Consider the following 442,506-nt stretch of genomic DNA (forward strand, 5'->3'; position numbering starts at 1 on the left):
CTGGAAGCTTCCGAAGCGCGCTTGAGGTTGTTTAGCGTCAGTGTGAAAGAGGGGAATCGGTCTGTTTTCTGAAAAATGGACCGGTTCCCTTTTTTTGCCCTTGATTCTGAAAGGTAGCTAAGCAAGTTAGCTATATGTTAGTTTCGCGTCCTCATCACGACCAGCCCGGACCGACCCTGCACATGACGTCACCTTCATCACCGCCAAATCCGACCGAAGATCCCCGCAGCCTGCAGATCGCCAGCGATGTCGTCGGCCAGCAGTTGCAACAGATCGCCATCCTGACGCGCAAGGCTGCCAGCCATCTGGGCGCGGCTCTGGGCATCAATCAGACAGATGTGGCGGCGCTGGAGCACCTGATCACCGACGGACCTCTGCCGCCGACCGAACTGGCGGCGCGCCTTTCAGTGACCACCGCCGGCATCACGCAGGTCATCGATCGACTGGAGCGGGCCGGGCATGTGGTCCGCGAGCGGCAGCTCAATGACAAGCGCCGGGTGTTGGTGTGTCCGGTTCCGGAGTCGGTGGCGCAGGCCTATCGGCATATCGCGCCAATGCTCAATGGCCTGAGCGCCGTGCTCGGAGCACTCGACGGCAAGGATCGCGCAGTGGTTGAAGCATTCCTTGGGAACGTGATCGAGGTCTACCGCACCATGTTGCCGGGCAGCCCTGTGGCCACGTCTGAAAACCAGGACGCGTGATGAAACCAAAAAAAATACTGGTGACCGGCGCAAGCATTGCCGGGCCTGCGTTGGCGTATTGGCTGTCCCGGCAGGGCATGGACGTTACGGTGGTCGAGAGGGCGCCTGCGTTTCGCGATGGGGGGCAAACGATCGACGTGCGGGGCGCCGGGCGTGTGGTGATTCAGCGCATGGGCCTGGAAGATTTGATTCGGGCGAACACCACTCAGGAACAGGGCATCGCCTTCGTTGACCAGGACAACCGGACCCGGGCGTTTCTGGGTGTCGATGCGTTCGACGGGGAGGGGCCGATAGCCGAACTGGAGATCCTGCGGGGCGAGCTCGCCAGGCTATTGATCCAGCACAGCCAGGATCGAGTGACCTATCGATTCGGCGACAGCGTTGCAGCCATGGAAGACGACGGTGAGCAGGTTCATGTGCGTTTCGAGCAGGGTGCCGAGCAGGTTTACGATCTGGTGATCGTGGCTGAAGGGATCGGTTCGACGACGCGTAATCAGGTGTTTGGCAACGAAGTCCAGCGCCGTCCCCTCAATCTGTATACGGCCTATTTCACCGTGCCTCGACAGCCGAGCGATGGCCAGGTCATGCGCTGGCACAACATTCCAGGTGGGCGCTGTGTCTGTTTGCGGCCTGACAATCTGGGCACCACCCGCGCGTTTCTGTCTTTTCAGCAGGCGCCGTGTGGATACGAAAAACTCGCACAGGACGAACAGAAATCCTTGCTCAGGCAAATATTCGCCGACGCCGGTTGGGAGACACCCCGCGTGCTGGCTGCGCTGGAGGATGCCGCCGACCTTTATCTGGACGCGGTGGGGCAGGTCAAAATGCCTCGTTGGTCCAAGGGGCGCATCGCGCTGGTCGGGGACGCGGCTTATTGCGCATCGCCCATCAGCGGCATGGGCACCAGCCTGGGTCTGTGCGGCGCCTACGTGCTGGCCGGTGAACTGGGGCGCCATGCCGACTACACCCTGGCGTTCGCAGCCTATGAAAAACGGATGCGGCCCTTTGTCGCCCAGGCGCAAAGCGTGCCCGGATTCGCCCCCAGACTGGCCTCACCGCATTCGCGCCTTGGCATCGCCCTTGGTCACGCGGTGTTGAGGCTGGCCGCCGCGCCGGGGTTCAAGCGCCTGTTCGGGAAGATCCTTTCGCCGAAGGCGGATGCTATCGAGTTGCCGGTGTATGAGTAGCTGGGGATGTAGGCATGTCTGCGTTTACAGCGCCTGCCTCGCACAGGGCAATCAACTGATCGCGTAATACCTGTCCGGCGGCGCTCAGGTCACTGCATGAGTACAGTGCCAGGCGCACACCCTGGACATTTGGCAGACCACATTCTTCTGTCAACACCAGGTGTCCGGGATCTACCACCCGTAACGGCAGCAGACTGATTCCGAGGCCTGCGGATACTGCGGCACAAACAGCGGCCAGACTCGCGCTTGAGTAGCCTATTCGCCAGTGCCGTCCGCTGATATCCAGGTGATGCATCATTTCGTTGCGGTACAGTCCGCCGGCCGGAAACGCCACCAATGGCTGAGGATCCGCCCCAAACGTCGGGTTATGACGGCTGTCGACCCAGCACAACGGCTCGGGCCAGGATTGCAGGCAGTCGTCGCTATCACCCATCTGCTTGACTAGCAGTACATCAAATTCGCCGCTGCGAAATTGCCGCAGCAGTTCTGGGCCAAGTCCACTGGTCACCTCCAGCCTTGTCCGCGGATATGCCCGGACAAACTCTGACAGCACCGGTAACAAGCGATCAGAGGCAAAATCTTCCGGAACGCCGGCCCGCAGTACGCCATCGTTTTGCTGATCGGCCAGAACATCGATCGCTTCGTCGTGCAGCGCCAGAATGCGCCGGGCATAGGCCAATAGCCGCTCGCCCTCGGGCGTCGCCACTACTTGACGCTTATCGCGATCCAGCAGTTTGCAACCCAGGCTGTTTTCCAGCCGCAGGATTTGCTGGCTGACAGTGGATTGGGTCAGGTGCAGCCGTTCGGCGGCCCGGGTGAAATTGGCGCAGTCGTTGACCGCGACGAAGCTGCGCAACAGCACGTGATCAAACATGTATAACCATTCGATTATCCACTGATTGGCATCCTTATATTTAATTTCAGAATGCACAATAGACTGACCATACTCCAGGTTCAATTGCACCGAGGAGAGGGACTTATGACATGGCGCGGATCATTCATACAGGCGGGTCTGGCAGTGGGGTTGTTGTTGGCAGGCAATGTCATGGCGGGTGATGCGGGTTTGCTCGACGCTGTGAGAGCGGGGCAAGTAGAGAAGGTCAAAAGCGCGTTGGCCAACGGAGCCGACGTCAATGCCCGAGCGCTGGATGGAAGCAGTGCCTTGCTACTGGCCACGCAAGACAATCACGTTGACATTGCCCGTACGCTGATCGAGGCCGGTGCCGATGTGAATCGCAAGAATCTGATCCTGGACAGCCCCTACCTGTTGGCGGGCGCCAGTGGTCATGATGAGATTCTCGCGATGACCCTGGCCCACGGCGCCGATTTGAAGAGCACCAACCGTTATGGCGGCACGGCACTGATTCCTGCCTGTGAGCACGGCTACGTACAAACGGTGAAACTGCTGATCGAGGCCGGTGTAGACGTAAATCATATCAACCGGCTGGGCTGGACGTGCCTGATGGAGGCCATCGTACTGGCCGATGGCGGCCCGAAGCATCAGCAAATAGTCGCTCAGTTGATTGCCGCCGGCGCCGATTTGAACATCCCTGATCATTCGGGCGTCAGCCCCTTGAAACAGGCGGAACGTCGTGGTCAGACAACGATTGCCCGGCAACTGCGCGAAGCGGGGGCCCTATGAGCGATCTTCAAGACCAACAATGGTTGCAACGCGCCGTCGACCTGGCTCACGACAACGTGGCGCGCGGCGGCCGCCCCTTTGGAGCGGTTCTGGTCGCCAAGGGTCATGTGCTGGTGGAGGCCGTCAACGAAATTCACCTCAGTGGCGATCCCACAGCCCACGCGGAAATGCTCGTGATCCGGGCGGCGTCCCGGCTGCCGGATACGCGAATGAGCGAATGCGTGATCTATGCCAGCGGCCAGCCTTGTCCGATGTGCCTGGCGGCGATGTACTTGAGTGGGGTTTCGCGCGTGGTGTTCGCCACCAGCAATGAAACAGCCGAACCGTTTGGACTTTCGACGGCAAGGATTTATCAGCAGATGGCCTTGCCACTGCTCGAACAGACACTGGCGGTTGAGTATTTGCCGCATCCGGCTATGGCAACCTTGTATAACGTTTGGAAAACGGAGAACAGCCCACAGTAAGTAACGAGACTTTCTCTGAAAAAATAAAAGCGTCAACCCATGGGGTTCAGCCATGCGTTGACGCTTTTTTATGCGCGCTCTGGAAGCCTTTTCAAAATTGAGTTGTACGTTCAGTTCAATGGCAACATCTCAAAATAGCGCTATTTATTGTAAAAGTTGGCTGAAGACGTCCATTCAAGAAAATTCTTGGAGGTGAAAGAGTCGCGTCTTGTGGTTTTGAACGGCTTGAGAAAATAACCTGTGTCAGCGCTATCAAGTGGCGTCATGCGTTAAAACAAAGACATCTCAAGGAATCTTTTTTTCAATGAAACCGTTCAAGTTTCTCCTGCTGACTTCAGCGTTATGCTCTCTGGCCAATGGCGCTCTGGCAGCTGACGGCACTATCAACTTCACCGGCGAAATTATCGCTGCGTCTTGCGTAGCATCGTCCGGTGCCGGTACTTCGGTGGGGGGGAGTGCTGGCAATCAGACCGTCGATGTGAATCTCGGCAAAGTGAGCATGGACTCCATCGGCGGCACCGCCGGCAGCGGCATCGCTGCCGGTAAATCGATCAACCTGAACCTGGACTGCGGCAATACTGCGGCAGGGCTGACCACGGTCAGACTCGGTTTCGACCCGATGGCCGGTTCGGGCATTGATGAGAGCAACAACAGTTTGCTGAAGATTTCGGGCACCGCCACCGGCGTGGGCATCGGTATGTACGATAACAATAACCAACTGATCAATCTTTCTGCGAACGAAGCCTACTCCGCGGCGCTGGTATCGACTGGCGAAGGCGACGATACCCGCTACAGCTCGACCTTGAACATGCGTGCAGCCTACGTCGCCAACGGCGCCACCCTGGCCGCTGGCACCGCCAACGGCACCCTGCCGTTCACCCTGACATACGAATAAGTTGTCACTGCGGGGCGCAATGCCCCGCTTTTTTTTGCGAGGTCATGAATGAACTCCCTTTCAATTCTGCGCTTCGGCCTGTTGCTCGCCATGGCGGTCAGCTCCGGTTTCTGCGTGGCCGGTATTCAGGTCGGTGGTACGCGGATCATTTTTCCCGCATCCGACCGCGAAGCCACCATCCAGGTACGCAACGAGGGTGCCGAGGACATCATGATTCAGTCCTGGATCGAGGCCGCACCGAATCAGGCCGATCGCGACGTTCCATTTGCCATCACCCCATCGCTGGCCCGGCTGAGTCATAAAAAACAGCAGGCGCTGCGAATTTTTTACCAAGGTAAGGGACTGCCCGAAGATCGCGAGTCAGTGTTTTGGCTAAGCGTTCAAGAGATACCCCAACTCAGTGAAAGCGATAACAGTCTGCAAGTTGCGTTTCGCCAGCGCCTCAAGTTGTTTTATCGGCCGGCAAAACTTCAAGGCAGTGCGGAAGAGGCCGCCAGGAATCTCAAGTGGAGTCTCGTGAACCGTTCGGGTGAGACGAAGTTACTTGCCGATAACACCTCGGTCTTCAATGTTTCGTTGGGTGAAGCGGTAGTTTTGTTTGACGGAAAGGAATATCCAGTCGAAACGCAAATGGTCGGGCCGATGCAGTCGCTGCAAATGAACGTGAAGGGCCTTTCCCGATTTATTAATGGAAGTGCCGAAGTTCGATGGGATTCCATTAATGATTATGGTGCCCTGGTCAGACACCAGTCGAACCTTCAACAGTAGTTCATTACATCTTCTGATTTTGCTTTTCATTGAATGTATGGGCTAGGCCCAGGCGCTTTCCTGCGCACATAGGTGCTGTTTTGGCTGATATCTTTTTCTATTCTCGGCACACGAATGCATTCAGGTTGGGTGCCGGCTCGGGGCTGTCGTGTCTTGCTGCCATTAGCCTGCTGAGTTCCACGTCTGCAGTCGCCGCGCAGTTCAATCCGATGTTTCTCAAAGACAAGGGTGCGGAGGTGGACCTGCGCTATTTCGATCAATCCAGCGGGGTCGTTCCTGGCACTTACAGCGTCGATCTGTATTTGAACCAGAGGCTGGAACGCCGCCAGGAGGTTACGTTCCAGTCCGATGAAGACACCGAAAGTGCGGATGCGCAACCGGTCTTGACACTCGGTCTGCTGCGCGAGCTCGGCATCGACGTGCAGCGACTGCAGGAGGAAGGGATTGTCTCCGCGGACAGCACTGACAGCGATCCCGTCACGCTGCTGCGTATCGACGGTGCGTCGGTCGAACTCGATGTCGCCAGGCTGTCGTTGTTCATCAGCATTCCACAGGCCTACATCAAACGCCGTGCGCGCGGATACGTTGACCCGTCCCTGTGGGACGACGGGGTTACTGCGCTGTTCAGTAATTATCAGATGAACTTCAGCCGTAATTCCGGTGGTGGTTATCGCAGCGATTACGGGTATCTCGGTCTTCATAACGGCTTGAACATTGGCCAGTGGCGCCTGCGCAACGATTCATCGCTCAGCCAGAGTTCGGGAACAACCCGCAACTTCTCGAGTAACCGCACCTATCTGGAACATGACGTGACCCGCCTCAAGGGGCGTTTAGCCGTGGGCCAGCTGTACAGCAATGGCGATATTTTCGACAGTACCCGGTTTCGCGGTTTTCAGCTTGCTTCGGACATCGGCATGCTGCCGGACGATGAGGCCGGTTTTGCGCCGGTGGTACGCGGCATAGCCGAGACCCACGCGACGGTGGAAGTGCGCCAGAACGGCTACGTCATTTACTCCACCTCGGTGTCGCCAGGTGCCTTCGAAATTCGTGACATCTATCCGGGTGGCTCCAACGGTGACCTGGACATCACCATCATTGAGTCCGACGGTCGCGAGCGCAAGTACAGCCAGGCGTATTCCTACCTGCCGGTGATGACCCGACGGGGCAACCTTCAGTACAGCCTGTCGCTGGGCAAGTACGACAGTGAACGCTCCGTGTCGCCGAGTATGTTGCAAGGGACGGCGGTGTATGGCGCCACCGACAATCTCACGACCTTTGGCGGCGTGCTCGGTACCGAAGACTATACGGCGCTCAACGTGGGCGTTGGCATCAACTCATCATTGGGTGGCATGTCGGTAGACGTGACCAACAGCCGTTCGCGGCCGGGTGAGGGTAAGGCCGTGGTCGGGCAGAGCGCGCGATTTCTGTATTCGAAGACCGTGAGCAAGACCAGCACCACCTTCACCATGGCGGGTTATCGCTATTCCACGGCGGGTTATCGAACGCTGAGCGAACACATCGATGAGCTGGATGATGGCCGTGAGACCTACTACTACGGCCGTCGTGGCCGGCCGAAGAATCGTCTCGACCTGAGCATCAACCAGACACTGGGCGGTTACGGTTCGCTCTTTTTCAGTGGCGGAGAGACCAACTATTGGGACCGCGCCGGCAACACCCGACGCTTGCAGGTGGGTTACAGCGCCAGTGTCGGCGAGGTCAGCTACAGCGTGTCGGCCTCGCACACGCAAAGTGCCGATCGATCGCGTGATTCGGATAATCAGTTGGCGTTCACCGTCAGTGTTCCGTTTGGCGAGCGTAGCCGCTCCCAGCGTTTCTACAGCAACCTGACTACTGCCGGAAAAGGACAGGACAGCGTGCAGGCCGGAGTCGCGGGTTATCTGGACGATGCCAGCACGTTGTCCTATTCGGCTCAGGCCGGGCTGGACGGTAGCGAACGCTCCGGCGGGGTGGGGCTGGGCTGGGATGCGCCGTCGGCCAAGGTCGCGGCGAACTATTCCGAATCAGGTCCTTCGCGGCACCTGGACATGAACGCGTCGGGCTCCGTTATCGCGCACAGCGAGGGCATCACCTTTGGCCAGCCGGTGGGCGAGACTTTCGCTCTGGTCGAAGTGCCCGGGGTGAAAGGCGCATCTCTCGAAGGCTCGACGGCCCGGACCGATAGTGCCGGTTTCACTATTGAAAGTTACGTGCAGCCGTACCGCTACAACTGGGTGAACCTCGATACCCAGAGCCTGGGCAGTGAGGTGGACGTTACCGATACTTCGCAACGGCTGGTTCCCCGTCGTGGCGCTGTGGTCAAGGCGCGATTTGAAGCCTCGACCGGCCGACGTGTGCAGTTCGAGCTGCGACAAGCCAACGGCAAACAGCTGCCGTTCGGTGCTCAGCTATTCGATGAGGACAATAACTTGCTGGCGGTGGTGGACAACCAGTCTCGTGCACTGGTGTTCGGAATCAAGGAGCACGGTCGATTGACGCTGAGCTGGGCCAATGGCAATTGCACGGTGCCCTACAAACTCCCTGAACGGGATGCTTCCTTAATGTATGACCAGGTTAAAGCCGCTTGTGGCGTTCAGTTGGCGGTGGAGTAATCGAATGAAATGGCAGATTTTCGTTTTCATAGTCCTTTGCGGCGCTTTGGCGAGTAACCCGGTACTGGCGGAAAACCCAGATCAGTGTTTTTGGGGCAATGGCGGCGGGGGGGATGCCAAAAGGGCATATAGCGTGATCGCTCCCAGTGCAATCGACTTGCGAAGGGTGCCGATCGGTTCGGTTATGGCCGCCTCTGTAAACATCAACGTTCACTCCGAAAGCACCCAGGCGAGCTGCAGAGCTGGTACTCAGTATCGTATGGAATATTCGCTGGATCAAAAGGCCTTGGTGGAAGGCTACACTGATGTCTACAAGACCGGACTTGCCGGTGTCGGCATCAAATTGGTGAACGTCATCTCCTCGCCAGCTGGCAGTATTCCCTTGGTTTTTGAGTTCCCCAGAAGGGGATATGCAACCATGTCGCGAGGGTTAAGAATCGATTTTGTCCGCACTGCGCGGGATGTCGAACAGGGTGATGTCTTGATGGATCTCAAGATTCAGTACCAACTCAATAGGTGGAACGCGGCGGAGATAAATGTCGGCGGAACCACCAGGCTCACTTCACAAAATTATTTCTCGGGCTGTGCTGGCGTAGACAATCTCAACATTCCCATGGGCCGCGTCCCGATCGTTGATTTGGCTAAAAGCATTCAGAAGCCGTTCAATCTGGATGTCATGTGTTCGGGAATGGCCGCCGGTACAAGAGTGCCGGTCAAAGTGTATTTCGAAGGCAGTTCCGATGGACCGGGTCGATTGAATCTGGATTCCGGTGGTGCTCAGGGTGTAGAGATTTCATTACTCAACGACCGGGGTGTACGCCTGCCGTTCTCCCAAGGCAGTGCCCTGGACATGACGTGGCTTCGCAGTGAGCCGGGAGGCGAAATCTATCGCCTGCCTGTCGTTGCTGCGTATGAACGGAAAGCGTCGCAAAAGGTCGACCCGGGAAGGGCGAACGCCACGTTGAATTACATTCTCGAATACAACTGAAACGGGTACTGAACGCCGGGGGAGCTGTTCTATCAGCTCCCCTTTTTCGTCCGTCAATCGGTAGGTTGCAGCTGGAATTTCTTGTAGGGTTTGACTAACCAGCGATCAAAAGCCTCGATCGACATCGGTCGGGCACACAAAAAACCTTGCCCGGTCCGTACCCCCATTGCCAACAAGCAACTGCGCTGCGTTTCAGTTTCAATGCCTTCCACCACCAATTGCATACCCAGCTCATTGGCCAACGCCAACGTACTGTGGATGATCGCCTGGTAATGAGCGGTTCCGCCCAGCAGTCGGGTGAACTCGCCCGCCAGTTTTATTTCGTTGAGGGGCAGTTCACAGAGGCGCCAGAGCGACGAATGGCCCGTGCCGAAATCGTCTAAGGACAGCCGAATGCCTAGTTGACTCAGGCGTTCGAGTTGCTTCACCCCGTCGGCACAGACAACGGCGGGGCCGTCCTCGGTGACTTCAAAAGTGATGGCCGACAGCGGTAGCGGATGTTGGCGTAACCGTACTTCGAGACGATCGACAAGGGTGTTGCTGGCCAACTGGCTAAGGGAAAGGTTGAAGGCCATTCCCAGAAGCCGGCCCTGCTGATGCAGCTTGAGCTGATACGCCAACCCTTGATCCAGCAGTTCCAGCAGCAGATCGTCGAGCCACTGTTTGCCTATCATCAATGCAATAAAATCTGCGGGGCCGATCACACCACGCAACGGATGTTGCCAGCGTGCCAGAACCTCCACTGCATCGACGCGACCCGTACGCACATCAAATTTTGGTTGCAGGTACGCCCGAAACTCGCGCAATCCCAGGCCCAGCTGCACATCATTGGCACTGGGCTCGAGGCCTTGGTTTTTTGATATTTTCAAACAGTCCAGTTGTTGCAGCGAACGCTGCTGGAGTTGCGAAGGCTCGCTCGACAGAGGTGAGCGCAAAGGGGTATTTGGCATGGCGGAAGGCCTGAATTTGAATACCCGCAAAGCTTATGTGACCCCTCCTTGACGCCACGAAAGATGCATCTGTGGTTCAGCCAAGGCTTTTCTTGAATGGGGTACAGCTTTTTCCTGATCGATAAATGCCAGTCACTCCTGGCGCAGCGACCGATTGATTTTCTCCAAGGCTTGAATCAATGAGGATACAGCCTCTTTCAGGTCAGCAGGATCCGCATTTTGGGCGCACATGTCCTCTATCTCGGTGCAGTGTTCCAGCAACTTCGTGTGGTTAAGCAGATACGCGGTGCCTTTGAGCTTGTGGGCGATACGTTGCATTTCCGCCCGGTCGTCATTCTCCACAGCCTGTTGCAGGGCGCTGTGTTCACCTTCATTGCTGTGAATGACCTGCTCGGCCAAATCAGCCCGGATGTCGCTCATGGGTGACACGGCGCTTCTCGGTTGCAGAACGTCTGCGCCGCGCTTGGGAATCCAGCGATTGAGGTCAGTCAGAGTGATCGGTTTGGCCATCGAATGATCCATACCCGAAGCCAGGCAGCTTTCAAGCACTTCGCGCTGGGCATCGGCTGTCAGACCGATGATGGTGCTCGGCCGTACGCCACGCGCTTGTTCCAGTCGGCGAATGCTCTGACTCATCTCGTGGCCGCTCATTTGCGGCATGTTGCAGTCGGTGAGCACAATGTCGATTTCGCGCTCCTGCCACATCGCCAGCCCCTCCAGTCCGTTGTTGGCCGTCACGGCGCAATGTCCAAGGTAGGTGACTTGCTGGTACAGGAGGTATTGGCTTGGCAGGTGGTCTTCGACGATCAATACGTTCAGAGGCAAATCGTAGCGGGCGCTCGCCGGAAGTTGCGGATTCGAATCAGCCTGTACGCTCTCTTCGCTGATGCGCTCAAGCTCGATACTCAATGTGATCCGGGTGCCGGTGCCGACTGTGCTTTCCACCTCCAGGCGACCCGCCATCAGTTCGCTCAGAGACTTGCAGATCGCGAGCCCAAGACCTGCACCAGCGTTTGGGTTGCTGACGGCCTCCTGCGTAATGAAAAACGGTTTGAACACCTGATCGAGCTGCGCTTCGGGAATGCCAATGCCCGTGTCACTGACACTGATAACGAAGTGCAGGGCAGCTTCGCTCGTCGGTGTCACCTGGCAACGAATGTCGACACCGCCGTGGTCGGTGAACTTGATCGCGTTGCTCAAGAGATTCGAAAGGATCTGTTTGAGTTTCAACTCGTCGGCCCAGACCCGTTCGCTCGCCAACGGATCGATATCCAGGCGAAGAAAGAGTTGCTTCTGGCGAGCCAGACCGGTGAAGACATTGCTCGTCGACTCCAGCAGATCCTTGATGCGCACAGGTGTCGGAGCCAGTGACAGTTTTCCGGCCTCGATGCGGGAAATGTCCAGAATATCGCCAATCAGGGTCAGCAGACTGGTGGCCGAGTCGTAGGCGATGTGCACAGAACGAGTATTGAGCTCGGCGTTGTCCTTGCGGGTCAGGACCAGTTCCAGCATGCCGATAATGGCATTGAGCGGGGTGCGGATTTCGTGGCTCATGGTGGCCAGAAATACCGACTTGCTGCGGCTGGCTTTTTCCGAGGACTCCTTGGCCAGTTGCAGTTCATCAAGCAGCAATTGTCGTTGCTGCAAGTCGTGGCGCTTGCGCTGGATACGCCGGCGCTGAAGCAGGATCAGCAGCCCGGCAAGCACCAGCAGAGCGCCCAGCACCTCAAACGACCTCCAGATGTAGGCTGCGATGCCCTCCCAGTATTTTTCATCGGTGGCAGAGTTGGCGCGCCAGCGTCCGATGATCTGCAAAAAGTCCCGTGGAGGGATTTCTGCCATGGCCTTGTCAATGATCGAGATCAATTGGCCGTGGTCTTCAGGGGCGGCAAACACCACATTAGCGTTCTCGATATCGACGATACCACCGACCTTCAGGCTGCTCTCGTACTTGTAGGACAGGTAGTAGCGCGCCACATTGGCGGGCGCCAGGACAAACCGGGCATTGCCTTCGCGAACCAGATTGAAAGCTTCCCCCATGGTGTCGGTTTCCTCGACATGAACCTTGGGATATTGCCTGGCGAGGAGCGGGGAGAGCATGTAGCCCTTCGCGACAGCAACGGTGGCAGTGCTGTGTTCATCAAGGAGGATCCGATCGTCATTGCGCATGACAAAAAGATAGGGCGCGCTGACCAGGGATCGTGTGCGCAGGAAGTGCAACGGCGCATGGCTGACTTCCGTGAGAATGCCGAGGTCTGCCTCACCCTTGGCCAGCAAGGCATCAGCTTCACCCAACGAGCTGACACGAATGATCTTGAAGCGCAGGTCTGATTTGCGCCGAATGATGTCCAGCAGATCCGAGGCGATTCCGTTCAAGCGCCCATGACTGTTGAAAAAGGCGTAGGGAGCCAGGTCCTCGCTGATCGCCAGTCTGACCATGCCGGTGTTGTCCAGCCAGGTACGCTCGGCGTCGGTGAGGCGGTCGCGAAAGCCGTTGGCATCGCAGCCTTCGATGTCGCCCCAGAGGTATTGCGCATCCCCGATCTGGCACGGCTTGAGGCCACCTAATCCACGCTCCAGAAGCCCTGCCAGCGTTGAATTGTCAGGGGCAATGGCGAAAGCGATCCTGACTTCCGGCTGCCGGGTACTCTGGTTGACTTCAAGCTGGTTGCTGAACAGTTGGCTGGACAGGTAGGAACTGGAAAGTGTGTCGCCGAGATAGACGTCGGTATCCCCGGTCAACACCGCCGCCATCGCCGCCAGAGGGGAGGCGTACTGGATAAAGATGCCTTGGCCGCCGTTGTTTTTGTACAACGTCAATGCGGAGTGATTGGCCACGGCGATACGGATCTGAGGATCATGAGTGCTGTACTCGTGCATATCGCCACCTTCAGCGAACAGCGCCAGTTCTGTCAGTGCGTAAGGCGGCGTCAGTTGCACGCCGAAATCCTTGGCCTCCTGGGACGTGGCGCTGCCGACAAGATCGACCTGCCCCTGGCGCAGGGCCTCAAAGACGTCCTGGTTCGAATCGAACGCGCGTACCTTGATCTCGACACCCAGTTCACGCTGAATGGCTACCAGATAATCTGCCGTCAGCCCTTCGAAACCATGCTGCCCGGTAAAGATACGGTACGGCGGGAGTGGGTCGCGGGTAACGCCGACAATCAGCGATTGCTTGTGAGCAAGCCAGCTCTTTTCCTGCTCGCTGAGCTGAATGTTCACCGCGTTGATCCGCTGTCGCGCAATCGGCAACAGGTCATCGGATTCAGCCCTGACCGGTATGTAGCACCACGCCATGAGGACGAAGAGGGTTGTGAGTGCTGCCAGTGTGGATTTCACCATGGCGCGTCAAACAAGGTTGTGCTGCTTGGCGATACTGGCCAGCTCGACCACGGAGGTCACACCCAGCTTCATAAGGAGATTGACCTTGTGGCCACTGACTGTCTTGCTGCTGAGATTGAGTTTCTGCGCGATGTCACGGTTGGAAAAGCCCTCGGCCAGCAGGGTCAGCACCTGCATTTCACGATCCGTCAGGTTTGCCAGGTCGCCCGGAGTGCCTGAATCGGCAGCACTGGCAAACAGCGGTATGGCGTCCCTGGGAAACAACACGTATCCGTCGGCAATGGTTTCAATTGCCTTGATCAACTGACTGATCGGTTCGCTCTTGTTCACGAATCCGCTGGCGCCGCCCTGAAAGCAGCGCGTTGCAAACGTTTCTTTCATCTGGGAGGTGTAGATCAGAACCCGCGTATCGAGTTTTTCCCGGACGATTCGTTTCAAGACGGCCAGCCCGTCCATTTTTTCAAGGCCGATGTCCAGTATGACCATGTCCGGCTTCAAGGCTTCGATCATTTGCAGGGCTTCGACGCCATCGGACGTCTCGCCGACCGTCTCGAAACCGATTGACTCAAGGGCTTGCCGAATGGCCTGACAGATCAATGGGTGGTCATCGACAATTAATACTTTCTTGCTCATCAGTCGTGGGTCGCCTTGAAGCATCGGGATTGGGAAGTGCGGAGAAACATCAATGGCTGAGTATGGTCGAGATACCCGGCATCAAGCGCATTTGTTGTGTGTTTCATTATTATTGGACAAGACCCGAGATGCACCCGGCGTCATCCCGATCTGCTTCGCGAATGTTCTTGCCGGCGGACAAGAAATTTCTCGGTTTCGGACACGGGCTCGCAATGGCTGAGCGATCCAAGACGAATCCTCTCGACAAACAGACGGATACTGTAGGAACAACGGTGGCGGGTCGCTAATGTCTTTTCCTTTTTACCAAGGAACAGACGATGCGTCGTGGTAGGGGAAAGATTGTCGTATTCAGCAAACATTGCGGTTCCCTTTTCGGTTATGCAAGCACCCTGAACACGCTGGGCTATTACTCACTGAGCTTGTGTCACCGCTTCAATGAAGTGATTGAACTGCTGGAGAAGAGAAAGCGTTTTGAGTATCTGATCTACGATGCCTTTGATCTCGCCCTGGATGCATGGGCGTTACAGGAACTTGCAGGGTATCGTGCGATCGGCTCGATCATTGCGGTCGCTGATGTCAATTCCAGACAGCGTCAAAGCGTGATCTTCTGGGCAAGGGCCCATGAAATTCCGCTGGGAGGGGTTTTACAGACTCCGCTTCGTTCGCCGGAACTACTTGGGCTGATGGAGTGCAAGTGCTGAGCTGAGATACAAATCAGTATTTACCAACGTCTTCGATGATCGGCTATTCGGACATCTCTTGAGGCTCGTTATCGCCCAGCAACAGTCATGGCGGCAATCAGAATCCAATGATCCTTTTCGTGAGAAATGACCGGAGTCAGCATAGAATCGTGGCCCCTGCAGTTCTGCAGGTTTGCCATGGAAAGCAGTCGTCCGCACCTGCGCCAGGCAATCGGTTTCTACAAATTGAACAAGGATAAAGGCTCATGGGAATGAGAACGGCAGCATTGGTTTTGTTGCTTGCAACGTCACTGACCGCCTGTGGAGAAAGCAAGGACAAGGCCAGGGAACTGGTCGATATCAGTGGCGCCTTCAAGGAACATTACGATGAGGTGGTGGAAACCGTAATGCGAGATTACTCGCCTCGTTACATGGCGGTGATGGACGAAGAAATCCGCGAGGTTGTGGAAGACAAAGTTCCCTTCGACGAGATTAGAAACCTGCGGATCGATACCTTGGCGGCTCACTTGCAGCCGGATGAACTCAATGCGGCGATTCGTGCCCACGATAACCCCGCGCAGAGCAAAGACATTTTGAACAACACGCCTGAGGGTCGCAGCTTTCTGGACAAGATTTTCGACGCTGAAGACTCCGTCGAGAATACCTTCCAGGCCCTATTGAAGGAGCGTGAACCCGCCATCCTTAAAGCGCTGGACAAAATCAATAACAAGAGGCTGGATGGCTAGGCGTCCCTGACGCACGCTCAATCCACCTTCACCGCCGCTGGCGGAGTCCACTGCCCGTCGAGCGCCGCCGCCATGAAGCATCCTTGCTTGATGGCCGCCACTCGATGACGGCGAGTCGCTGAAACGATAGCTCATGTTTGATCGAATCAAATGGCGGTGACGGTCATTGCTGCCGATTCAACCGGTCGATGCGCCACACCGGTTCCTGTACCCTGCAGCCTTTCACTCCCACGAGCATGGAAAATGGATTCTCACTCGATTCTGGCTTTTACCCTGGTGGCCGCGATTGCCATTGCCAGCCCGGGCCCCGCGACGCTGATGGCGATCAACAACAGCCTGGCCCATGGTCAGCGCAGCGCGATCTGGTCGTCGCTCGGCAATGCCAGTGGCCTGTTCTGTCTTTCAGCCGCCGCGATGCTCGGGCTCGGGGCGTTGCTCGCCAGTTCCGAAATGCTGTTCAACGCGGTGAAGATCATCGGCGCCGGTTATCTGTTCTATCTCGGGATCAAGCAACTGTTCAAAAAGGACGCGATGCTTCAGGACAGTCCTCAGGACGATTCGAAGAAAGCCCGGCCCACGCGCCTGAAACTCTACAAGTCGGCATTCCTGACGGCCGTGACCAATCCCAAGGCGACGATGTTTTTCACCGCACTGTTTCCGCAGTTCATCGACCAGGGCGCGACGCTGCTGCCGCAGTTCCTGATCCTGACGTCGATTTTCATGGCGCTGTCGGTGACGTCCCTGACGCTCTACGCCGCGCTCGCATCCCGGGCCAAAGGCGTGTTGACCCGACCGGCGTTTTCCCGCTGGGTCAGCCGGGTGGTGGGATCGACGTTCATTGGTTTCGGCGCCGCCATTCTGACCATGCGCCGGCAGGCTGTCTGAGGGTCAGCGTCCATCTGCCGCGTCAGCGGGTCATAAAGCGGCGAATCGCCTGCGTGGTTTCCACCGGTGCTTCTTCCATCAGCCAGTGACCCGCTCCGGCAATCACCACTTCGGTAACGTTGTCGGCGGCGTTGCGCATCACGATCGCTTCGTTGTTGCCGAAGGATTTTTCACCGCCGACGGCCAGGACCGGCATCGTCAGTTTGTTCTTTGACGACGCTTCGTTGTCCACCGCGTCCTGGCGAATGGCGCGGAACTGAGCGAAGGCCGCATGCATCGCACCGGGGCGGGCGTAGAGTTTGGCGTAGTGCTGGCGGGTGGCTTCGTCGACTTTTTTAGGGTCGCCGGCGAACTCGTTCCAGAACCGGTCCAGGTAAATGCGCTCACGGCCGGCGACCAGTCGCTCCATGTCCGGGCCTCCAAAATCGAAGTGCCAGAGCATCGGCGAACGCACGATGTCGTTCCACGGCGCAATGCCCGGAACGGGCGCATCCATCACCACCAGGCGATCGGTCTGTTGCGGATACCGCGAGGCATAGGCGAACGCGACCATGGTGCCGATGTCGTGACCGATGACGACCGAATGCTCGATGCCCAGCGAGGCGAGTACGGCGCGGATGTCTCCCGCCTGGGTCCTCTTGTCGTAGCCACTGTCGGGAATCGACGACAGCCCCATGCCGCGCAGATCAGGGATCACCACGGTGTGATCCTTCGCCAGATCGGTGGCGAGTGGCACCCACATGTCCCCGGTATCACCAAAACCATGCAACAGCACCACGGCCGGGCCTTTGCCGCCGATGCGCGTGTGGATCTTCGCGCCGTCCACGGCAATGTCTTGCGTGCGGAAGGAAGCGGGGTACGGTTTTACGTCAGCATGGGCCGGAACACTCAGGGCCACCAGCAAGGAAGCGGTCAGCAAGGCGCGGATCATCACGGTGACTCCAGAGGTGTAGGTGGGTGGAGCGTAGACCGCTTTTAGAACGCTGCCTTTACCGTTGAGTGTTTTGCGCGGGAGTCTGCCTCTGGCTGACTTGAGGTGGGGTGCAAAGCCTGTCGAGAAAGGTCGAAACCTGCCGTTTGCCACGCAAGTGCACCACCGGGATGTCTGGCCCGATTGACTGGCGCACGTTGTCGATACCCGGGCGGTAACCCCGGTCAAAGGTCCATACAAACTTCAGAAACGTCAGGAATTTCCGGTCGATTTTTTCTCTGCAGCCTGTCGCGAGATCCGGGCGAGGGCGGTTCATGATGCTGCGCCGAATCACGCGGACGAAGCAGGTGAGTCGTGGCGTATCGAGCCAGATAATCAGGTCGGCGCGGGGCAGGCGAAGGTCGAAGGTTCGCCGGGCATAGTTGCCTTCACACACCCATGAATCCGCGTTGATTGCCTCGCGGACCCGTGTGCGGAATTGTTCTGCGTCGGGCTCGACCCAGTCTGGTTCCCAGAACAAGGTATCCAGATGCACCACGGGCAGGTTCAGGCGCTGGCCGAGGGTGCGGGCGAGGGTGGATTTGCCGCTGCCGGCGTTGCCCAGAATCACAATCCGTTGCATGGGGACGTCCTGTCGAAAAAAGCCGGCAATTGTGCAGGTTCCGGAGGTTCAATCAAAGCGGATTCAGTCGTATTTCTTGCCTGACCCGCCGATATCAGGGAAGCTCCCGCGAATCCTGTCTCGGGCAAGTTGGCTGTACGATCGAATCGTTAGGGAAGCGTTGAATGGCGTTCAAGGTGTTGGTGGTCGGTGGGTATGGAAACTTCGGCAGCATCGTCTGCCGGCATCTGGCGTCGATGCCCGATGTTGATCTGGCGATCTCGGGTCGCGATCCGCACAAGTTGCTGCGCAAGGTCGAGGCGTTGCAAGCCGCTTCAGGAAAAACCTGCGCCAGTTGGTGCGGCGATGCGATGGGCACCGGGTTTCAATCTGCGTTGGGCTCAATGGGAATTGAGCTGGTCATCCACACCGGAGGCCCGTTTCAGGGGCAGTCCTATGCGGTTGCCGAAAGCTGCATCGAGGCCGGGGTGAACTATTGCGACCTGTCCGACTGCCGTACCTTCGTCAACGGCATCGCTGTACTCGATGCGCGCGCGAAAGCGGCGGGCGTGGCGATTCTCAGTGGTTGCAGTTCGGTGCCGACCCTGTCTTCGGCCATCATCGATCAGCAGCGCTATCGCTTTCAGCGCATCGACTCGATCGAGCATGGCATTTCCTCTTCCGCCAAGATGCCGGGGTTGTCGACTGTCGAAGGTGTGCTTGCCTACGCGGGCAAGCCAATCAAACAGCTCAAGGATGGTCGGGTTCACGAGGTGCCGGGCTGGCAGGATCTGACGTTGCGCAAGATGCCGCACCTGGGCACTCGCTTGCTGGCTAACGTCGACGTGCCGGACATGGACATTTTCGCCGGTCGCTACGGTGCCCGAACCTTGAGTTTCAAGGCTGGAGCGGGGTTGAAACTCGGCGGTGTCGCCAATGCTCTGTTCGCCCAGGCCCAGAAGATGGGGCTGATTCGTGACCATGCGCCCTGGGCCGCACGACTGCATCGTCTGGGCACCTGGTTCGAGCGACTCGGCGACGGCAAAAGCGCGATGTACATCGACGTGCAAGGTCTCGGGGTTGAAGGACAACCACTGTCCATGACCGCTCAGCTGACAGCACTGAAGGACAAGGGCCCGGAAATCCCGAGCTGCGCCGCTGTTGCCCTGGCCGCCAAAATGGCCCAAGGCTATGTGCCTGAATCCGGCGCCCGGCCTTGCGTGGGCGAAATCACCGTCGACGAATACATGGCCGCGATCAACGACCCTGGAAACCTCAGCCTGTCCGTGCATTTCTCTGACGGGCAGCGCTGACCATGCTTTATCTGTGCCTCAAGTACATTCATGTGATCGCCGCGGTTTTCCTGTTCGGATTCGGCATGGGTTCCTACCTTTACCTGATCGCCGCCAGCCGCACCGCCAATCCTCAAGTGATTGCTCATGTGGCTAAAATGGTCGTGCGCTTCGACGCCCGGATCACCACCCCGGCAGGCTTCATTCAGATCGCATCGGGCTATGGGCTGATCAAACTGGCCGGCCTTCCGTTAACCACGGAATGGGTGCTGACGTCGTTGATCATCTTTCTTTGTGTGGGATCGCTCTGGCTGCCGGTGCTGGTGCTGCAGAAGCGCCTGTATGTGATGGCTTCGAGTGCAATCGAGACCGGAGGAGGGCTCGCGGACGAGTACGGGTCGGTGTACCGCCAATGGTTCTGGATGGGGGTGGCCGGTTTTCTGGGGATGTTCGTGATTGTCTTGATGATGGTGACGAAGATGACGCCCGTGCAGTTGCTAGGGCTCTTGCTGTAGGGAAGCCTTCAGAAAGCGTTGTTCATGATCGGGATCAGGCAGAAGACAGGTGTCATATTGTCCAAACAGCCGATAACGATTCAGTGCAATACGATCGTAGGCCCAGTTCCGAAGCCCGCGCGGGAAAATGCGCAAGCATTGCAAAGGACGCCAGCGGGCAGGCAGTTGGGCAATGACTTCGAAAAAGGCGTCGGAGCGCTCCCAGTAGTGTCGGTCGCGGATGACCGCCATGGTGTCGAACTGATCGAGGGGTAAATCTGCCCAGGCGAGCAGCGCCTGCCCTTCGGGAGACTGCACTGCCGCCAGCCGGACTCGCTGATGGCGGTCATGGCGAATCAGGAACTTCGCCCAGCCATTGCACAACTTGCAGACGCCATCGAACAACACCACCGTCTCGCCGGGTTTCAGCAGGGGAGCCGGTGAAGGGCGAATCCGGGAAACGGGCATAGACATCGGTCCATTGAGGCCTGGTTTCCCGGATCATATCCTTAAACGGTCACGACAATCTTTCCGACCTGCTGGTTGGCTTCAAGAAAGCGATGCGCCTCTTGAATGTCCTCGAGGGCGAACGTCTTCGCGATGATCGGCTTCAGCGCGCCCGATGCGAGGCCATCGCTGATGAACGCCTTGGCTCGGCCCAGAGCCGCAGGATCCGCGACGACCTCTGCGTAAAGGTAGCCCTTGAGCGTCAGGCACTTGCCCAGCACGGTGAACAGCGGGAACGGCGTGGGCTCCGGGCTCAATGCGCCGTACTCAAGCAGAATGCCGCCCCTGGCCATGCTCTGGGTGAGCTGTTCGAACCCGGGGCCGCCGATCGGATCGAACACCACGCGTGCGCCCTGGCCATCGGTCAGGGCCATGACGGCGGCGACGATATCCTCTTCATCGCTGACGATGACGTGCGCGGCGCCGGCGTCCAGCAAGGCCTGTTTCTTGGCCCGGGTGCGGGTCACGGCAATCGAAGTCGCGCCTACCATTCGGGCAATCTGGAAGGCCGCCAGGCCGACGCTGCTGGAGGCGGCAGTGATCAGCACAAAATCGTTCTTCGTCAGTTTGGCCTGTTCGACGAGCGCGCCCCACGCGGTGACATATTGCATCCAGGAAGCGGCGGCCTGTTCGAAGGACAGGTTCGACGGGTGTTTGACCGTCAGCTCGGCGGGCACGTTGGCCAGCTCGCCGTAGGTGCCCCATTTGGCGATGTCCAGCGGCGGAATCAGGCTGACGGCATCGCCGACCTTGAACTCGCTGACACCGGCGCCGACGGCAGCCACCACACCGGCCGCTTCATAACCGAGGCGGCTGGGAAATTGCGCTTCCTGCAGGTAGGCGTGATTGCGGAACATGACCTCGGCCCGATTCAACCCGAAGGCCTTGACCTCGATTTGCACCTCGCCGGATGCCGGAGCCGGCACATCGACCGATTCCAGTTTCAAAACGCTTGCGTCGCCGTATTCATGAATCCTGACAATGCGTGCCATGGTTACCTCTTCTGTGATCAATGAGGCCGGTGTAACCGGCCTGAATTCGCGTGAAATCGCACCTGTTGCAGCCGTGCGTGTCGTTGCCATGGCCGTCAATTTAGGCTTTGGCCTGCGCCAGATAAAGACCTACGATAGCGCAACACTAGAAACACAGGGTTTCCAATGGATCGCCTCACCTTGATGTCCGTCTTCGTCAAAGCGGTGGAGCTTGGCTCCTTCAGCGCGGTGGCGGATGAGCTCAATCTGTCCCCGCAACTGGTCGGCAAACAGGTCAAGATGCTCGAGCAGCATCTGGGTGTCTCGCTGCTCAATCGCACGACCCGCAAACAGAGCCTCACCGACTTCGGCCGTACGTTCTATCAACGGGCGAAGCTGATCCTGGCCGATATGGACGCCGCCGAAGAAATGGCCGCGATGACCCGAGGCGTACCCAGCGGCCGGCTCAGAATCAACGCGCCGGTCACCTTTGGCGTCAGCACGCTGTCGCCTCGGCTGCTGGAGTACATGGTCAGGTATCCGCAGGTGTCCGTGGATCTGACGTTATCCAACGAACTCGTTGACCTAGTGGAGGGCGGATATGACGGGGTGTTTCGAATCGGTGAACTGTCCGACAGCGGTCTGAAGGCATTGCCTTTGAAGCCTTATCAAATGGTGCTGTGCGCGGCGCCTGCCTATCTCGCCAGACGTCCACCCATCACGACGCCGCTGGATCTGCAGGAACATGAATGCCTGGCGTTTGCCTATTCGGACGGTCGCTCACACATTCGCCTCGAAGGGCCGGACGGTTGCATCGACGTGCCGATTAAAAGCAGATTGACGATCAATCAGGCCGACCCCTTGCTGTCGGCCGCGGTGGCAGGGCTGGGGGTCGTGCTGTTGCCGTTGGAACTGGTCAAGGATGCGCTGAGAAGCGGAACGCTGGTCGGCCTTCTGCCGGACTACAACGTCCCGGTCTCCCCGATGAATCTTCTGTATGCACCGGACCCTCGGCTGACGCCCAAGCTGCGAAGCTTCGTGGATTTTGCCAGGGCTGCGTTTGGCGCTGATGCGTGAAAGGGCAGCGAGGCCGTGATCAGGTTCCATCGTTCAACTCATTTCGAGTCTGTCAGAAACCCCGGATCGAATGACGTATTGGCGATCCTCGCGACGTCCGATTCAGCTTCCCATTCCACGGTGTCACCTGCAATTTCGCGCACGATCCACTGCTGTGGCGCCGTCCACGAGAGTTCGATGTATGGGCCGTTGAGCGCCTTGTTTGCAATCAGCAGCGCAACCTCATCGGCCGGGCCCGGGCACATGCCACCGACGGCGATGGGCACGCGTTCGCGAATCAGGCTCGCGAGCAGGCGCAGTCGCTCGGCCTGGGAGCTGAAAGGGACTCGATGTTCTGCGCCTGCGTTATCCGTCAGTTGCAGGTAACCCGATTCACTCGAGATCGAATGGATCAGCGCCAGATGCAACGATGCCTTGCCTTGGCCTTTTACATAACGTGATTTGATTATTGCGATTTCCTGAGGTGACGGGATGGAAGGTGTCGGGTCGCTGGTCAATTTGTTTTTTATTTGTCTGCCGCACTGCATCTTGTCATCCAGTCCCAACTCAGAAAACCTTCGGTGAAATCCAGCAGTTCCTGATCGATCTGATCGACTGTTGCATTTATCCCGGCTTGGGCCAGATCGTAGGCATCATCGAAGTAGCCGAACAGGCCAAGTACCTCCGCAAAGCCGCCACTTTCCCTCGCCCAGACTTGATACATGCGTTCAGCCAGCAGAGTGTTTAACAGGCAAATGATGGGTACGATACAGCTCAAAGTCAGGCCAAGGAAACAATATGCCGCTGCTCGTATGGGACCCGTTTGATCTGATTGGCGTACTCGGTGTCCTTCCGTCCCAGGATGAGTTTGAAACGTCGCATCGATACTCGATTCAACAAGGCTCTCTCAGACTGGAGCTGACGGTATGGCAGTACGATTCCGATGTCGAGATTCAGCTATGGGAAGCATCGCTGCCCAACCCCATCATCAAATACACTCTGCTGGGCTGCCCGGGGATCCGGGTTGTAGAGGACAAGCGCGGTAAATTCCTCGAATTTGCCGCGTCGAACACGTTCACCGGGCGATATGACGGATATTCAGTGATTCCCTACGGGCTCAGGCTCTGGGTCGATCCTCAGATTTTCCTGGAGCCATTCAGCTACACGACAGCCTGATGACTCCACTGTCGCAAACGTCGCATTCAGCACTTCAAGTGTGTTGTTGCGATGCAGTCCATTGTGACCTGGTCAGTCCGTAGCACTTGCACCAGGCCGGCGTAGTGGACAGCGTCAGTTCGGCATCATACAAGTGCACCGCACCGATTTTCATGGCGGCTTTTTGCGAGCGGATGTTCGACGGGGCGATGTGGAGGTAGACCGTGTCGTACGCCTTGAAGGCGTGTTCCACCATCAGCTGTTTCAGCTCGCGATTGGTCTCGCCACCCCATTTCGCCCGCACCAGAAAGGTATACCCGATAGCGATACTGTCCGGCAGGTCGGGCGGGGTGTAATAGCTCGACATGCCCACGATCAGCCCCGAGTCGATATCAATGACGGCCAGCGTTTTGCCGGTGGCTAGCCGTGCGGCGAAGTACGCTTCGAATACCGGCCGCTCATAGCGGTCACTGGCGGGATGGCCTGCCCAGATGTGCGGGTCTGAGGCCGCCAGAAACAGGCCTTCAAAATCGCTTTCGGAAAGAGGTTTGAGCCTAAGCGTTTTCCCGCATAAAACGGGTTGGCAGTCGAAGTCGTGCACTAGAATGGTTTCCTTTCCAGGTGAGTCGTGGGGAGGGAACCAGTCTAGAGCCACGGATTTTCAAGAAAAGAGCCAATGCGACTGATATTGATGGAGCCATCGCGCTCAAGCTTGATATCTACGGTTTCGACGCTAGAATCGCCCTGTCAAGCAAAGGCCCCGTGATCAGCCGTGCCTTGTAATCGCTGACGAAATAATTGATTCGATTGGCCAGGTACTGAATGAACAGCCAGCCCAGGCCGTGGTGATCGCGCAACTCCTCGTCGTTGAGCTTGATCAGAGCGTCGTAACTCACAAAAGACGCTTCGCAATTGACGAGCAGATACAGCGATCCGTCCTCAGCACCTAGAAGGTCCCAAAAACTGTCGTTCAGGTGATAGGTCGCAGGGGCGAGTTGAAGCCGCTTCATGTTTGATTCCCGAGAGTTTCCTTCCCCCTGAGTGCCGCCGTCATACAACGCTGTCACGTTGCAGGCTGCTCATATGCCCGATGCCCGCAGCCTTCAAACGGTTCACCAGATCATCGCGCGCTGCGCGCCCACCCGAACGAATGTATTCAAGCTCCGATGCTGTGATCAATACCACGGAAACCATTCTGACCGGGGATAGAGGCATGTCATCCAGTCGGGTAGGGAAGTCCGGTTCAGGGGCGCCCAGCAGGACGCCGGTTGAGTCGTCCTCGGTCACGAAATGTGCGGGCAGTTGATCACTCATGTGACTGGACAGGCTGAAGCCGGGAATTTCGATTGATAGCGCACCGTACTGGTCGAGTCGGTGAGTTATTCCTCCAGCGTCTGCCACCGTTTTGGCAATGTGCTCCACTAGCTCGAATGCCCAGCTGCGCTGGAAAGGGTCGACATTACCCAAGGGGCCACGGGCGTGCTCGGGTATATCGGCGGTTTCCAGGAACAACTCCATCTCGAAACCGTTGCCTGTCCCTTCAGCATCATCATCGAAAGGGTCCGACAGGCCTTCGGTGGCGATGATTATGTTGTCGCCACGGCGAATGACTCGGTAGGCCTGGCGCGTCGAGGGCCAGTAAGGGCCGCCGGAAAAGCTCGGGCTGATCATGTAGGCAAGGACATCCCGCTCCACGGTGCCGATAGATCCCCAGTAGCGATCCAGGCAGGCTTCACCGGCCATTCGGGCTGCCATGTTTGCTGCTTCAGCCTCATTCAGGTTGCCGGCAGTCACCAGTTCTTGCAGATGAAGGGCTTGTGGTGAGGCTTGGGTGTCCTGGTTAAAAGGACGTTTCAATGAGTCGAGAAGCTTCTTGAACAAACTCATGTGCGTTCCTTGCGGGTGTTGACCGGGGTGGCCTCTTTCTTATCGGTAGCTGCAGCTTTTTCCTGATGTTTCCCCACGTGGTTTTTCCACGGAAAGTACTTAACAAAAACCGAGCGATTGATTACTCCAGACTTACCCACCTGAAATCCTGGCATCTGTTGCAGATCAAGCTGTAAGCACTGAGCCGCGAGTGCCTTTTGTAACGCGGGATCCGGATGAAACGACGCTGGACGGAAATAGCTTTTTTCAAGCGTCACATCGCAGCGTGTGATTTGGCCTTTAGCGTTAGCCGTGAAATCAAAATGGGCGCTGCCGAACGCGTTGATTGAGTGCCTGGCCAACACGTTGTCCCAGAAAAATCGGCTTTCCAGCCCGGCCTTCTGGTGTGTCAGGTCGTAATCGGAAATGGACGAAGTATCGCCCTTGGCTATCAACGGCGCGATGATCTCAAGGGAGCCATCGACTGGACTCTGGAGACCTTCCGGGATTTCCGTCCAGATGCTGCTCCAGCAAACATCGGTGACCAGATTGGCGAAGTCGGGTGGAGCGCCCGGGTCAGTTGGCTGCGCTTCGCAGAACAATACGTCACCTTGCTGGCTGAGCTTCATGCGCAACTTCACGCTGCCTTGCATGCTTTCGCCATTTGCCAGGAACACACTCTCGGCCAAGGTACTGCGTAGAACCGCGATATAGCGCCTAGCCTCCATTGCCTTGATTTCTTCTGAAGTCATGTACGTTGGAGCGGACTTGCCTCCACTGTCCATATAGGCATTTATTCGCTGGTCGGTGGTCAGTTGGTGACAGCCAGAAAGCGTTACCAGGCCTGTCAGTAAAAGCAGCGGCGAGATCAGCCGACAATCGATCCATGATTTCAATGTATTGCTGATCACTCATGTGTTCCTTGAAAAAACGAGGCGCCATTTTGCCTTGAAGACAGACCGCCGTACATTTGCAATGCACATCTCGATTGATCGCAAGAATCAAACCGGACTCGGCCGCAACTCGTGCACCAGATCAATCAGCGCACGCAATCGCGCCGGCACGAAGCGATGGCCCGAGTAATAAAGCCTCAACCCGCCAAACGACGGACACCACGGCATCAGCACCGGCACCAGTGCGCCGCTTGCCAGTTCTTCCTGGATGAACCACTCGGAAATGAAACCGATGCCAAGGCCCAGCACCACGGCCTGTTTGATCGCCAGCAACTCATTGAACACAAGGCGCGCCGGCAGATCCATCTGCAATTTCTCGCCGTCGCGTTCCAGCTCCCAATGGTAGAGGCCACCGTGGGCCATGCGCATGCCGATGCTCTGGTGGGTCAGCAGATCCCGCGGGTGTTCGGGCACGCCATGGCGTTCGAGGTACTCGGGCGTTGCCACCATGAGCATACGGATGTCGCCTGACAGCGCCACCGCAATCATGTCTTGCGGCACGGACTCTGCCAGGCGGATCCCGGCATCGAAGCCCCCGGCGACGATGTCGACCATGCTTGCCTCGCTGACGACGTCGATGCGCATGTCGGGATAGCGCTGAGCGTACTGATAGAGCAGCGGCTCCAGCAGCAGATAGGCCGCGCCGTGTGGTGCATTGATACGCAGTGTGCCGCTGGGTTCGTCGAGACCGACGCTGGCCTCTTCGCCGGCACTCTTGATCTGCGCCAGGGCCGGGGCGATGCGCTCCACATAGCGCTGCCCGATGTCGGTGAGGGCAACGCTGCGTGTGGAGCGATTGAACAGGCGCACCTTCAGGCGCGCTTCGAGGCCGGCCACCGCGCTGCTCACGGCAGTTGTGGACATGCCCAGTTCCTGTGCCGCGCCGCGAAAACTGTTGCGCCGGGCAACGGCCAGCACCACTTCCAGTTCGGTCATTCCTGTTCTGTGCATGGATTGTCCTGAAAATAGGGATGCTTCATAAATCAAAGGATAGCTTATCGGAACAATCAACTCTTCTTAGACTTCGCTTCATCGAGACTCGCTTCAAGCGAGTCGTTTTCAGCGAGGAGTTGCCATGCAGCGAATTGAACACATCTACATCAACGGCGAGTACGTCCTCCCACACGGTCAGGAATGGTTCGACCTCCATAACCCGAGCACCGAGCAAGTCATCGGTCAGGTTCGACTGGGCGATGCACTCGACGCCCAGCGCGCCATCGCCGCCGCCAAGGCTGCGTTCCCGGCCTGGTCTCGGACCACGCGTGAGGAACGCATCGCCGCCCTGCAACGCATGCATAAGGCCGTGGCGGCCAGAGAAGAAGAACTGCTGGAAGCCATCCTTGAGGAGTACGGCTCGCCTGCGGTTCGCGGGCGCTGGATGGCGACGTATCCGGCAGATGTGATTGCGCAAGCGATCGAGGCGCTGGAGGCGTTCGACTTCGAAGAGCAGGCCGGCATGGCCAGGGTCATTCTGACGCCCGTGGGCGTGACCGGTCTGATCACACCGTGGAACAGCAATGCCGGCTTCATCTGCAACAAACTGGCTACCGCACTGGCGGCAGGCTGCACCGCCGTCATCAAGCCCAGCGAGATGAGCGCGTTGCAGACGCAGGTCGTGATCCGGGCGTTGCACGAAGCGGGGCTGCCACCGGGTGTCTTCAATATCGTCAACGGACGGGGCGATGTGGTTGGCGAGGAAATCGCCCGTCATCCCGACGTTGCCAAGATCTCGTTCACGGGGTCGTCCGCAGTCGGCCAGCATCTGGTCAGAACCGGCGCCGACACCCTGAAACGCGTGACCCTGGAACTGGGCGGCAAATCGCCCACCGTGGTACTCGATGACGCGGATTTCCAGGCGGTCATGCCGCTGGCACTGCACGCCGGATTTCTCAACAGCGGCCAGGCCTGCATCGCCGGCACTCGCATTCTTGTCCCACGTTCACGGCTCGCAGAGTTCGAGCAGGCTGCGAAAGAGGGCGTCGCACAGTTTCAATCGGGCGATCCGCGCAACGCCGACACCGATATCGGCCCGATGGTCAGTCAGAAACAATGGGAGCGGGTGCAGCGCTACATCCGTATCGGTCAGGAGGAGGGGGCGAGGTTGCTGGCGGGTGGCGAAGGTCGTCCGGAAGGCCTGCACGCCGGATGGTTCGTCAAGCCCACGATCTTCACGGACGCCAACAACCAGATGCGTATCGCGCGTGAGGAAATTTTCGGCCCCGTGCTGACGATCATCCCTTACGAGGACGACGCCGATGCGATCAGCATTGCCAACGATACGGACTATGGGCTGAGCGCTCTGGTGCTGGGCCAGAACCCCGAACGCTGTGTGAATATCGCCCGTCAGATCGATTCGGGACGCGTGCTCATCAACACCCTGGCCCACGAACCGCGCGCCCCTTTTGGTGGCTTCAAACACTCGGGCATGGGGCGCGAAATGGGCAAGTGGGGGATGAGTGCGTATCTGGAACCTAAGACATTGATCACCCATGACGCGGTGAAGTGAACGCTGTGTGTGGCATCGGAAACCGGGCGGAATTCATTCCTGGTTTCCAGCAGCGTTACGAATGATTGCCCAGGTTTGAAGTTGACCGTCCATGCTGCTGTATCGCAGCATGGCGCCTCCCGAACACCAAGCCTGGAAACTCATGTCTGACCCTTTGGATCTTGATGAATTGTTGGTACATGTCAGCGATGAAGCCTCGTTCATTCGCTTCATCCAGGCGCTGGGTGCTGATTTTGCCCACGAGCGATCACTGGAAGAGCTGTCACCTTCAACGCCCCATGGGGCAGGCGCTTCAGAGTGGGAAAACGGATCCGTTGACTCGTTTCTCGATGCAGCGGCTGCGTGGGCTGATTCAAGCAGCCGGTCCATCTCGAACGAAAGTGCGGTATCGAACGTGTGGCAGCGTTGCGCAGCCATTCTGCTGGCCGGAAAGTTTTATGAGTGAGCCGCACGCGACCTTCGCGTCTGGCCGGAAGAGCCCCATGCCCGGAATGCTACCGGACAACGAACTCAAGGCGCTTTCGGTGGAAGCCGAGGTCAATGGATTAACGCTGAGTGATCTTGCCGTCACGTGCGCGAAGTTCGGAATGACACCGCGAGATCTACTGAACGAGCTCTCCGTAGCGATTGCGGAAGGCTATCTGGAGGGATCGCTGAACTATGAATTTTGCGATGGCGTGATGAACGGAATCGTCGAATCGAGCTTGCACCTCTGGCCGTCACCCGCATCCATCGATCACACCGACTCATCCGCCGAACACCAACGATTACGCCCCAGCCGCTTCGCCTGATACAGGCAGGTATCCGCCGACTGCAGCAGCATGGCCGGCGTCACTGTGTCGTCAACCGGATGGCGGGTCGCAATGCCGGCGCTGGCCGTGACGTACCCGAGGGGATGCCCGGAGTGTTCCAGTTCCAGCGAGCGGATGGCTTGCAGGATGTCCTCGGCAACTTGAATGGCGCCGGCGTTCTCGGTGTTGGGCAGCAGCACGGTGAACTCTTCGCCACCGTAGCGGACGGCGAGGTCGCCGGGGCGTTTGACCGCTTGCTGGATCGCGCGTCCGACGGCGTTCAGGCAGTCGTCGCCGGCGGCGTGGCCGTAGCGGTCGTTGTAGCGCTTGAAGTGGTCGACATCGAGCATGATCAACGACAGCGATGAGCCCTGGCGCCGGGCCAGGCGAATCTCGTCTGCCAGCGCGTTGTCCAGGCGCCGACGGTTGCCGAGGCCGGTGAGGCTGTCGGTCAGTGCCATGTCGCGCATGGCCTGATGCGCGGAACGGATCTCCCGTTCCATCGCGATCCGCTGGCGCAACTGACTCAGTACGATCAGTCCAAAACCGGCGAGAACCAGGATCAGAAAAATCAGCACGAAGCCGTTTTTCAGCAGGTCCCGACGCCATGGCGCGGTGATGGAATCTTTCGACAGGCCGGCCTCAACCACCAGCGGATAGGTGGTCAAGGCGCGATAGCCATAAAGCCGTTCAGTGTCATCGACCACCGCTCGGATCTGGGCGATGCCTTCGTTGGAGGCGGGCAGGTAAGTCTTGAAGATCTCGCTGTTCGCCAGGCTTTTGCCCACCACAGAGGCGATGAAAGGACGGCGGACCAGAATCGTGCCGTCGCGCATGGCCAGCACCAGTGCGCCTTTGTCATCGATGCGGAAATCGCCGTAATAGTCGACGAAATAACTGACCTTGACCGTCCCCAGCAGCACGCCTGCGAACGAGCCATCAGGGTTGTTCAAGCGGCGGGAGATGGGAATGATCAGGTCATGGGTGGAGCGGCTCTCGACCACCTGGCCGATGCGCACTTGCCGGTCCTCATGGGTACGGTGGTACTGGAAATAATCGCGGTCGGCGTTGTTGGCCGTTTCTGGGGTGACCTCTTTGTCGGTCACGATCCAGTGGCCATCCGGGCCGTAGATGAACAGGCCGTGCAACTGCGGCATGATTTTCGATTGCTGCACCAGCAGCTTGTGAATGCGCGGGACATCGAGGTTCTGCAGTCCGTCACCTTCGACGCGCTCGGCCAGCCCGGCGGTGACCACATCGACCTGGCGAATGGTGTCTTCGGCGTGCTGGGCGGTGGCGCGGGCCAGGTTGGTCACCGAATCGCGCGCAGACGCAAAGACCGAACGATAGTCACGCCACGTCCGCCAGCTCTCGACCGCCAGAAACGCCACGACCACAACCAGCATGAAGCTGACCGTCAGCCGAAAGGTCGAACCGGCCTTCACGGCTTTGCTGGCGGGGCGCTGCGCCTTGTTTGCAGTTGGCTCTTGCGTGTTGCGTCCGAGCATCAACTTTTCCTTGAATGTCGTTCTGAACGTAATGCTGGCGAACATTATGACAAGGATCGGCAGGAAGTTCGGCGCAGCCTTGTAATTGCTCATTACTTTGGCTGGATTGTCTCTTCTGGGTTGACGGTTAAACGCTTTGCAGGTGATTTATCGCTTTCAGGCGAGTCATTAATCTGTGCCCATCTTGAACGCAAGCGAACTTCCACAACTAAAAAGGGATTCAACATGAGCACTGCAACCTACGACCGCCTGAACAAAGACGACGCCGTGGTTCTGCTGGTCGATCACCAGACCGGTCTGATTTCGCTGGTCCAGGACTTCTCACCGAACGAGTTCAAGAACAACGTGCTGGCACTGGCCGACCTGGCCAAGTTCTTCGAGTTGCCGACCATCCTCACCACCAGTTTCGAACAAGGCCCGAACGGCCCGCTGGTGCCGGAACTCAAGGAAATGTTCCCGGATGCGCCGTACATTGCCCGCCCGGGCCAGATCAACGCCTGGGACAACGAAGACTTCGTCAAGGCAATCAAGGCGACCGGCCGCAAGCAGATCATCATTGCCGGTGTGGTGACCGACGTGTGCGTAGCGTTCCCGACCTTGTCGGCGCTGGCGGAAGGGTTTGACGTGTTCGTGGTGACCGATGCCTCCGGCACCTTCAACACCACCGTGCAACAGGCCGCATGGAACCGCATGACCCAGGCCGGCGCGCAGATGATGAACTGGTTCTCGGTGGCCTGCGAGCTGCACCGCGACTGGCGCAACGACATTGAAGGGCTGGGCAACCTGCTGTCGCAGCGGATTCCGAACTATCGCAATTTGATGAATGGGTATGCGGCGCTGACGGCTCGTCAGGGTTGATCGAATACTGCAAAAAAACGAAAGGCCTGCCCTCAAAAGCAGGCCTTTCGCGTTTTCAGAAACGATCCAGCCTGTAAGGCCCGACACTCGGCAGCTCCTCACCCCGAGTCGCAGCCAGCGGCGAAACCATCCGCAACACAAGCTCCGCCGTCACCGCCGCCTGGGTCAACCCCAGATGCTGATGCCCGAAAGCGAGCAGCACCTTGCCGTCGTCTGTCTGATCGATGATCGGCAGCGAGTCCGGCAGCGAAGGCCTGAACCCCATCCACGGTGTGGCCGCCTCGGCACTCAACGCCTCACGGAACAACCCCTTGCTCAACCGATGCAACTGCCAGGCGCGTGCCATGGTCGGCGGTGCTTCAAGCCCGGCGAATTCGACGGTGCCCGCCAGGCGCAAGCCTTCAGACATCGGCGTCATGATGAACTTGCGTTCCAGTGACGTGACGGGGAAGGGCAGCCGGCTGTGTTCCTGAGGCAGCATCAGGTGATAACCGCGTTCGGTGTCCAGCGGCACTTTCTTGCCCGTCAGCGCGGTCGTCAGCCTGGCCGAGTGAGCACCGCAGGCGATCAGTACTCGACGGGCGTTCAAGTTGCCGGTTCCGGTATTGAGCGAAACGCCCTGTGCATCCAGTTGCCCGCCCTCGACCCGTTGCTTCACAAACTGCACGCCGCTGGCCTTCGCGGCGCTGACCAGTTCACACACCACCCGGTACGGATCGACGAAGTGCCCGGTGCTCGGGAAAAACAGTCCGCCCTGAAGGTGTTCGCTCAGTTGCGGCGCGCTGTCACGCACCGCGGCCGCTTGCCATAAGTCGACCGGGACTTGTTGCTGACGCAAGCGCGCCTGCAACGCTTCAATGGCCGGGCGGGAGTCGGGTCGTTCGAACACCAGCAACGAACCTTCGACCTTCAGCAGATCGGGCCGCTGGATGTCACCGAGCAACCGGTGCCAGGCATCCAGCGAGCTTTCATTGAGCGCGCGCAGACCCGCCACCGTGCGCTGAAACGGCGCCGACCGCAGATTCAGCAAGAGGCGAGTGAACCAGGGCATGGCGTGGGGCAGGTATTTCCAGTCCAGGCGCAGCGGCCCCATCGGGTCCATGAGCATGGCTGGCAAGCGCTTGAGGATCGACAGATCGGCAATCGGAAAAACCTGCTCGGTCGCCAGGTGCCCGGCGTTACCGAACGATGCGCCGTGACCGGGTTCCTGCGGGTCGATCACGACCACCTGCAAGCCCTGCTGCGCCAGGCGCAGTGCGCAGGCAACGCCGATGATGCCGGCGCCGACCACGGCGATGTCATGGGTGATGTTCGGCATGGTTTCAGGCTTCCCTTTGGCCATCGAGCAAGCGTCGCAGCGCCAGTGGATTGGCCTGTTTGAGTGCGGAGGGCAGCAAGGCGTCGGGGAAGTCCTGATAGCAGACCGGGCGCAGGAAACGCAGGATCGCCGCCGTGCCGACCGACGTGGTGCGCGGATCGGACGTGGCCGGGAACGGCCCGCCATGCACCATCGCATCGCACACTTCCACACCGGTCGGCCAGCCGTTGACCAGCAAGCGTCCGGCCTTGCGTTCCAGTGTCGGCAGCAATGAACGGGCCTGATCCATATCCTCGTCATCCAGATGCAGCGTGGCGGTCAGTTGACCTTCCAGCTGTTCGAGCACCTGACGGGCCTCATCGTGGCCGGCGCATTGCACGACCAGAGACGCCGCGCCAAAAGCTTCGGCTTGCAGTGCGTTATCGGCAAGAAAATCCGCAGCATCGGTGACGAAAACATGGGCCTGACCCTGGTTCGGACCTGTTCCTCTCTGACCGACTACTGCAAGGCGAGCACGCGGATTTTCCGCCAGTGCATTCACGCTGGACTCGAAAGCATTGAAGATCCCGGGCGTGAGCATGGTCTGGGCCGGACTGCGCTGGATGAGTTCGGCAGCGGCGCCAATGAAGGTGTCCAGCGCCGGCCCCTTGAGGGCGATGACCAGGCCGGGATTGGTGCAGAACTGTCCGGCGCCCAACGTGAGCGAGGCGACAAATCCTTCGGCCAGCGCTTGCGGGCGATTGTGTAGCGCGGCGGGAAACAGCAGCACCGGGTTGATCGAACTCATTTCTGCGTACACCGGAATCGGTTCGGGGCGAGCCTGAGCCGCTTTGATCAGTGCGAGGCCCCCACTGCGCGAACCGGTGAACCCCACTGCTTTGATGCGTGGATCGCTGACCAGCGCAATGCCGACTTCGCGCCCGGAACCGTACAGCAACGAGAACACGCCCTCAGGCAGACCGCACGCCTTGACGGCTCGAGCCACCGCGCGGCCGACCAGTTCGCTGGTGCCGGGGTGAGCGCCGTGGGCCTTGACGATCACCGGGCAACCGGCGGCCAGTGCCGAAGCGGTATCGCCGCCAGCGACGGAGAACGCCAGTGGAAAATTGCTCGCGCCGAATACCGCCACCGGCCCCAGCGCAATTTGACGCTGACGCAGATCCGAACGCGGCATTGGCTGACGCTGTGGCTGGGCGCTGTCGATGCGCACATCCAGCCATTCGCCGGCTCGTACAGTGCGAGCGAACAGCCGCAATTGCTGGCAGGTACGCCCGCGTTCGCCCAGCAGTCGAGGGCGCGGCAGGCCGGTTTCGGCCATGGCGCGTTCAATCAACTCATCGCCGAGGGCTTCGATTTCGTTGGCAATGGTTTCGATGAATTCGGCCCGTGCGTCGAGCGCGGTTTCGCGGTAGCGGTCGAATGCGGCCCAGGCCAGTGCGCAGGCTTGTTCGACATGCTCGGCGGAACCACCGGCGTAAGCGGGTTCCAGCGGCGAGTCGGTGGCCGGGTTGATTCCCTGAATGACCTCGCGATCACCCGAGATGGTTTGCTGACCGATCAGCAGTTTGCCCGTAAGAGACATGGCAGGTTCCTGGAAAAGAAAGAAGGCCCGCCGCGAATGATTGCGGCGGGCTGAAGCGAAGCAATCGGTCAGGCGAAATTCTGTTCCGCCGACCAGTTTTCGTACCAGTGACGGAACAGCGCGTACTGGGCTTCCGCGTAGCGACGCTGCGAGTCGCTCAGGGCATCGGTCTCGTTGAAATGCAGGGTGTATTCCTTGTCGCCGTTGAGCACCATCAGGTGCTTGTAATACAGCACCAGATCCGTGCCTTCATCGAAGGACGAAAGCACCGCCAGCGCCGATTCCAGCTCCCGCGCCTGACGCCGGGCCTTGGCATCACCCTTGGCCGCTTGTTTGCTCAGCGCCACCAGTTGCAGCACTTCGCGGGGCAGGGCGTTGCCGATGCCGGTGATCGCCCCGGTGGCGTTGCAGTTGACGAAGCCGTGCACCACTTGAGTATCGACACCCACCATCAGCGTCACGTCATCGTCCTTGGAGGTGATGTTTTCGGCGGCGTAACGCAGGTCGGCGGCACCGCCGAATTCCTTGAAGCCGATCAGGTTCGGGTACTCGCGGCGCAGTTCGAAGAACAGGTCGGCGCGGGTCGCGAAGCCGTAGTAAGGGCTGTTGTAGATCACCGACGGCAGGTTTGGAGCAGCCTGCAGAATCGCGGCGAAGTGAGCTTTTTGCGCGGCGAGCGATGCGCCACGGGACAGTACCCGTGGAATCACCATCAAACCCTGAGCACCGACTTTTGCGGCATGGGCGGCATGGGAGACTGCTTCACGGGTGTTGATGGCGCCCGTACCGACAATGGTCGGAATCCCGGCAGCCACGAGACGCGCCACGCCTTCCTGACGCTCGGCCTCGGTCAGCAGCGGCCAGTCACCCATGGAACCGCAATAGACCACGGCGCTCATGCCGGTATCGATCAACTCGCGACCCTTGGCCACCAAGGCGTCGAAATCCGGTTTGCGTGCGGCGGTGCACGGGGTCATCAGGGCGGGCATGCAGCCGGTGAAGATGTTGTCGCTCATTATTGTTCTCCTTGGAACGGTCATTCAGATAGGTTTGGAAAAGCAGCGCAGCGGCTCAGATGCCCCACGCGAACGGATCTTCTTCGTCGATCAGCAGCGTGCTGTCGGCGGTCATATAGGCGCGGCCGGTGATGAACGGGCGCACGCGTTCACCTTCCCATTCGAAGCGACCTTCGAACTGGCTGCCGGTGATGCTCGCTTGTACCCAGCGCTCGCCGGGCGCCAGTTTTTCGTCGGCGGCCAGGCACGCGAGTTTGGCGCTGGTGCCGGTGCCGCACGGTGAGCGGTCGTAGGCTTTGCCGGGGCACATGACGAAGTTGCGGCTGTCGGCGTGGTCGTCATCGGCGAACAGTTCGACATGGTCGATGATTGCGCCGTCCTCGCCATGGATGCCTTGGTCTTCGAGGGCCTTGAGCATTTTCCAGGTGAAGTCGGTCAGGGTTTCGACGTTGTCCATCGTCAGCGTCTGGCCGTGTTCGGAAACCAGGAAAAACCAGTTGCCGCCATAGGCGATATCACCGAGGAAGCGGCCGTATCCCGGCACCTCAACCGCCACTTGTTTGCGCAATCGATAAGCCGGCACGTTGCCCAAGGTCACGGCGCCGTCTTCATGCAACGTCGCGCTGACCGGGCCGACCGGCGTGTCGATCTTGTGCACGCCCGGGGCGATCAGCCCCAGGTGCTGCAAAGAGGCGATGAGGCCGATGGTGCCGTGGCCGCACATGCCCAGATAGCCGGCGTTGTTGAAGAAGATCACGCCGCAAGTGGCATCTGGCGACACCGGTTCGCAATACAGCGCACCGACCAGCACATCGTTGCCGCGCGGCTCCAGCAGACAGGCCCGGCGCCAGCGGTCGTGCTGATTGCGCAAGGCGTCGCGTTTTTCAGCCATGGTGTTGCCGGGCAGATCGGGGAAGCCTTTCATCACCAGACGCGTGGGTTCGCCGCCGGTGTGCGAATCAATGACGTGTACTCGTTTCATGATCGTGTCCCTTCAAGAGATTTCAATAAGCGCCGGCAGCGCGCGGGTTGGCAACGGAGGCCGGGGACGTCGAAGTGACTTCGCTTTCATCCTCTTCGGACTCCAGGCGCAGCAGATGCGCCGGTACGCCAGTGGCGGCGCCCCAGTAATAAATGCCGGTGGCGAAAGCGGCGACGACCAGCGTGTCGAAAGGGTGGGCGAGGATGCCCAGACCGCCGAAAGTGCCGAGTTTCGACAGGACGATAGTCACGGCATAGAAGGCGATCAGCCACGCGGATGAGCGCACTTGATGGGCAAGACTCAGATGTTGGTTCGGTACGAAACGACCACACAGCAGGTACACGACAAACATCAGGATTTGCAGGCCGAGCAGCCAGGACACGGTGTCCCAGCCCGACCAGTAGACGATCAGCGCGGCGATGATGAACGACACCGGCCCCAGCAGACCCATGCACTTGACTCGGAACGGGCGCGGCATGTCGGGTGCATTGCGACGCAGCGCGGCGACGGTGACCGGGGCTACGGCGTAACTCAATACCAGTGCGGCGGACACCACGTTGATCAGCGCTTCCCAGGACGGGAACGGCAGGGTCCAGAACACCGACAGGGCAAAGGTCAGCCACAGTGCCGGGCGCGGGATGCCGGACTTCTCATCGATGCGGGTGAAGACTTTGAAGAAGGTGCCGGTCTGCGCCCAGCCATAGATGACCCGTGGCGTGGCGTTCATGTAGATGTTGCCGCAGCCGCTGGGCGAGATCACCGCGTCGGCCACCACCAGATAGGCCAGCCAGCCCACGCCGAGCGCCAGGGCGATGTCGCGATACGGCAGGGCAAATTCCTTGGAAACCCCGGCCCAGCCATTGGCGAGCAATTCGGTAGGGATGCCGCCGAGGAAGGCCGTTTGCAGCAACACGTAGATTGCAGTCGATAGCAGCACCGACAGGATCAGCGCAATCGGGATGGTGCGCTGGGGATTTTTCACTTCACTGGCCACCGAGATGATCGGGGTCAGGCCGAGGTAGGCGAAGATGACGCCGCCAGCGGAAACGGCCATCTCGATGCCCGAGAGCCCGAAGGGGGCGAAGCCTTGAACCTGGAAGTTCTCGGGTTTGAAGAAGGTGAACAGCACTCCGATCACCAGCAGCGGCACGATGAACTTGAACACGCTGACCAGATTGTTGGCCTTGGCGAAGGTTTTCACGCTGCGGTAGTTGAGCAGGAAGAACACGCAGAGCAGACCGAACTGCACCAGCCACCCCAGTACCGTCGGATCACCGCTGCCGGTTTTGGTCAGGCCGGGAAACCACGCCGCCGCATATTGGCGAGAGGCAACCACTTCGATCGCCACCAGGCTGGAAAACGCGATCAATGTGATAAAGCCCATCAGATAGCCGAGCAGCGGCCCGTGGCTGTAGACCGGATAACGCACCACACCGCCAGCGCGAGGCAACGCCGCGCCCAGTTCGCAGTAGACGATGCCCAGCAGCAACACGGCGAAACCGCCCAGCAGCCAGGAGAAAATCCCCGCCGGCCCTGCAATCGCGGAGACGTGACTGGCCGCGAACAACCAGCCCGAACCGAAGATCGCCCCGAGCCCGATAAAGGTGAGGTCGATCAATGAAAGTTGTTTTTTGAACTTGCCTTGGCCTGACATGGCATCGCCTTCTTGTGAGTTATTGGATAGGCAGGTGTGAAGTCACTGGAACGGCTAAACAGTGAACTCATCAGGCGTCGGGCGATTGATGTTTTGCGCAAGTCTGGAAGACGAAATCAGCACAATTGCGTTGAACGACAGCAGGCCTCGACAGGCTGCGGACGTTGCTGCAATCTGCACGCGAACGCCGTACGGCAGGCCGTTGGCCGATCCATCCGCGAAGGAAGACACTGACGATGCAGAGCGCATTTTCGATCCTGTGCCAGGGCGATGAGCGTCATCGCCCCGAGACCCTCGAAGCGCTGCTGGCCGGCGTGGCGGCGCTGTTGCCGATGCTGGATGTGATTCCGAACGCGGTGATTTTCATCAAGGATGTCGAGGCGCGGTACGTCATGGCCAACCGCACGCTGGTGCAGCGCTGCGGGTTGAAAGACCTGAAACCGTTGCTCGGCAAGACCAGTGCGCAGGTGTTTCCCGCGCAACTTGGGCCGGGCTACACCGAGCAGGATCGGCGGGTATTGGAAGAAGGGTGGGTGCTGGAGGATCAGCTGGAATTGCACCTCTACGGTAGCCGCGAGCCGGGCTGGTGCCTGACCCATAAGCGACCGTTGTACAACCGCGATGGCGCGATCATCGGTCTGGCGGGGATTTCGGTGGATCTGCAATCGGCCAGCGAAACTCACCCGGCCTTCGAGCGTCTGGCCGCTGTCGACGAACACATCCGCGCGCATTTCAATCGCCGGGTGACGCTGGGCGAGCTGACGCGGATCGCCGGTATTTCCGTGGCGCAACTGGAGCGCTACTGCAAGCGGGTATTCCACCTCACGCCCCGGCAGATGATCCAGAAAGTGCGGTTGGAACATGCCCATCGCTTATTGCACACCGACCTGCCGATCACCGAAGTTGCCCTGCAGTGCGGCTACACCGACCACAGCGCCTTCACACGCCAATTCAAGGCCTCGACCGGATTCACACCGCGACAGTACCGGCAGGCGACGGAGCAATGAACGGTTTTCGGGTTATTGCGGATAAACTGAGCCCGTCAGTCCCAAGTTGCGCAGGTAAAACGAGATGAACCGGATACAGATACGCCATTGCGCGTATTTTCTTTGCGCGATCATGCTGACGTTGATGACAGGCTGCTCCAGCAAGGCTCGCTATGCGACCGTGGGTGATCGCTGCTATGCCAAAGCGGTGCCGACGATGGGCGAGGGTGGCATGGCCTGGGGATCGACCCTGGGCCAGGCGCAGAAAAAATCCATGGATAACTGCATGCGCTACGCCGGCCGCTCCGGCGGTACGCCCGGTACCTGTCAGGTGGTGGTGTCCAAATGCAAGAATTGATAAGGCGCGATAGCCGCCCGAGCCATATTGACCGGAAAGGACTTCAGTGAATCTTCATCTTGAAATCGAGCGGATTTTTGCCGACCAGGCCTTCGCAAGGCCGCTGTTTTATTCCTGCCCGGGAGGACTGCGTTTCGAACTCTCCGAAACGGGAGGGATGATCGAACAGTTCCTGTTGGCCTTGCGAAAGTCGACCGAGATCTGCACCGACATTTTCAGTGGCGAGCCCACGCTCGTGACCTGTCTGCGCTTTCACTCCGTCGGCCAGCGATTTGCCCATCGTGCGTTGCTTCAGTCTCTTCGATCGGCAGGTATCGAGATACCTGCAGAACGCTCGATCTGGAGTGAACACACTGATCCGGATGACTGGTTCTGCGAAAGCGAGCCCGAGTACTGGATCAACCTCGCATTCGAAGCGCCCGCAAGGTCGCTTCAAGCATTGCTCTGGTGCGCACTGGCCACGGATTTTGGCGCCATTGCGCCGAACCCGTGCTGCGCGGTCTACCTGTTCAACTTGAAGGCCGCCGTGATGGTTTTCCCTTACGACGACCGAGGAATGGACGTGGTCGGGCCCAACAAGGGTCTGCTTTCAAGGCTGTATCACCGGCATCAAGCGTATCTCCTCGATTACGACCGGCCCGCGATGGATGCTGACTTCGCGGGCGCTGTATGAGATTGGCCCCGAGCCCTTGATGCCGATCAGAGAGGTCCGAGGGCTCAAGGGCATTTAAATCAGATCCCGTTCACTAGGTGCGTTGCAAGGCCCGCGACACGTACATTTTGGTAATCATTGACACCATCTCTTTCGCCCCGAAACAACGGAAGTAAAAGTAGCCGTAGTCGGTTTTCAGACACACAATCTTGGTCATGAACCCCCATTCCAGGCTGACCTTTCGAATCGATGTCATGGGGATTTCAATATCCAGAACCCCGTCCTGAACCATACGGTTCATGGCATTGGCGTTCATGAAAATCGTGGAGTGGGTCACCGTCACCTTCCCGCCAACCCAGAGTCCGCTGGGGGCCAGAAAATTGACCAGTTTCGTCTTCAATACTGCTTCGGCCATCCCTGCATCTCCCTCGTTCAAATCACAATCCAGCATCTCAGCCGCCTGTTTACCTGACAAAAAACAAAATCACCATGTGTTTACTTCGTTCATTCATACGTCGCAGTTTTCACTGCCCGTTTCTGTCTGTCTGGAGTTCTCTCGATGCCCTCGCTCAAAACACTGCCCGCTGCATTGCTGGGGCTGGCCCTTGCTTGTCCGGTGGAAGCCGAGTCTCAGGGCATGGAGTTGGGGCAGGTGCTGATCGGGGCTGAAGACCAGAGCGGCGAAGACCTTTCGCTGGAGGAGGCCAAGGCCCGGTTGGCACAGGTGCCCGGTGGCAGCAACGTGGTCGATATGCGCCGCCCGATGCAGGGGCGGGTGGCGAGCAATCAGGATGTGCTGGCGTATCAGCCGGGGGTGTATGCGCAGTCGGCGGGCAACGAGGGGGTGAAAATCTCGATTCGTGGTTCGGGCATCAATCGGGCTCCGGGTGCTCACGCGTCGGGGCTGTACACGATGCTCGACGGTCTGCCGCTGACCGGGCCCGGCGGTACGCCTTATGAATTGCTGGAACCGCTGTGGCTCGACCATGTGGAAGTGTTGCGCGGTGCCAACGGTTTCGATCGTGGGGCCCTGGCACTGGGCGGGGCGGTCGATTACGTCAGCCACACCGGCTACAACGCGCCTCGGTTGAATGTGCGCTACGTCATGGGCAGCCACGGTTATGCCCAGCGGCAAGTCAGCTCGGGCCAGGTGCTGGGCGACTTCGATTACTACCTGTCGATGACCGATGCGCATTCCGACGGTTATCAGGATCACACCGCCAGCAAGAGCCAGGGTGTGATTGCCAACTTCGGCTATCGCTTCAATCCGAATCTGGAAACCCGCTTCTACATTCGTCACCGTGAGACCGACAACGACCTCGCCGGGCGGGTGACCAAACACTCCATCGAGCACGATCCACGGGCCCCCAACCCGGCCTACGTCACGCGCAACGACAGCCGCGACCAGCCCGGCAGCACCTTCATCGGCAACAAGACCACGTATTACATCGACGACGATTCAAGCATCCAGACCGGTCTCGTTTATCACGATTACCCGATGGACCTGCGCGAAGGCCCGAACCGTCTGAAAGTGGCGTACACCGATGTCAGCGGCACGTTCGACTACAAGCGCCGCGACACTCTCTGGGGTCTCGAAAGTCACAGCACGGTTGGTCTGCGGGTGACCAAGCACTTGCCTAACGACGGTGCCAGCGAGCTGGTGCGGATTCCCAGCGGCAACACCGCCAGTTACGCGCCGGGCACGCACATGCGCAACTTCACTTATCAGGGTTCGGATTCTGTTCTGCATGTGGGCAACGACCTGGAAATCGCCGATGACCTGTGGCTGACCACCGGCCTCGCCGCGATCTACACCCGCCGCGAAAGTGCCGTGACCTATCCCGAAGGTGGTGGCAAGACCAGTCTCGGCGACTGGGATTACGCGCCACGTCTGGGCCTGCGTTATCAGGTGACGCCGGACCTGCAACTGTTCGGCAACCTCAGCCGCTCGGTCGAAGCGCCGCATCCGTGGTCGCTGATCTACAGCTCCAACGTACGGTTCCCGGCCGGCAGCGGCGCCGCCACTGGCACCCAGCGTGATCCGGTCAAACTGCAGAACCAGACCGCGACCACCCTGGAACTCGGCGGCCGTGGCGACAGCTCACTCGGCGAATGGAGCCTGGCCTGGTATTACGCCCAGGTGCGCCACGAATTGCTCTCGGTATTGCCGGACGCCAACGCCACCACGCCTTATGAACTCAATGCCAGCCCGACGGTGCATCAAGGTATTGAAGCCAGCCTCAACAGCAACCTGTGGTCAGCGAACGATGGCGGCAAGTTGAGCTTGCGCCAGGCCTATACCTTCAGCTATTTCCACTACCGCGACGACGATCGCTTCGGCGACAACCGCTTACCCGGCCTGCCGATGCATTACTACCAGGGCGAACTGCGCTACGACTTCCCGCAGGGCTTCTTCGCCGCCGTCAACACGCAACTGGTATCGAAAGTCGCGGTGGATTACGCCAACAGCTACTACGCCGATCCCTACGCCACCTTCGGCGCGACCCTCGGTTACAACGCACCCAAGGGTGACTGGCAGACCTGGCTGGACATGCGCAACCTGACCGACAAGCACTACGCCGCTACCGTTACGCCGGGCTATGACGATAAAGGACTGGACGCCGCACGCTCCACGCCGGGCGAGGGCATGGCGATGTATGTCGGGGTGTCGTGGAGTTTGCTTTGAGGCTGGTGCTTGAGTGTCAAACCCTATCGATCAGTAATCTCTGGTGCATGGAACCAAAAAATGAAATTGCGATTCTCCTGGGAAGAAGCGTTCGACGACTTGTTTCCGCACTGTAGTTCAAGCGTCATGAAGGACGATGGTGCGAGCCCTTTGTCTTGCATCCTGACCGATGATGGGGGCTGCGGGCATATACATTCGCTGGAGTGGATAGACGTGGGTCTGGCGCGGATCAAATCGGTGAAGGAGTCAAAGGTCGAATTCGATAGCTGGGGTCGTGAAGATTGGGGATCAGAGTTTTCAAAGGACTCCGTAAAGATCTATTTCCTGATGGAAGACGATTATTGTGAATTTCTAAGTCTGGAAGCCTTTGAAAAAGCCTTGATGGCATGGCGGGATTTTATTGTGTTGCCACCCGATAAAGAGGCGACACGAGAGCTGGACATTTGAGCCGGGCCAGCGATCGGGAGAGTGTTCAGCCATCCAGCAATGGCGTACCAAGACCGCTTTCGCTTGCCTGAAGTTTTTACCCGTCACCCAACAGCTTCGGCATCCCTGCCTTTGCGGTCTGACGGGGTAACCCTCAAACAATATCGTCGATCAGAATATGGTGCTGCCCGCGACTGCATTGTTCGATCCGTGCCTCGACCTTGTAGACCGTGCGCAGCATCGGCTCGGTGATGACCTCATGGCTCGGCCCGCTGCCATGGGCCGTGCCACCGGCGATGACCAGCACCTGATCGGCAAATCGCAGCGCCTGGTTCAAGTCGTGGATGGCGATGAACACGATCACTTCACGGCGGCGCGCCAGGGCTTTCATGAAGTTCAACACCTGAACCTGCCGGTGCATGTCGAGTGCGCTGGTGGGTTCGTCCATCAGCAGGATTTCCGGCTCGCGCACCAAAGTTTGGGCGATTGACACCAACTGTTGCTGACCGCCGCTCAGTTCACCGAGGTTGCGGAACGACAGTTCGGTGATCCCGAGCGCTTCCAGAATCTCGTCCACCAGTTGCAACTCATCGTCGTGAACCGACCAGTTGGGCGTCAGTTGCTTTCGCGCCAGCAGCACCGATTCATACACCGTCAACCGGGCGCTGGCGTTCAGGCCCTGGGGCATATAGCTGATGCCTTGGGTACCTTTCTTCGAACCTTCGAGAATCACTTCGCCCGGACCGTCGATCAGCCCGGCCATGCGTTTGAACAACGTCGATTTGCCCGCCGCATTGGGCCCGACCACTGCCACGACCTGGCCGCCGGTAAACGTCGCGGTGCTGACACCGGAAATGATCTCGCGCTGCCCGTAGCGGGCGCCGAGGTTGTCGAGCCGGATCTTCACCATGAGTTTTTCTTTCCGTTGAGAATCAGAGAAATGAAGAACGGCACGCCGATCAGTGACGTGACCACGCCGATGGGGAATATCGCCCCCGGGATCAGCGTCTTGCTGACCACCGAACTGGCGGACAGGATCAGCGCACCGGTCAGCAACGAGGCCGGCAGGAAAAACCGCTGATCCTCGCCGATCAGCATCCGCGCAATGTGCGGCCCGACCAGCCCGATAAAACCGATCGTGCCGACGAACGCCACCGGAAACGACGCGAGCAGACTGACCATGATCAGCGTCTGAAAGCGCAGGCTGCGCACGTTGATGCCGAAGCTGGCGGCCTTGTCATCGCCCAGGCGCAGGGCCGTCATTGCCCACGCACGTTTGGCGAAGATCGGCAGGGTGATGAGGATCACCACGCAGACCACCCCGAGTTTCGGCCACGTGGCTTTGGTCAGGCTGCCCATGGTCCAGAACACCACGGCCGCCACGGCTTGTTCGGTGGCAAAGAATTGCACCAGCGCCAGCAGCGCATTGAAGGTGAACACCAGTGCGATGCCGAGCAGCACGATGGTTTCGGCCGTCACGCCACGGCGCATGCTCATGAAGTGGATCAGCAGCGCCGAGAGCATCGCCATGATGAACGCGTTGAGCGGCACCATGTATTGCGCCGCCAGCGGAAACAGCGCCACGCCAAAGGCCAGCCCCAGCGCCGCACCGAAACCGGCCGCCGCAGAAATGCCGAGGGTGAAGGGACTGGCGAGCGGGTTGTTGAGGATGGTCTGCATCTGCGCCCCGGCCAGCGACAGCGCCGCGCCGACAGCGACCGCCATCAGCGCCACCGGCAGACGGATGTCCCACATCACCACCCGGACTTGTACCGACGCAGTATCCGGTGAAACCAGCGCGCCAAGCACTTCGCTGAGGCTGTAACGGGCCGGGCCGAGCGCCAGGTCGAGCAGCACGCTGAAGATCAGCAGCACGGACAGCCCAAGCAGAATCAGCCGTTTACGCAGCACCAACCGGCGGTAAGTGACGCTCTGCACAATCGGTGCTTCGCCCAGCGAACTCATAGTTTGGCCTCGGTTTTTTGCAGGCTGACGAAATAGCCCGGTTCGTAAGGTACTGGCAGAAACCGCTCATGCAACTCGCGAAACGCGGTATCCGGATCAAGATCGGCGAACAGTTCCGGGTGGAACCATTTCGCCAATTGCTGAATGGCCACGAATTGGTAAGGGCTGTTGTAGAACTGGTGCCAGATCGCATGAAACGCCTGAGTGTTCTGCGCCTTGATGCCGGCGTAGGCCGGGCGCTGGGTGTACCAGGCCAGTTTGCGCCGGGCTTCGGCCAAGTCCGCGCCCGGGCCGACGCCGACCCAATGGCCGCCCGGCGCAAAGGCTTCCCAGTCGGCGCTGGTGACCACGACATGGTCGGGATTGGCGACGATCACTTGCTCTGGGTTCAGTTGCCCGAAGGTGCTCGGAATGATCCGGCGGGCGATGTTATTGCCGCCGGCCATGTCGACGAACAGGCCGAAGTTCTCGTTGCCGAAACTCAGGCAGCAATCGTCGGTGTAGCCGCCGATGCGTTCAATGAACACGCTGGGGCGGGCAGGGTGGCGCTTCTCGATCACGTCGGTGACGCGGTGGATCTGCTGGTTACGAAAATCGATGAAGGCCTCGGCGCGTTGTTCCTTGCCGAACAACTTGCCGAACAGGCGCATGGTTGGCTCGGTGTTCTGCATCGGGTTGTTGCGAAAGTCGACGTACACCACCGGGATGCCCAGGGCGTCGAGTTTCTCGATGTAGCGTGCATCCTCGGTCGCGTGCTGCGCTTCGATGTTGAGGATGATCACGTCAGGCTTCTGCGAGATCGCCTGCTCGATGTCGAAGGTTCCGCTCTCGAAACCGCCGAAGGTCGGGATTTTCGCGATGTCGGGGAATTTGCGCAGGTAGGCGTTATAGGTGTCCGGGTCGGACTGGATCAAATCCTTGCGCCAGCCGACGATGCGTTCGATGGGGTTTTGCGTATCCAGCGCGGCCACCAGATACAGCTGGCGACCCTCACCCAGAATGACCCGGCGGACCGGCAAATGTACCTTGACCGTGCGGCCCTGCAAGTCAGTCACGGTGCCCAGCGCCGGATCCGGCTCGGCAGCCTGCGCGCTGCTTGGCATCAATGAAGAAAACGACAAGCCCAGCAGCCCTGCGAACAACAGAGCGGCGAAGGTCTGGCGGCGGCGAAAAACATTAACCATGGTGTATGCCTTTGCAAAAGCCGGATCGGACCACGACGCCAGGCGCCGCACCGGGCCGGACGTTTCAGAAATCGACAGTGGCCGAGAGCAACAAGGTCCGAGGTGCGCCCTGAGAGAACGCGCCGTAGGAGGCGACGCCCGACCAATACTCACGGTCGAACACGTTCTGCACGGTGGCCCGGAAAGTGGTCGGGCGTTCGGCGATGCGCGTGGCGTAGCGGGCGCCGACATCGAAGCGAGTCCAGGCGTCCAGTTGTTGGGTATTGGCCTGATTGACGTACTGGCTGCCGGTGTAGATGGCGCCGCTGGTCAACGTCAGGCCTTCGACTTTCGGGACGTCCCACTCGGCCCAGAGGTTGGCTTGCACCTCGGGAACGCCGACCGGTTTATTGCCGCGATTGGCGGCAACGCCGGTACGGGTCAGTTCGCCGTCGAGCAGCGTCACGCCACCGAGCAGGCGCGTGCCCGATGCAATCTCGCCGGCCATGTTCAGTTCGACGCCCCGGTTGCGCTGTTCGCCATTGACCGCGAACACTCCGGAGGCCAATTCGCCGCTGGGCTTTTCAAGCTGGAACAGGGCGATGGTGGACATGAAACGGCCGTAGTCGAGCTTGACTCCGACTTCCTGCTGCCGGGACACATAAGGGGAAAAGATCTCGCCCGCGTTGGAGGCGGCGGACGGCGCGATGTCACCCTTGCTCAGGCCTTCGACGTAGTTGTAGTAGAACGCGACATGATCCCAGGGTTTGACGACGACCCCGAACAGCGGTGTGGATTTGCTCTTGTCGTAATGTGTGGTGACGAAGCCGGCCGGGTTGTAGTTGTCCGATTTGATGTTTTGCTGACGCACGCCGAGCGTGACTTGAAGGCGTTCGTCGAGCATCGACAGGGTGTCGGCGAGGGCCACGCCCGACAGTTCGCTTTCGGAGACCTTTGGCGTATCCGGTTTGGCGATCGCGGGTTTCGGACGGTCGATCGGGTGGTAGATGTTCGACAGGATCGCCGGCCCGGAAATAATGCCCCGGGACAAGTTATCGCGGTAACGGGTGACCTGCAGTGCGGTGCTGTGACTGATCGGCCCGGTGTCGAACCGCAGCCGCGCGCCGGCATCGACGGTGTAGCGCTGGACTTCGAACTTGTAATAGCCGGGGATCGACGAGGTGTCGCCCGCTTCATTGATGATGGTTGGTGTCTGGTCGGACATGCGCGCGACATCCGATCGGCCACCGCCGGCATGGGCGAACAGCGTCAGGTTGTCGTTGAGGTCGTATTCGCCACCCAATAACGCCGATTTATCGCGGGTTTCCGACCAGCCCCATTCCTGGCTGACGCTGGTGCGCCCGTTGGCCGCCGAAGGAATCTCCACGCCGGGAGCGATCAGAAATGGTCGGGACGCGGCGTCGAAGCTCTCTTTCTGGTTGATCAGATCCAGGGTGGTGCGCAGGCGGTCGCCCTGATAGTCGAGGGAAATCGCGCCGATGCCGACTTCCCTCGATTGCTTGTCGATGGCCGTTTCACCTTGCTGGACGCTGCCATTGATTCGCACCCCGAACCGGCGTTCTTCGCCGAAGCGGCGGCTGACATCGAGGTGCCCGCCGAGCTGGGTATTCAATGCATAACTGGTGGTAAAGCGGGTCAGGTCTTCGTCCAGCGAACGCTTGGGCACCACGTTGATCACGCCGCCGACGCCGCTGTTGGGGGACATGCCGTAGAGCAGGGCGCCGGGGCCTTTGACCAGTTCGATGCGCTCGGCGTATTCGGTGAACACCCGATAATTGGAAGCCACGCCGTACACGCCGTCGAACGCCAGTTCACCGAGGTTGCCTTCACCCACCGGAAAGCCACGGATGAAGAACGAGTCGACAATCCCTCCGGCCTGGCCCGTGGAACGCACCGAAGAGTCACGCTCCAGCAAGTCGCCGACGGTGACAGCCTGTTGATCCTTGATCAACGTCGAGGTGTAGCTGCTGACGCTGAACGGGGTGTCCATCGCGTCGCGGTTGCCTAGCATGCCGAGGCGTCCGCCGCGAGCGACCTGACCGCCCGGGAGCACCGATGGCAGGCTGTCGGTGCGCTTGTCGGTGCCTTCGATCGTGGTGTCCGACAACGTGACCCGGCGCACCACCAGCGTCCAGGTGCCGTCGCTGCGGGCGACCATTTCCAGGCCGCTGCCCTCCAGCAGGCGGGTTACCGCTTCCTGTACCGAGTAGCTGCCGGACAATCCCGGGCTGACGAGGCCTTCGGTGATCGACGGCTGAAACGACAGGGCAATCCCGGCGTCCACGGCGAAGCTCGACAGGGTCACGCCCAGCGGGCCCGGCGCGATGTTGTAGGCTCGCACAGTGACCGCGTCCAGCTGCGTCGGCCCGGCTGCCTCGGCGAGCGCGCTGCTGGCCAGGCCCAGCACAACGCTGAGCAACACACTGCGCATAACGGGCTTTAGCAGACGATCCGAAAATAAGGGTCGTGCAACGAGCATGAAGGGGTGACCCTATGGACGAGGTGGAATGGTTGTTCCTTTCATTGCCAGCCGAGATCAAAAAAAGTATCACCTGCGAGGTGTTTTTTTGCTCAGGCGGGTGAGAGCGTCACCCAGTAACCGCTCAAGTGCCCGGAGACGTGCACGGGATAGGTCTGCGCCAGCATGTTCAGCGAACGTTGGGTATCGCTGATGGGAAAGGCCCCGGAAATGCGCAAGTCGGCAATGGCCGGGTCGCAGCGCACGAAACCCCGGCGATAGCGCGCCAGTTCGACGACGAAATTCGCCAGACGCATTTTGTCTGCCATCAGCATGCCTTGGGTCCAGGCGCCGACGTTGCGGTCGGTCGGGTTCAGTGAGCCAAAAGCCTGCGATGAAAAGTCGGTACGCTGCCCGGCGTTGACGATGATCGGCGCGCTCTGGGGGCTGTCGGCCAGCTCGACCTGCACAGCGCCTTCGAGTACCGCGAGTTGGGTGCGCGGCTGCCATTCACGAACGGTGAATCGCGTGCCCAGCGCCTGCATCCGGCCCTGACGGGTGCTGACCAGAAAGGGCCGAGGTTGCGCGGCGGTGTCCGGCGCGGTCTGCACCAGGATTTCGCCTTCGCGCAGATTGATCAGGCGCTGACGGGTGTCGAACAGGACGTCGATGGCTGTGTCGGTGTTCAGGGTGATTTGCGAGCCGTCGGCCAGGGTCAGTTCGCGGCGCTGGCCCACGGCGGTGTGGTAATCGGCGGACCATTGCTGCGATTGCGCCAGTTTCCAGCTACCCCAGCCGGCCGGCACCGCCGCCAACAGCAAGGCCAGTTTGCCCAGGGCTGCGCGGCGTTCCGGGTTGCTCGGGCGATCCAGTGCCGACATCGCCAGCGACGGCGGCAGGCCGCCGAACTTGCTTTGCAGTAACTGCGCGCGGGCCCACGCCCGGTTGCGCTCGGGACTGCTGACTTTCCAGTATTCCCATTCCGCGCGCTCGGTCTCGCTGAGGTCGTTTTCACTCAGGCGCATCAGCCACTCGGCGGCTTCTTCGAGGATTTTCGGATCGAGCGGCGGTTCACTGCGACGCGTGAGCATTCATTCCACCAGCATCAGGCACTGCACGAAAGCTTGTTTCATGTAGCGCTTGACGGTGATCAGCGAGACGTCCAGTTGCTCGGCGATGTCGGCGTATTTCAAGCCGCCGATCTGCGACAGCAGGAACGCGCGTTTGACCAGCGGCGGCAGGGTGTCGAGCATGGCGTCGATTTCGTGCAGGGTTTCCAGCACCACGAAACGCAGTTCGGGCGAGGGCACTTCCGGCGCAGGCAAATGTGCGAGGGCATCAAGGTAGGCGCGTTCCAGTGCCTTGCGCTGATACCAGTTGATGAGGATGCCCTTCGCCACGCAACTCAGGTACGCCCGGGGCTGCTCGATGGTCGTGACCTGGGAGGCGAGGATCCGGGTGAAGGTATCCTGCGCCAGATCCGCCGCATCCATGGCGTTACCCAGTTTTTTCTTCAGCGTGTTGTACAGCCAGCCGTGATGACCGCTGTACAGCGCTTCGATCACGCGCAGGTGGTTGTCGTTGTTCGCGGGAAGGGTTTCGCTCATGGCTGCAGTGTTTTGCAATTGAGAAGTATTCCCAATGCTAGTTTACAAAGAGCCCGCGACGCAAGCGCGAATCAGCATCCGTTTTCAGGTGCGGGGCATTCTCAACAACGCGTTTACCATGGCGTCGATTTCAGCCTCGGTATTGTAGGCGTGCAGCGATGCACGGCTGACTTCCAGCAGGTCCCGTTGCTGCATGTCGAGCAGGGTCGAACGGAAGGTCGAGGTGGTGACGTTGATGCGTTTTTCCTGCTGCGCCAGCCATGCCTGGACTTGTGCTGCGCCGGCGTCCTTGCAGGTGAAGGTGACGATGCCTGATTTGACCGCGCCCCGATCCTGCGGCGTGACGCCGGGTACGTCGTTCAGGCGATTGCGCAGGTGAGCTGACAATCCTTGAATGCGCTGCCACATCGGCTCGATGCCTTGCATCAGGGCATACCGGACCGCCGCACCCATGCCCAGTTTCGCGGCAACGTTGCATTCCCAGTTTTCGAAACGCCTGGCATTTCCACGAATCCTGAAGGTGTCCGGGGTCAGCAGTGAAGCCGCGTGCAGGTCGAGAAACGCCGGTTCGAGGTTTTCGCACAAGGTCTTTTCGACATAGAGAAACCCCATGCCCCGAGGGCCGCGAAGGTATTTGCGGCTGGTGGCAGCGAGCATATGACAGCCGATTTTCTGCACATCGATCGGCATCTGTCCGACGCCCTGACAGGCATCCAGCAGAAACAGAACCCCGGCCGCGCGGGCGAGGGCACCGATCTGTTCGATGGGCTGTACCGGGCCGCCATTGGTGGCAATCACCGGCAGCGACACCAGGGCAACCCGGTCATCACCGAGCATGTCCCGCAGCGCCGGCAATGACACCTGGCCCTGTTCATCGTTGGGAATGACCCTGATCTCGATCCCGCGCTGCTGCTTGAGTTGCAGATAGGGGATGTAGTTGCCGGCGTATTCGGTGGTCGACGTCAGCACCACATCGCCGGGCCGCAGCGGCAATGAGTAGAAGGCCATGTCCCAGGCGCGGGTCGCGTTTTCAATGACCGCGATTTCCTCGGGACGCGCGTTGATCAGTTGCCCGATGTGCTCGTAGACATTTTCCACTTCAACGGATTGTTGCCCGGCGGCTTCGTAACCGCCGATCCGGGCTTCAAGTTGCAGGTGACGGGTCATCACCTCGATCACCGGGTCTGGCATCAGCGCTGCGCCGGCATTGTTGAAATGAATCAGTTGCTCGACACCCGGTGTGTCGGCGCGCAGTTGTTCAATGTTCAAAGCAAACTCCTTGATCAGTCGCCCGGCGGGATCTGGCTCGGTTGCATGACCATGGGCCGGTAGCGCAACGCAACGATGGGAATCAGCGCGAGGATGTAGGCGAGGCAGACAAACAGGTAGGTGTACTGCAAGCCGTAGACCTGGCTGAGCAGCCCACCGGCCGAGATGCCGGCGATGGACGCAAACTGTGCGGTGCTCTGGGCAATGCCCAGCACGTAGCCCTGGCGCGAGCTGTCGGCGGTCTTGGAGATCAACGCCATCAGCACCGGCGTCGTGGCACCCAGCAATACGCCCCAGATGAAGTAAGCGCCGACGAATACGATCGGATTACGCGTGACGCCGGCGAGTGCCGTCAGCGCAATACAGCCGAGGACGACATAAGTAATGCGTTGCAGAGTGTCCTGCTGGCTACGGTGTTCGAAGTAACGCGACCACGCGGTTGCCGACAGAATGAAACCCAGCGCCAGCAAGCCATAACACAGCCCGACCACCGAGTTGCTGACCTCGAACACCGAGCTGACATACAGCGAGAACGACGTCTGCGGCAGCATCCGCGCCAGCAGCAAAATGCCCATGACACCCAGCAGCGACAGCAGGGGCGTGCCTTGCCAGACGCTGGTGTTGTGGCTGACCGGAGCTTCTTTATCGGCAACCGGTGCTTTCTTCACTGGCGGCACGTCCGGCAATGTCACGGCCGCGACCACGGTGCAGATGGCGCAGAGCACGGCGGCGATCATGTTGATCCAGAAGAACGTCGCGTAATCGAGGATCAACCCGCCGACCACCGCACCGAGCAACGAACCGACGTTGGTGGAAATCTGCAGGATCGCGAACAGCCGCGCCCGCCGCGAAGGCGCTTCGATACTCACGCCATACGCCTGGGCCGGGGCGATGTAGCCGGCGAAGGCGCCTTGCAGGAAGCGCAGGATCAGGATCACCCAGATGTCACTACACAGGGCCAGCCCAAGCTGGGTCAATGACAGGCCGGCGAGGGCGCGGATCATCATCAACTTGTGGCCGTAGCGGTCGCCGATACGGCCCCAGAATGCACTGGTCAGAATAATGCCCAGCATCGGCCCGACGTACACGGCGATGCTGGCGAAACTGAAGAGCGAGTCCGAAGACGTCAGCCCACGCAGGTGGACGGGCCAGAACGGCCCGCTCATTTCCATCGCGCCCATCGAAATGAGCTGGATCGCGAACAGAAGATAAATCAGGACTCTTACGCGCGAACCCGCGATGGAACCTGCATGGGTCATGAGTCAGCCTCGGTTATTGAACGACGTTGAGCGGGTTGGTCAGCGTGTGCTGAATCCGATAGTTGGAGTACTGCATCATGTGCATGCGCAACAACGAGCGGGTCGGCCACGGGTCATTGAGGAAGGCCTTGCGTTCGACTTCCCACAGATCCGGTGCGACATGCTCGCGCACCGCGGCGAAAGCCTGCTCGGTCTCTTCACGCAGAATGTCCCACATCCGGTTGTTGTCCAGCGCGTACTCCTTGGTCAGCCACAAGGCCATTTCATGCAGATGCGTGAGGAACGCCGCGTCGAGCACGAACATGCGCACCGGCTCGATATCGCCCTCGAACACCGTTGGCAGAATGCCCGGCTGCACGTGCGGTTGCAGGGTGTAGCCGCGCCCCTCCAGCAATGGAGCATAGGTCCTGCCATCACCGAAATCGCGGATCAGCAGACTACGTGCTTTGCCATCCGGGGAAAACAGCACCATCGTGTTCTGCTGGTGCGCCTCAAGCCCGATGCCGTACATCAAGTAGATTGCAATCACCGGATGGGTGACCACTTTGGCGTACTGACGGAACCAGTCTTCGACCTGGGCGACATTGGCCCGAACCCCATCGCGCTCGATCAACTCGGTGAACAGCGGGCGGCCGCTGCCCGGCAAGCGAGTGAACAGAGAAGCCACGGTGATCGGCAGACACTCATCGGTGCGCTCGAACGCTTGCTGGCTGGCGCGGAACACCACCGACAGATGTCGGCCGGGGTGGTCGTCCTGAGTGATCGCGTTCTTGTAGCGCACGCCGATTTCTTCCGGGAAGATTTCCAGTCGCTGGTCGAAGCCGTTTTCGACCTCGAGGATTTTCGTGATGACGGAGCTGATGCGCGGCCCCATGTGGATCGACTTGGCCTGCAGGCTGCGCAGCTCGCTGGTCATCCACACGGCAATCGGCAACTTGATCAGCGGCGCGCTCTCCTTGAGCACCGGCATCATCGTGCGGTACGACATGGTCGGCAGGGTCTGGATGTCCGGGCCGTCGGTGATGAGGATGCCTTCTGCGATTTCCGCCGCGAAGTTTTTCAGCACATAAGCCTGCAAATGCCATGAGTGAATCGGCAGTGGCAACCATTGGGATTCGTCTAGGCCCTTGCTGTTGAGCGATGCCTTCCACTGCTCCCATTGAGTCGGGAAGTTGCTGGCAAACCAGCTGTGGTAATCAGTGACGTGGGGCATGCTTTCGCTTTTTGCCATGTCGGCCCGTAGCGCGGCAATGCGCAGCGGCACCTGGGCGTTGAACTCCGGCGACAGTTGCTCGACTTCTTCATCGCTCAGGCCCGGCCGGGCTTTCCACGTCGGATAATACGGGTGGCCTTCCAGCGAGCCCCACTGGTCGAGGAGGATCGCGGCGTCCTTGGTGCTGGCGTGCTGGCGCAGGTAATCGGTCAGGCTGTCGAGGCCCTGTTCCCGGGCTGCGGCGGCCAGGCGTGCGTTCCATTGCTGGCGATGCTGACGAGCATGGGCATCGTTCATCAGGCTGTTTTCCATGTCCGACTTGAGCCCGGCGATGCCTTCATCGGTCGGCTCGAAATCGAAGCTGTCGCGCAGCACATCCAACAGGTCCTGATGGGTGTAGATCACCTGGCGTACGCCTTCATCGGTGATCAGGATCACGTCTCCGTCATTGACCACGGTGTCCGCCGGGCCTTTGGCGATGTTGGAAAAAAACACTTGGGAACGGCCATCTTTCAGCGCGTACGTGGCCTCGTTGCTGGCTGCGGAGAATCGCAGACCCGAGCGATCCAGAATGTTTTCGGCAAACAGGCAACGGATCATCCGTCGCAGGGCGTTCTTGCGGGAGTAGGCGATGAGTGTCTTGAAGTCATCCATATCAGCTATCTGCTCGTCGAGAAATTAATGAAAAGTTGAACCCGCTCACGCCGTGCGCGGCCATTGGCTGGGGAAGTAGTCGAGCGCCGAGTCGCGCAGGCCCTGCATATAGGAAACGCTCCATTGCAGGACTTCTTCGATGTAGGGGACTTTCAGTTCGAAACGCCGGGCCATTTCCACCAGCAGCACCAGGCCGTAGGCGACGTCTTCATTGAAGGCGCGGCTTTCACGTTCGATCACGTAGCCGGCGCGGTTGTCATCGGCTGGAATCATCGGTGCGAGGATGTCGTTGTAGGCCTGGTTGGTGCGCAGGATCGACAGCATGCTGCTCTGATCGCGGATCTGCTCGCCATAGGCCTCGACGATTTCCTGCTTGAGGGATTTGACCGACGACAGGTCGATGCCCATGCGCTGGCTGATCACGCTGCACAGCTCCTGACTTTCCTGATCCATGCGTTCCAGGAAATAGGCGCCGAGCTCCGGGCACTCGGTCCACCAGCACATGCGTTGCGGGAAGATCTTGCGATGCCACTGGCCGTAGGGACCGATCAACCCGTAAATCACCGAACTGTGCATGATCGGATTTCCCGGTGTCAGGGTGATTTCCAGGTAGTGGTCGAGCATCGTCACGCAGGGGCCGTACAGCGTGGTGAGGATTTCTTCCAGGTGTTGCCGCGACTGCGATGATTCCCGGTCATGCATCGCCACATACAACTGGCTCTTGCCGCCGCCCATCTTCACCGACACCCCCGGCTTCAGATCGAACGCGGTGTGTGGCACGTCCTTCATGCCCCAGATCACCACGTTCGAACGTTCGCCCAGTGTGGCTTCCGCCAGCCAGTCGAAGCCGCAGAAGCCCGGAATGGCGCCGACGTACACCGGTTTGCTTGAACTCAAATGCGGCGCGATGGCTTGCAGGGTTTGCGGTCGTGCGTGGGCCGGCACCGTGATGATCACGATGTCGGCGTCGGCAACCACGACGCTGGCATCGGTGCTGACCTGATCCGGTCGTGCGCTCAGCGTCGAGCCGTCCGGCATCAGCGCCTGCATCGGTAGCTTGGCGAGGTGCCGGTCGACCACTTCCTGGTTATTGGTGAGCATCGAGACCTGAACATTGGGCAACTGTTTAAACAGGATGGCATTCAGATGCCCGGTCCGGCCTGCGCCGCAGATGGCGACTTTCAGCGGTTTCATACAGAGACTTTCCTGTGTGGGAGACGCGTCAGGCGACGCTCAATTGCAGGGGAGTGGCGTCGGATTCCAGCCAGCGAGTCTTGCCCAGCCAGCGATCCAGTTGCGGTGCGACGCCCGGGTCCAGCAGGTCCCGTTCTTCCAGCCAGTTGTCATCGAATACGGTGTGCAGGTATTTCTCGCCGCCGTCGGCAATCGGCACCACGACGTTGCCGGTCAACGTGCCTTTGTGGATCAGATCCAGCGCCTTGAAGATCGCACCGCCGGTCGAGCCGCCGACCAGCAGCGCCAGGTTGCGTGCGATGTAGCGGGCGGTTTCGAACGCCTGAGAGTCGGTTACCTGCAAGCCCAGGTCGATGCAGCTGTAGTCGAGCACCAGGCCGACGGTGTCGCCGGCCGGGGTGCCGGTTCCCGACTGGTAATACGGATAGCCGGGATGGCCGAAGACGATGGAGCCGGCCGGCTCGACGGCTACTGTCACGATATCCGGGTTGTGCAGTTTCAGACCGCGGGCGATGCCGGTCATCGAGCCGCCGGTGCCGACGCAACCGACATAGGCACCGATGTGGCCACCGGCCTGGGCGATGGTTTCACGGACGAAATCGCTGTAGCCGCCGGCGTTGGCCGCGTTGTCCGACTGGTTCATGAACACCGCGCCGGGGATCTGCGAGGCGAGTTCGGCGGCCAGTCGTTGACGCTCGACCACGGCCACTTCGTCTTCTCGGTAAGTGCCGGCGACAAAGCGGATTTCCGCCCCCAGTGCCTTCATCACCGCGATCTTGTCCTGCGCTGCGTGATGATCGACCACGGCAATGAAATGCAGGTCGAACTCCACGGCCGCCATCGCCAGGCCGATGCCGGTATTACCGGAGGACGATTCCACAACCACGCCACCGGGTTTTAACTTTCCGGACTTGAGCGCCGCCAATACCATGTTTCGCGCCATACGGTCTTTAATACTGCCGCCGGGGTTGTTCTTCTCTATCTTCAGCAAAAGCCGGGCGTTGGTATCCGGAACATCAATGCCCAACATTGGTGTATTGCCAATAAGATCCGAAACTTTATTCAGTATCATCTGGACGTCTTCCCTTAATAGTCAGGTGTGAATGCGTAGTTACCTTCCGTACAACACGTCGCCATCAGCCGCTGCGGCAACGGGTGGCGATGAAATTCGTTTTCCAGCAAGTCCATCTGATAACCGGCGGTGTTGGCGTAGATCAATAAGTCGCCGGTTTGTGGTGATGTATCGAAGTTGATCAGGCGATGAGTGATCACGTCATCATCGAGACAACTATGCCCGGCGATGTAGGCTTGCATTGGAGCAGGTTTCGACTCTTTCGAAGTGATCAAGATTGGATCGACAAGGTATTCAGATGAGAACCATGTTTCGCACGCGCTGAAACTGCTACCTTCGGCGAAGATCACAACGTTGTTGTCGGTCAGTTGTTTGGTGCGGGTTACGCGAAAGACGGTAATGGCGGCTTGGTCAACCAGACTTCGGCCGGGCTCAAGTGCCAGTTTTATGTTTTTAGCCTTCAAGTAACTCGCAATGCTTTTTCCCGGAGAGTGATCCGACTCCAGGAATAACTCCAGCCACTGGCAAGCCGTCAGACTGCTGCCATAAGGGTAATAAGCGTTGGGCACTCGACGATTCTGATAATGACCAGGATTGTTGTCGTTCTGCAAAAAACTGTTGTAATCCTGCGGGTCTACATACCGCATCGGCAGGCCACCACCGATATCGATCATGACCGGGTCCAGCCCCATTTCCCTTGCTGCATCGATGAAGCCAGTGACTTCGCGGAAAGCCTGTACCCGGGTTTCGTAGCCGTAACCGCCGAGATGGAAATGGAAGCCTTCGAAGTGGAACGACTCACGCTGTTCGGTCAGCAATTGCAGGCACTGAAACAAATCATCCGTGCCCATTCCGAAGCGACTTGAGGGGCAACTTGTCGGCCTGTAACGCAGCAGGATCCGGGCTTTGGCCGGTGGTTGCGAAGTGTCGAGCAGCGCTTTGAGATGGCTGAACTCTTCCAGTGAGTCCACACAAATCAGCGATCCACCTTGTACCAGCGCACGATGAAACTCTGCCGTTTTGGCCGGCCCGGTTGCACACAGATGTTCCGCCGGAGTTCCGGCGCGCAGTGCAGCTTGCAGCTCAAAGAGGCTCGACACGTCGGTGCCGATGCCCGACGCCGATGCCGCAGCCAGCAGGCATTGTGACTTGTTGGCTTTGGCACCGTAGAAAATCGCGTAGTCGACGTCGTGTCGTTTCAACACCGATTGCAGCGCTTGAGCATTGGCTTCAAACGCATGCGGCCACACCAGGTTCAGTGGGGATCCGTGTTGTTTAACAAGTTCGGCAAGTGCTTTCGGAGAATGTTTAAGAAAGTTATCGATAACAGGATCAAGTAACGGTTTCAGCACTTTTGGGTATTGGGTTTCGATTGTTTCTTTAACTGTCGGCGCAATTAATTCAGGCATAGAAAACCTCTGGCGTCGATAATCGCCATGTGCAGGTCGACAACTAATGCTTGTCGAGTCGTGTGTTCTTGCTGCTCGTCAGATACGAGTGTTTAAAGAGGTGGAGGCGGGTGGCAGATCTGCTCCGCAAATAAACTCGGGGTATTTTCTTTCATAAAATTTTCACAAAACTGTTTCATGAGAACCCCACTCCTTAAGGCTCAGGCAGGCAAGGAGAAAGCCAATAACTGATGGCCTTGTCTCTTTTGAAGTGCCATTACCTGACATGTAAATGACATCATTGCGCCGAACTTTCCGTGAACAAAATCTCAGGTCTTGATTTGAGTCTTGACCCTGTCAGCGGCTCGAACAATATTGCGAACAGGAACGATTATCAAGTAAGGTTTTCAAATATTTTTGAATGAACACACACAACAGGGGAGTGCGAAGCCGCTTATTCGCATGCTCAAGTAAGCGCTCGCGTGTTGATTTTAAAAACCGTCAACGCCTTGTTATTCAAGGTGTTGGCGGTTGATTCAAGACACCCGGATTCAACTCGGTTTTTCCCCTGTAACAGGTGTTCGAATTTTTTTGAAAACCCACGACTGAAGCACGCTCAGGAGAGTCCCGATGACTGTTCGTCACAGCACCAACGCCACGCTTCCCATCAGCTACCTGTTCGTTCCCGGCAACCGGCCGGAGCGCTTTTCCAAAGCGGTCGAAGCCGAGCCGGATGCGATCATCCTCGACCTCGAAGATGCCGTTCATCCGAACAGCAAAGCCGTGGCCCGGGCGTCGATCTGGGCCTGGCAGCAGAGCACGCCCGAAACCGCCTGCCAGCGTTACATCCGGTTGAACAGCGTCGGCAGTTCGCTGTTTCGCCAGGACATGACCTGGCTGGGCGACATGCGCTACCCCGAGCGCTGCGCAGGGATTTTCCTGCCCAAGGCCGAATGTCCCGAAAGCCTGACTCGCGTGGTCGAACGCCTGCTGGCGTGGAACCCCGACCTGCAAATCGTCGCCATCATCGAGACTGCCAAAGGCTTGCATCAGGTCGAGGCAATTGCCGCGATTCCGGGTCTGGCACGGCTGGCATTCGGCTCGCTGGATTTTTCCCTGGACATCGATTGCAGCCAGATTCCTGAGGCGTTTCTGTTCGCCCGCAATCGCATCGTGCTGGCGTCACGCGTTGCCGGTTTGCCGGCACCGATCGATGGCGTGACCCCGGCCATCAGCGACATGGCGGTGGTCGAGCGCGACTCACGTTACGCCCGGTCGCTGGGGTTCGGCGCCAAGTTGTGTATCCATCCTTCGCAAATCGCCACGGTGCAGAAAGCCTACCTGCCCAACGCCCGCCAACTGGCTTGGGCGGATCGGGTCCTGAACGCCGTGGCCGGGGGCAGCCACGCAGTGCAAGTCGACGGTGAAATGGTCGATCTGCCGCTGATCGAGCAGGCGCAACGCCTGCGGGACATGGCCAGCCAGTACGCGCTGGTCGCCAACGCGGATGCCTGCTGAAACGGGGGGCGCATCATGGGACATGGTTACCAGATTGCCCTGCGGCCACTGTGCGACGTGCGGCAATCCGAGCAGGTCGATCCGCTCAACGTGCAGCGGCTGCGCGAGGCGATCATCCAGGCCGGGCACTGGCTGGAACCGATCATCGTCGAGCGCTCCCGGGGCATCGTGATGGACGGCAATCACCGGTTCAATGCGGCGCGGGCGCTGGGGTTGAAACGGGTGCCGTGCATCCAGCTCGACTACGCCGATCCGCGTGTCTGTGTACGGCACTGGCAAACCGGGCAGGCGTTCGAAGTGGCGCGGATTTTCACCACCATCGAGCGCGGCGAACTGTTCCCCTACAAGACCACCCGGCACGCGTTCGACCCCGCGCTGCCGGTGATCTCCATTCCGCTGCAATGCCTGTACGACTGACCGGCGCCGGAGGGTGGGTTTCGCAGCCCATCCTCCGGACGTTCTCTCCCGAGCAATCCGCTCGCAAAAAAATTTCAACGACGCTGATACTTTTTCGATTGTCGACTGGCAAATAGGAGTCATTACCATTTTCAGCCATTCGAGAAGGACCCCATCGTCATGTCTGTTGCACGTCGACCTTGCAGTGAACGCGCGTTAACGCTGGCTATTCGCACCGCCATGCTGAGTTCTATTCTGGCCGCAGGAAGCGCCACTGCCTGGGCAGCAGACCCCAAGCAATCCGAGCAACAGGACGTCGCCGCCACGGAAGGGCTGACGCTGGACACCACCAACGTCACCGGCAGCTACAACGGCGCGACCGCTTTGCCGGAAGTACTTGCCGGAGGCCAGGTCGCACGGGGCGCGCGGCTGGGGATGATGGGCAACAAGGACGTCATGGACACGCCATTCAGCGTGACCAGCTACACCGCGAAAACCCTCGCTGACCTGCAAACGGTGACCGTGGCCGATGCGCTGGAACGCGACCCTTCGGTACGTTCCACCGGGCAGACCGGCGGCATCGTCGATTCGTTTTTCATCCGTGGATTTGCGATAGGCGAGGGCAACCTCGGCGAGTTGGCCTACGACGGCGTGTACGGCGTAGCGCCCAATTATCGGGTGTTTACCGAATACGCCGAACGCGTTGAAGTGTTGAAAGGGCCGGGCGCGTTGATGTACGGCATTTCCCCCAACAGCGGCGTCGGCGGCGTGATCAACATCGTGCCTAAACGGCCACTGGACGAAGACCTGACCCGCTTCACCGGCACTTACGCGTCTGACTCGCAAGTCGGTGGCCACTTGGATGTCAGTCGACGTTTCGGCAGCGAGAACCAGTTTGGCATCCGTTTCAACGGCAGCACCCAGGGCGGCGACACCGCGATCAACGATCAGGAACGCGCGCTGAACATCGGCGCCATCGCACTCGATTACAAGGGCGAGCGGTTGCGCCTGAACCTGGATTACATCAGCCAGAAAGAGAGCTTCGACGCAGCCTCGCGACCGTTCACCATTGCACCGGGTGTGAAGGTTCCATCGGCGCCGAACGGCCGCACCAACCTGCCGCAGGACTGGGGCTGGTCGGACACCAAGGAACAGTCGGCCTTGCTCGGCGGCGAGTATGACCTCAACGATAACCTGACTGTGTTCGCCCACGCGGGCGGCGGTCGCTCCGACGTCAAGCGCATGTCCGACCAGGTACCGCGAATCCTCAACGACGCCGGCGACACCAGCAATATTCCCGGTTACTACAAATTCAACGTCGACCGTTCGACGGCCGACGTGGGGATGCGTGCACTGTTCGCCACCGGCCCGGTCACCCACACGACCACGGTCATGGCGACCCGTTATCAGGACGAATTGTCGCGGGGCATCAACAACGGCACGGAAATCCGCTCGAACATCTACCACCCGGTGGACGTGCCCAAGCAGTACATCAGCTCGCCGAAAGTGCTGCGCATTTCCGAATCGGAACTGTCTGGCGTCGCACTGACCGATACCCTCGGCTTTCTCGATGACCGGATTCAGTTGACCCTCGGCGTACGCCGACAGGACATCGAATCGCGTAACTACAACGCCTCGGGCTCGGTCAGTTCTCGTTATGACGACAGCGCGACCACACCGCTGGCGGGCGTGGTGGTCAAACCATGGGAAGACGTTTCGCTGTACTACAACTACGTCGAAGGCCTGAGCAAAGGTGATATCGCTCCAGGCACCGCAGCCAACTCCGGCGAAACGTTCGCACCCTACAAATCCAAGCAGCATGAAATCGGTGTGAAGTACGAACACGGTACGTTCATGACGACTCTGGCACTGTTCCAGATCGAGAAACCGAGCGGCGAAATCGGCGCTGGCAACGTGTTCTCGGTGCAGGCCGAACAACGTAACCGTGGCGTCGAGTTGAGCATGTTCGGTGAAGTCGCGCCGGGCACTCGCCTGATGGGCGGCGTGACCTTGCTGGACGGCGAACTGACGGACTCGGCCACCGCCGCCAACCGTGGCAACAAACCGGTGGGCGTGCCGGATGTCCAGGCCAACCTCTGGGCGGAGTGGGATACACCGTGGGTCGAAGGTTTCACCCTGACCGGCGGCGCGATCTACACCGACAGCCAATACGTCAATCAGGCCAACACCCAGGAGCTGCCTTCCTGGACCCGCATCGACGCCGGCGCTCGCTACGCCACCAAGATCGAAGGTCGGCCGACGACGTTCCGCGCCACGGTGCAGAACGTGTTTGATCGTGAGTACTGGTCGGGTGTGGCGTCCTACGGCGCGTTCTCCCCGGGCTATCCGCGCACGTTGCAGTTGTCGGCGACCGTCGACTTCTGATCGGGGGGCGCACTGCTGAGTGCGCCTTCTTCTATATAGAGCTACGCACAGCGGCTGATCATAAAAAGGAGCATTCGCATGTTAACCAGCCCGGCATCGACGTCCTCTGGCAAGCAATCGCAGTTCCCGTTGGCGAAGGGGCAGCGGGCCTTTGATTTCGAGCGCAGCACCAATGAGCATATCCGTGAGCTGCTGCATTATTACGGGCTGCGCACCAGTCTGATCCGGATCAAGGTGATCGATGCCTTGCTGGTTGCAGCACGCGATGGACGCGCCGTTGGCGGGCGCGGGGTGCATGGGTATCTGCAGGCGTTTGTCAGCGGCATTCAGTTCATCAGCGTCAGGGAAGTGCTCAAGCGTTTGTGCGAGGAGGGCGTCATCGTGTTTCAGCCTGACAAGAGCTACCGGTTTACCGGTGAAGCCTATGCCTTGCTGGAGCAGCATGCCGACCGCTGAATGACTGCGTTTGCTGTCCGGATCAAACCACCTGTTCGCAGGTGGTTTTTTCGTTTGAGGCCGTCAATCCCGATTCGATGAAAGCGTTCGATCACCGGACAGCCAAACCTTCGTCCAATTGCCCACCCCGACACTCCGGCGTACTGTGACCGGTGAACCACCCGTGATCACACAATAAATAGAAGATCGAGTGCCTTGCCCATGGACAACCGCCTGCTGAGCGACCGCAGCAGCGTGTTTCGCCACGCTGACCCGTATGCCGTCTCCGACTATGTGAACCAGCACGTCGGTCAGCATTTCATCGGCCTGTCCCGGACTACCCATCCCCAAGCCAGCCTCAACCACAGAAAACTCGCCGACCTCGATCTGTGTCGTATCAGCTATGGCGGCAGCGTTCGCGTCACTTCAGTGGCGCTGGAAACGGTCTATCACCTGCAAGTCCTGCTGCAAGGCAACTGTCTGTGGCGCGGGCGCAAGCGCGAGCATCATCTGGTGCCGGGCGAATTGTTGTTGATCAACCCGGACGATCCGGTCGACCTGACCTATTCCGACGATTGCGAGAAATTCATCCTCAAGGTGCCGGTCAGCGTGCTGGAGTCGGTGTGCGACGAGCAGCGCTGGTTGCATCCTGCCGGTGGCATCCGGTTTCTGCGCAATCATTACCGGCTCGATGAGCTGGAAGGTTTTACCAACCTGCTCGGCATGATCTGCCAGGAAGCTGAAGCCAGCGATCCGTTGCTGCGGGTGCAGGAGCATTACGCGCAGATCATCGGCAGCAAACTGATTTCGCTGATGAGCACCAACGTCAGCCGTGAATGCCTGAGTTCACCAAGCGTCAGTTTCGAGCGAATCCTCGACTATATAGAGCGCAACTTGAAACAGGATCTGCCTGCCGAACACCTGGCCACACAGGCGAACATGAGCCCGCGTTCCCTGTACGCGCTGTTCGAACGCCAGCTCGGCGTGACCCCGATGCAATACATCCGCCAGCGCAAGCTGGAACGTATTCATACCTGCCTCAGCGACCCGAGCTGCCCGGTGCGCAACCTCACCGAACTGGCGCTGGACTACGGCTTCCTGCACCTCGGGCGTTTCTCCGAAAGCTATCGCCAGCAGTTCGGCGAACTGCCGTCCGTGACCTTCAAACGCCGCCACTGAAATTCCCGCCCCGAAACAACCTGAAGCACCATCCTGCACAAAACGGATAACGCTCTGCAGGATTCGGATATTGCCTCCCGCGTTGTCTCCCTAATCTGACCTGGCCTGAACAATAACAATGGAGGCCCCGGCCATGTCCCTGGGAATCGACTACCTCAATGCCATGCTTGAAGAGGACCCCGAGAAGGGTGCCTACCGCTGCAAGCGGGAGATGTTCACCGATCCGCGGCTGTTCGAACTGGAGATGGCGCACATCTTCGAAGGCAACTGGATCTACCTCGCCCATGAAAGCCAGATCCCCAACGTCAATGACTTTCTGACCACCACCATGGGCCGCCAACCCGTGTTCATCGCCCGCAACAAGGCTGGTGAACTCAATGCCTTTCTCAATGCGTGCAGCCATCGCGGCGCCATGCTGTGCCGGCACAAGTCCGGCAACCGTTCCAGCTATACCTGCCCGTTTCACGGCTGGACGTTCAACAACAGCGGCAAACTGCTCAAGGTCAAGGACCCGAGCGAGGCCGGCTACCCCGAAGGCTTCAACTGCGAAGGCTCCCACGACCTGACCAAAGTCGCGCGTTTCGAATCCTATCGCGGCTTCCTGTTCGGAAGCCTGAACGCCGATGTGAAATCCCTCACCGAGCACCTGGGCGAGTCGGCCAGGATCATCGACATGATCGTCGATCAGTCCCCCGAAGGCCTTGAAGTGCTGCGCGGTTCCAGCTCTTACATCTATGAAGGCAACTGGAAACTCACCGCCGAAAATGGCGCCGACGGCTATCACGTCAGCTCCGTGCACTGGAACTACGCCGCCACTCAGAACCAGCGCCAGCAGCGTGACGCTGGCGAAGAGATCAAGACCATGAGCGCCGGCAGCTGGGCGAAGAAGGGCGGCGGTTTCTACTCGTTCGAGCACGGCCATCTGCTGCTTTGGACTCGCTGGGCCAACCCCGAGGACCGCCCGGCCTACGAGCGTCGCGATGAACTGGTCCGGGACTTCGGCCAGGCCCGCGCCGACTGGATGATCGAAAACTCACGCAACCTGTGCCTGTACCCCAACGTGTACCTGATGGATCAGTTCAGCTCGCAGATCCGCATCGCCCGGCCGATCTCCGTCGACAAGACCGAGATCACCATTTATTGCATCGCACCCAAAGGCGAAAGCACGGAGGCCCGAGCCAAACGCATCCGCCAATACGAAGACTTCTTCAACGTCAGCGGCATGGCCACGCCGGATGACCTGGAAGAGTTCCGCTCGTGCCAGACCGGCTACGGCGCCGGGCGCGGCTGGAATGACATGTCCCGTGGCGCGACCCATTGGGTCGAAGGCGCGGACGCGGCGGCCGAGGAAATCGACCTCAAGCCATTGCTGTCCGGCATGCGTACCGAAGACGAAGGCCTGTTCGTGCTGCAACACAAGTACTGGCAGGAAACCATGCTCAAGGCCGTTGCCAGCGATAAAAACCTGATCCCCGTGGAGGCCGTGCAATGAGCAACCTCTACGACACCGTGCGCGATTTTCTCTACCGCGAAGCACGCTATCTCGACGATGGCCAGTGGGATCAGTGGCTGGAGCTCTACGCTGCCGACGCCAGTTTCTGGATGCCGGCCTGGGACGACCACGACACCCTGACCGAAGACCCGCAAAGCGAAATCTCGCTGATCTGGTACGGCAACCGTGGTGGCCTCGAAGACCGGGTATTCCGGATCAAGACCGAGCGCTCCAGCGCGACCATCCCCGACACCCGCACTTCGCACAACCTCAGCAACATCGAGATCGTCGAGCAGGGCGAGGGGCAATGCCAGGTGCGTTTCAACTGGCACACCCTGAGCTTTCGCTATCAGGTCACCGACAGCTACTTCGGCACCAGTTTCTACACCCTCGACCTGCGCGGCGAACAGCCGCTGATCAAGGCCAAGAAAGTCGTGCTGAAGAACGATTACGTCCGTCAGGTCATCGACATCTACCACATCTGATCGAGACGGCGGCGAGCCGGGCTCGACGCTGTGAGCGAGGTGCACCATGAGTTTCCAGATCGCACTGAATTTCGAAGACGGGGTCACCCGTTTCATCGAGGCCTCCGGCCACGAAACCGTTGCCGACGCGGCGTATCGCCAAGGCATCAACATTCCGCTGGACTGCCGCGACGGCGCCTGCGGCACCTGCAAATGTTTCGCCGAAGCCGGGCGTTACGACATGGGCGACAACTTCATCGAAGACGCCTTGAGTGAAGACGAACTGGCCCAGGGTTATGTGCTGACCTGCCAGATGCGCGCCGAAAGCGACTGCGTGGTGCGGGTGCCGGTCGGCTCGCAGGTGTGCAAGACCGAACAGGCGAGTTATCAGGCGTCGATCAGCGATGTTCGTCAGCTTTCCGAAAGCACCATCGCGTTGTCGCTCAAGGGTGAATCCCTGAGCAAACTGGCGTTCCTGCCGGGGCAATACGTCAACCTGCAAGTGCCGGGCAGCGAGCAATCCCGTGCCTATTCCTTCAGCTCGTTGCAGAAGAACGGCGAAGTCAGTTTCCTGATCCGCAATGTCCCCGGTGGCTTGATGAGCAGCTTCCTCACCGGGCTGGCCAAGGCCGGCGACAGCCTGAATCTGGCCGGGCCGCTCGGCAGTTTTTACCTGCGGGAAATCAAGCGGCCGCTGCTGCTGTTGGCGGGCGGCACCGGGCTCGCCCCGTTCACGGCGATGCTGGAGAAAATCGCCGAGCAGGGCAGCGAGCACCCGGTACACCTGATCTACGGCGTGACCAACGATTTCGATCTGGTTGAACTTGACCGCCTCGAAGCCTTCGCCGCGCGCATTCCGAATTTCAGCTTCGGCGCCTGCGTGGCCAATCCGCAGAGCCAGCACCCGCTCAAGGGTTATGTCACCCAGCACATCGAACCGCGCCACCTCAACGAAGGCGATGTCGACGTGTACCTGTGCGGCCCGCCGCCGATGGTCGAAGCGGTCAGCCAGTACATCCGCGAGCAGGGCATCACGCCGGCGAATTTCTACTACGAGAAATTCGCGGCGGCCTGAGTCTTTTTTCTGAATGTCGAGGTTGTCATGAACAACAGATTCGCCAACAAGGTCGCGCTGGTCACCGGCGCGGCGCAGGGCATCGGTCGCCGGGTGTGCGAGCGATTGCTGGAAGAGGGCGCACACGTCGTCGCCGTCGACCGCTCCGCACTGGTTCACGAACTGCAAGGCGAGGGCGTTTTGTCGCTGACCGCCGACCTTGAGCAATACGCCGATTGCGCTCGGGTGATGAGCGCCGCCATCGATGCTTTCGGGCGCCTGGATGTGCTGGTCAACAATGTCGGCGGCACCATTTGGGCCAAGCCGTTCGAGCACTACGACGTCGAGCAGATCGAGGCCGAAGTGCGCCGCTCGCTGTTCCCGACGTTGTGGTGCTGCCACGCAGCATTGCCGTACATGCTCAAGCAGGGGCGCGGCGCCATCGTCAACGTATCGTCGATTGCGACCCGCAGTCTGAACCGCGTTCCCTACGGCGCAGCCAAGGGCGGGATCAATGCACTGACTGCCTGCCTGGCCTTTGAAAACGCCGAGCGCGGGATCCGGGTCAACGCCACCGCGCCCGGCGGCACCGAAGCACCACCCCGGCGCATTCCGCGAAACACCACCGAACAGTCCGCGCAGGAGCAAGCCTGGTATCAGGAAATCGTCGCGCAAACCCTCGACAGCAGCCTGATGAAACGCTACGGAACCCTCGACGAACAGGTCGGCGCGATCCTGTTTCTGGCCTCGGACGACGCCTCCTACATCACCGGCGTGACGCTGCCGGTTGGTGGCGGCGATCTCGGCTGACACCTATTGAATGGACACCTCAATGAACCGAACCCTGATTGAAAGCCTGTCGACGATCATCGTCGACCTGCCGACCATCCGCCCGCACAAACTGGCGATGCACACGATGCAGAACCAGACGCTGGTGATCCTGCGCCTGCGCTGCAGCGACGGTATCGAAGGCATCGGCGAAGCCACCACCATCGGCGGCCTGGCCTATGGCTACGAAAGTCCGGAAAGCATCAAGGCCAACATCGACGCGCACCTGGCGCCGGCGCTGATTGGCATGGACGCGAGCAACATCAACGCCGCCATGCAGAAGCTCGACAAAATCGCCAAGGGCAACACCTTCGCCAAGTCCGGGATCGAGAGCGCATTGCTCGACGCCCAAGGCAAACGCCTTGGCCTGCCCGTGAGCGAACTGCTCGGCGGACGGGTCCGCGACAGCCTCGAAGTCGCCTGGACACTGGCCAGTGGCGACACCGCCCGCGACATCGCCGAGGCCGAGCAGATGCTTGATCTGCGACGGCATCGGATCTTCAAACTGAAGATCGGCGCCAACCCGCTGGAGCAGGATCTCAAGCATGTGGTGGCGATCAAGAAAGCCTTGGGTGATCGCGCCAGTGTTCGGGTCGACGTCAACCAGTACTGGGACGAATCCCAGGCGATTCGTGGCTGTCAGGTGTTGGGCGATAACGGTATCGACCTGATCGAGCAGCCGATCTCGCGAGTCAATCGTTCCGGGCAGATTCGTCTGAACCAGCGCAGCCCGGCACCGATCATGGCTGACGAATCGATCGAAAGCGTTGAGGACGCGTTCAGCCTCGCCGCCGACGGCGCCGCCAGCGTCTTCGCCTTGAAAATCGCCAAGAACGGCGGTCCGCGAGCCGTGTTACGCACCGCGCAAATTGCCGAAGCCGCCGGCATCGCCCTGTACGGCGGCACCATGCTCGAAGGCTCCATCGGCACACTGGCCTCGGCCCACGCGTTTCTCACGCTCAGGCAACTGACGTGGGACACCGAGCTGTTCGGTCCGTTGCTGCTGACCGAAGACATCGTCACCGAGCGCCCGCAGTACCGCGACTTTCACCTGCATATTCCACGTACCCCAGGCCTCGGCCTGACGCTGGATGAAGAGCGCCTGGCGCGTTTTCGCCGGCACTGATTCCCCAAGGAGAACGCCATGCTGTTCCACGTAAAAATGACCGTGAAATTGCCTGCCGACCTGGACCCGGCCGTTGCCACAAAGCTCAAGGCCGACGAGAAAGAACTCGCCCAGCGCCTGCAACGCGAAGGCCAGTGGCGACACCTCTGGCGCATCGCCGGGCACTACGCCAATTACAGCGTGTTCGACGTGCCCAGCGTCGAGGCGCTGCACGACACCCTGATGCTTTTGCCGCTGTTTCCCTACATGGAGATCGAGATCGACGGCCTCTGCCGCCACCCCTCGTCGATCCACGCCGACGACCGCTGAGCGCGGACTCAACCCCACAACAACAAGATGAGGTGAACATCATGACCGTGAATATTGCCCACACTGCCGAATTGCAGAAGTTTTTCGAAGAAGCCGCCGGTTTTGCCAACGATGGCGGCAGCTCGCGCCTGAAAACCATCATCCTGCGCGTACTGCAGGACACCGCCAGAATCATCGAAGACCTCGACATCAGCGAAGACGAATTCTGGAAAGCCGTCGATTACCTCAACCGTCTGGGTGGCCGCTCCGAAGCCGGGCTGCTGGTCGCCGGCCTCGGCCTCGAACATTTCCTCGACCTGTTGCAGGACGCCAAGGATGCGCAGATCGGCTTGACCGGCGGCACGCCACGCACCATCGAAGGCCCGTTGTACGTGGCCGGCGCGCCGCTGTACGAAGGTGAATGCCGGATGGACGACGGCAGCGAAGAGGGTGTCGCCACGCTGATGTTTATCGAAGGCCAGGTGTTCGATCCGCAGGACCAGCCGCTGGCCGGCGCCACGGTCGACCTGTGGCACGCCAACACCAAGGGTACTTATTCGTTCTTCGATCAGAGCCAGTCTGACTACAACCTGCGCCGCCGGATCATCACCGATGCCGAAGGCCGCTACCGCGCCCGCAGCATCGTGCCTTCCGGTTATGGCTGCGATCCTCAGGGCCCGACCCAGGAATGCCTGAACCTGCTTGGCCGCCACGGTCAGCGCCCGGCTCATATTCACTTCTTCATTTCCGCACCGGGGCATCGACACCTGACGACGCAGATCAATCTGTCGGGGGACAAATACCTGTGGGATGACTTCGCCTATGCGACCCGTGAAGGGTTGGTCGGGGAAGTCGAGTTTCGTGAGGATGCCGCGGGGCGTCGTGCCGAATTGAAGTTCGACTTCCAGTTGCAACAGGCGCCGGATTCGGCAGCCGAACAGCGCAGTCAACGGCCACGGGCGTTGCAGGAATCCTGATTCCGGAGGTCTGATCGGATTGTCTGAACTGCGCAAGAAGTTGCGCAGTTGTCCGTAATAAAACCCCACTCAAAACCGCTGCAGGCCTTACCGATCTTGGCCTCCAGCCAAGTGCGCAAGAAGTTGCACAGTACTGCGCAACTTCTTGCGCACTTTTTCGCTGTTTCCTACAGAAAAAATCGAAAAAATCCCACGCGAGTTTCGTAACCCCTTGATGGGTAATGGCCATGTGATGGCTGGCACGACTTTTGATAACTCTTTCGCCACCTGGACAGGCAATCACGCCGTCCGGTCCTGTCTTTTGAGCAAGGAGCACACCCCATGGCAACACCAGCGTACATGTCGGTTACCGGCGAAAAACAAGGCCTGATCACTGCCGGCGCCTTCACCGCCGACTCCGTTGGCAACACCTACCAGGAAGGCCACGAAGACCAGGTCATGGTTCAGGCTTTCACCCACGACGTGATCATCCCGCGTGACCCGCAATCCGGTCAGCCAACCGGTCAGCGCGTTCACAAGCCAGTTGTGATCACCAAGGTCTACGACAAGGCTTCGCCTCTGCTGCAAGCAGCACTGACCTCCGGCGAGCGCATGAGCGAAATCGTTATCCAGTGGTACCGCACTTCGGCTCAAGGCACCCAAGAGCACTACTACACCACCAAACTGGAAGACGCGATCATCGTCGCCATCAACAACAAAATGCACAACTGCCAGGATCCAGGCAACGCGCACTTTACCCACCTGGAAGAAGTGCAGTTCACCTACCGCAAAATCACCTGGACCCACGAAGTATCCGGTACTTCGGGTTCCGATGACTGGCGTGCTCCAGTCGTTTAATCGCGGCTGATGGTTGTACCGCCTCGGCCGGGTTCGCCGGTCGAGGCATCTTCACTACTCAAAGAATTTTTGCCACCCGATCCTTATCGATCTGGTGCGCATCGCAGCACTGTGCGAGGGACAAGGGAATGTTCTCACCGGCCAACCAGGCTCATTTCAACCTGACCATCGATGGCGCGGACAGCGATTTCCAGGTGCTGTCGTTCACCGGTCGGGAGGCCCTCAACACCCCCTTCCAATTCGAGCTGGAACTGGTCAGCGAAAAGGCCTCGATCAACCTCGAAAGCCTGCTGCACAAACTGGCGTTTCTTCAGCTGTCGCCGAGCGGCACCGGGATTCACGGGCTGATCTACAGCATCGCCCAGGGCGAGGCGGGCAAGCGCCTGACCCGCTACAAGATCTCGCTGCGCCCGCAGCTTTCGTACCTCGCGCACCGTTTCAACCAGCGCATTTTCCAGCAGATGACCGTGCAGCAAATCATCAGCCACGTGCTGGAAGAACACGGCATCCTCGCCAGCGATTACCACTTCCAGCTGAGCGCGATCTATCCCGAGCGCGTCTACTGCACGCAGTACGACGAAAGTGACCTGCATTTCGTCCAGCGCCTGTGCGAAGAGGAGGGGATTCACTACCACTTCCAGCACACGTCCAGCGGCCACAAACTGACCTTCGGCGATGACCAGACGGTGTTCCCGAAACTGGCGCCCGTGGCCTATCAGCAAGACTCCGGGCTGGTGGCGGACAAACCGGTGGTCAAGCGTTTCGGCTTGCGCCTGGCGACCCGCACCAGCCGCACCACGCGGCGCGATTACGACTTCGTCAAACCGAAGATCGAGCTGGAAAGCGACGCCAAGAGCAGCGCCCAGCCGGACCTGGAAGATTACGATTACCCGGGCCGTTTCGTGGATCGCGAGCGTGGCAAGCACCTGGCCACTCGCAACCTCGAGCGCCACCGCAGCGACTATCGCCTGGCTGAGGGCAACAGCGATCAGCCGATCCTGGTCACCGGGCATTTTCTGGCCCTGACCGACCACGCCAACCCGACGTGGAACGACCTGTGGCTGCTCACTGAAATCTTCCACGAAGGCAAACAACCGCAAGTGCTGGAAGAGTCGGTGACCAGCGACACCACCGACAACAAAGACGATTTCCATCAGGGCTATCGCAACCGTTTCAACGCCATCCCCTGGGACGTGCCGTACCGTCCGCCGCTGGACCACCCGAAACCCAAAGTCCTCGGTTCGCAAAGCGCCGTGGTCACCGGCCCGGAAGGCGAAGAAATCTTCTGCGACCAGTACGGCCGGGTGAAGGTGCAGTTCTTCTGGGACCGCGAAGGCCAGCACGACGACAAGACCACCTGCTGGATGCGCGTGGCCTCGAGTTGGGCGGCTGAAACCTTTGGCTCGATCAACATTCCACGGGTCGGCATGGAAGTGCTGATCACCTTCCTCGAAGGCGATCCCGACCAGCCGCTGATCACCGGTTGCCTGTACCACGGCGCCAACCTGCCGCCGTACAAACTGCCGGATTTCAAGACCCTGGCCACGGTCAAGAGCAAGGAGTACAAGGGCAGCCGAGCCAACGAACTGCGCATCGACGACACCACCAGCGAGATCAGCATTGCGTTGCGCAGTGACCACGGCGCCAGTGCGATCAACCTTGGTTACCTGACCCATCCACGTCCTTCAGGTGGGCAGCCACGCGGCGAAGGTTTTGAACTGCGCACCGACCGCCACGGCGCCGTGCGTGCCGGTGCCGGCCTGCTGATCACCACCGAACCGCGCCCGAACGAATCCAAGCACCACAAGGACCTGCCGGAAACCGCCGAACGCCTGGCCACGGCCAGCGATCAACAGGACGGTTTCGCCACACAAGCCAAAGAGCTTCAGGCTCAAGAGGCCGGCGATCAGGACGACGTGGCCAAGGCCTTGCACGCCCAGCACCAAGGCGTGCTCGGCTCGGGTCCGGCAAACCTCACCGCCAACGAATTCCCCGAATTCACCGAGCCGCATCTGGTGCTCGCGAGCCCGGCCGGCATCGCCCTGACTACACCGCGCTCCAGCCACATCGCCACTGGCGAACACCTGGCGCTGAGCAGCACCGGGCACACCAGTTTTTCCGTCGGCAAACGCCTGCTGGCCAGCGCCAGTCGCGGCATGCGCCTGTTCGTGCAGAGCATGGGCTGGCGGCTGGTGGCGGCGTCCGGCGACATCGACGTCAAGGCACTGAAGGACAGCATCAACCTGCTGGCCAAACTCAACATCACCGCCAACGCCGACCGCATCACCATCACCGCCAAGACCGAACTGGTGATCCAGGGCGGCGGCAGCGCCACGACCTACAACGCCGGCGGCATCACCCACGCCACCAGCGGCCCGTACACCGCCCACGCGGCGAACTTCGCCTACACCGGGGCGAAATCCCTGGCCGGCGTGTTCCCGGAACCGCCGAAACCGGGCAAGGGCAATCTGGAATTATTCAACCAGTACGCCGGGCGCCAAGGCATCAAGGAAGGCGATTACGAAGTCATCGATGCGCTGGGTAAAAGCATCAAAGGCAAGCTCGACGGCAAGGGTTTCGCCAGCGTCGCCGGCGCCGCACCGGGGCCGGCGCGCGTGCTGTTCGGCAAGGATCCGGCGGACACCTGGAGCGAGGGCAGCTACATCGGCAAACCGGAGTGGCCGTTGAATCCGCCGGGCGCGGAAGATGTGCCGAGCCAGGTGCAGGCGATGGTTGCGCAAGCGTTGCCGAGCAAGAACTGGGACATGTTGGAGAAGGGCAAGGAATTGGCACAGACAGGGATGGGCGCGGTGCAAACGGCGCAGCAGGTGAAAGGCGCCGTGCAGGGCGGAGCGGCGGGGCTGCCGAAACTGGCGAGTGCGGCGATGCCGAGTGCTTCCGGGCTGCTCGGGGCGGCGAGCAAGGCGGGCAAGTTGCCGAGTCTGCCAGCACCCGCGCTACCGAAATCCTCGCTTAAAACCCCTGGGCTGATTGCAAGTGAGATGCTGTCATGACTACCGCAAGCGCAACACAAAGCCGAGAGTCTCAAGTTGCTGTCGTGCCACTGAATCAGATTCAAGTAGCGGATGTCGGACGCGATGCTGCCAAGTTCGATGCATGGCTGCAGGAAGTCAGTGGCGGTTACGTCACCCTCGAGCGAATCAAATATGTCGCCGGAGCCCTGCCGGTAGTTGGCAACATCATGGCGTTGGTCGATGTCTTGAATGACATTGCCGTTTTATCTCGAAGTGAAACGCGCGATCCGCTGGATTGGGTCAGCCTGGGCATCGACCTTATCGGTGTAATACCTGTCCCTGCGAATATGGCTGCCGCACGCATGAGCCTTCGACCGACGCTTTACCTGGTTCGGCAGGAAATGAAGGTGGCTGGCAAGGCGCTTTTGGGCGACGCGTTGATCAACGTGATTGCCGGTCACTTGAACGCAACGATTGTTGGCGAGATTGATCACTTCGTTAAGACCGCCCAATCTGCCTTGCCTGATCTGCTGGATAAAGCCGGGCAAAAGGGTGAAGAGTTCCTCAAGCAGATTGCCACGGGATTGAACGCTGTTGTCGATGCTGAACTTGATGCCGGTGCTGACCTCAAGCGAGCAGGGAAAAAAATGGACGGTGTGGGGGGGCAACTCCTGCACGATCCCGGCAAGGCCATCAGCAATATTTTTGACGCAGCCTTCGATGTCTATAAGGCCGCGGGAAAGGGCGTAGTCAATAGCGCTGCAAAGCATCTGTTGCCTCGGGAAGCCAAGAAGCTCGTTCACGATCAAACCAAGATACTGGTTGCCATGGGGCCGGAGCTAAAGGCTCAACTGAAAAAGCTCAGTAATCCGAACATGCCGTTTTCCATCGGCGCGCTGCTGATCGTACTGACAAAGGCTGTCGAGGCCTGGAATCTGCGTAACAGGCGTGGTGTCGCCGGTCACGTGAAAGTCGGCGGAACGAGCCAGGCCAAACACAGGGCAGGTGAGGGCAGAACCGAAGTCAGGAAAACGGAAGTCCCGGCGAAGAAGAAACCCAATGCTGAAAAAAACGGTACCTGCCCGGGTACCTGCGACAGCATCAGCTTTGCAGTGGGCTCCGAAAGCATTGCTCACACGGATTTCAATTTGACCGGCCCGTTCCCGATCGAGTGGACGCGTATTTACAGCTCGGATCTGGATACCTATGACCAAGGCGATTTGGGTGCACGATGGATCACTTCGTTCACCACACGATTCGACCTCGTTGACGGTGCCTTGCAGTTCCATGATGCGGATGGCCGCAGCCATGACTATCCGCTGCCCAAAGTTGACCTGTTCCATTACGACGCGATCGAAAACCTCACGGTTGTCCGCGTTAGTGACGACAAGCTGTTGCTCTGCCGTGGTTTCGAACGCAAGGAAACCTATGTCCGTCGTGGCCAGCAGTTTCTGCTGGTCGGTGTGGAGTTGCGCAGCGGCGCCGGCATCATGCTGCATTACGAGCATCGCTACGGTGACCGGACAGTACTGTCCGACCTGATTACGTACGAGGGGGATCCGGGCAAGGTGCATCTGCACCTCGGCACGATGATTGATGGACAAGGGCGCTTGACCGGGCTCTGGGAGATCCGTGACGGTGAGCCTCTGCGTCAGCTTTGTTCCTATGTTTACGATTCGGCGGGCGATCTGGTTCAGGCACAGGATGAAAACGGTGCTGCATGGCGTTATCAGTACCAGCATCACCTGATCACCCGTTACACCGATCGCACCGGGCGCGGCATGAACCTGCAATGGCTGGGTCATGGTACAGACGCCAAGGCAGTTCGTGAGTGGGCGGATGACGGCAGTTTCGATACCCGTCTGGAATGGGATGAAAACATTCGACTGGTGTACGTCACGGATGCGCTCGGTCATGAGACCTGGCATTACTTTGACAGTCTGGGTTACACCTACCGTATTCGGCACGCCGACGATCGCTCTGACTGGTTCTTCCGCGATAGCGCAAAAAACGTGATCCGCCACGTCCGTGCCGATGGGCGCTCGGATCGCTACAGCTATGATGAACGAAGCAATCTTCTCGAACACATTCGCACCGATGACACGGTGGTCCACTTCGCCTACGACGATCTCGACCAACTGATCAAGATCAGCGATGCCGAGGGCGGGCAATGGACAAGGGCCTATGACGACGCTGGCAACCTTGTCGAGAGCGTCGATCCACTGGGCAACAAGACCGAATACGCTTACAACCCGGCCGGGATGCCAACCTCGGTCAAAGATGCCAACGGCAATGAAAAGAAACTGGCCTACAACGCTTCCGGGCAATTGGTGGAGTACGTCGATTGTTCAGGCAAGACCAGTGCCTGGGAGTACAACGAACGCGGCCAGATGATTTGCTTCACGGACGCTGCCGGCCACAGTACCGAATACCGATACAGTGCCGGGCAATTGACGTTGATCATGCACCCGGACAAGACCGAGGAGCGCTTCGAGCGTGATGCCGAGGGCCGATTGCTGGCCCATGTCGATGGTCTGGATCGTTGCACAACTTGGAAGTACAGCGCGGCGGGGCTGATCGCCGAGCGGGTGGATGCGCTGGAGCATGCCGTTCGTTATCGCTGGGACAAGCTCGGTCGACTGATTGCACTGGAGAACGAGAACGAACGTCGTGCTCACTTCAACTACGACCCGGTCGGTCGTTTACTGGAAGAAACAGCTTTTGACGGGCGTTCAACCCGTTATTCGTACGAGCCCGAAACCGGGCGGCTTGCGAAAATCTACAACGGTGAACATTGCGTCGAGATACGTTTTGACTCAATGAATCGTTTGATCGAACGCAGAGCGATTCTGAGTGATCAGCAGCAAAGCGAAACCTTCGATTACGACGGCAACAGCAAACTGATCATGGCTTGCAACGCCGATAGCCGCTTGCAGTGGTTCCATGATCCGGCGGGTAACATCCTGCGTGAGCATCAACACTATCTGGGCCTCGAGAGCCCGATGGTCGCCATATGGCAGCATGAGTACGATGCACTCAATCAACGCGTTGCAACCCTGCGCCCCGATGGTCATCGAGTCAGTTGGCTGACCTACGGTAGCGGCCACCTGCTGGGATTGCGTCTGGATGACCATGAACTGGCCGGATTCGAGCGTGACGATTTGCACCGTGAAGTCGCTCGCCATCAAGGAAATCATCTGTTGCAAACGCAGAAATGGGACCCTGCCGGGCGCCTGCAAGCTCAGGTGCTGGAGCGCAGTGCCGACAAATCGGTGCTGCTCAAGCGTGACTACCAATACGATGCCGCTGGTCAACTGACGGATATCAATGACAGTCGTCGGGGCCCGCTTTCCTATCGTTATGACCCTGTCGGTCGTTTGATCAATGCCGTTACGCGTATAGGGGTCGAAACCTTTGCGTTCGATCCTGCCGGGAATCTCCTGGATGAACGAGCCTTTGAAATCCGCCGGCCTCTGGACCAAGAGCCTGCGCGAAGCAAACTGCTGGATAACGTGTTGCGTGAATACGCGGGCACGAATTATGAGTACGACGAGCGCGGCAATCAGATCAAGCGCTGGAGTAACGGCAGCGTCTGCGAAATGCGATGGGACCTGTTCGATCGCCTGGTGCATTTCGAAGATGATCGTCTGTCGGTGGATTATGCATACGACCCGTTAGGTCGCCGCCTGCACAAGAACTCTCGAGCGCACTACAAGCATCGTCCAGAGGCAGGCTCTCTGTGGAACAGCAATGAACATGCACGTAAACAACGTGAGCATGACTGTGGCTTCACGATGTTCGGTTGGGATGGTGACAATCTGGCGTGGGAGAGCAGTCCCCCGCAGCTGGATGGTGATACCGGACGCACGGTTCATTACATTTACGAACCTGGGACCTACAACCCCGTGGCACAGGCGCTGAGTCAGCAGCCTGTTCGTCTGGTGCCTCAACCCGAATACGGTGACGTTTACGCGGCGGACGAGGATCCACTTTGGAATCACGCTCCGGTTCCGCCCCCGTTTGATGCGATTGCCTGGTATCAGTGTGATCACCTCGGTACACCCCAGGAAATGACCGATCAGCAAGGGAATGTGGCTTGGAGCGCTCATTACAAAGTGTGGGGGCGGGCGATTGAACAGCGCTCATCATCAGCGCTGCAGCAAGGGTTGAAAAACCCATTTCGCTTCCAGGGTCAGTATCACGACCATGAGACCGGCCTGCATTACAACCGTCACCGGTACTACGATCCAGACGTCGGTCGCTTCGTTTCTCGTGATCCGATCGGGTACGCGGGTGGTATCAACTTCTATCAATATGCAATCAGTCCGACCCAGTGGGTCGATCCGAACGGTCTTTGCAGCACTGCACTCAATCGGGCACTGGGCGGAAAAACCCATGACAAGATGCAGGCCCATCACCTGATTCCCGAGGAAGTATGGGGACGGCAGGCCAGCTTCTTCTCGGATATCGGGATGGGTGGAGAACGCGATAAAAAGGAAAACGGATTGTTGATGCCCGACAGTGCCGATCAGGCCAAGAAAACCAAGCGTGTTTTTTACCACTGTGGGTCGCATGGTAAGGTCTACAGCCCGATGGTTAACAACATGGTAACGACCGTCAGAAGCAAATATGAAGCTGGTGTGATTGACGAAGCGCAGGCGCGAACTCAGATATCCGCGATTCAGACAAGACTGAGAGCCAGTCTTTCCGTACCTGGCACAACACAGCGCAGACTTAGATAAGCAGGGAGAAGGGATTATGGAATACTTTGTGCTTTCTCAAAAAGAAGAGTCCGGTTGCCCGGTCGGATTCTTGCAGGCGGATCTATACGATAAGTTCTATTCAGATACCAAGGACGTTGAGCATGGTTTTTTTTCGTGGTACGCGGAGAAAATTCATTACAAAACGCACACGCCTTATCCAGAAGGCATGGTGCTTATTTCCAAAGACAAGCTCTATGACTTTGATATACGTAGCATTGCCCGCTTTTATATAGTCAGTGACGAATTCATGTCTGTTTGCAGCGAGTTGGATGTTGCTGTTACTGATTCGGTGCCAATCAAGGTGGTTTCCAAAGCTGGAGAAAGTATTTCATCCAGAAACTACAATGCTGTTCTTTTTGAGGAACTGGATGCGCGCTCGCAAACTGACCCGGCATCGACTTTTATAGAGGAGGATGGGTTGATTTTCAGATTCAAAAAGCTTGTATTGCCAGCAGGCTTTAATCGGAATCTGTTCAAGTTCAAGGGGCTGATTTCAGGTAGTAATACGCTTATCTGTTCCAGTGAGTTCAAGAAGCTCGCGGAGGGGATCAAAGGGGTGAACTTCACTCCTCTGAAGGATGTGATCTGGTCGGGCGTGAGACCTATTTGACTGCGAGCACAGAGTTTATGAATTTTTATGTGCTTTCACAGAAAGAGGAGCAAGGCTGTCCTGCCGGGATTTTACGTGCTGATCTTTTCGACAGATATTATTCCTGCACAAGAGATGTTGAATTTGGCTTTTTTCCCTGGTACGCGGAAAGGGGGAAGCCCGGGCCGCGTACACCCTTTCCGGAGGGCATGGTTTTAATTTCCAAAGATGAAAACTATGAATTCGATATTCGCAGCGTTTCGAAATTTTTTTATGTGGTGAGTGACGAATTTTTAGCCGCCTGCAATAGCTTCAACGTGAATGTGGTTGATAGCGTCAGGATTGACGTGCTTTCGGAGGGCGGAAAACGCACTTCCTCAAAACATTACAATGCTGTGTTGTTCGATGAGTTGGATGTACGGACAAACTGCGATCCAGCCTCTACGTTTGTAGAGGAAAAGGGCAGGCCAATCAGGTTCAAAAAATTAATTCTCGGTGATGATTGGAAACTCGATCTTTTCAAGTACAGAAGACAGGTATCAGGAAGTGATAGCTTGATCTGCTCTGAGGCGTTCAGGGATGCGGCAATCGATTTCAAGGGTGTTGATTTCACCCCTTTGGAAACGGTTGCCTGGTCAGGGATTAGACGAATATGAAAGATGTAAAACCGGATTTTCGCCTGGTCGATAAAACCAGTCCTGTTCATATTCAGGTATTTGGAGGTAATAGCTCTGATGGCCCGGTGTACGAGGAACTCCCGGCTCGTCATGTAGGCGCGATAGCCTATGAACTGCTGTCCTCACCCGGGCTGGCGCTGAATATGGCTCGCGGAGACGTCATATCGATCAAAAACAAAAACACCCATGCGGTAGTGCTTGAACGAGGTGGTAACTTTTGCATTCACATCTACGCCGATTCCATTCCAGCTGCGGATATCGCTGAGCTGGAAGTCGATGTGCGGCGTGAACTGGGTGGAACGCTGGACGGCGTGTTTGAGGGCAATCTTTCGTTGGCTGTTCCAGCGAGCAACGGGATGAACAAGATCAACGAGGTTTTTGACCGATTTCGCGATAGAACCGGGATTCAATGGTATTACGCCAACATCTATCAGAACCTGGATGACGATGATGACGAGACGCTGTTGAACTGGTGGCTCGAAGGCTGACGACCCTGAACCCACAATCGAATGGAATCGGATCAACAAACAAGGAGTGGCTGTGAGCGAACATGAGCGGGTTTATCCCAGTGCTGCGCAGAACGCGATCTGTGAAAAATACGGGATGTCTGTGCTTCCTCCCGAGGAAATGGTCGCTATCGCCATCGAGTCGCTAGGGAACACACCCATTTATGGCACACGCGTTTGTTTGCCGGATGGGGGGAATGTCAGCTGGTTCATCCACGGCGGCACGCATTCAGCGGCGATTGATTTTTACCAGCCGGTTTGTATTGAACACTTACCCGAAATGCTTCCGCTGGTGATGAAATATCTGTGTTTACCCACGGGCGCCAAATTCATCATCGATACCCAAGGGTACGAAGACGTCTGGATGGCTGAGTAACCTGGTCAAAGGAGTGACAACATGAAAGACGCCATTCGCTTGGGCGACTCCACCACTCACGGTGGGAAGGTCCTCGAAGCCTTCTCCCAAACCGACCTCAACGGCAAGCCGATTGCCGGGGTCGGCCACAAGGTCAGTTGCCCATTGTGCAAGGGGATTTTCCCGATTGCCGAGGGCAGCAGCACCTACACCGTCGATGGCACACCCATTGCGCTGGACGGTATGAAAACAGCCTGTGGGGCGGCGCTGATTGCCAGCGGGCCCAAAGGGGCCGTTGTCAGCTAAACCATATTTGCACATTGATTGCCATCTCCATGACGCGGCCTTTTCGGCGCGTCATTTCAACAAGATTTGCTTCAACCAAAACATGCTTCACCCAAAACAGAGTTCAAAACGCTCCAACATTTAAAGGAATAAATATGAAAACCGCTTCTTTGATTCTCGCTATGGCAGCCGCTTTTGGCACCAGCATGCTCGCCCACGCCGAAGGGCAAGACGCCGCCACCCTGAAAGGGATATACGACAACGGCCGCAACATGTCAGGCCTGATCAAAAGCTGCGTCGACAAGGGGTTCCTGAAAGCAGATAGCACCGAGAACGCCAACAAGATGGTTGCATTCGTCGGCAACATGCCGGGCGATTTCGACAAGCGTGACGGTGACAAGAGCGAACAGTCTGGCCGTAAAGGCGAAGTGTTCACGGATGGGGAATACAAGAGCCTGGAAAGCAACCTGCCGCCGAACCTCACCCTCAAACAATGGTGCGAACAGGCCGATCAAGGCATGCGCGAAGGGTTGAAGCGCGTCGGTCTGTAGCAGTCAGCCGATTCAGGACCGACGGTAACGGCAAGCCGATTGCCGCGGTCGGTCCTGAGGTCAGTTGAACCCCCTCAATAGACAGACCTAAGCTAATGCAAAAAAGATATTTGTTCGGAGTTTTATATATCGTTTAGTTTTGATTCACAGACGAATCAAAGCATCAAACCGACAGACCCCCGATTGCCATGACGGCACACGCTGAATCGATCACAGGCTCTTCAGGTTTGATTCACACGGGAGTGAATCATGCCGCACACCTCAGAAATCACCGCATTGCCCATCCTCGACCTGTCCCTGCTCGACGGTACGCCGCAGCAGCGCCAGACCTTTCTCGATGACTTGCGCCACGCCGCGCGCGACGTCGGGTTTTTCTACCTGACCGGGCATGGCATCGACGCCAACTTGCTCCAGCAAGTACAAGACCACGCTCGCCAATTCTTTGCCTTGCCTGACAGCGAGAAAATTGCCGTCGGCATGGTCAATTCCCCGCACTTTCGTGGCTATAACCGCGCCGCTTCGGAGATCACTCGCGGCCAGCCTGATCAGCGTGAACAGTTCGATCTGGGCGCCGAGCGTGACGTCTTGCCGTTGACGGCCGACAGTCCGCTGTGGGCGCGCCTGCAAGGTCCCAATCAATGGCCCGAGGCATTGCCGCAACTCAAGCCGTTGCTGCTCGATTGGCAGCAAGCAATGACCCAAATGTCTTTGCGCCTGTTGCGTGCGTTTGCCCAGGCGCTCGCGCTTCCGGAAGACGCCTTCGACCAGTTGTACGGTGATAAACCCAACGAACATATCAAGTTGATTCGCTATCCCGGGCAGCCCTCGAAAGCGAGCAATCAGGGCGTCGGCGCGCACAAGGATTCGGGTTTCCTCAGCTTCCTGCTGCAAGACCAGCAGGCCGGTCTGCAAGTGGAAATCGAAGACGGTCGCTGGATCGATGCGCTGCCTCGCGAAAACACCCTGGTGGTCAACATCGGCGAGCTGCTGGAACTGGCCACCAACGGTTATCTGCGCGCCACGGTGCATCGCGTGGTTTCGCCGCCAGCGGGCAGTGAGCGCTTGTCCATCGCGTTTTTCCTTGGCGCGCAACTCGACGCGGTCGTGCCGCTGTACCCGCTGCCGGCAGTGTTGCTGCGCGAGGCGCGGGGCCCGGCGAGCGATCCGCTCAATCCGTTGTTCCGTGACGTCGGCTGGAATTACCTCAAGGGCCGACTGCGCTCCCATCCCGATGTCGCTCAGCGCTTCTATGCCGATGCGTCGAATACCCGGACACCGCTTCGCAAGACCGCCAACGCCTGATCCATCACTCGCAAAAGGACTCTTCCCATGTTGAAAAAAGCAGGCTTGACCCTGGCCGTCCTCGGCGCGCTGGTGACTTCGTTTGGCGCTCAGGCGCTGGAACCGTTGCGCGTTGCCGCCGACCCGGTGCCCCACGCGCAGATTCTGGCGTACATCCAGAAGATCGATCCGCAACTGAACCTCAAGGTGATCGAAATTCCTCAGGGCGTGAACTCCAACGAGCTGCTGGTACACGGCGATGTGGACGCCAACTACTTCCAGCATTTGCCGTATCTGCAATCCCAGGAAAAGGCCCTCGGCGAAAAACTCGCGGTGGCCGCGACGGTGCACATCGAGCCGTTGGGCATTTACTCCCACCGTCACAAAACTTTCGCCCAAGTGCCGGACAAAGGCACCGTCGCCGTACCGAACAACGTCACCAACCTGAGCCGTGCGCTGTACCTGTTGCAGGACAACGGCCTGATCAAGCTCAAGCCCGGTTTCAATGACCCGGCGGCCGATCAGGCGACGCCCAAGGACATCGCCGAAAATCCGAAACACCTGAAAATCCTTGAAATCGAATCGCCGCAGCTGCCTCGCGCATTGGATGACGTGGACCTGGCAGTGATCAACGGCAACTACGCGCTGGAGGCCGGTCTGGTGCCGGCCAAGGATGCGCTGGGCCTGGAGAAGGCCGAGCACAACCCGTACGCCAACATTCTGGTGACCACGCCGAAACTGGAAAACGATCCGCGCATTCAGCAACTGGCCAAGGACCTGACTTCGCCGCAAGTGGCCAAGTACATCGCCGAGAACTTCAAGGGTTCGGTGATCCCGGTGGCGGACGCCAAGCCATGATCCTCGTCGAGCAGTTGAGCAAGACTTACCCGTCAGCGCCGACACCGGCGCTGGATCAGGTATCGCTGAGCATTCCCGATGGCGCGATCTACGGGATTCTCGGGCGCAGCGGCGCGGGCAAGTCGACGTTGCTGCGCTGCCTCAATCTGCTCGAACGCCCGGACTCCGGACGGATTCTGCTGGACGGCGAAGACCTCACGGCGCTGTCCGACGGTGAACTGCGTCGGCAGCGCCAGCGCATCGGCATGATCTTTCAGGGCTTCAACCTGCTGCATTCGCGCAACGTGTTCGACAACATCGCAGTGCCGCTGGAAATCGCCAAGGTCGCGAAACCCCAGCGCCACGAACGGGTTAGGGAGCTACTGGATCTGGTGGGCCTGAGCGACAAGGCCGAAGCATTCCCGTCGCAGCTTTCCGGCGGGCAGAAGCAGCGGGTGGGCATCGCCCGGGCCTTGGCGGCGCGTCCGGCGTATCTGCTGTCGGACGAAGCCACCAGTGCCCTCGATCCGGAAACCACCGCTTCGATTCTGGAGCTGTTGCGCGACATCAATCGGCAACTCGGTTTGACTATCGTGCTGATCACCCACGAGCTGGACGTGGTCAAGTCGATCTGCGATCACGCCGCGTCCATGGCCAATGGAAAACTGGTGGAGTCGGGGCCGGTCGCCAGATTGCTGGCCACTCCGGATTCCGCACTCGGTGCCTCGCTGCGGCCCAGTTGCGGTTTACCGCTGGGGCACGACGCACCGGGGCTGAGTTTTCTCCGGCAATACGGCGTACGGGCGGCCCACTCATGAACCGTACCGTCGACTGGAATGAAATCCTGCAACTGGTGCTCAACGCCACCGGTGAAACCCTGTACATGGTGCTGCTCGCCGGGCTGTTCACGCTGTTGATCGGCCTGCCGCTGGGCGTTTTGCTGTTCATCAGTCGCCGCCAGGGTTTGTACCCGTTACCCCGGATCAATCAGGCACTGGGCGCAGTGATCAACCTCGGTCGGTCGCTGCCGTTCGTGGTGATGCTGATCGCCCTGATCCCGCTGACCCGGCTGGTGGTCGGCACCACGCTGGGCAGCACGGCCGCCGTGGTACCGATCACCATTGGAGCCTTTCCGTTTTTTGCGCGGATCGTCGAGAACGCCCTGGACGAAGTCGAAAAGGGCCGGATCGAAGCAATCCTCGCCATGGGTGGCGACATTCGCCACGTGATTTTCAAAGTGCTGTTGCCCGAAGCGCTGCCGGCCTTGCTGGCGGGCATCACCCTGACGCTGGTGATGTTGATCGGGTTTTCCTCCATGGCCGGGGTCATCGGTGGCGGCGGACTGGGTGATCTGGCAATCCGCTACGGCTATCAGCGATTCAACAACGAAGTGATGGTCGCCACCGTGGTGGTGCTGGTCATCCTCGTCCAGGGCGTGCAGAGCCTGGGCGATCGGCTGGTGCGATCGCTGGCTCATCGACGTTGAATGTCGGTTGCGGGCTTACTTTTTGAGGGGCGTGACGAGCACCGTTTCGTCGGTGTCGAGCACAAATACCGCCAGCAGTCGCGCAGGCTCGGTGTCGCTGGCGTTGGCACTCACCAGGTGCACGGAGCCCGGTTCCTCGACGAAATTTTCGCCGACGTGGTAGATCTTTTCCGGCTCACCTTTGACTTTGATGCGGAACGAGCCTTCCAGAACCGTGGCGTAGATGAAGGCGGTTTTCGGATGGGTATGGGACGGCGAAGCAGCTCCCGGCCCGTATTCGACGACCACACCCCGCATGCTTTTGCCGGGGATGTTGGGAATCGGCCGATCAAAGACCACCGAGACCTTGCCGGCAGGTGGCTCTGCGGCCGACGCGGCGCTGATCGACAACGCTGAGAATACAGCGATCAACAAAAATCGAATAACCATGATTTGTCTCCTGGGCAGACAGCAAAGGGAATGGCGCGAATGACTATCGCGCGGTCGACCGAGCGATCCAGTCTTCAAAACGAATGGCACCCAGGCGCGAGTGCTTGCCGGTGACCAGCGATTGATCGTCGAGCAGCGTCCCGTAGTAGCGTGCGTGCACGTCCGGTACGACCTTGCGGTTGTCCTGGCTCGCCTGCAGAAAACGTCGGACCAGTTCGTCCAGCGGCAGCGCTTCGGGCCCTCCGACATCCACTGAGCCGTTGAGCGGGGCGGCCAGGACGACGTCTGCCAGCGCCGCCACCACGTCGTCAGAAGCAATCGGTTGAATCAGCGCCGGTGGCACGCGAAGTTCATCGGCGACGGCAAAGGATTCAGCGATGCCACCGACAAATTCGAAAAACTGCGTGGCCCGCAGGATCGAGTAAGGCATGCCGGATGCCTTGATCAGGTTTTCCTGGGCCACCTTGGCGCGCATATAGCCGGCCTCGGGCAAGCGTTCACACCCGACAATCGACAGCGCTACGTGATGGCGCACCCCGGCAGCTGCTTCGGCCGCCAGCAGGTTACGGCTCGAGGTTTCGAAGAAGTCGAGGACGGCCTGATCCTCCCACGACGGAGCATTGGCCACGTCGACCACGACATCGGTGCCGTCCATGGCGGCCGCCAGACCTTCGCGGGTGATGCTGTTGACGCCCGTGCTGGGGCTGGCGGCGAGCACGTCATGGCCGCGCTCGCGAAGAAGGTTCACCAGTTTCGAGCCGATGAGGCCGGAGCCTCCGATAACGACGATCTTCATGGGGTCTCTCCTCGATGACGCCAACCATTGGCGTCGTTGGAATGGAGAGTGCCGGTGCAGGGGAGAGAAGTCCTTGTGGCGACCTTGGGTTTGCCTTGTCGAACCCTTGCATTTTTGTCCAGCCAGCGCCCCGGAATGGACGCAGTGGCGTGTTCAAGTCAGGCGTATTATCGTTCTCGACTTCTCACCATCTGCCGCCCGGGACACGGAGTTGAAGGCGCGTCGCCAAGGGACGTTCGCTGTGCCATTCACGTTTGAAGACTATGTACTGGATCAGGAACGTCGCGAGCTGACCTTGCGCGGGCAGGTCGTGCCCGTCGGCCCGCAGGTCTTCGATCTGTTGCTGCTGTTCGTCAACAACCCTGACCGCGTGCTGAGCAAGGACGAATTGCTCGGCGCGGTCTGGAGCGGGCGCATCGTTTCCGAGTCGACGATCACCAGCCACATCAACGCCGTGCGCAAGGCTATCGGTGATACCGGCGAGGAACAGCGTCTGCTGCGCACGGTTGCCCGCAAGGGCTATCGTTTCATTGGCCAGGTCAGTGCCGATATGACTGAGCCGGTGCCTGACACCGACGAGGGCTCAACTGCATCTCCCCGCGTATTGGCGCTGCCGGACAAACCTTCGATCACCGTCCTGCCTTTCTACAATCTGAGCGGCGATCCCGAACAGGACTACTTTGCCGACGGCGTCGTGGAGGACATCATCGCGGCGTTGTCGCGTCTGCGCTGGTTGTTCGTCATCGCGCGCAATTCGAGCTTCACGTTCAAGGGGCGGACAGTGGATGCCCAAGGGGTCGGGCAGGAACTGGGCGTGCGCTATGTGCTGGAAGGCAGTGTGCGCAAATGCGGAAACCGGGTGCGCATCACCGGGCAACTGATCGACGCCACGAGCGGGGCACACATCTGGGCCGAGCGGTTCGAAGGCACCCTCGACGACATCTTCAAGCTGCAGGATCAAATCACCGAAAGTGTCGTCGGGGCCATCGCGCCACAACTGGAGCGCGCGGAGATCGAGCGCGCCAAACGCAAACCGACGGAAAGCCTGGACGCCTACGATTACTACTTGCGCGCCATGGCAAAGCTGCACAGCGGCACTCAAGAGGCCATCGAGCAAGCGCTGCCGATGTTCTACAAGACCCTCGAACTCGATCCGGAATTCGCATCCGCCTATGGCATGGCCGCCTGGTGTCACTTCTGGCGCAAGCTCAATGGCTGGATGACGGATCGGCCGGCCGAGATCGCCGAAGGCATTCGACTGGCGCGTCTGGCGGTCACGCTGGGGCGCGATGATGCCGTGGCGTTGACGCGTGGCGGACATGCGCTTGCGCACCTGGCCGGTGATGTGGACGCCGGCATCGCTTTGCTCGACCGCGCGCGCCTGCTCAATCCCAATCTCGCGCCTGCCTGGTTTCTCGGCGGGATCCTGCGTGCGCTTCGCGGTGAAACCGCGCCTGCCATCAAGGATTTGAACCATGCCGCGCGCTTGAGTCCGTTGGACCCGGAAATGTTCCGAATGCACGTCGGCATGGCTCTGGCGCATTACTTCGCCGGGGACTTCGAGGCCTCGGCAGATTTTGCCGAAAAAGCCTTGGGCAACCTGCCCACGCTGCTGGTAGCTGCGGCGCTGGTAGCGGCCAGTCATGCGCTGGGCGGGCGCCCGGATAAAGCGCGCTGGGCGATGCAGCGCTTGCAGACGCTGAACCCGGCGTTGCGCCTTGGCCACCTCAAGGACTGGCTGCCGATTCAGCGTCCCGAGGATTTTGCCCGGTTCATTGAAGGGCTTCGACTGGCGGGGTTGCCGGAGTGATTGCTTGAGTGCACCTGCTCCGATCTCGCGGACATGCACGGCGGTACCGGGCCTAAGCTAATGCCAAAACGGTATTTGTTTGTTGTTTTTAAGATCGTTTAGCTTTTACTGACTCACCAATCAGACTTTCAAATAATAGAACCCTCGATTGCCATGACGGCACGCGCTGAATCGATCAAAGGCTCTGCAGAATTTTCTTGCTGATGGGCGCCACACACTGGCCCATCGACTTTAAGGATTTGTATGAGTGCGCCTGTCGCCGTGGCCTCCGAGCCGCTGATTCGTGTACGTGAACTGAGCAAGACCTTCGGCTCGAATCGCGCGCTGGACCGGGTCAGCCTGGAGATATTTCCCGCCGAAGTGGTTGCGCTGCTGGGCGCCAACGGCGCGGGCAAGTCGACGCTGGTGAAGATCCTCGCCGGCAGCCAGACCCACGATGGCGGCGAGATCTGGATCGATGGTCAGCCCCGGCATTTCAGTTCGCCGTTGTCGGCGCGCCGCTTCGGCATCGTCGCGGTCCATCAGCAGATCAACGAGGGCATCGCGCCCGGGTTGAGCGTGGCGGAAAACCTGCTGCTCGATGAACTGTGCCGCCCCGATGCGGACTTCTGGCTCAATCGCAAACGCTTGCTGGAGCGCGCCGCGAGTATCGCTGCCGGGCTCGGTCTTGTGCTGCCGCTGGAGCAACCGATCGAACACCTCGGCCAGGCCGAGCGGCAACTGGTGGTGCTGGCCCGCGCCTTCGCCCTGCAACCGCGACTGCTGATTCTCGACGAGCCCACGGCGGCCCTGTCGGATGCCGAAGCGCAGCGCCTGTTCGGGCTGATCGACACCTTGCGCAACCGTGGCGTGGCGATTCTGTACATCTCCCATCGGTTGTCCGATCTGCAACGGGTGGCCGACCGCGCCGTGGTGTTGCGTGACGGGCAACTGGCGGGTGAGTTCAGTGCCCGGCAATTGCCCGAGGCATTGGAAGCTATGCTTGGTCAGGCGCTAGAGGCTCACGTCTACACACCGCGAGCGACGGGGCACGAAGTGCTGAAACTGCTCGACGTGAAGATCCTGCCGCGCACCCAGGCTTTCGATCTGACCCTGCACGAAAACGAAGTGGTGGTGCTGACCGGCTTGCTCGGCGCCGGCAAAAGCGAAATCGCCGAAGTGCTGTTCGGGCTGCGCAAACCGGTGTCCGGCTCTCTGCAACTGGACGGCACCGACTGGCAACCGGACTCGCCCCGTGAGGCGATCCAGAGCGGCGTGTTCTTCGCCGCCGAGGATCGCGCGAGCCAATCGTTGGTGCCGGACTTTTCATTGCGCCGAACCCTGACCCTGCCGTTCCTCGAACGCTTCACCCGTGGCGGTTTCATCCGCAACCGCGCCGAAGCGGCAGCGGTGGAAGCGCAAGTCGCGGCACTGGGGATCAAGACCGCCGGCATCGATGTACCGATGAGTGCGTTGTCCGGCGGCAATCAACAGAAAGTCGTGCTCGGCCGCTGGCTGCTCGGCGAGGGCAGGGTGTTGATCCTCGATGAGCCGTTCCAAGGTGTCGACGTACGCGCCCGACGCGAGATCGGTCAGCTGCTGCGCGATAGCGCCGCTGGCCGCGCCACGCTGGTGATCTGTGCGGATGTCGATGAAGCCCTGGAAATCGCTGACCGGATCCTGCTGGTACGCGATCACGCCGTGGTGGCCGAGTACTCGCGTGTCGGACTGAGCCGCGCCACCCTGGTCGCCGCGCTGGCCGGTACTGATCCGCAGAATTCTTTTGTTCAAGCCGCGCCAAGGAGTAGAGCGAGTGCCTGATTCGAGTTCCCTGTTGTCATCCGCCCCGGCGCCGTCCGAGCGCTTCGTGCAAGCGCTGATCCGCTACGGCCTGCTGTGGGTGCTGGGGTTGATCGTGGTGTTTTTCAGTGTCGCGGAACCGGCGTTTCTGCGGGTCGGTAACCTGTTCAGCATCTTGCAGTCGGTGTCGATTGTTGCGCTGCTGGCGCTCGGCGTGACCCTGACCATGGCCGTCGGCGGACTGGACTTGTCCATTGGTGCGGTGGCCGCCATGAGTCTGATGATCGCCAGTTACGTGATGGTGGTGCTCGGTTGGGGCGCGGTGCCGGCGGTGCTGATCAGTCTGGCCGGTGGCGCGCTGGTCGGGCTGCTCAACGGCTGGCTGATCGTGAAGATGCGCGTGCCGGACATTCTCGCGACGCTCGGCAGCATGTTCCTGGTGATCGGCGTGCAACTGATTCCCACGGGCGGGCGTTCGATTGCGGTGGGCATGACCCTGCCCAATGGCGATGAAGCCGAAGGCGCGTTCAGTGCGCTGTTTCTTGCGCTTGGGCGCGGGCGGCTGTGGGACGTCGTGCCGATTCCGGTGTTGATCACGGCGGTTGTCGCGGTGGCGGTGTGGCTGTTTCTCGAGCGTACACGCATCGGTCGATTGTTCTATGCGATTGGCGGCAACGAGCAGGCGGCGCGTCTGGCCGGTGCGCCGGTGCAGCGCTTCAAGTTGCTCGCTTACGTGCTCTCGGCGCTGCTGGCATCGCTCGGCGGATTGTTGTTGGCGGCGCGGTTGGGGCGCGGCGATGTCAGCTCCGGCAACGGTCTGGTGCTGGATGCACTCGGCGCCGCACTGATCGGTTTTGCTGTGCTCGGCGCGAAGAAGCCCAACGCGTTCGGCACGCTGGTCGGTGCGCTGCTGGTGGCTTCGTTGCTCAACGGCCTGACCATGCTCAACGCGCCGTATTACGCGCAGGATTTCGTCAAGGGACTGGTGCTGGTGCTGGCCCTGATGTTCACCTTCGGCCTCGCGCATCGGGCGCGCTGAGCCGGTTCATTGATGCTTCAAGGAAAGATCCATGCACGGTTCAATCAAGCAGTTCGCACGCCATTGCCTCACTGGCGCCTTGCTCTCGGCGCTGGCGCTCAATGCCCAGGCCAAGGCCTTGCCGGGGGCGCCGGCACCGTTCGACAAAGGTCAGGTACAGATCGCGCTGGTGGGTTATCTGTTCTCCGGAGATTTCCCTGAAGCCTACCTGCGCGGCGTCGAGAAACAGACCGAAGCGTTGGGCGTCAACCTGCGGGTGTTCGACGCGCGGCAACAGGCGGCGAGCCAGGGCGAAATGATCGATCAGGCCGCCGACCTCGGCGTCGACGGGATCATCGTGCAACTGGGTCTGGCCGAAACCCTCAAGGGGCCGATCGACCGGGCGCTTGCCAAAGGCATCAAGGTGGTCGCGTTCGACGTCGATTTGAACACGCCGCAAGTGACTCAGGTCGAGCAGGATCACCACGCGCTGGCGCGTCTGGCACTCGATCAGGCAGTCAAGGACAACGGCACCCGTTTCGACGCCGGGTACGTCTACATCAGCGGTTTCACACCGATGGAACGCCGCGACGAGATCTGGAGCCAGGTCAAGGCGAGCAATCCGGGGATCATCGAGAAGGCTCGATTTGGCACGCTCAATCCGCCGATTGCCAACTCGGTGGCCGATCAGGCCAGCGCCGTGCTGCGGGCCAATCCGGGAATCAGCGTGATCTTCGCGCCGTTCGACGAGTTCGCCAAAGGCGCGAAAATCGCCGTGGACGAGGCGGGTCTGAGCAGCAAGGTGAAGATCTACAGCGCCGATATTTCCACCGCCGACATCCAGATCATGAAAGAGCCGGGCAGTGCCTGGGCCGCGACGGCAGCGGTCAATCCGCAAGTGGCCGGCGCGATCAGCGTGCGCAGTCTGGCGCTGCTGATTGCCGGGGAAAATCCGGGGCACAAGGTGCTGGTTCCTCCGACCCTGATCACCCGCCAGCAACTGCTGGATCTGGACGTGAAAAACGTGCGGGACCTGGGGCAGAAACTGCCGTCCTTCGGTGACACCGCCAATGTGGCGCGGGCGCCGTGGATTCCCGTGGCGAACTGAGGAACCGACATGCACGACAAGGCTGCGCGCCTGCGCAAAAGCCGTTCGCCGCAAGCCGATGTGGCGCCGGGCGAACGGCTGCCACCGGGGCAGGTGCTGACGGAGCGTTTCCCGATCCTGCACGAAGGCGAGGTGCCGGCGTATGACCTGGCGACGTGGTCACTGCGCCTGTTCGGCACCTTGGCTAACCCGGTCGAGCTGACTTACGCCGATCTGCAAGCGCTGCCGCAACGCCAGTTGCAATGCGACATTCATTGCGTAACACGCTGGTCGAAGTTCGACACCCGCTGGAGCGGGGTGCACCTGCAAGATCTGTTGCAGGCCCTGGACATTCATCCGACATCGTCCTTCGTCATGGCTCACGCCGATCACGATTACCAGACCAACCTGCGTCTCGATGATCTGTTGCACCCGGCCAGTCTGCTGGCCACTCATTACGACGGTCAGCCGCTGACTGCGCAACATGGCTGGCCGCTGCGTCTGGTGGTGGCGGGGCGGTACTTCTGGAAGAGCGCGAAATGGCTGCGCGGGCTCGAGTTCACCGATCAGGAACAACCGGGCTTCTGGGAGCGCAACGGCTTTCATTTGCACGCCGATCCGTTCATTGAACAGCGCTTCAGCGGTGATGCGCTGGATATTGCTGAAGATGCCTGGCGGGAAAAAGATTTCGACTGAGGGCATTTAACTTCACGCCGGGAAACACAGATTAATAACGTACTCTGCAACAGATTAGAGTGCATTTCTGTGCGTGATTAGTTGTTCGTTAGTTGGGTGTTCGTGTTGTTGCGTAAACACTGGTGCTGCTCAGGCAACACTCCGTTCGTCGGGCATAACCTAAGCGTTATTGGTTCTTTTGCGGCAGACGACTGCTCGTCTAGGATCGGTAAACAGGGGGTTCTACTAACTTTGGGGTTCTTGCGCTCTAACAGTCGATAGTTGTTCAACACACTTCGCTGCCTTTCTGAACATCAAAACTACAGCAGAAATTACCGTGCACTGATTGCCGACGCTCAATGGTTCGGCAGCGGCCGGTTATTAACTGCGATTCAAGGAGCTGTCGCATGATTCACCGTTCGCGTTCATTACTCGCCATCGCTGTTGTCAGTGCAATCTGGCAACTTCCTGCGCAAGCCGAAGAGACTTCCGCGCGCGCCGACGATGACACACGGCTGGGTACCGTGCTGGTCACCGGCACCCGGGGCACCGCACGTACGGTGCTGGATTCACCAGTACCGGTGGACGTGCTGACTGCCGAAGACCTGAAGACCGCCGGCGCCAGTGATGGCGAACTCGGTCAGGCGTTGCAGACGCTGTTGCCGTCGTTCAGTTTTCCGCGCCAGTCCAACTCCGGCGGCGCCGACCACGTGCGCGCCGCACAGTTGCGCGGCATGAGCCCGGATCAGGTGCTGGTGCTGGTCAACGGCAAGCGTCGGCACACCTCGGCGGTGGTCAATGACTCGTCGAAAATCGGTCGCGGCACGGCGCCGGTGGATTTCAACTCGATCCCGATCAGCGCCATCAAACGCATCGAAGTGCTGCGCGACGGCGCGGGTGCGCAATACGGCTCCGACGCGATTGCCGGGGTGATCAACATCATCCTCGACGACGCCCCCGAGGGCGGTGAAGTGTCCACCAGCTACGGCGCCTATCACACCCATCAGGACGCCATCGGCAAAACCACCACCGACGGCCAGAACAGCGTCACCACTGCCAAGATCGGCACGCGGCTGGGCGAAGAGGGCGGTTTCATTCGCGGCGGCACCGAGTACAAGAATCGCAACCCGACCAACCGCGCCGGCTACGACGGTTTTGCCGACACGCCGAACCAGCGCAACTATGTGATGGGCGACGGCATCGCGCGGGACGTCAACCTCTGGTTCAACAGCGAACTGCCGCTGGCCGGCGGCAAGGCCTATTCGTTCGGCACCTACAACCAGCGGCACACTACGGGCGCCGAGTTTTATCGCTATCCATCCGAGCAGCCGCAGTTCTACCCCAACGGTTATTTGCCGCAGTCGATCGGCGACAACAAGGACATCTCCGCCACCGCTGGTTTCAAAGGGCTGATCGGCGACGACTGGGACTTCGACAGCAGCGTCACCCACGGTCGCAACCGCTTCGACGGGGCTACCCGGCGCACCCTCAACGTCAGCCTCGGCGAGGACTCGCCGACCCGATTCGACACCGGCGACTACGAGTTGCGCCAGACCACCGCCAACCTCGATTTCAGCCGCGAACTGCGCCTGGGCGGACGCTCCTTCGTCCTTGCGCTCGGCAGTGAATACCGCTACGAAAACTACCTGACTTACGCTGGTGACGAGGCCTCTTACATCGGCTCCGGCGCGGACGGCGCCAACGGTTTGCGCCCGAGTGAAGAGTCGGATCTGGATCGCAACGTGTTCGGCACTTACGCCGAATTGTCCGGTGATCTCACCGACCGTTTCTTCGTCGATGCCGCCACGCGTTGGGAGCATTACGACGACGCCGGCAGCAAACTCACCGGCAAGCTCAGTGGTCGCTACAAGTTGACCGAGCAGTGGGCGTTGCGCGGTGCGATATCGAACAACTTCCGTGCGCCATCGCTGGCGCAAAGTGGCTTCCAGAGCACCACCAGCAACTTCGGTGACGGCGGCACGCTCACCGACATTCGCGTGCTCTCGGTCAACGACCCGATCGCCCGTGCCCTCGGTGCGCAGAAGCTCGATCCGGAAACTTCGAAGAACTACAGCCTCGGCCTGACGTTCCAGTTGAACGAACGTTTCGACGCGTCGCTCGACGTGTTCCGCATCGACGTCAAGGACCGCATCACGCTGTCGCAACGCATCGGCAGCGACGCGCTGGAAAGCTACATCAATGACAACTTCGGTGTGGCGGGCGTGCACGATGTCAACTTCTTCACCAACGCCGCCGACACCAGCACCCACGGTGCCGAACTGGTGCTCAACTATCACCAGCCGTTCTACGAAGGGCAACTGGGCCTGACCACCGCGTACACCTACAACCACACCAAAGTCACCAGCACCAAGGGCACGCCGTCGCAGCTGACCGCGTTGGGAATCGGCAACGATGCACTGGTCGGCGTCGAGGAAACCAACACCCTCACCGATGCGGCGCCGAAGGATCGCTTCGTGTTTTCTGCCAACTGGGCCAGCGAACATTGGGGTTTGCTCGGCCGTCTGACTCGTCAGGGCGAGACCACCCGGGTGTTCGATTTCGGTGACTCTCAGCCTGAGCAAACCTACGGCGCGGTGTGGCAACTGGACGCCGAGGTGACCTACAAATTCACCCCGAAATTCAGCATCGCCCTGGGCGGCAACAACCTGACCGACAACTATCCGGAACGCTCCGGCTCGGCCATCAACTACGGCGGCAACCTGCCGTACGACGTGCTCTCGCCGATCGGCACCAACGGTGCTTACTACTACGCCACCGCCACCTACGGCTTCTGAGTCCTGCCGCCAAGGATGGCGGATCATCAGCGGGAACCTTCATGACGCAAACCAATGGCCCCAAGCGGCATCTGCCGGTATTCCAGGCATTGCTGATCACGCTGGGCATGGTCATCACCACCGACATCCTCAAAACCGCGCCGACCGTTGCCTTGAACGTCGGGCCGGAACACTTCTATTGGGTCTGGGTCCTCGGCGGATTGGCGTCGATGGCCGGGGCCTTGTGCTTCGCTGAGATGGCCACCGCGTTTCCGCATCCGGGCGGTGACTATCATTTCCTGCGCACCGCGTATGGCGAGCGCATGGGTTTCCTGTTCGCCTGGTCGCGCTTCTCGGTGATGCACACCGGGTGGATCGCGTTGTCGGCGTTCATGTTTGCCGACTATTTCAACGCGGTTTTTCCGCTGGGACAGTACGGATCGGGACTGTTTGCCGGCGCGATCATTGCCGCACTGGTGCTGCTGAATCTGACGGGCAAGCACATCGGTTTCATCACCCAGACCGTGCTGGTCGGGCTGCTTGCCGTAGGCTTTCTGAGCATTGCCAGCGCCGGCGTGTGGCTGGTGTGGCAGGGCGTCGAACCGCTTGCGCCGAGTGCGCCGGTCACGCCCGAGCACACCGGCGCTGCGGGGTTTTCCGCTGCGATGATCTTCGTGTTTCTGGCTTTCGGTGGCTGGAGTGATGCGGCGACGCTGTCCGCCGAAGTGCGCGATGGCCGGCGCGGAATCTTCATCGCCATGCTCGGCGCACTGACGGTGTTGATGGCGATCTACCTGGCGCTGAACTGGGCGTTCGTCCAAGGCCTGGGGTTCGAAGGCCTGGCGGCGAGCAACGCGCCGGCGGTGGAGTTGTTGAACCGCGCGTTCGGTGCGCCGGGGGTGATGCTGATTCTGTTGATGGTCGGTATCGCGGCCATCGCCACCATCAATTCAACGCTGTTGGTTGGTGCCCGCACGACCTACGCCGCCGCCCGTGACGTGCCGCAATTGCGTCGCTTCGGTGAATGGGACGAACGCGATGGCGTGCCGCGCAAGGCCTTGCTGGCCGAGGGCGCGGTGGCATTGTTGCTGGTGTTGTTTGGCAGTTTTACTCAGAGCGGTTTCAACACCATGGTTGAGTACCTGACTCCGGTGTATTGGTTGTTTCTGAGTCTGAGCAGCCTGGCATTGATCATTCTGCGGCGGCGGTTTCCCGAGGTGACGCGGCCGGTGAGGGTGCCGCTTTATCCGGTTTTGCCGCTGCTGTTTTTCGGGTTGTGCGTGTACATGCTGTATTCCAGCGTGACGGTGGTGGGGCTGGGGGCGTTTCTGGGGATTGGGGTGTTGCTGGTGGGCGCGCTGTTGCTGGCGGTGTTGAGCCGCCTGGTGTCGACACCTCGGCAAGCTCTGCAGCGCACCAGCGATTAGAACGATACCTGCGCCGGTTGTGATAAACGCAGCACCGACAGATCGCCTGTAATCCGCTTATAAGCCAGACGAATCGCCTCAATGTCGCTCTCACGCTTCGGCCCGCTTTCGTGCAGGATCACAATCACCTTGGTCGCCAGCCGCTCCGGCGTTTTCGCATCGTGGTCCTTCCACTGCCCATAAGCATCGAACACGCTGAAACCGTCCGGGAAACGCGTCGTCACTTCCTGGTCGAGAAACTCGCGCCAGCGCGCCGGGCTCACCACGCCTTCCTTGCCTTCAATCGGCCCCACCGAGAAGTACAACTCGGTGCGGACCCACTGCGCCTGTGCCGGGCGCGTGGCATCGCCTTGCAGGGTTGAGCTGGAGGGGTCTTTGGTATGTACGGAAACAGGAGGAGGGCTGGCACAACCGGCGACCGCCAGGAACAGTGCTGCCAGTAGGAAACGTTGCGGCATGGAACTTCCTTATTGTTAAGAACTGTCCCGAATTATAGGAGGAGGTGGTAATAGCAATAAAAGATTAAAAAGTGGATCAGCCGTTAACTAATGGAATAAGCAGATGGCGTGAAAATAATTCGCGCTGGTTAGAACGATTATTTCTTTAAGTTATTTGCTTGGTATTGGATCGCATATCCAAGGCGTTCAAAAACCTGTTCTTGCATTTGATGGATCTGTGATTGCGTCTACTCTGCTGCTGCAACAGTTAAAGGCGCACGGAATGCTGCACTTGAACGGTTTGAACAGCCGTTATTGCTGTTCGATGGGCAGCTTGTTCCGCTTTGACCAATCCTTAGAATCAGCCCCATCAACTTCTCATCCAGTTCTTAAATCCTCAGGGAGCTTCACCATGATGAACGCCATGCAGATGCAAATGCCGATGAACGCCAACATGCCAATGATGCCGATGACCGGCATGCCGATGATGATGGCAACCATGTCCTGCGAAATGATGGACGACGGCATGATGTGCAAGATGATGCCGGCCGCTGGCATGGACATGGCGATGTTCAAGAACAGCTGCGAAATGATGCAGATGATGATGGACTGCGGCATGCCGATGATGATGCATTGCGGCAACATGAGCATGATGTGCATGTCCCCGGCGGCCATGGCCATGCCGATGATGAACATGATGATGCCGATGCCGATGATGGGCATGCCGATGCCATCGATGAAGTGCGTGATGGAATGCACCATGATGGCTGACTGCATGATGTGCAAAATCATGCCGATGCCGGGCATGAACATGGACATGATGAAAAACTGCTGCGCCCTGATGATGAAGATGATGAACGACTGCAGCATGCCGATGATGATGAGCTGCAACGGCATGCCGATGATGTGCTGCACCTGCTGATTTCCGGCAGCGCATGAAAAAGCCCCCGCAACTTGATATTGCGGGGGCTTTTGCGTTTCTGGAATTCGGTGAAGGCGGTATTCAGTCCAGGCGTTCGGGGTAGGTGACAACCAGATAGGCTATCGCCTCACTGTCGGCCGGATTGCGATAACGGTGGGGCTGGTCGGCGTAGAACAGGATCGAGTCGCCGGTCGACAGCAGATACCGCTCGTCGTTGACGCTGATCTCCAGCACGCCCTGGGACACCACCAGATTTTCCTGCACGCCGGGGCCGTGGCCCTCGGAGTGATCCTCGCCCAAGGGGCTCAGACGCAATTCGTAGAATTCAGATTGGCGCGCCACGTCGAATGGAAACAGCGCCCGACTGACAAAGGCACCGCTGGCACTCACCAACCGCTTGCTCTGGCTTGCCGACAACACGGCCACACCTTCGAACGCACGGTGTTCCAGAAACGCCGCCACCGACACTTTCAAACCCTTGGCAATTTTGCACAGCACCTTGATCGACGGCACGCTGCGGCCGGACTCGATCTGCGCCAGCATCGCCCGGCTCACGCCGCACTGGCGGGCGAGGGCATCCAGCGACAGATGCCGCTTGCCACGCAGGCGTTGCAGGTTCTGCGCGACGCGCTCGCAGATCGGGTCTTCTTCCAGTGATTCGAGGTTGTTCAGGTCCAGCACGGGTTCGCCTGCGCTCGCCAGAAAGCGCGAGGGTTCACGTGCGTTCACGCTTGACGCGGCTCGTCGGAACGAGCGGCCTGCACCCACTGAAAAGCCTGGTAGCCGGCGTTGCGCGCATACATTTCCCACATGGCCCGAGCCCGTTGCTGGGCTTGACGGCGTTTGCGGTAGGCGGCGAAGTCGATCAGGTTGTCGGTTGGATTCATGGCGCACTTCACTGTGATCAATGACGGGATGAGCTGAGAGTACGCCGATATTTTTATAACGATAAATACTGATTTTGTATTTATTAATTCTTTTAGGTTATTTATTCAGCGCCCCTCCTGCTGCTTGCGATAAGCCCCAGGTTGCACCCCTACCGACTTGGCAAACGCCCGTGTGAACGCGGCAATCGACTGATAGCCCACTGCAGCGCAAACCTGCTCGACCGTGTGATTGTTCTTCAGCAACTGGCAGGCATGGCGGATACGCAGCGCCAGCAGTACCTGCCCTGGCGACTGCCCTGCGAGTTCGTTGAAGCGCTTGAAGAACGCCGAGCGCGAGAGTCCGATGCAGGCCGCCATGCTTTCCAGCGACCACGGCAGTTGCGGTTGCTCGATCAGTCGGTCCAGCAGCGGCGCGAATTGCGGATTGCGCGCCAGCGCTACCAGTCCGCCGAGTGACGGGTTGCCGGCCATCTGCTGGCGCAGCACATACAGAAACAGCAGGTGACTCAGCCGCTCCAGCAGCGCCGAAGAGGGCGTCGGCTGGCGTTCGCACTCTTCCAGGATCAACTCGAACAAGGCCCGCGCCGCACTAGAGGAAGGATCCCCCGCTCGCAGGACGATCCAGTGCGGCAAGCCTTCGATGATCAGCGACGACAACCCTGACTTGAAGTGGAAGAACCCGCAGACCAGCCCGACGCCATCCTCTGCCTGGCTGTCCAGAGCCGTCATGGTCATGCGCGGCAAGGTCTGCGCGATGCCTGAGTCTTCAGCGCTGGACAGCCGATAGTTGAGGTCGCGCAGCAGGAACACCGCATCGCCGGCATTCAGGCGTAAGGCCTGAGTCTCGCCCTCGATGTGCAGCCAGCAATGGCCCTGAACGACGAGGTGAAAACTGGCCCGCGCCAGGCCATGCGTGCTGGCGTGCCAGCCGCCGCAATAGCGGCCGACATGGAACAGACTGGCGTCCAGTTCGAGACTCTCTAATAACCAATCAACCAGTGGGCTGGACGAAATCATCTAATGGAAACACTCAGGAGCAAGTAATCGCTACTTTAGAATATGGATCGGAATTCTTATAACCAACAGACTGGCCGGACACCCCGACTACAGGAGTCCAGCCCATGTCACGCGTCACACTACACACCTTGCAAAGCGCGCCCGAAGCGGCCCGGCCGTTTCTTGAAAATGCGCAGAAGAATTCCGGTTTCATTCCGAACCTGCTGGCCGTTCTGGCCAACGCGCCGGCCGCGCTGGAAACCTACGTTACGGTATCGGCGCTCAATGGAAAAGCCGAGTTGAGCCTGGCCGAGCGCGAAGTGGTGCAGTTGATCGCAGCGACTAACCATGGATGCGATTTCTGTGTCGCAGGTCATACCGCCGTCGCGCTGAACAAGGCAAAACTGCCGCAGGAAGTGGTCAGCGCATTGCGTGAGCGGGCGACCGTTCCCGAGCAAAAACTGGAAACCCTGGCGGCGTTCACCCGTGAAGTGATCGCCACCCGTGGCAACGTCAGTGAACAGACCTACAACCAGTTCAAGGCCGCCGGTTACACCGAAGGCAACGCGCTGGAAGTGATTCTCGGCGTGAGCCTGGCGACCCTGTGCAACTTCGCCAACGTGTTCGCCGATACGCCGCTCAACCCGGAGCTGGCGCCGTACCGCGCGTGACCGGCGGATCGATTCAGGCAGCGTGGTCTATGGTTGACGCTGCGTACAAGGAGAGAAACGACATGCTCGATCCGGCATTGAGTCAATGGCTGGACAACCACGCCCAGGCCCTGGACCTGGGCGACAGCGATCCGCAGCAAGTGCTGACGCAACTGGCGGCGGCCGATGTCCTGCGGGTCGGTATCAGCCCGTCATTGGGCGGCAGCGGCGGCGACATCAGCGACGCCGTGGAAGTGTTGGCCGAAGTGGCCAGTCATTCGCTGGCAGCGGCTTTCGTGTTCTGGGGTCAGCGGGCGTTTATCGAATACCTGCTGCAGAGCCCGAACGTGGCACTGCGCGAGCGGCTGTTGCCCTCGTTGATCAGCGGCGAGCTCGCCGGCGCGACTGGGCTGTCGAATGCGATGAAATTCCTCTCGGGCATCGAAGCCCTGCAAGTGCGCGCCCGCACCGAGAGCAGCGGCTGGAGCCTCGGTGGCCGGTTGCATTGGGTGACCAATCTGCGCAAAAGCGGCTTCGTCGTCGCCGCTGCGATTGAGCACGAAGAGGGCGGCTCACCGTTTGTGCTGGCGATTCCCGGCGAGGCCACTGGTGTGTCGCGTTCGGCGGATCTGCAACTGATGGGCTTGCAGTCAAGCAACACGGCGGCCATCGATTTTGCCCAGGTGCAGGTCGGTCGCGAATGGCTGTTGCATGACGATGCGCGGGCGTTTTTGCCGGCGGTGCGTCCGGCGTTTCTCGGCTTGCAATGTGGTCTGGCCATTGGTCTGGCGCGGCGCGCATTGAGCGAAGTGCAAAGCCATTTGCAGGACGGTCGCTCGATCCTGCTGGAGCCGCTGCACGAACAGCGCGAACAGTTGCAACAAACGGTGGAGCAACTCAAACAGGGCCTGCTCGATGGGCGCTTCCTGGCAAGGCCCGCTGCGTTGTTCCAACTGCGCATCGCCCTCGCCGAATCGGCGGCCAGCGCGGTGCAACTGGAGTTGCAGGCCAGTGGCGGCAAAGCCTATCTGACCGAACATGGCAGCGGGTTCGCCCGGCGCTGGCGCGAGTCGGCGTTCGTGCCGATCGTCACGCCGAGCCTGGTGCAATTACGCGCCGAACTGCAACGGCAGAAGCGGGAAGCGGCGGTATGACTCAGCCGTTGCTGCATGCCCGCGACATCAGTCTCGGCTATCCGCGCGCCGAAGGCTGGCACACGGTGCTGGAGGCGTTCGACTTGCAATTGCAGCCGGGTGAAGTGGTGTCGATCCTCGGCCCCAGCGGCGTCGGCAAATCCAGTCTGTTGCGCGTGCTGGCGGGGTTGCAACCGGCGCAGCACGGCAGCGTCAGCCTGCTCGGTGAACCGCTGAGCGGTCCACATCCACGGGTGGCCGTGGCGTTTCAGGATCCGAGCCTGTTGCCCTGGCTGACGCTGGAAAAGAACGTGGCGTTCGGCCTCGACTTCGCCCGTCAACCGCACCTGAGTGCCGAGCAACGCAAGGCGCGGGTCGACCACGCCATCGCTGCCGTCGGCCTGGAACATGCCCGGCAGTTTCACCCGGCGCAGTTGTCCGGCGGCATGGCCCAGCGCACCGCACTGGCCCGGTGCCTGGCGCGGCAGCCGCAAGTCCTGTTGCTCGACGAACCGTTCGGTGCGCTGGATGAAATCACCCGCGCCGACATGCAACAGCTGTTGCTGCAACTGATCGCCGAACACAACACTGCAGCGCTGCTGATCACTCACGACATTGACGAAGCCCTGCTGCTTTCCGAGCGGATTCTGCTACTGGGTAACAGCCCGGCGCGGATCCTCGGCGAATGGCGCGTCGACCTGCCTCAGCCCCGCGCCGAGCTGGTGGACGAACTGGGTGCGCTGCGTATCGATATCCTCAAAACCCTTCGGCGGGCGAGCCGCAATCCACTAACCCAACCTTTGCCCGAACCGTCGGAGATTGATCATGTGCCTGGACGATTTCACTCACACACGTCGTGACTTCCTCAAGCTCAGCGCCTTGCTGACCGCAGGTGGCGCGCTGCCGCTGCTCAACAGCCTCAATGCCCGGGCTGCGTCGGAGCCGAATGCGCCGGTGCGCATCGGCTACCTGCCGATCACCGACGCCACGCCATTGCTGGTGGCGCACAACAACGGGCTGTTCGAAGCCGAAGGCATCCAGGCCGAGCGCCCGGTGCTGTTGCGCAGTTGGGCGCAGGTGATCGAGGCGTTCCTGTCGGGGCAGGTCAACGTGATTCACCTGCTGTCGCCAATGACCGTCTGGGCCCGTTACGGCAGTAAGGTGCCGGCCAAGGTCGTGGCCTGGAACCATGTCGGCGGCTCCGGCCTGACTGTGGCCCCGGGCATCACCGAGGTCAAACAGTTGGCCGGGCAAACGGTGGCGATTCCGTTCTGGTATTCGATCCACAACGTGGTGGTGCAGCAGTTGTTTCGCGATCACGGACTGCTGCCGGTGAGCAAACCGGCAAGCGCCGCGCTGGCCGCCAACGAGGTCAACCTGGTGGTATTGCCGCCCTCGGACATGCCGCCGGCACTGGCCGGCAAGCGCATCGCCGGTTACATCGTCGCCGAGCCGTTCAATGCGTTGGCCGAAGAACTCAAGGTCGGGCGGGTGCAGCGTTTTACCGGCGACGTCTGGCGCAATCACGCTTGCTGCGTGGTGTTCATGCACGAGCAGGATCTGAACAACCGCCCCGAGTGGTCGCAGAAAGTGGTCAACGCAATCGTCAAGGCGCAACTCTGGACCCGCGACAACCGCGCCGAAGCCGCGAAGCTGTTATCCAGGGACGGCGACAACCGCTACACGCCCCATGCCCAGACCGTGTTGAACCGCGTACTGGAGCCGGACGCCGCAGATCGCGAGCAATACCTGGTCAGCGGCGCAATCCAGCACAGCCATTGGGACGAACAGCGCATCGACTTCCAGCCGTACCCGTTCCCCAGCTATACCGAAGAACTGGTCAAACGCCTCAAGGACACGCTGATCGAGGGCGACAAAGGCTTCCTCGCCAGCCTCGACCCGCAGCACACAGCCAAGGATCTGGTGGACGACCGCTTCGTGCGCAACGCCATTGCAGCGGTCGGCGGGATGAAGGCGTTCGGCTTGCCCGAAGGCTTTGAGCGCAGCGAGGAGTTCAGTCTCCGATGAGCAAGTCGAGTTCACCCATCGTCCACGGGTTGTTGGGCGCGGCAGGATTGCTGGGGTTGTTACTGCTGTGGTGGCTGGGGGTACATCTGGCCGGTGGAGGCGAGGGTCTGGCGGCACGGTTTTCGCCGCAGGCGACGCTGGTCAGCCTCGTTGAGTTATTAGGGCGGGCCGAGCTCTACGAACATGTGCTGGTCAGCCTGAAACGGATCGTGGTCGGCTTGCTGCTGGCCTTGCTGATTGGCGTGCCGCTGGGGCTGATGATCGGCAGCTACCGGCATCTCGAATCGGCGACCACACCTGCCTTTCAGTTCTTGCGAATGATCTCGCCGCTGTCGTGGATGCCGGTGGTGGTCATGCTGATGGGCGTGGGCGATCAGCCGATCTATTTCCTGCTGACCTTCGCCGCGATCTGGCCGATCCTGCTCAACACTGCCGCCGGGGTACGCCAGCTCGATCCACGCTGGCTGCAATTGAGCCGCAGCCTCAGTGCCACACGCTGGGAAACCTTGCGCAAAGTCATCCTGCCCGGCGTGCTCGGTCACGTGTTGACCGGGGTTCGGCTGTCGATCGGGATTCTGTGGATCGTGCTGGTGCCGTGCGAAATGCTCGGTGTCAGCGCAGGGCTGGGCTACTTCATCCTCGACACGAGGGATCGGCTGGCGTACTCGGAATTGATGGCGATGGTGCTGTTGATCGGTGTACTCGGATTTGCCCTCGATGCGCTGGCTCGAGGACTGCACCGGCGCTGGGCACCGGCCTGAACATCGAATGGCTGCTCAGGCCGGGATCGATCACTCAAAGACTTTGAGGGTCCATTTTTTCTCCCAGCCTTTTCCGGAGAAATGCAGGGGCACAAAGAGTCCGTAAGTCTGCAGATACGCGTAGGTGATCGTGCCGTCACCGATGATGTCGTTTGCGCCAGTGCAACCGATGATTTTGGCAGTACCGGTCCAGGACGGATAAAGCTCGTTGGCAGCCTTTTGTTCCTTGACGTCGCAGTTGAACTGTTTTTCGATCAGCGGCTTGGGCTCCTCGTACCACTTGTGAGGCCTTTGAATCGTGTAACTCAGATGCGCGCCGAGCGGCATGGTCGCCCAGTCGCCGGTGAACCTGAGATCGGTGAGGCCTTCTTCCTCTGTTTCCAGAGGTCTTTTATAAGCAAACGTGGATTTGGCGAGGGGGATCAATCCGCGAAAACTCAATTCGACCGACTGATGCAGATCGAAGCCTGAACGTTCGGTCAGTTGGCTGCCCGCCCTGGCCGGAAGGAATTTATTCATCGGCCCCATGCGTGGCGGCTCGCTTGGCTGGCCTTGGGAAGTAATGACCGTTGACTGTCGCAGACGAGCGACGCTTTTTTCCGGCTCGGGCATCTTCAAGGCTTCGATGGCCTGCTTGACGGTTGGCGCCAGCTCGGGCTCCGGCAACACAAAGGGCTTCAGCTCACGGCCGGTGAAAAGTCTGAGCTGATCCAGCGCCAGCGGCCTGGTGCAGACTTGCTGAAAGATCCGGCGCTGATCATCGTCGAGATTTTTCAGGTCAACCGGTTCGATCGTGGTTTTCAACTCCCCACCCAGCACTTGGCCATATCTGTTGAGCTGGAACATGCTGAGTGGAGTCAGTCGCTGCGAGACGCAGTCGGCTGTCCAGCGTTGCCGGACCTGTGAATACAAGGAAGACGAGCCTGGCGTCCGTATCTCGGCAGGTAGCACCCGGGCTGACCAGAACGTCACGGAATTACCGTCTGCTTTCAGGTTGGCCTGGTCGATCATTTGCCAGACTTGATCTTCGGCTGTCGAAAACACTCGCCATTGCGGTGTTGCGGTCTGGGCGCATGCGTCTTTGAATTGATTGCTGTGCAGGTATTGGCTCTTTTGCTTGTCTGGCAATTGTCTACGATCGCTGGCGCCCCGGCGTTCAGTCGTGAGCACCACGAGCCCGGATTTGGTCGCGTAGCCCATTTGTGCATCCGGTCGATGGCAGTCCGCATCAAATCGCGCGATGTAATTCAGCTTTCCGTTCGCGGGAGATGTCACAAAGTAAGTGACGATGTCGGCCTCGCGCACGATCGAGTTGGGGGTGGGGAGCCCCTTCAGGGCGTCATCAAAGATCTCGAATGCAATCGGAGGCGGCTTGGGGATTGTGTCTATGCCATAGAGCGACTGGCAACCGGACAGTGCTACAACCAGAAAAATCGGGGAAAAACGTTTGAGATGATAAATCGTGGCGTCCATGCGGAATCTGCTGAGGATTAAAATGATGGCATATTAGCATTATCCCTTGCCATCACTGATGCCTGCCAGCGATCACCTGTTCCAGTCAGCAGGTCTGGAACAGGTGAGAGGGCAAGTTTGCTGCCTGTCTCTTACTGGCTGGCGTTCAACACAATCCGATACCGTGCCTTGCCACTGCGCAAATGATCGATGGCTTCGTTGACCCGACTCATCGGAAATTCCTCAACCTGCGGCAGGATCTGATGCCGCGCGCAGAACTCCAGCATGGTCGCCGCCGTGGCAGGCGAGCCTACCGGTGAGGCGGACAACGATTTCTGTTGGGGAATCAGGTTGAACACGTGCACCGGAATCGCGTCGGGCACGATACCGACGAAGTGCAGCCGGCCTTTGCCGCGCAGGGTGGCGAGCATTGCCGTCCAGTCGAGGTTGGCGTTGGCGGTGATCAGCAGGAAATCCAGAGTACCGGCAATCGCTTTCAAGGCATTGCTGTCGGTGGAGGCGACGACCTTGTGGGCGCCGAGGCGCTTGGCTTCGTCCTGTTTGCTCAGTGACGAGGTGAATGCCGTGACGTCGCAACCCCAAGCATTCAGAAAGCGCAGCGCCAGGTGACCGAGACCGCCGATCCCGACGACACCGACCCGATCCGTGGGTTTGATGCCAAATTCCACCAGCGGGTTGAACACCGTGGAGCCTGCGCAGAACAGCGGGCCGGCGAGGGCAGGGTCGATGTTGTCCGGGAGTTTCAGCGCCCAGGCCCAGTGAGTACGCAGTCGATCGGCGAAACCACCGTGGCTGCCGATGATCGTGGGTTTGGCGGTCGCGCAAAGGTGATGGGAACCGCCGATGCAGGACGAGCAATGCATGCAGCTGCTCTTGTACCAGCCGATGCCGACCCGCTGGCCGACTTCGAGGCCGCGGACCTGAGGGCCTGCACGCACGATGCGGCCAACCACTTCGTGACCGGGAATGAACGGGTACTGGCTGATGCCCCAGTCGTTGTCGATCAGCGACTGGTCGGAGTGACAGACGCCGCAATATTCCACGGCGACTTCGACTTCTTCATCCCCGAGCGGACCGGGATTGTAACTGTAGCGCTCCAGTGGTGCGCCGGCCGATGTGGCGGCCCAACCGGTAAACGTCGTCGGTTCGGTGTTATTGCTCATTGGACACCTCCAGGTCTGGCGACAGGGCCATGGCGGCCCGGTGCTGCGGGCGCAGCCTGAAGAGTCTAGCGGGTCATCGGGCGATCGCTAGAGCCAGGTGTCCAGCACGCGTCGGTCCAGTTCTTCCCAGTCCGCCATGCCCAGCACTCGCGTGGTATTGAGCCCGCGCAGATAGCCGCGCAATTGATTGGCGACGGCCCGCACCGACTCCGAATCGTCCGCTGACTGGCCCAGCACGGTTTCGTATTCGACGAGGTATTCGGCCACCCGGTCGCGGAATTCGGGCAGCACGGCATCGCGGATCAAATCAAAGGTTCGCACGGATAATCCTCATTTGTTTTCGTTGTGATCGAGTGTGCAGCAGTCTGCACGCTGCGCAACTATTGGTTCAAGTAATAGTGACCATCAAGAAACGCAAGTTCTGCTTTGCGGCCGACAGGCGGAAAATCGCCTCCATCGAACACGCTGCTGAAGGAATTTGCGCGATGAAGACTTTGACCCGACTGGCTGTAGTCGCCCTGCTGATGGGCGGGGTGGCCGTGACCGCACCGACTTACGCAAGCGACGCCGGTACGTGCCATTTTCTGCCCATCGCCGGTGCCAGCAGCGGGCTGCAGCATTCGCAAACCGTGGGTGTGCTGTACAGCGAAAACACTCTTGAGAACCAGCAATACCTGGAGCGTTATCACGACGTGGCGGTGAATGGTGCCAAGGATGCACTCGATGCGCGGATCCGCGACGCCTTCGTCAACAGCTCCGATCCGGAACTGGCCATCGACTGGTTGATGAGTTCGCTGCAACAGCAATTTCTCTCGGTGACGGTCTACGACAACCTGGATTCATTGGTGCAGGCCCATCCGGATGTGGTGGTGATGCTCGACACCCACAACCGTTTGCTGACGCAACGCAACAGCCAGGTCGAAGCGCGGTTCGCCGCACGCTTCTACGACGCCAACCTGCAATACATCGGCAAGGCCGAAGGTGCGGTGGAGAAGCAACTGCCTTCGGTGTGGGTCCACAACAAGGCAGCGCCCGAGATTGCAGCGCAGATCGAGCAGCAACGGGATCTGCAATTCAGCGCCCTGAAGCAGTTCGATGACTCGCTCAAGGCCCTGGTGAGTGCTGGCTGAACACCCAAATCAAAAATCGCAACGGCAGCGCCCGTGACGTTGAACGTTGCTTGAGAACCGAACCATTTATTTTCAGGATTTTATCCATGCGTGCCTTTTTTATCCCTGCCATGGCGTCTGCCACTTTGTTGCTGACTGCATGCGCCTCCGCACCGAACGACCCGACGCTGACCTTGCAGACCCACAAGACGCCCGCCCAGTACGCCGAATGCGTCGTGCCGAAATTGCAGCACGGTGCAATGAACCCGACGGTCTCGCAGACCCAGCGCAGCTACCGGATCGTGGTGCCGAGCAAGGTGTCGGCGGACAACGTGCTGGAAGCCTACAAGGCACAGGACGGCGGCAAGGTTTTTTTGTACGAGCGCCACTTGCTGGCTTCAAGTTTCACACCGTCGAGTTTTGAACGGGCTGCCCAGGAGTGCCTGTAACGCCTGACGGTTAACGCTTTTGACGATGCTCCTTTGGTTGGCCGCAACCAACCAATTCCTTTGCCCCGCACTTTGCGGGGCTTTTTTTGCCCGTCGTTTGGTGCAGTCGGCGCTACGCTGGATAGCGGATAAGGTTTTTCGGGAGAACAAGAATATGAAGAAGGACAGCAGCGGCGCGGCGACTGAGAGTCCCTCTGTGCTGATCGACGCAAGAATCCAGGAACTGAACGACTGGCGCGGCCAAAAACTGGCCGAGATCCGCGCGATCATTCACGAGGCAGACTCTGAAGTGGTCGAGGAGTGGAAGTGGCGGGGCGTTCCGGTCTGGTCACACAACGGCATCATCTGCACCGGGGAAACCTACAAGGCTGTGGTGAAAATGACGTTTGCCAAAGGCGCGGCGCTGGAGGATCCGTCGGGACTGTTCAATGCCAGTCTGGAGGGCAATACCCGGCGGGCGATTGATGTTCACGAGGACGACAAAATAGATGCAAAGGCACTGAAAGCGCTGGTGCGTTCGGCGATTACGTTGAATACAAAAAAATGATTTGCCGTTGAGGCAGAGGTGAAGCAGAGGAGGGTGAAACGAGGAAAAAAATGGCAGGGGCGGCTGGATTCGAACCAACGCATGGCAGGATCAAAACCTGCTGCCTTACCGCTTGGCGACGCCCCTGTAGCTATTGGTTTCAGTCCCGAGAGGACCTCTGCAACAGTGGGCGGCACTTTACCAGCGCTCTTGCGTTCTGGGAACCCCTGAAGCAAATAAATTTCATGGAAAACAGCTACTTATTTTCAAACCAGCGTGTTTGCGGGCTTTTTCAAGGGGCGCAGGGTTTCAGTCCGGGCCAGGCGAAATCAGTCGCTGCTGCAGCCGAGCAGAATCCAGCGTTGGCCTTGGGCATGAACATCGAGCGCGAATTCCCAGAACACGGGATAGCCAGGGTGGCCCTTTCTTAGCCAGAAAGTGCTCACCCGATCAGCCTGTTCAACGTGTGCGGCTTCCAGCAGTTTCCCGGCAAGGTGCAAGACCTCGGCTCGTTTCAGCTCCAGATCGATAGGGCCGGCGCCCTCATCGCCAGGGTAGGTCAGTGATTCAATGACCAGTTCTTTCGCATCCTCGACGGATAACGGTGTCGTGCGATCCACCTCACAGTTGCTTGAAACCGAAGCCCTGAGCGCATCGACCAATGACTGATGTGCGTCCAGAGGACCGTAAACGTTAACCCACACCTGATAATTCCACCCGTAAAGCAGGTGCTCCAATCGAAGGAAATCCTCGGGTCTGTTATCACTTGCTACCTGCATGAATGCTTCCTTTAACCATGGTGTTTGCCACAAAACCGATTGCGCATTGATCGCAGTAAAGTCCGTTGATGAATTGCTCAAGAGGCGGGGCATTGAGCGACTGCGGCTCGCACTCGTCTATGGCCAGTTGGTCCAGCCGGCGATAGCCTGCTTTTTGTTCCCCGGGAAACAGCTTGCTCGGGCTGGCAGCGCCGATGAGGATACTTTTGGGGCGAACGGAGTGAGCCGAGCCGCAGCGAGGGCAGGCCTCTTCGCAGTCACGTTGCATGGCATGACCTGACACATAGGGAGAGATCGTCAAGGATACAGATGTTCTCGGCGACGGTCGCTCCCGTGTGGCGCTCTGCTCAGCTCAACGTACTCGGTGCCACCCCCAGCAAACCCGTCAACGTGTTCATGATTGCCTGCTGACGGGCGCGGTCCGTCTGGTGCCTGGCCTCGGCGGCGGCGACGTCGGCGTGGCAGTGCGGGCAGATTGATTCATGGGGGTGGATGTATTGCAGGCAGCTGCGGCACAGCGCCAGTTGCACGGGGATGCGGCCTTCCTCAGGGGATTTCTGGCCCTGATTGATCCAGGCGAGTTTGATCACCTGGCCGCTGTCGCTGACGCTGCTGACGTGTTCGCCGGTGTCGATGCGTTCGGTGATCAGGTCAAAGCGTCCGACTGCGAAGGAACGCTGCGCCGCGTCTTCAATCTTGACGATACGCTCGCGCAGTCCGCGTTTTTGCAGTTCCAGGGTGCGGTAATGGCAGTACGGGTTGTTGCCGGGTTTACCCAGCAATGAGTGCGAAGTCCAGGTGCAGCCGCCCCGGCAGACATCGTTGTAATAGCAGCTGCGGCAGTAGCCCCACAGGTCGTCGACCGAGCGCAGGCGACCGAAGTGGATGCCTTCGCTGTAATGCCAGATATCGTGCAGGCTCATGTTGCGCACGTTGCCGCCGGAGAAACCGACAGTCGCCAGTGACGGACAGCCTTTCACCGTGCCGTCGGCTTCGAGCGCCAGTACGGTCTGACCCGCCGCGCAGCCGCTCCAGTGCACGCGTTCATCACCGAAGCCACGCCACAAATGTTCGTAAGGGCCGTAATAGCCGATGTTGTTGCCGACGTTCATCAGCAGGCCGCGATCCACGCCTTCGCGGTACAGGCGCGCGAGCAGCGGCATCACTTCCAGCAGTTGATAGGGTTGCAGCAGCAGTTCCGGGTGATCCACCGCGTTACCCATGGCCACGGTGATCTGGATCTGCCAATGGGTGGCGCCGAGTTCGATGATCGTGTCCATCAGCTCCGGCAAATCAGGCAACGTAGCCGCACCGATCTGGGTGTTGACGCTGACGGCCAGCCCGGACGCCTTGGCCCGGCGCAGGGTGTCGACCGCCTTGTCGAACGAGCCGGGCACGTTGCGCACTTTGTCGTGCAACGGTGCGAGCCCATCCAGAGAAATCCCGACCCCGTTGAGGCCCGCATCGACCGCTGCCTGCATCTTCGCCGGCGTCAGGTTGCGTCCGCCGGTCTGGATCGCGCAGTACATGCCGTGGTCGTGGATGGCCTGGATCAGTTGCGTCCAGTCCTTGCGCAAATAGGCTTCGCCGCCGATCAAAGTGATCTCGCGGGTACCGAGTGCGGCGAGGGAATCGATCACGTCGAGGCATTCGCGGGTATTGAGTTCATCGGGGCGTCGATGCCCTGCGCGCGAGCCGCAATGCAGGCATTTGAGGTCGCAGGCCAGGGTGATTTCCCAGACCACGTGCACCGGCACGTAGCGTTTGAGATCGGTGTCATTGAGGTAGCGGGCAGGGCGGATGTCTGTCATGGGAGATCCTTGCGCACGGTCCTGTGCGCGGCACGATTGGACTGATCTCGATTCGCCGCAAGACCGGGCGAGGCCAGCAGTGACCTCGCCCGGGGCGTGCGGTTTAGCGTGCTTCCAGACGCGCGATTTCTGCGTTCAGATGCTCAAGGGCACTGCGTAACGCGCCTTGGTGGGCCAGTTGCTGCTCACCCTGTTGCACCACGGTTTTCAGCTGCGCCAGATCGCCACTGGTTTGCGCTTGCTGCACGGCCACGGCATACAGCGGCTGGAAGTGACGCTCGTGCGGTTGCGGCTCGATGGTCGGCGCCTGATGCACGGCGACGTGTTTCACCTGATGCCCGTCGTAGCTGTAATCGACAAATCCGCTCTCCCAGGTGCCATCAAGGATGCCTTTGAGATGAAAAGTCTCGGCGATCTGGCTGTACGGGCCGCTCGGGCTGCCGTCGAGGACGAGGACGATGTGATTCTCGACCGCCGAGGTCAGTTTGGCCTCGCTATAGTCGCCCCAGACCCGCGCGCGAAAATTGACTGTTGGCCAGGTACTCTGAAAGACACTGGCAACCCCGCTGACTTTTTTACTGACGGTATTGACCAGCAGATCGAGGGTCAGAACCGGGGCGCCGAGCAAGGAATTGCTGGCGATGAGGCGGGTATGAAAAAGTCCGATCGACATGGTGCTACTCCCTAAAGTGAATGATGGATTCAGTGGACGGCTCAGCGTGCCTGCAACCGGCTGATTTCCTTCTTCGCGGCTTCCAGTGCGCTCTGCAATTGCGGTTGCTGGTCCAGTTGCTGCTTGGCCAGCTTCGCCAGATTTTTCATCTGGGCCAGGTCGCCGCTGGCGATGGCGCTCTGGATAGGAGCGGCATACAGGGGCAGAATCGGCGGGTAATGGTTAATGATGACCGGGCCTGGCTCAAACGGCGGGAAGACCTTCGACTGCACTTCCGCCAGGTGCGCAGGGACGTTGTTGACCTCGACCCAGTGCGTGCCATTGAGGTACTGGTAGTTGGCGACGCCTTCTTTCCAGTCAGTGCCGACCACCAGACGAATCTTGAAGTTGATGATGGAATTGGAACCGTAGCCGCCATGATTGCCTTCGGCGGTAATCAGGATTTTGCTGACGCCGGGTTTCATGACCGTCAGATAGGTGTACTCGCCCCAGACATCCGAGTGGATATCGAGCGGCGGGTTGGTCGCTTGAGTGACGGTGGCGCCGCCGCTGACCTCATGCTGCGGCGTGGACACCAACAGGTTGAGCAACAGACTTTGCGCGCCGGGCAGCCCCGTACCAATGCGGTAACTCAACGGGAACAAGCCGACATTTTGCTGAGTAGCTGACATAGTGATTGCCTCCATTGCAATGTGGGAAATGGCCTTAGTGTTTTTCCAGACGGGAAACTTCTTTGGCCAGTTTTTCGTACGCGGTTTGCAGCTCTTTCGCTTCCGGCTTCGTTGAGTCGCGCTGTTTCAACAAAGTCTTCATCTGTTGCAGATCGCCTCCCGTGATAGCGCTCTGGATGGCGACGCCGTAAGGCGGCATGTTGTGTTTTGAGCCAGTCATATCGAGGGTTTCCTCGTGGTGGTTGCCAAACGTCCCCTTCAGGCGAGGGGAGCCTTCCCTGACAGGCAGGCGACAGCCAACGGCAAGAACGACTGGCGACAGTGGTTCCCGGCTACGTGAACGCCTGATCCGTCTGGATCCGGTGGAGCGGGTCAGTTGATTCGCGCGGGTTCGAGGTCTTTGTCTCGACTCACGCGCAGACGTCGTCAGCCAAAACCTTCAGGCCTCGCGGCGGGCGTCAGTAATGAGGTTTGCCGGAACGGCAAAGGGGGGGAGTTCACCTGTACGTTGGTCATCTTTCTGTCCTTGATAGAAAGCAACGAAACACAGGGATAGGTCGTAATAACCCGCAACCACAAAAACCATCCCTGATTTTTCTTCCAGTGCGGCTGATGGCGCCCATCGAGAGATGTTTGCCAAATGGCCAGCATATCGCCAGCCACGCAACCCTAGCCCCGTTTGTACGGGGCTGCCAGAAAAAGCGCCGAACGGTCATGGCCGCTGCTATCCTTCGCCGATTGCGAGATGAATAGTGGAAAAAATCGGCCTATGAACACGAATCGTGACCAATTTCCCTTGCCCGAAGACCTCAAGGTGTTCCTCACTGTCATCCGCAAGAACAGCTTCGCCAGCGCCGCCGATGAATTGGGCTATTCGCCGGCCTACGTCAGCAAGCGCATCGCGGTGCTCGAAACCACGCTCTCGACAAAGCTGCTGCACCGCACGACCCGGCGCATTGCGCTGACCGACGATGGTGAACGGGTACGGATCTGGGCGGAAAAACTGCTGGGTGATTTCGATGACTTTCTCGGCGAGATTGCCCAGGCCCGACACCAACCAGCGGGCTCGCTGCACATTTGCAGCAGCTTCGGTTTCGGCCGCAATCACGTCGCGCCGGCGATCAGTGAACTGTCCCGAACATGCCCGAAGCTCGACATTCGGCTGGACGTGTTCGACCGCGTGGTCGATCTGGTGGGCGAGGGCTTCGATCTGGAAATCCTCGTCGGCGATGACCTGCCGGGCCAGCATCTGGCGCGCAAACTGGTCAGCAACCGGCGAGTGCTGTGCGCCACACCGGAGTACCTCGAACGCCGGGGCACACCGCAATCACTCGAGGACCTGAAGGATCACGATTGTCTGGTGCTCAAGGAGCGCAACAATTCGTTCGGCATCTGGAACCTGACCCGCAACGGGCAAGAGGAGTCGGTACGGGTCAGCGGGCCGTTGTCCTCCAACAGTGGCGAAATCGTGATGGAGTGGGCCTTGAGCGGCGGCGGGATTCTGTTGCGCTCGATGTGGGACGTCAAACCGATGCTCGAACAGGGGCGGCTGGTGCAGGTGCTGGAGGATTACACCCAGAGCGCCAACGTCTGGGCGGTGTACCCGACACGGCTCAGCGAGTCGGCCAAATTGCGGGTGTGTGTGGAATTTCTCGAAGAGTATTTTCGCGACTTGTCGGTTGAATGAAACCGGGTGGTTCAGTGAACCACCCGGTTTTTTGTTTTCAGCCCAACCAGGGATTTTCCGCGAGATGCAGCGCTTCAAAAGCGCGAATCTGCTCGGTGCGTTGCAGCGTCGTGCCGATGGCGTCCAGCCCCAGCAACAGTGACTGTTTGCGCAGTTCATCAATCTTGAACCCGATCAATGTGCCGTCCGCCAGTTCGATGGTTTGCTCGGGCAGGTTCACGCGGATGTGCGCGGTCGTCGGAACGCTGATGACGTCGGTGACCTGTTTGAACTGCTCTGCATCGAGTTGAATCGCCAACACACCGTTGCGCTGACAGTTGTCATAGAAAATCCCGGCAAACGTGGTGCCGATCAGCGCCCGGATGCCGACCTGCTTCAAGCCCCACACCGCGTGTTCACGGCTGGAACCGCAGCCGAAATTCGGGCCGGTCACCAGAAACGCGGCGTCCTGCCAGGCCGGTTGATTGAGCACGAAGTCAGGGTTTAGTTCGCCGGAGGCGAGAAAGCGCAGATCGAAGAACAACCCTCGATCCAGGCCCTGACGATCAATGCCCTTGAGGAACTGCTTGGGCATGATCACATCAGTGTCGATGTTGGACGCCAGGAACGGCGCGGCACTGCCGCTGATGATGGTGAAAGGTTGCATGGCTCAAACTCCCGGCGCGAAGGCGCGAACGTCAGTCAAATGTCCGGTGATGGCGGCTGCGGCGACCATCGCGGGGCTCATCAGGTGCGTGCGAGCACCGGCGCCCTGACGGCCTTCGAAGTTGCGGTTGGTGCTCGATGCGCAGCGATCACCTGGCGCCAGTACGTCGTCGTTCATCGCCAGGCACATGGAACAGCCCGATTGCCGCCACTCGAAACCGGCATCGAGAAAGATCTGCGCGAGCCCTTCGTCTTCGGCCTGATTGCGAACCAGCGTCGAGCCTGGAACGATCATCGCCCGCACGTTGGGCGCCACATGCTTGCCGCGCACCACGCGGGCAACGTCACGCAAATCTTCGATCCGCGCATTGGTGCAGGAGCCGATGAAGGCGTGGCTGATCACCACTTCGCTCAGCGGCGTGCCGGGTGTCAGGCCCATGTAATCGAGGGCGCGTTGCAGGCCCTGACGCAAAATCGGGTCGGGCTCGCCGGCCGGGTCCGGCACTCGTCCGCCGATCGGGGCGGCCTGATCCGGGCTGGTGCCCCAGGTGACCATCGGTTCCAGCGCGGCGACATCGAGGCTGACTTCACGATCGAACACCGCGCCATGATCGCTGTGCAGGGTTTTCCAGCGCTCGACGGCCTGTTCCCAGATTTCCCCTTTGGGCGTGCGCGGCTTGAGTTGCAGGTAGGCGAAGACCTTGTCGTCCGGCGCCATGAACGCACCACGGGCGCCAGCCTCCACGGCCATGTTGCAGATGGTCATGCGCGCTTCGACGCTCAGGTCGCTGATCGCCGGGCCAGTGAATTCGATCGCATAACCGGTGGCCCCTGAAGCGCCGATCTTTTCGATCAGGGCCATGATGATGTCTTTCGACGTGACGCCCGCACCGAGCTCGCCATTGACTGTTACGCGCAAGGTTTTCAGGCGTTTGTAGACCAGGGTTTGCGTCGCCAGCAGGTGCTCGATTTCCGAGGTGCCGATGCCAAAGCCGAACGCGCCCAGCGCACCGTAAGTGGTGGTGTGGCTGTCACCGGCCGCGACCACCATGCCCGGCAGAATGAAACCCTGTTCCGGCGCCACGACGTGTTCGATGCCCTGGCGCTTGTCCAGCACATCGAACAGTTCGATGCCGAAGTCACGGCAGTTCTCTTCGAAATACGACACCTGCCGCGCACCGCCCGCGTCGGGCATGGTCGCGGTGCGGGTTGGCGCGGTGGGGTTCACATGATCGACCACCGCCAGCGTCGCGGCGGGGCGCCAGACCTGGCGTCCGGCGTCTCGCAAACCGCTGAAGGCTTGCGGGCTGGTGTATTCGTTGGCGACCTGGCGGTCGATGTAAAGCAGCACGTGGCCCTGATCGTCGAGGGTGCAGACCGTGTGACTGTCGATGTGTTTCTGGTACAGGGTTCTCGGGCTGGGCATGGCTTGTGCTCTTTTCTGTCCGGGGCAAAACAACATGAAGACAGAATATTGATCGCAGAAACGCCATCAAGAGCGCTTTGGTGAAGCCGTTGAACACGAAATGTGAGTAATTGCCTCAAGCCTTGGCGCGCATGCCGCGCATTGGGTCGTCGAGCAATTCGAACTGTTCGGCCATGAAGTCGATGAGCATGCGCAGCGACGGCAGCATGCCGTGGCGGGTCGCAAACACGGCGTAGATCATTTCTGTGCGCGGTGCCCAGTCCGGCAGCACCACGGCCAGTTGCCCGCGTTCGATGAAGTCATGGACCAGCGACATCGGCATCTGCGCCACACCGATGCTGTCGATGGCCGCGCACCGGAGCATCGGCAGCCCTTTGGTGATCAGTTGCGGGCGGTGTTGCAGGGTGAACTCGGCGCCATCCGGATGGAACAGCGTCCATTGGTAAGCCTGCTGCGGACTGCCGTGATGAACGCTGGGGAAGCGCGACAGGTCTTCCGGCTCACGGGGCTCGCCGAGCCTATTCAACAGCGCGGGGCTGGCGACCAGGCATTGCGGTCGCTGCGACAGCACCCGGCTGATCAGCTCCGAATCCTGAAGCAGCGGCGGTCGTACCCGCAGTGCCAGATCGACGCCTTCGGCCACCACGTCGACCTGCCGGTCGCTGGCTTCCAGATGCACTTCGACGCGCGGGTGCATGGCCATGAAGCGCGTGATGATCCCGCCGACGCATTCTTCCAGCAGCGTGGTCGGACAGGTCACACGCAACACACCGGCCGGTTCGGCGCGGGTCATGGCAATCGCCGCCTCGGCCGCTTCGGCCTGCTTGAGCATCGAGCGGCAGTGGGCGTAGTAGGTCTGGCCCAGTTCGGTCACCGAGAAGTTGCGCGTGTTGCGGATGATCAACCGCACGCCCAGTCGCTCTTCGAGCAAGGCGATGCGCCGGCTCAGGTTCGACTTGGGAATCCCCAGCGCCCGCGCCGTCGGCGCAAAGCCACCGTGGTCCACCACCATCACGAAATACTGCAGGTCATTGAGATCTAGCACGGGCGGCATTCGCTCGGGAAAAGGATGGCAACTATACAAGTCCGATTGTCCATTGTGTGGGAAGGAGCGGCCCATTTTCGGGGGCTGGTGGGCGGCGCCTCGCTCGATGAGTCTGTGGGCGCGGCCGCACGGTGCGGCATGCCTTCACATCACGTGACAAGAATAGGGAAGTGACATGACGGTCCATGACAAGGTGTTCGACTTTGTGATTCTGGGTGGCGGTTCTGCGGGGGCCGTGCTGGCGGCGCGACTGTCCGAGGAACGGCAGCTCGATGTGCTGCTGGTCGAGGCGGGACGGGCGTTCGACCCGGACGAGTATCCTGAAGAAAGCTACAACGCCAACATCATCGCCGCCAATGGCGATGCCCGTTATGAATGGGGCTACTTCGCCAAACCCGTCGAGCAACCACAAGCGGTCTACGCGCCACGGGGCAAGGTATTGGGCGGCAGCTCTGCGATCAATGGCGCGGTGGCGTGCCGGGCCTTGCCGTTCGACTTTGCCCGGTTCAGCGCCAAAGGCTTGAAAGGCTGGAGCTTCGAAGACGTCCTGCCGTACTACAAAAAAATGGAGAGCGCTCCCCACGGCGACGAGCAATGGCATGGTCGTAACGGGCCGCTGCCGATTCACCAGATGTCGCTCGATTACATCACCCCGGTTCAGCGCGCGATGCTCGAAGCCGCCTGGGCCTGCGGCGCCAACAAGGTCGACGACTTCAACAATCCCGAAGCCAATAACGGCGCCGGGCCAAACCCGATGAACGTGATCAACGGCGTGCGCGTGAATACCGCGATAGCCTATCTCACCCGTGAAGTGCGATCGCGGCCCAACCTGACGATTCTGGAGCAGAGCCTCGTCGATAAAGTGCTGATCGAGCAGGGCAGGGTTCAGTCGGTGCGTCTGGCGAACGGCCGAACATTGCACGGCAAAGAAGTGATCCTCAGCGCCGGATCCTATGGCTCGGCCGCGATCCTGCTGCGCTCGGGCATCGGCCCGAAAGCTGATCTGCAAGCGCTGGACATCCCGGTGGTCAAGGACGCGCCGGTCGGCACCCGGTTGCTTGATCATGCGTTCTTCTGGATGAACTTCAGCGGCCTGGAAACCCTGAAAGGGCAGGAGCATCCGGTGGTGGGCGCGCAACTCTGGACTCATTCGTCCCATGCCGGCTCGGACAAGGAACTGGACATTGGCATTTCGCCCTCGCACCTGCTCGACCCCGCCATCAGCCCCACCGGCGTGGCGTTCTCGCTGGGCCTGGAGTTGATGCATTGCACCTCGACCGGGCGAATCCGCTTGAGCAGCCGCGACCCTGCCGCTGCGCCGGTCATCGAACTCAATCATTTGACCAGCGAGGACGACATGAACCGGATGGTCGAGTGCTTCCGCCTGGCACGCAAACTGGCCAATACCGAACCGTTGAAAAGCCTGATCGTGGAAGAGTTGTATCCCGGCCCGTCGGTGGATGACAGCGACGAGCAGATCCGCGCGGCACTGGCCCAAGGCGTGGGCACCTTGCAGCACCCGTGCTCGACCGCGCCGATGGGGTTGCCGACCGATCCTGTCGCCGTAGTGGATGAACAGGGCAGGGTGTATGGCGTACAAGGACTGCGCGTGATTGATGCGTCGATTTTCCCCGAAATCCCGCTGATCAACCTGAACCCGACCGTCATCATGATGGCGGAAAAGTTGTCGGACACCCTCAAGCAATCCCCTCTCTCAGAATAAAAACAATCACGGGCGCACGGCCGACAGCGGTCGTGTGCCTGGCCTGCACTGGATGTAGAACTTGAACAAGCTTTGCGAGATGCAATCGTTCGTCATGGTGGTCGACACCGGCAGTATCACCGAGGCGGCCCGACAACTGGGTACCGCCAAATCCATGGTCAGCCAGCGGATTGCGCAACTGGAAAAACGCCTGGGCAGCATCGTTCTCGAACGCGGACGACAGGCTCGACTGACCGAGGCGGGTGAAGTCTTTTATCGTTATTGCATCCGCATTCTGGCGGAGGTCGAAGAGGCCGAAGATGCGGTCCTTGCCTTTCAGTCGAGCCTGCGCGGCAGTTTGCGGCTGGCGGCGCCGATGGCGTTCAGCATTCGCTATCTGACGCCGATTCTGTCGGCGTTCGCGGTGCGCTATCCCGAGCTGCGCCTGGACGTCGAGTTCGACGACCGGCACGTCAATCTGCACGAAGAGCGCTACGACGCGGCGATCCGCATCGGCGAATTGCCGGACTCTTCCCTGGTGGCGAAAACCATCACCGCCAACCGCCACATCATCTGCGCGAGCCCGGACTATCTGGCCGCTCACGGTACACCGCAAACCCCGCAGGAGCTGTCGGAACATTTCGCGATGCTCTACGTCAACCGAGAGCCTCACGGCATGTGGACGTTGCCGGTGAACAATGCGCTGGAATCGTTTCGCGTGCGTTGCCGGATGCGTACCAACAACGGCCATCAACTGATGGAGGCGGCGAAGGCCGGCATGGGGCTGGCGATCCTGCCGACGTTTCTGGCCGCGCAAGCGATTGTGGATGGCACGCTTCAGGAGGTGCTGGCGCCTTATGCGCCCCGTGGCGGCAACATTTCCGCCGTGTACCGGCGCTCCCAACGGGCCTCGCCCAAGCTGCAGGCGTTGACCGATTTTCTCTGCGAACAGATCGGCAACCCGCCGGTGTGGGAGCAATTGCTCGCGACCCATTCGGCGCGTTGAGCCGTTCGGGAAAAACGAAACCGCGATTCGTTTTTCCCCGGCTTATGAGCTCTCGAACCCTTCAATAAGCTCTCCCTCAACAGGCGCGTTTTGACGCCTGACAGGGAAGAAACGCATGAACGATACCCTTGATAATCCTGCTCGCCGCGCTGTACTGGCCGGCGGCGTTGTGGCGGCCGCGACGTTGGCGACGGGCAGTGGCCTGACCCAGGCCCTGGAGTCAGGTGACCACCCCGAAAAGAACCTGCATCGTCGTGGCCCGGTCGACGTGATCATTGTCGGCGGTGGTTCGGCCGGCGCGGTGTTGGCCCGTCGCTTGAGCGAAAACGGCCAGCGTCAGGTGCTGTTGCTTGAGGCCGGTCACAGTTATGCGCCAGACAAATACCCCCGGATAGTCGCCGACAGTGACGTGGTCGGCGCCAATGGCAATCGCGAGTTCGAATGGGGTTACACCTCACGGCCGGGCTACGTCGAACACCCGATTGGTGCGTTGCGCGGCAAAGTGTTGGGTGGCAGTTCGGCGATCAACGGCGCGGTGGCGATCCGCGCCCGTGCCACCGATTTCAAGCGTTGGGATCTGCCGGGCTGGAGCTACGAAGAGCTGCTGCCCTGGTTCAAGAAACTCGAAAGCCACAGCGGCGGTGCCAGCGCACTCCATGGTCACGAAGGGCCGCTGCCGGTGCGCCAACTCGGCAGCGCCGATGTCACGCCGATGCAGAAGGCCTTCATTTACGCGACCGTCGCCAACGGCTACCGGATGATCGACGATTTCGACGGCGCAGACGCCAACGGCGTGGGCCCGTATCCGATGAACATCGTCGATGGCGTGCGGGTCAACACCGGCATGGCCTATCTCACGGACGAGGTGCGGGCTCGCGACAATTTGCAGATTCGCGCCGACAGCCTGGTCGACAAAGTATTGTTTGACGGCCGGCGTGCGGTGGGCGTGCAACTGGCCAACGGTGAGCAACTGCAGGCAGCTGAAGTGATCCTGTCGGCCGGCAGCTATGGCAGCGCGGCGATTCTGCTGCGTTCCGGCATCGGCCCCGGTGAAGACTTGCGCACGCTGGAGATCGCGCAGGTCGCCGAGTTGCCGGTCGGGCAGAACCTGGTGGATCACCCGTTCTACTACAACGCCTACGCCGCCAAACCGGACTTGATCGGCCGCCAGTCACCGGCCATCGGCGCCAAACTCTGGACCCACAGCCGTAGTGCCGAGCAGGGTGATCTGGACATTCACATCACCGCGACTCACTTGTTTCCCCACGATCAGAGCCCGACGCAGGTCGGCTTCGTGCTCGCGGTCGCGCTGACCCGGCCGCTGTCCCGAGGCAAGGTCACGCTCGCCAGTCGCGATCCGTTCGTGGCCCCCAACATCGACCTGAATTTCCTCGCCGAGCCCAAGGACCGCCAGCGCCTCCTGGACGGTATTCGCCTCGCGCGCAGGATTGGTGCGACGGCACCGCTCAAGGGCTTGATCCATTCCGAGCTGAACCCGGGGCAGGGCAACGATTCCGACGACGCCTTGCTGGCCAGCGTCAAAGCCACGCTCGACACCTATCACCATCCGACGTCGACGGCCCCGATGGGCCGGCCGGGCGATGCAAAAGCGGTGGTCGACCTCGAAGCCCGAGTGATCGGTGTGCAAGGCCTGCGGGTGGTCGATGCCTCGATCTTCCCCGACGTGCCCTCCGTTGCCACCAACCTCACCGTGATCGCCACCGCCGAAAAAATCGCCGGCCTCTACGCCTGAATCCAAGGAAGATTTCACCATGAACAACACCAAGGTTTTGAACTGGATCGACGGCCTGTGGCTGGATTCCGGTATTCACCACGACTCCATTGACCCGGCGACGTATGAGTTGATCGGCCGCTACGCCGAAGGTGGCGAGGCGGAGGCTCGCCAAGGCATCGAAGCCGCACAACGGGCATTCACCCAGACGCCGTGGAAAGACGATCGCCAGTTGCGTGCCCAGGTTCTGCTGGAACTGGCAGACGCCTTCGAGCTGAATGCCGCCGAGCTGATCGACACCCTGGCGCTGGAGAACGGCAAGATCCGCCCCGAAGCCGCGTTCGAAGTCGGCATGGTGCCGTCCAAGTTGCGCTACTACGCCGCGCTGGCCCGCACCGAATATGGCCGGGCAGCGGAACCCCGGCCCGGCAAGATTTCCCTGGTCATCCGTCAGGCCGTGGGCGTGGCCGGCATCATCGTGCCGTGGAATTCCCCCGTGGTGTTGATGATCCGTTCGCTGGCGCCGGCACTGGCCGCCGGTTGCACCACAGTGATCAAGATGCCCGGGCAAACGGCCCAGACCAACGCGCTGGTCGCACGGATCATGAGTGAGGCGCCGTCGCTGCCACGGGGCGTGATCAACCTGTTCAGCGAGCAGGGCGCGGCCGGTTCGATTCATCTGGTGGAGTCGCCGAAAGTGCCGGTCATCAGCTTCACCGGCAGTACCGGCACCGGGCGGGCGATATCGGCGGCGGGTGCCCAACACCTCAAGCGCTTCGGGCTGGAACTGGGCGGCAAGACGCCGATGCTGGTGTTCAACGACGCCGATCTCGATGCGGTGGTGCCGGCGCTGGTCAAGGCGCTGACAGTGTTTGCCGGGCAGTTCTGCATGACCGGTTCGCGGCTGCTGGTGCAACGTGACATCGCCACGGCGCTGACCGAGCGCCTGGCGGCACGCCTCGAAGCTGTGCGGGTCGGGCCGGCTGCCGATCCGGCCAGTGACATGGGGCCGCTGATCGACAAGCCGAACGTGCAGCGGGTCAATCAAGTGGTGGAGGAGGCGATAGCCGCTGGTGCGCAAGTCATCGTGCGCGGTGGGCCGGTCACTGACGGGCCGTTGGCCAGAGGCGCGTTCTATCGGCCGACGCTGCTGCGGGTCAGCGATCCCGAAATGGCCATCGTCCAGCGCGAGACCTTCGGCCCGGTGCTGACCCTGCAAGTCTTCGACAGCGAAGCCGAGGCCATCGAACTGGCCAACAACAGTGAGTTCGGCCTGGCGGCCAGCGTCTGGACCCGCGACATCGGCTGCTCGCTGCGGGTTGCCCGTGAACTGGAGGCCGGTACGGTCTGGGTCAATGACTGGGCGGTGGTCTACGACGAGTTCGAGGAGGGCGGCTTCAAACAGTCGGGGCAAGGGCGTTTGAACGGCGTGGCGGCGATGGATGATTTTGTCGAGTACAAACACATCGCCCTCAATCCCGGCCTGCGTCAGGAGTGAGCCCGATGCGATTATCCCGACCGTGGATCGTCGCGCTGCTGGCAGGGACGCTGACCGCGTCCTCTGTCTACGCCGCTGGCGAACAACCTCTGACTTCCACAAGGACTGTTTCCGTGTCTCAGGACAAACTCTACGACGCACTGCTGGATGCGCTGTATGCCACGTTCGGCAGGCATCCGGGCTTTCGTGCAACCCATGCCAAAGGCGTGTTGGTGAACGGCACCTTCACCGCTTCACCGTCGGCGGCGACGCTCAGCCGCGCCGCGCATTTGCAGGGGCAGCCAGTGCCAGTGGTGCTGCGCTTCTCCAACTTCAGTGGTGTACCGGCCACGGTGGACGGTGATCCGATGGCCAGCCCGCGTGGCCTCGCGGTGCGTTTCAAACTGCCGAACGGAGAGTCAACGGACATCGTCAGTCACTCGTTCGACGGCTTCCCGGTGGCCACGCCCGAAGGTTTTCTGAGCTTCCTGCAAGGCATCGCGGCGACCGTTGCGACGCCGTCGGATCCGCTGCCGTTGCAGAACTTTCTGGCGGAGCATCCCAGGGCCAAACACTTTCTGGAAGCACCCAAACCGGCACCGGCCAGCTACACCAGCCTCGAGTACTTCGGCGTGAACGCGCTGGTCTTCAGCAACCGGGAAAACCAGGAGCAGGTCGTTCGCTACCGCATCGAACCGTTAACCGGCCAATCGCTGCTCAGCGACCAACAAGCCTCCCGCATGCCAGCCGATTACTTGCAGGACGAACTGACGGCACGACTGGCGAAGGGCCCCGCGCAGATGCGTTTGATCGCGCAACTGGCGGCGCCGGGCGACGTGGTCGAAGACGGCTCGATCCCGTGGCCTAGAAACCGCCGCGAAGTCGAACTGGGCATCTTCACCCTCGATTCAGGGGTGCCTGCCGAGGATCAGCAATCGGCCCAGCAGCGTCTCGACTTCAGCCCCGGCCGGTTGCTTGATGGCATCGCCCTGAGCCGCGACCCGATGACGCTGGCCCGCGACCGCATCTACCAGCGCGCCGTGCTCCGGCGCCAGCAACCATGACCACCGAGGCCGGCGCCCGCTGGAAACAGTGGCTGGTGTCGTGGCTGGTGGTGTGGCCGCTGTCGGTGTCCATGCCGTGGGCGCTGGCAGCGCTGCTCGAATTGGCGGACCTGCGTCTGCCGGGGTGGTTGTTCAAGATGCTGGTCGCCGGGCTGATCTCGTTCAACATGGTGTATTGGCTGATGCCGCAGAGTTCGCGGTTGATGGCGCGGTGGTGGGTGCGCTAAGCAATCCGGGCCTCATTCGGTGGCGTCAAAAGCCTTGTGGTAGCTGACGACACCGACAGGCAATTCCCCGCCAAACGACAACGCCTGAAAGTACTCCGCCGGAATTCCTGGCAGTTCCAGGCCTGCATGGGCCTTGAAGCCGAAGCGGCCGTAGTAGCCCGGGTCGCCAAGCACCACACAACCAACGCCGCCAATGCGCTGCAACTCCGCCAACGAGGCCTTCATCAACGCCGTGCCGATGCCTTGCTGCTGGCGGGTCGGGCACACGGAGATCGGGCCCAGGCCATACCAGCCTTGAGTGCCGGAGGAAATCGTCACCGGTGAAATGGCGACATGGCCGACCACCGTGTCGTTCTCGACGGCCACCAGCGAAACGCTGAGCTGACCGGCGCGGCGCAAGGCGTTGACGATGAATTGTTCGGTGTGGCTGGAGTGTTCTTCGTGCTGGAACGCGGCCTCGGTGATTCGGGCGATGGCGTTGATGTCTTCGGGGTGTTCGTTGCGGAGGGTGATATTTGTATTCATGCGTTCTCGGGTATCCCGGTCGATCAGGGCTCGAAGGGTTTCGAACAGCGGATCGGCGTTGGTGTATTGCTTGCCGTAGGCCAGGTTGAAGCCATAGTCGAAGTCTGGCGGATTCTTCCCTTGAGTGTGTTGTAAAAGTGTTTCCAGCTTGTCCAGCGCCTTCACCGCTTTGGCTTCGGGGGAGCGCGCGTTTTCGTAGTCGTCCCAGAGTGCGAGGATTTCGTTTCTCAGTGCGTCGTCCAGGGAGCGGGTGAGCAGCAGCAAGTCGTTGCGCTCCTGTTCGCCCTTGTCGGGAAAACCGACCTGATCAACCGCCGGGATATCACCGTTGATGGCCTCGCCGAGGTCGTGGATGACGCACATTTTCAGGACTTTCAGCACGTCGAGCCCGGTCAGGTCGTCGGCGAACACGATCGCCATCAGGCACAGGCGCCAGCTGTGTTCGGCGGTGCTTTCGTTGCGACCGGAGGAGGTGTGCGCGCTTCTGAGGACGTCCTTGAGCCGTTCTGCTTCGCGCAGAAAGTCGAGGCGTCCCTTGATTTTTTCGAGGTTCATACGGTGGCCGGGATAAAGAGAGCAGGGCTCAAAGCCTAGGCCCGGCCTCGATCATCGTCCACGCATAAAATATGCGGCACGCGGCCTACAGCGTTTCCACCAGCCGTGCGGCGGTGCCGTCCGAAAGTGCGATCCGCGTCCAGCGGCACAGGCTTTCGCGGATGGGAACGAGGGTTGAATCATTGTGGCCGGTGACGAATTCCAGTGCCGGCGGCGCGGGGAGTTCTCGCCAACCAGTGTCATCCAGCAAGGACTCCTTGTGCTGGATTTCCGCCGTCGCAAAGCGCCACAACGATTGCCCCAGCAGATCGCTCAGTGGACTTGTGAATTGCGCGGCGCGGGCCGGGGAACAGGCCAGCAGGCGATGGGTCAGGTCGCAGACGAGGTGAACCGGGCGTGCGCTGTCTGTAACCAGTCGCGCGAGGGCCTGATCGGCGGCGCTGTCGAGTCGCGCCGCGAGCAGCCGTTCGAGTTGAAGATGCGCCTCCGGGTCCATCGCCTGCATACCGCTTTCCCAGCGGGAAATCGTCGACTGGGTGACCTTGAACAACTCGGCGGCATGGTTCTGCTTGACGCGGTGCAGCACGCGCCAACGGCGCAGGGCGATGCCGGGGAGACTGGGCTTGAGCAAGGTGTCGGGCATGGCGAAGGATCGCAAAAGGAATGCGGGCCGACAGTCTGAAGACTGTCGGCCCGTGCTGCAAATCGACGCGATATCAGGTCATTCCGGGAGCTTGGCGATCACCTTGATCTCGAACTGAAAGCCATACAGCCACGTCACGCCGACCGCCGTGATGGTCGGATGCGGCGCCTCACCCCAGAACTCCGGCACCACTTCCCAGATGGTTTCGAAGGTCGATTGCGGGTCGACCATGAACACGGTCACGTCCACCACGTCATCAAAGCTGCCGCCGGCTGCGCCGAGAATCGCATTCAGGTTGGTGAAAGCCCGTCGCACCTGTTGTTTCAGATCCGGCTCGGGCGAGCCGTCCTCAAGGCTGCCGACTTGCCCGGAGACAAACAGAAAACCGTTGGAACGCACCGCCGGTGAATAGCGATTGCGCTCGTAAAGGGCATGGCGTCCGGGCGGGAAAACCACGTCGCGTTTTGGCTGGGTGTTGGTCATGGAGTGTCTCCTTCAATGGCTTGAAACCTGCGATGGAGAAACTCTAGGGACTTGCCTCGGCGCGATAAACGCGCAATCTTGGCGATCACTGTTTGTAAATCCCAAACAATCGAGCCGCTATTAGAGGTGGGTGATGGACCGTTTTGACGCGATGCAAGCCTTCGCCCGGGTGGTGGAGGCGGGGAGTTTCACCAAAGCCGCCGAAACCCTGCACATGAGCAAGACCACCGTGACCCATCTGGTGCAGCAGCTGGAGGCACGCCTGCGGGTCAAGTTGCTCAACCGCACCACGCGCAAGGTCAACGCCACGGCGGACGGCGCGGCTTACTACGAGCGGGTGATCAAGCTGCTGGCGGACATGGACGATGCCGAAACCAGTCTTCCTGGTGCGGCGGCGCAGCCCAAGGGTCGCTTGCGGGTCGATGTGCCGAGCCCCTTGGCCAATCTGATTCTGGTGCCGGCGCTGCCCGAATTTTGCGCGCGTTATCCGGAGATCCAGATCGACATGGGCGTCAGCGACCGGATTGTCGACATCATTGATGAAAACGTCGATTGCGTGGTGCGCGGGGGCGAGCTGCGGGATCAGTCGTTGATGGCCCGGAAGGTGGCGGATCTTCAACTTGGCGTGTATGCCGCGCCGAGCTATCTGGCCCGTGCCGGCACCCCGGCGCATCCCCGAGAGCTGGAAGACAGCCATCACCGAGTAGTCGGTTTCCTCTGGGCGCGCACCGGCAAACCGGTGCCTTACGCCCTGCACAACGAACACGAAGATCTGCAGATCAAGGGCCGCCATGTGTTGGCGGTCGATGACGGCAATGCCTACCTGTCGGCGGGCCTCGCGGGGCTGGGCGTGTTGTGGTTGCCCAAGTACATGTCCAAAGCACACGAGGCGAGCGGTGATCTGGTGCCGCTGTTCGAAGACTGGCGCCTCGATCCAATGCCGCTCTACGTCGCGTACCCGCCGAATCGCCACATCAGCCGCAAGCTGCGGGTGTTCATCGACTGGATCGCCGAGGTGATGGAGCGCCACGCACCGGTCATGGATCGCTCAGGTTCGCCAGCAACCACTCGGTGAAACTGCGGGCCATCGGATCGCTTTCGCTGTCGCGGTGGGTCAGCAACGCCCAGTTCGGGCCGCGAATGGTGTCGTCCACCAAGGGCTGCAACAGCCCGTCGGCCCGGGCCTTGCGGCTGAGCAACTGGCTGACCAGCGCGATGCCGAGCCCGCCGCACGTCGCATCCAGCAACAGGCCCGGATCGGAGAAGTTCAGCCCCTGATCCTGCTGGCCGACGTCGATCCCGGATTCCACCGCCCAATGGCTCCAGTCCATTTCCCGCTCGCCGTGCAGGGTGGTGCGCTGTGCAGGCGGAACCGCCAGCAGACTTGGATGACACGCCGGATAGAGCCGGTCGGCGTGCAGCACTTTGAAGCTGCATTCGGCCTGGGAACTGATGTCGTCACGCACCGCCAGATCGATGGTCTGGGTCGCCATATCCGGCACTTCGTCGGTGCTGAAAATCCATAGATCGACATTCGGATGCTGGTGGCGGAAATCCCCCAGACGCGGCAGCAACCAATGCCGGGCAAAGGCCGGCGTGGTGTTGAGCACCAGTTGATTGGGTTTCTGGTATTGCCCCAGTCGGCGGATGCCCACCGACAGTTGTTGCAGCATCGCCTGGGTGGTGCTGAGCAGATCGTGGCCGGCGTCGGTCAGCGCCACGCTGCGACCGCTGCGGAAAAACAGCGGCTGCTCCAGATAGGCCTCAAGGCTGCGGATCTGCTGGCTGATGGCCGATTGCGTGAGGCTCAGCTCTTCGGCGGCCTTGTGAAAACTGCCCAGCCTTGCGGCGGCTTCGAAGCCGCGCAACGAGCTGAGGGGTGGCCAGTGTTTCAGCATGATCGATAAGTTCCTCTAATCAGTTTTCCGCTAAATCCATCGTTTGTTTGCCCGTAAGGCCGCCATTAGCATGCACGTCAACGCCGCCAAGGCTGTTTTCATTGAACACAATGGCTTAACTCAAAGGGCTTTTTACCATGCAGCAGAACAAAAACAACAACAGCGGTTGGATGATGCCGGCAGAGTGGGTAACGCACGCCGCGACCTGGATGGTCTGGCCACACAATCAGGCCCTGTGGGAGTCGGGCTGGGGCGTGACCTTGCCGTTGGTGCAGGAAGATTTCGCCCGCGTCGCCAATGCCATCGCCCGGTTCGAACCGGTGAAAATGGTCGTCGATCCGTCGGCCATCGCCAGCGCCAAAGCCTTGTGCGGGCCGAACATCGAACTGATTCCGCTGGCGGTCAACGACAGCTGGTGCCGCGACTCCGGCCCAAGTTTCGTGGTTCACCCGGAACAAGGTCTGGCCGGTGTGAGCTGGCGCTTCAACGCGTGGGGCGGCAAGTCGGCCCACGACCTGGACGAAAGCCTGGCCCGTCGCGTGCTCAATCACCTGGGCGGCGAGTGCTTCGGCACGGCGCTGAGCAACGAGGGCGGCGCGATCCACGTGGACGGCGAGGGCACGTTGATCACCACCGAATCGGTGCTGCTCAACCCCAACCGCAACCCCGGCGTGAGCAAGGCCGAGATGGAAGAGATCTTCAGCCGTCTGCTCGGCGTGAAGAAAACCATCTGGCTGCCGGGCGATCCGGATTACGTCACCGGCGACATGACCGACGGCCACGTCGATGGCGTCTGTGCCTTCGCTCGCCCTGGTATGTTGCTGGTGGACGCCACCCATGATCGCAGCTCGGTGTACGCCGAAGTCGTGCGGGAAAACCGCCGCGCACTGGAACTGGCCACCGACGCCCAGGGCCGCAAATTCGAGTTGATCGAACTGTATGAAGCCACCGATGCGGTGGACACCGAAGCCGAAGTCTTCTGCGCCTCGTACACCAACTTCTACATCGCCAACGGCGCGATCATCATGCCGGCGTACGGCATCGAGGCCGACCATGTCGCGGCAGAAACGCTGGCCAAGGCGTTCCCGGGACGTGAAGTGGTGCCGGTGCAGATCAATCATCTGGCCCACGGTGGCGGCGGTGTGCACTGCATCACCCAGCAACAGCCAGCCTGGCCGGTGGAGGGTTGATCGATGACGTTGCTGAAAGTCGCTACTACCCAGATGCCGTGCACCTGGGATCTGAAAAGCAACCTCGATCGCGCCGAGCAGTTGGTGCGTGAAGCGGCCGCGCAGGGCGCCCAGGTGATCCTGTTGCAGGAGCTGTTCGCCACGCCGTATTTCTGCATCGAGCAGAGCCATCAGCATATGGCACTGGCCGAGGAGTTCCGCGACAGTCAGGTGCTGTCGCGCTTCGCCGCGCTGGCCCGTGAGCTCGGCGTGGTGCTGCCACTGAGCTGGTACGAAAAGGCCGGCAATGCCTACTTCAACTCCCTGAGCGTGGCCGATGCCGACGGGCGTTTGCTGGGTGTGTACCGCAAGACTCACATTCCCAACGCCATCGGCTATCAGGAGAAGGAATATTTCAGCCCCGGCGACACCGGTTTCAAAGTCTGGGACACCGCGTTCGGCCGCCTCGGCGTGGGCATCTGCTGGGATCAGTGGTTCCCGGAGACCGCTCGCTGCCTGGCCTTGATGGGCGCCGAAGTGCTGCTGTTCCCGACCGCTATCGGCTCGGAACCGGGCTGCGCGGATCTGGACTCCCGCGACCACTGGCAGATGACCATGCGTGGCCACGCCGCTGCCAACCTGCTGCCGGTGATCGCGTCCAACCGCGTTGGCCGTGAAGTTGCGGGCACCGATGCGGCGCTGCAAATGAATTTCTACGGATCGTCGTTCATCTGCAACCACAAGGGAAAAATGCTCGCCGAAGCCGACCGCGCCAGCACCGGAGTTTTGGTGCAAAGCCTCGATCTGTCGGCCATGCGCGAAGAGCGCCTGAGCTGGGGCATCTACCGCGACCGTCGCCCGGAAATGTACGGCGCCTTGTTGAGCCAGGATGGCCGTCACCTTCACGCCCGCTGGAATCCTCAAGGAGTCTGATATGCACACCTCACACAAGTGGTTGCTGGGCGCTCTGGGCCTGGCGCTGGCCGGTTTGATGCCGGCCGTGCACGCCGAAGACAAGACCCTGCGGCTGTACAACTGGGCGGATTATTTCGCCGAAGACACGCTGACCAGGTTCACCGCCGAAACCGGGATCAAAGTGATCTACGACGTGATGGACGGCAGCGAAACCCTGGAGGCCAAGATGCTCTCCGGTGGCAGCGGCTACGATCTGATCTTCCCCGGCGACACCGTGGCCGAACGGCTGATGCGCGCCGGCAGCCTGTTGCCGCTGGATCCTTCGAAGGTCACGGCGATGAACGACATCGAGCCGGGCCTGCAAAAACTGCGCAGCCATTACGAGCATTCGAACAAGGCCACGGTGCCCTACACCTGGGGCACCATCGGCCTGACCTACAACGCCGAGCAGATCAAGCAGCGCATGGCCGACGCCCCGGTCAACAGCCTCGACATGCTGTTCAAACCGGAACTGGCCGCCAAGTTTGCCGATTGCGGGATCTCGATGATCGACTCGCCGGACGAAGTGCTGGCCGTGGTGCTCAATTACCTGGGCCGCGACCCGCGCAGCGCCAAGCCTGCGGACCTGGCGGCGGCCAGTGACTTGCTGATGAAGCTGCGGCCGTACATCCGCAAGTTCCAGTCGCAACCGGTGACCGATCTGGTCAACGGCAACCTGTGCCTGTCCCTCGGCTACAGCGGTGACATGACCCAGGCCCAGCGCACCTCGGACAGTGCCGGCAAACAGACCCGCTTCCAGTACCGCGTTCCCCGCGAGGGCACCACGGTGTGGATGGACACCATGGCCATTCCGGTCGATGCCAAACACCCGGAATACGCCTATGCCTTCATCAACTTCGTGATGCGCCCGGAGAACATGGCCGCAATCAGCAATTTCACCGGTTACCCGACCTCCAACGCCAAGGCCCGGCCAAACGTGGATGAGGCCATGCGCAACAACCCGGACATCTACCTCGACGAAGCGACCTATGCTCGTCTGATACCGGGCAAGGATATTCCCCAGGCCGACATGCGCGCCCGCATGCGCACCTGGACCAAGTTCAAGACCGCCACTGCAAAGTGATTTTTCCGGGCCGCCCCGGCGGCCCCTTACACATCAGGAAGTTACACATGCCAACTCGTCGCGAGTTCATCAAACAGGTTTCAGTCGCCGCCGGCGTAGGCGCTGCCGTCATGGGCCTCGGCCTGTCACCGGCGCGGGTGCTGGCGGCCGGCGAAGGTCGCTGGTTCATGCCCGACGAGGGCGACAAACACGAACGCGCCTACATGGCCTTCGGCGCGCAGGACGCGATCTGGGAAGACTTCACCGAAGACGTTCAGGAAGCGCTGGGCCGGATCGCCCGCGCCATCGCCCGCTATGAACCGCTGACCATCTACTGCCGCAGCGGCGAACGCAGCCTGGCCGAAGAGATTTGCGGCACCTCCAACATCACCTACCAGATCGCCAACCTCGACGACATCTGGATGCGTGACATCAGCGCCAACTTCGTCATCGATGACAAAAGCGGCCTCGGCGCGGTGGACTTCAACTTCAGCGGCTGGGGCAATAAGCAACAACATTCGAAAGACGCGAAAATCGCCAAACGGGTGGCGCAAGACGCGCAAGCGACCTACATCCGCAGCGAACTGGTGGGCGAGGGCGGCGGCATCGAAGTCGACGGCCACGGCACCGGAATCATGACCGAAAGCTGCTGGGTCAACGAAAACCGCAACCCCGGCTGGAGCAAGGCTGACGTCGAGGCGGAACTGAAGGCACGCCTGGGCCTGCGCAAAATCATCTGGCTGCCGGGCATCAAGGACAAGGACATCACCGACGCCCACGTCGATTTCTACGCGCGCTTCGTCAAGCCTGGCGTGGTCATCGCCAACCTCGACACCGACCCGAAGTCCTACGACAACAAGGTCACGCTGGCGCACCTGGAAATCCTGAAAAAGGCCACCGACGCCGACGGTCGCCCGTTGCAGATCCACACCGTGTCGCCACCGCTGAAACCACGCAAGACCAAATTCAACAAGAACAACGACGACTTCGCGGCCGGTTACATCAACTACTTCGTCATCAACGGCGCGGTCATCGCCCCGGAGTTCGGCGACAAGGACGCCGACAAAAAGGCCTTCGACCTGCTCAAACAGCTCTACCCGAACCGCGACGTGGTGCAGATCAACATCGACGCCATCGCGGCCGGTGGTGGCGGGATTCACTGCGTGACCAGTCACCAGCCTGCTTAAGGGTCGCGTTCAGCGAAACCGTGGGGGAATCGCCTCGGCAAAGGGATAGAAGTCAAACCACGGTTTGGCTTCTTCGAGCACCTGTTTGAAAGCGGGGCGCTGCACCAGCCGTTCGAAGTAGGCGTTCAAGTGGCCATGGTCGCCGGGGAACGGCACCAGCGTGCTGGCGTAAAACAGGGCCGGGCTCGCGGAGCAATCGGCCATGCTGAAGTCCGGGCTGGCAATCCACTGACGGGTCGCCAACTGACGTTCGAGCATGCCGTACGCGGTGTTCAGCAGGGTGCGCTGGCTGGTCAGGTCGCCGTGTCGGTCGTGAATCCGGTCGGCGACGATCTGCGACATCGGCGTCATCACGTAGTTGTCGAAAAACCGGTCCCAGAGGCGAACTTGCAGGGCGGTGTCCCAATCGTCGGGGATCAGACGGCCAGCGCCGGCATGGTAGTGATCCAGATACTCGATGATCACGCTCGACTCCGGCACTTTGCGCTGGCGGGCACGATCATGCAGCACCGGGAATTTGACCAGCGGCCACAGGGCCCGCAGCTCGGCTCGTTCGGCTTCGCTGGACAGGTCGATGACGCGCTTGTCGAACGCGGTGCCGTGTTCGTAAAGGGCGATCAGCACCTTGTGGCAGTAGGACGACAACGGGTGGTAATAGAGGGTCAAGTCCATGGTTCAACGCCTCGCGTTGGTGGTGAAAAACACTACACAGGTATAGCGCGCCTGCGCACGGCCATGCATTTGATTTCCGCCAGCAGCCCCGAACGCTGAATCGGGTCACTTCGCGCGGAAGTACCGGATCAGGTTGACCGATTTTGTGAACACCGCGTAAGCCACCGCTGCGATCATGAGTCCGGCCACGGCCGGGCCGACCGCATTGAGGCCGGTAATGAGCAGCATGTAGAGCGACAGCATCAGTATCAGCACGACATAACCGGCGAGAGTCTGTCTAAGGAACGCCAACAGCAGCGGGATGAATGCCACTGCCACCGAGTGGATGGCCACCGCCTGCAAAATCTCGATTATCAGATACGAGAAAGCATCTTCGCCGCTTGCTTGCGTGGCGATCAGCCAGGATTCGTTCATCAGCCAATTCAGGCCGCCAACCACCATCAGGCTGATGACGACAATCAGCGCCATGTTTATTGCTCGGCTACTCATTGGTCTTCATTGCGCCCATGAGCGGCCGCCGCCAGTTGTTCGGTATCCACCCGAACAAACACCGAATCACCCACCGCCGTCAGCACCTCCCCGGCGTAGACCTCGCAGATCACCCGGGTCTTGCGGCCGACTTCACCGTCGACCCAAGCCTTGAGCGTCAGTGGTACGCCCATCGGCGTCGGCTTGATGAACTTGATGCCGAGGTTGCCGGTGACGCAGTTGATGCGCGGCAGGCTTTCGGCTTCACGCCCATCGGCGCGGTAGTGGTAAGCCATCGCCGTCCAGTTGGAATGGCAGTCCACCAGCATCGCAATCAGGCCGCCGTAGACCAACTCCGGCCAGCCGCAGTATTTGGCTTCGGGGATGTGCTCGGCCATGACGTGCACGCCGTCCTCGTGCCAGAAACTCTTGATGTGCAAGCCTTGCGGGTTGCTGCTGCCGCAGCCGAAGCAGACGCCGTCGGGGGCGGCGGTGTCTTGCAGGGAGGTGTCGAGGGTGGACATGCCGGGGTCATCCTTAAACTGTTAGCCGAACCGGGCGGATTCTAACCCCGAATAAAGGATGAAGCGTGATTTAGTCCGGCGCCAGATCCCCATACCAGTAAGCCGCCGTGACACCACCATCCATGAGGAAGTCGCTGCCGGTGATGAACGTGCCCTCGGGTCCCATGAGCAATGCGCCCACGGCCGCTACTTCATCCGGTGTGCCGCCACGCCCGGCGGCGCTGCGTTCGATCATGCGCCGGTAGCCTTCACCGCGCGGGCCGCTCAACTCATCCCGGGCCAGTGGCGTGAAGATGATGCCCGGGCTGATCGTATTGACCCGTGCACCCCGTTTACCCCAACGCACGGCCTCTGCCATGACCCGCAGCGAGTTGCCGCGTTTGGAGACTTGATAGGCGTGCAACGGGTCGCTGATGCGCTCGGCCGACAGCATCGGCAACGCCAGCAGTTCCTCGGTCGGTGTCGTGGCCAGCGCCTTGTTCTGTTTTGCGCTCAGTGCCGGCAAGCGGTGACCGGATTGCGAGGCAATCACGATGGCCGAACCGCCGGCAGCGATGACCTGGCCGAATTCCTCCAGTACGACGGCCGTGCCGTACAGGTCGACGCGCAAAATGGTTGCGGCTGACGCTTGCGAGGGCGAGACCCCAGCCGCATGAATCACCCCGCTGATGTCACCGAGGGCGGTAGCGGTCTGGACCAGCGCTTGCACCGAGGCGCGAGAGGCGACGTCCACCACGGTGGTGGTCACGTCGAAACCTGCATCGAGCAAGACCTTTGCTGCTGCGTCGGCGTTTTCCTGCTTGAGATCGGCCAGCACTACATGCTTGCCGGCACTGACGCGCCGGGCAATCGCCTGGCCGATGGCACCCGCACCGATCACCACGATCACTTTCGCTGAATTGTTCATGGGTTCATCTCACGTGAGAGCCGGATTCCCGACGAGGTGAACGACTCTATATTGCTGCTGATTGCTCAACAATATAGGGTTGGCTGCATACCTTAGTGAGGGATTTTCATCAATGTTGCGCGCAGATCTGCCGGGCCTTACCGCCTTCATCGCCATTGCCGAGCAGCGCAGTTTCAGTGGTGCAGCGCGGGTATTGGGAGTGTCTTCGTCGGCGCTCAGCCATTCGATGCGCAACCTGGAGGCGCGCCTGGAAATGCGCTTGTTCAACCGCACGACGCGCTCGGTGTCGCTGACCGAGGCGGGGGAGCAGTTGCTTAACGGAGTGCGGCCATTGATGAATGATCTGACGAACGTGGTCAACGAGGTCACATCCGCCCGGATCAGCCCTTCAGGGTCGATCCGCATCAGCGCGTCGGAGTCGTCGATCCGGCCGCTGATTCGCCACGTGGTTCCTGAGTTCATTGCCCGCTATCCGAACATCCACATCGAGTTCGTTGCCGACGGTGCGCTGCAAGACATTGTCGGCGACGGTTTTGATGCCGGCATCCGGCTGATCGATGACGTGCCACGCGACATGATCGCCATTCGCTTCGGGCCGGACGTGTGTTTCGCTGCCGTGGCTTCGCCGGACTACCTTCAACAGCATCCGGCGCCACAGGTGCCGCAGGATCTCAAGGTCCATCGCTGCATTCGCTTTCGCTTCACCGGTGGTGGGCTGTTTCGCTGGGAATTCAAACAGGGCGAACAAAGCGTCAGCCTGGATGTGGAAGGTCAGTTGACGATGGACAACCTCAACTTGATGGTCGAGGCCGCGCTGGCCGGTGCGGGAATCGCCTGGGTGCCGCAGTCACTGGTGGCGGAGGCTCTGCAGGCCGGACGGTTGGTCCGTTTGCTGGAGCAATGGAGCCCGAATTATTCCGGGCTATGTCTGTATTACCCGGCCAACCGTCATCCGCCCACCGCGCTGCGGTTGTTCGCTCAGGCCGTGCGGGACTGGGCGAGCCAGGGTGTGTCGTAGCTTTGCGTCAGATCAACAACCCCGGCGTATCGCGCGCATCAGCTACGTTGCGCCAGGTTGCGTTGAAACTCTTCGAAGCTGCAGGGCAGGGTTGTGGCTTTGCGCTTTTTCGACTTGTCGCGCTCGTCCGGCAATTGGTCGCTGAGCTCCCAGACCTCGAGCATCTTCGCGTATTCGAAGGCGTGGCGCGGGTCGGTCTGAATCCAGTGCTGGAATTCCAGGCGCTCGTCAGGCGTGCAGGTATCGTCTTGCAAACGCAGGCACCAGTGCGCCGCTTGCGTCAGGATTTCTTCGTCTGCGTCGTTCATTGACGGTTCCCAGGATGGCCGAAGCGAGCAATTTACGTGGCGTCTTGCAAAAAAAACGTCAAAGCACGGTGAGGATTTAGTCCGTGTCGCGGACAGAACGCGCGCCCGCCGGACAGATCGCGCCGCCATTTACGCTTTTCGAAGATTTGCCATATTCAGTCACATTGCGTTGTAGATAGTGGGCAGCCCAACCGGTTTCCAATGAGGCTGCATCGTGTTTCCACGTCTTCTGTGTTCGCTGTCCGTGTTGAGTCTGTCCATCGCCGCCGCCCACGCGGCCGACCTTGATACCCCGCGCCTGAAGGGCATCGACAACTTTCGTGATGTCGCCGGTATCACCACGGCCTACTCAACGACCCATGACGGCACGATGCGCGCCGGTGTGTTCTACCGCTCCAACGCATTGACGCCGAGCGCGTCGGATCTGGCGACCCTCAACGGTCTGGGGATCAAGGCCGTTTATGACTTGCGTACGCCCAGCGAAATCGCTGGCACGCCGGACACGATGATCAGCGGCGCGACCTACCAGAACATCGACATCATCGGCGCCACCACGTCGGGTGCGAACATCACCACGGTCTCGTTCAAGAGCGCGGCCGATGCGATTGCGATGATGCAGGAGACTAACCGCGCGTTTGTCAGCGACGCGGGCATGCGCGGTCAGCTCAATGTGTTGTTCAACGAACTGGCCGGCGTCGACGGTGCCGCGCTGTTCCATTGCACCGCCGGCAAGGACCGCACCGGCTGGACGGCCGCTGTGCTGCAAAGCATCGCCGGGGTCGACAACGCCACGATCATGAGCAACTACCTGGCGACCAACGATTACACCGCCGCCCGCGTGGCGAAAACCCTGGCGATGATGCCGCCGAGCATGGCCGCGATCTACGCGCCGCTGCTGGGCGTGGAGGCGAGTTACCTGCAAGCCGGCCTGGATCAGGTGACCGCGCAATACGGCAGCATGGACAACTACCTCAAACAGGGGTTGGGTCTGTCTCAGGAAACCATTTACGTGCTGCGCGGCAAAATGGTCGAGTACAACAGTCTGCCCGGTCAGGCAGGGCTGATCGGCAACGCCGCGGCTGGCGCGCAACTGTTGCAGGAGTTGCAGAACAGCAAACTGTCGGGCACCTACAGCGCCTACAACTACTACCTGCAATCGGCCATCGACGCCGGCACCCTTGGCGGCGTCGAATCCACCGTGGGCGGTCAGGTGCACGCCGATGCGGCGAGTTATCTGCTGCGTCAGAACGCAATGATCGAGCAAGCCGCCGCGCCATTCGCCAACGGCACTGACCTCAAGGTCGGCCAGTACCGGTTGTGGAGTACCGCGCTCGCCGGCTACCTGGGCACCGACGGTTCGTCCCATGCGCAAAGCAGCAACGAACACAGTCAGGGGCTGATGGTCGGCATTACCCAACGCTTCTCCGAGCAACTCAGCGCGCGCGGCGGCATCGGTTACAGCAAAGGCACAGTCGGCGGGGCGGGCGGCGAAGCCGATACCGATTTCACCTTCTTCGACCTTGGCGCGCGTTATGGCTTCGCCAGCCTTGAACGTGGCCTGTTTGTCGATGCCAACATCAGCGCCGGTTACGTCGACTACGACAGCAAACGCGACCTCGGCGGTGGCCTCGGTTCGGCGAAGGGCGATACCCACGGCAACCTCAGCGGCGCCACGCTGGCGCTGGGTTATCGGATGCCGATGAACAGCGTGATTCTGGAGCCAAGCCTTGGCGTGCGCGTCAGTCGTCTGGACCTGTCGGGCTTCCAGGAGAAGGGCAGCGAACTGGCCCTCGACGTCGACGACATCCAGCAAACCCGCCGCAGTGCGGTGGCCAATCTCGACGTTTCGTTCGCCCCGATGCCGGTGGGCGCGTGGCAACTGGTGCCGGGCGTGCGGGTCGGTTATGAGCGTGTGCTCGGCGATCATCAGGTCGACAGCGAAGGGCACCTGCTGGGGCTGGATATCGAACAACGCGCGGCGTTCGACAACCGCGATCAGTTCAGCGGCGGCGTCAACCTGATGGCCAACCTCGGCGCGCTGAGCCTGGGCGCCGAAGTCGGTGCCAGCGGCGGGGGCGACAGCCACGGCTTCAGCGGCGGGCTCAAGGCCAGTTATCAGTTCTGATCAACCTGAAGGTGAAGAAAAAGGACTGCCTCAGCGCAGTCCTTTTCGCATTTCTGCGGGGCTCACGCCGTAGGCATCCTGAAAATACTGGCAGAACCGTCCGACGTTGCTGAATCCGTATTGCAGGGCCACATCGGTCACCGAAGACGATTGGCCGTGCTTCAGCGCTTCGCAGGCCCGCTCCAGCCTGACCTGGCGCTGATACGCGACAATCGAAGTCCCGACGAACCGCCGGAAGCCTTCCTGCAAGGCCCGCAGGCTGACGTTCACCAGCCCTGCCAGATCCGTCCCGCTGACCAGTTGCTCGGGATGCGCCTGAATGTATTCGATGGCCTGCTTCACATGTCGAGGTGCAATCGATGCCTCGGGGCGGCGCAAGGCTTCGCTGAAGTTGTGCGGCCAGGCTTCCAGCACCGCGTCTACCAGCATTTCCCGCAGGCGCGACGGCATCAAGGAACCGGCGTTCAACAACAGATCGAACTCGGTGCCGGTGGCCAGATCGATCAGCGCGCGAATGCCCTGAAACGCCGGGCTGTTCAGATCCACCCTCGGCTCGAAATGCAGCTTGTGTACGATCGGTCGTCCCAGCAGCGACGACAGCCGTTCGGTGAGCGCTGCGCGGCTGATCGACATGCCGTGCTGGGCGTGATTGTCGACGAAGCGCATCGAATGTAGATCCGCTTTGTCGATGGCCAGCCCGATGTGCGGCAGGCCCAGCGACTCGGTCGAATCGTTGAAGATGATCCGGCCGGCGGTGGGAATCATGAAGGTGATTTCATCGTAGGGTTCGGGGAACGCCACGGTGAAATCGCCCCGGTAATGCATGCGCCGGAAACTGACCCCGTCGTGCCGGCCGTACACGCCGCCGATGATGATGTCCTTGGGCGGTGGCGGTGTGTCGCCATAACGATTGCCGAACATGCGGGAAAACAACGCGCCGAAGTCGTCGCAGGACATATCGGCGGATCTGAGGATGATGGTCTGGCGCGTCGGGCTTGAGTACACCGGGAGGGTCACCTTGGCAGTCGGGGCAAAGAGGCGCGAGGACGTTAGCAACCGTGAATGACAGCGACATGACACAAACGGATTACGGCGTTTGCCAGTGCGCCTTCAGGAAGTCGATAAACACCTTCACCTTGCGTGTATTCCGCCGATGGGCCTGATACAGCACGTAGATCCACGGTCCGAAAGCGCTGGGCTCACGCCAGTATTCGGGCATCAATTCCACCAGTTCGCCTTGGGCGAGATACGGCGCGGCGCTCCACTGCGGGAGAAATTGCAGGCCCTGGCCGTCGAGCAGGCAGGCCAGCAGGAAATCGTAATTGTCGCTGGCGATGCGCGGCGTCGGCTGGGTCATGCGCAGGCGTCGCTCGCCCTGTTTGACCCACCAGAAATGCCGGTTGAGCAACGGATGCCGAAAGATCAGCCAGTCGTGCTGGTGATAGTTGTCCAGTGACACATCGCTGCCCTTGCGCGCCAGATAGGCCGGGCTGGCGCAGAGCTGTACGCGGTTTTCCACCAGTGGCTGGGCGATCACTCCCGGCAGGTCGATCGGCCCGTCACGCAGCGCCAGGTCATAGCTGCCATCGACCGGGTCGTCGTAGTTGTCGCTCAGATCCACTTCCAGATTCACCTGCGGGTGCTCGTTCAGAAAGCGGCAGCACACCTGATTGAGAAAGGCCGGGGCGAAGGAGGGCGGCGCGATGATGCGCAATTCGCCGCGCAATTCATGCTTGAGCTGTTCGACGCCTTCGCTGGCCAGTTGCAGTTGCAACAGCGCCTGACGCGCGCCTTCCAGATAGATCCGCCCGGCCTCGGTCAGCGCCATGCGCCGGGTCGTGCGGTCGAACAGGCGGCTGCCGAGTTCCTCTTCCAGTTGCGCCACAGCCTTGGTCAGGGCCGACGGCGTGTTGCCAAGCACCTCGGCGGCACGGCTGAAATTACCGTGCTCGGCAGTGGCGACGAACATGGTCAGGGCGCTCATTTTGTCCATTGATCTATTCCTGGCGGGCACAGAAGTTGTGCGTGAGACGGCATTCAGTTATCCGGCGGGCTTGGCTAATCTGGCCTCAGCCTAACAAAAATAACGAGAACGCTCATGAAGCAGCTTCTGACCCTGATGGTGTCGTCCGCACTGGCTTGTGCCTCGCTGGAAAGTCTGGCGGCCACCGACCTGATCCTGCACAACGCGAAGATCTACACCGCTGAACCCGGCCAGTCGTTGCAGCAGGCCGTCGCCATCGAGGGCGACAAGGTCGTGGCGGTCGGTTCGGATGCGCAGGTGCTGCGCCTCAAGACCGCCGACACCCGACTGATCGATCTGGGTGGCAAAGTGGTGATGCCCGGCTTCATCGACTCCCATTCCCACACGATCAAGGGCGGCTTGCAGATGCTTCAAGCCAATCTCGATGGGCAGATGGTGCCGCTCGATGAACTGGAATCGCGCTTGCGCCAATGGCGTGAGGACGGCAAGGCTCGGCGCGGCGAGTTCCTCAGCGTAGGTGGATTGCCTTCGACTTACTGGAACCAGACTGACGCGCTGGAGCAGCGTTTCAATCAGGGCGAGTGGGCCGATCAGCCGTTGTTGCTGCTGGGCTGGGACCTGCACACCGGCTGGGCGAATCGGGCGATGCTCAAACGTGCCGGCATCGATGCGGCGCGCATTCAGGCCCTCAAACCCGAAGAGAAAGACACCCTCGGTCATCACCCAAACGGGCAACCAAACGGCTTTATGGTGGATGCCGGGCTCTATCCGGTGCAGGCCCTGTTGCCGCCGCCGACCGATGAAGCGTTGCTGGCGGGCGGTCGCGCCGCGCTGGAGTACTACAAAAGCCTGGGCATCACCGGGTGGATGGATCCGCTGGCCAATGAACTGCCCGGGGCAGACGTGAAAAACGACTCGCTGGGCGTGCTGCCGACCTACCGGAAACTCTCGGAAAACGGCGAACTCACCGCCCATGTCGCCGCGTTGCTGATGGCCGATTCGAAAGCCACCCCCGCTGACCTCGATGAGCTGGACAAGGTGCGCCAGCAGTCCCTCGGCGTGCACAACCTGACGCTGCCAGGCATCAAGGTGTTCGCCGACGGCGTGGCCGAATCGCCCGCGCAAAGTGCAGCGATGCTTGAGCCTTACAAGAACTCGAAAAAATCCGGCGAGCTGCTGATCGACCCGGCGCACTTTGGCGAACTGGTCAGTGCCGCCGACGCCCGTGGCTGGCTGGTGCACATCCACGCCATCGGCGACCGTGCGGTGCGCGAATCACTCAATGGCATCGAGCAGGCGCGCAAGGATCGCCAGAGTGGCATCGCTCATTCGATCACCCATTTGCAGATGGTCAACCCGAAAGAATTCGCCCGGTTCAAGGCGCTGAACGTCATCGCGTCGATGCAGATGTACTGGGCCAGCGCCGATGAATCGAGCATGGATCTGGTCAAGCCCTACGTCAGCGCCATGGCCTTCATGTACACCTATCCGGCGCGCTCGCTGCTCAAGCAGGGCGCCACCATTGCCGGTGCCAGCGACTGGCCGATCACCACGCCCGAACCGTGGAAAGCCATTTACCAGGCCGTCAGCCGCAAGGGCCCGAAAGGCGTACTCAACGCCGCCGAAGACATCGACCGCCAGGTCATGTTCCAGGCCTACACCCTGAATGCGGCCAAGGTTCTGCGCCTTGAAGACAGCATCGGCTCGCTCAAACCCGGCAAGCAGGCCGACCTGATCGTGCTCGACCGCGATGTGTTCACGGTCGCCCCCGAAGCCCTGCGCGACACCCAGGTACTCAACACTTTCTTCGCCGGCCGCGAAATCTATCGCCGCCAGCCGTAAGCCGTACTCCGATTACAACGCTAAAAAAGGAAACCCTTTCGTGAACCTTCATTGCTTCGTCACAGACACCCATAACCCGCAAACCCGTGGGCACCAGATCGGTGACGCCTTCAGCGCGCAGATTCGCCAGACCGTTGCGCTGTATCTCGACTTTTTCAATCAACTCGACATCCCGCCACAGCAAGTACGCGCTATCGGCGACGCCAGCCTGCAAGCCCTGGAAGACTGGAGCCCGGCGCTGGCCGAGGAAATCGTCGCCATGGCCGAAGGCGCCGACTTGCCGCTGTGGCAACTCGCGGCCTTGAACGCCCGCACCGAAATCCTCGCGGTGATGCCGTCCACCGAGGGCGAATGCTCGACCGCAGTGTTCGCCCCCCATGGCCCGCAAACACCGAAAACCATCCAGACCTGGGACTGGCACGACACGCTGGTACCCAACGGCCTGATCCTGCAACTCACCACCGACACCGGGATGACCGTCAAGCTGTTCACCGAATTCGGCATGCTCGGCAAGATCGGCGTGAACAGCGCCGGGCTCGGGCTGCACTTCAACATTCTTCACCATGCCAGCGACAACGGCGCCGCCGGTGTACCGGTGCATGCGATTGCGCGACGGATTCTGGAGCAGGCGCGCAGCGTCGATGAAGCCATCGAACTGGCGCGCTCGGCACGGGTCAGCGCGTCCACGGTGTTGACGGTGTTCTCCCGCGCCGACTCGACCCTTCGTGCCGCCAGCATCGAGCTGTCGCCAGCCGCCACAGCCGTGGTGTTGCCGAACGCCGAAGGCTGGATCACCCACACCAACCATTTCCTCGATCCGAGCCTGAGCGCTGGCGAACGCACGCCGGACGCCTCGACCACCTACGCCCGCATCGACCATGTGAACGCCTTGCTGAGCGGCATGACCGAGGGCGACCTGATACTTCGGGCCGATGCCATGTGCGGCGCGGCCGGCGAGGAAGCACCGATCTGCTTCCACCCCGACTTGAGCATGCCGGCCACCGAGCGCTGGGAAACCTTGCTGACCATCGGCATCGACACTGAACAATGCGTGCTCGAATTCGCCGCCGGCAACCCGAAACAGCTGGCCCGCAACGGTTACCAGCGTTTCTGAAACCCTGAAGCAACGCCCCGAAAAACAACAACAAGAGGAGCACCCCACATGGCCAGTCACCCTGAACGCACGACGGGTTCACCGTCGGCACTGAGAACCTTCTTCGTCTCCGGCATGGGCACCGCCCTGGAGTTCTATGACTTCGTGATCTACGGCACCGCCGCCGCGCTGGTCTTCCCCAAGGTGTTTTTCCCGCAGATGGACCCGCTCACCGCAACCCTCGTTGCCTTTGGCGCGTTCGGCGCGGGGTTCTTCGCCCGACCGTTGGGCGGCATGGTGTTCGGGCATTACGGCGACAAGCTCGGCCGCCAGAAAATGCTGGTCATCACCTTGTCGTTGATGGGGCTCAGCACCTTTCTGATCGGCTGTTTGCCGGGATACGCAACAATCGGCGCGGGTGCGCCGGCGTTACTGGTGCTGTTGCGACTGGTGCAGGGTTTTGCCGCCGGGGGCGAGTGGGGCGGTGCCGCGTTGTTCGGCATCGAGTCGGCACCCGTGGGGCGTCGAGGGCTGTGGGGCAGTTTCACCAGCATGGGCATCGGCATTGGCGGGATTCTCGGCTCGGCGGTGTTCGCCGTGGTCAGCGTGGTGGCGAACGATGACCTTGCCGGTTTTGCCTGGCGCATTCCGTTCTGGCTGGGCGGCGTGCTGGTGCTGGTCGGGCTCTATGCGCGGTTGCAGAAACCGGCGCAGTCGCTCAATGAGCCGAACGTCCACGGGCGCATGCCGTTGATTGAAGCGTTGCGTGCGCGACCTCGGGCCATGTTGCTGTGCACCGGCATCGCGTTTGGCTACGTGACCATCGCCTACATCGGCAGCACGTTCTTCCTGTCCTACGCCACACAACTGGGCTATGGCAGCACCGACGCACTGATTTTCGACATCGCGCTGTCGGTTGCCATCGTCATCACCGCGCCGCTGTTTGCCTTGCTGTCCGACCGAATCGGCCGGCGCAAGGTGATGATCCTGGGGGCATTCATCATGGCGGTCGGGTTCTTCATGTTCTTCCCGTTGGTGGGTTTGAAAAGCCTGTTGATCTCCACGCTCGCCTACATCGTGATCGGTGCCTTCATGGGCGCAACGCAAGGGCCGATCCCGGCGTTTCTGGCCGAGCAGTTCCCACGGGACATGCGTTATTCAGGGATGTCGGCGGCGTACCAGATCGGTGCCGCGCTGGGAGGCGGGACGGCATCGAGTGTGGCCACGGCCATTCTGATCGCCAACAACCACGATGCGTTTGGCGTAGCAGTTTACGGAGCGGTGGCACTGGGGATCGTGGCGGTCTGCTCGTTCTTCCTCAAGGAGACCGCGCACTTGAGCCTGGATGAAATCGATGCGCCATCCAGCGGTGCGCCGACCTCTGCACCGGTGCCGGGGCGTTTGCAGACGCCCTGACACCGGCATTCGGGATCAGGCCGTAAGGTGTTCGTAGAGAATTGTCGCGCCGACGATCATCAGCACCACACCGCCGACGATTTCCGCACGCTTGCCGACCACGGTGCCCAGCACCCGACCCAGCATCACGCCAATAGTGACCATGGTCATGGTCGCCAGGCCAATGGCAGCGGCGGCTACCCAGATGTTCACATCGACAAACGCCAGGCCGACGCCGACCGCCAGTGCGTCGATGCTGGTGGCGAAGGCAGTGACCGCGAGAATGAAGAATGAGTGCTGCCCCGGTTTTTCTTCTTCGGCTTCCTCATGCTTGAGGCCGTTGTAGATCATATGCAGACCGAGCGCGATCAGCAGGGTGAAGGCGATCCAGTGGTCCCAGTCTTCCACCCAGCGGGTGGCGGCCTGGCCGATGAGCCAGCCGATGATCGGGGTGATCGCTTCGATGACACCGAAAATCAGACCGGTACGCAGGGCTTCGGTGAGGCGAGGTTTGTGCAGGCTGGAGCCCTTGCCGATGGCGGCCGCGAAGGCATCCGTGGACATGGCGAGTGCGAGGAAGATCAGGGAAACAGGATTCACGGGCAATACTTCCAGTCGGGCCATGAGTCAACGACACAACCACACGCCCGACTTTCGGCATGGATGTGTCGTCGGTCTCACCAACCAGAAGGTGTTCGCACCACGGCATGTTGCCGAATATGTTGATACGAACGCTTCCGAGGGGCTCGGAAGCAGGTTACTCCCCAACGAAGGCCCGGATCATAGGCAGGCAAACATGAAAATTTCGTTAAACGCCCTGCGCAGGTTTTGCTGATCCGGGAGGGATCCGCAGCTCGGCGCACAGCCCGCCCTGAGGTCGGTTGTACAGCTGCAAAGTGCTGCCGATCTTGCTTACGATCATCTGCACGATGGCCAGTCCCAGCCCCGCGCCATTGGCGTGACCCTCGCTGTAGAAGCGTTCGAACAAACGCGCATATTGCTGCTCATCGATGCCGGGGCCGGCATCTTCGACGCTGATCGACACCGAACCGCAAGCCTGTGGTTGCACCTGAATCCGCACTTCGCTGCCGGGGGGCGCGAAGTTCAGCGCATTGGTTACCAGATTTTGCAGAGCGATGGCCAACGCCACCGGATCGGTGTCGACCGGGCAGTGGTGGTCGCTGTCGAGGATCAGCTCGACGTCTTTTTCCAATGCCAGCGGCGTCAGCTCGGCCAGCTCCTCGCGCACCAGCGCGGTCAGTTCGACGCGGGAGTTTTGCGGGGACGCCAGACGCGGTTCGATGCGCGCCATGGTCAGCAACTGGCTGGCGATGCGCGTGGCGCGGTCCACGGCGCTGACCAGAAATTCCAGCGCTTCTTCGCGCTGTTGCGGGGTGTTGGCCAACTGCGCGTTCTGCGCGTGAATCCGCAGGATCGCCAGCGGCGTGCGCAGCTCGTGGGCCGCGTCAGCGATAAAGCGCCGTTCACGGGCCAGCAGGTTATCGATCTGTTGCAGCAAGCGGTTGAGCGCGGTCTGCATCGGCTCCAAATCCTGGGGCAGGGGACTCAGGTGCAGAGGTTTCAAGGTGTCTGTGTTGCGGCCACGAATCGACCGGGCCATGGCCCGCAGCGGCTGCAAACCCCAGCCGATGGTCAGCCAGATCAAGATGGTCAGCAGCGGCACGCCGATCAGGCTCGGCCACAAGGTATGGCCGACGATGCGGGTGATCAGATCCTGGCGGATGTCGTCGCGTTCGCCGACCCAGATCAACAGGCCTTGTCGCGGATCCTGGAGCAGGAAGGCGCACCAGTCGCGGCCGTTTTCCATCAGGTCATGGGCGCCGAGGGTGGCGGGCGGCGCATCCAGAATCGGGGCCTCGGCTGAACGCATCAGCAACTGGCCGTCGTTGCGCCAGACCTGAAACGTCAGCCGTGTCTCGTAGGGATGCGCCGCTTCGCCATCGCCGACCCGGCTCATCGCCTCGTCGAAGGCCTGATGCAGACGCTCCCAATCGTTGTCGCCGGGTGCACGCTGGGCCAGCACGCCTTGCAGCAGGCGCGCACCTTGCGCCAGCTGGGCGTCGTAGATTTCTTCGATTTCATGGTGGCTGTAGCGCAACACTGCCCAACTGATCAGCACATCGCCGAGCAGCACGATCATCAGCACCGGCAGCAGAATCCGCGCGCGTATCGAGTTCATGGTTTGAGCTCCACGACGTAACCCACGCCGCGCACCGTGCGGATCAGTTCGGCGGAGAGTTTCTTGCGCAGATTGTGGATCAGCACTTCCAGGGTGTTGCTTTCGACCCGTTCCTGCCAGCCGTACAGCGTAAGCGACAGGCGCTCGCGGGTGACGACCTTGCCGGGACGCGCCATCAGTTGATGCAACAACTGATATTCCATCGGCGTGACCACCACCGTGCTGCCGCGCCAGGTGACTTGCTGACTGATCGGGTCGAGGCAGACGCCTGCGTGTTCCAGCACCGGTTGCGCACGGCCCTGACTGCGCCGCAACAAAGCGCGGATGCGCGCCTTGAGCTCGTCGACATCGAATGGCTTGACCAGATAATCGTCAGCGCCGGCATCCAGCCCGGCGATGCGTTCGGCGGTGCCATCGCGGGCGGTGAGGATCAGCACCGGCAAATCGTGCTGGGTGGCACGCAATTGTTGCAGCAGCGCCAGACCGTCGAGCCTTGGCAGTCCGAGGTCAAGCAGCAACAGATCGAAGCTTTCGCTGCGCAATGCATGCAACGCACTGACGCCGTCCTGCAGCCAGTCGAGGGTGTAGCCCTCGTTGCTCAGGGCGACGCGGATGCCCTGGCCGAGGGCGCGGTCATCTTCGACCAGAAGTAGGCGCATGGCATTTTCTCTGTAGGAAATCGGGCGCGTGTTCGGCGGCATCATGCCGCTCGCCTTGCTGCCGTGGCAGCCCCTGAGCCGGCGAAGATGTTACGACTCGTTGCCAACTAAGCTTTCGTTAAGCTTGGTTTTGCACAGTGGGGCCTTTCCCATCCAGCGAGAGTGCTTTCATGCGCAAACTTGTGCTGTTGTCCCTGATTGTCGCCAGCCCCCTGGCCGTCGCCGGCCCGCAATGCACCACGGCCGAACGTTCGCAGTGGCAGGACCAGAAGGCGTTTCAGGAACAGCTGAAAACCCAGGGTTATGAAATCAGCAAGTTCAAGGTCACCGACGGCAACTGCTACGAGATCTACGGCTTCGACAAGGACAAGCGCAAGGTCGAGATCTACCACGACCCGGTCAGCGGCAAAGCGGTGAAAACCGAGATCAAGGGCTGATGCCACGCGAGTCCCTGCGCCTCTGGGATCCGGTGGTGCGGGTGTTTCACCTGTCCATCGCCGGGGTCTTTGCCGCCAACTACTTCTTCAATGAGGCCGGTGACGACTGGCATGTCTGGCTCGGCTATTACGCCATGGGCTGGCTGCTGGTGCGTTTGGTGTGGGGATTCGTCGGGCCGCGCAGTGCGCGCTGGTCGGACTTCTGGCCGACGCCGTCGAGGCTGGCGGCCCATGCCCGGTCGCTGATCGCCGGGCGGCCCGAACATCGCCTCGGGCATTCGCCGATCGGCGCGCTGGTGATGATCTTGATGCTGCTGGCGATGCTGACCGTTGGCCTCAGCGGCTGGGCCATGGAAGAAATCGATGCCCTGTGGGGCGCCGACTGGCCGTTGCAAGTCCACGAAACCGCCGCCGACGCTTTGCTGGCGCTGGTCATCGTGCACATCGCGGCCGCGCTGTTTGAAAGTGTTCAGGTGCGCGACAACCTGCCGTTGTCGATGCTCACCGGGCGCCGGCGTCGTTTGCCGGACGATCCGGGCCCGTGACAGGGATGTTCTTTCGATGGATTGCCATCTCGTAACTGCCATGAGCTGCCTATGCGTGCCTTGTCCTTTTGCTTGAGATTCGTTGTCGCCGCGCTTGCCGTGAGCCTGATTTTTATCGCGGCGTGGCGCAGTCACCCGGAGCATGTGCTGGCGCCGTTTGCGGTTGAAACGCCTGTCGCCCAGGCTTCGGCGAACGCTGCGGAACCGATGTACAGCAGCCGTTTCGTGTCCTCGGAACTGGATGATTTCGTGCACTCGTCTTCGGTCACCGCGCTGCCCGGCGGCGACCTGATGGCCGTGTGGTTCGCCGGCTCCCGTGAAGGCGCCGCCGACGTGCAGATCCGCACCGCACGTTTCAACGCCAGGACAGCGGAGTGGGGCGCCGAACAGGTGCTGGCCACCCGCGAATCCACCGTCGCCGGCACCCAGCGTTACATCCGCAAACTCGGTAATCCGGTGATCGCCCTCGCGCCGGATCAGCGCTTGTGGATGTTCTACGTGTCGGTGTCCGTCGGCGGCTGGGCCACTAGTGCGATCAACGTGATGGTCTCTGATGACCTGGGGCGCAACTGGACGGCGCCGCGACAGTTGATCACCTCGCCGTTCTTCAACATCAGCACTTTGGTGCGCGCGGCGCCGGTGTTCCATGCCGACGGCTCGATCGGCCTGCCGGTGTATCACGAGTTCATGGGCAAGTTTGCCGAATACCTGTACCTGAGTGCGGACGGCGCCGTGATCGACAAATTCCGCATCAGCCGTGGCAAGCATTCGCTGCAACCGACCATCGTGCCGCAGGATGAACGCCGCGCCGTGGCGATGCTGCGTTACGCCGGTGAAACCCATCACAAGGTGCTGGCCAGCCGCACCGAAGACGCCGGGCAGACCTGGAGCGAACCGTATCCGCTGGAACCGGCCAATCCCAATTCGTCGCTGGCGGCGGTGGGCACGGCTGATGACGGTTTGCTGGTGGCGCTGAATGACCTGCGCGACGGTCGTTTCAAGCTCAGCCTGTACGGCACCGATGCCAATCTCAATGACTGGCGCAACGTGATCGAACTCGACCAGTCCCCCGATCCCCTCGGTCAACCGTTCGCCCCGGAAGCCTACAAGGCAATCATCGGCGAAGGCTTTCGCGCTTCAAGCGGCGCTCAGCGCCTGCCGTTGGAGCAGCGTTTTCTGAGCAACCTCGACTACCGCGTGTGCAAGCCCGAAGGCTGTGAGTTCGAGTACGAATACCCGTACTTCAGCCGTAGCGGCGATGGCCTGTATCACCTGGTGTATTCCTGGAACAACACTTTCATCAAACATGTCAGCTTCAACGATGCCTGGCTGGCGGAGCGCCTGTGATGCTGTTTCTCTGGCAAGCCCATTTGAGTTTCATCCTGCTCGGTTTTGTTCTGCTGGGTTCCTTTCAATTCACCCAACGCTGGCGTCCGTGGCTGTTGCCGGCGCTGGCGCTGGTCAGCTTCATTCCGCTGGGCGACCTGCCGCTGGCGGCGTATGTGCGCAGTTTTACCGATGATCTGGCGATCACCACGCTGGTGTTGCTTGGCTGGGCCACGTTGCTGCGCCTCGGTGTGGTTCCTCAACTGAAACCGCTGACACGGGGCCAGATTCTGGGACTGTTCGTGGTGCTGACGGCGCTGTTGTACCCGGCGACGATGGGCCTGACCTATGTCGATCCTTACCGTTGGGGCTTCAATCCTCGGCCGATGATCGTGGTTGTCGGGCTGGCGACACTGGCGCTGCTGTGGCTGCGTAACACGCTGGGCGTGGCGATGCTGGCGCTGGCCACTCTGGCATTCGCGTTGCGCCTCAAGCCTTCGGAAAACTACTGGGATTACCTGATCGACCCTTTGCTGGCGGGTTATTGCCTGATCGCCGGTTTCGCTTTACTCGCCAAAGCAGCGTGGCAACACCTGCAATCCGAACGAACGACACAGAGGTAAACGATGGGGTGGTTGCAATCGCGTCGCCTGCGCTATGGCGTGGGCGCGACAGGTTTGGCGTTTCTGCTGTTTGCCTTGCTGCGGCTGGTGTTCTTGATCGGGTTTTCCGGGGTGGATGCCGCGCAGTTCTTTGCCGACCCGCAATGGCTGCAAACCCTGGGCATCGGCTTTCGTTTCGACCTGAGGCTGGCGCTGTTGCTGGTGTTGCCACTGGCGGTGCTGGCGTGGCTGCCGCGCTGGAATCTGACCACTGTGCCGGCATTGCGCGGCGTGGCCCGGGTTTATCTGTTGCTGGCATTGGGGCTGATCGGTCTGGTGTACATCATCGACTTCGGCCATTACGCCTACCTCGGCGTGCGGATCAACGCTACGGTGCTGCGTTATCTGGAGGATGCCCAGATTTCGCAGCAGATGGTCTGGGAAACCTATCCTGTGCTGTGGATTGCGCTGGGTTGGCTCGCCGTTCTGGCGCTGTGTTTCTACGGTTTTGTGCGGCTGGAACGGTTGACGCTGGCCCGTGAGCCTCGGGTGATTCGTCGCAGGTCCGTCGCCGTGGGCACGGGGCTCGGGGTGGTGGTCGTCCTGCTGGCGCTGTTGGGTCGGGTCGACAAGCTCAACCTGGAAAACCCGGTGCCGTTGCGCTGGAGCGATGCGTTCTTTTCCGGTAACGGACAGATTGCTGCCGTGGGCCTGAATCCGGTGCTGTTCCTCTACGACACGCTCAAGGCCGGGCAGGCGCAGTTCGACGAGGCGCAGGTGCGGGCGCATTACCCGGTTATTTCCAGGTATCTGGGTGTGGATCGGCCGGATGCGCAAAGCCTTGCGTTCGAGCGCCGGCAATCCGTGCAGCCCTACAACGTCGCAGCCGAGCGAGCGCCGAACGTGATGTTCGTCATGCTCGAATCCCTGGGCACCAGCGCGGTGGGCGCGTACGGCAACCCGTTGAACCCGACGCCCAACCTTGATCGCTTGGCGAACGAGAGCTGGTTCTTCAAACACTTCTACGTCCCGGTCACCGGCACCGCGAAAACCGTGTGGGCGAGTATCACCGGCGTCCCCGACGTGACCCGCCAGGAGACCGCCACCCGCCATCCGCTGATCACCAATCAGCACACGCTGATCAACGCCTTCACCGACTACCAGAAGCTCTACATGATTGGCGGCAACGCCGGTTGGGCCAACATCAACGCGCTGATCCAGCAAAGCATCGACGGCGTGCGCCTGTACGAGGAGCGCGACTGGCGTTCGCCACGGGTCGATGTCTGGGGGATTTCCGATCTGGACCTGTTCAAGGAAGGCGACCAAATCCTGCGCGCACTGCCCAAGGACAAACCCTTCTTCGCCTACGTGCAAACCTCGGGCAATCACCGTCCGTTCACTATTCCCAGGGACAACGACGGCTTCGAGGTCAGCAACCTGTCGCTGGAACAGGTGCAAAACGCCGGCTCACGCAGCGTCGAGCAATACAACGCGGTGCGGCTGCTGGACTTCAACATCGGTCGTCTGATGGAACTGGCCAAGGCCGGCGGCTATTACGACAACACGATTTTCGTGTTCTTCGGCGACCACAACACCCGCATCAGCCGCATCCCGCACATGCCGCCGGCGTTCGAACAACTGGGGCTGGAAAGCAACCATGTGCCGATGCTGATTCATGCGCCGGGGCTGCTTAAACCCAAGGTGATTGAAGAGGCGGTGGGGCTTGCCGATTTGTTGCCGACGGTGGCAGGCATGGCCGGCGTAGCTTTCGAGAACCGCGCCATGGGTCGCGACTTGCAGCAACCGGCACCCGAAGGCGAGCGGGTGGTGCCGTTGGTGTTGCGCGAAGGTACATTCCCGCTGATCGGCGGGGCTACCAAGGATCACTTGCTGCAAATGCAGCATGACGGCAGTGCGCCGACGTTGCATGACCTGAAGTCGGCGACACCGCTGGAGAATGTCGCCGACGCGTATCCTGATGAGTTTCAACGACTGGTCGAGCTGACGCGGGGAATGCACGAAAGCGCACGGTTGATGTTGTATCGCAACGTGCGATGACAGCACCGGCGCAAGTACCTGAACGTCTACTAATCTGAGCGCAAGCAGGATTTCAATGGACATGAATCAGGCAGGCGCCTTTTGGAAATTTCTATCACCCGCCGTAACGGCTTTTTCAAGAATGCCTTTGGCTCGCGTCTTCCGCTGTCGGTGTATTTCAACGGCCAGTTGATTACTCGACTGGCGAAGGGCGAAACACAAGAACTGCAACTGCCCGAGGAGGAGGGAGAGTTGCTGGTTGGAATGTCGTCGGCAGATCTGGGAATTTACCGTTCGGTCGATAAGCAAACCCTGCACGTGCAAAGGCCTGTTGTGTCCAGTCAACCCTATCGGCTGTCGCCCGCCGACGCGCCGCGAGTTTATTCGGTGCGAACGCGAGCCTGGGTGGTGTGGGATTTTCTGGATCTGGCGCTGATCCGCCCGCTCTGCTCGCGGGTCTTTGTCATCGAAGAAGTACGCGAGTCATCCATGCCATGAACGCTGAACCGCCCCCATCCTTGCGGGCGGCGCATCCGTCTTATGTGTGATTGATGTCGCGATCCTTGGTCTCCGGCATGAAGAAAATGCCGAGAATCGCCGTCATCACCGCGATGACAATCGGGTACCACAAGCCGTAATAGATATCCCCGGTGGCCGCGACCATCGCAAACGCCACGGTGGGCAGGAAGCCGCCGAACCAGCCGTTGCCGATGTGGTAGGGCAGCGACATCGAGGTGTAGCGGATGCGCGCCGGAAACAGTTCGACCAGCCATGCCGCAATCGGGCCGTAGACCATGGTCACGTAGATCACCAGCACGGTCAGCAGGAGCAGCACCATCGGGTAATTGGTCTTGGCCGGGTCGGCTTTTTCCGGGTAACCGGCTTCTTTCAGCGCGGTAGTGAGGCCGGCGGTGAAGGCGTCGTTGCGGGTCTTGAAGTCGGCGGCCGGCATGGCGGTGCCTTCGAAACTTTCGATGACCTTATCGCCGATACGTACCTGAGCCACGGTGCCCGGTTCCGCCACCACGTTTTCATACGGAATAGCCCGTTTGGCCAGGATGGTCTTCGCCAGATCGCAGGAACTGGTGAATTTGGCCTTGCCCACCGGATCGAACTGGAACGAGCATTGGTCAGGGTTGGCGACCACTTTGACCGGGTTCTTTTCCTGAGCGATGAACACGTCGGGGTTACCGTACTGGGTCAGCGCGTGGAAGATCGGGAAGTAGGTCACCGCCGCCAGAATGCACCCGGCCATGATGATGCCCTTGCGCCCGATGCGGTCCGAGAGGCTGCCGAAAATCACGAAGAACGGCGTACCGATCAGCAGCGAACCGGCAATCAGCAGGTTGGCGGTCTGCGGATCGATCTTCAGTGTTTGCAGCAGGAAAAACAGCGCGTAGAACTGCCCGGTGTACCAGACCACCGCTTGGCCGGCGGTGCCGCCGAGCAGCGCCATGATCACGATTTTCAGGTTGTCCCAACGGGCGAAGGATTCAGTCAGCGGCGCCTTCGAGGACTTGCCTTCGGCCTTCATCTTCATGAACACCGGCGATTCGTTCAGTTGCAGACGGATGTACACCGACACCGCCAGCAGCAGGATCGACAGCAGAAACGGAATCCGCCAGCCCCAGGCCTCGAACGCCTCGGTGCCCAGCGCGGTGCGGCAGGCCAGAATCACCAGCAGCGACAGAAACAACCCGAGCGTCGCGGTAGTCTGAATCCACGAAGTGAAATACCCGCGTTTACCCTTCGGCGCATGCTCGGCCACATACGTCGCCGCGCCACCGTATTCACCGCCCAGCGCCAGACCTTGCAGCAATCGCAGGGTAATCAGAATGATCGGCGCCGCGACCCCGATGGTCGCGTAACCGGGCAGGAACCCCACAATCGCCGTCGACACACCCATGATCACAATCGTGATCAGAAACGTGTGCTTGCGCCCGATCATGTCACCCAGTCGCCCGAACACCACCGCACCAAACGGCCGCACCGCAAAACCGGCGGCGAAGGCGAGCAGGGCGAAAATGAAAGCCGTGGTCTCGTTGACCCCGGCGAAGAAGTGCTTGGCGATGATCGCGGCGAGCGAGCCGTAGAGGTAGAAGTCGTACCACTCGAACACCGTGCCGAGGGAGGAGGCGAAGATGACCTTGCGCTCCTCTCGGCTGACGCTGTGGTGCGGGGCACTGCCGGTGGACATGCTGTCGAGTACTGCCATGGGTGTTCTCCGTCGTGCTTGTTGTTGTAGGCCGGAGCACTTCATCAACGTCGCGTACTCGGGGCCTTCAGTTGGTGCTGGAGCAGGTGCTTCGTGGAGCGTGCACAGACTCTCGACCTCGCGGGAGGGCGGGGTTTCTTTGAGCATAATTGGGATTGGGGGGATATCCAGTGGCGGCGGATGTGGGCAGTGATGGAGAGAGGTTGGCTTGTTCGGGGAGGGAATGAGTTAAATGAGTTTGCGGGCGTAGTCTCTTATGGTTATTCAGAATGTTTGTTGTTCTAAATAAGTATTAAAAACTATCACTTCTGTCAGGTGCAGCTGCGGATGTTTGTGTTGATACTTTGTCTGGTGGATGGGGCGGGAAATAAATCTGTCCCCTTAAATTCAGTCAGTCTTCATGAACGGCCAGTTTTACTTGCAGGTTCATCCAATGCGGACGCCATATCAGGCGACGCCATACTGACCATAAGGAAGCTTAAAATGGCTAGGAAAACTGTCGAAGATCTGTTTATTCATGAGCTGTCCGATGTTTACAGTGCGGAAAAGCAAATTACCAAAGCATTGCCACGCTTAGCGAAAGCTGCGACCAACCCGTTATTGGCGGATGCCTTCACCTCTCACTTGGAAGAAACCCATGGGCAGATCGAACGCATTGATCAGATCGTGGAATTGACTGGGATAAAACTCGTGCGCATGAAGTGCGTCGCCATGGAAGGCCTGGTTGAAGAGTCGAAGGAGCTGCTAGAAGAAATCGACAAAGGTGCTGTGCTCGATGCCGCGTTGATCGGTGCAGCGCAAAAGGTGGAGCACTACGAAATTGCGGCCTATGGCACTTTAATCGCGATGGCGAAGCATCTAAAACTCGACGAAGCAGCATCTCTGTTGGCTGCCACACTCGTTGAGGAGAAAGGAGCCGACGAAAAACTGAGCAAGATTGCGGAGCAGGGTGGTAATCAAGCCGCGACTCTGGAAAAAAAGGTTAAATAATTCAAAGGGGACAGATTTATTTAATCGTCCCCTATTGGTGTTAAGCAGTTTTTTCTGGCCTTCCGCGCTCTCTGAGCTGAATGCGTCTTCCGGTAATGCTCGCGATTTCGTCGACGAATTTCTTGTTTCCTGTAAGTTGTCCCCGCTGAAGCGCACCCCTTATAAGTTGCAATTCATGGGTGGGTGTAGCTATCTCAACAAACGACCTATAGCGCTCACGCCGGAATGCATCGGTGGGCCCTAGCTCTAGAAAGCAAGGATCTTTATCCAGCCATGTGGATTCAGAGAAGTCGTTCAGGCGCAAAGCGAAACTTGACCAGGGGTAGTCTTCTGCACGATCCACCATGTGGGCCCGCACTGGGTTTAGCTCTATGTAGCGACTGCAAGCCAATAGATAGGTGTCGGATTGGACAACGCTGGATTTGTAGCGACTTTCCCACAGCGTGCCAGTCCTCCCCTCAACTTTGTTGCGATACCGCGTCATCCGCCCGGCGAGGGCTTTCATGAGCTGTCCAAGGCTGGACGTTGATTCCCCTGGGGCGAGCAGCAAGTGGACATGGTTGGTCATCAAGCAGTAGGCATAAACTTTTATACCTAATGCTTCTTTGAGTTCGCGCAGGTCAAAGAGGTAGCGCTCGAAGTCCGCTGGCTCTGCGAAAACGACCTGCCTGTTGTGACCGCGCTGCACGATATGGTGCGGGTAGTGCGGTAGCACGATGCGTCCCGTTCTGGGCATGAATTTTCCTACGTCCTTGTTTTGACGGATGAAGCTTAGAAGGTGGCGAAGCTGAAGCAGGTGGGATGTGTCAGAGAATGTATCCGCCTGAGGGGCGAGAGACATTAAATGAATCTGCGTTATTTGTTTCTTATGGTTTTTCAGAATTTTGGTAGTTCTGAATAAGTATTAAAAACTGTCATTTCTGTCAGGTGCGGTTGTGGATGTTTGTGTTGATACTTTTAGCGGGTGGGGTTGGAAAATAAATCTGTCCCCTTTGTTACTAAAAATAGATCTGTCTTAATTCTTTTTTTTGTTATTGGAGGTGGTCAAGATGCCGGCAACTTACAAGCTTACAAATGTACCCGCTGAGGTCAATGAAGAGACCATTGCGAAAGACTTTAGCCGCGTTACTGTTCTTGGTGTGAAAATTAATAGAAGGGAGCGCACGGCGGAAGTGATTTTCGAAAAAACAGTAGGAACGCTACCTGTTTTAGAGAAGAAAAATTACTCCATGGGTGTGAAAGAGCAGATTGTTTTTCCTGAGATAGACTATGACAAAATTGATGCTCTTCGAGGGTTGGATATTACGCTTACGACTACGGCTAGATCAGATGATGAGGGGAGGGCTTTGTTGCGAATGCTTAAAGTGCCGTTTAAAAACTAAAATGGAGAAAATAAATCTGTCCCCTTTGTTTCTTTTGTGTTTAACGTTACCAATTAAAGGGATTTCAAGATGAGCGACCAATCTGTAAGTTCGAACTCGCAAACTGACCCGGAAGTTGCGGGTTGGACAACTGCATATCTTAGATCGTCTACGGAAGGCTTTAGTAGCGAGCTAAGGCTCCGCTTTCAAAAAGTCGGGACTCAGGTGAGTGTCCAGACTGAAACATACAAGATCGACAAGGGGGGCAATCAAGGCGGTAACAAGGCTAACATAAACCTTAATGTCAAAGGCAATGCAGGTGGGGAGAAACAACTCAACTCCGATGACAATCTTTATCAGGATGGCGTATCAAGGCCGTATGAAAAACATTTCGCAATAAACGTCGGGAGCTCCAACTCGTTATCCATGTCGGCGCTGACTATTTTTGATCGAAAAGGTGGTGACCCGCGCTCAACTGCCTTCGTGACGTTCCCTATTTAGTTTTTAAGGACAAGAGAAGAAGCAAAGGGGGACAAATTTTTTTAATCGTCCCCTTTTGTTGTTAAGTGATAGAGAAGAACATCCCTCGGTCGTGTGATCTATTCCGTCGGCACAACGTTATCCAGCACCTGATTCACCGCCAGTTCCGCCAGCATCACGATCTGCGCGATGCCTTGCGCGGTTTTGCGGTGGGGGCCTTCGAGGAGGTCGACGAAGTTGTTGAGCATGACGTTGGCCGACCCCAGGGTTTCGACGGCGTCGGCTAGCAGGGATTCGTTGTTGCTGGCCGGGTTGGCCTGGTAGAGGCGGTTGGGGTAGTAGGGCGCGGCCATCATGTGGGCTGATATTGGGCCTAGGTGGTAGTCGAGAGCGCGGTTGGCGGCTTCGTTGAATCTCTTGGAGTCAGGACATTCGTAGGGGGAGGTTGGGTCGGTGATGCTGGCCGGTTCGGTGACCGGAGGATTCGGCGTGACTTTGAACATGTTCATTCTTTTCCTGTTTTGAAGCCGCCAGACCCGAGCTACTAAACAGGGGTGGAGGCAGCTGTGCGCAGGTTAGTAGACCGGGGAAAAGAAGAAAGCCGGCGTGCCCGGGGGCACCCTACGCACAGCCACCATCAAATACAGGTATGGGAATACCTGACTGACAGACACCTGTGCACTCTTCAAATACCAACGGGCTACTAAACCCGATCACTGGAAATCAGTGACCCGATCCAAGTTACCGGCCGACCCCTAGGCACACAAGCCGGCGGATTCTGGCGTAGCCGTAGGCTCTGGCGCAAGGATTTGTAGGCTTCGGGAAGTTTCTTTGTGTGCCTTTAAACATCCATTGTTTTCTATGTTTACTAAGCGCGACGACGCTCAAGAAACAGGCTTCAGAAATCGGTACCGACTTGACTCTGTGGCGAGGGAGCTTGCTCCCGCTGGGGCGCGAAGCGCCCCCAATCAAAGAGGGCCTGCTGCGCAGGCCAGCGGGAGCAAGCTCCCTCGCCACAAAAGCACCGATCACTCTTCAAGGGTCGGGTTTGGCACAACATGTCGCCGTGTCTGTAAACTGGCCGCCCGAAACGGCGCACGATGGCGCCGTCCTCACTGCCAGCGAAGGACTTTCCCATGGCCAACCAAGACATCACCTACACCCCGGATCCGGATGCAGACTCGATCTCTTCGGACGTCACCGAATTCAACGGCATCCTGATGTCGACCCAGATCCCGACCCGTGCCGACGGCAGCCTGGAACTGGGCGACGTCACCGCGCAAAGTGAATGCACGTTGCAGGCGCTGAAAGTCGCGCTGGAAAAGGCCGGCAGCTCGATGGATCGCGTGCTGCACCTGACCATCTACCTGACCGACATGGCTGATCGCGCTGCGTTCAACGAGGTGTACAAGCGCTACTTCGCCAAGCCATGGCCGGTGCGTGCGGCGGTTGGCGTGGCGGCGCTGGCGGTTGAAGGGATGAAGGTGGAAGTGACTGCGATGGCCGCGAAGGCTTGACCCCGTAATGATCGTTCCCACGTCGAGGCGTCGAACCGTCCGCGTGGGAATGCCTCAAGGGACGCTCCGCGTTCCAGCTCTGGAAGGGACGCGGAGCGTCCCGGGCTGCATTCCCACGCAGAGCGTGGGAACGATCGGTGACGGTTCGCGTGGGAGCGATCTGATCGTGACGGGAAGAAAACAGCCACCCGGCAGCACAGGCGTGCCGGCCACGCGTTTCGCGGCTACAATGCGCGCCTCGACCGTGACAGCCTGACTAAAAAAATATATGTCCTTGCCCAAACATCACCTGGAACTGCTCAGCCCCGCCCGTGACGTGGCCATCGCCCGCGAAGCCATCCTGCATGGCGCCGACGCGGTGTACATTGGCGGCCCGAGCTTCGGGGCGCGCCACAACGCGTGCAACGAGGTGAGTGAAATCGCCGAACTGGTGGAATTTGCCCGTCGCTATCACGCGCGCATTTTCACCACCATCAACACCATCCTGCACGACAACGAACTGGAGCCGGCACGCAAGCTGATCCATCAGTTGTACGACGCCGGCGTCGATGCGCTGATCGTCCAGGACCTGGGCGTGATGGAGCTGGATATTCCACCCATCGAGCTGCACGCCAGCACCCAGACCGACATCCGCACCCTTGAGCGGGCCAAGTTCCTCGATCAGGCCGGTTTCTCGCAACTGGTACTGGCCCGTGAACTGAACCTCAAGGAAATCCGCGCGATCGCCGATGAAACCGATGCCGCCATCGAGTTCTTCATCCACGGCGCGTTGTGCGTGGCGTTCTCCGGTCAGTGCAATATTTCCCACGCGCAGACCGGGCGCAGTGCCAACCGTGGCGACTGCTCCCAGGCCTGCCGTCTGCCGTACACCCTGAAAGACGAAAAGGGTGGCGTGATCGCCTACGAAAAACACCTGCTGTCGATGAAGGACAACAACCAGAGCGCCAACATCCGCGCACTGGTCGAGGCCGGTGTGCGTTCGTTCAAGATCGAAGGTCGCTACAAGGACATGGGCTATGTGAAGAACATCACCGCCTATTACCGCCAGCGTCTCGACGACGTGCTCAACGACCGCCCGGACCTGGCCCGCGCCTCCAGCGGCCGCACCGCGCATTTCTTCATGCCGGACCCGGAAAAGACCTTCCACCGTGGCAGCACCGACTACTTCGTCAGCGAGCGCAAGATCGACATCGGTGCGTTCGATTCGCCGACCTTCACCGGTCTGGCGGTGGGTACGGTCGAGAAAGTCGGCAAGCGTGACATGCAGGTCATCACCCACGAGCCGCTTTCCAACGGTGACGGCCTCAACGTGCTGGTCAAGCGCGAAGTGGTGGGTTTCCGCGCCAACATCGCCGAAGCCAAGGGCGAGTTCGAGGAAGAAGGCGAGAAGCGCTACCGCTACCGCGTCGAGCCGAACGAAATGCCGGAAGGCCTGTACAAGCTGCGCCCGAACCACCCGCTGAACCGCAACCTCGACCACAACTGGCAGCAGGCCTTGCAGAAGACCTCCGCCGAGCGTCGTATCGGTGTGAGCTGGCTGGCGAAGTTGCGTGAAGAGCGTCTGGAACTGACCGTGACCAGCGAAGAGGGCATCAGCGCCAGCGTTGCGCTGGAAGGCCCGTTCGGCGTTGCCAACAAACCGGAACAGGCGCTGGAGACCTTGCACGATCTGCTCGGCCAGCTCGGTACCACCGAGTACCACGCGACCTCGATCAAACTCGATGCGCCGCAAGCGTTCTTCATCCCGAACTCGCAGCTCAAGTCGTTGCGCCGCGAAGTGATCGAAGCGCTGACCGCCGCCCGTGTTGCCGCCCACCCGCGTGGCGGGCGCAAGGCTGAAACCACGCCTCCGCCGGTGTACCCGGAGGCGCACCTGTCGTTCCTGGCCAACGTCTACAACCAGAAGGCCCGTGATTTCTATCACCGCCACGGCGTGAAGCTGATCGACGCCGCGTACGAGGCCCACGAAGAAGCGGGCGAAGTGCCTGTGATGATCACCAAGCACTGCCTCCGGTTCTCCTTCAACCTGTGCCCGAAACAGGCCAAAGGCGTGACCGGCGTGAAGACCAAAGTCGCGCCGATGCAACTGATTCACGGCGATGAAGTGCTGACCCTGAAGTTCGACTGCAAACCGTGCGAAATGCACGTGATCGGCAAGATGAAGGGCCACATCCTGAATCTGCCGCAGCCGGGCAGCGTGGTGGGGCATATCAGCCCTGAAGACCTGATGAAGACCATTCCTCGGGCTCCGCACTGATTCAAAGGCAATAAAAAACCGGTGACGAAAGTCACCGGTTTTTTTATGCCTGCCAGAAACTCAACTGGCTTCGTAGCGCGATCCTGTTGCCGGCGCCGCTTCGCCACTCAACGCATCGACCATCGGCGGATGCTCCTGCGCGGCCTGACGCAGATCCTCGGTCACCCGCAGCTCTGCGCCGGTCGGCGAGAAGGTCGCAGCCGCCGCAAACGGCGCCGGATTGGCCGGCACCGGACGCTTGCCACGGCGCCAGAAGAAGAACGTCACCATGGCCAGGTTGACCAGAGCGAAGGCCCAGAACAGGCCGGTTTCGCCGTGGGCGTTCATCGCCGGCGAAATCAGCAGCGGGCTCATCGCCGAGCCCAGCGAGTTGATCAGCAACATGCCCTGAATCATCGGCACCAAGGTTTCGACCGGTGCACGGTCGGCAGCGTGGCTGACGGCCACCGGGTACAGCGCGAACACACCGCCGCCCAGCAGGAACAGCGTCGCCGCGAGCAAGGCCGAGGACAGTGGCACCAGCACGATCACTAGCGACAGCACGGTGCACGCGGCGCAGAGCACGGTCAGCACTTGCAGGCGATCCTTGCGGTCGGACCAGCGCCCGACCGGGTATTGCAATAGCATCGCGCCGAGGATCGTCCAGGCCATCATGCTGCCGACTTCGCCGACGTTCAGGCCGATGCGTTGCAGGTACAGCGGCAGCAGGGTGTAGATCGCCGCGATGGTGACGCCGGAGCCGAAGCAGCCGACCAGCCCGGTCGGTGATACGCCGAGCAAGGCCCGTGGCTTGAGCGGTTCGACCTGTTCCAGCAGCGGCGAAACGCGCGGCAGGATCACAATCGGCAGCACCGACAAGGTCGCCAGCATGCCGGCAACCATGAACGGCGCGGTGTCGCCCAGCCCGGTGATTTTCCCCAAAAATGCTTGGCCGAGCACGCCGGCGCCGTAGAGGACGATCATGTATAGCGCGAGCAGACGACCGCGAATCTTCGCGTCACCGGCCAGCAGCAGCCAGCTCTCGATCACCAGAAACACGCCGACCGTGGCCCAGCCGTTGATCAGGCGCAGGACAACCCAGCCCCAGGTGTCATAAAACAGCCCTTGCAGCAGGATGGTCGCGGCGATCAGCGAGGCGAAGCTGCTGTAGGCGCGGATATGGCCGATGCGCAGGATCAGCCGGTCGTTGAAAATCGCGCCCAGGGTCAAGCCGATGAAGTAGGCCGAGGACACGATGCCGATCATCGTCGCCGATTCGCCGGCCGCGCCCAGGCGCAATGTAGTCAAAGAAGACAGAAAACCGTTGCCCAAAGCAACAATGAACAGCCCGAGCAGGGGCGCCAGCGCCATGGCCAGCAAACGCGGTGTCATAAAAACCTCAAGTGATCGAACAGCGGAACGTGCGCCTCTGCGCATGCGAGTGCCAAGCCGAAGTGTGTTGAAGACAAACGACCGCCGAACGGGCAGGACGATTGAGCCTGGCGCACTGTGTGAAAGTGGCCGGCTGTTCAAACCTGAGGGTTGTCATGGCTGCGGGCAGGCGCCGGTCGGGCGACTGCAAGAGGAGGCGCGATTTTAAGCCTTGTGTGGCGTTTGCCAAGGTGCCGGGCCTGCGACGCTGGGACGCAGGCCGGCAGGACTGGGTGATGATCGTTCCCACGCTCCGCGTGGGAATGCCTCCATGGACGCTCCGCGTCCGGCGTTGGAAGGGACGCGGAGCGTCCCGGGCTGCATTCCCACGCAGACGGTTCGACGCCTCGACGTGGGAACGATCTCCTCTGTAGTGCTTGCGTCGTTTGCGAGTAATTTGCTGCGGCGGCAGTTAGCATGGCGTCATAACAACGAAATGACGGACCACACCTTGATCGAACGACGCCAATTCAGCGGTGGCATGAAGGGCAAGAACCTTCGCTACTTGAACGAGCCTTCCTCCGGGGCGGGGCGCATGACCCGCACGGGTTTTGTGCTGCTGGAGCATTTTTCCCTGCCAGCGTTTACCCAGGCGCTGGACACTATCATTACTTCGAATCTGCTGCGCCCCGGTCTGTTTTCCACGCGAACCTTCGGCCTGAGCGATGGCGAGGTGATCAGCGATCTGGGTCTGGTCATTCGCCCGGATGCGCGACTGGAGGCGGGCGCGATACAAGAACTGGATCTGCTGGTGATCTGCGGCGGCTACCGCACGGAATTGAAGGCCAGTGACGAGTTTATCGGTCTGCTGAAAATGGCCGCCGAGGCGGGAGTGATACTCGCCGGGTTGTGGAACGGCTCATGGTTTCTGGGGCGGGCAGGGGTGCTGGAAGGCTATCGCTGTGCGATCCACCCGGAACATCGGCCGGCGTTGGCGGAAATCTCCAAAGCCACCCAAGTCAGCAGCGAGCCCTACGTGATCGACCGCGACCGGTTGACGGCGTCCAGTCCGTCCGGCGCCTTTCACATGGCGCTGGACTGGATCAAGAGCCTGCACGACAAAGCGCTGGTCGAAGGGATCGAAGACATTCTGGCGTTCGAGGAATCGCGTTACCGGCGGATCAAACCGACCGAGAACATCTGCGTCAGCGCACCGTTGCGCGAAGTGGTAAAGCTGATGGATGCGAACCTCGAAGAGCCGCTGGAACTGGAGCAACTGGCGGTGTATGCCGGCCGTTCCCGGCGTCAACTGGAGCGACTGTTCAAGGAACAACTGGGCACCACGCCGCAGCGCTATTACATGGAGCTGCGGATCACCGAAGCGCGGCGTCTGCTGCAACACACCGAGCTGTCCCAGGTGGATGTGCTGGTGGCCTGCGGGTTTGTATCGCCAAGCCATTTCAGCAAGTGCTACAGCGCCTATTTCGGTTATCGACCGTCCAAAGAAAAACGGCTCGTCAAGTAACGAGCCGTTTTTTGTGCGCCGCTTCAGAGGTGGTCGGCGTCGATGATCGCCTTGGCAAAGGTCTGCGGACTTTCCTGCGGCAGGTTGTGGCCGATACCGCCGTTGATCAGACGGAACTCGTACTTACCGGTGAAGCGTTTGGCGTAATCCTCGGGCGCCGGGTGCGGGGCGCCGTTGGCATCGCCTTCGAGGGTGATGGTCGGCACGCTGATCGACGGTGCGGTGGCGAGTTTCTGCTCCAGCGCTTCGTACTGGCTTTCGCCCTGCACCAGGCCCAGACGCCAGCGGTAGTTGAACACGGTGATGGCGACGTGATCCGGGTTTTCCAGGGCCTTGGCGCTGCGGTCGAAGGTGGCGTCGTCGAGGGCCCATTTCGGTGAGGCGGTCTGCCAGATCAGCTTGGCGAAATCGTGGGTGTTCTTGGCGTAACCTGCGGCACCACGGTCGGTGGCGAAGTAGAACTGATACCACCATTGCAGCTCGGCCTTGGGCGGCAGCGGGTTCTTGCCGGCGGCCTGATTGCCGATCAGATAACCGCTGACCGACACCAGCGCCTTCACTCGTTCAGGCCACAGTGCCGAGACGATGTCCGCCGAACGTGCGCCCCAGTCGTAGCCGCCGAGTACGGCTGTTTTGATCTTAAGCGCATCCATGAAATCAATGACGTCACTGGCGAGCGCCGCAGGCTGACCGTTGCGCACGGTCTTGTCGGAAAGGAAATGCGTGTCGCCATAACCTCGGGCGTACGGCATCAATACCCGATAACCCTTGGCCGCCAGCAGCGGCGCGACTTCGTCGTAGCTGTGAATGTCGTAGGGCCAGCCGTGCAGCAGAATCACCACCGGGCCATCGGCCGGGCCGGTTTCGGCGTAAGCCACGTCCAGCACACCGGCCTTCACATGCTTCAGCGCGCCGAAGGGCAGATCGGCTTTCACGCTGGCGACTTCAGCCTTGACCGGTTCCGGCGCCGCCGATTGAGCGTTGGCGAACGCGCCGAATTGCATCAGGGCGGTGGCGAGAATCGACAGGCCCAGCAGGCGACGACGGGTTTTGCCGGTAGCGGTGGTGTGCAGTGCAGGCTTCATGGTCAGGCTCCTTTTGCAATCGACGGGGTTGGGGTTCTGTTGAACCCTTCTGAACTGGAGTCCATTGAAGCTTGCCGGTGTATCCGTGCTGTTTCGGTTTTGCTCCCGAGTTAAGGGCGTGTGTATCCGCAGGCGTTCCGTACACAGTGCGATACAAACCCGCCACTCATGAAAAAGCCCCGAATGATCGGGGCTTGGTTTTGTTGCACTGTTCTCAGGTTTCAGGCCTGGGTGACATGTTTGGGCCCGGCGAGGGCCCAGGCGATCACTCCCAGCAACGGTACAAAAACGATCAGTACGATCCAGACGCCCTTGTTGCTCGATTTCCCTTCGCTCTTGCGCACCCGGTTGATTGCCCACAGTTCAACGAGCACAAGAACAACAGCCAGTACGACCCACGTGGTTTCAATTTGCATGAGCTACCTCCTGATGGTCATTCGGTTAGGCGGCCGGTGAAACTGAGGGTTCATTAAATTTGCACTCCGTCTGCGTTGGACATCCTGCACAAATCTTCTAAACGCATTGGCGTGAAGCGCGGTAATTTAGCCGTTGAACCCATTTCTCTGGAGCCTTGCGTGGACAAACGCAACTGGATCGACCTGTCCCAGGATGCCGACACCGGGATCGAGTCGATTCGTGCTCATTTCCAGGGACATGCCTACGATCCGCACTGGCATGACAGCTTTCTGGTGGGCGTTACCGAGCAAGGAGTTCAGCAGTTCGATTGCCGGCGGGTGCGGCATTTCAGTACGCCGGGCAAGATCTTCATGCTGGAACCTGGGGAGATCCACGACGGGCACGCGCCCACCGAGGAAGGCTTTACCTATTCCATGCTCTATCTCGATCCGCATTGGCTGGAGCGCGAGTTGCTTGCACTGTTTGAGCGAGCGCCGGACAACAGTCAGATCGGATTCGCCGACACTCTGAGCCAGGATCCGCGTCTGGCCATTTCCATCAATCAGGCCTTTCAGGCCCTGCATCACGGCGACTTGCGCATCGTGCGGCAGAGCGCCGTCGACAACTTGCTCGGCTCGCTGACGGCCCATCTCGACTGGCGCAAGCGTCAGGCCTTCGATCCGCGCTTGCCGCGTGTGGCACAGGTCGCGCGGGACTACCTGCATGCCCATGCCTTCGAAGATATCGGGCTGGACGATCTGGCCCAGGCCTGTGGGGTTGACCGCTTTCGGCTGACCCGGGCCTTCAAGTCGGCCTTCGGGCTGGCGCCTCATGGCTATTTGATCCAGTTGCGGCTGGCTCGGGCCCGACAAATGCTGGCGCGGGGCGAAACGCCCGCCACCGTCGCCAGCGCACTGGGGTTTGCCGATCAAAGTCATTTGGGGCGCTGGTTTCGCCGCGCCTATCACCTGACCCCGGCAGACTACCGCAAGCGCTGCTCAAACCTTCCAGACTGAACCCCGTGTAACGTCGGAATTCCTGATGGAGACGTGGGCGATATGTGGGATGCTATGAAGGAAGCTCGCTTGCCTGGTGACGGACATCAGGGGAGTTCCATGGATAAAACGCCCCGAACCCATTCAACGTTGTATGAAGTTCATGGGGGGCAGTGAGGTTGTTGCAGTGAGTCAGTTGATCAGTGAAATCAGAACGAAGTGGGAATTCGATGATGGTCTGCTCTTTGAGAGTTTTCGCCGCTGGGACGGGACCTCTACCAGCTTCGAAGATACAAAAAAAAATATGCTATATGCACTAGAACACCCAGTCGTACGTTTTGAGCAATACCTGATTCTTGAGAATGGCGTTGAAGTACGCCTTCCAGTCAGTGAGACACCCTATATTCTTGAAGATAGAACAGGGGTTTTGGTGGTTTTCAATGAAGAGCCTTCAAAATTTAGTACGCCTGACTTTCCCTGGTTTTTTAACTATCCTGATAATGCGGCTATCTACAATGCTGATGGCTCTTTGCGTTTTCAACTGCGCTCTAATGGTATCGGAAGCTATATTGGGGCAGTGCACCACACAACGACGCCAGAGAACCCAAATGCGTTAGGTGTTTTAGTAGGTTCATTGGGGCATGATCCGGAATGGGTATATCTGGTTGACCCTGATAATCCGAAATTGATATCTACGGGGAAGTGGGTTCGATATTAGTTGTGAGGACGTCTGAGAATCATCTGGTCTTCCTTGGTATCTAGCGGAGGTGGCGCAAGACGCAAGGTTCAAGGCTGGAATACTCCGACATCATGTTTGCAAAGGGTGCATTAATGGCTGCTTACGATTTGTACGGTGTCAAAAATTTGAGTGTTTCAGCCGCCAGGTTGAAAGTTGAGGAAAGTCTTGAGCTTTCCCTTGATAGACGCGAAAGCACCTATCACGGCGGTGAGTATTATTTCTTTGGTAATAAAGAGTCAGAGCACCTCACGCTGAAAAACAATATTGACCCTTTCGACGGCGAAGCGGTGGAACAGGAATTTCCCGAATATCCGGTTTTGTTATATGTAGACAGCACCGGGCGTGCGGAGGAGATCGCAGAGAGGTTGGCGCAGGAGTTTTTCCTGCTTAGGCGTGAGTTGCTTGATTAGGTCCTGCTCCGCGCCGCAGTACTCCTGCAAGCACTGCTCAAACCTTCCAGACTGAACGTCTCACAACCGCGACCATGGCTTCCTGTTTTGATTCGGAGTCCATGTCATGGAATCGTTGTTGCCCTTTCTGTTGTTTGCCTTCGTTGCCTCGATCACCCCGGGGCCGACCAATATTCTGGTGATGAGCCACAGTTCGCGACGCGGGATGGTCGCTACGCTGCCGATCATCTTCGGTGCCTGTGTGTCGGCTGCACTGGTGGTGCTGGTTGTCGGGCTCGGCGTGGGTGAAACGCTGCTTCGCTATCCCCGGGTGCAGCAGGCGATGGCCTGGGCCGGAGTGCTGTGGCTGAGCTGGCTGGCGTGGCAGATTTTTCGCAGTTCGCCGCCATCGCTGGACTCCTCAACATCGGGTGACGACAGTTTCAGCGTTTTCGGTGCCGCCGGCCTGCAATTGATCAACCCCAAGGTCTGGATGATGGCCGTGGCGGTGGTGAGTGTGTTTGGCGGTAACGGCGACGAGCGTGCGCGGATGGTGTTGTTGGCCTTTGTGTTTCTGCTGGTGTGCTTGCCGTGCATGACGGCGTGGGCGTTGTTGGGCGTGGGCAGTGCACGGTTCTTTGGCTCGCCACGGGCATTCGGGCGTATGAATGCCGGGCTGGCGTTTTTGTTGTTGCTGTCAGCCTGGTTGACGGTGTTGGTTTGATCCAGGCACCCGGTCATATAAATTTGAAATACACGACGCCGCCCCCCAGAATCGCGACCCGATCCGGCCAATGGTGCCGGACGCTCAAGGTGAAAAGGGGTTGCGGTTGAACGAACACACATTGTCCATGCGCCTGGAGCGTGTAGCCGCGCACGTACCCGTCGGTGCGCGTCTGGCCGATATCGGCTCGGATCACGGCTACCTGCCGGTGGCGTTGATGCGTCGCGGCGCCATCGAGGCGGCGGTGGCGGGGGAGATGGCGTTGACGCCGTTCCGCTCGGCCGAGCGCACCGTGCGTGAAAATGATCTGGGCCAACTGATTACCGTGCGCCTGGCCAATGGCTTGATGGCGATCGAGCCGCAAGACGGGATCACCGCGATCAGCGTCTGCGGCATGGGCGGCGAGACCATCCGCGACATTCTCGAGGCAGGCAAGGCACGTTTGAGCGGCCGCGAACGCCTGATCCTGCAACCCAACGGCGGCGAGCAACCGTTGCGCCAATGGTTGATGGACAACGACTACCGGATCCTTTGCGAGGAACTCTTGCGGGAAAACCGCTTCGACTACGAAATCATCGTTGCCGAACGCGATGGGCCAGTGGCCTACAGCCCTGAGGAACTGTACTTCGGACCGTTGCAGATGCAGGCGCGCAGCCCGGCGTTTGTCAGCAAGTGGCTGCACCGGTTGCGACACAAGCAGCAGACCCTGAGCCACTTCGGGCGTGCGCGGCATGCCGTGTGCGAAGAGAAGGTGCAGGATCTGGCCCGGCAGGTGCGGTGGATCACCGAAGTGCTCGCTTGAACCCGACTCAGGGCTGATATCATTCAACAACTTTCAAGCAGGGCAGAAAACGATGAACCGTCAGAAGAAACTGCAACAGCTCTTCAAGGAAAAATCCAGAAAGGCCAACGCCAAACTTGCGCCGAAAAGCAACAAGCCGAAGTACATCAGCAAGGCGGATCGGTTGAAAATGGAAGCTGATGCGGCTCAGGTCTCGGTCATTTCCACTGAGAGTTGAACGAAAAGGGGACAGATTTATTTTCAGAATGAACGAAAAGGGGACAGATTTATTTTCAGAAAATAGATCTGTCCCCTTTTTGTCCCCCAGCTCAGGCCAGCCTTGTTCAGGGTTGGCTCATAGGGCGCGGGCTATTGACCTTTTTGCCGACGAAGCCCATTTCAATCGGCGTCTTTATGTAAAACACGGAAAAGTCTTCGGCTTCGAGTCGCTTGAACAGTCTGTCGGACTCTTCTTCGGTGATCGCCATTCGGATTTCCGTCGGCTGATCCGCCAGCTCAAAAAAGTGCGAGGAATGCAGTCGCCCGGTATGGCCGAAACCTTCGATGGCAGTGGAGAGGGTCGCACCGCGCAGGCCCAGTTCCTTTGCCAGATCGACAATCCAGTCGCCGAGCATCTTTCCTTGATGACGACGGTTTTGTTGAGTGAAGAAAATCACCAGAAAACCTTTCATTTCGGTCTCCTTAACGCGTGCCTGTCAATTGATAGGACAACAGTCCCGCCGCAGTCATTGCCAGCGAACCGACGACGTGCAATGAAATCGAGCCGAGCGCCCAGAGCAGTCTGCCTTCCTGAATCAGGGCAACGGTTTCGGCTGAAAATGTGGAAAAGGTCGTCAGACCGCCACAAAAGCCGGTGATGATCAGCAGCCGCCACTCAGGACTTAGAGAAGGGGAGGCGGCAAACGACCAAAAGGGGACAGATTTATTTTCCATTTTCCAGAAAATAAATCTGTCCCCATTAAAGTAGAGATCTTTCTGCAAAGTATCGACTGGGCACTTCTCCCAGCAAGTGCTTGAAAGCCGTCGTGAATGCACTAGAGCTGCTATAGCCCAACATCATCGCGACCTGTGTGACCGACTGGCCTTTTCCCAACTGCACAACCGCAGAGAGCAGGCAGGCTTGTTGTCGCCATTCGATGTAACTGATGCCGGTGTGCACGCGAAACTGTCGGGTAAAGGATCGGCGGCTCATGCCTGCACGTTGGGCCATTTCGTCGATACCCACCTCCAGCGAGGGCAGGGCCAGAAATTCGCGGCATACCCGAGCAAGACGCGGTTCTGTCGGCAACGGAGCATTGAGCGACAGCGCAGGCATCCCGGCAATCTCATGCAGCAGCAATCCCATCAGATGACCGTCGCGTCCCTGGGTGGAGTAATGCGAGGGCACATCGATAGCCTTCAACAGCAATTGCCGCAACAATGGCGAAACGTCTAACACCTGACACTGATCCGCTAGCCCAAGTCGCTGCGCCGCGCGTTTGCGGATATAGGTGTTGTGCAGGGTGACAGGGCCACGCATCTGCATGGAGTGGGGCAGTTGCGCCGGGACCCAGATGCCGCGCTGAGGCGGGACGACCCAGTTCCCGTGATCGGTAAAAACGGTGATGACGCCACTGGCGGCATACGCAAACTGCCCACGCGAGTGGTCGTGCAACGGGAATAGCGTTCCGTCCGCATAGTCACGTGCGGTCACGACGGCATCGCGGGGTGTGTTCTGGTAGGTCAGTACGGTTTTTTCGCGCATGGCCCGATATTAATGAAAGTTGGCCTGTGACTGAAAGCGGGCCAGGTCGTTTGCTTGCATATTTCTACCGGCACGAGCATTTCCGCTCGGTGCAGGGGAAAGACTGATCATGCAAAAGAAGCATTTTTTACTCGCCGTCCTGGTAACCGCTGTCTGGGGACTTAACTTTCCCGTCACCAAGCTCGGGCTGGCCGGCATCGACCCACTGCTGTTGACTGCGTTGCGTTTCGCACTGGCAGCATTGCCCTGGGTGTTTTTCGTCAAGCGTCCGCAGATTGCTTTCGGATGGATCGCGGCCTATGGGCTGATCTTTGGTGTCGCGATGTGGGCGTTGATCAATCAGGGGATCGCATGGGGTGTGCCGCCGGGTAGCGCGTCATTGCTGATCCAGTTCAGCGCCTTCTTCACGCTGGGCTGGGGCGTGCTGTTTTTCGGAGAACGCTTGGGACGGCCACAGTTGGTTGGCAGTTTTCTAGCCGCTGCAGGACTGCTGGGGATCGTCTTGTGCAGCCCCGGCAATGTATCGAGGGCAGGTTTTGCCCTGGTGATTGGCAGTGCAGTGGCCTGGAGCATTGGCAACGTGGTCATCAAGATTTCCAGGGTGCGTGAAATCTTTGCCTTCGTGGTCTGGGCCAGTTTGTTTCCACCCATCCCGCTCTTGCTGTTGACATGGCTGCTACACGGTTCCGCTCCCTTCAACGCGCTGCCTTCGCAACTGAATGGCATGACGCTGTTTTCACTCGCGTTCCAGGTGTACGCCGCGACGCACTTCAGTTACTGGGGGTGGAACCTGTTGCTGCGTGAATACCCGGTGTCGCGCGTGGCCTCGTTGTCGCTGTTGATTCCGGTATTTGGCATCGTCAGTTCGATGGTCATTCTCGGCCAACACCCTGGCCCCTTTGATTGGGCGTTTATCTTGCTGGTTCTACTGGCGCTGGCCTTGGGTTCAGTGAAGTTGCCCTTCACTCAACAGCGTTCGGCTCCGCAAGTGTCCACATCCCGCTGAGGATCTGCGCTTTCAGCCGGTTTAACCGCATCAGGCACTCGGCTGCACCGGTTTGGCCAACTCGATCCCCGCCGCCCCCAGCCGCTTGAGAATCTCGAACAACAAATCACTCTTGGTCTTGCCGACAATCCTTGGGCTGTCGACGTAACCGGTCACGGTCAGCGTGATGCCATCGGGCGACAGTTTGCTGAAGCGCACTAACGGCGCCGGTTTGCCAAGGATGGTTTCGTGCTCTTTGTAGGTGTCGAGCAGCAGGTTTTTGACCTGTTCGGGATCGATGTCCAGCGGGAACATCAGCTCCAGTGTCGCCACACCCTGGGCACTGCCGCCGAGGGTGACGTTGCGCAGGTTCTGCGAGATCAGTTGCGAGTTGGGCACGATTACGATGGAGCGGTCGCTGAGCTGGATCTCGGTGGCGCGCACGTTGATCCGGCGGATGTCGCCCTCGACGCCGCTGATGCTGATCAGGTCGCCGACCTTGACCGGGCGTTCGGTGAGCAGGATCAGACCGGAGACGAAGTTCTTCACAATCTCCTGCAAACCGAAACCGATCCCCACCGACAGGGCGCTGACGATCCACGCCAGATTGGTCCACTTTACGCCCAGCGAAGACAGCGTCAGCAACACCACCAGCGCATAGCCGATATTGGAAAACAGCGTGCTGAGCGAGGCGCACATGCCCGGGTCCATGTCGGTCTTGGGCAGGAATTCGTTGTCCAGCCAGCGGCGCAGGGCGCGGATCAGGTAAATGCCGATCAGCAGCGCGAGCATGGCGTTGAGCAAATGCCCGGGAACGATGTTCAGTTTGCGCAGGCCGGCGCCGCCGAGAATCGCGCCGATGTTGGTCGCCAGTTGGCCGAGGGTGGTACCGATGCCGCCGACGAACAGCGTGATCACCGCCAGCAGCAACAACGCGGCGCGGCCCACGCCGGCCAGCAGGGTGGAGGCTTGTTCGAGGCGCCGGTCGCCGACCCCCAGCAGTTGCTTCAGTGCCTTGCCGCTGGAGTGGCGGGGCGAGAAGAAGTATTCGCAGCTGTCCTTGAGCAACTGCATCAGCAGGTAGAAACCGGAGAAAACAATAAACGCCCACACCAGTTCATAGGTGATGAACCGGGCGAGCGATACATATCCCGTCAGCAATGCGCCCAGGGAAATGACCATCGCCAGCGTTGCAATGGTATAGACCACCCCGGCGAAGGTGTTGCCCGTCACCTGAGCATCCCCGGCCGCCGCCAGCGCCTTGCGCACCTTGCCGACGCGCATCAGCAGCACCGTGACGATGCCCAGCACCACCAGCGCAATCACGCCCCGGCCGGTGATCACGATCTGGCTGCTCATGCCGGATGCGTTGCTGACCTGCACCGCCGTCACCAGCACCAGCAGCGTGGCGGACAGGATCCGGGCGAACGGCTTGAGTGTCTGTGCCACCGGCTCGGCAATCACCGGCAGCCGCCACGACGGATGCTCGGTGGACAGCAACGCGCGGCTCAGGCCGGTGATCATTACGCAGGCATACACCACTTTCTGGAACTCATCGGAGAACGTCGCCAGCATCGGTGGCAACGGCACATGCCGCGTGCAGGCGTAATACAGCAACTCCAGAGCAATCGCGGTGGTCGCCAGTGTCGCCAGTGCCGAGGCAAACGCCAGCGAACTGCGGCGCAGCCGTCCTTCCGGCATGCGATGAATGCACACCCACGCCAGCCAGCGGTCAGCGAGCCGGCGACCCAATGTCCAGATGATGAAGGCCAGCACCACCAGCACACTGGTGTAGAACCGCTGCCCCGGTTGCCAGGCCTCGGTGCCGGTTTCCTGGATCTGATCGACGAATGAACGCAGGCGCTGGCGATCGTCAGGGTCGGGATCGACCAACGGTGCCCAGAATCCGGGGCTCAGGATGCTGTCGGTGCCGAGGGTCAGCTCGCTTTCGAGCAACGTACGGCGAATGCTGGCAATTTGTGTGATCAGGTCGGTGGCGTTCTGCTTGAGTGTCGCCAGGTTCTTCAGGGCGGTGTCGACTTTGGTCTTCTGCTCGATCAGCGTCGCCCGTTGTGCGGCGATATCGGCCTGTTCGGCGGCCACCGTTTCCGTCGGCGTCGCCCCCAATACACCCAGCTGCACGGTCAGTTGTGCCTGCTGCGGCAGCAGCGACGCCGACAACCGATCGATGTCCAGAATGAACATCTGCACCCGATCCTGCGGGCCTTCGAGCTGGTTATAGTTGTTGGCGGACGAGATCTGCTGCTTGAGGCCATCGAGGCGTTGTTGCAGTGCTTGTAGATCGTTTTGGCTGACCCCCGGAAGCGGGGCGCCGATGTCGATTGCGCTCGACAAGTCAGCGGCCGACACGGTTGTCAGGCCCGGGCCGAGCAGGGTCAGAGCGACGAATACCAATGACATCAATGCATTGCGCATGGGACTGGCTGATTCCGGTTGATCACACAATCAATGAGGTTAGGTGATCAGGCGCCTGCTGCATCATTTTCTGCTGCTAATCCTGGCTTAATGCGTGTCCGGTGATATCGCCGGGCATCGAATTGAAAGCCCCGTTTTTCACGACTAAACTCCCGGCCATGAAACGCTATCTGCGGTTTTGTCTCATCTTCCTGATCAGCCTGGCGCTTCCCCTCAGCGGGATGGCGGGCGTGCAGGCGCCGACAGAACCCTGCCCGATGCAAGCCATGGGCATGGCGATGATGGACGGGATGAACATGGATTGCTGCAAGGACATGAAAAGTCCTGCCGACCATGGCACTCCCTGCAAGCCAGGCCAGGAGTGCAAGACCGGCGGCGTGCTGCAGGTCTCGAGCCTCAAGCCGCCCGTCACTGTGTTCAGCCCCGTGACGCTTTCATTCTTCAGTGATTCCCTGCCTGTAGCGACCCCGTCCGGGGTCTGGCGACCGCCCCGCGTCTGATTCCTGTCTCCCTTCGAAGCTCATTCCGCCCAGGCGGAGTGGATTGGCTGTGCGTGTGTTTTTCACCGCGCGCAGCGGACGATCACAGGAATCCTAAACATGAAATTCAAGTGCAATTGCACGGGGTGGCCTATGGTGGTCGGCCTCGTGGCAAGCGTGCTGGCGTGGCCGGGATTTGCGGCCGCGCTGACACTTGATGAAGCGCTGCGGCTGGCGGAAACCAACGCGCCGTCGCTGAATGCGCAAGACGCAAAAATCCAGGCCGCCAGCAGCGCCGCCATTCCGGCGGGGGAGTTGCCCGATCCGAAGCTGGTGCTGGGCGTGCAGAACTACCCCGTCGGCGGCCCGGATCGCTACAGCCTCGACCAGGACTTCATGACCATGCAAATGGTCGGCTGGCGCCAGGAAATGCCCAACGGCGACAAGCGCAAGGCGCGCATCGAGGTCGCCGACGCGGCCATCGAGCGTGCGGCGGCGGAGCGTCGCGTCGAGCGCCTGAAGGTTCGTCAGGCCACGGCACTGGCCTGGATCGGCAGTTATTCGGTCGAGCGCAAACAGGGTTTGCTTCAGGACTTCTACAAGGAAAATCGTCTGCTGAGCGACACCGTCCGGGCGCAGATCGCCGGCGGCCGCGCGCAACCCGCCGACGCCGTGACGCCGAAGCAGGAAGCCGCTCTTCTGGCGGAGCAGGAAGACAACCTGACACTGGAGCGCACCCAGGCCCGGGCGGCCCTCAAGCGTTGGATCGGCGCTGCCGCCAACGACAGGCCCGAAGGCAACTTGCCGCAATGGCCGGTCGAGCCCGCCACCTTCAACCATCAACTGCAACACCATCCCGAACTGGCCGCGTTTGCGCCCATGACCCGCGAAGCGCAGGCGAAGGTGCAAGAGGCGGTGTCCGAGAAAAAGTCCGACTGGAGCTGGGAAGTGGATTACCAGCACCGTGGCCGCGAGTTTGGCGACATGGTCAGCGTGCAGTTCTCCTGGGATTTGCCGTTGTTTCCCGAGACGCGGCAGAACCCGAAAATCGCCGCCCGACAAGCCGAACTCAGCCAACTGGAAGCCGAGCGCGAAGCCCTGTCCCGTGAGCACACCGAGCAATTGGAAAACCAGTTGGCCGACTACGCGCGGCTCGACCGGGCGCTACTGCGCAGTCAGCAAAGCCTCGTGCCGCTGGCCAAAGAGAAAGTCGACTTGAGTCTGGCCAGTTATCGCGCCGGCAAGGGCGATCTGAACGCGGTGGTCAGCGCCCGCCGTGAACTCATTGAGGCTCGCTTCAAACAGATCGACGTGGAAGAACAGCGCGCGCTGACCGCTGCGCGTCTGCATTTCGCTTATGGGGAGACCAGCCTGTGAACCGACCAAAACTCAATGGCTTCTGGCTGGCCGGTCTCGCCCTCGCAGTGGGCGTTGCCGCAGGTTACGGCGTGGCTTATCAGCGCATGAACGGCGAACCCGGCGCAGCTCCGGAGCAGGGCGCCACATCGAAAGCCTTGTACTGGTACGACCCGATGTACCCGCAGCAGAAGTTCGACAAACCAGGCAAGTCGCCCTTCATGGACATGCAACTGGTACCGCGATACGCCAGCGAAGGCGCAGGCAATGCGACGGTCAGCATCGATCCGGGCCTGACCCAGAATCTGGGGTTGCGTACGGCAACGGTCACACGGGGGGCTTTTGCCTCCAGCCTCGACGTGACAGGCGTGCTGGCCTTCAACGAGCGGGATGTGGCGGTGATCCAGACGCGTACCAGCGGGTTTGTCGAGCGGGTTTACGCCCGGGCACCAGGAGATGTGTTGGCGACGGGCGCACCGTTGGCAGACATTCTCGTACCGGACTGGGCGGCGGCGCAGACCGAGTTTCTCGCCCTCAAGCGCAGCGGCGACCGGGACCTGATCGCAGCGGCGCGCCAGCGTTTGCAACTGACCGGCATGCCATCGAGCCTGATTGCCCAGGTAGAGCGTAGCGGCAAGGTTCAACCGAACCTGACCGTCACCAGCCCGGTGGGCGGCGTGTTGCAGGAACTCAATGTGCGCACCGGCATGACCGTGGCGAGCGGCGAAACACTGGCGCGGATCAACGGCCTGGGCAGTGTCTGGCTCGCCGTTGCGGTGCCGGAATCGCAGACCGGCTCAATTAGCGAAGGGCAAGGCATCGAAGCGCGGCTGCCGGCGCTTCCCGGCACCGTGTTCAACGGCAAGGTCAGCGCCATTCTGCCGGACACCAACCCCGACAGCCGCACTCTGCGCGTACGGGTCGAACTTGCCAACGCTGATGGACGCTTGCGGCCGGGGATGACCGCACAAGTGCGGTTGAACCGCTCGACCGGGCAAGACAACCTGTGGGTGCCGACCGAAGCGGTCATCCGCACCGGCAAGCGTGCCTTGGTCATGCTCGCCGAAGACGCGGGGCACTACCGCCCGGTAGAGGTACGTCTCGGTCAGGAAAGCGACGGCAAAACGGTGATCCTCAAAGGTCTGGAGGAGGGGCAGGAAGTGGTGACGTCCGGCCAGTTCCTGCTCGATTCCGAGGCCAGTCTCAAGGGCGTCGTCGCCGAGCCGCTTGAGGTGGACGGGAACACCTCGGGGAGCCAGCCATGATCGCCGCGCTGATTCGCTGGTCCGTGGCCAACCGCTTTCTGGTGTTGCTGGCAACGTTGTTCGTCACGGCCTGGGGTGTGTGGTCGGTGCAGAGCACACCGATCGATGCGCTGCCGGATCTGTCCGATGTGCAAGTGATCATCCGCACGCCGTACCCCGGGCAGGCACCGCAGATTGTCGAGAACCAGGTGACCTATCCGCTGACCACCACCATGCTCTCGGTGCCGGGGGCGAAAACCGTGCGCGGTTATTCGTTCTTCGGTGACAGCTTCGTGTACGTGCTGTTCGAGGACGGCACCGATCAATACTGGGCGCGCTCGCGGGTGCTGGAATACTTGAGCCAGATCCAGAGTCGCCTGCCGGCCAGCGCCAAACCCGCATTGGGGCCGGATGCCACCGGGGTCGGCTGGATCTATCAGTACGCGCTGGTGGATCGCAGCGGCGGGCACGACCTGGCACAGCTTCGCGCCTTGCAGGACTGGTTCCTCAAGTTCGAGCTCAAGACCCTGCCCAACGTCGCTGAAGTCGCCACGATCGGCGGCATGGTCAAGCAGTATCAGGTGCAGCCCGACCCGGTGCGGCTGGCCAGTCTCGGCATCACCCTGGCGCAGGTGCGTGAGGCCATCGGCAAGGCCAATCAGGAAACCGGCGGTGCCGTGCTGGAAATGGCCGAGACCGAGTTCATCGTGCGGGCATCCGGCTACCTGAAGAGCCTCGACGATTTCCGTGCGATCCCGCTCAAACTTGGCGCCGGCGGCGTGCCGGTGACCCTGGGCGATGTCGCGACGATCCAGACCGGGCCGGACATGCGCCGCGGCATCACCGAGCTGGACGGCCAGGGTGAGACCGTCGGTGGCGTGGTGATCCTGCGCAGCGGCAAGAACGCCCGCGAGACCATCGCGGCGGTCAAGGCCAAGCTCGACGACATGAAAAACAGCCTGCCGCCCGGCGTGGAGATCGTCACCACTTACGATCGCAGCAAGCTGATCGACCGCGCCGTCGATAACCTCAGCCACAAACTGCTCGAAGAGTTCATCGTCGTCGCGCTGGTTTGCGGGATCTTCCTCTGTCATTTGCGCTCTTCATTGGTGGCGATCATCTCGTTGCCGGTGGGTGTGCTGATCGCTTTTATCGTGATGCGCCATCAGGGGCTGAACGCCAACATCATGTCGCTGGGCGGGATCGCCATCGCCATCGGCGCGATGGTCGATGCGGCCGTGGTGATGATCGAGAATGCCCACAAGAAAATCGAAGCGTGGCACGCGGCCAATCCGGGACAGGAACTCAAGGGTGAGCGCCATTGGCAGGTGATGACCGACGCGGCGGCGGAGGTGGGGCCGGCGCTGTTTTTCTGCCTGTTGATCATCACGCTGTCGTTCATTCCGGTGTTTACCTTGCAGGCTCAGGAAGGGCGGCTGTTCGGTCCATTGGCGTTCACCAAGACCTACGCGATGGCGGCGGCAGCGGGGTTGTCGGTGACGCTGGTGCCGGTGCTGATGGGCTACTGGATCCGTGGACGGATTCCGGATGAGCGACGCAACCCGCTCAACCGCTGGCTGATCCGGATCTACCAGCCGGCGCTGGATGCGGTGTTGCGCCGACCGAAATTCACCTTGCTGGTGGCGCTGCTGGTGTTCATCAGCGCGGCATGGCCGATCTCCAGGCTCGGTGGCGAGTTTCTCCCGCCGCTGGACGAGGGTGATCTGCTGTACATGCCATCGGCCTTACCGGGACTGTCGGCGCAAAAAGCCTCGCAGTTGCTGCAACAGACCGATCGCCTGATCAAGACCGTGCCCGAGGTCAAGCATGTGTTCGGCAAGGCCGGCCGTGCCGAAACCGCCACCGATCCGGCACCGCTGGAGATGTTCGAAACCACCATTCAGTTCAAGCCCCATGAGCAATGGCGCCCGGGCATGACCCCGGAAAAACTGGTGGAAGAACTGGACCGTGTGGTGAAGGTGCCGGGCCTGACCAACATCTGGATTCCGCCGATCCGCAACCGCATCGACATGCTCGCCACCGGAATCAAAAGTCCCATCGGCGTGAAGGTCGCCGGCAACGATCTGGCCCAGATCGACGCGGCCACTCAAGCCGTCGAACGCGTGGCCAAAGGCGTGCCCGGCGTCAGTTCTGCGTTGGCCGAACGCCTGACCGGTGGCCGCTACATCGACGTCGATATCGATCGCAACGCCGCAGGTCGCTACGGGCTGAACATCAGTGATGTGCAGTCGATCGTCGCCGGTGCCATTGGTGGCGAGAACGTCGGGGAAACCATCGAAGGACTGGCACGCTTCCCGATCAACATCCGTTACCCGCGAGAGTGGCGTGACTCGCCCGGTGCGTTGGAACAGCTGCCGATCTACACGCCTTCGGGCAGTCAGGTCACCCTCGGCATGCTGGCGAAGATCAAGGTCACGGACGGCCCGCCGATGCTCAAGAGCGAAAACGCCCGACCGTCCGGCTGGGTGTACATCGACGTGCGGGGCCGGGACATCGCTTCGGTCGTGGCTGATCTGCGCCGCGCGGTCAGCGAACAGGTCAAGTTGCAGCCCGGAATGAGCCTGAGCTATTCGGGGCAGTTCGAGTTTCTCGAACGGGCCAACGCTCGCCTGAAACTCGTGGTGCCGGCCACGCTGCTGATCATCTTTGTGCTGCTCTACCTGACCTTCGCCCGCTTCGATGAGGCGCTGCTGATCATGGCCACGTTGCCATTCGCCCTGAGCGGCGGTGCGTGGTTTCTCTACCTGCTGGGCTACAACCTGTCGGTCGCCACCGGGGTCGGGTTCATTGCGCTGGCCGGGGTCTCCGCCGAGTTTGGCGTGATCATGCTGCTCTACCTGAAAAACGCCTGGGCCGAGCGCGAAGACCTCGGCGATCGCACCGAGCGCGGACTGGTCGCAGCAATTCGCGAAGGCGCCGTGCAGCGCGTACGCCCCAAAGCCATGACAGTGGCCGTGATCATCGCCGGGCTTTTGCCGATTTTACTGGGCAGCGACACCGGCAGCGAAGTCATGAGCCGCATCGCCGCGCCCATGGTCGGTGGCATGGTCACGGCGCCCTTGTTGTCCCTGTTCGTCATCCCGGCGGCGTATCGACTGATGCGCCGTCGTCACTTGTCCGTTGAAACCCTCCAACCTGAAGGAAAAACCTCATGAAACTGATCCCGATCACTGTTGCCGGCACGCTGGTTGCGTTTGCATTGACTGCCCACGCCGAGGACATGCCCGGCATGAAGATGGACGACATGCAGGGCATGCAGATGCAGCCCGCCACTCAACAGGCACCCGCCGCCAACGCTGAAGGCACGATCAAGGCCATCGATGCCACGAAGCACACTGTGACCATCGCTCATGGTGCGATTGCGGCGTTGCAGTGGCCGCCGATGACCATGGGGTTTGCGGCGACTCAAGAGCAGTTGGCCGAGTTGGCGGTGGGGGACCGGGTGACGTTTTCGTTTCGGATGGAGGGCAGCAAAGCGACGCTGGTTTCGATCAGCAAGTAAGGTTGTGACGTAAAAAAAACGGCGCGAATCATCGCGCCGGTTTTTATTCAGGTTTTCAGATCGAGCGCTGATTGACCCGTTGCATCAGTTCCTCCGCCGACTCCTTGCGCTCAGAGTAGCGATCCACCAGGTCCGGGCGATCACGCAGCAACAGCGTGAATTTCACCAGTTCCTCCATCACGTCGACCACCCTGTCGTACAGCGCCGAAGGCTTCATGCGATTGCCTTCGTCAAACTCCAGATACGCCTTGGGCACCGACGACTGATTGGGGATGGTGAACATGCGCATCCAGCGGCCCAGCACGCGCAGTTGATTGACCACGTTGAACGATTGCGAACCGCCGCAGACCTGCATCACCGCCAGGGTCTTGCCCTGGGTCGGACGCACCGCACCGAGCGCCAGAGGCACCCAGTCGATCTGCGCCTTGAACACCGCCGACATGGCGCCGTGGCGCTCAGGCGAGCACCAGACCTGGCCTTCGGACCATTGCATCAGCTCAAGCAACTCCTGAACTTTCGGATGGTCGCCGGGCGCGTCATCCGGCAGCGGCAAGCCCGAGGGGTTGAAGATCCGCGTCTCGGCTCCGAAGTGCTCCAGCAGTCGCGCGGCTTCTTCCACCAGCAATCGGCTGAACGAGCGTGGGCGGGTCGAGCCATACAACAACAGAATGCGCGGCTTGTGGAGGCCGTCGTCGCGGGTGTTTTTTTGAATCAGTGATGGGTCGAGGTTGGGCAGGTCGGTCATGACGGCTCCGGTCACAGCGTGCTGATGCGGTCGAGCTCGCGCTTGAGGGCATCGCGGTCGAGTTGGGCGAAGGGCAGGGCGAGGAAGGCCCGGCAGCGGGTTTCGATCCGGGCGAGGGTCCCGTGGAAGGCTGCGCTGATGGCGGCTTCATCGCCGCGCACCTCCGACGGATCCTCCAGCCCCCAATGGGCCTTCAAGGCCGGGCCGAAGTAGACGGGGCAGGTTTCGCCGGCAGCCTTGTCGCACACGGTGATGACAATGTCCGGCGGGTTGGCTTCGAAGGCGTCGTTGCCCTTGCTGCTCAACCCGGCGATGGCAATGCCGGCCTCCTGCAACGTGCTCAGGCTGCGCGGCAGCACCTGGCCCTTGGGGAAACTGCCGGCGCTGACCGCTTCGAAACCTTGCGGTGCCAGGTGATTGAACATCGCTTCGGACAGAATGCTGCGGCAGCTGTTGGCGGTGCACATGAATAGAACGCGCATGTTCGGTCCTCAGCAGCAGGCGGATGTATTGAGCGGGCGGTCACCCATGGCATCGAGCCGGGCGCTGTTTTCTTCCAGCCACGCGGTGTTGGCGGCCAGGGTGGTTTCAAGCAGTGTGCGGACCCACGCCGGCAGATCCGGATTGAGCCGGTAATAGACCCACTGACCCTGGCGGCGATCCAGCAGCAGGCCGCAGGTGCGCAACTGTGCGAGATGGCGGGAAATCTTTGGCTGACTGTCGTCCAGCGCGCAGACCAGTTCGCAGACACACAGCTCACCTTCACGGGTGATCAGCAGCGTGGCCCGGGCGCGGGTTTCGTCGGCGAGGCATTTGAAAACGGAGGCGGGATTGAGCATGACAATGCCTTCAATACATATGGTTGTCCGAATATACGGATATCCATATGTATAGGGCAAGCCTCCTGTTTGATGAACTCTGCGGAAGCGCTGTCAGAGAGGATCACGCAAGGTAAGGGGCCAGGATGTCGTGCAGTGGACGGGCAAGGGCGAGCGTCCGTTTGACTGTTGTCAGTTCCGAACCTGCCAGACGCTTGCTGCCCAGTCTGCAGAAAACACCGCCTGGATCGATGTGCAGCGAAAACAGTCCGATGACCTCGTTCCCAATGACTTTTACGATCAACTCCATGAAGGCTTCATGCGGTGTGTTGGCGGTCAGGTAGGTGAACTCCTCAACGGTAGCGCTGCCCGCCCAAGACACCTCATCCCAGGCCAGACGATCCAGGTGTATGAAGTTTTGCTGCGTCTGCAAATCCTCCACAAGCGCTCGCAATACATTCACAAACCGCTCACAGGCAAGGATTTCGAGTTCGTATCGATAAAGGCCTGAGGGGGCAGTGCCGACGACTTTGGCGGTCAGGAGGTAGCTCTGCGCAATTTCCGAAGGCTGTCCATCCCAGCCATTCAGGTCGGATACCGGCGGGCACCAAATGACCTGAATTGTTTCGCCGGTGCGGATCGGTTCGCTTTGATCAAAACGGGCCGATGTGGTTTGGCCAACACGTGGCAATAAGTCGTGGAGGTGGAGTACCGGGGCACTGTAATCGATGCCGGAGTCCTGTGACCAGAATGTGGGGAAGTGGATTTTCATGGGGTGATCGTAGTCCATCATGTGGCTCTCGGGTCTTCATCAGCCGGTAAAACGCTTACCAGGTTATCGCCAGCCCAGGCGCTGGCTGAAGGCCAGATGCGCGCCAATCCACAACCCGCGAGGGTGACTTTTTCGGGGTGAGTGATAGCATGTGGCCTTCATTGCGAAACAACGCGTGCTTTGACTTGGTCGACTGCCAGGACATCAAGTTTTCATCTTCAATCAATGCAGATTTATCAATGATCAAGATTGCGATACCGACGTTTATCCTGCTGCTGTGCCTGCAGGGTTGTGCAGAGATGCCTGCGTATTCGAACGTACAGTCCGGTGAGCCGAGCGACGAAACCCGTTACACCGTCGTCGAAACCGATACCTATGCCGGAAGGCCTCAGCGCTCCTGGGGGGACGGCGAGCCAAACCTGAACATCATTAGAATCAACGACAAGAAAGTGGGGAACATTCCATTCTCCACTTACTATTACAAGAATGACTCGCCTCAGCGTGCTGTGCTGATCCCGGGGAAGTACACGATTCAACTGGAATACAATCTGCCGTTGCAGTTCCTGTTTGCCGATCTGGAGTTCGAAGGCAAACCCGGTCAAAAGATCATCGCCCGTTCGCAATATGTGGGTCTCAACCGATTGGAAATATGGTTGGAAGACGCGGCTACCGGTGAAATCGTTGGTAAGCGTGTGCACTGACAAGGTTTACGCGATGGCTGTGAAGTAACGTGCTTTAAGCGATTGAACGAAGAGGGGGATTTTGAATACCTATTCAAAATCCCCCTCTTGTTTTTTGGCCCCGTAAGTTCGGGCGATTCAGCGCTTGCTGAAGGCCAGTCGCGCGGCAAACAGCACGAAAATCATCCCGGTGGTGCGATCCATCCAGCGAATTACTTTCTCCCGTCGCAGAAACCCGGACAGGGGCTGTGTCGCGCCGATCAACACCAGCGACCAGATCAACCCGAGCACCACATGAATGCTCACCAGCCCGAACGTCCACGGCACCAGTGGCTGCCCTTGCGGAATGAACTGCGGCAGAAACGACACGTAGAAAATCCCGATCTTCGGATTGAGCACATTCCCCAGCATGCCCTTCAAAAACCAGTTGGCTCCCGGCTTGCCGTTGGCCTCGGCGGGTGCCAGTGAACGGCGAGGGCGCAGCAGCATGTTCAACCCGAGCCATGCCAGATACGCCGCACCGCAATACTTCAACAGGTTGTAGGCCAGCTCCGACACCGCAATCAACGCCCCGAGGCCGAACGCCACCGCCGCACCCCACAACAGGCAACCGGCGTTGATGCCCAACGCAGCGCGCAAGGCCTGTTGCTTGCCTTCGACGGTGGCGGTGCGCAGGACAAGCGCGGTGTCGAGACCGGGTGTCAGCGTCAGCAGTGTGGCGGCGAAAGTGAAGGCGAGGAGGTTGTCGGCGATGGGCATGGCGCGTGGGTTTCCTGTTCTGGATGGGGGAACGGTAGCGGTTTCAGGCGGGGGGATCCAGCAGGGAGATGAGGCGGGGTTCGATGGCGTCAGGTTGTATCTCAAGGATTGCCAGGGTGACCGGCAGTTTGAAACGACGAGGGCCGGCGCTGCCCGGATTGACGTAGAGACGATCGCCGCGCCATTCGATGCGGGGTTTGTGGGAGTGACCGGTGATGATGAGTTTTACGTTGGGGTCGAGGTCAGTGGGGACGTCGGCGATGTCGTGGACGAGGAGGGTTTGCCAGCCGTTGAGGGTCAAGGTGAGGAGGTCGGGGATGTCCTTGGCCCAGGGGCTGTTGAGATCGTTGTTGCCGCGCACTGCGTGGACGGGGGCGATTTCGGTCAGTTGCGCGAGGATGTCCGCGTTACCGATGTCGCCGGCATGGATGATCTGATCGCAGCCTTGCAACGCGGCCAGGGCTTCGGGGCGCAGGAGGTTGTGGGTGTCGGAGATGAGGCCGATCTTCATACGGAGCTCCGGGTTGAGTAGGGCCGGGATGCTGGCTTCCACCGAATTCAGCCTGTCGGCTCAGCGGGTTTCGCTATCTGTTCGCTTGTCAGATCACCTTGCAGTTCCCTGAGACCCGCCGGGCTTGAGTAGAGTTTTTCCATGGCCAGCACGTCGGTCAGTTGTTCCGGCGAAAGAGTCTTCTCTTCCTTCTCAAGCTCCACACGCATGGGGCCTGCGATATTGTCAGGCAGTGTCTGTTTGAGCGCTACACGCAATAACCCGCAAGCCTTGCGCTTGTTCTTCTCGAAGCCTTTCCCGTTATCGAGATGAACGGCAAGGGTAACGAGCGACACGGCATGTCCTTGAAGGGCCGCCTGCAACAACCAGTGATTCGCCAGTGGGTAGTTAACCGGCATATCGGTGCCACTGCTGTAGAGGTTGCCGAGGATGAACTGTGCCTTGGCGTCACCCTGTTCGGCCGCACGGGTATACCAATGCAATGCGGCAGGCAGATCTTTGGGGATGCCTGCGCCAACGCCGTTGAAATAAGTCGCTCCCAGCATTCCGGATGCCTGGCTATCGCCGGCAGTGGCCGCTTGGGTAAGTAGTTTCACGGCTTGTTGAGGGTCTGCTGAAACGCCGTGACCAAACAAGTAGAGGTTACCCAGTAATGTCAGGGCCTCGTTATCGCCCTGGGCGGCTGCTTTGCTGGCCCAGTTGAAAGCCTGCCGAGGGTCTGCCTCGATACCACTACCTTTGTAATACAGGGTAGCGAGTTGACGTTGAGATTTGGCATGACCTTGTTCTGCAGCCTTGCGAAACCACGTAGCGGCTTGGGCAAAACCCCTCGGTATTTCCAGGCCCGCAATGCTTGAAACCCCCATGAAATACTGGGCATCTGCGTTCCCGTGCTCCGCCGATTCGCTTATCAGCTGCAGGCCCTTGGGCCGATCAACATCGACACCTCGACCGTAATATTCAATGAGGCCGAGCTTGAATTGTGCGACAGGCTCTCCCTTTGCTGCTCCTTTCAAGTACCACTCTGCGGCTTTACCAGGGTTGCGGCCAACGACCAGGCCTTCCTCATAGGCTGAGGCGATCAAGGTAGTGACGCTGTAAGGGCTTCGCCACAGCGTGATAAAGAAGGACACAACAATGAATGCGAGGATGCTGAGGAATAGAGCAATTGAAAACCGGCGCAATTTCGAATCCGTTCATAACGTGGTAAGCGGGGGAGTGTATCGATGCTTTTTCGTACTGCCCAGTCTTACAGGGTTCTAACCTGTTCTCCTCCATAGACAACATTCGGCGTTCACACTTTTCACTCATCCTGAATGTTGTGAACCGGTCTCAAGCCTGAGAGGCTAGCGTGAGGTTGACCATCAGGACATACGGACATGAGCACGCCAAAAATTTTGATCACGGGGGCTTCGGGCCAGATCGGCAGAGCTTTCTGGACCGCGCGGGACGATAAATCCGATTTGCGCCTGGCTGATATAGACGTCGCAACACTTCCGGACTCGGCACAACGTTTCGCTCTCGATATCAGGGATCAGGTCAGTTGTCTCGAAGCCTGCGAAGGCATACACACAGTGATCCATCTCGCTGCTGATCCGAACCCGGACGCCGACTTCACGTCTTCGCTGCTGCCCGTGAATATTATCGGCACCTACAACATGCTGTTCGCCGCAAAAGCTCAAGGCTGCAAGCGTTTCATATTCGCGAGCAGTGCCCAGGCGATTGAGGGTTATCCGAAAGACGTCCAGATACATGAAGGGATGGCACCGAAACCAGGCAACCTTTACGGGGTCAGCAAAGCGTTTGGCGAAGCGCTGGCTTCGATGCATGCAAACGATGGTCAAATGACGACAATCGCGGTCCGTATTGCGAACGTCGCCAGATTTCACGCCGGAGAAACCCACAGCCCCCGGGACGTGGCTGCGTTTATCAGCTACAGGGATGTCGTTGCGTTACTGGAGCGATGTGTCGAGGCCGAGTTGAGCGGATTCCATGTTGTCCATGGTGTCTCGGATAACCGCTACAAACGCCTTGCAATTGATCAGACCAGAAAAGCTGTTGGGTACGCGCCGCTTGATGATTCATTCGAGATTCTGGAAGGGCGCACTGGATCTGATTGAGTGCGGTGTTTTACAGGTCACCAGAGTGAGTCAGGAGCGACTTGACTGATGTGACAGGAATGGAATTAAAGGGGGACTGATTTATTATTGAAAAATATATCAGTCCCCTTTTTATTCTTTTTATTTATCTCATTGATATTTCTGACACCCCTCACGCACATGAATGCTCTCGTAAATAGGGTAAACACACAGTGCAGACCTGAATCGATAAGCTTCTCAGTATCTCGGATGGCACCGCATTGCTGAGCCGGATTGCCTCCGAATCAAGAGCTCCAGGCGATTGCGCATACTCGATTGATCGCGTTCGATTATTAGCAGCCGCTTGCGAAAGCCTCTTTGTATTTCTATTTGATTCGACTCGTCGATAAAGCAGATTGCGATGATTTCTTAAATGCGGTGTTTGAGTTCTTTGAATATTGGTTAGAGGTTCGAAGGGGAAATGTCTCTGTAGTGTATTGTAGAGGCGGAAAAAGGCGATCTGGTACAAAGCTGAGAAAACTGGACGTTTTTATTGGTGTGAGCTAGTAATTAATGAGCCGGTCTAGGAAAGGATGCTAATTATGGTTAGGTATATATCATTAGTATTAGTCGTCGTGGTTCTCTCTGCATCCGCTGATGACTTCGGTCAGTACAGCAATCAGCAGGAATTGAAGATTAAAGCTTTGGATGGACTTCAGTCACGACATTCAGCGGCTCTAGGAGAGAATCAGCTCGTTCTCTATGGCAACGCTCTTCGCGATGGCAGCAATATCACTGACGAATTCGTCACTGAACGGCTTGATCGTGACCCTGACATGGTCTGGAGGATGCGAGGTCCGAATTATGGAGTGATGTCAGAGAGCGGAAACGCAGGAAATCCATTCAAAGGAAAAAGAGGGGTCAATGAACAAACGGTTTCTGGTGTAGACGGGGCAAAGGAAGCCAAAGTATTAGGTGTAGTTATCCCCCCCCAAATTGAGGATGAAAGACTCAAACAATCAAGCGACTGTAAAGGTGAGCTTGATGATGGGTTGCAAATATTCCTCATTGCCAAGTGTTTTACATCACTGTCCAACACGGCGCTTAAGGTAACGCCATATGCCAGCATAGACCGGACATATACCAGAGGACTTTCCAGTCTTTCTTCACTCATAACAACATCAGATACTCATGTCTGTGATGTCTCTGTTATACGAAACGGGCTTTGGGTTACGGCAAGACACTGTTTGGATGATGTAAAGGGTAACTTGGATATTTTGCGAATTGTCGTAGGGAATCGGAGGGTTAAAATCACTAAATCTGTCGTTGCTGTCTGTAAACAGCAACCCTGCGACATAGTGTATCTTTACGCAGAGACACCCGTATCCGCAGAACTTCCAACGATACTGCCCAGGGATGTAGAAATAAAATGGGATAATCCAGTTTTTATCCCGGGTATTCCGTATGGCGCAAAGCTTGCGAGTATATTTGAATCGGAATCGCCTTACTCAAACGAGCCTGTTTCCGCAGATCATGCAAAACTTAGATATAACGATTTGGTAATGTGGAGTCCATATAACCAGGGTTTTTGTATGAGCCTGATGAAAGATAGCGCTGGCTGCATCATTCATACCTGCAGCACGGTAAAGGGGTTTTCGGGAGCTCCAATATACCGATACGATAAAGAAAAAGACAAAATTATTCTTATTGGAATCCACTCTGGTGCTGACAGCGGGCCTAATCAGTGTGTGGTTGTGAGCAAGAAGGTCAACTATGCAAAACTCATAACAGCCGAGGACTTGCCAAAATGAAGAAGAAATGGATATTCGTAGTGAGTACGCTATTGGCTGGATGCGCCGGCGCTCCAACTTCAGATGTTTTTTATACAGGGCCTGTAAACTACAGCAAGATTGACAATGATCCGGTAATGGCGAAAACCAAGGTATTCATAAAGCGCGGCTACTCATGTAACTACAAGGCAAAAACTGCTGAGTCAGGAGCGTTGGTTGCTCTTCTTCTGCCGGCGCTTGTCGAAAAGACTATTGATTACGGTTTTGATAAGCTAAAAGAATATAATGCATATCTCAAGGCTGATGTTACGGTGAAAGGTTCTGCACTTTTAGCCTATAACACCCAGCCTGCTGCATGGCCGCCCAAGGAGGATGGCGATTCAAAAGCCTTGAAAAAACAACAGTACGTTGAAGGCGAAGTCACAAAGCTAATAACGTGGTACCTCAAGCAGGATAAAAAGCATACGCAAAAGGATAGTGAACTTCGGAAGCTTATAGAAAACAATAAAGGTAAATTTGAGGAGAAATTTGACAAAGAGAATGTCGCAATACTTCAGGCTTCAGGTAATGATCTTTGTGTTATTTTAATCTCTGGTAATTATAAGAGTGATGCAGGCACCAAGGCTCTTGACGATTTCGTGAAAGAGGAGGGGGCAAGTAGAGAGGGGCTCCTGTCCTATCAGTCAATAGTTCCAACGATTGAAAGTGATGATGAAGATAAGCCTTTCAAAGACCTTGTTGGTGCTCCAGCCCTTGTGTATGAGATGCACATAGTTGTAACCCCTGACTCTGAAGTGAACACTTTTGCCGCTGTGCCTCAAAATCTTTTTTATCCCAATGCGCTTCACAAGTGGGTGGCCAATAAGGAGGAGAGGAAGCTGACTATTATCTCAACGCTGGGAAGTCATATTCAGCCTATTGAGATTCCGCATATCAAAGCCGGGGGTAGCTACGATATCAAAAAACTTTATGACTACTGGACACTGTTCACAGTGCCTAAGGATGAGGTTTTTCAGAAAATTTCTATCTCTATCTCCGAAGGTCCTGACAAAGCGATTACATCAGATTTGCTGAATGCTATAGAAACTCAAAGGGAGCCGATCGAGAAAAAAGCTAAAGACTATGTAGACAAGAAGGTCGGTAACACAAAGGAAGAGAGCAAGTAACCTTGGGTCTCTTGAAGTGAAGTCCTTACTAAATGGCTCTACTTGTACGTTGTGACGGGTATTTGAAAAAATCTACCGTTAAAGGGGGCTGATTTATTTTTTGAAAAAATAAATCAGCCCCCTTTAACGGTAGATAACCAGAACACGTCAGGACCTGAGGAGTTTTACGCCGGAATCAGACCAAACAGAGCATCAAAGCTCAATCGCCCACGTCTGGCTCACCAGTTCCTTCCCGAAGCTGAATATCGGCTCTTCCTCCACCAACTCAAACCCCGCCCGCTGATACAACTTGCGCGCATCCACCAGATTGCTCGTCGTCCACAGAATCATCTTTTTATACCCGACATCCCGGGCAAACCTCAGACATTCGTCAACCAGTCGATTGCCGATCCCCAACCCCCGAGCACTGGCGTCCACAAACAGCATGCGCAGTTTTGCCGTGGTTGCATCGTGCCGGATGACAAACACCGAGCCCACCACCTTGCCGTCCTTTTCCGCGATCCAGCAGCGTTCGCTGGCAGGGTCGAACTCACGCAGGTACTTGGCGACGATCTCGGCGACCAGCGCTTCGAACTCCCAGTTCCAGCCGTATTCGCGGGTGTAGATCACGGTTTGTTGCTGCACCACCAGCCCCATGTCGCCGGGTTGCGGGTCGCGCAACAGGTAGGTTGGCTGTTGGCGGCCCTCGAGCAAGGTCTGGATCTGCTTCATGGACTCGATCAATTGCAGTTGCTGCGGCTCGGCCAGGCGTTCGAGCAGGGTGATGACTTCCTGCCGCGACGCCTGTTCCAGCGGGGCGAGTATTTCGCGGCCGAGGTCGGTGATGTGCAACTGGCTGGCGCGGGCGTCGGTGGCGGAGGGGACTTTCTGGATCAGGCCTTTTTTGTCGAAGCCGCTGATGATCCGGCTCATGTAACCCGCGTCCAGGCTCAGCATCTGGCGCAGGTCGGCGCTGGTCAGATCACCGCCAGAGGCCAGTTCGTAGAGGATGCGCAGCTCGGTCAACGAGTAGTCGCTTTGCAGCAGGTGTTCCTGCAGAACGCCGATCTGGTGGGTGTAGAAGCGATTGAATTGCCGGACGATGTCGGCGCGTTCGATGAGAGGGTTCGTGGACATGGCAGATGCTCTTATGTTTGCCTTAGGCAACTATATAGTTGCCCGAGGCAATCAAGTCAAATGAATTGCTGACCAACGGCAGCCTCCCTTATCCTGCGTGTTCATGGAGCCACTCTCACAAGGAACGAACGTGAAATTACTTATTGCTGCGTCTGTATTGGCCCTTCTGGCCGGTTGTGCATCCCACGGCAAGAGCGACGACGCCATTTACCGTGAAGCCGCCGACGCCCATGTCATGACCCTTCCTGCCGGGCAGAACAAGGTCAGCCTGCCCGCGACCAAAATCCAGAGTCACGGCCTGATCGCCGACAATCTGGCGATTGCAGCCGGCGGCGGGGCCAACGCCACGCAACTCAAGCAACAACTGCTGATCGCCAAGTCTGCCGGCGAAAGCGGCTTCTTGATCATCGGTGCGGGGACCTCACTCGACGTGGCCATTATCAAAAATGCGTTTGAGTCGCTCGATCTGAATGGCATGCGCATCTATTACGCGGGCGGTGAAAGTCAGAAGGACGCGGCGCGCAGTGCCGTCGAAAAAGCCCAGGCGAAATTCCAGTACATCAGCGCGCAATGAGCGAGGCTGTGTCACGACGTGCGCATTGAGAATGTACACGTCGTGACATGGTCGGCGTTGATCACGCCGGGGACAAACGCATGCCCATATCGACGGTGCGGCTCTCAAACCCGAACTCTGCATACATCCGTGCCGCGCGTTCATTGAACGGCCAGACCGACAATCTCAATTCCTGGGCGTCGTGTTCGGTGGCCCAGTCTTTGACCCGTTCCATCAATTGACGGCCGATGCCTTTGCCCCAGAAGGCCTCGGCGACGCACACCGATCCGATGCGCACGATGTTCATGGGTTGCATCAGCGGACTGGCGCTGGCCGATAGGCTGGCAGCGATGAACCCTGCGGGCTGCTGGTCGACGTGTGCAATGAAGACAACCTGACCCGGTTTTTCGAAGTAATTCATCCAGTGTGGCAGGTCACGGGCGAAGTCTTCGGTGGTGGCGGTGTAGATGTCGGGGCGGGCGGCGTGGTGGACGGCGTTGAGTACCTGGCCCAGTTCGCAGACGGTCAATGCATCTTCAACGGTGGCGATTCTGTACTGCGTGGTTTCGTCCATGGGGCGTCACGTTCCTTCAGTGGCGGGTGGCTGCTTCAGTTCAGGGGATCGAGGACGAAGTCCGCCGGATCGAACCGCTCGGTCGTGTCCATTTGTATGTTTCTGAGGCTCACCGTTTCCAGGTGTGTGGCGTAGAGCGATTCAGAAAAAAAGGTGATCAACAGGGTGCGACGGCGTGCGCCGGTCGGGTTCAAGCTGCCTGCGTGGATCAGGTCGGCATCGAATATCAGGATGTCGCCAGCACTACCGGAAAGCTGCACCGAGCGGGATTCGTCAGTGAAGTTGAACGGGGGCTCGCCGAGTGCAGGGCGATGGCTGCCGGGGACGATGCGGGTTGCGCCGTTCTCCGGGCCGTAATCGTCGAGGTACACCAGCGCGTTGACGGTATCGCCGGGGCGCTGTGCCGACAAGTCGCGGTGCAACTGTTGATGGCCGCCACCGGCAAGCGGCTCGCGGCCCTCCACCTGGGAGAGGAAGAAGCGTTCGCCGATCAACTCGCCAACCACCGCCAGCATTGGCGGCAGACGACATACGGTCTGAACCTTCGGGTCGATGTCCAACAGCGAGTGGCGCCAATCCATGCCACGGGGAACGGGCCATTCGCTTGAGGGTTTTACGCCGTGATCGAACGCGGTGCGTAGGTCGGTTAACCACGCGGCCGGGACCGCTCCAAAGAGCAGTGCATAGCCTTCGCGAAAGAGCAGTTCGCGGTTCGTCATGGTTCATCAGTCTCCCTTTTTACAGTCAGGGCGAGTGTTGCCAATCGTGATCAAGCCGACGCGAACCTCGGTATCGCTGCCGTAACCCCAAGACAGTCGGTCCCCGTAACTCACCAAGTCGTAGATCTCGCTTTCGCCAAGTAACTGACCATCGCGATTATCGTACAAACGGAAAAAAGCGGGAGACTCCCAGGTTACAAACCACCGAGTTTCAAAAGAGTCGTCCGGATGCGCCTGGGGGTGAAGGAAGCCGGGCAGTAACCAGAAAGGTCTGAACGTTTGCACCCGGAAGCAGCCATCAGGGCTGATGTCTGCTGCGTAGGCAGGCTTCGCCAATGCTTTTTCCCACCACTCGGACGCGCCCCAGATCCCGACACACAACAATAGCCCGGCAAGGACGATCTTCAGCCGTCGAGAAAGGGGCGAACGCCGATCATCGGAGCGCGTAAACAAAGGCATCCATTGCCGTCCCGTCATCCAGGGTCACCTTGGTCAAAACCCGCTGATACTCAGCCCCTTCAAACTCATCGAGTGCCGGCCAATGCAGGTGGAAGTTTTCGGACGAAAAAACATAGCCTTCGATGACATCCCCATCCTCGGCAATCACCAGGCCGGGAAAACCCATCTCCGCACCCCAACCGGCGTTCGCCAGGCGCCCCTTAAGCGAGGCCGCCTGCCACGTGCCGCCGATGTTCAGCATCACATGTTCATTCGGCCGGCCGGGGCCCAGGGTTCCATAAACGAAGAGACGTTCCACGATTGCTCCTTTCGGTCAAAAGGGAGGAATCCTGACGTAAGGCCGAGGCCCAGGCAACACCGTGATCAGTTCTGAGTCGACCGGGTCAGGAAACCGTCGATCAATGCCACAACCTGTTGCTGGATCACCTCACGCGAACGGCCGCCACCATCCCCGCAAATGATGCCATCGCCTGGCGAGTCTTCTTCAAGCAACTCCACGGCGCCGGGCTTGCACGATGCCATGAAGCTGAAATGGCTGGCGTCGCTGATCTCGACATACTGCGACGATGCCGAAGGCAGCCGCTTGGCGAGACTTGCCGACTCCAATTGGGCGGGCAGGTCTTCAGACGGCACACCAGCGCCAATCACCAGTGTCGGAACCGGCAACGCGGCGAGGCTTGCGTCGGTCATGCCGCGTGACAGGCCCAGGTCCAGTGAAACGATCGCGCTGACGCGTTTGTCGCTCAAGTCCGCGCCCATCCGGCTCTTTGATTCTGGCGTGTCGGCGACGTTGATCGTCTTGTAGACCGAGCAACTGGCCAGTTTTTGATGGGCTGCGCAGTCCTTCGCAAAGCGCTCGGGATCGAACCGTGAACCGGCGATTTCGAGGGCGGTCCAGCCGCCAAGTGAGTGGCCGGCTACCGCAATTCGACGCATCGAAACGGCACCCGTCTGCTCGGGTCGAGCGGTGACCGCATCGATGACGCGGCTGATGTCGGCAGGTCGTTGCCACAACTGTGCAGCGGCTTGAGGACTGCGATCATGCGTCGTGGTGCCGGGATGGTTGACCGCCGCGACGATGTAACCCTGACGGGCCAGAGCGGTAGCCAGCCACGCCTGGTTGCTCCAGTTCCCTCGGTAACCATGCGAGAGCACCAGTAACGGATGCTCACCGGCAGTCGGCGGTGCATCGCGCACGGCGGATGTCCCGACGAACACAATATCGTCGGCAATCAACTGCGGGGTGGCGGTGGTCTTGGCGGGATACCAGACGACCATCTCCAGCGGACGGTCGCTGTGCGCATCCGGCAGTGTGGCGGTCCGGAAACCAATGGGGTTTTCGTCAGCGTGTGCGTTGGCCGAAAGGCAGATCAGAAGCAGGAGGCCGAAAGCGTTTTTCATTGTTTTTATCTTCCTTGATCAAAGTGAGCAAACGGAACGTTCGCCCAGACGTTCTACTCGACTATGAGATAACCCCGTTCAAACATGAAGGGAATTCCGTTTCATTTGTTTCATTGCCTGGCGACAGAGAGGTCAGTCAGCGAAGTAGGGTTTTACCGTTTCTTCAAGCCGTTCCACCAGCTCAGGATCCATGTAGTGATAGTCATCCGGAATATCCAGCGAGTGAATCCGCTTGTGCTCCAGCAACCGGGCGTATTCGGCCCGCAGACGATTCAGGTGTTTGGTTTCCATCACAAAAATGAAATCGGCCCAGCGAATATCCGCTGGGCCGACGGTTTTGCGTGCATTGGGACTGGTGCCCGCTGAACGGACATTGAAGCCGGGACGACGGCGCCAGACTGCTTCCGCTGTCGGGCTGCGCCATTGGTTACGACTGCAAATGAACAGTAGGTTCGTCACTCTTGATCCAACAATTGGCGGGTGGAGCGAATGGGATAGCTCATGCCGAGTTGGCGAGCCCTGACCAGTTTGGTGGATCGGATGTACATCAACTTCCAGTTCTTTTCCGGCTTGAAAGTTGGCGGACGAACCGCTTTATCACTGCCGTGTTTACGGGCCTGGGTACGTCTCCAGGCGCGGGTTCTGTTCATGGTCTGTCCTCGTGAATACCGGGTTCAGCAGCCGCGGTAATACGAGTTGGCCGTATGGTAAGCGTGAATCGGGAGTACCGAAAGCTGTACGATCCCCTTTTTATACGAATCTAGTTCACATAAGGCTCATTCAGCTTATCCAGCGCCTCGACGATTGCGGTCGTTTGGGCTTTTGCTGCATCGTCCATGACCTGATCAACCACGGCCTGAACTTCCACCACTCTGTCTAACAGTGCGCGACCTTCCTTGGTGCTGGAAAGAATGCTTTCGGTTTCCTCGAGACTCTTGTTGTTGGCACGAATCATCACTTCGAGTTCTTCTTCGTTGAAATGGTCGGCGTAGACATCAATGATCTGGTTTTTGGTCGCTTCCCTATCCAGGTTTTTTGTCACGACTTCGCGAATGGTGTCGGTCGGCAGTGCCCAGTAGTGTGAGTTGAAGAATTCCAACAACACGTTCAGGCGGGACTCGAAGTCGTCGTAGCGAGTGGATTCGACCAGTTCCCGCGCTTTGTCCTTGCTGCCACCGCAAGCAGTCAGAACCACGGCAAGTAACACAGCGAACGATATTGTTCTCAAACCCATGAGCGTCTTTCCTTGATCAATCTGCAGGTATGGATTGGGTGGCATGATTCAGATGCCAGGGGCCAGTGGCCCGGGATTCTATCGGGTCTTCAGAGATTTCTCGCGGTGATGTTCAAGGTAAGGCCCTGAGCCGTTCTGCCAACTCCGACGCCACCCGACCACTGCCCACCGTCGGCAACAGATGCGTGAAGGGAATATCGATCATCCGGTTCTGGCGTACGGCCCGCAAGGTCGACAGCACCGGATCCTGCATCAGCAACTGACGCTTGCGACTGGCCGGCGACCATTGCGCGTCGGCCAGCAGGACCACGTCCGGGTCACTGGTGAGCAGGGTTTCGCGGCTGACGGTCACCCGGTATTGATTGATGTCGGCGAACAGGTTTCGAGCCCCGGCTGCTGCCAGCAGTGTGGTGACGAAACCGCGCCGGCCTTCACTGTCGAGACCGTTGACCTCGCTGTCGAGATAGAACACTGACAGCGGCCTGCCCGGGCGGGTTAAAGCCTTGGCCTTTTCCAGATCGGCATCCATCGCATCGCTCAGTTCCCGAGCGCGCTGTTGTCGGTGCAGCAAGGCGCCGAGGGTCGAGAGGTCGTTGCGGATGTGTTCGAAGTAATCCAGTGAATGTCCGTTGCAGGCCGATTCCAGCAAATACGAAGCCACGCCGTTGCGCCCCAGCCCGCTGCGTGACGTCACGCCGTTGCCAAACGCCGTGGCGAAGCCGCCGACCACGAGATCCGGTTTCTGCGCGTACAGCACTTCGCTCGACGGATAGCGGGGGGAGATCACTGGCACGCCGAAATATTCGGTCTGAGGCGTACCGGTGTCATCCAGATAGGCAACGCCTGCCAGCGTCGGGCCCGCGCCCAACGCCAACACAAGATCGGCCGCATGCTGATTTAGAGCGACAATCCGTGACGGTGGCGTTGCCGGCAGGTGCCAGGTCTCGCCACAATTGCGGTAGTCATCTGCCAGAACCGGAGAAGCGCAGAGCAGGGCGCCCGCCAGAAAACACAGCGTTCTCACGAGCGCTCCTTGATCAACAGATCCTCGACCACTTCGCCGCCCACCAGGTGCACTTCGACCAGCCGCTGCGCATCCGCGTGGCTGCGTACGCCATACCAGCAGGTCTCCGGATACACCGTCATGACCGGCCCCAGGTTGCACGGGAACTGACAGTGCGTGCGGGTCAGCAAAACCCCGCCCGGTGTCTCGATGCGGTCATGCGCCAGCAAGTGTCGACGCAGGGTTTTCCATATCTGCAAGGCGCCGCGCTGGGTGCAGCGCGGGCCGGTGCAGAGGAAGACGTGGCGGGCATGGGCGGGAACATGCGACCAGTCCGGGTGCGTGTCGACGCCGTCGATGGTTTTGATTTCAGCCATCAGAAACGGTACGTGTAGCGCACTTCGGAGGTGAACGGCCGTCCGAGGTTGTCGACGTTGTTCGAACGGCTGGTGACGTAATCGCGGTCGAACAGGTTTTCCACCAGCAGGCTCAGTCGGTGCTGGTGCGCGCCGTCCAGGTAGCGATAAGCATCGGCGTCCACCACGGCGTAATGGCCGTACTCGACCTGTTTCGAGCTGATCACATCGCGAATGTAGCGGATTGCACCCCCGGCGCCCCACATCCGGTCAACCGACTCATAACCGACGCGTGATCGGGCGAAGAAGCTCGGAACGTCGTTGAGCGTGACGCCTGCGCGCGATTCGGTGAGGTTGCGGGTCATGTCCGCCTGCAGGCTCCATTGCTCGTTGAGCGCCAGTTTGGCGTCCGCCTCGAAACCGCGCATCTGGATCTGTCCCTGGCCGTTGACCCACTGGATGTCGTCGAGGGTAATCAGGTCGTCGATCTTGCGTTTGAACAGGGTGACGCTGGCGCTGAACTCGCGATCGAGCAGCAAGCCTTTGTAGTCGAGGCCGAGTTCGGCGTTGCGACTTTTCTCTGGTTTCAGGTTGCGGTTGCCCAACTCGTCGCCCGGTTCGTTGACGAATAGTTGCTCGGCGTTCGGCAGTTTGTAGGCCGTGCCGTACTGGCCGCGCAGTGCCCAGTGTTCATTGAGGTCATACAGCGAAGTGAGCATGCCGACCGTGGCACTGTCGCCGCCGCCCATGGCTTCGTGACGAATACCGATGCTCGGGTGCCAGTCGGGCAGGGCGTCGATCTGCGGGCGCAACTGGGTGTACAGCGCGTGGGCTTCAGCCTTGTCATTGTCGATGATCAGCACATCGTCCTGGCCCTTGAACCATTGGTTGTCTGTACCGAACACCAGCACATGGCCGCCGGGCAATTCAGCCTTGCCTTCGGCCTGCACACCCCAGTCGGTGAAGCCCCAGTAGTCGTTGTGATTGATGGTTCTGGTGCCGCCATTGGCGGTGTTGTTGATGCGCGTGTAGCGGGTGTCCCAGTCGTTGATGTGGCCTTTGACGAAATAGCTCAGGCGCTCGTTGAGGGGCTGTTCGAAGGTCGCCGTGGCGATCTGCTGGACGCGGTCGTTGGTGGTCTTGTGGTTGTCGACCGGCCGGGCGAAGTCGAGGTTGGCGTCGGCGTATTGGTAGAACAATTCCATCCGCGCATCGTCGCCAAAGGACTGAATCGCCTTGCCGCCGAAGGTGGTGACTTCGTAGGCGCGCTTCTTGTTGCTGTCGTTCTTGATGTCGCGATTGCGAAACGGCTGATAGCCATCCGAAACGTTATGACTGACGTAGGCCAGCAAGCCCAGGTCGCCGAAACCGTTGGTGAAGATGTTCTCGACTCGCGCATCCTCGGTGGTGCCGCCGAAGGTATCCACGCCCATGTTCACTTCGCCGGAGGCTTTGCGGCTCTGCGGGCTGCGAGTCACGATGTTGATCACGCCGGACACGGCCTGCGTGCCGAACAGCAGGCTCTGCCCACCTTTGAGCACTTCGATGCGTTCGATGGCGTTGGCCGGCAGGGTGTCCAGATACAGGCCGCCGTACAGGCGATTGTTCAGACGCACGCCGTCGAGCAGGATCAGCGTGTCATCGTTGCGCCCGCCCAGCAGGGAATAGGTGCCGTAGTCGAACGGGCCGTTTTTCGGCGCGACGTACAGGCCGGGAATGAACATCTGCATCACGCGGCTGACATCGGCGCTGGGGCCGGCGCGCTCGATCTGCTCGCGGGTGACGATCTCGACCTTGCTGCCGAACTGTGCCATGTCGGCCACGGTCGTGGACTCCACGGACGGCGCGGACACGATTTGCTGAGTGAGTTCGAGCGGCGCGTCGTCCGCCAGCAACAGGGGGCTGAACAGACAGCCGAGCAACAGGGATGGAGCCGGAGTGTTGAAAGGTCGAATCATTGTCTTCTCGAAAGGATCTTCGCAGAAGAGCATGCAGGAGAAGGCATCGCGCACACGCCGACACCGGCCCATGCCCGCCCACCGCAGGATTTTGCCAAACAGAATTTCAGGCCGGTCTCCGGGCTCGCGCGTATGGACGCCTTCACCTTCCCATGGCCGTCTGGCCACAGTGGTGTGTCGAAAGCATCACGCGCCTACCGTTGCGGGGGCAGCACCGGACTTGTTCGAAAGGAACGTACCGGTTTCCCGTTTCACCCCATGCACGGCGGCATGGGACACCTGAAACAGGGCGGCATCTGAACATTCGGATGACCGCTCGTCAACATGGGCTGCGGATTGCCGTTGCTGATTTCTCGACAACCGCCAGTGTTCTCACGTCTGAAAAAATCGACCGGGACGGCACGCGCTCAACGCGGAGAAGTCCTCTCCTTCGATAATTTCTTCACTGGCCAGACGACCCACAATTGCCGCCAACGTCACGCCGGGATGCATCGTGCAGACGTAGATGTGATTGGCTCCGGGGAGATAGCCGATCACGGGTATGCCGTCCGCAGCAATGGGTCTGAGCCCGACACAGGACGATTCCGGTTCGATGGAAATGATCCCGCTCAATTCGTCCCGGATGGCGGCTGCGGTTCGTAGCGCTATCGCTTCAGGGCGGTTTTCCTGGGCGTCGTCCAGATAATCCTCCGCCGCCAGCAACGTCCCCTCCGAGCCTTGTCTCACTTCCATTTCAGGACTGGAAATCAGCGTGTTCACCCGATCGGGTTGCATCCGGTAGCGGATGAAAATGGCGGGAGAGGCCGCGATTGGAAGGGACAGGTTCAGAACCTGCGTCAGCTGCGTGATACCGGTCCCGGCGGCCAATACAACCACGTCGCTGTCGATGATGCCCTTTGCGGTTTTGATGCCTGTCACCTTGGCATTGCGGGTAGTGAAACCGAGCACCCGGGTTTGCGTAAGCACTTTTGCGCCAAGTGTCCGGGCACCTGCAATCAACGCGTGGGTGACTTGTACGGCGTCCAGCGCACCGGCTTCGGTATCGTAAAAAGCGCTCTGCGGGGGATGCCTGAGATTGGGCTCAAGTTCGAGAATTTGCTGACGAGACAACCGCGTTGTGGAGGGGCGGGGATTGGCGGCTGGCGACTCGGTTTCCGACCCCGCGCCGTATGAAAGGGAACCGGTCCATCGAATCTCCAGTCCGGGCAACTGTGCTTCGAGTCGACGGTATTCCTGAATGGCCGCCCCACGAATTTGCGCGACAGGATCAGGCCCGTTGTGCGAGGTGTTGATCCATGCAAACGAGCGCCCGGTCACGCCGCTTGCGATATCTCCAGCTTCGACCACGGTCACCTCCGCGCCCTTGCAGGCCAGGTGATACGCGACAGAGGCGCCGACGATGCCGGCACCTACGACCACGACACGTTTGACAGTCCTTGTTGCCATTTCAATCTCCATTTTTTATCTGGCTACGCGGTGACCTGTTGCATGAAGCGCTCGATCAACCACCGCGCCGCCGGCCCCGGTGGCACATCGGTGCGATAGATGGCGTCGAAGGTGTATTGCCCGCTGGCGTACTCCGACAAATTCAGTTGTACCAGTCGGCCGCTGTCCAGATCCTCCTGAATCATCGGCTTCGGCATGTTCCCCCAGCCGATGCCCTCGCGCAGCAACATGTGTTTGGCGCCCAGGTCCGCCAGGCGCCAGGTGCGGTTGCTCAGCACGGCGAACTCCTTGTCCTGGGTCAGTCGCGAGCGGTCGGACAGCACCAGTTGCGTGTGCTCGCGCCCGGCACCCGGAACGTTGGTTTCGCCTGAGGCCAGCGGATGATTCGGCGCCGCCACCGGAATCAGCTCGACGCTGCCGATGCCTATTCTTTCGATGCCGTTGATGCCGTCGTTCATCGGCCCGCTGACGCCGACCACCGCGCCGCGATTGATCACCCGTTCGGTCACGGCGCCGAGTGCTTCCATGTGCAGGTGCAAGGCGACGGTGGGGAATTCTTCCCGAAAGGATTTCAGCGCATCCACCACGCGCTCGGCAGGCAGCATCACGTCGAGCACCACATGCACTTCGGCTTCCAGCCCCTGCAACAGGCCTTTGACCTTGGCCCGCAAGCCGTGCACACCGTTGGCGATGGTCCGGGCTTCGGCCAGCACGGTGCGGCCGGCGTCGGTGAGTTGAGGTTTGCGGGTGGTTTCGCGATCGAACAAGGTGACGCCCAATTGCATCTCAAGGTTGGCGATCGAGTAGCTGATCACCGACGTCGCCCGGTGAAGCTTGCGCGCAGCGGCTGCAAAACTGCCGACTTCGACGACAGTCAGGAATACGCGCAGTTGATCGAGTGTCGGTGTGCCTGGATCGGAGATCATGCCTGTGTCCTTGAGTCGCCATGGGCGCGTTACCGTGGAATATGCAGCTTACCTATTTTATCGAACGTAATGATCTAAATTAGTCGGCTATTCAGATGAGCTGCCGAGGCGCAACATTTCTTCATCCGGACGGTTCAAGTCGAACCGGACCCCATTGAAGGAAATACTCCCATGGCTACTTCTGCAAACATCGCTCAAACACAGGCTTCTGAACAGAACGCTTCCGACACCAAACAAGCTTCGGCTGCCTTGATCGGCCGCGTATTGCTCAGCGTGATATTCATCCTCTCCGGTTTTTCCAAACTGGCCGCTCCGGCCATGATGATCGGCTACATCGGCTCGGTGGGCCTGCCGCTTCCACAAGTGGCGCTGGCAGTGGCGATCATCGTTGAAGTCGGTGGTGGCCTGGCGTTGATCGCCGGATACCGCACCCGCACCGTCGCCGCTGTGCTGGCTGCGTTCAGCGTGTTCACCGCACTGGCCTTCCACAGTGCACTGGCTGACCAGAACCAGTTCATCCACTTCTTCAAGAATATCGCCATGGCCGGTGGCCTGTTGCAGGTCGTGGCCTTCGGTGCCGGCCGCTTCAGCCTCGACGCTCGTCGCGGTTGAGACCCGAGCGCGGTGAAGGACAGGTTCCTTCACCGCGCTTCAGCTTTTTTTTGTTGGCAGCATCCCGCGACAGAACCGAGTAATCATCATGACCGTTCAGCAGCAACTTTCTGGCTATACCCGTGAGACCCATACCCTCCGAGCAATCCGTTATCGCACCAGCGGCAGTGGGCATGGCGCGATCGTGCGACTGATGAGCCCTTCGGATCTGGGCCAACTGATCAAGCCGTTTGTGTTCCTCGATCTGTTTGAAGGCGAGGCTTCGTTCATTCACCACATGCCCATGCACCCGCATTCGGGGATCGCCACCGTGACGGTGATTACCGAGGGCAACCTGCGGTTTGAGGACGCCGAGTCGGGCAAGGGCATGATCGATTACGGTGGTGTCGAGTGGATGCGGGCGGGCGGCGGTGTCTGGCACGGCAAGGAAATGTCGGTGGGTACTTCGGAGCGGGTTCAGGGCTTTCAACTGTGGGTGGCGCTGCCTCCAGAGCTGGAAAACGCCAGTGTCGATAGCCAATACCTTGAGTCCGGCGCTATGCCTGAAGTGGGGCCGGCGCGGGTGATTCTCGGCTTGCACCAAGGTGTCCAGAGCCCGGTTCGGGCACCTGCGGGAATGAATTACTTGTTGGTCACGCTGGGCGCCGGGGAATCCTGGACGTACACCCCACCCGAAGGTCACGAGTTGTTATGGCTGAGTGTCAGCCGTGGATTGCTGGCGGCGCCCGATCTGGTCAGCGCGGGTGAAATGGCGGTCTTCGAACCTGGCAACGGAGCCGTGACGCTAAAGGCCATGCGCGAAGGCACGGTGTTCGTGATCGGCTCGGCGCAACCACATTCCTATGACCTGGCGCTGGGAAACTACTCCGTGCACACGAACCCGCAAGCCTTGCGAGAGGGTGAAGCGAAGATTGCGGAAATCGGTGGGCGGTTGCGTGAGTATCTCAAACAGTCGGACGGGTCGGCTGCCGTGCCGGTGTTCAAGTAAGTCGGGTCTGGCCTGTGAGTTCACTCAGGCCATGTATCCCTCGACACCGTCCCACAACAGTTTCAGCGCCGTGACTACCAGCAAGCCATAACAGGCGCGGTACATCTGGCGCTGATCCAGTCTGGCGTGCAGCCGCCAGCCCAGCCAGACCCCGCTGGGTACGGCGAGCAGGCTGACGAACATCAGCGTCAGGACGTTGCCGCTGGGTTTGGCCAGTAGCAGCCAGGGTACGGCTTTAAGCAGATTGCCCACCGTGAAAAACAGGCTGGTGGTTCCGGCATACATCTGTTTGCTCAGGCCCAGCGGCAACAGATAGATCGCCAGTGGCGGCCCGCCGGAATGCGCGACCATGGTCGTGATGCCCGATGTAAGGCCGGCGGCCACCGCTTTGGGCGATGAGCGCGGCTTCACGCGGACTTCTCCGCCCGCCTTGAACCACAAACCGACAAACAACAGGGTGACCGCCGCCATCACAATGGCGATGGCGCGATGGTCAAGTACCCGAAAAAGCAAATAGCCAATACCGATACCGACGACCAGCCCCGGCACCAGCAGGCGCAGGTCCGGTTTCGACCAGGTCGACGGCTTCCAGTAGCGCAGGCTGAACAAGTCCATGGCGACAAACAGCGGAGCCAACAGTCCGCCAGCGGTGATCGGGTCCATTACCAGGGACAGCAGCGGAATCCCGACAATCGCGAAGCCTCCCCCAAATGCGCCTTTCATGAAGCAGATCAGGAACACGCCGGCGAAGGTGACGAGGAGGGTGGTGAGGGTCAGTTCCAAGATTTGCGCTCACTTCATTGAGGGCGGGAAATGGCCATAATTTCGCGCACGAGCTGCGCGGTGAACAGTTACAGTTTTGAGGTTATTCTGTGGGCCAGTACTAAACGCTCGCACCACGTATTCATACAAATTCCAGCAACAGTGTTTGTCCAACCTTCCGATTTTTCAGCACCGTCTCAACCCTTAGCATCGTCTCCAACCCGTGAACAAACACGGTCCTCAACGAGACGGTGAATATCATGAACATGAAGAAAATCGCGCTGGTTTTAATGTTGGGCAGCTTCGGTGCACACGCTTACGCCGATAACGCAGGCACAGTGAACACCCCGGTCGAGACCTATAACTCTGCGACCAAACTGGACATCGCACACGTCATCTCCATCACCGAACCGGCCAATGAATGCGCGCCGACGCCGGTTCAGATGACCTACGAAGATTCGTACGGTGAGCAACACGTTCTGCAGTATCAAGTGATGGGGACTGGCTGCTCGAGTTGAGCCCGGTGCAGATGATGGAGGGTCGACACTCCATGTCTGCGGTGCTTAAACCCTTTTTGCTCCGACGACTTCTTCATCCGATGCGAGCAGCTGCGGAATCGACTGTTTCAAAAACTCCACCCAGGTCTTGATCTTCGCATCGACGAACTTGCGCGACGGATAGATCGCGAACAGGTTCAACTCCTCCAGCCGGTATTCCGGCAACACCCGCACCAGGGTTCCCGCCCTCAAGCCGTCCACGGCCGATGCAATCGGTTGAATGCCTATACCCATGCCTTTCTTGATCGCGATGGTCATTCCATCCGCCGTGTTGATATGGAACGGCGACAAGGGAATGGTGATGGTTTCCATGCCTTGCGGGCCTTCGAATGTCCAGTTCTCCACCGGCATCACCGTGTTGACGATCCGCAGGCACTCGTGTTCGCAGAGTTCGCCGGGCGTCTTGGGCAGACCGCGTTTTGCCACGTATGCGGGCGAGGCGCAGAGGATGCTGTAGGTGATGCCCAGGCGCTGGGCGACGAAGCCGGAATCCGGCAGATCGCGGGCCAGTACGATGGACATGTCGAAGCCTTCTTCGAGCAGATCCGGCACGCGGTTGGTCAGGCTCAGGTCGAACATCACCGTGGGGTGAATCTCGCGGTAGCGGGCAATCGCATCGATCACATAGTGGTTGCCGATGGCCGACATGGTGTGAATCTTCAAGCGGCCGACGGGCAGGGTCTGGGCGGTGCCGGCTTCTTCGTCGGCCTCGCGCACGTCATCGAGGATTTTTTCGCAGCGTTCCAGATAGCGCACACCGGCTTCAGTCAGGGCCAGGCGGCGGGTGGTGCGGTTGATCAGGCGCGTGTGCAGGCGGGCTTCGAGGGCGGAGACGGCTTTGGAGACGTTGGTGGTGTTGGTGTCCAGCAACTCGGCAGCAGCGGTGAAGCTGCCGCTTTGGGCGACAGCGATGAAGAAGCGCATGGTCTGGAAAACGTCCATCGGTGTCTCTCGGCAATCGGGTGGGAAGAGTATAGGGGCGACCTCGCTGGAGGCCGCCCCTTTCCATGCGTCATTTCTTGCGTGGAATGAAACCGGGCACGCCAGTCTCGACCACCGAATTGAACCGAATCCGCGTCGTGATCTCTTCCTTGATCTCGTGCATCGCCCGATGCGGCAGGGTCGTGATGTCGAAGTTTTCCTGAATACGGCTCGGGTTCGCAGAGGTCGTCAGGAATGCCGCGCCGCGCTGCACCGCCCAGGCCAGCGCCACTTGCGCCGGGGTTTTCTGCACGTGCCGGGCAATCCCGGTAAGCACTGAATCCTCGAGCACATTCGGCTCCATGCCATGCCCCAACGGGGCGAACGCGAGCAGGATAATGCCGTATTCCTTACAGAATTCCAGCATCTCCCACTCGGGCAGGTACGGGTGGGATTCGATCTGCACCACCGCCGGTTTGATTCGCGCCGCGGCGACGATTTCCTTCAGCGCATCGAGGGTGATGTCCGAGAGTCCGATGGACTTGCAGCGACCTTCATCCACCAGGCTTTCGAGGGCGCGCCAGGTGTCGATCAGTCGGGTTTCGCCATCGTAGATCACGTGCCCGAAAGCATCCCGAGGGTCTTGATCGTCGCCGGGCTGAAAGGCGAACGGCGTGTGGATCAGGTAGCAATCGATGTAGTCGACTTTCAGTTGCTGGCAACTGGCTTCAAACGCCGGTTTTACCCGCTCGGGACGGTGGTTGGTGTTCCACAGTTTGGTGGTGATGAACACGTCTTCACGTCGGATCTGGCCGGCGGCGAAGGTCTGTTGGAACGCCACGCCGATCTGCGTTTCGTTGCGATAGCGCTCGGCGCAATCGAAGTGGCGGAAACCGGTTTCCAGCGCACATTTGACTGCTTCAGTAGTGGTGCTCAAATCGCGAAACAGCGTGCCGAATCCCACCGCCGGCATCGAGCCCGAGCCGTTGTTAAGTGGCAATCGGGTGTCGCGAAGTTCATCGTGAAAGGCTTCGTAAGTCATGTCGTTCTCCGGCTTGGCGTTAAAGAGATTTTGAGGTTTCGCGCATCGCGACTTTCTGATCGAAGACACCCACCGAGTTGCCGCCCAGCGCCACGAACAGGCGCACCGAGTCGAGATAACGCGCGGTTTTCACCTGGATCTGGCCGAGCAGCGCTTGCTGATAGGCGCGCTCGGCTTCGAGCACTTGCAGCAGGCTGTTTTCGCCTTGGGCATAAGCCTGTTGGTTCAGGCGCAGACTGGTGTCGGCGGCGCGCAAGGCGTCGTCCTGGGCGAGGTTTTGCTCGGCGCCGTGATTGAGCGCCTGCAGGGTGTCCGCGACCTGGCCGAAGGACTGAATCACCGTCTGCTGATAGCGAGCGAGTGACGCGTTGTAGCCCTCGACCGCGCCCTGGCGTTCAGCCTTGAGCGTGCCGCCATTGAAGATCGGCGCGGTCAGTCCGGCGGCGAATCCCCACAGTGCGGCGCCGCCATTGCCCGACGCGGCTTGCGCCAAAGAGGCGGACAACTCGACGCGGGGATAGAGATTGGCAGTCGCCACACCGACCGCCGCGCTGGCGATGTGCAGCTCGGATTCGGCTTGCAGGATGTCCGGACGGGTGCGGGCCATTTCCGATGGCAGGCTGACCGGGATGTTCGACGGCAAGGCGAATTCATCGAGGGTGAAGTCCGGCGCAATCCAGTCCGCCGGGCCTTTGCCGGCCAGAATCGACAACGCGTGACGCGCCGCATCGCGCTGCTGGGCGAGGGGCGGCAACAGCGTGCGATCCTGGGCGAGGCGGGTTTCGGCCAGCGACACGTCGATCCGCGTGGTGGTGCCGCTCGCCTGCGCCTTGCGCACCAGGTCGAGGTTTTTCGTGTCGTTGGCCAGCAGGGTTTGCACCGCCTGAATCTGCGCGTTGGCGGAAGCGAGCAACAAGGCCTGACTGGCGACGTCGCCGGTCAAGGTCAGGTACGCGGCTTCGTAGCGATGCTTTTGCAGATCGGTCAGCGCCTGCTGTTCTTCGACCCGACGCTTGTTGCCGCCGAATGCGTCCAGATCGAAAGCGACCCGTGGGCCGATGGCGTAGAAGTTCGAAACAGTGGCTTCTGGTCCATTGTGGGTGCGTTGACGACCGGCCGAGGCGCCGAAATCCACCTGCGGATACAGCGCACCTTCCGCTTCCGCGACCGAAGACGCTGCCTGGCGAATGGTCGCGTCGGCGGCCACCAGTTCGAGGTTGCCGTCGATAGCGCGACGCACGACCTGATCGAGTTTCGGCGAGCGGAACGCCGACCACCAATCACCGTTGACGCGTTTGCCCATGTCGAAATGTTGTTCGGCGGCTTGGTCGTAATGCTGCGACGGACTTGCGTCAGGCCGTTGGAAATCAGGGCCGACAGTGCAGGCAGACAACATCACCGTCATCGCCAGCGGGGTGAAGCGCATAGAAACTTTCATGGTTCAGACTCCACGTTAATCAGTTGGCCGCAACCGGCTTGCGCAGGAACACCACCAGCGGGCTCACCACGAGCATCGCCAGCATCAGAATCTTGAATTGGCCCATGACCGCGATGAACGCCGCTTGATGGGTCACCAGATGGTTGAGTCCCTCCAGCGCCGGCAGCGAGGTCGGCATCGAAGCGCGATAGGGCGTCAGGTGACTGGCCAGCGCCGAGTGCATCGCCTGGGTGTTGTTGAAGAAAAAGATCTGCACCACGGCCACGCCGAGGGTGCTGCCGTAGACCCGCATCAGGTTGAAGAAACCGGTGGCTTCCGGGCGCAGCTTCGGGTCGAGTGTGCTGAATGCGGTTTTGCTGAGCGCCGGCATCAAGATGCCGAGGCCGACGCCCTGGATGAACCCGGTGACCGCCACGGGCGTCCAGTCCATCAGCGGCGAGTAACCGAGCATCAGCCAGTTGGCGTACACCACCAGCGCGATGCCCGTGGCGACGAGCAGTCGGACGTCGATCCACGCTGGCGCACGGCCCATCAGCAGGAACGCGCCTACCAGTCCGATGCCACGCGGGACGGTCAGAAGCCCCGTGGTGTCCGGCGGGTAACCGAGGATTTCGTCGAGCATCGGCGAGGTCAGCGCCATGGTCGACAGCAGTACAAAACCGAGGGCGAAAAACATCACCGTCGACAGCATGAAGTTGCGGTCGCCGAACAAACCCTTGCTGAGAAAGTGCGTCTGGCGGGTGAGTGCGTGGACGATGAACAGGTACAAACCGAGGGTGCAGGCCAGTGCTTCGATCCAGATTTCCGGTGAGTCGAACCAGTCCAGCCGTTCGCCCCGATCAAGCAGCATTTGCAGGCCGATCATGCCGATGGTGAAAGTGCCGAAACCGAAGAAATCGAATGTCGGACGCGGATCTGCTTTCTTCTCGGCGAGCAACAAAGTAACCACCAGGAAGATGTACGCCGTCAGTGGCAGGCTGAGGTAGAACATCGGGCGCCAGTCGAAATACTCGCAGATCAGACCGCCGATGCTCGGGCCGCTGACGATGCCGAACAGCACCAGTGCCGTCCATTTCGGGCCGAACGCGGGGCGGCGTTCGGCGGGCAACGTCTCCAGCGCGATGGCCATCGACAGCGGCGCAATTACGCCGCTGGCCAGGCCTTGCAGGATGCGGGCGCCGATGAATTCCAGCGGCGTGTCTGCCCGTGTTGAAAGCCACAGTCCGAGGGCGAACGCGACAAGTGCAATCTGGTAAACCCGCTTCAAACCGAAGCGGCCGGCCAGCCATTGCGCGACTGGCAGGGTGATCGCGCTCGCCGCCAGATAGGCCGTGAAGATCCACCCGGCCTGATCGTCACTCATCGACAGGCTGCCCTGAATCAGGCGCAGCGCTGCGTTCGGCAATGGCAGGTTGGCTGACTGCATGTAGGTGGCGAGCAGGGCGACAAACCTCAGCGCCCGCGCGTCTGCTGTTGAGGTGTTCATCACGAGTTACCTGCGGACAACAGCGATTTGAGCGGATGCCACCATGGCGTGCGGTGGCCGGTATCGACCCTGACCGTGGCGCTGGTGCCGGAAAACAGCGGCAGGGCTGGGTCGGCTTCGTCCAGCTCCAGACGAACCGGAACCCGCTGCACCACCTTCACCCAGTTGCCGGTGGCGTTCTCCGGCGGCAGCAGGGCGAAGTCGGCACCGGCGCCGGGGCTCATGCTGATGACGTGCGCCTTGAGTTGATGATCCGGGTAGGTATCGAGCGTGATGGTCGCCGGCTGGCCGGGGCGCATGTGCGTCAGTTGCGTCTCGCGAAAGTTGGCCTCGACCCAGATTTCCCGGTCGGAAATCAACGCGAATGCCGGCGCGCCGTTGTTGACGTAGTTGCCCACCTGCAAATCATCGACCTTGGCGACGATGCCATCGTCGGGTGCGGTGACGGTCGCGTAGGACAGATACAGCTGCGCTTCGTCGAGCTGGGCCTTGGCTTCGCGCACGGTTGGATGGCTGTCGATGGCGATGTCCGGGTTGCCGTTCAACGCGACGACGGTGCTGGCGATCTGTTGCTCGATGGACGCGATGTGCTGGCGCGAGACTTTCAGGTCAGTTTCGGCGCGTTCGTAAACGGCCCGCGATACGAACTCGGTGGCAACCAGGGTTTTCTTGCGGGCGAACTCTTTCTGATCGAAATCCGCCGAAGCCTTGGCCGATTGCAGTTCGGCCTGTTGCTGGCGATAGCTGGCCTTGAGGCCGTCGATGCGCAGACGTGCATTGCCGAGCTGGGCTTCGGCGCGGTCGACGGCGATCTGCAACGGCTTGGGATCGATGCGAAACAGCACCTGGCCTTTTCGCACCGGTTGGTTGTCGTCGACGGCAATCTCCACCACTTGCCCGGAAATCCGCGCGTTGATCGAGGCCTTGGCCACGCGGGCATAGGCGTTGTCGGTGGAAACGAAGGGCTCGTTGGCGACGTATTGGCCGTAGCCAATCGCGGCGAAGAGGGCGGGGATGCCGCCCATCAGCAGCGGTCGCAGCTTCTGTTTGAGCGGTTTTTTCGGCGGTGCATCAACCGGGTGGGCACTGATTTGTGCGGCGGCGAGATCGAATGGCTGAGTCATGATCGGTACTCCAAAGGCTGGGTCCCTGTGCGAATTCGTCAGCGGCCCGGGCGTCGTTAAAGGCTGTGCGTCATCAAGTCCGTGCGCGGTGTGGGAGGGTCGCTCCGCTGCCGCTGTTTCGTCGTCGCCAGCCCCGGTACGAGCGCTGTTACAACAAACCTGCCGATCAAGGAATTTCTGGTTCCTTAATTTTGTGCGATGGTGTAAGAATATGGATGACTAATCTTTCCCGCAAGGAATTTATACGACATGGCACAAAATAAACCGACAGAAGGAAAAGGCCGTGGCCGCCCACGTGCCTACGACCCGCAAACCGCACTGCAACAGGCGCTCGGCGTGTTCTGGAACACCGGTTACTCGGCCGCGTCTCTGGACAGCATCGCCACTGCCGCCGGCATGAATCGCCCGAGCCTGTACGCCGCGTTCGGCGACAAACACGCGCTCTACATCAAGGCACTCGACCAATATTGGGAAACCGCCCACGCCGCGATGCAGGCTGCTTTGAACGACGGCAACCTGACTCTGGAACAGGCGCTGAGCGGTTTTTACGAAGGGCAACTGGCGATCTATTTTTCCGGCGATGGCCAGCCCCGTGGCTGTTTCGCGATCGGCACGGCGACTACCGAAGCGGTCGAAGATCCAGAGATTCGCAAGGTGTTGTCCCTGCGACTCAGCCAGCTCGACGCGGATCTGGAAGCACGCCTGCAGAAGGCGCTTGATACCGGCGAACTGAAACCTGATACCGATCTGGCTGCACTGGCCATGCTTGCGTCATCACTGCTGCACAGCATCTCGATCCGCGCCCGCGCCGGTAAATCCCGCGAAGAACTGACCGCTCAGGCACGCAACGCCGTCAGCGTCATCTGTAGCTGAGAGGTTTTTATGGGATTGGAAGACATCCTGTCCGAAGGCCTGGCCGTGGTGTTCTGCGGGATCAACCCCGGCTTGCTGGCAGCAGAGCAGGGGTATCACTTTGCCGGGCGAAGTAATCGCTTCTGGCGCACGCTGCACCTGGCTGGGTTCACACCCCACGAGGTGAGCCCGGAAAACGATCGCTCGATCCTGCAATTTCACTGCGGGTTGACTGCGGTGGTCGAGCGGGCGACGGCCCGGGCGGATCAATTGTCGGCGGATGAATTCACCGCCGCCGCTGCGAATTTCGAACGCAAGATCGCCCGGTATTCGCCGCGCTTCGTGGCGTTTCTCGGCAAGGCTGCCTATGCCGGGTTGTCCGGGAAAAAGTCGGTTGAATGGGGGCTGCAAGACACCACGTTCGGCGGCGCGGCGGTGTGGATCCTGCCCAACCCCAGCGGCCGCAACCTGGCGTTCAACCAGGAACAACTGGTGACAGCGTACCGACAGCTTTACCTGGCATCGAGCGACACCACGTAAGCACGAAACATGTCCGCCATCGCGTCCGCACGCGCCGTGATTTCCTTGTCAGTACGCGGGCTGAGTGAAAAATCCTTTCCCACCGAACTGAGTGTGGCCAGGATCAGATCGCAGGCCTGTGTGCGAGTGGATTCGCTCGCCTCGGGCAGTAATTCAACCATGAACGCCTCAAAGGTTCGCTTGCCTGCTGCCCGCACTTCATGGGCCTCGGGCGCATCACGATAAAGCGGCGCCGCATCGCTCAACGCACCGCGCATCTGCGCCTCTTCACACTCCGAACGAATGAACGCATGCACCAGCGTGCGCAGGCGATCCAGCGGCAGCGCCTCCCGATTTTGCAGAATTCGCTGCAGCATCTCCGTGGTCTGCAACCACTCATCACTCTGCAACCGAAACAGAATCGCAGCCTTGTTCGGGAAGTACTGATACAGCGAGCCCACGCTCACCCCAGCCTTCTCCGCAACCCGCGCCGTGGTGAATCGGGCCGCGCCTTCCTTGGCCAAAACCTGAATAGCCGCCTGCAGAATCGCGGAAACCAACTCGGCGGAGCGTGCCTGTTGCGGCTGTTTGCGTGAGGAAATACGGGCGGTCTGGCGGTCGGTCATGGTCGGCTCAGGCGTGAAGAGGGAATGCGAATAGCGAATCGGGCCATTCGCTCGCATCATTTAAACGCGACGAATCATTCGCATTTTAGCCCTCAACTGACGGAAAACCACCATGACCACATTGACCACCGAACCCCTGGCAACCCTGATCGAACGCCTCTACACCCAGGCCAGCGCCGCCACCAGTCCGGTTTTGAATTCCGTGTCTGACGAAGAACGTGAACGCCTGATGCACAGCAAAACCGAGTACCGCGAACTCTACGGCATGCTCAAAGACCTGTGGCTGCCTGTCTCCCGCGAAACCGGCAAACTGCTGTACATGCTGGCCCGTAGCACCCAGGCCAAAGCCATCGTTGAGTTCGGCACCTCGTTCGGCCTGTCGACCCTGCACCTGGCAGCGGCGCTGCGAGACAACGGCGGCGGTGTTCTGATCGGCAGCGAATTCGAATCGTCGAAAATCGAACTGGCTCGGCAGCACTTTATTGAAGGAGGCGTCAGTGATCTGATTGAAATCCGCGAAGGTGATGCGCTGGTGACCTTGGCGAGCGATCTGCCGGACACGGTTGATCTGTTGCTGCTTGATGGCGCCAAGGCGTTGTATGGCGACGTGTTGAATCTGGTTGAAAAACACCTGCGCCCGGGCGCACTGGTGGTGGCCGACAACACCGATTACTGCCCGGAATACCTGGCCCATGTGCGCTCGCCGCAGAATGGTTACGTCAGTGTGCCGTTTGCCGATGACATTGAAGTGTCGATGCGGTTGGGCTGAGCGGTGGCATCCGAAATGCCGCGAGGGTGCGTGTTGCTTTAGAAGCGGACCTTCGAGGCATTTTTCCGGTTTGATCTTTCATGCGTGCGACAGGATTCGTCTATCGTCATGAAGATCAACACATGACCAGGATCAGGGAGCTGATCATGAATCGTCAGGACGACCTCAACATCATCTGGAAGCGAATATTCTGGATTTTCATAGCCCTGTTGTTGCTGGCGATTGCCGTCACTTACAGTCTGCCCGACTACAAAGTGCCCTTTATCGTTTGTATCGCCGGGAATATCGGGGGCTACGTAGGGTTTCACAGACGACTGTCGATACTGACCGATCCGGAAATCGAAAACCTCGCCAAGTCATGGTTCGCTTTGATACTGCCTTCATTCATCGGCGGGATACTGGCGGGGCTGTTGTATCTCCTGTTCCTTTCCGGCGTTATCAGGGGCGATCTGTTTCCGGTGATCGTTCCGGACGACGATCCGAAATGTTTGAAGCAAATCTTCAATGATATTTTTTGCCAACATGCGGAAGGGTACGCGGCCTACGCCAAGTTGCTGTTCTGGTCATTCGTGGCGGGCTTCAATCAGGACTACGTCGTTGACCTGATTGAAAACATAAAAGGCACCGACAAAAAAGCTGATGGAGGCTGAAGGGGAATGCTGCGCGGCTTAGTGCTGTTTTTTTGAAATGACATCGTTCATGTACTGATTCAAATCGCGAAAATCGCTGACGCTCCAGGCGTGCGGCGGGATCTTTACACCATTCTCGCGCAAGGTTTTTGGAATCAGGTCTCCGTTCGGGCGAAGGATGATCGAGGACACGATCACGCCCGGGTAATCATTGAGCCGCTTCTTGAAGGCAGGTGTTGTCAGATCAGGTGTCGGAGGATTGCTTTTATGGGCCAATGGCCCGGTTCCCTTGATATCGGGCCCGTGGCACACGGCGCATCTCTGTGAGTAGAGATTCCTTCCGTTGATGTTGTCTGCGAAGGAGGGGCCTGTTTGAGTGAGTAGCAAAAAGGCCAGTAAAGGGAAGACTGATGTTTTCATTTTTATAGGTCGATATTGATGGGTTTTGACGATGAAACGCTTCATGCGCTTCAGAAGTTGACGCGAGTGACGGATAGCTACCCGCCGCTGTAATGAATGAGCAGGGCGATAAACACCACAAAAGGTGTGTACAGCACCAAACCGCCGACGACGAGTGCCCAGCCCCAGGCAAAACCGCTTTCACCCTTGAAACGGCCGCCACTCAGCAGACGCAGGACGAAAACGCCAACCTTGTAAGCCAATACGTTGAACAGGAAGTCCACGATGAAATCCATTTTTGGTCCGGTGCCTCCCTGGGTGCTCATATTTTTATAATCTCTCTCACAGACCAATTCGTCATTGATGTCATAGCAGATAAATCCCGCTTTTGGTCCACGTCGGGCGGTGCCGGCCGGCTGTATTGGGTCGTTTTTTTCTGACTCGCGACGGGCAGAAGATGGCCGGTAGCAGTCCTCACTCACTAGCCCTTTGCAGACATTTAGTCACCCGACTTGCCAGCGCAATGCCACGGAACTTCTTGGAACGCTCCGCTAGTGGCCAGTATTGAGCCGAGCTCATAAATGAGTTGCCTATTGAGAGTGGCATTATCGGAACACTGGTCGGCTTCTCCGAACGTGCTCCAAGAGTCGCTATCAATTCGAACAGTTCCAAACTTGCTTTCTAGATGGGAGTGGGATGCCCATATGCCATGCTCAGTGGTACTGACTGAGAATCCCAATGGCGCCAGTACCAGGCAGAGCGCCTCCTGGAACCCAATATCCGATGGCTGTGGATAGAACTCAATTAGCAGTTTGTTGCTGTCATAGCCTTTTCTAATCGCAAAAGCGTACATGACCTTCCTCTTGAAGTATTTCGAGCTGGGCAAAAAGGGGACTGATTTATTATCTGAAAATAAATCAGTCCCCTTTTTGATCTTGATCGACCCCCATCTTAATCTGCGCAACCGACGCAAAAAACGCGTCAAGCGGCTGCTGGATATCCGCAGAAAATTTCTCTGACGTTATTTCTGCCTGCATCGCAGTGCCAGTGAGGCGAACCTGAATACAGCCCGACCGACCCCTTGGGCATGGCAGGATGGTCATCTTCAGCCCATCGTTTTGACTTAATTCTGCTGGCATTGCTTCTCCCTTGTTGCCGTTCAATCCAGGATTTTATTGAGCATACTTTCCTTGGAACTCGTGAACTCGCTTGCTGAAAAGCAAATAGTGAGCGCCGCGCGCCAGAAACACTGCAGCAGCAATCAAGAAAGCGCTCATATAGATGCTGTTATCGATGATCTCTATGGCAGTGCCGAGAGAGCTCTGAGCAGCAATGGCGCATATGAGCGCCAGAATATTGCAAGCAATCACACTTCCGTAAAAAGCAAAAAGCGAAACAGTCAATGAAAACGCTACATAGCCCAGGTTGTGTGGTGTAGGCCCAAACAGGATTGGCCATACAGAGTATGCGACATACAAAGTGATAATGAGCGTAAGAAAGGCGGGTGGTCTTTTCATGTCTGGATTAGCTTTCGTCCGATTTGAAGGCTGGCAAAAAACGCCGGAATACTAGCCATATTTTCAGCCGCTGTCGTTACGCGTTCCAACCGATCTTGTTCCAGAACGCCTGGGCCGATACCTGTCAATTGAAGGGCGCTCACGCTATCGTGGCGCCGAACAATCAACAAAAAGGCTACAACAGGATGAAGCCCCTGGACCTGACGCGTTTCGACCTCAACCTGTTGGTGGTGCTCGAGGCGCTTTGGGCCGAAAGACACGTCGGTCGTGCCGCCGAACGCTTACACCTGTCCCAGTCCGCCACCAGCCACGCCTTGTCGAGGTTGCGTACCGCTTTCGATGATCAGCTGTTTATCCGTCACCCCCGAGGCATTGCCCCGACGCCGCTGGCCACCGAGCTAATGCCGAGAGTCGCGGCGGTGCTTGAGTCGGTGAGGCTAGTCGCCAGTCCACGGGGCTCGTTCGATCCCAGCCGTTTACAAGCCGAACTCAACGTGGCGGCCACCGATCACGCGGTGTTGACCGTCATCGCCCCGGCACTGGCCCGGATTCAGGCCGCTGCGCCCGACCTGGTGTTGAAACTCAGGCCGGCCGATGGCGAATCCGCTCTGCGCCAACTGGACGCCGGCGAACTGGACATCGTGCTGGGTTCGGGTTCTTTCGCTCAGGTCCCGCAGCGCTTTGATTGTCAGCTCGTTCATCAGGAGCGTTTCGTCGGCATCGCGCGCAAGGGTCACCCGGCGCTGGTCAAGCGCGGCAAGAAATTGCACATGGAACTGGATGACTTCGTGCGCCTGCCGCACATCTTGGTTTCGCCACGCGGCGATGCTCGGGGCGCCGTCGACGAGGCGCTGGAGAGCCTCGGTCGGACTCGCAAGGTGAGCGTCACTTGCCCGAGTTTTCTGGCCGTTCCGTTCATGATCGGCGCGTCTCAATCCATCGCCGTGGTGGCCGAGCGCGTCGCCTTGCATTTGCAAGAAACTGCGCAACTGAGCCTGTTTGAACTCCCCATGGGGCTCCCCACCTGGGAGGTGCTCGTTGTTCGAGCACGTGGACGCGCCAACGAGCCCGCCATCGAGTGGATCACGAACATGATGATCGCCGACTGAGGCGTCATGAATCTGGTGCATCAACAGGCTGTGTAAAAGCCATTGGATCGCCTGCGTCGGTCTTCCTAGAGTTCGGTTGTCGTTCATTCAACCCGCCAGGAATACCCCATGCGCACAGAGCCCACTTTGGTCATGATCCCGTGCTTTGCCGGGGCCCCGTGGCAGCTGAACCAGATGACCCACTTGCAGCATCGCCCCCTGCGCACCCTGCGTTTGCCGGACGACGTGTGCGATCTGGAAGCATTGGCCAACGTCATCACCGACCAGGTGAAAGACCTTGAAAGCTACGTGCTGGTGGGGGACTCCTACGGCGCAGTGTCCTCGATCGCAGTGGCGGCTCGACAGCCGAAAGGCCTCAGAGGGTTGGTGCTCTCCGGCGGTTTTGCCAGGAGCCCGATCACCTCGCCCTGGCTAAAGACTCTGGCAGCCCTTGCACCATTCTTCCCCGGCCCGTTCTACCGACAGATGACCCTTCGGATTCACGCCGCACAGTTGGCGTCGGCGTTCGACAGGGAAGGGGAGATCCCCTGGTCAACGGGCAAAAGCCGCGCCTTCTTCATCAAGGAAACGTCCCACAAGGCCTACATCAACCGCATGCGCTCGATCGAGAACGCGGACTACACGGTGCTGCTGAAAAAGATCGACGTGCCCACACTGATTCTGACGCCCGAGGAAGACAAACTGATCGGCAAAGACGCCGCAAGCGTTCTCCTCAACGGTATCAAGGGTTCGCAGGAAGTCATCCTGCTGCGCACCGGGCACATGTTCAGGTTCTCGCATCCGGGGGCGTATTCGCTGGAGATCAAACGGTTTCTGGAGCGGTCGTCGCTTTAAGTGGGTGTCATGGGGCACTTGCCGACAACGACTGTGCGCCTTTGCCAACTCAAGCAGTCAGCGAGCATCCAGAAAACGATGACGAGATTGGCCAGCAGAGAAGCAAATCAATGCCTTGGTCACGCCGCATCACACCGCGTTTATCCCGCGTCAACTGATCGCACGTTGACACTATAAAGCCATCTCCTATCGTTCTCCGCAGACCGCATCCAGGGACCGGATGAGCCGGACAGCCTTTGCGGGCGCGGTCGTTTATGCCATTCCAACAAGGAGCAGCAAAATGTCCAGTGCGACCAATACTTACGACGTGCTCGTCAATATCGATGCCGATTACCTGATTGCCCATCCCGGCGATGTCGGCGGTGCGATTTCCATGCTGGTGACGCGCGATGCCGTCGATCCGCATGCCAGCGGCAACACCGGCGAAGGCGGCAACGAACTGTGGATCGATGTCAAAACCGGCGACAACATCCGCTGGCGTGCCACCACGCTGTCGCGCAACTTCGACCGCATCGCACAGATCAAAAACGTCCAGCCAGGCGACCCGCACCAGGGCGGCGATTACAAAGGCACCATCTCGACACCGGTCTCTTTCAACGTGCCTGGTGTGGTGATCTATCTGAACAAGGGGGCTCCCGGCGGTATTTCCAAAACCGATGTGACGTACAGCCTGTGGCAAGCCACTGCTCTGAATCCAGGAAAACTCTGGTACACCATCAACTTCGCGCTGTACGACCGTGACCTTAACCAGATTGGCACAGACCACACCTGGGATCCCTACATCACCGTCAATAACCAATAACTGAACTGCAAAAAGCCCGGCTAGATACTCTTCGTCTGTGACGAAGGTGTCTGGCCGGGCTTTTTATTGACTTTCGTTAGTCTCGTTCAGGGAGTGTTGGGGCGCGTCATGCTTGAATAGTCCCCACCGTGGACTAGGCTCAAATCCAACTTTCCAGAGCGCAGGACTTCACTTTCAGCATTAGCGCGCTTTCCGGACTGGAGCCAAAAAGAACAACTTCACTAAAGGGTTACCGATGGATCGATATGATGCCCCGCTTGTTGTAGAGCGCACTTGGCGGGCAGGCATGTTGAAGGGATTGATTACAAGAAATCCATGCCTGAGCATTTTCTTCATGACACTGGCCGTGTTCATGGTGTTGCAGTACAAACCTGCCGTTCTCAACTACACAACACGCTTTGTCGACTTCGCCGATTACATGCTGGCGAACGGCGTCACGCTGTTTCCCATTGCCGACGACTTCAAACCCTATCCCGACTATACGGTTCTCAATACTTTACTGGTCTATCTGGCTTCCTTGCCGTTTGGGCGCGTCTCCATACTTTCAATGGGCCTGCCTTCCTGCATTGCCGCCTCCCTGATGCTGGTGTTCATTTATCGACTCGGGGCGTTGCACAGCAAGAAGTGGGGAGCGTACGGCGTACTTTTCAGCCTGCTGACCTGGGCCTTTCTGGACGGCGTGAACTCACTGGCACTTGATATCTATCCGGCCCTGTTCACGTTGATCTGCTTCTACGTTGCCTATTCGGCCGAGTTGAAAAAAGACCCGCGTCGCCTGGTGTTTCTGTTCGTGGGGTTGGCGCTGGGCTTTGCATTTCGTGGGCCTATCGGCTTGATCGGGCCCGCCTGTGTCATCGGGGCTTATTACTTCCTGAGCCGCCAATGGCGCATGTTGCTGCTGTTTTCATTCCTCTCGGGCCTGATTCTGGCCGTCGGGGTTGTGCTGCTGGCATGGGCCGCGTACCTGCAAGGGGGGCAAGCGTTCCTCGAAGACGTGCTGAACATGCAGGGCATCGGGCGCTTCGGCTACGACCACGCACCGCGCTATTACTTCTACTTCTCCGCAGGCCTGTTTACCTACGGCTTCACGGTGTTTTACGCCATCAACGTGATTCTGAAGAAGTACAAACTGTTCTTCCGCTCGACCCGCGATAAAGACATCGACCTGCTGCTTTATCTAACCGGGTGGCTGTTGGTACTGCTCGTACTGTTCACGATCCCAAGCTCCAAGAAAGCGCGCTACATATTGGCAATCACCCCGGCCATTTCCCTGCTGGCCGCCTACCTCTTTGTCAGCCATGAAGCGGCATTCGTCCGCGCCAAAAACGGCTTGATGCAGTTCTGTCTCAAGTTGCCGGCTTTGGGTTTGGGCCTGCTGTTGTCGGTGCTGGTGTACAACAACTTTGCGGAAGTCCAATTGCAGCCCAACTACCTGGGCGCAGGCCTTGGGCTGTTTGCGCTGTTGAGCTTCTACCATGCCAAACGCGAGTACTTTGCCGAGCATCGCTATCGCGAGTTCATGACGCTGTCGTTTGGGGTGGGGGCCTTTCTGATACTGGATATGTTCTTCTTCAACCCCATCACCTACCACCTGGAGCTCATGATCGAGCCCACGCCGAAGTTTTTGCCGTATTGGTTTTGGTGAAGCGCTGGGCGTGTTCCAGCCAATACCCTGCGATAAAATTGTACATTTCATTACTCTTGTACAAGAATTCAGGCCTCCCTTCTTGAAAAGCGTTGCGTGGATTAAATCCACGAAATCGTCGGGCCCTTACGCTCTGATCAACTGGAACCTGATTGATGAATACGACTCGCCGATTGTGCCTCGTCTTGGGCGACCAATTATCCTTCGACCTCGCCTCTCTGCAGGGGCTGGATCAAGAGCGCGATACGGTGCTCCTGGTCGAGGTGATGGAAGAGGCCAGCCATGTTCCTCATCATCCGCAAAAGATCGTCCTGATTTTCAGCGCCATGCGTCACTTCGCCGAAGCGTTGCGGCAGAGGGGAATCAGGGTGCAATACGTAACGCTCGATGATCCGGAAAATACCGGCTCCGTGCCGAGCGAATTACACCGCTGGCAGGCACGCCTGCAACCGGATGAACTGCACATCACGGAGTGCGGTGACTGGCGATTGGAGCATTCAATCAGGGACTGTGGCTTGGCGATCAAGTGGCATTCCGATCGTCGCTTTCTTTGCACGCGTGCCGACTTCTCTCACTGGGCGCAGGGCAAAAAACAGCTGCGCATGGAGTTCTTTTATCGAGAGATGCGCCGCAAGAGCAGGTTGTTACTCAATGGCGACGGCACCCCGGTCGGAGGCGCCTGGAACTTCGATGCGGAAAACCGCAAAGCCTTGCCCAAGGGTGTCAGGCCGCCTTCGCCCGCACGTTTTACGCCAGACGCAATTACCCGGGACGTGCTTGCGTTAGTTGCCAAAAACTTCTCCGGTCACTATGGCGCCCTCGACACGTTCGACTATCCGGTCACCCACGCAGAAGCTCAGGCTCTGTGGGATTACTTTCTCGATTGGGGCCTGGCAGCCTTCGGCGACTATCAAGACGCCATGGCCAGCGATGAGCCGTTTCTGTTTCATGCGCGTATAAGCGCGGCACTTAACATCGGCTTACTGGATCTTCGCCAGCTTTGCAGCGATGTGGAATCTGCATATTGGTCCGGCAGCATCGCACTCAACGCCGCCGAAGGCTTTATTCGACAACTGATCGGCTGGCGTGAGTATGTCCGAGGTGTCTACTGGCTGAAGATGCCTGACTATGCCCATGGAAATGCCTTTGGTAATACGCGGCTGCTTCCAGAGTTCTACTGGACAGGCAAAACGCAGATGAACTGCATGCGCCAGGCCATCAGCCAGAGCCTGGAACATGCCTACGCTCACCACATCCAACGACTGATGGTGACCGGCAACTTCGCACTGCTCGCCGGTATCGCACCGAGTGAAATATGTGAGTGGTACCTGGCGATCTACATGGACGCCTTCGACTGGGTGGAACTACCCAATACACTGGGCATGGTCATGCACGCCGATGGCGGCTATCTCGGTTCCAAACCCTATTGTGCGAGCGGCCAATACATCAAACGCATGTCCGACTATTGCCGTGGCTGCGCCTACAAAGTGAGCGAAAGCACCACCGACGACGCTTGTCCTTTCAACTCGCTCTACTGGCACTTTCTAATGCGTCACGGCGACCGACTGCGCGGCAATCAACGCATGAGCATCATCTACAAAAACCTCGACCGCATGCCTGAATCCAGACAACAGGCGCTTTGGCAGCGCGGCGAGTGGTTGCTCAAGCAATTGGACGATGGTGAGTCGCTGTGAAAAAAAGCGAGCTGCCCGTCAAAACCTGCGCGACCTGCGGCCTTCCATTCACATGGCGGAAGAAATGGGCTCGCTGCTGGGAAGACGTGCGCTACTGCTCGGAGCGTTGCCGGCGTAGTAAATCAAGACACCCACCTTTATGACAATTTCAGCAAACGGAGCCAAACAACATGGACGTCATCAATCAGTTACAGCCCGAAGAGTGCGCCGGCATGGAGGATATCCGACGCGAAATCGATGCCCTTGATCAGGCTGTTATCAAGCTGTTGGGCAAGCGCTTTCAATACGTACTGGCGGCCTCGAAATACAAGACCTCAGCAACTTCCGTACGTGCTCCGGAACGTTTCAAGGCCATGTTGGCAACACGGCGCGAGTGGGCCGAAGTTGAGGGCTTGAGCCCGGACGCAATCGAACAGATGTACCGTGATCTGGTAAACCACTTCATTGCAGAAGAAATGAAACAGTGGTCGGCCCGTCAATCCGACGCCTGATCCTGGTGTCCGGGCTGTCAGTCATGGTGCGGCAGCAGGATTGAGGCGTTTTAAAGAGCCTCAATCCTTCTCAGGACATTTGAAACCCCAGGAATAAACCTTCATGTCTTTGACCTCCTCCCCGACAGTCGCCACACCCAGGCAGACGCCGTTCCTGACGTAGTTGAAACTGCAGAATTGAAGACCAACCGTGCACGACTCGATTTCAGTGAAGCCTTTTCTCTGGAGGATGTTTTCGACCCCGTATTCACCTGTGTAGGTCGGGTTCGGCTTCCAGCCGTTTTTGATCAAGGCCTTTCGGGCGTTTACGAATGGCATGTGTTCTTTGATCGGGACGTCGGTTGCGTGGGATAGGGGGCTGATGCAGCAGAGAAGGCTGATGAGGAGTGGTTTTAGTTTCATTTGATGGTTCTGACAGAGCCGACGTTGTGCTTAGGTGTCTTCAGTGAAGAGGGACACGTTGATGTAGAAATACTTTATGTCTGACCACGAATCCCGTTTGTCTATTGGCGTCTCTTCGGACCCCATACCCAGCATGTACCCCAGACGTGTTCTTTTATCGCGATAGAAGAACGGTGCTGAATCCCATCCGCAACACATGTGCTGAAGCTTTGGAAGACCGAAGCTCTGATTCATGTATCGCTCAGCTTTGAGTGCATCAAGGCCTTTTACTCGGTAGCGAGCAACGAGAGGCTTTCCTTGTATGTTGTTGTCCTGAGTGCACTCCAGAAGCTCAACGAATTCAGGTTTGTCGCTGAGTTTTGCAAGAAAATCCTCACAGTGCGGTTCGGCCTTTGCGCAACCGGCCAAGACAAATAGCACTCCGAACAAGAGCCCAAGGAACAACCGTTTCATCTGTTTCTCCATGACCCCATTTCTCCTTAGACCCCCGCGCAGCACCAGGGCTATTCAACGAGACTTCACCGAGTGAGCGAAGCGAATGGTATCCGAGCCTGACGCAGTCATGGACGCTCATGATGCAACATTCTGAAAACTGAACGGGCGTTAGACAACCCACACAAATCGCGCTGTAGAAGCAGCCACCGACTGCTCCTACAGCAATCGACCAGTTACGCCACTTCGACGTGATCCAGCGCCTGATTCACCGCCAGTTCGGCAATCATCACCACCTGCGCAATACCCAGTGCCGTCTTGCGGTTCGAGGGATCGAGCAGGGCGGCGAAGTTACTGAGCATCTCGCTCGCAGAACTCAAGGTTTCGCTGGCATTGGCCAGCAAGCATTCGGTGTTGTACTTCGGATTGGCCAGGTACATCCGCTCGGCCTCGTTGCAGGACGACATGACCCCGGCGGCGGGGAAGAGGTAGTGATCCAGCGCACGCTCGGCGGCGTCGTGGAGTTTTTTGGAATTGGGGGATTCGTAGGGGGAGGTTGGGTCGGTTTCGGGTGGGTTTGGTGTTGGTTTGATCATGGTGAAACTCCTACATCGTCAAATGGGAGCCGACACTCTCGCTACCAAACGATGGGTGGCGGCCATGCTCAGGTTGGTAGACCGGGACGTAGGAACCGGCGCGCCCGAAGACGCCCTGTGCATGACCACCATGACGCGGAGCCTTTCAGACACTGCACATCATGATGCTTATGCAACCTACGATAATCCGGGGCTACCAAACCCCGTCACTGATTTTCAGTGACCGGGAAACAATAAGACCCGCGCCGCAGACGCACAAGCCGGCGGATTCTGGCGTAGTCGTAGGGAAAGACGCAAGGCGTTGTAGCCTTGGGGAGGTTACGGCTGGTGACTTTAAACGTGGCTGTGTAAACCGCTGATTATTGACATAAGGAACGTGTGTCAGCTCACCTATCAAGGTGACATTCAAGACCACATTGCTCGTTGCGAGCGTCCGCTATCGGCCAAAAGCGGACATCCAGAACAGTTGTCTCTAGCCTCAAGTGGTCGCCATCGCACCCTCAAAAATTGTGCTAATTTGCCATCGTTTCGCCATACTCAGGATATATTGCCGTCCAGAAGGCCATTAGGATCTGAAAATGGAAATTCACCACTACACGCGCGCATCCACCCTTCCTTTAATACTACAAAATGGCAAGCTTCGGTTTACAAGAGCAGATCACTTGGATGACCTCTTAGAGCTACCTTTTGAAAGCTTTCACCAGTCGCGGCAGACCTACTTTGTAAACTCCTGGGTCAAATCAGCTGTTGAGACATCAGGGCAGTGGTACCGGTACGCGGATCAGCACCGAGGCATCCGCTTGAGCTTCAAAAGCTCCCCATTTTCTTCGACGAAGTTGCGACTTGAGCTTAGCCGTTCATACAAAGACAAGAACGGCGAGCTAAAAAAGGTGGGGCTTAGACTGAATGACGTTCCAGCACCATTTACAAAGGAAACAATGTTCGGCAAAGGCTTTGTACTGTTGCCATGGGGCGACGAGGAATCCTTCGGTGGTGATGTTCTATACGTGGATGATCCTGCTGCCTACGTGAGGCAGTTCGTTCGTTCAACTCCAGGAGTAACTGAGATTACTGGAGGCTCTAGGTTAGCCCGGATAAAGGCTGCACATTGGGGAGACCAATATGAGTTTCGATTCATGCTAATGGCTATTCGAGGGCCAGAGCTAAACTACGATGATAATCCTGAGGAATATGAGTATGAGTTCCTCAACCTAATGGAAAAGTGGTATTCCTTGGGGATAGGAGCACCACCGCCGGAGCTTCCTTTTATCGATCTGCCAATAGATATCCCGATGCTTGATGATATGACAGTAACGTTAGGGGCACGTATTAGCAAAGATGATCGGGAGGCCGTTTTGCAGGCAATCCAGCGTTATGCCCCTAATGCTACGGTGGCAGAAAGCGCGATACAGGCACGGTAAGCTCGAACAAGCGCAAACAAGTGACAAACAGCTCAGGGTCGACTGCAGACCTTCGCTAAGGGCAGCAGTCGGCCAGGAGCTGTCGCCCAACACCGACTGCTTCCAAGCAACTTACTGACCGTGTTTTAGGTAGGCGTCAGCACCCGCTGCAAAGCAGCAAACGGCTAACCACGTGAGTCTCCGTCACCGTGTTGATCCTCGGCGATCTTCAATTCAATCTTGCTGTTGATTTCGCTGGTTTTGAGCTTGAAAGCAATTCCATCCAGAGGACCGGCATATAAAGTTTTCGCTCCCTCGGGCTTGCTCGAGTCGAAAACAAATCTGAACTCTTTTTGATAAGAATAGATGCTCCGCTTTTTAAAAACGGACTCAACCTCTCCGAAACTGCCGTGAAAGGTCTCGGGATCAAAATAATGGACAGGGCCTCGCCAAGACGCATAGCCTTCCGACTTGGCGGCTTTGCTTACTTTATCGATGAAATTCGCGACCTTGATGATGAGAACTGCATGTTCTCCAAGCAAAAGCATTTCCTCGCCTAGCGTTGCGTGTACCTTCAACATTGAATTGACTTTCTCGACCACGCGCAGTCGCTCCTCCTCTGTTTCATACGATTCTTCGAAATCCGGTACGGTGACAGCGTACATACAGAAGGCATTCAAACGATCGTGCGCCGTACGCTGCATCACAAGCGGGCCGGCCAGCCCTTCTATTGGAAAGGACTTCTCTTCCCCGTCTGGCGTCTTAAATGAAAACGTCAGAGATATCCGATCGGGTTGATGCCAATCCGAGGGCGCCTCGTATTGGTCGCCTCGTGCGACATCACCCTCTATCTGTTTGAACTGCCCAATCGTCTTACAGAACATCTCTCCTGTCTGAATGAATGAATCAGCGTATTCCTCCTTATCAAACACCTTAACTAGAAGAATTATTCTTTTGGGGGACATAAGCCAATCTCAATACTGATTCGAACAAGCGTAGCCTACAGATCAAATTCGGCGAGGGGAGACGCAGCTTCCACAGTGCGAGTAGCCGATGACTCAGGACAATGCTCATGGTCGCGCCGGTACTCCATAGAAAAGGGGACAGAAAAGGGGACAGATTCTGAGAAATCCCCGCTTTTTCTTACAACAAATCAAGAAGTTGGGAATTGAAGAGACCTGCATGGGTCGGCAGCTTGTATTGCACCACACAAAAACAAGATCCCGATCCCATGCAGGCCATCCGATTCTTACACAGCGCGCTCACCCAAGCACTTCCCTCCGTCCACTCTCGTCGTCTGAAAACGTTGATGTGTTGTGTCAGCGCATTACTTCGAGGGCGTCGGCTCACTCTGACAGGACTTGGTCGATTCCTGCCAGGCAAGGCCTACCCCAAGCACGCGATAAAGCGAGTGGATCGGTTGTTGGGGAATCGGCATCTGCAAACCGAGCGCTCGCTGTTTTACTGGGTCATGTTGCGAGCCTTGCTGGGGTCACTGAAACATCCATTGATTCTGGTGGATTGGTCGCCGATCGATGCGGCCGGAGAGTTCTTTTTGTTGCGCGCGGCCATACCTTTGGCAGGACGCTCGTTTCCCATTTACGAGAGCGTTCATGAGCGGGAGGGGTGTCCGAAATATCAAAAACGGTTACTGCAGGTATTGGCCGAAATGCTCCCCAAAGACTGCGTTCCGATCCTTGTAGCTGATGCGGGTTTTCGCCGCCCGTGGATCAAAGCTGTCGAGGCACAAGGCTGGTATTACGTGGGGCGAGTGCGTAACCGAGACCTCTATCGTAGCGACGCACACACTTGGCTGCCGGTTAAAAATCTTTACGCCCAGGCATCGGCGTCGCCGAAATCACTGGGGCGGATCGAGATGACCCAAAGTGCGCCGCACTTCATCCGTTTGTACTGCGTCAGGCATTCGGCGAAAGGTCGAAAACACCAGCGTGTCACGGGCTCAATCGCCAAAAACAAACTCAGCAGGCAGTCGGCCAATCGTGAGCGCGAACCTTGGTTATTGGCCAGCAACCTGCCGGAGGATCAATGGAATCCATCGAAAGTCGTGGCCATATACAAGCAGAGAATGCAGATAGAAGAAGGCTTCAGGGATGTTAAAAGCGAGCACTTTGGAGTGGGCGTGACACGCCACCGGAGTCATTGCCCGCGCCGAATAGAAGTGCTTTTGCTGATCTCGGCATTGGCCAACTACATCATTTGTTTGACGGGGTTGCAGGCCCGTGAAGCAGGCCATGAACATCGCTTTCAGAGCAATAGTCTTAAACGCCGACGGGTGTTGTCGTTGTGGAGACTGGGGTTGGAATATTGGCGTAGCGGACGCGGCTCAACCTCTCGAAAAACGTTGGAGAAGTTGGAGCTCGCGTTGCGAAACGAGGTACACCAACAAGCGCAGACCTTGGAGTAGTTTTGTGGGGATCCTTCAGGGACAGATTTATTTTCTGAGAAATAAATCTGTCCCCTTTTTTCTCTTCTTTCAGTTTGTTATCCACATTCAAGATCTGAAGCGTCTCCGTAAAAGCGGCCGTCACAAGAAAGTATAACTTCGTCCATGAACAGCGTTTTTTGAGCGTCATTTTTAACCTGACATCATGCCGAACGGTAGTTGTTAAAAATTAAGCTAATCTGTTTGGGTTGTTTAAGTGCGCTTAATTTTTCTGGTTGAAATCATATTGAAGAACTCCAGATGGAAGGCGTATCGCATCTATCAATTCACTAATTGAATTTAGAATCAAGTGGCAGCTTTCTGTAATCATAGGGTTGTCGCCAGTAGTAAGTAAAGTGCGATCGTCAGTTTTTAGTCCGATGCATATTTTTCCGAGTGCATAACCGTAGCCGAGCTCAAAGGCTACTCCTTCATCGATTGTGCGACCATCTAAAACCGCAATAACGATATCTGAGTTTGCGATAGCATCGATGTCTTTTTTGAAAACGTATTTTTTTGCTGATTTAAGCGACATTCCGTCCGCTACGAGTTTAGTTAGCAGACCTCCATCTCTCTGTGGTAGGAAAACGTCGATAAAAGGAGCTATTAATGATTCAATGTTCACATTGAACCTCCGCTCCATGTCATTGAATAGAGGTGCGGCCAAATAAGCGCGGGGTCTTCGAGATACCTTGAATTCAAACATGTTTTTCCATGATCTCTGTCAGATTGGTAGGGTCGTAATTTTTGAGTAATACCCGTCTAACAACTCTTCTTGCTATTTGTCCTGGTGTTTGGCCTTCGGTGTTGAAAATAAACTTTGGGTTGTAAATGTCTTTCAGATTTTTTGTTTGGTTGTCCAGGTAATCTTCTTTTCCAGACTGCTCGGGGGATCTACCTCGAGAGTAGTTTCTCGATACCAATGTCGCGGCGCTCGCCTCTAAGAAAATTATTTCACCATTTTGCCATTCTCGATGGCGCGTAATGATGCTCTTCATGTCTGCTGTCTTTTTCTTTTTTTCTTCAGCATCTTTGGAGAAGGCGTATAAGTCAAGTGGGCCTCGGTCCATAAAGTGAAACCCTACTTTCGCCGAATGCATTCTGTTATTCTTTTCCTTAAGTTCGCCGTAAACGAAACTATTTACTTTCTCGGCCTCTTCCGCACTTAGTGTATTAAATGATCGATACATCTCAGAAGGGGGGGCTTGCGTCCATTCTTCATGGGTATCAAAGCACCGGAGATGCTCCAGTAAGGAAGACTTCCCCGCGGCTACTGGTCCGACAATGTAGTAGTGCCAACGCGAACGCCTATCTTCGCCCATTTCATCAAGTTTGTCGCAGAATCTACGATTGTCCAAACCTAATAAGGAGAAAAATGATTTCATTTCTGAAGAGGTTAAGAAGATGGTGAATACATTGTATAAGTCAAGGTTTGCGTTAAATATGTCGCCTCTTTGCTCGCAGCTGAGCGATGTTTCATCTTTTATCCAGTGAATCATGTAGTGATGATTCGCTGGGCTCTTGTCCCGGTTAAGGCGTAAATAGTTTTTTAGGGAGGCATCAGCTAGTGAGTGGCCAACAATGAGCATCGTATTTTGAACGAAGCGCATAAAGATATATTCAGCGCTGACTCCAGGCGCTCTTGCCATTGCATCAGCAAAAGAATCTTCCGTAAAAATTAATTTTGGACTTCTTTTTTTTAATGAAACTTGAGGTAGTAGTCCGTTTACATGGTATATAGTGGTGTGCTCTGGGCGGTCGAGTAGGGCAGGTCGCCACTCAACAGAATACGAACGGTTATCTTCACGTGCGGGGTTGTAGCTAATTGCTTGTGCTAGAATGTCATCAAAGTTGAAATTTATTACAAAGGGTATTTTTTTTACTAAATCTTTTAATTCTGTTAGGTAAGGGTGTTTGATGAAAAGGTCCGCTACATTTTTTGGTACGTCTTTATAGATTGCATCATGAATTGACGAGGCCCAGTCGTGATTTATTGTCGCTTCTTCGGAGGCGTTGTAGTTGTCTTCTTCAATATTGCGGCGTCGGTTATAAATAATCTGACCAAGATACTCTGGGGTAAGTCCAGCGGTTCTATGGGCAATGTAGTCGCCTGCTAATGCAGCAGGTGTAGCAGCGAGTCGTTCAAGTAGCCCATACCAATTTGGTACCCCCGCATCGATTGAAATCCCTGCTCCAGTGACGAGATTCAAGCGTTCTTGCTGAAGACGTTGATACAGATGACACAGAAAACGTGGCAGTGCGGGTTGGCGGAGAGTCGCCGCAGTCAGGTCGTCCATTACTTGATATTCTCTTGCATAGATATTAAGTGGGTTACCGAGCCTAGATCATTTGGTTTGTATTTTTTTGCTACGTCACGCAAGTTCCATAATCCGGACTTAACTATCGGTGACATGGGTGAGAAATGGCCAAGCCAATTAGGTTTCGATGCATCAATGGGCTGGAAGTTTTCTGTGCAAAGCGCTATAAGCTGTGTCTCAACATAAGCTCTTAGGCTATCTTTTGAAGGCTCATCGTCAATTGGTACGATAAAAACTTCTAACTGACTTAAGTAAGCGCTGACTTTTTGTTCAAGCTCAATTTCTTCATCGCGAATTTCGATTGCTGCGTGCTGGCCTTCTCCCCACGACGGGTTCTCAAAATTTAGCTCTTTAGATTCCAATAGGGCTCTGCCAACATGAAGCCGAAAAATAGACCCGCGATGATTTCCCCCACCGTCCATCTGGCCATAATGGCTTCTTAGTCTGGTTCTCAAGGTGGATTTAGATTCTGCGCTTACAGCATGTGTGCCTATTCTAACTATTCTTGGTCCATTTTTAATAAAGTTTTTTTCGCGTGGATCTAGAAATATATAAACGCCACGCTTCGCAAGCTTTCTTTCTGGAAGATCTGAAAATTTAAATGTAAGCCCATTTTTTCTAGCTAAGTCTATATATTCATAGAGCTTTTTTAAGTCATTGATGCGTGCGCTGATTTGCTCCGCCTGCTCTAGCCAGAGTGGTATGTGTTCTGGAGATAGTTCGGAGAATGGAGTTATTATTTTTATGTTGTGTTCCGTTGTGTTGTACTTTTCTAGAGGGGTGACGTAGTCTTTTTCAGCTAAAAATGTAACGGTTGCATCATTTTTAAATATAGAAATCGACTTAAGTACAGATTTCGCCCATTGATTTTTCTCTTGTTCATTTAGAGAGGAAATTTCGACGTCGTACGGTTCAACGATTTGGTCCGGTTTTAGAAGGCCATGCTTTGCTGAGAGCACAAAAAAATTAGCTTCGATATTGGTCGCTATTGATATTGAACGCTTAAATCGCTCTGAAGTGTATAAATCTCTAGCAATCGTAGGTGATTTTTTTTTGTGACGGCCGCAGCCAATCACAATAATGGGTGGTTCACCATCATCAGTTAACAGCGCGCTCAGCGGATCGAACGCTGGAAGCGCAAAAAGATCACCTTGAATGCCATCTTCAATTTTCATTTTTTTCACACAATGATGTCAGCTTTTGAGATTTTAGCGGATTGCGATTAGCGATTCTATGGGTAACCTGATCATAGGAAGGATATTTGTCTCAGGGAGGCTTGTGAGCTTTATGCTTTATTTCGTTAGATTTTTACCTTGAAGCTAGGCCGTGAGGACAGGGCGGTAGATCTGTTCGTACAAGCGTTTTTTAGCCTTCCGCCGATCACCAAAATTATGCTGAGCTTAGTCGAAGGCATTTCGTAATTGGCGAGTATGCAAACAGAAAAATAAGAGCCCGAATCAACCTATGCCTTGATCCACCTCTGCCGCCCCCACCCACTCAAAACATCCACACCTAGCACAAGCACCAACATCGCCAAAATCACCGTCCCCGCCTGCGCCTCCTGAAACAAACTCAAGCTCACATACAACATCTGCCCCAACCCCCCAGCCCCGACAAATCCCAGCACACTCGCCATCCGAATATTGTTCTCCCACCGATACAAACAGTACGCGAGCAACTGCGGCGCCAGATTCGGCAACGTCCCATAACAAAAAGCCAAAACCGGATTACCCCCTTGCAACCGAATCGCCTCTGCCGGTTCCGGCGGCGTGTTTTCCAGTGCTTCCGCAAACAACCGCCCCAGTACGCCCGTGGTATGCAGGGCGAGCGCAAGTGTCCCGGCATTCGGCCCAAGCCCGGCAGCAAGCACCATCAACGCCGCCCACACCAGTTCGGGAATGGCCCGCAGTGCATTGAGCAGCAAGCGTGCTGCACTCTGAAAAAACCAGCCAAAGCGGCCAGCGGCGGGGAGTGCCAATAACAGGCCCAGGACGGCAGCGAGGAGGGTGCCGAGGGCGGACATGGCGAGGGTTTCCATCGAGCCGCGCAGGATGGCGCTCAGGTAGCCGGGGCTGAAATCTGGGCTTAGGAAACGGCCGACGTAGGAACCCATCTGTTTCAGACTGGTAGCGCTGCCGAGTTCTTCGAGGTCGAGGCCGAGGTAGGCGAACGAGGCGATGACAGCGGCGACGATGGCGATGATCAGCAAAGGATTGATCAGGCGCTTCATGTCAGCCTCCAGCGCAGCAGGCGGCTGAGTTGGTCGGCGCCGAGGACGAGCAGGAGGAAGGTCAGGAGCATGCTGGCGACTTCGCCGCCGGCGAACATGCGGATGGACAGGTCGATCTGTTGGCCGAGGCCGCCGGCGCCGACGAAGCCCATCACGACCGAGGCGCGGATGGCGCATTCCCAGCGGTAGACGGTGTAGGAGAGCAGTTCCGCCGCGACGTTGGGCAGTACGCCGTAGGCGAAACTGGCGAGGCGTCCGCTGCCGGCCTGGAGCAGGGCGTGGGCCGGGCGTTGGTCGGTGGATTCGAAGATTTCGGCGTAGACCTTGCCGAGCATGCCGCTGTAGGTGATCGCGATGGCCAGCACGCCTGCCGCCGGGCCAAGGCCGACGGCGCGCACGAACAGCAGCGCCCAGACGATTTCCGGCACGCTGCGCAGGAAGATCAGCAGCCCGCGCACCGGCCAGCGCAGCAGTCGGCCCAGCAGGCTCGGGCGGCCGCTGCGTGACGCGGCGGACAGCGACAAGGCGCGGCTGGCGAGCAGGCTGGCCGGCACTGCCAACAACAGGGCCATGGCCATGCCGGCGGTGGCGATGGCCAGGGTTTGCAGGGTGGCTTTGAGCAGTAGTTGAAGAAAGTCCCGATCATGTTCCGGAGGCCAGAATGTCGAGACAAACCGGCCGATTTCGTTCTGATTGTCGGCACGCAACAGCACACCCACATCCAGTTCGCTGAGTTGAATTCCCGGCCACAGCAAGGCAATCGCCAGCACGGTCAGCAGCAACCGTGGCAGCGCGGCGGGGTCGCGGGTGTCGGCGCTCAGCATCGGGGAATCTGCACAACCAGCGGCGGCACGGTCGGCGCCGGGGATTGCAGTTGTTCGTTGGCGTAGAGGGTGTCTAGCATCTCGCGGCTGACCTGCGCGGACGGGCAGTCGAAGAGGATTTTCCCCTCGCGCAAACCGATGATGCGCGGGAAGTGCGCCAGTGCCAGTTCCACCGCGTGCAGGCTCGCGACCAGCGTGACGTTGTGCTCCCGGGCATGGCGCGACAGGATCGACAGCGTGTGCCCGGCCAGCACCGGGTCCATGGCTGAGACCGGTTCGTCGGCCAGCAGCACTTCCGGTGCCTGATACAAAACGCGGGCAATGCCGACGCGCTGCAATTGCCCGCCGGACAGTTGCTGGCATTGGCTGAAGAGTTTGTCCGCCAGATCCAGTCGCGCCAGTGCGGCGCGGGCGCCGGGCACGTCGAGCGGATGCAGCAGGTTGATCAGGCTTTTGCCCAGGCTCCATTGACCGAGCTTGCCGGCCAGCACCGCCGTCACCACCCGTTGTCGGGGCGGCAGGGGCGGCGCCTGATGGATCAGGCCGATGCGTGCGCGCAGCCGTTGTCGCTGGTGGGCGGACAAGTGCCAGGCGCGCTCGCCCAGCACTTCGACTTCGCCGCTGCTGGGCCGAATGGCGGTCGCCAACAGATTCAGCAGACTTGATTTGCCGGCGCCGGATGGGCCGATGATCGCCACTTGTTCGCCGGCCTCGATCTGCAAATCCACGCCGCGCAGGGCTTCGACGCCATGGGTGTGGCGCAGAAAACCCTGCTGGAGGCGCAAGGTCATTTCAGCAATTCGGCGGCACGGGCGGCTTCCTCGATGCCTTTGTAGTTGTCCGGGCTGGTGGCGATGAAGCGGCTGGCCGCTTGCAGGTCGAGGATTTTCTTCTGCTCGGGGTTGGCCGGGTCGAGGTCGAGGAAGGCCTGTTTGATCTTCGCCGCCAGCGCCGGGTCGAGGGTGCCGCGCACGGTCCAGTTGTAATCGAAGTAGGTCGGGGTGGTGGCGAAGACCTTGACCTTGTTGGTGTCGACCTTGCCGGCGTCCACCAGTTTCTGCCAGACGCTGGCGTTCAGCACACCGGCGTCGACCTTGCCGGCCTGCACCCAGGCGACGGTGGCGTCGTGGGCGCCGGAGTAGCCGACGCGGCTGAAATAGCTTTCCGGTTTGATGCCGTCCTTGAGCATGAAATAGCGCGGCATCAGGCTGCCGGACGTCGACGACACCGAACCGAAGGCGAAGGTTTTGCCTTTCAGGTCGGCGAGGCTTTTGACGTTCGGGTCGGCGGTGATGAATTTGCTGGTGAACTGCGCGTCCTGCTCGCGCTGGACCAATGGAATGACCTTGGGATCACTTTTCAACTGCGCCTGGACGAAGGTGAAACCGCCGAGCCACGCCATGTCGAGGCGGTTGGTGGCCAGCGCTTCGACCACCGCCGGGTAGTCGGCCACCGGCACAAACTCGACTTTCATGCCCAGTTTCTGCTCCAGATAAGCCCCCAGCGGCTCGAACTTGCGCAGCAGCTCGGTCGGGGCTTCGTCGGGAATTGCGCTGACCTTCAACACATCTGCGGCGTGCGCCAGCACGGCGGACAGGGACAGGGCCAAACCAGCGGTCAATGCCAGGGTTCGCTTGAGCATGGAATTCTCCGTTTCGTGGGCGTCAAGATCAGTGCGCCGACGATGGGTAATCATCGTCGGGTGCAAAGTCAGGTTAGACGAAACGGTGAAAGTGCGAGGGCGCCGCGTTCACTTCAAGCGGTCAACGAGGGTCTTGCCCACTGCCAGGGCAGAAGCGGGGTTCTGCCCGGTCACCAGTTCGCGATCGACCACCACATGGCTGGCCCACGGCGCCGTGTTACTGCTGAACAAACCGCCGGCCTTTTCCAGTGCAGTCTGCGGATAGAACTTCATCGCGCCGCCGTTCAACAGGCCTTTGGCGAGCTCTTCTTCCTGATTGCTGATGACCGTGAACTGGTAGCCGGCGTAGGTCCAGTTGTTCGCCGTTGTTGCCTTGCCGGTTTCCAGTTGCCGGGTGAAGGCGTTCGGATCCGCCAGCGTCGACAGCAACGCAATCGGGCCATGGCACACCAGCGCCGTGGTTTTGCCTTGCTGGTGGAAGTTGTTCAGCAGTTTGCCCAGCGCCTGGCTGTGCAACAGATCCTGCATCGGCGCGTGGCCACCCGGAATGTAGACGGCATCGAAATGGTCGTAGCCGACTTGCTCGACCCGCGACAGGCTGATGACAGGCGATTCGCCGGGCGAGGTGATCTTCAGCTGTTCCAGCAGTGCCTTGTGCGCCTGTTGGGCCGCGACGTCATTGTTGAAATACATCTTGTCGTCGGAAGAACGATCCAGCGTCGGAGCCTTGCCGGTCGGGGTGGCGAAGGTCACGGTGTGGCCCGCGTCGAGCAACAGCTTGACCGGCTGCATCAGTTCGTTGAGGTAAAAACCGGTGCTGAAGACCTTGCCGTCTTTCAGGTCGAGATGGTCGGAATCCGATAACACCACCAGTACATTGGCGGCGTGGGCGTTCAGCGCGGCGGCGGAAAGGGACAGGGCAAAGGCGAGGCGGGTGATCGGGCGCATGGAGTGTCCAGTGAGTGGAGGAACGGTGTGGGCTCACTGTATTGATGCTCCGTCGGGCGATAAACTCGCGCCAAGACAAAGCATTTGTTCTCTGGAGATCAAGATGAGCCGCCGATTCGATTATCTGGCTGACGTCGAAGTGTTCGTCACTGTGGTGGAGAAGGGCTCGCTGAGCGCCGGAGCGGTGTTTCTCGGAACCACGCCGTCGGTGGTGAGCCGGGCGATTTCGCGTCTGGAAGCGCGTCTTGGCGTGCAATTGCTGCGGCGCACCACGCGGCGCTTGAGCCTGACCGATGCCGGCGTGTTGTATCTGGAACAGTCACGGGCGGCATTCGGCCTGATCGATGATGCGGAACGCACGATTCAGGGACAGGACGGTGAACTCAGCGGCCGCGTGCGCCTCAGTGTGCCGACCACTTACGGTCACTATCGCTTGCCGGCCATGCTCGCCCGTTTCACTCAACAGTATCCGCAAGTGCGCATCGAGTTGAGCATCAGCAATCGCAACGTCGATCTGGTGGCCGAAGGGTTCGATCTGGCGATTCGGCTGGGTGCATTGCCGGATAGCGGTTTGATCGGGCGCAAACTGGAGGACGCACGGTTGTGTGTGGTCGCCGCGCCGGCCTATCTGCAACGGGCCGGGACACCGCAAAGCGTGGACGATCTACAGCGGCATGCGTGCCTGCCGTTCGTGATGCCCAGCACCGGACGCGTCGGGCCGTGGCTGTTCCGCGAGCAGGACGAAGATCGCGAATGGCTGCCCAGCGCCAACATTCAGGTGTCCGACGATGTGTTGGGGATTGTCTCGTTGGCCGAGCAGGGGTTGGGCATCTGCCAGACCTACGACTTCATCGTCCGCGAGCGCATCGAGAGCGGGCGACTGGTGCGATTGCTCGAACAGTCGGGCGGGCGTTCCCGACCGTTCTCGGTGATCTATCCGCCGCACCGGCAGCTGTCGGCTTCGGCGCGGGCGTTGATTGATTGCCTGACCCGGGAGGTCAGTCAAGGCGCTGGAGCAGGCCTCGACTGACGCGATTCAAACGGCGGGCAGACGCGACACCCATTTCCCGCCACCTGCGCCATCCTTCAAGGCGCGCAAGGCCTGGGGCAGTTCGCGGAAGTCGAACATCTGCAGTGCCGGGCCGATCAGGCTGCCGTCGAGCAGGGCTTGCAGCATGTGCTCGCCGTTGCGACGCAAGGTCTGGCGATCGTGCAGGCTGGCGTGGGCGTGAAAGCTGTTCAGCGCCACTTCATGCAACGAAATCGCAGTGGTGAACGCCGGCAGCGGCGCGCTTTCCTGACGATCCTGAATGCACACCAGATGGCCGTTGTAGCCCAGCAGTCCAGCCATTTCCGCCGCGTGAGCGCCGCTGACCGTGTCGAACACGGCATGCAAACGACGTTCGCCGAGGCTGGCCGTGAGTGCGGTTTTCCAGTCCGGTTCGCGGTAATCGAATACGCCGACTGCACCCATGGACTTGAGCTTTTCATGATGCGCGGCTGATGCAGTCGCCCAGACCCGCCATCCGCGTTGTGCTGCCAGTTGCACCAGCAGCAGACCGACCGCGCCGCCCGCGCCGATCACCAGCACATCGACCGCGCCATTCGCGGGGACCTTTTCCACGGCTTGCCACGCGGTCAGACCGGGGCAGGGCAGTGAAGCCGCAGCGGCATCATCGAGCGCGGCGGGCACCGAAAGCACGGTGGCAGCGTCCAGCAGGCAGTACTCGGCGAAGCTGCCATCGCTCGCCAACGATTGGTGATACGCCACGCGACTGCCGAGTTGCAACGTCACACCGGCCCCGGCTGCGACCACCACGCCCATGCCGTCAACACCCGGCACGCGGCCGGTGCTCCAGGCGGGATGGCCCCACTCGATGATCTTCCAGTCCACCGGGTTCAAGGCGATGGCGCGGTTGGCCACCAGCACTTGCCCGGGACCGGGTTGCACGAGGGGTTTGCGGACCAGCGTCAGGCCGTCCAGTCCCTGGCCGGACGTCCAGGCCCAGGCAGCGTAATCGGTTTGCATTGTGTGATTTCCCATAAAAGTCGATGGCCGCCAGTATCGGTGGCAATGTTCATGAGAAGAACCGGCCTTGGGTCAAAGGTGTTTTGCGGGAAAGTCACCAATGCTTCACAGCGCTTCAATCGACCTGAGCAAAACGCTCCACCAGCCAATCGATAAACACCCGCACCCGATTGCTCAAATGCCGGTTCGGCGGATACAGCAGATGAAACGGATACGCCGGCGGCCGCCAGTCCGTGAGGATCGGCACCAGTTCGCCGCGCTCGATGGCGGCCCTGACCGTGTAGCTGAAGGTGTGGATGATCCCCAATCCCGCCAGCCCGGCCGCCAGGTGCGCGTTGCTTTCGTTGACGCTGACCAGGCCTTTGCCTTCGATCTGATGGCGTTCGCCGTTGCGCTGGAAGTTCGACGGCAGGATGCGCCCGGTGGAGGCCGAGCGGTAGGTGATCATTTGATGGTTGGCCAGCTCCAGCGGGTGGGTTGGTGTGCCGTGGCGTTGCAGGTAGTCGGGCGTGGCGCAGGTGGTCCATGAGACTTCGCCGAGGCGGCGCACGGCGAGGGTTTGTTCGGTCAACGGGCCGCCGCGAATCACGCAGTCGACGCGCTCGCTGATCATGTCCACCGGGCGGTCGCTGACGCCCAGATCAATCTGAATATCCGGGTAGCGTTCGAAGAACTTCGGTAGTTCGGGGATCACCAGCATGGTCGCGGTCGAGCCGCCGATGTCCACACGAATCCTGCCGCGCGGCAATCCTTGAGCCTGGCTGAAACCCTGATCGATGTCGTCCAGTTGATGCAGCAGTTGTTGGGTCAATTGGTAGTAAGAGGCGCCGTCGGCCGTGACGGTGAGGCGGCGGGTGGTGCGTTGCAGCAGGCGCACGCCGAGGTGGCTTTCCAGTTGCCCGATCAGTTTGCTGACGGTGGTTTTCGGCAGGTTCAGCGAGTCGGCGGCTTTGGTGAATGAACCGCTTTCCACGACGCGGGCAAAGGTGCGGATCGCCATTAACTGATTCATCGGCTCGGGCTCGGAAGGGAAGACAGGGCTGAGTATTGTGCATGTCTGTGCACAAACAAAACCGATTTGGCGGATTTTTCAATTCAATCCATCGGCCTAAAGTCGCTTTCAACGGCTCACCTACGACCCGTCACCATCCTCGAAACGGTTACTGGAGATTCATCATGAGCAACAGACTTGAAGGCAAAATCGCACTGATCACTGGCGGCACCACCGGCATCGGTCTGGCCTCGGCACAGGAATTCGTCGCCCAGGGCGCCACCGTATTTATCACGGGCCGTCGTCAGGCCGAGCTGGACAAAGCGGTCGCCGCCATCGGCCCACGGGCCATCGGCATTCAGGGCGATGTGGCGAATCTGGACGATCTGGATCGCATCTACCGCGAAATCGCCGAGAAGGCCGGGCACCTCGACATCCTGTTCGCCAATGCCGGTGGCGGGGACATGCTGCCGCTGGGTTCGATCACCGAAGAGCATTTCGACCGGATATTCGGCGCCAATGTGAAGGGCACATTGTTCACGGTGCAGAAGGCGTTGCCGCTGTTGCGCGATGGCGCATCGATCCTGCTGACTTCATCGACCACTTCGGTGCAGGGCACGGAAAACTTCAGCGTCTACAGCGCGAGCAAAGCGGCGGTGCGCAACTTCGCCCGGTCGTGGTTGCTGGATCTGAAACCTCGTCGTATCCGCGTCAACGCGATCAGCCCTGGCCCGGTGCGTACGCCAGGTCTGGCGGGGCTGGTGCCGGCGGAACACACGCAGGGTCTGTTCGATCAACTGGCGTCTATCGTGCCGATCGGGCGTCTGGGTGAGCCGAGCGAAATCGCCAAGGCTGCGTTGTTCCTGGCCTCGGATGACAGCAGTTTCGTGAATGGCATCGAGTTGTTCGTTGACGGTGGTACCGCGCAGATCTGATCTGAGACGTTTAATGCCCCGGCACTTGTTCAGTCGAGTGCCGGGGTTCGTCCGTTTCTTCGGCCGGTGTGTTATCCCAGATCAGACGCGGGTCGAAACTCATCGCCGAGAGCATGGTGAACACGACCACGAGGCCGAAGAACAGAATCCCCGGTCGCGGCTCGATATCCCCCAGGGCCTGGAATTTCACCAGCGCCGCCACCAGCGCAACCACCAGCACATCGAGCATCGACCAGTAGCCGATCAACTCGACGAATCGGTACAGCTTCGAACGCTCCCGACGCGCCCAGTGACTGTCCCGTTGCACAGTCACCAGCAGCAGCGTCAGCGCAACGAATTTCACCCCCGGCACCGCGATGCTGGCGATGAAGATGATCAGGGCAATGTCCCACGCACCGTGCTCCCAGAACTCCAGCACGCCGCTCATGATGGTGCTGTCGGCGCCGTTGCCGAGCAGGGTGGTGTTCATTACCGGCAGCAGATTCGCCGGCACGTAAAACGCCAGGGCGGCGAACATGTAGGCCCAGGTGCGGGCCAGCGAGTTGGTCTTGCGCCGGTGCAGCGGGGCGTCGCAGCGCGGGCATTGGTGGGGCTCGCCGGTCATGTCGCAGGCCAATCCGCAGCTGTGGCACAGGCAGAGGTTGAGTTCGCTGGCAGTCGGTGGTCGCTTCATAGGATGTCCCACAGTTCACGCACGTCGCGCCCGGCGATGCGGATCAGCAACAGGCTGAGCACGGCCAACGCAAACAGACCGATGCCGGGAATCACGTCGAGCATGCCCGCCAGTTTGAACACCGCGACCATGGCGCCGAGCAAGCACACTTCGAGCATGCTCCACGGCCGCAGCGTTTCCAGCCAGCGCATGCACACCTTGAAGGCCGGGCAACGGCGCGAGGCGAGGGCGAAGCTCAACACCCAGATCAACAACACCAGCTGAAAGGCCGGGGCGATGATGATCGAGATCGCCGCGACCATCGCCATGAAGGTGATCGGCCCCTGACTCAGCGCCAGTACCGAATCCCACAGGGTCGCGCTGTTTTTCAGGCCCTGCATGCTGATGCTCATCACCGGGTAGAAATTGGCGAACAACCACAGCATCGCCGCCGTGAAACTCAAGGCCAGTCGTTGTTCCACGGTGAGGCCGCTATAGCGCTGGAGCACGCCGCCGCAGCGCGAACACAGGGTTTTCTGATGTTTGGCGAGCGTGGCGTGTTCGTACACGCAGTCGCAATGCTCGCAGATGATCAGTCGATCGGTGCTGGCCATGGGCGCTCGAGGGGAGGAGGGTTTGAACCTCTTCAATATAGGCGCGATGGGGCATTCGACAACTGTCACATCCGCAAACGCGCCTTTGGTCTGGCCGGCAGACACGTCACCGGAACCGTTCCATACTCCTGTGCGCCATTGGTAAATCGACCTTCATCACCCGCAGGAGAAACGCCATGAGTGAAAAACCGACGATTGTGCTGGTGCACGGATTCTGGGGCGGCGCCGCGCACTGGGGCAAAGTCATTGTTGAATTGACACGCAAGGGTTACAGCGCGATTCAGGCCGTGGAAATGCCACTGACCTCGCTGGCCGACGACGCCGAGCGCACCCGCAAAATGGTCGCTCAGGTGAACGGGCCGGTGTTGTTGGTCGGGCACTCGTATGGCGGTGCCGTGATCACTCAGGCCGGCAATCAACCGAATGTGGTCGGGCTGGTGTACATCGCCGCGTTCGCCCCGGATCAAGGCGAAAGCCCCGGCGGCATCACTCAGGAGCATCTGCCTGCTGCTGCGCCAAATCTTGCGCCGGACAGCGACGGTTTCCTCTGGCTCAAGGCCGACAAGTTCCATGAAAGCTTCTGCCAGGACCTGCCGGCGGATGAAGCGCTGGTCATGGCCGTGACGCAGAAAGCGCCGCTGGCCAGCACGTTCGGCGATGTCATCAGTGATCCGGCGTGGAAGCACAAACCGTCCTGGTATCAGATTTCCAGTCAGGATCACATGATTCACCCGGACAACCAGAAACGCATGTCCGCCCGGCTCAACGCGAAGAAAGTCATCACCCTCGACGCCAGTCATGCCTCGCTGGCCTCTCACGCCGCCGAAGTGGCGGCGTTGATCGACGAGGCCGCCAAGGCCTGACAACGACCACGCAACCGGCCGTTTTCAGACCGGTTGCGTGGCATCTTCTTCCGCGATGGCCGCACGCACGCTGGGCCGTTCGGCGATACGCGTCATGTAGTTCGCCAGCGCTGGCCAGTCTTCAATGGCGATGCTGAATGTCGGCAACCACTTCAATACCGTGAACAGATAGGCATCCGCCACACCGAACGCCTGCATCAGAAAGGGCTGGGTCGCGAGGATGCGGTTCAGGTAATCCAGACGCTTGAACAGTTTGTGTTTGAAGATCGTTTTGGTGGATTCCGGGATTTCGCTGCTGAACAACGGCGCACTGCCCCCATGAATTTCCGAGCTGATGAAGTTCAGGTATTCCTGCAGGCGCGAGCGCTCCCAGGTGCCATTGACCGGGGCCAGCGTATGACCGGGCACAAGGTCGACGAGGTACTGCAAAATGGCCGGACCTTCGGTCAGCACCTCGCCACTGTCCAGCATCAGCGCCGCCACGTAGCCCTTCGGATTGATCTCGCGAAAGTCCCGGCCATCGGCGGTACGCTTGGTCTGGTTGTTGACCCGGATCAGTTCGAACGGCAAGTCCAGTTCTCGCAGCACGATGTGCGGGGACAGCGAACAGGTCATGGGCGCGAAGTACAGTTTCATGGGGTCTCCCTCCTGGTGAGGGCTCAGAATCCACTACCGCTGCGCCGCTTCGCAAAGGACATCTGTGGTGCTAGCGTATGACAAAATCTCATGGACTGAAGAGGTCATATGCTCCCCCGACTGCCATCGCTCAACGGATTGCGAGCCTTCGAATGTGCGGCCCGCCATTTGAGTTTCACCCGCGCCGCCGAAGAACTGAACGTCACGCAAACCGCGATCAGCCATCAGATCCGTCGCCTCGAAGATGAGCTCGGCGTGCGGCTGTTCATGCGCTCGAAGGATGGGTTGACGCTGACGGATGAAGGCAACGCTTATTTTCCCGGTATTCGTTCGGCGTTTCTGGAGCTGCGCCATTCGACCGAGCGTTTGCAGGAGGCGAACAACCAAAGCGTCCTGACGATCAGTACCCTGGTTTCGGTGGCGTCGAAATGGTTGTTGCCGCGTCTGCCGTCGTTTCGCGAGGCGCATCCCGAGATCGATGTGCGGATCAGCGCGTTAACCCGACTGGTCGACTTTCGCAAGGTCGGCATCGACGCGGCGATCCGCTACGGCAAGGGCGAATGGCCTGGACTACGGGCTGACTGGTTGATGTCCGACGAGGTCTTTCCCGTGTGCAGCCCGCGACTGCTGACGGGCGAGAAACCTTTGAAGACGCCGGCGGACCTGGTTCATCACCCTTTGCTGCAAGTCAGCGGCCTGACCGCCAATGACTGGAACGACTGGCTGCACGCGGCAGGCCAGCCACCGCTCACGACCAAAGGCCCGCGTCTGACTTTCGATCTGGCCATGATGGCGGTGCAGACAGCCATTGACGGGCAGGGCGTCTGCATCGGGCGCTCGACCTACGTCGATGACGATTTGCGCGCCGGAAGACTGGTGGCGCCGTTTGATCTGCGGCTGAAGTCCGACTCGGGGTTCTACTTCGTCACGCCCCATGAAAACGCGAATTCGAAAAAGGTCGTCGCCTTCAGGCAATGGCTGTCGCAAGTGGTGTGAGTTGTATGTGCGTGTATCAATCCGGCGCTCGTACACACTTGGGTAACTTATGCCGACATCGGGACACATCTCGTGTACATGCCTCGCTCAGAGTGACGGTCGACACATCACTACTTCCGAGAGGGCAACACCATGCGTCGTACACTTCTGATGACCGCAGCAGCCGCACTCGTTTCACTGACCGGCCTCGCGTACGCGGCTGACACCCAACCCGCCGCCTCTGCAAAGAGCTGGCAACAAGGCCTGAGCCGCACCGATCTGGTCCGTCAGGATCTGGGCGCAGCGGAGCGCGAAGTGATTCAGGCCCGGGTGGATTTCGAGCCGGGCATCACTTCGCCCCGACATGCGCATCCGGGCGTTGAAGTCGCCTATGTGATCAGCGGCACCTTCGAATACCAGCTCGAAGGCCGGGCACCGGTGACGCTCAAGGCGGGAGACTCGCTGTTCATCCCTGAGGGCGTGGCGCATATCGCGAAAAACGTCGGGAATGACAAGGGTTCTGAGCTGGCGACTTACATTGTCAGGAAGGGCGAGCCGTTGTTGATTCTCAAGCAGTAGCTGCCTGGAAACTGAAAAGGCCTGCCACATTGGCAGGCCTTTTTGTTATTGGCGGATTCAAGGCTGGCAGATGACTACGCCGAGACTGCCGCCGCATTCAAATTGAAAGAACTTCAACGTACATCCACCTCTTTCACATTCTCGGTCGATGCTCTTTGCCTGCGCCTCTGCAGCCAGCTGAAAAGCGCATGCACCGGGTGAAGGACGGCCGTCAGTACGCCAAGCAGCAGGATGATGAAGAGGATGATCAGCGGGACGCTTTCGTGCGAGAACATGGTGGGTTACTCCTGTAGTCACTATGTTGGAATCCGCAGACTAGACGCATCCGGCGATGTTTTTGGTGAACGTATGTTCATCCTCGGGTGCTTCGATTGTGCTACGGGGGAGGCGATGGATCTGCTCCAGGATCGCCAGCAATTCATTGGCAACGAACGCCATCCATCGCATGCTGAACGTTTCATCCAACGCCACTGACGAGGCATCCCTTGCAGACCCTTCGCCGTGCTCAATCCGAAGACGCCGCGCCCATCGCCGCCCTGGTCGATGAGGCCTACAGCCCTTACATCGCCCGAATCGGCCGCAAGCCTGCGCCCATGCTCGATGACTACGAACATGTGCTGCGCGAAACCGATACGTTCGTGCTGACCGACAACGATGAAATCTTCGGTGTGATGGTGATGAGCCGGGAGGGCAAGGAGCTGCTGCTGATCAACGTCGCGGTGTCGCCCCGGCACAAGGGCAAGGGGCTGGGCAAAGTGCTGATGTCGTTCTGCGAAGAACATGCGTTGAGTCTCGGTTGCGAAGCGGTGCGGCTGTACACCCATGAGCGGATGACCGAGAACATCGCCATCTATGAAAAGCTCGGCTTTGTGGAAACCCATCGCGCCACCGAGGACGGATTTGCCCGGGTTTTCATGCGCAAGACCCTTGCCGGATCTCGCTGACTGCCACCCCGGCATGTCGAAATCAGGCATCGGCATGCCGCACTCGAGCTATTTGCGTTCAACACCGGCCACGTAAGGTGAAGCGTCCATCAGAGAACAACAAAAACAATGAACAGCCTGAATTCGAAGGAATCGAGCGGTCAGTTGGCGCAGGGTTTCAAGCCGCGGCACGTGACCATGTTGTCAATTGCAGGAATCATTGGCGCGGGGTTGTTCGTTGGCTCCGGACACGCCATTGCGGCGGCAGGGCCGGCCGTGTTGCTGGCGTATCTGTTTTCCGGCCTGTTGGTCGTGCTGGTCATGCGCATGCTGGGTGAAATGGCGGTGGCCCACCCGGACACGGGATCGTTCTCCACCTATGCCGATCAGGCCATCGGTCGTTGGGCGGGCTTCACCATCGGCTGGCTCTACTGGTGGTTCTGGGTGCTGGTCATCCCCATCGAAGCATTGGCGGCCGGGCATGTCTTGAATCAGTGGTTTCCCCAGGTCGATGCGTGGCTGTTTGCCTTGGTGTCGATCGTCCTGTTGGTGGTGACCAACCTGTTCAGCGTTTCCAAGTATGGCGAGTTCGAATTCTGGTTCGCGATGGCCAAGGTCGTGGCGATCATCGGTTTCATCGGTGTCGGTTTTGCCGTGTTGATGGGCTGGATTCCCGAGCGTGAAGCCAGCGGCCTGAGCCGGTTGATGGAAGAACATGGCGGGTTCGCCCCCAATGGTCTGTCGACGGTGGTCGGCGCCTTTATCACGATCATGTTCAGCTTCATCGGTACGGAAGCGGTGACCATTGCCGCCGCTGAGTCGAACAATCCGGCACAGAACATCGCCAAGGCCACGCGTTCGGTGATCTGGCGCATCGGCGTGTTCTATCTGTTGTCGATTTTCGTGGTGATCTCCGTGGTGCCCTGGAACGATCCGCTGTTGGCGTCCGTCGGTTCCTATCAGCGAGCCCTGGAGTTGATGAACATTCCCCACGCGAAATTCATGGTCGATGTGGTGGTGCTGATTGCGGTGGCCAGTTGCATGAATTCGTCGATCTATATCGCTTCGCGCATGCTGTTTTCATTGGGGCGTCGTGGTGATGCACCGCACGCCTTGAAAGTGACGTCCGCTGCGGGCGTGCCGAGGGCGGCGGTGATTGCCAGCAGCGTCATCGGGGCCGGGGTGACGTTGCTCAGCTACTTCATGCCTGCCGGACTTTTTCAGTTCCTGCTCGCCAGTTCCGGCGCCATCGCGTTGCTGGTGTACCTGGTGATCGCGGTCTCGCAGCTGCGCATGCGCCGAATGCTGCGCCGGCAGAATGTCGAGTTGACCTTTCGCATGTGGCTGTTTCCCTGGCTGACGTATCTGGTGATCGCCTTCATCTGCGCTGCACTCGCGGTGATGATGCTGACGCCTGAGCATCGTCTGGAGGTGTCATCGACCATTGGCCTGGCGCTGGTGATTTCCTTCATCGGGCTGGTGACCACGCGTCAGCACGGGCTGGCGAGCGCTTCTGTCCCGGTCAAACAAAACGCCCGAAGCAGTGCTTCGGGCGTTTGAGGATGAAACCGGCGTGAACCTGTTTCAGATCAGGTGCAGGGTCACGTCGATATTGCCGCGCGTCGCCTTGGAGTAAGGGCAGGTCTGGTGCGCGGCTTCCACCAGCGTCTGGGCGACCGAAGTTTCCAGCCCCGGCAGGCTGACATTCAGGCGTGCCTGAAGGAAAAACGCGTCGCCGGTCTTGCCCAGATCGATTTCGGTTTCCACCGCCACATCGGCCGGCAGTTTGATTTTCAACGCGGCAGCGGCCTTGCCCATGGCGCCGATGAAGCAGGCTGACCAACCGGCCGCCAGCAATTGCTCCGGGTTGGTGCCGCTGCCACTGGAACCGGGTGGCGACAGTTTGATGTCCAGATTGCCGTCCGAACTGCGCGAGGCGCCATCGCGCCCGCCGGTGGTGCGGGTCTTGCCGGTGTACAGCACGGTGTCGATTTGATTGATCATGGGAATACCAGCCTGAGTGAGTGGTGGAGTCGGAAACGAAGGTTCCGATGGCCCACACTTTTGCATCGGCATGTACCCGGCATGTGTCGTGCAACGGGGGGTTATGTATCGCTGTGTAGCGGTTGGATCAGCCTGAGCGCTGAGTGAGGCTCAGCAATATCCCGAAGCTCACGAGCAGGCCGCCAAACGCCCGGTCAATCCACAGCCGTGCCGCCATCAGCTTCTCGCGCACCCTCCCGGCCGAGAAGCACAGCGCAACCAGACTGAACCACACCACATGCGCTCCGGCGATGAACAGTCCATAGGCCAGTTGCAGCGGCAGGCCGGTATCCGGTCGGACGACACCCATGAACAGGCTCACGATGAAAATCGATGTTTTGGGGTTCAGCGCGTTCGTGAGAAATCCCGTACGCAGCGCGGCCAGATCCGACAGGGCAGGTGGCGGCGCATCCTGCGGCTGAACATCGGGCCTGGAGCGAAGCATTTTGATGCCCAGATAGACGAGATACCCAGCCCCGGCCAGCTTCAGCGCATTGAACAACCAGGGCGTTTGCTGAAGCACCCATCCGAGCCCGAGCAGCGTATAGCCGATGTGGACCAGCACCCCCAGACCAATGCCCATCGCGGTGATAACACCTGCGCGTCGAGAGAGCAGCAAGCCGTTGCGAGAGACCATGGCGAAATCCGGCCCGGGGCTGATGCATGCCAGCAGTGTGATGGTGATTACGGCTATCCATTCGCTCATGGTGGAACCTTGCGGTGGTTGGTGATAGAAAGCCATGTTTACAGATACCGTGCGCTGGAACTAACGATGATTTCTGAAGAAGTTGGTGACTTTGAATCACTGAATTCCGAGGCGAGAATGCCTTCTCTGCTCGCGCTGCGTTGCTTCGAATCTGCTGGCCGGTATGAAAACTTCGCTCGCGCGGCTGACGAGCTGCATCTGACACCCGGCGCCATCAGCCGGGCCGTGCGCGTGCTTGAAGAGGATCTGGGCGTTGACCTGTTCGAGCGGCGCAAGCGAAGGGTTTTCCTGACGGACGCTGGAAGACGACTGCTGAAAGCAGTGAGTGAGGGGCTTGGGGTGATGAACCATGCCGTCCGCGAGATACGCAGCGAGGCACGCCGTGCGCGGCGGCTGGTTCTGTCCTGCGAGCCAACGCTGTTGATGCGGTGGCTGATCCCGCGCTGGAGTGAGTTCCAGGCACAACATCGTGGTCCGGACATTCATCTGGTGGCCGGCGGTGGTCTCTTTTCCTTTGAGCAGGGGATAGACCTGGCCATTCGGCGAGACGATTTTCCCCGGCCCGCCGGTTACCACGCCGAGAGGCTGTTTGCCGAGAAGGTCGGGCCGGTATGTCGGCCGGATAAAGTCGGTCAGTGGTTCGATGAACGGGGGAAATGCCTGCGCGCCACGGCTCCTCTGCTGCAAACGACCAGCCGACCCAGCGCCTGGCAGGAATGGGCCGCCGCAACAGGGCAGCCGGTTCCGGCGACGCAGATGCAGTCCTTCGAGCACTTTTATTTCAGTATTCAGGCAGCGGTTGCTGGTCTTGGAGTGGCCATGGGACCGTGGCACCTGGTTCGCGACGATATCCAGAGCGGCGTATTGGTCGCGCCATCCGGGTTTGTTGAGGACGGCTCTCATTATTGCTTGCTGTCGCCCACACCTCCCAAACCGGGCAGCCTGGAAACGGATTTGCTCGAGTGGTTGCGGGCGGTGGGTTGAGGCGGTGACGGATTCACCTCTGAGTCCTGCCAGTTCTCAGGTCAGAGGTGATCCGAATGAGCGAGGTTGTGAGTCATGTGACCGTCAGCCGATCAACCCGGCAGCAGGCCCCAGTCCTTTGCCAGTTGTTTTGCAGAATCCGGAGGCAACGCTGTCGAGCCGCTGCGGCGAACATTCGCTGCATGACCCGCAAGCCCTTCGACAAGCACGGCCCATTCCGGCCGAGGATCGTTGACATAGTCCCAGCCAAGTCCAAGCCATGGGCATCGGCCGCCAATACGGGCTTCCACGGCAGGCGTTGCCTGTGTGGCGTAGTCGGGGAGTGACGACGCGTTCTGTCGTGACTCGCGAGCCTTCACCGCTGGCACACTCAGTCGTAGATTGCCCTGTTCGTTTCGTGACACCTGCATCGCTCCGAGCAGTGCGATGTCATAGGGTACGGCCTGGCCTTGGGTGACGTAGAAGTAAGCCATGCGACGGATGTTGTCGTAGTCGGCCACCGCTCGATAGAGATAGGCGCAGATGACGCCCAGCATCGGGTCGGCATGTTTTTCGTGCCGCAGGTCGGCGGCCAGTCGGTCAAGACTGTCGACTTGCAGTCGGCCTGCCACGAAGTCGTCAATGGCCTGCAGGGCGACCTGGTACCGATCGGGAGTGCCTTGAACCCCATAGGCCTGGAAAACGTTTCCTCCGGTGCTGGAGGTGACCACCGTGTACAAACCGTCATAAGGCACCACCGGGGTAAACTGCCCGTCGCTCAGTTTCACCAGAACAGGGGTGCCGTTGGCATCGGCATCAACGTGAAACTCATTGAAGGGTGGGGTGAGCGCTAATTGCCTGACCCGACTGGCAGGCAGGGCGCTTGTCTGATCGCCCCAGACAATCAAATTCGCGCTACCCACCTGTTTGAATGGCTCCAGCCGGCCCCGAACCTCGCTGGCGGCAGCGTCGGATTCAAGTTGCTTAACCAGCGCCTTGGCCATTTGTTGCTTGCCGGGCGTGGGATTGTCCGTCTGCCGCAGCTCAACCAGATCCTTCAGCAGATCCTTGCTGTCTGCGGGAATGGGAATGGCATGACTTTCGGGAGCCGTCAGGTTGAAACGTTTGAGACCGAAACTCTTGCCGAGTATGCGATCCCGGAACAGGCCGTCGGTCTGTACCCGTTCAAGGAGATGATCGGCGGAATCCGGCGCACCCACGACTGCCTCAGCGCCCAGTACCGCCGCATTGCTACCGGCAGGCCAGGGTTGCAGATCGGCAGGGCCTTGCAATGGGATTTTGGTGTCGTAGAGCACGATCGACTCTACATCGACCCGGCATTGCGGGTTGAGCTTGAGGTGGTAGGTGTTTGCACGCTCGGTGGTACGCGCACGAACGCATTTACCCAGCGTTGCGGTCGTGATCACCCCGTTTTCAATGGCGGTCGGTTCAAGGCCCCAGAGCGCATCGGCGATGACACCGGAAAACACGCACTTGCCCGGTGCTGCTGCCGTCGGGTCATAGACCATATAGCCGAGCTTTCCGTCCTGGCAGGACACCAGGCGATCAAATTGAGGGCTGTCCACTTGAGTGCCCTGCACCAGGATCCCGCGTACGGATTCCAGTCGCAGCAACTCCAGACCCTGGGGCGCTTCGCGGCAGGCGTCGCTTATGAGTGTGATGTGCTTGACGCCGTGCAGCAGCAACTCCCCATAGAAACCGTCGGCCATGACCTGGTATTTCTGAAGTAACGAATCGCTGAACAGCCAGTAGATCGAGTCGAAAACCGGACCGGTCAGTCCATGGCCGCAAAAGGCCAGGATCAATTGGTCAACGACCTCTGCGCCCGGGGGAAACAATTCATCGACGGCCTGCTGAACACGTGCCTTCGTGACCGGATTCACGACGCCCTTGGTATCACCGTCGTCGACGACTCTTACATTGTCGGCACCGAAGCCCGAACGCAGGGCCCACTCACCGATTGAACGGGCCGCGAGGATGGCTCCGTCCAGGTAGGAGAAGCTTAACCCCGGGTTCGTGGCCGTCGTGACCGTACTCACTCCAATTGCCAGACATGCACGCCTAACCATGACGACGCTCCTTGTTGGGTTTGGTGAGGAGGGTGTAAAGGTGAACAGGAGAAAAAAACAGCGGCCAGTACCCGCGCCGGGGACCGGGAGGCGTGAGCCGTTCAGCCAGCATGATGGCGCCTGCCAGCAGCATCACCGGAATGTGCCAGGCCCCGCTGACCAGCGGCACCAACATCCACGCCCAGCACGACACAATGCAAAACAGGCCGTGGGTCATGCCGAAGGCGAGGCAGTCCCTGTCGGCGGCCCAGCCGAACAGACCGATTCGCCGGGGTTGATGGCCACGAATGAGCGCCGCGCGATGCCACGGCCCCATGCGCCATAGCATGGCGATGAGTATTGTCACGACCAGCGCGCTTTTCCCCGCAGTGATCTGCAGCAGCAACGCCAGGGCCGACAGAAGCGGGCCGACGGCCATCCATAACGCGCAGTAGCCGAGCAGAAACATGACTGACGCCCGTATTCGCCTGTTGGGCAGGCTGGAGCGCCAGACATGCATGAGCGGCATCGCCAACAGGGGCGGCATCATGGCCAGCAGCATCAGGAACCAACCCGCCAGGATTCGGTGAAGTGGGTTCAATGCCAGCTCCGCTTGCAGCGCAGCGGGCCAACTGGTGATGATCGACAGGCCATTCACCGCCACGCAGAAGGCCGGGCCTTCGGTACTCACATCGTTGTAAAGGGACAGCGCCAGGCCGAGCCCCGCCGTGGCCAACAGCAATGGCCAGGGAGCGTAGGTGAAGCTGCGTAGAACCAGGCCTGGTCGCATGACGTCGACCCTCAGCTCACGACACCACTTCGCTTGAGAACGCTGATGCGTTCGACCGTAACCGGTTCTTCATCCGATATCTGCTCTCCAGGTACAAGCGTTACCCGCAGATGATTCGGATCGAAGTCGCCGGCGTCCGTCAGTCGCTGGGCCAGGTCGGTGATGTCGATCGTATAGCCCAACCCGGTGCCGGCGTGGTGGCCGTCCGTTTGCGAGGCGACGTTGAGCCCGAAAAGCGTCAGGCTGCCGGCCAGTCGGTCAGCATTCAGTGCCGGGTCGGCACCGTCGGGCAGGTTGACGTACACATCCAGAAGCGGTGACGGTGCGGAGCCGCGCACCGACTCCAGGGAAAGATAAAGCCGGGCCACTTCCTTGCCTGGCGTCTTCGCGCCCATGGTGGCCATGCTCTTGGCGGCGGCTGTCGGTTCGAGATCGATGTGGGTGTCGACCGACGCGCCCCCGACCTTGACGGCCGTTGTATTGGCGCCAATGGGCAGAACGGTTTGTTGAGTGGGCGAACCCATATTGACCCGTGCCACAGCAATCGCTCCCGGCGTTACACCCGTACCGCTGACCAAATCATCGTAGGGTCGATAAAATTTGCCACCCTTCAACGTGTCCTTACTGGTGAACGTTACTCCAGGTGCGTTATCACCGGGTACTGGCATGATGAAGCTGCGGTCTGCCGGGCCGTTGGACCACCGCGGATCCTTGACCATCGTCTTGCCTGGCGTGTTCATCCACGCTTCCCATAACCGGTCGATATTGCAATGGTGCAGCCAGAAGATCGGGTCAAGACCCGCGAGCAAGGCATTCCCCATATAGCCTCCGACGAGACCATGGACCGTGTTGTGCGGGTTGACTTCCAGTTCGCCGGCTATCCCGTCGAACTGGACGAAATCGCCCGTGATCCCACCGCCGAAGCCCAGGGTCCCATTGCCCACGGTAAAGTCATTCTCGTCCATCGCTTCAAGGCTGAATCCGCCGTGAGGCTGTAGCTTGGTGATCCCGGGCCGGCGAGGGTATTTGCAAAGGGGATTCGGGCTGCCGTCGGGTAACGTTTTTGCCACAAAGGCATCTGGCAGATACAACGCTTTCGGGTTGTTGCTGTTGAGGTAGTTCCAATAGGGAAGTGCCCAGTCGTCACCCGTGAGTTCCTTCACCTTGGCGGCGACGATGCTCTCGAACGCAAACAGATAGGCACGGTGCCAGGAAACGAAATACCAGCTGCCGTGCTGACACTGATTGCCGAATGTCTTGTTGGTCAAATCCACCGGAATCGGGGCGCCTGGTTTGATCAGGCGCTCGTTGATCCATAATTGCGGATGGAATCCATGCATGGCCCCGAGGAACTTCCAGCTATTGCGGTCCGCTATCGGTTGTTCGTCCAGCGCTCGCATGGCCAGTGCGTAGTTCAGTAATGTCTTGTTCCATCCGGAACCCAGTGTTGCAACATCCTGGCGAGAAGCGGTCATGATCCTTTGCTCCATTTCTGTTAGGTGATGTCTGCCCAACGTCAGCGCCGGCCCTCATCACGTTGGCTCCGGCGCCAGGGTCCAGCAGCGGCGCTAATCCGTTTGCAGCAATAGATGCACATCGATAACCGGGTTACCCATCAACTTCTGCGGGAAGCGGTCGCCGACGAAACTCTTGTTCACCGGTTCCACCCAGACACTCAGTTTGCCGCCCGACACCTCGGCCAGCGGCAGCTCGAAGTCGAAGTGGCTCATGGCGTTGGCCACGCAGTTGGCGCAGGTTTGAACCGCCACCGGCTGAAACAGTGATCGGGTTGCGATGGTCTTGCCGTCTTTCTGCAAGTGCACCGAGAAGCTGCCGGGAATCTTCAGGCGATTGATACCGCTGACCCGCACGTTGACCCGACTGGTCTGGACCGTGAAATACTACGTTGATACGCGTGAAGAGTTTCAGGCAGGCGATGAAGGCCCAATGAGTCGTGGCGTTGTAACCGTCCAGCAAACCGGCGGCGGCCGCGAGCAAGGCGCCCTCGCAGACGGAGGCGGCAAATTGCGCGGCCTGGCCCTGCTGCAACAGCCAAGTCATACGGTGTGAGTCTTTCATCAGGTGCTGCAAGGCGTCGGGGTCACCGCCGGGGATCCACAGCAGGCTGATGTGCTCTGAATGTTGATCGAAAGTCGGCAGATTTCCACCGATGGTCATGCCGTCCCGGGTGGTGATGGAAGGCCCATGAAGGGAAATCAGCCGCACGACGCGGGTGGGGGCGGAAGGGTTCTGCGAAGATTCGATCTGAGCCATCCAGTTGAACAGCTCGTAAGGAACACTGACGTCGAGCAGATCCACGCCATCGTAGACCGCGATTGCGATCAGGTACTGTCCTGGTGCAGGCATGACTCCCTCCTGGGGAACACCGCGGCGACCGCAATGGCGTCGTCAGGTGCATAGCGTCTTGCTAATCAGCGTTGCGAGGCCCGGACAGCAAAACCGGAGGTTCAGCCGCTTAAGGCCAATGGCCAGTAGGACAGCTGTTGGGAGCATAGTCGGCGTTATTCTGCGTGCAAGGCGTTTTTCCAGGGCATCTGCCGAGCGGTATCAGGCGCTGCTGGCGGCATCCGCTGGCGCCCGTTTTTCAAGGCCGGTCGATAACCGGCGTTGCCTTGCCCAGCAAGTCAATCCGACAGCCCGGCGCCGCATCGCTCACCGTCACCCGCATGTCATGCAAACGCGCAACCGCTGACACCATGCTCAATCCCAATCCGTTGCCCGGGGTGTGGCGGCTGGACTCGGCGCGGTACAACCGGCGCAACACCGCCTCACGCTCGGCCGGGGGAATGCCCGGTCCGTTGTCGGTGACGCGAATCCCGACGCTGTCCTGATCGGCAATCACGCTCAGGCACACCTGGCTGTGGTCGGGCGAGAATTTGATGGCGTTGTCGAGCAGATTGCACAAGGCGTCGAACAGCAGTTGTGCATCGCCCGCCATGATCGCGGGGGCCTGACTGTTTTCGATGGTCAGGCTGATGCCGCGTTCTTCGGCCAACGGCTCATACAGCTCGGCGGCGTCGGCGCTGATCAGGTTCAGGTCCAGCGGGGCGAAGTGGCTGCGTCGGGCGCTGTTTTCGATTTCCGAGATGCGTAGCAGGGCCTTGAAGGTCAGCAGCAAAGCCTTGGCTTCCGTCAGCGCCGCGTCGATGCTGGCGGCGTATTGCGCTTCATCCAGGCCCCGGCGCTGGGTGCGTTCAAGGCCAGCGATCAAGCGTGTCAGCGGGGTGCGAAGGTCGTGGGCGATGTCATCGCACACACCTTTGACCTCACTCATCAAACGTTCCAGTTCATCCAGCATGCCGTTGACCACCGAGGCCAATCGGTCGATGTCGTCGTTGTTGCCCTGAACCGGCAAACGCCCGGTCAGGTCGCCCTCGATGATGCCTTTGATCGAGCGGCTGACTTTATCCAGCCGGCGATGCGCCGAATAACCCAGCACGACGGCGCCGAGCAACCCGACCAGCAACAGCAGCAGGCCGCCGGAGATCAGCGCGTTGATCAGCAGTTCGTCGAATTCGCGAATGTCGTGGACGTCCTGGGCGACCAGCAGCGTCTTGCCGTCGGCCAGTTTATGAACGATGAACCGGACCGGTCGATGATGCCCGTTGGACTTGAGCCAGCGAAATTCCTGCGGCTTGTCATAGGCAGAGAAGGGCGGCAGTTGCTTGATCACGCCGGCAATGAATTTGCCGTCAGCGTCGAACAGGCTGTGGGGCAGGCGCGCTTCGACGTCCTGCAGGGCGTGTTTGCGGATCTCCTGCAATTGCAGTTCCGGCGGCTGTGCGCTGCGGTTTTCCACCTGTCGATAGAGGGCCGTGTCCGCTTCGGTTTTCAGGTAGAACGCGGTTTGCCAGTAGACGTAACCGAACAACGCCAGAAACGAGCAGCCGAACAGCCCGAGAAACAGCAGCGCCGTGCGAAAGCTGATGGTGCGCGGGATTTCACTCAGGTGAACGGAGAACATACCCGGCTCCACGAATGGTATGGATCATCGGCGGCTCGCCGTCACCGTCGACCTTGCGGCGCAATCGGCTCATGTGCACTTCGATGACGTTGGTACGCTCGTCATAGCTGTAATTCCACACCGCTTCGAACAGCATGGTTCGGGTGACTACCTGATCGGCATGACGCACCAGATGTTCGAGCAGCGCGTATTCCCGGGGCACCAGATCGATGGTGCGCTCGCCGCGTCGGACGGTTCGGCTCAGCAGATCGACTTCCAGATTGCCGACCTTCAGACGGGTTTCCTGAATTTGGGCAACCGGCTCGGCGCGGCGCCGGTTCAAGGCGTCCAGGCGGGCGGTCAATTCGATGAACTCGAACGGTTTTGTCAGGTAGTCGTCGCCGCCCGCACGCAAGCCGCGAACCCGTTCGTCCAGCGCACTCAAGGCGCTGAGAATCAGCACCGGCGTGTTCACGCTGGCGGCGCGCAACGCGGTGAGTACGCCCAGACCGTCGAGACCACCGGGCAACATGCGGTCCAGAACGATCAGGTCGAACGGCTCGCCGAGGGCTTTGAGCAGGCCATCGCGGCCATTGTCGACGCTGCTCACGGTGAAGCCGTGGTCGGTGAGGGCCGCTTCGATTTCGCGGCAGGTGGGCAAGTCGTCCTCGACGACCAGAACATGGGTCATGGCTTTTGAACCACTCACATCATCAGGCAGAGATGGCATAGTGTGGCAAAGCCTGCGGTCGCGCCACGTTCCCGCCGGATAAATAAAAGTTCAGGTTGGCTTGATGGAGTAGGTGCCTTGCGCATTCTCGTGGTTGAAGACGACGCCCAGACCGCTGCTTACCTGCTGCGCGGGTTGAGCGAAAGCGGGCATGTGGTCGATGTCGCCAGCGATGGCAACAGCGGTCTGGACATGGCGCTGGAAGCGATACACGACGTGCTGATCGTCGACCGGCGCTTGCCCGGCCTCGACGGCATCGGTTTGATCAAGGCCTTGCGCGCCCGGCAGGTAAGGGTGCCGATCCTGATGCTCAGCGCCCAGGCAGCGACCGAGCAGAAAGTCGAAGGCTTGCAGGCCGGTTGTGACGACTACCTCGCCAAGCCCTACGCGTTCGCCGAAGTGCTGGCACGGCTCGAAGCCTTGTTGCGCGGGCGCGATCAGATCGCAGGGCCAGCGCGGCAACTGGTGGTCGGCGAGTTGCAACTGGACTGCGCGACACGCACGGCCGTGCGGCGAGGCAAGGTGATTGCCTTGCAGCACCGCGAAGCCCTGTTGCTGGAAAAACTCATGCGCCACAGCGGCCAGATCGTCACCCGCGACATGTTGCTCGACAGTGCCTGGGATTACGAGTTCGACCCCAACAACAACGTCATCGACAAACACATTCACCGCCTGCGGCGCAAACTCGATGACGGTTTCGACCATTCGCTGATCCGGACCATCCCCGGCGCCGGCTACAGCTTCCAGACGACGTCCGAGCAAGGCTAAACAAAAGTTTATCTGCCGGGGAACGCTCTGGCAGGCACCCCTCGCTATCTTCGCCGCATTCGTGGATCGCTCCACAAAGGCTCAAGCGGGGGAGACAGCTTGCTCATGTCGGTTCCAAAGACGAAGGCGCGCAGACGGCGCGTTACATTTCAATCATCAGCGACGTTGATCCTGATGGGCGTTCTGACGCTCGGCGGCTGTTCGATGGTGCCCGAGTATCGGCAGCCCGAGTTGCCCTTGGCCCAGCAGTGGAACGAGGCTTCCGGCGGTCAATCGGCGGCGGGTGGGCAATGGTGGCGCGAGTTTCATAGTGCCGAACTGGATCAGTTGATCGATCGCGGGCTGGCCTCCAACTTCACCCTCAAAGCAGCGATCAGCCGTATCGACGAGGCGCGGGCGTCTGCGCAGGTCACCGGTGCCGGGCAATACCCGGCGCTGAATCTGGGCGGCAACTTTCAGCGCCAGAACAATTACGGCACCACGCAAAAACGCAGTGTGTTTGCCGAAGCCACGTATGAAGTGGATTTCTGGGGCAAGCAGCGGGCCGCCGCCGATTCGGCCGATGCGCTGGCCAACGCCACCGCGTTCGATGCCCAGACCCTGCGCATGAGTCTGAGCGCGAGCATCGCTGACAGCTACTTTCAGGTGCTGTCGCTGGAAGAACGCCTGCGTCTGGCCCAGTCGATCGCCGACGATGCCCGGCAGGTGCTCGATCTGGTGGAGATCCAGGCCAGTCAGGGCGCGGTTTCCAATCTTGAGGTCGCCCAGCAGCGCAACGCCATGCAGACCTTCGAAGCCGCGATGCCGCCCCTTCGTCAGCAGCGGGATCAGGCGCTGTATCAACTGGCGGTGCTGGTGGGTGCGCCACCGCAAGGGTTCCATTTGCAGGGCGACGGCCTCGGTGCCTTGCGAGTGCCGCAACCGGCGACCGGCCTGCCAATCGGTCTGCTGCGCCAGCGACCGGACATCCAGGCTGCCGAAGCGCGGTTGAAATCCGCCAATTTCGACGTCGGCGTGGCCCGTGCAGCGTTCCTGCCCAACCTGTCGCTGGACCTGCTGGGCGGCATCGACACTCTTGCCGGCGGGCAGATCTGGAGTGTCGTCGGCACCCTTGGCCAGCCGGTGTTTGCCGGTGGCCAACTCAAGGGCCAACTGCATTTCGATCTGGCCCACGTACAGGAGCTGACCGCGAGTTATCGCGAGTCCATCATCGAAGCACTGCAAGACGTCGAAACCCAGATCAGCGCCGCCCGCGAACTCGACAAGAGTTACGCGTTGAACGCCTCGGCGGTGGACTCGGCACGGGAAGCGGCGCGTCTGGCGCAGGTTCGCTATCGCCTCGGCTCCACCGACTTCCAGACGCTGCTGATCGTCGAACGCACGCAATATCAGGCCGAAGACACGCTGTTGCAGGTGCGCCTGCAACACCTGCAAGCGGCTGTCGGTCTGTTCCGCGCTCTGGGCGGAGACTTTTCCGCTGATGCCCTCGCACTCAATTCTTCTGCTCAGGTGACTCACCCATGACTGTCCTGCACCCACGTCGTCGCGCCGTTTTCCTGGGCGTCGCGGCACTTTCGCTGGCGGTGGCCGTCGGCGGTTTTCAATGGATCAAACAGGCTCACGCTGCGCCGGTAAAAAGTGATGTTGGCGCGATTCCGGTGCAGATGAGCAAGGTCAGCCGTCAGGATCTGCCGGTGTGGATCAGTGCCATCGGCAACGTGCAGGCGCTCAACAGCGTCAATGTGCGGGTGAGGGTGGACGGCGAGTTGCAGAAAGTCCTGTTCAATGAAGGGCAGACCGTCACCGCCGGCAGCCTGTTGGCGGTGATCGATCCGCGGGTCTATCAGGCCCAGGTCGCTCAGGCGCAGGCGTTGCTGGCCAAGGATCAGGCGCAACTGGCGAACTTGAAAGTCAATCTCGACCGGGCCAGTAAACTGGCTGCCGCCAAGGCTGGCCCGACTCAGGACGTCGACACTTACCGCGCGCAACTGGCCGCGCAACAGGCGACCGTACAGGCCGATCAAGCGGCGCTGGATGCGGCGCGTCTGCAACTGGAGTTCACCCAGGTCAAGGCGCCGCTGACCGGCCGCACCGGCCAGCGTTTGCTGGATGTCGGCGCGATTGCCCACGGTGCCGAGGCGACGGGGCTGGTGACGATCACCCAGATGAATCCGATCTCCGTCGCATTCGCCGTGTCCCAGGACGAACTGGCGGAAATTCTTGAAGAGAACGCCAAAGGCGCCTTGCAAGTGGTTGCCATGACCCGCGATGGCCAGCAGGAAATCGCCCAGGGGCATCTGAGTTTCATCGACAGCCAGGTGACGGCGGCCAGCGGGCAGATCCAGCTCAAGGCGCAGTTCGACAACGCTGACGCCAAACTGTGGCCGGGTGAATTGGTCAGTGCGCGGTTGCTGGTGCAGACCCATCGCGACGTGGCCGTTGTCCCCGCCGATGCGGTGCAATTGGGGCGTCAGGGCAATTTCGTCTACGTGGTCGATGCCGATCAGCGGGTGCAGCCGCGTCTGGTGGACGCGGCCAATGTGGTGGAGGGCAAGCAGTGGATTCGCCAAGGCCTGAATGCGGGCGAAACCATTGTGGTGCAGGGCCAGTCGCGGGTGGCACCGGGGTTGAAGGTGATGCCGGTAAAGACTGACACCACCGCCGATCTGGCGGAGGCCGCCCAATGAATGCGCTGGCCGGACTGATTCAACGGCGTGTGGGGCTGAGCCTGCTGGCGCTCGGCGTCATGCTGCTGGGGGCTTTCGCGTACTTCCAGTTGCCGGTGGCACCGCTGCCGACGGTGGATTTTCCGACCATTCAGGTCACCGCCAAACTCTCGGGGGCGAGCGCCGAAACCATGGCGTCGTCGGTGGCAACCCCACTGGAGCGGGCCTTCGCTGCCGTGCCGCAAGTCACTTCGATGACCTCGTCGAGTGCGGCCGGCAAGACTCAGGTCGTGCTGCAATTCGATCTGTCGCGGGACATCGACGGCGCTGCGCAGGACGTACAAACGGCAATCAACACCGCCACCCCGAACCTGCCCAAGGCCATGTCCAGCGCGCCCACCTTCAACAAGGTCAACCCGGCCGAAGGCACCGTGTTGTCGCTGGCGGTGACGTCGCCGACCCGCACGCTGCCGGAGCTGGATCGCTACGCCGACAACTACATTGCCCAGCGCCTGTCGCAGATGCCCGGCGTCGGCCTGGTGGATTTCCATGGCGAGCAGAAACCGGCAGTGCGTGTGCAGATCGATCCCGATGCACTGGCTGCACGTGGTTTGACCCTCGAAGATGTGCGCAGCGTGATCGGCGTCAGCACACTCGATCAGCCCAAGGGCACGCTCGATGGCCAGAGCCGTTCGATCACCCTTGGCGCGACTGATCAGTTGCTTGATCCGCAGCACTATCGCGATCAGGTCGTCGCCTATAAAAACGGCATGCCGATCAAACTCGGCGACCTGGGCCGGGTGATCGCCGGGGCTGAGGACACTCAGCAAGCCGCGCAACTGGGGAGCGACCCCACCGTCATTGTTGACATCCACAAACAGCCGGGTTTCAACCTGCTGTCGACCATCGCCACGATCAAGGCCAAGTTGCCTGAGCTGACCGCTTCATTGCCTCGTGACGTGCAGGTGCAAGTGGTGGGCGACCGTACCCAGACTATTGAAGCGTCGGTCAATGACATGCAGTTCACCTTGCTGCTGTCGATTGCGCTGGTGGTCGTGGTGATCTTCGTGTTCCTGCGCAAGGCCACCGCCACGCTGATTCCAAGCCTGACCATCCCGCTGTCGCTGGTGGCCACGTTCGGCGTCATGTATTTGCTCGGCTACAGCCTCGACAACTTGTCGATCATGGGCCTGGCGATTGCCGTCGGGTTCGTGGTGGACGACGCCATTGTGGTGATGGAAAACATCGTCCGGCACCTGGAAATGGGCAAGTCGCGCCTGCAATCGGCGGTCGATGGCTTGCGCGAAGTGGGTTTCACCATCGTTTCGATGACGGTGTCGCTGATCGCGGTGTTCCTGCCGATTCTGTTGATGTCCGGCATCGTCGGGCGCTTGATGCGTGAATTCGCGGTGACCGTCAGTGTCGCGATCATCATGTCCGGCATCGTCTCGCTGACCATCACCCCGATGCTCTGCGCGTGGCTGCTCAAACCCCATGCCGATCAGGAGGAGGGGCGCTTTGCTCAGGCCTGCGAGCGCGTGTTCGACCGACTGCACAACGGCTATCGACGCAGTCTGGACTGGGTGCTGGATCATCAGCGCCTGACCATGGCGGTGGCGATTGCCACGCTGGCAGCCACGGCGGTGTTGTACGTCGGGATTCCCAAGGGGTTCTTCCCGCAGCAGGACAATGGTCTGATTCAGGGCGTCGCGGAAGCGGCGGCGGACATTTCGCCGATCGCCATGCGTGCACAGGTCAACCGCGCGGCCGAGATCATCGGCCAGGACCCGGCAGTGGCTCGGGTGTATTTCTGGATCGGCCCGAACCCGACGGTCAGCCAGGGCAAGGTGATGATCAACCTCAAGCCGTTCAGTGAGCGCACGGCGAGCGCGGCCGAGGTCATCCGGCGCCTGCAACCGGCGCTCGACGGGTTGTCCGGGGTCAAGGTGTTCATGCAGGCCAACCAGGACATCCAGATCGGCGGCCGGGCCAGCAAGACTCAGTATCAATACACCTTGCAAGACCCGGACAGCGTCGAGCTGGATCACTGGAGCGGGGTGCTGCTGGCCAAACTCAAGACCTTGCCGCAACTGCAGCACGTCACCTCTGATCAGCAGCAGGCCATCGCTCAATCGACGCTGGTGATCGACCGTCCGACCGCTGCGCGCCTGGGCGTGACCGTTCAGGCGATTGATGACGTGCTCTATGACGCGTTCGGCCAGCGGCAGATCGCGACGATGTTCACCCAACTGGATCAGAACCATGTGATTCTCGAACTCGACCCGAGTTGGCAGACGTCCACTGCCACCCTTGAGCATCTGTTCGTTCGCGCCAGCTCCGGAGCCTTGGTGCCGCTGAACCTGCTGGCCAGTATCAAGACCGAACAAGTGCCGATCATCATCAACCATCAGGGCGTGTTTCCGGCCATTACCCTGTCGTTCGACCTCGCGCCGGGGCACGCTTTGAGCGAAGCGGTCAGCGCGATCAATCAGGCGTCGCTGGCGGTCGCGATGCCCGACACGGTGGTGGGCAGTTTCCAGGGCACCGCCCAGGCGTTTCAGGATTCGCTGAAGTCGCAGCCGTGGCTGATTCTGGCGGCGATCCTGACGGTCTACATCGTGCTCGGGGTGTTGTATGAAAACGCGATCCACCCGCTGACGATCATCTCGACCTTGCCGTCCGCCGGTTTCGGTGCGCTGCTGGCCTTGATGCTGTGCGGGCAGGATCTGTCGGTGCTGGGGATGATCGGGATCATTCTGCTGATCGGCATCGTCAAGAAGAACGCGATCATGATTGTCGACTTCACCTTGCAGGCGCAGCAGCGCGGGCTGTCGCCTCGGGACGCGGTGAGGGAAGGGTGCCTGTTGCGCTTGCGACCGATCCTGATGACCTCGTTGGCCGCCTTGCTCGGGGCCGTGCCACTGGCGTTCGGGCATGGCGCTGGCTCTGAGTTGCGTCAGCCGCTGGGTATCGCGATTGTCGGTGGTCTGGCGGTTTCGCAGATCCTGACGCTCTACACCACGCCGGTGGTGTACCTGTGGTTCGAGCGTCGGCGGCGCAAGACGCAAGCCGCCGGGATCATCGAGGCATCCTGACGCTTACTGCGACTTGAAGGTCAGGACCGTGAAGGTGTCGGGGTGAAACACCGGGTCGGGCTTGGGCTGTTCCCGGCTCGGTGCCGGCTGGGTGAAGTCGGCGGTGAACAGGTAGGCCTGACTGCGTTTGGTGTCCAGCACCATGTTGTGGGCCCACGGCCGCGTCCCGACTGTACCGCGCACTTGGTATTGGCCCTGGTTGTCGCGCTGGACGATCGCAAGACTGGCGTCGGTGCCGCTGGGCACCAACAATTGGTCTTTCACGGGATCGTAAGCCAGCGCGTTCACGGCGCGGCCGATCGGCAGGGTGTTCAAGGCCTTGCCCGTGGTCAGGTCTGCGATCACCAGAACGGGATCGCCGCCTCGGCACGCCACGAACAGGCGTTGATGCGGTTCGTCGACGGCCAGAGCGCTGGGCTTGCTGCAGCCTTTGAATGTCCAGAGCTGCTGGTGTTCAAGCTTCTTTCCGGAAAGAACGGCGACCTGGTCTTCATCGCGCATGGGCACGATGAAGTTGCCGTTTTCAAGAATGACGGGGCCGTCGAGCTTTTGCGCTGGCACGTCCACCGCGTCCGTCAGGCGATCGGTTTTCGGGTCGATCAGGTACAGCGTCGAATGATCACCGCGCCGGCCACTGGTGACGATCAACCGGTCACGGCTGGCGTCGTAAAGCAGATTGTTGAGGTTGCCGGAATCGAGCTTCAGCCGTTGCAGGACTTGCAGGCGATCCAGCGCCACGATCCCCAACGTCCCGTCCATGTTGGCGACATACGCCCGATTACGCTCAGACACGAAGGTGACGGCGTTGGCGCCGACGGAGTTGTCGAGGGTCTTTACCAACCGTTGCTGTTCGACGTCGAACACCGACAGTCCATTTTCCCGGCGGGCCACGAACAGGTGCGGCCCCTTGGGTTCCAGTGCCGCGAAGCCCCAACTGTGACCGTCGCCTGGCAATACCGTTGAGGCGCTGAGGGTGTATAGCAGCGGCTCTTTCGCTTGAGCATGGGGGCCGATCAGGCCAAGCGCCAGGCCTGCAAGTGCGAGCCACGTTTTTGAAAACAACATCAAAGACCTCAGTATTTTTGTTGGATGGACAGGTGTGGAATCGCGTTTGGCGGCCGATACAGGCCCAGAGTACCTTGCTGATCTGCGCGCTGCGACGACCGTGTTGCTACTTTTCGTACTGAGCCCGGGTGTGTTATTTTTTTGAGCAGGTCATTGAATATGTATACAAAGTGGTGTAGCGGCTGCGTTTAGTGGTGGTCTGTCAGTAAACTGGCAACGGGTTTTTTTTTGAGATTGTTGTTCTTTTGCTTAACTCACAGTTTGATTAATTAATATATGAAGGGTTAGGCAGTTGGATATAGAGTTTGTCAATCACGCCTCATTGCTTCTGGAAGAGAAGGGCAGTTATTTTCTTACTGATCCCTGGTATGTTTCTCCTGCGTTTGGCGGCTGGATTCAAAACCCGTCACCCAGAACAACAATGATTGAGAAGTTGCTTTCTCTTCCGGCCGATAAACTTAATGTCATTATCTCGCATGGCCATGATGATCATCTGGATGAGTTTTTCATTCAGCAGCATTTGGCGGATGCCACGTTCTTTGTTCCGAAATTCAAGACGAATGGGCTTTCCAAGCGGATTGAACGCCTCACCGGCCGCTATCCGGTTGAGCTGACAGAAGAAGCCTATTACGTCGATGGGGTGGAGTTGAGATGCTTCATCAATCCGGATTTCACGGAATATGATTCGATTGTGACTGTCGTGTCTGAAACCGATGCGGTTATTCATGCCAATGATAACTGGCACGAATATCCGGTTGCGCTTACCGATGCGCTCAATGAATGCTTGAGTGCTGTCCCGGTTGAAAGCCGTTACTTTTTTATTCAATTCGGTATCGCTGACAGTTTCCCGGTCAACTACCCGTCCTTTGACAAGCAAAGTGCGGACGAGATGATCGAATCCCGATTCAAGTCCTATCAGGCCGCCACCACGGCGAACCTTAAACACTTGGGACTCGACAAGGGCTTCTATTACGCGAATCAATCGCTGTATCAATACCCGGCCTCTTGGGATAGAGGGTCGCTCTATGATCTTGCACAAGACTTTTTGCGCCGAAATCCAGGGCCGTTCACCCAGTGTGTGTCCGGAATCGACATAAAAACGAGCCAGCTCCACGAGTCAACAGGTGAAGAGCTCTTTGATTTGCTGCTTGGGCAGCTCGAGCGTTTTCTGAACAAGGCCGTGGGCGGTCCTGTTCCCGTCAGATTGCTCACGGCGTCGGATGAATATGAGAGCGGTACCGTCGGCTACGAGGCTTCGCGGCATGTCTGGTCACGGATATTGAACGCCGAGTTGACGCTGGAGGCGATTATCATCGGAGGCATGGGGCTCGTGCACAGGCCGGATCAAAACATATCCAGTATCCACGCCAAGGTTTCCAAACTGGCGTACCTGATTCAAAGCAAACTCATTTCGAACGGTCTTAACTTTTTGATGGAAAGTAAATGAAAACTCAAGACGGTCAGCTGTTTTTTACCCCTCCCAGCCAGGCGGATGCCTACAAGGAACTGCGGGATATTCATGGCGAGATTCATACAATCGCAGGGGAATACTGGAACTGGCCTTCGGTTGCTACGCTGTCACGACCTTCGCTGGCGCGAATCCTGAACCTTAACCTCCTGTACGACGAGATGCTCCCTGTTGCGGGATCGATCTGTGAGTTTGGCGTTCATTACGGCAGCAGTCTGGCAACGTTGCTGAATCTTCGGGCTATCAAGGAGCCCTACAATTACTCGCGGCATATCTTTGGCTTCGACACCTTCAGCGGTTTTGCCGAAGTTGACGAGAAAGATGGCGCGCAAGTCAAAGCGGGCGACTTTCATGTAGACGATGGTTATGAGAATTTGCTGGAGCGGCTGCTCCAGGCTCAAGAGTCGCTAAGCCCCAATAATCACCTGAAGAAGTTCACCCTGATCAAGGGTGATGCCTCAGAGACTTCGAAACAATGGCTTGAAGACAATCCTCACTCGCTCATCTCGATGGCCATTTTCGATATGGACGTTTATAAGCCGACGAAGGATGTACTGGAAGCGATCAAGCCACGACTGTCAAAAGGTTCGATTCTGGTTTTTGACGAGCTGAACTGCCCTCACTTCCCAGGCGAAACACAAGCGCTGCTTGAAGTGTTTGACATGAACACTATTCAGGTTAAGCGCTCGCCGTTCCTGCCTTACGTATCGTACTTCCGCTTGTGATTTGCAGTGATGCGCTGTCTGAGTGGTCATGGTTTTTTCTTTCGGGAATCCGCGCTCAACGTGCGCCGGTCAGCCGCTCAGTCGTAGCGGCCAACAGCGCCTGACTCATTCAGCGTATCTTCCTTGCCTCAAAGGCCGGTCAACCGGTCTTTGAGGAAAGGGTTACCCTTCAGCACGCGGACTCATCAAGACGCTTGTGCGAGTTTGCGCAGGTTGCAGCCATGGTTTTTACACCTAACCTCAACATGGGCATCTGTGTGCGCTCCGCCAGCTTCAAATCTGCATGACTTCAATGCCCATCAGTGGATAGCTACATCCATAGGCAAGGAGTCTGAAAATGAACATCCCTCGCGCGCTCTGCGCAACTATCGTTTTGAGTTTGTCCGCTTGTTCGTCCACCCCTCTTATCTACAATGCCAGCGATAACTCTCCAGGCACTATAAAACCGCTACAGAAACTGCTCCCTGACAACACCCCTGTGAGGCTGTTTTTTGTTCATGGTGTAGGAGATCACTGTCCGGGTTACGCCCTCGGTCCTGACGGCTGGTTGAATGAAAAAAACGCTGCTGCGATGGGATTGAAACCCGTACCCGGCGGAATCAAATCTGATGAATCCATCAATGTGAACGTCTTTATGGGGGGAGAAAAAGACCCGTATTCAGAGGTGAACGTCCGCAAAAGAAATTACTCTCTGAGTCTGCCTGACAGGGACCGCGCAGTGAGCGTAGAGGCGATTGAAATTACCTGGTCACCCCTGACCCGATGGCTGAAAAGCAATCAGCTTGGATATGACTCGCCGTCTGTTTTCGCAAATAAAAACCGCGAGCCATGCATTGAGTTCCCCGACCCGAAAATTCCTCCAACGGTACAGGCGCCACCAAGGCTTTTGCTCGACAAAACAATCAAGGAGCAGGTTTTTGACCGGAACTTGTCCGATGCCATTCTCTATACCGGAACCTATGGGCAGACCATGGTGCGGGGGCTTGCAGAGGGGATTTGCCATGCCATCACGCCTACGGACAAGGATAAAAAATGTGTATGGCCCTCTGCGCAGGAAAGTGAAAAAAAACCGCACAAGAATTTATTCGTGACCCACAGTCTGGGCAGTCGCATGACTTACGACATGTTCCTCGACCTACTGGACCGGAAAAAAGACAGTGAGACCAACCCTTTTTGCTACAGCGAACGCAGCAGCGCTCAGGGATTCATCGAAAACATGATCACGAATACGCCTGCCTTCTACATGATGGCGAATCAGCTTTCGTTGCTGGGTTTGGCCAAAGTTCCGCCACTAGCCCGCTCCAGTGATAGCGTTGCACATCCTTTTTTCTGGCAGTTATTTCCTGTAAGTGACCTTGATGCTCCTTCGTTTCAGTCGCAAGAAAACGCAGGACCGGCTGTTTACGGAAATGTTCTTTCGGAACTCGCAGATTTAAAATCAACCGTAGAAACGAAGACCGGAAAACAAACCGACGGCCTTCAGATAGTCTCTTTCAATGACACAAATGACCTGCTCACCTGGCATATCCCGAGTTGGTACGCCAACGCTGAGGCTACGCCGGGGGGGCGGCCGCGGATCGATGTGACAGACGTATTTGTGCAGAATACCCCCAAGCTCCTGATCATCGAGCTTCCCCTGAACGCGCACGTTGACTACTTTAAAAACCCGGACGTCAGGGATCTCATCCGTTGCGGCGCTGCCAATGGCGAAGTCTTGAAGTGCCCTGGGCGTTGACCTGGTTGTAATATCCAGGAAGCCCGGAAACGACAAAGCCCTGAATAATCAGGGCTTTGTCGATTTGGTGGGGACGAAAAAATAAATCTGTCCCTATTTTCATTTTCCTATTTTCACGCCCGGTCCATCGCCTCATCCAGCCTTTGATCCTCACCCAGAAAACCACCACTCTGGTGCTGCCAGAGTCGCGCGTAGGTGCCGTTTCTTTCCAGCAGTTCTGCGTGGGTGCCTTGTTCGATGATGCGGCCCTCATCCATGACAATCAGACGATCCATGGCCGCAATCGTCGACAACCGATGGGCGATGGCAATGACAGTCTTGCCCGTCATCATTTCATCGAGGCTTTCCTGGATGGCGACTTCGACTTCGGAATCCAGTGCGCTGGTGGCCTCGTCGAGCAGCAGGATCGGGGCGTTTTTCAGCATCACCCGGGCGATGGCGATACGTTGGCGCTGGCCGCCCGATAGCTTGATGCCGCGCTCGCCCACCAGCGTGTCATAGCCCGAGTGGCCTTGGCGATCACTCAGTTGGCTGATGAAACCGTCGGCCTGGGCATTGATCGCGGCGCTGCGCACTTGCGCATCGGTAGCATCCGGGCGGCCATAGGCGATGTTGTCGCGAATCGAGCGATGCAGCAGGGACGTATCTTGCGTCACCATGCCGATTGCACTGCGCAAGCTGTCTTGCGTTACCTGAGCGATGTTCTGCCCGTCGATGCGAATCTCACCCCTGTCGACGTCATAGAACCGCAACAGCAGATTGATCAGCGTGGATTTGCCGGCACCGGAGCGGCCCACCAGACCGATTTTTTCGCCCGCGCGAATCTTCAGACTCAATCCGTCGAGCACCTGACGCTCGCCACTGTAGTTGAAGTGCACGTTGTCAAAGGTCACGGCGCCGCCCGAAGGCACCAGCAGGCCGGCGTCCGGCGCATCCTGCACTTTCGGGCCACGGGTCAGGGTCGCCATGCCGTCCTGCACGGTGCCGATGTTTTCGAACAGCGATGTCATTTGCCACATGATCCAGTGCGACATGCCATTGATCCGCAGCGCCATGGCGGTGATCGCCGCCACAGCACCCGCACCGACCTGGCCCTGATGCCAGAGCCAGAGGGCATAGCCGCCTGCGCCAAGGATCAATCCGACTACCAGCGCCTGATTGACGATCTCGAACTGGCTGACCAGGCGCATCTGGCGAAAACCGGTCTGCTTGAAATCCTCCATGGCCGCGCGTGCGAAATGCGCTTCACGGTTGGAGTGCGAGAACAGTTTGACGGTGGTGATATTGGTGTAGGCGTCGGAAATACGCCCCGTCATCGAGGAGCGTGCATGGGCCTGTTCCTGCCCGACTTGCCCCAAGCGCGGCACGAAGTACAGCATCGCCAACCCGAACAGCGCGACCCAGGCAAGAAAGGGCAGCATGAGTTTCAGGGCAAAACCACCGGCCAGCGCGATGATCGCAATAAAGTAAACGCCAATGCCGGGCGCGATTTCGATGAGGGTGAACAGCACCTCGCGCACTGCCAGCGCGGTCTGCATCACCTTGGTCGTGACCCGGCCGGAGAACTCATCGGAAAAGAACGAAAGGCTTTGCCGCAGCATCAGGCGATGGAAGTCCCAGCGCAGCCGCAGCGGCAGATTGATCGCCAGAATCTGGTGCTGCACCATCGTGCGCAACGCCACCAGGCCGATGCTGGTGAGCAACACGATTGCGATCCCCCACAGCACTCGGCTTTCTTGCCCGCTCACTTCACCACCGGCCTGCCAGGTCGAAAGCAGGTCCACCACTTGCCCGAGAAAGGAAAACAACCAGGCTTCGTAGATCGACACACTGGCGCTCAACAACGCAAGGGCAAGGACATAACCACGGGCACCGCGGGTGCAGGCCCACAGAAATCGCATCAGGCCAACCGGCGGTGGCGGCGCCTCGTCGGGGGGGAAGGGGTCGAGCCTGCGTTCAAACACGCGAAGCATAGGGGTCTCCGAAATGATCAAGTTCAGGGGGAGTATGCCATCTTCGTCATTGGCCCCGGACAGGAGGACAGCCAGCGGACGATTTTCGTGTGGTGCTCACGGATGGTCAGATCATGGAACGGGCCGATTACTGGAAACGACTCATGGATTTACGTCCACGAAAGCGAGCATGAGAGGGCGGTCGCGCAAGTCGCATGATGACTGTCCGCTAGATCGGTCGCGGTGTTCACCACCGCGACTGGATCGCTAGAGTGTGATAGTGGACGAATCAGCTTCCGTCGCGGACCTGCATCAGCGCGAACCCCAGCAGATTCAGGCCTTGCCACAGGTTGGGGTTCCTCGCGCTTTCGTGGTCCTGGGCGAGCCCGATGCCCCAGATGCTATCAACCGGGCTTGCCTCAACGATGATGTGCGAACCGGTGTCCTTGAGGAATGCATTCAACTCCGGGTTCTGAGAGAACTTGGCCTGGTTGGCCCGGACGACAATTGCATATCTGTGTTGCAGCCAATCCTGTTCGTTGAATCCACGCACGTTGCGGCCCAGCGCTTTCGCTGCATTGGGTGTAGGTGCCTGGAGCACTTGAGCACGAACTTCCTGATCGCCGAACAAGGCGGCCTTCTCGGCCATCATGAAATGCTCGGCAGTCGCGTAGCGTTGCCCGTCGACAGCGAATTCGGCCTCGAACCACTGGCTGAAGCACGACGCTGTAACGCCGCTCTTGCTTCGCTGGTGTCCCCAGAAAAACGTAAATTCAAGCGCCTCTCCTGAGTTGAAGCGGGAGCGGAGGTCTTCCAGATACTTTGAATCTTGCAATGAGGTTTCCTCGGCAATTGGCTTTGCGGTGGGAGATTTAGTATGACGGAGCAGGGTAAATTTCGATCGAAGGGATTACTTGTCTTTGCTGGTGCACAGTTTTCTCGGCACCGTTAACACGGTGTTGTGCTCTGTCACGCCTTGCCAAAGCCAAACAATGAGCGCAGCCAGCCTGCCAACTTCCGTTCATAGAAGGGGGCGGTTTGCTTGAGGAAGTAATCGCCAAGGCCTGGATCACCTTCTTGAACGCGGTACAGGTCCACGGGTTCGCCATCCGGAGCGGTGTCCCTGGCAACGTTGCCGGCTTCAAGCATGACCCGTTCAATATCGCCGTTCGCTTCGATACCAATGACCAGGTGAGGCTTTTGATCAGACGATGCGTCATGCATCAACGCCAGAAACGCACGCTTCACGTTGTTATGTTTGGCGAGTAATTGGGTGAGCGAGTTGACCATCTTCGCGGGATATTGCGATGGCTGCCCGAGCAGCACTTGAGTGTCTTTTTCGACCGTGCGCTGCGTCGGTTTTTGGCCGATCTCGTCGGAGAGCAAGTGGCTCACTTCCTCGGGAAAAAACTCTTTGCCGTAAGGAGACTTGGGGTTAAGGAAAAGAGGGGTGCCCAGTGTGATTTCAAACAGCGATCTGGCCGGGATCTCGATGTAGGACTCTTCACTTTCGATGGATTTTTGTAGTGTTTGCAACGAAGAAAAAAACGGTATGACAGCTGAGCCGTCGGGCTTTTGCCAATGCGCGATGCTGATGTTGCTGCCAGCTTCAAGGCTGGACAGACCTTCGCCAGTACCGGTTGTGCCAAGGATGTAGATAGTGGAATTCAACAGTGTCTTGAAAAACTCGGGTCGGTGGGCCGGCTCATCCGCCGCCAGCCTGAGTGACTTTTCCAGGGTGTTTTCTTGCTGGGTATCCATGATGTCCATCGGCAGTTCCATCAAAACAGACAAAAAGTGAGTAGCAAAGCGTGCGCAGTTTTTCACGCTGCTGTGAAAACGGGAAGAACACAAGGCTGATGAATCTGCAGCACAAGGGCCCACACCACGTGATCTGCCTTGCCTTCACTTCATTCGCGCACCATAGAAGTGGTTGAGTAGTATCAGCTCAACCACAGCTACAAATACGCACAGCACGAGAAAGCCAGGACTGAAGACACGCTTGCGGCCGGATGAGCTTATATCCATCCAGTTAGTGCCTGAATCGCCGGAAGTCAGCAGCAGGAACGCTATCCAGGCACAGGCCCAGACTTTGCCCCAGAAGCCAAGATTTCTGAAAGAAGTCATCCGTGTTTTTCCGTATGCCGCTTGATTCGGCAGATGTTTATCTGTTGGTTAGGCTTGAGATAATAAAGGGGCGTCTAGTGTTGCAGGAAATTGGATTGTGTTCAGTCGGCAGAACGCCGTGGTGAGGAACGAAATATTTTCAGAATGCCAGAAACGACAAAGCCCTGAATAATCAGGGCTTTGTCGTATCAAATATGGCGGAGGCGATGGGATTCGAACTCATGGACCTGTTACAGTCGACGGTTTTCAAGACCGATATTCAAAGCCAATTAAACCGGGGCTTATAGGCGATTTTCGTTACGATACTTTTATTTTTCAACACCTCTACAGCCCCCATTCTACAAGGGGCGAAGTTTGAGTTTTGTAACGCTTTTCGGGCTATTTCGAGGGCTTTGCAATGGCGCCAATTCGTCGATAGACGCGCTCGGTGATGTCACCTTTGGTGTGCCCCAAGAGTAGGCTTGCATCACCGACGTCGAGAATTTCCGACGCCGCTTTCGGCCTGATGTCCCTGAACTGGAAGCCTCCTATTTTCTCCGCCAACGGAACATCGCCTTTTTCTTCAGCCTCTTTTTTGGCTTTTTCTCTGGCGTCGTCCCATCGATCGCGGAGCATCTTTGCCGTAATCCGTTTGCCGCGTGCGCTCACGATCAAATAGCTGCAAATGTGCTGAGCATTGCGCTCGGCCATTTTCCCGATCAGGAGGCCCAAACTGTTTGGCTCATCACCGTCAGTGATTTGGATACGCAGCTTTTTGTGTGTCTTGTTCTGCTGCACTGCCAAGTAATTTCCCTCGACGTCGTCCTTCCTCATGACCAGGACATCCGCCGGTCGCTGCCCGGTCAGATAGGCCAAGTCCATCGCGTCTTTCAGCTCTTGAGCTGCCTTCACGTAAACAGCATCCCAAACAACATCATTCGCGTAATAGTCCCTCGGTGTTTCCTTGTTTTTGCGCACGCCTTGGCAGGGATTTTCTTTGGTCGTCAGTCCCCATTCTCGAGCAATGTTGAACACGTGGGAGAGGGTGGCAATCTCGCGATTCGCGCGAACCTTGGCGGTGCGCGCGTCGCGGTAGCCTGCGATAGTTGCAGGGGTGATTGAGTCGATGGGAGCGCTGTCGAACATTGGCCGGAGCTGCTTGATCTCCGAAAGGTTGTCTTTCTGCGTGCGCGGTGCTTTCTTCGATACGATGTCGCGGATGTATCGGTCGAAGATGCCCTTCATGGTGCGCAGATCGAGCGGCTTCTCCTTCGCCTCCAGGTCCGCCCATTTGATCCTAGCCAAGTCCAGATCCTTGCCCAGCGGGATCGCCTTGCCTGTCATGTCCAGGTAGTAATAGGCGACCCACACCTTTCCGCTCTTTCGTATTCGTGTCCACTGATACATCCGGGGAGGCAAATTGCGGGTTTCGTTATTGCGGGGGCGCATATCAGTTCACTCGAGAATAGTCAGGTGTCCATACCGGTGCAGCCGGCGGTGGGTTAGGGTCGGTAATGGTGGGGCTGATCATGCCCAATTGCATGCGGGCATACATCCGACCCACCAGCGGACGTTTGCCGCGGCTTTCGACGTAGACCCATTGACGATCTGTCAGCCAGCGCCTCTGGTATGCCCTAGCCTTGTAGCCTGTTAGTTCCGCCAGTTCTTCATCCGAGAGGATTTCGGCTTCCATTTTGGTGCTCCATACCGCCCATAGCGGAGAAAGGTGGTGATGTGCGTTTCTAGGCCGGAAACATCAGTCCGATTTTCACGATGTCCCTCCTATCCACGATCTACATGAGCTATGCTGGCAATTTGCCAATTACAATATTTGCTTGTCAGAGAAGGACGTATCAGTGTCGGACTTTGTATTGGAATCCAAGTATGTATTTGTTGATACGAATATCTATGAAGGAAAAAACTTTCAGTTTTTAACTTATGAGCTAGAACGCTTGTCACTGTTGGCATCCTCTGGTGAAATTATTTTATTAATGAGTCCTATTGTTGATTTCGAGATTAGAGGGCATATAAAGGCAGGGGCCGCTAAGGCCGCAAAGAGCGTCAAGGATTTTACAAAAGAGGCAATGGTTCTCAGGAATGCAACAGAGTTGCCAGTTTCGGGTGTTTTTGAGCGGGTGTCTGCACTGGATATATCCGACGCGTTGCTCGAAAATTACAGTCGTTTTGTCGAGTTAGCTAAGCCTGAGATAGTGCCGTTTGACGATGTTGATCCTGTTGAGGTCTTTGAAAGGTATTTTTCTGGACGTCCTCCTTTCAGTGAAAGTAAAAAGCACGAATTTCCTGATGGGTTCGCTCTGCTGTCTCTGGTGAACTATTCACGGGTTAAAGATAGCTCTATATATGTTGTAAGCAACGATCGCGATATGGAGAGTTTTTGCTCAGAGTACTCTTCTTTAATTCATTTTAATAATCTTGATCCGATAATTAATGCATTAAATCATGTAGGTCCCTTCGATCTGTCTGTTTTTGCAGGTCAGATGCTTGATAAGCTGCAGAGTGAGATTCTCGATGCTGCAAGACATTACTTGGGGCTTCTGGAGTTCGATACAGGACCATCGATTGATGCAGTCGTTGCTGAGCAGTTCTACTTTAAGAATCTGTGCGTTGTGGATTCGGATCTTTATGAAGTGGAGCTTGGGCACGCAGAGTTCAATGTAGTAATTGGTCTGGAGATTTGGGTTGATCAAGTGATAGATGTGCAAGAAAGTTTGGGGGAGGATAGTGGCTCTGAGCAATGCTCAGAAGGTGAGCGTATTCGGCAGCTTTCTAAATTCAATGCCATAGTGGATATGCCTGTCATGTTAAATTCGAAAGGGTATAATCTCGAGACAGCGTACTTACGCGATGTCGATCCGGTGTTACGAAGCGATCTTAGTTTGCGAGATGCATTTTTTATTGAAACATTTGTGCTTGAGCAAATCCTATGATGCTTACGGAAGGTAGTGATCTATTTAAGTTGATAGGTCGCGAAAGTGTTTCAAAGCGAAATCTTTATGATTTGGTTCAGTACTCTAAAATTCAGTCGTCCCCTTATTGGGGTGGCGCGGAATTTTTAATTGGTAACACGCCTCAGCAGGGGATTAATTGGATTGGTGAGTTTCCAGTCTTAAGTGGTGTGATAGTTAAAGTGCGTCCTGGTAGTTATGAGGGTGATGGCTGGGCGGATAGTAATGAAATGACCTATCACTACTCCTTTAAGGCGAGGAGTAAAATTATCTCATATGCTGAAAAAGCAAATCAGGCGCTAATTAATCAACCGCAGCATCTGTATCCAATATTTTTATTTACAGACGCAGGGAGGGAGTGGAGTTTCGAGGGGAGGTTTTTGGTCTCCGAAATAATGGATACCTACGTGATTCTGCAACGTGACAAGAAAGTTTTTGTAAGTGCAAATACTAGCCCGGTAGAACAGTACTATGAAGAGGGTGGTAAACGGTATGTCACACATCTTATGGCAGAAAGAAGCGCGGCGGTTGTTGCGGCGGTCAAAGCCTCTGCGGATTGGGTTTGTGAAATATGTGCTATTGATTTTGAATCGCTCTATGCATTTCCATATATTGAAGCCCATCACAAGTCGGCCATTTCAACTTATGAGTCAACACAGAAGGTAAAGCCGTCTGATTTGGCATTACTATGTCCAAATTGTCATGCGGCTGTTCACTTGTATATGAAAAAAACGCAGTTTGATTATTTTGGTATCAAGGAAGTATTGATTAAGCGCTTGAAAAAATAACTGGTTAGATTAGCTGTTTCAGGATGCGTTGACCTAACCACTTAATAACTGGCACGGCTTTGCTGTTTCCGATTGCCTTGTATCGAGGCCCATCGGGGCATTCCTCTGGAGGCTTTCCGCGCCAAGGGATCAAGGTATAGTTATCAGATATGCCTTGGCAGCGTTCCCATTCGATTACGCTGGTGCGGCGGACACCATTGGCCTCCAGAACATATGCCTCTCGATCATCGAGAGACCCACCCCCTTGTGCCGTGAGAGTAGGATGAAGTTTCGGCTTCTCTTCCCATCCCGGCGGGCAATCCCTGCGAGCGCCTTCGCGCTCAAAAAGTACTTCGGTGGGATCAAATCCGTCTCGAGCACTTGCGACAACGAACACACGGCGGCGTCGTTGGGCCAGGCCGAAATATTGGGCGTCCAGGATCCGCCACGCGATTGTTCTTTTGGGTCCATACACACAACCAGCGTCCGGCCATTTTTTCCCTGAAGGCTGCAGTTCGCAGTCTTCCCCAGCAAGCGCGCCAAGAAAGTATCCGAAGGCGTTCCCTTTGTCACTGAGGACGCCGGGGACGTTCTCCCAGACGACAACGCAAGCGGGCTTTCGCTGGCCGGCGCGAACATAGTCAACTGCATCTGCAAGCTCCACGTATTTGATTGTGAGGGCGCCGCGCGGGTCGGTGAGTCCTTCGCGCATGCCGGCGACGCTGAACGCCTGGCACGGGGTTCCGCCGATGAGGACGTCCGGTACGGCGATCTTTCCGGCCAGCACTTGGGCGCCGAGTTTGGTCATGTCGCCAAGGTTCGGCGTATTCGGGTAGTGGTGGGCGAGCACTGCGCTGGGGAAGGGGTCTATCTCGGCGAACCACGCGGCGCGCATGCCGAGCGGCTTCCACGCAAGCGTTGCCGCCTCAATGCCGGAGCAGACGCTTCCATAAGTGATGTTCATAGTGAGCTCATCTGAAATGTAGGAGTTTCGGCCGCGCCTGCTATGATGGCTCACAGCCACAACTAGGAGCCCTGAAGTGCAGCGTTTTAGAACAGAATTTATCCATCACTATAAATATCGGCGTCGAGCGGGTTTTAACTTCCTTGTAATGGAGTTCTATCAACTTATAGATCGTATATTTACATTCTTGGCTCCTATCCTAATTGCAAGTGTTTCGATATTTGCAGTGCTGGGAATTGGCCTTGCGGTTTATTTTCATTTTTTGAAAGGAATGGACATTCCTCATGTAGAGATTAAGCATGTTGAGACCGCAGCTTATTGGGGGCAGATCGGAGATTTTGTCGGCGGCTTGCTTAATCCTCTCCTTAGTTTTGCAGCATTGATGGCAGTTCTCTACAGCTTACGGGCTCAGAACAAGGAGCTAGCGTTGGCGCGCTTAGAGTCTAAGGAGAATCAAAGAATTCAAGCTCAACAGAGTGCGATATTCGAAAGGCAGAATTTTGAGTCGGTTTTTTTTCGTTTGCTTGATATTCATTCAAAGTTAGCTAATGAACTGATTATGGTATATGCCACTGTTTCACTCAACAAGGTTGAAGAGAGGCAGGTCGTGGGGGCTGAAGCGTTCAAGTATATAGTAAGCAATTATTTTCCGTTCGGGCGAAATATATCATCTGCGGATTCTTATAGGAAAGGCTTGTTGGACGCAAGTCGCACGCTCTCACTAAGATATCAAAAACAATTAGCGCATTATTTTCGTAACCTGTATCAGATACTAAAACAGATAGATAGCTTAGGGATGGACCCGTTGCGTCTCGCTAGGCCGTCCTCTATGGCTAATGCTCGGGCTTGGGCGGAAAACTATAATACACAAAGAAACTATGCGAACATGCTTCGTGCTCAGTTAAGCTCAATGGAGTTGAATGTTATTTTATTGAACTGTTTGACTCAAAAGGGAGAGGGCATGAAATATTATATTGAAAGATTTTCATTGCTGAAACACATCGATAGGTTATATTTTGGCGATCATTTTACTGCGTGCTCAGATTTAATTGATGATCTCGCATTTGCGGATTCCGAGGAGATCAGCCCAGGAAGACTACAAAAGCATATACGTGAAAGGATTGACCGTCTGAGAGATGCCGAGCGGAATAGATCTAGATAGTAACATCTCAATGTAGGTGATCTTGATGTGGGCATTCCTAACTTTGGTGACCTCAGGGCGGTTATAAGCGGCTCTCGAAGGTATATTTCTGATTGGTAGCGTGGCAACCACATGGTCTCTATGCAATTGCCCGTAGATGGGTACTGCTGGCGAATGTTGTGGTCCTTGCACACAACCGTATGCCTCGCCGGCTGGTTTGATTCTCAGAAGTGGGGTATTTATCTGAAATCTCACACTGGCAGGAGGCCGACATGAGGATGCAGAGCGATGTAGACGCACTGGCGGCGATCGAAGAGGACGCCAAGGCAATGCTGAAACGGATAGGGCTGCCGGACGACGCAGTGAAGCTTGAGGTGGTAGTGTTCCTTCGCGAGGTGATCGACCTGGCCAGCTACATGGAGTCGGCGCATAGGCTGGTTGAAGCGCCAAGACTTGTCTGAGCAGACACATTGCCGGCCGTTTCGGTATTTGTTATCACCCTGGCATGTGGCCGGATCAAGGAACCTGGAATGGACGGAAAACCTTCCAACAAACTCATCGCAGAGCAAAGCGGTCTGACCGAAGCAGAGGTCGGGACGTACTTAACAGCTCTCGAAATGCAGGCAGATGGAAGCTGGATGGTTTATTTCGGTATTGAAGTCGCTCAGTTGCCAGATGCCGACAAGAAAATTGATGCCTCCCGAACATTGTTGATTCCAAGCTGGCTCGCCAAACACTGGGTAGACCGAGATATCGGCTAGGGCGCCGCCCTCTGTGACCGGTGGTGGCAATTTGGTTTGGGTTGCGGTATACGGGTAAGCCGTAAAACTTGATGAGATACATGGATGAGCATTTACATACGCGAGGCGGAACTCGCAACTCTCGATCTGACGTGTTACTTCGAAATTCGGTTAATCAGCTATCCGGAAGATAAAGTAGGCATCCTCACGCTGTCTTGGCCTGCGCCGGGTGACTTGAAACGCTCCCCTCTGAAGGTGTTGGTGGATAAGCCAAATGATGCAGAGACACTTTCCCGAGTGGCGGGACTGATTGTTTCACTCCGGAAGTAACTACCCGATCCTGCCTCATTCGTCTTGACTGATCCACAGCGCTTCCCGGCTGTAGGCTATCTCCAGTTTCCGCGACACGTTTTCGGGTATCACGTATACGTGTCGCGGCGGTGGCTCAAGCAGGGGAAGGGCGCCGCCCGGGCCAAGGCCGTGCAGGTGGTGAATCATAAGCGTGATCGCCTCGCCCGTTTCCTCGATACCGCTCCAGGCCATCAGCTCAGCAAGGGCTTGGCGCGCAGCGGGCAGGATGTGGTGGTACCGGGTGAGCTTAGTGCGGGCGATGAGCCAGGAAGCGATGGCCGGGTGGGTTAGGAGCTTGGAGAGGATTCGCCAGAAGAGATTTATAGATTCATCTGCAATTACGACTGACATGCGGCGCAGAAACTTGAAACCTCTCGCAACTAAGGGCATAAGGGTTCTCCAGCGCTATTTTTTCAGCGTTGATCAGGGAGTGAGTTTTTTTGGAGGGTATATGCCTAGCGTTTTTGGATTTAATACCGATTCAGAAGAGATAGCATTTGCGATCCATTACGGTCATGAAGTTGTTTGCTACATACCTCAATATGGTGGTTGGTATGAAACTCGACATTACGTAAACCAAGAAGTTGAAGAATTAGAGTTTTGTCAAACCTGCATCGCTGAAAACATGGTTAGGGTTGTAGGTGACGGCGCGCATCTTGTTTTGTCGCCTGGCGAGTTTCACCCTAGGATATGGCGAGGTGTTTTTCGCAGGACGTTAACGGGTGGATACGACAAGTTGAATCCTGGCCGGGTTTACGGCCAAACCTACATGCGGTCAATTGTAGCTGCGGAAAGTCTATTCTCAGAAGTGAAAGCATTATTTGGTGTCGTAGAACCACAAACAGAAAATTTCGGTACATTTGGTCATAGATTTAGAGAGCTATTAATTCTTCTCTGTACAGAGATAGAAGCTTGCTGGTCCGGCGTTCTCAAGGCCAACGATATGGAAGTTCAGGCCAATGGTAGATTTACCACAAAAAACTACTTAAAGGTCTGTACGCCACTAAGACTTACTGAATGGACGGTAAGGCTTAATGACTATGACACTGGAGACTTTCATCCATTTCGACGTTGGAATATTTTGCAGCCGAGCGCTTCTCTGCCATGGTATGAGGCATACAACAAGGTGAAGCATGATCGCGAAGGGAATTTTCATATGGGCACGATGCATAATGTTTTGCAGGCAGCCGCGGCGCTTCATATCATGCAGGTTGCTCAGTTCGGCCCTGGAATATTCGATATAATGCGTGGCAATAGGTCATCTATCTTTTATGTTGCCGAAGGCCCTGTATTTGATTTGTCGGAAATTTACATATCTGACCCTATTGAGAAAGGGCAATTCCATACCGAAATAAAAATTGGAGGCATCCAGAACGGGATTAGTCAGCCGGCTTAATCTATGCAGCTGACTGCGATTCCTTGTTTGGTGTCCAGTCTGCAAATCCTACTCTTGGTACACCCGTTTTTGCGTTGATGATCGGCTTGTTCTTAACGTCGACCAGCACCGCCTTCGTCCGAATCTTCAGGTCTCGACAAACGAGGCTCGCCCTGGCCATTTCCATAAACTGCTGGGCGTACTGGGGGCATCGAACATTGGTGAGAGGCGCACGCTCTTTTTGCTTGCCATGATCCTTTCGACCTCAGCCTCAACCGCTTCCTCCCATTCAGCAATCGTCCGTTCGAGACGCTTACCGCCATCCATCTTGTGGGTGCTGGTGGTCATTTTTGCTTCTTCGCGGGCCCAGCTCTCACTCATTCCAAACACGGCAAAAGTAGTCATTGGGTCACTCCAGGCAGTCGAGGGCCTTCTGCAGAAACTGGTTGATGGTCATTGATTGGTCGTCTGGATCCATCGCTCGCTTGATCCACATGCAGGCATCTTCGACTTCGTCCTGCAGGTTGCTAAGCTCGCCGGCGACCTCGTCAGCATCGTCTTCAATTTGGCGTATTTGCTCTTGAAGCTCGTCGTACTGAGCGCGCGGGGCGATGCATTGAGCAGTCAGGCGGCGGGTCAGCTCGGCAACAGCTGCCGGCTCGAGCGATGCCGTAGTGCAGGCACTCTTCGTCGCTCAAGGCATTTGCGGGAATGCTCATGGCAGTTCTCCAGGCATACGCCTGCCTCGCCGGCTGGCGTGATTCGTAGAAGTGGGGTATTTGTGTTCGGCCCGGCATGGAGCCGGAAAGGAGCGATATGTGTTTGAACTGAGTAAGCTTTTTCCAATAACAGTTGTCGTTGCTGTTTTTCTATTTGTTTTTAAAGAAATTGTTGAGTTTTTTAAAAAAAGGTCGGAAAAGACACGCAAAATATCCGCATACAAAATCCTCATTGCGGAGGAAATGTCTAAGAATGCGTGGACGATTTTTATCTTGCGAAACGTTGTTGACCGGCTTAGCGATCCGGCCCTTACGGTGGAAGTGCTGAAAGGATCGGACGGATCCACTCACGTTAAGACTTCTAAGGAAAACGATTACACCACAGGTATGATACTTCCTTTTCACTCATCCATATTCGATAAGCACATTGTTGATTTGGCGGTTGTGGATAAGATGTTTTTTCTGCGCGTAAAGGAAACATATCAAAAAATCGCTGAGACTAAAGCTACCATTAATACAATTTTGGAGATTTGCATAAATCCTGTTTTAAACGCTGCGAGAAATGCGGCGGTAAAAGACTTGGTTGGATTAATAGATTCAGCCGAACTGCATATAAAGGAAACATTCACACTTTGTACTGGGCGCCAACTGGACTCTCATAAACCAATTTCATTCATATGATAGGCAGGTGGCAATCATCTAAAGCCGGTTTGGGCCGCAGGATCTCGTCTCCCTGCTCTGGAGGATCGTCGGAGAGCGACTTCATGCCAGCGGCCTGAATGATGCGCGACACCTTTTCTGTAACAACAAAAGGTGTCGTGACACAGCGAAGCATCTTCGCTTAGGTATCGAAGTCGGCGGCGATCAGGTTCATCAGCAGCCGCTGGTGAACGTCCTGCTGGTTGTTGATGCCGTGGGCGGCCATGACCTGCTTGAGGTCGGGCTTGAACACGCCGGCCACCTCAACCGTAAACTTCTCGACGCCCAATGCAACGTCTTTGGCTGCTGCCTTCTCGCGCTTCCTGCGCTGCTTGATAGCTTCCGCTGTCAGCTCCTGTTCTTCGGCCATGGCCTACCTCTTCAATTCCGCTGGCCGGCAAGTCCAGCCAGGTCTGTCGACGGCGCGTGGCCGCCCGGTTTGTGGTTCGTCTCACGCTGCTTCCTTCACTTGATCCGAATCGAGCTTTCACCGCGCTCAAGGTGCGCCCAGGCCGGTTCCGGTAGCAGTTCATGCTCCAGGTCTTCGCCGGCTTCGATGCGCTTGCGCACAGCTTCGTTGTGATCGCGGATTTCCTTGAGTCGGACAGCGATGATTTTCTTGTCAGGTGTAATCACGCTCTTCAACGAGACAAACTCATCGGGTACAGCCTGTTCGTTGTCGACGATGACCTTCTCGGGCGAAAGGGCGAGAGTGATGCTGAACAGTGGCCGCTTGATCGACTTGATGTCTGCGGCCTCCATGTTTCTGCGAAGGTAATCACTGAGCTGGCCCACGGTGTTTTTCTTGATGCGCTTGAGCTCGTTCAGACGGTCGACCTCCTTATCGATGGCGTCGATGTCACCTTCGATGTTCCGGCGCAGCATGACGACGTTGTCGGCCTTCACTTCAAACTCGCCCTTGATGCCATCCATGGTGTCTTGGATAGCTTGGCGTAGGCCTTCGTCGTCGGTGTCAGCCAGAGCTAAGAGTTCGGCCATCTGCGTATTCAGTTTGTAGAGGTCAGTCATGCTGCACCTTCCATAGCGTCTTCAAGGTCCGCTTTTCGGGCGTCCTTGGCACGTGTGAATTTGAGTTTGTGGGCTGCGCAATCTGGATCGGTTTTGCGCAAGTCCAACTTGCGCATCGCCGATTTGTAGAGCTGTTCCAGCTCATTGAGCGACTGTGCGGTACCAATCAGGTGAAGTGTTCCCGAGAGCCATTCGCGATACTCGGCCGCCAGACGTTCTTTCGCTTCGATCTTGTCCTCGGCGCGCTCGATTTCGGCTTCACCCAGGCGCTCGTTGACGTAGTGAATGTCGTCGTAAAGACCCAAGCGAACATCGGCGGAAAAGCCCAACTGGCTCAGGCACTTGCCGATCGCATCAGTAAGGGATTTTTTCGGGGCATCGAAGTCAGTGCTGATGCTTCCGAATTTGTTCTGAGTGATGAAAGGTGTGTGCCCATAGTGCGTGATCGTTTTGCGCTCGCCGTCGCCACCCAAGTACCAAAGCGCGACTTTGAGGGTGTGCACTTGGGCATGGGCCAGCACCGATCCTTCTTTGTTCAAAAGTGGGCCGCCGATATCGAAGCGCTCCTCGATGACGTCGTAACCCCAGCCGGTACCGCACGGGCCGAACTGCTCGGTGGCGCGTTTAGCGAGGTACTGGGCATTCACTGCGGTACCCGTGAAACCGCCGAGGCCGGTGTATTCCTTTGTGAACTTGGGGTCGGTCTTTTCGACCTCTTCCCATAGGGCGAGGTTGGGTGCAGACATGACTATCTCCCGCCACGCAAGTACGCAGCTCTGAAAGAAGTGGGTTACTGAGTGATCCGGTCGGCGAGGGCGCTGAGCAGCATCAGGAAGGTGAAGACGCCGATGGCGGAGAATGAGCCGCGCCAGATCAGCGTGCGACGGGCCCACTGACGGCCAGTCATTGGAATAGCCGGGATGCTTTCACCGGCGGGAGCTGGCACGCATCAGCGTTGTTTCGTGTTGCGGTGTAATCCGCCATTACGATTAAGAGGCCGGTGGCGAGGATCCAGAACATGATCTTCATGGGCGAGGCCTCACGGTGATGCGACCGGTCTTGATCGCTGCCACCAACTTTGGCGGAAGTTTTGAAACGGGCAGTTCGCGTGGAATGCCGGCGCCAATCACAGCCAAACTTCGCTCAATTTCAGCGAGCTGTTCATCAATCAGCGATTTAACCGGTGCCGTACTCATGCTGTCTCCTTGCGCTGCTGACAGACGTCGCGCAGCCGCTTGCAGTAGTGATTGAACTCGTCGATGGTGATGGCGCCGTCAGTGAAGAGTCGGGTGATCAGCTCCTGTACGAGCAAGCCTGTCTCTTCATGGGCGAAGGGAGCGGTCACACCATCAAGTGCTTTGTCGATCAGAATGTGCGGGCTCAAAAGCCGCACTCCTGCTCGACGCGATCGCTTTCGCGCTTGGCATCTCGGTACTCGTTGGCGTGCACAGCGACCAAGTCACCGGCGAGCGTCCGAACGACCTGTGGATCACCGCCGACGGCTTCGACGGCCCAAGCGTGCAAGATCCCGCCGTCGCCACGGCGGACCAGTTCGATAAGGATTTTCTCGATGCAGCGGTCTGGGTCTGGGTTCGCAGCCATGTGATCCGCCAGCGCTTCCGGCAGGTGATCAGCGTTGACCAGGACCTTGCTTCGACCCACCAGATTCGGCGCTTCGACATGGCGCCGGCACAGCAGATCGTCGACCGACTCTGCCAGCCATTCCTGGCCAGCCTCCGTATCGAGAAAGTCGTCTTCCGGGATGAGCTTGCGTAGAGCTGACATGGTCGTCTCCAAGGTGGCGGGGTGGCTTAATCAACGCGGGAAGTGATGAGAGCTTTAGCGGCGACTTCCTCGTCGAAGGAGCAAAGATGTGGGGCTTCCTGGTACAGGCGAATCAGCAGTTCATCGCTGTCTGTTGACCACGTTTCACTTGCGATCAAACGTTCGCCGCCTGTTGCGTAGGCCTCAAGTGCAGCTTCAAAAATGGCTGTCAAAGAGCGGCGTTGACTGCGGCTCATGATGTCCACCAGATGCTTTAGCCTGGGCTCCATTCGAAGCCCAACCGAAACAGTGGTGGTCTTCGGTTGGGCATATCGCCTTGTACCCATTGATGGACTCCTTGTGATTTTCAACAAAACCCGGATGCACTCATCCGCTCCGCTGGTTGCCGTTGGGCGCGGAGGAGAGTGCATTCGGGTGGTGTCGGGGGGCGGGGATCGTTGAAAACTGATGGTTTGAGAAATGGTGCCGATATCGTGCGTACAGTTTTTTATTACGGACGATCCACCATGCAACCCATTGCAAAAATTGTCTGCTTAGCAGCGCTCATGCCACTCAGCTGCGCTGCTGTCACACCGGCTTCGGAAGAGTCGAGCATTCATGAGCTTGCCGTTGTTGGGGTAGCTGTTGGGCGCGCTTGTGCAGAATTGCATCCATTCAAGGAATACACGCTTCAAAACATGCTGGACGATCCGACATTGGTCAGTAACAAAGAACTCAGAGCGGAAATTTTGAAGGTGGACAAAGGACCTGAATTTCAGCTCGCCATCAGCGATGCTCAAGCGATCTTCAAAGGTGAAGAGCAGTACATGAACACCATGTGCCCTAACTACGCGCCGATGGCCAGAAAGTAATACCCAGACCCGCTACTGGCGCCGGTCCGGGCTTGCAACCTCCTTGCTCGCTCACAATCCACACCGCAGAGCGCTCCCTGACTGTCCCCATCATCTGAGATTTAGGGCAAGGAGAGCTCTGCGCTGTGGATTGATGCCGCCTCAAAAAAGCGGCATCGGTAAATCTGTTTGCCGTGACCCGCTACTGGCGGCAGTCAACGGCTTGAATCTCAAATTGTTCCTCCAGCCGCGGGCCTTTCGGCTTGTTCTCCCGCTGGATAACTGCTTTCGACGTTTTACGCTGCACGCCCGGGTCAGTTGCCAACCCTCTGAACCGTTGAGGCCGGTTCATCGCTGCCTTCGAATCTGGGCCGGTGATGATCCGGCAAGGTAAAGCGGTGGAGCTAAAGAGCGGCGCGGCTTTCGCTGCGGGGCCGGTGTCGTTTGGCTTGACTAAAATATAAGCGGACTTATTTATCGAGTCGATAAGTGTGCTTATATTATTTCGTGTGTACGAAAAAAAGCCCGCTCACTGGCGGGCTCGTTTCAACCTTCGCAATACCCTCGCCACCCGATCCTTACGGCCCCTCCCTCCAGGTGCTCGATGCGCACACCGCTTGTTTCTTCTATCTCCTGAATCACTTGCTGCCAGGCTTCCGGACTTTCGTCGTCATTGCGAGCAACAGTGAGGACCTGGACCTTTTGCACCTTCGGAGCGGTGATGAGGCGCTGGATTCGACGACCGACAATTTCGTAAGACTCTCGGGAGTGGCTTGCGGATGAAGCAGTAGCGGGCATTGATAGCTCCTTGCTTATACTGGATGTACATACAGTATTGTGGCTGTCATAGTTTGGCAAGGAGAGGGGGGACGTAATGAGGTGCGCGCGAGTGATCTCTGGTCCTCAGCAGAGTTGCGGCTGTGAGGTGGTGCGTTCTATGTGAGCTAGATTGAAGAGTTTGAGAGCGAGGTGTAGAGGTCTCAGTACGATGTCGCGATCGCCAGAGCCAACTGCTGATCAGTCATATGGGGCTGCCTATAGGTCGAGCGATAGAACCGAACCGCCTGCTCAAATTGAGCGCCGCGGATCTCGCCATCTGAACCGATGAACGCAAGCGCATCGGCTTTCGCAGGCTTGAAGTTTTTTGTAGCTAACTCAGAAAGTCCGGTAGTTCCTGACAGGAGGGTAGTTGGAGCCATCGTGATCATCATCATCGAGTTTTGGTACGAGCCCTTGTCCTCCGCTAGGATTTGAGTGCTGATAATTGCCAAAATGGCGATAGCCAGGGCTTTCAATGACAGCCTCCTTGCTGCGTGGTTTTGATTGCATAGCGATGTCAGACGAGGGATTTGGCAGAAACAGCCCCGCTCTGGACCGGGGTATTTTATTGCAGAGCAGAAGGATTACCCTTTTTGATCTGCCTTAGTATCTCGTTTTTGTCTTCTGCGTAACTGATGACACGCACATGCTCAAACGACGTCAACTCGTCCCAAATCTCTCACAGTTTCTTTGGCTTCAACCAATCTTTCCGTAGTAGAGATTCAGTGCGATCAGTTCAAAAACCGCCACCATCACGCAGAATAAAACGAATCCTCGGGTGAAGACTCGGCGAGGTTTTTCATAGCCTTGGTAGCTACTGAGCACGCTGCATAGGTTGCCCATGAACTCAAAAAAATCCATCAGATTCCCAATCTCGGTTCAGTAACGCCGTCGTATAGGGGTTGTACTATCGTTCATACCGCTTCCCACCTGTAGAAATTAGATACAGCCGCTCTGAGTAGGGCAGGCGGGCAATGATTGTGGTCTTGCTCACTACTGCCCCCATGGTCACTCCTCGGCAGAGCAGGCTCACACTGCCTTGCAGTCGCTCACACATAGCGTCCGCACTGTCGATAAAGTTGGTTTGGTTCAGGCGCAGCATTATCACTGTGCGACCCTCCGGCACAGCACCGATCGGAGGGACGACGAAAACAGTTAGCTGGGTGTAGATGACTATCGCAAAGAGAGCAATGATCCCGGCAACCATCAGCTTTTTCATGGAATCCTTTCCTATTGGTGTGAGACGCAGCGTGTCTTACCTGGCTAAAACTTCTGGAGCGCTCGGACCACGACACCCACGATTCGGCAATGCTCGTCAAATGGTTCAATCGGGTAACCAGGGTTTAGTGGTTTCAGAAACAAGCGTCCGCCGTCACTGACAAGCTTCTTGAACGTGGCTTCATTGCTATCTGGCAGCTTGGCCACAACCAGCTTGCCCGGGGCAACCTCGGCTTCGGTGTCGACCAGGATGAGAGTGCCTTCAGTGATGCTCTGGCCCGCTGGCGCGGTCATAGAGTCGCCTTTGACTGTCAGCCAGAAAGCCGCACCTTTTGAGTCGTACTCGGAGAACTCGTACCGATCGGAGAAACCGGCAGGGTAGGGCTCAATGGCTTCGGCCCACGCGCCAGCTGCTACCCAGCTGATCACCGGGTAGCGATATGACTCAACATGTTGGCGCGCTTCGCCAACATTCAAGTCTTTGCTGCTCCCCCCAATCATCGGACCGATGTTTTCAGAAAGCCATATGGCATTAACCCCGCATACATGCGCAATTTTGGGTAGATGTGCGCTTTGCAGGTTTTTTCCTGTTTCAAGCTGCGAGATTACCGGCTGCTCAACACCCACTTTTAGTGCGAGGGCTTTCTGCGTCAGCTTTGCGTGGTTCCGCGCGGATTTGATTCGTTCGGCGAGTGTGCTCATTCGCTGGAATTTATAAGTTCCCTTATCAGCTTGCAAATAAGTATCCTTCTACTTACGATATAAGCATGCTTATTAGGAGGGTTCTTGCATGACCCCGATCGAAAAACTCGTCGACTTTTTTGGCGGGCAAACCAAAACAGCTTTGGCCCTCGATGTTTCCCAAGCCGCGGTTTCGTACTGGGTCGCCGGTATTCACACGATGGGTGCTGAAAAAGCATTTAAAGCGGAGGCGCTGACGGGCGGAGAAATCACGGCTCGAGACCTTTGTACGCGCCAGAAGGATCAGCAGTCCGCGGCTTGAAATGCCTACCCATCGACCGATGGATCAAATGTTCGCCCAAGCGTTGGCAGGGTGCCACGGAAACTATTTTGAGGTTTTACGAATGGAAGAATTTTTGGACGCGTGCCAGGCAGCAGTGAAGGGCAATGCACCAAAGACCTTGGCTGCAAAGATGGGCGTTCCGCATGTTGGTTTGCTTCAGCGCGCGAACCCCGACAACGAGGCTCACCACCTGACCGTTGAGCATTTGTTCGGGATTTTGTTGCACACCGGGGACATGCGTCCTCTGCTGGCACTGGCCAATGAGTTCGGCTTTGACTTGGTATCGAAGTCCGCGCCCGAACCTCAGGCGCTGACCAAATCGCTGATCAACGTAGGAAAAGAAGTCGCCGATCTGACAATCGCAGTTCACCAAGCGCTCGACGACAACCACGTCAGCGCTTTCGAGAAGAGCTTGATCCGGCAGGAGATCAACCACGTACGCCAGAGCCTAGATGTGATGGACGCGTCCGTTAAGGCCGCCTGAATAGCGGGCACAAAAAAGCCGACGGAGAAGGTCGGCTAATTCGCAAAACTAGAGAGGCCCGATTATGCAGAGCCAACCCAATTCGAGCAATACCCCGAACAATGTCGCGACACGTTTTCAGAATTCACCAAACGTGTCGCGGACTTGTGTTTTTTTCCTTCGCGTCAGGAAGACCTGACATGCAATTCACCGTCACGATCAATCAAGTGAAGGCGCTGGAGTGGGGGCTGAATTCGCAGCAGGCCCTGCTGTTTGCCTTTGTCTATGGCTGTCCGAGCTGGACCAAGCCGATCAAGACCGACGACGGGATCTTCTTCGCGTTAAGCAAGGCCAAAGTCATCGAAGAGCTGCCGTTGCTCACCGATAAGCCAGACACCGCTTACCGCATGCTGAAGGCCCTGGAAGAGGCCGGTTTGATTGAGCTTTCCAGCACATCGAACATCACCCTGTTTCGCCTCACCGAGAAGGCGATCGAGTGGAACCAGAAGCTGGACGGGTCGGAAAAATATCCGACCCCGCCGAAGAAGGAAGGTCGGAAGAAAATCCGATCTACCTCGGAAAAAAATCCGATCAAGGTCGGAGAAAAATCCGAGGAAGGGTCGGAAAAATCTCCGACAAATCAGGATACCAATCATCAGGATACCAATCAGGAAACCAGTCAGGACTTGCAGAGCGGCTCCGGCAAGCCGGCCCGCAACCTGGTGCTGGTGGTTGACCGCACTGACGCGCCACGGGTCGAGATCCCCGCTGACATGCCTGGTCCCAAAGATCAGTCCTGCAAAACCTTCAAGGTCTGGGCGAACTACGCCATGGCCTACCGCAAGCGCTACAGCACCTGGCCGGTGTGGAACGCCAAGATTGGTGGACAGCTCGGCCAACTGGTTGACCGACTCGGCGCCGATGTCGCTCATCACGTCGCAGCTCACTACCTGAAGACCAGCGACGCCGGCGTCCTGCGCAAGTGCCACAGCCTCAACGAGCTGCTGGCCAACGCCGAGAGCTACCACACCCAGTGGGTTACTGGTCAGCGCATCAACGGGACCACCGCCCGCCAGATGGAGCGTACCGAGGCAAACGTCTCCGCTGCCGAGCAAGCCGCGCAAATGGTCTTGGCCAAGCGCCAAGGGGGAGAGCGCAATGAATACCTCTGAAATGAACGATCACCAGGTTGCCGGGCTCGCTGCAGCGATCTGCGCCACCGCCGAGGCCATGGGTCAGGAAATGAACCCAGGCACTGCGGCGATGATGGCTGAAGACCTCTGCGCTTACTCGGTGCCCACCGTGAAGGCTGCGTTGAAGGCCTGCCGCTTCGAGGTGAAGGGGAAGCTGGCGATGGCCGACATTCTCCAACGAGTGCAGGCCGCCGACGGTCGCCCGGGTAAGGACGAAGCATGGGCGATCGCCATGAACACGAACGACGAGTTCGAAACCGTGGTGCTCACCGACGAAATCCAGCTCGCGCTGGCCGCTGCAAAACCTGTCCTCGATGCCGGCGACAAGGTCGGCGCCCGGATGGCGTTCATAAGCGCCTACGAGCGATTGGTTGGCCAGGCCCGTGAGGACAATAAGCAGGTCAACTGGCACGTGTCCGTTGGATTCGACGCCAACCGCCGCACCCAGGCGATCACCAAGGCCGTACAGATGCAGCGCATTCCCCAAGAGCGCGCCCAGCAGTACCTGGCCGACTTGAGTGTCGCGCCGGTCACTGAAGACGGTAGGGCTGTCGTTGCGCTGCTCACAGGCGAAGTCGCGCGGCCTTCGCCAAAACTCCGGGAGAAGCTCGCCGCGGTGAAGGACTCGATGCTGGCTATGCGCAAAGCCTCAGATGATGAAAAAACAGAACTGCGAATTTTGGCAGCCAATGAGCTGGCCGATCGCCGGGCGCTGCTGATTCAGCAGGCCGAACAATTGGAAGCAAGGAGCGCGGCTCAGTGAACGATTTCAAAAACCTCCACCGCAGCCTCTGCGAGCGCTTCGGATATTTCCACGACGAGATCGACTGGCAGCGTGATCGGGTGTCGCTGGAAGAACACATCGCCGCGCAGTTCAACCATGTCAGCGCTGAGAATGCTGCTCTACGCGGGCAGGTGGAGGCATTGCAGTGCGCTGCTGACCAGCTCCAGGAGCAGGTCGAGACTCTGGGCGTGAAGGTGACGCCATGAATCCCGAATACACGCTCCGCGACCAACTCGACGTCAACCGGCTGGCCGGCGTTCTGCACGCCATCGACCTGAGCAAGCCGAAGGTCGTGGTGATCCGAGACGAGAAACGTCCAGACGTTTGCAACCGGAAGATGTGGGCAATGCTCAAGGACGTCTCTGACCAAGTCATTTGGCATGGCAAGAAGCTCACCAGTGAGGACTGGAAGTGCCTTTTCAGCGCCTCATTGGAGAAGCAGCGCGCCGAGCCCGGCCTGGACGGTGGATTTGTCGTGATGGCCGTTTCCACCCGCAAGCAGTCCCAGAAGTGGTTCAGTGATCTGTTCGAGCTGATGCAGGCCTTCGGTGCCGAGCATGGCGTGCGCTGGACGGAGCAAGACAAGTGGGGAGGGCGGTATTGATGCGGACTGCCCTCAAGGAGGTGAAGCTGAAAAGCTGCAGAGCCTGTGGTGACAAATTCCGGCCGTCACTCTCGACGCAGAAGGCTTGCAGCGTGAAGTGCGCGCTGGATCTGGCCAAGCAGCCGTCGAACCAGCAGGTGGCCCGCAAAGCGATCGATCAACGCGAGCGCCGAGAGATCAAGGTCCGCAAGGAGAAGCTGAAGAGCAGGGCGGATCACATCCGTGAGGCACAAGCCGCGGTGAACGAGTACGTCCGTCTGCGAGACGCGCATCTACCGTGCATCAGCTGCGACTCGATGCCAAACGACAACGACCTCCTGACCGGCAGCCGCTGGGACGCGGGGCACTACCGCTCCGTCGGCGCCTGCCCGGAACTGCGCTTCGAGCCGCTGAACATCCACCGCCAGTGCGTGAAGTGCAACCGCAACCTGTCCGGCAACGCGGTGGAGTATCGGATCCGCCTGGTGCTGCGCATCGGTGCCGACAAGGTGGCTTGGCTTGAAGGGGCTCATCCGGCCTGTAAGTACACCGTCGAAGAAATCAAAACCATCAAGGCCGAATATCGGGCAAAGACCAGAGAACTGAAAAAGGAAGCAGCATGAAACTGATCAACGCAAGGCAGGTATGGACTGAGGCACAGCACGAATCGAACGCGTCGATCAGCGCTGCGGCAATTGAACGAGCCGAATCGGCACCGGTGAAGAAGGGCGCCCGCATGCGCCGGCATGAGGCTGTGTTCGCTGCGCTGGGTGATGACAAGGAAGAGCGCATTCAGGTCGTGCGCGAAAGGATCAGCATCAGTGAAACACGTCGCACGCCAGTTGGTCGCTCTACTGCTCGCGCCGCGCACCTGGCCATGATCGGTAAGGTGTTGCGCGCGATCGACACACTGCCTTTCCAGGTGCAGCAGTTCGGGCACTACCTGTATCACCCTGCGATGAACATGCGGCATTTGCTGAACGCTGTGCTGCTGATCACCGCCAAAGCGGCTCTACCGGATCTGACTTCGGCCAAGCGCGTGAAGGCACAGTATTTGGTCACTCTGGCCCTGCAGTCGTACAAGGGGCAAGTCCAGGGGGCGGCGGAGTGGGGGCCGGCGCGGGTGGCTGCGGAGATGAATGGCTTCTTCGGTGTGGCGATTGAGCCAAAGCATTGGAACAGGGACTGGATTGCCTTGTGGGATTCACTGAAAAAGGTGATCGAGGAAGTGGATATTCAGGCACAGAAGCCAATATGGCAGGTGATCCACTCGGAAAAAGATCGTGAGGCGGCATAAAGTTGTTGACATGGTGGGGTTTTGCGCGTACTTTTTCCATAGTGCACAAGTAACGCGAAACGCACACCAAACCCTGAACCCGGCAAAATGCCGGGTTTTTAGAGCTTGAAATTTATCAAGCCGCCCATATGTAAGGTGACATCACCTAACTATGGATGGTCAAAATGAAACTCAGCTTCGCTATGCAGAGGATCTTTCGCGATCCTCACACTACATTCTTGCCAGATCAAGAAACCGCATTTCTAGTACGCGTTCAGCTTTCGAACGGCAGCCAATACGAGAATTTCCATGAGCGCATGGCCGAACAGGGATTTTCTCAGACCATCAAGGATATGTCTGGGGGTATGAAGCAGCTCCCTGATGCAACATATTTCATTTCTGGCCTTCCAGAAAAAACTAGCCCAGAAGTAGTTTTCGGCCGAGCCAAGAAAGCTATTGATAATCACAAGAAGCTTTCTGATCAGACGAACATCAAAGAGCATATCATTGTGGTGAAGGCCTCGGATGCTTGGTTTGACCTCGAAGACTATGAAAAAAAGGAAGACTGAAACGGATCAGTCGATGATGCCCGGCAAAGCGCGGAGTTTTTTGTTTCCTCTTCAAATCCTGTTAACTTGCCTCGCTTAAACATAGGAGGCTTGATCTTGACCGAATATATTGTTGAGCAATCAAAAGATAGGCCGGATGACTGGAACGTGTTGATAGGCGAGCGCGTTGAAGGCCCTTTCAGGTCATTGGAAGTGGCCAATTCATGGGCAGTTTGGTTTGCATTACGGGATCTTGAATCATTCCTGCTCGACAAGAGACATGAGATCTACAAATCGTTTGCCCAAAAGGTGAGCGCCGAAGCAGAATCACTTGAAGCATGTATAGAAAATCACTTGGTGCAAGACCCGTGCGATTCGGCCTCGATGGCGAAACTGACGGCAGAGTATGTGAAGTTTGAAGATAATTATCATTCGCTCTTTGAAGAGGCTAAAATCTCTATCACGCTTGCGGAGCTACCTGCTCCAGAGCAGAAGTCAGACTCAATGCTTTTGACCAACAAGCCCCAGACGCCCCAGACGCCCGAAAAGCGTGAGAGCCGCTGGAAGTTAGGCGGCGACTAAATAATTCATTCAAGTTTGCAAGAGTTGGGAATGATGGGTCGATGAGATATGGCGTCGACGTTGGAATAAATTATTGAACAGCGCCGTAAAGACGAGCGCATCTAAACAGGGCCCCTGCATATGCAGGGGCTTTTTGTTTTCAGCTCCCCACGCCCATTGCTCCAAGCTGGGAGTGCAGTTGGAGCTGATTCAAATACGCAGGTGATTGCCTGCCAATTGACCACCACTCCCTTACGGGGAGGAATCGAGATGCCAAACATGCCAGACAAACCAGACACATGGGCGATAGCGCTTGCGTGGTTGAGCCAGCATTCGCCGATCCTCTATGCGGCTGCGCTGTCCTGCGCGATGGCTGTACTGCGGATCACTTATGGGGGCGGTACTCGTCGCCAGATGCTGGTGGAAGGCGCCATTTGCGGCGGCTTGACACTGACCATCATCAGCGGCCTGGACTTCTTCGGCCTGCCGCAGAGCATGGCCACTTTTGCCGGCGGCTGGGTTGGATTTCTGGGAGTGGAGAAGATCCGCAACATCGCGGACCGGGTGACTGACTTCAAGTTGCCGAGCCGCAAGCCTGAGTAGTGAGGGCCTTGGCGGGACCTCTACGCTTCGATTTGCTCGGGGCTGGTGAGCTGTTCATTCAGCACTTGGCAATGAGATTCTGCCTGCGCAGCCTGAAGGAAGTTTTGATTGATCGCCTGACCTGTTCGGGCATCGACGATTCGATAGTAGAAGCCGTTCAAAACGCCGTTCGCGGGTCTCTTTTGTACGATGAACACTTCTTCCATGGCCTGGTCCCCTTGAGTCAATTCCTACACCCTAGTCCCTGAGATCTTATTTTCCAGTGAAACAGATGAGTGGGGACTTTTCTTGCCGACTGAGCAATCAAGGACTTGTCTCGACGTGTTCAGCGAATCAGCAAATTGTGCCGCGATGCTGAAGAGTGGTTTCAAGTGTGGGCTGTATCGCAAGCCGGTCTTCTCAGACCCTGATTCGTTTTAGGGTAATTGCGAGCATCATCGAGGAAGTGATTCCAGGCATCAGGAATATGCATGTGGCTTCTGGGATTTCGCGAACGTAGTAAGCGACGATCAAACCCCAGACCATGGTCACCACAGCGCCAAACGCCAGTAGGCGAGCGTTTCGAAGATTAGGTGAGGCTGCCATTGAGAGCGCGTAGATTTTCCAAGCCGAACCGATGCTGAAAATCGAAATGATGCAGACACCGATGGATCCTGCCACCACGAGGGTAGTGGTAGGAGGAATAAACATAGCGGGGACAAAGATGCCAATCATGCCCGCTGTGAAAAGCAAAGTAATGGGGAGTAGGCCGGCAAGTGCTCCGATTGTCAGCCCGATGCGCAGTTTTTTTAGGTTTACCATGTTCCTTGCCTTGAGCCTTGTCGCGCCAATCACGTGGCCACTGGCATCCAGCGACCATTTCAAGCATTGAGCGAGGTAGGGGAAGGGAGGTGTGCCGCCGGTGAGTGCGGCACCGCCAAGTTATTGATCGGCGAAGGTGATTTTTGCACTGACCACCAACTGCCCGTCCACTGTGATTCTGCAGAAACTCTGTGGTGCAGACTTATTAGCATCAGCCTTGAGGGGGTCGCATTGAAGTCGACCAGTTTTATCTCCAAGCGGCACATTTATGCCTTTTGTGGTTTCGCCGAAACCAGCTTTGAAGAGGCGGTGATAAGCGGGGCCAGCCAAGATCAGTGGCTCGCCTTCATTCAGCAATCCGGAGTTCGGGGTCGCGCATAGCATACCGAACACCCGCTCACCGCCGATGATGTTGGCATCTGAATAGCAGACTCTTTGCCCTTGCTTGGTGACAATTTCGGAGGGGCCTTTGTTGGTCCAAGTTTCCTTTGGTGCAGTGGCGCATCCGAAGAGAGTTGTAGCAGCCAGTAGGCCGATAGCAGCAGAGCGAACAAGAGCAAAAGGCATAGGTCGAGCGTCCTTACTAGTGAAAATGCGCCCATCAATACCGGCAACAGGCCACTATTTCAAGTTTAGGGTGATCCATGGACAGGCCGTTCCCTCCATCGTCATTTCTTGAGTTATCTGATCTATCCGACTTCGGTATCCGCCTGACCCCAGCTCCTGAAGTATGGGAATGGCTCCAGGCCGAGATCCTTGCCGATACCGGCAGCATTCAAAACGAAGAGCATGCCCATCTGATTGATGCGGAAATTCGTGTGATGTGGGCGTCTGCCGCCTTCACGAAGAAGGGTAGGACGGTGGTGGGCCAGGCCGAGCAGGTCGCATTCCGTGCTGGAGGTTGGCAGAAGGCCCGAATGGAACAGCAGATGATGGATTGGTTCGGCGACGTGCCGGCCTACATCATCACCCTGGCTGCCGACTACTGCGCCCAGTGTTCCGACGCTGACTTCTGTGCCCTGGTCGAGCACGAGCTGTATCACATAGCCCAAGCGACCGATAAATACGGTCAACCAGCGTTCACCCAGGAAGGTTTGCCCAAACTCGAGATGCGCGGACACGACGTTGAAGAATTCGTCGGAGTTGTCCGCCGCTACGGTGCGAGTCCGGCAGTTCAAGAGCTGGTGGACGCTGCAAACAATCCTGCTGAGGTGGGGAAAATGAACATTGCGAGGGCCTGCGGAACCTGTCTGCTCAAGTCGGCCTGATCCTTGACAGGACCTTGACGGAATAAACCCATATGGCAGCCCTGAAAGATGAGGTGAAGCGCTTCGTTGTGCAGGCGCTTGCCTGCTTTGATACGCCCACTCAGGTAGTGCAGGCGGTCAAGGAAACATTCGGAGTCGAAGTGTCTCGACAGCAGTGCGAGCAGTACGACCCAACGAAACACGCTGGCCGCGACCTTGGCGTGAAGTGGAAAGCAGTGTTTGAAGATACCCGCAAGCGCTTCCGCGAAGAGACTGCTGAAATCCCAATCGCGAACCGGGCGTACCGCCTGCGTGCCATGAACCGCTTTGTGGAAAAGGCCGAGACGATGAAGAACATCGGTCTGGCCATGCAGATCTTGGAGCAGGCCGCGAAGGAAGTCGGAGACGTTTACGTCAACCGACAGAAGAAGAGTGATGACGAAGGCGAACCGGTTGTGCCGACATCGGTGCAGGTTCATGTGATCGATGCGAGGAAGCCGGATGCCGAGCCTGAATGTTCCGCAGGCTGATTTCCTCCAGCTTCCGCACAAATTCCGTGGCTTCGTCGCCGGGTTCGGCTCGGGCAAGACCTGGGTCGGTTGCGCTGCGCTCTGCAAGCACGTGTGGGAATGGCCGGGTATCAACTCCGGCTACTTCGCTCCGACCTACCCGCAGATCCGCGACATCTTCTTCCCAACCATTGAGGAAGTGGCCTACGACTGGGGCCTGAAGGTCAAGACGAAGGAGAGCGACAAAGAAGTCGACTTCTACAGCGGCAAGCAGTACCGAAGCACCACGATCTGCCGGTCGATGGAAAAGCCGCAGACGATCGTCGGTTTCAAGATCGGCCACGCGCTGGTCGACGAGCTCGATGTGTTGCCCTCGCTGAAGGCGCAGCACGCCTGGCGCAAGATCATTGCCCGGATGCGTTACAACGTGTCCGGGCTGAAGAACGGCGTTGACGTGACCACGACCCCTGAAGGGTTCAAGTTCGTCTTTCAGCAGTTCGTGAAGCAAATCCGCGAGAAGCCGGCGCTGGCTGAGATGTACGGGCTGGTCCAGGCCAGCACCTTCGACAACGAGTTGAACCTACCGGACGACTACATTCCTTCGCTGATGGAGTCGTACCCCGAGCAGCTGATCCGCGCGTACCTGAATGGCCAGTTCGTCAACCTGACGTCTGGATCGATCTATCACGCCTACGACCGCAAGCTGAACCAATGCTTCGATACCGTCCAGCCCGGCGAACCACTGTTCATCGGCATGGACTTCAACGTCGGCAAGATGGCGGCGATCACCCACGTCAAACGTGACCAGGGTATGCCGCGTGCAGTGGATGAGTTGATGGATGGCTACGACACGCCGGACATGATCCGACGCATCAAAGAACGGTACTGGGAACACACGGGCACCGACTTCAGGAAAACCTGCGAGATCCGGATCTACCCGGACGCCTCCGGTGATTCGCGTAAGTCAGTCAATGCCAGTCTCACCGATATCGCCATGCTCAAGCAGGCAGGCTTCACGGTCATCGCGCCGGCGGCAAACCCACCGGTGAAAGACCGGATCAACGCCATGAACGCCATGTTCTGCAATGCGCAGAGCGAGCGGCGTTACTTGGTCAATCCGTTCACCTGTCCGACATACGCCGACGGCCTGGAACAGCAGATCTGGGCGCCAAACGGCGAGCCGGATAAGAGTCAGGGCAACGACCACGCCAACGATGGCGGCGGTTACTTCATTCACCGCGAGTACCCGATTATCAAACCGGTCACCGCCATCAAAATGGGATACGCCCGATGAGCAACGACGTCTCCTTCAAACGGGCGGACTACATTGAAGCCCTGGACCGTTGGGCCACGGTGCGCGATGTATGCGCCGGCCAGCACAGAGTTGTAGACCGGCTGCCGTACATCAACGCGCACGACACGTCGCTTGAGAATAAGGACCGCAACAAAGCCTATCGTGAACGGGCTGTGTTCAAGAACGCCACGGGGCACACCCGAAACGGTCTACTCGGCTTGGCCTTTCACAAAGACCCGACGCTGGCTGTTGCGAAGAAGATGGAATACCTGCAAGACAACGCCAACGGCTCCGGTGTGAGCATTTATCAGCACTCGCAAGGCACGTTGGAAAAGGTGCTTGAAGCTGGGCGGCATGGCCTTTACGTCGACTATCACCAAGACGCCGGCGCCGGTGGCCATTCTGTGATCCTGTCGTACTGCGCGGAGGACATCATCAACTGGCGCACAGGGATGGTGAATGGTCACAGTGTTCTGACCCTGGTGGTGCTACGCGAGTCACCGGAGATCGAAGACGGCTTCGGTTTCAAGGTGGTCGAGCAGTACCGGGAGCTGGCGCTTGAGGCTGACGGCTTCGTTTGCCGAGTTTGGCGCAGATCCGGACCGAAAGGTGGCGGGCCGCTGGCAGTGATAGAGGAGTTCAGACCAGCAGGCGCCGCTGGTCGCTTGAAAGAGATTCCGTTTACCTTCGTTGGTGCGCAGAACAACGACCCAAGCATTGACGAGTCACCGCTCTACGACATCGCCATGATCAACTTGGGCCACTACCGTAACAGCGCCGACTACGAAGACAGCGTCTTTTGGTGTGGCCAGGCCCAGCCGTGGATTTCCGGGTTGGATGAACAGTGGGTGAAGCTGCTGGAGGAGAAGGGCATTTATGTCGGCTCTCGGGCCCCCATGTTACTGCCGACAGGAGGCCAGTTCGGTTACGCGCAGCCAGCACCGAACACATTGGTGAAGGAGGCCATGGCCGACAAAAACCAGATGATGATCGAGCTGGGCGCACGGATGGTCGTGGCTTCTCTCTCGTCCAAGACGGCGACCGAAGCCCGTGGCGATCAGTCTGCATCGACTTCGGTGCTTGCCGGCTGCGTGGCCAACGTCAGTGAGGCCTATACCAGAGCGATCATGTGGTGCTGTACCTACATGGGCGTAAGCGACACGAAAGTCGCCTACCAGGTCAATCAGGAGTTCGTCGAACTAACGGCGGATCCGCAGATGATCACTGCGCTGGTTGGACTCTGGCAGAACGGCGGCTTCGCGAAGGCGGATCTTCGGGCGTACCTGCGCAAGTTGGGTCTGATCGCGCCTGAGCGCACAGACCAGCAGATCGATGGTGAACTGGCAGAGCAGGGCGACGGCCTGGGCTTGGACGATGAGGACAAGGTAGATGGCGGCAAACCAAGCAATCCTTGACGCCACGATTCGGCATGCGGTCTTCCTCGAAAAGCTGAAGGCCGGAGAAGTCGGCAAGTTTATCCCCTTCCTGAAGGAGATCGACCGCTCGATTCGCGACCGACTCACCCAGTCAGATCTGACCGAGTACAACGTGAAACGGCTGGAGGTGCTGCTGAAGGAGGTCGACAGTCTGTTGCTTGGAATCTTTGACCGCTACAGCGCGCAACTGAACCTCGATCTGATCGACATCGCCATCTACGAGGCCGAGTTTGAGGCGTCGAGCCTGGCTCGAGCGGCCCCGGTTGGCGTCTCGCTGGATGCGGTCGCGCCGACGGCAGCGGCTATACGCGCTGCTGTTCTGACGAACCCTCTCAGTGTGCGCGGCACCGGTAGCGGCAAGCTGTTGAAGTCGTTCATCAAGGGCTGGACAAGTGCAGAGCGTGAGCGCGTCACCGGCACTATCCGGCAGGGCTACTTCGAAGGGCAAACGAACTTCCAGATCATTCGAAACATCCGCGGCACGAAGGCGGCCGGTTACAAGGACGGCATTCTCGCCACCACCAACCGCAACGCCAACACGGTTGTGCACACCGCGATTCAGCATGTGTCTTCCCAAGCGCGCATGGAGGTGGCCAAGGCCAACACGGACATCGTGTCCGAGGTTGAAATGGTCGCCACGCTGGACAGCAAGACCAGCCAGCAGTGTCGGTCGATGGATAAACGACGATTTCCGGTCGACTCCGGCCCGCGACCGCCGTTTCACCCGAATTGCCGTACTACGTTCGTCCTGCTGACCAAGCTCAGCGAGATGTTCGCCAAGGGCGCTACGCGGGCGGCGGTGGGCGCAAATGGAGCAGGGCAGGTCAGTGCGAGCCTCGACTACTACCACTGGCTTCAGCAGCAGCCGGCGTCGTTTCAGGACGTGGCTATCGGGCCGGTGCGGGCAAAGCTGTTTCGCGAGGGCGGTCTGACAGTCGAGCGCTTTGCAGAGCTACAGCTTGATCGCAATTTCGCGCCGCTGACGTTGGTGCAAATGAAGGCGTTGGAGCCGCTGGCATTTGAGCGTGCGGGTGTGTGAAACGCATGCAAACCACCGCCCATAACGGCATTTTTATGGTGGTAGCCTTTTGTAAACACACAACGAGAGGCTACAACCATGCATTCACAATCAGAGCAGGACTTTGATCACACCATTAATTTTGTTTTGAACACTCTGCGCCTTGCACCAGACCCACGCTGGTTTTTCGGCAGCGTCCCTGTAATCGGTGATGCTGCAAAAGATCCTGAAAAACTGATCAAGCGGGTAAGGGAGGTGGCCGAAGCTAACGGGTTCGGTCATGTGGGGCTAAATATCCTGGGTGGCAACCACATCGCGTTCAACGGCTCCAAAGACTGACACGGTCAGCGCCACACGAACATTCGACTCATACACAGCCTCGGCACACGCCGGGGCATTTTTATGCCTGCTAAGCGGGCAGCTGATACCCAAGGGGTGCATCAACGTGGCAGAAGAAAACGACATCGACCTGGAAAATCCGGCAATCAAGGCTGCTATCGCGACTGCCGTTGAGGCCTCTGTTTCTGGGCTGAAAACCAAAAACTCTGAGCTGCTGGGCAAGCTGAAGGAAACCACCGGCAAGCTGACTCAGTTCGAAACGCAATTCGAAGGTATCGACATCGATGCAGTGAAGGGTCTGCTCAGCCGTGCCGGCCAAGACGAAGAAACCAAGCTGCTGACTGAGGGCAAGGTGGATGAGGTCTTCAATCGTCGCACCGAGCGCTTACGGGGCGACTACGACAAGCAGTTGAAGGCCATCAGCGAGCGTGCCGAAAAGGCTGAATCTTTTGCAGCCAAGTTCCAGGGAAAAGTCCTGGGTGATTCGGTACGCAGCGCAGCACTGAAGGCTGGCGCACTGCCAGGAGCGACCGACGACATCATCCTGCGCGCCAAAGGCGTGTTCACTCTTAACGAAGATGGAGACGCAGTCGCCGTTGATGAGTCTGGCCAGGCCATCTTCGGTAAGGACGGTAAGACTCCTCTTACTCCGCTCGAATGGGCGGAATCGCTGCGCGAAAGCGCACCCCACTTGTGGCCGAGGGCTACAGGAACAAATGCCCTGGAGCAGGTAAATGGCAAGGCCATCTTCAAACGCTCCGAAATGACCTCCGAGCAAAAGCGCGACTTCCAGCGCAAGCACGGCCAAACCGCATATCTGCAATTGCCCAAGTAAGGGGATTCACCAATGGCAACGACTGTTAACAGCGACCTGATCATCTACAACGATGAGGCGCAAACCGCATACCTGGAGCGTGTCCAGGACAATCTCGATGTCTTCAACGAATCGTCCAATGGCGCGATGGTGCTGGACAACGAACTGATCGAAGGCGACTTCCGCAAGCGTGCTCTCTATAAGTTGAATGGTTCGCTGGAGCATCGCGATGTCAATTCTGAGGGCAAAGTAACTGCCAAGAAAATCAGTGCCAGCGAAGCTGTTGGCGTTAAGGCTCCGTGGAAGTACGGCCCGTATCAAACGACTGAAGAGGCGTTCAAGCGCCGCGGTCGCCCAGTCGAAGAGTTCTCCCAGATTGTTGGCGCTGACGTAGCTGACGCGACCCTGGAAGGCTTCATCCAGTACGCAACCGCAGGTCTGCGTGCTGCCATCGGCTCCAACGCCGACATGGTGGTTTCGGCCAACATCGAAACGGACGGCAAGAAGACGCTGACCCGCGGCATGCGCAAGTTTGGCGATAAGTTCGGCCGTATCGCACTGTGGGTCATGCACTCCAGCGCCTATTTCGACATCGTCGACGAGGCCATCACCAACAAGATTTACGAAGAGGCGGGTGTCGTGATCTACGGCGGCCTGCCGGGCACGCTTGGTAAGCCGGTGTTGGTCACCGACACCGCGCCGGCCGATGTGATCTTCGGCTTGCTTCCTAACGCCGTGACGATCACTGAATCTCAGGCACCTGGTTTCCGTTCTTATGAAGTGAACGACGAAGAAAACCTCGGCATCGGCTACCGCGCAGAAGGCACCGTGAACATCGACGTGCTGGGTTACAGCTGGAAGGCCTCCACCGGTGGCTCTAACCCAACACTGGCTGCTGTAGGTTCGGCTGCCAACTGGGTCAAGCACGCTGGCAGCAACAAGGTTACGGCTGGTGTGATGATCAAGCTGACTGCGACGCCTCCTGCTACTGGCGGCTAAACCCGAAATCACTGTGCGGCCAGCAATGGCCGCCATGGAGAGCGTTATGGAATTGACCTATAGCAACCAACTTGGCGAGTTCGATCCGGACAAGCGTTATCGGAATCCCGAGCACTTCGATAAGCCAGAGGCAGGTGTGACTCATGCTGTTGTGATTGGCGACTGGCCGAAGGTAGTCGACGCTTATGAGGCCCTGGGCGTCGAGGTTTCGGTGTTGCAGCCGTTGATCGGCCAGCCGGTTGATTCGGGTAATGCCGACACCATTGCCAGCCTGGAACAGGAGAACGACGGCCTGCGAACTGAGCGCGCTGGCATCCTGCGACTGCTTGAAGCTGCCGAGGGGCAGTCGGAGCTGGAGCACCCGGGCGCCGGCGAACTACCGATCCGCTTGTTCGATGCGCTGAAAGCTATTCACGAAGATTTCGTAACCCTCACAGGCGTGCGTGACATTCTGACAGGCGAGGCTGAATCGCTCCGAGCTGAAATTGCTCGCCTCAAGGCAGCAGTGGAGCCAGTCGACAATGCCGAGAAGATCGCCGGTCTCAAAGCGCAACTCGACGCTGCCAACGTGACGTATCGGGCGAATGCTTCGGTAGAGTCGCTGGAAAAGGCAGTTGCTGATCTGCAGCAGGCGTAATAATCCGGGTGCCCCGCAACTCGGCACCCGATCAAGAACACCACAGCGAGCTGATTCATGACTCTCATCATTGAGGACGGTACCGGTAAACCTGACGCCGAAAGCTATGCATCCGCCGAAGACCTGGCCATGTACGCCGTGAAATTCGGCGTGACCATTCCGGTGGAAGTGCCAGCGCAGGAGGCGCTGCTGCGTCGTGCCGCACTGGCGATGGATGGCATGAAGTGGAAAGGACGGAAGACCAACAGCGAGCAGGCCCTGTCCTGGCCGCGCCGGGGCGTCGAGCTGGATCGCGAGATCAAGCCTGACAACTACCTGCCGGCGCGAATCCAGTACGGCCAGATGGCTTTGGCTGCCGAGATCCACACAGACGATATCGACCCGATCGAAAAGCGAAAAGGCGCGGTAACGCTGGAGCGTGTCGAAGGCGCGGTAACTCGCGAGTACGCGATGATCCCAAACACCAGCGGCCGACTGCTGCCGGCGGCGCCTGATCGGCCGAGTACAACGCAGTTTGCTGACTACTTGCAGCGTCGGGGGTTGTTCGCCATTCGTGCTTGATTTAGCGTCTTGCCTTCACTTCAAGGAGAGCAGGATGAAACTGAATACAACACGACAGCAGCTCGAAGTTTGGGAGAAGGCTTACTTTGCGGCTCTTACTGGATTTTCAGCGAGGGTGGGGATGCCTGCGGATGAGATCGTCAAGCAAGCATCCTATACAGCTGACAAAGCTCTTCATGCGTACATTGAGAAGTATGAGAATTTTACTAAGGCTTCAACTGACTAACCATTAACGGAGCAATCATGGTCACCTTCTACGACGAAATGGCCATGATGGCTCTGGAGATGATCACAGAGTTTGGCCAGCCGGTGACCATTCGCGCAACGACTGTCGGTGAGTACGACCCGGAGGCCGGATCGGCACCACCTGACAGCACCAAAGAGCAGACCGCCCAAGGCATCCTGCTCGACTTCACCGGTCAAGAGTTCCAGAACAACAGCCTCATCAAGCAGGGCGACAAGAAGCTGAAGATCGCCGCGCAGGGGCTGGAGTGGGTGCCGGACCTTTTGAACAAAGTGATCATTCAGGGGCGCACCTGGTCAATCGTGCCGCCTTTGAAAGAAGTGAATCCGGCCGGTACCCCGGTCCTGTATGAATTGCAGGTGCGGTCATGAGTCGCGCGGGCGCCGGCCAGTCCGGCAGCTTTGCACTGAGCCTCGCCGAATTCGCTGCCCAAGCCACGGAAGCCATAGACGCCAGTCTTCGAGAGATCGTCATCGAACTCGGCAACAGCGTCATCCGTATGTCGCCGGTGGGCAACCCCGAAATCTGGGCGGCGAACGTCGCTCACCGCCAAGCGAATAGCAGGGCGGCTGATGATTACGACTTCAAGGTCAGCGTTCGCAACACACTCATCAATCTCGACGAATCGAACTTCACGAAGGCTGGCAAACTCCGGCGCGGCGTGAAGTACGCCAAGCCGCTGACCAAGGCTGAGCGTGACCAGAACTTCAACGTGAACGGCCTTGTTTCTGGCAAGGGCTACGTCGGAGGCCGGTTCCGTGGCAACTGGATGTTCAGCATCGGATCACCGGACAGCACCACGACTGACGAAGTCGACCCGAGCGGTGCCAAATCAACGGCACGGATCGTTGCCGGCGCGATCGAGTTCAAGGCGGGCGATACCTGTTACATCACCAACAGCCTCGGATACGCGATCCCGCTGGAGTTTGGGCATTCGACTCAGGCGCCCGGTGGGATGGTTCGCATCACCGTGGCCCGCTTTCAGCAGATCGTGTTGGAAGCCATCAGGAAAAACCAGGTATGAGCCATAACACCATTGCTTCGATCTACGAGACCCGGCTGATTGCCTGGGCAAAGGCTTTGCCGACACCGCTCAAGGTTGTGGTGGAGAACGAGGTATTCACTCCCATCGACGGCGCCACCTATCTGAGGGCGTTCACTTTGCCAGGTGATACCGCGAGCAACACGCTGGCGGGTGACCACAAGCTGTACACCGGAGTGTTCCAGGTCAGCATCGTGACGCCATCGGGCAAGTTCCGCGGCGCGGCCGGCACGCTGGCTGACCAGATCGCTGCCCTGTTCCCGCTGTACGAACGAAACACGAAGAGCACGCTGACCGTGGTGACCATGACGCCGGTTGATCAGGGACCAGGTATTCCAGACGACACGACCTACACCGTGCCGGTCTCGTTTCAATACCGCGCTGATACGTGACCTTAGCTGTTTTGTTGCTACCCCGGACCACATTCACCAAATCACCATGCAGCTATAATCGCTTCCTTTTTCCATGGATTGGCAGATGAAAAGCCTGGAAGACCTGATAGATAGCCGCGACCCTGCACTATCTCTCGTTGAAAAGATGTTGGCAGAAACAACCTGCAATTGTGAGTTGCTACCTCCGTCCTCTGATAACTCAAGAGTCCTCTCTGCCCTGCAGGTTTCGACCAGATCAACGCTGGGCGCCATCGCTTACGAAACTGGCGGCCTACTGATCGATCACGGTTGGTTGCGAATACTTGGCTCTGGGCATCCGCAATTATCTCGAAATCTCGCTGACTGGAACGACGGCCGCGCAGAAGGTTATTTGCTGGTCGCCGATGATGCCGTTGGAGGGTTCTTTTCCATCAATGGTGGCGGGCTTGGGGATGACGTGGGGGAGATGTATTACTGGGCGCCAGACACGTTGCAGTGGGAACAGCTGGAAATTGGATATACCGACTTTCTCAGTTGGGCTTTGAGTGATCGTCTTGCGACCTTTTACGACGGTTTGCGTTGGGAGGGTTGGCGTAGCGACCTGCAGGCACTGAGGGCAGATCAATGCTTCTCTTTTTTTCCGTTTCTTTGGACGCGGGAAGGCTCAATCGAAGAAAGCCGCCGAACGATGGTCGATGTCATTACGCAGTTCGAAATGAATGTTGAGTTGGCTAGTCAGCTCGACAAAGGTTCTGAACAGTCAGCCTGAGCTGCCTCGCTAAGGGCTTGGTTCTACATTTAACAATTCAACTTACCACCAAGAAAACCCGCCATTGAGCGGGTTTTGTCATTTCTGAAAAGAGGAAAAACCATGGCTGGCATTCAAATGCCCAACGGCGCAACGTTCGAAATTGCTTCCGCCTATGGAGCTGCAATCCTATTCACAGCACTGACCAACGCGAGTCCTGCAGTGGCCACTGCTGCAGCGCACGGGCTGGCCGAAGGCGACATCATCGCCGTCAACTCGGGCTGGACACGTCTCGACGGTCGCGCCGTTCAAGTTGCCGATATCGCCAGTGGCACTTTTGCCCTAGGAGGCGTCAACACCACCAATGTCCAGCAATATCCAGCAGGCTCGGGCGTCGGTTCCGCGCGCGAAGTGACCTCGTTCACCGAGATCTCGCAAATCACCGAACTGAACTCCACCGGTGGCGACCAACAGTTCCTGACCTATGGCTTCCTCGCCGATGACGACGATCGTCAGATGCCGACCACCAAGAACCCGATCACGCTGACGATCACCGTTGCGGACGATCCGTCGAAGCCCTACGTCGATGTCTGCGAAGCCGCGGATGACGACAAGCAACCGCGAGTGCTCCGCCTCAATCTTCCAGGCGGCAGCAGCATCGTCTACAACGGCTACGTGTCGATCACTTCGACCCCGACCATGTCGCGCAACAACCTGATGACTCGCGTTATCAGCGTTGCACTGACTGGCCGTCCTGCCCGTTACTCGGCGGTGGTGTAACCATGGCCAAGTTCAAAATCGCCCAAAACCCGACCTTCAAAGCCGACGTGGACATTCCTCGCGTCGGCGGTACCACGATCAAGGTTCCGTTTGAGTTCAAGTACCGAGATCGTAAAGAGCTCGCGAAGCTGTTTGCAGGCTGGCAAGAAAGCGCGAAGGAAGACCAAGAGCGCTTCAAGGCCAAGGGTGATGATCTTACCTTGATCGAGATCACTGACTCGCACGTCGAGCGGCAGGTCGAGCAGGTGACCCAATTGGTAACTGGCTGGGGCTTCGAGGACAAATTGAACTCCGAGTCAATCCGCGCACTGGTGGAAACATCGGCCGGTGCCGGTGACGCGATCGTTGATGCCTATCAGAAGGCCTTCTCGGCGGTTCGCCTGGGAAACTGACGAAGGTCGCCCGCCTGATGTACGAACCCGGCCCGTCGGAGGCGGATCTGGCGGCGTTCGGCCTATCCACCTCCGACATACCGGAAGAAGAGTGCGAAGTGTTGGCTGAGAACTGGCCTGTCTTCGTGCTCTTCAACGCTTTGTCTACCCAATGGCGAACGGGCGCGTGCGGCGCCACTGGTCTCGACTACACGTCCATTCGAGATGTGGCCGACTTCCTCGGAATGAAGAAAAAGCAAATCGCCGAGACCTTTCCCGACCTTCAAGTAATGGAGGCCGAAGCACTGCTCGTCATGAGCGAATCGAAGTAATGGAGCACTCATGTCGGGCACAATCGCGCAGTTAGGTATCGAGGTTAGTTCTGGCGATGCAGTAAAGGCCGCCACGGATCTGGAGCGCTTGGCGCAGGCCGGCGCTAAGGCTGAAAAGGCGGCTGATGGTGTCGCGGCGGGATTCGACAAAGCGGCAACCGCGTCCACCGGCCTGGCCTCGGCCGAAGGCAAACTGTCCGAGTCCACCGAAGACGCAATGAAGCGGCTGACGGCGATGGCCAAGGCCTCGCTGGAGTCGAGTGACTATTACCAGCGGCTGACCACCAGTGTCAGCACGAACGCGTCAGCAATGGATGCGTCAGGATCCTCGGTCAGCAGTCTGGCGGCACTGAAGCGCCGCTTGCAGGCCGAATCGGATGCACTGGTTGGCTCGACGGATAAAGAGGCTGAGGCGGCGAAGAAAGCAGCCGCCGCCACAGGCGTGCAGGCTGAGGGTCTGCAAGCACTGCTCGGTAAGATCAATCCCGCCATTGCTGCGCTCGACAAGCTTGATCAGCAACAGGCGCAGTTGCAGAAATACAAAGCTGCCGGCCTCATTGATGCCGATACGTTCCGCGAATATTCGGCGCGCATTGACGCATCCCGGCAGAAGTTGGGCGACTTCGACGAGGGGCTGAAAAAGACCGGGACCAGCTCGAAGCAGACCGAAGCAGCGCTTCGCCAATTGCCCGCGCAATTTACGGACATTTTTACCAGCCTGGCCGGAGGGCAAAACCCGTTGTTGGTGCTTATCCAGCAGGGTGGGCAGATCAAGGATTCGTTCGGCGGTGTAGGCGCCACTCTTGATGCATTGCGCGACAAGTTCCGGTCGCTCTTCACTGGCGGCGCGGGTGCGGCGGTGCTGGGTGAGTCGCTCGCTGGTACTGCGACCAATGCCAAAGACGTAGCAGATAACGCGGGTGAGGCAGGCGAAAGCCTGTCGGATTTGGCCGAGCGCTCGAACACTGCGGCTGAAGCAGCCGAGAACGCACAGAAAGCTTATGGCGCCCTTCCTCCAAGCGTGACTGGTGCATCAGCGAGTATGCTGGGCATGGCTGCAGCGGTAGCTATCGCAGCGGCAGCAGTCGCCACCCTGATCTACGGATACAGCCAGGGCAGCAAAGAAGCGGACGAGTACAGCAAGGCGCTAATTCTGACCGGCAACGCTGCGGGAACATCGGCCGACCAACTGGCCAATTTGGCTCAGCAGGTCAGCGCTACGAATGGCACGACAGGAGAGGCAGCAGCAGCGCTGACCACGCTGGCTGCCAGTGGGGTCATTGCCGGTTCCAGCTTCAAGGAAATCGCCGATGCCGCGGCTGCGATGGAGGACGCCACCGGTAAGTCGGTGGACTCAACCATTGCCGAATTCATCAAGATCGCCAAAGACCCTGTAGCCGCCGCGAAGGAGCTAAACGGCCAGTATCAGTTTCTGACAGCGTCGGTGTATTCGCAGATCGTCGCGCTCAAGGAGCAAGGCGATACAGTAGGTGCTGCCGACCTGCTCACCAAAACCTATGCCGACACCATTCAGCAACGTTCCGAGCAGGTCACGCAGAACCTCGGATTGTGGGAAAAGGCCTGGAAGGGCGTGAAGGATTCTGCGAGCGGCGCCCTTGATTCAATCTTGGACGTCGGCAGGGTGCAGTCCATCGACGCCCAGATCGCCAACCTCGAAAAGATCGTCGGTGAACGCAAAGGCAGCTTTCTCACCTCACTTTTCCCCGAAGATTTGGGGGCGTCCAGTAACTCGACGAAGTTTCTTGAGCAACAGCTGGTAGAGCTCAAGAAACGGAAGGTTGCGCTCGCTGAAAACGCAGCGATCGAGGCTGACCGTGCAAAGATTCAGAGGGAAGGAATCGAAGCTGAGCAACACCTCAAGCAGATCAGCGACTCAAACCTGACCAATGCCGAAAAGCGCGACAAGCGGACGAAGGAGTATTTGGTCTACGTTGAGCGATTGAAAAAGGCCAATCCAGCTGACCCAAAAGTTCAGCCTGATTATGTCGCCAAAACGTTGCAGAACATCAAGGACAAGAACAAGGATCAGAAGGGACCGTCGGCCGGCGCCGTCGACCTCACCGGTTACAACGCGGCGCAGAATGCCCTGAAGGAAATTCAGGCCGAATACGCGAACACCCAGAAACAACTGGATGCCGCGCAAAAGGCCGGGCTGATCTCACAGCAGGAGTACCTGCTGAAGCGCGAGGCGTTGATCGGCAACGAGCGGGATGAGGTCACGGCGGCTTACGAGGCCGAGATCGCGGCGCTTGAGTCGGCGAAGAGCAAGTCCAGCGCCGCCACCGAGCAGCGTATTCAACTCGACCAAAAGATCGCCGACGCACGCACCGACATGGTCAAGGCGCAGAAGGCGGCGGATAGCGAACTGGATGTGCTGGCGAAGAATGAACAGGGCAGGCTGAGGAAGCAGAAGCAGGCCGTTCAGACCTACACCAGCGCGTTGAAACAGCAAGTCGACACGTTGCGTCAGCAGGGCCAACGGGCTGCGGCAGGACTTGGCCAGGGTGATCGGGAGCGTGGGCTGACAGATCAGCAGAACGCCATCGACGACCGCTTCAATCAGCAAAAGCTGGATCTGGCCAACCAATACGGCGACGGCTCGCGCGGCATGAGCCTCGACGAGTACACCCAGAAGCTGGCGGCGCTGAAAGCCACTCAGCAGGATCTGCATGACACGGTTCAAGCCAACTACGACGAGATGACTGCGGCCCAGGGTAACTGGAGCGCCGGCGCATCGTCGGCGTGGCAGAACTACCTGGAATCGGCCCGAGATGTCGCCGGACAAACCAAAAGCCTTTTCACCAACGCCTTCAGTTCGATGGAAGACGCGATCGTCAATTTCGCCATGACCGGGAAGTTGTCGTTTGCCGATTTCACCAAATCGGTTCTGGCGGACATGGCGCGGATTGCGACTCGGCAGGCGACGTCTCAAGGGCTCAGTTCTTTGTTCGGCATCGCTGCATCAGCTGCCGGTTCGTACTTCGGCGGTGGTGGCGGGAATGGATTGGCCGTTGGATCTGCCGGTGCCGTCTCGTCAGGTCTTGGAGCGTCGCAGGCTGGCTACACCGGTATCGATTTTTCTGGGTATCGAGCCGCCGGCGGCCCGGTTGCGCCGAACTCACTGTACGAAGTTAACGAGCTGGGGCCGGAGCTCTATAACGAGGGCGGCCGATCGTTCCTGATGACCGGTGCCAACGGCGGTAGCGTTACGCCGCTGACTACCGGCGGCGGGCCAGCGCTGGCCGCAATGTCCGGCGGTGGCGGCAACACGTACAACTTTCCGGTGGCGGTCTCGGTGCAGACATCTGGAAGTGACGGGGCGGGAGTTTCACAAGAGGTATCCAACCAGCTTGGGAAAGGCATCCAGCAGGCTGCAAAAACCGAAGCGGAAACTGCAATTGCCAGAGCGTTGCAGCCGAGCGGATCAATCTGGCGCCTGATAAATGGGAGGGGCTGATGGCCATCGAGAGATTCACCTGGCCAACCGAGCGCGGGGAAACACCCAATATCGCTTATCGGGTGCGCACTTCGAAGTTCGGCGGCGGTTACGCGCAGAACGTCGGAGACGGTCCGAACAACAAAGAAGACTCGTATCCGATTACCTTCACCGGTCAAGAGGCCAAGGTGTTGCAGATCATCGACTTCCTCGATCGGCATGCCGGGGCAAGGGCATTCCTCTGGACCACACCACTCGGCCAGCTCGGTTTGTTCACCTGCAAAAATCCCGCCCCCACACCAATGGGTGGCGGCGTCTTTAAACTTACCGCCACGTTCGAGCGGGCATTCCAACCATAAGGGGCAATCATGCCGCTGATCAGTGACATCCAGGTGCTTGAGCCTGGCAGCGAAGTGCTGCTCTTTGAATTGGACGGCACGGAATACGGCGCGGACGTTTTGCGCTTCCACGGGCACGCGATTCCGCACACGGCGGCCGAGTTGATCGCCGCCGGCGACAATGCCGACCAATTGCCGGCGAAGGCCATCTATTGGCAGGGCAACGAGTACAGCGCCTGGCCGGTGCAGATTGACGGCATCGAGGCGAATGGTGACGGCACTGCGGTGCGTCCAACGTTTTCGGTAGGCAACGTCAACGGGCGCATCACCGCGCTGTGTCTGGCGTTCGAGGATCTGCTCGAGTTCAAGCTGACCATGCGTCACACGTTGGGCACCTACCTGGACGCGGCGAACTTCCCGGCCGGCAATCCTACGGCTGATCCAACCCAAGAGACGATCGAGGTCTGGTACATCGACCAGAAAACGAACGAGGATGGGGAAAGCGTCAGTTGGGAGTTGGCCAGCCCGGGTGACGTCGGTTATGAGTCCATCGGTAGGCAGGCGACGACGCTTTGTCACTGGTGTCTCACTGGCGGCTACCGTGGGCCGAACTGTGGCTACACCGGACCGCACGTGACCAAGGACGGCATCGTCACCGATAACCCGGAACTGGACGAGTGCGATGCCACCCTGGGCAAGGGCTGCATCCCGCGTTTCGGTGAGGGAAATCCGCTGCCGTTCGGTGGCTTCCCGGCCGTTTCGCTGATCGCACGGAGCTGACATGCGCAAACACATTTTGAACGCGATCCAGGCGCATGCTGCGGCCGAGTACCCGAAAGAGTGCTGCGGGCTGCTGCTCACCGTGGGCCGCAAACAGCAATACTTCCCCTGCATCAACATCTCGACCGAGCCGAACGAGGAGTTCCGTATCGATCCGGAGGAGTATGCAGCGGCCGAAGACGTAGGCGAGGTGATCGGCGTGGTGCACTCGCATCCGGACGCCACCAGCAGGCCGTCACCGCGCGACCTGGCCATGTGCGAGGCCACTGTGCTGCCGTGGCACATCCTGAGCTGGCCTGAGGGTGACCTGCGCACCGTCATACCGTCCGGCGAGGTGCCGCTTCTGAAGCGCCCGTTCGTGCACGGCGCCTGGGACTGCTGGCAGGTCTGCGCGGATTGGTATAAGCGCGAATGGGGGCTGGAGTTCGAAGCCTTCAAGCGCGCCGATGGCTGGTGGGAGAGCAAGGACAACACCAGTCTGTACGAGACGAACTACGAGGCCGCCGGCTTCTACCGCGTCGACCAGCCGCAGCGCGGCGACATGATCGTGATGGAAGTGGGGCGGACGGTTTATCCGAACCACGCCGGGATCTTCCTCGGTGTGGATCCGGCGTTACCCGGTGAAGATGCAGCAACCTTCGGCCTCGGGCCGTTCCTGCTGCACCATCTGTATGGCAGGCCATCGGAGGTCATCGTGTTCGGTGGGCCGTGGCTCGACCGCACGCGCATGATCCTCAGGCACAGAAGTGCACAAATAACCACTTGATGCGGCCAGTCCGCGGGAGTAAAGAATGCAACTTCAAATTGTGATTATGAATGACGGAAGGAAGGTTATTGCTGGTTTGGGGCTTGGATTGGCGTCAACAAACGTGCTGACGCCAATCACGCGGTCAGGAGATTCGTTGCTGAAGTAGAGAAATGATATCGGAGTACTGAGCCTGATTGCCGTTTTGCACATGGACGGCTTTCAAGCTTTCCAGTTCAGCTTTCAAAGCCTGCTTGTCCAAGGACTCGAGCTTGGAAATTGAAGTGATGATGGCTAGCAATGCGTTGATGGTTACCGCAGAAATGGTATTAGCCGCTTGTTCAAGCACAACTACGCGTTGATCAATGGTTTGCATCTTTTGACCTCCAGGTCATAAACGCGCCGAAATTGGCGCAATCCCAGTCCTTGGGCTTGCGGGCAAAGGACTGGGGGTGTCCTTTATCTATTAAATTGCGATCATACTTGCCACATCTTGGATTTCTTTGAGTCGTTCAGGCGTTGCCTCTGCTATTGAGCTTGGAAGCTCTAAATCTGGGTTGTTGGCTATCGCATGAAGCCATTCTCTCGTTCTTTGCGAGACTAATGTGCCCGAGGGAATATCACGAGTGTTAGTAGGCATATAAGCATCTGCGATATCCCACTTTTCTATCGGCCAATCGACAAATGCTGCGACTAGACCATCTCTTAGGTCCTGAAATTCTTGGTATGAACTAGAGTACGATTTGTTGAGCGCGATCTTCAGTTTCACAGTGCGATGTGGCATTGCCAGTCCCTTGTCATATGCAAGGAATAACGCTACTACGCAGAAGTCCTACCCCGCTACTGGCTTTCCATCCACACTGGATGCCCGGCCAGCGAGAACAATGAAGTTTTGCTTAAAGCAATCATGATGCTAAATTGCCACTTTTGGCATGGAGCACTACCCAATGTTTGCAGGAGTTAGCATTAGATCGGCATCCGCTGAGGAGATTGGAGTCCTCGAAACGAAGCTGAAGGCCGATCCTGACCAGCGAACGAGCTCAGTAGTTCGCGGGGTCGATATAGCTGGTGAGCACGTTTTTATCATTGAATATCTTGGTCAGGTGGCAGGATTCTGCACATACCGAAGTGAGCCAGATGAGATTTTCCCGCTTTTCATCTTCACTCCGTTTCGTCGCCAGGGAATAGGTGAAGAAGCAATGAGGCAGCTCATAGTCTTGCTCCAGCAAGATGGGAGAACCGAAGTTTTTATTGAAGTCATCAACGATGCGGGTCCATTCTGGAGTAAAGTTTTTGCCGGTTATCAGTACACCGACCACGGGTTTGGTAAGTACACAATTGAGATTTCAAATTGATTCGAAGTCGAGAGCCCGGCCCAGCGCCGGGCTTTTTTATTTCCGGCCACCTGAGTGATATCGTTCACCCTTTCCCACAGGAGTGACCTGCATGAAATTGATCGTAGGAGCGCTGGCAATTGCGCTATTGGCGGGTTGCTCTGATAGCGGACCGATCAAAGTTGGGCCCGACACCTACACGATTTCTACTCGGGTGCCTTTCGGCGGCCCTGCCTCTGCGAAAGGGCAAGCCCTGAAGGAGGCGAACGTGTTTTGCGCCTCGCAGGGGCGCGAAATACTCCTCGATCACATGCAGGCAAGTGAATGTGCACTGCATGGCGGCTGCGGCGAAGCGGAGATCTATTTTTTCTGTTTGGCAGCCGGTGATCCTCAGTTGAAGCGGCAGAGGTACAGTCCTGATCCAGCTCAGAAAATTGAAATCGACCAGCACTGAATTTTGGATTTAGAGAATGTGTAGCCTGTCTCGCTTAAACGAACTCTTTTTCGAGCACAACTGCGTAGCTTCGATGAAGCTCGAGATGGTTGATTCCAAATACAACCTCACGCTGGCTATGTCTTCCTCGGAAGATCCAGAAACCGAGGGTGTGACGGCTTTTTTTCGTGATGTAAGCGCACTGAACCTAAGCGGCTTTGGCGGCGGACTAACCCAATTCATGGACCTCATCGTGACACGCATCGACGACGGCCTGGATAGAATTCGGTACGAGCTGAGGGATATTGAGGACGAAAAGATCTCGTTCTATTTCTTCACCTTCACCTTCACCTTCACCGTGCAAGAGCACAAGGAGTAAATATGCGGATTTTGATAGGAGCGCTTGCGGTAGCGCTGTTGGCGGGGTGTGCAACATCTCCAGTTTCATCAAGCAAAGCGGACCCTGTACCAAGCTCGCGGCTGTTTGCGTATCAGAAGCCTGTTTCCGGTGACTCTGTTTTGATCATCACTCGTGATACCGGGTTTGTCGGAGGCGGCTGCAATACTTCAGTGAGTATCGACGGGCAAAAAGCGGCCGAGATCGGCGCTGGCGAAACGGCAAAATTTTTCGTTCCAGCCGGTGAACACATCGTTGGTGCTTCGTCGTGTGGCAGCGGCTTGAAAGAGCGAGAAACAAATGTGAAGACTGGCAGCACCAAGAAATTCAGGATATCCATAGACTCAGCGATGAGCATGGACTTATCACCCACCATGCAATGACAGAAACCGCCTCCGGGCGGTTTTTTTACGTCCGGAGAAACAGCCTTGGCAGCTACGCTCAGCGACAACCCAGCCATGACCACCATTCTTCTTTCTGGCCCGCTTATCAAGCTCTTTGGTCGTGTTCACTATCGTGAGCTTGGCAGCAGATCCGTGGGCGAGGCCTTCAAGGCTCTCAAGTGCACCCTGGAAGGATTTGAGGCGGCGATCAAGAACCTTGAAGGAAAGGGGATGCGTTTCGCGATTTTCAGAAATCGGAAAAACGTAGCTGAAAAAGATTTCGGCCTCGGCGGAACCCAGGAGATTCGCATCGTCCCCGTCATTTGTGGCAGCAAGCGGGCAGGCCTTCTTCAAACAATTATTGGTGCGGTTCTGGTCGTGGCCGGCTCGTACTTTGGGCAGCCCTGGGCCGTGCAATTAGGTGCTGGTCTGGTAGCTGGTGGCGTCATTCAGATGCTCAGCCCTCAAACGAAGGGTTTGAAGCAGAGCGCATCCCCTGAGAACGCACCGTCCTACGCCTTCGGTAGTGCCAAGAACACCACGGCCAGCGGCAACCCGGTACCGATCTGCATCGGCGAGCGTCGTTGGGGCGGGATGATCATTTCGGCCTCGATTCTGGCCGAGGATAAGGCGTAGCAGCAAAAGCCCTCACCCTTCCTGGGAAGGATTGGCCTTCCGAGTTAAAGGAGGGGCTTGCTGATGAAAAAATGGTTTCCATTGGCTCGTGCGATTACTTGGAATTTGATCCGAGTCGCCATTTTTACGATGAAACTTTACGCGAGTCTTCATGGCTTGTGAGCAAACCGCCCTCGAGGCGGTTTTTTTATGCCTGGAGGAAAGCATGGGCGCAGCGGAACAGATTGAGATCTACGGCGAGAAGGGCGGCAGCAGTAAGCCGAAATCGCCGGTCGAAGCCAGCGACAGCCTGCGCTCGACCAACCTGGCAAAGCTGCTGATCGCCGTAGGCGAGGGCGAGTTCGACGGCATCCCGACTGATTACGACATCTACTTGGACAACACCCCGATCCGCGATGCCAGTGGCAACTACAACTTCCCTAACGTGAAGTGGGACTGGCGGCCGGGTTCCGTGGATCAGACCTACATCCCGGGCATTCCGTCGGTGGAAAACGAGACCTCGCTGAACATCGAACTGCGCAGTGATGCGCCGTGGGTGCGATCGATCACCAACACCCAGCTGTCGGCCGTACGCATGCGTTTGGCCTGGCCCGCGCTCCAACGTTCGGATGATCAGGGCAATGTCGGCGGCTACCGCATTGAGTACGCCATCGACGTGGCCACTGACGGCGGCGCCTACCAGCAGGTGCTGGTGGACGCCGTCGACGGCAAGAGCACGACCCGTTACGAGCGCTCGCGCCGCATCGATCTGCCGGACGCCACCACTGGCTGGCAGATCCGCGTGCGCCGTCTGACGCCGAACCAGAACAGCAACAAGATCGCCGACACCATGCTGGTGGCTGGCTATACCGAGGTGATCGACGCCAAGCTGCGCTACCCGAACACCGCGCTGCTCTACATCGAATTTGATGCCGAGCAGTTCACCAACATCCCGGCCGTGACCGTGAAGTGCAAGGCCCGGCGCTGGATGGTGCCGAGCAACTATGACCCGATCCTGCGCACTTACGCCGGGACGTGGGATGGCTCGATGAAGTCGGCTTGGACCAATAACCCGGCGTGGATCACCTACGGCACCTGCACCGAAGACCGTTTCGGCTTGGGCAAGCGTATCAAGCCGTGGATGGTCGACAAGTGGGAGTTGTACCGGATCGCCCAGTACTCTGACCAGATGGTGCCGAATGGGCTGGGCGGTCAGGAGCCGCGATTCCTCTGCGACATGAACCTGCAGGGCAAGGCCGACGCCTGGTCACTGCTGCGCGACATCTCCGCGATTTGCCGGGGCATGACGTACTGGGCTCAGGGCCAGCTGGTGATGCAAGCCGACATGCCGCGCGCACAGGACTTCGACTACGTGTTCACACGGGCCAACGTCATCGACGGCAAGTTCTCGTACGGCAGTGCCTCGGCGAAAACCCGGTACACCCGGGCCCTGGTCAGCTACGACAACCCGGCGAACAACTACGACACTGACGTCATTCCGTTCGCCGACCTAGATCTTCAACGCCGTTATGGCGATCGGCCGACGGAACTGAGCGCCATTGGCTGCACTCGGGCGTCCGAGGCCCAGCGCCGAGGCAAGTGGGCGATTCTCAGCAACAACCAGGATCGCACCGTGTCGTTCAAGACCGGCATGGAAGGCGTGATCCCGCTGCCGGGTCACATCATTCCGGTGGCGGACTCGTTGCTGGCCGGCCGAGAGGTTGGCGGGCGGATATCGTCGGCATCCGGCCGCGTGGTGACACTCGACCGTGACACCCAGGCCAAGGCCGGTGATCGGCTGATCATCAACCTGCCGGGCGGCCGCGCCGAAGGGCGTACCGTGCAAAGCGTCAACGGTCGCGCTGTGACGGTCACCGTCGCCTATAGCGAGCCGCCGATCGCACAGTTGCAGTGGGCGCTTGATACCAATGACTTGGCGATCCCGCTTTACCGGGTGTTGCGCACCAAGCGCACTGCTGAGGGGGATTTCGAAATCAGCGCGCTTCAATACGACCCGAGCAAGTTCGCGCATATCGACACCGGTGCGCGCCTGGAAGAGCGGCCAATCAGTGTGATTCCAATCACCGTGGTTCCACCGCCGACCAGTGTCACGGTGGCCTCGACGTCTTCGGTGGTGCAGGGGCTGGCCGTAGCCACCATGACCATCAGCTGGCCTGCCGTGGACGGCGCGGTCGGTTATGACGTGGAATGGCGCAAGGACAGCGGCAACTGGATCAAGCTGCAGCGTACCGGGATGACCAACGTGGACGTGGTCGGCATTTACGCTGGTGCGTATGTGGCCCGTGTCCGCGCAGTGAGCGCGTTCGACATCACGTCGATCTGGCGCAACTCTATCCTGACCAACCTTAGCGGAAAGCAGGGCCTACCGCCGGCGCTGGCCTATCTGAGAACGATTAGCAAGGTTTATGGCATTGGTCTGGAATGGGGATTCCCACCTGGTGCGGAAGATACCCAGCGCACGGAAATCTGGAACAACAAGATCAACGATCTGGCGACAGCCGTGAAGTTAGCGGACTTCGCTTATCCGCAATCGAATCACGAAATGCAGAACGTCGTACCGGGCACCAGCTTGTTTTTCTGGGGACGGTTGGTTGACCGGATCGGTAACGTCGGACCGTGGTTTCCAGTAGTGGATGGCATCAATGGTCAGGTAAGCATCGACCAGTCGGAGTATGAGAAATACTTCCTCGGGAAGATCCAGGAGTCCGCTCTCGGCGAGCAGTTGCTCAAAGAAATCGGCAAGATTTCCGGTGATGGGGAGGGCTCCGTCAACGACCGTCTTGAACAGGCCAAGAAGGAGCTTGAGGACCTAATCGGTGAAATCACCGACGCCATGGTTTATGACCCGGCGAAGTCTTACAGCAAAGGAGAGGTGGTGCGGCTTGATGGTCGGCTGTTCTCTGCCATACAGGCTGTTCCAGTTGGAGCAGAGCCACCAGATCCTGTGTTTTGGTACGACTTGGGCACGATTGCCGAAACCACCAACGCAATGGCCCTGCAGATCCAGCAGCACACCACGCAGATCGAAACCATCGACGGCAAAGTCTCAGCGCAGGCCTCGACCGTGCAGGCATTGCAGGCAGCGTGGCGGGAGGACGATGGCGAGGGAGCAATGGTCGATGCGCTTCAGGGGTGGGAAAGCACGGCTAGCATCGTCACCAATGACAAAGTGAGGGCGGAGGAGAACCGCGCGTCAGCAACGAAAATCACCGAGCTCAACGCTTCGGTGGGCAAAACAGCGGCGAGCCTTACCAGCCTTGAGTCTGTCGTCGCCACAGACAAGGAAGCCACCGCTCAGAAAATCGATACGGTGACTGCAACCGCCAACGGTGCGACAGCAAAAGCCGAATTTGCCAGCACGGCTGTGTCGGGGTTGAACGGCAAGGTTTCAGCGCTCACCACCATCAAGACGTCCACTACGGTGGGCGGAAGGACGGTGATGTCTGCGCTGGCAATTGGGGTTGATGGAGAGACGCAGGAGTCGCAGATCCTCGCGTTCGCGCAGCGCTTCGCGATTTTGGATGAGGTCAGCGGCCAGATGATTGCACCGTTCGTGGTTCAAGGCGGCCAGGTGTTCATGAATACGGCGATCATCAGTCAGGCCTTCATCAAGGAACTGGTGCTCGGTATGACACTTCGTTCTGCCGCGCTGAACTCCCAAGGGCTTCCATTGCTGGAAATCAACATTCCAGCGGGCACCTTCACGTTGCGCGGACAATCCAGCACCGGCTACACACTGCTGAACAACAACGGTATCTACGTTTACGACCTGAACTACATCGAGCGTGCCGCACTCGGGAAGATGACGTAATGGACTACTACGGTGCGCGAACGAAAAACGCCGCGGGTGTGGTGACCCTCGAATCTTCGATCATGACAGTGCGATCGATCATTACAAGACAGATCACCGTCCCGCCCATCACCAGCGATTTCACCAGCTACATCAACATGCCGGAAATCACCGCACAGTCGTTTGTGTGCGTGACGCTGCCCGATCCAACCAATGAAAACGCCGTCCTGCCTTCCGTGTTTTGGTCGACAGGGCAGCTCAGGGTTCGGCGTGGGCAGGGGTTGGTGCTCAACGTTTTTATCCTGACCTACCAATAGGAGGAGGCCATGGACTATGGATTCAGGTCTCGTAATGGTCTGAATTTCTTTCAGATCGACAGCGATAACAAGGTACTGAACGTGGCCGCGTCCGGCATTTACACGATCGGAAAGCCGCCGACAGCACCCGTCACAATCACCCAGGCGGTTATCACTTATCCGGCGCCAATCACCACGACTGCTGCACCTCATGTTTTTCTCAACCCCAACGACCAGGGCATGTATCACTCACTGGTGCAGATGGGCGGGCCGGGGAACTGGACAGGTTTCTATTTCAAGCTGCACCTGATGGCGCCGTTCAACAGTTCGGATTGCAGTGGGCGGTGGTTGGTGGCGACATTCCGCTCAACCTCATCACCCAATGAATACGACTTGCGACTGCGCAATGCGGCCGGTGAGCAGATCTTCGTAGGGGCGGACAACCTGCTGGTGATGACCGGCTTGCCCGTTAACGAGGGATGGTCGCTGGATAATCGAGGCGGTTCAGTTTCGGGGGTCTATTGGAGTGGTTTCCAGATGCCCTGGACCGGCTCGTATGACGACTATTTTCTGGCTTCGACCTTGCTCGGCGGGAAGAACTACAACGGCAACACAGCCCGGGAAACACCGAGCGGATTTCATGCCGGAGTGCGTAGCACGCTCAACGGGTACATGGGGGCGTTGCTAGGAACCGAGGTGGGTAACGACAAGAATGGCCGAACCACCTTCGCCGCCAGGCCAATGAGACCACTTTAAACAAAACCGACAACCCGCCAAGTGCGGGTTTTTTATTGATCAATTGAAGGACACGCCATGCCATGGCTCAGAGGTGGGACGGTATCGGTCACTAACGGCTCAAATACTGTTGTTGGTGTAGACGCAGATTTCCCGGCGAACGCGCGAAACGGTGATGCATTCGTGGGTCCCGATGGTTTGAATTACGAGATTGCGAACATCGCAAGCTCGACGGTTATTTCAATCATTCCGGCCTATAAGGGCCCCACAGTCAGCGGATCTGCCTACGCAATCATGCCGGTTCAGGGCTATCCCAAAGCGTTGGCCGATGCGTTCAACAGCTTGAAAAAGCAATTCGGGGGTGTGCTGGCGGTGCTGGGCGAAACGCCGACGCAAGATGGTGTCCGAGCTTCTCTGGGGCTTGCAAGCACCGATGGCTTGCCTGAGGGGGCGACCAATCTCTACCACACTGCGGCAAGAACTATTGGCGCTGCGTTGACGGGGCTCAATCTGGCCGACGCTGCTCCGGTGGTCTCTACCGATTCAGTCCTCATTGCTGCCGGCAAACTGCAGGCCCAGGCCTCGGCAGCGTTGCCGAAAGCAGGCGGAACACTCACCGGGCCGGTGAACGATGCCCCGGCACAGGCTCTGGTTTCGGCAGCAACCGTGAACATTGGTGCGTCGACCTCCAATGTCGTCGCGATCAGCGGAACCGCGACCATTACTGGGTTCGGCACGATCGCGGCTGGCGCCCGGCGCACGGTGAAGTTCACCAGCGCGCTTGTTCTGACGCACAACGCTACATCCTTGATCCTCCCGACTGGCGCCAATATCACGACCGCAGCCAACGACACGGCGGAGTTTTTGAGCCTCGGCAGTGGGAATTGGATCTGTCTGCGTTACAGCCTGGCCAGCGGTAAGCCCGTGGCGTTCGCCTATGACCGATCGAATGTTGTTGGCACCGTTTCTTGGTCGGGCAGCGCTCCAACTGGAGCGATCATCGAGTCAGGATCGACTGCGAACGGGCAATACACAAAGCTTGCGGACGGCACGATGTTTTGCTGGCTGCTCATCACTGGGCTCTCTATCGCGATGAATTCAGGGTATGGCGGCGGCATCGTTGGTACGCAGAACTGGGCTTACCCCGTAGGTTTTGCGTCGACGCCCGTGGTGTTTATGGGGGCAAGGGCTGCGGGAAAGTTCACGACCACCTCACCGGCTGACGCAACGTCTGCCACGCTTGGTTCGTTTTTGGTGTTCGACCCTGCGGGCGGCGTCTATACCGGATCCTTCAACTGTTTCTTTTTTGCCTCAGGGCGGTGGAAATAATGAAAATCAACCTTTCCCCCCAGCGTCGTGATGACACTTTGTCGATGTCGCGCGCTGGTGCTGTGCTCACGATAAACGGCGAGGCTTTCGACTTCTCGGCAATGTCGCCCGGGGACACGCTTCCTCTCGGTGCCGTGAAGTCAGAGTGGTTTGTAGGCCCGGTGGAAAACGTCGCGGGCGAGCTTGAGCTGACACTGCTTCTTCCGTTGCCGGTCAATTTCAGCCAGGAGCAGGCGTTCCCCGAGCCGCTGCTGAATGTTCAGGATGGGCCAGTGGCCTTGCCGCAGCCATTGCCAGCGCCTGATACAGCGCAGAGCGGAGGGTTTGAAGCATGAACATCGACTGGTCCCAGCTCATCACCAAATCAATGAAGGACGCCGCCGAGCAGGCCGCTCAGCTGTCGGCAGCCAAAGCCGAGCTGTCCTCTCGAAACGCCCGAGCGCTGGCGCAGATTTCCCGCATTCAGGAGCGCATCGACACCATCGGTTACGGCATCGACGCAGGCGAGGCGACCCCCGAGGACGAGGCCGAGCAATCTACGTTGCTGGTCAATGTGAAGGCGTGGAAGAGCTACAAATTTGCCCTGGGCAAAGTCACGGTTCAGCCGGGCTGGTACGCGGCGCCGGTATGGCCCACCGAACCGAAAGCTCCCGTAATCGTGGCCGACCCACAGACAGTGGTTGCCGATCTCGCCTGAATTCAATAGCCGCACGACGCACCCGCCATTGAGCGGGTATTTTTTTGCCTGGAGAAAAGTATGACTGTTACCGAAAAAGACCGCGACGTGCTCGCTCGAACCATCTGGGGCGAGGCTCGCGGCGAGAGCGCGGGTGGCCGAGTGGCCGTGGCATGGTCTATCCGCAATCGCGTTTTCGACGGAAAGACCAACTCGTGGTGGGGCGAGGGCTATGCCGGAGTCTGCCAGAAGCCATATCAGTTCAGTTGCTGGAACAAGAACGACCCAAATTTTCCATACCTCAGCGGCGCCAAGGAAATTCCGTTCCGCGAACTGGCGCAAACACGGATCGTCGCGGATCAGGTGATTGACGGGAAAGTGCAGGATCCCACCAGCGGCGCTACCCACTATTACGCACTCGCCATGAAGACGCCGCCGGCCTGGGCTGCGAAGGCCAAGCAGGCCTTGAAGCTGGGCGGCCACGTCTTCTTCAGGGATGTGCCGTGATGACTATGCCGTGGAAAGTGATCGGCGCGCTGGCGCTGTTGCTGATCGGCGCGGCCAGTTCCTGGCAGCTTCAGGACTGGCGCTACGGGAAGCATTTGGCGGAGCAGGCCCGGCTGCACACCGAAACCCTCAATCAGCTGACCCTGGACGCTGCCACAGCCCAGCAGGCCGAGCAGGACAAGCGTCTGGCGCTCGAACAGCGGCTGGCCGCCAGTGACAAAACCCACTTCGAGAAAATGACCAATGCTCAAAAAGACCAGGCTCTTCTGCGCGATCGCCTCGCTACTTCTGACCTGCGGCTGTCAGTCCTCCTCGACGCAACCGACACTGCCAAAGGCTGCGGTGTGCCAGCCGCCACCGGTGCCAGCGGCGTGGATCATGCAGCCGTACGCGCCCGACTTGACCCAGCGCATGCTCAACGAATTATCGGCATCACGGACGAAGGTGACCGGGGATTGATCGCTTTAGCTGCCTGTCAGGTTTACATCAAAACTGCCTCTCTATCGAATTAAAAAAAAGCGGTAGAGATGCCTTGGCATAGTCTTGGGGTTCTAGCTCAATCTATAATTGAGCGTTTGTCGGAGATTTGCTGACTTGCAGTATTTTAGACGTTGTCTAGTATGTTTCTTTAATGTTTTTGACGATTTTCTAATGTTGTTGCTTGTTATTTTTCTGGTCTATTGAACTTTCCGATAGCGTGGGAGGATTTATGATATTGGTACTCAAGCATCCTATTGAGACGGTTGAGCAAAGCAATGAAGTTTTAGCTGATGCGGAGGCCATACAGAAAAAGATACGCCTGAAATACCCAGATCGTGAATGCGAACTGTTTAAGGGGCTGGATAGTTATAAAAAGTACATGGGCGGACAAGAGGGGAAGCCTGGAAGTAAGTTGATAATAATCTGTCATGGAGATTTAACTGGCAAGGTTGCGGGGTTGACTGGGACTGAGCTGGCTGAAAAGCTGTGGAGCGGGGCTCTGGCTAAGCGTAAAAATTTCAAAAATATATCTGTTCTTTCGTGTTTGTCGGCAGGCCCAGATGTAACCGTTACCGCAATTCGGGCAATGTCGAACTTTTTTGAGAGGGTAGGCTATAAGGTTGCTATTAAAGGGGTCGAGGGGTCAATTGTTACCGATAGCCAAGGAAGGAATTTTGTTGTCAGAGATTCTGAAAAATTTAAGGCTGAGAGGGAAAAGATGAAGTGGGAGGATGAAGCCAAAAAGAAAAAGAGAAAGTTTACTGAGAAAATGGAGATGGAATTAATAATGGATTATTGCTATGAAAAAGGGGAGCATAGAGTTATAGATGACTGGAGGAAACGTAAATACCCTGATGCTTATTGATGATCGCCTCAGGGGGTGGAATTCATTCTCTCATTCTCTCATTCTCTCATTCTCTCCAGCGACAAAAAATGTGAGTGTCGATATTAGCGTTGATCCAACACAAGGTCATCGCGTGAGCTTTTAGCTTATACCCGTTGGCGCAGACTTCTTCACAAAACATTTTCCGAAGCCGAAGGTTTTATGCTTGGTCGAAATTCATGGAGACAGATTCGCTGTATAAATTCTGTATGCATATACAGTAATCGAGGCGCGGCCTGTGGGCGAGGGTGAAGCGACGACCTGTAGGATTTTGGATTGATGTTCGGTCGGCAGAACGCCGGGGATAGAAATGCTAGTGGGGCAAGGGAAATCGAGTTGGAAAGTCCTCCCGCTGTAAACCGCGGGAGGGCATTGTTGCAGTCGCGCAGTGGCGTTTCTCCGCTATCTGCAATGCCGAATTCACCTTTTCTTGCAGACTGCACGGCTCAATGGAAGTGCACGTAACGTAAGTCGCTGTATACCCGTGCTTTATTGCGTCGATGCCCTTGGCACAGGAAATGCGGTAGATCTCGGACACCTCAATGCCGACCTGATTGAGGTTCAATTTCGAGTTGCCTGAGGCAAAAACCATGAACGCGATCGATCTTCTGCAAGCCGACCACCAGAAAGTGAAAAGCATCTTATCTCAGCTGAGTGAGTCGACAGAAAAAGCGACAAAGAAACGCGCTGATCTCCTGGAAAAATTGGAGATGGAGATTTCCATCCACACCAAACTGGAAGAGGAAATTCTCTATCCAGCCTTCAAGGAGGCTGGAGCCAAAGAGCAGGACGTCATGTACTTCGAAGCGAAGGAAGAGCACCGCACCGTCGACTCGCTGGTATTGCCCGATCTAAAGCAAACTGACCCGGGCACCCCGGAGTTTTCGGGACGGGTGAAGGTCATCAAAGAATTGTTGGAACACCACATCGAAGAAGAGGAAACCGAAATGTTCCCTCAGGCCAAGAAGCTGTTGGGTAAGGCCAAGCTCGATGAACTCGGGGAGCAAATGGAAATCATGAAAGCCAGTTTTAGAAAAGACTGGGCGGCGACCCACTTGGCGGCCTGACGTCATTGGCGAAGCGCGGCATTACAAGTAACGCCGTTTATGTTCAATAGGCCCCCACACCCGGTGTAGGTGTGGGGGCCTTTTTGTGGGCGCCTGGAAACCACGAACGCCGGGGCTGGTCTACCATTTTTTGATGGTCTGGCTGACTCAGGCTGTCTTCACTTGAACAGGATCCTCGCTCATGTCCTACGCCTATGAAGGCCCGGCGACCGTCGGCGTGCTGGCCCTGTACCGGGGGCAGTCACCCAACAAGCTAACCACCTACGAATTGAACGTCCGTATCCTCTACGTCGAACGGCAACGCTTTCGCCTGGAGTTTGACCGCTACCTGCAAGGTCCCAAGGAAGCCAATGCGATCCAAGCGATATTGCCCGGCGGTTTGGTGCTGCAAGGCCCCATTATCGACGGCAGCAACGAGTCGGCCGGCGGCTGGTTGCTGATCGATGTCGAGCAGTACGAGCTGCCGCTGCTACCGCCGGCCAACCTCAAAGGTTGGCAGTGGGAGTGATCATGAACGACGTATTGGCGGCGCTGAACCTGCCGAGCGCGATCTACACCCAGGCCGAGAAACTGCTGCAGGCGATTCGCAGCAGCCGCACGATTCCCGACACGTTGCGTGCGATCGATCGCGCCGAAGGGTTCAGCTTGGGCGTGGAAACCGTGGGTGCACTGCGCGACGATAGTATTGAAGGGCTGTATCTGGCGTTTGATGACGCGGCGCAAAAGCGTCTGACGGAGCTCACATGATCGGTGCGGCGATCCAGGAAGACGTGCTGCGGGCCTTGGTCGAGCAGCACGCGGTGCGCGATTGCCTGGTGGCGAGGATTGACGGTGGTTCCGCGTGGGGCGTGTCGGTCCGCCTGGGCGGCAGCGGTACACGGTGGGTGCTGGTGCGCTCACGACGTGAGTCGCTGCGCACCTGGGCCAGTTTGACCGCGGCGGGGCGCTTTGCCGACAACGTGGAGGGTGGAGTTGTGACAGTTTTTATTTCCGCTATCGACCCAATGCTGCCTGTCGCGATGGGCTATAGCAGACCCAAAGCGGCAAAATCTTTTTGCACGTAATGCTTATCCAAACCGCTTTCCATCTGTCGGTGGTTTCCCACCGACATTTTCTATTTCGCCTGTGACAGTTGAGTCAGCTCACCGCAACCTGGGGGGATTGATGGTCGAGAAGATGTAGCGCGCAAAGCGCCATTGACCATCGGTTTCTCGATGCAGCAGGAAGATTTCCTGGTTGCCTTCGGCGCTGGCCTGCCGGTCGCCGGACAGCGGTCTGGCCGTTCCGTTAGAGCGCGTACGGGCAAACGCCCAGTCGCGTGACAGCGGTCGGATCTCATCGATCGTAAAACGTATATCGAGCTTGATCGTATTGAAGACCTGGCGATACGCCGCGCGCACTGCGTCACGGCCTACGACCGGCGGGCTGTGCTGTGGCATGAACACGGCATCCTCTGCATACAAGGTCATGACACGGTCGACGTCAGATGCGTTCAGTGCGGCTTCATAGTGGTTGAGTTGCTGGGTGACGGCAGTCTTCACCGCATTCTCGGAGGCGGATTTGGCGGCCTGAGCCGTCATGGGTAGTAGAAAAGCGCCGAAAACCAGTGCGATCAATGCGGTACGCATGGCAGAACTCCTTTATGTCAGAGCAAGACGACGAGCTTGCCAAGAGCGCGATCGCTTTCCATCAAACGGTGCGCGTGGCGCACCTCGTCGAAGGCGAAGGTTCGGGTACGGATGGAAGGCATCCGCTTGGCTGCGAGTTCCTTTGCGAGCCACGGCAACGGCGTGTCCTGCAATGGCAAGGCCGGTGTTCCCAATAAGCCGCTCGGGAAGAAGTTCAGTCGCGTTCCGCCAGGCAGGTCCTGCATCAGGTGGAATTGCTCCACTACCGGCGGGCCGCCGAGCAGGCCGATGACGCTTACCGCGCCGAACGGTCGCAGCGTCTTGATCGTGTCGCGCAGTGTCGTGGCTCCGACGATTTCCAATGCGGCATCCACCCCTGCAGGCGTCATTTCGCGAATACGCTGAGCGATGTCACCGTTGTCGACGACCACCTCATCAGCCCCCATTTCGTAAAGACGTTGGATGTTCGCAGCGGTGCGCGTAGATGCGATCACTGTCAGTCCGCGGGCCTTGGCATAGGCGATGGCGGCCAGGCCAACCGATGAAGTGCCTCCCCGTACCAGCAAAGTCTGGCCTTGTTGAATGGCTAAACTCTTGTCAAGCGCCCCCCAAACAGTGAGATACGCCTCCGGCAGTGTGGCAAGTTCTTCCCACGAGAGAGACGTGTCGTCCAGTGAGATCACGTTGTTGCGCAGTACCGTAACCTGCTCGGCATAGCTGCCATTGCGGCTGAACTGCATGCCGCCCATTGCTGTGGCGACGCGCTGGCCGGTGCGCAAGACCCCGGCGGGGTCATGGATGACTTCGCCCACGGCCTCGATGCCGGGCACGCGTGGTGTGGTGATGTCACCCATTCTGCCAGCGCGTAGGTAAGTTTCTGCGCGGTTGAGGCCAAACGCACGGACGCGGATCTGCACTTCGTCCGGAGTTGGCTCGGGTGACGGGATATCTCGCAGTTGCAGGACTTCGGGGCCGCCCGGTTGTTCAATCACATAAGCTTTCATGGTCGTTTCCTCAGGTATTTGGCGGGTGGGTTGGAACGTTGTTTTCAGCAAGTGATTGCACTATCCGCCACTCGAAGGTGGAAGATAATCCACGCTGGAGATAAGCTTCATCTCAAAAATGAGAGGAATGCTGTAATGGACTTCAACGCCGTCCGGATGTTTGTCAGCGTGGCGCAGACCGGTAGCCTCTCGGCCGCAGCTGAGCGCCTCGACATTCCGCTACCAACCTTGAGTCGACGCATTCGCGAGCTGGAACAGCAGTTGAAGGTGCAACTGCTCGAACGTTCTGTACGTGGCACCAAACTCACTGATTCAGGGACGCGATTGTACGAACATGCCAGCCGCGGCATTGAGGCTTTGATTGAAGGCGAGCAGGCTGTGATCAGTGATCAGGCGCATCTGAAAGGGCACTTGCGGCTGTCATTGCCGCCGTCGTTTGAGCCGTGGTGGGAGGTACTGTCGGCTTTCCAGCACCGCTTTTCGCAGATCCAGATCAGCGTCTACACCACCGAGCGCCGCATCGATCTCATCGAAGATGGTGTCGACGTGGCGCTGCGCGTAGGCATGATCGCGCACGAGACTATGGTCGCCCGCCGCATGCTGACCTACCGTCACATTCTCGTGGCCAGTCCGGCATTGATTGAGCGGCTAGGTGCACTCAGTAGCGTCGAGGCTCTACACGGTTATCCATGTGCGGTCTGGAGCCGGGGTGCCAATGCGACATGGCAGTTGGGGGGAGTGGTATTCAAACCTGAGGCGATGCTGTCCACCAACGACTATGCGCACCTGCGTAGCCGGGCGTTGATCGGTGATGTGGTAACGGAGCTTCCGCCATTTTTGGCGGCGAGTGCCATCCGGGAAGGGAAGTTACTTGCGCTACTTCCCGAACACCCACTGCCGGAACAGCAAATCAACTTGCTCTACCCATCACATCGTCACCCGTCTGCCGTAGTGCGGGCGTACCTGGACTTCTCGCAGGAGTACATAGGATATCTCGCAGGGGCGTCGTCTACTTCCTGGTAAAGGGCCGCTTTCGGCCAGTAGCGGACGCTCGGAAAAGACCGCTTACGGCCAAAACCGGCCGGCCGAGGATCTAAATTCAGACTTTTCTTACAGACTCGCCCCCTCGCGGTGCAGTAATCTCCCGGAGCCTACAAAACGCTTTTAGCTTCCACACGAAGGCTTTTTATTGCACGACAAGGATGACGAATGACTCCCTCCGCTCGATTGGGTGACAAGCATGTCTGCCCAATGCCCGGTCACGCCACCACCCCGATTGCTTCCGCCAGTGGCGACGTAAACATTAACTTCATGGGATCTGCTCGTGTTGGCGATACCTGTGGCTGTGGAGCTGTAATCACTACAGGGTTCCCATCAATTCAAGTGAACGGGCGTCCTATGGCCCACTTAGGCAGCCCAACCAGCCACGGCGGAACGATCATTACTGGGTCAGGCGATGTTGGTGGCGGTTTTGTCATGGGCGATGCTGGTGGTGCAACCATCATCAACTTCATGGCACTCGGAGCGTTCCGTCCAGATGGCACTCTGGATGATGAGAAAATGGCCACATTGCTCGCTGACCCAAAGTTGAAAGAGAAAGCGGTTGCCGCAAACGCTCTAGTAGACCCCAAAGCCGCCCCGAAGCAGCCAGAGGCAAGGCCTGGACCGAAAGCCCCCGTCATTTGCAAAGACCCTGACATGATGGAGCAGGTGGCCAGCTATATAGCCGGGGAAATGAACCGCAACATCACACACCCATCCGTACTGAAAATGAAGAAGCTATTTAGCTTTGACGCGGCAGCGGAAAATGCAAAATTTCAAAAGCTCCCTTGGTATGCACGCCTTTCCCCCCCTAATTTCCAGGCAATGGAGCTTGGTAACACTGCTGCAGCCATGGCCCTATGGGCAGAGCGAGTTGGTCAAAATCGACCATGGGACCACAAGGTGACGATTGGGCAACAGTTCGGCGGGCCTTGGCAAAAGCAAGGTCAGGTGGACTACTTCTACGATATCTGGTCGAACATCCACTATGGTTACGTAGGGCGCATTGGTGGCCTTTCTGAAGGCGTTCTTCTGGACGGCGCTGGGCTTGAGCAGATTGCATCAGACTCCATTCGGAAAGTTCAGAAGTGGGACGAACGAAAAGGGCCTCACCGCTCAGCAGACATCGAAGGGATGCGGGCTTGGGACGACATAGGCGACCGAGTCTCTATCAGTATTGGAGTCAAACTGTACAAGCAGCACCCAAACGGCGGTATTACGGCGAAAATGCTGATGGACGAAGTTTTAGCACTACCACGTTCAAGCTGGGGAGATGGCACACGTGACCACGTCTGCAAATAAACCGAAACGGCATTTCTGGCGCTGGGTGGTGGCGCTACTACTCGCCCCAATCGTCTTTTGGTATGTCGCCACACCCCAAGTGAGCTTCCATTTCTCTGACAAGGGACAGGGGCGTCTCGGTTACATTTTGAATGTTCAGCACGACATCTCAAAGGGTGAGATCTACCCAGGTGAAGCCACTGGTGGGGCGGGGCATATCTTCCCGAACAACCAATTTTTTATGGAGTTCGATTGGAACAACGGTGGAAAATCGCACTGCATCCGGGTTAAGCCGAAGTGGCCGAACACCGATGTCTACATCGGGGCAGATGGTGCCATCGATAGCCGCACTGATGGCAAACTTATTGAAGCATGTGGGCCACTACCAAAATAGGAAACTCCGAGAACCTAGCCCTATGTGTGACGTGATGGCGCAGGGCTAGCGGAGACTGCTTTCGGCCAAACAAAGACGCTCGGATGTATCACTCAATACAGGTAAAACTCCAGTTCCCACACATTTCGAAGGCGTCGCTAAGCTGGAGGAAATGTGTTCAGCAAGAAGCTAGGAGTAATTCATGGATAGCAATCGGGCGATTGAACTGGGTGCAAAGGTCATAGAAATACAGACGTTAATGATCGCGTATGCCACCGATGGTCGAACCTCTGCTCAGCCTGCCGAATACCGGGAACTCTATGCGGAGGTGACAATTGATCTAGAGGACGCGAAATATGCGAATCCTAACCCGCACAAATCGCTCGAAGTCTTCATGGCATTTTGCAAGCTTCAGGAAATGAGCACCTATGCTAACCGACGCGTTTACGTGCAGGAGCTCTACGCCGACATTTTGCTTGACCTCAAGCGGATACAACGACACGCTCCGTCATCCAGGAATTGGAGTAAGGCAAATGAAGCGTTGGCTGATGAGTTGACGCCAATCCGTGCGCAATGGCTAAAAGCGAAGAATTTCATTTATTCAGCAACGCCTGACTTCGAAAACTCCATAAAGGAGTCAATCAGCTCTGTTGAGTCAAGCCTCATGGTGCTGCTGAACGAGCCAAACGGAACGCTCGGCAAGATCATTAAACAAGCCAATCTCGACGCAGATATTGGACGCTTGATCACCCAAGCCTATGGCTATGCGAGTAATAAAGATTTCGTTAGGCACGGCGGCACCGTCGAGTCAGCTCTTTCGAAGGCAGAAGCAGAGTTTTTTCTAGAGTTCGCTGCAACATCTATCGTCTATATTACCAATCGTTTGAAAAACATAACTCCTCGATCGCCTTCAAAGTCGTAGGCACATCTAAATGGCCGAAAGATGTCAATTCTACTGCGTAAGCGCGGCCGTTAAATTGTCGGAGCGCGGTTCGATTTACCCCTCAATTGAGTGATATCATTGCGCCACAGTCCGGAGAGGTCAGATCTAATGTTCAAAGCTTTTTTCCTTATAACGTTTCTTATCGGTACTATCGCGGGAATTACCTATCTGCTACGCGAAAAAAATGGCAGCGATATTCGGGTGGTATGGTACTTGTCTTCATTGACCATAATGATCACGTTTGGTGTGGCCTGGATAGCGATTAGTGCAGGGGCTATTAAAGATGGTCAATTCATCGGTGAATATGGCGCTTGGCTTAATAGTTTCATCGGCTTCATGCTCGACATTGAAAAGGATTTCTTGATTGTGACAGGCGTTGCTAGTTTGATTATGGTTCCTCAGTTCGCGTGTTACATCCTCAGCGGACTATCAGGTAATGCGAAATCCCCAATGCTGATGAATGCAAGTTTGTCCTTTTTAGTCTGGGGCATCATCAAGTCGCTGGTCGTATGCGCTTCGATTCTCGTTTCCTTAGGGGCGTTGTGTCTGATTGGTTATCTACCGGAATCTGGTCATACCAGCTGGTTTTTCGTCGGCACAGGGCTGTACTCTCTGTTGCTGGCATTCAGCATTATCTTTTTTTATCGCGAAGGTGAGCAGCTAGCTCGCTACGTGGGGCAGCATGTGCCTTGTCTGAAAGCCGTGCATATATGGTTTACCCGAAAAGAGAAAGCATCAGGCTCGGAAGAAGGGACCAATGACGTTGATTTACTGGAGCTGTCTCAAACACTGTTGAGTGTGACGTCCGAAATCCACCGAGCCGCGGGCAACTACGAGGCACGGAAGTCCCCAAGTACTGAAGGTTCGCGCACATAATGAGTAAAGGTTAGGAATCAACAGGTTGTCCGGTAAAAGTATTCGACGCGGCGAACTCCAGAAACGTACCGCGTCTATCGTAAATAATGCGGATACCAGGGCATCCGAGCAGCGTGTACTTGATTATTGGTTTTGGTAATGACGTCTCCGACATCTGAATTTTCAAGCTAAGTGAGAGTGCCAACTTACATCGACTTGACCGAGACCACTTCCACAAATCTGAATTTTTTTCTGGCCGTCTTAGTAGCTTCTTGTTCTGCAACTAGAGAGCTCAGCGTATCTGCCTCATGTATCATTTCGTGCATCTCACCTTCAAATTCATTTCCCACACGGAGCGTCACCCTCAACCTAGGTGTGAAGCCTTTTGAGACTGTCTTTTTCGTCGCTGCCTTCACCGGTTGTATGATCACAACATCCGGGACTGTGTCTTGCACGTCTGAGTTAATTGCCGGTGCAGAAGGCTCAGAATCACCGAATAGCGCCCGGCGCATCTCATCTTCCATCAATTCTGTATTCATACCATTTCTCAGAAGGGTGTTATCTATAACCTGAACGATTCTATCAGGATGGCCGGACTCTGTTGTAAAGCGTCGCTGGGGTGAGACCTCATGTAATAAAGGGCCAGCAGATTCCGGCGAACGTCAGCGTCTGTCCATTTGCCGCCCATCATGGCGGGCAGATGTCGGCCAGGAGCAGTCATTGCACAACGAGAGCCTAGTTGATCCATCGACACTCTTGTGAGACGTTGAGGTGACTCTAATTTTCCAGGGAAGACCATGGACGTTCGATCGACGGAAACAAAAGATTGGATGCGATTAAAGCAAGTCCGACTCGCTGCGCTTTTGGACACGCCAACGGCGTTTGGTGTGAGTTATCAGACTGCCGCCGCATACAATGACGAACAGTGGAAAGAAAGAGCCTCATCAGCCGGAACAGAATTCTGGCTGGCCTTCGAGCAAGACAGACCTATAGGAATGATCGGGGCCGCAGTCAGTCGTGCGAATCGCTTTAACTTGATCGGGATGTGGGTTGAACCTGCTGCACGGGGCTATGGCGCGGCAACTCAGCTGGTAGAAGCCGTAAAAGCTCGTGCGACGGGGAAAGGCTTTGATCGCGTTTTTCTGGACGTCTCTCCCGACAATTCAAGAGCCTCGAATTTCTATCTGAAGCAGGGTTTTGCTTTCTTGGATGAATGGGAACCGTTAGAAAGTCATCCGCATATTACGGTTCAGACAATGCTCTGGATCGGAAACTGATTCACAGAGTTCCTTACTAGCGGGGTGTCCGCTATGGGTCGATTGCTGCTGTTCGCCACTGGCGGCTTTTGGTCGATTGTTGCCTGTCGAGACCGGCTGAAAACGGCCAGTAGCAGAAATTCAGCATGGTTACGTTTTCTCCCGATAGTGAAGGCCAACTGCAAGCGACCGCATTTCCAAATGCAATTCGAAATTTCCATTTATGCCTAAACAGTCCTTTCTCCTCTGCTTGTGCACTATTACCGATTTCCTTCGCTTCGCCCCAGTTTTCAGGGACTTTAAATATTACAAATACGTCCTGATTTTTTGACAGCCTTCCCCCGCTTTCTATAGTCAGTTCGCGACCTGCGGGAAGGAATCTCACGCCGTCAGAATGAGCATGGAGTTCGGGCGATTTGTCTCTTTGAGCGTGGATTTTTTTTCACTAGTGAGTACGTAGGTCACAACGCGAAACGTTGTTTTCTCCCGGCGAACGCCAGGGAAATCACTATGAAAAAGGAGCTTCACAATGTCTCAATCCGATATCTGGTCCGGCACAGTCGATGCAAAGCTGGAGAGCGGCACAAAGACAGGTTTCAAGGTCAAGAAGGGAGACGTGATTACGATTATCGGCTCGGGATGGGTAGAGCGTGGCTCAGGAAGGGCCTACGGTCCTCAAGGGGATGAGAGTCTCGTTGGTTCGTACAAGCCTGCCGGATTGGTCTATCCGGATGGACTTGTCGGTGCGCTCCTGATGAAAATCGGCGATGACTATCTCACCCCGATCAATAACGGCGTGTTCCGCTGGACAGTGCCGACCGACGGAGAGCTCACCTTTCTCATCAATGATCTGGCGGGCGATTACGGGAACAACAGCGGCTCATTCAACGTCAGCGTCGAGAAGAAAACGATCAACACCGAGCCGACAGCCGATGTGCTCAAATATGGCGACAAAGTCCGCTTTCTCAACGGTTATGCCAATTGGAACGGCGGCTATCTCTCTGTGTATGACAGTTCCAAAGAGGTGGGTGCCAAGTACAATGTTGTGTCCGTTCTATCACCTGAAAAAGAAGGCCCCATCGACACCTGGTTGATCGGATCCGCAACGGGTAAGCCAGACGGTGACAGGGTGCGCTCCGGAGATACCATCAGGCTATTGAATCTGTACGGAGACGGCCCGGGATACAGCGACAAAAACGGTGGCGGCTACCTCGACACGAACAATCACGCCGCTGCACCTGAGCTTTACAATGTCTCCACTGCGGAAAAAGCGGACCGCGGCGTTGAAAAAACCGGTCAAAAAACTCTCGATTGGGTCGTCATATACGGTGCTGTCGGCTCACAGATCCATATCGGGGACCCGGTCAGCCTCCGGAACGAATACAACAATTCTCAAGGTGGATACCTGGATACCTGTAATCACTTCGCAGGAAGAAAGACCCTTGGTTATCACGTCTACACAAACCGCTCGCCGAACAGGGCCGGTGTCGGCACCGGAAGCTGGAAAGTCCTGAGGGCCATCACCTCGGGTCCTAACGCTCGATAGACAGTGCTCTTGTTACCGAGAGTCGGGATTGCAACGCCCTGTCAGAAGGGCTAATTCAAACGGCCCCTGGTTACAAGGGGTCAACTCACCTAGCGATGCTAACTATGGTCAAATCTATCAAAAATAGAGCGTACCGCAAGTCCGCTTATGGCCGATAGCGGTCAGTCAGGTGTCATCAATACGGCCAGGGTCATCTTGATGAACTCCTCATTCCGATCGATTGCGCGTAGAGATTCGCGAACGTTTTCCGCGACGTCGGCTGATCCGCGCTGCTCCACCCAGATAGTGAGCTCCATGATGGCGGCTTCTAAGGCGAGCTGGTTTTCGTTGATTTTGAAGAGCAGGGAAGGGAGTAGATCAGAGTTGGACATTGCGGTTTCCTCCGTGGTCGAAACCAGAGTAGCAGGGGGGAGTTTTCTGTTGGCAGAACGCCGGAGATAGGGAAAGTTTTGTAACGCGTTGCAAAAAGTTTTGTAACGACTTGGGTTGGCTGGAAAGAAGTTCAAGCGCCAGAAACGACAAAGCCCTGAATAATCAGGGCTTTGTCGTATCAAATATGGCGGAGGCGATGGGATTCGAACTCATGGACCTGTTACAGTCGACGGTTTTCAAGACCGTTGCCTTAAACCACTCGGCCACACCTCCGTTGCGTTGCGGGCGCCATAATACCTGAATGAAACACACTGTCAAACTCTGTGCATGGCTTGTTACAGAGCGTCTGTTATGATCTTTGCGACTGAACGTTTCAAACCAACAGGAGTGTCGCCATGCGCGAACAGGATTACGCAGTTCACAACAGCGTGCAGGCTGAGCAGCTAGAGGTTAGCCGCGTCCTGCGCAACACTTATGGCCTACTGGCGCTGACCCTTGCATTCAGCGGCGTGATGGCTTTCGTAGCTCAGCAGATGCGTGTTGGCTACCCGAACATTTTCGTGGTGCTGATCGGCTTCTACGGGCTGTTTTTCCTCACCAACAAACTCCGTGATTCGGCCTGGGGCCTGGTGTCCGCGTTTGCCCTGACCGGTTTCATGGGTTTCCTGCTCGGCCCGATCCTCAACCGTTACCTGGGCATGCAGGGCGGCGCTGAAGTGGTCAGCTCGGCGTTCGCGATGACTGCACTGGTCTTCGGTGGTCTGTCGGCCTACGTATTGATCACCCGCAAGGACATGAGCTTCCTCGGTGGTTTCATCACCGCCGGTTTCTTCGTGTTGCTGGGTGCCACTCTGGCGGGCATGTTCTTCCAGATCAGCGGCCTGCAACTGGCGATCAGCGCAGGTTTCGTGCTGTTCTCGTCGGTCTGCATCCTGTTCCAGACCAGCGCCATCATCCACGGCGGCGAGCGCAACTACATCATGGCGACCATCAGCCTGTATGTATCGATCTACAACCTGTTCATCAGCCTGTTGCAGATCTTCGGCATCATGAGCCGCGACGATTGATTTGTTGAATCGGCGTTAACGAAAAACCCGCGAAAGCGGGTTTTTTGTTGCCTGCGAAAAAGGGAGCAGACGATCAATTGATCTCGATGCTGCCATCGGCCTTTTGTTTGTAGATCGTATAGGGCAACAGCAATGTATCGAGCACTCCCGACACGGCCGCATCGACCAGCAGACCCGGTGTCGCGTTCTTGTAGTCGAACGCATCGACGTCATCCGGCTTTTCGGCGTGCAGCATGCAGAAGTCGTACGTCACGCCACTGTAGATGCGCGGTACGGCGCCGCAGTAAGATTTTTTAGCCTTCAACTGGTCGGTAGAAAACTTGTCACTGAACGCCACGGTCTGCACCGTCCCGCACCCAGCCAGCATCAACGCCGCCAGCATCATTGCCTGAATTTTCATGCCGCCAATCCTTCGCCGGAAAAAACTCAATCTACGCCGCTCACGCCATGGGAGGCAATCGACGTTTCACCGGGCTCTTCTTGACGATCGCGGTATTGGTTTCCGCCAGTGTGTTCAGCCGGTCGAGCAGGGTGTCCAGTTGCTCCATCGAACGCACATGCAGACGGGCGATAAAACAGTCCTCGCCGGTGACCTTGTCGCACTCGGTGAACTCGGGAATCGACATAATTTGCCGCTCCACCTCCTGCAACTGCCCCGGCAACGGCCGCACCCGGACAATGGCCTGCAACTGGTAGCCGAAGCACTTAGGATCGATCTCCACGGTGTAGCCCTTGAGCACGCCGCGCTCTTCAAGGCGCCGCAAGCGCTCGGCCACGCTCGGCGAAGACAATCCACTGATTTGCGCCAGCGCCTTGAGCGAACGCCGGGAATCTTCCATCAAGGCCCCGATCAGGATCTGGTCGATATCGTCGGTCATACAAAAATCTCCCGCATTAGGCGAATGACGCAAATTACCCTTGATAAAAAAGGCAGAAATCGAGTTTAGCCTGCTTTTTGCGCTGGAGAAGCCCCGGTCTCGCTTGGCATACTTTTGCCACACATTAAGGAGATTGATGATGGACAACCCAATCCGTCGCGGCTCATTTGAAATGACCGCTGCCATGCTGATATCCGGGACGATCGGCTGGTTCGTGCTGGTATCAGGCCAACCGGTGCTGGACGTGGTGTTCTGGCGCTGCGTGTTCGGCGCCGGCACCTTGCTGCTGATCTGCGCCGCGTTCGGCTTCTTGCGTCCGGGGATTCTGACGCGCACCACGTTCCTGCTGGCGGTGCTCAGTGGCATGGCGATCGTCGGCAACTGGGTGTTGCTGTTCGCCTCCTATTCCCGGGCGTCGATTGCCATCGGCACGGCGGTGTACAACGTGCAGCCGTTCATGCTGGTGGGATTGGCCGCGCTGTTTCTTGGCGAGAAGATCACCCTGCAAAAGCTGTTTTGGCTGGGGATTTCATTTATGGGAATGCTGGCCATCGTCAGTGCTCACGGCGGGCAGGGCGAGGGCGGCAATGATTACCTGACGGGGATCGCGCTGGCACTGGGGGCGGCGTTTCTGTACGCCATCGCCGCGTTGATCATCAAGCGCCTGACCGGCACGCCGCCACACTTGATCGCGTTGATCCAGGTCTGCACCGGGGTGTTGATGCTGGCCCCGTTCGCTCACTTCAGCGCGCTGCCGCAACCGCCCAGTGCCTGGGCCAGTCTGGTGACGCTGGGCATCGTTCACACGGGCCTGATGTATGTGCTGCTCTACGGCGCGATCCAGAAACTGCCGACCGCACTGACTGGCGCACTGTCGTTCATCTATCCGATTGCGGCGATTTTTGTTGACTGGTTTGCCTTCGGCCATCAACTGCAAACCCTGCAATGGGTAGGCGTGGCGGCCATCCTGCTGGCTGCCGCCGGGATGCAACAGGGCTGGGGTTTCAAGTCGCGACGGTTGGCGGCGCAGTAACCTCAGATGTTCCAGCGCGGCGCGGTTTTCGCCAGGCGCTGGCGCATTTCGCCGATGTTGGACGCCAGTTGCCGGGTCAGTAGACGGTAACCGTCCAACGGGCTGTAGACCGGGTCGTCGAGGCTGGCGTCCGGTAATTCCACCGGGCGCCCGAGACGCTGGGTTGCACCGGTTTTCAGGGCCCGGGCCATGCCGATCAGTTGCACGCGAATCTGCCGGTGCTCGGCCTTCAATGCCGATTGCAGATGCGCCATCGCTTCAGGATCGTTGGTGTCCGGCCGGGTATTGCCGAGGATTTCCAGGGTGCTGATGCACATGCGCAGGTTGCGCTGGATCGCATCCAGTTCGGTCATCGAGACCTTCACTTCCTTGGACACCGACGGCATCAGTGAGCGCAGTTGCACCATCACCGTGTTCAGCCGGCCCATCAGTTTCAAGTGTTCATCGGCCGAGACCGGTTCACCGCTGATGATCCGCCCGTACACCGTGGCGCAATCGCGCAATGCGTCGGCCAGGTTGTAGCGCCACGAGTACACCGCATACAGCGGCAAGGCGAAGGAAAAGGCCAGGGCCAGGGCGATACCGATCAGGATATCGACCCCGCGCCACAGCCCGTCGGTGATCGGGTTGTCGCCATGCCCGGCGACGATGAACACGGTGATGGCCGATAGCAGGGCGGTGTAGCCGCCCTTGCCGATGGCGTGATACGAGAAGAATCCGCACACCACCGCCATCGCAAAATAGGTCAGCCACGGCAGACCGAGCCATGCCTGTTGCGCCACCAACAACAGGCCGACGCCGGCACCGATCAAGGTGCCGGTGGCGCGCTCGGCGGCTTTCTTGCCGATATTGCCGTGATGCTGCAAGCCGCCGATCACTACCAGCATGGTCACCGACGCCCACTCGCCGTGGGGCAGGTTGATGCCGGTGGTCAACAGAATCGTCGCCAGCAACCCCAGCGCCACCCGCACCGCATGAATCAACCGCGCGTGTCGGTAGCGACGGTACGGGTCCAGCAATGGCCGCAGAATTCGCCGCAACAGCGGCGGCCAGCGGTGGGGGCTGAAAGTGCTCAGCGGTGATTCCTCCTTAAAAGATGTAATCGGTCGCGATGAAGTTTGAATCCCGTCCGCGAATGATTTCGCTGATCAGATCCTTGTTGGGTTCCTGGAACTTGGTCGCCACCAGTGTACGGATCGAAAACACCCGCAGCGCATCGTGTACCGACAGCGTGCCTTCGGCGGAGTTCTTGCGCCCGTTGAACGGGTAGGTGTCCGGGCCGCGCTGGCACTGGGCGTTGAGGTTGATACGCCCGACCTGGTTGGCGAAGGTGTCCACCAATCGGCCGACCGCCACCGGGTTGGTGCCGAAGATGCTCAGTTGCTGGCCGAAGTCCGATTCCAGCACGTAGTCGATCACGGTATCGAGGTGACGGTACGGCACGATCGGCACCACCGGGCCGAACTGCTCTTCCTGATAGACGCGCATCTGTGGCGTCACCGGGTACAGCACTGCTGGATAGAAGAACGACTCTCGCGACTCGCCGCCATTCGGGTTGACCACTTGGGCGCCTTTGCTCTGCGCGTCAGCCACCAGGCCGTGCAGGTAGTCGACCTTGCCCGACTCCGGCAGCGGCGTCAGCGAAACCCCGCTGTCCCACGGCATGCCCGGTTTGAGACTGGCCAGTTTGGCGTTGAATTTCTCGATGAAGCTATCCACCACATCTTCATGCACGAACAGGATCTTCAGCGCGGTGCAACGCTGGCCGTTGAACGACAGCGAACCGGTAACCGCTTCGCTCACCGCGTTATCCAGATCGACCTCGGGCAGAACGATGCCAGGGTTCTTCGCATCCAGCCCCAACGCGGCGCGCAACCGGTGTGGTTTCGGATGCAGTTTCTTCAGGTCGCTGGCGGCCTTGTTGGTGCCGATGAAGGCGAAGATGTCGATCTTGCCGCTGGCCATCAGCGCGCTGACGGTCTCGCGGCCGCTGCCGTAGATCACGTTGATCACGCCGGTCGGGAAGCTGTCGCGGAAAGCTTCGAGCAATGGACGGATCAGCAGCACGCCGAGCTTGGCCGGTTTGAACACCACGGTGTTGCCCATGATCAGCGCCGGAATCAGCGTGGTGAACGTTTCGTTCAACGGATAGTTGTAAGGCCCCATGCACAGCGCCACGCCAAGCGGTACGCGGCGGATCTGGCCGAGGGTGTCCTGTTCCAGCTCGAAACGGCTGGAGCGGCGGTCGAGTTCTTTCAGCGCGTTGATGGTGTCGACGATGTAGTCGCAGGTGCGGTCGAACTCCTTTTCCGAGTCCTTCAGGTTCTTGCCGATTTCCCACATCAGCAGTTTCACCACGGCGTCGCGCTGTTGGCGCATGCGCCCGAGGAAGGCTTCGACATGCTGGATACGTTCGGCCACGCGCATGGTCGGCCACAGGCCCTGGCCCCGGTCGTAGGCGCGCACGGCGGCATCGAGGGCGGTGAGGGCGGTCTCGGCGTCCAGCAGCGGCGTGCTGCCGAGGATCACTTGTTCGTCGCCGTTGTCACCCTTCAGATAGACCGGGCTGCGCACGGTAGCGAGCGGGCCGTCCCAGCGGCGCAACTGGCCATCGACCAGGTATTCGCGTTGCTCGACCTGACCGTCGAGACGGTATTTTTCCGGGATGTCGCTGACAGAAGGGAACAGATTGCCAAGGATGTTTGCTGTGGTCATGTCGCTACCCTGCTTGCCAATTGAAAAAGTCTGTACAGGTTATACGCCTGAATGCGCTGAAATTTAAACCCGCAAATGTCACCCGAATGTCACTCAAAGGCGCAGGGCAGAGGGCTCAGCAAGATTCCCACCTTTTATTCGATCTCGAGTCGCATCCCGACTGTCCCCGTTTGCCCCCTTCACTGGCCCGCAATGCCCTCAACCCGCCGCCGTCGCTGCCTTAAGGTGTGATCACAACAATAAGTGGCACCCCACGCGAGGATCGTTATGCGGGCATCCCGAATCACGTTGCTGCTGATGCTGGTCACTGCGCTGGCCGGCTGCGGCGAAGACCCCAAACCCCCGGCCAGCACCCACAACGCCATGCCCAAAGACCCGGCGCTGGCGCAGATCTACGCCAACAGTTGCCAGCTCTGTCACGCCAACCCTGCCGCGAATGCGCCGCTGACCGGCGACCGCAAGGCCTGGGAGCCGCGCATCCAGCAGGGCGCCGACACGCTGCTCGACCACGCCATCAACGGCTACAACGGCATGCCGCCGATGGGCCAGTGCGTCGAGTGCTCGGAAGAACAATTCCTTCAGTTGATCGGCTTCATGGCCGACCAGCCGCTCCCACAATAAGGATCCTGGCATGCCGATAGATCTGACACGCCGGCAGTTGTTGCAACGGGCAAGCATCGTCGGGGCGTTCAGCGCGCTGGCCTCCAATCCGGCGCTGGGCCAGTTGATGCGCGCGCCCCGGCTGATTCCCTGGCGCAACTGGTCGGGCGGGCAGAGTTGCCTGCCGGCGGCGCGGGTGGCGCCGAAGAATCTGGATGAACTGACGACAGTGATCCAGCAGGCACCGGGCAAGATTCGCCCGGTCGGCTCGGCGCATTCCTTCAGCGCGTTGGTGCCTACCGACGGCACGCTGTTGTCGCTGAGCTACTTCAACGGTCTGCTCGATCACGACCCGAAAACCCTGCAAGCGGAATTCGCCGCCGGCACGCCGATGTCGCGCATGGGCACGCCGCTCAAGGACATCGGCCAGGCCCTGCAAAACATGGCCGACATCGACTACCAGACCCTCGCCGGGGCGATTTCCACCTCGACTCACGGCACCGGTAAAACCTTCCAGTCCTATTCCGCTCACGTCTGCGGGATGCAACTAGTGACCGCCAGTGGCGAGGTGCTGGATTGCGACAGTCAGCGTCATCCCGACGTGTTCAACGCCGCCCGTGTGTCCCTTGGCGCGCTGGGTGTGGCCACCAAAATTCGCCTGCAAAACCGTCCGGCCTATCGCCTGCGGGAAACCCAGTGGATCGCCAAGACCGAAGAACTGCTGGAAGACATCGACAAGAACACCCGCGAAAACCAGCACTGGGAAATGCTCGTCGTCACCCATTCCGACTACGCCTTGTCGATCGCCCTCAACGAAACCACCGACCCGCCCACGCCACCGATCCCGCCTGAAGAGGAGGGCGGCAACGAGTTCGTGACCCTGATCGAGAAAATCGACAAGTACGGCAGCGACTTCCCGAACCTGCGCAGTTCGCTGCTCAACAGCCTGCGGCATCTGGCGAGTTTCGATGACCGGGTCGGCGATTCGTTCGACATCTACGCCAACGTGCGCACCGTGCGCTTCAACGAGATGGAATACTCGGTACCCGCTGAACACGGCCCGGCCTGCCTGCGCGAGATTCTCAAGCTGATCCGCGACAAGGACCTGCGCACCTGGTTTCCCATCGAGTACCGCTACGTGAAGGCCGACGACATTCCGCTGAGCATGTTCGAGGGCCGCGACAGTTGTTCGATCTCGGTCCACCAACATTACCAGATGGATCACCACAACTTCTTTGCCGCCGTCGAGCCGATCTTCTGGAAGTACAACGGCCGCCCGCACTGGGGCAAATTGCACACGCTCAACGCCCGCACATTGCAGACGCTGTACCCGCGTTGGCAGGAATTCATTCAGGTACGCCAGGCGCTGGACCCGAGCGGCAAGTTCCTCAACGGGCATCTGTCGTCGATTCTGGGGGTGAGCTGATGGCGGTCAATCGACGTAATTTCGTGCTCGGGACTTTGGGTGTGGGTGCCTTGCTGGTGGGCGTGGGGGCGTGGCTGCGGCCCGGGGATCGCGGCGGGCCCTACAGCGAATATTTCCGGGCGCTAAACAATGAGCTCAAGGCAAAAGGCCCGATGCGCCCGGTGTTGCTGATCGATCTGGATCGGCTGGATCACAACATCGATGTGGTGATGCGCTCGGTCAAACGCACCGGCAAACACCTGCGGTTGGTGGAGAAGTCGTTGCCGTCGCCGGGGCTGCTCAGCTACATCGGTCAAAGGGCAGGGACGCAGCGACTGATGTCGTTTCATCAGCCGTTTCTCAATCACGATGCACAGGTTTACCCGCAGTCCGACATTCTGCTCGGCAAGCCCTTGCCGGTGCGCTCGGCGGAGCTGTTCTACCAGACCCACAAAGGCCCGTTCGACCCGGCGAAGCAACTGCAATGGCTGATCGACAACCCCGAACGCCTGCAGCAATACCTCGCGCTGGCCCAGGGTTTGGGCACGCGGATGCGGATCAACATCGAGCTGGACGTCGGCCTGCACCGTGGCGGCGTCAGTGATCTGAACGTGCTCGGGCAGATGCTCGCGCTGATCGCCGCCAACCCGCAGCACCTGGAGTTCGCCGGGTTCATGGGCTACGACCCGTTCGTGGGCATGGGCGTGCCGGGGATTCTCGGTTCGCCCGAAGAGCTGTTCGCCAAGGTGATGGTGATTTATCAGCGCTGCGTCGACTTCACCCGACAGCAATATCCGGCGCTGTGGCATGACGGCTTATGCCTGAACACCGCCGGCAGTCCGAGTTACCGCATGCACGAAAACGAAAATCTCAGCAGCGAGGTGTCGGTGGGGACGGCGATGCTCAAGCCGACTCATTACGACCTGCCGTCACTGGTTGAGCACGAACCTGCCGCGTACATCGCCACGCCGGTGTTGAAAAGCACTGGGGCCGTGAACATTCCGGCGCTGGACGACAAGTCGAGGCTGTTTTCGTGGTGGGACACCAATCAGCGCCAGACCTTTTTCATCTACGGCGGTAACTGGATGGCCGAGTTCGAATCGCCGCCCGGATTGCAGAGCAATGGCGTTTACGGCCGTAGCTCGAATCAGGAGATGGTCAATGGTTCGAATGCCGTGGGGCTGACGGTGGAGGATCAGGTGTTCCTGCGGCCGACCCAGACCGAGGCGGTGTTGCTGCAGTTTGGTGATTTGTTGGCGGTACGTGGCGGCAAGATTGTCGACAGCTGGCCGGTGTATACATGAGGTTAGTCGGGTTTGAATCCCGGCAGGCCTTGGGATATGCGCCATTCTTTCAGGGTTCTTGTGATTCCCTGTGCAGAATCATCTGCACCGTCATCCGGGTAGAAAATCAGGTCGGAGCCAGCAGGGTGTTCGCAGATTGTATTGAAGTGGTGCACGAGCGAGTTTTCGTCCTCTTCGCTTTCCTCATTCCCCACGATGCGTTGTAGCAACTGGATGAACTCGGCTTCCGTGTAGTCAGTAATGCTGGTTTTGGTGTTCATTACTTCTTCTCCTTATGAATTTCCGCGTGGCGCTTGGGCGTCATCACGGCAAGGTTGTCGACGTCGTAAACGGCGCCACCATTCTGAATATGTTCAATATGATGTATTTCATATCGAGAGTTTTCGCCGTTGTGCTCTGTCCTGGGTGCAAAAGGTGCTCTACCGTTCAAGAGTTTGCCTCTATTGACCGGCTTGAATTGATCGAGGAGCCCGGGATCAAATCCTACAGTCGTCCAAAACGCCTTCCTGAACGCATCGAAATCTCTGAATCGTTGCCCTCTCAACTGATCAGCAATCCGCATCGGTATCGGAACCCCCAACCCATTGCCAGCCCCCGCCAACCAAGTCCCCTCAACATCCTCACCCACCCCCGTCACAACCCCCGGCTCATACCGCGTGCTGAGCACCACATAAATCGGTGCCAGCCCCGCATCCGCCGGAAACCAGACGATCGCGTCGTGATAATCCGGCGGGTACTGCGGATTGACGAGGATGCGGTCGGTCTTCTCGCCCGGCGGATAGACCCAGATCGTCGGCAGCGGCGGGGCGCCTTCCAGGGCTGGGATGGGTGGCGCGTCTTCGGGATTGGCGGCAGGTGTCCAGATCAGGCCGATGCCGTGGCCGAGGTCGGCGACGAAGTGTTCGCCTTCTCGTTGCGCCTTGATGACCGGGACGAACTCCCAATCTTTCTTGCCACCCGTGTAGAAGCCGTAGGCGCTGATTGAACTGTCGGGCAGTGTCTTGGCATTGAAGCGCACACGGGTGCGGCCGCTGGCGAGTAGTGCGTATTGTTCGGTTGTGTAAAAAGCGCTGTCGGACGAGGTATCCGTGTTGGGGATCAACAACGCCAGCGTGCCGACGGTACTGGCGCCGCTCAACAGGCTGAGCCCGAGTGACCCGCCGAGTCGCCAGGCCAGCGCCCGACCGGTTCCGGAGCCTGCCACCCATTTCAATGGCACGCCTTCAGCGCTGATCGGTACCTGACTGCCGAGAACGGCCCACTGACCGTACTCGGCCAAGCGTTCGGTCGGGATGAAACCGGCCGGATTTTTGTGATCTATCACGCCGTCCGAAAGGTTGCAGCTTTTGGCGAACACGCAACCCCGGCCGGGCGCTTGCGGGTGCTGCTCGATCTGGCGCAAGTGCCGGTCCTCATGCGCCTGCTGGCGAGCGATGATTGCTTCGTAGGTCGCTTCTCGGGCTTTGAACGCGGCCAGTCCGGTCGGCGTCATGTCCCGCAGGACGCGCCTGCCGTTTCCGCCACCGGCCATTCCGCCGCGATACTCCCAGACCTGGGGAATGTCCTTGTCCCGCGCCATGGTTGTTTTTCTGCCTGTAACCGAAGATGCGCGAAACCTAACCGGGACGCTCCTGACCTGGCGTTAGGACGTTTCCTAAATGCAGCGCTGAAATTTCCTGTTTCGCGGTGTTGCTGCGACTTCCTCAATCCTCACCGGATTTCTGTAATGAAGCTTTTATGACAAAAGTTCGGTAGCACATCGCCAGTCCGGTCATGCCTATGTAACGCGCTTGAGGGGCCCAACAGGGCGCTTTTCACAAGCCGAGGCGGGACGCCGGGAGTGAGGCAATGGGGACTATGGAACGCTACTCGAAAGTGGGCATGCAGGAACTCGATCAACGCCTGTCGAAGATCGTCGAAGCCGCGCGCAAGAAGCCGGTTTCGGTGTATCGCTACGGCGCGCCGTGGGTCTGGATCGTGTCGCAGGATGACTGGCAGGGCGCCTTGAAAGAGGTCTCCAGCTACATTCCGCCGGGGCATTCGCTGGTGCTGCTGCGCCCGCAGATCGACGACCTGTTCGACGCTCACAACGACTTGTTGCACGACCTCAACGCCCAGCCCGGCATGCTGATCCCGGCGCAAACGGTCATGCATATCCTGCTGCTGCAACTGCTGTATTCGGTGCCCAGCGAGCAGCAGCTCTACGAACAGCTCAATTACAACCTGCTGTTCCGCTGGTTCGTCGGCCTGGGCCTGAACCAGAAAGTCTGGAGCTTCAACGTCCTCAGTCGCGACATCGCCATGCTGCTCAACGAGCCGCGTGCGGTGCAGCTCATCCAGAAAATCATCGGTGAAGTGTTCTGCGGCGCGCTGCTGCAGATGCCCGAGTTCTCGCTGAACTTCGCGCTGCTGCACACCTGGCTGGGCAAACACACCGGGCCCTGCACTTCAGCAATCAAGAACGCCAGTAACTGACGCACACGCAAGGCGCATGAGCGCCAACAGGTCATCGCGAATTTCAGGGGGTAGTGTGGATCAGATTTTCACGTCACGGCTGGCGCTGTGGGGCTGGCTGCTGGTGACGGCCGGCGCGCAGCCGGCGTTCGCCGAGGAGGCCGAAAACACAGCGGCGCAGCGTCTGGTGGACGTCAACGAATACTTCGTGCGCGGCAACACCGTGCTCGATGCGCGGGCGATCGAAGAAGCGGTGTACCCGTTTCTCGGCCCGCAAAAAGCCTTGAGCGACATCGAAGGCGCGCGGGATGCCTTGCAGAAGGTCTATCAGGAACGCGGCTACCAATCGGTGTTCGTCGAACTGCCGGAGCAAGCGGTGGCCGACGGCATCGTCTACCTGCAAGTCAGCGAAACCAAGGTCGGCCGGGTGCGGGTGGTTGGCGCCAAACACTATTCGCCGCTGGACATCCGCGACAACGTTCCGGCTCTCAAAGAAGGCGAGGTGCCGGACTTCGCCAAGGTTCAGGGCGAACTGGCGCAACTCAACAAGACCCCGGGCCGGCAGGTGATGCCACTGGTGCGCGAAGGCCAGCGCCCCGGCACCATGGACGTGGATCTGCAGGTCGAAGATCAGAACCCATGGACCGCCAGCGTGGGGCTGAACAACGACTACAGCGCCGACACCGAAAAGCTGCGCGCCGTCACCAGCCTCGGTTACAACAACCTCTGGCAACTCGGCCACAGCATCAACCTGACATTCTTCACGGCGCCGCAGGACACCGACAACGCCAAGGTCTGGTCCGGTTCCTACACCGCGCCATTGACGGACCGCTGGAGCGTGCAGTTCTCCGGTTACCAGTCCGACAGCAACGTCGCCACCATCGGCGGCAGCAACGTGCTCGGCAAGGGCCATTCCTACGGCGTTTCGGCGATCTACACGATCCCGTCCAGTGGCAACTGGTCGAACTCGCTGTCGGCCGGCATCGACTTCAAGGACTTCGACGAACGCCTGACCCTGTCCGGCGAGAGCGACAAGGTGCCGCTCAAATACGCGCCGTTCACCTTCGCTTACAACGGCTATCGCTACAGCGAAAAGAGCCAGCTCGGCCTCGGCCTGAGCCTGGTTGCCGCCACCCGCAGCATCTTCGGCTACGGCAGTTCCGACGAAGACTTCGACTACAAACGCTACCGCGCCAACCCGAGTTTCGCCGTGCTCAAGGGTGATACCAACTTCACCTGGACTTTCGACAGCGACTGGCAGAGCGCAAGCAAAGCCGCGTTCCAGCTGGCGTCGGGGCCACTGGTTTCCAACGAACAATTCTCTGCCGGCGGCGCGACCTCGGTGCGCGGCTATCTGGCCGCCGAACGCACCGGCGATGACGGCGTGCTGCTCAGTCAGGAAGTCCGCACGCCGTCGCTGGCCAAGTACGCCGGCACCTGGATGCAGGACTGGCGCTTCTACGCCTTCGCCGAAGGCGCGCAACTCTATCTGCGCGACGAACTGCCGGACCAGGACGCCAGTTACGCCCTGGCCAGTGTCGGCCTCGGCACCCGCGCCAGCCTGAGCAAATGGCTGTCCGGCAGCGTCGACTGGGGCTACCCGCTACTCGAAGGGCCGAACACCTCGAAACAGGAATCGCGCCTGCACTTCAACCTTCAGGCCACTTTCTAACAAGGAGCACTTCCATGCAGCGCCTCTTCCTTTCGTTGTTGATCTGCCTGGGCTTCGTGCTCCCGGCCACGGCTCAGGCCTGGTGGCAGGACGACTGGCATTACCGCAAACAGATCGCCGTCGACACCACGCCGCAAGGCGCCGGGATCAATCAGGCACTCGGCCGTACCGCGCTGCTGGTGCGCCTGCACACCGGAAACTTCACGTTTGACGGCGTGAAAGAGGACGGCTCGGACCTGCGCTTCGTCGCGGCCGATGACAAGACCGTGCTCAACCACCAGATCGAAAGCTTCGACGCGCTGATGGGCATGGCGCTGATCTGGGTCGACGTGCCGAATGTCGAGGGCGGTCAGCGCCAGGACATCTGGATGTACTACGGCAACCAGAAGGCTCCGGCCACCGGCAACGGTCAGCTCACGTTCGATCCGAATTACACTGCGCTCTATCACTTCGAAGGCGCCACCGGCACCCCGGCGAAAGACACCACTGCGTACGGCAACACCGTGCAGAGCGCGACCGGTGCCGCGATTGACGGCGTAGTAGGGCGGGCCTTGCAGTTCAGCGGTCAGCCGTTGCTGCTGCCGGCCAGTCCGTCGCTGCAACATAACGCTGGCAGCGCCTTCACTTTCAGTGCCTGGCTGCGACTGGATCAGGCCAGTGGCGAGCAACTGATCCTGGCCCGCCGCGAAGGCGCCAACAGCCTGCTGGTCGGTGTGAATCAGGGCGTGCCGTTCGTGGAGATCGACGGCCAGCGCGCCGTCGCCACTCAACCGTTGAATCCTGGCCAATGGCAACACGTCGCGCTGACCGCCGAAGGCGCCAAAGTGACGCTGTATATCAACGGCCGCGAGGGGGCGGAACTGGCTCAAGCCATGCCGGCGTTCAATTCGGTCATGGCCATCGGTGCGGATCTGCACGAAGGTCCTTTCCAGCCGTTCGTGGGCGCCATCGATGAACTGCGTCTGTCGAAAGTCGCACGCCCGGCGCCCTTGTTGCTGGCCGATGCCACTTCCCAAGGCGCCGAGTCGAAACTGGTGGCTTACGGCGTCGATGAAGAACAGTCCGGCTACGGTTTCGGCAGCCTCGGCTTCCTGCTCAACGCCGTGCCGGTGGACGCCTGGGTGATCATCGCGGTGCTGGTGCTGATGATGTTCCAGTCGTGGATCATCATGCTGCGCAAGAACCGCACCCTGAGCCGCGTCACTGCTGCCAACGAAGATTTCCGCGTGCAATTCGCCAAGGTCGGCACTCGCCTGGAAATGTTCGCCGACGACACGCAACTCGCCCAGCGTTTGCAGCACTCGCCGCTGTGGCGCCTGTATCAGGTGGCGGTGAAAGAGATCCGCACCCGCCGCGAGCAGGGCGCTGATACCTCCTCGGTTTCCGCCGCAACCATCGAAGCGATCCGCTGCTCCATGGACGGCGTGCGCACCCGGGAAAACCAGCAACTCAGCTCGAAACTCTCGACCCTGTCCAACGCCATCGCCGGCGGCCCGTACATCGGCCTGCTCGGCACTGTACTGGGGATCATGGTGGTGTTCCTCGGCACGGCCATGGCCGGCGACGTCAACATCAACGCCATCGCGCCAGGTATGGCCGCAGCCTTGCTGGCCACCGCCATGGGCCTGTTCGTCGCGATCCCGGCGCTGTTTGGCTACAACCGCCTGATCACCCGCAACAAGGAAGTCAGCGCCGACATGCGCGTGTTCGTCGACGAGTTCATCACCCGTCTGGCGGAGATGCACGGCGAAGGCCAGTCCAGTGAAGCGGCGCATCAGCGCGGTCATCACGCCAACCATTCCGTACCGGCCTGAGGAGCACTGACATGGCGTCCGTAAATGCCTCCCACGACGATGACGAAGATGCCGCAGTGGACAGCATCAACATCACGCCACTGGTGGACGTGCTGATGGTGGTGCTGGTGATGTTCATCCTCACCGCCACCGCGCAGGTCTCCGGGATTCAGATCAACCTGCCCAAGGCCAGCGCGGCAGTGTCGCTGTCCGAGGCCAAGACCAAGGCGATTTCGGTCAACGACGGTGGCCAGGTGTTCCTCGACGCCTATCCGGTGACCCTGCCGGAACTGGAAGAACGCCTGCGCATCGAGAAGGCGCAGAACCCGGACTTCCCGGTGATCGTGCGCGGCGACGCCACGGTGCAGTACCAGAAGGTCATCGAAGTGCTGGATCTGCTGCGCCGGCTCGAACTGTCCCAGGTCGGTCTGGTGACCGGCAAACCGAGCCAGGGCTGAGTCATGACCGCACAACTTCCGATCGAACCGCTGCCGGTGAAGCCGTCGCCCTTGCGCTATGCGAAGTGGGGCGCCGGGCTGGTTCTCGCCGCACTCGCCGCGTGGTTCCTGTGGCAGTGGGCCAACGACATGAGCGGCATCCGCCGGGAAGCGCCGAAAGTGCCGACGATCATCCCGTTGCCGCCACCGCCACCTCCGCCGCCGGAAAAACCGCCGGAGCCGGAAACCCCGGTGGAAGAAAAAATCGTCGAGCCCGAGCCGACGCCCGAACCGCAAGAGGTCAAGCCCGAGGAAGAAGCACCGCCATCGCCGGCGGACGACCTGGCCAACCCGATGCAAATGGACGGCGACGCCCAGAGCGGCAACGACGCGTTCAACATCGGCGCGGGCAAGGGCGGCGGCATGGCCGGCGCGGGCGGTGGACGCGTGGGTAACGGTACCTACAGCCAGTTCCTCGCGTTCACCTTCCAGAAGCTGCTGCGCGAAAACCCCGACCTGCGCAACCTCGCGTTTTCGCTGCAGGCCGATGTGTGGCTGAGCAGCGTCGGCGAGATCACCCGGGTCGAGCTGATCAAGTCCAGCGGCAACCCCGAGATCGACAGTCAGGTGCTGGCGGCCTTGCGTAACGCGCCGCACCTGAGCGAACGGCCGCCGGCCTCCATCACCTTGCCTGTGCGCATGTCCCTGCAAGGGCGGCGTCCGGGTTAACCGAATTCATAAAGCTGTATGAAAAGGAGTTGTGTGCAGATGATTTCCAACGTGAATCGATTGTCCCTGGCGGTCGGCATGGTCATCGCGACCCTGGTCGGTCAGGCCGCGGCAGCGCCTGCGCCCTCGGAGAACGCCACGATCAATCTGATCCGCTTGCTGGTCGAGCAGGGCATTCTGAAACAGGACAAGGCCGACGCACTGATCGCCCAGGCCCAGAACGAAGCGGCCCAGGCCAAGCAGGCTGCGGCGTCCACCGCCGTGGCGGCCGGACCCGTTGCAGCACCGGGCGATGTGCGGGTGCAATACGTGCCGACCGCGGTACGCGACCAGATCCGCGATCAGGTCAAGGCCGAGGTCATGGCCACCGCCAAGCAGGAAAACTGGGCCGCGCCCAACACCTTCCCGGACTGGGCTTCGCGCATCAGCTTCGACGGCGACATTCGCCTGCGTGACGAATCGCGCTACTACTCCGGCAGCAACAGCAACGAAATCGTCGACTTCGCCAAACTCAACAACAACGGCCCGTACGACGTGAACCCCAACAGCAGCACCGCGTTGCCGCCGTTGCTCAACACCCGTGAAGACCGTACCAACCTGTTCCGCCTGCGCGCCCGACTGGGCATGAAAGCGGTGATTTCGCCGGAATGGACCGCCGGCATCCGCATCGGCACCGGCTCGGACAACAACCCGGTGTCGACCACCCAGAGCCTTGGCGGCGGCTTCGCCAAGAAAGACATCTGGCTCGATCAGGGTTACCTGACCTGGAAGCCGTCGGATGAGCTGACCTTGACCGGTGGCCGGTTCGCCAACCCGTTCATGTCCACCGACATGCTGTATTCCAACGACCTGAACTTTGACGGCGTGGCGGCGATTTTCGACCACAAACTCAGCAGCGACTGGGGCGTGTTCGGCACCATCGGCGCGTTCCCGGTGGATTACACCAACGACACCACCACCAGCAACGGCTTCGACAAGGAAGAAAGCGACAACAAGTGGCTGTATGGCGGTCAGGTCGGCGCCAAGTGGGCGATCAACAGCAACAACCGCTTGAAAGGTGCATTGGCTTACTACCGCTTCCAGGACATTCAGGGCCAACGCTCCAGCCCATGCGAGCCGTGGGCCGGCGCGCCGGGCTGCGACAGCGACGGCACCCGTGCCGCATTCATGCAGAAGGGCAACAGCGTGTTCCTGCTGCGTGACATCACGCCGAACCCGCTCAACCCGAGCACCACGCCGCAGCCGCAATTCGTTGGCCTGGCTTCGGAGTTCAACCTGCTGGACCTGAACCTCGTGTGGGATGCCGACCTGCCTGAAGACTTCAAGCTGCGCACCCAAGGCAACTACATCCACAACCTCGGCTACGACGAAGGCGACATGCGCAAACGTGCGGCCGGGCAACTGGTCAACAACCTCGACAGCAACGGCAACATCGAAAGCGGCGCCAATGCGTGGATGGTCCAGTTCACCCTTGGCAGCGCGCTGGAGCTGAAGAAGCAGGGCGACTGGAATATGTTCGCCGGCTACAAGTACATCCAGCCGGACGCCTTGCCGGACGGCTTCAACGACTCGTCGTTCCACCTCGGCGGCACCAACGCCAAGGGCTACTTCCTCGGTGGCAACTACGGTCTGGCGAAGAACGTCTACGCCAGCGGCCGCTGGATGAGCACCGAAGCGGTGTATGGCGCGCCGTTCGATATCGACGTCTTGCAGCTCGAGATCAATACGCGCTTCTAAGGCGCCGGGAGAGGGTTATGAACGCGCGATTTTTAGTGTTGGGCCTCGGCTTGATAGTCGCCAGCGGGGCCAGCGCCGAAGGCATGGAGGAACGCCTGCGCACGCAATTGCGCAGCACCACCCAGCAGTTGCAAACCCTGCAAAGCCAGCAGGCCCAGGCCAGCGCCGCGCAACTGGCGGCGCAGAACGAGGCCAAGGCTGCGCAGGCGCAAATCAAGCAGTTGACCGCCGAACTGGCCAAGGCCAAAGGCGTCGCCGAGCAACTGGCCGGGCAGCAGCAGAGCCTGCACAGCCAGGCTCAGGCACAGGTGGCGGCGAGTAACGAGCAGACCGGCAAGTTCAAGAAAGCCTATGACGAGCTGTTGGTCATGGCCCGTGCCAAAGAGGCAGAACGGTCTAAGCTTCAGGCGCAATTGACTGAACGTGACACACAAGTGCAGCAATGTTCGGTCAAGAATCAGCAGATGTACGGCGTGGCCAAGCAGATTCTCACCGCCTACGAAAACATCGATGTGGCCGAGGTGATGAAAATCCGCCAGCCCTTCGCCGGCAGCGCCCGGGTCAAGTTCGATGAACTGGCTCAGGGCTTCGGCGATGAGCTGTACAAGACTCAATTCGATGCGCCGCAAGCTGCGATTGCGCACTGATTAAAAGACTCATAGACAAGGAAGAAGTAATGACTCAATTGATCTCCCACGTATCCCCGCAATCCCTGACCGAAGTGCTGCAAGCCGCCGGTTACCGCGTCAACCAGACCGAACAGAACGGCATCGTCCAGTTGCTCAGCGCCAGCCAGGGCATCGGTTACGCGGTGCGTTTCGGCAACCCGGCGGTGGCGGAGCAGGGCAGCTACGTCGACTTCACCTTCAGCTGCGCCTTGCGCGTGCAGGGTGAGTTGCCGGCCGGTGTGGCCGAACAGTGGAACGCGACCCGCCGGTTTGCCCGGTTGTCGTTGCAGGGCGAGTTTCTGGTGATGGAAATGGACGTGGTGGTGGCCGCTGGCGTCAGCAGCGATTACCTGCGCGGCAACTTGGAATTGTGGGATCGCCTGCTTCAGGAGTTCATCGTATACCTGCGTGATTTCACCCAGAACGCTGCTGCCGCCCAGGCTCCGAAGGTTGAGCAAGAGGAAGTCGCGCTGTGACGAAACCTGCCATGGTAATCAGCGCCGCTGCGGTGGCGCTGTTGGTGGTGGCCGTGGCGCTGGTGGTGCGGCCGGGCAATGACCCGGTCGCCGCCCAGCAGCCGGCGCCGGTCATTGCGGCGAATGCCGGGCCGGCAGTGGCGCGGCTGGGCAATCAGCAGGTCTCGCCCGAGGAATTGCAGGCGCTGCTGGCGGCCGTACCGCCGCAGACCCGCGAGCAATTGCGCGGCAATCGTGAAGCGCTGGAGCGCTGGATTCGTTCACGCCTGGCCGAAAAAGCCGTGCTGGAACAAGCCGACGCCCAGGGCTGGGCGCAGCGCCCGGACGTGGTGCGGCAGACCCGTGCAGCCACTGAGCAGATCGTGTTCCGCGACTATTTGCAGTCGGTGAGCAAAGTACCTTCGGATTACCCGAGCACTGCCGAGTTGCAGCAGGCATATGACGCCGGCAAGGCCAACTGGCAGACGCCGGCGCTGTATCGGGTGAGCCAGATTTTCCTCGGGGTGAACGAACCGCAGAATCTTGAGACCGTGCGTAAGCAAGCAGTGGAGTTGAGCAAGAAAGCGCAGTCGACCCCAGCGGAATTCGCGGCGTTGGCCAAAGAGTTTTCCCAGGATCGCCTGACCGCTGAACGTGGCGGCGACACCGGCCTGCAACCCTTGCAGCAACTGGTGCCCGAAGTTCGCGGTGCCGTAGCGCGACTCAAGGTTGGCGCGGTCTCCGATCCGGTTCAAAGCAGCGCCGGCTTCCACGTGATCAAACTCACTGAACAACAACCGGCCCGCACCGCGACCCTCGACGAACTGCGCGATCAACTGACCCAGGCCTTGCGGGCACAGCGTCAGGAGCAGATCGCCCAGGCGTACCTGGACGGCATGCTCAACACCGCAACGCTGAGCATCGACGGGGCCGAGCTCAACAAGGTGCTGGAGACCAAACCCTAAGCGCTGCACATCAAAACAAAGATCGACAGGGAGTCATCGATGTCATTCACCGAACCCGCAGCACGACAGAGCAGCGCCGATTTCCGCTGGCCCCGGGACAAGGAAGAACCCTGGCCGGCGCACGCCGCGACCCTCGACGGCGACGTCGCCCAATACTTTCTGGTCAGCGCCCGTTGCGGCTGCTTCATGCAGGCCGCCCGCAGCCTCAACGTGCGCTCGACCCTGCTGCGTAAACAACTGGCGCAGCTTGAACAGCAATTGCAATGTGCGCTGTTCAGCTTCCAGGGCAGCGCCTTGACCCTGACCCGCGAAGGCCAGCAATTGCAGGCGCAACTGGTTGCCCTGGCCCACGAACGCAAACTCCCGGTGATCGAGCAACCCCTGATCAGACTGGCCGTCGCCGAATCGATCCTGCACGACATCCTCGGCCGCGACCTCATCGCACTGCTGCGCCGCAACGCCAGCGTGCGCCTGGAAATCATCGCCCTCGACAGCGAACTGGCCCTGCGCGCCGTCAGCGCCGACATCGTGCTCTGGCTCGCCCACGGCGACACCCCGCATCCGGGTCCGACCTTCGCCACCAACGAACCGCAACGCCTCGCGCAACTGGAATACCAGCCGCATATCGCCAAACGTTACTCCCGCGTGACTGCGCGACCAGAGAGTCCGGACGACCTCGCCGATTTCATGCTGGTGCAATGGCAGCATGATCGGCAGATCGACAGCTTTCGGCCGTGGAATGAACTGGTCGAACAGCGGTTGGCGGGGGTGGTTCAGATGCAGTCCTATGAGCTGATGCTGGAGATGATTCGTTGCAGCGCGTGCATTGGTTTGTTGCCGATGTACATGAGCCGGTTTGATCGCGGGTTGGTGGCGTTGCCGGGGTTGTTTGGGGAAGCGATGCGGTTGCAGGCTTGGTTGGCGGTGAATAGTGAGTCGCAGGAGGTCGGGGAGGTGCAGGTGCTGGTGGAGTTGATTCAGCGAACGTTCAATGAGCGGCAGGAGTGGTTTGAATAAATCACGCAGGTTTAGATCGTTCCCACGCAGAGCGTGGGAACGATCTAACGAAAACGGCCCATGCAGGGCCGTTTTGGTTTCATCACTCAGGGCCGAGGTTCAGCCGCCACATCCAGATTATCCAGCACCCGATTTACCGCCAGTTCCGCCAGCATGATCAGTTGCCCGATGCCCAGCAGCACATGCCGCTGCGGCGCATCGATCATCCCGGCGAAATCGCTGGCCATGGTTTTGGCCGAGGTCAGGGTTTCGCAGGCGTCGGCCAGCAGTTCTTCGTTCGCGATGCCGGGGGCGATGAGGTAGCGGGTGTTGGGTTTGAGGAGCGGTTTTCTGGGGTGGAACGGATTGAGGTAGTGATCGAGGGCGCGTTCGGCGGCTTCGTGGAATTTCTTGGAGTCGAGGGTTTCGTAGGGCGAGGTGGTATCGGTTTCGGGTGGATTGGGTGTTGGTTTGATCATTGTGAAGCTCCTTGAGAAATGGAGCCGTCATCCACCGCTGCTAAACGAATGGGGTGGCGGCTGTACGCGGGTTAGCAGACCAGGCTCAAGGATCCCGGCGCACCGAAGTGCCCCACGCAAGCCGCCATAAAACAGAAATGGCGAAACCAGCGTGCCTTGAAATTAACCGAGCTGCTAAACCCGATCACTGATTCATCAGCGACCCGGAAACGATAGGGCCGGCCCTCAAGGCACACAAGCCGGTGGATTCTGGCGGATGCGTAGGCAATGGCGCAAGGCGTTGTGGCTTGCCGGACGTTTCGGTCAACGGCTTTAAACAGTCATGGCGAATCCGTGAAGAAGCGGTTTACAGTGACCGGCCACGCACTGATCCAGGAGGGATCTTTCATGCCTGAGCACAACCCCGCCATTCACCTCGAACGCTTCAGCGAATCCCACGTCGAGGGCATCACCGCGCTCTATAACGACCCCGCCGTGACTCGGCAGGTGTTGCAGATGCCGTTTCAGACCACCGAGGTCTGGCGCAAACGCCTGGCGCCGGACAACGAGCGGGTGGTGCAACTGGTGGCGCTGCATCAGGGGGTGGTGATTGGCAATCTGGGGCTGGAACAGTTCTCGCGAATTCGCCGCAGCCATGCCGGCAGTGTCGGCATGGCCGTAGCGGTGGCGTGGCAGGGCAAGGGGGTCGGTTCGAAGCTGTTGGCAGCGGCGCTGGACATCGCCGACAACTGGATGAACCTGCACCGGGTGGAGCTTTCGGTGTACGCCGACAACGAGGCGGCCATCGGCCTCTACCGCAAATTCGGCTTCGAAACCGAGGGCCTGTTCCGCGATTACGCCGTGCGTGACGGGCAATGGGTCGACACCCTGAGCATGGCGCGTCTGCGCAAGCGCTGACCTTTTGTCAGTCCATGACCGAAGTGGCGACCGCGCAGGTAAATGACTTGCACGGTCGTCTTCGGCATCTGCCATGCTCAAAGTCCGCAGCACCGCTTCCTTGAAGGAACACCGCAATGGACGACGTACAGCAACTGGGCGAAATGCTTCGCCACTATGCCGACAGCGAAGCGCACAAGAAGCAATTGTTCGAGACGCAGTCAGCGACCTGGGCCACACGGATCACTGAGTTGTTCGGGCAGATCCAGCAATGGCTGGAGCCGGTGCAGGCGCCGGGGTTGCTGGAGGTGAGTCGGGAGGCATATGTGGCGTTCGGGCCGAGCATTCCGGTTGAGACGTCAACCTTCAAGACTGAAAAGCTGAGCATCGTGATCGCCGGCAAACCGGTGGAGTTTGTGCCGGATGTGATGGGCAGTGGCGGGCAGATTTCGCTGGCGGTGATGGGGCTGACGGCGGCGCGGTACGGGAGTGTTTCGTTGGTGGGGCTGCCCAATGGTGATTGGCAGTGGCGCAAGACCAATGGTTTGAAGGATCCGGATACGTTTGCTTTCGATGCGAATTTTCTCGCGCAGCAGTTACAGAGCCTCATCCCTCGCGACCGCACCTAAGATCAAAAGCCACCCAGTAACTGATCGTTCCCACGCTCTGCGTGGGAATGCCTCAAGGGACGCTCTGCGTTCCAGCTCTGGAAGGGACGCGGAGCGTCCCGGGCTGCATTCCCACGCGGAGCGTGGGAACGATCAACAGAAGTACTCACATTTCGAGATTTATCCAGCCCACCTTGGCCGTTTCCGGCGCCACCGCTTTAACGGTCTTACCGGTGGCCAACTCAACCCGCCGAGCCACCTCCGGATCATCCGCAAACGGCGTCAGACTCGCATCGTCCAGGCTCTCCGTCGTCTCGTGGCGCAGGCAATACTCCACCGCCAGCCACAAAAACAGCACGCCCAACACATTCAAAAAAACATCGAACATGACCGGCTCCATTAATCAGGCGATCTGCGCTTCACGGTGGGCAATCGCAACATCCGCCACCCGCACCGTGCGCCATACGTTGTAGGCCATCAGCAACATGCCCGTCAGGAAGAACACCCCACCGGCAAACCGTACGACAAACCCCGGATGGCTGGCCTGCAACGCCTCGACAAACGAGTAGGTCAGCGTGCCGTCTTCGTTGATCGCCCGCCACATCAGGCCCTGGGTGATGCCGTTGACCCACATCGACGCGATGTACAACACGGTGCCAATGGTCGCCAGCCAGAAGTGCAGGTTGATCAGCGGCGTGCTGTGCATGCGTTCGCGGCCGAAGACCTTGGGCACCATGTGATAGGTCGCGCCGAAGGTGATCATTGCCACCCAGCCGAGCGCGCCGGCGTGTACGTGGCCGATGGTCCAGTCGGTGTAGTGGGAGAGGGCGTTGACGGTCTTGATCGCCATCATCGGGCCTTCGAACGTCGACATGCCGTAGAACGCCAGCGACAGAACGAGGAAGCGCAGGATCGGGTCGGTGCGCAACTGATGCCAGGCGCCAGACAAGGTCATCATTCCGTTGATCATCCCGCCCCAGCTCGGCGCCAGCAGGATCAGCGACATCGCCATCCCCAGCGACTGTGCCCAGTCCGGCAGCGCGGTGTAGTGCAAGTGGTGCGGGCCGGCCCAGATGTACAGGGTGATCAGCGCCCAGAAGTGCACGATCGACAACCGGTACGAATACACCGGCCGATTGACCTGTTTCGGCACGAAGTAATACATCATCCCGAGGAACCCGGTGGTCAGGAAGAAACCCACCGCGTTGTGCCCGTACCACCACTGCACCATGGCGTCGGTGGCGCCGGAATACACCGGATAGGACTTGAACCAGTCCACCGGAATCGACAGGTGATTGACCACGTGCAGCATGGCGATCACCAGGATGAAGGCGCCGAAGAACCAGTTGCCGACGTAGATATGCTTGGTCTTGCGCTGCACCACGGTGGTGAAGAACACCACGGCGTACGCGACCCAGACCACCGCCATCCACACCGCGCCGGAGAATTCGATCTCGGCGTATTCCTTGGTGGTGGTGTAGCCCATCGGCAGGGTGACCAGCATGATCACGATCACCGATTGCCAGCCCCAGAAAGTGAAGGCTGCGAGTTTGTCCGAGTACAGCCGCACCTGGCAGGTACGCTGCACCGCGTAGTAACTGGCGGCGAATTGCGCGCTGCCGGCGAAGCCGAAAATCACCAGGCTGGTGTGCAACGGTCGCAAGCGGCCGAAGGTGGTCCACGGCAAGTCCAGATTCATGTCCGGCCATACCAGTTGCGAGGCGATCCATACCCCCATCGCCATGCCCACGACACCCCAGAAAACAGTCGCGATGACGAATTGGCGGACGACCTTGTAGTTATAAGCCTGTCCGATTGTTGCTGTGCTCATGGTCAATTCTTCCACGGTTGCAAAGTCTTGCCAGGCCACCCGGTCTGGCACGAGCTGCACTGTAGAAACCCCGCCAGAAACAAAACAGGCTCAGGAATTGTTCATTTATGCGGATCAGATTGACGTGCTGCCTGCGGCCATCTGCCGCGCTCTGATACGGTTTTTATGGTTTCAGGTGAATCTGTAACGGGCTGCGCTGCAACGTCATAGTGCTTTCAGGAATCTGTGGGAACGAGGCTTCTAGAGATTGCGCGATCTGGCGCAATCTCTAGAAGCCTCGTTCCCACAGGAGTTGTGCTGAGTGCTGATGAGGTAGCCGATGTATCAATACGACGATTACGACCGGGCGCTGGTGTTCGAGCGCGTTGCGCAGTTTCGCGATCAGGTCGAGCGCTTCATGGCCGGGGAGTTGAGCGAAGAAGAGTTCCTGCCGCTGCGCCTGCAAAACGGCCTGTACATGCAAAAGCACGCTTACATGCTGCGGGTGGCCATCCCCTACGGCACCTTGAGCGCCGAACAGATGCGCACTTTGGCGAGCATTGCCAGTGACTACGACCGTGGCTACGGCCACTTCACCACCCGGCAGAACATGCAGTTCAACTGGATCGAACTGCATGAGGTGCCGGACATTCTCGAACGCCTGGCGCAGGTCAACATGCATGCGATCCAGACCTCGGGCAACTGTGTGCGCAACATCACCACCGAAGCCTTCGCCGGGGTCGCGGCAGACGAGTTGATCGACCCGCGCCCGCTGGCGGAGATCCTGCGGCAATGGTCGACGATCAACCCGGAATTCCTGTTCCTGCCGCGCAAGTTCAAGATCGCCATCTGCTCGGCGAAGCAGGATCGCGCGGCGATCATGATGCACGACATCGGCCTATACCTTTACCCCGGCCGCGACGGGCAGATGCTGCTGCGAGTGATCGTTGGCGGAGGTCTGGGGCGCACGCCGATCCTCGGTCTGCAGATCCGCGATGGCTTGCCATGGCAGCACTTGCTGTCTTACGTCGAGGCGGTGTTGCGGGTCTACAACCGCCACGGCCGGCGCGACAACAAGTACAAGGCGCGGATCAAAATTCTGGTCAAGGCGCTGGGCATCGAGGCGTTCGCCAAAGAGGTCGAAGAGGAATGGCAACACCTCAAGGATGGCCCGGCGCAACTGACTGAGGATGAATACCTGCGGGTCGCCAACGCCTTCGTGCCGCCGAACTATCGGACTCTGGCGGGCACCGATCTGGATTTCGGCACGCACCTGGCGGACAACCCGGCGTTCGCCCGTTGGGTCGCGCGCAACGTGCAACCGCATAAAGTGCCGGGCTACACCAGCGTGGTGCTGTCGACCAAACCGGGTCTGGCCTCGCCGCCGGGGGATGTGACCGGTTTGCAGATGCTGGCGGTGGCCGACTGGTCCGAGCGTTTCGGCTTCGGTGAAATCCGTATCGCCCACGAGCAGAACATCGTCCTGCCGGATGTGCCCAAGTCCGATCTGTATGCGCTGTGGCAACTGGCGAAAGAGCAGGGCCTGGGTGCCGCCAACGTCGGCCTGCTGACTGACATCATTGCCTGCCCCGGCGGTGATTTCTGTGCGCTGGCCAACGCCAAGTCGATCCCGATTGCCCAGGCGATTCAGGCGCGTTTCGACAACCTCGATTACCTGCACGACCTCGGCGATATCAGCCTGAACATTTCCGGCTGCATGAACGCCTGCGGCCATCACCACATCGGCAACATCGGGATTCTCGGTGTCGACAAGAACGGCAGCGAGTGGTACCAGATCACCCTCGGCGGGTCGCAGGGCAAGAACAGCGCACTGGGCAAAGTCATCGGCCCGTCGTTCAGCGCCGCCGAAGTGCCGCAAGTGATCGAACGGATCATCGGCACCTTCGTGCGCTACCGCGAGAGCGAAGAATTGTTCGTCGATACCGTTGCGCGCATCGGACTGGAGCCGTTCAAGGAACGGGTCTACCCGAAAACGCTGGAGGTGTCGGCATGAACAACCTGCTGCGGATGGAAGAGAGCGGGGCGCGGATTGTGCTCGACGATCCGTGGACGCTGATCCGCTTGCCTGAAACAGCGTCCAGTTCCGGGATGCTGATTCTGCCGATGGCCCACTGGCTCGAATCACCCTCAACCCATGCAGTCTGGCTCGGCCCGGACGACGGCGTCGAAAGCCTGCTGCCATGGCTGACCTCGCTGCCGCTGATCGCCCTCGACTTCCCGAGCTTTCGCGACGGCCGCGCCTACAGCCAGGCCTATCTGCTGCGCAGCCGTTTTGGCTGGAAAGGCGAGTTGCGGGCGATTGGCGATGTGCTGCGCGACCAGCTCAGCCACATGCGCCAGTGCGGGTTCGACAGCTTCGCGGTGCGCGAGGACAAATCCGCCGAGGATGCGCTCAAGGGGTTGGCGGGGATGAGCGTGTTGTACGGGCGCTCCGTCATCGAGCCGAGGCCGTTGTTTCGGCGGCGCTGAAGCGAGGCCCGCACAGGGGAAACCCTTAGAACCCTTACAAATCGGGGATTTTTCCTTGGGTCGATGGTGGCCTTTTGGTAGAGTCCCCGTCGCCAGCGGGTTTTCGGCTGGACGACGGAACGAAGAAGGGAGTCTGTTTGTGAGTGCGGGCAAGAAGATCTTGGGCCTGACGGCGTTGCTGTTGATGCTGACGTTGTGGGCCGGTTACATCTACGTATTCAACGAAAGCCGTGGCGGTCAGCTCGGCGGTGTCGGCGAAAGCACCGCGTGGTGCGGCACGCCGCCGTCCTCGGATGCGGCGCTGCTGGGCAAGGATCAGTTGACCTTGCGCATCACCAACAACCTGCGCGGCGAGTTCATGCTCAGCGGCGCGGTGGTGGTGTCCGAACGCACCTTCAACCGCTATGACCTGGGCCGCAACGAACTGCGTCTGCGCCTGGAACCGTTGCAATGGTCGTACGGCGTTACGCCGATCTTCCTTGAGCAAGTGAAGGTCCTGCCGCTGAGTCGCAACCTCGCCTCGACCGACAAGAGTGCCTTTGCCCAACTCGAATCGCGCCCGATCGGCGTTCAGGGGCGGGTCACCGAGTTTCCTTTCGACACTTATCGCTACGGCTACAAGCCAGTCCTGTACTACCTCAAGGGCAACGAGCGTGTCGACCTGCGCTTCAAGAACATCACCACGCTGATGGAGATGTCCAACACCTTCACGCCGATCCAGAAGTACAACCGCGCCGACTACATCAACGAGAAAAACGTGATGGTTCGCGACGAGGATTACAAAGCCTACGGCCACCACGAATGCGCCTTCAGCGTCGAGCGCAAAGGCGCGTTCAAGGTCGTGGTGCTGTTGATGCTGCTGGTGTTGTGCCTGCCGTTGCTGCTGGTGTTCTACCGTGATGAGCCGGGGATCGACTTCCTCGCCACGCTGGTGGGGATCGGCGTGGTGCGCACGGTGCTGGTGGGGCCGGTGCAGGATTTCCAGCTGTACAACATCGACTTCCTGTTTGGCGCGGCGCTGCTGCTGGTGGGCACGGTGTCGCTGATCAAGGCGATGCGGATTAACAGTCGGCGGGAGATGGCGTTGCGCAGTGGAGAGACTTCGACCTGGTGACGCAAGCGGGCGGGAGCAGCCAAGTGCTGCTCCCGCCCGTTTTCATTTCAACGCCGGATCTCCCATATTCATCCTCTTCCACCCCTGCAACAAAACCTGCGCCTTCGGCTCCTGCCCGCTGTCCAGATACCACTGAATCAGCGACAACCGCGCATTGCGGTTCGCCGGCTGCACCTTGAGCAGTTTCTCCAGTTGCTCGCTCGCCTGATCCCCCTTGCCGCTGTCATGCAGCGCCACCGCCAGCACGTAACCGTATTGGGCGTTCTGCGGTTCCAGTTGTGCGGCTTTGCTCAGGGCTGACATGGCGTCGGCGGTCTTGCCCGCGCGGATCAGTGACAGGCCTCGGGTGTGCTGCAGCAGGGCCGCGTCAGGGTGTTCCTTGAGGCTGGCATCGAGCAGTTGCTGCGCCTCCTGACCCCGACCATTGGCCTCCAGCCATTGCACCAGCGTGACCAGCGCCGGGTAGAAGTCCGGGTCGCGCTTCAGCGCTGTCCGTAACAGGCCTTCAACCTCTGAACTGCGACCACTGGCCTGATAGAGCATCGCCAGATTCAGGTTGGCTTCGGCGCGTTCGGCCAGGCTCTTCTGCACGGTTTCGTACTCGGCAATCGCCGCGTCCCAATTGGCCTGAGCCGGGCCCAGACCATTGCGGGCGACACTCAGCAGATCCCGCGCCGCGACGATTCGGACCGCTTTCACCGGATCGCCCAGTAACGGCGTCAACAGCGGCAAGCGCTCTGGCGGTGGCAGGAGCGCGCTGATCGCCCGCACCGCGCTTTCGCGTACCTGCGGCGCCGGGTTCTTCAGGTCCGTGGTCGCCAGTTTCAGCGCCTGTTCACTTGGATAGAGTGGCAATTCCGCGAGCAATGTCGCTCGCTGGATCGCCGGCAGGTTGCTGCGCTGCAATTGCTCGTACAACGCTTGTGCAGCGCCCGGCTGGCCATTGCGAATCAGCCACAGGCTCTCGTCGTAACGCGGCGCTTGAGGTTCGGTCGAGGCAGTCCACAGTTTGAATTGCGCGGTGACCTTGTCGCCGGCCTTGCCCTGATGACAGGTCAGGCAGGCGTCTGGCGTGCCGAGCTTTTGCGCACGCTCCGGGTTGGGGATGCTGAAGCTGTGGTCATGCCGGAAGTCGTTGCCCATGTAGAACTTGCCGGGCATGTGGCAATCCACGCATTGCGAGCCGGGCTGACCCATGGTGTGGCGGGTGTGTTCGATACTGTCGTAGTTCTTCGCTTGCAGGCCCTGGCCATCGACACCTTCGACCGAGGTCTTGCCGGCCGTGTTGTGGCATTGCAGGCACACCGCGTTGCCCGGTGCCTTCAGCTCGGTGCTGTGAGGGTTGTGGCAGTTGCTGCAACGCACGCCCTTGTCGAACATTTTGCTTTGGGCGAAGGAACCGTGTTCGAACACTTCGTCCTTGATCTTGCCGTCCAGCGCATACAGCTCGCGTGTCAGGGTGCTGGGCAGGTAATCGTCCATCAGCCGTTTGCCGACGGTGTAGCCGTCGCCCAGCGGCGCGCGGCGGGCGTGGCAGCGGGCGCAGGTTTCGATCTCGACGGTGGCGTTCTTGTCCTTGAGATCGACGTCGAATCCGGCATGAATCAGGTCGGTTTTCTTCGCCGTCCATTGCAGATGATTCGACGCCGGCCCATGACAGGCCTGGCAACCGACGCCGAGGCTGTTCCAGTGGCTGGCGAAAGTGTTGCTGGCCGCGTCGAAATTGCGCTTGAACCCAGTGGTGTGGCACTCGACGCACATGAAGTTGGCGTTCTGGCTCGGCTTGCTCCAGTGCAGCGGATTCTTGAAGTTCACGCCCTGGCCGGGGTAGAGGTGAAACCAGCGGTTTTTCTCGGTATCCCAGGCGACGCCAAGGGCCTGCAACCGGCCTTCACCGACGTCGATCAAGTATTGCTGAAGCGGCGCGATGCCGAAGGTGTAGGCGACTTTGAAGTCGGCATTCTTGCCGTCGATGCCCGGCGTGTTGACCCAAAACTCGTCGCCCTTGCGCGCGAAACGGGTGGATTCGTTTTCAGCCTTGAACGTTACATTGTTGAAGTCACCGAGCATGGTTTCGGCATTCGCCGGTTGCATCGCCAACTGATGATGGGAGCCTTGCCAGTCCTTGACCTGTTGCTGGTGACAGCCCTGACATTGCTGTTCATCAACCATGGTCGCGGGCAGTGTCGGTGCAGGTTTGGCCGCTACCGCCACAGGTGTGCTGACCGGCACGGCTTTGACCGGTGCCGGAGCGGGGCTGAACAGAAACCAGCCGATCCCCGCCACGGCCGCGAGCAGCAGGCCAATGGTGACAGGGAACAGGTAGCGTGAAATCGAGGTCGGTAAAGCATCAGGCTGGCGCGGTGCATCGTTATTTTTATGCTTGGGCATTGCGACTTCCGTAGTCCAGGTGCATTTGCCTTCTGGCGTGCGTTCAAGCTCGATGCAGCTTTGCCGGATGCCCGGCATCTGTCAAATGACCGTTGTGAACCGGCACACGGCACGGCGCCAATATTGTGTGTTCTGATCGCAATTCGCGGGTTTTTAGCTATACCTGTAACTCCCCAATGCAACAAATCAGGCCTTCTGACAGGAGTTACAGCATGAAGCTAGCCGTGATGATGAGCACCCTGTGCATTGCCACTCTTGGCGTGGTGGGTTGCTCCAGCAAAACCGTCGCTCCAGATGAGTACTCCGGGTTTCTCAAGGACTACAGCCAACTCAAGGAGGCCAAGTCACCGTCCGGGGCCGAGGTGATGCGCTGGGTCGATCCCAAGCTTGATATCAACAAGTTCACCAGCGTCTATATCGAACCGACGCAGCTCTACCCAAAACCTCAACCGACCGTGAAGATTCCGCAACAGACCCTCAATGGCATCACCGCTTACTACGATCAGGCGCTCAAGCGTGAAGTGGGCAAATCCTTGCCTTTGGCCAGCGGCCCCGGCCCGGGCGTGATTGTGGTGCGTGCGGCGATCACCGCCGTGAGCAGCAAGACCGAAGGCCTGCATGCCTATGAAGTGATCCCGATTGCGCTGGTGGCGGCAGCGGTCAGTACCGCCAGCGGTATCCGCGATCAGGAAACCACCCTGGCCACCGAAGCGGTGTTCCTCGATGGCGGCAATAACAAGGTCGTGGCCCAGGTCGTGCGCAAAGGCACCGGCAAACCGCTGCAGAACGACTCCCAGGTGATGAAGGCCGATGACGTGAAAGCCGTGATCGATGGCTGGGCGTCGGACATGCATCAGTCGTATCTCAAGCTCAAGTCCAAGTAATCCCGCCGATCATTCCCACGCACCGCGTGGGAATGATCGGATGACGAGAGTCACTGCCCGACAAACCAGCGGTAATACGGATTCCCTCCATCTCCCTGCATCACCTCGCGAATATCCCGGCCCCAGGCATCCCGATCACCGTCATAGGCGTGCAGGCTTGCGCGGTAGAACTGCATCAGGCGCTGTCTGTGCCCCTGCATCCGTTCTTCGAACCCCGCATCGGCATTCACCAGCGGTGGCGCAACGTAAAGGTCCAGCAGCGCCGGCAACACCCGCGTGATTTCCTTGGTGCGCACCCACGGCGCGTATTCGATGCGCGGCTGATCGTCGGTCACGGCCGGGGCGTCGGCGGCGAAGCGTTCCAGACCGGCGCGATCGGTCACCCAAGTCGACAGTAACGCCGGCGCCGAGCCGATGCCGACGTCCTGCAAGGCGCCGCGTACGCTGTCCTGTTGCAGGCGTCGGGAGATTTTTTCTGCATCCAGCTCGATGGGCGTCAGCGAGCCCACCAGCAGCATCTCGTGAAACTCGCTGGTCCACAGCGTCGCGTACGGGAAGACGTCGAGGAAACTGCGCACCAGCGAACGCGAGTCATCGATATTCTGGGTCGGCAGCGGCAGCCACTGTGCGACCAGACCCTGTTTTTCCAGACGGCTGGCGGCCAGTTGATAGAAATCCCGGGAATACAGATTGACCACGCCGGCCGCGGAGGGCGGTGGCGGCTCGAGGGTGATCAGGTCATAGGTCTGCGGGCTGCGCAGCAGTTCCTGACGACCATCGCGCAGCCGCACATCGACGCCGGGATCACCGGCAGCGTTGAAGTTACCCTTGAACAACGGCGCAGCCTTGATCACTGACGGCAGCAGCTCGGCCACGACCCGATGTTCCAGCCCCGGATAGCGCAGCAACGCGCCAGCGGTGATGCCGGTACCGAAACCGATGACCAGCGCCGAGCGCGGCTCGCCGTTGTGGATCAGCAGTGGCAGCAGCGCCTGAATCCGCATGTAACGCAGTGACGGCATGGCATCGCCGGTATTCGACACGCCCTGGATGTACAGGCGCTGGAACGCGTTCTGGCCTCGACCTTGAGTGACCACCGCGACCGTGCCGCCGCGTCCTTCCTCGTAGAAGGCCAGCTCGCCGTTGCGCGCACCGGGGAGCAGGCTGGCGAGTTTGTCGACCGGGGTCAGCACGGCCAGTGCAACGGACAGCAAGCCCAGCGCGGCCACTGCCTGACGCCGGCCTTTCTTCACGCCATGGCCCTTGCGCACGGCGAACCAGCCGATACCGGCGGCGATGATCGCCAGCAGGCCCAGCGTGCGTACCAGTCCCAGCAATGGAATCAGCAGGAAACCACAGAGCATCACGCCGATGATCCCGCCCAACGTGTTGAACGCCACCACTGCGCCGACATCGCGGCCGACATGTTCGTGGCCGACACTCAAACGCAGGGCCAACGGAAACGCCGCGCCCAGCAGCAAGGTCGGCAGGAACACAATGCACAACGCCGCAACAGCGAAACGTGCGCTCATGCCGGCCAGTTCACTGGCGCCTTGAGTCACGAGCCAGATTTCCGCCTGACTCTGGGCGATCACCAGCCAGCGACCGAGCAGGGCGATTTCCAGCAGGGCGATCAGTCCCGCGCCAGCGATCAGCAAGCCGAACACACCCCACGGATCGCGAATCCGTTCGACGCGACGGGCGAGCAGGGCGCTGCCCAGAAACAGCCCGGTCAGGTAGGTCGCCAGCACCACGGCGAACGCGTAAGTGCGGGTGCTCATGAATTGCACGATCGACTGCGACCACACCACTTCGTAACCGAGGGCCACGCCGCCGGCGATGGAATAAAGCCAGAGGGCAGTGCGATCCGGAGCTTTTTCAGTGTGATGCTTGAGCGGGGCTTCGACCGGCATCGGATGCTGGCGCTGCCAACCCAATGCTCCGGCAGCGGCCAGCAGATTGAGCATCGCTGCGGCCAACGCACTGCCGCGCACGCCGAGGGTGGCGATCAATACGAACGCGGCGAGCAGGGTGCCGACAATCGCGCCCAATGTGTTTGCCGCATACAACTGGCCGCCGCCCTTGCCCGGCGTACTGCCCAGCGAGCGCACCAGCACCGGCAGCGTGCCACCCATCAACACGGCTGGAGCGCCCACCAGCATGAACGGCAGCAACCAGGCCAACAGGCCGACGTGATCCTGCAACCAGGCAAAAGGGCTGGCCGCCAGGCTCATGGCAAACGTCGCACCGACGCCCAGCACGGCCACCAGTACTTCCAGCCCGGCATACAGCAGAACCGGTTGCGCCAGCCGATCCGCCCAACGCCCGAACAGCCAGCCACCGATAGCCAGCCCGGCAAAGAAGGCACTGATGCCGGTGGTGATCGCGTAGACCTCGACCCCGACCACCAGCGACAGCTGCTTGATCCACAACACCTGATACACCAGCGCTGCGGCGCCGGAAATGCACAGCAGCAGGGCGGGGATCAGCAACGCCGGGGCGGTGGTGTGCGGGAGGGGATGGGCCGACGACTTGCTGGCGACACGTGAGGACATTGCGACTGCCTTGTTCCGGTTCAAGAATGATCGCTCCCGCGCGGAGCGTGGGAACGACCACTAAAAAGGGCCGCTCGCCAATGACGGCGAGCGGCGGTCAAGCGGTCTTACTGTGCAGGCTGGTTCTTCATTTTTTCTTCGATCTTCGCGTCCACCGCCGCACGGATCTGGTCGATGCTGAAGCTCGCCGGTTTCTGGCTTGGCGGATATTCGATGAAGGTCTGCAGGAAGCGCGCTGCCTTGGTGGTAGCAACGGCCACCAGATAAACGTTCTTGGTCGACCAGTCGTAATACTGATCGGACACCACGTCGGCCCGCTCATACGGGTCCATCCTCAGGTTGAAGATTTTCGGTACGCGCAACGGTGTGAACGGGTTGCTCCACACCGCGAAGCCACCGGGTGCACGCTGCTCGGCGAACACGGCTTTCCAGTTGCCGAAACGCATCGACACCAGCATGCCGTCGTCGTTGAAGTAGAAGAACTCGTTGCGTGCACCGTTCGGTTGTTGGCCCGTCAGGTAAGGCAGCTGGTTGTAACCGTCCAGATGCACCTTGAAGCTGTTACCGCCGCTGGTGGGCGCCCAGCCTTTGAGCAGCTTGCTGGCCACATCGGTATCACCGGCCGCCGCGAGCAAGGTCGGGAACCAGTCGAGTCCGGAGAACATCTCGTTCGAGACCTCACCCGGTTTGACCTTGCCCGGCCAGCGGATCATCGCCGGTACACGGTACGCGCCTTCCCAGTTGGAGTTCTTCTCGTTGCGGAACGGCGTGGTCGCCGCGTCCGGCCAGGAGAACTGGTTCGGCCCGTTGTCGGTGGTGTAGACGACGATGGTGTTGTCGGCGATTTTCAGGTCGTCGAGGGTCTTGAGCAGTTTGCCGACGTCGCCGTCGTGCTCGACCATGCCGTCCGCGTACTCGTTGCCGGGCATGCCGCTCTGGCCCTTCATCGAATCACGCACGTGGGTGAACAAGTGCATGCGGGTGGTGTTCATCCAGACAAAGAAAGGCTTGTCGGCCTTGGCTTGTTTTTCGATGAACGCCTGGGCGGCGGCGGTGGTTTCGTCGTCAATGGTTTCCATGCGTTTGGTGGTCAGCGCGCCGGTGTCTTCGATCTTGCCGTCGGCGAAGCTGTGGATCACGCCACGCGGGGAGTTGGCCTTGACGAACTCCGCATCGTCTTTCGGCCAGTAAGGACGTTCCGGTTCTTCTTCGGCGTTGAGGTGATAGAGGTTGCCGAAGAATTCATCGAAGCCGTGGTTGGTCGGCAGGTATTCGTCCTTGTCTCCGAGGTGGTTCTTGCCGAACTGGCCGGTCGCGTAGCCCTGGGACTTGAGTGCCTGGGCAATCGTGATGTCGCGCTTTTGCAGCCCGACCGTGGCGCCCGGTGCGCCGACTTTCGACAGGCCGGTACGCAGCGGCGTCTGGCCGGTGATGAAGGAGGATCGTCCTGCGGTGCAGCTGTTCTCCGCATAGTAGTCGGTGAACATCATGCCTTCCTTGGCGATCCGGTCGATGTTCGGCGTCTTGTAGCCGACCACGCCCATCGAATAGGCGCTGATGTTGGTCTGGCCGATGTCATCGCCGAAGATCACCAGAATGTTGGGTTTTTCAGCCGCTGTGGCAGTTGCCGACAGCGCCATCACCGACGTTGCCACGAGGGCGAGTTTCGGTAGCCACTTGCGTATGCGAGTCATCAGACTTGCTCCTTTTGCGCGGGGGTGGTGTGGTGCGTCAAACGTTTCTTGCAGTCCTGCGTCACGCTTTTGTTATTTCACTTGCTCGGGGGCGGGCGGATCGAACGGGTAGATCCGGCGCCAGTCGCTCGCCATGTCCACAACGGTCCAGCCACGGGAATTCGCTTCGTCGAGGGCCTTGTCCAGGCGACCGATATCGGACTTTCGGTCATAGGCCCATTCGCGTTTGGCGTCGGTGTGATGCACCAGGCCCATGAAGCGTTTGCCGGGGCCTGCCGCTGTCCACTGGAGCATCTGCAGGTCGCCGTCGGAGTTGCCGAACGCGAGGATCGGCCGGCGACCGATTACCGCATCAATGCTTTCCGGCTTGCCGGGGCCGTCGTCGTTGTGCGCCAATTTGGCGGTGCGCACGATCGAGGCTTTGCCGTCCTTGTAGCTGAACGCGGTCACGAAGGTGGTGCCGATCACCTGTTCCGGCGGGATGCCGTAGACCTTCTCGGCGAAGGCACGCATGAACGCCGTGTCGCCGCCGGAAACGATGTAGGTCTTGAAGTCCTGGCTGCGCAGGTAGTCGAGCATTTCCAGCATCGGCTGGAAGATCATCTCGGTGTACGGTTTGCCGGTTTTCGGATGCCGGGCCTGGGTCAGCCAGGTTTTGGCGTAGTCATCGAAGGCGTCGGTGGTCATGCCGGTGTGGGTGGCGGCGAAGATCTTCAGGATGCCGTCCATGCCGGCGGCTGCGAGAGCCTTGTGGTCGTTCTCGATCACGGCTTTGAACGGCTGTGTGGTCTTCCATTCCGGGTGTTGCGGCGCGGTGCGCTTGACCTCGTCGAAGGCGAACAGCAACTCGAAATACGCTGGTTGCTCGCTCCAAAGAGTGCCGTCGTTATCGAACACGGCAATGCGTTCGGCGGGTTTGACGAAGTCCTTGCCGGACTGGTCGGTGACCGCCTGGACGAATTCGATGATGTGCTTTTTCGCCGGCCCGTCGTTCCATGACGGCAGCGGCTCGCTGGCCTGTGCCAGCAACGGAAGTGCGAGGCCGAACAACAGGGCCAGACCAAAACGTTGGCGGTGCAGCATCGGGTTCGTCATGGGAAATCCTTCTCGTGGACGGGGTTGAGCGGGCGCAAGGCCGGGGCCGAACGGGCCTGCTGCTGTTCGGCCTGACTGTGAAGCGTAGACAACGATTGGCGCAGTTGGCCCAGTGTTTGTTCGGTGGCCGGCTCGCGGCCGTAAAGGCCACGCAACAGTCCTTGCAGGCGTTGCCCTGAGTCGACCAGTTTCAAGCCCAGCCCACGGCGGCGCAGCCACAGATAAACAGCGCTCAATTGCGCAGGTTTGCGGGTGAGTTGCGGGGCGATTTGCTGGTAGGCACTTTCGGCTGATTGCTGCCAGGCCAGCTCTCGTTTGTGCTTGCTGGTTTGCCACTGCTGGCGGGCACGGCTGAGCGCTGGCCAGCCTAGATAGCCGCCAACGACCAGTACGACGAGCAAGGCCAGCCACGCCAGCCACTGGGTGGAAAGGTGCAGGCGATTGTTCTGGCCGAGTCGTTTGAGGTCTTCGGTGATCGAGAACACCGGCTTGTACGCACTGTTGGCGGCGGCCTCGAAAGTGATCGCAGGGACTTGCGCGGTGCGACTTTGCTGTGCGCGCGAATCCCACCATTTCACCTCGATGGCTGGCAGGGTGTGGGCGCCGGCCGTGTCGATGCGATAGCTGACGCTGTCGATGCGCTGGCCGCCGAGGATATCGCCGCGACCGTCATCCAGATTGCTGATCTGCGGGGTTTTCACATAACGACTCAGTCCGTTGACCTCCACCAGCGCTGGAACGGGCAGCGCCATGGCGAGTGCGCCGTCGGCCTGCAGCGTCAGTTGGCGAGTGATGCTGTCGCCGACTTTCAGCGGCGTTGCCGAGTGGATGAGGGTTTGATTGAAGCGCAGCCCCGTGGCCACCAGCGGCGTTTCACCGGGTTTGAAACCGGGCGGCTGGGTGGCGCTGAACTGTAGCGGCTGGCTCTGGGCACTGATCTCGCTGGTGGCTTGACCAGGGCTGGCGCGCACGGTCAGGGCCGGAATGTTGAAACCCCGGGCAGCGTTCGGCGTGATCAGATAGCTGTAGCGCAGGCCCGTGAAATTCTGGCCGTCGAAGGTCTGGTTCAGGTGCTGGGCCTGACCGTCCGGCGGCATGACCAACGCGCCATCGAGCTTCAGGTCGGGCAGGATCGGGGCGCTGGTGAACCAGGTGTCGGTGAGGACATCGAGTTGCAGCGCCAGCAGTCCGCCGACCATGGCGCCTTCGGCGGGTTGCAGGTGAGCCTGCACGCGCATCTGCGGTTCAGCGGCTGCTATCTGGGCGCTCAAAAGGCATACAAGCCCTATCAACCGGTTCATGGTTTGGCCTCCGCCTGATCCTGCAAGCTGAATTTCTGCTTGAGGAATTTCGCCGGGGAGGTCGTGAGGTTCTGCAACCACAGCGCATCCGACGCCGCTTGTTCGGTCTCGACCGCTTTGCTCTGGCCCTTGCCCGGTGCCTTGTCGAGCTTGACCTCGTCCGGTTTGGTTTGCGGTGCATTCTGTTCGGCGCTCGCGGTGTCTTTTTGCAACGCAATCGCCAACGCCAGATTGGCCGTGGCTTCGGGGAAATGCGGCTGTAGTTTCAGGGCTTGGGTGTACGCCGCGATGGCCTCGTCGAACTTGAAGCGGCGCACGTAAATGTTGCCCAGATAGAAATACGCCTGCGGCGTGTCCAGTCGCGCGAAGGTCGCCAGCGCCAGGTCGTAGTCAGCCGCGTGATACGCCGCCACGCCTTTCCAGTACGGATCGACAAACAGTGCCGCCGCCTGCGGGAAATGTTCATGCTCGAAGGCCCAACGCCCTTGCTGATCTCGGGTAAAGAAGGCATCGGTCAATGCGTTGGCCTGGGCCGGTGCCGCTGGCCATCCAAGCCCTACGGCCAGTACCAGCGCCGGCATCCAGTTGACGCTCCAGCCCTTGCGCACGTTGCACAGCGCCAGCAACACCAGCGGCCAGCACAGCCAATAACCGGCGTCTTTCCAGTGCAGTTCCCGCTGTTCGGCGCTGGCGCTCTGGAAGTGCTGCTGCGCGTGCAGTTCGATCCAGTCCAGGTCGTCGTCATTCAGCGTCAGGCTGCCGAGCGGCGCATCGAGTGCCGAGGCCAGTTTCTTGATGGCGGCCGGATCGAAACTGCCCAGCGTCGGACGCCCATTGGCATCGATACGCGGCTGGCCGTTGGCGTCCTCAATGACACCGCCATCCTGATTGCCCACCGCGAGTATCAGCACTTGCAACTGTTCATCCCGATTTTCGATCGGCGCGGTGTCGGCGCCGTCGGTGATCAGCAGCAGGCTGCCGGGGACTTTCTCGGCGTCGAGCAGGCGCCTGGCCTGATCGATCACCGCGCTGACGTTCTTGCCCGGTTTGTCGATCAACCCGGTGCCCAAGGCTTGAATGAACGTGTCGAGCAACGCCGGATCATCGGTTGGCGGCAGCACCAGATGCGCGCTGCCGGCATAGGCGATCAGCGCGGTGCGGGCACCGGCCCGGCGCTGGATCAGGTCGTGCAATTTGTGTTTGGCGGCCTCAAGGCGAGTGGGTTGCACGTCGTTGGCATCCATCGACGGCGACAGATCGACAGCCACGATCAGCGGCGCGCGATTTTCCAGAAAGTCCGGGCGATCCTGCTCCCAGGTCGGCCCGGCCGCTGCCACCGCGCCGAGCATCAGCAGCGCACACAGCCAGTGCACCGGGCGCAGGCGCTGGTGATCCTGCGGGGTGACCAGCAAGTGCGGCAGCAGATGCCCGGCGATGTTGCCGCGCAGCCGTCGTTGCAAGTCACGGCCACGGCGCCAGAGCCATGGCAGCAGGGCGCCGAACAAGGCCAACAGCAGCCACAGCGGACGCAGGAAGTGGAAGTCGCCGAGATTGATCTCCATCTCAGGCCTCCTGCCGCTGGCGTGCAACCGCCAGCCGTGGGTGCAGCAGCGCGCCGAGGTGGTACAGCGCCAGGACCAGCAAGGCCGCGCCCAACGGCCAGTAGAACAGTTCGCGTTGCGGCTGATGGCTGAGGGTTTTGACCTGATGCGGCGTGAGGCGGTCGAGGGTGCTGTAGACCTGATCCAGCGCATTGCGATCTTCGGCGCGGAAGAACTGGCCGCCCGTAGTCTTGGCGATTTGCTCCAGCCCCGGCAGATTGACCTTGGCCTCGCCTGAGGCACTCGGATCGCCGATACCGATGGTATGAATCACCACGCCTTTGGCCGCGGCCATTTCAGCGGCGTGATCCGGCGTGATCGCACTGCTGGTGTCGTTGCCGTCGGTGAGCAGGATCAGGACTTTTTCCTGTTCATGGGCCTTGTCCAGCAACTTCAGGCTGAGACCGATGGCATCGCCAATCGCGGTGTTCGGGCCGGCCATGCCGATGCCGGTGTCTGCCAGCAGCAGTGACAGGCTGACGTGATCAAGGGTCAGCGGTGCCTGCGGATAGGCGCCGCTGCCGAACACGATCAGGCCGAGGCGGTCGTCCTTGCGCTTGTCGATGAAACCTTGGACGACGTCTTTCACGGCAGCGAGGCGATTGATTTTCTGGCCGCTGGCGTTGGTGAAGTCTTCGGTTTCCATCGACTGCGAAATGTCGATCGCGAGCATCAGATCGCGCACCGGTTGCTGACGCTCGATGGGCTTTTCGACAAACACCGGGCGGGCGACGGCCAACAGCAACAAGGCCCACACCAGGAAATTGAGCAGCAATTGCCAGTGATTGCGGCGGCTGCCGGCGGTGCCAGGCGTTTCACCCACGGCACGGCTCATGGCGTTGAAGAACGGCACACGCACGGCGCTGCGGGCTTCCTGATACGCGGGCAGGTAACGGTAGGCCAGCCAGGGCAGCGGCAGCAGGAGTAACAGCCACGGGTAATCAAGCTGCCACATGATGGTGCTCCACCCAGTGTTGGCAGGTGTCGAACAGCGCCTGCCGCTGCGGTGCAGGCAGATCTCGCAGGACGTCGTCGGGGGCGTAGGCCAGTCGGGCCAGTTGCTGACTGAAATCGGCGGGCAGTGTTTTTTTGCTGTGTTGCTGCAAGAAGTGTTGCCAGTCCTCTTGTTCAGCGGCTGCGACCAATTGCGATTGCGGCATCGAGATTGCCACGCGCTTGAGCAATTCCGGCAATTCGCGCAACGCATTCAGGTCATCACTGCGATCACGCAACTGCGCCAGCCGGACCAGTGCTTCACGCCGATACTGGTCGCGCCGCCATTGCCGGTACCGCCGCGCCCCGATCGCCAGTGCAGTCAGCAGCAGAACCGCCAGCAATACCCACCAGCCCCAGGTCTGTGGCGCGTAACCGATTGGCGCGGGCAGGCCCAACTCCTTGAGTTGTTCGATGCTCGGAATGTTCGGGTTCACCGCCGGGGTCCGGCGCTTTTGCCAAGCTCGGCGCGCAATTGCTGATGGGCTTCTTCTGCGGTGCTGAACATCATCAGCGGCACCTGACTGCGGCGCAGCAGGGTGGCGACGTCCTTGAGCCGGCCGCCGAGAAAGTCCCCCAGTGGCTGATGCACGTTGCGTTTCTCGACCGCCAGTTCCACTTGCAACTGGCCTTGGGTCACCAGCAGTCGGCCGTCGTTCGGCAACTTCATCGCCATCGGGTCGTAGACCTGCAACGCAATCACATCGTTGTGCGCCGACAGTTGTCGCATCAACTTCAAGGTGCGCTCGCCGGCCCCGGCAAAGTCGCTGACGATGCAGATCAGATGGTCATGCCCGGCCAGCGCCAGGCAACGTTGCAAGGCTTTGTCCAGTTGGTCCTCGTCTTCGGCGTCGGGGTTGCCGGCGTTCAGCGCCTGATTCTGCTCGGCGATGCGACTGAGCAAGACCTCGACCCGTTTACGGCTGCGCAACGGCGCGATGCAGTCGATGCGCCGATCGTTGAACACCAGCCCGCCGACCCGATCCCCGGCATGGAACACCATCCACGCCGCGAGTGCGCCGAGCTCAGCAGCGACAGCGGATTTGAAGCTGCGCTGTGAGCCGAAAAACATCGACATGCGCTGGTCGACCACGATCAAAGCGGGGCGGTCGCGCTCTTCAGTAAACGTGCGCACCACCGGTTTGCCGGTGCGCAGCGAGGCGCGCCAGTCGAGGTGACGCAAATCGTCGCCGGGCTGATAGCGGCGCAGTTCATCAAAGTTCAAACCCCGGCCACGCAGGCGCGAGGCGTGGTTGCCGGCGAGGATGCTGCCCTGAGGCTGGCGGGCCAGGAAACTCAGATCACGGGCTTTGAACTCCAGCGCCATCAACTGCGCGAGAGAGACATAGACCAGCCCGTCGGTGCTTTCCATATCAGGCCTCAGGCGGGGATCGCCACTTTGTCGAGGATCCGGTCCAGCACCTGATCGGCGCTGACACCATCGGCCACCGCGTCGTAGCTCAGTTGCAGGCGATGGCGCAGCACCGGGTGCACCACGGCGCGCACGTTGTCCGGCGAAACGAAATCCTGGCCCTGCAACCACGCATCGGCCCGGGCGCAACGGTCCAGACCGATGCCGCCGCGCGGACTGGCGCCGATGGCGATCCAGCGGCCGAGGTCTTCGTCGTAATCGGCCGGATGGCGGGTGGCGTTGATCAGGTCGATCAGGTAGCGGTCGATGGCGGGGGAGACGTGCACCGCACTGACTTCCTTGCGTGCGGCGAAGATCACGTCCTGCGCCAGTTCGAACCCCTTGGTCGGTGCCGTGTTGGCGCCCTGGGCGAACTCTTCGGCGCGCAGCAGTCGCAGCACCTGGCTCTCGTTGTCGGCGCTGGGGTAATCGAGCAGCACTTTCATCAGAAACCGGTCCATCTGCGCTTCCGGCAACGGATAGGTGCCTTCCTGTTCAATCGGGTTTTGCGTCGCGACGACAATGAACAACTCCGGTAGCACGTGGCAGTTACCGGCCACGGTGATCTGCCGTTCTTCCATGGCCTCGAGCAATGCCGCTTGCACCTTGGCTGGCGCACGGTTGATTTCGTCGGCCAGAATCAGATTGCCGAACAGCGGGCCGGGCTGGAAACGGATCTCGTTTTTGCCTTCGACCTGATGCAGCACCTCGGCGCCGGTGATGTCCGAGGGCAGCAGATCCGGGGTGAACTGGATGCGGCTCATCTTTGCGTCCAGATGCCTGGCCAGTGCCTTGACCGTGCGGGTCTTGGCCAGCCCCGGCAGGCTTTCCAGCAGCAAGTGCCCGTTGGCCAGCAGGCCGAGCAGGATCTGCCGGATCACCTGATCCTGGCCAAGCACCGTTTCAGCGATGCTGGCCTGCAGGGCGTTGAGGTCGGTGAGTGCGGTCATGGCGCGAGTCCTTGCTCAAAACATGAAAGTCGGGATGACCGGAACGAACGACAGCCGGAAATTCCAGCGGCTGCTGATCTGGTCTTCAGGGTGGATCGCCGAGTACTGGATCTCGCCGGAAATCCGCACCGGCAACTTGCCGAAATTGAAGATCCGCCCGGCGCCGATACCGACGGGGAAGGTGACCTTGTTGCCGCCGTCGGCCTTCCAGTTGACCGTGACGTTGGGCGTCATGCCGACCCGCCACTGGGCCGGGCCGGGAATCACGCGCTGGATGAAGTACTGCACGTTGGTCAGGCTGACGTCCTTGCGCTGGCTGTCGCCGCCGACCGACCACCAGTGCTGCGGGAACACCCCCAGCGTCCAGTCCTCGCCCAAATACGCGGCCACGAACGCCGGGCCAAGCGAGTATTTACCAGTGCCGAGCACGTCTTTTTCAGCGGTAGGGAACATCGCCGTCGGGCCGAAGCCCCAGACCATCTTGCCGCCGCCGGCAAAACGCACCGGTTGCTTGGGCGAGAACACGCCAACGTAGGTCAGGTCGCCGAAGCCGCTGGTACGGTCAAACGGATCCTCGACCACCGAGGCGAAATCGTCGCGGTCACTGAGGATTTCATTCGGGCCCATGCCGATCAGGTTGCCGGCCCTGTGGTTGACCGGTGCGCTGACGTAGCTGATCGGCACGCGGTTGATCAGGTTCCAGTCTTCGCCAAGAGAAATCGGGAAGGTCGGCATGAAACTGTATTTGCCGAGCATCCGTGTACCGTTGCTGTTCGGGCCCTTGAGCGCGGTGTAGTCGAACTGGTTGACCAGCAGCACCAGATTGCCCACCGGGTTATCCATCAGTTTGGAGATCTGTTCGGTGGACGGGTCGCAACCGGCCTTCACGACGTCCTTCAGGTCGATGTCGAAGTTCTGTTGCAGGCGATGGCAGGTTTCCGGATCGCCTTTGCTGACCGGGTTGGCGGGGGCGCTACCCAGCCCCGGTAAATCACCGCCCGCGCAGGCCAGGCTGCTGAACAATGCGCTGCATAAGGTCAAGCGGCGAGCGATGGCCATCCCTGGCGCCTCCTTAGAAAAACGCCAGGGTCAGGTTGACGGAAACGCCATTGCCTTCAGGACGGTTCTTGGTGTCGAACTCCGGCACCCAACGGGCACTGACGCTGGCCTGGGCATCGGCGAACTTGCCGCTCCAGCCAACGGTCGGGCCGGCACCGACCGAGCGCCCGCGAAAGCCGTTGAGCGTGTCGGCGGTGTCGCCTTTGTCATCGCTCACCTGCTGGATGTAGCCGGCGACCAGCCCGGCATTCCAGCCGTTGCCAAAACCGTGGGTCCACAGGGCTTCGAGGGAGAAAATGTCGCCCGTGCGGTAATCGGTGGCCTTGTTCTCGGTGTAGAACTGCAGGTTGCCGGACAGCGTGAACTCGCCACCCTTGCCGTCCAGATGCGAGAACGCCACGGTGGGCATGAACGTGTAGTTGTTCTGGCCGGGGTTGGCCAGGCGATTGTCGTTATAGGCACCGGTCGGTACGTAGATCGGTAGCGAAAACGAGATGTGGTTGAGCTCGTCGAAGTGGTAGCCGGCGGCGATCGGCGTGATCAGCGCGTCGGCAAACTGGGTGCCGGAATCGCTGGTGCCGAGGGTGCGTCCGCGCGGCCCGGTGATGGAAGCATCGATGTCGGTGTACTGAACCGGTATGCCGATGGCCGAGGCATAGTTCCAAGGGCCTTTGCCGGTGTCCCAGACGTGGGTGACGTTGGCCATGGTGTAGGAGACTTTCATCTTGATCCCGGCGCTGACCGCCCCGGAAATCGGCGCGCCGCGACTGTCCTTGAGCTCGCCGTCGTACCAGATGCTGGTAAACGACGTCACCCAGCCCGGTGCCGGCGGGACGACCCCGGCATTGGAAAACACCTGCTGGCCGGTAATCGGTCGCCCGACACCGCCCTCGGCGGCGTACAGCGCCGGGCTGCCGAGCATGCACAGCGCCAGCAACGGGCGCACAACGGAAGGCTTGACCATCACTGACTCCGCTTATTGTTTGGTGTCGACCGGGTTGAGCAACGGCATGTTCCATTCACCGCTGGCGACTTCCGGTCTTGGCAGATACAGGCGCAAGACCCCGTAGAACGGGCCGTCCGGCGCAGGCAGCCAATTGGCCTGTTTGTCTTTCCCTGGATTCTTGTGCTGCACGTACAGAGTCAGGCCGCCGTCGGCGTCGAGCTTCAGGTCCGGCAGCATCCGCGAGTTGATCAGGTAGCGGTTGAGCGGGTTGGCCACCAGCAGTTTGGTCTTGCCGTCGTACATCGTCAGTGACCAGAACGCATCGGCGGGGGGCAGGGCGCCCTTGTCGAAATGCAGGGTGTAGTCGTGTTTCGAGGCATCGGCGTGCTGCCCGTCCTTGTCGACGAAATAGCCGATGTAATTCGCCTCTTCGGCGGAGTTGCCGAAGATCCCCATGTTGGCCCCGGCGTAGCGGTACAGGTAATTGCCCTTGAGGTGGTCGCGAGTGCCGAACAGATCACCGCTGGAGACCTGGTGGGTGTCGACCTTGTCTTTCTGGAACGCGGCGAACTCGGCTTTTGCATCGGTAATGCCGTCTTCCAGTGCCTTGCGTTGCTCGGCGCTGAGGGCCTTCAGATCGAAGGGTTGGCCGGCACTGATACCGATTTTGGCGAAGCGGGCCAGCAGGTCTTTCTCGACATCCTGCGGCGGCGTGAAGGCCAGCATGAAGTTCAGGTAGCGGAACAGGTCCGGGGTTTCGCTCATCGTCGGCGTCGGTTTCGGCCAGCTGACTTTCGGTGCTGGCGCCGGGGCTTTCTGTTTCACGTAATGGCTGAGGGGTTCGACCTTGTAGCCTTTCTGGATCTGCTTGACCTTGGCCAGGTCCTTGTCGTCGAACAGTTGTGTGCGGTACAGCGCGTAGGTGATGTTGCTTTCACTGCGCAGCAAGCGGTCGATGTTCAGCGGTTGCTGGCCCTGCCAGTCGGGCCCGGCAATCATGAAGTGCCCGCCGTTGTTGCCGGTGCTGCGGGTGCCCAGGTAAGCGAAATTCTGCGTGTAGGCGTCTATCAGTTGCACCGAGTAATAACGGTGCTCCTCGATGGGCGGCAGGGTGAGAATCTGCGGCTCGGCACGCAGGTCCATCCAGACGAACGAGTAAGGCGTGTCGGCGTTGGGCGTGACGAATGCGGTGTCTTTTGCGGTGAAGGCTTTGGCGGTGTTGCCGATCCTGTTCAGCGGCGCCTTGTAGTTCGGGCTCTTGGTGTCGATGGCCTGGGTGTAGAGGGTCTTGTACATCTCTACGACCGGGAAACCGTACAGGTAGGCTTCCTTGGCGATGCCCCGGGCTTCATCGGGGCTGGCGGTGAAATCCTGAGCACCGACGCCACAGCTGACAAACGTGGCCATGACGCTGTATGCAGCCACCTTGAGGGCGGGCTTCGACCGGTTACAGAGGACGGACGTCAGCGAGCGCGCCGACGAAAAGGCGTGAACTTCCGTTTTATTCGACATGATTCCCCGATTCCCTGGTGGCTCAGTGGACGACTCGGCACTTCGCGGCCGTTAAGGCGTAATCCTTTTCTTATCAAGCCTGTAGGACATGTCTGTTGAAACTAGCAGCTAATCGGGGGTTAGCCAGTCAGAGGGATTAATTCTTTGGTTTTGTGCGCAGGTTCACGCCAGTTTTGTGTACTGGCGCGAACCCCGTGAAATGTCAGTGTTTTTTCGCCTGCTCGCGCACCCGTTCTTCCTGCTCGCGCAACTCCGGGGTGAATTCAGCGCCAAAATCTTCCGGGCTGAACACCTGGCGAATCTCGATTTCGGCCTCGGTGCCCGGCATGGGATTAGGGCAGCGCTTGACCCATTCGATGGCTTCTTCCTTCGACTTCACGTCCCAGATCCAGTAACCGGCGATCAGCTCCTTGGTCTCGGCGAAGGGGCCATCGATCACGCTGCGTTTTTCACCGCTGAAACGCACGCGAGCGCCTTTGCTGCTGGGGTGCAGGCCGTCGGCGGACACCAGAATGCCGGCCTTCGCCAGTTCCTCGTTGTAGTTGCCCATGTCGGTCAGCAGTTGTTCGCTGGGCATCACGCCGGCTTCGGAATCCTGGCTGGCTTTGACAATGATCATGAAGCGCATGGTGTTTCTCCGCTGGAAAGTGAGGGATTCACTGCTTTGTCGAATGGCGGGGGCTTGAATCGACAGGTCGTTAAATAAAAGATGCAGACTCGCGTTTTAACAAGCATCGCCTCCATACGGAATGTGTCCGCCATGCCCACACTGGAACTCACCACGCTGATCCCCGACCGCACCCCGAAAGAGGTACTCGACTTCTGTCTGGAAGGCGTCAATTTCCCGAAGATCTTTCCCGAACGCGTCACGCCGCTGGGGGATATCGACCTGAACAATCTGCGCATCGAAGCCGGGCGGCAATTTAGTTTCCGGCACTGGATGTTCAATCTGATCCCGTCGAACTGGACGGTGACGATCCGCGAGGTCGGCGACACGCATTTCATCGATGAAATGCTCAAGGGGCCGCTGCGTGCCTTTCGTCACGAACATCGGGTGGCGGTGGGTGAGGGCGGTACGCTGTACACCGACCGCGTGACGTATTCGGCGATTGGCGGGGCATTCAGCGAGGTGTTGCTGGTGAACGGCTACATGCGGCGGATATTCGAGGCCCGGCATCGCAACATGCTGCAATTGCTTGAATAGCGCTCAAGGTTGTATCCAATCTTGCGTGGTGGCACATGACAATTTCGGTTCAGGCATAGGTCGTCGGACAATTTCGTGGTTAACTTCCGCCTCTTGCATGCTTTCCCAACAACGTTAAGAAGGACTCCGTTCATGGCTCAAGTCACGCTCAAAGGCAACCCGGTTCAAGTCAACGGCCAATTGCCACAAGCCGGTTCCAAGGCACCAGCCTTTTCCCTGGTAGCCGGCAATCTGTCCGACGTCACCCTGAAAGACTTTGCCGGCAAGCGCAAAGTGCTGAACATCTTCCCAAGCGTCGACACCCCGACCTGCGCTACTTCCGTGCGCAAGTTCAACGCTCAGGCCAACGAACTGGCCAACACCGTGGTGCTGTGCATCTCGGCTGACCTGCCATTCGCCCAGGCCCGTTTCTGCGGCGCCGAAGGCCTGGAAAACGTACAGAACCTGTCGACCCTGCGTGGCGCCGAGTTCATCCAGAACTACGGCGTGGCCATCGCTGACGGCCCGCTGAAAGGCCTGACCGCCCGTGCGGTAGTCGTGCTGGACGAAAATGACAACGTGCTGCACAGCGAGCTGGTCAAGGAAATCGCTGAAGAGCCGAACTACGATGCGGCCCTCGCTGTATTGAAATAAGTGCGCTCAAGTAAATGCGCTGAAATCAGCGCGTTTACAATTGTTAACGGCCTGGCCCTGTCCAGGCCGTTTTCATTTGTGTATCAGTGTTTTGGCTCACACCTTGAAACGTAAGTTGAAGGTAAATTGCCGGTAAAGCTGCTTTGCTTTACCCCCACCAGTGCTTATCGTTCAGCCTCCCGTAAAAGAAGCCCACGCGCCCAATGGTTAATCACTCCATGCAATCGTCTTCCCGAAACTCTCGTCGCTGGCTGCTCAGCCTGCTTGTCCTGCTGGTCATCGCCGGTCTGTGCTGGAAATTCTGGCCCGCCGGATCGACCCACAAAGAGGGCGGCGAGAAAGCCGCGGCCGGTCATACCGGTCGTTCGGGGATGATGCGTCCGGGCTTCGGTGGCGCGGCAGGTCCGATCCCGGTGCGCGTGGCGCCGGCCGTCACCGGTGACTTCCCGCTGTATTACAAGGCGCTGGGCACCGTGACGGCGCTGAACACCATCAACGTGCGCAGCCGGGTCGGCGGCGAACTGGTGAAGATCTATTTCGAAGAAGGGCAGATGGTCAAGGCCGGCGACCTGCTGGCGGAGATCGATCCGCGCTCGTACCAAAACGCCTTGCTCCAGGCTGAAGGCACCTTGCTGCAGAACCAGGCTCAGCTGAAGAATGCCCAGGTCGACGTCGAGCGCTATCGCGGCCTGTTCAAGGAAGACAGCATCGCCAAGCAGACCCTGGACACCGCCGAAGCGCTGGTCGGCCAATACCTCGGCACCGTGAAGACCAATCAGGCGGCGGTCAACGATGCCAAGCTCAACCTCGAATTCACCAAGATCCGCGCACCGATTGCCGGTCGCGTCGGTCTGCGTCAGCTCGACGTCGGCAACCTGGTGGCGGCGAATGACACCACGTTCCTCGCCGTGATCACCCAGACCCAACCGATCAGCGTGGTCTTCACGCTGCCGGAAAACACCCTCGAAACCGTACTCGCCCGTTATCACAGCGGCGCCAAACTGCCGGCCGAAGCCTGGGACCGTGGCGACACCAAACTGCAAGCCAGCGGCGTGCTGCAAAGCCTCGACAACCAGATCGACGTGACCACCGGCACCCTGAAGTTCAAGGCGCGCTACGAAAACCGCGATCAGTCGCTGTTCCCCAACCAGTTCGTCAACGTCCACCTGCTGGCCGACACCCTCAAAGGCGTCGTGCTGGCACCGTCCGCAGCGATCCAGTTCGGCACCAACGGCACCTTCGTCTACGCGCTGGACGGCGACAAGAAAGTCACCATCCGTCAGCTGAAGATCGGCGCCAGCGATGGCAACAACACCGTGATCACCGAAGGCCTGGCCGCCGGCGACCGCGTGGTGCTGGAAGGCACCGACCGTTTGAAGGAAGGCAGTGAAGTGGAAGTGGTCAACGACAGTCAGGACGTGCCGGCCACGCCGACCGAACACCTGCAAGGCAAGTCGGCCACCACCGCACCTGACGCTGCCGTCACCGACAAGGCCAAGAAGGGCGCATGAACATTTCGCGTCTGTTCATCCTCCGCCCGGTCGCCACCACGCTGAGCATGCTGGCCATCGTGCTGGCTGGCCTGATCGCCTATCGCCTGCTGCCGGTTTCGGCTCTGCCGCAGGTCGATTACCCGACCATCCGGGTCATGACGTTGTACCCGGGCGCCAGTCCGGACGTGATGACCAGCGCCGTCACCGCGCCGCTTGAACGCCAGTTCGGGCAGATGCCGGGCCTGACGCAAATGGCCTCGACCAGTTCCGGCGGTGCCTCGGTGCTGACCCTGCGTTTCAGCCTCGACATCAACATGGACGTCGCCGAACAGCAGGTACAGGCCGCGATCAATGCCGCGACCAATCTGCTGCCGACCGATTTGCCGGCGCCACCGGTGTACAACAAGGTCAACCCGGCGGACACCCCGGTGCTGACCCTGGCCATCACTTCGAAAACCATGTTGCTCCCCAAACTCAACGATCTGGTCGATACGCGCATGGCGCAGAAGATCGCCCAGATCAGTGGTGTCGGCATGGTCAGCATCGCTGGCGGTCAGCGTCAGGCAGTGCGGATCAAGGTCAACCCGGAAGCGCTTGCCGCCAACGGCCTGAACCTGTCGGACGTGCGCACGCTGATCAGCGCGTCCAACGTCAACCAGCCCAAAGGTAACTTCGACGGCCCGACCCGGGTGTCGATGCTCGACGCCAACGACCAGCTGACTTCGCCCAAGGATTACGCCAATCTGATCCTGGCCTACAAGAACGGCGCGCCGCTGCGACTCAAGGATGTCGCGCAGATCGTCGACGGCGCCGAGAACGAGCGTCTGGCCGCCTGGGCCAACCAGAATCAGGCGGTATTGCTGAACATTCAGCGTCAACCGGGTGCCAACGTGATCGAAGTGGTCGACCGGATCAAGGCACTGCTGCCGAGCATCACCGACAACCTGCCGGCCGGCCTTGAAGTCACTGTGCTGACCGACCGCACCCAGACCATTCGCGCCTCGGTCACCGACGTGCAGCACGAACTGCTGATCGCCATCGCCCTGGTGGTGATGGTGACGTTCCTGTTCCTGCGTCGCGCCAGCGCCACGATCATTCCGTCCGTCGCGGTGCCGCTGTCGCTGATCGGTACGTTTGGCGTGATGTACCTGGCCGGTTTCTCGGTCAACAACCTGACGCTGATGGCTCTGACCATCGCCACCGGTTTCGTGGTCGACGATGCGATCGTGATGCTGGAGAACATCGCCCGTTTCATCGAGGAAGGGGACAGTCCGATGCAGGCCGCGCTCAAGGGCGCGAAGCAAATCGGTTTCACCCTGATTTCCCTGACCCTGTCGCTGATTGCGGTACTGATTCCGCTGCTGTTCATGGCCGACGTGGTGGGGCGGCTGTTCCGCGAATTCGCCATCACCCTGGCGGTGGCAATCCTGATTTCCCTTGTGGTCTCGCTGACCCTGACGCCGATGATGTGCGCGCGTCTGCTCAAGCGTGAGCCGGAAGAACATGAACAGGGCCGTTTCTACCGTGCCAGTGGCGCGTTCATCGACTGGATGATCGCCGCGTACGGGCGCAAGTTGCAGTGGGTGCTCAAGCACCAGCCGCTGACACTGCTGGTGGCCATCGGCACGCTGGCGCTGACCGTGTTCCTTTATATGGTGGTGCCCAAGGGCTTCTTCCCGGTGCAGGACACCGGGGTGATCCAGGGGATTTCCGAAGCACCGCAGTCGATTTCCTTTGCTGCCATGGGCGAACGTCAGCAGGCGCTGGCCAAAGTGATTCTGGAAGATCCGGCCGTTGAAAGCCTGTCGTCCTACATTGGCGTCGACGGTGACAACGCCACGCTCAACAGCGGTCGGCTGTTGATCAACCTCAAGCCTCACGGTCAGCGCGACCTGACGGCCGCCGAAGTGATTACCCGCCTGCAACCGCAACTGGACAAACTGGTGGGCATCCGCCTGTTCATGCAGCCGGTGCAGGACCTGACCATCGAAGACCGCGTCAGCCGTACGCAGTACCAGTTCAGCATGTCGTCGCCGGACGCCGAACTGCTCAGCCTGTGGAGCGGGCGCCTGGTGGAAGCACTGGCCCAGCGCCCTGAACTGACCGACGTCGCCAGCGATTTGCAGGACAAAGGTTTGCAGGTGTTCCTGGTGATCGACCGGGACGCGGCCTCGCGCCTTGGCGTGTCGGTGGCGAATATCACCGATGCGCTGTACGACGCCTTTGGCCAGCGGCAGATCTCGACCATCTACACCCAGGCCAGCCAGTATCGCGTGGTGCTGCAGGCTCAGGCCGGGGAGAAGATCGGTCCGCAGGCGCTGGATCAGATTCACGTCAAGACCACCGATGGCGGTCAGGTGCGGTTGTCGAGCCTGGCCCATGTCGAGGAACGTCAGGCGCAACTGGCGATCACTCACATCGGCCAGTTCCCGGCGGTGATGATGTCCTTCAACCTTGCCCATGGCGTGGCACTGGGGCATGCGGTGGACATCATCGAGCAGGTGCAGAAGGACATCGGCATGCCGATCGGCGTGCAGACCCAGTTCCAGGGTGCGGCCGAAGCGTTCCAGGCGTCGCTGTCGAGCACCTTGCTGCTGATTCTGGCGGCGGTGGTGACCATGTACATCGTGCTGGGCGTGCTCTACGAGAGCTACATCCACCCGATCACCATTCTGTCGACCTTGCCGTCGGCGGCGGTGGGGGCGTTGCTGGCGTTGCTGCTCAGTGGCAATGACCTGGGCATGATCGCGATCATCGGCATCATCCTGCTGATCGGTATCGTCAAGAAGAACGCGATCATGATGATCGACTTCGCCCTCGACGCTGAACGCACCCAGGGCATGGCCCCGGAGCAGGCGATCTATCAGGCGGCGCTGTTGCGCTTCCGGCCGATTCTGATGACCACGCTGGCAGCGCTGTTCGGTGCGGTGCCGCTGATGCTGGCCACCGGTTCCGGCGCTGAATTGCGTCAGCCGTTGGGTCTGGTGATGGTCGGCGGCTTGCTGGTCAGTCAGGTGCTGACGCTGTTCACCACCCCGGTGATCTACCTGTATTTCGACCGCCTCGGTCGGCGCTGGGGCCGTGCGCCTTCGGCCGTGGAGTCGGTAGAACAGCCATGAACCTGTCCGGTCCTTTCATCAAGCGCCCGGTGGCGACCATGCTCCTGAGCCTGGCGATCATGCTGCTGGGCGGCGTGAGCTTCGGCCTGCTGCCGGTGTCGCCACTGCCGCAAATGGACTTCCCGGTGATCGTGGTGCAGGCGAGCCTGCCCGGCGCCAGTCCGGAAGTCATGGCCTCGACCGTGGCGACGCCGCTGGAACGCTCGTTCGGCGCCATCGCCGGCGTCAACACCATGAGCAGCCGCTCCAGCCAGGGCTCGACCCGGGTCATTCTGCAATTCGACCTCGACCGCGACATCAACGGCGCGGCGCGGGAAGTGCAGGCCGCGATCAACGCCTCACGCAATCTGCTGCCGAGCGGGATGCGCAGCATGCCGACCTACAAGAAGGTCAACCCGTCGCAGGCGCCGATCATGGTGTTGTCGCTGACGTCGGATGTGCTGGAAAAAGGCCAGCTCTACGATTTGGCCTCGACCATCCTGTCCCAGAGCCTGTCCCAGGTGCAGGGCGTGGGCGAGGTGCAGATCGGCGGCAGCTCATTGCCGGCGGTACGCATCGAGCTCGAACCCCAGGCGCTGAACCAGTACGGCGTGGCGCTGGACGATGTGCGCAAGACCATCGCTGGCGCCAACGTGCGTCGGCCGAAGGGCTCGGTTGAGGATGACCAGCGCTTGTGGCAGATCCAGGCCAATGACCAACTGGAGAAAGCCAAGGACTACGAGTCGCTGATCATCCACTACAACGGCGGTGCGGCCCTGCGCCTGAAAGACGTGGCCAAGGTCACCGACGGCGTGGAAGACCGCTACAACAGCGGTTTCTTCAACGACGACGCGGCGGTGCTGTTGGTGATCAACCGCCAGGCTGGCGCCAACATCATCGAGACGGTCAACGAGATCAAGGCGCAGTTGCCGGCGTTACAGGCCGTGCTGCCGGCCAGCGTAAAGCTGAACCTGGCGATGGACCGTTCCCCGGTGATCAAGGCCACTCTGCACGAAGCAGAGATGACCCTGCTGATCGCCGTGGCACTGGTGATCCTGGTGGTGTTCCTGTTCCTCGGCAACTTCCGTGCATCCCTGATTCCGACCCTGGCGGTGCCGGTGTCGCTGGTCGGCACCTTTGCGGTGATGTACCTCTACGGCTTCTCGCTGAACAACCTGTCGCTGATGGCGCTGATTCTGGCCACCGGGCTGGTGGTGGACGACGCCATCGTGGTGCTGGAGAACATTTCCCGGCACATCGACGAAGGCGTCAAACCGATGAAGGCCGCGTACCTCGGGGCCAAGGAAGTCGGTTTCACCTTGCTGTCGATGAACGTATCGCTGGTGGCGGTGTTCCTGTCGATCCTGTTCATGGGCGGGATCATCGAGAGCCTGTTCCGCGAATTTTCCATCACCCTGGCTGCGGCCATCGTGGTGTCGCTGGTGGTTTCCCTGACCCTGACACCGATGCTCTGCGCCCGCTGGCTCAAGCCGCATACGCCGGGTCAGGAAAACCGTCTGCAGCGCTGGAGCCGTCGTACCAACGACTGGATGGTCGGCAAGTACGCCACCAGCCTCGACTGGGTATTGCGTCACCGGCGCCTGACGCTGTTGAGCCTGATCATCACGGTCGGGGTCAACGTCGCGCTTTACGTGGTGGTGCCGAAGACCTTCCTGCCGCAACAGGACACCGGCCAGTTGATCGGTTTCGTGCGCGGCGATGACGGTCTGTCGTTCAGCGTGATGCAGCCGAAAATGGAGACCTTCCGCCGCGCCGTGCTCAAGGACGAAGCGGTCGAAAGTGTCGCCGGGTTCATCGGTGGCAACAACGGCACCAACAACGCCTTCATGCTGGTGCGCCTGAAGCCGATCAAGGAACGTAACCTGTCGGCGCAGAAAGTCATCGAGCGTCTGCGCAAGGAAATGCCCAAGGTGCCCGGCGCGCAATTGATGCTGATGGCCGACCAGGACCTGCAATTCGGTGGTGGCCGTGAGCAGACGACCTCGCAGTACACCTACATTCTGCAGAGCGGTGATCTGGGCGCTTTGCGCGAGTGGTACCCGAAAGTGGTCACCGCCTTGCGCGCCTTGCCGGAACTGACCGCCATCGACGCCCGTGAAGGACGTGGTGCGCAGCAGGTGACATTGATCGTCGACCGTGATCAGGCCAAGCGTCTGGGCGTGGACATGAACATGGTCACCGCCGTCCTGAACAACGCCTACAGCCAGCGGCAGATTTCCACGATCTACGACAGCCTCAACCAGTATCAGGTGGTGATGGAGGTCAATCCGAAATACGCTCAGGACCCGGTCACGCTTAATCAGGTGCAGGTGATTACCGCTGATGGCGCGCGGATCCCGCTGTCGACCATTGCCCACTACGAAAACAGCCTGGAAGACGACCGGGTCAGCCACGAAGGCCAGTTCGCCTCCGAAAGCATTTCGTTCGACATGGCCGAAGGCGTGACGGTGGAGCAGGGCAGTGCCGCCATCGAACGGGCGATAGCCAAGGTCGGTCTGCCGGAAGACGTGATCGCGAAAATGGCCGGCACCGCCGACGCCTTCGCGGCTACCCAGAAAAGCCAGCCGTTCATGATCCTCGGCGCACTGCTGGCGGTGTATCTGGTGCTGGGCGTGCTGTATGAAAGCTACATTCATCCGTTGACGATTCTGTCGACATTGCCGTCGGCCGGGGTCGGTGCGTTGCTGTCGATCTATGTGCTGGGCGGCGAATTCAGCCTGATCTCGCTGCTCGGGCTGTTCCTGCTGATCGGCGTGGTGAAGAAGAACGCGATTCTGATGATCGACCTGGCACTGCAACTGGAACGTCATCAGGGCATGGCGCCGCTGGAGTCGATCCGCAGCGCCTGTCTGCAACGTTTGCGGCCGATCCTGATGACCACGTTGGCAGCGATCCTCGGCGCCTTGCCGTTGCTGCTCAGCCGGGCCGAAGGTGCGGAAATGCGCCAGCCGCTGGGCCTGACGATTATCGGCGGGCTGATTTTCAGCCAGGTGCTGACCCTTTACACCACGCCTGTGGTTTACCTCTATCTCGACAAGGCCCGCCACCGCTTCAACAAGTGGCGTGGCGTACGTACCGATGCCGCTCTGGAAACTCCGCTATGAATGACCGTTCGCTTATCCAACTGGCCAGTGTCCGAGGCTCGCGTTTGCTGAGCCTGTCACTGTGCGTGGCGATGCTCAGTGCGTGCGCCGTCGGCCCGGACTACCAGCGCCCGCAGACCGCCGAAATTGCCCAGTACAAAGAGGCCGAAGGCTGGCGTCAGGCCAGTCCTGCCGACTCTCTGGCCCGTGGCGCCTGGTGGGAACTGTACGGTGATCGTCAGCTCAACGAGTTGATCGAGAAGCTCAACACCGCCAACCAGACTGTCGCCCAGTCCGAGGCGCAATACCGTCAGGCTCAGGCCCTGGTGCGCGATGCACGCGGTGCTTTTTACCCGAGCATCGACTTGAGCGCGGGCAAGACCCGTTCCAGCCAGGGCACCGGCAGCAGCAGTTCGAGCCTGAGCAGTTCTTCCAGCGGTATCCGTGATACCTACAACGCCCAACTGGGCGTCAGTTGGGAGGCCGATGTCTGGGGCAAGCTGCGTCGTGGTCTGGAGGCCAATGAAGCCAGCGCCCAGGCGAGCTTCGCCGATCTGGCGGCGATGCGCCTGAGCCAGCAGTCGGAACTGGTGCAGAACTACCTGCAATTGCGCGTGATCGATCAGCAGAAACGCCTGCTGGAGTCGACAGTGGCGGCCTATGAGCGCTCGCTGAAAATGACCCAGAACCAGTACAACGCCGGGGTTTCCGGGCGTGATGCGGTAGCTCAGGCGCAGACGCAACTCAAATCCACCCAGGGCGATCTGGTGGACCTGATCTGGCAGCGGGCGCAATTCGAAAACGCTATTGCGGTCCTCACCGGCCAGCCACCGGCACAGTTCAAGCTTGCCGAAACCCAGGACATCCCGAAGCTGCCGCAGATTCCGCTGAGCCTGCCATCACAATTGCTGGAACGTCGCCCGGACATCGCCTCGGCGGAACGCTCGGTGATTGCGGCCAACGCCAACATCGGCGTCGCCAAAGCGGCGTATTACCCGGACTTCAGCCTGAGCCTCAGTGGCGGCTACAGCAGCAGTACTTCGCGAGATCTCATCAGCCTGCCGAACCGATTCTGGTCGGTGGGGCCGAAAATGAGTCTGCCGCTGTTCGACGGCGGCCGACGCTCGGCGGAGGTCGACCGCACCGAAGCGAAGTACGACGAAACCGTGGCCAAATACCGGCAGACCGTGCTCGATGGCTTCCGCGAGGTGGAAAACTACCTGGTGCAGTTGAAGGTGTACGAAGACGAGGCGGCGGTGCGTCAGGAAGCGCTTGATGCCGCGCGCGATTCCTTGCGTCTGACCCAGAACCAGTACAAGGCCGGGCTGATTGCCTACATCGACGTGGTGGTGGTGCAAGCCACGGCGTTGAGCAACGAGCGGACGGTGCTCAATATCCTGCAGAGTCGACTGATTGCCAGTGTGCAATTGATCGCGGCGCTGGGTGGTGGCTGGGACGGGCAGCTGGAAACCAGCCAGAATCCGTAACCCTGAATTCCCACGCATTGCTTTGATCGTTCCCACGCTCTGCGTGGGAATGCCTCAACGGACGCTCCGCGTTCGGCTTTGGAAGGGACGCGGAGCGTCCCGGGCTGCATTCCCACGCGGAGCGTGGGAACGATCGGCTGGCGGGGACGGACGCTCTGTCAAAGCAGCATTCCAGAGCCTTGTCGAACGATCAAACAAGCGTTTCATCGGCTTGATGGCCATTTGATTACTTTGTCAGTGCGTTCTTCTGTGCAATCAGTACAATCGGCGCATTTGGCCCCGCTGAGAACGGAAGCAGTACGGTGGGGTGGTCACGAGAATTCTCATGCTCATCGGTAGTTATTCCTTCACGCTGGTTTTCATTTCGCTGTGTGTGGCGATCCTCGCGTCCTATACCGCGCTCGACCTTACAGGGCGCATCGCCACCGCCAAGGGCCGCGCCGTGCATTTGTGGACGGCCGGCGGCGCGTTCGCCATGGGCATCGGCGTCTGGTCGATGCACTTCATCGGCATGCTGGCCTTCAAACTGCCGATCAGCCTCGGTTACGACATTCCGATCACTGCGCTCTCATTGCTGATCGCCGTGCTGTCCTGCGGGTTTGCGCTGTGGCTGGTCAGCCAGCCGAAACTGCCAGCCTGGCAACTGGCCTTCGGCGCCTTGATCATGGGCGCCGGCATCAGCGCCATGCACTACACCGGCATGGCCGCGATGCGCATGCAACCGGGCATCGATTACGATCCGACACTGTTCGGCGCTTCGCTATTGATCGCCGTCGGCGCTTCGGCGGCCGCATTGTGGATTGCCTTTCGCCTGCGTCAGCATTCGCCTTACGTGCGCCTGTTTCGTGCCGGCGCAGCCATTGTCATGGGCATCGCGATTGTCGGCATGCACTACACCGGCATGGCGGCAGCGCGGTTTCCCGAAGGCAGTTTCTGCGGTGCGGCGCTCAGCGGTCTGAATGGCAATGGCCTCGATAATCTGGTGCTGATCACCACGCTCGCGGTGCTGAGCATCGCGCTGCTGACCTCGATTCTCGATGCTCGCCTCGAAGCGCGCACCGCCGATCTGGCCCATTCGTTGACCGTGGCCAACCGCGAACTCACTCAATTGGCCTTGCATGACACCCTGACCGGCCTGCCGAACCGGATGTTGCTGGACGACCGGATCAATCAGGCGATGAAGAAGGTCAACGAGCAGGGCGGTTGCTTTGCGTTGATGTTCATCGATCTGGACGGCTTCAAACCGGTCAACGACGCTTTCGGTCACCACATGGGCGACCAATTGCTGCGTGAAGTGGGGGTGCGTCTGCGCGAAGATTTGCGCAGTCTCGACACGCTGGCGCGGATCGGCGGCGATGAGTTTGTCCTGCTGGTGCGCCTGACCGAGCCCAACGATGCGCTGGGTCTGGCGGCGCGTCAGGTTGGCCTGATCGCACAGTCGTTCCGCGTGGCCGAGCATGACTTGCAGATTTCCGCCAGCGTCGGCATCGCCCTGTACCCGGGCAACGGCCAGAACGCCCAGGAACTGCTGATGAACGCCGACGCCGCGATGTACCACGCCAAGGGCGGCGGCAAGAACGGCTACAGCTTCTTCGACGCCTCGATGAACAGCAACGCCCGCAAGCAACTGCAACTGTTGCAGGACCTGCGCGCGGCGCTGGAACACAGTCAGTTCAGCCTGCATTACCAACCCAAATTCCACGCGGCCGATGGTCGTCCGGTCGGTGCCGAGGCGTTGCTGCGCTGGGAGCACCCGCTCCACGGCATGCTGATGCCGGACAAGTTCATCGACCTGGCCGAGAAGACCGGACTGATCATTCCGATCGGTGAATGGGTACTCAACGAAGCCTGCCGGCAGATGCGCGAGTGGTACGTGCTGGGCTACACCGACTGGCGCATCGCAGTGAACTTGTCGGCGTTGCAGTTCTGCCATACCGGGCTGGTGCAAAGCGTCGCCAAGGCCTTGGCCACTCACCACTTGCCGGCCAACAGCCTGACCCTGGAGATCACCGAAACCACGGCCATGAGCGATGCCGATGCGAGCATGACGGTGTTGCAGGAACTGTCCGACATGGGCGTCGACCTCTCCATCGATGACTTCGGCACCGGCTATTCGAGCCTGATGTACCTCAAGCGCCTGCCGGCCAACGAGTTGAAGATCGATCGCGGATTCGTGCGGGATCTGGAACACGACAGCGACGACGCCGCCATCGTCTCGGCGATCGTCGCGCTCGGTCAGGCGCTGGGCCTGCGCATCGTGGCTGAAGGCGTAGAGACCGGTGTGCAGCAGGACTTCCTGACGCAACTGGGTTGCGATTCGCTGCAGGGCTATCTGCTCGGCCACCCGATGCCGGCGGATCGCTTCCTGCAGGACATCGTCCGCGGCAAGCAAACGGCGGTGAGCTGAACGACTGACACAGGCCATGCAAAACCCCGCAATGACGGTTATTCTTCCTGCGACTGTTACGTGTGCATTGGGGGGAAAGCCAGCATGGATAAAGTCATTGTGATCACTGGCGGCGGTCGCGGAATCGGGGCCGCTACGGCGTTGTTGGCTGCCGAGCAAGGCTATCGGATCTGCATCAATTACCAGTCGGACGAGCAGGCAGCCCACCACGTACTCGACCAGGTGCGTGAACGCGGCGCCACCGCCATTGCCGTACGTGCCGACGTCAGCATCGAGGACGAAGTGATCGGCCTGTTTCATCGGGTCGACACCGAGCTGGGCCGGGTCACCGCACTGGTGAACAACGCCGGCACCGTCGGGCACAAATCGCGGGTCGACGAAATGTCCGAATTCCGCATCCTCAAAATCATGAAAACCAACGTCCTGGCACCGATCCTCTGCGCCAAGCACGCGATCCTGCGCATGTCGCCCAAACACGGCGGGCAGGGTGGCAGCATCGTCAACGTGTCTTCGGTGGCCGCACGCCTGGGCTCGCCGAACGAATACGTCGACTACGCGGCGTCCAAAGGCGCCCTCGACACGTTCACCATCGGTCTGTCCAAGGAAGTGGCGGGCGAGGGGATTCGGGTCAACGCGGTGCGTCCGGGCTACATCTACACCGATTTCCACGCGTTGAGCGGCGATCCGGATCGGGTCAGCAAGCTGGAGTCGGCGATTCCGATGGCCCGAGGCGGGCGGCCGGATGAAGTGGCGGAGGCGATTGTGTGGTTGTTGTCGGACAAGGCTTCGTATGCCACCGGGACTTTCGTCGATCTCGGCGGCGGGCGTTAAGCTCAATGATCGTTCCCACGCAGACGGTTCGACGCCTCGACGTGGGAACGATCATCCCTCTACATGGGATTGATCGCATCAGAACGACCGCACAATCCGCCCCAGCGTCTCCATCGCCTTCTCCGAACTCTCGGTCCACGGACTGCCGTAGTTCAGCCGGATGCAATTCCTGAATCGTTGAGTCGGCGAGAAAATCGGCCCCGGCGCAATGCTGATGCCTTGCGCCAACGCCATCTGAAACAACTTCAACGAATCCATCTGCGGTGGCAGTTCCAGCCACAGGAAATAGCCGCCGGCCGGTTGGCTCACGCGGGTCTGGGCCGGGAAATAGCGGGCGATGGCGGCGAGCATGGCGCTTTGCTGTTCTTCGAGGGCATAGCGCAATTTGCGCAGGTGGCGGTCGTAGCCACCGTGTTGCAGGTAGTCGGCGATGGCCGCCTGAGCCGGCATCGAGGCGCACAGCGAGGTCATCAGTTTCAGGCGTTCGATCTTCTGCGCGTAGCGTCCGGCGGCGACCCAGCCGATGCGGTAGCCGGGGGCCAGGCTCTTGGCGAATGAACCGCAATGCATCACCAGACCTTCGGTGTCGAAGGCCTTGGCCGGTTTCGGCGCCTGTTGGCCGTAATAGAGTTCGGCGTAGACGTCGTCTTCGATCAGCGGCACCTGATGGCGTTTCAGCAGTTCCACCAGTTCCTGTTTCTTGGCCTCGGGCATGGTCGCGCCCATCGGGTTCTGGAAACTGGTCATGCACCAGCAGGCCTTGATCGGGTGCCGCTCCAGGGTCTGGGCGAGCACGCCGAGGTCGATGCCGTCGCGCGGGTGCACGGGGATTTCCACGGCTTTGAGTTTCAGCCGCTCGAGCACTTGCAGGCTGGCGTAGAACGCCGGGGCCTCGATGGCCACCAAATCACCGGGCTCGGTTACCGCTTGCAGGCACAGGTTCAGCGCTTCGAGGGCGCCGTTGGTGATCAGCAGTTCTTCCATCGGCAGCATCAGCCCGCCGACCATGTAGCGCAGTGCGATCTGGCGGCGCAGTTGCGGGTTGCCCGGCGACATGTCGGTGACCACCATGCGCGGGTCCATTTCCCGGGCAGCGCTGGCCAGCGAACGTGACAGACGTTGCAGCGGGAACAGTTCGGGGCTGGGGAATGCCGAGCCGAATGGCACGGTGCTTGGGTCCTTGATCGATTCGAGCACCGAGAACACCAGTTCGCTGACGTCGACTTTGGTGGACTCATTGACCTGGCTGCTGATCACCGGCTCCGAGAACGGGCTCGGGGCGTGGGTGTTGACGAAGTAACCGGAGCGCGGCCGCGCGCGGATCAGGCCGCGACGTTCCAGCAGGTAATAGGCCTGGAACACCGTGGACGGGCTGACGCCATAGGTCTGGCTCGCGTAGCGCACCGACGGCACCCGCTGACCGGGGCCGAGGACGCCGGAGCGGATCAGTTCAGCGATGTCGTCGGCGAATTTTTCGTAGCGTTTCATCGGTGTCCTGCAATGGATGGGATTTGGAAAACGGTTGTGCCAATGGACGCAGCGCCATTGGCACAAAGGGTTGCATCTTAAAGGTTCAACGATTCATCGGCGCAACAAACCGGCTCTTCGCCACGCTATAAACCTCGGGCTCATCGCTGTCGGCAATCTTGAAGCTCAAGGTCTGCGAGCTGCTGGCCGCACGTTCCGTGGTCATCGCCACCGACACCGGCACATCGACGATCTCGCCTGCTGCCAGGCTCAGTTCGGTCTTGCCTTGCAGCTGGAAGCCGTCGCCATCCACCAGGCTCAGGTTGTAGTCCTGGCGCTGTTGGGTCTTGTTGATGACTTTGAGGGTGTAGATGTTTTCGATCTGGCCCTGGCCGTTCTCGCGGAACAGACCACGGTCCTTGGTCACGTCCAGCGACACCATCGGCCGTTCGACCAGGGCCAGGGCGAGGGCACCGATCATCAGCAACAGCACTGCGACGTAGCCGATCAGCCTTGGACGCAGCAAGTGCGTCTTGCCACCCTGCAACTCACGCTCGGAGGTGTAGCGGATCAAACCACGGGCGTAATTCATCTTGTCCATGATCGAATCGCAGGCGTCGATGCACGCTGCGCAGCCGATGCATTCCATTTGCAGGCCGTCGCGGATGTCGATGCCGGTCGGGCAGACCTGCACGCACAACTGGCAGTCGATGCAATCACCGAGACCGGCTTCGGCCGGTTTCACGTCGCGTTTGCGCGGGCCACGGTTTTCGCCCCGGGCCACGTCGTAGGAAATTGCCAGGGTGTCCTTGTCGAACATCACGCTCTGGAATCGTGCGTACGGGCACATGTGCATGCACACCGCTTCGCGCAGCCAGCCGGCGTTGATGTAGGTGGCACCGGTGAAAAACAGCACCCAGAACAGACTGACGCCGCCGATCTGCAAGGTCAGCAGCTCTTCGGCCAGCGGGCGGATCGGGGTGAAGTAGCCGACAAAGGTCAGGCCGGTCAACACGCTGATCGCCAGCCACAGCGTGTGCTTGGCTGCACGCCGCGCCAGTTTGTTCAGGCTCCACGGTGCAGCTTGCAGCTTGATGCGCTGGTTACGTTCACCTTCGGTGATCTTCTCGCACCACATGAAGATCCATGTCCACGAACTTTGTGGGCAGGTGTAACCACACCAGACCCGGCCTGCGAACACGGTGATAGCAAACAGGCCGAACGCCGCAATGATCAGCAGCGCCGACAGCAGAATGAAGTCCTGCGGCCAGAAGGTCGCGCCAAAGATGTGGAACTTGCTTTCGGAAAGGTCCCAGAGCACCGCCTGACGTCCGCCCCAGTTCAGCCACACGGTGCCGAAAAACAACAGGAACAGAAACCCCGCGCCACTCATGCGCAGGGTGCGGAACAGGCCGGTGAAGCTGCGGGTGAATATCTGGTTGTCGCTGCTGGCGTTCTTCGCCTTCATTGGGCGCGCCGGTACTTTTTTTATGTGAGGCGTTGCTTCTACGGTTCGGACGGGGATTCGTTCGCTCATGGTCGTTCGCTCATCAGCCTCCATCAGGCCAGTGAACTATGAGCGCCGATCTGTTTGCATAACAGACTCAGGTATTTCAATAAAAAGCGTATCAGATGGGTTTTGCGCCCAGCCCTGCGACAACTTGAAGCAGCTGGCAGGGCGGGGCGCAGATGCCTATCCCAGACGTCTGCGCTGGATCTTGACCGGGGTCAGTCAAATCACCGAATCACTGTCGGTGGCCTTGAGGTGTTTGCGTCCGTCTCGGGCGCCTGCGACGGTCAGCGCATCGGCTTCGGCCTCTGTGATGTAAACGCGCCGGCCTTCGATTTCCACGGCTGACATCGATTTTTCACTGTCGGTGATTATTGTCAGGTCACCGCACAGGCGAATCTGCTCACCGTTTTCGGTGGCGAAAAAACAGGTCTGGTTTTCGATGCGCACGGTCATGGGGCTGTCCTTTTTTCCAAGGGTGTTGAAAGGTTAGGGCGCAGCCCCGAGTGATCGTTCTGCGCAACCGATTAATGGTCGCTAGACGATCACTGGCGGCATGGTCGACGGTGGCTCTTCCTTGGGCGGTGGCGTGGTGCCTGGCGGATCCTGCTCGGGGATCGGCTGCGGCTCGGTTTCGGGCAGAACCGGTTTGTCGATGTTCGGATCGGGTGTTTCAGCGGGGATCGGAATACTCATCAGTTGAACCTCCGTGTGGCACATGGCGTGAGAAGTGCTTAAGTGGGTTGACCACTTCACCGCGAATTCGATCCGATTTTGTGGCGGGGCAAATCCCTGTGAACTTTTGCCGGCGAGGGTCGCTCGGAACCTGAGAGAGTTCATCGTCGGGCGCAGGCCCGGCCGTGATCGCCAAACAGGCAAACGAGCGTCCTTGGGGCGTTAAGGAGAGATGCTCAATGACTGCTGAAAAACCCTCCGAACAGAGCTACAACCCGCACATTCCGCTGTCGCAGGCGTTGCTGCTGCCACGCATCGTCATTGAAAACACCCGGCCATCGCTGGATGGCGGGCAGTTTGCCGTCAAGGCGGTGGTCGGGCGCGAAATCGTGGTCACCAGCAAGATCTTCGCTGATGGCCACGACAAACTGGCGGTACGTATCCGCTGGCGCGAAGAGGGCGAGGAAGTCTGGCAAAGCGAAGTCATGGCCGATCAGGGCAATAACGGCTGGGAAGGCCGGTTCCGGCCCCAGCGCATGGGCCGTTATCTGTACCTGATCGAAGCGTGGATCGATCAGTTCGCCAGTTTTCAGTACGAACTGGAGAAGAAGCACACTGCCGCCGTCCCGGTGAGCCTGGAGTTGCAAGAGGGCCGCACGATGGTGCAACAGGCAGCCGAGCGCAGCGAAGGCCCGCTCAGTGAGCGGCTGGCGGCGCTGCACCACGAATTGTCCGGGCTGCTCGAAACCGAGCAGGTGGCGCTGTTTCTGCACCCGCAGAGTGCGCAACTGATGGCCGAAGCCGATCACCGCCCGTATCTGAGCATCAGCGCCGAGTTTCCGTTGGACGTCGAGCGTGAACTGGCCGAATTCGCCAGTTGGTACGAGCTGTTTCCCCGCTCGATCACCGACGATCCCGCCCGCCACGGCACCTTCAATGACGTGCATTCGCGCCTGCCGATGATTCAGGACATGGGTTTCGACGTGTTGTATTTCACGCCGATTCATCCGATTGGCCGCAGCCACCGCAAGGGCCGCAACAATTCCCTGACGGCGGGGCCGGATGATCCGGGCAGCCCTTATGCGATCGGCAGCGAAGAAGGCGGGCACGAAGCGATTCACTCGCAGCTCGGCACCCGTGAGGACTTCCGTCGACTGGTGGCGGCTGCCGCTGATCATGGTCTGGAAATCGCCCTCGATTTTGCGATCCAGTGTTCCCAGGATCACCCGTGGCTCAAGCAGCATCCGGGCTGGTTCAACTGGCGGCCGGACGGCACGATCAAATACGCGGAAAACCCGCCGAAGAAATACCAGGACATCGTCAACGTCGACTTTTATGCCCCGGAAGCGATTCCGAGCCTGTGGGTCGAGTTGCGTGACATAGTCGTCGGTTGGGTCGAGGAGGGCGTGAAGATCTTTCGCGTCGACAACCCGCACACCAAACCGCTGCCGTTCTGGCAATGGCTGATCGCCGATGTGCGCACGCTGTACCCCGAAGTGATCTTCCTCGCCGAAGCGTTCACCACGCCGGCGATGATGGCGCGGCTGGGCAAGGTCGGTTACACCCAGAGCTACACCTATTTCACCTGGCGCAACACCAAGGCCGAACTGGCGAGCTATTTCAGCGAACTCAACGAATCGCCGTGGCGCGAGTGCTACCGGCCGAATTTCTTCGTCAATACACCGGACATCAACCCGGCGTTCCTGCATGAGTCGGGGCGTCCCGGGTTTCTCATCCGTGCGGCGCTGGCGACCATGGGCTCGGGCCTGTGGGGCATGTATTCGGGGTTCGAACTGTGCGAGTCGGCGCCGGTGCCGGGCAAGGAGGAGTACCTCGATTCCGAGAAGTACGAAATCCGCGTCCGCGACTTCAATGCGCCCGACAACATCATCGCCGAGATCGCCCAGCTCAATCGCATCCGACGGCAGAACCCGGCGCTGCACAGCCATCTGGGCCTGAAGATCTACAACGCCTGGAACGACAACATTCTGTACTTCGGCAAGCGCAGCGCCGATGGCAGCAATTTCATTCTGGTGGCCGTCAGCCTCGATCCGCACCACGCGCAGGAGGCCAATTTCGAATTGCCACTGTGGGAGATGGGCCTGCCGGACGACGCCACCACCCACGGCGAAGACCTGATGAACGGCCATCGCTGGGACTGGCACGGCAAGTACCAGTTCATGCGGATCGACCCGGCTTATCAGCCGTTCGGGATCTGGCGGATCACCGCCCCTTGACCTGATCGTTCCCACGCTCCGCGTGGGAATGCATCCCGGGACGCTCTGCGTCCCAGCGGCGGACGCAGAGCGTCCATGGCGGCATTCCCACGCAGAGCGTGGGAACGATCTGTCGATCTGCGCGGGTCGCCCTTATTGCATTTAACAGGAGTTTCACATGGCGAAGAAACCCAAGTCAGCCACCTTCATCAAGGACCCGCTCTGGTACAAGGACGCGGTCATCTATCAAGTCCACGTCAAATCCTTTTTCGACTCCAACAACGACGGGATCGGCGATTTTCCCGGGCTGATCGCCAAACTCGATTACATCGCCGACCTCGGCGTCAACACCATCTGGCTGCTGCCGTTCTACCCGTCGCCACGGCGCGATGACGGTTACGACATCGCCGAATACCGTGGCGTGCACAGCGATTACGGGACGATGGCAGACGCCAAGCGCTTCATTGCCGAGGCGCACAAGCGTGGTTTGCGAGTGATCACCGAGCTGGTCATCAACCACACCTCGGATCAGCACCCATGGTTTCAACGTGCGCGCAAAGCCAAGCCCGGCTCGGCGGCTCGCGACTTTTATGTGTGGTCGGATGACGACCAGAAATACGACGGCACCCGGATCATTTTTCTCGACACCGAAAAGTCCAACTGGACCTGGGATCCGGTGGCCGGGCAGTACTTCTGGCACCGTTTCTATTCGCACCAGCCGGACCTGAATTTCGACAACCCGCAAGTCATGAAAGCCGTGCTGTCGGTGATGCGTTACTGGCTGGACATGGGCATCGACGGCCTGCGTCTGGATGCCATTCCGTACCTGATCGAGCGCGACGGCACCAACAACGAAAACCTCCCGGAGACCCACGACGTCCTCAAGCAGATTCGCGCCGAAATCGACGCCAACTACCCTGACCGAATGCTGCTGGCCGAGGCCAACCAATGGCCGGAAGACACCCAGCTGTACTTCGGTGACACCGACGCCGAGGGCGTCAATGGCGACGAATGCCACATGGCGTTCCACTTCCCGCTGATGCCGCGCATGTACATGGCGCTGGCCCAGGAGGATCGCTTCCCGATCACCGACATTCTGCGCCAGACCCCGGAAATTCCGGCCAACTGCCAATGGGCGATCTTCCTGCGCAACCACGATGAACTGACGCTTGAGATGGTCACCGACAAGGAGCGCGACTACCTCTGGAACTACTACGCCGCTGACCGTCGCGCGCGGATCAACCTCGGTATTCGTCGGCGCCTGGCACCATTGATGGAACGCGACCGCCGCCGCATCGAGCTGCTCAACAGTCTGCTGCTGTCGATGCCCGGCACGCCGACGCTGTACTACGGCGATGAGATCGGCATGGGCGACAACATCTACCTTGGTGACCGCGACGGCGTGCGCACGCCGATGCAATGGTCGATCGACCGCAACGGCGGTTTTTCCCGGGCTGACCCGGCCAGTCTGGTGCTGCCGCCGATCATGGACCCGCAGTACGGCTATCAGTCGGTCAACGTCGAAACTCAGGCGGGTGATCCGCATTCGCTGCTGAACTGGACCCGTCGCCTGCTGACCGTGCGCAAGCAGTCCAAGGCCTTCGGTCGCGGCACCTTGAAGATGCTGTCGCCGGCCAACCGTCGTGTTCTGGCCTACACCCGCGAATACACCGGGCCGGACGGCAAGCACGAAATCATTCTGTGCGTGGCCAACGTCTCGCGCAGTGCCCAAGCCGTAGAGCTGGACCTGTCGGCCTATGTCGGCATGGTGCCGGTGGAGATGCTCGGTGGTAACGCGTTTCCGCCCATCGGTCAGCTCAACTTTCTGCTGACTCTGGCGCCGTATGGCTTCTATTGGTTCGGCCTCGCGGCGGAAAACCAGATGCCGAGCTGGCACGTCGAGCCGGCGCAGAGCCTGCCGGACTTCACCACGCTGGTGCTGAAAAAACGCATGGAAGAATTGCTTGAGGCGCCATCCCGCGCAACGCTCGAGCAGGGCATCCTGCCGAGCTGGTTGCAGAACCGCCGCTGGTTCGCCGGCAAGGATGCGGCCATCGAGCAGGTCCGGCTGGCCTATGGCGTGCGTTTCGGCGACGCGCAGCATCCGGTGCTGCTCAGTGAAATCGAAGTCAGCAGCGGCGGCCAGACCAGCCGTTACCAACTGCCGTTCGGCTTCATTGCGGAAGATCAGGTCGGGCCGGCCTTGCCACAGCAATTGGCCCTGGCGCGGGTGCGTCGGGTTCGTCAGGTCGGGCTGATTACCGATGCGTTCAGCCTGGAAGCCTTTATTCGTGCGGTGCTGCAAGGCATGCAGGGCGGGGCGGTGCTGGAATCCAGTGACGGCGAGATCCGTTTCGAGTCCACGCCGCAACTCGACAAACTTGGCCTCGGCGCTGAGTCCGAAGTGCGTTATCTGTCTGCCGAGCAGTCCAACAGTTCGGTGGTGATCGGCAACAGTCTGGTACTTAAGCTGATCCGTAAAGTCGCTTCCGGCGTCCACCCGGAGCTGGAGATGAGCGCTTACCTGACCGCCGCCGGATTCGCCAATATCTCCCCGCTGCTCGGCTCGGTGATTCGTCGCGACGGGAAGGGCGAAGACAACCTGCTGATGATCGCCCAAGGCTACTTGAGCAATCAGGGCGACGCCTGGGAATGGACGCAGAACAACCTCGAACGGGCGTTGCGCGACGAGCTGGCGGATGCCGTGTCCGAACAGTCGCAACACTACAACGCGCTCGGCGAACTGAAGGATTTCGCCGGCATGCTGGGGCAGCGTCTGGGGGAAATGCATCAGGTGCTGGCAGCGCCGAGTGACAACAAGGACTTCGCACCACAGGTCAGCTCGGCCAAGGATGCGCAGGCGAGCGGCAAGGATGTGGGCGCTCAGTTCGAGCATGCGCTGAAGCTGCTCAAGCAGCATCAGGGCGAACTCGATTCGGCAGATCAGAAGCTTGTCGGTCGTCTACTCGACAACAAAAAAATCATCCTCGCCCATGTGCAGGAACTGGCGAAAAAATCTGCAGGTGGCTTGCGGATCCGTGTCCACGGCGATCTGCATCTGGGCCAGGTACTGGTGATCAAGGGCGATGCGTACCTGATCGATTTCGAAGGCGAGCCGGCGCGGCCACTGGCCGAACGTCGCGGCAAACACAGCCCGTACAAGGATGTCAGCGGGGTGCTGCGCTCATTCGATTACGCCGCCGCGATGACCATCAATGTGCACAACGTCGACAACAGTCCCGAGGCCGAAGCGGCGCGTCGGCGTGTAGCGGAACGCTACTTGCGTGAGGCGCGGGAAGCATTTGTCGAGGCATATCGCCGGGCGGCAGCTAGTCTTGATCATGCCTGGCAAGATCCTGAAGGTGCCGACGCCGCACTGGCGTTGTTCGGCCTGGAGAAAGCGGCCTACGAGGTGGCCTATGAAGCCGAAAATCGCCCCACCTGGCTGCCTGTGCCGTTGCACGGTTTGTATGGGTTATTGACGGGGCTTGAACCCTTTTCCGATCTTGGTGGAGAGTAGTCATGAGTTTCTCGAACAAGGAACAGGGTCACGTTAAAGAACGCTTGCTGCCCAGGGCGAAGGACATCGATGCCCTGGTGCGCGCAGAACATCAGGACCCGTTTTCCATTCTCGGGCCCCACGGCGATAGTGCCGGCGGGCAGTTCATCCGGGCGTATCTGCCCGGTGCATTAAGTGTCACGGTGCTGGACAAGGACACCGGCGAGGAGCGCGGTCCGCTGGAGGCGACCGAAACGCCGGGACTGTTCGTCGGCCATTTCGAGCATTCGCGGCCGTATCAGTTGCGCACCCGCTGGGCCGGTGGCGAACAGGTCGCGGAAGATCCCTACAGCTTCGGGCCATTGCTCGGTGAAATGGATTTGTACCTGTTCGCCGAGGGCAATCATCGCGACCTCAGCGGTTGCCTCGGCGCGCAGCTGAAAACCGTCGATGGCGTCGACGGCGTGCGGTTTGCCGTATGGGCACCGAATGCCCGGCGGGTGTCGGTGGTCGGTGACTTCAACGTCTGGGACGGGCGTCGGCATCCGATGCGTCTGCGGCATCCGTCCGGGGTCTGGGAATTGTTCATTCCGCGCCTGCAGGCGGGCGATCTGTACAAGTACGAAATCCTCGGCGCTCACGGCATCCTGCCGCTCAAGGCTGACCCGATGGCGCTGGCCACCAGCCTGCCGCCGGACACCGCGTCCAAAGTCGCCTCGCCGCTGCAGATCGACTGGCAGGATCAGCACTGGATGAACGGGCGCAGCGAACGCCAGCAGCATAATGCGCCGCTGTCGATCTATGAGCTGCATGCCGGATCCTGGCAGTGTGAACTCGACGATCTCGGTGAAGTCGCCCGCCAGTACACCTGGCCGGAGCTGGCCGAGCGACTGATTCCCTACGTCAAGGAACTGGGTTTCACCCACATCGAACTGATGCCGATCATGGAACATCCATTTGGTGGCTCCTGGGGTTACCAGTTGCTGTCGCAGTTCGCCCCGAGTGCACGTTACGGTACGCCAGACGAGTTCGCGGCGTTCATCAATGCCTGCCATCAGGCTGAAATCGGCGTGATTCTCGACTGGGTGCCGGCGCATTTTCCGACTGATACCCATGGCCTGGCGCAGTTCGACGGCACCGCGCTGTACGAATACGGCAACCCGCTGGAAGGGTTTCATCAGGACTGGGACACGCTGATCTACAACCTCGGTCGCACCGAAGTGCATGGCTACATGCTGGCTTCGGCGTTGCACTGGCTGAAGCATTTTCACGTCGACGGGCTGCGGGTCGATGCGGTGGCGTCGATGCTCTATCGCGACTATTCGCGCAAGGCCGGGGAGTGGGTGCCCAATCGCCACGGCGGTCGGGAGAATCTGGAAGCCATCGACTTCCTTCGCCATTTGAATGATGTGGTGGCGCTGGAGGCGCCGGGCGCGCTGGTGATCGCCGAGGAATCCACCGCCTGGCCTGGCGTCAGTCAAAGCACCCAACAGGGCGGCCTCGGTTTTGCCTATAAGTGGAACATGGGCTGGATGCATGATTCGCTGCATTACATCCAGCAGGATCCGGTGTACCGCGCCCATCATCACAACGAGTTGAGTTTCGGTCTGGTCTACGCCTGGTCCGAGCGGTTCATCCTGCCGATTTCCCACGACGAAGTGGTGCACGGCAAACACTCGCTGATCGACAAGATGCCCGGCGACCGCTGGCAGAAATTCGCCAACCTGCGCGCTTACCTGAGCTTCATGTGGACCCATCCAGGCAAGAAACTGCTGTTCATGGGCTGCGAGTTCGGCCAGTGGCGCGAGTGGAATCACGATCAGCAGCTGGACTGGTATCTGCTCCAGTATTCCGAGCACAAAGGCGTGCAGAAACTGGTCGGTGACCTCAACCGTTTGTACCGCGACGAGCCAGCGTTGCACGAGCAGGACGACGCGCCGCAAGGGTTTCAGTGGCTGATCGGTGACGATGCGATCAACAGCGTCTACGCCTGGCTGCGCTGGAGCAAGGACGGTTCGCCGGTGTTGGTGGTGGCCAACTTCACGCCGGTGCCGCGTCAGTCGTATCGGGTGGGTGTACCGTTTGCCGGGCGCTGGATCGAGTTGCTCAACAGTGATGCCGACACCTATGCCGGCTCCAATTACGGCAATGGTGGCGGGGCGTTCACTGAAGACGTACCCAGCCATGGTCAGGCGTTGTCGCTGGAGCTGAATCTGCCGCCACTGGCGGTGTTGATCCTCAAGCCCGAACGTTGATGAAGCACCTGCGGGAGCGAGTTGCTCGCTCCCGCAGGAAGGCTGGAATCGTCCTTACCAGCGCATCCGGATTCCCAGACTGCCGATCAACCCGTTCAGATCATTGTCATCTACGTCACTGCTGTAGTCGGCGCTGACGTACAGGCTCACCGACGGCGTGACCTTCGCCACCAGACCCAGACCCAACTCCACCGTCGATGACTTGCGGCTGCTGCTGATCTTGTCCACCTGATCGAGGGTTACCGTGTTGCCGGTGTACACCGTGTGCCACAGGTTGGTGCGCACGTAGGGCTCGACCGGCAAACCGCTCAGGTCGTAACTGCCTTTCAGCCGAGCGCCGACCCGGCCGCTCCAGGACGAAATGTCACTCGATGAAGCGTTGCCCGAGCCCGCGTAGGGCGTGTCGAGGGTGATCCGCTGATTGATCAACTGCGCCTGAGGCTCGACAACCCAGTTTTCGCTCAGGCCAATCGGGAAACCGCCCTCCACCGAGAACGTCAGCGCACTGCCTTCGGTGGCCAGGCGCGCGCCCTGTTCATTGCGGCTGAAACCACTGACCCGGCCACCGCTGGCCGACAGATCGACGTGCCAGCCTTCGGACCCGGTCAGGCTGTAGTAGGCGCCGAGGCTCTGGCCTTGCAGGTTGAGGGTGTCGGTGGTCGGATCGACGAGGGCGCGGTTGACGATCAGACCGTTGCCGTTGCCCTGGATCTGGTTCATGCCGCCGATCAACCCGATTCGTTGGGTCTGGCCGCTGCTGCCTTGCAGGGTCAGCACCGGCGGCCCTTTGAGCGCTCCGCCGCCGGGCGTCGCGAACCCGGGGTTGAGGATGTCGGTCTGTGCCTGGCGAGAGGCTTGTCCGTAGAGTTGATCCCAGGCCGAGGGGGCAAGGTCTTCGGTGATCAGGTAGTTGCCGCGCAGGTCGGGGCGCGGGCTCAAGCGTTGCGGGTCAGGGGTGATGACGGTCGCGGGCAGCGTCAGGATCGGCACGTCCTGGCGATACCAGGGCGTGGTCTCATCCGCCGCAGGACCCGCCTGCGCCTCCATGGATGAGCACAGCAAGATAGAACTTGAAACGGTGCAAAAGGTGATTTTGATCTCGTGTGGGGTGAGTGAGGTTTTCATGAAGATCTACCTTGCTAGCGCATGTGGTATCTCGCCTTGGCGTCTCTCCTACCCCGAATGAGGGGCGACCGAATGGAGCGAGGCGAACCCGCAGCCACCCGTTTTCACAAGTGTCCGAAGGCCCGCCCCGGGTAGTGTTTCCGGGGGTAGTAAGGTAGAGCTAAGAAGACCGATGTCCCTGCGTCAAGAAATTGGACGATGAGCGGTATGGCTAAATCAGAAGCTGCAAGCGTTTGTTTTTCTGCACATATCTAAGTTGTTGTTTGCAGGGGGAAACACGTCTTAAACCGCGAAACAGAGCGTTTGCTTAGCCTGCTATCGGCTTGCCAACTGATACGAACGCCCAGATTTCCTGCCAGGCCACGCAGGTCATTACTGTCAATATTGCTACTGTAGTCGGTGCTGGTGTAGACGCTCGTGGCGCGGTCGAACTACAGATGCACCTCGACCGCCAGCGGCAGGTGATCCGACAAATGCGTCCAGGGCTTGTTGCCGAGTATCTGCGGGTCATGGCTGCTGGCATTGCGCAGGTAGACCCGGTCCAGCCGCAGGAGCGGGAAGCGCGCCGGGTAGGTCTTGGCCGGCCGTCCGTGATGACGCTCGAAGGCTTCGTGCAGATAGTCGCGGCGGGAGAGGGTGAGGTTGCCCTGCATCTGCCAGTCATTGAAGTCGCCGGCGATGATCACTGGCGCGTCCTCCGGCAAGGATTCGAGCAACTGACAGAGCAGTTGCAGCTGCAATTGACGGTGGCTTTCGAGCAGGCTCAAGTGCACGCAGATCGCATGAACTTCAACGTGCCCCGGCACATCCAGCACGCAGTGCAGCAGACCGCGGCGCTCCGGGCCGGTGATCGAGACATCGAGGTTGCGGTATTCGCGGATCGGGTATTTGGACAGCAGGGCGTTGCCGTGGTGGCCGTCGGGGTAGACGGCGTTGCGGCCGTAGGCGAAATCGCTCCACATGCTGTCGGCGAGGAATTCGTACTGCGAGGTTTGCGGCCACTCGTTGTAGCGATTCGAATGCCGCTCGTGTTCACCCACCACTTCCTGAAGAAACACCAGGTCGGCGCGGGTACTGCGTACCGCTTCACGCAGCTCCGGGAGAATGAAACGCCGGTTGAGTGCGGTAAAACCCTTGTGCGTGTTGACCGTCAACACCCGCAGGCGATGGATGGTCGACGGGTTCAAGGGCTGTGCGTCGATGACGTGACGCTTGGGGTCGCTGGACACGATCGCTCCTCTGAATCATGACTGCCTTTTCATGCGACTGATCCGGACGCGGGCAGTTCACATGGAGTGACTGCCCGTGTCTGGTCCTCAATCTACGAAGACAATTTCATAAGGCAGGCGCATGCGCTCCAGAATAGCCCTGGGCAACAACGGCGCAATGCCGATGGCCGGTTCGCCGTTCAACTGGCTGGCGTAAGCGTGGGTGGCGTGGCTCTTGCGCGCGACGGTCCAGGTATCGAGGCGCAGCTTGCGCGCGCGGTGCCAGGGGATCTGTGCCTGATCGCGCTCGGGCCAGTGCCAGGCCCAGACCGGCACATCGTGGTAGCTGGCACCGGCCAGTCGTGCGGCTTTGGCACTGGCCCGGCCGACCACTTCATGATCTTCGGTGCCGTCTTCGCACCAGGTGCTGAACACCACGTCACCGGGTCGCAGGTAACGCGAGATGAACTCGGTCAATTGGGCTTCCTGTTCAAACAGGGCATTGTCGGTGAAACCGCCGCGCACCCATTTCAGGCTGTGCATCGGCAGGCCCAGGCGGCGCAAGGCTTCGACGCTTTCCTGGGGGCGGAACACGCTCAGGCGTTTCTCCGACCATTGGCGCGAGCCGGGATGGCTGGCGCTGCCGTCGGTGATCGAGAGCAGTTGCAGGGGATGGCCAAGGGAAGACAACAGTTGCAGCAAGCCGCCGCAGGTCACCACTTCGTCACCGGGGTGTGGCGCAATGACTACCGCACGAGCGCCGGGCGGTACGAGGCTATGGGTGTTGATGACGGGGATATTGTCGAGTTGCGCGGCGCTGTTCCAGATTTGCGCCGGCAGGCCGCTTTCGCTGAGAGATAACGGTTTCATGGGGCAGGACGTCCTTGTTGAGTCTGGCCTTCAGTCACCCACGGCAACGCGTGTCTGACCCGTGAAGGCTGGTTGATAACCCTGCAGCGCTCCGAACCCTGGATTGCCGCGATGCTGAGTATTGCTCAAGACGCACGGTTCGTCGCGTTGCAGATCAATCTGCTCCGGTTTTTTTTATTCAAGCTGTGCCGTAACTCTCAAGTCGTGAACGTAGACACAGCGGTGGAGGCCGCTGTGTCGGTGCCTTGCGCTCAGTCTTCTTCGTCGCGTTGCAGTTCAAACAACAGCAGCGAGCGCCCTGTAACCGAATATTGATGCCCGAAATCGAAGCGCTCCTGACCCCGGATCGACGGTTGATTGGTGTCGACCATGCAGGTCCAGAAACTGCCTTCAGGCACTTCCGGCAGCGTGAAGTTGACGATGTCGTGATGGGCGTTGACCACCAGCAGCAACGTCGCGTCGGCGCCCTTGCGGCGGATGCCGGTTTCCTGGGCGCGGCCATCGAGCAACATGCCCAGGCAGCGGTTGTGCGCATCGTGCCAGTGCTCGGTGGTCATTTCCGTGGCGTCCGGTGCCAGCCAGGTCACGTCCTTGACCCCGATGTCCTCGTTATATTCGCCCACCAGAAAACGTCCGCGCCGCAGTATCGGGTAGGTCAGGCGCAGCTTGATCAGGCGTTTGACGAATTTGAGCAGCGCCTTGCCGTCCTCGCTCAGGTCCCAGTTGACCCAACCGATCTCGCTGTCCTGGCAGTAGGCATTGTTGTTGCCGTCCTGGGTGCGGGCGAATTCGTCGCCGGCCACCAGCATCGGCGTGCCTTGGGCCAGCAACAGCGTGGCGAAGAAATTGCGCATCTGCCGGTGGCGCAGCGCGTTGATTTCGGGGTCGTCGGTTGGGCCTTCGACACCGTGGTTCCAGGACAGGTTGTTGTTGCTGCCGTCCTGGTTGTTTTCGTCGTTGGCCTCGTTGTGCTTGTCGTTGTAGGACACCAGATCGTTAAGGGTGAAACCGTCGTGAGCGGTGACGAAGTTCACCGACGAGTAAGGTCGTCGGCCGCGTTGATTGAACATCTCGCCGGAAGCGGTCATGCGGCTGGCGAAGTCGGCGAGCTGACCGTCGTCACCTTTCCAGAATGCACGCACGGTGTCGCGGAACTTGTCGTTCCATTCGACCCAGCCGGGTGGGAAGTTGCCGACCTGATAGCCACCGGGGCCACAGTCCCACGGCTCGGCGATCATTTTTACCTGGCGCAGCACCGGGTCCTGGCGGCAGGCCACGAGGAAACTGTGGCGTTCGTCGAAACCGTCGTGGTAGCGGCCAAGAATGGTCGCCAGGTCAAAGCGGAAACCATCGACGTGCATTTCGCTAGCCCAGTAACGCAACGAATCAGTGACCATTTGCAGCACGCACGGGTGACTCAGGTCCAGGGTGTTGCCGGTGCCGGAATCGTTGATATAGAAGCGCTTGTCGTCCGGCATCAGCCGATAGTACGAAGCGTTGTCGATCCCGCGCATCGACAGGGTGGGGCCTTGCTCGTTGCCCTCGGCGGTGTGGTTGTAGACCACGTCGAGAATCACTTCGAGATTGGCTTCATGCAGGTGCGCGACCATCTCCTTGAACTCGGCGATCTTGCCACTGGCCAGATAACGCGGATCCGGGGCGAAGAAAGCGATGCTGTTGTAACCCCAGTAATTGGTCATGCCTTTGTGCAGCAGATGCTGGTCGTTGACGAAGGCGTGGATCGGCAGCAGCTCGACGGTGGAGACGCCGAGTTTGCGGATGTGTTCCAGCACATCGTCGACCATCAGCCCGGCAAACGTACCGCGCACGTTATCCGGCACGGCGGGGTGGCGCATGCTGATGCCGCGCACATGGGTTTCGTAAATGATGGTCTTGTCCCACGGCACGCTGACGCGATGGTCGTTGCCCCAGGTGTGCGCCGGGTCGATGACCTTGCATTTGGGTACGAAGGGCGCGCTGTCGCGTTCGTCGAAGCTGAGGTCGGCATCCGGGTGGCCGATGGTGTAGCCGAACAGCGCTTCGGACCATTTCAACTGGCCGACCAGTTGCTTGGCGTAGGGGTCGATCAGCAATTTGTTGTGGTTGAAGCGATGGCCGTTGGCCGGGTCGTAGGGGCCGTAGACCCGGTAGCCGTAAATCAGGCCCGGGTGCGCGTCGGGCAGGTAGCCGTGGAAGATTTCGTCGGTATATTCCGGCAGTTCGATGCGTTCGAGCTCGACTTCGCCGGCATCGTCGAAAATGCACAGTTCGACGCGGGTGGCGTTGGCGGAAAACAGCGCAAAGTTCACCCCCAGACCATCCCAGGTCGCGCCGAGCGGGAAGGGCAGGCCTTCACGGATTCGCGAGGGCTCGGCGTGTGCGGCGGGCTCGGCTTTCTTTGGACGGGTCATGATTGCTCCTGCAAATCGGGGTGGGCATTTTTAAAGGACGAGTGAACCCTCGGTGGCGAGCGAACCCGCCACACGGCCATTCAGTTCAACGGTTAGAAAAGCCTCAGGCTGCCGGGGGCTTGCGGGGCGCGCGGGGCTTTTTCTCGGCGGCTTTTTCGCCCGGTGGAATCACTTTCGCGGCACTCGCCGGTTTGGCTTTGGCCGTCGTGGTTTTGGGCTTGGCCGCAGCAGGCTTGGTGTCAGAGGCTTTGGTGGCTGCCGTTTTGCCAGTCGCCGCCTTCGGCGATTTCTTCGGTGCCAAAGCTTCGGCTTCGGCCAGTTTGCGCGCCATCTCCCAGTGGCGGGCTTCATGGCCTTCGGGCTTACCTTCCGATTCCCAGATCTGATAGGCGAATTCGCGGATGCGTTTATCGTCGGTACTCATCGCAATGCTCCTGAACTGAACTCATGCTTCTAGAAGTGTTGGATAAACAGATTGACCGGGACATCCCCCAGCGCAGCGCTGACTTCCAGCTCCCTGTTTTTTGTGACTGCGGTGCTCGAAAAAAGTCCCTTCAGATTTTCGTCCGAGGCGGCGAACGGTAATTCGACCCGCGTATCGCCCCAGCGCAGCGCATCGACCTGCGGGACGGCACCGTTTTCCAGCAGTGTCGCGCAACGGATCGGCACGATGACGATTGCCCGTTGCCCCCCGTGCTCGCGGGCAAACGCGAGCACGTTGTGCGCCTGGCTGCCCAGCACCTCCAGGGCCTGGTACGAGCCGCGGCGAAACAACTCGGTGTGTTCGGCGCGCAGGTTCAACACTTGGGCGATCAATGCTTGCTTGATGCGCCCGTCGCGCCAGTTCGACAGCAGTTCCGATGCCGGTGCGGGTTTCACGGATTGCTCTCGCAAGTCGTAGTCCACCGGCCGGCGGTTGTCCGGATCCACCAGGCTGAAATCCCAGAACTCGTTGCCCTGATACAGATCCGGCACCCCCGGTACAGTCATATGCAGCAAGGTTTGCGCCAGACTGTTGAGGGCGCCGGCCGCAGCGATGCTGTTGACGCTCTTGGCCAGCGCCCCGCGCAGCAGTTCACCTTCCGGCGCCAGCAACAGCTGCTCGGTGAAGGATTGCGCGGCGTTTTCGTAGGCCTCGTTCGGCGCACTCCAGCTGCTTTGCAGCTTGGCTTCGCGCAGGGCTTTCTGCTGCCATTGCCAGATGCGTTTGGCGTAGTCGGCGAACCCGCCCTGGTCGTTGTTGTGCAGTGTCAGCGGCCAACTGCCGAGTAACGCCTGATAAAGGATCAACTCGTCAGCGGACGATGGCGCCTGATCGTCATTGCGCAGTGGCCGGGCGAGGGCGCGCCACAATTCGATCTGCTCGGCGTACCAGTGGCTGCGTTCGCTGAGCACGGCCAGACGCGCGCGGGTGTCTTCGCCGCGTTTGTGGTCGTGGGTGGCGGTGGCCAGCAGGTTGTCGGGGAATGTCGCCAGACGTTGCAGATTTGCCGCGTGAAAATCGCTGACGGGTACGCTGAACTGTTCGGTGTTGTAGCCCACGTCGTTGCGCGACAGCAGCACCGCCGAGCGGTACAGCGCGGTGTCTTCCACGGCTTTGGCGGCGGCCGGCGAGGTCAGTTGCTGAAAGCGTACGCAGGCGTGGCGCAGGATCTTGCGCGACCGCCCACGGGGTTTGCGCCGCCACGGTTGGCCGCCGAGCCAGGCGGCTACGGATTCGAGCACCGGCCAGTCGCTTTCGCTCAGTGTCTGCCGCGCACCTTCCATGGCCTGCTGGAAAAACACCTCGTCCTGCACCGAGCGACCCATTGCACTGATGTAGGTGCGATACACCGGGAAATGCACGATCAGCGCCTGCAACACCCGGCGGATCGAGCCGAGCGTGAGGTCACGGGTCATCAAGTCGTCCCGGGCCACTTGCAACAGTGCCTGGGCAACGCTTTCGCAATCGCTGGCCAATGAACCGTTGAGAATCTGCTGACGCGCCAGTCGTGCTTCTTCGATAAACGCCGCTGGGCGCTCGGTGCGCCGTTGCCACAAGTCGCCGAGCACGTGTTCACCGGCCGGGTCGTGTTGCAGCAGCGACAGCTGATTCATGAACTCGTAACCGGTGCTGCCGTCCACCGCCCAGTCGGTGCGCAGGGTTTCGCCCTCGCCGAGGATCTTCTCGACGTAGATCGGCAAGTGTCGCCCCGGTGCCAGAAAGTCGAGGCGTCGACGTAGCTTGCGGCAATAACCCCGAGGATCGGCGAGGCCGTCAATGTGGTCGATGCGCAAACCGTCGATCAGGCCTTCACCGATCAACTGGAAAATCTTGCCGTGGGTGGCCTCGAACACGGCCGGCCGTTCGACACGCAACCCGCCGAGTTCGTTGATATCGAAGAAGCGCCGCCAGTTGATATCGTCCGCCGCCGTGCGCCAACTGGCCAGACGATAGCTTTGCCGCTCCAGCAGTTGATGCAGCCGCTGGAAACCTTCATCGGTCTTTGAGTCGTAGCGCGTGAGGTTGCGCTGAATGATTTGCAGGATGTGCGGGTCGCTGGCCAGTTGCTGCAGTTCTTCCTTGAGCGGGGTCGCCAGCGAACGGGCGTCGGTCTGGTAGCTGAGGCTGCTGAAGCAATCGGCCAGCGACTTGAGTGTTTCGTTTGCCGGCTCGTCGGGTTTGAGCAGTTCGCCGTAATCGCCGGGGCAGATCGGGAAGTGGTGTTCGTAATGCTCGACATGGAACGTGCCGGACTCGGCGTTGAACACCAACGGCAGCGTGCCGTCCTGCAACGCAATGCCGTAATCGCTGCCGAGGAAGGGCAGCAGCAACTGGCCCTCCATCAACGGGTCGGGCGAGTGCCATTGAATGTCGAAGAACTCGCCATAGGGGCTGAGCCGGCCCCATTCCAGCAAATCGAGCCACCACGGATTGTCACCGCCACCGACCGCCATGTGGTTGGAGACGATGTCGAGGATCAGCCCCATGCCGTGTTCACGCAGGGCTGCGACCAGCCGGCGCAAGGCCGGTTCTCCGCCGAGTTCAGGGTTGACCCGGGTCGGGTCCACCACGTCGTAGCCGTGCATGGAACCAGCGCGGGCGGCGAGCAGCGGCGAGGCGTAAACATGGCTGATGCCGAGTCGGGCAAAGTACGCCACCAGCGGCACTGCTTGATCGAGGGTAAATCCTTTATGAAATTGCAGGCGCACCGTGGCGCGCAAGGTCAGGTTTTGCGCTGCAATCATTGGTCACGCTCGGCAGCCTGAAGGCGGGCGCAGGCGAGCAGCTCCAGACGCCGCGCGGCATCGACCCCATCAAGCAATGTTTCGCTGGTGCCCGGCAGACGCCGCGACCAGTTGGGGTGAGTGTCGATGGTGCCAGGCAGGTTGGCCTGTTCGTCCAGCCCCAGCGCATCTTCCAGTGGCAGCAGCACCAGCGGCGCGCGGGTGTGGCCGAGGAAACGGACAGCAGCGTCGACCACCTGATCGGCCTCGTGGGACTCTTCGCGAAAGTTCTGCGGGTCCTGGCTCAAGGCGCCGCGCAGGCCTTCGCGCTCGCGTTCGCGGTAACGGCGCCAGTCGATTTCGCCGTTGGCGTCGATCAGCCCGAGCCGCGCATTCCAGTCGATGTCCCGGCCATGCCACCAGCCATTGAGCGTCGGCAGATCGTGGGTGCTGGTGGTGGCCAGCGCGTTGTCCGGCCAGTCGAGGGTCGGTTTGAAATGGGTGTTGTCCTGCTCGAATAACAGCACGCGCATGCCGAGCATGGCGCGGGCGATCAGTTTTTCCCGCAGGCCATCGGGCACGGTACCGAGGTCTTCGCCCAGCACGATGGCTTGATGGCGGTGTGATTCGAGGGTCAGCAAACGCAGCAGGTCGTCCACCGGGTAATACAGATAAGCACCGTCCGCCGGGGCCGCGCCGTTGGGGATCACCCACAGCCGCTGGAGGCCCATCACATGGTCGATGCGCAGGCCACCGGCGTGGGCGAAGTTGGCGCGCAGCATGTCGATGAACGCCCGAAAACCGTTGCGCACCAGACCTTCCGGGGAGAACGCCGATATGCCCCAGCCCTGGCCGGAGCGGTTGAGGATATCCGGCGGCGCACCGACAGTCAGCGATGCCAGCAACTCGTCCTGAAAACTCCAGGCCTGACTGCCGGCGCCGTCGGCACCCACCGCCAGGTCGGCGATCAGACCGATGCCCATGCCGGCGCTGCGAGCGGCGTTTTGTGCACGCTCCAGGCAGCGGTGAATCAACCATTGGCAAAACGCGAAGTAGCCGATGCGCTCGGCGTATTCCTCGGCAAACGCGCCGAGGGCCGCGCCGCGCGGGTCGTGCCAGTGCTCCGGCCATTCGCGCCAGTCGAGATTTTCGCCCCGGGCGGCGCGCATTTCCTGAATGGCTTCGAAGCGGCAGTGGTTTTCCAGCGCTTCGCCGCCGGCATCGCGGTAACTGGAAAAATCCGCCTGCAACGGGTGCTCGCCACGGGTGAAGCCTTCGTACAGCGCCAGCAGGAGTTTTTGCTTGGCGTCGGCGGCGCTGGGCCAGTCGATCAGTTTCAGGTTTTCCAGTTGCTGGAACTGATCGTTGAGGCCGGCGGCGTCGATGGCGTCGCGCAGGGCGCGCTCGCCGAGAATGGTCCCCGGCGCGGAATACAGCGAATTGAGGAACAGACGGCTGGATGGCGAGTACGGGCTGTAGCGCCCGGTATCGGCGCTGAACATCGCGTGCAACGGGCTGATCGCCAGGGCGTCGGCACCGCGTTCACCGGCACTGCGGGCCAGTTCTTCGAGCGCCAGGGTGTCGCCGAAGCCACCGTCGCCGGGGCGGCGCAGGCTGTAAAGCTGCACGCTCAGGCCCCAGGCGCGAGGGATCGGGCTGTCCACGGCATCGCCCACGCTGTAGCAGCGCTCGGGGGCCACGGCCAGGGTGAATTGTTGACCGGCGATGTGAACTTGCTGATAGCCGACCGGGATCTCGCCGGGCAACACCGCATCGGCGTCGAGCTTGAGTGACAGCCGCGTGCCGTCCTCAAGATGAATCTCACAGGGGCTTTCGGCTTCGAAATAACGCGCCAGATCCAGACCCACGCCGACGTCGGCGGTCAGCAGGGGCGGCAGTTGGCGGTCCTGTTGCACTTGTTGCAGTTCCAGCAGGCTGGCGTCGATTTCCTGGGCTGAGCCGGCCGGGTGACCGAGCCCGGTAAGGACATTGCGCAGCACGGCCGGTGCGACTTTTTGCGGGCGACCATTGGCGTCGATCCAGTCGACCGCGAGGCCGGCTCGGCTGGCAAGAATTTCCAGTTGCGCATCGCTCATAGGCGCTCTCCATCCAGGGGTGGCAAAGGGGTTGCGGCCGTGAGGCTGACGAGCGCGCAATACGGGGCCAATTGGCCCTCCATCGTCAGGTCGGGGGCGGGTGGATGTTGCAAACGCCACACCGCATCGGCCTGTGGAGGGTTGACCACGGGCTTGTCGCTGAGGTTCAGGTCGATTCGCAGTTCACTGCCATCGCCCAGGCGCCAGCGCGCGCTGACGGCGCCACGGTCAAGCAACGTGGCACCGAGGGCCTGGGTGCCGGACAGGTTTGGAATAATGTACTGATGGCGCAGTTGCAGCAGTTGACGGTACAGCGCCAGGGTTGCCTGCTGCTTCGGCGTGCCGCTGCCGATCAGCCGGGGTTGCGAGGCGTGGAAAGTCTGCTCGGCATTGGGATCGGGAATCTGCTCGCGCTTGTGCGGATCGGTGAAGGCGCTGAACCCCGCGAATTCATTGCGCCGGCCTTCGCGCACCTGCTTCGCCAGTTCGTCATGGTGACTGGTGAAAAACAGGAACGGTTGCTCGGCGGCGTATTCATCACCCATGAACATCAGCGGAATCATCGGTGACAGCAACAACAGCACGGTCGCGGCTTCCACCGCACGCGGGTCGGCCAATTGATGCAAGCGCTCGCCAAACGCGCGGTTGCCGATCTGGTCGTGGTTCTGCAGGAACAAAATGAAAGCCGTGGACGGCAAGTGCTCGCTGGGCTCGCCCCGAGGTTCGCCGTGACGGGTAATGTGACCCTGAAACACGAAGCCCTGACTCAGACAACGCGCCAATTGCCGCGTGGGTTGCAGCGCATAGTCCGCGTAATAGGCGTCAGTTTCACCGGTGAGCAGCACGTGCAACGCGTTGTGGCCGTCGTCGTTCCACTGCGCGTCGTAGTTTTCCTCCAGCAGGCTCGATTGGTTGAGTTCGTTTTCGATGGTCAGCCAAACATGACGGGCCGGGTCGATCTGGCTGCGAACGCGTTGCGCCAGTTCAGGCAGAAAGTCGGGACTTTCGATCGCATGCACCGCATCCAGGCGCAGTCCGTCGAAACGGTATTCGAGTAGCCACATCAAGGCGTTTTCGACGAAGAAGTCCCGTACTTCGCGGCAGCGGAAATCAATGGCCGCGCCCCACGGGGTGTGTTTGTCCTCGCGAAAGAAACCCTTGGCGTAGCGATGCAGGTAATTGCCGTCGGGGCCGAAGTGGTTGTAAACCACGTCGAGAATCACCGCCAGGCCATAACCGTGGGCGCTGTCGATCAGATGTTTGAGTTGTTCCGGCGTGCCATAGGAAGCTTGCGGCGCGTAGTGCAGCACGCCGTCGTAGCCCCAGTTACGCTCGCCAGGAAACTGCGCGATCGGCATCAGCTCGATGGCGGTGATGCCCAGCCCGGCGAGGCGCGCCAGATGCTGCTCAACTTCGGCAAAACCGCCGAGGGCACCGACATGCAGCTCGTAAATCACTGCTTCGTTCCAGGGCCGCCCCTGCCACGTTGTATTCCGCCAGGCATATGCGTGCGGATCGACAACCACACTTTGGCGGTCGAGGTCGCCGTCCTGCGCCCTGGAGGCCGGGTCGGGCACCTCCAGTTCGCCGTCGATGTTGTAACGGTAGCGACTGCCGGCGGGGCAGCGGCTCTTGATCACGAACCAGCCATCCGCCTGCGGCAGCATGGGCAGAGACCGACCGTTGCCCAGCTCGACGCTGACGTAAAACGCATCCGGCGCCCACAACGCGAATTGCGTGTGGTCGGCATCCAGCATGATCGCGCCGTGGGGCCAGGTTTCAAGGGACCGTAACGGCATCGTTGAAAACCTCCCTGGTTATTTGTGGTGCGTTTTACCCAAGGCCTTGGCCACCAGTTGTTCGTAAAGTTCGGCGTAGGGTTCGACGGCCTTGCACCAGTTGAACGGTGCAGCCATCGCCCTGCAGCGCATGGCGTGCAGCAGATCCGGGAAGGCAAACACCTTGAACGCGCGGCTCAGGGCTTCGCGATAGCTGTCCGCCGTGGACTCGTTGAACAGGAACCCGGTGACGCCGTTTTCAATGGTGTCGGCCAGCCCGCCGGTATTGCGCGCCACCGGCAGCGAGCCGAAACGCTGGGCGTACATCTGGCTCAAGCCGCAAGGTTCGTAACGCGACGGCATCAGCAGGAAATCGCTGCCGGCGAACATCCGCCGGGCGTCGGTTTCATTGAAGCCGATGCGCACGCCGATCTGGCCGGGGAAACGCAGGGCCAGTTCGCGCATGGCCTGTTCTTCTTCCGGCTCGCCGCGTCCGATGATGGCGATCTGGCCACCGTTCTGCACGATGTACTCCGAGACGGCTTCGGTCAGGTCCAGGCCTTTTTGATAAACCAGCCGCGACACCACGGCAAACAGCGGGCCTTCCGAGTCTTTCAGACCGAACAGTTCGCGTACATGGGCGGCGTTGACGGCTTTGCCTTCCCAGTCGCCGATGGCAAACGGCGCGAACAGGTGCGGGTCGGTGGCGGCGTCCCAGCTCTCGTCGATGCCGTTGGGGATGCCGCTGAGCAAACCTTGCTGGGTCTTGGCGGCGAGAAAGCCGTCGAGGCCGCAGCCGAAATCAGGGGTGGTGATTTCCTGCGCGTAGGTGGCGCTGACCGTGGTGATGTGGCTCGAATAGGCCATGCCGGCCTTGAGGAACGACATCTTGCCGTAGAACTCCATGCCTTCCTGTTGCAGGGCATGGGCGGGAATCCCGAGCTCCGGGCACGAACCGAGGCTGGTCACGCCCTGATAGGCGAGGTTGTGAATGGTGAACAGGGTCGGCGTGCGTTGCCCGCGCCAGTGCATGTAAGCAGGCGCCAGACCAGCCGGCCAGTCATGGGCGTGCACCAGATCCGGGCACCAGTGGATTTGTGCGAGGTTGGCGGCGATATCGGCGGCGGCCAGACCCAGACGGGCGAAACGAATGTGGTTGTCCGGCCAGTCACGGCCGTTGTTGGCGCCATAAGGGCCGCCGTCGCGTGCGTAGAGTTCAGGGCAGATCAACACATAAATGACCAGACCGTCGGGCATGTCCATGCGCCCGATCTTGCACGGTGGTAGCGCGGCGTGGCCGCCCAGTTCGCCGATGATGTGGATCGGATTTTCACTGTTCATCACTTGCGGGTAACCGGGGATCAGTACCCGGACATCATGCTCATGCGCCATCGCGCGGGGCAGGGCGGCAGAAACGTCACCAAGACCGCCGGTCTTCACCAGATCGGCGATTTCCGAGGTCACGAACAACACTTTCTTCTTGTTGGGATTCTGACTGGCTACCGGTGTCAGCGTCTTGGTGCCCGGGACGTTGATCGACCGGCTGCCGGGAACGCTCACGGTGCTCGATTCGCCGACCGGCGGATGAGCACGCTCTCCCTGAATATCCAATGCCGCACTGATCATATGAATCTCCCGTTTTGTTGATCTGATTCTTGTCTTGAACAAGCGATGTCCATGGCCAAATCCTGTGGCCGGGCGCAAACGCGCCACGCATCGGTGAGCAAACGCTACCCAACACGCGCAAGCAGAATGGGTGAAGAGGCCATTGCAAGGAATGAACCAGTCGCCTTGGCCTTGTCTTTCAGATGACCCGTCGCGATCAGCAAAAGTTTCGACAAAATTTCCACATTGTGACCGACCGGTTTCGCCCCGCGAAAACCAGTCTAGGCCAGATCCTAGAGCGGGCCAGGGCAATCGGACGAATTGTTCGACAATCTGTTGCAGGCTCACGGAAACCGTGGCTTTGAGCGGGTGATCGCACCGACGAAGTGCATGTTTGAAGGGGCGGACGGTGCAAAACGGTGACCGGCCGGTCACGTTTTCGGGCGCGAGGAAAGTGCGTGTGCACTGTTGCGGTGCGGACAGTTGTGTTGGCGTGCGGTCAGTGGGTGCTGATTCGCGGGCAGGGGCTGCCCGCGAATTGGAGGAAAGTCAGTTCAGCAGACGAATCGGTTCTCCCGCTGACCAGGCCTGAACGTCCTCGATCATCTGCGAAAAGAACTGCTGATAGTTCTTTCGGCTGACGTATCCGACATGAGGCGTGGCCAGCACATTGTCCAGCGTGCGAAACGGATGCAGCGCCGGCAACGGTTCTTCATCGAATACATCCAGCGCTGCGCCACCGATGCGCTGTTTCTGCAAGGCCTTGATCAGCGCCGCTTCGTCGACAATCGGCCCGCGCGCCGTGTTGACCAGCAGGGCGGTTGGCTTCATCCAGTCCAGCGCCTGAGCATCGACCAGACCGCGACTGCGGTCGCTGAGCACCAGGTGCACCGACAAAACGTCAGCCTGTTCGAACAATTGCTGCTTGCTGACATAGGTGACACCGGCCTGTTCGGCGCGCTCGGCCGTCAGGTTTTCGCTCCAGGCGATCACCCGCATGCCGAACACCTGAGCGAACTGCGCCACCCGTTGGCCGATACTGCCGAGCCCGAGAATGCCGAGGGTCTTGCCGTGCAAATCGCCGCCCAGACCTTGCTGCCATTGGCCGGCGCGCAGGGCATTGGCCTCGTTCACCAGGTTGCGGGTGGCGGCCATGATCAGCGCCCAGGTCAGCTCTGGCGCTGCATGCTTATAGCTGTCGGTGCCGCAGACCTTGATCCCGAGCCGGGCAGCGGCCGGCATGTCCAGCGCTGCATTGCGCATGCCGCCGGTGACCAGCAGCTTGAGGTTCGGCAAACGCTTGAGCAGGTCTTCATCGAAGCGCGTGCGTTCGCGCATCACGCAAATCACCTCGAACCGGCCCAGGCGCTCGGCCAGCGTGGCGTTGTCCGCCGGGTAATCATGGACGAAAGTCACTTCGCCGAGACTGTCGAGCACCGACCAGTCGACTACGCCCCGTGCGACGTCCTGCCAGTCATCGATCACCGCAATCTGCACCGCCATCAGCCTTGACTCCTCAACGAACGGGATTGGTTTTGTTCAGCCAGCCGAGCAGTGCCTGGTGGAACTGCGCCGGTTCTTCCATCTGCGGGGCATGGCCCATGCCGGGGAATTCCACCAATGTGGACTGCGGAATCAGCTTGGCGACCTGTTTGCCCAGCACGTCGTAGTGGCCGATTTTCGCTTTCACCTCGGGCGGTGCAATGTCCTTGCCGATGGCTGTGGTGTCGGAGGTGCCGATCAGCAACAGGGTCGGCATCTTCAGGTCCTTGAACTCGTAGTACACCGGCTGGGTGAAGATCATGTCGTAGATCAGCGCCGAGTTCCATGCGACCTGAGTCTTGCCCGGGCCATTGCTCAGGCCGGCGAGCATGTCTACCCAGCGGTCGAATTCGGGTTTCCAGCGACCGCCGTAATAGGTGCTGCGCTCGTAGTCGCGAATGCCTTGGGCGGTGACTTTCAGTTCGCGCTGATACCACTGATCAACGCTGCGATACGGCACGCCGAGGGCTTTCCAGTCCTCCAGCCCGATCGGGTTGACCAGCGCCAGTTGCTCGACCTGATCCGGGTATTGCAGCGCGTAACGGGTGGCGAGCATGCCGCCGGTGGAGTGGCCGAGCAGGGTGGCTTTCTGAATGCCCAGCGCCTTGAGCAATTGCTGGGTGTTGGCCGCCAGTTGCTGGAAGGTGTACTGGTAGTGATCGGGTTTGCTGGAGGTGCAGAAGCCGATCTGATCCGGGGCGACGACCCGGTAACCGGCCTCGCTCAGGGCCTTGATCGAACTGTCCCAGGTGGCGCCGCAAAAATTCTTGCCGTGCATGAGCACCACGGTGCGCCCGTTGGCCTTGCCGTGGGCGGCGACGTCCATGTAACCCATCTGCAATGATTTGCCCTGGGACTGAAAGGCAAAATGCTTGAGGGTGTAGGGATAGTCGAAACCTTGCAGTTCCGGGCCGTATTGCGGGCCGTCGGCGTGAGCAAACAGGGGCAGGGCAGCGGTCAACAGCAGGCCAGGCAGCCAGCGGGTCAGCGACACAGACATAGGACAACTCCACAGGAAATCGGCCGATGCTGGAACGGCCGGATTAGGGCGACGTTAAACACAGGCAATTCCCGCGCCTGAACGTTCAACCGAGCCAGCGCAGCGTGAGCATCGCCAGCACCGCATAACGGGCGCCTTTGGCCAGGGTGACGATCAACAGGAATCGCCCGAGCGGTTCACGCATGACCCCGGCGATCAGTGTCAGGGGATCACCGATGACCGGCAGCCAGCTGAGCAGCAGCGACCAGTGCCCATAACGTTGATAGTGAACGCGGGCGCGAACCATGTGCTTCGGGCTGACCGGAAACCAGCGTCGACCCTGAAACCGCTCCAGTCCGCGTCCCAGCCACCAGTTGACCAGCGAACCGAGGACATTGCCCAGTGTCGCCACGGCCAGCAGTCCCCACAGCCAATAGCGATCGCTGACCAGCAACCCGACCAGCACCGCCTCCGATTGCAGCGGCAGCAGTGTGGCGGCGCCAAACGCGGCGAAGAACAGTCCGAGATAACCCGCCGTCATCAATGGGCCGGGTAATCCGCCACCACCACATCAGCACCGTCCTTCTTCAGGCCGATGACCTGATAGGCATCGCTCATGCCGTCCATTTCCATGCCCGGCGAGCCCATCGGCATCCCCGGAGCGGCTACGCCAAGCAGATCGTCACGCTTGCTCAGGGCCAGCACTTGTTCGGCGGGGACGTGACCTTCGACGAATTTGCCGTCGATGATTGCGGTGTGGCAGGACGCCAGACGTGGCGGCACGCCGTGTTGCTGCTTGAAGCTGCTCATGTCGGCTTCAACGTGATCCTCGACCTTGAAACCGTTGGCTTCCAGATGGCTGATCCACTTTTTACAGCAGCCGCAGTTGGCGTCGCGGTGGACTTCGATCGGGATGAGATCGGCGGCTTGCGCCAGGGAGGAGATGAACAGGGCGCTCAGGGCGGCCAGACGCAGGTGGTTTCGCATGGAAGGCTCTCGACTCGGGTAACGGTCAAAAAAGAACGCATTTTGACCGGATTTTCCTGCCCGGCATCAACGGAGTGTTTCCAAGTGATACAAGGCGGGCTGCCAGCATGATCGTAGATCAAGGCTGACAGCCCGCTGAGCGAGAGATGACAGATCGGTCAGGGTCAGCGCACCTTGAACCGGCCCATGATCGCGCCGACCCGGCTGTTGGCTTCCAGCAATTGGCGGGTGTTGAGCTCGCTGGCCTGACCGCTTTGCACCAGTTCATCGACCATGTGACGGATCTGCACCATGCTGCGGTTGATCTCTTCGGTCACGGCGCTTTGCTGTTCGGCGGCGGTGGCGATCTGCGTGCTGAGGCTGTTGATGTGGCTGACCGAGCCGGCCATCTCATCGAGGCCGCTGTTGACTCGGGCCGTGGCGTCGGCGGCCGACTGGCAACTGGCCTGGGTGTTTTCCATGGCGCTGACCGACGAGCTCACGCCTTGGGTCAGGCGGGTCAACATTTCGTTGATTTCCGAAGTGCTGGCCTGGGTGCGGGCGGCGAGGGCGCGCACTTCGTCGGCCACCACCGCGAAGCCGCGTCCCTGTTCACCGGCGCGGGCGGCTTCGATGGCGGCGTTCAGCGCCAGCAGGTTGGTCTGGCCGGCAATCGCGCCAATCACCCCGAGAATCTCGGTGATGCGTTGTGCGTCCTGTTGCATGCTTTCGACCTTGTGCGTGGCGCTGGCCACTTCGTCGATCAGCGCGACCACGCTGCTCGACGCTTCGCCGACCACCACCCGCGAACGGTCGGCGTTTTCGTTGGCGCGCTGGGTGAAGGCTGCGGTTTCGGCGGCATTCTGCGCGACGCTTTCAGCGGTCGAACTCATCTCGTTGATCGCGGTGACGGTCTGGTCGGTTTCCGAGGCGTGGCGCAGCAGAATTTGACTGGTGTGCGCCGACGTACGTTGCAGGTTGTCGAGGCTCGAAGCCATGGCGCCGGTAGCCTGGGTGACTTCGCCGATCATGTTCTGCAGGTAGGCGATGAAGGTATTGACCGAGTGACCGATCGCGCCGAGTTCATCTTCGGCACGAATTGTGATGCGTCGGGTCAGGTCGGCATCGCCGCTGGACAGCAGATCGATGTTGGCTTTCAGGGCCTTCATGCGCTGGATCAGTTGGCGGATCGCATAGACCTGCCACAGCACCAGCAGGATCACCAGTGGGATCTGCAACAGACTCAGGGTGCTGAGCACGTCATCGCGCTGGGCGGTGATCAACTTGGTCGGCAGGGCGGTGGCGAGGAACCAAGGCGTGCCTTCGATCGGGCGCATGAAGAAGGTGCTGGCTTCGCCGTTATTGTCGAACTCGACGCGCTGGGCCTGATCACGCTGTTGCAGGCCTGCTTTTACCTGGCTGGCAAACGGTGAACTGCCGGCCAGCTCGCTGATGTTTTTCAGCACGATCGGGCCATTGATGCGCGAACTGTTGCTGATGATCTTGCCGTCGGCCTCGACGATCAGCATTTCGGCGCTGAGGTCTTTTTCCTTGCGCGCCACCAGGTCGTTGAAGAAGCCCAGCGTCACGTCGATGGTCGATACGCCCCAGGTCGTGCCGTTCTTCTGAATGGCCATGGCGCAGTTGGTGCGTGGCTCGGCGCTGGCATCGTCTTTATAGGCGGCGGCCCAGGCGCATTGGCCGCGCGGGGTCTGCAGGCCGCCCTTGTACCAGCTCTGGTCGTAATAGTTGGGCGCTGCGTCGCTGTTCCAGAAGGTGTTCACGGCGAGTTTGCCGGAGCTGTCGCGGTGCCAGAAGGTGCTGAACTTGTTACGCCCGGCTTCACGCTGGCCGGGCAGCGGCCAGATACCGCCGCCAAATACTTTCAGCTCGCCGTACTGGTCCACCAGACCCGGCAGCACCGTATCGATGGCGGCGCTGTCGAGCAGCGGAATGGTCTGGGTGATGCTGCGTTGCTGCGATTGAACCTTGTTCAGTTCGCCCTGGATCTGCTCGGCGACCTCGGCAATGCGGTTGAGCACGACCTGTTCTTCGGTATGACGCAGTTTCGGCGCGACCAACTGGCTGATGCCCACCACGGTCAGGACCGACAGCAACAGGATAAATAGAACCAGAAACAGCGTGTAGCGAGCCTGAATGGTACGGAATGCGGGCATGGAGACCGGTCCTTGAGCAGCGTTTCTTATTAGGGGCGAGGAGTAAAACAGTAGGGGTATCCCTTACGTATCGTCGCGGCGCGAGGAAGCTTTAGGTACTCACGTGCTAAAAAGTTTTGAAACGCTGACCGGCAAGTAACAGATCCGACACATGCAAACTAACCAGCCCGTTCGTTAGAGTAAAAAGCCGATTTTCGCCGGACTGGCCAGACGGCTCTGGCTCAACATCTGCGGGGCTTGCAGTGCTTTGTATCGAGAATGTACGAAATTTGTAAAAAAGTGAAAAACAGATTGGTGACATCAGTTTGCCGGCCGATACTCCGGGCAACTCAAGACGTTCCACAAGGATATTTCCATGTTCTTTTCGCAAGGAGCACGCTCATGACCGTTGGTTATACCGGCGCGTGGCAGCCCAAGGCAGGTTTGCTGGTTCGAGATGCAGGGAGCTCGGGCAAACCGGTTTCTCAAAGCGTGAAGGTCAAGCAGATGCTGGCCCTGGTCGGCAACGACCCCACCGTTCTCAATACGGCGGAAATGGACAAGCAGCGTTTGCACAAGAACATCAAGGGGTTCGATCCGGAAAACGTCACTCCCAAGCAATTGGGCAAACTGACTGACTTCCTGCGCAGTCGGGGCCTTATTTCCGAAGTGACCTCGATGACACTGCTCAATGCCGGTGACAAGTTCGACCGCTTCGGCATTCAGAAAGACCCGGATGCCAAGTTCAATGCGCTGGAATATTTCGCCACGCAACTGGACACCATCAACAACAACAGTCTCAAGGGCAACAAGTACGCCAATACGTTGATCCCGGAGTACAAGAAAGCCATTTATGTGCTGCAGAGCCTGAAAACCTACGGACAGGGCGGTGAACGTCCACCTCCGACCGACAAAGGCGTCAGCGCCAAGGCGTGACAGACAGGGCCCGCTCCGGAAACGGGGCGGGCCCTTTCGTTTATGGGCGGTTGCCGCAAGCCTGGTGTTCCGGGGACAGGACGATCTGTCGCTGCATATCGTCATGCAGTCGCTGCATTTGCGGGCAATGCAGTGTCAGGGATTTGGGCTGGAACCCGCGATGAAACAGCGCCAGCCACCCGTCCCCCCTGTCATCGGGCGCAAGTCCGGTGAACACGAACCCCACCTTCGAAAATCGCTGCCAGGCATTGTCAAAACCTTGTGCGAGTCTAAGCCTGATGGATATCAGCCAGTGGGCGGGCAGTTGCTGCAATTGTCTGAGCAAACTGTCGTCAACTTCGCTGAATACGCCGTCATATCGACCCCAGCGCTGTTCCAGCTGCGCCGGTGCGCCGATCCAGGGCGAAACGTTGATCCGAATTCCAAACACTTCGCACATCTGCTGCATGAACGCACGACATTCGTCCGGCCAGGGCAGTGCCGGCAGCGGGCGCTGATAGCCATCGACAGGGGCGTAACCCATTACGAGCGATTCCGTCACCGTACCGCCAAAGGGCGACGGTGCATGATCGGGCAGTAAACCGGTGTTGTGAAAGCCAAGACTGGCGGCCATTTTCTGTGTATAGGGATGTTGGGTCATTTGCTTGATCGTGACGCCCTGATAACCGAGCGCCTGCGCATGGATCAGCAAGTGTCGGCCCAGTCGCGTGGCGACGTTCTGGCCACGGAACTGCGGATCCACCACGCTCAGCGCCAGTTCGGCAATGGAGGATCCCTGGTCAAGTATCAACGTGGCGTGCCCCGCCACCTGATTGTTCGTCACCGCCACCAACGAGTGCCAGCGGCGGTCGGCATGGTTCTGACAGATCATGCGGGGCAGATAGACATGCGGCTGAGCGTAATGGTCGCCATAGATCTTTCTGAACAGGTGACTCACGGCAGCGGCGTCACTGGTGCGATAACTTCGCAGGCTGATTGATTCCATCAGCAACGCTCCTGACGAGGGCCGTTGTAGACGCGCCGGTCCAGCACACGCTGACGTTTGCCGGAGCGTGGATGAAGTGCCAGTTCTTGCACCGTGCAGCACTTGATCTGCAGCGCCAGCAACTGATCGGCGTGCAATTGCTCGATCAACGGATAGTCTTCGATCAATGCGCTGTGCAGCGCCCTGTCGGCTTCAGCGATTGGCGGCGCCATAGCGTCCGGCGCCCAGAGCAGGCGCAGGACATCCTTCGCCCCATCCTGCTCGATCAACAACTGCCAGTCCTCGCTGCCGGTGACGCGCCGCACTGTCTCGCCGATCGATTGCGGCAACAGGGTCAAAATGCCCACCCGCACCCGCTGGCTGTCGGCGCAGCGGCCCATCAACGCGAACTTGCGCCGGGACGTGCCGCTCGGCTCTCGCCAGCAGGCACGGTCGCCGACCGGGTAGCGGATCAACGGCATCAACCGGCGCGTGAGGTTGGTCATCACCAGGCGTCCGACACGCTCGCAGTCTTCGATGACTTCACCGGTTCGCTCGTCGAGAATTTCCAGCACTGCGTGGCCTTCGGGAACCCGATGTTCACCCAGGTCGCAGTCACGATGGCTGGCACCGATGAACCCGGCGTCCACGCTGGCGTAACCGATGGAGGACACACGGGCATTGGGAAAGACCCGCTCAAGCTGTTGCAACTGTGCCTCAAACAGGCTTTCACCGGCGTAGAGCAGGGTGGTGACGTCCTCGAGAACCCGGCCGTGTTGTTCGAGCCAGGCTGCAAAGGTCAACAGATGGGCGGGCACGCCGACCAGCACATTGATCCGGTGCAGGGCAATCGCATCAGCCAGGAGGCCTGAGTCGACATGGCCGGTGAACGGAAACTCGATGACCTCGGTTTGCACATGCGCCAGCGCATCGTGAGTGAAGATGAAACTGGCATACAGGTCACCGACAAAAAACAGGTTGGCGACGCGGTCTCCTGGGCTCAACTGCGCGTCGAGACTACGCCCGAAATCCGCCACCATCGTCTGCCATTCCTCGCGCCGGAACAGTGAAAACTTGCCGGCGCTGGTGGTTCCTCCTGTCTTGAAGATCAGCCCGTCATGCAGGGGTGCCGTCAATGCAGGCCAACGGTCGAGGTCCTGACTGCCTTTCCAGTATTCAGCGGGGTCAATCACCGGCAGTTCCTGCAGGGATGTGATGTGCAGTGGAGATCCGGCAAAGTGGTTGGCGTAAAAGCCCGAATGCAGTCGCGCGAACGTCACCAGTTCCTCCAGTTCAAACCGTGTGTTCATGTTTGGCTCCTTGCTTGTCAGCGCAGGGACCAACGCCCCGGTTGTCGATCAGAATGGGCGTCTTGCCGCTGTGTTTGTTGCGGGTGAAGCGTTCGCTGCCGCAGATCTCTGCCTCCACGGTCAGCAGCCCTGTCTGGATGAGCGTGGCCAACGTTGGATAATCCAGCAGGCGACGCTGAACATCTTCGGCTTGCCGCGGGCTGCGAAAGCGCATGCGCTCCAGGCCGTCCGGGGCATGTTCAAGGATCAGCTGGAATTCAGTCTGCAGATGCGCTGCCAGTTGCGACAGGCAGATGAAGTCGGTGCCGATGCGCACCAGCCGGCCGTGGCGCTGCAGCAGTTCGAAGCGCGGCGTGGGCAGGCCGCAGTCACACACGCCGGGGATCCAGCGACCGCTGTCGCCGACGTCGTAGCGTTGAACGTCCTGGCCTTCCCGTTCGATGGAGGTGAATATCAGGCGCCCGGTCTCACTGCCGGTCACCGGTCGATCAGTCTCGAATTCGACGATCTCAAGGTGCTGGATTTCGCTCATCAGATGGAACACGCCATCGCCGGTGGCCGGGCAGGCATGCCCGAGGGGACCGGCGTCGACGCTGCCATAAACGGCCGAGCGGATGAGCCTGACGCCGCAGCTGCGCATCAGTGCCAGGCTTTGTTCGCCAGGGTGTTCGCCACCGAGGAACACCTTTTCGATCCCGCCATATTCACGCAGCCGTGCCTGTTCGTTGAGAAACAAACGATTCAGGGTGCTGGGCATGCCGACCAGCACGGTGACGTGCTGATCGATGATCAACCGCGCGATTTCGCGATAGTCGTCATCGGCCGGTGCTCCCATCGGCAGGTGTGTGGCACCCAGCAGTTCCAGCACTTTGGAAAAACTGAAGAATCCGCCGTACAGTCCGCCGCTGAAGAACAGGTTCATCACCCGGTCGCGGACAGGGTCGAGACCGGCCGCGAACAAGCCGTCGGCACTGGCGCGCATTTGCCGATCGAAATCGCGGTAGCTGTAACCGGACAACACCGGGGTGCGGCTGCTGCCGCCGGAGCGGAAATACAAGCGGGCTGCCGGATGGATCGGGCGGGCAACAAAGGCGTCCTTGCTCATGATCGGCAGGTCGGTCACGCAGGGTGGTGTCGGGAGCGGATCGAGGGTGGCGCGGGTTGCCAGCGCCGTGGCCGGCAGGCTGACCGATACGCGACGGCTCAGGCGCTGCAAGGCATACACGCCGTCATGGGGCTCGCCTTCGTAGCCATCGTGAATCGATTGCACCGGGGTGATCCGTGTGACGCCCGCGGTGATCAGCGTGCGGGCCAGCTCGGCCATTTCGTGTTCGGCACAGATCAGTCCGGCGCTTTGCAGCACATTTCGCCAGGGCAACAGCGCCTCAGTGAGTTGTGCGCGCGGCATGGGTTTGAGCAACAGGCTGCGAAACAGGGGCGAGGGGCCGAGTTGCTGGTCGTGGGACCAGATGATCCGCCAGTCCGGCGCTTGCCAGACCTGACCGCTGGTCCCGCCAAAGCTGTGAGCCAGCCGCGCCATCGCCACGCGGGTGGTGATTTCCGAGGCCTCCTGAATCGAAGGCAGCAGGGCCGGCCAGTGTCGGGCGCGGCGTTCGAATGCCTCGGCCAGACCTTCACCGATGGATTGCAGGGTGCTTTCGTCGTCACTGTCCACCAGCAGCCATTGCGGGCTGGAACAGGCCTGCTGGTCGAGGCGACTGACTTCATCGGCCACGGCGTCCAGCGCTTGCGGCGAGCGCGCTGCCGGTGTCAGGTAAATGAAGCTGATGCGGTGGCCCCAGTCGATCCAGCGACATCCTGGCGCCAGTTGCTGGCGGATGGCTTGCAGCGCCGATTCACCGCCCCACGCCGACACGCCGTTGGCCCGCTGGCACAACTGACCGATCTGTGCAGTGCTTGCCGGAATGACCGCAACATGCCCGGCGATCTGGCCGGTCGCATCACATTGTGTCAGGCCATGAAGCAATCGAGCCGTCAGGCCCTGATCGCTGCTGCTGGGGCGCAACCAGTTGACGTTGCCGGCCAGCAGGCTTTCGATCACCGCGCAAAAGGCCAACAGCGGCGCATTGCCGGGAGTGATGTGAACCACCAGGCCCAGCGGGCTCCAGCGCTCAAAGCGCGACTGGCGATAGTCGATGCGGCGCAACGCGCTCGGTTGTTCGCCGAGTTCGCGCTCAAGCTTGCACCGCAGGGCATCCGGCTGGCAGAACTCGATCAGCGTCTGTCGTTGTTCGGAATCCAGAGGTAATGCCGGATCCGGGTTCTGCAAGCGTGTGGCAAAGGTGGCCGCCGCGCCAAGGACGGTCGATGTGTCCAGCGCCTTGGCCAATCGTTGTGGCAAATCCAGATAGAGCTTTTTCAGTGCGGCGTCGAGGGTGCAGTCGTCGTGAAGCTGTCCGTTGATCAAGTACATATCAGTGCCTCCCCAGCAGTTCAGAGGCGGCCATGGCGCAGCTTCGGCCGGCCGTTGTGGCTGCACGGCCATGCAGTTCGAACCAGTCGGTGGGCAGACCGCAGCCACAGCTGGCGCCCGGATGCAGGGTGGCGAGATCGCTCATGACCACGGCATGGGCCGGGCTCGATGAAATGTAGGGCGAGACGAAATTCAGCAAGCCCGGGCGGCCGTAAGGCAGAACCGTGAAGTCAGATGGATTGCGCACGAAGACCTTCGAATAGACGGGAGCATGGAAATGATGGTGAGCGCACTCGAGGTACGGCACCGGATGCTCGACCGCACCGTAGCCGTCACGGCAGCGGGACATCTCGATGCCTAATTGGCGGTGAATACGTTCGTACAGTTGTTGACGGGGAATCTCTTGCGCCGAAAGGGTCTTCCAGCCGCCGCCAAACAGCGTCAGCGAGCCTGCTGCCAGTTGCAGGTCTGCCACGCCGGTAGCCCGCATGCGTTGCAGGGTCTGCCAAAGAAAGGCAGGGAAGCCGAAGATCCGCACCGGCAAGCCTTCTTCGGCGAAGGACTGCAAGGCTGCAATCACGCCAAAACCATCGAATTCATGACCGTCACCCGTGCGACGCAGTGCATAGGCCAGGCGATTGACGGGTGCGAACTGGCACAGGAACTGATCGGTGAAGGATGTTCCCAGGCTGATGGTGCCCTCGGGTTCATAGCTCAGCAGCAGGTAGTTGCACGGGGTGTGCGGGGTGTTCCAGTCATGGTGCTGGAAGATCCGTTCGACCATGTTCCGGGCCGCTCCAAGGCTGCGTTCGTCGTAACGCATGCGGCTTTTCTCGCCGCCGGTGCCTGAGGAGGTGAGTTCCAGCGCGTTCGCTCCGGTGGAGCTGAGCAAGGCCTGGCGTTTGAAATAACTGGCGAAAACGGGCGGGAGTCGTGACCAGTCGTCAAGTCTGTCCAGATCGTCCACGGTCAGTCCATTGGCGTTCAGCCAGTGTTCGTAGCCGGGGGTGTCGTAGCAGTGAAACCGACTGATTTCGGCCATGGCCTGGTCGAACAGTCCGTCCGGCACGGAATCCGGGCAATAAGGTTGCGTCAACGCGCAGAGCGCGTCGCTGTGAGGGAAGTGAATCATCAGGCGTCCTTGTCGTTATGTTGAAGAAGCTGTGTCGGCCGGGACGTGTGGCAGAAACCGGTACAGCAGGGGCAGGCTGAGCAGACCACCCAGCGCCGCCCAGATGGCGAAGGATTCGAGACGTGTGCCGCCGCCGATGGCGGCGATCAGCGAACCACCGACACCCATCACGGCAATTGAAATCATGCCGATCGCAGCAGACACCAGACCTTTGCTGTCATCGCTGGAAAACAGTGCCAGCCGGTACAGCGCGGCATTGCTCATGCCCAGGCCCACGGCGTACAGCGCAAGGCCGGTCATCAACCCCGCAAGGGACAGGCTGCTCACTGCGGTGGCGATCAAGGTCAGCAAGCCCAGGCAGAACGGCCAGAGCGCCAGGCGAATCAATTGCGGCAGATCCCTTGAAGCCAGTAGTCGATCGAGGATGAGGTTGCCGACGATGACCGCCGAGAACACCGGAATCTGCCACAGCGCGTATTCGCGGGTGGTCTGGCCCAGCAACTGGACCAACAACAGCGGCGCGAGCCCGATCCAGGCGATCAACGGCAGGCTCATCAGACCCAGGGCAAGACAGATGCCGATGAACCGGCGATTGCGCAGCAATGCCAGGTAGCGGCTGATGATCTGGTGAAAAGAAAAGGGAATGGGCGCTTGCTGACCTCCATCACGGCGGGCAACCCCGACCGTCTCTGGCATGCACGCACAGAGTCCGATCCACGTGATGGCGGCAGCCAGGCTCAGGGCCAGGAACAGTTCGCGCCAGCTCAGCCATTCCAGTAACAGGCTGCCAAACAACGGGCCAAGCAGCGGCGACAGCAGCGCAACGTTACCCAGCAGCGCCATGAGCCGCACGGCATCCGCCTCACAGAACACTTCCTGGAGCGCGGGATAACTGACAGCCACCACGAATCCCAGTCCCATGCCTTGCAGAAGCCGTAATGCATTGAAGGCTTCAATGCCGGGCGTCGCGATCGCAGCCAGACAGGTCATCGCAAAGAGCGCACAGCCGATGAGCAACAAGGGGCGCCGGCCAAACCGGTCGGACAGTGGTCCGATCAGCCATTGCAGGCAGACGCCTCCGATCAGGTACAGGTTGAACGCGTTGGGGATATGACGTGGATCGGCCTCAAGGTCTGCGGTGACGTTGAGCATGGCCGGCATGATCATGTCGCTGGCCATGTAGGTCAGCCACTCGAACAGCGTGATAGCCAGGCAGAAGCCAAGGGTTTTTAGCGGCGGGATATCGATGAGTGTTCTTTGCATGCGCTTCCATGGCCTTCAAAGGGGAGAGCGCAAAGGGTAGGGGCGGGAGGTGGCGTATTCCTACGTTGTTGCTGCGACGTGGTATGTCGCAGGTTTGCAGGGTATTGCCGAAGGCGGATTACTGACTGCTGTGGGCGAAACGTCCGACATCTTGAGGAGGGATATATACGGAAAATGCCCACATCCTCGTGGGCATTTTTTACGGGCGTTCAATCAATTGTTGCATTTGAAAAGGTGGCTATCAGTGTCGTTCAAATGTCAGCCTTACCGATGTTGGTAGTAGCCTGGGCCGGGCGCGCCATAATAGCGATGGTCGCCATGCCAGCCGCCGTGGGGGAAAATGATACAGCCGCTCAGCGTGAGCAGCGCCAATACAGGAATCAGCCAGGTGATTCGACGCAGCATTTCAAAAGTCCTCATGGTTAACGCCGCATGGAGCCAAAGCTCTTCATCGGCTGTAACATGAGACCCCGTTTGCAGCGGCGCATCCCCGTGACACGGTATGCCCATGGCATGAAAGCCGATACAAACCCGATACATTTCAAAGTTTCAGGAATTCGCAATGACTCAGTCGCAACGTTTGAAATACTCGATTCTGATCGCCCTCACCGTACTGGCGATCATGTTCGGCCTGTCCTGGATGCAGAACGCCGGGATGATCAGCGAAAAAGTGTTCCAGTACATCGCCATTGGCGTGGCGGTGGTCGTGGTGGTGATCAACGGGGTGATGCGCCGCAAGGTCAAACCCTGACGGCGCTCCAGAAGGGGCTCAATCGCTATTGAGGACGGCGGCAGCCTGTGGATGCAGGCTGTAGCTCTTGTCGGCGTTGAAGGTGATCACGCCTTCGGCGCACAGGCGCTTCAACACTTCGCGCACGCTGAGAAAAGACAGCGGAATGCCCAGTTCCAGCAATTGGCTGTGGACACCGCGCACACCCAGACTGCGCTCGCTCTGGGCGGCGACCAGCAAGGCATCGATGACTTTCAGGCGAATCAGGCTGGTGCGCAGGCCGAAGCTCTTGAGCAGCAGTCGAATACGTTCATTGCCGTGGCGCTCGGCTCGTTGTCCGAAGACGCTGGCGTGCGAACCCATGGAAGCTCCTTGTGGTGCCTGGCTACCGTCCGATGGTAGTTGCGGGTTGTACATGCGATTACTCCTTTTCAGAGCCTGATCAGGAAGGGTTACGGGTGCTCTCTCTAAACAAGACGTATCAGCCCGACAAATCATGAAGCGAAAAATGTAGAAAATTTGTCGTTGATTCGTCTTTTCTCCGTGATCCGGGCCCGAAACGGGCTGGCGACAGACTAAATTTTTTCCCCCGGCTTCGTTTTCTGGAAAGGCTCATTGCGCGTGGACGCGTGGGTGATTTCAGGGCGTAGCCGCTATGCACGTATTCGGTGCGCGGCTGCGCTCTTGGTATTTCGATCAGGAGCGAGCGTGATTATTTCCAGGCAGTTAACCGGACTGACCCTTGCCGGCATGTTTCTCGGGCTGAGTCTGTCGGCGCATGCATTCAGTCCTTCCACCCAGGCCGGAGCCGACATCCGTCGCACGAATTTTGGTGTGCCGCATATCCGCGCGGAAAACGAACGCGGCCTCGGATTCGGCATCGGTTATGCCTATGCGCAGGACAATCTGTGCCTGCTGGCCAACGAAATCGTGACCGTCAACGGCGAACGTTCGCGCTACTTCGGGCCGGATCAGCTCACCGTCGAAGAGCGCGAAAACCGCGTCAGTGATGTGTTCTTCCAGTGGCTCAATACCCCGCAAGCGGTGAATGCCTTCTGGCAGGCGCAGCCGGTCGAAGTCCGTGATCTGGTGCAGGGTTATGCCGCCGGTTACAACCGTTATCTGGCCGAGCGTCGCCAGCAGGGTTTGCCGCAACAGTGCCAGGGTGAATGGGTGCGCGATATTGCTGCCGAAGACCTGGTGAAGCTGACGCGCCGCTTGCTGGTCGAGGGCGGCGTCGGTCAGTTCGCCGAGGCATTGGCCGGCGCCACACCGCCGCAAGCCACTGCGCAAAACGTAAATCACGCCCGCGCTTATGACCTCGCCGCCGTACGCTTGCAACGCTTCGCCCTGGACCGTGGCAGCAATGCGGTGGCGGTGGGCAGCGAGCGTTCCTTCAACGGCCGTGGAATGTTGCTGGCGAACCCGCATTTTCCGTGGGTCGGCGGCATGCGTTTCTATCAGATGCACCTGACCATTCCCGGCAAACTGGATGTGATGGGCGCGGCGCTGCCGGGGCTGCCGATGATCAACATCGGTTTCAACCAGCACCTGGCCTGGACTCACACGGTCGACTCGTCCAAGCACTTCACTTTGTATCGCCTGCAACTCGATCCGAAAGATCCGACCCGTTATATGCTCGATGGCCAATCGTTGCCGATGAACAAGCAAACGGTGACGGTGCAGGTCAAACAGGCGGACGGGCAGGTGATGCCGGTATCGCGTGACATCTACAGCTCGCCGTTCGGTCCGATCGTGCAGTGGCCCGGCAAGCTCGACTGGGACCATCAGTACGCCTACAGCCTGCGCGATGCCAACCTCGACAACGACCGGGTGTTGACGCAGTGGTACGCAATGAACCGCG

The 442,506-nt window shown here is 59.2% G+C and carries 454 protein-coding genes, 2 tRNA genes, 6 pseudogenes and 2 riboswitches (2 of these 464 only partly in view); of the genes and pseudogenes, 246 read left to right on the top strand and 216 right to left on the bottom strand.

Going from position 1 to position 442,506, the window contains the following annotated elements; genetic code table 11:
* The 3 genes from msrA to AC07VV_RS01615 all read left to right on the top strand — a co-directional run.
* Positions 1–25, top strand: the 3' end of a protein-coding gene (gene msrA, locus AC07VV_RS01605; RefSeq protein ID WP_495034987.1) for a peptide-methionine (S)-S-oxide reductase MsrA. 482 nt of this gene lie to the left of the window's left edge; the window shows 25 of its 507 coding nt (coding positions 483–507); its start codon lies off the left edge, out of view; its stop codon occupies positions 23–25.
* 157 nt (positions 26–182) lie between these two features.
* Entirely contained in the window at positions 183–701 is a 519-nt protein-coding gene (locus tag AC07VV_RS01610; protein WP_495034988.1) for a MarR family winged helix-turn-helix transcriptional regulator, read from the top strand.
* Positions 701–1,888: an FAD-dependent monooxygenase gene (locus AC07VV_RS01615; protein WP_495034989.1), complete on the top strand. Its 1,188-nt coding sequence runs from the start codon at positions 701–703 to the stop codon at positions 1,886–1,888. Before AC07VV_RS01610 ends, AC07VV_RS01615 begins: the two co-directional genes overlap by 1 nt.
* Here the strand turns inward: AC07VV_RS01615 and AC07VV_RS01620 are convergent.
* Positions 1,863–2,762 (bottom strand): LysR family transcriptional regulator, encoded by a 900-nt coding sequence (locus tag AC07VV_RS01620; RefSeq protein ID WP_495035917.1) that lies wholly within the window; start codon positions 2,760–2,762, stop codon positions 1,863–1,865. The two genes, AC07VV_RS01615 and AC07VV_RS01620, sit on opposite strands and share 26 nt — an antisense overlap.
* A gap of 105 nt (positions 2,763–2,867) precedes the next feature.
* Here AC07VV_RS01620 and AC07VV_RS01625 point away from each other — a divergent pair, with 105 nt between their 5' ends.
* The 6 genes from AC07VV_RS01625 to AC07VV_RS01650 all read left to right on the top strand — a co-directional run bounded on the left by AC07VV_RS01625 (position 2,868) and on the right by AC07VV_RS01650 (position 9,254).
* Complete coding sequence (locus AC07VV_RS01625; RefSeq protein WP_495034990.1) at positions 2,868–3,530, top strand: ankyrin repeat domain-containing protein; 663 nt, start codon at positions 2,868–2,870, stop codon at positions 3,528–3,530.
* Positions 3,527–3,994, top strand: coding sequence for a nucleoside deaminase (locus AC07VV_RS01630; RefSeq protein WP_495034991.1), 468 nt, complete (start codon positions 3,527–3,529; stop codon positions 3,992–3,994). The genes AC07VV_RS01625 and AC07VV_RS01630 overlap by 4 nt, the downstream gene beginning before the upstream one ends.
* Positions 3,995–4,298: 304 nt before the next feature.
* Positions 4,299–4,889 carry a fimbrial protein gene (locus AC07VV_RS01635; RefSeq protein ID WP_495034992.1) on the top strand — a complete coding sequence of 197 codons (591 nt, stop codon included), beginning with the start codon at positions 4,299–4,301 and terminating at the stop codon, positions 4,887–4,889.
* A 48-nt stretch (positions 4,890–4,937) separates the two neighbouring features.
* Positions 4,938–5,657 carry a fimbrial biogenesis chaperone gene (locus AC07VV_RS01640; protein ID WP_495034993.1) on the top strand — a complete coding sequence of 240 codons (720 nt, stop codon included), beginning with the start codon at positions 4,938–4,940 and terminating at the stop codon, positions 5,655–5,657.
* Between the two features lie 209 nt (positions 5,658–5,866).
* Positions 5,867–8,266: a fimbria/pilus outer membrane usher protein gene (locus AC07VV_RS01645; protein ID WP_495034994.1), complete on the top strand. Its 2,400-nt coding sequence runs from the start codon at positions 5,867–5,869 to the stop codon at positions 8,264–8,266.
* Between the two features lie 4 nt (positions 8,267–8,270).
* Positions 8,271–9,254 carry a fimbrial protein gene (locus AC07VV_RS01650; RefSeq protein WP_495034995.1) on the top strand — a complete coding sequence of 328 codons (984 nt, stop codon included), beginning with the start codon at positions 8,271–8,273 and terminating at the stop codon, positions 9,252–9,254.
* Positions 9,255–9,307: 53 nt separating this feature from the next.
* Here the strand turns inward: AC07VV_RS01650 and AC07VV_RS01655 are convergent, their stop codons facing one another.
* From AC07VV_RS01655 to AC07VV_RS01665, 3 genes are all read right to left on the bottom strand, one after another.
* The gene (locus AC07VV_RS01655) at positions 9,308–10,204 is read right to left on the bottom strand and encodes an EAL domain-containing protein (protein ID WP_495034996.1); all 897 of its coding nucleotides are present in this window, start codon (positions 10,202–10,204) and stop codon (positions 9,308–9,310) included.
* A 132-nt stretch (positions 10,205–10,336) separates the two neighbouring features.
* Positions 10,337–13,546 carry an ATP-binding protein gene (locus tag AC07VV_RS01660; RefSeq protein WP_495034997.1) on the bottom strand — a complete coding sequence of 1,070 codons (3,210 nt, stop codon included), beginning with the start codon at positions 13,544–13,546 and terminating at the stop codon, positions 10,337–10,339.
* 6 nt (positions 13,547–13,552) lie between these two features.
* The gene (locus tag AC07VV_RS01665; protein WP_495034998.1) at positions 13,553–14,179 is read right to left on the bottom strand and encodes a response regulator; all 627 of its coding nucleotides are present in this window, start codon (positions 14,177–14,179) and stop codon (positions 13,553–13,555) included.
* Positions 14,180–14,496: 317 nt separating this feature from the next.
* Here AC07VV_RS01665 and AC07VV_RS01670 point away from each other — a divergent pair, with 317 nt between their 5' ends.
* The 3 genes from AC07VV_RS01670 (at position 14,497) to AC07VV_RS01680 (ending at position 16,490) form a co-directional block, all read left to right on the top strand.
* Positions 14,497–14,880 (top strand): hypothetical protein, encoded by a 384-nt coding sequence (locus AC07VV_RS01670; RefSeq protein ID WP_495034999.1) that lies wholly within the window; start codon positions 14,497–14,499, stop codon positions 14,878–14,880.
* A gap of 245 nt (positions 14,881–15,125) precedes the next feature.
* The gene (locus AC07VV_RS01675) at positions 15,126–15,605 is read left to right on the top strand and encodes a hypothetical protein (RefSeq protein ID WP_495035000.1); all 480 of its coding nucleotides are present in this window, start codon (positions 15,126–15,128) and stop codon (positions 15,603–15,605) included.
* A 243-nt stretch (positions 15,606–15,848) separates the two neighbouring features.
* Positions 15,849–16,490, top strand: a complete 642-nt coding sequence (locus tag AC07VV_RS01680; protein ID WP_495035001.1) for a LysE family translocator — start codon at positions 15,849–15,851, stop codon at positions 16,488–16,490.
* 22 nt (positions 16,491–16,512) lie between these two features.
* Here AC07VV_RS01680 and AC07VV_RS01685 read toward each other — a convergent pair whose 3' ends face one another.
* The gene (locus AC07VV_RS01685) at positions 16,513–17,421 is read right to left on the bottom strand and encodes an alpha/beta fold hydrolase (protein WP_495035002.1); all 909 of its coding nucleotides are present in this window, start codon (positions 17,419–17,421) and stop codon (positions 16,513–16,515) included.
* 58 nt (positions 17,422–17,479) lie between these two features.
* Positions 17,480–18,043: a P-loop NTPase family protein gene (locus AC07VV_RS01690; protein ID WP_495035003.1), complete on the bottom strand. Its 564-nt coding sequence runs from the start codon at positions 18,041–18,043 to the stop codon at positions 17,480–17,482.
* A gap of 164 nt (positions 18,044–18,207) precedes the next feature.
* Here AC07VV_RS01690 and AC07VV_RS01695 point away from each other — a divergent pair, with 164 nt between their 5' ends.
* The gene (locus AC07VV_RS01695; RefSeq protein WP_495035004.1) at positions 18,208–19,335 is read left to right on the top strand and encodes a saccharopine dehydrogenase NADP-binding domain-containing protein; all 1,128 of its coding nucleotides are present in this window, start codon (positions 18,208–18,210) and stop codon (positions 19,333–19,335) included.
* A gap of 2 nt (positions 19,336–19,337) precedes the next feature.
* A complete protein-coding gene (locus AC07VV_RS01700) occupies positions 19,338–19,829 on the top strand; it encodes a DUF2269 family protein (protein ID WP_495035005.1) in 492 nt (163 codons plus the stop codon).
* On the opposite strand, the gene AC07VV_RS01705 is transcribed toward AC07VV_RS01700, so the two are convergent.
* Complete coding sequence (locus tag AC07VV_RS01705) at positions 19,812–20,276, bottom strand: thiol-disulfide oxidoreductase DCC family protein (protein WP_495035006.1); 465 nt, start codon at positions 20,274–20,276, stop codon at positions 19,812–19,814. The genes AC07VV_RS01700 and AC07VV_RS01705 overlap by 18 nt on opposite strands.
* A gap of 41 nt (positions 20,277–20,317) precedes the next feature.
* Positions 20,318–21,307 (bottom strand): zinc-dependent alcohol dehydrogenase family protein, encoded by a 990-nt coding sequence (locus tag AC07VV_RS01710; protein ID WP_495035007.1) that lies wholly within the window; start codon positions 21,305–21,307, stop codon positions 20,318–20,320.
* On the opposite strand from AC07VV_RS01710, the gene AC07VV_RS01715 reads away from it, so the two are divergent.
* Together AC07VV_RS01715 and AC07VV_RS01720 are read left to right on the top strand one after the other, a co-directional pair.
* Positions 21,297–21,491 (top strand): hypothetical protein, encoded by a 195-nt coding sequence (locus AC07VV_RS01715; protein WP_495035008.1) that lies wholly within the window; start codon positions 21,297–21,299, stop codon positions 21,489–21,491. The genes AC07VV_RS01710 and AC07VV_RS01715 overlap by 11 nt on opposite strands.
* Positions 21,473–22,363: a LysR family transcriptional regulator gene (locus AC07VV_RS01720; protein ID WP_495035009.1), complete on the top strand. Its 891-nt coding sequence runs from the start codon at positions 21,473–21,475 to the stop codon at positions 22,361–22,363. Before AC07VV_RS01715 ends, AC07VV_RS01720 begins: the two co-directional genes overlap by 19 nt.
* A 38-nt stretch (positions 22,364–22,401) precedes the next feature.
* Here the strand turns inward: AC07VV_RS01720 and AC07VV_RS01725 are convergent, their stop codons facing one another.
* Together AC07VV_RS01725 and AC07VV_RS01730 are read right to left on the bottom strand one after the other, a co-directional pair.
* On the bottom strand, positions 22,402–22,908 hold the full coding sequence (locus AC07VV_RS01725; RefSeq protein ID WP_495035010.1) for a hypothetical protein: 507 nt from the start codon (positions 22,906–22,908) through the stop codon (positions 22,402–22,404).
* Entirely contained in the window at positions 22,869–23,066 is a 198-nt protein-coding gene (locus tag AC07VV_RS01730; protein WP_495035011.1) for a hypothetical protein, read from the bottom strand. The genes AC07VV_RS01725 and AC07VV_RS01730 overlap by 40 nt, the downstream gene beginning before the upstream one ends.
* A gap of 74 nt (positions 23,067–23,140) precedes the next feature.
* Between AC07VV_RS01730 and AC07VV_RS01735 the strand changes: the two genes are divergently transcribed.
* The gene (locus AC07VV_RS01735) at positions 23,141–23,518 is read left to right on the top strand and encodes a Ypar14, super integron cassette (RefSeq protein ID WP_192560578.1); all 378 of its coding nucleotides are present in this window, start codon (positions 23,141–23,143) and stop codon (positions 23,516–23,518) included.
* A 34-nt stretch (positions 23,519–23,552) separates the two neighbouring features.
* On the opposite strand, the gene AC07VV_RS01740 is transcribed toward AC07VV_RS01735, so the two are convergent.
* The 5 genes from AC07VV_RS01740 to AC07VV_RS01760 form a co-directional block, all read right to left on the bottom strand.
* The gene (locus tag AC07VV_RS01740) at positions 23,553–24,098 is read right to left on the bottom strand and encodes a GNAT family N-acetyltransferase (RefSeq protein WP_495035012.1); all 546 of its coding nucleotides are present in this window, start codon (positions 24,096–24,098) and stop codon (positions 23,553–23,555) included.
* Positions 24,099–24,216: 118 nt separating this feature from the next.
* A complete protein-coding gene (locus AC07VV_RS01745) occupies positions 24,217–24,507 on the bottom strand; it encodes a hypothetical protein (RefSeq protein WP_495035013.1) in 291 nt (96 codons plus the stop codon).
* 40 nt (positions 24,508–24,547) lie between these two features.
* A complete protein-coding gene (locus AC07VV_RS01750; protein WP_495035014.1) occupies positions 24,548–25,384 on the bottom strand; it encodes a suppressor of fused domain protein in 837 nt (278 codons plus the stop codon).
* The gene (locus AC07VV_RS01755; protein WP_495035015.1) at positions 25,381–26,274 is read right to left on the bottom strand and encodes a hypothetical protein; all 894 of its coding nucleotides are present in this window, start codon (positions 26,272–26,274) and stop codon (positions 25,381–25,383) included. The genes AC07VV_RS01750 and AC07VV_RS01755 overlap by 4 nt, the downstream gene beginning before the upstream one ends.
* A 90-nt stretch (positions 26,275–26,364) precedes the next feature.
* The gene (locus tag AC07VV_RS01760) at positions 26,365–27,267 is read right to left on the bottom strand and encodes a LysR family transcriptional regulator (RefSeq protein WP_495035016.1); all 903 of its coding nucleotides are present in this window, start codon (positions 27,265–27,267) and stop codon (positions 26,365–26,367) included.
* A 124-nt stretch (positions 27,268–27,391) separates the two neighbouring features.
* Here AC07VV_RS01760 and AC07VV_RS01765 point away from each other — a divergent pair, with 124 nt between their 5' ends.
* The 3 genes from AC07VV_RS01765 to AC07VV_RS01775 all read left to right on the top strand — a co-directional run bounded on the left by AC07VV_RS01765 (position 27,392) and on the right by AC07VV_RS01775 (position 29,613).
* Positions 27,392–28,822 carry an aldehyde dehydrogenase family protein gene (locus tag AC07VV_RS01765; protein WP_495035017.1) on the top strand — a complete coding sequence of 477 codons (1,431 nt, stop codon included), beginning with the start codon at positions 27,392–27,394 and terminating at the stop codon, positions 28,820–28,822.
* Between the two features lie 91 nt (positions 28,823–28,913).
* Positions 28,914–29,267, top strand: coding sequence for a DUF7660 family protein (locus AC07VV_RS01770; protein ID WP_495035018.1), 354 nt, complete (start codon positions 28,914–28,916; stop codon positions 29,265–29,267).
* On the top strand, positions 29,260–29,613 hold the full coding sequence (locus AC07VV_RS01775; RefSeq protein ID WP_495035019.1) for a hypothetical protein: 354 nt from the start codon (positions 29,260–29,262) through the stop codon (positions 29,611–29,613). Before AC07VV_RS01770 ends, AC07VV_RS01775 begins: the two co-directional genes overlap by 8 nt.
* On the opposite strand, the gene AC07VV_RS01780 is transcribed toward AC07VV_RS01775, so the two are convergent.
* Positions 29,559–31,121 (bottom strand): sensor domain-containing diguanylate cyclase, encoded by a 1,563-nt coding sequence (locus AC07VV_RS01780; protein WP_495035020.1) that lies wholly within the window; start codon positions 31,119–31,121, stop codon positions 29,559–29,561. The genes AC07VV_RS01775 and AC07VV_RS01780 overlap by 55 nt on opposite strands.
* 225 nt (positions 31,122–31,346) lie before the next feature.
* On the opposite strand from AC07VV_RS01780, the gene ycaC reads away from it, so the two are divergent.
* A complete protein-coding gene (gene ycaC, locus AC07VV_RS01785; RefSeq protein WP_495035021.1) occupies positions 31,347–31,979 on the top strand; it encodes an isochorismate family cysteine hydrolase YcaC in 633 nt (210 codons plus the stop codon).
* Positions 31,980–32,034: 55 nt separating this feature from the next.
* Here ycaC and AC07VV_RS01790 read toward each other — a convergent pair whose 3' ends face one another.
* The 5 genes from AC07VV_RS01790 to AC07VV_RS01810 form a co-directional block, all read right to left on the bottom strand.
* Positions 32,035–33,297 carry an NAD(P)/FAD-dependent oxidoreductase gene (locus AC07VV_RS01790; RefSeq protein WP_495035022.1) on the bottom strand — a complete coding sequence of 421 codons (1,263 nt, stop codon included), beginning with the start codon at positions 33,295–33,297 and terminating at the stop codon, positions 32,035–32,037.
* Between the two features lie 4 nt (positions 33,298–33,301).
* Positions 33,302–34,879: an aldehyde dehydrogenase (NADP(+)) gene (locus tag AC07VV_RS01795; protein ID WP_495035023.1), complete on the bottom strand. Its 1,578-nt coding sequence runs from the start codon at positions 34,877–34,879 to the stop codon at positions 33,302–33,304.
* Positions 34,880–34,947: 68 nt separating this feature from the next.
* Positions 34,948–35,895, bottom strand: a complete 948-nt coding sequence (locus AC07VV_RS01800; RefSeq protein ID WP_495035024.1) for a dihydrodipicolinate synthase family protein — start codon at positions 35,893–35,895, stop codon at positions 34,948–34,950.
* Between the two features lie 55 nt (positions 35,896–35,950).
* On the bottom strand, positions 35,951–36,877 hold the full coding sequence (locus AC07VV_RS01805; RefSeq protein ID WP_495035025.1) for a 4-hydroxyproline epimerase: 927 nt from the start codon (positions 36,875–36,877) through the stop codon (positions 35,951–35,953).
* Between the two features lie 22 nt (positions 36,878–36,899).
* Positions 36,900–38,531 (bottom strand): APC family permease, encoded by a 1,632-nt coding sequence (locus AC07VV_RS01810; protein WP_495035026.1) that lies wholly within the window; start codon positions 38,529–38,531, stop codon positions 36,900–36,902.
* Between the two features lie 236 nt (positions 38,532–38,767).
* On the opposite strand from AC07VV_RS01810, the gene AC07VV_RS01815 reads away from it, so the two are divergent.
* The 3 genes from AC07VV_RS01815 (at position 38,768) to AC07VV_RS01825 (ending at position 40,548) form a co-directional block, all read left to right on the top strand.
* Entirely contained in the window at positions 38,768–39,538 is a 771-nt protein-coding gene (locus AC07VV_RS01815) for a PAS domain-containing protein (RefSeq protein ID WP_495035027.1), read from the top strand.
* A gap of 64 nt (positions 39,539–39,602) precedes the next feature.
* Entirely contained in the window at positions 39,603–39,875 is a 273-nt protein-coding gene (locus AC07VV_RS01820; protein WP_495035028.1) for a hypothetical protein, read from the top strand.
* 46 nt (positions 39,876–39,921) lie between these two features.
* On the top strand, positions 39,922–40,548 hold the full coding sequence (locus AC07VV_RS01825; RefSeq protein WP_495035029.1) for a DUF3885 domain-containing protein: 627 nt from the start codon (positions 39,922–39,924) through the stop codon (positions 40,546–40,548).
* 73 nt (positions 40,549–40,621) lie between these two features.
* Here AC07VV_RS01825 and AC07VV_RS01830 read toward each other — a convergent pair whose 3' ends face one another.
* Positions 40,622–40,942: a hypothetical protein gene (locus AC07VV_RS01830; RefSeq protein WP_495035030.1), complete on the bottom strand. Its 321-nt coding sequence runs from the start codon at positions 40,940–40,942 to the stop codon at positions 40,622–40,624.
* Positions 40,943–41,086: 144 nt separating this feature from the next.
* Between AC07VV_RS01830 and AC07VV_RS01835 the strand changes: the two genes are divergently transcribed.
* Positions 41,087–43,213: a TonB-dependent receptor family protein gene (locus AC07VV_RS01835; protein ID WP_495035031.1), complete on the top strand. Its 2,127-nt coding sequence runs from the start codon at positions 41,087–41,089 to the stop codon at positions 43,211–43,213.
* Positions 43,214–43,273: 60 nt separating this feature from the next.
* Positions 43,274–43,660 carry a hypothetical protein gene (locus AC07VV_RS01840; RefSeq protein WP_249490412.1) on the top strand — a complete coding sequence of 129 codons (387 nt, stop codon included), beginning with the start codon at positions 43,274–43,276 and terminating at the stop codon, positions 43,658–43,660.
* 133 nt (positions 43,661–43,793) lie between these two features.
* Here AC07VV_RS01840 and AC07VV_RS01845 read toward each other — a convergent pair whose 3' ends face one another.
* From AC07VV_RS01845 to AC07VV_RS01900, 12 genes are all read right to left on the bottom strand, one after another.
* Positions 43,794–44,549: an ABC transporter ATP-binding protein gene (locus AC07VV_RS01845; RefSeq protein ID WP_249490413.1), complete on the bottom strand. Its 756-nt coding sequence runs from the start codon at positions 44,547–44,549 to the stop codon at positions 43,794–43,796.
* Positions 44,543–45,604: a FecCD family ABC transporter permease gene (locus AC07VV_RS01850; protein WP_495035032.1), complete on the bottom strand. Its 1,062-nt coding sequence runs from the start codon at positions 45,602–45,604 to the stop codon at positions 44,543–44,545. Before AC07VV_RS01850 ends, AC07VV_RS01845 begins: the two co-directional genes overlap by 7 nt.
* Positions 45,601–46,788 (bottom strand): ABC transporter substrate-binding protein, encoded by a 1,188-nt coding sequence (locus AC07VV_RS01855; protein WP_495035033.1) that lies wholly within the window; start codon positions 46,786–46,788, stop codon positions 45,601–45,603. The genes AC07VV_RS01850 and AC07VV_RS01855 overlap by 4 nt, the downstream gene beginning before the upstream one ends.
* A 64-nt stretch (positions 46,789–46,852) precedes the next feature.
* Positions 46,853–49,267 (bottom strand): TonB-dependent siderophore receptor, encoded by a 2,415-nt coding sequence (locus tag AC07VV_RS01860; protein WP_495035034.1) that lies wholly within the window; start codon positions 49,265–49,267, stop codon positions 46,853–46,855.
* Between the two features lie 92 nt (positions 49,268–49,359).
* A complete protein-coding gene (locus tag AC07VV_RS01865) occupies positions 49,360–50,337 on the bottom strand; it encodes a FecR domain-containing protein (protein ID WP_495035035.1) in 978 nt (325 codons plus the stop codon).
* Complete coding sequence (locus tag AC07VV_RS01870; protein WP_096820691.1) at positions 50,338–50,853, bottom strand: sigma-70 family RNA polymerase sigma factor; 516 nt, start codon at positions 50,851–50,853, stop codon at positions 50,338–50,340.
* Positions 50,854–50,937: 84 nt separating this feature from the next.
* Complete coding sequence (locus tag AC07VV_RS01875) at positions 50,938–52,122, bottom strand: aminotransferase class V-fold PLP-dependent enzyme (RefSeq protein WP_495035036.1); 1,185 nt, start codon at positions 52,120–52,122, stop codon at positions 50,938–50,940.
* A 14-nt stretch (positions 52,123–52,136) separates the two neighbouring features.
* The gene (locus AC07VV_RS01880; RefSeq protein WP_495035037.1) at positions 52,137–53,381 is read right to left on the bottom strand and encodes an MFS transporter; all 1,245 of its coding nucleotides are present in this window, start codon (positions 53,379–53,381) and stop codon (positions 52,137–52,139) included.
* 13 nt (positions 53,382–53,394) lie between these two features.
* Entirely contained in the window at positions 53,395–55,248 is a 1,854-nt protein-coding gene (locus tag AC07VV_RS01885; RefSeq protein WP_495035038.1) for an IucA/IucC family protein, read from the bottom strand.
* 45 nt (positions 55,249–55,293) lie between these two features.
* The gene (locus AC07VV_RS01890; RefSeq protein WP_495035039.1) at positions 55,294–56,442 is read right to left on the bottom strand and encodes an NAD/NADP octopine/nopaline dehydrogenase family protein; all 1,149 of its coding nucleotides are present in this window, start codon (positions 56,440–56,442) and stop codon (positions 55,294–55,296) included.
* 28 nt (positions 56,443–56,470) lie between these two features.
* Positions 56,471–57,514 carry a PLP-dependent cysteine synthase family protein gene (locus AC07VV_RS01895; RefSeq protein ID WP_495035040.1) on the bottom strand — a complete coding sequence of 348 codons (1,044 nt, stop codon included), beginning with the start codon at positions 57,512–57,514 and terminating at the stop codon, positions 56,471–56,473.
* 14 nt (positions 57,515–57,528) lie between these two features.
* A complete protein-coding gene (locus AC07VV_RS01900; protein ID WP_495035041.1) occupies positions 57,529–58,923 on the bottom strand; it encodes a Y4yA family PLP-dependent enzyme in 1,395 nt (464 codons plus the stop codon).
* A gap of 609 nt (positions 58,924–59,532) precedes the next feature.
* Here AC07VV_RS01900 and AC07VV_RS01905 point away from each other — a divergent pair.
* The 25 genes from AC07VV_RS01905 to AC07VV_RS02025 all read left to right on the top strand — a co-directional run bounded on the left by AC07VV_RS01905 (position 59,533) and on the right by AC07VV_RS02025 (position 86,186).
* Positions 59,533–60,420: an HpcH/HpaI aldolase/citrate lyase family protein gene (locus AC07VV_RS01905; RefSeq protein ID WP_495035042.1), complete on the top strand. Its 888-nt coding sequence runs from the start codon at positions 59,533–59,535 to the stop codon at positions 60,418–60,420.
* A gap of 15 nt (positions 60,421–60,435) precedes the next feature.
* The gene (locus tag AC07VV_RS01910; protein WP_085708451.1) at positions 60,436–60,837 is read left to right on the top strand and encodes a ParB N-terminal domain-containing protein; all 402 of its coding nucleotides are present in this window, start codon (positions 60,436–60,438) and stop codon (positions 60,835–60,837) included.
* Between the two features lie 159 nt (positions 60,838–60,996).
* Positions 60,997–63,201, top strand: a complete 2,205-nt coding sequence (locus AC07VV_RS01915; RefSeq protein ID WP_096820699.1) for a TonB-dependent receptor — start codon at positions 60,997–60,999, stop codon at positions 63,199–63,201.
* 78 nt (positions 63,202–63,279) lie between these two features.
* Positions 63,280–63,657 carry a fe2+ zn2+ uptake regulation protein gene (locus AC07VV_RS01920; RefSeq protein WP_249490425.1) on the top strand — a complete coding sequence of 126 codons (378 nt, stop codon included), beginning with the start codon at positions 63,280–63,282 and terminating at the stop codon, positions 63,655–63,657.
* Between the two features lie 201 nt (positions 63,658–63,858).
* A complete protein-coding gene (locus AC07VV_RS01925) occupies positions 63,859–64,815 on the top strand; it encodes an AraC family transcriptional regulator (protein ID WP_495035043.1) in 957 nt (318 codons plus the stop codon).
* Between the two features lie 133 nt (positions 64,816–64,948).
* Positions 64,949–66,307: a benzoate 1,2-dioxygenase large subunit gene (gene benA / locus AC07VV_RS01930; RefSeq protein ID WP_495035044.1), complete on the top strand. Its 1,359-nt coding sequence runs from the start codon at positions 64,949–64,951 to the stop codon at positions 66,305–66,307.
* Entirely contained in the window at positions 66,304–66,792 is a 489-nt protein-coding gene (gene benB, locus AC07VV_RS01935; protein WP_011333747.1) for a benzoate 1,2-dioxygenase small subunit, read from the top strand. Before benA ends, benB begins: the two co-directional genes overlap by 4 nt.
* Before the next feature lie 46 nt (positions 66,793–66,838).
* Complete coding sequence (gene benC / locus AC07VV_RS01940) at positions 66,839–67,846, top strand: benzoate 1,2-dioxygenase electron transfer component BenC (RefSeq protein WP_127797831.1); 1,008 nt, start codon at positions 66,839–66,841, stop codon at positions 67,844–67,846.
* Between the two features lie 27 nt (positions 67,847–67,873).
* Complete coding sequence (locus AC07VV_RS01945; protein WP_495035045.1) at positions 67,874–68,635, top strand: 1,6-dihydroxycyclohexa-2,4-diene-1-carboxylate dehydrogenase; 762 nt, start codon at positions 67,874–67,876, stop codon at positions 68,633–68,635.
* A 22-nt stretch (positions 68,636–68,657) separates the two neighbouring features.
* Positions 68,658–69,779: a muconate cycloisomerase family protein gene (locus AC07VV_RS01950; protein ID WP_495035046.1), complete on the top strand. Its 1,122-nt coding sequence runs from the start codon at positions 68,658–68,660 to the stop codon at positions 69,777–69,779.
* Positions 69,780–69,797: 18 nt separating this feature from the next.
* On the top strand, positions 69,798–70,088 hold the full coding sequence (catC, locus tag AC07VV_RS01955; RefSeq protein ID WP_192560614.1) for a muconolactone Delta-isomerase: 291 nt from the start codon (positions 69,798–69,800) through the stop codon (positions 70,086–70,088).
* A gap of 41 nt (positions 70,089–70,129) precedes the next feature.
* The gene (catA, locus tag AC07VV_RS01960) at positions 70,130–71,044 is read left to right on the top strand and encodes a catechol 1,2-dioxygenase (protein WP_495035047.1); all 915 of its coding nucleotides are present in this window, start codon (positions 70,130–70,132) and stop codon (positions 71,042–71,044) included.
* Positions 71,045–71,365: 321 nt separating this feature from the next.
* Positions 71,366–71,881, top strand: coding sequence for an Hcp family type VI secretion system effector (locus tag AC07VV_RS01965; RefSeq protein ID WP_007949952.1), 516 nt, complete (start codon positions 71,366–71,368; stop codon positions 71,879–71,881).
* A 128-nt stretch (positions 71,882–72,009) separates the two neighbouring features.
* On the top strand, positions 72,010–74,895 hold the full coding sequence (locus tag AC07VV_RS01970) for a type VI secretion system Vgr family protein (RefSeq protein WP_495035048.1): 2,886 nt from the start codon (positions 72,010–72,012) through the stop codon (positions 74,893–74,895).
* The gene (locus AC07VV_RS01975) at positions 74,892–79,598 is read left to right on the top strand and encodes an RHS repeat-associated core domain-containing protein (protein ID WP_495035049.1); all 4,707 of its coding nucleotides are present in this window, start codon (positions 74,892–74,894) and stop codon (positions 79,596–79,598) included. Before AC07VV_RS01970 ends, AC07VV_RS01975 begins: the two co-directional genes overlap by 4 nt.
* A 16-nt stretch (positions 79,599–79,614) precedes the next feature.
* The gene (locus AC07VV_RS01980) at positions 79,615–80,229 is read left to right on the top strand and encodes an Imm43 family immunity protein (RefSeq protein WP_495035050.1); all 615 of its coding nucleotides are present in this window, start codon (positions 79,615–79,617) and stop codon (positions 80,227–80,229) included.
* Between the two features lie 17 nt (positions 80,230–80,246).
* Positions 80,247–80,864 (top strand): hypothetical protein, encoded by a 618-nt coding sequence (locus tag AC07VV_RS01985; RefSeq protein ID WP_495035051.1) that lies wholly within the window; start codon positions 80,247–80,249, stop codon positions 80,862–80,864.
* A gap of 23 nt (positions 80,865–80,887) precedes the next feature.
* Positions 80,888–81,373, top strand: a complete 486-nt coding sequence (locus AC07VV_RS01990; RefSeq protein ID WP_495035918.1) for a DUF4265 domain-containing protein — start codon at positions 80,888–80,890, stop codon at positions 81,371–81,373.
* 52 nt (positions 81,374–81,425) lie between these two features.
* Complete coding sequence (locus AC07VV_RS01995; RefSeq protein WP_255261940.1) at positions 81,426–81,767, top strand: immunity protein Imm33 domain-containing protein; 342 nt, start codon at positions 81,426–81,428, stop codon at positions 81,765–81,767.
* Positions 81,768–81,788: 21 nt separating this feature from the next.
* The gene (locus AC07VV_RS02000) at positions 81,789–82,052 is read left to right on the top strand and encodes a PAAR domain-containing protein (RefSeq protein WP_007918680.1); all 264 of its coding nucleotides are present in this window, start codon (positions 81,789–81,791) and stop codon (positions 82,050–82,052) included.
* A gap of 134 nt (positions 82,053–82,186) precedes the next feature.
* On the top strand, positions 82,187–82,582 hold the full coding sequence (locus AC07VV_RS02005) for a hypothetical protein (RefSeq protein ID WP_495035052.1): 396 nt from the start codon (positions 82,187–82,189) through the stop codon (positions 82,580–82,582).
* A gap of 249 nt (positions 82,583–82,831) precedes the next feature.
* Positions 82,832–83,884, top strand: a complete 1,053-nt coding sequence (locus tag AC07VV_RS02010) for an isopenicillin N synthase family dioxygenase (protein WP_495035053.1) — start codon at positions 82,832–82,834, stop codon at positions 83,882–83,884.
* 27 nt (positions 83,885–83,911) lie between these two features.
* Complete coding sequence (locus AC07VV_RS02015; RefSeq protein WP_249490799.1) at positions 83,912–84,721, top strand: MetQ/NlpA family ABC transporter substrate-binding protein; 810 nt, start codon at positions 83,912–83,914, stop codon at positions 84,719–84,721.
* Positions 84,718–85,518: a methionine ABC transporter ATP-binding protein gene (locus tag AC07VV_RS02020; RefSeq protein ID WP_495035054.1), complete on the top strand. Its 801-nt coding sequence runs from the start codon at positions 84,718–84,720 to the stop codon at positions 85,516–85,518. The genes AC07VV_RS02015 and AC07VV_RS02020 overlap by 4 nt, the downstream gene beginning before the upstream one ends.
* A complete protein-coding gene (locus tag AC07VV_RS02025) occupies positions 85,515–86,186 on the top strand; it encodes a methionine ABC transporter permease (RefSeq protein WP_493073650.1) in 672 nt (223 codons plus the stop codon). Before AC07VV_RS02020 ends, AC07VV_RS02025 begins: the two co-directional genes overlap by 4 nt.
* Positions 86,187–86,201: 15 nt before the next feature.
* On the opposite strand, the gene AC07VV_RS02030 is transcribed toward AC07VV_RS02025, so the two are convergent.
* Both AC07VV_RS02030 and AC07VV_RS02035 read right to left on the bottom strand, forming a co-directional pair.
* A complete protein-coding gene (locus tag AC07VV_RS02030; RefSeq protein WP_495035055.1) occupies positions 86,202–86,615 on the bottom strand; it encodes a cupin domain-containing protein in 414 nt (137 codons plus the stop codon).
* A 43-nt stretch (positions 86,616–86,658) separates the two neighbouring features.
* On the bottom strand, positions 86,659–87,411 hold the full coding sequence (locus AC07VV_RS02035; protein WP_102622739.1) for an SDR family oxidoreductase: 753 nt from the start codon (positions 87,409–87,411) through the stop codon (positions 86,659–86,661).
* A gap of 241 nt (positions 87,412–87,652) precedes the next feature.
* On the opposite strand from AC07VV_RS02035, the gene AC07VV_RS02040 reads away from it, so the two are divergent.
* The 7 genes from AC07VV_RS02040 (at position 87,653) to AC07VV_RS02070 (ending at position 97,981) form a co-directional block, all read left to right on the top strand.
* The gene (locus AC07VV_RS02040) at positions 87,653–89,221 is read left to right on the top strand and encodes a winged helix-turn-helix domain-containing tetratricopeptide repeat protein (protein ID WP_495035056.1); all 1,569 of its coding nucleotides are present in this window, start codon (positions 87,653–87,655) and stop codon (positions 89,219–89,221) included.
* A 243-nt stretch (positions 89,222–89,464) separates the two neighbouring features.
* Positions 89,465–91,021 carry a sugar ABC transporter ATP-binding protein gene (locus tag AC07VV_RS02045; RefSeq protein WP_495035057.1) on the top strand — a complete coding sequence of 519 codons (1,557 nt, stop codon included), beginning with the start codon at positions 89,465–89,467 and terminating at the stop codon, positions 91,019–91,021.
* Positions 91,014–92,039: an ABC transporter permease gene (locus AC07VV_RS02050; protein WP_495035058.1), complete on the top strand. Its 1,026-nt coding sequence runs from the start codon at positions 91,014–91,016 to the stop codon at positions 92,037–92,039. The genes AC07VV_RS02045 and AC07VV_RS02050 overlap by 8 nt, the downstream gene beginning before the upstream one ends.
* A gap of 31 nt (positions 92,040–92,070) precedes the next feature.
* The gene (locus AC07VV_RS02055) at positions 92,071–93,126 is read left to right on the top strand and encodes a substrate-binding domain-containing protein (protein ID WP_495035059.1); all 1,056 of its coding nucleotides are present in this window, start codon (positions 92,071–92,073) and stop codon (positions 93,124–93,126) included.
* 9 nt (positions 93,127–93,135) lie between these two features.
* Complete coding sequence (locus AC07VV_RS02060; protein WP_495035060.1) at positions 93,136–93,801, top strand: sulfite oxidase-like oxidoreductase; 666 nt, start codon at positions 93,136–93,138, stop codon at positions 93,799–93,801.
* A gap of 386 nt (positions 93,802–94,187) precedes the next feature.
* Positions 94,188–96,575, top strand: coding sequence for a TonB-dependent receptor plug domain-containing protein (locus AC07VV_RS02065; RefSeq protein ID WP_495035061.1), 2,388 nt, complete (start codon positions 94,188–94,190; stop codon positions 96,573–96,575).
* A gap of 41 nt (positions 96,576–96,616) precedes the next feature.
* The gene (locus AC07VV_RS02070; protein WP_495035062.1) at positions 96,617–97,981 is read left to right on the top strand and encodes an APC family permease; all 1,365 of its coding nucleotides are present in this window, start codon (positions 96,617–96,619) and stop codon (positions 97,979–97,981) included.
* On the opposite strand, the gene AC07VV_RS02075 is transcribed toward AC07VV_RS02070, so the two are convergent.
* Positions 97,978–98,439 (bottom strand): DUF3574 domain-containing protein, encoded by a 462-nt coding sequence (locus tag AC07VV_RS02075; protein WP_495035063.1) that lies wholly within the window; start codon positions 98,437–98,439, stop codon positions 97,978–97,980. The genes AC07VV_RS02070 and AC07VV_RS02075 overlap by 4 nt on opposite strands.
* Before the next feature lie 391 nt (positions 98,440–98,830).
* Here AC07VV_RS02075 and AC07VV_RS02080 point away from each other — a divergent pair, with 391 nt between their 5' ends.
* On the top strand, positions 98,831–99,340 hold the full coding sequence (locus AC07VV_RS02080; RefSeq protein WP_495035064.1) for a hypothetical protein: 510 nt from the start codon (positions 98,831–98,833) through the stop codon (positions 99,338–99,340).
* Positions 99,341–99,421: 81 nt separating this feature from the next.
* On the opposite strand, the gene AC07VV_RS02085 is transcribed toward AC07VV_RS02080, so the two are convergent.
* The 3 genes from AC07VV_RS02085 to AC07VV_RS02095 all read right to left on the bottom strand — a co-directional run bounded on the left by AC07VV_RS02085 (position 99,422) and on the right by AC07VV_RS02095 (position 101,244).
* A complete protein-coding gene (locus tag AC07VV_RS02085; RefSeq protein WP_495035919.1) occupies positions 99,422–100,012 on the bottom strand; it encodes a helix-turn-helix domain-containing protein in 591 nt (196 codons plus the stop codon).
* A 53-nt stretch (positions 100,013–100,065) separates the two neighbouring features.
* Positions 100,066–100,227: a hypothetical protein gene (locus AC07VV_RS02090; RefSeq protein ID WP_170929559.1), complete on the bottom strand. Its 162-nt coding sequence runs from the start codon at positions 100,225–100,227 to the stop codon at positions 100,066–100,068.
* Positions 100,228–100,332: 105 nt separating this feature from the next.
* Complete coding sequence (locus AC07VV_RS02095) at positions 100,333–101,244, bottom strand: cupin domain-containing protein (RefSeq protein WP_495035065.1); 912 nt, start codon at positions 101,242–101,244, stop codon at positions 100,333–100,335.
* Between the two features lie 104 nt (positions 101,245–101,348).
* Between AC07VV_RS02095 and AC07VV_RS02100 the strand changes: the two genes are divergently transcribed.
* From AC07VV_RS02100 to AC07VV_RS02120, 5 genes are all read left to right on the top strand, one after another.
* Positions 101,349–101,894, top strand: a complete 546-nt coding sequence (locus AC07VV_RS02100) for a carboxymuconolactone decarboxylase family protein (RefSeq protein ID WP_096821635.1) — start codon at positions 101,349–101,351, stop codon at positions 101,892–101,894.
* 62 nt (positions 101,895–101,956) lie between these two features.
* Positions 101,957–103,027 carry an acyl-CoA dehydrogenase family protein gene (locus AC07VV_RS02105; RefSeq protein ID WP_495035066.1) on the top strand — a complete coding sequence of 357 codons (1,071 nt, stop codon included), beginning with the start codon at positions 101,957–101,959 and terminating at the stop codon, positions 103,025–103,027.
* Entirely contained in the window at positions 103,024–103,866 is an 843-nt protein-coding gene (locus AC07VV_RS02110) for an ABC transporter ATP-binding protein (protein WP_495035067.1), read from the top strand. Before AC07VV_RS02105 ends, AC07VV_RS02110 begins: the two co-directional genes overlap by 4 nt.
* Positions 103,832–105,034, top strand: coding sequence for an ABC transporter substrate-binding protein (locus tag AC07VV_RS02115; RefSeq protein WP_495035068.1), 1,203 nt, complete (start codon positions 103,832–103,834; stop codon positions 105,032–105,034). The genes AC07VV_RS02110 and AC07VV_RS02115 overlap by 35 nt, the downstream gene beginning before the upstream one ends.
* The gene (locus AC07VV_RS02120; RefSeq protein WP_495035069.1) at positions 105,031–105,795 is read left to right on the top strand and encodes an ABC transporter permease; all 765 of its coding nucleotides are present in this window, start codon (positions 105,031–105,033) and stop codon (positions 105,793–105,795) included. Before AC07VV_RS02115 ends, AC07VV_RS02120 begins: the two co-directional genes overlap by 4 nt.
* 30 nt (positions 105,796–105,825) lie before the next feature.
* Here AC07VV_RS02120 and AC07VV_RS02125 read toward each other — a convergent pair whose 3' ends face one another.
* The 3 genes from AC07VV_RS02125 to AC07VV_RS02135 all read right to left on the bottom strand — a co-directional run bounded on the left by AC07VV_RS02125 (position 105,826) and on the right by AC07VV_RS02135 (position 108,752).
* The gene (locus AC07VV_RS02125) at positions 105,826–107,268 is read right to left on the bottom strand and encodes a hypothetical protein (RefSeq protein ID WP_495035070.1); all 1,443 of its coding nucleotides are present in this window, start codon (positions 107,266–107,268) and stop codon (positions 105,826–105,828) included.
* A 131-nt stretch (positions 107,269–107,399) separates the two neighbouring features.
* Positions 107,400–108,431, bottom strand: coding sequence for an NADPH-dependent aldehyde reductase Ahr (ahr, locus tag AC07VV_RS02130; RefSeq protein ID WP_495035071.1), 1,032 nt, complete (start codon positions 108,429–108,431; stop codon positions 107,400–107,402).
* Positions 108,432–108,518: 87 nt separating this feature from the next.
* Positions 108,519–108,752, bottom strand: a complete 234-nt coding sequence (locus AC07VV_RS02135) for a hypothetical protein (protein WP_096821642.1) — start codon at positions 108,750–108,752, stop codon at positions 108,519–108,521.
* Between the two features lie 164 nt (positions 108,753–108,916).
* Between AC07VV_RS02135 and AC07VV_RS02140 the strand changes: the two genes are divergently transcribed.
* From AC07VV_RS02140 to AC07VV_RS02150, 3 genes are all read left to right on the top strand, one after another.
* Entirely contained in the window at positions 108,917–109,561 is a 645-nt protein-coding gene (locus AC07VV_RS02140; protein WP_495035072.1) for an ATPase, read from the top strand.
* An 86-nt stretch (positions 109,562–109,647) separates the two neighbouring features.
* Positions 109,648–109,989, top strand: coding sequence for a hypothetical protein (locus tag AC07VV_RS02145; protein WP_096821644.1), 342 nt, complete (start codon positions 109,648–109,650; stop codon positions 109,987–109,989).
* Between the two features lie 154 nt (positions 109,990–110,143).
* Positions 110,144–110,536: a DUF1801 domain-containing protein gene (locus AC07VV_RS02150; RefSeq protein ID WP_495035073.1), complete on the top strand. Its 393-nt coding sequence runs from the start codon at positions 110,144–110,146 to the stop codon at positions 110,534–110,536.
* Between the two features lie 51 nt (positions 110,537–110,587).
* Here the strand turns inward: AC07VV_RS02150 and AC07VV_RS02155 are convergent.
* The 7 genes from AC07VV_RS02155 to AC07VV_RS02185 form a co-directional block, all read right to left on the bottom strand.
* Positions 110,588–110,662, bottom strand: a tRNA-Gln gene (locus AC07VV_RS02155).
* Between the two features lie 182 nt (positions 110,663–110,844).
* Positions 110,845–111,294, bottom strand: coding sequence for a hypothetical protein (locus tag AC07VV_RS02160; protein ID WP_495035074.1), 450 nt, complete (start codon positions 111,292–111,294; stop codon positions 110,845–110,847).
* Positions 111,278–111,562, bottom strand: a complete 285-nt coding sequence (locus AC07VV_RS02165) for a hypothetical protein (RefSeq protein WP_495035075.1) — start codon at positions 111,560–111,562, stop codon at positions 111,278–111,280. The genes AC07VV_RS02160 and AC07VV_RS02165 overlap by 17 nt, the downstream gene beginning before the upstream one ends.
* A 79-nt stretch (positions 111,563–111,641) precedes the next feature.
* Positions 111,642–113,105 (bottom strand): GDL motif peptide-associated radical SAM/SPASM maturase, encoded by a 1,464-nt coding sequence (locus AC07VV_RS02170; protein ID WP_495035076.1) that lies wholly within the window; start codon positions 113,103–113,105, stop codon positions 111,642–111,644.
* 103 nt (positions 113,106–113,208) lie between these two features.
* Entirely contained in the window at positions 113,209–113,778 is a 570-nt protein-coding gene (locus tag AC07VV_RS02175; protein WP_495035077.1) for a DUF1842 domain-containing protein, read from the bottom strand.
* A 41-nt stretch (positions 113,779–113,819) separates the two neighbouring features.
* Positions 113,820–114,449 (bottom strand): DUF1842 domain-containing protein, encoded by a 630-nt coding sequence (locus AC07VV_RS02180; protein ID WP_495035078.1) that lies wholly within the window; start codon positions 114,447–114,449, stop codon positions 113,820–113,822.
* A 34-nt stretch (positions 114,450–114,483) separates the two neighbouring features.
* A complete protein-coding gene (locus AC07VV_RS02185; RefSeq protein WP_085708738.1) occupies positions 114,484–114,669 on the bottom strand; it encodes a DUF1843 domain-containing protein in 186 nt (61 codons plus the stop codon).
* A gap of 549 nt (positions 114,670–115,218) precedes the next feature.
* Here AC07VV_RS02185 and AC07VV_RS02190 point away from each other — a divergent pair.
* Positions 115,219–116,136: a LysR substrate-binding domain-containing protein gene (locus tag AC07VV_RS02190; RefSeq protein ID WP_495035079.1), complete on the top strand. Its 918-nt coding sequence runs from the start codon at positions 115,219–115,221 to the stop codon at positions 116,134–116,136.
* A gap of 37 nt (positions 116,137–116,173) precedes the next feature.
* On the opposite strand, the gene leuD is transcribed toward AC07VV_RS02190, so the two are convergent.
* From leuD to AC07VV_RS02205, 3 genes are all read right to left on the bottom strand, one after another.
* On the bottom strand, positions 116,174–116,782 hold the full coding sequence (gene leuD / locus AC07VV_RS02195; RefSeq protein WP_495035080.1) for a 3-isopropylmalate dehydratase small subunit: 609 nt from the start codon (positions 116,780–116,782) through the stop codon (positions 116,174–116,176).
* A 3-nt stretch (positions 116,783–116,785) separates the two neighbouring features.
* The gene (gene leuC, locus AC07VV_RS02200) at positions 116,786–118,207 is read right to left on the bottom strand and encodes a 3-isopropylmalate dehydratase large subunit (protein ID WP_495035081.1); all 1,422 of its coding nucleotides are present in this window, start codon (positions 118,205–118,207) and stop codon (positions 116,786–116,788) included.
* A gap of 115 nt (positions 118,208–118,322) precedes the next feature.
* On the bottom strand, positions 118,323–119,261 hold the full coding sequence (locus tag AC07VV_RS02205; RefSeq protein ID WP_495035082.1) for a LysR substrate-binding domain-containing protein: 939 nt from the start codon (positions 119,259–119,261) through the stop codon (positions 118,323–118,325).
* 166 nt (positions 119,262–119,427) lie between these two features.
* Between AC07VV_RS02205 and AC07VV_RS02210 the strand changes: the two genes are divergently transcribed.
* The 6 genes from AC07VV_RS02210 to AC07VV_RS02235 all read left to right on the top strand — a co-directional run bounded on the left by AC07VV_RS02210 (position 119,428) and on the right by AC07VV_RS02235 (position 126,460).
* Positions 119,428–120,975, top strand: coding sequence for a GMC family oxidoreductase (locus AC07VV_RS02210; RefSeq protein WP_495035083.1), 1,548 nt, complete (start codon positions 119,428–119,430; stop codon positions 120,973–120,975).
* A 61-nt stretch (positions 120,976–121,036) separates the two neighbouring features.
* Positions 121,037–121,960 carry a LysR family transcriptional regulator gene (locus tag AC07VV_RS02215; protein WP_495035084.1) on the top strand — a complete coding sequence of 308 codons (924 nt, stop codon included), beginning with the start codon at positions 121,037–121,039 and terminating at the stop codon, positions 121,958–121,960.
* 115 nt (positions 121,961–122,075) lie between these two features.
* Positions 122,076–123,713 (top strand): GMC family oxidoreductase, encoded by a 1,638-nt coding sequence (locus tag AC07VV_RS02220; RefSeq protein WP_495035085.1) that lies wholly within the window; start codon positions 122,076–122,078, stop codon positions 123,711–123,713.
* Between the two features lie 19 nt (positions 123,714–123,732).
* Positions 123,733–125,190: an aldehyde dehydrogenase family protein gene (locus AC07VV_RS02225; protein WP_495035086.1), complete on the top strand. Its 1,458-nt coding sequence runs from the start codon at positions 123,733–123,735 to the stop codon at positions 125,188–125,190.
* A gap of 5 nt (positions 125,191–125,195) precedes the next feature.
* Positions 125,196–126,233: a catalase family peroxidase gene (locus AC07VV_RS02230; RefSeq protein ID WP_495035087.1), complete on the top strand. Its 1,038-nt coding sequence runs from the start codon at positions 125,196–125,198 to the stop codon at positions 126,231–126,233.
* Positions 126,230–126,460, top strand: coding sequence for a hypothetical protein (locus AC07VV_RS02235; protein WP_495035088.1), 231 nt, complete (start codon positions 126,230–126,232; stop codon positions 126,458–126,460). The genes AC07VV_RS02230 and AC07VV_RS02235 overlap by 4 nt, the downstream gene beginning before the upstream one ends.
* A gap of 12 nt (positions 126,461–126,472) precedes the next feature.
* Here the strand turns inward: AC07VV_RS02235 and AC07VV_RS02240 are convergent, their stop codons facing one another.
* The 4 genes and pseudogenes from AC07VV_RS02240 to AC07VV_RS02255 form a co-directional block, all read right to left on the bottom strand.
* Positions 126,473–126,985 (bottom strand): GNAT family N-acetyltransferase, encoded by a 513-nt coding sequence (locus AC07VV_RS02240; protein ID WP_495035920.1) that lies wholly within the window; start codon positions 126,983–126,985, stop codon positions 126,473–126,475.
* A pseudogene (locus tag AC07VV_RS02245) lies at positions 126,983–127,540 on the bottom strand (HD domain-containing protein); the annotation flags it as partial. The gene AC07VV_RS02240 and the pseudogene AC07VV_RS02245, both read right to left, overlap by 3 nt.
* An 85-nt stretch (positions 127,541–127,625) precedes the next feature.
* A complete protein-coding gene (locus AC07VV_RS02250; protein WP_495035089.1) occupies positions 127,626–128,183 on the bottom strand; it encodes a helix-turn-helix domain-containing protein in 558 nt (185 codons plus the stop codon).
* A 78-nt stretch (positions 128,184–128,261) separates the two neighbouring features.
* The gene (locus AC07VV_RS02255; protein WP_495035090.1) at positions 128,262–128,666 is read right to left on the bottom strand and encodes a RidA family protein; all 405 of its coding nucleotides are present in this window, start codon (positions 128,664–128,666) and stop codon (positions 128,262–128,264) included.
* A 133-nt stretch (positions 128,667–128,799) separates the two neighbouring features.
* Here AC07VV_RS02255 and AC07VV_RS02260 point away from each other — a divergent pair, with 133 nt between their 5' ends.
* Positions 128,800–129,741: a LysR family transcriptional regulator gene (locus tag AC07VV_RS02260; RefSeq protein WP_495035091.1), complete on the top strand. Its 942-nt coding sequence runs from the start codon at positions 128,800–128,802 to the stop codon at positions 129,739–129,741.
* Here the strand turns inward: AC07VV_RS02260 and AC07VV_RS02265 are convergent.
* Positions 129,704–130,564, bottom strand: coding sequence for a LysR substrate-binding domain-containing protein (locus AC07VV_RS02265; RefSeq protein WP_495035092.1), 861 nt, complete (start codon positions 130,562–130,564; stop codon positions 129,704–129,706). The genes AC07VV_RS02260 and AC07VV_RS02265 overlap by 38 nt on opposite strands.
* 137 nt (positions 130,565–130,701) lie before the next feature.
* Between AC07VV_RS02265 and AC07VV_RS02270 the strand changes: the two genes are divergently transcribed.
* Genes AC07VV_RS02270 through AC07VV_RS02285 form a run of 4 tightly spaced genes read left to right on the top strand, consistent with a single transcriptional unit; the run spans position 130,702 to position 134,937 of the window.
* Complete coding sequence (locus AC07VV_RS02270; RefSeq protein WP_495035093.1) at positions 130,702–131,754, top strand: agmatine deiminase family protein; 1,053 nt, start codon at positions 130,702–130,704, stop codon at positions 131,752–131,754.
* A 3-nt stretch (positions 131,755–131,757) separates the two neighbouring features.
* Positions 131,758–132,666 (top strand): N-carbamoylputrescine amidase, encoded by a 909-nt coding sequence (gene aguB, locus AC07VV_RS02275; RefSeq protein ID WP_495035094.1) that lies wholly within the window; start codon positions 131,758–131,760, stop codon positions 132,664–132,666.
* Between the two features lies 1 nt (position 132,667).
* The gene (locus AC07VV_RS02280) at positions 132,668–133,771 is read left to right on the top strand and encodes an extracellular solute-binding protein (protein WP_495035095.1); all 1,104 of its coding nucleotides are present in this window, start codon (positions 132,668–132,670) and stop codon (positions 133,769–133,771) included.
* A gap of 47 nt (positions 133,772–133,818) precedes the next feature.
* Positions 133,819–134,937, top strand: a complete 1,119-nt coding sequence (locus tag AC07VV_RS02285; RefSeq protein WP_495035096.1) for an agmatine deiminase family protein — start codon at positions 133,819–133,821, stop codon at positions 134,935–134,937.
* Between the two features lie 9 nt (positions 134,938–134,946).
* Here AC07VV_RS02285 and AC07VV_RS02290 read toward each other — a convergent pair whose 3' ends face one another.
* The 4 genes from AC07VV_RS02290 to AC07VV_RS02305 form a co-directional block, all read right to left on the bottom strand.
* Positions 134,947–135,609, bottom strand: coding sequence for a glutathione S-transferase family protein (locus tag AC07VV_RS02290; RefSeq protein WP_495035097.1), 663 nt, complete (start codon positions 135,607–135,609; stop codon positions 134,947–134,949).
* Positions 135,610–135,714: 105 nt separating this feature from the next.
* A complete protein-coding gene (locus tag AC07VV_RS02295) occupies positions 135,715–136,077 on the bottom strand; it encodes a hypothetical protein (RefSeq protein WP_495035098.1) in 363 nt (120 codons plus the stop codon).
* A gap of 17 nt (positions 136,078–136,094) precedes the next feature.
* Positions 136,095–136,601, bottom strand: coding sequence for a PaaI family thioesterase (locus AC07VV_RS02300; RefSeq protein WP_495035099.1), 507 nt, complete (start codon positions 136,599–136,601; stop codon positions 136,095–136,097).
* Positions 136,602–136,671: 70 nt separating this feature from the next.
* Entirely contained in the window at positions 136,672–137,508 is an 837-nt protein-coding gene (locus AC07VV_RS02305; protein ID WP_495035100.1) for an SDR family oxidoreductase, read from the bottom strand.
* A gap of 112 nt (positions 137,509–137,620) precedes the next feature.
* Between AC07VV_RS02305 and AC07VV_RS02310 the strand changes: the two genes are divergently transcribed.
* Positions 137,621–138,526, top strand: a complete 906-nt coding sequence (locus tag AC07VV_RS02310) for a LysR family transcriptional regulator (protein WP_495035101.1) — start codon at positions 137,621–137,623, stop codon at positions 138,524–138,526.
* 38 nt (positions 138,527–138,564) lie between these two features.
* Here AC07VV_RS02310 and AC07VV_RS02315 read toward each other — a convergent pair whose 3' ends face one another.
* Entirely contained in the window at positions 138,565–138,834 is a 270-nt protein-coding gene (locus AC07VV_RS02315; protein WP_495035102.1) for a FecR/PupR family sigma factor regulator, read from the bottom strand.
* Positions 138,835–139,048: 214 nt separating this feature from the next.
* Here AC07VV_RS02315 and AC07VV_RS02320 point away from each other — a divergent pair, with 214 nt between their 5' ends.
* Complete coding sequence (locus tag AC07VV_RS02320; RefSeq protein WP_495035103.1) at positions 139,049–140,959, top strand: tyrosine-protein phosphatase; 1,911 nt, start codon at positions 139,049–139,051, stop codon at positions 140,957–140,959.
* Between the two features lie 30 nt (positions 140,960–140,989).
* On the opposite strand, the gene AC07VV_RS02325 is transcribed toward AC07VV_RS02320, so the two are convergent.
* Both AC07VV_RS02325 and AC07VV_RS02330 read right to left on the bottom strand, forming a co-directional pair.
* A complete protein-coding gene (locus AC07VV_RS02325; protein WP_495035104.1) occupies positions 140,990–141,964 on the bottom strand; it encodes a helix-turn-helix transcriptional regulator in 975 nt (324 codons plus the stop codon).
* Positions 141,965–142,046: 82 nt separating this feature from the next.
* Positions 142,047–142,952 carry a LysR family transcriptional regulator gene (locus tag AC07VV_RS02330; RefSeq protein WP_495035105.1) on the bottom strand — a complete coding sequence of 302 codons (906 nt, stop codon included), beginning with the start codon at positions 142,950–142,952 and terminating at the stop codon, positions 142,047–142,049.
* A gap of 105 nt (positions 142,953–143,057) precedes the next feature.
* Here AC07VV_RS02330 and AC07VV_RS02335 point away from each other — a divergent pair, with 105 nt between their 5' ends.
* The 3 genes from AC07VV_RS02335 to AC07VV_RS02345 are packed head-to-tail and all read left to right on the top strand — an operon-like array spanning position 143,058 to position 147,294.
* Entirely contained in the window at positions 143,058–144,785 is a 1,728-nt protein-coding gene (locus AC07VV_RS02335; protein WP_495035106.1) for an amidohydrolase, read from the top strand.
* Between the two features lie 40 nt (positions 144,786–144,825).
* On the top strand, positions 144,826–145,899 hold the full coding sequence (locus AC07VV_RS02340; RefSeq protein ID WP_495035107.1) for a C45 family autoproteolytic acyltransferase/hydrolase: 1,074 nt from the start codon (positions 144,826–144,828) through the stop codon (positions 145,897–145,899).
* A 48-nt stretch (positions 145,900–145,947) separates the two neighbouring features.
* Positions 145,948–147,294 (top strand): MFS transporter, encoded by a 1,347-nt coding sequence (locus tag AC07VV_RS02345; protein WP_495035108.1) that lies wholly within the window; start codon positions 145,948–145,950, stop codon positions 147,292–147,294.
* Between the two features lie 15 nt (positions 147,295–147,309).
* On the opposite strand, the gene mntP is transcribed toward AC07VV_RS02345, so the two are convergent.
* The 3 genes from mntP to AC07VV_RS02360 form a co-directional block, all read right to left on the bottom strand.
* Positions 147,310–147,873, bottom strand: a complete 564-nt coding sequence (gene mntP / locus AC07VV_RS02350) for a manganese efflux pump MntP (protein ID WP_495035109.1) — start codon at positions 147,871–147,873, stop codon at positions 147,310–147,312.
* A gap of 7 nt (positions 147,874–147,880) precedes the next feature.
* Positions 147,881–148,052: riboswitch (yybP-ykoY riboswitch) on the bottom strand.
* Between the two features lie 29 nt (positions 148,053–148,081).
* Positions 148,082–149,473, bottom strand: a complete 1,392-nt coding sequence (locus AC07VV_RS02355; protein WP_495035110.1) for an ATP-binding protein — start codon at positions 149,471–149,473, stop codon at positions 148,082–148,084.
* Entirely contained in the window at positions 149,470–150,132 is a 663-nt protein-coding gene (locus AC07VV_RS02360) for a response regulator (protein ID WP_495035111.1), read from the bottom strand. The genes AC07VV_RS02355 and AC07VV_RS02360 overlap by 4 nt, the downstream gene beginning before the upstream one ends.
* 170 nt (positions 150,133–150,302) lie before the next feature.
* On the opposite strand from AC07VV_RS02360, the gene AC07VV_RS02365 reads away from it, so the two are divergent.
* The 6 genes from AC07VV_RS02365 to AC07VV_RS02390 all read left to right on the top strand — a co-directional run bounded on the left by AC07VV_RS02365 (position 150,303) and on the right by AC07VV_RS02390 (position 155,577).
* The gene (locus AC07VV_RS02365; RefSeq protein ID WP_495035112.1) at positions 150,303–150,569 is read left to right on the top strand and encodes a PepSY domain-containing protein; all 267 of its coding nucleotides are present in this window, start codon (positions 150,303–150,305) and stop codon (positions 150,567–150,569) included.
* Entirely contained in the window at positions 150,569–151,114 is a 546-nt protein-coding gene (locus tag AC07VV_RS02370) for a cytochrome b/b6 domain-containing protein (protein ID WP_495035113.1), read from the top strand. The genes AC07VV_RS02365 and AC07VV_RS02370 overlap by 1 nt, the downstream gene beginning before the upstream one ends.
* Positions 151,115–151,165: 51 nt before the next feature.
* Positions 151,166–152,461 (top strand): sialidase family protein, encoded by a 1,296-nt coding sequence (locus AC07VV_RS02375; RefSeq protein WP_495035114.1) that lies wholly within the window; start codon positions 151,166–151,168, stop codon positions 152,459–152,461.
* A complete protein-coding gene (locus AC07VV_RS02380; protein WP_495035115.1) occupies positions 152,461–153,063 on the top strand; it encodes a hypothetical protein in 603 nt (200 codons plus the stop codon). Before AC07VV_RS02375 ends, AC07VV_RS02380 begins: the two co-directional genes overlap by 1 nt.
* Before the next feature lie 3 nt (positions 153,064–153,066).
* Positions 153,067–155,100, top strand: a complete 2,034-nt coding sequence (locus AC07VV_RS02385) for an LTA synthase family protein (RefSeq protein ID WP_495035116.1) — start codon at positions 153,067–153,069, stop codon at positions 155,098–155,100.
* A gap of 81 nt (positions 155,101–155,181) precedes the next feature.
* Positions 155,182–155,577, top strand: coding sequence for a hypothetical protein (locus tag AC07VV_RS02390; RefSeq protein WP_495035117.1), 396 nt, complete (start codon positions 155,182–155,184; stop codon positions 155,575–155,577).
* Between the two features lie 40 nt (positions 155,578–155,617).
* On the opposite strand, the gene AC07VV_RS02395 is transcribed toward AC07VV_RS02390, so the two are convergent.
* On the bottom strand, positions 155,618–157,294 hold the full coding sequence (locus tag AC07VV_RS02395; RefSeq protein WP_495035118.1) for an MFS transporter: 1,677 nt from the start codon (positions 157,292–157,294) through the stop codon (positions 155,618–155,620).
* A gap of 483 nt (positions 157,295–157,777) precedes the next feature.
* Here AC07VV_RS02395 and AC07VV_RS02400 point away from each other — a divergent pair, with 483 nt between their 5' ends.
* On the top strand, positions 157,778–158,284 hold the full coding sequence (locus AC07VV_RS02400) for a YciE/YciF ferroxidase family protein (protein WP_495035921.1): 507 nt from the start codon (positions 157,778–157,780) through the stop codon (positions 158,282–158,284).
* A gap of 40 nt (positions 158,285–158,324) precedes the next feature.
* Here AC07VV_RS02400 and AC07VV_RS02405 read toward each other — a convergent pair whose 3' ends face one another.
* Complete coding sequence (locus AC07VV_RS02405) at positions 158,325–159,020, bottom strand: transposase (RefSeq protein WP_495035922.1); 696 nt, start codon at positions 159,018–159,020, stop codon at positions 158,325–158,327.
* A 484-nt stretch (positions 159,021–159,504) separates the two neighbouring features.
* Between AC07VV_RS02405 and AC07VV_RS02410 the strand changes: the two are divergent.
* A pseudogene (locus AC07VV_RS02410) lies at positions 159,505–159,666 on the top strand (50S ribosomal protein L5); the annotation flags it as partial.
* Positions 159,667–159,735: 69 nt separating this feature from the next.
* Entirely contained in the window at positions 159,736–160,146 is a 411-nt protein-coding gene (locus AC07VV_RS02415; protein ID WP_495035119.1) for a hypothetical protein, read from the top strand.
* Positions 160,147–160,244: 98 nt separating this feature from the next.
* Here AC07VV_RS02415 and AC07VV_RS02420 read toward each other — a convergent pair whose 3' ends face one another.
* Positions 160,245–160,628: a DUF6124 family protein gene (locus tag AC07VV_RS02420; RefSeq protein ID WP_207985966.1), complete on the bottom strand. Its 384-nt coding sequence runs from the start codon at positions 160,626–160,628 to the stop codon at positions 160,245–160,247.
* A 633-nt stretch (positions 160,629–161,261) separates the two neighbouring features.
* On the opposite strand from AC07VV_RS02420, the gene AC07VV_RS02425 reads away from it, so the two are divergent.
* Together AC07VV_RS02425 and AC07VV_RS02430 are read left to right on the top strand one after the other, a co-directional pair.
* Positions 161,262–161,642, top strand: a complete 381-nt coding sequence (locus tag AC07VV_RS02425) for a RidA family protein (protein ID WP_007955413.1) — start codon at positions 161,262–161,264, stop codon at positions 161,640–161,642.
* Positions 161,643–161,910: 268 nt separating this feature from the next.
* Positions 161,911–163,899 carry a peptidase U32 family protein gene (locus AC07VV_RS02430; RefSeq protein WP_495035120.1) on the top strand — a complete coding sequence of 663 codons (1,989 nt, stop codon included), beginning with the start codon at positions 161,911–161,913 and terminating at the stop codon, positions 163,897–163,899.
* Between the two features lie 60 nt (positions 163,900–163,959).
* Here AC07VV_RS02430 and AC07VV_RS02435 read toward each other — a convergent pair whose 3' ends face one another.
* Entirely contained in the window at positions 163,960–165,270 is a 1,311-nt protein-coding gene (locus AC07VV_RS02435; protein ID WP_495035121.1) for an MFS transporter, read from the bottom strand.
* A gap of 475 nt (positions 165,271–165,745) precedes the next feature.
* Between AC07VV_RS02435 and AC07VV_RS02440 the strand changes: the two genes are divergently transcribed.
* Positions 165,746–166,774 (top strand): GlxA family transcriptional regulator, encoded by a 1,029-nt coding sequence (locus AC07VV_RS02440; protein ID WP_495035122.1) that lies wholly within the window; start codon positions 165,746–165,748, stop codon positions 166,772–166,774.
* 23 nt (positions 166,775–166,797) lie between these two features.
* Here the strand turns inward: AC07VV_RS02440 and AC07VV_RS02445 are convergent, their stop codons facing one another.
* Both AC07VV_RS02445 and AC07VV_RS02450 read right to left on the bottom strand, forming a co-directional pair.
* Entirely contained in the window at positions 166,798–167,859 is a 1,062-nt protein-coding gene (locus tag AC07VV_RS02445) for an alpha/beta fold hydrolase (protein WP_495035123.1), read from the bottom strand.
* 221 nt (positions 167,860–168,080) lie between these two features.
* Entirely contained in the window at positions 168,081–168,275 is a 195-nt protein-coding gene (locus AC07VV_RS02450; protein WP_495035124.1) for a PLD nuclease N-terminal domain-containing protein, read from the bottom strand.
* 159 nt (positions 168,276–168,434) lie between these two features.
* Between AC07VV_RS02450 and AC07VV_RS02455 the strand changes: the two genes are divergently transcribed.
* The 6 genes from AC07VV_RS02455 to AC07VV_RS02480 all read left to right on the top strand — a co-directional run bounded on the left by AC07VV_RS02455 (position 168,435) and on the right by AC07VV_RS02480 (position 172,121).
* On the top strand, positions 168,435–169,271 hold the full coding sequence (locus tag AC07VV_RS02455; protein WP_495035125.1) for an AraC family ligand binding domain-containing protein: 837 nt from the start codon (positions 168,435–168,437) through the stop codon (positions 169,269–169,271).
* A 166-nt stretch (positions 169,272–169,437) separates the two neighbouring features.
* On the top strand, positions 169,438–169,968 hold the full coding sequence (locus AC07VV_RS02460) for a hypothetical protein (protein WP_495035126.1): 531 nt from the start codon (positions 169,438–169,440) through the stop codon (positions 169,966–169,968).
* Between the two features lie 113 nt (positions 169,969–170,081).
* Positions 170,082–170,399 carry a hypothetical protein gene (locus AC07VV_RS02465; RefSeq protein ID WP_495035127.1) on the top strand — a complete coding sequence of 106 codons (318 nt, stop codon included), beginning with the start codon at positions 170,082–170,084 and terminating at the stop codon, positions 170,397–170,399.
* A 106-nt stretch (positions 170,400–170,505) separates the two neighbouring features.
* Positions 170,506–171,102 (top strand): LysE family translocator, encoded by a 597-nt coding sequence (locus tag AC07VV_RS02470; RefSeq protein WP_495035128.1) that lies wholly within the window; start codon positions 170,506–170,508, stop codon positions 171,100–171,102.
* A gap of 106 nt (positions 171,103–171,208) precedes the next feature.
* On the top strand, positions 171,209–171,904 hold the full coding sequence (locus tag AC07VV_RS02475; RefSeq protein WP_495035129.1) for a tRNA (adenine(22)-N(1))-methyltransferase: 696 nt from the start codon (positions 171,209–171,211) through the stop codon (positions 171,902–171,904).
* Positions 171,905–171,956: 52 nt separating this feature from the next.
* The gene (locus AC07VV_RS02480) at positions 171,957–172,121 is read left to right on the top strand and encodes a DUF2986 domain-containing protein (RefSeq protein ID WP_495035130.1); all 165 of its coding nucleotides are present in this window, start codon (positions 171,957–171,959) and stop codon (positions 172,119–172,121) included.
* Positions 172,122–172,227: 106 nt separating this feature from the next.
* Here the strand turns inward: AC07VV_RS02480 and AC07VV_RS02485 are convergent, their stop codons facing one another.
* From AC07VV_RS02485 to AC07VV_RS02495, 3 genes and pseudogenes are all read right to left on the bottom strand, one after another.
* Positions 172,228–172,575, bottom strand: coding sequence for a DUF190 domain-containing protein (locus AC07VV_RS02485; RefSeq protein ID WP_495035131.1), 348 nt, complete (start codon positions 172,573–172,575; stop codon positions 172,228–172,230).
* 10 nt (positions 172,576–172,585) lie between these two features.
* Positions 172,586–172,804 (bottom strand): annotated as a pseudogene (locus tag AC07VV_RS02490) (CrcB family protein); the annotation flags it as partial.
* Between the two features lie 58 nt (positions 172,805–172,862).
* Positions 172,863–173,648 carry an AraC family transcriptional regulator gene (locus AC07VV_RS02495; RefSeq protein ID WP_495035132.1) on the bottom strand — a complete coding sequence of 262 codons (786 nt, stop codon included), beginning with the start codon at positions 173,646–173,648 and terminating at the stop codon, positions 172,863–172,865.
* Positions 173,649–173,757: 109 nt separating this feature from the next.
* On the opposite strand from AC07VV_RS02495, the gene AC07VV_RS02500 reads away from it, so the two are divergent.
* Complete coding sequence (locus AC07VV_RS02500) at positions 173,758–174,654, top strand: EamA family transporter (RefSeq protein WP_495035133.1); 897 nt, start codon at positions 173,758–173,760, stop codon at positions 174,652–174,654.
* Positions 174,655–174,684: 30 nt separating this feature from the next.
* On the opposite strand, the gene AC07VV_RS02505 is transcribed toward AC07VV_RS02500, so the two are convergent.
* Entirely contained in the window at positions 174,685–177,069 is a 2,385-nt protein-coding gene (locus AC07VV_RS02505; RefSeq protein ID WP_495035134.1) for a DUF3772 domain-containing protein, read from the bottom strand.
* Between the two features lie 158 nt (positions 177,070–177,227).
* Between AC07VV_RS02505 and AC07VV_RS02510 the strand changes: the two genes are divergently transcribed.
* The 5 genes from AC07VV_RS02510 to AC07VV_RS02530 all read left to right on the top strand — a co-directional run bounded on the left by AC07VV_RS02510 (position 177,228) and on the right by AC07VV_RS02530 (position 183,671).
* Positions 177,228–177,569 carry a hypothetical protein gene (locus tag AC07VV_RS02510; RefSeq protein WP_495035135.1) on the top strand — a complete coding sequence of 114 codons (342 nt, stop codon included), beginning with the start codon at positions 177,228–177,230 and terminating at the stop codon, positions 177,567–177,569.
* 99 nt (positions 177,570–177,668) lie between these two features.
* The gene (locus AC07VV_RS02515) at positions 177,669–178,925 is read left to right on the top strand and encodes a TolC family protein (protein ID WP_495035136.1); all 1,257 of its coding nucleotides are present in this window, start codon (positions 177,669–177,671) and stop codon (positions 178,923–178,925) included.
* A complete protein-coding gene (locus AC07VV_RS02520) occupies positions 178,922–180,169 on the top strand; it encodes an efflux RND transporter periplasmic adaptor subunit (RefSeq protein ID WP_495035137.1) in 1,248 nt (415 codons plus the stop codon). The genes AC07VV_RS02515 and AC07VV_RS02520 overlap by 4 nt, the downstream gene beginning before the upstream one ends.
* Complete coding sequence (locus AC07VV_RS02525; RefSeq protein WP_495035138.1) at positions 180,166–183,324, top strand: efflux RND transporter permease subunit; 3,159 nt, start codon at positions 180,166–180,168, stop codon at positions 183,322–183,324. The genes AC07VV_RS02520 and AC07VV_RS02525 overlap by 4 nt, the downstream gene beginning before the upstream one ends.
* On the top strand, positions 183,321–183,671 hold the full coding sequence (locus AC07VV_RS02530) for a copper-binding protein (protein WP_495035139.1): 351 nt from the start codon (positions 183,321–183,323) through the stop codon (positions 183,669–183,671). The genes AC07VV_RS02525 and AC07VV_RS02530 overlap by 4 nt, the downstream gene beginning before the upstream one ends.
* Before the next feature lie 55 nt (positions 183,672–183,726).
* Here AC07VV_RS02530 and arsH read toward each other — a convergent pair whose 3' ends face one another.
* From arsH to AC07VV_RS02550, 4 genes are all read right to left on the bottom strand, one after another.
* Positions 183,727–184,416: an arsenical resistance protein ArsH gene (gene arsH, locus AC07VV_RS02535; protein WP_495035140.1), complete on the bottom strand. Its 690-nt coding sequence runs from the start codon at positions 184,414–184,416 to the stop codon at positions 183,727–183,729.
* A gap of 11 nt (positions 184,417–184,427) precedes the next feature.
* Entirely contained in the window at positions 184,428–184,898 is a 471-nt protein-coding gene (locus AC07VV_RS02540; protein WP_495035141.1) for an arsenate reductase ArsC, read from the bottom strand.
* A 9-nt stretch (positions 184,899–184,907) separates the two neighbouring features.
* Positions 184,908–185,255, bottom strand: a complete 348-nt coding sequence (locus tag AC07VV_RS02545; RefSeq protein ID WP_495035142.1) for a metalloregulator ArsR/SmtB family transcription factor — start codon at positions 185,253–185,255, stop codon at positions 184,908–184,910.
* 103 nt (positions 185,256–185,358) lie between these two features.
* A complete protein-coding gene (locus AC07VV_RS02550; protein WP_495035143.1) occupies positions 185,359–186,027 on the bottom strand; it encodes a hypothetical protein in 669 nt (222 codons plus the stop codon).
* Between the two features lie 218 nt (positions 186,028–186,245).
* Here AC07VV_RS02550 and AC07VV_RS02555 point away from each other — a divergent pair, with 218 nt between their 5' ends.
* Positions 186,246–186,707: a hypothetical protein gene (locus AC07VV_RS02555; protein ID WP_096821712.1), complete on the top strand. Its 462-nt coding sequence runs from the start codon at positions 186,246–186,248 to the stop codon at positions 186,705–186,707.
* A 117-nt stretch (positions 186,708–186,824) separates the two neighbouring features.
* On the opposite strand, the gene AC07VV_RS02560 is transcribed toward AC07VV_RS02555, so the two are convergent.
* Genes AC07VV_RS02560 through AC07VV_RS02570 form a run of 3 tightly spaced genes read right to left on the bottom strand, consistent with a single transcriptional unit; the run spans position 186,825 to position 189,140 of the window.
* Positions 186,825–187,445: a LysE family translocator gene (locus AC07VV_RS02560; protein WP_495035144.1), complete on the bottom strand. Its 621-nt coding sequence runs from the start codon at positions 187,443–187,445 to the stop codon at positions 186,825–186,827.
* Between the two features lie 43 nt (positions 187,446–187,488).
* The gene (locus AC07VV_RS02565; protein WP_495035145.1) at positions 187,489–187,956 is read right to left on the bottom strand and encodes a metallophosphoesterase family protein; all 468 of its coding nucleotides are present in this window, start codon (positions 187,954–187,956) and stop codon (positions 187,489–187,491) included.
* A 47-nt stretch (positions 187,957–188,003) separates the two neighbouring features.
* Entirely contained in the window at positions 188,004–189,140 is a 1,137-nt protein-coding gene (locus AC07VV_RS02570; RefSeq protein ID WP_495035146.1) for a tetratricopeptide repeat protein, read from the bottom strand.
* Positions 189,141–189,335: 195 nt separating this feature from the next.
* On the opposite strand from AC07VV_RS02570, the gene AC07VV_RS02575 reads away from it, so the two are divergent.
* The 3 genes from AC07VV_RS02575 (at position 189,336) to AC07VV_RS02585 (ending at position 192,990) form a co-directional block, all read left to right on the top strand.
* Positions 189,336–190,076 carry an NAD-dependent epimerase/dehydratase family protein gene (locus AC07VV_RS02575; RefSeq protein WP_495035147.1) on the top strand — a complete coding sequence of 247 codons (741 nt, stop codon included), beginning with the start codon at positions 189,336–189,338 and terminating at the stop codon, positions 190,074–190,076.
* Positions 190,077–190,636: 560 nt separating this feature from the next.
* Positions 190,637–191,845, top strand: coding sequence for a hypothetical protein (locus AC07VV_RS02580; RefSeq protein WP_495035148.1), 1,209 nt, complete (start codon positions 190,637–190,639; stop codon positions 191,843–191,845).
* Positions 191,842–192,990, top strand: a complete 1,149-nt coding sequence (locus tag AC07VV_RS02585; RefSeq protein WP_495035149.1) for a hypothetical protein — start codon at positions 191,842–191,844, stop codon at positions 192,988–192,990. Before AC07VV_RS02580 ends, AC07VV_RS02585 begins: the two co-directional genes overlap by 4 nt.
* Before the next feature lie 192 nt (positions 192,991–193,182).
* Here the strand turns inward: AC07VV_RS02585 and AC07VV_RS02590 are convergent, their stop codons facing one another.
* The gene (locus AC07VV_RS02590) at positions 193,183–194,106 is read right to left on the bottom strand and encodes a bifunctional helix-turn-helix transcriptional regulator/GNAT family N-acetyltransferase (protein ID WP_495035150.1); all 924 of its coding nucleotides are present in this window, start codon (positions 194,104–194,106) and stop codon (positions 193,183–193,185) included.
* Between the two features lie 130 nt (positions 194,107–194,236).
* Between AC07VV_RS02590 and AC07VV_RS02595 the strand changes: the two genes are divergently transcribed.
* Complete coding sequence (locus AC07VV_RS02595; protein ID WP_495035151.1) at positions 194,237–194,680, top strand: hypothetical protein; 444 nt, start codon at positions 194,237–194,239, stop codon at positions 194,678–194,680.
* Between the two features lie 61 nt (positions 194,681–194,741).
* Here the strand turns inward: AC07VV_RS02595 and AC07VV_RS02600 are convergent, their stop codons facing one another.
* The 13 genes from AC07VV_RS02600 to AC07VV_RS02660 form a co-directional block, all read right to left on the bottom strand.
* Positions 194,742–195,233: a GNAT family N-acetyltransferase gene (locus AC07VV_RS02600; RefSeq protein WP_495035152.1), complete on the bottom strand. Its 492-nt coding sequence runs from the start codon at positions 195,231–195,233 to the stop codon at positions 194,742–194,744.
* Between the two features lie 35 nt (positions 195,234–195,268).
* Entirely contained in the window at positions 195,269–195,952 is a 684-nt protein-coding gene (locus AC07VV_RS02605) for a phytanoyl-CoA dioxygenase family protein (RefSeq protein ID WP_495035153.1), read from the bottom strand.
* A gap of 6 nt (positions 195,953–195,958) precedes the next feature.
* Positions 195,959–196,411 carry a hypothetical protein gene (locus tag AC07VV_RS02610; RefSeq protein WP_495035154.1) on the bottom strand — a complete coding sequence of 151 codons (453 nt, stop codon included), beginning with the start codon at positions 196,409–196,411 and terminating at the stop codon, positions 195,959–195,961.
* Complete coding sequence (locus tag AC07VV_RS02615) at positions 196,386–196,709, bottom strand: gamma-glutamylcyclotransferase family protein (RefSeq protein WP_495035155.1); 324 nt, start codon at positions 196,707–196,709, stop codon at positions 196,386–196,388. Before AC07VV_RS02615 ends, AC07VV_RS02610 begins: the two co-directional genes overlap by 26 nt.
* 65 nt (positions 196,710–196,774) lie before the next feature.
* Positions 196,775–197,812 carry an alpha/beta hydrolase family protein gene (locus AC07VV_RS02620; RefSeq protein WP_495035156.1) on the bottom strand — a complete coding sequence of 346 codons (1,038 nt, stop codon included), beginning with the start codon at positions 197,810–197,812 and terminating at the stop codon, positions 196,775–196,777.
* A 132-nt stretch (positions 197,813–197,944) separates the two neighbouring features.
* On the bottom strand, positions 197,945–198,271 hold the full coding sequence (locus AC07VV_RS02625; protein ID WP_495035157.1) for a low molecular weight protein tyrosine phosphatase family protein: 327 nt from the start codon (positions 198,269–198,271) through the stop codon (positions 197,945–197,947).
* Positions 198,268–198,462: a hypothetical protein gene (locus AC07VV_RS02630; protein ID WP_495035158.1), complete on the bottom strand. Its 195-nt coding sequence runs from the start codon at positions 198,460–198,462 to the stop codon at positions 198,268–198,270. Before AC07VV_RS02630 ends, AC07VV_RS02625 begins: the two co-directional genes overlap by 4 nt.
* 110 nt (positions 198,463–198,572) lie before the next feature.
* Positions 198,573–199,046, bottom strand: coding sequence for a DUF2059 domain-containing protein (locus AC07VV_RS02635; protein ID WP_495035159.1), 474 nt, complete (start codon positions 199,044–199,046; stop codon positions 198,573–198,575).
* Positions 199,047–199,158: 112 nt separating this feature from the next.
* Positions 199,159–200,070 carry an ABC transporter substrate-binding protein gene (locus tag AC07VV_RS02640; RefSeq protein ID WP_495035160.1) on the bottom strand — a complete coding sequence of 304 codons (912 nt, stop codon included), beginning with the start codon at positions 200,068–200,070 and terminating at the stop codon, positions 199,159–199,161.
* Positions 200,067–200,426, bottom strand: a complete 360-nt coding sequence (locus tag AC07VV_RS02645; protein ID WP_096821730.1) for a (2Fe-2S) ferredoxin domain-containing protein — start codon at positions 200,424–200,426, stop codon at positions 200,067–200,069. The genes AC07VV_RS02640 and AC07VV_RS02645 overlap by 4 nt, the downstream gene beginning before the upstream one ends.
* Positions 200,426–202,363 (bottom strand): TonB-dependent receptor plug domain-containing protein, encoded by a 1,938-nt coding sequence (locus AC07VV_RS02650; protein WP_495035161.1) that lies wholly within the window; start codon positions 202,361–202,363, stop codon positions 200,426–200,428. Before AC07VV_RS02650 ends, AC07VV_RS02645 begins: the two co-directional genes overlap by 1 nt.
* A gap of 92 nt (positions 202,364–202,455) precedes the next feature.
* Positions 202,456–202,661, bottom strand: a riboswitch (cobalamin riboswitch).
* A gap of 74 nt (positions 202,662–202,735) precedes the next feature.
* Complete coding sequence (locus tag AC07VV_RS02655) at positions 202,736–203,809, bottom strand: NAD(P)/FAD-dependent oxidoreductase (RefSeq protein WP_495035162.1); 1,074 nt, start codon at positions 203,807–203,809, stop codon at positions 202,736–202,738.
* A 23-nt stretch (positions 203,810–203,832) separates the two neighbouring features.
* Positions 203,833–204,735 carry a LysR family transcriptional regulator gene (locus AC07VV_RS02660; RefSeq protein WP_495035163.1) on the bottom strand — a complete coding sequence of 301 codons (903 nt, stop codon included), beginning with the start codon at positions 204,733–204,735 and terminating at the stop codon, positions 203,833–203,835.
* A 171-nt stretch (positions 204,736–204,906) separates the two neighbouring features.
* Here AC07VV_RS02660 and AC07VV_RS02665 point away from each other — a divergent pair, with 171 nt between their 5' ends.
* Together AC07VV_RS02665 and AC07VV_RS02670 are read left to right on the top strand one after the other, a co-directional pair.
* On the top strand, positions 204,907–205,347 hold the full coding sequence (locus AC07VV_RS02665) for a DoxX family protein (protein WP_096821733.1): 441 nt from the start codon (positions 204,907–204,909) through the stop codon (positions 205,345–205,347).
* A gap of 88 nt (positions 205,348–205,435) precedes the next feature.
* Positions 205,436–206,335, top strand: a complete 900-nt coding sequence (locus AC07VV_RS02670) for a pirin family protein (protein ID WP_495035164.1) — start codon at positions 205,436–205,438, stop codon at positions 206,333–206,335.
* Positions 206,336–206,359: 24 nt separating this feature from the next.
* On the opposite strand, the gene AC07VV_RS02675 is transcribed toward AC07VV_RS02670, so the two are convergent.
* Positions 206,360–207,118 (bottom strand): sulfite exporter TauE/SafE family protein, encoded by a 759-nt coding sequence (locus tag AC07VV_RS02675; RefSeq protein ID WP_495035165.1) that lies wholly within the window; start codon positions 207,116–207,118, stop codon positions 206,360–206,362.
* Between the two features lie 239 nt (positions 207,119–207,357).
* Here AC07VV_RS02675 and AC07VV_RS02680 point away from each other — a divergent pair, with 239 nt between their 5' ends.
* Complete coding sequence (locus AC07VV_RS02680) at positions 207,358–207,615, top strand: DUF2790 domain-containing protein (protein WP_495035166.1); 258 nt, start codon at positions 207,358–207,360, stop codon at positions 207,613–207,615.
* Between the two features lie 45 nt (positions 207,616–207,660).
* Here the strand turns inward: AC07VV_RS02680 and AC07VV_RS02685 are convergent, their stop codons facing one another.
* The 5 genes from AC07VV_RS02685 to AC07VV_RS02705 all read right to left on the bottom strand — a co-directional run bounded on the left by AC07VV_RS02685 (position 207,661) and on the right by AC07VV_RS02705 (position 213,665).
* Positions 207,661–208,596 carry a LysR family transcriptional regulator gene (locus tag AC07VV_RS02685; protein ID WP_495035167.1) on the bottom strand — a complete coding sequence of 312 codons (936 nt, stop codon included), beginning with the start codon at positions 208,594–208,596 and terminating at the stop codon, positions 207,661–207,663.
* Positions 208,597–208,666: 70 nt separating this feature from the next.
* A complete protein-coding gene (locus AC07VV_RS02690; protein WP_495035168.1) occupies positions 208,667–209,617 on the bottom strand; it encodes an aldo/keto reductase in 951 nt (316 codons plus the stop codon).
* Between the two features lie 19 nt (positions 209,618–209,636).
* Entirely contained in the window at positions 209,637–211,055 is a 1,419-nt protein-coding gene (locus AC07VV_RS02695) for an efflux transporter outer membrane subunit (RefSeq protein WP_495035169.1), read from the bottom strand.
* Positions 211,056–211,074: 19 nt separating this feature from the next.
* Positions 211,075–212,541 (bottom strand): DHA2 family efflux MFS transporter permease subunit, encoded by a 1,467-nt coding sequence (locus AC07VV_RS02700; RefSeq protein WP_495035170.1) that lies wholly within the window; start codon positions 212,539–212,541, stop codon positions 211,075–211,077.
* Positions 212,541–213,665 (bottom strand): HlyD family secretion protein, encoded by a 1,125-nt coding sequence (locus tag AC07VV_RS02705; RefSeq protein ID WP_495035171.1) that lies wholly within the window; start codon positions 213,663–213,665, stop codon positions 212,541–212,543. Before AC07VV_RS02705 ends, AC07VV_RS02700 begins: the two co-directional genes overlap by 1 nt.
* A 249-nt stretch (positions 213,666–213,914) precedes the next feature.
* Between AC07VV_RS02705 and AC07VV_RS02710 the strand changes: the two genes are divergently transcribed.
* Together AC07VV_RS02710 and mug are read left to right on the top strand one after the other, a co-directional pair.
* The gene (locus AC07VV_RS02710; RefSeq protein ID WP_495035172.1) at positions 213,915–214,538 is read left to right on the top strand and encodes a TetR/AcrR family transcriptional regulator; all 624 of its coding nucleotides are present in this window, start codon (positions 213,915–213,917) and stop codon (positions 214,536–214,538) included.
* Between the two features lie 9 nt (positions 214,539–214,547).
* The gene (gene mug, locus AC07VV_RS02715) at positions 214,548–215,057 is read left to right on the top strand and encodes a G/U mismatch-specific DNA glycosylase (protein ID WP_495035173.1); all 510 of its coding nucleotides are present in this window, start codon (positions 214,548–214,550) and stop codon (positions 215,055–215,057) included.
* On the opposite strand, the gene AC07VV_RS02720 is transcribed toward mug, so the two are convergent.
* A complete protein-coding gene (locus tag AC07VV_RS02720) occupies positions 215,030–215,662 on the bottom strand; it encodes a TetR/AcrR family transcriptional regulator (RefSeq protein ID WP_495035174.1) in 633 nt (210 codons plus the stop codon). The two genes, mug and AC07VV_RS02720, sit on opposite strands and share 28 nt — an antisense overlap.
* A gap of 112 nt (positions 215,663–215,774) precedes the next feature.
* On the opposite strand from AC07VV_RS02720, the gene AC07VV_RS02725 reads away from it, so the two are divergent.
* The gene (locus AC07VV_RS02725; protein ID WP_495035175.1) at positions 215,775–216,431 is read left to right on the top strand and encodes an O-methyltransferase; all 657 of its coding nucleotides are present in this window, start codon (positions 215,775–215,777) and stop codon (positions 216,429–216,431) included.
* Positions 216,432–216,577: 146 nt separating this feature from the next.
* Positions 216,578–217,081 carry a hypothetical protein gene (locus tag AC07VV_RS02730; protein ID WP_495035176.1) on the top strand — a complete coding sequence of 168 codons (504 nt, stop codon included), beginning with the start codon at positions 216,578–216,580 and terminating at the stop codon, positions 217,079–217,081.
* A gap of 18 nt (positions 217,082–217,099) precedes the next feature.
* On the opposite strand, the gene AC07VV_RS02735 is transcribed toward AC07VV_RS02730, so the two are convergent.
* The 4 genes from AC07VV_RS02735 to AC07VV_RS02750 all read right to left on the bottom strand — a co-directional run bounded on the left by AC07VV_RS02735 (position 217,100) and on the right by AC07VV_RS02750 (position 218,976).
* Positions 217,100–217,480 carry a c-type cytochrome gene (locus AC07VV_RS02735; protein ID WP_495035923.1) on the bottom strand — a complete coding sequence of 127 codons (381 nt, stop codon included), beginning with the start codon at positions 217,478–217,480 and terminating at the stop codon, positions 217,100–217,102.
* Between the two features lie 77 nt (positions 217,481–217,557).
* Positions 217,558–217,755: a hypothetical protein gene (locus AC07VV_RS02740; RefSeq protein WP_096821741.1), complete on the bottom strand. Its 198-nt coding sequence runs from the start codon at positions 217,753–217,755 to the stop codon at positions 217,558–217,560.
* Positions 217,756–218,376: 621 nt separating this feature from the next.
* The gene (locus AC07VV_RS02745) at positions 218,377–218,598 is read right to left on the bottom strand and encodes a hypothetical protein (protein WP_495035177.1); all 222 of its coding nucleotides are present in this window, start codon (positions 218,596–218,598) and stop codon (positions 218,377–218,379) included.
* Between the two features lie 33 nt (positions 218,599–218,631).
* Positions 218,632–218,976: a hypothetical protein gene (locus AC07VV_RS02750; RefSeq protein ID WP_495035178.1), complete on the bottom strand. Its 345-nt coding sequence runs from the start codon at positions 218,974–218,976 to the stop codon at positions 218,632–218,634.
* A 185-nt stretch (positions 218,977–219,161) separates the two neighbouring features.
* Between AC07VV_RS02750 and AC07VV_RS02755 the strand changes: the two genes are divergently transcribed.
* From AC07VV_RS02755 to AC07VV_RS02785, 7 genes are all read left to right on the top strand, one after another.
* Positions 219,162–220,085 (top strand): LysR family transcriptional regulator, encoded by a 924-nt coding sequence (locus AC07VV_RS02755; protein ID WP_495035179.1) that lies wholly within the window; start codon positions 219,162–219,164, stop codon positions 220,083–220,085.
* Between the two features lie 108 nt (positions 220,086–220,193).
* On the top strand, positions 220,194–220,919 hold the full coding sequence (locus tag AC07VV_RS02760) for an alpha/beta fold hydrolase (protein WP_495035180.1): 726 nt from the start codon (positions 220,194–220,196) through the stop codon (positions 220,917–220,919).
* A 280-nt stretch (positions 220,920–221,199) separates the two neighbouring features.
* Positions 221,200–221,721, top strand: coding sequence for an AidA/PixA family protein (locus AC07VV_RS02765; protein ID WP_495035181.1), 522 nt, complete (start codon positions 221,200–221,202; stop codon positions 221,719–221,721).
* A gap of 334 nt (positions 221,722–222,055) precedes the next feature.
* Positions 222,056–223,366, top strand: a complete 1,311-nt coding sequence (locus tag AC07VV_RS02770) for an ArnT family glycosyltransferase (protein WP_495035924.1) — start codon at positions 222,056–222,058, stop codon at positions 223,364–223,366.
* Between the two features lie 155 nt (positions 223,367–223,521).
* Positions 223,522–225,060 (top strand): cryptochrome/photolyase family protein, encoded by a 1,539-nt coding sequence (locus tag AC07VV_RS02775; protein ID WP_495035182.1) that lies wholly within the window; start codon positions 223,522–223,524, stop codon positions 225,058–225,060.
* The gene (locus AC07VV_RS02780; protein ID WP_495035183.1) at positions 225,057–225,203 is read left to right on the top strand and encodes a DUF2256 domain-containing protein; all 147 of its coding nucleotides are present in this window, start codon (positions 225,057–225,059) and stop codon (positions 225,201–225,203) included. The genes AC07VV_RS02775 and AC07VV_RS02780 overlap by 4 nt, the downstream gene beginning before the upstream one ends.
* A 27-nt stretch (positions 225,204–225,230) precedes the next feature.
* The gene (locus tag AC07VV_RS02785; RefSeq protein ID WP_495035184.1) at positions 225,231–225,551 is read left to right on the top strand and encodes an isochorismate lyase; all 321 of its coding nucleotides are present in this window, start codon (positions 225,231–225,233) and stop codon (positions 225,549–225,551) included.
* 60 nt (positions 225,552–225,611) lie between these two features.
* Here AC07VV_RS02785 and AC07VV_RS02790 read toward each other — a convergent pair whose 3' ends face one another.
* The 3 genes from AC07VV_RS02790 to AC07VV_RS02800 all read right to left on the bottom strand — a co-directional run bounded on the left by AC07VV_RS02790 (position 225,612) and on the right by AC07VV_RS02800 (position 226,981).
* Positions 225,612–225,953, bottom strand: a complete 342-nt coding sequence (locus tag AC07VV_RS02790) for a hypothetical protein (protein WP_495035185.1) — start codon at positions 225,951–225,953, stop codon at positions 225,612–225,614.
* A 30-nt stretch (positions 225,954–225,983) separates the two neighbouring features.
* Positions 225,984–226,406: a DUF4952 domain-containing protein gene (locus AC07VV_RS02795; protein WP_495035186.1), complete on the bottom strand. Its 423-nt coding sequence runs from the start codon at positions 226,404–226,406 to the stop codon at positions 225,984–225,986.
* A 215-nt stretch (positions 226,407–226,621) separates the two neighbouring features.
* Positions 226,622–226,981: a DUF6124 family protein gene (locus tag AC07VV_RS02800; protein WP_495035187.1), complete on the bottom strand. Its 360-nt coding sequence runs from the start codon at positions 226,979–226,981 to the stop codon at positions 226,622–226,624.
* A 578-nt stretch (positions 226,982–227,559) separates the two neighbouring features.
* Between AC07VV_RS02800 and AC07VV_RS02805 the strand changes: the two genes are divergently transcribed.
* On the top strand, positions 227,560–228,402 hold the full coding sequence (locus tag AC07VV_RS02805) for a hypothetical protein (protein WP_495035188.1): 843 nt from the start codon (positions 227,560–227,562) through the stop codon (positions 228,400–228,402).
* Positions 228,403–228,566: 164 nt separating this feature from the next.
* On the opposite strand, the gene AC07VV_RS02810 is transcribed toward AC07VV_RS02805, so the two are convergent.
* On the bottom strand, positions 228,567–229,346 hold the full coding sequence (locus AC07VV_RS02810) for a hypothetical protein (RefSeq protein WP_495035189.1): 780 nt from the start codon (positions 229,344–229,346) through the stop codon (positions 228,567–228,569).
* 266 nt (positions 229,347–229,612) lie between these two features.
* Between AC07VV_RS02810 and AC07VV_RS02815 the strand changes: the two genes are divergently transcribed.
* On the top strand, positions 229,613–230,806 hold the full coding sequence (locus AC07VV_RS02815) for an IS4 family transposase (RefSeq protein ID WP_495035925.1): 1,194 nt from the start codon (positions 229,613–229,615) through the stop codon (positions 230,804–230,806).
* A gap of 241 nt (positions 230,807–231,047) precedes the next feature.
* Here AC07VV_RS02815 and AC07VV_RS02820 read toward each other — a convergent pair whose 3' ends face one another.
* From AC07VV_RS02820 to AC07VV_RS02855, 8 genes are all read right to left on the bottom strand, one after another.
* The gene (locus AC07VV_RS02820) at positions 231,048–231,530 is read right to left on the bottom strand and encodes a nucleoside 2-deoxyribosyltransferase (RefSeq protein ID WP_495035190.1); all 483 of its coding nucleotides are present in this window, start codon (positions 231,528–231,530) and stop codon (positions 231,048–231,050) included.
* Complete coding sequence (locus AC07VV_RS02825; protein WP_495035191.1) at positions 231,523–233,121, bottom strand: SIR2 family protein; 1,599 nt, start codon at positions 233,119–233,121, stop codon at positions 231,523–231,525. Before AC07VV_RS02825 ends, AC07VV_RS02820 begins: the two co-directional genes overlap by 8 nt.
* Complete coding sequence (locus tag AC07VV_RS02830; RefSeq protein ID WP_495035192.1) at positions 233,121–234,317, bottom strand: GIY-YIG domain-containing protein; 1,197 nt, start codon at positions 234,315–234,317, stop codon at positions 233,121–233,123. The genes AC07VV_RS02825 and AC07VV_RS02830 overlap by 1 nt, the downstream gene beginning before the upstream one ends.
* Before the next feature lie 287 nt (positions 234,318–234,604).
* Positions 234,605–235,372, bottom strand: coding sequence for a phosphonate ABC transporter, permease protein PhnE (gene phnE, locus AC07VV_RS02835; protein WP_495035193.1), 768 nt, complete (start codon positions 235,370–235,372; stop codon positions 234,605–234,607).
* Complete coding sequence (locus tag AC07VV_RS02840) at positions 235,369–236,196, bottom strand: PhnE/PtxC family ABC transporter permease (protein ID WP_495035194.1); 828 nt, start codon at positions 236,194–236,196, stop codon at positions 235,369–235,371. The genes phnE and AC07VV_RS02840 overlap by 4 nt, the downstream gene beginning before the upstream one ends.
* The gene (locus AC07VV_RS02845) at positions 236,190–236,987 is read right to left on the bottom strand and encodes a phosphonate ABC transporter ATP-binding protein (RefSeq protein WP_495035195.1); all 798 of its coding nucleotides are present in this window, start codon (positions 236,985–236,987) and stop codon (positions 236,190–236,192) included. The genes AC07VV_RS02840 and AC07VV_RS02845 overlap by 7 nt, the downstream gene beginning before the upstream one ends.
* Entirely contained in the window at positions 236,984–237,838 is an 855-nt protein-coding gene (locus AC07VV_RS02850; protein WP_102622274.1) for a putative selenate ABC transporter substrate-binding protein, read from the bottom strand. Before AC07VV_RS02850 ends, AC07VV_RS02845 begins: the two co-directional genes overlap by 4 nt.
* Before the next feature lie 108 nt (positions 237,839–237,946).
* Positions 237,947–238,786, bottom strand: a complete 840-nt coding sequence (locus AC07VV_RS02855; protein ID WP_495035196.1) for a type 1 glutamine amidotransferase domain-containing protein — start codon at positions 238,784–238,786, stop codon at positions 237,947–237,949.
* Between the two features lie 103 nt (positions 238,787–238,889).
* On the opposite strand from AC07VV_RS02855, the gene AC07VV_RS02860 reads away from it, so the two are divergent.
* Complete coding sequence (locus tag AC07VV_RS02860; RefSeq protein ID WP_495035197.1) at positions 238,890–239,816, top strand: LysR family transcriptional regulator; 927 nt, start codon at positions 238,890–238,892, stop codon at positions 239,814–239,816.
* Positions 239,817–239,822: 6 nt separating this feature from the next.
* Here the strand turns inward: AC07VV_RS02860 and AC07VV_RS02865 are convergent, their stop codons facing one another.
* Both AC07VV_RS02865 and AC07VV_RS02870 read right to left on the bottom strand, forming a co-directional pair.
* Positions 239,823–240,815: a zinc-binding dehydrogenase gene (locus AC07VV_RS02865; RefSeq protein WP_495035198.1), complete on the bottom strand. Its 993-nt coding sequence runs from the start codon at positions 240,813–240,815 to the stop codon at positions 239,823–239,825.
* Positions 240,816–240,930: 115 nt separating this feature from the next.
* The gene (locus tag AC07VV_RS02870) at positions 240,931–241,827 is read right to left on the bottom strand and encodes a LysR family transcriptional regulator (RefSeq protein ID WP_495035199.1); all 897 of its coding nucleotides are present in this window, start codon (positions 241,825–241,827) and stop codon (positions 240,931–240,933) included.
* A gap of 164 nt (positions 241,828–241,991) precedes the next feature.
* Here AC07VV_RS02870 and AC07VV_RS02875 point away from each other — a divergent pair, with 164 nt between their 5' ends.
* Positions 241,992–242,741: an SDR family NAD(P)-dependent oxidoreductase gene (locus tag AC07VV_RS02875; RefSeq protein ID WP_495035200.1), complete on the top strand. Its 750-nt coding sequence runs from the start codon at positions 241,992–241,994 to the stop codon at positions 242,739–242,741.
* A 10-nt stretch (positions 242,742–242,751) separates the two neighbouring features.
* Here the strand turns inward: AC07VV_RS02875 and AC07VV_RS02880 are convergent, their stop codons facing one another.
* Positions 242,752–243,414: a paraquat-inducible protein A gene (locus AC07VV_RS02880; RefSeq protein WP_495035201.1), complete on the bottom strand. Its 663-nt coding sequence runs from the start codon at positions 243,412–243,414 to the stop codon at positions 242,752–242,754.
* Complete coding sequence (locus tag AC07VV_RS02885) at positions 243,411–244,007, bottom strand: paraquat-inducible protein A (protein WP_096821765.1); 597 nt, start codon at positions 244,005–244,007, stop codon at positions 243,411–243,413. Before AC07VV_RS02885 ends, AC07VV_RS02880 begins: the two co-directional genes overlap by 4 nt.
* A 176-nt stretch (positions 244,008–244,183) precedes the next feature.
* On the opposite strand from AC07VV_RS02885, the gene AC07VV_RS02890 reads away from it, so the two are divergent.
* Entirely contained in the window at positions 244,184–244,870 is a 687-nt protein-coding gene (locus AC07VV_RS02890) for an alpha/beta hydrolase (protein ID WP_495035202.1), read from the top strand.
* Between the two features lie 24 nt (positions 244,871–244,894).
* Here the strand turns inward: AC07VV_RS02890 and gstA are convergent, their stop codons facing one another.
* On the bottom strand, positions 244,895–245,506 hold the full coding sequence (gene gstA, locus AC07VV_RS02895) for a glutathione transferase GstA (protein ID WP_495035203.1): 612 nt from the start codon (positions 245,504–245,506) through the stop codon (positions 244,895–244,897).
* Positions 245,507–245,614: 108 nt separating this feature from the next.
* Between gstA and AC07VV_RS02900 the strand changes: the two genes are divergently transcribed.
* Positions 245,615–246,502 carry a transcriptional regulator GcvA gene (locus AC07VV_RS02900; protein ID WP_495035204.1) on the top strand — a complete coding sequence of 296 codons (888 nt, stop codon included), beginning with the start codon at positions 245,615–245,617 and terminating at the stop codon, positions 246,500–246,502.
* Positions 246,503–246,634: 132 nt separating this feature from the next.
* Positions 246,635–247,060, top strand: a complete 426-nt coding sequence (locus AC07VV_RS02905) for a cupin domain-containing protein (RefSeq protein WP_495035205.1) — start codon at positions 246,635–246,637, stop codon at positions 247,058–247,060.
* A gap of 113 nt (positions 247,061–247,173) precedes the next feature.
* Here AC07VV_RS02905 and AC07VV_RS02910 read toward each other — a convergent pair whose 3' ends face one another.
* Positions 247,174–247,335 (bottom strand): hypothetical protein, encoded by a 162-nt coding sequence (locus AC07VV_RS02910; protein ID WP_495035206.1) that lies wholly within the window; start codon positions 247,333–247,335, stop codon positions 247,174–247,176.
* A 210-nt stretch (positions 247,336–247,545) separates the two neighbouring features.
* Between AC07VV_RS02910 and AC07VV_RS02915 the strand changes: the two genes are divergently transcribed.
* The gene (locus AC07VV_RS02915; RefSeq protein WP_495035207.1) at positions 247,546–248,004 is read left to right on the top strand and encodes a GNAT family N-acetyltransferase; all 459 of its coding nucleotides are present in this window, start codon (positions 247,546–247,548) and stop codon (positions 248,002–248,004) included.
* A gap of 108 nt (positions 248,005–248,112) precedes the next feature.
* A complete protein-coding gene (gene gabP / locus AC07VV_RS02920; RefSeq protein WP_495035208.1) occupies positions 248,113–249,543 on the top strand; it encodes a GABA permease in 1,431 nt (476 codons plus the stop codon).
* A gap of 24 nt (positions 249,544–249,567) precedes the next feature.
* Here gabP and AC07VV_RS02925 read toward each other — a convergent pair whose 3' ends face one another.
* Together AC07VV_RS02925 and AC07VV_RS02930 are read right to left on the bottom strand one after the other, a co-directional pair.
* Positions 249,568–249,987, bottom strand: coding sequence for an organic hydroperoxide resistance protein (locus AC07VV_RS02925; protein ID WP_495035209.1), 420 nt, complete (start codon positions 249,985–249,987; stop codon positions 249,568–249,570).
* 127 nt (positions 249,988–250,114) lie between these two features.
* Entirely contained in the window at positions 250,115–250,732 is a 618-nt protein-coding gene (locus AC07VV_RS02930) for a LysE family translocator (protein WP_495035210.1), read from the bottom strand.
* 66 nt (positions 250,733–250,798) lie between these two features.
* Between AC07VV_RS02930 and AC07VV_RS02935 the strand changes: the two genes are divergently transcribed.
* Entirely contained in the window at positions 250,799–251,716 is a 918-nt protein-coding gene (locus tag AC07VV_RS02935; protein ID WP_495035211.1) for a LysR family transcriptional regulator, read from the top strand.
* 92 nt (positions 251,717–251,808) lie between these two features.
* On the opposite strand, the gene AC07VV_RS02940 is transcribed toward AC07VV_RS02935, so the two are convergent.
* From AC07VV_RS02940 to AC07VV_RS02955, 4 genes are all read right to left on the bottom strand, one after another.
* Entirely contained in the window at positions 251,809–253,785 is a 1,977-nt protein-coding gene (locus AC07VV_RS02940; protein WP_495035212.1) for a hypothetical protein, read from the bottom strand.
* Positions 253,778–254,554 (bottom strand): copper chaperone, encoded by a 777-nt coding sequence (locus AC07VV_RS02945; RefSeq protein ID WP_495035213.1) that lies wholly within the window; start codon positions 254,552–254,554, stop codon positions 253,778–253,780. Before AC07VV_RS02945 ends, AC07VV_RS02940 begins: the two co-directional genes overlap by 8 nt.
* A gap of 11 nt (positions 254,555–254,565) precedes the next feature.
* Positions 254,566–256,029: a tyrosinase family protein gene (locus AC07VV_RS02950; protein WP_495035214.1), complete on the bottom strand. Its 1,464-nt coding sequence runs from the start codon at positions 256,027–256,029 to the stop codon at positions 254,566–254,568.
* A gap of 93 nt (positions 256,030–256,122) precedes the next feature.
* The gene (locus AC07VV_RS02955; RefSeq protein ID WP_495035952.1) at positions 256,123–256,425 is read right to left on the bottom strand and encodes a hypothetical protein; all 303 of its coding nucleotides are present in this window, start codon (positions 256,423–256,425) and stop codon (positions 256,123–256,125) included.
* A gap of 22 nt (positions 256,426–256,447) precedes the next feature.
* Between AC07VV_RS02955 and AC07VV_RS02960 the strand changes: the two genes are divergently transcribed.
* Positions 256,448–256,624, top strand: a complete 177-nt coding sequence (locus tag AC07VV_RS02960) for a hypothetical protein (protein WP_495035953.1) — start codon at positions 256,448–256,450, stop codon at positions 256,622–256,624.
* Here AC07VV_RS02960 and AC07VV_RS02965 read toward each other — a convergent pair.
* From AC07VV_RS02965 to AC07VV_RS02975, 3 genes and pseudogenes are all read right to left on the bottom strand, one after another.
* Positions 256,550–256,921: pseudogene (locus AC07VV_RS02965) on the bottom strand (type 1 glutamine amidotransferase family protein); the annotation flags it as partial. The gene AC07VV_RS02960 and the pseudogene AC07VV_RS02965 overlap by 75 nt on opposite strands.
* A gap of 238 nt (positions 256,922–257,159) precedes the next feature.
* Entirely contained in the window at positions 257,160–258,539 is a 1,380-nt protein-coding gene (locus tag AC07VV_RS02970) for a sensor histidine kinase (RefSeq protein WP_495035215.1), read from the bottom strand.
* The gene (locus tag AC07VV_RS02975; RefSeq protein WP_495035216.1) at positions 258,517–259,209 is read right to left on the bottom strand and encodes a response regulator transcription factor; all 693 of its coding nucleotides are present in this window, start codon (positions 259,207–259,209) and stop codon (positions 258,517–258,519) included. The genes AC07VV_RS02970 and AC07VV_RS02975 overlap by 23 nt, the downstream gene beginning before the upstream one ends.
* Positions 259,210–259,326: 117 nt before the next feature.
* Between AC07VV_RS02975 and AC07VV_RS02980 the strand changes: the two genes are divergently transcribed.
* The 4 genes from AC07VV_RS02980 (at position 259,327) to AC07VV_RS02995 (ending at position 265,777) form a co-directional block, all read left to right on the top strand.
* Complete coding sequence (locus tag AC07VV_RS02980; RefSeq protein ID WP_495035217.1) at positions 259,327–260,016, top strand: response regulator transcription factor; 690 nt, start codon at positions 259,327–259,329, stop codon at positions 260,014–260,016.
* Between the two features lie 174 nt (positions 260,017–260,190).
* Positions 260,191–261,540, top strand: coding sequence for an efflux transporter outer membrane subunit (locus tag AC07VV_RS02985; RefSeq protein WP_495035218.1), 1,350 nt, complete (start codon positions 260,191–260,193; stop codon positions 261,538–261,540).
* Positions 261,537–262,703 carry an efflux RND transporter periplasmic adaptor subunit gene (locus tag AC07VV_RS02990; RefSeq protein ID WP_495035219.1) on the top strand — a complete coding sequence of 389 codons (1,167 nt, stop codon included), beginning with the start codon at positions 261,537–261,539 and terminating at the stop codon, positions 262,701–262,703. Before AC07VV_RS02985 ends, AC07VV_RS02990 begins: the two co-directional genes overlap by 4 nt.
* Entirely contained in the window at positions 262,700–265,777 is a 3,078-nt protein-coding gene (locus AC07VV_RS02995; RefSeq protein ID WP_495035220.1) for an efflux RND transporter permease subunit, read from the top strand. The genes AC07VV_RS02990 and AC07VV_RS02995 overlap by 4 nt, the downstream gene beginning before the upstream one ends.
* Before the next feature lie 3 nt (positions 265,778–265,780).
* Here AC07VV_RS02995 and AC07VV_RS03000 read toward each other — a convergent pair whose 3' ends face one another.
* Positions 265,781–266,842 (bottom strand): YncE family protein, encoded by a 1,062-nt coding sequence (locus tag AC07VV_RS03000; RefSeq protein WP_495035221.1) that lies wholly within the window; start codon positions 266,840–266,842, stop codon positions 265,781–265,783.
* 292 nt (positions 266,843–267,134) lie between these two features.
* Between AC07VV_RS03000 and AC07VV_RS03005 the strand changes: the two genes are divergently transcribed.
* The 3 genes from AC07VV_RS03005 to AC07VV_RS03015 all read left to right on the top strand — a co-directional run bounded on the left by AC07VV_RS03005 (position 267,135) and on the right by AC07VV_RS03015 (position 270,770).
* Positions 267,135–268,289, top strand: coding sequence for an MBL fold metallo-hydrolase (locus tag AC07VV_RS03005; RefSeq protein WP_495035222.1), 1,155 nt, complete (start codon positions 267,135–267,137; stop codon positions 268,287–268,289).
* A complete protein-coding gene (locus AC07VV_RS03010) occupies positions 268,286–269,035 on the top strand; it encodes a class I SAM-dependent methyltransferase (RefSeq protein ID WP_096821790.1) in 750 nt (249 codons plus the stop codon). The genes AC07VV_RS03005 and AC07VV_RS03010 overlap by 4 nt, the downstream gene beginning before the upstream one ends.
* A 337-nt stretch (positions 269,036–269,372) precedes the next feature.
* Positions 269,373–270,770, top strand: a complete 1,398-nt coding sequence (locus tag AC07VV_RS03015) for a hypothetical protein (RefSeq protein ID WP_495035223.1) — start codon at positions 269,373–269,375, stop codon at positions 270,768–270,770.
* A 113-nt stretch (positions 270,771–270,883) separates the two neighbouring features.
* On the opposite strand, the gene AC07VV_RS03020 is transcribed toward AC07VV_RS03015, so the two are convergent.
* The 6 genes from AC07VV_RS03020 to AC07VV_RS03045 all read right to left on the bottom strand — a co-directional run bounded on the left by AC07VV_RS03020 (position 270,884) and on the right by AC07VV_RS03045 (position 276,521).
* Positions 270,884–272,743 carry an ABC transporter ATP-binding protein gene (locus tag AC07VV_RS03020; protein WP_495035224.1) on the bottom strand — a complete coding sequence of 620 codons (1,860 nt, stop codon included), beginning with the start codon at positions 272,741–272,743 and terminating at the stop codon, positions 270,884–270,886.
* Between the two features lie 268 nt (positions 272,744–273,011).
* Entirely contained in the window at positions 273,012–273,557 is a 546-nt protein-coding gene (ybiA, locus tag AC07VV_RS03025) for a riboflavin biosynthesis intermediates N-glycosidase (protein ID WP_495035225.1), read from the bottom strand.
* Between the two features lie 134 nt (positions 273,558–273,691).
* Positions 273,692–274,492 (bottom strand): enhanced serine sensitivity protein SseB, encoded by an 801-nt coding sequence (gene sseB / locus AC07VV_RS03030; RefSeq protein WP_495035226.1) that lies wholly within the window; start codon positions 274,490–274,492, stop codon positions 273,692–273,694.
* Between the two features lie 135 nt (positions 274,493–274,627).
* Positions 274,628–274,849 (bottom strand): hypothetical protein, encoded by a 222-nt coding sequence (locus tag AC07VV_RS03035; RefSeq protein ID WP_495035227.1) that lies wholly within the window; start codon positions 274,847–274,849, stop codon positions 274,628–274,630.
* A gap of 378 nt (positions 274,850–275,227) precedes the next feature.
* Positions 275,228–276,277 (bottom strand): site-specific integrase, encoded by a 1,050-nt coding sequence (locus AC07VV_RS03040; RefSeq protein WP_495035228.1) that lies wholly within the window; start codon positions 276,275–276,277, stop codon positions 275,228–275,230.
* A 1-nt stretch (position 276,278) separates the two neighbouring features.
* Positions 276,279–276,521 carry a DUF4224 domain-containing protein gene (locus AC07VV_RS03045; RefSeq protein ID WP_495035229.1) on the bottom strand — a complete coding sequence of 81 codons (243 nt, stop codon included), beginning with the start codon at positions 276,519–276,521 and terminating at the stop codon, positions 276,279–276,281.
* A 163-nt stretch (positions 276,522–276,684) separates the two neighbouring features.
* On the opposite strand from AC07VV_RS03045, the gene AC07VV_RS03050 reads away from it, so the two are divergent.
* Positions 276,685–277,776, top strand: coding sequence for a PIN domain-containing protein (locus tag AC07VV_RS03050; RefSeq protein ID WP_495035230.1), 1,092 nt, complete (start codon positions 276,685–276,687; stop codon positions 277,774–277,776).
* A complete protein-coding gene (locus AC07VV_RS03055; protein ID WP_495035231.1) occupies positions 277,773–278,582 on the top strand; it encodes an HNH endonuclease in 810 nt (269 codons plus the stop codon). Before AC07VV_RS03050 ends, AC07VV_RS03055 begins: the two co-directional genes overlap by 4 nt.
* A gap of 289 nt (positions 278,583–278,871) precedes the next feature.
* Here AC07VV_RS03055 and AC07VV_RS03060 read toward each other — a convergent pair.
* Positions 278,872–279,525, bottom strand: a pseudogene (locus AC07VV_RS03060) (DNA cytosine methyltransferase); the annotation flags it as partial.
* Between the two features lie 76 nt (positions 279,526–279,601).
* Here AC07VV_RS03060 and AC07VV_RS03065 point away from each other — a divergent pair.
* The 3 genes from AC07VV_RS03065 to AC07VV_RS03075 all read left to right on the top strand — a co-directional run bounded on the left by AC07VV_RS03065 (position 279,602) and on the right by AC07VV_RS03075 (position 281,427).
* A complete protein-coding gene (locus tag AC07VV_RS03065) occupies positions 279,602–280,687 on the top strand; it encodes a putative phage abortive infection protein (RefSeq protein WP_495035232.1) in 1,086 nt (361 codons plus the stop codon).
* A gap of 251 nt (positions 280,688–280,938) precedes the next feature.
* Entirely contained in the window at positions 280,939–281,127 is a 189-nt protein-coding gene (locus AC07VV_RS03070) for a hypothetical protein (RefSeq protein WP_495035233.1), read from the top strand.
* Between the two features lie 69 nt (positions 281,128–281,196).
* Positions 281,197–281,427 (top strand): hypothetical protein, encoded by a 231-nt coding sequence (locus tag AC07VV_RS03075; protein WP_495035234.1) that lies wholly within the window; start codon positions 281,197–281,199, stop codon positions 281,425–281,427.
* A 324-nt stretch (positions 281,428–281,751) separates the two neighbouring features.
* Here AC07VV_RS03075 and AC07VV_RS03080 read toward each other — a convergent pair whose 3' ends face one another.
* On the bottom strand, positions 281,752–282,147 hold the full coding sequence (locus AC07VV_RS03080; RefSeq protein WP_495035235.1) for a hypothetical protein: 396 nt from the start codon (positions 282,145–282,147) through the stop codon (positions 281,752–281,754).
* A gap of 61 nt (positions 282,148–282,208) precedes the next feature.
* Between AC07VV_RS03080 and AC07VV_RS03085 the strand changes: the two genes are divergently transcribed.
* On the top strand, positions 282,209–283,153 hold the full coding sequence (locus AC07VV_RS03085) for a hypothetical protein (RefSeq protein ID WP_495035236.1): 945 nt from the start codon (positions 282,209–282,211) through the stop codon (positions 283,151–283,153).
* Positions 283,154–283,279: 126 nt separating this feature from the next.
* Here AC07VV_RS03085 and AC07VV_RS03090 read toward each other — a convergent pair whose 3' ends face one another.
* On the bottom strand, positions 283,280–283,537 hold the full coding sequence (locus AC07VV_RS03090) for a hypothetical protein (protein ID WP_495035237.1): 258 nt from the start codon (positions 283,535–283,537) through the stop codon (positions 283,280–283,282).
* Between the two features lie 413 nt (positions 283,538–283,950).
* Between AC07VV_RS03090 and AC07VV_RS03095 the strand changes: the two genes are divergently transcribed.
* Positions 283,951–284,532, top strand: coding sequence for a hypothetical protein (locus tag AC07VV_RS03095; protein WP_495035238.1), 582 nt, complete (start codon positions 283,951–283,953; stop codon positions 284,530–284,532).
* Here AC07VV_RS03095 and AC07VV_RS03100 read toward each other — a convergent pair.
* From AC07VV_RS03100 to AC07VV_RS03130, 7 genes and pseudogenes are all read right to left on the bottom strand, one after another.
* Positions 284,525–284,920, bottom strand: a pseudogene (locus AC07VV_RS03100) (hypothetical protein). The gene AC07VV_RS03095 and the pseudogene AC07VV_RS03100 overlap by 8 nt on opposite strands.
* Positions 284,921–285,015: 95 nt before the next feature.
* Positions 285,016–285,579 (bottom strand): siphovirus Gp157 family protein, encoded by a 564-nt coding sequence (locus AC07VV_RS03105; RefSeq protein WP_495035239.1) that lies wholly within the window; start codon positions 285,577–285,579, stop codon positions 285,016–285,018.
* On the bottom strand, positions 285,576–286,325 hold the full coding sequence (locus AC07VV_RS03110) for a hypothetical protein (protein WP_495035240.1): 750 nt from the start codon (positions 286,323–286,325) through the stop codon (positions 285,576–285,578). The genes AC07VV_RS03105 and AC07VV_RS03110 overlap by 4 nt, the downstream gene beginning before the upstream one ends.
* A 279-nt stretch (positions 286,326–286,604) precedes the next feature.
* Positions 286,605–286,775 (bottom strand): hypothetical protein, encoded by a 171-nt coding sequence (locus AC07VV_RS03115; RefSeq protein ID WP_192560257.1) that lies wholly within the window; start codon positions 286,773–286,775, stop codon positions 286,605–286,607.
* A complete protein-coding gene (locus AC07VV_RS03120; protein ID WP_102687704.1) occupies positions 286,772–286,963 on the bottom strand; it encodes a hypothetical protein in 192 nt (63 codons plus the stop codon). Before AC07VV_RS03120 ends, AC07VV_RS03115 begins: the two co-directional genes overlap by 4 nt.
* Positions 286,960–287,364 (bottom strand): hypothetical protein, encoded by a 405-nt coding sequence (locus tag AC07VV_RS03125; RefSeq protein ID WP_495035241.1) that lies wholly within the window; start codon positions 287,362–287,364, stop codon positions 286,960–286,962. The genes AC07VV_RS03120 and AC07VV_RS03125 overlap by 4 nt, the downstream gene beginning before the upstream one ends.
* A 26-nt stretch (positions 287,365–287,390) precedes the next feature.
* On the bottom strand, positions 287,391–287,600 hold the full coding sequence (locus tag AC07VV_RS03130; RefSeq protein WP_495035242.1) for a hypothetical protein: 210 nt from the start codon (positions 287,598–287,600) through the stop codon (positions 287,391–287,393).
* A 270-nt stretch (positions 287,601–287,870) separates the two neighbouring features.
* On the opposite strand from AC07VV_RS03130, the gene AC07VV_RS03135 reads away from it, so the two are divergent.
* Complete coding sequence (locus AC07VV_RS03135; RefSeq protein ID WP_495035243.1) at positions 287,871–288,215, top strand: hypothetical protein; 345 nt, start codon at positions 287,871–287,873, stop codon at positions 288,213–288,215.
* Between the two features lie 525 nt (positions 288,216–288,740).
* Here the strand turns inward: AC07VV_RS03135 and AC07VV_RS03140 are convergent.
* From AC07VV_RS03140 to AC07VV_RS03155, 4 genes are all read right to left on the bottom strand, one after another.
* Positions 288,741–288,992, bottom strand: coding sequence for a DUF1654 domain-containing protein (locus AC07VV_RS03140; protein ID WP_495035244.1), 252 nt, complete (start codon positions 288,990–288,992; stop codon positions 288,741–288,743).
* A gap of 182 nt (positions 288,993–289,174) precedes the next feature.
* Complete coding sequence (locus AC07VV_RS03145; RefSeq protein ID WP_495035926.1) at positions 289,175–289,480, bottom strand: DUF2388 domain-containing protein; 306 nt, start codon at positions 289,478–289,480, stop codon at positions 289,175–289,177.
* A 440-nt stretch (positions 289,481–289,920) separates the two neighbouring features.
* Complete coding sequence (locus AC07VV_RS03150; protein ID WP_495035245.1) at positions 289,921–290,232, bottom strand: hypothetical protein; 312 nt, start codon at positions 290,230–290,232, stop codon at positions 289,921–289,923.
* A 44-nt stretch (positions 290,233–290,276) separates the two neighbouring features.
* On the bottom strand, positions 290,277–290,933 hold the full coding sequence (locus AC07VV_RS03155) for a LexA family protein (protein WP_495035927.1): 657 nt from the start codon (positions 290,931–290,933) through the stop codon (positions 290,277–290,279).
* A gap of 88 nt (positions 290,934–291,021) precedes the next feature.
* On the opposite strand from AC07VV_RS03155, the gene AC07VV_RS03160 reads away from it, so the two are divergent.
* The 11 genes from AC07VV_RS03160 (at position 291,022) to AC07VV_RS03210 (ending at position 297,266) form a co-directional block, all read left to right on the top strand.
* A complete protein-coding gene (locus tag AC07VV_RS03160) occupies positions 291,022–291,234 on the top strand; it encodes a transcriptional regulator (protein ID WP_495035246.1) in 213 nt (70 codons plus the stop codon).
* 82 nt (positions 291,235–291,316) lie between these two features.
* Positions 291,317–291,739: a phage regulatory CII family protein gene (locus AC07VV_RS03165; RefSeq protein WP_495035247.1), complete on the top strand. Its 423-nt coding sequence runs from the start codon at positions 291,317–291,319 to the stop codon at positions 291,737–291,739.
* A gap of 179 nt (positions 291,740–291,918) precedes the next feature.
* Entirely contained in the window at positions 291,919–292,890 is a 972-nt protein-coding gene (locus AC07VV_RS03170; RefSeq protein ID WP_495035248.1) for a phage replication protein, read from the top strand.
* A complete protein-coding gene (locus tag AC07VV_RS03175; RefSeq protein ID WP_495035249.1) occupies positions 292,877–293,674 on the top strand; it encodes a hypothetical protein in 798 nt (265 codons plus the stop codon). The genes AC07VV_RS03170 and AC07VV_RS03175 overlap by 14 nt, the downstream gene beginning before the upstream one ends.
* Complete coding sequence (locus AC07VV_RS03180; protein WP_495035250.1) at positions 293,671–293,901, top strand: hypothetical protein; 231 nt, start codon at positions 293,671–293,673, stop codon at positions 293,899–293,901. The genes AC07VV_RS03175 and AC07VV_RS03180 overlap by 4 nt, the downstream gene beginning before the upstream one ends.
* Positions 293,898–294,299 carry a recombination protein NinB gene (locus AC07VV_RS03185; protein ID WP_495035251.1) on the top strand — a complete coding sequence of 134 codons (402 nt, stop codon included), beginning with the start codon at positions 293,898–293,900 and terminating at the stop codon, positions 294,297–294,299. The genes AC07VV_RS03180 and AC07VV_RS03185 overlap by 4 nt, the downstream gene beginning before the upstream one ends.
* Positions 294,299–294,901: a recombination protein NinG gene (locus tag AC07VV_RS03190; RefSeq protein ID WP_495035252.1), complete on the top strand. Its 603-nt coding sequence runs from the start codon at positions 294,299–294,301 to the stop codon at positions 294,899–294,901. The genes AC07VV_RS03185 and AC07VV_RS03190 overlap by 1 nt, the downstream gene beginning before the upstream one ends.
* Positions 294,898–295,575 carry a hypothetical protein gene (locus tag AC07VV_RS03195; RefSeq protein WP_495035253.1) on the top strand — a complete coding sequence of 226 codons (678 nt, stop codon included), beginning with the start codon at positions 294,898–294,900 and terminating at the stop codon, positions 295,573–295,575. Before AC07VV_RS03190 ends, AC07VV_RS03195 begins: the two co-directional genes overlap by 4 nt.
* Positions 295,576–295,739: 164 nt before the next feature.
* Complete coding sequence (locus tag AC07VV_RS03200) at positions 295,740–296,123, top strand: hypothetical protein (RefSeq protein WP_495035254.1); 384 nt, start codon at positions 295,740–295,742, stop codon at positions 296,121–296,123.
* Between the two features lie 96 nt (positions 296,124–296,219).
* Complete coding sequence (locus tag AC07VV_RS03205; RefSeq protein WP_495035255.1) at positions 296,220–296,684, top strand: hypothetical protein; 465 nt, start codon at positions 296,220–296,222, stop codon at positions 296,682–296,684.
* Between the two features lie 249 nt (positions 296,685–296,933).
* Positions 296,934–297,266: a phage holin, lambda family gene (locus tag AC07VV_RS03210; protein WP_150634722.1), complete on the top strand. Its 333-nt coding sequence runs from the start codon at positions 296,934–296,936 to the stop codon at positions 297,264–297,266.
* Positions 297,267–297,286: 20 nt separating this feature from the next.
* Here the strand turns inward: AC07VV_RS03210 and AC07VV_RS03215 are convergent, their stop codons facing one another.
* The 3 genes from AC07VV_RS03215 to AC07VV_RS03225 form a co-directional block, all read right to left on the bottom strand.
* Positions 297,287–297,472, bottom strand: a complete 186-nt coding sequence (locus AC07VV_RS03215) for a hypothetical protein (RefSeq protein ID WP_495035256.1) — start codon at positions 297,470–297,472, stop codon at positions 297,287–297,289.
* Between the two features lie 193 nt (positions 297,473–297,665).
* Complete coding sequence (locus tag AC07VV_RS03220; RefSeq protein ID WP_495035257.1) at positions 297,666–298,130, bottom strand: hypothetical protein; 465 nt, start codon at positions 298,128–298,130, stop codon at positions 297,666–297,668.
* Positions 298,131–298,187: 57 nt separating this feature from the next.
* On the bottom strand, positions 298,188–298,634 hold the full coding sequence (locus AC07VV_RS03225) for a hypothetical protein (RefSeq protein ID WP_495035258.1): 447 nt from the start codon (positions 298,632–298,634) through the stop codon (positions 298,188–298,190).
* 77 nt (positions 298,635–298,711) lie between these two features.
* On the opposite strand from AC07VV_RS03225, the gene AC07VV_RS03230 reads away from it, so the two are divergent.
* From AC07VV_RS03230 to AC07VV_RS03335, 22 genes are all read left to right on the top strand, one after another.
* Positions 298,712–299,335 carry a putative metallopeptidase gene (locus tag AC07VV_RS03230; RefSeq protein WP_495035259.1) on the top strand — a complete coding sequence of 208 codons (624 nt, stop codon included), beginning with the start codon at positions 298,712–298,714 and terminating at the stop codon, positions 299,333–299,335.
* Positions 299,336–299,367: 32 nt separating this feature from the next.
* Positions 299,368–299,844 carry a DUF2280 domain-containing protein gene (locus AC07VV_RS03235; RefSeq protein WP_495035260.1) on the top strand — a complete coding sequence of 159 codons (477 nt, stop codon included), beginning with the start codon at positions 299,368–299,370 and terminating at the stop codon, positions 299,842–299,844.
* Entirely contained in the window at positions 299,816–301,117 is a 1,302-nt protein-coding gene (locus tag AC07VV_RS03240; RefSeq protein WP_495035261.1) for a terminase large subunit domain-containing protein, read from the top strand. Before AC07VV_RS03235 ends, AC07VV_RS03240 begins: the two co-directional genes overlap by 29 nt.
* Entirely contained in the window at positions 301,114–302,532 is a 1,419-nt protein-coding gene (locus AC07VV_RS03245) for a DUF4055 domain-containing protein (RefSeq protein ID WP_495035262.1), read from the top strand. Before AC07VV_RS03240 ends, AC07VV_RS03245 begins: the two co-directional genes overlap by 4 nt.
* Complete coding sequence (locus AC07VV_RS03250) at positions 302,507–303,592, top strand: minor capsid protein (protein WP_495035263.1); 1,086 nt, start codon at positions 302,507–302,509, stop codon at positions 303,590–303,592. Before AC07VV_RS03245 ends, AC07VV_RS03250 begins: the two co-directional genes overlap by 26 nt.
* Before the next feature lie 78 nt (positions 303,593–303,670).
* On the top strand, positions 303,671–303,910 hold the full coding sequence (locus AC07VV_RS03255) for a hypothetical protein (RefSeq protein ID WP_495035264.1): 240 nt from the start codon (positions 303,671–303,673) through the stop codon (positions 303,908–303,910).
* Between the two features lie 106 nt (positions 303,911–304,016).
* Complete coding sequence (locus AC07VV_RS03260; protein WP_495035265.1) at positions 304,017–304,745, top strand: hypothetical protein; 729 nt, start codon at positions 304,017–304,019, stop codon at positions 304,743–304,745.
* 12 nt (positions 304,746–304,757) lie between these two features.
* Positions 304,758–305,723, top strand: coding sequence for a major capsid protein (locus AC07VV_RS03265; RefSeq protein ID WP_495035266.1), 966 nt, complete (start codon positions 304,758–304,760; stop codon positions 305,721–305,723).
* Positions 305,724–305,769: 46 nt separating this feature from the next.
* Positions 305,770–306,360, top strand: coding sequence for a hypothetical protein (locus AC07VV_RS03270; protein WP_495035267.1), 591 nt, complete (start codon positions 305,770–305,772; stop codon positions 306,358–306,360).
* A gap of 57 nt (positions 306,361–306,417) precedes the next feature.
* A complete protein-coding gene (locus tag AC07VV_RS03275) occupies positions 306,418–306,921 on the top strand; it encodes a DnaT-like ssDNA-binding protein (protein WP_495035268.1) in 504 nt (167 codons plus the stop codon).
* A gap of 34 nt (positions 306,922–306,955) precedes the next feature.
* Positions 306,956–307,147, top strand: coding sequence for a hypothetical protein (locus tag AC07VV_RS03280; RefSeq protein ID WP_495035269.1), 192 nt, complete (start codon positions 306,956–306,958; stop codon positions 307,145–307,147).
* A 17-nt stretch (positions 307,148–307,164) separates the two neighbouring features.
* Positions 307,165–307,536 (top strand): hypothetical protein, encoded by a 372-nt coding sequence (locus tag AC07VV_RS03285; protein ID WP_495035270.1) that lies wholly within the window; start codon positions 307,165–307,167, stop codon positions 307,534–307,536.
* A complete protein-coding gene (locus tag AC07VV_RS03290; protein WP_495035271.1) occupies positions 307,533–308,189 on the top strand; it encodes a hypothetical protein in 657 nt (218 codons plus the stop codon). The genes AC07VV_RS03285 and AC07VV_RS03290 overlap by 4 nt, the downstream gene beginning before the upstream one ends.
* On the top strand, positions 308,186–308,599 hold the full coding sequence (locus AC07VV_RS03295; protein ID WP_495035272.1) for a phage tail terminator-like protein: 414 nt from the start codon (positions 308,186–308,188) through the stop codon (positions 308,597–308,599). Before AC07VV_RS03290 ends, AC07VV_RS03295 begins: the two co-directional genes overlap by 4 nt.
* 85 nt (positions 308,600–308,684) lie before the next feature.
* The gene (locus tag AC07VV_RS03300; RefSeq protein ID WP_495035273.1) at positions 308,685–309,347 is read left to right on the top strand and encodes a DUF2625 domain-containing protein; all 663 of its coding nucleotides are present in this window, start codon (positions 308,685–308,687) and stop codon (positions 309,345–309,347) included.
* A 102-nt stretch (positions 309,348–309,449) separates the two neighbouring features.
* Complete coding sequence (locus AC07VV_RS03305; protein ID WP_495035274.1) at positions 309,450–310,106, top strand: phage tail protein; 657 nt, start codon at positions 309,450–309,452, stop codon at positions 310,104–310,106.
* A 2-nt stretch (positions 310,107–310,108) separates the two neighbouring features.
* Positions 310,109–310,498 (top strand): phage tail assembly chaperone, encoded by a 390-nt coding sequence (locus AC07VV_RS03310; protein ID WP_495035275.1) that lies wholly within the window; start codon positions 310,109–310,111, stop codon positions 310,496–310,498.
* Between the two features lie 17 nt (positions 310,499–310,515).
* Positions 310,516–310,809, top strand: coding sequence for a DUF1799 domain-containing protein (locus tag AC07VV_RS03315; RefSeq protein WP_495035276.1), 294 nt, complete (start codon positions 310,516–310,518; stop codon positions 310,807–310,809).
* Between the two features lie 10 nt (positions 310,810–310,819).
* Positions 310,820–314,287, top strand: coding sequence for a phage tail tape measure protein (locus tag AC07VV_RS03320; RefSeq protein ID WP_495035277.1), 3,468 nt, complete (start codon positions 310,820–310,822; stop codon positions 314,285–314,287).
* The gene (locus AC07VV_RS03325; RefSeq protein WP_192560289.1) at positions 314,287–314,625 is read left to right on the top strand and encodes a phage tail protein; all 339 of its coding nucleotides are present in this window, start codon (positions 314,287–314,289) and stop codon (positions 314,623–314,625) included. The genes AC07VV_RS03320 and AC07VV_RS03325 overlap by 1 nt, the downstream gene beginning before the upstream one ends.
* Before the next feature lie 9 nt (positions 314,626–314,634).
* Positions 314,635–315,384: a phage minor tail protein L gene (locus tag AC07VV_RS03330; RefSeq protein WP_192560290.1), complete on the top strand. Its 750-nt coding sequence runs from the start codon at positions 314,635–314,637 to the stop codon at positions 315,382–315,384.
* A gap of 1 nt (position 315,385) precedes the next feature.
* Positions 315,386–316,150, top strand: coding sequence for a C40 family peptidase (locus AC07VV_RS03335; protein WP_495035278.1), 765 nt, complete (start codon positions 315,386–315,388; stop codon positions 316,148–316,150).
* Positions 316,151–316,274: 124 nt separating this feature from the next.
* Here AC07VV_RS03335 and AC07VV_RS03340 read toward each other — a convergent pair whose 3' ends face one another.
* Both AC07VV_RS03340 and AC07VV_RS03345 read right to left on the bottom strand, forming a co-directional pair.
* Positions 316,275–316,505: a hypothetical protein gene (locus tag AC07VV_RS03340; protein ID WP_495035279.1), complete on the bottom strand. Its 231-nt coding sequence runs from the start codon at positions 316,503–316,505 to the stop codon at positions 316,275–316,277.
* Between the two features lie 90 nt (positions 316,506–316,595).
* Positions 316,596–316,913, bottom strand: coding sequence for a hypothetical protein (locus tag AC07VV_RS03345; RefSeq protein WP_495035280.1), 318 nt, complete (start codon positions 316,911–316,913; stop codon positions 316,596–316,598).
* Positions 316,914–317,076: 163 nt separating this feature from the next.
* Here AC07VV_RS03345 and AC07VV_RS03350 point away from each other — a divergent pair, with 163 nt between their 5' ends.
* From AC07VV_RS03350 to AC07VV_RS03435, 18 genes are all read left to right on the top strand, one after another.
* A complete protein-coding gene (locus tag AC07VV_RS03350; protein ID WP_495035281.1) occupies positions 317,077–317,484 on the top strand; it encodes a GNAT family N-acetyltransferase in 408 nt (135 codons plus the stop codon).
* Positions 317,485–317,575: 91 nt separating this feature from the next.
* Positions 317,576–317,917, top strand: a complete 342-nt coding sequence (locus AC07VV_RS03355; RefSeq protein ID WP_495035282.1) for a hypothetical protein — start codon at positions 317,576–317,578, stop codon at positions 317,915–317,917.
* 85 nt (positions 317,918–318,002) lie between these two features.
* Positions 318,003–318,275, top strand: a complete 273-nt coding sequence (locus AC07VV_RS03360; protein ID WP_495035283.1) for a hypothetical protein — start codon at positions 318,003–318,005, stop codon at positions 318,273–318,275.
* A 2-nt stretch (positions 318,276–318,277) separates the two neighbouring features.
* Positions 318,278–318,676, top strand: a complete 399-nt coding sequence (locus AC07VV_RS03365) for a hypothetical protein (RefSeq protein ID WP_495035284.1) — start codon at positions 318,278–318,280, stop codon at positions 318,674–318,676.
* A 75-nt stretch (positions 318,677–318,751) separates the two neighbouring features.
* Positions 318,752–319,312: a tail assembly protein gene (locus tag AC07VV_RS03370; protein WP_495035285.1), complete on the top strand. Its 561-nt coding sequence runs from the start codon at positions 318,752–318,754 to the stop codon at positions 319,310–319,312.
* Positions 319,313–319,517: 205 nt separating this feature from the next.
* A complete protein-coding gene (locus AC07VV_RS03375; RefSeq protein ID WP_495035286.1) occupies positions 319,518–323,123 on the top strand; it encodes a TipJ family phage tail tip protein in 3,606 nt (1,201 codons plus the stop codon).
* Entirely contained in the window at positions 323,123–323,419 is a 297-nt protein-coding gene (locus tag AC07VV_RS03380; protein WP_495035287.1) for a hypothetical protein, read from the top strand. The genes AC07VV_RS03375 and AC07VV_RS03380 overlap by 1 nt, the downstream gene beginning before the upstream one ends.
* 9 nt (positions 323,420–323,428) lie before the next feature.
* Complete coding sequence (locus AC07VV_RS03385; protein ID WP_495035288.1) at positions 323,429–324,154, top strand: hypothetical protein; 726 nt, start codon at positions 323,429–323,431, stop codon at positions 324,152–324,154.
* A 57-nt stretch (positions 324,155–324,211) separates the two neighbouring features.
* Positions 324,212–325,462 carry a hypothetical protein gene (locus tag AC07VV_RS03390; RefSeq protein ID WP_495035289.1) on the top strand — a complete coding sequence of 417 codons (1,251 nt, stop codon included), beginning with the start codon at positions 324,212–324,214 and terminating at the stop codon, positions 325,460–325,462.
* The gene (locus tag AC07VV_RS03395; protein WP_495035290.1) at positions 325,462–325,797 is read left to right on the top strand and encodes a hypothetical protein; all 336 of its coding nucleotides are present in this window, start codon (positions 325,462–325,464) and stop codon (positions 325,795–325,797) included. Before AC07VV_RS03390 ends, AC07VV_RS03395 begins: the two co-directional genes overlap by 1 nt.
* On the top strand, positions 325,794–326,159 hold the full coding sequence (locus AC07VV_RS03400; protein ID WP_495035291.1) for a phage tail protein: 366 nt from the start codon (positions 325,794–325,796) through the stop codon (positions 326,157–326,159). The genes AC07VV_RS03395 and AC07VV_RS03400 overlap by 4 nt, the downstream gene beginning before the upstream one ends.
* Positions 326,160–326,219: 60 nt before the next feature.
* Positions 326,220–326,645, top strand: coding sequence for a cell wall hydrolase (locus AC07VV_RS03405; RefSeq protein ID WP_495035292.1), 426 nt, complete (start codon positions 326,220–326,222; stop codon positions 326,643–326,645).
* On the top strand, positions 326,645–327,157 hold the full coding sequence (locus AC07VV_RS03410; RefSeq protein ID WP_495035293.1) for a lysis system i-spanin subunit Rz: 513 nt from the start codon (positions 326,645–326,647) through the stop codon (positions 327,155–327,157). The genes AC07VV_RS03405 and AC07VV_RS03410 overlap by 1 nt, the downstream gene beginning before the upstream one ends.
* A 197-nt stretch (positions 327,158–327,354) precedes the next feature.
* The gene (locus tag AC07VV_RS03415) at positions 327,355–327,990 is read left to right on the top strand and encodes a hypothetical protein (RefSeq protein ID WP_495035294.1); all 636 of its coding nucleotides are present in this window, start codon (positions 327,355–327,357) and stop codon (positions 327,988–327,990) included.
* 608 nt (positions 327,991–328,598) lie between these two features.
* Positions 328,599–329,075 carry a PA2171 family ribosome-binding persister protein gene (locus AC07VV_RS03420; protein ID WP_495035295.1) on the top strand — a complete coding sequence of 159 codons (477 nt, stop codon included), beginning with the start codon at positions 328,599–328,601 and terminating at the stop codon, positions 329,073–329,075.
* 181 nt (positions 329,076–329,256) lie between these two features.
* Complete coding sequence (locus AC07VV_RS03425) at positions 329,257–329,583, top strand: hypothetical protein (protein ID WP_495035296.1); 327 nt, start codon at positions 329,257–329,259, stop codon at positions 329,581–329,583.
* A gap of 2 nt (positions 329,584–329,585) precedes the next feature.
* On the top strand, positions 329,586–329,822 hold the full coding sequence (locus AC07VV_RS03430; RefSeq protein WP_495035297.1) for a hypothetical protein: 237 nt from the start codon (positions 329,586–329,588) through the stop codon (positions 329,820–329,822).
* Complete coding sequence (locus AC07VV_RS03435) at positions 329,819–330,139, top strand: hypothetical protein (protein WP_495035298.1); 321 nt, start codon at positions 329,819–329,821, stop codon at positions 330,137–330,139. The genes AC07VV_RS03430 and AC07VV_RS03435 overlap by 4 nt, the downstream gene beginning before the upstream one ends.
* 78 nt (positions 330,140–330,217) lie before the next feature.
* On the opposite strand, the gene AC07VV_RS03440 is transcribed toward AC07VV_RS03435, so the two are convergent.
* Both AC07VV_RS03440 and AC07VV_RS03445 read right to left on the bottom strand, forming a co-directional pair.
* Positions 330,218–330,703, bottom strand: a complete 486-nt coding sequence (locus AC07VV_RS03440; protein ID WP_495035299.1) for a YybH family protein — start codon at positions 330,701–330,703, stop codon at positions 330,218–330,220.
* 17 nt (positions 330,704–330,720) lie between these two features.
* Positions 330,721–331,707 carry a zinc-binding alcohol dehydrogenase family protein gene (locus AC07VV_RS03445; RefSeq protein ID WP_495035300.1) on the bottom strand — a complete coding sequence of 329 codons (987 nt, stop codon included), beginning with the start codon at positions 331,705–331,707 and terminating at the stop codon, positions 330,721–330,723.
* Between the two features lie 135 nt (positions 331,708–331,842).
* Here AC07VV_RS03445 and AC07VV_RS03450 point away from each other — a divergent pair, with 135 nt between their 5' ends.
* The 5 genes from AC07VV_RS03450 (at position 331,843) to AC07VV_RS03470 (ending at position 336,221) form a co-directional block, all read left to right on the top strand.
* Positions 331,843–332,730 (top strand): LysR family transcriptional regulator, encoded by an 888-nt coding sequence (locus AC07VV_RS03450; protein WP_495035301.1) that lies wholly within the window; start codon positions 331,843–331,845, stop codon positions 332,728–332,730.
* Positions 332,731–332,916: 186 nt separating this feature from the next.
* Positions 332,917–334,050, top strand: coding sequence for a polymorphic toxin type 44 domain-containing protein (locus AC07VV_RS03455; protein ID WP_495035302.1), 1,134 nt, complete (start codon positions 332,917–332,919; stop codon positions 334,048–334,050).
* Positions 334,031–334,423 carry a hypothetical protein gene (locus AC07VV_RS03460; RefSeq protein WP_495035303.1) on the top strand — a complete coding sequence of 131 codons (393 nt, stop codon included), beginning with the start codon at positions 334,031–334,033 and terminating at the stop codon, positions 334,421–334,423. The genes AC07VV_RS03455 and AC07VV_RS03460 overlap by 20 nt, the downstream gene beginning before the upstream one ends.
* A gap of 181 nt (positions 334,424–334,604) precedes the next feature.
* Positions 334,605–335,324: a hypothetical protein gene (locus AC07VV_RS03465; RefSeq protein WP_495035304.1), complete on the top strand. Its 720-nt coding sequence runs from the start codon at positions 334,605–334,607 to the stop codon at positions 335,322–335,324.
* Positions 335,325–335,453: 129 nt separating this feature from the next.
* Entirely contained in the window at positions 335,454–336,221 is a 768-nt protein-coding gene (locus AC07VV_RS03470; RefSeq protein WP_495035305.1) for a hypothetical protein, read from the top strand.
* Between the two features lie 185 nt (positions 336,222–336,406).
* Here the strand turns inward: AC07VV_RS03470 and AC07VV_RS03475 are convergent, their stop codons facing one another.
* The gene (locus AC07VV_RS03475; protein WP_495035306.1) at positions 336,407–336,739 is read right to left on the bottom strand and encodes a hypothetical protein; all 333 of its coding nucleotides are present in this window, start codon (positions 336,737–336,739) and stop codon (positions 336,407–336,409) included.
* A 258-nt stretch (positions 336,740–336,997) separates the two neighbouring features.
* Between AC07VV_RS03475 and AC07VV_RS03480 the strand changes: the two genes are divergently transcribed.
* Together AC07VV_RS03480 and AC07VV_RS03485 are read left to right on the top strand one after the other, a co-directional pair.
* On the top strand, positions 336,998–337,477 hold the full coding sequence (locus AC07VV_RS03480) for a GNAT family N-acetyltransferase (RefSeq protein ID WP_495035307.1): 480 nt from the start codon (positions 336,998–337,000) through the stop codon (positions 337,475–337,477).
* 508 nt (positions 337,478–337,985) lie between these two features.
* Positions 337,986–339,002, top strand: a complete 1,017-nt coding sequence (locus tag AC07VV_RS03485) for a LecA/PA-IL family lectin (protein ID WP_495035308.1) — start codon at positions 337,986–337,988, stop codon at positions 339,000–339,002.
* 161 nt (positions 339,003–339,163) lie between these two features.
* Here AC07VV_RS03485 and AC07VV_RS03490 read toward each other — a convergent pair whose 3' ends face one another.
* Positions 339,164–339,373, bottom strand: a complete 210-nt coding sequence (locus tag AC07VV_RS03490; protein ID WP_495035309.1) for a hypothetical protein — start codon at positions 339,371–339,373, stop codon at positions 339,164–339,166.
* A 186-nt stretch (positions 339,374–339,559) separates the two neighbouring features.
* A tRNA-Ser gene (locus AC07VV_RS03495) sits at positions 339,560–339,647 on the bottom strand.
* 122 nt (positions 339,648–339,769) lie between these two features.
* Between AC07VV_RS03495 and AC07VV_RS03500 the strand changes: the two genes are divergently transcribed.
* Positions 339,770–340,441, top strand: coding sequence for a Bax inhibitor-1/YccA family protein (locus tag AC07VV_RS03500; protein WP_003224442.1), 672 nt, complete (start codon positions 339,770–339,772; stop codon positions 340,439–340,441).
* A gap of 73 nt (positions 340,442–340,514) precedes the next feature.
* Here AC07VV_RS03500 and AC07VV_RS03505 read toward each other — a convergent pair whose 3' ends face one another.
* Positions 340,515–340,841, bottom strand: a complete 327-nt coding sequence (locus AC07VV_RS03505) for a YceK/YidQ family lipoprotein (protein WP_495035310.1) — start codon at positions 340,839–340,841, stop codon at positions 340,515–340,517.
* A 40-nt stretch (positions 340,842–340,881) separates the two neighbouring features.
* Positions 340,882–341,319: an Lrp/AsnC family transcriptional regulator gene (locus tag AC07VV_RS03510; protein WP_495035311.1), complete on the bottom strand. Its 438-nt coding sequence runs from the start codon at positions 341,317–341,319 to the stop codon at positions 340,882–340,884.
* A 139-nt stretch (positions 341,320–341,458) separates the two neighbouring features.
* Here AC07VV_RS03510 and AC07VV_RS03515 point away from each other — a divergent pair, with 139 nt between their 5' ends.
* Positions 341,459–342,352 (top strand): DMT family transporter, encoded by an 894-nt coding sequence (locus AC07VV_RS03515; protein WP_495035312.1) that lies wholly within the window; start codon positions 341,459–341,461, stop codon positions 342,350–342,352.
* Positions 342,353–342,354: 2 nt separating this feature from the next.
* Here the strand turns inward: AC07VV_RS03515 and AC07VV_RS03520 are convergent, their stop codons facing one another.
* Entirely contained in the window at positions 342,355–343,395 is a 1,041-nt protein-coding gene (locus AC07VV_RS03520; protein WP_495035928.1) for an FUSC family protein, read from the bottom strand.
* Between the two features lie 46 nt (positions 343,396–343,441).
* A complete protein-coding gene (locus tag AC07VV_RS03525; RefSeq protein WP_495035313.1) occupies positions 343,442–345,067 on the bottom strand; it encodes an NADP-dependent glyceraldehyde-3-phosphate dehydrogenase in 1,626 nt (541 codons plus the stop codon).
* 267 nt (positions 345,068–345,334) lie between these two features.
* Here AC07VV_RS03525 and AC07VV_RS03530 point away from each other — a divergent pair, with 267 nt between their 5' ends.
* The 3 genes from AC07VV_RS03530 (at position 345,335) to AC07VV_RS03540 (ending at position 348,376) form a co-directional block, all read left to right on the top strand.
* Positions 345,335–345,688, top strand: coding sequence for a c-type cytochrome (locus AC07VV_RS03530; protein WP_192560760.1), 354 nt, complete (start codon positions 345,335–345,337; stop codon positions 345,686–345,688).
* A 76-nt stretch (positions 345,689–345,764) separates the two neighbouring features.
* Positions 345,765–347,093 carry a D-arabinono-1,4-lactone oxidase gene (locus tag AC07VV_RS03535; protein ID WP_495035929.1) on the top strand — a complete coding sequence of 443 codons (1,329 nt, stop codon included), beginning with the start codon at positions 345,765–345,767 and terminating at the stop codon, positions 347,091–347,093.
* A 74-nt stretch (positions 347,094–347,167) separates the two neighbouring features.
* Positions 347,168–348,376: a DSD1 family PLP-dependent enzyme gene (locus AC07VV_RS03540; protein WP_495035930.1), complete on the top strand. Its 1,209-nt coding sequence runs from the start codon at positions 347,168–347,170 to the stop codon at positions 348,374–348,376.
* A gap of 2 nt (positions 348,377–348,378) precedes the next feature.
* On the opposite strand, the gene AC07VV_RS03545 is transcribed toward AC07VV_RS03540, so the two are convergent.
* Both AC07VV_RS03545 and AC07VV_RS03550 read right to left on the bottom strand, forming a co-directional pair.
* Entirely contained in the window at positions 348,379–348,636 is a 258-nt protein-coding gene (locus AC07VV_RS03545; RefSeq protein ID WP_495035314.1) for a bacteriocin immunity protein, read from the bottom strand.
* A complete protein-coding gene (locus AC07VV_RS03550) occupies positions 348,636–349,955 on the bottom strand; it encodes a pyocin-S2/colicin E7-DNase domain-containing protein (RefSeq protein WP_495035315.1) in 1,320 nt (439 codons plus the stop codon). Before AC07VV_RS03550 ends, AC07VV_RS03545 begins: the two co-directional genes overlap by 1 nt.
* Before the next feature lie 278 nt (positions 349,956–350,233).
* Here AC07VV_RS03550 and AC07VV_RS03555 point away from each other — a divergent pair, with 278 nt between their 5' ends.
* From AC07VV_RS03555 to AC07VV_RS03600, 10 genes are read left to right on the top strand one after another with little or no spacing between them, the layout of a single operon-like run.
* Positions 350,234–350,851, top strand: a complete 618-nt coding sequence (locus AC07VV_RS03555; protein WP_495035931.1) for a transposase — start codon at positions 350,234–350,236, stop codon at positions 350,849–350,851.
* A gap of 55 nt (positions 350,852–350,906) precedes the next feature.
* A complete protein-coding gene (locus AC07VV_RS03560) occupies positions 350,907–352,502 on the top strand; it encodes a ShlB/FhaC/HecB family hemolysin secretion/activation protein (protein ID WP_495035316.1) in 1,596 nt (531 codons plus the stop codon).
* A 14-nt stretch (positions 352,503–352,516) separates the two neighbouring features.
* Positions 352,517–354,316 (top strand): DUF2341 domain-containing protein, encoded by a 1,800-nt coding sequence (locus AC07VV_RS03565; RefSeq protein ID WP_495035317.1) that lies wholly within the window; start codon positions 352,517–352,519, stop codon positions 354,314–354,316.
* Positions 354,317–354,327: 11 nt separating this feature from the next.
* The gene (locus AC07VV_RS03570; protein ID WP_096821810.1) at positions 354,328–354,753 is read left to right on the top strand and encodes an ExbD/TolR family protein; all 426 of its coding nucleotides are present in this window, start codon (positions 354,328–354,330) and stop codon (positions 354,751–354,753) included.
* 3 nt (positions 354,754–354,756) lie between these two features.
* Positions 354,757–355,461 carry an energy transducer TonB family protein gene (locus AC07VV_RS03575; RefSeq protein ID WP_096821811.1) on the top strand — a complete coding sequence of 235 codons (705 nt, stop codon included), beginning with the start codon at positions 354,757–354,759 and terminating at the stop codon, positions 355,459–355,461.
* A gap of 39 nt (positions 355,462–355,500) precedes the next feature.
* A complete protein-coding gene (locus AC07VV_RS03580) occupies positions 355,501–357,198 on the top strand; it encodes a putative porin (protein WP_495035318.1) in 1,698 nt (565 codons plus the stop codon).
* Between the two features lie 17 nt (positions 357,199–357,215).
* Entirely contained in the window at positions 357,216–357,845 is a 630-nt protein-coding gene (locus AC07VV_RS03585) for a DNA repair protein (protein WP_096821813.1), read from the top strand.
* A 29-nt stretch (positions 357,846–357,874) separates the two neighbouring features.
* Complete coding sequence (locus tag AC07VV_RS03590) at positions 357,875–358,342, top strand: YbjN domain-containing protein (RefSeq protein ID WP_221533818.1); 468 nt, start codon at positions 357,875–357,877, stop codon at positions 358,340–358,342.
* Positions 358,339–359,286, top strand: a complete 948-nt coding sequence (locus AC07VV_RS03595; RefSeq protein WP_495035319.1) for a peptidylprolyl isomerase — start codon at positions 358,339–358,341, stop codon at positions 359,284–359,286. Before AC07VV_RS03590 ends, AC07VV_RS03595 begins: the two co-directional genes overlap by 4 nt.
* A 39-nt stretch (positions 359,287–359,325) precedes the next feature.
* Positions 359,326–360,303: a LysR family transcriptional regulator gene (locus tag AC07VV_RS03600; protein WP_495035320.1), complete on the top strand. Its 978-nt coding sequence runs from the start codon at positions 359,326–359,328 to the stop codon at positions 360,301–360,303.
* An 86-nt stretch (positions 360,304–360,389) separates the two neighbouring features.
* On the opposite strand, the gene AC07VV_RS03605 is transcribed toward AC07VV_RS03600, so the two are convergent.
* Positions 360,390–360,761, bottom strand: a complete 372-nt coding sequence (locus AC07VV_RS03605; RefSeq protein ID WP_495035321.1) for a DUF6124 family protein — start codon at positions 360,759–360,761, stop codon at positions 360,390–360,392.
* 387 nt (positions 360,762–361,148) lie between these two features.
* Here AC07VV_RS03605 and AC07VV_RS03610 point away from each other — a divergent pair, with 387 nt between their 5' ends.
* Positions 361,149–361,658, top strand: coding sequence for a GNAT family N-acetyltransferase (locus tag AC07VV_RS03610; protein ID WP_375747002.1), 510 nt, complete (start codon positions 361,149–361,151; stop codon positions 361,656–361,658).
* Positions 361,659–361,774: 116 nt separating this feature from the next.
* On the top strand, positions 361,775–362,266 hold the full coding sequence (locus AC07VV_RS03615; RefSeq protein ID WP_064381830.1) for a hypothetical protein: 492 nt from the start codon (positions 361,775–361,777) through the stop codon (positions 362,264–362,266).
* A 145-nt stretch (positions 362,267–362,411) separates the two neighbouring features.
* Here the strand turns inward: AC07VV_RS03615 and AC07VV_RS03620 are convergent, their stop codons facing one another.
* Positions 362,412–362,633: a cbb3-type cytochrome c oxidase subunit 3 gene (locus tag AC07VV_RS03620; RefSeq protein ID WP_495035322.1), complete on the bottom strand. Its 222-nt coding sequence runs from the start codon at positions 362,631–362,633 to the stop codon at positions 362,412–362,414.
* A gap of 15 nt (positions 362,634–362,648) precedes the next feature.
* A complete protein-coding gene (gene ccoN / locus AC07VV_RS03625) occupies positions 362,649–364,076 on the bottom strand; it encodes a cytochrome-c oxidase, cbb3-type subunit I (RefSeq protein WP_096821819.1) in 1,428 nt (475 codons plus the stop codon).
* A gap of 319 nt (positions 364,077–364,395) precedes the next feature.
* On the opposite strand from ccoN, the gene AC07VV_RS03630 reads away from it, so the two are divergent.
* The 3 genes from AC07VV_RS03630 (at position 364,396) to AC07VV_RS03640 (ending at position 367,659) form a co-directional block, all read left to right on the top strand.
* Positions 364,396–366,069, top strand: a complete 1,674-nt coding sequence (locus tag AC07VV_RS03630; protein WP_495035323.1) for a nitrite/sulfite reductase — start codon at positions 364,396–364,398, stop codon at positions 366,067–366,069.
* The gene (locus AC07VV_RS03635) at positions 366,066–366,545 is read left to right on the top strand and encodes a DUF934 domain-containing protein (RefSeq protein ID WP_495035324.1); all 480 of its coding nucleotides are present in this window, start codon (positions 366,066–366,068) and stop codon (positions 366,543–366,545) included. Before AC07VV_RS03630 ends, AC07VV_RS03635 begins: the two co-directional genes overlap by 4 nt.
* Positions 366,546–366,684: 139 nt before the next feature.
* On the top strand, positions 366,685–367,659 hold the full coding sequence (locus AC07VV_RS03640; RefSeq protein WP_495035325.1) for a hypothetical protein: 975 nt from the start codon (positions 366,685–366,687) through the stop codon (positions 367,657–367,659).
* Positions 367,660–367,701: 42 nt separating this feature from the next.
* Here the strand turns inward: AC07VV_RS03640 and AC07VV_RS03645 are convergent, their stop codons facing one another.
* A complete protein-coding gene (locus AC07VV_RS03645; RefSeq protein WP_495035326.1) occupies positions 367,702–370,050 on the bottom strand; it encodes a tetratricopeptide repeat protein in 2,349 nt (782 codons plus the stop codon).
* Between the two features lie 212 nt (positions 370,051–370,262).
* On the opposite strand from AC07VV_RS03645, the gene AC07VV_RS03650 reads away from it, so the two are divergent.
* Complete coding sequence (locus AC07VV_RS03650; RefSeq protein WP_495035327.1) at positions 370,263–370,934, top strand: DUF3313 domain-containing protein; 672 nt, start codon at positions 370,263–370,265, stop codon at positions 370,932–370,934.
* A gap of 50 nt (positions 370,935–370,984) precedes the next feature.
* Here AC07VV_RS03650 and AC07VV_RS03655 read toward each other — a convergent pair whose 3' ends face one another.
* The 13 genes from AC07VV_RS03655 to AC07VV_RS03715 form a co-directional block, all read right to left on the bottom strand.
* Entirely contained in the window at positions 370,985–373,489 is a 2,505-nt protein-coding gene (locus tag AC07VV_RS03655; protein ID WP_495035328.1) for a spermidine synthase, read from the bottom strand.
* A 107-nt stretch (positions 373,490–373,596) separates the two neighbouring features.
* Positions 373,597–375,183 carry an arylsulfatase gene (locus AC07VV_RS03660; RefSeq protein WP_495035329.1) on the bottom strand — a complete coding sequence of 529 codons (1,587 nt, stop codon included), beginning with the start codon at positions 375,181–375,183 and terminating at the stop codon, positions 373,597–373,599.
* A gap of 72 nt (positions 375,184–375,255) precedes the next feature.
* The gene (locus AC07VV_RS03665; protein ID WP_495035330.1) at positions 375,256–376,278 is read right to left on the bottom strand and encodes an HAD family hydrolase; all 1,023 of its coding nucleotides are present in this window, start codon (positions 376,276–376,278) and stop codon (positions 375,256–375,258) included.
* Positions 376,275–377,579: a BatD family protein gene (locus AC07VV_RS03670; protein WP_495035331.1), complete on the bottom strand. Its 1,305-nt coding sequence runs from the start codon at positions 377,577–377,579 to the stop codon at positions 376,275–376,277. The genes AC07VV_RS03665 and AC07VV_RS03670 overlap by 4 nt, the downstream gene beginning before the upstream one ends.
* The gene (locus tag AC07VV_RS03675; protein ID WP_495035332.1) at positions 377,576–379,141 is read right to left on the bottom strand and encodes a VWA domain-containing protein; all 1,566 of its coding nucleotides are present in this window, start codon (positions 379,139–379,141) and stop codon (positions 377,576–377,578) included. The genes AC07VV_RS03670 and AC07VV_RS03675 overlap by 4 nt, the downstream gene beginning before the upstream one ends.
* Position 379,142: 1 nt before the next feature.
* The gene (locus AC07VV_RS03680) at positions 379,143–380,135 is read right to left on the bottom strand and encodes a vWA domain-containing protein (RefSeq protein WP_495035333.1); all 993 of its coding nucleotides are present in this window, start codon (positions 380,133–380,135) and stop codon (positions 379,143–379,145) included.
* Positions 380,122–380,610 carry a DUF4381 domain-containing protein gene (locus AC07VV_RS03685; protein WP_495035334.1) on the bottom strand — a complete coding sequence of 163 codons (489 nt, stop codon included), beginning with the start codon at positions 380,608–380,610 and terminating at the stop codon, positions 380,122–380,124. The genes AC07VV_RS03680 and AC07VV_RS03685 overlap by 14 nt, the downstream gene beginning before the upstream one ends.
* Positions 380,607–381,545 carry a DUF58 domain-containing protein gene (locus AC07VV_RS03690; RefSeq protein WP_495035335.1) on the bottom strand — a complete coding sequence of 313 codons (939 nt, stop codon included), beginning with the start codon at positions 381,543–381,545 and terminating at the stop codon, positions 380,607–380,609. The genes AC07VV_RS03685 and AC07VV_RS03690 overlap by 4 nt, the downstream gene beginning before the upstream one ends.
* Before the next feature lie 8 nt (positions 381,546–381,553).
* Positions 381,554–382,534: an AAA family ATPase gene (locus AC07VV_RS03695; protein WP_495035336.1), complete on the bottom strand. Its 981-nt coding sequence runs from the start codon at positions 382,532–382,534 to the stop codon at positions 381,554–381,556.
* Positions 382,535–382,549: 15 nt separating this feature from the next.
* Complete coding sequence (locus tag AC07VV_RS03700) at positions 382,550–383,593, bottom strand: hypothetical protein (protein WP_495035337.1); 1,044 nt, start codon at positions 383,591–383,593, stop codon at positions 382,550–382,552.
* Between the two features lie 13 nt (positions 383,594–383,606).
* Entirely contained in the window at positions 383,607–384,557 is a 951-nt protein-coding gene (locus AC07VV_RS03705; RefSeq protein WP_495035338.1) for a SphA family protein, read from the bottom strand.
* 12 nt (positions 384,558–384,569) lie between these two features.
* Positions 384,570–385,946 carry a DUF1254 domain-containing protein gene (locus AC07VV_RS03710; protein ID WP_495035339.1) on the bottom strand — a complete coding sequence of 459 codons (1,377 nt, stop codon included), beginning with the start codon at positions 385,944–385,946 and terminating at the stop codon, positions 384,570–384,572.
* A gap of 307 nt (positions 385,947–386,253) precedes the next feature.
* Positions 386,254–386,679: a YciI family protein gene (locus AC07VV_RS03715; RefSeq protein ID WP_096820252.1), complete on the bottom strand. Its 426-nt coding sequence runs from the start codon at positions 386,677–386,679 to the stop codon at positions 386,254–386,256.
* Positions 386,680–386,811: 132 nt separating this feature from the next.
* Between AC07VV_RS03715 and AC07VV_RS03720 the strand changes: the two genes are divergently transcribed.
* From AC07VV_RS03720 to AC07VV_RS03755, 8 genes are all read left to right on the top strand, one after another.
* On the top strand, positions 386,812–387,255 hold the full coding sequence (locus AC07VV_RS03720; RefSeq protein ID WP_495035340.1) for an SRPBCC family protein: 444 nt from the start codon (positions 386,812–386,814) through the stop codon (positions 387,253–387,255).
* 132 nt (positions 387,256–387,387) lie between these two features.
* A complete protein-coding gene (tpx, locus tag AC07VV_RS03725; protein ID WP_085731150.1) occupies positions 387,388–387,888 on the top strand; it encodes a thiol peroxidase in 501 nt (166 codons plus the stop codon).
* Positions 387,889–388,091: 203 nt separating this feature from the next.
* Positions 388,092–389,399: an MdtA/MuxA family multidrug efflux RND transporter periplasmic adaptor subunit gene (locus AC07VV_RS03730; protein WP_495035341.1), complete on the top strand. Its 1,308-nt coding sequence runs from the start codon at positions 388,092–388,094 to the stop codon at positions 389,397–389,399.
* Entirely contained in the window at positions 389,396–392,500 is a 3,105-nt protein-coding gene (locus tag AC07VV_RS03735; RefSeq protein WP_495035342.1) for an MdtB/MuxB family multidrug efflux RND transporter permease subunit, read from the top strand. The genes AC07VV_RS03730 and AC07VV_RS03735 overlap by 4 nt, the downstream gene beginning before the upstream one ends.
* Positions 392,497–395,604 (top strand): efflux RND transporter permease subunit, encoded by a 3,108-nt coding sequence (locus AC07VV_RS03740; RefSeq protein ID WP_495035343.1) that lies wholly within the window; start codon positions 392,497–392,499, stop codon positions 395,602–395,604. The genes AC07VV_RS03735 and AC07VV_RS03740 overlap by 4 nt, the downstream gene beginning before the upstream one ends.
* Entirely contained in the window at positions 395,601–397,070 is a 1,470-nt protein-coding gene (locus AC07VV_RS03745) for an efflux transporter outer membrane subunit (protein ID WP_495035344.1), read from the top strand. The genes AC07VV_RS03740 and AC07VV_RS03745 overlap by 4 nt, the downstream gene beginning before the upstream one ends.
* A gap of 325 nt (positions 397,071–397,395) precedes the next feature.
* Positions 397,396–399,477 (top strand): putative bifunctional diguanylate cyclase/phosphodiesterase, encoded by a 2,082-nt coding sequence (locus AC07VV_RS03750; protein ID WP_495035345.1) that lies wholly within the window; start codon positions 397,396–397,398, stop codon positions 399,475–399,477.
* Positions 399,478–399,561: 84 nt separating this feature from the next.
* Complete coding sequence (locus AC07VV_RS03755) at positions 399,562–400,308, top strand: SDR family oxidoreductase (protein WP_085708225.1); 747 nt, start codon at positions 399,562–399,564, stop codon at positions 400,306–400,308.
* Between the two features lie 78 nt (positions 400,309–400,386).
* Here the strand turns inward: AC07VV_RS03755 and mapR are convergent, their stop codons facing one another.
* The 4 genes from mapR to AC07VV_RS03775 all read right to left on the bottom strand — a co-directional run bounded on the left by mapR (position 400,387) and on the right by AC07VV_RS03775 (position 403,981).
* Complete coding sequence (gene mapR / locus AC07VV_RS03760; RefSeq protein ID WP_096820262.1) at positions 400,387–401,796, bottom strand: GntR family transcriptional regulator MpaR; 1,410 nt, start codon at positions 401,794–401,796, stop codon at positions 400,387–400,389.
* An 85-nt stretch (positions 401,797–401,881) separates the two neighbouring features.
* Positions 401,882–403,312: a cytochrome c oxidase accessory protein CcoG gene (gene ccoG / locus AC07VV_RS03765; protein WP_495035346.1), complete on the bottom strand. Its 1,431-nt coding sequence runs from the start codon at positions 403,310–403,312 to the stop codon at positions 401,882–401,884.
* Between the two features lie 195 nt (positions 403,313–403,507).
* Positions 403,508–403,741 (bottom strand): DUF3203 family protein, encoded by a 234-nt coding sequence (locus AC07VV_RS03770; RefSeq protein ID WP_102621368.1) that lies wholly within the window; start codon positions 403,739–403,741, stop codon positions 403,508–403,510.
* Positions 403,742–403,822: 81 nt separating this feature from the next.
* A complete protein-coding gene (locus tag AC07VV_RS03775; RefSeq protein WP_495035347.1) occupies positions 403,823–403,981 on the bottom strand; it encodes a hypothetical protein in 159 nt (52 codons plus the stop codon).
* A 218-nt stretch (positions 403,982–404,199) separates the two neighbouring features.
* Here AC07VV_RS03775 and AC07VV_RS03780 point away from each other — a divergent pair, with 218 nt between their 5' ends.
* The 3 genes from AC07VV_RS03780 to glgB all read left to right on the top strand — a co-directional run bounded on the left by AC07VV_RS03780 (position 404,200) and on the right by glgB (position 411,930).
* Positions 404,200–406,197, top strand: a complete 1,998-nt coding sequence (locus tag AC07VV_RS03780) for an alpha-1,4-glucan--maltose-1-phosphate maltosyltransferase (RefSeq protein ID WP_495035348.1) — start codon at positions 404,200–404,202, stop codon at positions 406,195–406,197.
* 157 nt (positions 406,198–406,354) lie between these two features.
* The gene (treS, locus tag AC07VV_RS03785) at positions 406,355–409,696 is read left to right on the top strand and encodes a maltose alpha-D-glucosyltransferase (protein ID WP_495035349.1); all 3,342 of its coding nucleotides are present in this window, start codon (positions 406,355–406,357) and stop codon (positions 409,694–409,696) included.
* A 2-nt stretch (positions 409,697–409,698) separates the two neighbouring features.
* Positions 409,699–411,930 carry a 1,4-alpha-glucan branching protein GlgB gene (gene glgB, locus AC07VV_RS03790; protein ID WP_495035350.1) on the top strand — a complete coding sequence of 744 codons (2,232 nt, stop codon included), beginning with the start codon at positions 409,699–409,701 and terminating at the stop codon, positions 411,928–411,930.
* 54 nt (positions 411,931–411,984) lie between these two features.
* Here the strand turns inward: glgB and AC07VV_RS03795 are convergent, their stop codons facing one another.
* The 14 genes from AC07VV_RS03795 to AC07VV_RS03860 form a co-directional block, all read right to left on the bottom strand.
* Complete coding sequence (locus AC07VV_RS03795; protein WP_495035351.1) at positions 411,985–413,055, bottom strand: autotransporter domain-containing protein; 1,071 nt, start codon at positions 413,053–413,055, stop codon at positions 411,985–411,987.
* A 431-nt stretch (positions 413,056–413,486) separates the two neighbouring features.
* On the bottom strand, positions 413,487–414,284 hold the full coding sequence (locus tag AC07VV_RS03800) for an endonuclease/exonuclease/phosphatase family protein (protein ID WP_495035352.1): 798 nt from the start codon (positions 414,282–414,284) through the stop codon (positions 413,487–413,489).
* Between the two features lie 87 nt (positions 414,285–414,371).
* Complete coding sequence (locus tag AC07VV_RS03805) at positions 414,372–415,133, bottom strand: PIG-L deacetylase family protein (RefSeq protein ID WP_096820270.1); 762 nt, start codon at positions 415,131–415,133, stop codon at positions 414,372–414,374.
* A 251-nt stretch (positions 415,134–415,384) separates the two neighbouring features.
* Positions 415,385–417,544 carry a glycogen debranching protein GlgX gene (gene glgX / locus AC07VV_RS03810; RefSeq protein ID WP_495035353.1) on the bottom strand — a complete coding sequence of 720 codons (2,160 nt, stop codon included), beginning with the start codon at positions 417,542–417,544 and terminating at the stop codon, positions 415,385–415,387.
* A 103-nt stretch (positions 417,545–417,647) separates the two neighbouring features.
* On the bottom strand, positions 417,648–417,968 hold the full coding sequence (locus AC07VV_RS03815; RefSeq protein ID WP_495035354.1) for a DUF2934 domain-containing protein: 321 nt from the start codon (positions 417,966–417,968) through the stop codon (positions 417,648–417,650).
* A gap of 29 nt (positions 417,969–417,997) precedes the next feature.
* Positions 417,998–420,772: a malto-oligosyltrehalose synthase gene (locus AC07VV_RS03820; RefSeq protein ID WP_495035355.1), complete on the bottom strand. Its 2,775-nt coding sequence runs from the start codon at positions 420,770–420,772 to the stop codon at positions 417,998–418,000.
* Complete coding sequence (malQ, locus tag AC07VV_RS03825; RefSeq protein ID WP_495035356.1) at positions 420,769–422,847, bottom strand: 4-alpha-glucanotransferase; 2,079 nt, start codon at positions 422,845–422,847, stop codon at positions 420,769–420,771. The genes AC07VV_RS03820 and malQ overlap by 4 nt, the downstream gene beginning before the upstream one ends.
* On the bottom strand, positions 422,844–424,646 hold the full coding sequence (treZ, locus tag AC07VV_RS03830; RefSeq protein ID WP_495035357.1) for a malto-oligosyltrehalose trehalohydrolase: 1,803 nt from the start codon (positions 424,644–424,646) through the stop codon (positions 422,844–422,846). Before treZ ends, malQ begins: the two co-directional genes overlap by 4 nt.
* 18 nt (positions 424,647–424,664) lie before the next feature.
* Positions 424,665–426,251, bottom strand: a complete 1,587-nt coding sequence (gene glgA / locus AC07VV_RS03835) for a glycogen synthase GlgA (RefSeq protein ID WP_495035358.1) — start codon at positions 426,249–426,251, stop codon at positions 424,665–424,667.
* 528 nt (positions 426,252–426,779) lie between these two features.
* On the bottom strand, positions 426,780–427,733 hold the full coding sequence (locus AC07VV_RS03840; protein ID WP_495035359.1) for a D-2-hydroxyacid dehydrogenase family protein: 954 nt from the start codon (positions 427,731–427,733) through the stop codon (positions 426,780–426,782).
* Between the two features lie 13 nt (positions 427,734–427,746).
* Positions 427,747–428,772: an alpha/beta fold hydrolase gene (locus tag AC07VV_RS03845; RefSeq protein ID WP_495035360.1), complete on the bottom strand. Its 1,026-nt coding sequence runs from the start codon at positions 428,770–428,772 to the stop codon at positions 427,747–427,749.
* An 85-nt stretch (positions 428,773–428,857) separates the two neighbouring features.
* Positions 428,858–429,292, bottom strand: coding sequence for a YqaA family protein (locus AC07VV_RS03850; protein ID WP_495035361.1), 435 nt, complete (start codon positions 429,290–429,292; stop codon positions 428,858–428,860).
* The gene (locus AC07VV_RS03855; RefSeq protein ID WP_495035362.1) at positions 429,292–429,738 is read right to left on the bottom strand and encodes a DUF411 domain-containing protein; all 447 of its coding nucleotides are present in this window, start codon (positions 429,736–429,738) and stop codon (positions 429,292–429,294) included. Before AC07VV_RS03855 ends, AC07VV_RS03850 begins: the two co-directional genes overlap by 1 nt.
* Before the next feature lie 164 nt (positions 429,739–429,902).
* Positions 429,903–431,894, bottom strand: a complete 1,992-nt coding sequence (locus tag AC07VV_RS03860) for a methyl-accepting chemotaxis protein (RefSeq protein ID WP_096820281.1) — start codon at positions 431,892–431,894, stop codon at positions 429,903–429,905.
* Positions 431,895–432,275: 381 nt separating this feature from the next.
* Between AC07VV_RS03860 and AC07VV_RS03865 the strand changes: the two genes are divergently transcribed.
* On the top strand, positions 432,276–432,809 hold the full coding sequence (locus AC07VV_RS03865; protein ID WP_096820282.1) for a hypothetical protein: 534 nt from the start codon (positions 432,276–432,278) through the stop codon (positions 432,807–432,809).
* A 40-nt stretch (positions 432,810–432,849) separates the two neighbouring features.
* On the opposite strand, the gene AC07VV_RS03870 is transcribed toward AC07VV_RS03865, so the two are convergent.
* The 6 genes from AC07VV_RS03870 to AC07VV_RS03895 all read right to left on the bottom strand — a co-directional run bounded on the left by AC07VV_RS03870 (position 432,850) and on the right by AC07VV_RS03895 (position 440,317).
* Positions 432,850–433,794 (bottom strand): GNAT family N-acetyltransferase, encoded by a 945-nt coding sequence (locus AC07VV_RS03870; protein ID WP_495035363.1) that lies wholly within the window; start codon positions 433,792–433,794, stop codon positions 432,850–432,852.
* Complete coding sequence (locus AC07VV_RS03875) at positions 433,794–435,083, bottom strand: phenylacetate--CoA ligase family protein (RefSeq protein ID WP_495035364.1); 1,290 nt, start codon at positions 435,081–435,083, stop codon at positions 433,794–433,796. The genes AC07VV_RS03870 and AC07VV_RS03875 overlap by 1 nt, the downstream gene beginning before the upstream one ends.
* Positions 435,067–437,517, bottom strand: a complete 2,451-nt coding sequence (locus AC07VV_RS03880) for an aldehyde dehydrogenase family protein (RefSeq protein WP_495035365.1) — start codon at positions 437,515–437,517, stop codon at positions 435,067–435,069. Before AC07VV_RS03880 ends, AC07VV_RS03875 begins: the two co-directional genes overlap by 17 nt.
* A gap of 1 nt (position 437,518) precedes the next feature.
* On the bottom strand, positions 437,519–438,649 hold the full coding sequence (locus AC07VV_RS03885) for a LuxE/PaaK family acyltransferase (protein WP_495035366.1): 1,131 nt from the start codon (positions 438,647–438,649) through the stop codon (positions 437,519–437,521).
* A 15-nt stretch (positions 438,650–438,664) separates the two neighbouring features.
* The gene (locus AC07VV_RS03890; RefSeq protein WP_495035367.1) at positions 438,665–439,912 is read right to left on the bottom strand and encodes an MFS transporter; all 1,248 of its coding nucleotides are present in this window, start codon (positions 439,910–439,912) and stop codon (positions 438,665–438,667) included.
* Positions 439,913–440,176: 264 nt separating this feature from the next.
* Complete coding sequence (locus AC07VV_RS03895; RefSeq protein WP_170929569.1) at positions 440,177–440,317, bottom strand: hypothetical protein; 141 nt, start codon at positions 440,315–440,317, stop codon at positions 440,177–440,179.
* Positions 440,318–440,474: 157 nt separating this feature from the next.
* On the opposite strand from AC07VV_RS03895, the gene AC07VV_RS03900 reads away from it, so the two are divergent.
* On the top strand, positions 440,475–440,663 hold the full coding sequence (locus tag AC07VV_RS03900) for a hypothetical protein (RefSeq protein ID WP_096820288.1): 189 nt from the start codon (positions 440,475–440,477) through the stop codon (positions 440,661–440,663).
* Between the two features lie 18 nt (positions 440,664–440,681).
* On the opposite strand, the gene AC07VV_RS03905 is transcribed toward AC07VV_RS03900, so the two are convergent.
* A complete protein-coding gene (locus tag AC07VV_RS03905) occupies positions 440,682–441,059 on the bottom strand; it encodes a fe2+ zn2+ uptake regulation protein (protein ID WP_085731113.1) in 378 nt (125 codons plus the stop codon).
* A 291-nt stretch (positions 441,060–441,350) separates the two neighbouring features.
* On the opposite strand from AC07VV_RS03905, the gene pvdQ reads away from it, so the two are divergent.
* Positions 441,351–442,506, top strand: partial view of a bifunctional acylase PvdQ gene (pvdQ, locus tag AC07VV_RS03910; RefSeq protein ID WP_495035368.1) — the 5' portion only. Its footprint extends 1,187 nt past the window's final position; only the first 1,156 of its 2,343 coding nucleotides appear in the window; the start codon lies at positions 441,351–441,353; the stop codon falls past the right edge of the window.

This window comes from Pseudomonas sp. GW821-FHT02C04, from assembly GCF_059421845.1.

What these genes read in the sequence shown, in the direction of transcription:
- AC07VV_RS02125 (WP_495035070.1), bottom strand. Translation starts at nt 107,268, where the DNA reads ATGGACGCCACGATTTATCATCTCAAACGTTTTTCCCCGATTTTTCTG.
- AC07VV_RS03015 (WP_495035223.1), top strand. Translation starts at nt 269,373, where the DNA reads ATGAACATCCCTCGCGCGCTCTGCGCAACTATCGTTTTGAGTTTGTCC.
- AC07VV_RS03080 (WP_495035235.1), bottom strand. Translation starts at nt 282,147, where the DNA reads ATGCCCTTAGTTGCGAGAGGTTTCAAGTTTCTGCGCCGCATGTCAGTC.
- AC07VV_RS01925 (WP_495035043.1), top strand. Translation starts at nt 63,859, where the DNA reads ATGGACAACCGCCTGCTGAGCGACCGCAGCAGCGTGTTTCGCCACGCT.
- AC07VV_RS02850 (WP_102622274.1), bottom strand. Translation starts at nt 237,838, where the DNA reads ATGCTCAAGCGAACCCTGGCATTGACCGCTGGTTTGGCCCTGTCCCTG.
- AC07VV_RS02590 (WP_495035150.1), bottom strand. Translation starts at nt 194,106, where the DNA reads ATGTCCACGAACCCTCTCATCGAACGCGCCGACATCGTCCGGCAATTC.
- AC07VV_RS02840 (WP_495035194.1), bottom strand. Translation starts at nt 236,196, where the DNA reads ATGCTGAGCGCCGACACCCGCGACCCCGCCGCGCTGCCACGGTTGCTG.
- AC07VV_RS01675 (WP_495035000.1), top strand. Translation starts at nt 15,126, where the DNA reads ATGGGAATGAGAACGGCAGCATTGGTTTTGTTGCTTGCAACGTCACTG.
- AC07VV_RS03330 (WP_192560290.1), top strand. Translation starts at nt 314,635, where the DNA reads ATGCCGCTGATCAGTGACATCCAGGTGCTTGAGCCTGGCAGCGAAGTG.
- AC07VV_RS01860 (WP_495035034.1), bottom strand. Translation starts at nt 49,267, where the DNA reads ATGCTCGTTGCACGACCCTTATTTTCGGATCGTCTGCTAAAGCCCGTT.
- AC07VV_RS03705 (WP_495035338.1), bottom strand. Translation starts at nt 384,557, where the DNA reads ATGGTCAAGCCTTCCGTTGTGCGCCCGTTGCTGGCGCTGTGCATGCTC.
- AC07VV_RS03585 (WP_096821813.1), top strand. Translation starts at nt 357,216, where the DNA reads ATGAACGCGCGATTTTTAGTGTTGGGCCTCGGCTTGATAGTCGCCAGC.
- AC07VV_RS03160 (WP_495035246.1), top strand. Translation starts at nt 291,022, where the DNA reads ATGACCCCGATCGAAAAACTCGTCGACTTTTTTGGCGGGCAAACCAAA.
- AC07VV_RS02665 (WP_096821733.1), top strand. Translation starts at nt 204,907, where the DNA reads ATGGCTACTTCTGCAAACATCGCTCAAACACAGGCTTCTGAACAGAAC.
- AC07VV_RS03860 (WP_096820281.1), bottom strand. Translation starts at nt 431,894, where the DNA reads ATGCCCGCATTCCGTACCATTCAGGCTCGCTACACGCTGTTTCTGGTT.
- AC07VV_RS03780 (WP_495035348.1), top strand. Translation starts at nt 404,200, where the DNA reads ATGACTGCTGAAAAACCCTCCGAACAGAGCTACAACCCGCACATTCCG.
- AC07VV_RS01985 (WP_495035051.1), top strand. Translation starts at nt 80,247, where the DNA reads ATGAATTTTTATGTGCTTTCACAGAAAGAGGAGCAAGGCTGTCCTGCC.
- AC07VV_RS01690 (WP_495035003.1), bottom strand. Translation starts at nt 18,043, where the DNA reads ATGCAACGGATTGTGATTCTGGGCAACGCCGGCAGCGGCAAATCCACC.
- AC07VV_RS03085 (WP_495035236.1), top strand. Translation starts at nt 282,209, where the DNA reads ATGCCTAGCGTTTTTGGATTTAATACCGATTCAGAAGAGATAGCATTT.
- AC07VV_RS02745 (WP_495035177.1), bottom strand. Translation starts at nt 218,598, where the DNA reads ATGCCAGCAGAATTAAGTCAAAACGATGGGCTGAAGATGACCATCCTG.
- AC07VV_RS02230 (WP_495035087.1), top strand. Translation starts at nt 125,196, where the DNA reads ATGCGATTATCCCGACCGTGGATCGTCGCGCTGCTGGCAGGGACGCTG.
- AC07VV_RS03525 (WP_495035313.1), bottom strand. Translation starts at nt 345,067, where the DNA reads ATGACCACAGCAAACATCCTTGGCAATCTGTTCCCTTCTGTCAGCGAC.
- AC07VV_RS02870 (WP_495035199.1), bottom strand. Translation starts at nt 241,827, where the DNA reads ATGAATCAGTTAATGGCGATCCGCACCTTTGCCCGCGTCGTGGAAAGC.
- AC07VV_RS02220 (WP_495035085.1), top strand. Translation starts at nt 122,076, where the DNA reads ATGAACGATACCCTTGATAATCCTGCTCGCCGCGCTGTACTGGCCGGC.
- AC07VV_RS02005 (WP_495035052.1), top strand. Translation starts at nt 82,187, where the DNA reads ATGAAAACCGCTTCTTTGATTCTCGCTATGGCAGCCGCTTTTGGCACC.
- AC07VV_RS02770 (WP_495035924.1), top strand. Translation starts at nt 222,056, where the DNA reads ATGACACTGGCCGTGTTCATGGTGTTGCAGTACAAACCTGCCGTTCTC.
- AC07VV_RS02875 (WP_495035200.1), top strand. Translation starts at nt 241,992, where the DNA reads ATGAGCAACAGACTTGAAGGCAAAATCGCACTGATCACTGGCGGCACC.
- AC07VV_RS03505 (WP_495035310.1), bottom strand. Translation starts at nt 340,841, where the DNA reads ATGAAAATTCAGGCAATGATGCTGGCGGCGTTGATGCTGGCTGGGTGC.
- AC07VV_RS03515 (WP_495035312.1), top strand. Translation starts at nt 341,459, where the DNA reads ATGGACAACCCAATCCGTCGCGGCTCATTTGAAATGACCGCTGCCATG.
- AC07VV_RS02970 (WP_495035215.1), bottom strand. Translation starts at nt 258,539, where the DNA reads ATGTTCTCCGTTCACCTGAGTGAAATCCCGCGCACCATCAGCTTTCGC.
- AC07VV_RS03890 (WP_495035367.1), bottom strand. Translation starts at nt 439,912, where the DNA reads ATGCAAAGAACACTCATCGATATCCCGCCGCTAAAAACCCTTGGCTTC.
- AC07VV_RS03070 (WP_495035233.1), top strand. Translation starts at nt 280,939, where the DNA reads ATGAGGATGCAGAGCGATGTAGACGCACTGGCGGCGATCGAAGAGGAC.
- AC07VV_RS02000 (WP_007918680.1), top strand. Translation starts at nt 81,789, where the DNA reads ATGAAAGACGCCATTCGCTTGGGCGACTCCACCACTCACGGTGGGAAG.
- AC07VV_RS03570 (WP_096821810.1), top strand. Translation starts at nt 354,328, where the DNA reads ATGGCGTCCGTAAATGCCTCCCACGACGATGACGAAGATGCCGCAGTG.
- AC07VV_RS02755 (WP_495035179.1), top strand. Translation starts at nt 219,162, where the DNA reads ATGAAGCCCCTGGACCTGACGCGTTTCGACCTCAACCTGTTGGTGGTG.
- AC07VV_RS02345 (WP_495035108.1), top strand. Translation starts at nt 145,948, where the DNA reads ATGGCCAGTCACCCTGAACGCACGACGGGTTCACCGTCGGCACTGAGA.
- AC07VV_RS03305 (WP_495035274.1), top strand. Translation starts at nt 309,450, where the DNA reads ATGGCTGGCATTCAAATGCCCAACGGCGCAACGTTCGAAATTGCTTCC.
- AC07VV_RS02100 (WP_096821635.1), top strand. Translation starts at nt 101,349, where the DNA reads ATGTCACGCGTCACACTACACACCTTGCAAAGCGCGCCCGAAGCGGCC.
- AC07VV_RS01770 (WP_495035018.1), top strand. Translation starts at nt 28,914, where the DNA reads ATGCTGCTGTATCGCAGCATGGCGCCTCCCGAACACCAAGCCTGGAAA.
- AC07VV_RS02175 (WP_495035077.1), bottom strand. Translation starts at nt 113,778, where the DNA reads ATGTCGATCGGACTTTTTCATACCCGCCTCATCGCCAGCAATTCCTTG.
- AC07VV_RS01965 (WP_007949952.1), top strand. Translation starts at nt 71,366, where the DNA reads ATGGCAACACCAGCGTACATGTCGGTTACCGGCGAAAAACAAGGCCTG.
- AC07VV_RS03215 (WP_495035256.1), bottom strand. Translation starts at nt 297,472, where the DNA reads ATGGAAGAAGTGTTCATCGTACAAAAGAGACCCGCGAACGGCGTTTTG.
- AC07VV_RS03475 (WP_495035306.1), bottom strand. Translation starts at nt 336,739, where the DNA reads ATGAATACAGAATTGATGGAAGATGAGATGCGCCGGGCGCTATTCGGT.
- AC07VV_RS02335 (WP_495035106.1), top strand. Translation starts at nt 143,058, where the DNA reads ATGAAGCAGCTTCTGACCCTGATGGTGTCGTCCGCACTGGCTTGTGCC.
- AC07VV_RS02145 (WP_096821644.1), top strand. Translation starts at nt 109,648, where the DNA reads ATGCGTGCCTTTTTTATCCCTGCCATGGCGTCTGCCACTTTGTTGCTG.
- AC07VV_RS01835 (WP_495035031.1), top strand. Translation starts at nt 41,087, where the DNA reads ATGCCCTCGCTCAAAACACTGCCCGCTGCATTGCTGGGGCTGGCCCTT.
- AC07VV_RS02205 (WP_495035082.1), bottom strand. Translation starts at nt 119,261, where the DNA reads ATGCCGCCCGTGCTAGATCTCAATGACCTGCAGTATTTCGTGATGGTG.
- AC07VV_RS01615 (WP_495034989.1), top strand. Translation starts at nt 701, where the DNA reads ATGAAACCAAAAAAAATACTGGTGACCGGCGCAAGCATTGCCGGGCCT.
- AC07VV_RS02330 (WP_495035105.1), bottom strand. Translation starts at nt 142,952, where the DNA reads ATGGACAAAATGAGCGCCCTGACCATGTTCGTCGCCACTGCCGAGCAC.
- AC07VV_RS03295 (WP_495035272.1), top strand. Translation starts at nt 308,186, where the DNA reads ATGAGCCATAACACCATTGCTTCGATCTACGAGACCCGGCTGATTGCC.
- AC07VV_RS01620 (WP_495035917.1), bottom strand. Translation starts at nt 2,762, where the DNA reads ATGTTTGATCACGTGCTGTTGCGCAGCTTCGTCGCGGTCAACGACTGC.
- AC07VV_RS02630 (WP_495035158.1), bottom strand. Translation starts at nt 198,462, where the DNA reads ATGAACAGAACCCGCGCCTGGAGACGTACCCAGGCCCGTAAACACGGC.
- AC07VV_RS02905 (WP_495035205.1), top strand. Translation starts at nt 246,635, where the DNA reads ATGCGTCGTACACTTCTGATGACCGCAGCAGCCGCACTCGTTTCACTG.
- AC07VV_RS03590 (WP_221533818.1), top strand. Translation starts at nt 357,875, where the DNA reads ATGACTCAATTGATCTCCCACGTATCCCCGCAATCCCTGACCGAAGTG.
- AC07VV_RS01705 (WP_495035006.1), bottom strand. Translation starts at nt 20,276, where the DNA reads ATGCCCGTTTCCCGGATTCGCCCTTCACCGGCTCCCCTGCTGAAACCC.
- AC07VV_RS01765 (WP_495035017.1), top strand. Translation starts at nt 27,392, where the DNA reads ATGCAGCGAATTGAACACATCTACATCAACGGCGAGTACGTCCTCCCA.
- AC07VV_RS02385 (WP_495035116.1), top strand. Translation starts at nt 153,067, where the DNA reads ATGGGGTGGTTGCAATCGCGTCGCCTGCGCTATGGCGTGGGCGCGACA.
- AC07VV_RS03680 (WP_495035333.1), bottom strand. Translation starts at nt 380,135, where the DNA reads ATGTGGCAGCTTGATTACCCGTGGCTGTTACTCCTGCTGCCGCTGCCC.
- AC07VV_RS02775 (WP_495035182.1), top strand. Translation starts at nt 223,522, where the DNA reads ATGAATACGACTCGCCGATTGTGCCTCGTCTTGGGCGACCAATTATCC.
- glgB (WP_495035350.1), top strand. Translation starts at nt 409,699, where the DNA reads ATGAGTTTCTCGAACAAGGAACAGGGTCACGTTAAAGAACGCTTGCTG.
- AC07VV_RS01735 (WP_192560578.1), top strand. Translation starts at nt 23,141, where the DNA reads ATGCCGCTGCTCGTATGGGACCCGTTTGATCTGATTGGCGTACTCGGT.
- AC07VV_RS03415 (WP_495035294.1), top strand. Translation starts at nt 327,355, where the DNA reads ATGATATTGGTACTCAAGCATCCTATTGAGACGGTTGAGCAAAGCAAT.
- AC07VV_RS02180 (WP_495035078.1), bottom strand. Translation starts at nt 114,449, where the DNA reads ATGTCAGCTACTCAGCAAAATGTCGGCTTGTTCCCGTTGAGTTACCGC.
- AC07VV_RS03875 (WP_495035364.1), bottom strand. Translation starts at nt 435,083, where the DNA reads ATGAACACACGGTTTGAACTGGAGGAACTGGTGACGTTCGCGCGACTG.
- AC07VV_RS02360 (WP_495035111.1), bottom strand. Translation starts at nt 150,132, where the DNA reads ATGCGCCTACTTCTGGTCGAAGATGACCGCGCCCTCGGCCAGGGCATC.
- AC07VV_RS02855 (WP_495035196.1), bottom strand. Translation starts at nt 238,786, where the DNA reads ATGCGCCCGATCACCCGCCTCGCCTTTGCCCTGTCCCTTTCCGCCGCC.
- AC07VV_RS03490 (WP_495035309.1), bottom strand. Translation starts at nt 339,373, where the DNA reads ATGTCCAACTCTGATCTACTCCCTTCCCTGCTCTTCAAAATCAACGAA.
- AC07VV_RS03690 (WP_495035335.1), bottom strand. Translation starts at nt 381,545, where the DNA reads ATGGAAAGCACCGACGGGCTGGTCTATGTCTCTCTCGCGCAGTTGATG.
- AC07VV_RS02250 (WP_495035089.1), bottom strand. Translation starts at nt 128,183, where the DNA reads ATGCCCGACACCTTGCTCAAGCCCAGTCTCCCCGGCATCGCCCTGCGC.
- AC07VV_RS02725 (WP_495035175.1), top strand. Translation starts at nt 215,775, where the DNA reads ATGACCACATTGACCACCGAACCCCTGGCAACCCTGATCGAACGCCTC.
- AC07VV_RS03700 (WP_495035337.1), bottom strand. Translation starts at nt 383,593, where the DNA reads ATGGCCATCGCTCGCCGCTTGACCTTATGCAGCGCATTGTTCAGCAGC.
- AC07VV_RS02315 (WP_495035102.1), bottom strand. Translation starts at nt 138,834, where the DNA reads ATGAACGACGCAGACGAAGAAATCCTGACGCAAGCGGCGCACTGGTGC.
- AC07VV_RS02480 (WP_495035130.1), top strand. Translation starts at nt 171,957, where the DNA reads ATGAACCGTCAGAAGAAACTGCAACAGCTCTTCAAGGAAAAATCCAGA.
- AC07VV_RS02990 (WP_495035219.1), top strand. Translation starts at nt 261,537, where the DNA reads ATGACTGTCCTGCACCCACGTCGTCGCGCCGTTTTCCTGGGCGTCGCG.
- AC07VV_RS01905 (WP_495035042.1), top strand. Translation starts at nt 59,533, where the DNA reads ATGACTGTTCGTCACAGCACCAACGCCACGCTTCCCATCAGCTACCTG.
- AC07VV_RS02425 (WP_007955413.1), top strand. Translation starts at nt 161,262, where the DNA reads ATGGCCAACCAAGACATCACCTACACCCCGGATCCGGATGCAGACTCG.
- AC07VV_RS02015 (WP_249490799.1), top strand. Translation starts at nt 83,912, where the DNA reads ATGTTGAAAAAAGCAGGCTTGACCCTGGCCGTCCTCGGCGCGCTGGTG.
- AC07VV_RS02365 (WP_495035112.1), top strand. Translation starts at nt 150,303, where the DNA reads ATGCGCAAACTTGTGCTGTTGTCCCTGATTGTCGCCAGCCCCCTGGCC.
- AC07VV_RS03310 (WP_495035275.1), top strand. Translation starts at nt 310,109, where the DNA reads ATGGCCAAGTTCAAAATCGCCCAAAACCCGACCTTCAAAGCCGACGTG.
- AC07VV_RS01855 (WP_495035033.1), bottom strand. Translation starts at nt 46,788, where the DNA reads ATGGTTAATGTTTTTCGCCGCCGCCAGACCTTCGCCGCTCTGTTGTTC.
- AC07VV_RS01865 (WP_495035035.1), bottom strand. Translation starts at nt 50,337, where the DNA reads ATGCTCACGCGTCGCAGTGAACCGCCGCTCGATCCGAAAATCCTCGAA.
- AC07VV_RS03320 (WP_495035277.1), top strand. Translation starts at nt 310,820, where the DNA reads ATGTCGGGCACAATCGCGCAGTTAGGTATCGAGGTTAGTTCTGGCGAT.
- ccoG (WP_495035346.1), bottom strand. Translation starts at nt 403,312, where the DNA reads ATGAGCGAACGAATCCCCGTCCGAACCGTAGAAGCAACGCCTCACATA.
- AC07VV_RS02420 (WP_207985966.1), bottom strand. Translation starts at nt 160,628, where the DNA reads ATGTTCAAAGTCACGCCGAATCCTCCGGTCACCGAACCGGCCAGCATC.
- AC07VV_RS03530 (WP_192560760.1), top strand. Translation starts at nt 345,335, where the DNA reads ATGCGGGCATCCCGAATCACGTTGCTGCTGATGCTGGTCACTGCGCTG.
- AC07VV_RS03090 (WP_495035237.1), bottom strand. Translation starts at nt 283,537, where the DNA reads ATGACTACTTTTGCCGTGTTTGGAATGAGTGAGAGCTGGGCCCGCGAA.
- AC07VV_RS02845 (WP_495035195.1), bottom strand. Translation starts at nt 236,987, where the DNA reads ATGACCTTGCGCCTCCAGCAGGGTTTTCTGCGCCACACCCATGGCGTC.
- AC07VV_RS03750 (WP_495035345.1), top strand. Translation starts at nt 397,396, where the DNA reads ATGCTCATCGGTAGTTATTCCTTCACGCTGGTTTTCATTTCGCTGTGT.
- AC07VV_RS03405 (WP_495035292.1), top strand. Translation starts at nt 326,220, where the DNA reads ATGACTGTTACCGAAAAAGACCGCGACGTGCTCGCTCGAACCATCTGG.
- AC07VV_RS03455 (WP_495035302.1), top strand. Translation starts at nt 332,917, where the DNA reads ATGACTCCCTCCGCTCGATTGGGTGACAAGCATGTCTGCCCAATGCCC.
- AC07VV_RS02505 (WP_495035134.1), bottom strand. Translation starts at nt 177,069, where the DNA reads ATGCGCAATGCATTGATGTCATTGGTATTCGTCGCTCTGACCCTGCTC.
- AC07VV_RS02445 (WP_495035123.1), bottom strand. Translation starts at nt 167,859, where the DNA reads ATGAAGCCTGCACTGCACACCACCGCTACCGGCAAAACCCGTCGTCGC.
- AC07VV_RS02830 (WP_495035192.1), bottom strand. Translation starts at nt 234,317, where the DNA reads ATGAAAATTGAAGATGGCATTCAAGGTGATCTTTTTGCGCTTCCAGCG.
- AC07VV_RS01970 (WP_495035048.1), top strand. Translation starts at nt 72,010, where the DNA reads ATGTTCTCACCGGCCAACCAGGCTCATTTCAACCTGACCATCGATGGC.
- AC07VV_RS03900 (WP_096820288.1), top strand. Translation starts at nt 440,475, where the DNA reads ATGACTCAGTCGCAACGTTTGAAATACTCGATTCTGATCGCCCTCACC.
- AC07VV_RS02010 (WP_495035053.1), top strand. Translation starts at nt 82,832, where the DNA reads ATGCCGCACACCTCAGAAATCACCGCATTGCCCATCCTCGACCTGTCC.
- AC07VV_RS03870 (WP_495035363.1), bottom strand. Translation starts at nt 433,794, where the DNA reads ATGGAATCAATCAGCCTGCGAAGTTATCGCACCAGTGACGCCGCTGCC.
- AC07VV_RS03485 (WP_495035308.1), top strand. Translation starts at nt 337,986, where the DNA reads ATGTCTCAATCCGATATCTGGTCCGGCACAGTCGATGCAAAGCTGGAG.
- AC07VV_RS02395 (WP_495035118.1), bottom strand. Translation starts at nt 157,294, where the DNA reads ATGGCAGTACTCGACAGCATGTCCACCGGCAGTGCCCCGCACCACAGC.
- aguB (WP_495035094.1), top strand. Translation starts at nt 131,758, where the DNA reads ATGACGTTGCTGAAAGTCGCTACTACCCAGATGCCGTGCACCTGGGAT.
- AC07VV_RS02080 (WP_495035064.1), top strand. Translation starts at nt 98,831, where the DNA reads ATGATGAACGCCATGCAGATGCAAATGCCGATGAACGCCAACATGCCA.
- AC07VV_RS02930 (WP_495035210.1), bottom strand. Translation starts at nt 250,732, where the DNA reads ATGAGCGAATGGATAGCCGTAATCACCATCACACTGCTGGCATGCATC.
- AC07VV_RS01945 (WP_495035045.1), top strand. Translation starts at nt 67,874, where the DNA reads ATGAACAACAGATTCGCCAACAAGGTCGCGCTGGTCACCGGCGCGGCG.
- AC07VV_RS03445 (WP_495035300.1), bottom strand. Translation starts at nt 331,707, where the DNA reads ATGAAAGCTTATGTGATTGAACAACCGGGCGGCCCCGAAGTCCTGCAA.
- AC07VV_RS03435 (WP_495035298.1), top strand. Translation starts at nt 329,819, where the DNA reads ATGATCGGTGCGGCGATCCAGGAAGACGTGCTGCGGGCCTTGGTCGAG.
- AC07VV_RS03805 (WP_096820270.1), bottom strand. Translation starts at nt 415,133, where the DNA reads ATGAAACCGTTATCTCTCAGCGAAAGCGGCCTGCCGGCGCAAATCTGG.
- AC07VV_RS02730 (WP_495035176.1), top strand. Translation starts at nt 216,578, where the DNA reads ATGAATCGTCAGGACGACCTCAACATCATCTGGAAGCGAATATTCTGG.
- AC07VV_RS02225 (WP_495035086.1), top strand. Translation starts at nt 123,733, where the DNA reads ATGAACAACACCAAGGTTTTGAACTGGATCGACGGCCTGTGGCTGGAT.
- AC07VV_RS01810 (WP_495035026.1), bottom strand. Translation starts at nt 38,531, where the DNA reads ATGTCAGGCCAAGGCAAGTTCAAAAAACAACTTTCATTGATCGACCTC.
- AC07VV_RS02020 (WP_495035054.1), top strand. Translation starts at nt 84,718, where the DNA reads ATGATCCTCGTCGAGCAGTTGAGCAAGACTTACCCGTCAGCGCCGACA.
- AC07VV_RS02235 (WP_495035088.1), top strand. Translation starts at nt 126,230, where the DNA reads ATGACCACCGAGGCCGGCGCCCGCTGGAAACAGTGGCTGGTGTCGTGG.
- AC07VV_RS02165 (WP_495035075.1), bottom strand. Translation starts at nt 111,562, where the DNA reads ATGCAACGTGACTGCGAAGAGGCCTGCCCTCGCTGCGGCTCGGCTCAC.
- AC07VV_RS02295 (WP_495035098.1), bottom strand. Translation starts at nt 136,077, where the DNA reads ATGGCGCTGATTGTCGTCATCAGCCTGATGGTGGTTGGCGGCCTGAAT.
- AC07VV_RS02065 (WP_495035061.1), top strand. Translation starts at nt 94,188, where the DNA reads ATGATTCACCGTTCGCGTTCATTACTCGCCATCGCTGTTGTCAGTGCA.
- AC07VV_RS03845 (WP_495035360.1), bottom strand. Translation starts at nt 428,772, where the DNA reads ATGTCTGTGTCGCTGACCCGCTGGCTGCCTGGCCTGCTGTTGACCGCT.
- AC07VV_RS02685 (WP_495035167.1), bottom strand. Translation starts at nt 208,596, where the DNA reads ATGGACGTTTTCCAGACCATGCGCTTCTTCATCGCTGTCGCCCAAAGC.
- AC07VV_RS01850 (WP_495035032.1), bottom strand. Translation starts at nt 45,604, where the DNA reads ATGAGTTCGCTGGGCGAAGCACCGATTGTGCAGAGCGTCACTTACCGC.
- AC07VV_RS03500 (WP_003224442.1), top strand. Translation starts at nt 339,770, where the DNA reads ATGCGCGAACAGGATTACGCAGTTCACAACAGCGTGCAGGCTGAGCAG.
- AC07VV_RS02710 (WP_495035172.1), top strand. Translation starts at nt 213,915, where the DNA reads ATGGCACAAAATAAACCGACAGAAGGAAAAGGCCGTGGCCGCCCACGT.
- AC07VV_RS02765 (WP_495035181.1), top strand. Translation starts at nt 221,200, where the DNA reads ATGTCCAGTGCGACCAATACTTACGACGTGCTCGTCAATATCGATGCC.
- AC07VV_RS03265 (WP_495035266.1), top strand. Translation starts at nt 304,758, where the DNA reads ATGGCAACGACTGTTAACAGCGACCTGATCATCTACAACGATGAGGCG.
- ycaC (WP_495035021.1), top strand. Translation starts at nt 31,347, where the DNA reads ATGAGCACTGCAACCTACGACCGCCTGAACAAAGACGACGCCGTGGTT.
- AC07VV_RS03710 (WP_495035339.1), bottom strand. Translation starts at nt 385,946, where the DNA reads ATGGCCACGTTTGTCAGCTGTGGCGTCGGTGCTCAGGATTTCACCGCC.
- AC07VV_RS03545 (WP_495035314.1), bottom strand. Translation starts at nt 348,636, where the DNA reads ATGAACACCAAAACCAGCATTACTGACTACACGGAAGCCGAGTTCATC.
- benC (WP_127797831.1), top strand. Translation starts at nt 66,839, where the DNA reads ATGAGTTTCCAGATCGCACTGAATTTCGAAGACGGGGTCACCCGTTTC.
- AC07VV_RS02140 (WP_495035072.1), top strand. Translation starts at nt 108,917, where the DNA reads ATGAAGACTTTGACCCGACTGGCTGTAGTCGCCCTGCTGATGGGCGGG.
- AC07VV_RS02355 (WP_495035110.1), bottom strand. Translation starts at nt 149,473, where the DNA reads ATGAACTCGATACGCGCGCGGATTCTGCTGCCGGTGCTGATGATCGTG.
- AC07VV_RS02860 (WP_495035197.1), top strand. Translation starts at nt 238,890, where the DNA reads ATGAGCCGCCGATTCGATTATCTGGCTGACGTCGAAGTGTTCGTCACT.
- glgX (WP_495035353.1), bottom strand. Translation starts at nt 417,544, where the DNA reads ATGACCCGTCCAAAGAAAGCCGAGCCCGCCGCACACGCCGAGCCCTCG.
- AC07VV_RS02070 (WP_495035062.1), top strand. Translation starts at nt 96,617, where the DNA reads ATGACGCAAACCAATGGCCCCAAGCGGCATCTGCCGGTATTCCAGGCA.
- AC07VV_RS03280 (WP_495035269.1), top strand. Translation starts at nt 306,956, where the DNA reads ATGAAACTGAATACAACACGACAGCAGCTCGAAGTTTGGGAGAAGGCT.
- AC07VV_RS03775 (WP_495035347.1), bottom strand. Translation starts at nt 403,981, where the DNA reads ATGAGTATTCCGATCCCCGCTGAAACACCCGATCCGAACATCGACAAA.
- AC07VV_RS03255 (WP_495035264.1), top strand. Translation starts at nt 303,671, where the DNA reads ATGCATTCACAATCAGAGCAGGACTTTGATCACACCATTAATTTTGTT.
- AC07VV_RS01915 (WP_096820699.1), top strand. Translation starts at nt 60,997, where the DNA reads ATGTCTGTTGCACGTCGACCTTGCAGTGAACGCGCGTTAACGCTGGCT.
- AC07VV_RS02415 (WP_495035119.1), top strand. Translation starts at nt 159,736, where the DNA reads ATGAGCGACCAATCTGTAAGTTCGAACTCGCAAACTGACCCGGAAGTT.
- AC07VV_RS02825 (WP_495035191.1), bottom strand. Translation starts at nt 233,121, where the DNA reads ATGGACGACCTGACTGCGGCGACTCTCCGCCAACCCGCACTGCCACGT.
- AC07VV_RS01625 (WP_495034990.1), top strand. Translation starts at nt 2,868, where the DNA reads ATGACATGGCGCGGATCATTCATACAGGCGGGTCTGGCAGTGGGGTTG.
- AC07VV_RS03420 (WP_495035295.1), top strand. Translation starts at nt 328,599, where the DNA reads ATGAACGCGATCGATCTTCTGCAAGCCGACCACCAGAAAGTGAAAAGC.
- AC07VV_RS03375 (WP_495035286.1), top strand. Translation starts at nt 319,518, where the DNA reads ATGGGCGCAGCGGAACAGATTGAGATCTACGGCGAGAAGGGCGGCAGC.
- AC07VV_RS03130 (WP_495035242.1), bottom strand. Translation starts at nt 287,600, where the DNA reads ATGAGCCGCAGTCAACGCCGCTCTTTGACAGCCATTTTTGAAGCTGCA.
- AC07VV_RS03895 (WP_170929569.1), bottom strand. Translation starts at nt 440,317, where the DNA reads ATGCTGCGTCGAATCACCTGGCTGATTCCTGTATTGGCGCTGCTCACG.
- AC07VV_RS01815 (WP_495035027.1), top strand. Translation starts at nt 38,768, where the DNA reads ATGCAGAGCGCATTTTCGATCCTGTGCCAGGGCGATGAGCGTCATCGC.
- AC07VV_RS02975 (WP_495035216.1), bottom strand. Translation starts at nt 259,209, where the DNA reads ATGACCCATGTTCTGGTCGTCGAGGACGACTTGCCCACCTGCCGCGAA.
- AC07VV_RS03155 (WP_495035927.1), bottom strand. Translation starts at nt 290,933, where the DNA reads ATGAGCACACTCGCCGAACGAATCAAATCCGCGCGGAACCACGCAAAG.
- AC07VV_RS02185 (WP_085708738.1), bottom strand. Translation starts at nt 114,669, where the DNA reads ATGACTGGCTCAAAACACAACATGCCGCCTTACGGCGTCGCCATCCAG.
- AC07VV_RS01950 (WP_495035046.1), top strand. Translation starts at nt 68,658, where the DNA reads ATGAACCGAACCCTGATTGAAAGCCTGTCGACGATCATCGTCGACCTG.
- mug (WP_495035173.1), top strand. Translation starts at nt 214,548, where the DNA reads ATGGGATTGGAAGACATCCTGTCCGAAGGCCTGGCCGTGGTGTTCTGC.
- AC07VV_RS03000 (WP_495035221.1), bottom strand. Translation starts at nt 266,842, where the DNA reads ATGTTGTTTTCAAAAACGTGGCTCGCACTTGCAGGCCTGGCGCTTGGC.
- AC07VV_RS01760 (WP_495035016.1), bottom strand. Translation starts at nt 27,267, where the DNA reads ATGCACAGAACAGGAATGACCGAACTGGAAGTGGTGCTGGCCGTTGCC.
- AC07VV_RS02735 (WP_495035923.1), bottom strand. Translation starts at nt 217,480, where the DNA reads ATGAAAACATCAGTCTTCCCTTTACTGGCCTTTTTGCTACTCACTCAA.
- AC07VV_RS01750 (WP_495035014.1), bottom strand. Translation starts at nt 25,384, where the DNA reads ATGAGTTTGTTCAAGAAGCTTCTCGACTCATTGAAACGTCCTTTTAAC.
- AC07VV_RS02680 (WP_495035166.1), top strand. Translation starts at nt 207,358, where the DNA reads ATGAACATGAAGAAAATCGCGCTGGTTTTAATGTTGGGCAGCTTCGGT.
- AC07VV_RS02030 (WP_495035055.1), bottom strand. Translation starts at nt 86,615, where the DNA reads ATGGTTATTCGATTTTTGTTGATCGCTGTATTCTCAGCGTTGTCGATC.
- AC07VV_RS03665 (WP_495035330.1), bottom strand. Translation starts at nt 376,278, where the DNA reads ATGACGAACCCGATGCTGCACCGCCAACGTTTTGGTCTGGCCCTGTTG.
- AC07VV_RS01630 (WP_495034991.1), top strand. Translation starts at nt 3,527, where the DNA reads ATGAGCGATCTTCAAGACCAACAATGGTTGCAACGCGCCGTCGACCTG.
- AC07VV_RS02300 (WP_495035099.1), bottom strand. Translation starts at nt 136,601, where the DNA reads ATGTCCACCCTCGACACCTCCCTGCAAGACACCGCCGCCCCCGACGGC.
- AC07VV_RS03210 (WP_150634722.1), top strand. Translation starts at nt 296,934, where the DNA reads ATGCCAAACATGCCAGACAAACCAGACACATGGGCGATAGCGCTTGCG.
- AC07VV_RS03345 (WP_495035280.1), bottom strand. Translation starts at nt 316,913, where the DNA reads ATGCCACATCGCACTGTGAAACTGAAGATCGCGCTCAACAAATCGTAC.
- AC07VV_RS02700 (WP_495035170.1), bottom strand. Translation starts at nt 212,541, where the DNA reads ATGAACACCTCAACAGCAGACGCGCGGGCGCTGAGGTTTGTCGCCCTG.
- AC07VV_RS02265 (WP_495035092.1), bottom strand. Translation starts at nt 130,564, where the DNA reads ATGCTGAAACACTGGCCACCCCTCAGCTCGTTGCGCGGCTTCGAAGCC.
- AC07VV_RS03575 (WP_096821811.1), top strand. Translation starts at nt 354,757, where the DNA reads ATGACCGCACAACTTCCGATCGAACCGCTGCCGGTGAAGCCGTCGCCC.
- AC07VV_RS02610 (WP_495035154.1), bottom strand. Translation starts at nt 196,411, where the DNA reads ATGCCTTTGTTTACGCGCTCCGATGATCGGCGTTCGCCCCTTTCTCGA.
- AC07VV_RS01715 (WP_495035008.1), top strand. Translation starts at nt 21,297, where the DNA reads ATGCGTGCCATGGTTACCTCTTCTGTGATCAATGAGGCCGGTGTAACC.
- AC07VV_RS03465 (WP_495035304.1), top strand. Translation starts at nt 334,605, where the DNA reads ATGGATAGCAATCGGGCGATTGAACTGGGTGCAAAGGTCATAGAAATA.
- AC07VV_RS03110 (WP_495035240.1), bottom strand. Translation starts at nt 286,325, where the DNA reads ATGTCTGCACCCAACCTCGCCCTATGGGAAGAGGTCGAAAAGACCGAC.
- AC07VV_RS03720 (WP_495035340.1), top strand. Translation starts at nt 386,812, where the DNA reads ATGCCCACACTGGAACTCACCACGCTGATCCCCGACCGCACCCCGAAA.
- AC07VV_RS03125 (WP_495035241.1), bottom strand. Translation starts at nt 287,364, where the DNA reads ATGTCAGCTCTACGCAAGCTCATCCCGGAAGACGACTTTCTCGATACG.
- AC07VV_RS01820 (WP_495035028.1), top strand. Translation starts at nt 39,603, where the DNA reads ATGAACCGGATACAGATACGCCATTGCGCGTATTTTCTTTGCGCGATC.
- tpx (WP_085731150.1), top strand. Translation starts at nt 387,388, where the DNA reads ATGGCTCAAGTCACGCTCAAAGGCAACCCGGTTCAAGTCAACGGCCAA.
- AC07VV_RS02515 (WP_495035136.1), top strand. Translation starts at nt 177,669, where the DNA reads ATGAAATTCAAGTGCAATTGCACGGGGTGGCCTATGGTGGTCGGCCTC.
- catC (WP_192560614.1), top strand. Translation starts at nt 69,798, where the DNA reads ATGCTGTTCCACGTAAAAATGACCGTGAAATTGCCTGCCGACCTGGAC.
- AC07VV_RS03190 (WP_495035252.1), top strand. Translation starts at nt 294,299, where the DNA reads ATGCGGACTGCCCTCAAGGAGGTGAAGCTGAAAAGCTGCAGAGCCTGT.
- AC07VV_RS03880 (WP_495035365.1), bottom strand. Translation starts at nt 437,517, where the DNA reads ATGTACTTGATCAACGGACAGCTTCACGACGACTGCACCCTCGACGCC.
- AC07VV_RS02550 (WP_495035143.1), bottom strand. Translation starts at nt 186,027, where the DNA reads ATGATGGACTACGATCACCCCATGAAAATCCACTTCCCCACATTCTGG.
- AC07VV_RS01800 (WP_495035024.1), bottom strand. Translation starts at nt 35,895, where the DNA reads ATGAGCGACAACATCTTCACCGGCTGCATGCCCGCCCTGATGACCCCG.
- AC07VV_RS01870 (WP_096820691.1), bottom strand. Translation starts at nt 50,853, where the DNA reads ATGAGCGAAACCCTTCCCGCGAACAACGACAACCACCTGCGCGTGATC.
- AC07VV_RS02935 (WP_495035211.1), top strand. Translation starts at nt 250,799, where the DNA reads ATGATTTCTGAAGAAGTTGGTGACTTTGAATCACTGAATTCCGAGGCG.
- treS (WP_495035349.1), top strand. Translation starts at nt 406,355, where the DNA reads ATGGCGAAGAAACCCAAGTCAGCCACCTTCATCAAGGACCCGCTCTGG.
- AC07VV_RS03430 (WP_495035297.1), top strand. Translation starts at nt 329,586, where the DNA reads ATGAACGACGTATTGGCGGCGCTGAACCTGCCGAGCGCGATCTACACC.
- AC07VV_RS03170 (WP_495035248.1), top strand. Translation starts at nt 291,919, where the DNA reads ATGCAATTCACCGTCACGATCAATCAAGTGAAGGCGCTGGAGTGGGGG.
- AC07VV_RS02090 (WP_170929559.1), bottom strand. Translation starts at nt 100,227, where the DNA reads ATGAATCCAACCGACAACCTGATCGACTTCGCCGCCTACCGCAAACGC.
- AC07VV_RS03605 (WP_495035321.1), bottom strand. Translation starts at nt 360,761, where the DNA reads ATGATCAAACCAACACCCAATCCACCCGAAACCGATACCACCTCGCCC.
- AC07VV_RS01885 (WP_495035038.1), bottom strand. Translation starts at nt 55,248, where the DNA reads ATGGATGACTTCAAGACACTCATCGCCTACTCCCGCAAGAACGCCCTG.
- AC07VV_RS02160 (WP_495035074.1), bottom strand. Translation starts at nt 111,294, where the DNA reads ATGCAGGTAGCAAGTGATAACAGACCCGAGGATTTCCTTCGATTGGAG.
- phnE (WP_495035193.1), bottom strand. Translation starts at nt 235,372, where the DNA reads ATGAAGCGCCTGATCAATCCTTTGCTGATCATCGCCATCGTCGCCGCT.
- AC07VV_RS03555 (WP_495035931.1), top strand. Translation starts at nt 350,234, where the DNA reads ATGGAACGCTACTCGAAAGTGGGCATGCAGGAACTCGATCAACGCCTG.
- AC07VV_RS02650 (WP_495035161.1), bottom strand. Translation starts at nt 202,363, where the DNA reads ATGATTCGACCTTTCAACACTCCGGCTCCATCCCTGTTGCTCGGCTGT.
- AC07VV_RS02525 (WP_495035138.1), top strand. Translation starts at nt 180,166, where the DNA reads ATGATCGCCGCGCTGATTCGCTGGTCCGTGGCCAACCGCTTTCTGGTG.
- AC07VV_RS02795 (WP_495035186.1), bottom strand. Translation starts at nt 226,406, where the DNA reads ATGAAACGGTTGTTCCTTGGGCTCTTGTTCGGAGTGCTATTTGTCTTG.
- AC07VV_RS02635 (WP_495035159.1), bottom strand. Translation starts at nt 199,046, where the DNA reads ATGGGTTTGAGAACAATATCGTTCGCTGTGTTACTTGCCGTGGTTCTG.
- AC07VV_RS02985 (WP_495035218.1), top strand. Translation starts at nt 260,191, where the DNA reads ATGGGCGTTCTGACGCTCGGCGGCTGTTCGATGGTGCCCGAGTATCGG.
- AC07VV_RS01650 (WP_495034995.1), top strand. Translation starts at nt 8,271, where the DNA reads ATGAAATGGCAGATTTTCGTTTTCATAGTCCTTTGCGGCGCTTTGGCG.
- AC07VV_RS03550 (WP_495035315.1), bottom strand. Translation starts at nt 349,955, where the DNA reads ATGGCGCGGGACAAGGACATTCCCCAGGTCTGGGAGTATCGCGGCGGA.
- AC07VV_RS02585 (WP_495035149.1), top strand. Translation starts at nt 191,842, where the DNA reads ATGAAGAAGAAATGGATATTCGTAGTGAGTACGCTATTGGCTGGATGC.
- AC07VV_RS02565 (WP_495035145.1), bottom strand. Translation starts at nt 187,956, where the DNA reads ATGAAGATCGGCCTCATCTCCGACACCCACAACCTCCTGCGCCCCGAA.
- AC07VV_RS02815 (WP_495035925.1), top strand. Translation starts at nt 229,613, where the DNA reads ATGCAGGCCATCCGATTCTTACACAGCGCGCTCACCCAAGCACTTCCC.
- AC07VV_RS02025 (WP_493073650.1), top strand. Translation starts at nt 85,515, where the DNA reads ATGAACCGTACCGTCGACTGGAATGAAATCCTGCAACTGGTGCTCAAC.
- AC07VV_RS02720 (WP_495035174.1), bottom strand. Translation starts at nt 215,662, where the DNA reads ATGACCGACCGCCAGACCGCCCGTATTTCCTCACGCAAACAGCCGCAA.
- AC07VV_RS02495 (WP_495035132.1), bottom strand. Translation starts at nt 173,648, where the DNA reads ATGCGCGAAAAAACCGTACTGACCTACCAGAACACACCCCGCGATGCC.
- AC07VV_RS03850 (WP_495035361.1), bottom strand. Translation starts at nt 429,292, where the DNA reads ATGACGGCGGGTTATCTCGGACTGTTCTTCGCCGCGTTTGGCGCCGCC.
- AC07VV_RS03615 (WP_064381830.1), top strand. Translation starts at nt 361,775, where the DNA reads ATGGACGACGTACAGCAACTGGGCGAAATGCTTCGCCACTATGCCGAC.
- AC07VV_RS03165 (WP_495035247.1), top strand. Translation starts at nt 291,317, where the DNA reads ATGGAAGAATTTTTGGACGCGTGCCAGGCAGCAGTGAAGGGCAATGCA.
- AC07VV_RS02885 (WP_096821765.1), bottom strand. Translation starts at nt 244,007, where the DNA reads ATGGCCAGCACCGATCGACTGATCATCTGCGAGCATTGCGACTGCGTG.
- glgA (WP_495035358.1), bottom strand. Translation starts at nt 426,251, where the DNA reads ATGATCAGTGCGGCATTGGATATTCAGGGAGAGCGTGCTCATCCGCCG.
- AC07VV_RS03270 (WP_495035267.1), top strand. Translation starts at nt 305,770, where the DNA reads ATGGAATTGACCTATAGCAACCAACTTGGCGAGTTCGATCCGGACAAG.
- AC07VV_RS03045 (WP_495035229.1), bottom strand. Translation starts at nt 276,521, where the DNA reads ATGGAAGCCGAAATCCTCTCGGATGAAGAACTGGCGGAACTAACAGGC.
- AC07VV_RS01610 (WP_495034988.1), top strand. Translation starts at nt 183, where the DNA reads ATGACGTCACCTTCATCACCGCCAAATCCGACCGAAGATCCCCGCAGC.
- AC07VV_RS02690 (WP_495035168.1), bottom strand. Translation starts at nt 209,617, where the DNA reads ATGACTTACGAAGCCTTTCACGATGAACTTCGCGACACCCGATTGCCA.
- AC07VV_RS03235 (WP_495035260.1), top strand. Translation starts at nt 299,368, where the DNA reads ATGGCAGCCCTGAAAGATGAGGTGAAGCGCTTCGTTGTGCAGGCGCTT.
- AC07VV_RS02310 (WP_495035101.1), top strand. Translation starts at nt 137,621, where the DNA reads ATGTTGCGCGCAGATCTGCCGGGCCTTACCGCCTTCATCGCCATTGCC.
- AC07VV_RS02435 (WP_495035121.1), bottom strand. Translation starts at nt 165,270, where the DNA reads ATGACACCGCGTTTGCTGGCCATGGCGCTGGCGCCCCTGCTCGGGCTG.
- AC07VV_RS03630 (WP_495035323.1), top strand. Translation starts at nt 364,396, where the DNA reads ATGTATCAATACGACGATTACGACCGGGCGCTGGTGTTCGAGCGCGTT.
- AC07VV_RS03660 (WP_495035329.1), bottom strand. Translation starts at nt 375,183, where the DNA reads ATGACTCGCATACGCAAGTGGCTACCGAAACTCGCCCTCGTGGCAACG.
- AC07VV_RS02555 (WP_096821712.1), top strand. Translation starts at nt 186,246, where the DNA reads ATGATCAAGATTGCGATACCGACGTTTATCCTGCTGCTGTGCCTGCAG.
- AC07VV_RS03115 (WP_192560257.1), bottom strand. Translation starts at nt 286,775, where the DNA reads ATGAGTACGGCACCGGTTAAATCGCTGATTGATGAACAGCTCGCTGAA.
- AC07VV_RS02400 (WP_495035921.1), top strand. Translation starts at nt 157,778, where the DNA reads ATGGCTAGGAAAACTGTCGAAGATCTGTTTATTCATGAGCTGTCCGAT.
- AC07VV_RS03580 (WP_495035318.1), top strand. Translation starts at nt 355,501, where the DNA reads ATGATTTCCAACGTGAATCGATTGTCCCTGGCGGTCGGCATGGTCATC.
- AC07VV_RS02545 (WP_495035142.1), bottom strand. Translation starts at nt 185,255, where the DNA reads ATGCTCAATCCCGCCTCCGTTTTCAAATGCCTCGCCGACGAAACCCGC.
- AC07VV_RS02910 (WP_495035206.1), bottom strand. Translation starts at nt 247,335, where the DNA reads ATGTTCTCGCACGAAAGCGTCCCGCTGATCATCCTCTTCATCATCCTG.
- AC07VV_RS03715 (WP_096820252.1), bottom strand. Translation starts at nt 386,679, where the DNA reads ATGCGCTTCATGATCATTGTCAAAGCCAGCCAGGATTCCGAAGCCGGC.
- AC07VV_RS03340 (WP_495035279.1), bottom strand. Translation starts at nt 316,505, where the DNA reads ATGCAAACCATTGATCAACGCGTAGTTGTGCTTGAACAAGCGGCTAAT.
- AC07VV_RS03020 (WP_495035224.1), bottom strand. Translation starts at nt 272,743, where the DNA reads ATGCTTCGCGTGTTTGAACGCAGGCTCGACCCCTTCCCCCCCGACGAG.
- AC07VV_RS02405 (WP_495035922.1), bottom strand. Translation starts at nt 159,020, where the DNA reads ATGCCCAGAACGGGACGCATCGTGCTACCGCACTACCCGCACCATATC.
- AC07VV_RS03440 (WP_495035299.1), bottom strand. Translation starts at nt 330,703, where the DNA reads ATGCGTACCGCATTGATCGCACTGGTTTTCGGCGCTTTTCTACTACCC.
- AC07VV_RS03410 (WP_495035293.1), top strand. Translation starts at nt 326,645, where the DNA reads ATGACTATGCCGTGGAAAGTGATCGGCGCGCTGGCGCTGTTGCTGATC.
- AC07VV_RS01645 (WP_495034994.1), top strand. Translation starts at nt 5,867, where the DNA reads ATGTTTCTCAAAGACAAGGGTGCGGAGGTGGACCTGCGCTATTTCGAT.
- AC07VV_RS03175 (WP_495035249.1), top strand. Translation starts at nt 292,877, where the DNA reads ATGAATACCTCTGAAATGAACGATCACCAGGTTGCCGGGCTCGCTGCA.
- AC07VV_RS02805 (WP_495035188.1), top strand. Translation starts at nt 227,560, where the DNA reads ATGGAAATTCACCACTACACGCGCGCATCCACCCTTCCTTTAATACTA.
- AC07VV_RS02260 (WP_495035091.1), top strand. Translation starts at nt 128,800, where the DNA reads ATGGACCGTTTTGACGCGATGCAAGCCTTCGCCCGGGTGGTGGAGGCG.
- AC07VV_RS01910 (WP_085708451.1), top strand. Translation starts at nt 60,436, where the DNA reads ATGGGACATGGTTACCAGATTGCCCTGCGGCCACTGTGCGACGTGCGG.
- ahr (WP_495035071.1), bottom strand. Translation starts at nt 108,431, where the DNA reads ATGAGCAATAACACCGAACCGACGACGTTTACCGGTTGGGCCGCCACA.
- AC07VV_RS02110 (WP_495035067.1), top strand. Translation starts at nt 103,024, where the DNA reads ATGACTCAGCCGTTGCTGCATGCCCGCGACATCAGTCTCGGCTATCCG.
- AC07VV_RS03770 (WP_102621368.1), bottom strand. Translation starts at nt 403,741, where the DNA reads ATGACCGTGCGCATCGAAAACCAGACCTGTTTTTTCGCCACCGAAAAC.
- AC07VV_RS01805 (WP_495035025.1), bottom strand. Translation starts at nt 36,877, where the DNA reads ATGAAACGAGTACACGTCATTGATTCGCACACCGGCGGCGAACCCACG.
- AC07VV_RS02945 (WP_495035213.1), bottom strand. Translation starts at nt 254,554, where the DNA reads ATGCGACCAGGCCTGGTTCTACGCAGCTTCACCTACGCTCCCTGGCCA.
- AC07VV_RS01895 (WP_495035040.1), bottom strand. Translation starts at nt 57,514, where the DNA reads ATGATACTGAATAAAGTTTCGGATCTTATTGGCAATACACCAATGTTG.
- AC07VV_RS02450 (WP_495035124.1), bottom strand. Translation starts at nt 168,275, where the DNA reads ATGCAAATTGAAACCACGTGGGTCGTACTGGCTGTTGTTCTTGTGCTC.
- AC07VV_RS02940 (WP_495035212.1), bottom strand. Translation starts at nt 253,785, where the DNA reads ATGGTTAGGCGTGCATGTCTGGCAATTGGAGTGAGTACGGTCACGACG.
- gabP (WP_495035208.1), top strand. Translation starts at nt 248,113, where the DNA reads ATGAACAGCCTGAATTCGAAGGAATCGAGCGGTCAGTTGGCGCAGGGT.
- gstA (WP_495035203.1), bottom strand. Translation starts at nt 245,506, where the DNA reads ATGAAACTGTACTTCGCGCCCATGACCTGTTCGCTGTCCCCGCACATC.
- AC07VV_RS02285 (WP_495035096.1), top strand. Translation starts at nt 133,819, where the DNA reads ATGCCAACTCGTCGCGAGTTCATCAAACAGGTTTCAGTCGCCGCCGGC.
- AC07VV_RS03400 (WP_495035291.1), top strand. Translation starts at nt 325,794, where the DNA reads ATGAACATCGACTGGTCCCAGCTCATCACCAAATCAATGAAGGACGCC.
- AC07VV_RS03735 (WP_495035342.1), top strand. Translation starts at nt 389,396, where the DNA reads ATGAACATTTCGCGTCTGTTCATCCTCCGCCCGGTCGCCACCACGCTG.
- AC07VV_RS02645 (WP_096821730.1), bottom strand. Translation starts at nt 200,426, where the DNA reads ATGGCTGAAATCAAAACCATCGACGGCGTCGACACGCACCCGGACTGG.
- AC07VV_RS03315 (WP_495035276.1), top strand. Translation starts at nt 310,516, where the DNA reads ATGTACGAACCCGGCCCGTCGGAGGCGGATCTGGCGGCGTTCGGCCTA.
- AC07VV_RS02060 (WP_495035060.1), top strand. Translation starts at nt 93,136, where the DNA reads ATGCACGACAAGGCTGCGCGCCTGCGCAAAAGCCGTTCGCCGCAAGCC.
- AC07VV_RS02115 (WP_495035068.1), top strand. Translation starts at nt 103,832, where the DNA reads ATGTGCCTGGACGATTTCACTCACACACGTCGTGACTTCCTCAAGCTC.
- AC07VV_RS03395 (WP_495035290.1), top strand. Translation starts at nt 325,462, where the DNA reads ATGAAAATCAACCTTTCCCCCCAGCGTCGTGATGACACTTTGTCGATG.
- AC07VV_RS01660 (WP_495034997.1), bottom strand. Translation starts at nt 13,546, where the DNA reads ATGGTGAAATCCACACTGGCAGCACTCACAACCCTCTTCGTCCTCATG.
- AC07VV_RS01710 (WP_495035007.1), bottom strand. Translation starts at nt 21,307, where the DNA reads ATGGCACGCATTGTCAGGATTCATGAATACGGCGACGCAAGCGTTTTG.
- leuC (WP_495035081.1), bottom strand. Translation starts at nt 118,207, where the DNA reads ATGCCCAGCCCGAGAACCCTGTACCAGAAACACATCGACAGTCACACG.
- AC07VV_RS03380 (WP_495035287.1), top strand. Translation starts at nt 323,123, where the DNA reads ATGGACTACTACGGTGCGCGAACGAAAAACGCCGCGGGTGTGGTGACC.
- AC07VV_RS03075 (WP_495035234.1), top strand. Translation starts at nt 281,197, where the DNA reads ATGGACGGAAAACCTTCCAACAAACTCATCGCAGAGCAAAGCGGTCTG.
- AC07VV_RS02375 (WP_495035114.1), top strand. Translation starts at nt 151,166, where the DNA reads ATGCGTGCCTTGTCCTTTTGCTTGAGATTCGTTGTCGCCGCGCTTGCC.
- AC07VV_RS02190 (WP_495035079.1), top strand. Translation starts at nt 115,219, where the DNA reads ATGAACACGAATCGTGACCAATTTCCCTTGCCCGAAGACCTCAAGGTG.
- AC07VV_RS01790 (WP_495035022.1), bottom strand. Translation starts at nt 33,297, where the DNA reads ATGCCGAACATCACCCATGACATCGCCGTGGTCGGCGCCGGCATCATC.
- AC07VV_RS03365 (WP_495035284.1), top strand. Translation starts at nt 318,278, where the DNA reads ATGCGGATTTTGATAGGAGCGCTTGCGGTAGCGCTGTTGGCGGGGTGT.
- leuD (WP_495035080.1), bottom strand. Translation starts at nt 116,782, where the DNA reads ATGCAACCTTTCACCATCATCAGCGGCAGTGCCGCGCCGTTCCTGGCG.
- AC07VV_RS01640 (WP_495034993.1), top strand. Translation starts at nt 4,938, where the DNA reads ATGAACTCCCTTTCAATTCTGCGCTTCGGCCTGTTGCTCGCCATGGCG.
- AC07VV_RS03565 (WP_495035317.1), top strand. Translation starts at nt 352,517, where the DNA reads ATGCAGCGCCTCTTCCTTTCGTTGTTGATCTGCCTGGGCTTCGTGCTC.
- AC07VV_RS01745 (WP_495035013.1), bottom strand. Translation starts at nt 24,507, where the DNA reads ATGAAGCGGCTTCAACTCGCCCCTGCGACCTATCACCTGAACGACAGT.
- AC07VV_RS02820 (WP_495035190.1), bottom strand. Translation starts at nt 231,530, where the DNA reads ATGTTTGAATTCAAGGTATCTCGAAGACCCCGCGCTTATTTGGCCGCA.
- AC07VV_RS02785 (WP_495035184.1), top strand. Translation starts at nt 225,231, where the DNA reads ATGGACGTCATCAATCAGTTACAGCCCGAAGAGTGCGCCGGCATGGAG.
- AC07VV_RS02760 (WP_495035180.1), top strand. Translation starts at nt 220,194, where the DNA reads ATGCGCACAGAGCCCACTTTGGTCATGATCCCGTGCTTTGCCGGGGCC.
- AC07VV_RS03450 (WP_495035301.1), top strand. Translation starts at nt 331,843, where the DNA reads ATGGACTTCAACGCCGTCCGGATGTTTGTCAGCGTGGCGCAGACCGGT.
- AC07VV_RS02580 (WP_495035148.1), top strand. Translation starts at nt 190,637, where the DNA reads ATGGTTAGGTATATATCATTAGTATTAGTCGTCGTGGTTCTCTCTGCA.
- AC07VV_RS01685 (WP_495035002.1), bottom strand. Translation starts at nt 17,421, where the DNA reads ATGATCCGCGCCTTGCTGACCGCTTCCTTGCTGGTGGCCCTGAGTGTT.
- AC07VV_RS03645 (WP_495035326.1), bottom strand. Translation starts at nt 370,050, where the DNA reads ATGCCCAAGCATAAAAATAACGATGCACCGCGCCAGCCTGATGCTTTA.
- AC07VV_RS03815 (WP_495035354.1), bottom strand. Translation starts at nt 417,968, where the DNA reads ATGAGTACCGACGATAAACGCATCCGCGAATTCGCCTATCAGATCTGG.
- AC07VV_RS02750 (WP_495035178.1), bottom strand. Translation starts at nt 218,976, where the DNA reads ATGAAAAGACCACCCGCCTTTCTTACGCTCATTATCACTTTGTATGTC.
- AC07VV_RS03035 (WP_495035227.1), bottom strand. Translation starts at nt 274,849, where the DNA reads ATGACTTCTTTCAGAAATCTTGGCTTCTGGGGCAAAGTCTGGGCCTGT.
- AC07VV_RS01680 (WP_495035001.1), top strand. Translation starts at nt 15,849, where the DNA reads ATGGATTCTCACTCGATTCTGGCTTTTACCCTGGTGGCCGCGATTGCC.
- AC07VV_RS03470 (WP_495035305.1), top strand. Translation starts at nt 335,454, where the DNA reads ATGTTCAAAGCTTTTTTCCTTATAACGTTTCTTATCGGTACTATCGCG.
- AC07VV_RS01635 (WP_495034992.1), top strand. Translation starts at nt 4,299, where the DNA reads ATGAAACCGTTCAAGTTTCTCCTGCTGACTTCAGCGTTATGCTCTCTG.
- arsH (WP_495035140.1), bottom strand. Translation starts at nt 184,416, where the DNA reads ATGACCGACCTGCCCAACCTCGACCCATCACTGATTCAAAAAAACACC.
- AC07VV_RS02210 (WP_495035083.1), top strand. Translation starts at nt 119,428, where the DNA reads ATGACGGTCCATGACAAGGTGTTCGACTTTGTGATTCTGGGTGGCGGT.
- AC07VV_RS03010 (WP_096821790.1), top strand. Translation starts at nt 268,286, where the DNA reads ATGAAAACTCAAGACGGTCAGCTGTTTTTTACCCCTCCCAGCCAGGCG.
- AC07VV_RS02240 (WP_495035920.1), bottom strand. Translation starts at nt 126,985, where the DNA reads ATGAATACAAATATCACCCTCCGCAACGAACACCCCGAAGACATCAAC.
- AC07VV_RS03275 (WP_495035268.1), top strand. Translation starts at nt 306,418, where the DNA reads ATGACTCTCATCATTGAGGACGGTACCGGTAAACCTGACGCCGAAAGC.
- AC07VV_RS02740 (WP_096821741.1), bottom strand. Translation starts at nt 217,755, where the DNA reads ATGGATTTCATCGTGGACTTCCTGTTCAACGTATTGGCTTACAAGGTT.
- AC07VV_RS03670 (WP_495035331.1), bottom strand. Translation starts at nt 377,579, where the DNA reads ATGAACCGGTTGATAGGGCTTGTATGCCTTTTGAGCGCCCAGATAGCA.
- AC07VV_RS03370 (WP_495035285.1), top strand. Translation starts at nt 318,752, where the DNA reads ATGACCACCATTCTTCTTTCTGGCCCGCTTATCAAGCTCTTTGGTCGT.
- AC07VV_RS01720 (WP_495035009.1), top strand. Translation starts at nt 21,473, where the DNA reads ATGGATCGCCTCACCTTGATGTCCGTCTTCGTCAAAGCGGTGGAGCTT.
- AC07VV_RS02695 (WP_495035169.1), bottom strand. Translation starts at nt 211,055, where the DNA reads ATGAAAGTTTCTATGCGCTTCACCCCGCTGGCGATGACGGTGATGTTG.
- AC07VV_RS01840 (WP_249490412.1), top strand. Translation starts at nt 43,274, where the DNA reads ATGAAATTGCGATTCTCCTGGGAAGAAGCGTTCGACGACTTGTTTCCG.
- AC07VV_RS01695 (WP_495035004.1), top strand. Translation starts at nt 18,208, where the DNA reads ATGGCGTTCAAGGTGTTGGTGGTCGGTGGGTATGGAAACTTCGGCAGC.
- AC07VV_RS01975 (WP_495035049.1), top strand. Translation starts at nt 74,892, where the DNA reads ATGACTACCGCAAGCGCAACACAAAGCCGAGAGTCTCAAGTTGCTGTC.
- AC07VV_RS03425 (WP_495035296.1), top strand. Translation starts at nt 329,257, where the DNA reads ATGTCCTACGCCTATGAAGGCCCGGCGACCGTCGGCGTGCTGGCCCTG.
- AC07VV_RS01845 (WP_249490413.1), bottom strand. Translation starts at nt 44,549, where the DNA reads ATGGTGAAGATCCGGCTCGACAACCTCGGCGCCCGCTACGGGCAGCGC.
- AC07VV_RS02600 (WP_495035152.1), bottom strand. Translation starts at nt 195,233, where the DNA reads ATGGACGAAACCACGCAGTACAGAATCGCCACCGTTGAAGATGCATTG.
- AC07VV_RS01980 (WP_495035050.1), top strand. Translation starts at nt 79,615, where the DNA reads ATGGAATACTTTGTGCTTTCTCAAAAAGAAGAGTCCGGTTGCCCGGTC.
- AC07VV_RS01880 (WP_495035037.1), bottom strand. Translation starts at nt 53,381, where the DNA reads ATGACCCATGCAGGTTCCATCGCGGGTTCGCGCGTAAGAGTCCTGATT.
- AC07VV_RS01655 (WP_495034996.1), bottom strand. Translation starts at nt 10,204, where the DNA reads ATGCCAAATACCCCTTTGCGCTCACCTCTGTCGAGCGAGCCTTCGCAA.
- AC07VV_RS02150 (WP_495035073.1), top strand. Translation starts at nt 110,144, where the DNA reads ATGAAGAAGGACAGCAGCGGCGCGGCGACTGAGAGTCCCTCTGTGCTG.
- AC07VV_RS02095 (WP_495035065.1), bottom strand. Translation starts at nt 101,244, where the DNA reads ATGATTTCGTCCAGCCCACTGGTTGATTGGTTATTAGAGAGTCTCGAA.
- AC07VV_RS02540 (WP_495035141.1), bottom strand. Translation starts at nt 184,898, where the DNA reads ATGCGCGTTCTATTCATGTGCACCGCCAACAGCTGCCGCAGCATTCTG.
- AC07VV_RS03350 (WP_495035281.1), top strand. Translation starts at nt 317,077, where the DNA reads ATGTTTGCAGGAGTTAGCATTAGATCGGCATCCGCTGAGGAGATTGGA.
- AC07VV_RS02605 (WP_495035153.1), bottom strand. Translation starts at nt 195,952, where the DNA reads ATGACGAACCGCGAACTGCTCTTTCGCGAAGGCTATGCACTGCTCTTT.
- AC07VV_RS03635 (WP_495035324.1), top strand. Translation starts at nt 366,066, where the DNA reads ATGAACAACCTGCTGCGGATGGAAGAGAGCGGGGCGCGGATTGTGCTC.
- AC07VV_RS03200 (WP_495035254.1), top strand. Translation starts at nt 295,740, where the DNA reads ATGAAACTCAGCTTCGCTATGCAGAGGATCTTTCGCGATCCTCACACT.
- AC07VV_RS02270 (WP_495035093.1), top strand. Translation starts at nt 130,702, where the DNA reads ATGCAGCAGAACAAAAACAACAACAGCGGTTGGATGATGCCGGCAGAG.
- AC07VV_RS03480 (WP_495035307.1), top strand. Translation starts at nt 336,998, where the DNA reads ATGGACGTTCGATCGACGGAAACAAAAGATTGGATGCGATTAAAGCAA.
- AC07VV_RS03230 (WP_495035259.1), top strand. Translation starts at nt 298,712, where the DNA reads ATGGACAGGCCGTTCCCTCCATCGTCATTTCTTGAGTTATCTGATCTA.
- AC07VV_RS02105 (WP_495035066.1), top strand. Translation starts at nt 101,957, where the DNA reads ATGCTCGATCCGGCATTGAGTCAATGGCTGGACAACCACGCCCAGGCC.
- AC07VV_RS01780 (WP_495035020.1), bottom strand. Translation starts at nt 31,121, where the DNA reads ATGCTCGGACGCAACACGCAAGAGCCAACTGCAAACAAGGCGCAGCGC.
- AC07VV_RS01730 (WP_495035011.1), bottom strand. Translation starts at nt 23,066, where the DNA reads ATGTATCAAGTCTGGGCGAGGGAAAGTGGCGGCTTTGCGGAGGTACTT.
- AC07VV_RS03745 (WP_495035344.1), top strand. Translation starts at nt 395,601, where the DNA reads ATGAATGACCGTTCGCTTATCCAACTGGCCAGTGTCCGAGGCTCGCGT.
- AC07VV_RS02900 (WP_495035204.1), top strand. Translation starts at nt 245,615, where the DNA reads ATGCTCCCCCGACTGCCATCGCTCAACGGATTGCGAGCCTTCGAATGT.
- AC07VV_RS03510 (WP_495035311.1), bottom strand. Translation starts at nt 341,319, where the DNA reads ATGACCGACGATATCGACCAGATCCTGATCGGGGCCTTGATGGAAGAT.
- AC07VV_RS02575 (WP_495035147.1), top strand. Translation starts at nt 189,336, where the DNA reads ATGAGCACGCCAAAAATTTTGATCACGGGGGCTTCGGGCCAGATCGGC.
- AC07VV_RS02655 (WP_495035162.1), bottom strand. Translation starts at nt 203,809, where the DNA reads ATGGCAACAAGGACTGTCAAACGTGTCGTGGTCGTAGGTGCCGGCATC.
- AC07VV_RS03795 (WP_495035351.1), bottom strand. Translation starts at nt 413,055, where the DNA reads ATGAAAACCTCACTCACCCCACACGAGATCAAAATCACCTTTTGCACC.
- AC07VV_RS02810 (WP_495035189.1), bottom strand. Translation starts at nt 229,346, where the DNA reads ATGTCCCCCAAAAGAATAATTCTTCTAGTTAAGGTGTTTGATAAGGAG.
- AC07VV_RS02120 (WP_495035069.1), top strand. Translation starts at nt 105,031, where the DNA reads ATGAGCAAGTCGAGTTCACCCATCGTCCACGGGTTGTTGGGCGCGGCA.
- AC07VV_RS02440 (WP_495035122.1), top strand. Translation starts at nt 165,746, where the DNA reads ATGACGGACCACACCTTGATCGAACGACGCCAATTCAGCGGTGGCATG.
- AC07VV_RS03390 (WP_495035289.1), top strand. Translation starts at nt 324,212, where the DNA reads ATGCCATGGCTCAGAGGTGGGACGGTATCGGTCACTAACGGCTCAAAT.
- AC07VV_RS03240 (WP_495035261.1), top strand. Translation starts at nt 299,816, where the DNA reads ATGCCGAGCCTGAATGTTCCGCAGGCTGATTTCCTCCAGCTTCCGCAC.
- treZ (WP_495035357.1), bottom strand. Translation starts at nt 424,646, where the DNA reads ATGCCGTTACGGTCCCTTGAAACCTGGCCCCACGGCGCGATCATGCTG.
- AC07VV_RS03600 (WP_495035320.1), top strand. Translation starts at nt 359,326, where the DNA reads ATGTCATTCACCGAACCCGCAGCACGACAGAGCAGCGCCGATTTCCGC.
- benA (WP_495035044.1), top strand. Translation starts at nt 64,949, where the DNA reads ATGTCCCTGGGAATCGACTACCTCAATGCCATGCTTGAAGAGGACCCC.
- AC07VV_RS03755 (WP_085708225.1), top strand. Translation starts at nt 399,562, where the DNA reads ATGGATAAAGTCATTGTGATCACTGGCGGCGGTCGCGGAATCGGGGCC.
- AC07VV_RS01890 (WP_495035039.1), bottom strand. Translation starts at nt 56,442, where the DNA reads ATGAAACCGCTGAAAGTCGCCATCTGCGGCGCAGGCCGGACCGGGCAT.
- AC07VV_RS03650 (WP_495035327.1), top strand. Translation starts at nt 370,263, where the DNA reads ATGAAGCTAGCCGTGATGATGAGCACCCTGTGCATTGCCACTCTTGGC.
- AC07VV_RS02995 (WP_495035220.1), top strand. Translation starts at nt 262,700, where the DNA reads ATGAATGCGCTGGCCGGACTGATTCAACGGCGTGTGGGGCTGAGCCTG.
- AC07VV_RS03695 (WP_495035336.1), bottom strand. Translation starts at nt 382,534, where the DNA reads ATGACCGCACTCACCGACCTCAACGCCCTGCAGGCCAGCATCGCTGAA.
- AC07VV_RS02055 (WP_495035059.1), top strand. Translation starts at nt 92,071, where the DNA reads ATGCACGGTTCAATCAAGCAGTTCGCACGCCATTGCCTCACTGGCGCC.
- AC07VV_RS03865 (WP_096820282.1), top strand. Translation starts at nt 432,276, where the DNA reads ATGACCGTTGGTTATACCGGCGCGTGGCAGCCCAAGGCAGGTTTGCTG.
- AC07VV_RS03855 (WP_495035362.1), bottom strand. Translation starts at nt 429,738, where the DNA reads ATGCGAAACCACCTGCGTCTGGCCGCCCTGAGCGCCCTGTTCATCTCC.
- AC07VV_RS03360 (WP_495035283.1), top strand. Translation starts at nt 318,003, where the DNA reads ATGGTTGATTCCAAATACAACCTCACGCTGGCTATGTCTTCCTCGGAA.
- AC07VV_RS02170 (WP_495035076.1), bottom strand. Translation starts at nt 113,105, where the DNA reads ATGACAGACATCCGCCCTGCCCGCTACCTCAATGACACCGATCTCAAA.
- AC07VV_RS03055 (WP_495035231.1), top strand. Translation starts at nt 277,773, where the DNA reads ATGATGCTTACGGAAGGTAGTGATCTATTTAAGTTGATAGGTCGCGAA.
- AC07VV_RS03040 (WP_495035228.1), bottom strand. Translation starts at nt 276,277, where the DNA reads ATGCGCCCCCGCAATAACGAAACCCGCAATTTGCCTCCCCGGATGTAT.
- AC07VV_RS02305 (WP_495035100.1), bottom strand. Translation starts at nt 137,508, where the DNA reads ATGAACAATTCAGCGAAAGTGATCGTGGTGATCGGTGCGGGTGCCATC.
- ccoN (WP_096821819.1), bottom strand. Translation starts at nt 364,076, where the DNA reads ATGAGCACAGCAACAATCGGACAGGCTTATAACTACAAGGTCGTCCGC.
- AC07VV_RS03285 (WP_495035270.1), top strand. Translation starts at nt 307,165, where the DNA reads ATGGTCACCTTCTACGACGAAATGGCCATGATGGCTCTGGAGATGATC.
- AC07VV_RS03675 (WP_495035332.1), bottom strand. Translation starts at nt 379,141, where the DNA reads ATGGAGATCAATCTCGGCGACTTCCACTTCCTGCGTCCGCTGTGGCTG.
- AC07VV_RS03355 (WP_495035282.1), top strand. Translation starts at nt 317,576, where the DNA reads ATGAAATTGATCGTAGGAGCGCTGGCAATTGCGCTATTGGCGGGTTGC.
- AC07VV_RS02880 (WP_495035201.1), bottom strand. Translation starts at nt 243,414, where the DNA reads ATGAAGCGACCACCGACTGCCAGCGAACTCAACCTCTGCCTGTGCCAC.
- AC07VV_RS02500 (WP_495035133.1), top strand. Translation starts at nt 173,758, where the DNA reads ATGCAAAAGAAGCATTTTTTACTCGCCGTCCTGGTAACCGCTGTCTGG.
- AC07VV_RS03290 (WP_495035271.1), top strand. Translation starts at nt 307,533, where the DNA reads ATGAGTCGCGCGGGCGCCGGCCAGTCCGGCAGCTTTGCACTGAGCCTC.
- AC07VV_RS03225 (WP_495035258.1), bottom strand. Translation starts at nt 298,634, where the DNA reads ATGCCTTTTGCTCTTGTTCGCTCTGCTGCTATCGGCCTACTGGCTGCT.
- AC07VV_RS02790 (WP_495035185.1), bottom strand. Translation starts at nt 225,953, where the DNA reads ATGAAACTAAAACCACTCCTCATCAGCCTTCTCTGCTGCATCAGCCCC.
- AC07VV_RS03840 (WP_495035359.1), bottom strand. Translation starts at nt 427,733, where the DNA reads ATGGCGGTGCAGATTGCGGTGATCGATGACTGGCAGGACGTCGCACGG.
- AC07VV_RS03250 (WP_495035263.1), top strand. Translation starts at nt 302,507, where the DNA reads ATGGCGGCAAACCAAGCAATCCTTGACGCCACGATTCGGCATGCGGTC.
- sseB (WP_495035226.1), bottom strand. Translation starts at nt 274,492, where the DNA reads ATGGACATCATGGATACCCAGCAAGAAAACACCCTGGAAAAGTCACTC.
- malQ (WP_495035356.1), bottom strand. Translation starts at nt 422,847, where the DNA reads ATGAGCGATGCGCAACTGGAAATTCTTGCCAGCCGAGCCGGCCTCGCG.
- AC07VV_RS02620 (WP_495035156.1), bottom strand. Translation starts at nt 197,812, where the DNA reads ATGAAAAACGCTTTCGGCCTCCTGCTTCTGATCTGCCTTTCGGCCAAC.
- AC07VV_RS03140 (WP_495035244.1), bottom strand. Translation starts at nt 288,992, where the DNA reads ATGCCCGCTACTGCTTCATCCGCAAGCCACTCCCGAGAGTCTTACGAA.
- AC07VV_RS02255 (WP_495035090.1), bottom strand. Translation starts at nt 128,666, where the DNA reads ATGACCAACACCCAGCCAAAACGCGACGTGGTTTTCCCGCCCGGACGC.
- AC07VV_RS02865 (WP_495035198.1), bottom strand. Translation starts at nt 240,815, where the DNA reads ATGCAAACCGATTACGCTGCCTGGGCCTGGACGTCCGGCCAGGGACTG.
- AC07VV_RS01920 (WP_249490425.1), top strand. Translation starts at nt 63,280, where the DNA reads ATGTTAACCAGCCCGGCATCGACGTCCTCTGGCAAGCAATCGCAGTTC.
- AC07VV_RS02280 (WP_495035095.1), top strand. Translation starts at nt 132,668, where the DNA reads ATGCACACCTCACACAAGTGGTTGCTGGGCGCTCTGGGCCTGGCGCTG.
- AC07VV_RS03150 (WP_495035245.1), bottom strand. Translation starts at nt 290,232, where the DNA reads ATGAAAAAGCTGATGGTTGCCGGGATCATTGCTCTCTTTGCGATAGTC.
- AC07VV_RS02950 (WP_495035214.1), bottom strand. Translation starts at nt 256,029, where the DNA reads ATGACCGCTTCTCGCCAGGATGTTGCAACACTGGGTTCCGGATGGAAC.
- AC07VV_RS02660 (WP_495035163.1), bottom strand. Translation starts at nt 204,735, where the DNA reads ATGATCTCCGATCCAGGCACACCGACACTCGATCAACTGCGCGTATTC.
- AC07VV_RS03105 (WP_495035239.1), bottom strand. Translation starts at nt 285,579, where the DNA reads ATGACTGACCTCTACAAACTGAATACGCAGATGGCCGAACTCTTAGCT.
- benB (WP_011333747.1), top strand. Translation starts at nt 66,304, where the DNA reads ATGAGCAACCTCTACGACACCGTGCGCGATTTTCTCTACCGCGAAGCA.
- AC07VV_RS03905 (WP_085731113.1), bottom strand. Translation starts at nt 441,059, where the DNA reads ATGTACAACCCGCAACTACCATCGGACGGTAGCCAGGCACCACAAGGA.
- AC07VV_RS03655 (WP_495035328.1), bottom strand. Translation starts at nt 373,489, where the DNA reads ATGTCCTCACGTGTCGCCAGCAAGTCGTCGGCCCATCCCCTCCCGCAC.
- AC07VV_RS03740 (WP_495035343.1), top strand. Translation starts at nt 392,497, where the DNA reads ATGAACCTGTCCGGTCCTTTCATCAAGCGCCCGGTGGCGACCATGCTC.
- catA (WP_495035047.1), top strand. Translation starts at nt 70,130, where the DNA reads ATGACCGTGAATATTGCCCACACTGCCGAATTGCAGAAGTTTTTCGAA.
- AC07VV_RS01830 (WP_495035030.1), bottom strand. Translation starts at nt 40,942, where the DNA reads ATGGCCGAAGCAGTATTGAAGACGAAACTGGTCAATTTTCTGGCCCCC.
- AC07VV_RS02705 (WP_495035171.1), bottom strand. Translation starts at nt 213,665, where the DNA reads ATGACTCAGCCATTCGATCTCGCCGCCGCACAAATCAGTGCCCACCCG.
- AC07VV_RS03885 (WP_495035366.1), bottom strand. Translation starts at nt 438,649, where the DNA reads ATGATTCACTTCCCTCACAGCGACGCGCTCTGCGCGTTGACGCAACCT.
- AC07VV_RS02560 (WP_495035144.1), bottom strand. Translation starts at nt 187,445, where the DNA reads ATGCCCATCGCCGACAACCTCCTCGCCTTCACTTTCGCCGCCACACTG.
- AC07VV_RS02670 (WP_495035164.1), top strand. Translation starts at nt 205,436, where the DNA reads ATGACCGTTCAGCAGCAACTTTCTGGCTATACCCGTGAGACCCATACC.
- AC07VV_RS02510 (WP_495035135.1), top strand. Translation starts at nt 177,228, where the DNA reads ATGAAACGCTATCTGCGGTTTTGTCTCATCTTCCTGATCAGCCTGGCG.
- AC07VV_RS01900 (WP_495035041.1), bottom strand. Translation starts at nt 58,923, where the DNA reads ATGCCTGAATTAATTGCGCCGACAGTTAAAGAAACAATCGAAACCCAA.
- AC07VV_RS03185 (WP_495035251.1), top strand. Translation starts at nt 293,898, where the DNA reads ATGAATCCCGAATACACGCTCCGCGACCAACTCGACGTCAACCGGCTG.
- AC07VV_RS02380 (WP_495035115.1), top strand. Translation starts at nt 152,461, where the DNA reads ATGCTGTTTCTCTGGCAAGCCCATTTGAGTTTCATCCTGCTCGGTTTT.
- AC07VV_RS03325 (WP_192560289.1), top strand. Translation starts at nt 314,287, where the DNA reads ATGGCCATCGAGAGATTCACCTGGCCAACCGAGCGCGGGGAAACACCC.
- AC07VV_RS02890 (WP_495035202.1), top strand. Translation starts at nt 244,184, where the DNA reads ATGAGTGAAAAACCGACGATTGTGCTGGTGCACGGATTCTGGGGCGGC.
- AC07VV_RS02530 (WP_495035139.1), top strand. Translation starts at nt 183,321, where the DNA reads ATGAAACTGATCCCGATCACTGTTGCCGGCACGCTGGTTGCGTTTGCA.
- AC07VV_RS01775 (WP_495035019.1), top strand. Translation starts at nt 29,260, where the DNA reads ATGAGTGAGCCGCACGCGACCTTCGCGTCTGGCCGGAAGAGCCCCATG.
- AC07VV_RS01670 (WP_495034999.1), top strand. Translation starts at nt 14,497, where the DNA reads ATGCGTCGTGGTAGGGGAAAGATTGTCGTATTCAGCAAACATTGCGGT.
- AC07VV_RS03335 (WP_495035278.1), top strand. Translation starts at nt 315,386, where the DNA reads ATGCGCAAACACATTTTGAACGCGATCCAGGCGCATGCTGCGGCCGAG.
- AC07VV_RS02925 (WP_495035209.1), bottom strand. Translation starts at nt 249,987, where the DNA reads ATGATCAATCAAATCGACACCGTGCTGTACACCGGCAAGACCCGCACC.
- AC07VV_RS03245 (WP_495035262.1), top strand. Translation starts at nt 301,114, where the DNA reads ATGAGCAACGACGTCTCCTTCAAACGGGCGGACTACATTGAAGCCCTG.
- AC07VV_RS02800 (WP_495035187.1), bottom strand. Translation starts at nt 226,981, where the DNA reads ATGATCAAACCAACACCAAACCCACCCGAAACCGACCCAACCTCCCCC.
- AC07VV_RS01700 (WP_495035005.1), top strand. Translation starts at nt 19,338, where the DNA reads ATGCTTTATCTGTGCCTCAAGTACATTCATGTGATCGCCGCGGTTTTC.
- AC07VV_RS02035 (WP_102622739.1), bottom strand. Translation starts at nt 87,411, where the DNA reads ATGAAGATCGTCGTTATCGGAGGCTCCGGCCTCATCGGCTCGAAACTG.
- AC07VV_RS02290 (WP_495035097.1), bottom strand. Translation starts at nt 135,609, where the DNA reads ATGGACTTGACCCTCTATTACCACCCGTTGTCGTCCTACTGCCACAAG.
- AC07VV_RS02075 (WP_495035063.1), bottom strand. Translation starts at nt 98,439, where the DNA reads ATGCCGCAACGTTTCCTACTGGCAGCACTGTTCCTGGCGGTCGCCGGT.
- AC07VV_RS03385 (WP_495035288.1), top strand. Translation starts at nt 323,429, where the DNA reads ATGGACTATGGATTCAGGTCTCGTAATGGTCTGAATTTCTTTCAGATC.
- AC07VV_RS03620 (WP_495035322.1), bottom strand. Translation starts at nt 362,633, where the DNA reads ATGTTCGATGTTTTTTTGAATGTGTTGGGCGTGCTGTTTTTGTGGCTG.
- AC07VV_RS03820 (WP_495035355.1), bottom strand. Translation starts at nt 420,772, where the DNA reads ATGATTGCAGCGCAAAACCTGACCTTGCGCGCCACGGTGCGCCTGCAA.
- AC07VV_RS02485 (WP_495035131.1), bottom strand. Translation starts at nt 172,575, where the DNA reads ATGAAAGGTTTTCTGGTGATTTTCTTCACTCAACAAAACCGTCGTCAT.
- AC07VV_RS02430 (WP_495035120.1), top strand. Translation starts at nt 161,911, where the DNA reads ATGTCCTTGCCCAAACATCACCTGGAACTGCTCAGCCCCGCCCGTGAC.
- AC07VV_RS03195 (WP_495035253.1), top strand. Translation starts at nt 294,898, where the DNA reads ATGAAACTGATCAACGCAAGGCAGGTATGGACTGAGGCACAGCACGAA.
- AC07VV_RS03610 (WP_375747002.1), top strand. Translation starts at nt 361,149, where the DNA reads ATGCCTGAGCACAACCCCGCCATTCACCTCGAACGCTTCAGCGAATCC.
- AC07VV_RS01665 (WP_495034998.1), bottom strand. Translation starts at nt 14,179, where the DNA reads ATGAGCAAGAAAGTATTAATTGTCGATGACCACCCATTGATCTGTCAG.
- AC07VV_RS03730 (WP_495035341.1), top strand. Translation starts at nt 388,092, where the DNA reads ATGGTTAATCACTCCATGCAATCGTCTTCCCGAAACTCTCGTCGCTGG.
- AC07VV_RS03135 (WP_495035243.1), top strand. Translation starts at nt 287,871, where the DNA reads ATGCAACCCATTGCAAAAATTGTCTGCTTAGCAGCGCTCATGCCACTC.
- AC07VV_RS02045 (WP_495035057.1), top strand. Translation starts at nt 89,465, where the DNA reads ATGAGTGCGCCTGTCGCCGTGGCCTCCGAGCCGCTGATTCGTGTACGT.
- AC07VV_RS02370 (WP_495035113.1), top strand. Translation starts at nt 150,569, where the DNA reads ATGCCACGCGAGTCCCTGCGCCTCTGGGATCCGGTGGTGCGGGTGTTT.
- AC07VV_RS02465 (WP_495035127.1), top strand. Translation starts at nt 170,082, where the DNA reads ATGGCTGCTTACGATTTGTACGGTGTCAAAAATTTGAGTGTTTCAGCC.
- AC07VV_RS01795 (WP_495035023.1), bottom strand. Translation starts at nt 34,879, where the DNA reads ATGTCTCTTACGGGCAAACTGCTGATCGGTCAGCAAACCATCTCGGGT.
- AC07VV_RS02470 (WP_495035128.1), top strand. Translation starts at nt 170,506, where the DNA reads ATGGAATCGTTGTTGCCCTTTCTGTTGTTTGCCTTCGTTGCCTCGATC.
- mapR (WP_096820262.1), bottom strand. Translation starts at nt 401,796, where the DNA reads ATGAAACGCTACGAAAAATTCGCCGACGACATCGCTGAACTGATCCGC.
- AC07VV_RS03300 (WP_495035273.1), top strand. Translation starts at nt 308,685, where the DNA reads ATGAAAAGCCTGGAAGACCTGATAGATAGCCGCGACCCTGCACTATCT.